At 70.4% G+C, this 461,373-nt stretch carries 398 protein-coding genes, 6 tRNA genes, 3 pseudogenes and 2 riboswitches (1 of these 409 only partly in view); of the genes and pseudogenes, 134 read left to right on the top strand and 273 right to left on the bottom strand.

Translation table 11 applies throughout. The annotated features are described in order from the left end of the window. The 3 genes from ABZ893_RS12955 to eccD all read right to left on the bottom strand — a co-directional run. Positions 1–84, bottom strand: the start of a protein-coding gene (locus ABZ893_RS12955) for a polyribonucleotide nucleotidyltransferase (RefSeq protein WP_361401276.1). Its footprint begins 2,130 nt before the window's first position; 84 of the gene's 2,214 nt are visible here — the first part of the coding sequence; the start codon lies at positions 82–84; its stop codon lies off the left edge, out of view. Between the two features lie 315 nt (positions 85–399). Continuing rightward, positions 400–687 (bottom strand): 30S ribosomal protein S15, encoded by a 288-nt coding sequence (rpsO, locus tag ABZ893_RS12950; protein ID WP_361080795.1) that lies wholly within the window; start codon positions 685–687, stop codon positions 400–402. Positions 688–906: 219 nt separating this feature from the next. After that, positions 907–2,415, bottom strand: coding sequence for a type VII secretion integral membrane protein EccD (gene eccD, locus ABZ893_RS12945; RefSeq protein ID WP_361401273.1), 1,509 nt, complete (start codon positions 2,413–2,415; stop codon positions 907–909). Positions 2,416–2,764: 349 nt separating this feature from the next. Between eccD and eccCa the strand changes: the two genes are divergently transcribed. From eccCa to ABZ893_RS12920, 5 genes are all read left to right on the top strand, one after another. After that, positions 2,765–6,739 (top strand): type VII secretion protein EccCa, encoded by a 3,975-nt coding sequence (eccCa, locus tag ABZ893_RS12940; protein ID WP_361401270.1) that lies wholly within the window; start codon positions 2,765–2,767, stop codon positions 6,737–6,739. Positions 6,740–6,984: 245 nt separating this feature from the next. Continuing rightward, on the top strand, positions 6,985–7,437 hold the full coding sequence (locus ABZ893_RS12935) for a hypothetical protein (protein ID WP_361401267.1): 453 nt from the start codon (positions 6,985–6,987) through the stop codon (positions 7,435–7,437). Beyond that, complete coding sequence (locus tag ABZ893_RS12930; protein ID WP_361401264.1) at positions 7,437–9,506, top strand: hypothetical protein; 2,070 nt, start codon at positions 7,437–7,439, stop codon at positions 9,504–9,506. Before ABZ893_RS12935 ends, ABZ893_RS12930 begins: the two co-directional genes overlap by 1 nt. A gap of 53 nt (positions 9,507–9,559) precedes the next feature. Beyond that, a complete protein-coding gene (locus ABZ893_RS12925) occupies positions 9,560–10,048 on the top strand; it encodes a hypothetical protein (protein ID WP_361401261.1) in 489 nt (162 codons plus the stop codon). Between the two features lie 108 nt (positions 10,049–10,156). Further along, positions 10,157–10,453 (top strand): DUF397 domain-containing protein, encoded by a 297-nt coding sequence (locus ABZ893_RS12920; RefSeq protein WP_361401258.1) that lies wholly within the window; start codon positions 10,157–10,159, stop codon positions 10,451–10,453. A gap of 101 nt (positions 10,454–10,554) precedes the next feature. On the opposite strand, the gene ABZ893_RS12915 is transcribed toward ABZ893_RS12920, so the two are convergent. From ABZ893_RS12915 to ABZ893_RS12900, 4 genes are all read right to left on the bottom strand, one after another. Further along, positions 10,555–11,835, bottom strand: coding sequence for a PQQ-binding-like beta-propeller repeat protein (locus ABZ893_RS12915; RefSeq protein WP_361401255.1), 1,281 nt, complete (start codon positions 11,833–11,835; stop codon positions 10,555–10,557). 327 nt (positions 11,836–12,162) lie between these two features. Next, entirely contained in the window at positions 12,163–12,456 is a 294-nt protein-coding gene (locus ABZ893_RS12910) for a WXG100 family type VII secretion target (RefSeq protein WP_361401252.1), read from the bottom strand. A 65-nt stretch (positions 12,457–12,521) separates the two neighbouring features. Continuing rightward, a complete protein-coding gene (locus tag ABZ893_RS12905) occupies positions 12,522–12,860 on the bottom strand; it encodes a WXG100 family type VII secretion target (RefSeq protein WP_361401249.1) in 339 nt (112 codons plus the stop codon). A gap of 1,182 nt (positions 12,861–14,042) precedes the next feature. Further along, positions 14,043–14,396: a DUF4333 domain-containing protein gene (locus tag ABZ893_RS12900; RefSeq protein WP_361401246.1), complete on the bottom strand. Its 354-nt coding sequence runs from the start codon at positions 14,394–14,396 to the stop codon at positions 14,043–14,045. 256 nt (positions 14,397–14,652) lie between these two features. On the opposite strand from ABZ893_RS12900, the gene ABZ893_RS12895 reads away from it, so the two are divergent. After that, a complete protein-coding gene (locus ABZ893_RS12895) occupies positions 14,653–15,372 on the top strand; it encodes a hypothetical protein (RefSeq protein WP_361401243.1) in 720 nt (239 codons plus the stop codon). 73 nt (positions 15,373–15,445) lie between these two features. Here ABZ893_RS12895 and ABZ893_RS12890 read toward each other — a convergent pair whose 3' ends face one another. From ABZ893_RS12890 to eccB, 6 genes are all read right to left on the bottom strand, one after another. Further along, entirely contained in the window at positions 15,446–15,958 is a 513-nt protein-coding gene (locus ABZ893_RS12890) for a hypothetical protein (protein WP_361401240.1), read from the bottom strand. A gap of 35 nt (positions 15,959–15,993) precedes the next feature. Then, positions 15,994–17,298, bottom strand: coding sequence for a putative T7SS-secreted protein (locus tag ABZ893_RS12885; protein WP_361401237.1), 1,305 nt, complete (start codon positions 17,296–17,298; stop codon positions 15,994–15,996). Positions 17,299–17,349: 51 nt separating this feature from the next. Then, a complete protein-coding gene (locus ABZ893_RS12880; protein ID WP_361401234.1) occupies positions 17,350–17,655 on the bottom strand; it encodes a hypothetical protein in 306 nt (101 codons plus the stop codon). 356 nt (positions 17,656–18,011) lie between these two features. Further along, positions 18,012–18,614, bottom strand: coding sequence for a hypothetical protein (locus tag ABZ893_RS12875; RefSeq protein WP_361401231.1), 603 nt, complete (start codon positions 18,612–18,614; stop codon positions 18,012–18,014). Further along, complete coding sequence (mycP, locus tag ABZ893_RS12870; RefSeq protein WP_361401228.1) at positions 18,611–19,885, bottom strand: type VII secretion-associated serine protease mycosin; 1,275 nt, start codon at positions 19,883–19,885, stop codon at positions 18,611–18,613. The genes ABZ893_RS12875 and mycP overlap by 4 nt, the downstream gene beginning before the upstream one ends. Positions 19,886–19,900: 15 nt before the next feature. Then, positions 19,901–21,427 carry a type VII secretion protein EccB gene (eccB, locus tag ABZ893_RS12865; RefSeq protein ID WP_361401225.1) on the bottom strand — a complete coding sequence of 509 codons (1,527 nt, stop codon included), beginning with the start codon at positions 21,425–21,427 and terminating at the stop codon, positions 19,901–19,903. A gap of 179 nt (positions 21,428–21,606) precedes the next feature. On the opposite strand from eccB, the gene eccE reads away from it, so the two are divergent. From eccE to ABZ893_RS12825, 8 genes are all read left to right on the top strand, one after another. Beyond that, positions 21,607–22,968: a type VII secretion protein EccE gene (gene eccE / locus ABZ893_RS12860; RefSeq protein WP_361401222.1), complete on the top strand. Its 1,362-nt coding sequence runs from the start codon at positions 21,607–21,609 to the stop codon at positions 22,966–22,968. Beyond that, positions 22,968–23,780 carry a hypothetical protein gene (locus ABZ893_RS12855; protein ID WP_361401219.1) on the top strand — a complete coding sequence of 271 codons (813 nt, stop codon included), beginning with the start codon at positions 22,968–22,970 and terminating at the stop codon, positions 23,778–23,780. Before eccE ends, ABZ893_RS12855 begins: the two co-directional genes overlap by 1 nt. A gap of 336 nt (positions 23,781–24,116) precedes the next feature. Further along, a complete protein-coding gene (locus tag ABZ893_RS12850; protein ID WP_361401216.1) occupies positions 24,117–27,014 on the top strand; it encodes an SCO5717 family growth-regulating ATPase in 2,898 nt (965 codons plus the stop codon). A gap of 360 nt (positions 27,015–27,374) precedes the next feature. Next, complete coding sequence (locus ABZ893_RS12845) at positions 27,375–29,273, top strand: ABC transporter substrate-binding protein (RefSeq protein ID WP_361401213.1); 1,899 nt, start codon at positions 27,375–27,377, stop codon at positions 29,271–29,273. A gap of 66 nt (positions 29,274–29,339) precedes the next feature. After that, positions 29,340–30,416 (top strand): ABC transporter permease, encoded by a 1,077-nt coding sequence (locus tag ABZ893_RS12840; protein WP_361401211.1) that lies wholly within the window; start codon positions 29,340–29,342, stop codon positions 30,414–30,416. Beyond that, on the top strand, positions 30,413–31,354 hold the full coding sequence (locus tag ABZ893_RS12835; protein WP_361401209.1) for an ABC transporter permease: 942 nt from the start codon (positions 30,413–30,415) through the stop codon (positions 31,352–31,354). Before ABZ893_RS12840 ends, ABZ893_RS12835 begins: the two co-directional genes overlap by 4 nt. After that, a complete protein-coding gene (locus ABZ893_RS12830; protein WP_361401207.1) occupies positions 31,351–32,334 on the top strand; it encodes an ABC transporter ATP-binding protein in 984 nt (327 codons plus the stop codon). Before ABZ893_RS12835 ends, ABZ893_RS12830 begins: the two co-directional genes overlap by 4 nt. Next, positions 32,331–33,347: an ABC transporter ATP-binding protein gene (locus tag ABZ893_RS12825; protein ID WP_361401205.1), complete on the top strand. Its 1,017-nt coding sequence runs from the start codon at positions 32,331–32,333 to the stop codon at positions 33,345–33,347. Before ABZ893_RS12830 ends, ABZ893_RS12825 begins: the two co-directional genes overlap by 4 nt. Before the next feature lie 46 nt (positions 33,348–33,393). On the opposite strand, the gene ABZ893_RS12820 is transcribed toward ABZ893_RS12825, so the two are convergent. The 9 genes from ABZ893_RS12820 to rimP all read right to left on the bottom strand — a co-directional run bounded on the left by ABZ893_RS12820 (position 33,394) and on the right by rimP (position 45,126). Next, on the bottom strand, positions 33,394–34,347 hold the full coding sequence (locus tag ABZ893_RS12820; RefSeq protein WP_361401202.1) for a bifunctional riboflavin kinase/FAD synthetase: 954 nt from the start codon (positions 34,345–34,347) through the stop codon (positions 33,394–33,396). Positions 34,348–34,470: 123 nt separating this feature from the next. Beyond that, positions 34,471–37,881, bottom strand: coding sequence for a serine protease (locus ABZ893_RS12815; protein ID WP_361401199.1), 3,411 nt, complete (start codon positions 37,879–37,881; stop codon positions 34,471–34,473). Positions 37,882–38,160: 279 nt separating this feature from the next. After that, positions 38,161–39,069, bottom strand: a complete 909-nt coding sequence (gene truB, locus ABZ893_RS12810; protein WP_361401195.1) for a tRNA pseudouridine(55) synthase TruB — start codon at positions 39,067–39,069, stop codon at positions 38,161–38,163. Further along, positions 39,066–39,527, bottom strand: a complete 462-nt coding sequence (gene rbfA, locus ABZ893_RS12805) for a 30S ribosome-binding factor RbfA (RefSeq protein ID WP_361401192.1) — start codon at positions 39,525–39,527, stop codon at positions 39,066–39,068. The genes truB and rbfA overlap by 4 nt, the downstream gene beginning before the upstream one ends. 33 nt (positions 39,528–39,560) lie before the next feature. Further along, the gene (locus tag ABZ893_RS12800) at positions 39,561–39,854 is read right to left on the bottom strand and encodes a DUF503 domain-containing protein (RefSeq protein ID WP_361401190.1); all 294 of its coding nucleotides are present in this window, start codon (positions 39,852–39,854) and stop codon (positions 39,561–39,563) included. Positions 39,855–39,996: 142 nt separating this feature from the next. Further along, the gene (gene infB, locus ABZ893_RS12795) at positions 39,997–43,092 is read right to left on the bottom strand and encodes a translation initiation factor IF-2 (protein ID WP_361401187.1); all 3,096 of its coding nucleotides are present in this window, start codon (positions 43,090–43,092) and stop codon (positions 39,997–39,999) included. 147 nt (positions 43,093–43,239) lie between these two features. After that, positions 43,240–43,518, bottom strand: coding sequence for a YlxR family protein (locus ABZ893_RS12790; RefSeq protein WP_361401184.1), 279 nt, complete (start codon positions 43,516–43,518; stop codon positions 43,240–43,242). A gap of 100 nt (positions 43,519–43,618) precedes the next feature. Continuing rightward, positions 43,619–44,617: a transcription termination factor NusA gene (gene nusA / locus ABZ893_RS12785; RefSeq protein WP_361401182.1), complete on the bottom strand. Its 999-nt coding sequence runs from the start codon at positions 44,615–44,617 to the stop codon at positions 43,619–43,621. Positions 44,618–44,619: 2 nt separating this feature from the next. After that, on the bottom strand, positions 44,620–45,126 hold the full coding sequence (gene rimP / locus ABZ893_RS12780; protein ID WP_361401179.1) for a ribosome maturation factor RimP: 507 nt from the start codon (positions 45,124–45,126) through the stop codon (positions 44,620–44,622). Positions 45,127–45,353: 227 nt separating this feature from the next. On the opposite strand from rimP, the gene ABZ893_RS12775 reads away from it, so the two are divergent. The 3 genes from ABZ893_RS12775 to ABZ893_RS12765 are packed head-to-tail and all read left to right on the top strand — an operon-like array spanning position 45,354 to position 47,253. Then, positions 45,354–45,824: a hypothetical protein gene (locus tag ABZ893_RS12775; protein ID WP_361401176.1), complete on the top strand. Its 471-nt coding sequence runs from the start codon at positions 45,354–45,356 to the stop codon at positions 45,822–45,824. A 1-nt stretch (position 45,825) separates the two neighbouring features. Continuing rightward, the gene (locus ABZ893_RS12770) at positions 45,826–46,299 is read left to right on the top strand and encodes a ferritin-like domain-containing protein (protein WP_361401173.1); all 474 of its coding nucleotides are present in this window, start codon (positions 45,826–45,828) and stop codon (positions 46,297–46,299) included. A 60-nt stretch (positions 46,300–46,359) separates the two neighbouring features. Next, positions 46,360–47,253, top strand: a complete 894-nt coding sequence (locus ABZ893_RS12765) for an aminoglycoside phosphotransferase family protein (protein ID WP_361401170.1) — start codon at positions 46,360–46,362, stop codon at positions 47,251–47,253. Positions 47,254–47,460: 207 nt separating this feature from the next. Here the strand turns inward: ABZ893_RS12765 and ABZ893_RS12760 are convergent, their stop codons facing one another. From ABZ893_RS12760 to ABZ893_RS12710, 11 genes are all read right to left on the bottom strand, one after another. Continuing rightward, complete coding sequence (locus tag ABZ893_RS12760; RefSeq protein WP_361401167.1) at positions 47,461–49,155, bottom strand: proline--tRNA ligase; 1,695 nt, start codon at positions 49,153–49,155, stop codon at positions 47,461–47,463. A gap of 79 nt (positions 49,156–49,234) precedes the next feature. After that, positions 49,235–49,777 (bottom strand): GNAT family N-acetyltransferase, encoded by a 543-nt coding sequence (locus ABZ893_RS12755; RefSeq protein ID WP_361401164.1) that lies wholly within the window; start codon positions 49,775–49,777, stop codon positions 49,235–49,237. A gap of 62 nt (positions 49,778–49,839) precedes the next feature. Beyond that, complete coding sequence (locus ABZ893_RS12750) at positions 49,840–50,688, bottom strand: GNAT family N-acetyltransferase (RefSeq protein ID WP_361401162.1); 849 nt, start codon at positions 50,686–50,688, stop codon at positions 49,840–49,842. Between the two features lie 202 nt (positions 50,689–50,890). Beyond that, a complete protein-coding gene (gene ispG / locus ABZ893_RS12745) occupies positions 50,891–52,048 on the bottom strand; it encodes a flavodoxin-dependent (E)-4-hydroxy-3-methylbut-2-enyl-diphosphate synthase (RefSeq protein ID WP_361401159.1) in 1,158 nt (385 codons plus the stop codon). A 195-nt stretch (positions 52,049–52,243) separates the two neighbouring features. Then, a complete protein-coding gene (locus tag ABZ893_RS12740; protein ID WP_361401352.1) occupies positions 52,244–53,536 on the bottom strand; it encodes a site-2 protease family protein in 1,293 nt (430 codons plus the stop codon). A gap of 8 nt (positions 53,537–53,544) precedes the next feature. Then, the gene (dxr, locus tag ABZ893_RS12735) at positions 53,545–54,810 is read right to left on the bottom strand and encodes a 1-deoxy-D-xylulose-5-phosphate reductoisomerase (RefSeq protein WP_361401156.1); all 1,266 of its coding nucleotides are present in this window, start codon (positions 54,808–54,810) and stop codon (positions 53,545–53,547) included. Positions 54,811–54,868: 58 nt separating this feature from the next. Beyond that, the gene (locus ABZ893_RS12730) at positions 54,869–55,246 is read right to left on the bottom strand and encodes a hypothetical protein (protein ID WP_361401154.1); all 378 of its coding nucleotides are present in this window, start codon (positions 55,244–55,246) and stop codon (positions 54,869–54,871) included. 67 nt (positions 55,247–55,313) lie between these two features. Further along, positions 55,314–57,257, bottom strand: coding sequence for an acyl-CoA dehydrogenase family protein (locus ABZ893_RS12725; protein WP_361401151.1), 1,944 nt, complete (start codon positions 57,255–57,257; stop codon positions 55,314–55,316). Between the two features lie 260 nt (positions 57,258–57,517). After that, on the bottom strand, positions 57,518–58,963 hold the full coding sequence (locus ABZ893_RS12720) for an aldehyde dehydrogenase family protein (RefSeq protein ID WP_361401148.1): 1,446 nt from the start codon (positions 58,961–58,963) through the stop codon (positions 57,518–57,520). Positions 58,964–59,290: 327 nt separating this feature from the next. Beyond that, positions 59,291–61,006, bottom strand: a complete 1,716-nt coding sequence (locus tag ABZ893_RS12715) for a PucR family transcriptional regulator (RefSeq protein WP_361401146.1) — start codon at positions 61,004–61,006, stop codon at positions 59,291–59,293. A 253-nt stretch (positions 61,007–61,259) separates the two neighbouring features. After that, complete coding sequence (locus ABZ893_RS12710; protein ID WP_361401144.1) at positions 61,260–63,812, bottom strand: ATP/GTP-binding protein; 2,553 nt, start codon at positions 63,810–63,812, stop codon at positions 61,260–61,262. Between the two features lie 230 nt (positions 63,813–64,042). Here ABZ893_RS12710 and gabT point away from each other — a divergent pair, with 230 nt between their 5' ends. Together gabT and ABZ893_RS12700 are read left to right on the top strand one after the other, a co-directional pair. After that, positions 64,043–65,377, top strand: a complete 1,335-nt coding sequence (gene gabT / locus ABZ893_RS12705) for a 4-aminobutyrate--2-oxoglutarate transaminase (RefSeq protein WP_361401141.1) — start codon at positions 64,043–64,045, stop codon at positions 65,375–65,377. A gap of 419 nt (positions 65,378–65,796) precedes the next feature. Continuing rightward, entirely contained in the window at positions 65,797–66,330 is a 534-nt protein-coding gene (locus ABZ893_RS12700; RefSeq protein ID WP_361401139.1) for a phosphatase PAP2 family protein, read from the top strand. Positions 66,331–66,345: 15 nt separating this feature from the next. Here the strand turns inward: ABZ893_RS12700 and ABZ893_RS12695 are convergent, their stop codons facing one another. The 7 genes from ABZ893_RS12695 to ABZ893_RS12665 all read right to left on the bottom strand — a co-directional run bounded on the left by ABZ893_RS12695 (position 66,346) and on the right by ABZ893_RS12665 (position 74,186). Further along, positions 66,346–66,840, bottom strand: coding sequence for a hypothetical protein (locus ABZ893_RS12695; protein WP_361401136.1), 495 nt, complete (start codon positions 66,838–66,840; stop codon positions 66,346–66,348). A 124-nt stretch (positions 66,841–66,964) separates the two neighbouring features. Beyond that, positions 66,965–68,392, bottom strand: coding sequence for an FAD-dependent oxidoreductase (locus tag ABZ893_RS12690; RefSeq protein ID WP_361401133.1), 1,428 nt, complete (start codon positions 68,390–68,392; stop codon positions 66,965–66,967). Between the two features lie 13 nt (positions 68,393–68,405). Further along, positions 68,406–69,203, bottom strand: a complete 798-nt coding sequence (locus tag ABZ893_RS12685; protein WP_361401129.1) for an ABC transporter permease — start codon at positions 69,201–69,203, stop codon at positions 68,406–68,408. Further along, positions 69,203–70,138 (bottom strand): ABC transporter permease, encoded by a 936-nt coding sequence (locus ABZ893_RS12680; protein ID WP_361401126.1) that lies wholly within the window; start codon positions 70,136–70,138, stop codon positions 69,203–69,205. Before ABZ893_RS12680 ends, ABZ893_RS12685 begins: the two co-directional genes overlap by 1 nt. Further along, entirely contained in the window at positions 70,135–71,289 is a 1,155-nt protein-coding gene (locus ABZ893_RS12675) for an ABC transporter ATP-binding protein (protein WP_361401123.1), read from the bottom strand. Before ABZ893_RS12675 ends, ABZ893_RS12680 begins: the two co-directional genes overlap by 4 nt. 52 nt (positions 71,290–71,341) lie before the next feature. Beyond that, entirely contained in the window at positions 71,342–72,589 is a 1,248-nt protein-coding gene (locus ABZ893_RS12670) for a spermidine/putrescine ABC transporter substrate-binding protein (RefSeq protein ID WP_361401121.1), read from the bottom strand. 70 nt (positions 72,590–72,659) lie between these two features. Then, complete coding sequence (locus tag ABZ893_RS12665; RefSeq protein WP_361401118.1) at positions 72,660–74,186, bottom strand: gamma-aminobutyraldehyde dehydrogenase; 1,527 nt, start codon at positions 74,184–74,186, stop codon at positions 72,660–72,662. 205 nt (positions 74,187–74,391) lie between these two features. Between ABZ893_RS12665 and ABZ893_RS12660 the strand changes: the two genes are divergently transcribed. After that, positions 74,392–74,958, top strand: a complete 567-nt coding sequence (locus tag ABZ893_RS12660; protein WP_361401115.1) for an NADAR family protein — start codon at positions 74,392–74,394, stop codon at positions 74,956–74,958. 122 nt (positions 74,959–75,080) lie between these two features. Here the strand turns inward: ABZ893_RS12660 and ABZ893_RS12655 are convergent, their stop codons facing one another. Continuing rightward, positions 75,081–75,845, bottom strand: a complete 765-nt coding sequence (locus tag ABZ893_RS12655) for a DUF4190 domain-containing protein (RefSeq protein WP_361401112.1) — start codon at positions 75,843–75,845, stop codon at positions 75,081–75,083. Between the two features lie 330 nt (positions 75,846–76,175). Here ABZ893_RS12655 and ABZ893_RS12650 point away from each other — a divergent pair, with 330 nt between their 5' ends. From ABZ893_RS12650 to ABZ893_RS12640, 3 genes are all read left to right on the top strand, one after another. After that, on the top strand, positions 76,176–77,210 hold the full coding sequence (locus tag ABZ893_RS12650) for an adenosine deaminase (RefSeq protein WP_361401110.1): 1,035 nt from the start codon (positions 76,176–76,178) through the stop codon (positions 77,208–77,210). Between the two features lie 42 nt (positions 77,211–77,252). Then, entirely contained in the window at positions 77,253–77,936 is a 684-nt protein-coding gene (locus tag ABZ893_RS12645) for a glycerophosphodiester phosphodiesterase (RefSeq protein WP_361401107.1), read from the top strand. 259 nt (positions 77,937–78,195) lie between these two features. Beyond that, positions 78,196–78,591, top strand: coding sequence for a hypothetical protein (locus ABZ893_RS12640; protein ID WP_361401104.1), 396 nt, complete (start codon positions 78,196–78,198; stop codon positions 78,589–78,591). Positions 78,592–78,613: 22 nt separating this feature from the next. Here the strand turns inward: ABZ893_RS12640 and ABZ893_RS12635 are convergent, their stop codons facing one another. Continuing rightward, positions 78,614–79,126 (bottom strand): MarR family transcriptional regulator, encoded by a 513-nt coding sequence (locus ABZ893_RS12635; protein ID WP_361401101.1) that lies wholly within the window; start codon positions 79,124–79,126, stop codon positions 78,614–78,616. 85 nt (positions 79,127–79,211) lie between these two features. Between ABZ893_RS12635 and ABZ893_RS12630 the strand changes: the two genes are divergently transcribed. After that, positions 79,212–79,952, top strand: a complete 741-nt coding sequence (locus tag ABZ893_RS12630) for a nitroreductase family protein (protein WP_361401098.1) — start codon at positions 79,212–79,214, stop codon at positions 79,950–79,952. Next, on the top strand, positions 79,949–80,863 hold the full coding sequence (locus ABZ893_RS12625; protein WP_361401095.1) for an EamA family transporter: 915 nt from the start codon (positions 79,949–79,951) through the stop codon (positions 80,861–80,863). The genes ABZ893_RS12630 and ABZ893_RS12625 overlap by 4 nt, the downstream gene beginning before the upstream one ends. 6 nt (positions 80,864–80,869) lie before the next feature. On the opposite strand, the gene ABZ893_RS12620 is transcribed toward ABZ893_RS12625, so the two are convergent. Next, positions 80,870–82,084 (bottom strand): spermidine/putrescine ABC transporter substrate-binding protein, encoded by a 1,215-nt coding sequence (locus ABZ893_RS12620; protein ID WP_361401092.1) that lies wholly within the window; start codon positions 82,082–82,084, stop codon positions 80,870–80,872. A 201-nt stretch (positions 82,085–82,285) separates the two neighbouring features. Beyond that, positions 82,286–83,725 carry a gamma-aminobutyraldehyde dehydrogenase gene (locus tag ABZ893_RS12615; protein ID WP_361401089.1) on the bottom strand — a complete coding sequence of 480 codons (1,440 nt, stop codon included), beginning with the start codon at positions 83,723–83,725 and terminating at the stop codon, positions 82,286–82,288. Positions 83,726–83,894: 169 nt separating this feature from the next. Between ABZ893_RS12615 and ABZ893_RS12610 the strand changes: the two genes are divergently transcribed. From ABZ893_RS12610 to ABZ893_RS12585, 6 genes are all read left to right on the top strand, one after another. Further along, complete coding sequence (locus ABZ893_RS12610) at positions 83,895–84,404, top strand: Lrp/AsnC family transcriptional regulator (RefSeq protein ID WP_361401086.1); 510 nt, start codon at positions 83,895–83,897, stop codon at positions 84,402–84,404. Then, positions 84,389–85,768 (top strand): aspartate aminotransferase family protein, encoded by a 1,380-nt coding sequence (locus ABZ893_RS12605; protein WP_361401083.1) that lies wholly within the window; start codon positions 84,389–84,391, stop codon positions 85,766–85,768. Before ABZ893_RS12610 ends, ABZ893_RS12605 begins: the two co-directional genes overlap by 16 nt. A gap of 197 nt (positions 85,769–85,965) precedes the next feature. Beyond that, positions 85,966–86,712 carry an ATP-binding cassette domain-containing protein gene (locus ABZ893_RS12600; RefSeq protein WP_361401080.1) on the top strand — a complete coding sequence of 249 codons (747 nt, stop codon included), beginning with the start codon at positions 85,966–85,968 and terminating at the stop codon, positions 86,710–86,712. After that, entirely contained in the window at positions 86,694–87,854 is a 1,161-nt protein-coding gene (locus tag ABZ893_RS12595; RefSeq protein ID WP_361401078.1) for a hypothetical protein, read from the top strand. Before ABZ893_RS12600 ends, ABZ893_RS12595 begins: the two co-directional genes overlap by 19 nt. A gap of 142 nt (positions 87,855–87,996) precedes the next feature. Further along, positions 87,997–88,404 carry a VOC family protein gene (locus ABZ893_RS12590; RefSeq protein ID WP_361401075.1) on the top strand — a complete coding sequence of 136 codons (408 nt, stop codon included), beginning with the start codon at positions 87,997–87,999 and terminating at the stop codon, positions 88,402–88,404. Positions 88,405–88,848: 444 nt separating this feature from the next. Then, a complete protein-coding gene (locus tag ABZ893_RS12585; RefSeq protein WP_361401072.1) occupies positions 88,849–89,988 on the top strand; it encodes a Rossmann fold nucleotide-binding protein in 1,140 nt (379 codons plus the stop codon). Positions 89,989–90,038: 50 nt separating this feature from the next. Here the strand turns inward: ABZ893_RS12585 and ABZ893_RS12580 are convergent, their stop codons facing one another. The 10 genes from ABZ893_RS12580 to rpsB form a co-directional block, all read right to left on the bottom strand. After that, the gene (locus ABZ893_RS12580; protein ID WP_361401069.1) at positions 90,039–90,851 is read right to left on the bottom strand and encodes a maleylpyruvate isomerase family mycothiol-dependent enzyme; all 813 of its coding nucleotides are present in this window, start codon (positions 90,849–90,851) and stop codon (positions 90,039–90,041) included. Between the two features lie 10 nt (positions 90,852–90,861). Then, positions 90,862–91,944, bottom strand: a complete 1,083-nt coding sequence (locus ABZ893_RS12575; RefSeq protein WP_361401066.1) for an ABC transporter ATP-binding protein — start codon at positions 91,942–91,944, stop codon at positions 90,862–90,864. Beyond that, entirely contained in the window at positions 91,944–93,641 is a 1,698-nt protein-coding gene (locus ABZ893_RS12570) for an iron ABC transporter permease (RefSeq protein WP_361401063.1), read from the bottom strand. Before ABZ893_RS12570 ends, ABZ893_RS12575 begins: the two co-directional genes overlap by 1 nt. Beyond that, positions 93,617–94,714 carry a thiamine ABC transporter substrate-binding protein gene (locus ABZ893_RS12565; RefSeq protein WP_361401060.1) on the bottom strand — a complete coding sequence of 366 codons (1,098 nt, stop codon included), beginning with the start codon at positions 94,712–94,714 and terminating at the stop codon, positions 93,617–93,619. The genes ABZ893_RS12570 and ABZ893_RS12565 overlap by 25 nt, the downstream gene beginning before the upstream one ends. Positions 94,715–94,791: 77 nt before the next feature. Beyond that, a riboswitch (TPP riboswitch) is annotated at positions 94,792–94,896 on the bottom strand. Positions 94,897–94,920: 24 nt separating this feature from the next. Then, positions 94,921–96,027: a 23S rRNA (adenine(2503)-C(2))-methyltransferase RlmN gene (gene rlmN / locus ABZ893_RS12560; protein ID WP_361401057.1), complete on the bottom strand. Its 1,107-nt coding sequence runs from the start codon at positions 96,025–96,027 to the stop codon at positions 94,921–94,923. Between the two features lie 143 nt (positions 96,028–96,170). Beyond that, positions 96,171–97,400 carry a phosphatidate cytidylyltransferase gene (locus tag ABZ893_RS12555; protein ID WP_361401349.1) on the bottom strand — a complete coding sequence of 410 codons (1,230 nt, stop codon included), beginning with the start codon at positions 97,398–97,400 and terminating at the stop codon, positions 96,171–96,173. A gap of 146 nt (positions 97,401–97,546) precedes the next feature. Then, a complete protein-coding gene (gene frr, locus ABZ893_RS12550) occupies positions 97,547–98,104 on the bottom strand; it encodes a ribosome recycling factor (protein ID WP_361401054.1) in 558 nt (185 codons plus the stop codon). Between the two features lie 124 nt (positions 98,105–98,228). After that, a complete protein-coding gene (pyrH, locus tag ABZ893_RS12545) occupies positions 98,229–98,999 on the bottom strand; it encodes a UMP kinase (RefSeq protein WP_361401051.1) in 771 nt (256 codons plus the stop codon). Between the two features lie 210 nt (positions 99,000–99,209). Continuing rightward, complete coding sequence (gene tsf, locus ABZ893_RS12540; RefSeq protein WP_361401048.1) at positions 99,210–100,046, bottom strand: translation elongation factor Ts; 837 nt, start codon at positions 100,044–100,046, stop codon at positions 99,210–99,212. 93 nt (positions 100,047–100,139) lie between these two features. Then, a complete protein-coding gene (rpsB, locus tag ABZ893_RS12535; RefSeq protein WP_361401045.1) occupies positions 100,140–101,021 on the bottom strand; it encodes a 30S ribosomal protein S2 in 882 nt (293 codons plus the stop codon). 276 nt (positions 101,022–101,297) lie between these two features. Between rpsB and ABZ893_RS12530 the strand changes: the two genes are divergently transcribed. Beyond that, positions 101,298–101,909 carry a M23 family metallopeptidase gene (locus ABZ893_RS12530; protein ID WP_361401042.1) on the top strand — a complete coding sequence of 204 codons (612 nt, stop codon included), beginning with the start codon at positions 101,298–101,300 and terminating at the stop codon, positions 101,907–101,909. Between the two features lie 25 nt (positions 101,910–101,934). Here ABZ893_RS12530 and ABZ893_RS12525 read toward each other — a convergent pair whose 3' ends face one another. The 18 genes from ABZ893_RS12525 to proS all read right to left on the bottom strand — a co-directional run bounded on the left by ABZ893_RS12525 (position 101,935) and on the right by proS (position 117,303). Continuing rightward, on the bottom strand, positions 101,935–102,492 hold the full coding sequence (locus ABZ893_RS12525; protein ID WP_361401039.1) for a helix-turn-helix domain-containing protein: 558 nt from the start codon (positions 102,490–102,492) through the stop codon (positions 101,935–101,937). Positions 102,493–102,633: 141 nt separating this feature from the next. Then, on the bottom strand, positions 102,634–103,470 hold the full coding sequence (gene whiG, locus ABZ893_RS12520) for an RNA polymerase sigma factor WhiG (RefSeq protein ID WP_361401036.1): 837 nt from the start codon (positions 103,468–103,470) through the stop codon (positions 102,634–102,636). Positions 103,471–103,817: 347 nt separating this feature from the next. Further along, positions 103,818–105,035 carry a DNA-processing protein DprA gene (gene dprA / locus ABZ893_RS12515; RefSeq protein ID WP_361401033.1) on the bottom strand — a complete coding sequence of 406 codons (1,218 nt, stop codon included), beginning with the start codon at positions 105,033–105,035 and terminating at the stop codon, positions 103,818–103,820. A 536-nt stretch (positions 105,036–105,571) separates the two neighbouring features. Further along, positions 105,572–107,191 carry a YifB family Mg chelatase-like AAA ATPase gene (locus ABZ893_RS12510; RefSeq protein ID WP_361401031.1) on the bottom strand — a complete coding sequence of 540 codons (1,620 nt, stop codon included), beginning with the start codon at positions 107,189–107,191 and terminating at the stop codon, positions 105,572–105,574. After that, positions 107,191–107,583 (bottom strand): YraN family protein, encoded by a 393-nt coding sequence (locus ABZ893_RS12505; RefSeq protein ID WP_361401028.1) that lies wholly within the window; start codon positions 107,581–107,583, stop codon positions 107,191–107,193. Before ABZ893_RS12505 ends, ABZ893_RS12510 begins: the two co-directional genes overlap by 1 nt. Positions 107,584–107,739: 156 nt before the next feature. After that, positions 107,740–108,048 carry a DUF2469 domain-containing protein gene (locus ABZ893_RS12500; RefSeq protein ID WP_003965949.1) on the bottom strand — a complete coding sequence of 103 codons (309 nt, stop codon included), beginning with the start codon at positions 108,046–108,048 and terminating at the stop codon, positions 107,740–107,742. 55 nt (positions 108,049–108,103) lie between these two features. Further along, positions 108,104–108,640, bottom strand: a complete 537-nt coding sequence (locus ABZ893_RS12495) for an NUDIX hydrolase (protein ID WP_361401347.1) — start codon at positions 108,638–108,640, stop codon at positions 108,104–108,106. Between the two features lie 37 nt (positions 108,641–108,677). Then, the gene (lepB, locus tag ABZ893_RS12490; protein WP_361401025.1) at positions 108,678–109,433 is read right to left on the bottom strand and encodes a signal peptidase I; all 756 of its coding nucleotides are present in this window, start codon (positions 109,431–109,433) and stop codon (positions 108,678–108,680) included. A gap of 59 nt (positions 109,434–109,492) precedes the next feature. Then, positions 109,493–110,473 (bottom strand): signal peptidase I, encoded by a 981-nt coding sequence (gene lepB, locus ABZ893_RS12485; RefSeq protein WP_361401022.1) that lies wholly within the window; start codon positions 110,471–110,473, stop codon positions 109,493–109,495. Further along, the gene (lepB, locus tag ABZ893_RS12480) at positions 110,361–111,464 is read right to left on the bottom strand and encodes a signal peptidase I (protein ID WP_361401020.1); all 1,104 of its coding nucleotides are present in this window, start codon (positions 111,462–111,464) and stop codon (positions 110,361–110,363) included. Before lepB (ABZ893_RS12480) ends, lepB (ABZ893_RS12485) begins: the two co-directional genes overlap by 113 nt. Beyond that, positions 111,457–112,155, bottom strand: a complete 699-nt coding sequence (gene lepB / locus ABZ893_RS12475) for a signal peptidase I (protein WP_361401018.1) — start codon at positions 112,153–112,155, stop codon at positions 111,457–111,459. The genes lepB (ABZ893_RS12480) and lepB (ABZ893_RS12475) overlap by 8 nt, the downstream gene beginning before the upstream one ends. Positions 112,156–112,200: 45 nt before the next feature. After that, positions 112,201–112,551, bottom strand: coding sequence for a 50S ribosomal protein L19 (rplS, locus tag ABZ893_RS12470; protein WP_361401015.1), 351 nt, complete (start codon positions 112,549–112,551; stop codon positions 112,201–112,203). A 133-nt stretch (positions 112,552–112,684) separates the two neighbouring features. After that, entirely contained in the window at positions 112,685–113,506 is an 822-nt protein-coding gene (trmD, locus tag ABZ893_RS12465; RefSeq protein WP_361401012.1) for a tRNA (guanosine(37)-N1)-methyltransferase TrmD, read from the bottom strand. Further along, entirely contained in the window at positions 113,506–114,108 is a 603-nt protein-coding gene (gene rimM / locus ABZ893_RS12460; protein ID WP_361401009.1) for a ribosome maturation factor RimM, read from the bottom strand. Before rimM ends, trmD begins: the two co-directional genes overlap by 1 nt. A 100-nt stretch (positions 114,109–114,208) precedes the next feature. After that, on the bottom strand, positions 114,209–114,448 hold the full coding sequence (locus ABZ893_RS12455) for an RNA-binding protein (RefSeq protein ID WP_014176063.1): 240 nt from the start codon (positions 114,446–114,448) through the stop codon (positions 114,209–114,211). 2 nt (positions 114,449–114,450) lie between these two features. After that, positions 114,451–114,891 (bottom strand): 30S ribosomal protein S16, encoded by a 441-nt coding sequence (gene rpsP, locus ABZ893_RS12450; protein WP_361401006.1) that lies wholly within the window; start codon positions 114,889–114,891, stop codon positions 114,451–114,453. 202 nt (positions 114,892–115,093) lie between these two features. Then, the gene (locus ABZ893_RS12445; RefSeq protein WP_127829944.1) at positions 115,094–115,690 is read right to left on the bottom strand and encodes a hypothetical protein; all 597 of its coding nucleotides are present in this window, start codon (positions 115,688–115,690) and stop codon (positions 115,094–115,096) included. A gap of 197 nt (positions 115,691–115,887) precedes the next feature. Continuing rightward, positions 115,888–117,303 carry a proline--tRNA ligase gene (proS, locus tag ABZ893_RS12440; RefSeq protein WP_361401003.1) on the bottom strand — a complete coding sequence of 472 codons (1,416 nt, stop codon included), beginning with the start codon at positions 117,301–117,303 and terminating at the stop codon, positions 115,888–115,890. Between the two features lie 138 nt (positions 117,304–117,441). Here proS and ABZ893_RS12435 point away from each other — a divergent pair, with 138 nt between their 5' ends. Beyond that, a complete protein-coding gene (locus ABZ893_RS12435; protein WP_361401000.1) occupies positions 117,442–118,272 on the top strand; it encodes an SAM-dependent methyltransferase in 831 nt (276 codons plus the stop codon). Between the two features lie 16 nt (positions 118,273–118,288). Here ABZ893_RS12435 and ftsH read toward each other — a convergent pair whose 3' ends face one another. From ftsH to ABZ893_RS12405, 6 genes are all read right to left on the bottom strand, one after another. Then, positions 118,289–120,241 carry an ATP-dependent zinc metalloprotease FtsH gene (ftsH, locus tag ABZ893_RS12430; RefSeq protein WP_361400998.1) on the bottom strand — a complete coding sequence of 651 codons (1,953 nt, stop codon included), beginning with the start codon at positions 120,239–120,241 and terminating at the stop codon, positions 118,289–118,291. A 217-nt stretch (positions 120,242–120,458) separates the two neighbouring features. Then, positions 120,459–122,012, bottom strand: a complete 1,554-nt coding sequence (ffh, locus tag ABZ893_RS12425; protein WP_361400995.1) for a signal recognition particle protein — start codon at positions 122,010–122,012, stop codon at positions 120,459–120,461. Between the two features lie 172 nt (positions 122,013–122,184). After that, complete coding sequence (locus tag ABZ893_RS12420) at positions 122,185–124,773, bottom strand: [protein-PII] uridylyltransferase (protein WP_361400992.1); 2,589 nt, start codon at positions 124,771–124,773, stop codon at positions 122,185–122,187. Between the two features lie 29 nt (positions 124,774–124,802). After that, positions 124,803–125,141 (bottom strand): P-II family nitrogen regulator, encoded by a 339-nt coding sequence (locus tag ABZ893_RS12415; RefSeq protein WP_361400989.1) that lies wholly within the window; start codon positions 125,139–125,141, stop codon positions 124,803–124,805. Continuing rightward, positions 125,138–126,493: an ammonium transporter gene (locus ABZ893_RS12410; protein WP_361400986.1), complete on the bottom strand. Its 1,356-nt coding sequence runs from the start codon at positions 126,491–126,493 to the stop codon at positions 125,138–125,140. The genes ABZ893_RS12415 and ABZ893_RS12410 overlap by 4 nt, the downstream gene beginning before the upstream one ends. Positions 126,494–126,780: 287 nt before the next feature. After that, positions 126,781–128,253, bottom strand: coding sequence for a hypothetical protein (locus ABZ893_RS12405; RefSeq protein ID WP_361400983.1), 1,473 nt, complete (start codon positions 128,251–128,253; stop codon positions 126,781–126,783). A gap of 584 nt (positions 128,254–128,837) precedes the next feature. Between ABZ893_RS12405 and ABZ893_RS12400 the strand changes: the two genes are divergently transcribed. Further along, positions 128,838–129,515 carry a bifunctional DNA primase/polymerase gene (locus tag ABZ893_RS12400; protein ID WP_361400980.1) on the top strand — a complete coding sequence of 226 codons (678 nt, stop codon included), beginning with the start codon at positions 128,838–128,840 and terminating at the stop codon, positions 129,513–129,515. A gap of 106 nt (positions 129,516–129,621) precedes the next feature. Here ABZ893_RS12400 and ftsY read toward each other — a convergent pair whose 3' ends face one another. Next, positions 129,622–130,827: a signal recognition particle-docking protein FtsY gene (ftsY, locus tag ABZ893_RS12395; protein WP_361400977.1), complete on the bottom strand. Its 1,206-nt coding sequence runs from the start codon at positions 130,825–130,827 to the stop codon at positions 129,622–129,624. Positions 130,828–131,070: 243 nt separating this feature from the next. Between ftsY and ABZ893_RS12390 the strand changes: the two genes are divergently transcribed. After that, positions 131,071–132,516: a cytosine permease gene (locus ABZ893_RS12390; RefSeq protein WP_361400974.1), complete on the top strand. Its 1,446-nt coding sequence runs from the start codon at positions 131,071–131,073 to the stop codon at positions 132,514–132,516. A gap of 67 nt (positions 132,517–132,583) precedes the next feature. Further along, a complete protein-coding gene (locus ABZ893_RS12385) occupies positions 132,584–133,564 on the top strand; it encodes an LLM class flavin-dependent oxidoreductase (protein WP_361400971.1) in 981 nt (326 codons plus the stop codon). Positions 133,565–133,607: 43 nt separating this feature from the next. Here ABZ893_RS12385 and ABZ893_RS12380 read toward each other — a convergent pair whose 3' ends face one another. The 4 genes from ABZ893_RS12380 to ABZ893_RS12365 all read right to left on the bottom strand — a co-directional run bounded on the left by ABZ893_RS12380 (position 133,608) and on the right by ABZ893_RS12365 (position 139,840). Continuing rightward, a complete protein-coding gene (locus tag ABZ893_RS12380; protein WP_361400968.1) occupies positions 133,608–135,032 on the bottom strand; it encodes a sugar porter family MFS transporter in 1,425 nt (474 codons plus the stop codon). A gap of 129 nt (positions 135,033–135,161) precedes the next feature. Then, entirely contained in the window at positions 135,162–138,719 is a 3,558-nt protein-coding gene (gene smc, locus ABZ893_RS12375) for a chromosome segregation protein SMC (RefSeq protein WP_361400965.1), read from the bottom strand. Between the two features lie 253 nt (positions 138,720–138,972). Further along, the gene (locus ABZ893_RS12370; RefSeq protein ID WP_098245029.1) at positions 138,973–139,176 is read right to left on the bottom strand and encodes a hypothetical protein; all 204 of its coding nucleotides are present in this window, start codon (positions 139,174–139,176) and stop codon (positions 138,973–138,975) included. 382 nt (positions 139,177–139,558) lie between these two features. Continuing rightward, positions 139,559–139,840 carry an acylphosphatase gene (locus ABZ893_RS12365; protein WP_361400962.1) on the bottom strand — a complete coding sequence of 94 codons (282 nt, stop codon included), beginning with the start codon at positions 139,838–139,840 and terminating at the stop codon, positions 139,559–139,561. Between the two features lie 112 nt (positions 139,841–139,952). Between ABZ893_RS12365 and ABZ893_RS12360 the strand changes: the two genes are divergently transcribed. Beyond that, a complete protein-coding gene (locus ABZ893_RS12360) occupies positions 139,953–141,086 on the top strand; it encodes a CAP domain-containing protein (protein WP_361400959.1) in 1,134 nt (377 codons plus the stop codon). 47 nt (positions 141,087–141,133) lie between these two features. Here ABZ893_RS12360 and mutM read toward each other — a convergent pair whose 3' ends face one another. The 9 genes from mutM to ABZ893_RS12315 all read right to left on the bottom strand — a co-directional run bounded on the left by mutM (position 141,134) and on the right by ABZ893_RS12315 (position 150,297). Next, positions 141,134–142,003, bottom strand: coding sequence for a bifunctional DNA-formamidopyrimidine glycosylase/DNA-(apurinic or apyrimidinic site) lyase (gene mutM, locus ABZ893_RS12355; RefSeq protein ID WP_361400957.1), 870 nt, complete (start codon positions 142,001–142,003; stop codon positions 141,134–141,136). An 89-nt stretch (positions 142,004–142,092) separates the two neighbouring features. After that, entirely contained in the window at positions 142,093–142,893 is an 801-nt protein-coding gene (rnc, locus tag ABZ893_RS12350) for a ribonuclease III (protein ID WP_361400954.1), read from the bottom strand. Between the two features lie 19 nt (positions 142,894–142,912). Beyond that, positions 142,913–143,086: a 50S ribosomal protein L32 gene (rpmF, locus tag ABZ893_RS12345; RefSeq protein ID WP_030361955.1), complete on the bottom strand. Its 174-nt coding sequence runs from the start codon at positions 143,084–143,086 to the stop codon at positions 142,913–142,915. A 2-nt stretch (positions 143,087–143,088) separates the two neighbouring features. After that, positions 143,089–143,730 carry a YceD family protein gene (locus ABZ893_RS12340; protein ID WP_361401344.1) on the bottom strand — a complete coding sequence of 214 codons (642 nt, stop codon included), beginning with the start codon at positions 143,728–143,730 and terminating at the stop codon, positions 143,089–143,091. Between the two features lie 137 nt (positions 143,731–143,867). Further along, on the bottom strand, positions 143,868–144,914 hold the full coding sequence (locus ABZ893_RS12335) for an ATP synthase F0 subunit B (RefSeq protein WP_361400951.1): 1,047 nt from the start codon (positions 144,912–144,914) through the stop codon (positions 143,868–143,870). A 73-nt stretch (positions 144,915–144,987) separates the two neighbouring features. After that, on the bottom strand, positions 144,988–145,467 hold the full coding sequence (gene coaD, locus ABZ893_RS12330) for a pantetheine-phosphate adenylyltransferase (RefSeq protein ID WP_361401341.1): 480 nt from the start codon (positions 145,465–145,467) through the stop codon (positions 144,988–144,990). Between the two features lie 26 nt (positions 145,468–145,493). After that, positions 145,494–146,093 (bottom strand): 16S rRNA (guanine(966)-N(2))-methyltransferase RsmD, encoded by a 600-nt coding sequence (rsmD, locus tag ABZ893_RS12325; RefSeq protein WP_361400948.1) that lies wholly within the window; start codon positions 146,091–146,093, stop codon positions 145,494–145,496. 266 nt (positions 146,094–146,359) lie between these two features. Further along, the gene (recG, locus tag ABZ893_RS12320) at positions 146,360–148,573 is read right to left on the bottom strand and encodes an ATP-dependent DNA helicase RecG (RefSeq protein WP_361400944.1); all 2,214 of its coding nucleotides are present in this window, start codon (positions 148,571–148,573) and stop codon (positions 146,360–146,362) included. A 38-nt stretch (positions 148,574–148,611) separates the two neighbouring features. Then, the gene (locus ABZ893_RS12315; protein WP_361400941.1) at positions 148,612–150,297 is read right to left on the bottom strand and encodes a DAK2 domain-containing protein; all 1,686 of its coding nucleotides are present in this window, start codon (positions 150,295–150,297) and stop codon (positions 148,612–148,614) included. Positions 150,298–150,513: 216 nt separating this feature from the next. Between ABZ893_RS12315 and rpmB the strand changes: the two genes are divergently transcribed. Beyond that, positions 150,514–150,699, top strand: a complete 186-nt coding sequence (gene rpmB / locus ABZ893_RS12310; RefSeq protein WP_003951095.1) for a 50S ribosomal protein L28 — start codon at positions 150,514–150,516, stop codon at positions 150,697–150,699. Positions 150,700–150,865: 166 nt separating this feature from the next. Here rpmB and ABZ893_RS12305 read toward each other — a convergent pair whose 3' ends face one another. Beyond that, a complete protein-coding gene (locus tag ABZ893_RS12305) occupies positions 150,866–151,831 on the bottom strand; it encodes a thiamine-phosphate kinase (protein WP_361400938.1) in 966 nt (321 codons plus the stop codon). A 227-nt stretch (positions 151,832–152,058) separates the two neighbouring features. Here ABZ893_RS12305 and ABZ893_RS12300 point away from each other — a divergent pair, with 227 nt between their 5' ends. Together ABZ893_RS12300 and ABZ893_RS12295 are read left to right on the top strand one after the other, a co-directional pair. After that, positions 152,059–152,292, top strand: coding sequence for an Lrp/AsnC ligand binding domain-containing protein (locus tag ABZ893_RS12300; protein WP_143635949.1), 234 nt, complete (start codon positions 152,059–152,061; stop codon positions 152,290–152,292). Between the two features lie 20 nt (positions 152,293–152,312). Next, positions 152,313–152,804 carry a DUF3515 domain-containing protein gene (locus ABZ893_RS12295; RefSeq protein ID WP_361400935.1) on the top strand — a complete coding sequence of 164 codons (492 nt, stop codon included), beginning with the start codon at positions 152,313–152,315 and terminating at the stop codon, positions 152,802–152,804. A gap of 21 nt (positions 152,805–152,825) precedes the next feature. On the opposite strand, the gene ABZ893_RS12290 is transcribed toward ABZ893_RS12295, so the two are convergent. From ABZ893_RS12290 to ABZ893_RS12280, 3 genes are read right to left on the bottom strand one after another with little or no spacing between them, the layout of a single operon-like run. Then, positions 152,826–153,983 (bottom strand): D-alanine--D-alanine ligase family protein, encoded by a 1,158-nt coding sequence (locus ABZ893_RS12290; RefSeq protein ID WP_361400932.1) that lies wholly within the window; start codon positions 153,981–153,983, stop codon positions 152,826–152,828. A gap of 56 nt (positions 153,984–154,039) precedes the next feature. Then, complete coding sequence (locus ABZ893_RS12285; RefSeq protein ID WP_361400930.1) at positions 154,040–155,050, bottom strand: NAD(P)H-dependent glycerol-3-phosphate dehydrogenase; 1,011 nt, start codon at positions 155,048–155,050, stop codon at positions 154,040–154,042. Next, entirely contained in the window at positions 155,047–155,847 is an 801-nt protein-coding gene (locus tag ABZ893_RS12280; protein WP_361400929.1) for a lysophospholipid acyltransferase family protein, read from the bottom strand. The genes ABZ893_RS12285 and ABZ893_RS12280 overlap by 4 nt, the downstream gene beginning before the upstream one ends. 165 nt (positions 155,848–156,012) lie before the next feature. On the opposite strand from ABZ893_RS12280, the gene cofC reads away from it, so the two are divergent. Further along, positions 156,013–156,648 (top strand): 2-phospho-L-lactate guanylyltransferase, encoded by a 636-nt coding sequence (gene cofC / locus ABZ893_RS12275; protein ID WP_361400926.1) that lies wholly within the window; start codon positions 156,013–156,015, stop codon positions 156,646–156,648. Between the two features lie 13 nt (positions 156,649–156,661). Further along, positions 156,662–156,865 (top strand): hypothetical protein, encoded by a 204-nt coding sequence (locus ABZ893_RS12270; RefSeq protein ID WP_361400923.1) that lies wholly within the window; start codon positions 156,662–156,664, stop codon positions 156,863–156,865. Positions 156,866–156,977: 112 nt separating this feature from the next. Here ABZ893_RS12270 and ABZ893_RS12265 read toward each other — a convergent pair whose 3' ends face one another. From ABZ893_RS12265 to leuC, 4 genes are all read right to left on the bottom strand, one after another. Continuing rightward, on the bottom strand, positions 156,978–157,667 hold the full coding sequence (locus tag ABZ893_RS12265; protein ID WP_361400920.1) for an HU family DNA-binding protein: 690 nt from the start codon (positions 157,665–157,667) through the stop codon (positions 156,978–156,980). Positions 157,668–157,805: 138 nt separating this feature from the next. Beyond that, complete coding sequence (locus ABZ893_RS12260; protein ID WP_361400917.1) at positions 157,806–158,036, bottom strand: hypothetical protein; 231 nt, start codon at positions 158,034–158,036, stop codon at positions 157,806–157,808. 270 nt (positions 158,037–158,306) lie between these two features. After that, positions 158,307–158,900 (bottom strand): 3-isopropylmalate dehydratase small subunit, encoded by a 594-nt coding sequence (leuD, locus tag ABZ893_RS12255; protein WP_361400914.1) that lies wholly within the window; start codon positions 158,898–158,900, stop codon positions 158,307–158,309. Positions 158,901–158,906: 6 nt separating this feature from the next. Next, complete coding sequence (gene leuC, locus ABZ893_RS12250) at positions 158,907–160,331, bottom strand: 3-isopropylmalate dehydratase large subunit (RefSeq protein WP_361400912.1); 1,425 nt, start codon at positions 160,329–160,331, stop codon at positions 158,907–158,909. A gap of 187 nt (positions 160,332–160,518) precedes the next feature. On the opposite strand from leuC, the gene ndgR reads away from it, so the two are divergent. Continuing rightward, positions 160,519–161,235 (top strand): IclR family transcriptional regulator NdgR, encoded by a 717-nt coding sequence (ndgR, locus tag ABZ893_RS12245; RefSeq protein ID WP_127829978.1) that lies wholly within the window; start codon positions 160,519–160,521, stop codon positions 161,233–161,235. 148 nt (positions 161,236–161,383) lie between these two features. Here the strand turns inward: ndgR and ABZ893_RS12240 are convergent. The 9 genes from ABZ893_RS12240 to ABZ893_RS12200 all read right to left on the bottom strand — a co-directional run bounded on the left by ABZ893_RS12240 (position 161,384) and on the right by ABZ893_RS12200 (position 165,355). Further along, positions 161,384–161,456 (bottom strand) — tRNA-Glu (locus ABZ893_RS12240). Between the two features lie 27 nt (positions 161,457–161,483). Then, positions 161,484–161,555 (bottom strand) — tRNA-Gln (locus ABZ893_RS12235). A 31-nt stretch (positions 161,556–161,586) separates the two neighbouring features. Further along, a tRNA-Glu gene (locus ABZ893_RS12230) sits at positions 161,587–161,659 on the bottom strand. A 62-nt stretch (positions 161,660–161,721) separates the two neighbouring features. Then, positions 161,722–161,794: transfer RNA gene (locus ABZ893_RS12225), tRNA-Glu, on the bottom strand. 41 nt (positions 161,795–161,835) lie between these two features. Continuing rightward, positions 161,836–161,907: transfer RNA gene (locus ABZ893_RS12220), tRNA-Gln, on the bottom strand. A gap of 87 nt (positions 161,908–161,994) precedes the next feature. Beyond that, a complete protein-coding gene (locus tag ABZ893_RS12215; RefSeq protein ID WP_361400907.1) occupies positions 161,995–162,723 on the bottom strand; it encodes an HAD family hydrolase in 729 nt (242 codons plus the stop codon). Between the two features lie 28 nt (positions 162,724–162,751). Continuing rightward, a complete protein-coding gene (gltX, locus tag ABZ893_RS12210) occupies positions 162,752–164,227 on the bottom strand; it encodes a glutamate--tRNA ligase (protein ID WP_361400904.1) in 1,476 nt (491 codons plus the stop codon). Then, a complete protein-coding gene (locus tag ABZ893_RS12205) occupies positions 164,220–164,996 on the bottom strand; it encodes a fumarylacetoacetate hydrolase family protein (protein WP_361400901.1) in 777 nt (258 codons plus the stop codon). The genes gltX and ABZ893_RS12205 overlap by 8 nt, the downstream gene beginning before the upstream one ends. Positions 164,997–165,160: 164 nt before the next feature. Further along, positions 165,161–165,355: a hypothetical protein gene (locus ABZ893_RS12200; protein ID WP_361400899.1), complete on the bottom strand. Its 195-nt coding sequence runs from the start codon at positions 165,353–165,355 to the stop codon at positions 165,161–165,163. A gap of 581 nt (positions 165,356–165,936) precedes the next feature. On the opposite strand from ABZ893_RS12200, the gene ABZ893_RS12195 reads away from it, so the two are divergent. The 8 genes from ABZ893_RS12195 to ABZ893_RS12160 all read left to right on the top strand — a co-directional run bounded on the left by ABZ893_RS12195 (position 165,937) and on the right by ABZ893_RS12160 (position 176,688). Further along, on the top strand, positions 165,937–169,896 hold the full coding sequence (locus ABZ893_RS12195) for a nitrate- and nitrite sensing domain-containing protein (protein ID WP_361400896.1): 3,960 nt from the start codon (positions 165,937–165,939) through the stop codon (positions 169,894–169,896). Positions 169,897–169,905: 9 nt separating this feature from the next. Continuing rightward, positions 169,906–170,319, top strand: a complete 414-nt coding sequence (locus ABZ893_RS12190) for a roadblock/LC7 domain-containing protein (RefSeq protein WP_127830076.1) — start codon at positions 169,906–169,908, stop codon at positions 170,317–170,319. 110 nt (positions 170,320–170,429) lie between these two features. Next, positions 170,430–170,840, top strand: a complete 411-nt coding sequence (locus ABZ893_RS12185; RefSeq protein WP_361400894.1) for a DUF742 domain-containing protein — start codon at positions 170,430–170,432, stop codon at positions 170,838–170,840. Continuing rightward, on the top strand, positions 170,821–171,402 hold the full coding sequence (locus ABZ893_RS12180) for an ATP/GTP-binding protein (RefSeq protein WP_361400890.1): 582 nt from the start codon (positions 170,821–170,823) through the stop codon (positions 171,400–171,402). The genes ABZ893_RS12185 and ABZ893_RS12180 overlap by 20 nt, the downstream gene beginning before the upstream one ends. A 370-nt stretch (positions 171,403–171,772) precedes the next feature. Beyond that, positions 171,773–175,018, top strand: a complete 3,246-nt coding sequence (locus ABZ893_RS12175) for a nitrate- and nitrite sensing domain-containing protein (protein WP_361400887.1) — start codon at positions 171,773–171,775, stop codon at positions 175,016–175,018. A 10-nt stretch (positions 175,019–175,028) separates the two neighbouring features. Continuing rightward, positions 175,029–175,442: a roadblock/LC7 domain-containing protein gene (locus ABZ893_RS12170; RefSeq protein WP_033321188.1), complete on the top strand. Its 414-nt coding sequence runs from the start codon at positions 175,029–175,031 to the stop codon at positions 175,440–175,442. A gap of 93 nt (positions 175,443–175,535) precedes the next feature. After that, the gene (locus tag ABZ893_RS12165; protein ID WP_361400884.1) at positions 175,536–176,126 is read left to right on the top strand and encodes a DUF742 domain-containing protein; all 591 of its coding nucleotides are present in this window, start codon (positions 175,536–175,538) and stop codon (positions 176,124–176,126) included. Then, positions 176,107–176,688, top strand: coding sequence for an ATP/GTP-binding protein (locus tag ABZ893_RS12160; protein ID WP_361400881.1), 582 nt, complete (start codon positions 176,107–176,109; stop codon positions 176,686–176,688). The genes ABZ893_RS12165 and ABZ893_RS12160 overlap by 20 nt, the downstream gene beginning before the upstream one ends. Before the next feature lie 104 nt (positions 176,689–176,792). On the opposite strand, the gene ABZ893_RS12155 is transcribed toward ABZ893_RS12160, so the two are convergent. The 4 genes from ABZ893_RS12155 to ABZ893_RS12140 all read right to left on the bottom strand — a co-directional run bounded on the left by ABZ893_RS12155 (position 176,793) and on the right by ABZ893_RS12140 (position 185,037). Beyond that, positions 176,793–176,987: an acyl-CoA carboxylase epsilon subunit gene (locus tag ABZ893_RS12155; RefSeq protein WP_361400878.1), complete on the bottom strand. Its 195-nt coding sequence runs from the start codon at positions 176,985–176,987 to the stop codon at positions 176,793–176,795. Between the two features lie 22 nt (positions 176,988–177,009). Continuing rightward, positions 177,010–178,611, bottom strand: a complete 1,602-nt coding sequence (locus ABZ893_RS12150; RefSeq protein ID WP_361400875.1) for an acyl-CoA carboxylase subunit beta — start codon at positions 178,609–178,611, stop codon at positions 177,010–177,012. Between the two features lie 154 nt (positions 178,612–178,765). After that, positions 178,766–181,102, bottom strand: a complete 2,337-nt coding sequence (locus ABZ893_RS12145) for a polysaccharide lyase 8 family protein (RefSeq protein ID WP_361400873.1) — start codon at positions 181,100–181,102, stop codon at positions 178,766–178,768. Between the two features lie 89 nt (positions 181,103–181,191). Further along, the gene (locus ABZ893_RS12140; RefSeq protein WP_361400871.1) at positions 181,192–185,037 is read right to left on the bottom strand and encodes an endo-alpha-N-acetylgalactosaminidase family protein; all 3,846 of its coding nucleotides are present in this window, start codon (positions 185,035–185,037) and stop codon (positions 181,192–181,194) included. 301 nt (positions 185,038–185,338) lie between these two features. Here ABZ893_RS12140 and ABZ893_RS12135 point away from each other — a divergent pair, with 301 nt between their 5' ends. From ABZ893_RS12135 to ABZ893_RS12120, 4 genes are all read left to right on the top strand, one after another. Continuing rightward, complete coding sequence (locus tag ABZ893_RS12135) at positions 185,339–185,944, top strand: YceI family protein (protein WP_361400868.1); 606 nt, start codon at positions 185,339–185,341, stop codon at positions 185,942–185,944. Positions 185,945–186,215: 271 nt separating this feature from the next. Continuing rightward, on the top strand, positions 186,216–187,682 hold the full coding sequence (locus tag ABZ893_RS12130; protein ID WP_361400864.1) for an APC family permease: 1,467 nt from the start codon (positions 186,216–186,218) through the stop codon (positions 187,680–187,682). Between the two features lie 51 nt (positions 187,683–187,733). Further along, positions 187,734–188,654 carry a hypothetical protein gene (locus tag ABZ893_RS12125; protein ID WP_361400861.1) on the top strand — a complete coding sequence of 307 codons (921 nt, stop codon included), beginning with the start codon at positions 187,734–187,736 and terminating at the stop codon, positions 188,652–188,654. 108 nt (positions 188,655–188,762) lie between these two features. Then, positions 188,763–190,556, top strand: coding sequence for a cytochrome bc complex cytochrome b subunit (locus ABZ893_RS12120; protein ID WP_361400858.1), 1,794 nt, complete (start codon positions 188,763–188,765; stop codon positions 190,554–190,556). Between the two features lie 1,335 nt (positions 190,557–191,891). On the opposite strand, the gene cimA is transcribed toward ABZ893_RS12120, so the two are convergent. Both cimA and ABZ893_RS12110 read right to left on the bottom strand, forming a co-directional pair. Continuing rightward, positions 191,892–193,514, bottom strand: a complete 1,623-nt coding sequence (gene cimA / locus ABZ893_RS12115) for a citramalate synthase (protein ID WP_361400856.1) — start codon at positions 193,512–193,514, stop codon at positions 191,892–191,894. A gap of 330 nt (positions 193,515–193,844) precedes the next feature. Then, positions 193,845–195,161 carry an MFS transporter gene (locus tag ABZ893_RS12110; RefSeq protein WP_361400853.1) on the bottom strand — a complete coding sequence of 439 codons (1,317 nt, stop codon included), beginning with the start codon at positions 195,159–195,161 and terminating at the stop codon, positions 193,845–193,847. A gap of 191 nt (positions 195,162–195,352) precedes the next feature. Here ABZ893_RS12110 and ABZ893_RS12105 point away from each other — a divergent pair, with 191 nt between their 5' ends. The 3 genes from ABZ893_RS12105 to ABZ893_RS12095 are packed head-to-tail and all read left to right on the top strand — an operon-like array spanning position 195,353 to position 197,609. Further along, the gene (locus ABZ893_RS12105; RefSeq protein ID WP_361401338.1) at positions 195,353–196,114 is read left to right on the top strand and encodes a 5-oxoprolinase subunit PxpA; all 762 of its coding nucleotides are present in this window, start codon (positions 195,353–195,355) and stop codon (positions 196,112–196,114) included. Then, positions 196,111–196,755: an allophanate hydrolase subunit 1 gene (locus ABZ893_RS12100; RefSeq protein ID WP_361400850.1), complete on the top strand. Its 645-nt coding sequence runs from the start codon at positions 196,111–196,113 to the stop codon at positions 196,753–196,755. Before ABZ893_RS12105 ends, ABZ893_RS12100 begins: the two co-directional genes overlap by 4 nt. Next, entirely contained in the window at positions 196,752–197,609 is an 858-nt protein-coding gene (locus ABZ893_RS12095; protein ID WP_361400847.1) for a biotin-dependent carboxyltransferase family protein, read from the top strand. Before ABZ893_RS12100 ends, ABZ893_RS12095 begins: the two co-directional genes overlap by 4 nt. Here ABZ893_RS12095 and ABZ893_RS12090 read toward each other — a convergent pair. From ABZ893_RS12090 to ABZ893_RS12065, 6 genes are all read right to left on the bottom strand, one after another. Then, a complete protein-coding gene (locus tag ABZ893_RS12090) occupies positions 197,606–198,142 on the bottom strand; it encodes a TetR/AcrR family transcriptional regulator (RefSeq protein ID WP_361401335.1) in 537 nt (178 codons plus the stop codon). The genes ABZ893_RS12095 and ABZ893_RS12090 overlap by 4 nt on opposite strands. 79 nt (positions 198,143–198,221) lie before the next feature. Continuing rightward, positions 198,222–199,250: an agmatine deiminase family protein gene (locus tag ABZ893_RS12085; protein ID WP_361400844.1), complete on the bottom strand. Its 1,029-nt coding sequence runs from the start codon at positions 199,248–199,250 to the stop codon at positions 198,222–198,224. 10 nt (positions 199,251–199,260) lie between these two features. After that, positions 199,261–200,994 (bottom strand): urease subunit alpha, encoded by a 1,734-nt coding sequence (locus ABZ893_RS12080; RefSeq protein ID WP_361400841.1) that lies wholly within the window; start codon positions 200,992–200,994, stop codon positions 199,261–199,263. Continuing rightward, positions 200,991–201,680: an urease subunit gamma gene (ureA, locus tag ABZ893_RS12075; protein WP_361400838.1), complete on the bottom strand. Its 690-nt coding sequence runs from the start codon at positions 201,678–201,680 to the stop codon at positions 200,991–200,993. Before ureA ends, ABZ893_RS12080 begins: the two co-directional genes overlap by 4 nt. A gap of 334 nt (positions 201,681–202,014) precedes the next feature. Then, entirely contained in the window at positions 202,015–203,103 is a 1,089-nt protein-coding gene (locus tag ABZ893_RS12070) for a branched-chain amino acid aminotransferase (RefSeq protein WP_361400835.1), read from the bottom strand. 296 nt (positions 203,104–203,399) lie between these two features. Then, complete coding sequence (locus ABZ893_RS12065) at positions 203,400–204,449, bottom strand: 3-isopropylmalate dehydrogenase (RefSeq protein WP_361400832.1); 1,050 nt, start codon at positions 204,447–204,449, stop codon at positions 203,400–203,402. Between the two features lie 146 nt (positions 204,450–204,595). On the opposite strand from ABZ893_RS12065, the gene ABZ893_RS12060 reads away from it, so the two are divergent. Then, the gene (locus ABZ893_RS12060; protein ID WP_361400829.1) at positions 204,596–206,173 is read left to right on the top strand and encodes a metallophosphoesterase family protein; all 1,578 of its coding nucleotides are present in this window, start codon (positions 204,596–204,598) and stop codon (positions 206,171–206,173) included. Between the two features lie 536 nt (positions 206,174–206,709). Here ABZ893_RS12060 and ABZ893_RS12055 read toward each other — a convergent pair. Beyond that, positions 206,710–207,270, bottom strand: a complete 561-nt coding sequence (locus tag ABZ893_RS12055; protein WP_361400826.1) for a GNAT family N-acetyltransferase — start codon at positions 207,268–207,270, stop codon at positions 206,710–206,712. Between the two features lie 52 nt (positions 207,271–207,322). On the opposite strand from ABZ893_RS12055, the gene ABZ893_RS12050 reads away from it, so the two are divergent. The 3 genes from ABZ893_RS12050 to bla all read left to right on the top strand — a co-directional run bounded on the left by ABZ893_RS12050 (position 207,323) and on the right by bla (position 209,981). After that, positions 207,323–208,129 (top strand): CDP-alcohol phosphatidyltransferase family protein, encoded by an 807-nt coding sequence (locus tag ABZ893_RS12050; protein WP_361400823.1) that lies wholly within the window; start codon positions 207,323–207,325, stop codon positions 208,127–208,129. After that, the gene (locus tag ABZ893_RS12045; protein WP_361400820.1) at positions 208,126–208,989 is read left to right on the top strand and encodes a phosphatidate cytidylyltransferase; all 864 of its coding nucleotides are present in this window, start codon (positions 208,126–208,128) and stop codon (positions 208,987–208,989) included. Before ABZ893_RS12050 ends, ABZ893_RS12045 begins: the two co-directional genes overlap by 4 nt. Positions 208,990–209,075: 86 nt before the next feature. After that, the gene (bla, locus tag ABZ893_RS12040; RefSeq protein ID WP_361400817.1) at positions 209,076–209,981 is read left to right on the top strand and encodes a class A beta-lactamase; all 906 of its coding nucleotides are present in this window, start codon (positions 209,076–209,078) and stop codon (positions 209,979–209,981) included. A 107-nt stretch (positions 209,982–210,088) separates the two neighbouring features. Here the strand turns inward: bla and pruA are convergent, their stop codons facing one another. Further along, the gene (gene pruA / locus ABZ893_RS12035; protein ID WP_361400814.1) at positions 210,089–211,720 is read right to left on the bottom strand and encodes an L-glutamate gamma-semialdehyde dehydrogenase; all 1,632 of its coding nucleotides are present in this window, start codon (positions 211,718–211,720) and stop codon (positions 210,089–210,091) included. Between the two features lie 32 nt (positions 211,721–211,752). Further along, on the bottom strand, positions 211,753–212,679 hold the full coding sequence (locus ABZ893_RS12030) for a proline dehydrogenase family protein (protein WP_361400811.1): 927 nt from the start codon (positions 212,677–212,679) through the stop codon (positions 211,753–211,755). A gap of 203 nt (positions 212,680–212,882) precedes the next feature. Between ABZ893_RS12030 and ABZ893_RS12025 the strand changes: the two genes are divergently transcribed. Then, positions 212,883–214,061 carry a helix-turn-helix domain-containing protein gene (locus ABZ893_RS12025; protein ID WP_361400808.1) on the top strand — a complete coding sequence of 393 codons (1,179 nt, stop codon included), beginning with the start codon at positions 212,883–212,885 and terminating at the stop codon, positions 214,059–214,061. Here the strand turns inward: ABZ893_RS12025 and ABZ893_RS12020 are convergent. Continuing rightward, positions 214,050–214,646 carry a TetR/AcrR family transcriptional regulator gene (locus tag ABZ893_RS12020; RefSeq protein WP_361400806.1) on the bottom strand — a complete coding sequence of 199 codons (597 nt, stop codon included), beginning with the start codon at positions 214,644–214,646 and terminating at the stop codon, positions 214,050–214,052. The genes ABZ893_RS12025 and ABZ893_RS12020 overlap by 12 nt on opposite strands. A 121-nt stretch (positions 214,647–214,767) precedes the next feature. On the opposite strand from ABZ893_RS12020, the gene ABZ893_RS12015 reads away from it, so the two are divergent. After that, positions 214,768–216,303: an MFS transporter gene (locus tag ABZ893_RS12015; protein ID WP_361400803.1), complete on the top strand. Its 1,536-nt coding sequence runs from the start codon at positions 214,768–214,770 to the stop codon at positions 216,301–216,303. A gap of 346 nt (positions 216,304–216,649) precedes the next feature. Here the strand turns inward: ABZ893_RS12015 and serA are convergent, their stop codons facing one another. The 6 genes from serA to ABZ893_RS11985 all read right to left on the bottom strand — a co-directional run bounded on the left by serA (position 216,650) and on the right by ABZ893_RS11985 (position 226,520). After that, positions 216,650–218,278 carry a phosphoglycerate dehydrogenase gene (gene serA, locus ABZ893_RS12010; RefSeq protein ID WP_361400800.1) on the bottom strand — a complete coding sequence of 543 codons (1,629 nt, stop codon included), beginning with the start codon at positions 218,276–218,278 and terminating at the stop codon, positions 216,650–216,652. A gap of 289 nt (positions 218,279–218,567) precedes the next feature. Beyond that, positions 218,568–219,566, bottom strand: coding sequence for a ketol-acid reductoisomerase (ilvC, locus tag ABZ893_RS12005; protein WP_361400797.1), 999 nt, complete (start codon positions 219,564–219,566; stop codon positions 218,568–218,570). 108 nt (positions 219,567–219,674) lie between these two features. Then, a complete protein-coding gene (gene ilvN, locus ABZ893_RS12000) occupies positions 219,675–220,199 on the bottom strand; it encodes an acetolactate synthase small subunit (protein ID WP_161304781.1) in 525 nt (174 codons plus the stop codon). Between the two features lie 30 nt (positions 220,200–220,229). Beyond that, complete coding sequence (locus ABZ893_RS11995; RefSeq protein ID WP_361400793.1) at positions 220,230–222,077, bottom strand: acetolactate synthase large subunit; 1,848 nt, start codon at positions 222,075–222,077, stop codon at positions 220,230–220,232. Between the two features lie 241 nt (positions 222,078–222,318). After that, entirely contained in the window at positions 222,319–225,300 is a 2,982-nt protein-coding gene (locus ABZ893_RS11990) for an EAL domain-containing protein (RefSeq protein ID WP_361400790.1), read from the bottom strand. A 269-nt stretch (positions 225,301–225,569) separates the two neighbouring features. Continuing rightward, positions 225,570–226,520 (bottom strand): 2-hydroxyacid dehydrogenase, encoded by a 951-nt coding sequence (locus tag ABZ893_RS11985; RefSeq protein WP_361400787.1) that lies wholly within the window; start codon positions 226,518–226,520, stop codon positions 225,570–225,572. Positions 226,521–226,618: 98 nt separating this feature from the next. Here ABZ893_RS11985 and ABZ893_RS11980 point away from each other — a divergent pair, with 98 nt between their 5' ends. Both ABZ893_RS11980 and ABZ893_RS11975 read left to right on the top strand, forming a co-directional pair. Then, on the top strand, positions 226,619–227,617 hold the full coding sequence (locus tag ABZ893_RS11980) for an aldo/keto reductase (RefSeq protein ID WP_361400784.1): 999 nt from the start codon (positions 226,619–226,621) through the stop codon (positions 227,615–227,617). A gap of 270 nt (positions 227,618–227,887) precedes the next feature. Further along, a complete protein-coding gene (locus tag ABZ893_RS11975) occupies positions 227,888–229,048 on the top strand; it encodes a PQQ-dependent sugar dehydrogenase (RefSeq protein ID WP_361400781.1) in 1,161 nt (386 codons plus the stop codon). 131 nt (positions 229,049–229,179) lie between these two features. Here ABZ893_RS11975 and ABZ893_RS11970 read toward each other — a convergent pair whose 3' ends face one another. The 16 genes from ABZ893_RS11970 to ABZ893_RS11895 all read right to left on the bottom strand — a co-directional run bounded on the left by ABZ893_RS11970 (position 229,180) and on the right by ABZ893_RS11895 (position 249,017). Next, a complete protein-coding gene (locus ABZ893_RS11970) occupies positions 229,180–229,383 on the bottom strand; it encodes a DUF6191 domain-containing protein (protein ID WP_361400778.1) in 204 nt (67 codons plus the stop codon). Between the two features lie 146 nt (positions 229,384–229,529). Further along, positions 229,530–230,090, bottom strand: coding sequence for a hypothetical protein (locus ABZ893_RS11965; protein ID WP_361400775.1), 561 nt, complete (start codon positions 230,088–230,090; stop codon positions 229,530–229,532). A 35-nt stretch (positions 230,091–230,125) separates the two neighbouring features. Continuing rightward, the gene (locus tag ABZ893_RS11960) at positions 230,126–231,403 is read right to left on the bottom strand and encodes a streptophobe family protein (protein ID WP_361400772.1); all 1,278 of its coding nucleotides are present in this window, start codon (positions 231,401–231,403) and stop codon (positions 230,126–230,128) included. Positions 231,404–231,511: 108 nt separating this feature from the next. Continuing rightward, positions 231,512–232,033 (bottom strand): hypothetical protein, encoded by a 522-nt coding sequence (locus ABZ893_RS11955; RefSeq protein WP_361400770.1) that lies wholly within the window; start codon positions 232,031–232,033, stop codon positions 231,512–231,514. A 454-nt stretch (positions 232,034–232,487) separates the two neighbouring features. After that, the gene (locus ABZ893_RS11950) at positions 232,488–233,039 is read right to left on the bottom strand and encodes a GNAT family protein (protein ID WP_361400767.1); all 552 of its coding nucleotides are present in this window, start codon (positions 233,037–233,039) and stop codon (positions 232,488–232,490) included. Further along, on the bottom strand, positions 233,017–235,293 hold the full coding sequence (locus ABZ893_RS11945) for an MMPL family transporter (RefSeq protein WP_361400764.1): 2,277 nt from the start codon (positions 235,291–235,293) through the stop codon (positions 233,017–233,019). The genes ABZ893_RS11950 and ABZ893_RS11945 overlap by 23 nt, the downstream gene beginning before the upstream one ends. A gap of 226 nt (positions 235,294–235,519) precedes the next feature. Then, positions 235,520–237,595 carry a phosphocholine-specific phospholipase C gene (locus ABZ893_RS11940; RefSeq protein ID WP_361400761.1) on the bottom strand — a complete coding sequence of 692 codons (2,076 nt, stop codon included), beginning with the start codon at positions 237,593–237,595 and terminating at the stop codon, positions 235,520–235,522. 255 nt (positions 237,596–237,850) lie between these two features. Next, entirely contained in the window at positions 237,851–239,362 is a 1,512-nt protein-coding gene (gene gatB / locus ABZ893_RS11935) for an Asp-tRNA(Asn)/Glu-tRNA(Gln) amidotransferase subunit GatB (RefSeq protein ID WP_361400758.1), read from the bottom strand. Positions 239,363–239,378: 16 nt separating this feature from the next. Then, positions 239,379–239,621 carry a hypothetical protein gene (locus ABZ893_RS11930; RefSeq protein ID WP_361400755.1) on the bottom strand — a complete coding sequence of 81 codons (243 nt, stop codon included), beginning with the start codon at positions 239,619–239,621 and terminating at the stop codon, positions 239,379–239,381. Beyond that, complete coding sequence (gene gatA, locus ABZ893_RS11925) at positions 239,618–241,123, bottom strand: Asp-tRNA(Asn)/Glu-tRNA(Gln) amidotransferase subunit GatA (RefSeq protein WP_361401333.1); 1,506 nt, start codon at positions 241,121–241,123, stop codon at positions 239,618–239,620. Before gatA ends, ABZ893_RS11930 begins: the two co-directional genes overlap by 4 nt. Next, a complete protein-coding gene (gatC, locus tag ABZ893_RS11920; RefSeq protein ID WP_126889114.1) occupies positions 241,123–241,419 on the bottom strand; it encodes an Asp-tRNA(Asn)/Glu-tRNA(Gln) amidotransferase subunit GatC in 297 nt (98 codons plus the stop codon). The genes gatA and gatC overlap by 1 nt, the downstream gene beginning before the upstream one ends. A 136-nt stretch (positions 241,420–241,555) precedes the next feature. Beyond that, entirely contained in the window at positions 241,556–243,694 is a 2,139-nt protein-coding gene (locus ABZ893_RS11915; protein WP_361401331.1) for a bifunctional diguanylate cyclase/phosphodiesterase, read from the bottom strand. Positions 243,695–244,412: 718 nt separating this feature from the next. Continuing rightward, on the bottom strand, positions 244,413–246,608 hold the full coding sequence (ligA, locus tag ABZ893_RS11910) for an NAD-dependent DNA ligase LigA (RefSeq protein ID WP_361400752.1): 2,196 nt from the start codon (positions 246,606–246,608) through the stop codon (positions 244,413–244,415). A gap of 41 nt (positions 246,609–246,649) precedes the next feature. Then, on the bottom strand, positions 246,650–247,654 hold the full coding sequence (locus tag ABZ893_RS11905; protein WP_361400749.1) for a methionine synthase: 1,005 nt from the start codon (positions 247,652–247,654) through the stop codon (positions 246,650–246,652). 48 nt (positions 247,655–247,702) lie between these two features. Beyond that, positions 247,703–248,401 carry an SDR family oxidoreductase gene (locus ABZ893_RS11900; protein ID WP_361400746.1) on the bottom strand — a complete coding sequence of 233 codons (699 nt, stop codon included), beginning with the start codon at positions 248,399–248,401 and terminating at the stop codon, positions 247,703–247,705. Between the two features lie 76 nt (positions 248,402–248,477). After that, positions 248,478–249,017, bottom strand: coding sequence for a TIGR00730 family Rossman fold protein (locus ABZ893_RS11895; protein ID WP_361400743.1), 540 nt, complete (start codon positions 249,015–249,017; stop codon positions 248,478–248,480). Positions 249,018–249,068: 51 nt separating this feature from the next. Between ABZ893_RS11895 and ABZ893_RS11890 the strand changes: the two genes are divergently transcribed. Beyond that, positions 249,069–249,392 carry a DUF427 domain-containing protein gene (locus ABZ893_RS11890; protein ID WP_361400740.1) on the top strand — a complete coding sequence of 108 codons (324 nt, stop codon included), beginning with the start codon at positions 249,069–249,071 and terminating at the stop codon, positions 249,390–249,392. A gap of 20 nt (positions 249,393–249,412) precedes the next feature. Here ABZ893_RS11890 and mnmA read toward each other — a convergent pair whose 3' ends face one another. Then, positions 249,413–250,567 carry a tRNA 2-thiouridine(34) synthase MnmA gene (mnmA, locus tag ABZ893_RS11885; RefSeq protein WP_361400737.1) on the bottom strand — a complete coding sequence of 385 codons (1,155 nt, stop codon included), beginning with the start codon at positions 250,565–250,567 and terminating at the stop codon, positions 249,413–249,415. Positions 250,568–250,770: 203 nt separating this feature from the next. On the opposite strand from mnmA, the gene ABZ893_RS11880 reads away from it, so the two are divergent. Beyond that, a complete protein-coding gene (locus ABZ893_RS11880) occupies positions 250,771–251,367 on the top strand; it encodes a peptidoglycan recognition family protein (protein WP_361401329.1) in 597 nt (198 codons plus the stop codon). Between the two features lie 56 nt (positions 251,368–251,423). Here ABZ893_RS11880 and ABZ893_RS11875 read toward each other — a convergent pair whose 3' ends face one another. From ABZ893_RS11875 to ABZ893_RS11865, 3 genes are all read right to left on the bottom strand, one after another. Further along, positions 251,424–252,590 carry a cysteine desulfurase family protein gene (locus tag ABZ893_RS11875; RefSeq protein ID WP_361400734.1) on the bottom strand — a complete coding sequence of 389 codons (1,167 nt, stop codon included), beginning with the start codon at positions 252,588–252,590 and terminating at the stop codon, positions 251,424–251,426. Positions 252,591–252,668: 78 nt separating this feature from the next. Further along, a complete protein-coding gene (locus ABZ893_RS11870; protein WP_361401326.1) occupies positions 252,669–252,887 on the bottom strand; it encodes a DUF4190 domain-containing protein in 219 nt (72 codons plus the stop codon). 238 nt (positions 252,888–253,125) lie between these two features. Beyond that, a complete protein-coding gene (locus ABZ893_RS11865; protein WP_361400731.1) occupies positions 253,126–253,287 on the bottom strand; it encodes a hypothetical protein in 162 nt (53 codons plus the stop codon). A 111-nt stretch (positions 253,288–253,398) separates the two neighbouring features. Between ABZ893_RS11865 and ABZ893_RS11860 the strand changes: the two genes are divergently transcribed. Both ABZ893_RS11860 and ABZ893_RS11855 read left to right on the top strand, forming a co-directional pair. Continuing rightward, a complete protein-coding gene (locus ABZ893_RS11860) occupies positions 253,399–254,016 on the top strand; it encodes a TetR family transcriptional regulator (protein WP_361400728.1) in 618 nt (205 codons plus the stop codon). A gap of 36 nt (positions 254,017–254,052) precedes the next feature. Further along, entirely contained in the window at positions 254,053–255,027 is a 975-nt protein-coding gene (locus ABZ893_RS11855) for an alpha/beta fold hydrolase (protein WP_361400725.1), read from the top strand. A gap of 19 nt (positions 255,028–255,046) precedes the next feature. Here the strand turns inward: ABZ893_RS11855 and ABZ893_RS11850 are convergent, their stop codons facing one another. From ABZ893_RS11850 to ABZ893_RS11800, 11 genes are all read right to left on the bottom strand, one after another. After that, positions 255,047–255,907 carry a thioesterase family protein gene (locus tag ABZ893_RS11850; protein ID WP_361400722.1) on the bottom strand — a complete coding sequence of 287 codons (861 nt, stop codon included), beginning with the start codon at positions 255,905–255,907 and terminating at the stop codon, positions 255,047–255,049. A 95-nt stretch (positions 255,908–256,002) separates the two neighbouring features. Then, entirely contained in the window at positions 256,003–256,674 is a 672-nt protein-coding gene (locus ABZ893_RS11845) for a trimeric intracellular cation channel family protein (protein WP_361400719.1), read from the bottom strand. A gap of 128 nt (positions 256,675–256,802) precedes the next feature. Beyond that, complete coding sequence (locus ABZ893_RS11840; RefSeq protein WP_361400716.1) at positions 256,803–258,197, bottom strand: M1 family metallopeptidase; 1,395 nt, start codon at positions 258,195–258,197, stop codon at positions 256,803–256,805. Between the two features lie 94 nt (positions 258,198–258,291). Further along, positions 258,292–259,593 (bottom strand): dipeptide ABC transporter ATP-binding protein, encoded by a 1,302-nt coding sequence (locus ABZ893_RS11835; protein ID WP_361401324.1) that lies wholly within the window; start codon positions 259,591–259,593, stop codon positions 258,292–258,294. An 83-nt stretch (positions 259,594–259,676) separates the two neighbouring features. Next, positions 259,677–260,777 carry an ABC transporter ATP-binding protein gene (locus ABZ893_RS11830; protein WP_361400713.1) on the bottom strand — a complete coding sequence of 367 codons (1,101 nt, stop codon included), beginning with the start codon at positions 260,775–260,777 and terminating at the stop codon, positions 259,677–259,679. Beyond that, on the bottom strand, positions 260,774–261,781 hold the full coding sequence (locus ABZ893_RS11825; RefSeq protein WP_361400710.1) for an ABC transporter permease: 1,008 nt from the start codon (positions 261,779–261,781) through the stop codon (positions 260,774–260,776). Before ABZ893_RS11825 ends, ABZ893_RS11830 begins: the two co-directional genes overlap by 4 nt. Before the next feature lie 75 nt (positions 261,782–261,856). Continuing rightward, the gene (locus ABZ893_RS11820; RefSeq protein WP_361400706.1) at positions 261,857–263,611 is read right to left on the bottom strand and encodes an ABC transporter substrate-binding protein; all 1,755 of its coding nucleotides are present in this window, start codon (positions 263,609–263,611) and stop codon (positions 261,857–261,859) included. Between the two features lie 57 nt (positions 263,612–263,668). After that, positions 263,669–264,667 (bottom strand): ABC transporter permease, encoded by a 999-nt coding sequence (locus ABZ893_RS11815; RefSeq protein ID WP_361400704.1) that lies wholly within the window; start codon positions 264,665–264,667, stop codon positions 263,669–263,671. Positions 264,668–265,021: 354 nt separating this feature from the next. Then, on the bottom strand, positions 265,022–265,822 hold the full coding sequence (locus tag ABZ893_RS11810) for an enhanced serine sensitivity protein SseB C-terminal domain-containing protein (protein ID WP_361400701.1): 801 nt from the start codon (positions 265,820–265,822) through the stop codon (positions 265,022–265,024). A 170-nt stretch (positions 265,823–265,992) separates the two neighbouring features. After that, a complete protein-coding gene (locus ABZ893_RS11805; RefSeq protein ID WP_361400698.1) occupies positions 265,993–266,757 on the bottom strand; it encodes an enhanced serine sensitivity protein SseB in 765 nt (254 codons plus the stop codon). Positions 266,758–266,826: 69 nt separating this feature from the next. Beyond that, positions 266,827–267,465, bottom strand: coding sequence for an AAA family ATPase (locus ABZ893_RS11800; protein ID WP_361401321.1), 639 nt, complete (start codon positions 267,463–267,465; stop codon positions 266,827–266,829). Positions 267,466–267,667: 202 nt separating this feature from the next. Further along, a riboswitch (glycine riboswitch) is annotated at positions 267,668–267,771 on the top strand. 160 nt (positions 267,772–267,931) lie between these two features. On the opposite strand from ABZ893_RS11800, the gene gcvT reads away from it, so the two are divergent. The 5 genes from gcvT (at position 267,932) to ABZ893_RS11775 (ending at position 272,971) form a co-directional block, all read left to right on the top strand. Beyond that, positions 267,932–269,047 carry a glycine cleavage system aminomethyltransferase GcvT gene (gene gcvT, locus ABZ893_RS11795; RefSeq protein WP_361400694.1) on the top strand — a complete coding sequence of 372 codons (1,116 nt, stop codon included), beginning with the start codon at positions 267,932–267,934 and terminating at the stop codon, positions 269,045–269,047. A gap of 91 nt (positions 269,048–269,138) precedes the next feature. Beyond that, entirely contained in the window at positions 269,139–269,522 is a 384-nt protein-coding gene (gene gcvH / locus ABZ893_RS11790) for a glycine cleavage system protein GcvH (protein WP_361400691.1), read from the top strand. A gap of 13 nt (positions 269,523–269,535) precedes the next feature. Continuing rightward, the gene (glyA, locus tag ABZ893_RS11785; RefSeq protein WP_361400688.1) at positions 269,536–270,798 is read left to right on the top strand and encodes a serine hydroxymethyltransferase; all 1,263 of its coding nucleotides are present in this window, start codon (positions 269,536–269,538) and stop codon (positions 270,796–270,798) included. Between the two features lie 132 nt (positions 270,799–270,930). Continuing rightward, positions 270,931–272,316 (top strand): L-serine ammonia-lyase, encoded by a 1,386-nt coding sequence (locus ABZ893_RS11780; RefSeq protein ID WP_361400685.1) that lies wholly within the window; start codon positions 270,931–270,933, stop codon positions 272,314–272,316. A gap of 103 nt (positions 272,317–272,419) precedes the next feature. Next, a complete protein-coding gene (locus ABZ893_RS11775) occupies positions 272,420–272,971 on the top strand; it encodes a glycoside hydrolase family 25 protein (RefSeq protein ID WP_361400683.1) in 552 nt (183 codons plus the stop codon). Between the two features lie 22 nt (positions 272,972–272,993). Here the strand turns inward: ABZ893_RS11775 and ABZ893_RS11770 are convergent, their stop codons facing one another. The 5 genes from ABZ893_RS11770 to ABZ893_RS11750 form a co-directional block, all read right to left on the bottom strand. Further along, positions 272,994–273,653, bottom strand: a complete 660-nt coding sequence (locus tag ABZ893_RS11770; RefSeq protein ID WP_361400680.1) for an NAD(P)-binding domain-containing protein — start codon at positions 273,651–273,653, stop codon at positions 272,994–272,996. Positions 273,654–273,814: 161 nt separating this feature from the next. Next, positions 273,815–276,529: a M4 family metallopeptidase gene (locus tag ABZ893_RS11765; protein ID WP_361400677.1), complete on the bottom strand. Its 2,715-nt coding sequence runs from the start codon at positions 276,527–276,529 to the stop codon at positions 273,815–273,817. A 135-nt stretch (positions 276,530–276,664) separates the two neighbouring features. Continuing rightward, positions 276,665–277,708: a helix-turn-helix transcriptional regulator gene (locus ABZ893_RS11760; RefSeq protein ID WP_361400674.1), complete on the bottom strand. Its 1,044-nt coding sequence runs from the start codon at positions 277,706–277,708 to the stop codon at positions 276,665–276,667. Between the two features lie 33 nt (positions 277,709–277,741). Then, positions 277,742–277,957: an EF-hand domain-containing protein gene (locus ABZ893_RS11755; protein ID WP_361400671.1), complete on the bottom strand. Its 216-nt coding sequence runs from the start codon at positions 277,955–277,957 to the stop codon at positions 277,742–277,744. A 42-nt stretch (positions 277,958–277,999) separates the two neighbouring features. Further along, positions 278,000–278,917 carry a MerR family transcriptional regulator gene (locus ABZ893_RS11750; RefSeq protein WP_361400667.1) on the bottom strand — a complete coding sequence of 306 codons (918 nt, stop codon included), beginning with the start codon at positions 278,915–278,917 and terminating at the stop codon, positions 278,000–278,002. A gap of 58 nt (positions 278,918–278,975) precedes the next feature. Here ABZ893_RS11750 and ABZ893_RS11745 point away from each other — a divergent pair, with 58 nt between their 5' ends. Then, positions 278,976–279,614, top strand: coding sequence for a GNAT family N-acetyltransferase (locus ABZ893_RS11745; protein ID WP_361400664.1), 639 nt, complete (start codon positions 278,976–278,978; stop codon positions 279,612–279,614). 9 nt (positions 279,615–279,623) lie between these two features. Here the strand turns inward: ABZ893_RS11745 and ABZ893_RS11740 are convergent, their stop codons facing one another. The 6 genes from ABZ893_RS11740 to ABZ893_RS11715 all read right to left on the bottom strand — a co-directional run bounded on the left by ABZ893_RS11740 (position 279,624) and on the right by ABZ893_RS11715 (position 286,122). Continuing rightward, positions 279,624–280,808, bottom strand: coding sequence for a hypothetical protein (locus ABZ893_RS11740; protein WP_361400661.1), 1,185 nt, complete (start codon positions 280,806–280,808; stop codon positions 279,624–279,626). Then, a complete protein-coding gene (locus tag ABZ893_RS11735; protein ID WP_361400658.1) occupies positions 280,805–281,590 on the bottom strand; it encodes a polysaccharide deacetylase family protein in 786 nt (261 codons plus the stop codon). The genes ABZ893_RS11740 and ABZ893_RS11735 overlap by 4 nt, the downstream gene beginning before the upstream one ends. A 310-nt stretch (positions 281,591–281,900) precedes the next feature. Then, positions 281,901–282,509 (bottom strand): ATP-binding protein, encoded by a 609-nt coding sequence (locus ABZ893_RS11730; RefSeq protein ID WP_361401320.1) that lies wholly within the window; start codon positions 282,507–282,509, stop codon positions 281,901–281,903. A gap of 167 nt (positions 282,510–282,676) precedes the next feature. Next, positions 282,677–283,444 carry an enoyl-CoA hydratase-related protein gene (locus ABZ893_RS11725; RefSeq protein ID WP_361400655.1) on the bottom strand — a complete coding sequence of 256 codons (768 nt, stop codon included), beginning with the start codon at positions 283,442–283,444 and terminating at the stop codon, positions 282,677–282,679. A gap of 87 nt (positions 283,445–283,531) precedes the next feature. Beyond that, positions 283,532–284,698 (bottom strand): Ig-like domain-containing protein, encoded by a 1,167-nt coding sequence (locus tag ABZ893_RS11720; protein WP_361400652.1) that lies wholly within the window; start codon positions 284,696–284,698, stop codon positions 283,532–283,534. Positions 284,699–284,907: 209 nt separating this feature from the next. Next, entirely contained in the window at positions 284,908–286,122 is a 1,215-nt protein-coding gene (locus ABZ893_RS11715) for an Ig-like domain-containing protein (RefSeq protein WP_361400649.1), read from the bottom strand. A 106-nt stretch (positions 286,123–286,228) separates the two neighbouring features. Between ABZ893_RS11715 and glgX the strand changes: the two genes are divergently transcribed. Next, the gene (gene glgX / locus ABZ893_RS11710; RefSeq protein ID WP_361400646.1) at positions 286,229–288,520 is read left to right on the top strand and encodes a glycogen debranching protein GlgX; all 2,292 of its coding nucleotides are present in this window, start codon (positions 286,229–286,231) and stop codon (positions 288,518–288,520) included. On the opposite strand, the gene ABZ893_RS11705 is transcribed toward glgX, so the two are convergent. Genes ABZ893_RS11705 through ABZ893_RS11690 form a run of 4 tightly spaced genes read right to left on the bottom strand, consistent with a single transcriptional unit; the run spans position 288,517 to position 292,300 of the window. After that, on the bottom strand, positions 288,517–289,161 hold the full coding sequence (locus tag ABZ893_RS11705) for a response regulator transcription factor (protein WP_361400643.1): 645 nt from the start codon (positions 289,159–289,161) through the stop codon (positions 288,517–288,519). The genes glgX and ABZ893_RS11705 overlap by 4 nt on opposite strands. After that, positions 289,151–290,434 carry a sensor histidine kinase gene (locus ABZ893_RS11700; protein WP_361400640.1) on the bottom strand — a complete coding sequence of 428 codons (1,284 nt, stop codon included), beginning with the start codon at positions 290,432–290,434 and terminating at the stop codon, positions 289,151–289,153. Before ABZ893_RS11700 ends, ABZ893_RS11705 begins: the two co-directional genes overlap by 11 nt. A 37-nt stretch (positions 290,435–290,471) precedes the next feature. Continuing rightward, the gene (locus ABZ893_RS11695) at positions 290,472–291,269 is read right to left on the bottom strand and encodes an ABC transporter permease (protein ID WP_361400636.1); all 798 of its coding nucleotides are present in this window, start codon (positions 291,267–291,269) and stop codon (positions 290,472–290,474) included. Next, on the bottom strand, positions 291,266–292,300 hold the full coding sequence (locus tag ABZ893_RS11690) for an ABC transporter ATP-binding protein (protein ID WP_361400633.1): 1,035 nt from the start codon (positions 292,298–292,300) through the stop codon (positions 291,266–291,268). The genes ABZ893_RS11695 and ABZ893_RS11690 overlap by 4 nt, the downstream gene beginning before the upstream one ends. Before the next feature lie 185 nt (positions 292,301–292,485). On the opposite strand from ABZ893_RS11690, the gene ABZ893_RS11685 reads away from it, so the two are divergent. The 4 genes from ABZ893_RS11685 to ABZ893_RS11670 all read left to right on the top strand — a co-directional run bounded on the left by ABZ893_RS11685 (position 292,486) and on the right by ABZ893_RS11670 (position 300,643). Beyond that, entirely contained in the window at positions 292,486–294,381 is a 1,896-nt protein-coding gene (locus ABZ893_RS11685; protein WP_361400630.1) for an ABC transporter ATP-binding protein, read from the top strand. Then, entirely contained in the window at positions 294,378–296,264 is a 1,887-nt protein-coding gene (locus ABZ893_RS11680) for an ABC transporter ATP-binding protein (RefSeq protein ID WP_361400627.1), read from the top strand. Before ABZ893_RS11685 ends, ABZ893_RS11680 begins: the two co-directional genes overlap by 4 nt. 446 nt (positions 296,265–296,710) lie before the next feature. Next, a complete protein-coding gene (locus ABZ893_RS11675; protein ID WP_361400624.1) occupies positions 296,711–298,774 on the top strand; it encodes a M4 family metallopeptidase in 2,064 nt (687 codons plus the stop codon). Positions 298,775–299,059: 285 nt separating this feature from the next. After that, positions 299,060–300,643, top strand: a complete 1,584-nt coding sequence (locus tag ABZ893_RS11670; RefSeq protein WP_361400621.1) for a M4 family metallopeptidase — start codon at positions 299,060–299,062, stop codon at positions 300,641–300,643. A 99-nt stretch (positions 300,644–300,742) separates the two neighbouring features. Here ABZ893_RS11670 and ABZ893_RS11665 read toward each other — a convergent pair whose 3' ends face one another. The 5 genes and pseudogenes from ABZ893_RS11665 to ABZ893_RS11645 all read right to left on the bottom strand — a co-directional run. After that, entirely contained in the window at positions 300,743–301,264 is a 522-nt protein-coding gene (locus ABZ893_RS11665) for a GNAT family N-acetyltransferase (protein WP_361400618.1), read from the bottom strand. A gap of 94 nt (positions 301,265–301,358) precedes the next feature. Then, entirely contained in the window at positions 301,359–303,932 is a 2,574-nt protein-coding gene (glgP, locus tag ABZ893_RS11660) for an alpha-glucan family phosphorylase (RefSeq protein WP_361400615.1), read from the bottom strand. A gap of 219 nt (positions 303,933–304,151) precedes the next feature. Continuing rightward, positions 304,152–306,461, bottom strand: coding sequence for a protein kinase (locus ABZ893_RS11655; protein WP_361400612.1), 2,310 nt, complete (start codon positions 306,459–306,461; stop codon positions 304,152–304,154). Positions 306,462–306,560: 99 nt separating this feature from the next. Next, a complete protein-coding gene (locus tag ABZ893_RS11650; protein ID WP_361401317.1) occupies positions 306,561–308,048 on the bottom strand; it encodes a PQQ-binding-like beta-propeller repeat protein in 1,488 nt (495 codons plus the stop codon). 231 nt (positions 308,049–308,279) lie between these two features. Further along, positions 308,280–309,071 (bottom strand): annotated as a pseudogene (locus ABZ893_RS11645) (serine/threonine-protein kinase); the annotation flags it as partial. Positions 309,072–309,452: 381 nt separating this feature from the next. Between ABZ893_RS11645 and ABZ893_RS11640 the strand changes: the two are divergent. Next, the gene (locus ABZ893_RS11640) at positions 309,453–311,534 is read left to right on the top strand and encodes an alpha-1,4-glucan--maltose-1-phosphate maltosyltransferase (protein ID WP_361400609.1); all 2,082 of its coding nucleotides are present in this window, start codon (positions 309,453–309,455) and stop codon (positions 311,532–311,534) included. Positions 311,535–311,791: 257 nt separating this feature from the next. Further along, positions 311,792–314,032, top strand: a complete 2,241-nt coding sequence (gene glgB / locus ABZ893_RS11635) for a 1,4-alpha-glucan branching enzyme (protein ID WP_361400607.1) — start codon at positions 311,792–311,794, stop codon at positions 314,030–314,032. A 7-nt stretch (positions 314,033–314,039) separates the two neighbouring features. Here glgB and ABZ893_RS11630 read toward each other — a convergent pair whose 3' ends face one another. From ABZ893_RS11630 to ABZ893_RS11615, 4 genes are all read right to left on the bottom strand, one after another. Continuing rightward, positions 314,040–316,301, bottom strand: a complete 2,262-nt coding sequence (locus ABZ893_RS11630; RefSeq protein ID WP_361400603.1) for a helicase — start codon at positions 316,299–316,301, stop codon at positions 314,040–314,042. A gap of 190 nt (positions 316,302–316,491) precedes the next feature. After that, positions 316,492–316,806 carry a thioredoxin gene (trxA, locus tag ABZ893_RS11625; protein WP_361401314.1) on the bottom strand — a complete coding sequence of 105 codons (315 nt, stop codon included), beginning with the start codon at positions 316,804–316,806 and terminating at the stop codon, positions 316,492–316,494. Positions 316,807–316,819: 13 nt separating this feature from the next. Then, the gene (locus ABZ893_RS11620) at positions 316,820–317,224 is read right to left on the bottom strand and encodes a MerR family transcriptional regulator (RefSeq protein ID WP_361400601.1); all 405 of its coding nucleotides are present in this window, start codon (positions 317,222–317,224) and stop codon (positions 316,820–316,822) included. A gap of 129 nt (positions 317,225–317,353) precedes the next feature. Continuing rightward, positions 317,354–318,724, bottom strand: a complete 1,371-nt coding sequence (locus ABZ893_RS11615; RefSeq protein ID WP_361400598.1) for a cation:dicarboxylase symporter family transporter — start codon at positions 318,722–318,724, stop codon at positions 317,354–317,356. Between the two features lie 184 nt (positions 318,725–318,908). On the opposite strand from ABZ893_RS11615, the gene ABZ893_RS11610 reads away from it, so the two are divergent. The 6 genes from ABZ893_RS11610 to ABZ893_RS11585 all read left to right on the top strand — a co-directional run bounded on the left by ABZ893_RS11610 (position 318,909) and on the right by ABZ893_RS11585 (position 325,266). After that, positions 318,909–320,546 carry a sensor histidine kinase gene (locus ABZ893_RS11610; RefSeq protein WP_361400596.1) on the top strand — a complete coding sequence of 546 codons (1,638 nt, stop codon included), beginning with the start codon at positions 318,909–318,911 and terminating at the stop codon, positions 320,544–320,546. After that, entirely contained in the window at positions 320,543–321,241 is a 699-nt protein-coding gene (locus ABZ893_RS11605; protein WP_361400593.1) for a response regulator, read from the top strand. The genes ABZ893_RS11610 and ABZ893_RS11605 overlap by 4 nt, the downstream gene beginning before the upstream one ends. 120 nt (positions 321,242–321,361) lie before the next feature. Then, the gene (locus ABZ893_RS11600) at positions 321,362–322,738 is read left to right on the top strand and encodes an extracellular solute-binding protein (RefSeq protein WP_361400589.1); all 1,377 of its coding nucleotides are present in this window, start codon (positions 321,362–321,364) and stop codon (positions 322,736–322,738) included. Then, complete coding sequence (locus ABZ893_RS11595) at positions 322,735–323,613, top strand: sugar ABC transporter permease (protein WP_361400586.1); 879 nt, start codon at positions 322,735–322,737, stop codon at positions 323,611–323,613. Before ABZ893_RS11600 ends, ABZ893_RS11595 begins: the two co-directional genes overlap by 4 nt. 63 nt (positions 323,614–323,676) lie before the next feature. After that, positions 323,677–324,477 (top strand): carbohydrate ABC transporter permease, encoded by an 801-nt coding sequence (locus tag ABZ893_RS11590; RefSeq protein ID WP_361401311.1) that lies wholly within the window; start codon positions 323,677–323,679, stop codon positions 324,475–324,477. A gap of 96 nt (positions 324,478–324,573) precedes the next feature. Beyond that, positions 324,574–325,266: a helix-turn-helix transcriptional regulator gene (locus tag ABZ893_RS11585; RefSeq protein ID WP_361400583.1), complete on the top strand. Its 693-nt coding sequence runs from the start codon at positions 324,574–324,576 to the stop codon at positions 325,264–325,266. A gap of 44 nt (positions 325,267–325,310) precedes the next feature. On the opposite strand, the gene ABZ893_RS11580 is transcribed toward ABZ893_RS11585, so the two are convergent. Further along, positions 325,311–326,336, bottom strand: a complete 1,026-nt coding sequence (locus ABZ893_RS11580) for an ATP-dependent 6-phosphofructokinase (protein WP_361400580.1) — start codon at positions 326,334–326,336, stop codon at positions 325,311–325,313. A 303-nt stretch (positions 326,337–326,639) separates the two neighbouring features. Between ABZ893_RS11580 and pta the strand changes: the two genes are divergently transcribed. The 3 genes from pta to pyk are packed head-to-tail and all read left to right on the top strand — an operon-like array spanning position 326,640 to position 331,471. Next, positions 326,640–328,715, top strand: a complete 2,076-nt coding sequence (gene pta / locus ABZ893_RS11575; protein ID WP_361400577.1) for a phosphate acetyltransferase — start codon at positions 326,640–326,642, stop codon at positions 328,713–328,715. A gap of 32 nt (positions 328,716–328,747) precedes the next feature. Further along, positions 328,748–329,989: an acetate kinase gene (locus tag ABZ893_RS11570; RefSeq protein ID WP_361400574.1), complete on the top strand. Its 1,242-nt coding sequence runs from the start codon at positions 328,748–328,750 to the stop codon at positions 329,987–329,989. A 51-nt stretch (positions 329,990–330,040) separates the two neighbouring features. Continuing rightward, the gene (pyk, locus tag ABZ893_RS11565; protein ID WP_361400571.1) at positions 330,041–331,471 is read left to right on the top strand and encodes a pyruvate kinase; all 1,431 of its coding nucleotides are present in this window, start codon (positions 330,041–330,043) and stop codon (positions 331,469–331,471) included. Between the two features lie 107 nt (positions 331,472–331,578). On the opposite strand, the gene ABZ893_RS11560 is transcribed toward pyk, so the two are convergent. From ABZ893_RS11560 to ABZ893_RS11545, 4 genes are all read right to left on the bottom strand, one after another. Beyond that, positions 331,579–332,742 carry a hypothetical protein gene (locus ABZ893_RS11560; RefSeq protein WP_361400568.1) on the bottom strand — a complete coding sequence of 388 codons (1,164 nt, stop codon included), beginning with the start codon at positions 332,740–332,742 and terminating at the stop codon, positions 331,579–331,581. A 94-nt stretch (positions 332,743–332,836) separates the two neighbouring features. Continuing rightward, entirely contained in the window at positions 332,837–333,391 is a 555-nt protein-coding gene (locus tag ABZ893_RS11555; RefSeq protein ID WP_361400565.1) for a DUF6114 domain-containing protein, read from the bottom strand. A gap of 137 nt (positions 333,392–333,528) precedes the next feature. Next, a complete protein-coding gene (locus ABZ893_RS11550) occupies positions 333,529–334,146 on the bottom strand; it encodes a DUF6230 family protein (protein WP_361400562.1) in 618 nt (205 codons plus the stop codon). Positions 334,147–334,775: 629 nt separating this feature from the next. Next, entirely contained in the window at positions 334,776–335,744 is a 969-nt protein-coding gene (locus ABZ893_RS11545; RefSeq protein WP_361400559.1) for a tetratricopeptide repeat protein, read from the bottom strand. A gap of 547 nt (positions 335,745–336,291) precedes the next feature. Between ABZ893_RS11545 and ABZ893_RS11540 the strand changes: the two genes are divergently transcribed. Next, positions 336,292–336,921 (top strand): TetR/AcrR family transcriptional regulator, encoded by a 630-nt coding sequence (locus ABZ893_RS11540; protein ID WP_361400556.1) that lies wholly within the window; start codon positions 336,292–336,294, stop codon positions 336,919–336,921. A gap of 155 nt (positions 336,922–337,076) precedes the next feature. Here the strand turns inward: ABZ893_RS11540 and ABZ893_RS11535 are convergent, their stop codons facing one another. From ABZ893_RS11535 to ABZ893_RS11510, 6 genes are all read right to left on the bottom strand, one after another. Next, positions 337,077–338,165, bottom strand: coding sequence for an alpha/beta hydrolase (locus ABZ893_RS11535; RefSeq protein ID WP_361400553.1), 1,089 nt, complete (start codon positions 338,163–338,165; stop codon positions 337,077–337,079). 233 nt (positions 338,166–338,398) lie between these two features. Next, positions 338,399–340,099, bottom strand: coding sequence for a methylmalonyl-CoA mutase family protein (locus ABZ893_RS11530; RefSeq protein WP_361401308.1), 1,701 nt, complete (start codon positions 340,097–340,099; stop codon positions 338,399–338,401). A 93-nt stretch (positions 340,100–340,192) separates the two neighbouring features. Continuing rightward, complete coding sequence (locus ABZ893_RS11525; protein ID WP_361400550.1) at positions 340,193–340,531, bottom strand: DUF3817 domain-containing protein; 339 nt, start codon at positions 340,529–340,531, stop codon at positions 340,193–340,195. Positions 340,532–340,574: 43 nt separating this feature from the next. Further along, a complete protein-coding gene (locus tag ABZ893_RS11520) occupies positions 340,575–341,084 on the bottom strand; it encodes a MarR family transcriptional regulator (RefSeq protein ID WP_361400547.1) in 510 nt (169 codons plus the stop codon). A 126-nt stretch (positions 341,085–341,210) separates the two neighbouring features. Next, positions 341,211–341,510, bottom strand: coding sequence for an MTH1187 family thiamine-binding protein (locus ABZ893_RS11515; protein ID WP_361400543.1), 300 nt, complete (start codon positions 341,508–341,510; stop codon positions 341,211–341,213). Beyond that, positions 341,507–341,851 carry a DUF3817 domain-containing protein gene (locus ABZ893_RS11510; RefSeq protein WP_361400540.1) on the bottom strand — a complete coding sequence of 115 codons (345 nt, stop codon included), beginning with the start codon at positions 341,849–341,851 and terminating at the stop codon, positions 341,507–341,509. Before ABZ893_RS11510 ends, ABZ893_RS11515 begins: the two co-directional genes overlap by 4 nt. Positions 341,852–342,561: 710 nt before the next feature. Between ABZ893_RS11510 and ABZ893_RS11505 the strand changes: the two genes are divergently transcribed. Continuing rightward, positions 342,562–343,038 carry a MarR family transcriptional regulator gene (locus ABZ893_RS11505; protein WP_361400537.1) on the top strand — a complete coding sequence of 159 codons (477 nt, stop codon included), beginning with the start codon at positions 342,562–342,564 and terminating at the stop codon, positions 343,036–343,038. Between the two features lie 58 nt (positions 343,039–343,096). Here the strand turns inward: ABZ893_RS11505 and ABZ893_RS11500 are convergent, their stop codons facing one another. Continuing rightward, positions 343,097–344,551, bottom strand: coding sequence for a HAMP domain-containing sensor histidine kinase (locus ABZ893_RS11500; protein WP_361400534.1), 1,455 nt, complete (start codon positions 344,549–344,551; stop codon positions 343,097–343,099). Further along, a complete protein-coding gene (locus ABZ893_RS11495; RefSeq protein WP_361400531.1) occupies positions 344,548–345,216 on the bottom strand; it encodes a response regulator transcription factor in 669 nt (222 codons plus the stop codon). The genes ABZ893_RS11500 and ABZ893_RS11495 overlap by 4 nt, the downstream gene beginning before the upstream one ends. Positions 345,217–345,355: 139 nt before the next feature. Between ABZ893_RS11495 and ABZ893_RS11490 the strand changes: the two genes are divergently transcribed. Then, entirely contained in the window at positions 345,356–346,084 is a 729-nt protein-coding gene (locus ABZ893_RS11490) for a PepSY domain-containing protein (RefSeq protein WP_361400528.1), read from the top strand. Between the two features lie 13 nt (positions 346,085–346,097). Here the strand turns inward: ABZ893_RS11490 and ABZ893_RS11485 are convergent. The 3 genes and pseudogenes from ABZ893_RS11485 to ABZ893_RS11475 all read right to left on the bottom strand — a co-directional run bounded on the left by ABZ893_RS11485 (position 346,098) and on the right by ABZ893_RS11475 (position 349,805). Further along, positions 346,098–347,225 (bottom strand): annotated as a pseudogene (locus ABZ893_RS11485) (MFS transporter). 358 nt (positions 347,226–347,583) lie between these two features. Next, the gene (meaB, locus tag ABZ893_RS11480) at positions 347,584–348,540 is read right to left on the bottom strand and encodes a methylmalonyl Co-A mutase-associated GTPase MeaB (RefSeq protein WP_361400525.1); all 957 of its coding nucleotides are present in this window, start codon (positions 348,538–348,540) and stop codon (positions 347,584–347,586) included. A 62-nt stretch (positions 348,541–348,602) separates the two neighbouring features. Then, entirely contained in the window at positions 348,603–349,805 is a 1,203-nt protein-coding gene (locus tag ABZ893_RS11475) for an acetyl-CoA C-acetyltransferase (RefSeq protein ID WP_361400522.1), read from the bottom strand. Positions 349,806–349,942: 137 nt separating this feature from the next. Here ABZ893_RS11475 and mce point away from each other — a divergent pair, with 137 nt between their 5' ends. The 7 genes from mce to ABZ893_RS11440 all read left to right on the top strand — a co-directional run bounded on the left by mce (position 349,943) and on the right by ABZ893_RS11440 (position 360,083). Next, positions 349,943–350,383, top strand: coding sequence for a methylmalonyl-CoA epimerase (mce, locus tag ABZ893_RS11470; RefSeq protein ID WP_361400519.1), 441 nt, complete (start codon positions 349,943–349,945; stop codon positions 350,381–350,383). A gap of 208 nt (positions 350,384–350,591) precedes the next feature. Then, complete coding sequence (gene scy, locus ABZ893_RS11465) at positions 350,592–354,911, top strand: polarized growth protein Scy (RefSeq protein WP_361400516.1); 4,320 nt, start codon at positions 350,592–350,594, stop codon at positions 354,909–354,911. Positions 354,912–355,094: 183 nt separating this feature from the next. Next, complete coding sequence (locus ABZ893_RS11460; protein WP_361400513.1) at positions 355,095–356,030, top strand: cellulose-binding protein; 936 nt, start codon at positions 355,095–355,097, stop codon at positions 356,028–356,030. Between the two features lie 130 nt (positions 356,031–356,160). After that, positions 356,161–357,159, top strand: coding sequence for an ATP-binding cassette domain-containing protein (locus tag ABZ893_RS11455; protein ID WP_361400510.1), 999 nt, complete (start codon positions 356,161–356,163; stop codon positions 357,157–357,159). Between the two features lie 3 nt (positions 357,160–357,162). Next, positions 357,163–357,933 carry an ABC transporter permease gene (locus ABZ893_RS11450; RefSeq protein WP_361400507.1) on the top strand — a complete coding sequence of 257 codons (771 nt, stop codon included), beginning with the start codon at positions 357,163–357,165 and terminating at the stop codon, positions 357,931–357,933. Between the two features lie 123 nt (positions 357,934–358,056). Further along, positions 358,057–359,229 carry an ABC transporter ATP-binding protein gene (locus ABZ893_RS11445; RefSeq protein ID WP_361400504.1) on the top strand — a complete coding sequence of 391 codons (1,173 nt, stop codon included), beginning with the start codon at positions 358,057–358,059 and terminating at the stop codon, positions 359,227–359,229. Then, positions 359,226–360,083, top strand: a complete 858-nt coding sequence (locus ABZ893_RS11440; protein WP_361400501.1) for an ABC transporter permease — start codon at positions 359,226–359,228, stop codon at positions 360,081–360,083. The genes ABZ893_RS11445 and ABZ893_RS11440 overlap by 4 nt, the downstream gene beginning before the upstream one ends. A 10-nt stretch (positions 360,084–360,093) precedes the next feature. Here the strand turns inward: ABZ893_RS11440 and ABZ893_RS11435 are convergent, their stop codons facing one another. After that, complete coding sequence (locus ABZ893_RS11435) at positions 360,094–360,435, bottom strand: ATP/GTP-binding protein (protein ID WP_361400498.1); 342 nt, start codon at positions 360,433–360,435, stop codon at positions 360,094–360,096. 198 nt (positions 360,436–360,633) lie between these two features. Here ABZ893_RS11435 and ABZ893_RS11430 point away from each other — a divergent pair, with 198 nt between their 5' ends. After that, positions 360,634–361,662: an LLM class flavin-dependent oxidoreductase gene (locus tag ABZ893_RS11430; protein WP_361400495.1), complete on the top strand. Its 1,029-nt coding sequence runs from the start codon at positions 360,634–360,636 to the stop codon at positions 361,660–361,662. A gap of 102 nt (positions 361,663–361,764) precedes the next feature. On the opposite strand, the gene ABZ893_RS11425 is transcribed toward ABZ893_RS11430, so the two are convergent. Continuing rightward, complete coding sequence (locus ABZ893_RS11425) at positions 361,765–362,157, bottom strand: SCO5389 family protein (protein WP_361400493.1); 393 nt, start codon at positions 362,155–362,157, stop codon at positions 361,765–361,767. A 290-nt stretch (positions 362,158–362,447) separates the two neighbouring features. Between ABZ893_RS11425 and nucS the strand changes: the two genes are divergently transcribed. Continuing rightward, positions 362,448–363,119 (top strand): endonuclease NucS, encoded by a 672-nt coding sequence (gene nucS, locus ABZ893_RS11420; RefSeq protein ID WP_361400491.1) that lies wholly within the window; start codon positions 362,448–362,450, stop codon positions 363,117–363,119. Positions 363,120–363,480: 361 nt separating this feature from the next. On the opposite strand, the gene ABZ893_RS11415 is transcribed toward nucS, so the two are convergent. The 3 genes from ABZ893_RS11415 to ABZ893_RS11405 form a co-directional block, all read right to left on the bottom strand. Next, the gene (locus tag ABZ893_RS11415; RefSeq protein WP_361400488.1) at positions 363,481–366,000 is read right to left on the bottom strand and encodes an ATP-binding protein; all 2,520 of its coding nucleotides are present in this window, start codon (positions 365,998–366,000) and stop codon (positions 363,481–363,483) included. A 244-nt stretch (positions 366,001–366,244) separates the two neighbouring features. Beyond that, positions 366,245–366,568: an STAS domain-containing protein gene (locus ABZ893_RS11410; protein WP_361400485.1), complete on the bottom strand. Its 324-nt coding sequence runs from the start codon at positions 366,566–366,568 to the stop codon at positions 366,245–366,247. 168 nt (positions 366,569–366,736) lie between these two features. Further along, positions 366,737–367,585: a 3-hydroxyacyl-CoA dehydrogenase family protein gene (locus tag ABZ893_RS11405; protein ID WP_361400481.1), complete on the bottom strand. Its 849-nt coding sequence runs from the start codon at positions 367,583–367,585 to the stop codon at positions 366,737–366,739. 271 nt (positions 367,586–367,856) lie between these two features. On the opposite strand from ABZ893_RS11405, the gene ABZ893_RS11400 reads away from it, so the two are divergent. Continuing rightward, positions 367,857–368,429, top strand: coding sequence for a cob(I)yrinic acid a,c-diamide adenosyltransferase (locus tag ABZ893_RS11400; RefSeq protein WP_361400478.1), 573 nt, complete (start codon positions 367,857–367,859; stop codon positions 368,427–368,429). On the opposite strand, the gene ABZ893_RS11395 is transcribed toward ABZ893_RS11400, so the two are convergent. Further along, positions 368,426–368,992 carry a hypothetical protein gene (locus tag ABZ893_RS11395; protein ID WP_361400475.1) on the bottom strand — a complete coding sequence of 189 codons (567 nt, stop codon included), beginning with the start codon at positions 368,990–368,992 and terminating at the stop codon, positions 368,426–368,428. The two genes, ABZ893_RS11400 and ABZ893_RS11395, sit on opposite strands and share 4 nt — an antisense overlap. Positions 368,993–369,167: 175 nt before the next feature. On the opposite strand from ABZ893_RS11395, the gene ABZ893_RS11390 reads away from it, so the two are divergent. From ABZ893_RS11390 to ABZ893_RS11380, 3 genes are all read left to right on the top strand, one after another. Beyond that, positions 369,168–370,382: a histidine kinase gene (locus ABZ893_RS11390; protein ID WP_361400472.1), complete on the top strand. Its 1,215-nt coding sequence runs from the start codon at positions 369,168–369,170 to the stop codon at positions 370,380–370,382. Continuing rightward, positions 370,379–371,023, top strand: a complete 645-nt coding sequence (locus ABZ893_RS11385) for a response regulator transcription factor (RefSeq protein WP_361400469.1) — start codon at positions 370,379–370,381, stop codon at positions 371,021–371,023. The genes ABZ893_RS11390 and ABZ893_RS11385 overlap by 4 nt, the downstream gene beginning before the upstream one ends. A gap of 180 nt (positions 371,024–371,203) precedes the next feature. Further along, positions 371,204–373,054, top strand: a complete 1,851-nt coding sequence (locus tag ABZ893_RS11380; RefSeq protein ID WP_361400467.1) for a glycoside hydrolase family 18 chitinase — start codon at positions 371,204–371,206, stop codon at positions 373,052–373,054. Between the two features lie 89 nt (positions 373,055–373,143). Here ABZ893_RS11380 and ABZ893_RS11375 read toward each other — a convergent pair whose 3' ends face one another. From ABZ893_RS11375 to ABZ893_RS11250, 26 genes are all read right to left on the bottom strand, one after another. Then, entirely contained in the window at positions 373,144–373,593 is a 450-nt protein-coding gene (locus ABZ893_RS11375) for a DUF2550 domain-containing protein (RefSeq protein ID WP_361400464.1), read from the bottom strand. A 188-nt stretch (positions 373,594–373,781) separates the two neighbouring features. Further along, on the bottom strand, positions 373,782–374,156 hold the full coding sequence (locus ABZ893_RS11370) for a F0F1 ATP synthase subunit epsilon (RefSeq protein ID WP_361400461.1): 375 nt from the start codon (positions 374,154–374,156) through the stop codon (positions 373,782–373,784). 142 nt (positions 374,157–374,298) lie between these two features. After that, positions 374,299–375,741 carry a F0F1 ATP synthase subunit beta gene (gene atpD, locus ABZ893_RS11365; protein ID WP_361400457.1) on the bottom strand — a complete coding sequence of 481 codons (1,443 nt, stop codon included), beginning with the start codon at positions 375,739–375,741 and terminating at the stop codon, positions 374,299–374,301. Further along, a complete protein-coding gene (locus ABZ893_RS11360) occupies positions 375,741–376,661 on the bottom strand; it encodes a F0F1 ATP synthase subunit gamma (protein WP_361400454.1) in 921 nt (306 codons plus the stop codon). The genes atpD and ABZ893_RS11360 overlap by 1 nt, the downstream gene beginning before the upstream one ends. 21 nt (positions 376,662–376,682) lie before the next feature. Beyond that, on the bottom strand, positions 376,683–378,272 hold the full coding sequence (gene atpA / locus ABZ893_RS11355) for a F0F1 ATP synthase subunit alpha (protein WP_361400451.1): 1,590 nt from the start codon (positions 378,270–378,272) through the stop codon (positions 376,683–376,685). 119 nt (positions 378,273–378,391) lie between these two features. Further along, positions 378,392–379,213 (bottom strand): F0F1 ATP synthase subunit delta, encoded by an 822-nt coding sequence (locus tag ABZ893_RS11350; protein ID WP_361400449.1) that lies wholly within the window; start codon positions 379,211–379,213, stop codon positions 378,392–378,394. Beyond that, positions 379,210–379,758, bottom strand: a complete 549-nt coding sequence (locus ABZ893_RS11345; RefSeq protein ID WP_361400446.1) for a F0F1 ATP synthase subunit B — start codon at positions 379,756–379,758, stop codon at positions 379,210–379,212. Before ABZ893_RS11345 ends, ABZ893_RS11350 begins: the two co-directional genes overlap by 4 nt. A 41-nt stretch (positions 379,759–379,799) precedes the next feature. Continuing rightward, positions 379,800–380,039, bottom strand: a complete 240-nt coding sequence (gene atpE / locus ABZ893_RS11340; RefSeq protein WP_361400443.1) for an ATP synthase F0 subunit C — start codon at positions 380,037–380,039, stop codon at positions 379,800–379,802. A 76-nt stretch (positions 380,040–380,115) separates the two neighbouring features. Continuing rightward, positions 380,116–380,886, bottom strand: coding sequence for a F0F1 ATP synthase subunit A (gene atpB, locus ABZ893_RS11335; protein ID WP_361400440.1), 771 nt, complete (start codon positions 380,884–380,886; stop codon positions 380,116–380,118). Between the two features lie 273 nt (positions 380,887–381,159). Next, the gene (locus tag ABZ893_RS11330) at positions 381,160–381,618 is read right to left on the bottom strand and encodes a hypothetical protein (protein ID WP_361400437.1); all 459 of its coding nucleotides are present in this window, start codon (positions 381,616–381,618) and stop codon (positions 381,160–381,162) included. Between the two features lie 263 nt (positions 381,619–381,881). Next, on the bottom strand, positions 381,882–383,192 hold the full coding sequence (locus ABZ893_RS11325) for an MraY family glycosyltransferase (protein WP_361400433.1): 1,311 nt from the start codon (positions 383,190–383,192) through the stop codon (positions 381,882–381,884). A gap of 129 nt (positions 383,193–383,321) precedes the next feature. Then, a complete protein-coding gene (gene glyA, locus ABZ893_RS11320; protein WP_361400430.1) occupies positions 383,322–384,590 on the bottom strand; it encodes a serine hydroxymethyltransferase in 1,269 nt (422 codons plus the stop codon). A 323-nt stretch (positions 384,591–384,913) separates the two neighbouring features. After that, complete coding sequence (locus tag ABZ893_RS11315; RefSeq protein ID WP_361400427.1) at positions 384,914–385,564, bottom strand: protein-tyrosine-phosphatase; 651 nt, start codon at positions 385,562–385,564, stop codon at positions 384,914–384,916. Further along, positions 385,561–386,208 carry an L-threonylcarbamoyladenylate synthase gene (locus ABZ893_RS11310; protein ID WP_227297229.1) on the bottom strand — a complete coding sequence of 216 codons (648 nt, stop codon included), beginning with the start codon at positions 386,206–386,208 and terminating at the stop codon, positions 385,561–385,563. Before ABZ893_RS11310 ends, ABZ893_RS11315 begins: the two co-directional genes overlap by 4 nt. 50 nt (positions 386,209–386,258) lie before the next feature. Further along, complete coding sequence (gene prmC / locus ABZ893_RS11305) at positions 386,259–387,098, bottom strand: peptide chain release factor N(5)-glutamine methyltransferase (protein WP_361400424.1); 840 nt, start codon at positions 387,096–387,098, stop codon at positions 386,259–386,261. Between the two features lie 83 nt (positions 387,099–387,181). Next, positions 387,182–388,258, bottom strand: a complete 1,077-nt coding sequence (gene prfA / locus ABZ893_RS11300; RefSeq protein ID WP_361400421.1) for a peptide chain release factor 1 — start codon at positions 388,256–388,258, stop codon at positions 387,182–387,184. Between the two features lie 140 nt (positions 388,259–388,398). Next, on the bottom strand, positions 388,399–388,620 hold the full coding sequence (rpmE, locus tag ABZ893_RS11295) for a 50S ribosomal protein L31 (protein WP_361400418.1): 222 nt from the start codon (positions 388,618–388,620) through the stop codon (positions 388,399–388,401). A 148-nt stretch (positions 388,621–388,768) separates the two neighbouring features. Then, complete coding sequence (locus tag ABZ893_RS11290) at positions 388,769–389,893, bottom strand: LCP family protein (RefSeq protein ID WP_361400415.1); 1,125 nt, start codon at positions 389,891–389,893, stop codon at positions 388,769–388,771. A 192-nt stretch (positions 389,894–390,085) separates the two neighbouring features. Continuing rightward, positions 390,086–391,813 (bottom strand): trypsin-like serine protease, encoded by a 1,728-nt coding sequence (locus ABZ893_RS11285; RefSeq protein WP_361400412.1) that lies wholly within the window; start codon positions 391,811–391,813, stop codon positions 390,086–390,088. A gap of 141 nt (positions 391,814–391,954) precedes the next feature. Then, positions 391,955–393,988 (bottom strand): transcription termination factor Rho, encoded by a 2,034-nt coding sequence (rho, locus tag ABZ893_RS11280; protein ID WP_361400409.1) that lies wholly within the window; start codon positions 393,986–393,988, stop codon positions 391,955–391,957. 381 nt (positions 393,989–394,369) lie between these two features. Beyond that, on the bottom strand, positions 394,370–395,287 hold the full coding sequence (thrB, locus tag ABZ893_RS11275; protein WP_361400407.1) for a homoserine kinase: 918 nt from the start codon (positions 395,285–395,287) through the stop codon (positions 394,370–394,372). A gap of 265 nt (positions 395,288–395,552) precedes the next feature. Continuing rightward, positions 395,553–396,611 carry a threonine synthase gene (gene thrC, locus ABZ893_RS11270; RefSeq protein WP_361401305.1) on the bottom strand — a complete coding sequence of 353 codons (1,059 nt, stop codon included), beginning with the start codon at positions 396,609–396,611 and terminating at the stop codon, positions 395,553–395,555. 15 nt (positions 396,612–396,626) lie between these two features. Beyond that, positions 396,627–397,919: a homoserine dehydrogenase gene (locus tag ABZ893_RS11265; RefSeq protein WP_361400404.1), complete on the bottom strand. Its 1,293-nt coding sequence runs from the start codon at positions 397,917–397,919 to the stop codon at positions 396,627–396,629. Between the two features lie 136 nt (positions 397,920–398,055). Continuing rightward, positions 398,056–399,447, bottom strand: coding sequence for a diaminopimelate decarboxylase (lysA, locus tag ABZ893_RS11260; RefSeq protein ID WP_361400401.1), 1,392 nt, complete (start codon positions 399,445–399,447; stop codon positions 398,056–398,058). 18 nt (positions 399,448–399,465) lie between these two features. Further along, positions 399,466–400,467 carry an ArgS-related anticodon-binding protein NrtL gene (gene nrtL / locus ABZ893_RS11255; RefSeq protein ID WP_361400398.1) on the bottom strand — a complete coding sequence of 334 codons (1,002 nt, stop codon included), beginning with the start codon at positions 400,465–400,467 and terminating at the stop codon, positions 399,466–399,468. Between the two features lie 92 nt (positions 400,468–400,559). Next, positions 400,560–401,039: a response regulator gene (locus ABZ893_RS11250; RefSeq protein WP_361400395.1), complete on the bottom strand. Its 480-nt coding sequence runs from the start codon at positions 401,037–401,039 to the stop codon at positions 400,560–400,562. A gap of 144 nt (positions 401,040–401,183) precedes the next feature. Here ABZ893_RS11250 and ABZ893_RS11245 point away from each other — a divergent pair. Beyond that, a tRNA-Arg gene (locus ABZ893_RS11245) sits at positions 401,184–401,255 on the top strand. Between the two features lie 131 nt (positions 401,256–401,386). Here ABZ893_RS11245 and ABZ893_RS11240 read toward each other — a convergent pair. The 20 genes from ABZ893_RS11240 to ABZ893_RS11145 all read right to left on the bottom strand — a co-directional run bounded on the left by ABZ893_RS11240 (position 401,387) and on the right by ABZ893_RS11145 (position 414,484). Next, positions 401,387–402,856: a site-specific integrase gene (locus ABZ893_RS11240; protein ID WP_361400392.1), complete on the bottom strand. Its 1,470-nt coding sequence runs from the start codon at positions 402,854–402,856 to the stop codon at positions 401,387–401,389. Further along, positions 402,853–403,047 carry a helix-turn-helix domain-containing protein gene (locus ABZ893_RS11235; protein ID WP_361400389.1) on the bottom strand — a complete coding sequence of 65 codons (195 nt, stop codon included), beginning with the start codon at positions 403,045–403,047 and terminating at the stop codon, positions 402,853–402,855. The genes ABZ893_RS11240 and ABZ893_RS11235 overlap by 4 nt, the downstream gene beginning before the upstream one ends. A 370-nt stretch (positions 403,048–403,417) precedes the next feature. Then, positions 403,418–404,968: a YfjI family protein gene (locus ABZ893_RS11230; protein ID WP_361400385.1), complete on the bottom strand. Its 1,551-nt coding sequence runs from the start codon at positions 404,966–404,968 to the stop codon at positions 403,418–403,420. Further along, on the bottom strand, positions 404,965–405,294 hold the full coding sequence (locus tag ABZ893_RS11225) for a hypothetical protein (RefSeq protein ID WP_361400382.1): 330 nt from the start codon (positions 405,292–405,294) through the stop codon (positions 404,965–404,967). The genes ABZ893_RS11230 and ABZ893_RS11225 overlap by 4 nt, the downstream gene beginning before the upstream one ends. Further along, complete coding sequence (locus ABZ893_RS11220) at positions 405,291–406,160, bottom strand: bifunctional DNA primase/polymerase (protein WP_361400379.1); 870 nt, start codon at positions 406,158–406,160, stop codon at positions 405,291–405,293. The genes ABZ893_RS11225 and ABZ893_RS11220 overlap by 4 nt, the downstream gene beginning before the upstream one ends. Next, positions 406,157–406,885: a DNA methylase gene (locus ABZ893_RS11215; RefSeq protein ID WP_361400377.1), complete on the bottom strand. Its 729-nt coding sequence runs from the start codon at positions 406,883–406,885 to the stop codon at positions 406,157–406,159. Before ABZ893_RS11215 ends, ABZ893_RS11220 begins: the two co-directional genes overlap by 4 nt. Before the next feature lie 252 nt (positions 406,886–407,137). Continuing rightward, a complete protein-coding gene (locus ABZ893_RS11210) occupies positions 407,138–407,302 on the bottom strand; it encodes a hypothetical protein (RefSeq protein ID WP_361400374.1) in 165 nt (54 codons plus the stop codon). Positions 407,303–407,312: 10 nt separating this feature from the next. Then, complete coding sequence (locus ABZ893_RS11205; protein WP_361400371.1) at positions 407,313–407,501, bottom strand: hypothetical protein; 189 nt, start codon at positions 407,499–407,501, stop codon at positions 407,313–407,315. Next, positions 407,492–407,758 (bottom strand): hypothetical protein, encoded by a 267-nt coding sequence (locus tag ABZ893_RS11200; protein WP_361400368.1) that lies wholly within the window; start codon positions 407,756–407,758, stop codon positions 407,492–407,494. The genes ABZ893_RS11205 and ABZ893_RS11200 overlap by 10 nt, the downstream gene beginning before the upstream one ends. Positions 407,759–407,908: 150 nt before the next feature. Beyond that, positions 407,909–409,990, bottom strand: a complete 2,082-nt coding sequence (locus ABZ893_RS11195; protein WP_361400366.1) for a cell division protein FtsK — start codon at positions 409,988–409,990, stop codon at positions 407,909–407,911. Positions 409,991–410,080: 90 nt separating this feature from the next. After that, the gene (locus ABZ893_RS11190) at positions 410,081–410,278 is read right to left on the bottom strand and encodes a DUF6257 family protein (protein WP_361400363.1); all 198 of its coding nucleotides are present in this window, start codon (positions 410,276–410,278) and stop codon (positions 410,081–410,083) included. Between the two features lie 85 nt (positions 410,279–410,363). After that, entirely contained in the window at positions 410,364–410,732 is a 369-nt protein-coding gene (locus tag ABZ893_RS11185; RefSeq protein WP_361400360.1) for a DUF6251 family protein, read from the bottom strand. Between the two features lie 90 nt (positions 410,733–410,822). Beyond that, entirely contained in the window at positions 410,823–411,002 is a 180-nt protein-coding gene (locus tag ABZ893_RS11180) for a pRL2-8 (protein ID WP_361400357.1), read from the bottom strand. A 1-nt stretch (position 411,003) separates the two neighbouring features. After that, the gene (locus ABZ893_RS11175) at positions 411,004–411,324 is read right to left on the bottom strand and encodes a hypothetical protein (protein ID WP_361400355.1); all 321 of its coding nucleotides are present in this window, start codon (positions 411,322–411,324) and stop codon (positions 411,004–411,006) included. Between the two features lie 26 nt (positions 411,325–411,350). Then, positions 411,351–411,728 carry an RRQRL motif-containing zinc-binding protein gene (locus ABZ893_RS11170; RefSeq protein WP_361400352.1) on the bottom strand — a complete coding sequence of 126 codons (378 nt, stop codon included), beginning with the start codon at positions 411,726–411,728 and terminating at the stop codon, positions 411,351–411,353. Continuing rightward, complete coding sequence (locus ABZ893_RS11165; RefSeq protein ID WP_361400349.1) at positions 411,728–412,837, bottom strand: conjugal transfer protein; 1,110 nt, start codon at positions 412,835–412,837, stop codon at positions 411,728–411,730. The genes ABZ893_RS11170 and ABZ893_RS11165 overlap by 1 nt, the downstream gene beginning before the upstream one ends. After that, a complete protein-coding gene (locus tag ABZ893_RS11160; RefSeq protein WP_361400346.1) occupies positions 412,834–413,436 on the bottom strand; it encodes a hypothetical protein in 603 nt (200 codons plus the stop codon). Before ABZ893_RS11160 ends, ABZ893_RS11165 begins: the two co-directional genes overlap by 4 nt. Further along, the gene (locus ABZ893_RS11155; protein WP_361400343.1) at positions 413,433–413,699 is read right to left on the bottom strand and encodes a DUF6284 family protein; all 267 of its coding nucleotides are present in this window, start codon (positions 413,697–413,699) and stop codon (positions 413,433–413,435) included. Before ABZ893_RS11155 ends, ABZ893_RS11160 begins: the two co-directional genes overlap by 4 nt. A 111-nt stretch (positions 413,700–413,810) precedes the next feature. Continuing rightward, the gene (locus ABZ893_RS11150) at positions 413,811–414,209 is read right to left on the bottom strand and encodes a DUF3307 domain-containing protein (RefSeq protein ID WP_361400340.1); all 399 of its coding nucleotides are present in this window, start codon (positions 414,207–414,209) and stop codon (positions 413,811–413,813) included. 83 nt (positions 414,210–414,292) lie between these two features. Continuing rightward, positions 414,293–414,484: a hypothetical protein gene (locus tag ABZ893_RS11145; protein WP_361400337.1), complete on the bottom strand. Its 192-nt coding sequence runs from the start codon at positions 414,482–414,484 to the stop codon at positions 414,293–414,295. Between the two features lie 640 nt (positions 414,485–415,124). Here ABZ893_RS11145 and ABZ893_RS11140 point away from each other — a divergent pair. Both ABZ893_RS11140 and ABZ893_RS11135 read left to right on the top strand, forming a co-directional pair. Then, entirely contained in the window at positions 415,125–415,895 is a 771-nt protein-coding gene (locus ABZ893_RS11140) for a helix-turn-helix transcriptional regulator (RefSeq protein ID WP_361400335.1), read from the top strand. Beyond that, a complete protein-coding gene (locus ABZ893_RS11135; RefSeq protein WP_361400332.1) occupies positions 415,892–416,365 on the top strand; it encodes an NUDIX domain-containing protein in 474 nt (157 codons plus the stop codon). The genes ABZ893_RS11140 and ABZ893_RS11135 overlap by 4 nt, the downstream gene beginning before the upstream one ends. Here ABZ893_RS11135 and ABZ893_RS11130 read toward each other — a convergent pair. From ABZ893_RS11130 to ABZ893_RS11115, 4 genes are all read right to left on the bottom strand, one after another. Then, positions 416,362–416,922, bottom strand: coding sequence for an HD domain-containing protein (locus tag ABZ893_RS11130; protein ID WP_361400329.1), 561 nt, complete (start codon positions 416,920–416,922; stop codon positions 416,362–416,364). The genes ABZ893_RS11135 and ABZ893_RS11130 overlap by 4 nt on opposite strands. 26 nt (positions 416,923–416,948) lie before the next feature. Continuing rightward, positions 416,949–417,380 (bottom strand): GntR family transcriptional regulator, encoded by a 432-nt coding sequence (locus ABZ893_RS11125; protein WP_361400326.1) that lies wholly within the window; start codon positions 417,378–417,380, stop codon positions 416,949–416,951. A gap of 353 nt (positions 417,381–417,733) precedes the next feature. Beyond that, positions 417,734–418,738, bottom strand: coding sequence for a tyrosinase family protein (locus ABZ893_RS11120; protein WP_361400324.1), 1,005 nt, complete (start codon positions 418,736–418,738; stop codon positions 417,734–417,736). Between the two features lies 1 nt (position 418,739). Beyond that, positions 418,740–419,069 (bottom strand): hypothetical protein, encoded by a 330-nt coding sequence (locus tag ABZ893_RS11115; protein ID WP_361400322.1) that lies wholly within the window; start codon positions 419,067–419,069, stop codon positions 418,740–418,742. A gap of 225 nt (positions 419,070–419,294) precedes the next feature. Here ABZ893_RS11115 and ABZ893_RS11110 point away from each other — a divergent pair, with 225 nt between their 5' ends. Beyond that, positions 419,295–419,660, top strand: coding sequence for a PH domain-containing protein (locus tag ABZ893_RS11110; RefSeq protein ID WP_361400319.1), 366 nt, complete (start codon positions 419,295–419,297; stop codon positions 419,658–419,660). Positions 419,661–419,689: 29 nt separating this feature from the next. Here ABZ893_RS11110 and ABZ893_RS11105 read toward each other — a convergent pair whose 3' ends face one another. Next, positions 419,690–420,706: a Ku protein gene (locus ABZ893_RS11105; RefSeq protein ID WP_361400316.1), complete on the bottom strand. Its 1,017-nt coding sequence runs from the start codon at positions 420,704–420,706 to the stop codon at positions 419,690–419,692. A 97-nt stretch (positions 420,707–420,803) separates the two neighbouring features. Here ABZ893_RS11105 and ligD point away from each other — a divergent pair, with 97 nt between their 5' ends. Then, positions 420,804–421,688, top strand: coding sequence for a non-homologous end-joining DNA ligase (gene ligD / locus ABZ893_RS11100; protein WP_361400313.1), 885 nt, complete (start codon positions 420,804–420,806; stop codon positions 421,686–421,688). 48 nt (positions 421,689–421,736) lie between these two features. Here the strand turns inward: ligD and ABZ893_RS11095 are convergent, their stop codons facing one another. After that, a complete protein-coding gene (locus ABZ893_RS11095; RefSeq protein ID WP_361400310.1) occupies positions 421,737–422,540 on the bottom strand; it encodes a nuclease-related domain-containing protein in 804 nt (267 codons plus the stop codon). A 251-nt stretch (positions 422,541–422,791) separates the two neighbouring features. Here ABZ893_RS11095 and ABZ893_RS11090 point away from each other — a divergent pair, with 251 nt between their 5' ends. From ABZ893_RS11090 to ABZ893_RS11065, 6 genes are all read left to right on the top strand, one after another. After that, entirely contained in the window at positions 422,792–423,046 is a 255-nt protein-coding gene (locus ABZ893_RS11090) for a hypothetical protein (RefSeq protein WP_361400308.1), read from the top strand. Between the two features lie 137 nt (positions 423,047–423,183). After that, complete coding sequence (locus ABZ893_RS11085) at positions 423,184–423,939, top strand: hypothetical protein (RefSeq protein WP_361400306.1); 756 nt, start codon at positions 423,184–423,186, stop codon at positions 423,937–423,939. Beyond that, on the top strand, positions 423,936–425,309 hold the full coding sequence (locus tag ABZ893_RS11080; protein ID WP_361400303.1) for a HAMP domain-containing sensor histidine kinase: 1,374 nt from the start codon (positions 423,936–423,938) through the stop codon (positions 425,307–425,309). Before ABZ893_RS11085 ends, ABZ893_RS11080 begins: the two co-directional genes overlap by 4 nt. Before the next feature lie 110 nt (positions 425,310–425,419). Beyond that, positions 425,420–426,805 carry an FtsW/RodA/SpoVE family cell cycle protein gene (locus tag ABZ893_RS11075; RefSeq protein ID WP_361400300.1) on the top strand — a complete coding sequence of 462 codons (1,386 nt, stop codon included), beginning with the start codon at positions 425,420–425,422 and terminating at the stop codon, positions 426,803–426,805. Next, positions 426,802–428,268, top strand: coding sequence for a penicillin-binding protein 2 (locus ABZ893_RS11070; RefSeq protein ID WP_361400297.1), 1,467 nt, complete (start codon positions 426,802–426,804; stop codon positions 428,266–428,268). The genes ABZ893_RS11075 and ABZ893_RS11070 overlap by 4 nt, the downstream gene beginning before the upstream one ends. Positions 428,269–428,350: 82 nt before the next feature. Beyond that, positions 428,351–428,899 (top strand): DUF3291 domain-containing protein, encoded by a 549-nt coding sequence (locus tag ABZ893_RS11065; protein ID WP_361400294.1) that lies wholly within the window; start codon positions 428,351–428,353, stop codon positions 428,897–428,899. Here the strand turns inward: ABZ893_RS11065 and ABZ893_RS11060 are convergent. Together ABZ893_RS11060 and ABZ893_RS11055 are read right to left on the bottom strand one after the other, a co-directional pair. Further along, a complete protein-coding gene (locus tag ABZ893_RS11060; protein WP_361400291.1) occupies positions 428,880–429,767 on the bottom strand; it encodes a hypothetical protein in 888 nt (295 codons plus the stop codon). The two genes, ABZ893_RS11065 and ABZ893_RS11060, sit on opposite strands and share 20 nt — an antisense overlap. A gap of 114 nt (positions 429,768–429,881) precedes the next feature. Beyond that, positions 429,882–430,991: a ferritin-like domain-containing protein gene (locus tag ABZ893_RS11055; protein WP_361400289.1), complete on the bottom strand. Its 1,110-nt coding sequence runs from the start codon at positions 430,989–430,991 to the stop codon at positions 429,882–429,884. 150 nt (positions 430,992–431,141) lie between these two features. On the opposite strand from ABZ893_RS11055, the gene ABZ893_RS11050 reads away from it, so the two are divergent. From ABZ893_RS11050 to ABZ893_RS11035, 4 genes are all read left to right on the top strand, one after another. Next, on the top strand, positions 431,142–432,080 hold the full coding sequence (locus ABZ893_RS11050) for a diiron oxygenase (RefSeq protein WP_361400286.1): 939 nt from the start codon (positions 431,142–431,144) through the stop codon (positions 432,078–432,080). 82 nt (positions 432,081–432,162) lie between these two features. Then, positions 432,163–432,888, top strand: coding sequence for a TetR/AcrR family transcriptional regulator (locus ABZ893_RS11045; protein WP_361400284.1), 726 nt, complete (start codon positions 432,163–432,165; stop codon positions 432,886–432,888). Between the two features lie 67 nt (positions 432,889–432,955). Next, positions 432,956–433,186: a hypothetical protein gene (locus tag ABZ893_RS11040; RefSeq protein ID WP_361401302.1), complete on the top strand. Its 231-nt coding sequence runs from the start codon at positions 432,956–432,958 to the stop codon at positions 433,184–433,186. Between the two features lie 137 nt (positions 433,187–433,323). Further along, the gene (locus ABZ893_RS11035; protein ID WP_361400281.1) at positions 433,324–434,475 is read left to right on the top strand and encodes an NlpC/P60 family protein; all 1,152 of its coding nucleotides are present in this window, start codon (positions 433,324–433,326) and stop codon (positions 434,473–434,475) included. A gap of 23 nt (positions 434,476–434,498) precedes the next feature. Here ABZ893_RS11035 and ABZ893_RS11030 read toward each other — a convergent pair whose 3' ends face one another. Genes ABZ893_RS11030 through ABZ893_RS11010 form a run of 5 tightly spaced genes read right to left on the bottom strand, consistent with a single transcriptional unit; the run spans position 434,499 to position 440,365 of the window. Continuing rightward, entirely contained in the window at positions 434,499–435,755 is a 1,257-nt protein-coding gene (locus ABZ893_RS11030) for a styrene monooxygenase/indole monooxygenase family protein (protein ID WP_361400278.1), read from the bottom strand. A gap of 33 nt (positions 435,756–435,788) precedes the next feature. Then, positions 435,789–436,478: an ATP/GTP-binding protein gene (locus tag ABZ893_RS11025; protein WP_361400276.1), complete on the bottom strand. Its 690-nt coding sequence runs from the start codon at positions 436,476–436,478 to the stop codon at positions 435,789–435,791. Beyond that, positions 436,459–436,887: a DUF742 domain-containing protein gene (locus ABZ893_RS11020; protein ID WP_361400273.1), complete on the bottom strand. Its 429-nt coding sequence runs from the start codon at positions 436,885–436,887 to the stop codon at positions 436,459–436,461. Before ABZ893_RS11020 ends, ABZ893_RS11025 begins: the two co-directional genes overlap by 20 nt. After that, positions 436,884–437,381 (bottom strand): roadblock/LC7 domain-containing protein, encoded by a 498-nt coding sequence (locus ABZ893_RS11015; RefSeq protein WP_361400270.1) that lies wholly within the window; start codon positions 437,379–437,381, stop codon positions 436,884–436,886. Before ABZ893_RS11015 ends, ABZ893_RS11020 begins: the two co-directional genes overlap by 4 nt. Beyond that, the gene (locus ABZ893_RS11010) at positions 437,378–440,365 is read right to left on the bottom strand and encodes a nitrate- and nitrite sensing domain-containing protein (protein ID WP_361400267.1); all 2,988 of its coding nucleotides are present in this window, start codon (positions 440,363–440,365) and stop codon (positions 437,378–437,380) included. The genes ABZ893_RS11015 and ABZ893_RS11010 overlap by 4 nt, the downstream gene beginning before the upstream one ends. A gap of 365 nt (positions 440,366–440,730) precedes the next feature. Between ABZ893_RS11010 and ABZ893_RS11005 the strand changes: the two genes are divergently transcribed. Next, positions 440,731–441,519 carry a protein phosphatase 2C domain-containing protein gene (locus ABZ893_RS11005; protein ID WP_361400265.1) on the top strand — a complete coding sequence of 263 codons (789 nt, stop codon included), beginning with the start codon at positions 440,731–440,733 and terminating at the stop codon, positions 441,517–441,519. Between the two features lie 119 nt (positions 441,520–441,638). Here the strand turns inward: ABZ893_RS11005 and ABZ893_RS11000 are convergent, their stop codons facing one another. Then, positions 441,639–442,142 (bottom strand): MarR family transcriptional regulator, encoded by a 504-nt coding sequence (locus ABZ893_RS11000; RefSeq protein WP_361400262.1) that lies wholly within the window; start codon positions 442,140–442,142, stop codon positions 441,639–441,641. Positions 442,143–442,362: 220 nt separating this feature from the next. Here ABZ893_RS11000 and ABZ893_RS10995 point away from each other — a divergent pair, with 220 nt between their 5' ends. Next, positions 442,363–443,217, top strand: coding sequence for a lysozyme (locus tag ABZ893_RS10995; RefSeq protein WP_361400260.1), 855 nt, complete (start codon positions 442,363–442,365; stop codon positions 443,215–443,217). A gap of 108 nt (positions 443,218–443,325) precedes the next feature. On the opposite strand, the gene lon is transcribed toward ABZ893_RS10995, so the two are convergent. Both lon and ABZ893_RS10985 read right to left on the bottom strand, forming a co-directional pair. Continuing rightward, positions 443,326–445,740: an endopeptidase La gene (gene lon / locus ABZ893_RS10990; protein WP_361400258.1), complete on the bottom strand. Its 2,415-nt coding sequence runs from the start codon at positions 445,738–445,740 to the stop codon at positions 443,326–443,328. Between the two features lie 165 nt (positions 445,741–445,905). Next, positions 445,906–446,748 (bottom strand): rhomboid-like protein, encoded by an 843-nt coding sequence (locus ABZ893_RS10985; RefSeq protein ID WP_361400255.1) that lies wholly within the window; start codon positions 446,746–446,748, stop codon positions 445,906–445,908. Positions 446,749–446,922: 174 nt separating this feature from the next. On the opposite strand from ABZ893_RS10985, the gene ABZ893_RS10980 reads away from it, so the two are divergent. The 5 genes from ABZ893_RS10980 (at position 446,923) to ABZ893_RS10960 (ending at position 454,147) form a co-directional block, all read left to right on the top strand. Continuing rightward, positions 446,923–447,624 carry a spermidine synthase gene (locus tag ABZ893_RS10980; protein ID WP_361400252.1) on the top strand — a complete coding sequence of 234 codons (702 nt, stop codon included), beginning with the start codon at positions 446,923–446,925 and terminating at the stop codon, positions 447,622–447,624. Positions 447,625–447,718: 94 nt separating this feature from the next. Then, positions 447,719–448,456, top strand: a complete 738-nt coding sequence (locus tag ABZ893_RS10975; RefSeq protein ID WP_361400249.1) for a response regulator transcription factor — start codon at positions 447,719–447,721, stop codon at positions 448,454–448,456. A 222-nt stretch (positions 448,457–448,678) separates the two neighbouring features. Then, complete coding sequence (locus ABZ893_RS10970; protein WP_361400246.1) at positions 448,679–449,755, top strand: HAMP domain-containing sensor histidine kinase; 1,077 nt, start codon at positions 448,679–448,681, stop codon at positions 449,753–449,755. Between the two features lie 305 nt (positions 449,756–450,060). Next, complete coding sequence (locus ABZ893_RS10965; RefSeq protein WP_361400243.1) at positions 450,061–453,864, top strand: multifunctional oxoglutarate decarboxylase/oxoglutarate dehydrogenase thiamine pyrophosphate-binding subunit/dihydrolipoyllysine-residue succinyltransferase subunit; 3,804 nt, start codon at positions 450,061–450,063, stop codon at positions 453,862–453,864. Between the two features lie 100 nt (positions 453,865–453,964). Beyond that, complete coding sequence (locus tag ABZ893_RS10960; protein WP_019075209.1) at positions 453,965–454,147, top strand: DUF6104 family protein; 183 nt, start codon at positions 453,965–453,967, stop codon at positions 454,145–454,147. A gap of 27 nt (positions 454,148–454,174) precedes the next feature. On the opposite strand, the gene ABZ893_RS10955 is transcribed toward ABZ893_RS10960, so the two are convergent. Then, positions 454,175–454,993, bottom strand: coding sequence for a hypothetical protein (locus tag ABZ893_RS10955; protein WP_361400240.1), 819 nt, complete (start codon positions 454,991–454,993; stop codon positions 454,175–454,177). A 190-nt stretch (positions 454,994–455,183) separates the two neighbouring features. Here ABZ893_RS10955 and ABZ893_RS10950 point away from each other — a divergent pair, with 190 nt between their 5' ends. Next, positions 455,184–456,080, top strand: a complete 897-nt coding sequence (locus tag ABZ893_RS10950) for a hypothetical protein (RefSeq protein ID WP_361400239.1) — start codon at positions 455,184–455,186, stop codon at positions 456,078–456,080. A 1-nt stretch (position 456,081) separates the two neighbouring features. Next, positions 456,082–457,206 (top strand): helix-turn-helix transcriptional regulator, encoded by a 1,125-nt coding sequence (locus ABZ893_RS10945; protein ID WP_361400236.1) that lies wholly within the window; start codon positions 456,082–456,084, stop codon positions 457,204–457,206. Positions 457,207–457,283: 77 nt separating this feature from the next. On the opposite strand, the gene ABZ893_RS10940 is transcribed toward ABZ893_RS10945, so the two are convergent. Both ABZ893_RS10940 and ABZ893_RS10935 read right to left on the bottom strand, forming a co-directional pair. After that, positions 457,284–458,246 (bottom strand): zinc-binding dehydrogenase, encoded by a 963-nt coding sequence (locus ABZ893_RS10940; RefSeq protein ID WP_361400233.1) that lies wholly within the window; start codon positions 458,244–458,246, stop codon positions 457,284–457,286. Between the two features lie 195 nt (positions 458,247–458,441). Further along, complete coding sequence (locus ABZ893_RS10935) at positions 458,442–459,647, bottom strand: NADP-dependent malic enzyme (RefSeq protein ID WP_361400230.1); 1,206 nt, start codon at positions 459,645–459,647, stop codon at positions 458,442–458,444. Between the two features lie 567 nt (positions 459,648–460,214). Here ABZ893_RS10935 and ABZ893_RS10930 point away from each other — a divergent pair. Together ABZ893_RS10930 and ABZ893_RS10925 are read left to right on the top strand one after the other, a co-directional pair. Then, complete coding sequence (locus ABZ893_RS10930; RefSeq protein ID WP_361400227.1) at positions 460,215–461,177, top strand: ABC transporter substrate-binding protein; 963 nt, start codon at positions 460,215–460,217, stop codon at positions 461,175–461,177. A 41-nt stretch (positions 461,178–461,218) separates the two neighbouring features. After that, positions 461,219–461,373 (top strand): annotated as a pseudogene (locus tag ABZ893_RS10925) (amino acid ABC transporter permease); the annotation flags it as partial.

Raw genomic sequence — 461,373 nt, 5'->3', positions numbered from 1 at the left:
GCGGCCCGTCTCGAAGCGGATGGTGCGGGTGCCGAAGGAGCCGTTGTCGATGACGGCCTCGGCGTAGTGGGTCTCGTTCTCCACTAGCGTTTTCTCCGTTACTTTTCGTCTTTTGTCCCTGCGCCCGTGTGGCGTGGGACGGGGGCGGAGAAGCGCGCCTTGGGTGCGGGCCGGTCTTCGATCGAAGCACCCGGTGCGGACGGAACGCGTCTCCCGGGGGCCACTACCGAGGACCGGCGGCGGCGAGGATGCGCTTCTCCTCGTTCGGTGATGCCTGGGTGGTACTGGGGGTGAAGCTTTTGTCGTGCGTCCAGACTACAAAGCGACAGTGACAGTGCGCACGTACAGCAAAAGGGAGCGGCCCCCTAGCAGGTGGGAACCGCTCCCTTCCATGGCGTCTTATCGGGCGCCGGCCGCACCGCGGCGGATGCCGAGGCGCTCGACCAGCGTACGGAAGCGCTGGATGTCCTTCTTGGCCAGGTACTGCAGCAGGCGGCGACGCTGGCCGACCAGGATCAGCAGACCACGGCGGGAGTGGTGGTCGTGCTTGTGCGTCTTGAGGTGCTCGGTCAGGTCCGAGATGCGGCGGGAAAGCATGGCGACCTGGACCTCGGGGGAGCCGGTGTCGCCCTCCTTCTGGCCGAACTCGGCGATGATCTGCTTCTTCGTAGCGGCGTCGAGCGACACGCGTACTCCTCGTAGTCTTCTTCGTGGCCACCGAGTGCCCCTGGTCCACTTCTCAGGGGAGCTTCCGTTACTCGGGAGGCGAGGTCCGCCGGGCGCAGTCTCCGGATTCCGGCGAACCGGGATCCGAGGGCGCACACAAGCGGCCGTCACACAGGGTACCAGCCACTTCGTGTGCGACCGACCGCGAGCCCGGGCGGGCCCGCGGCGTCATGGCACGGCTCAGGAGGTCATGGCGCGCGCACGCGCGTACACGTCGAAGACGGCGAGCGTGAGCGGCACCAGGGTGAGCAGGACGAACGTCTCCGCGATCTCCATGAAGCGGCCCCAGAAGGGCGAGATCCCGCGGCGGGGGGTGACCAGGCCGATCGACGTGATCAGCGCGGTGGCCGCCGCGATCACCGCGACGAGCCAGACCGTGCGGATGTTGAGGGGCGTGTGGTCGCCCTGGAAGAAGTCGGTCAGGTAGTCCAGCGGCGGGTGCAGGGAGAGGCCGAGCCCCAGCAGGACGAGGGAGGCGAGACCGGCGGCGAGGAGCGATGCGACCTGCGCGGTGTAGCGGAAGATCTGGGCGCGCATCAGCATCGCGACGCCGGTGGCGAAGGCGAGGAGCTGGCCCCACAGGTTGTCTGAGAAGCCGAGGACCGCCGCGGAACCGACGGCCACAAGGGCGCAGCCGCCGACGAGGCCGACGAGCAGTTCGTGGCCGCGGCGGGCCTGGGCGGCGATCCGGTCGGCGTCGACCGGCTCCTGGTGCGCGGGGTCGTTGCCGTACTCGGCGCGGGCCGTGCTCGGGGGTTCGAAGCCGATGGGCAGGCGGGCGAAGCGCATGGAGAGGCCGGGCAGGAACGCGAGGGCTCCTACGGAGAGCGGGGCGCACAGGGCGGCGGTCTCGACGGCGGTCAGGTGCGTGAGGGTGGCGATGAAGGTGGTGAGCACCCCGATGGCCGACGCGAACACGAAGGCCACGAAGGGGCCGTCGCCGCGCGGCGAGACGAGGGTGAGGATCACGGCGGCGACCAGGACAGCCGTGCAGGCCAGGAGGAACTGGAGCCGGCCGATCCCCTGGTGGTCGGCGAGGGGCAGCAGGCCGGAGCCCGCCACCGCGACGTTCGGCAGGGCGCCGAGGCCGAGGGCTACGGCCGAGCCGTGGTCGTCGTAGACCCTGGCGCGCACGCCGGCGAGGACGACCAGGAGCAGGCCGGCGACGGCGGCGAGGACGCCCTGGAGGCTGTGCATGTCGTGGAGGGGGTGGCCCGTCCAGATGACGAAGGCCATGAGGGCGGGCAGGACTCCGCCGCCGATGAGGCCGGCGCCACGGGTCAGTTCGCCGCTCCACAGGCTGCGGTCCCGGGTGACGGCCGAGGCGACCGCTTCGGAGACGTCGTCGAAGACGGCCGGCGGCAGCGACTCGGAGAAGGGGCGCAGGGTGAGCAGTTCGCCGTCGAGGATGCGCTGCGCGGTGAACGAGCGGGCGCTGTCGAGGACGGTGCCGTCGCGGCGTACGAGGTGGTAGCCGACCGGGGCGCCCTCGGCGGGGCTCTGCTGGGAGAGCCGCAGGATCTCCGGGTAGAGGTCGGCGACGGGTACGTCGTCGGGCAGTGCCACGTCGATCCGGCTGTCGGGCGCGACGATGGTGACGCGGCAGAAGCCGAGGCCCGTACCCCCCGAAGGGGCTCCGGTGCCCGCTCCGCCGGTCGCGCCGGCGCTCGCGGAAGCGGAAGCCGTCATGCTCACCTGCTGTTCCCCCTCGGTTGGTGTGTCCGGCCCGGTCGGTCAGTCCGACCGTGCGGCCGTGGTGTGTGCAGCCGTTTGTGGAGGTCTTGTGCACGTCGCTCGCGCGCGCTCCCGCCGCCCGTCAACGGGGCTTCCAGGACCGGCTCTCACGGTCCGCGCTGGTACCGCACCGCGCGAAATGCCCTGTTTTCCCAGGCTGTTCCACGGCGCTCGACCGCACCCACGGCACCCTACCGCCCACCGTTGTCAGTGACCGTCAGTAGGATCGCAAATCACGATCGACGTCCGCCTGACACGGGGCGGCGGACGGAATGCCTCGGTCCGGCAAGGGAATTGGTGCGAAGTGAGTCACATCGTCGTGAAGCGCCCACCTCGGGCGCTGCCGTCCGAAGTGCCCACGGAAGAGGTGGTCCTGCAGCCGCCGCCGGAGCTACCGCGCGGGCAGCAGGAAGGCGCGTTGATGCAGCTCCTGCCCATGCTCGGCATGGGCGGCTCCATCGTCTTCTTCTTCAACAGTCCCAGCGGCGGACCGTTCATGAAGATCATGGGCATGGTGATGATCGCGTCGACGCTGGCGATGGGCATCTCGATGCTGGTGCGCTACCGGCGCGGCACGCAGGGCCAGATGTCGGACATCCGCCGTGATTACCTGCGTTATCTGTCGCAAACACGACGTGACGCCACGAAGACCGCGAAGGCGCAGCGCGACGCGCAGTACTACCTGCACCCCTCCCCCGAGCAGCTGTGGGCGCTCGTCGCCGAGGGCAGCCGGGTCTGGGAGCGGCGCACGGGCGACGAGGACTTCGGGCAGGTCCGCGTCGGACTCGGCCCGCAGGCGCTCGCTACTCCGCTGATCCCGCCGCAGACCGCGCCGGTGGACGAGCTGGAGCCGCTCACCGCGGGCGCCATGCAGCGCTTCCTCGCCGCGCACGGCACGCTCGAGGACCTGCCTATGGCGGTCTCGCTGCGCGCCTTCTACCACGTGACGGTCAGCGGTGAGCCGCAGACCGTACGCGGCACGGCCCGCGCCCTGGTCGGCTCGCTGGCCTCCCTGCACTCCCCCGAGGACCTGGTCATCGCCGTGGCGACCGGCCGCGAGTCCGCGCCGCACTGGGACTGGGCCAAGTGGCTGCCGCACAGTCAGGCCCCGGGCCAGACGGACGGCGCCGGCAGCCGTCGTCTGATCACCACCGACCCGATGGAGCTGGAGGCGCTGCTGACCACGCGCCTCCAGGGCCGTCCGCGCTTCCACCCCGGCGGCGCCCCCGTTCCCGAGCAGCCGCACCTCGTCGTCGTCCTCGACGGCGTGTCCCTGCCGCCGATGTCGATGCTCGCAAGCCCCGAGGGGCTGCAGGGCGTGTCGGTCGTCGAGGTCGTCCCCGGCGACCTCTCGATGGGCCGCGGCGACCTCTCGATCGTCGTGCAGCCGCGTTCCCTGACGCTGGAGTCGGCGCACGGGATGGTCTACGAGGGCACTCCTGACGTCCTGTCCTACGAGGCTGCGGACGCGCTGGCGCGGCAGTTGGCGCCCCTTCGCGTGGCCACGGGCGGCGACGACGACGAACCGCTGCTGGCGAACCTGGACTTCACGGATCTGCTCAGCCTCGGTGACGCCGCCTCCGTCGACACCAAGCGCACCTGGCGCCCGCGTTCGCAGTCCGAGCGCCTGCGCGTGCCGATCGGTGTCGGCGAGGACGGCCGGCCCGTCATGCTCGACCTCAAGGAAGCCGCGCAGGAGGGCATGGGCCCGCACGGCCTGTGCGTCGGCGCGACGGGTTCCGGTAAGTCGGAGCTGCTGCGCACCCTCGTGCTCGGTCTCGCGGTCACGCACTCCTCCGAGACGCTGAACTTCGTACTCGCCGACTTCAAGGGTGGTGCGACGTTCGCGGGCATGGCCCAGATGCCGCACGTCGCGGCGGTCATCACGAACCTCGCGGACGACCTGACGCTCGTCGACCGCATGGGCGACTCCATCCGCGGCGAGCTCAACCGCCGCCAGGAGATGCTCCGCGACGCGGGCAACTACGCGAACATCCACGACTACGAGAAGGCGCGCGCGGCGGGTGCCCCGCTCCAGCCGATCCCGTCGCTCGTCCTGGTGATCGACGAGTTCAGCGAGCTGTTGACGGCGAAGCCGGACTTCATCGAGATGTTCGTACAGATCGGCCGTATCGGCCGTTCGCTCGGCGTGCACCTGCTCCTCGCCTCGCAGCGCCTCGAAGAGGGCCGGCTGCGCGGCCTGGAGACCTACCTCTCGTACCGCATCGGTCTGCGGACGTTCTCCGCCGCCGAGTCGCGCGCGGCGCTCGGTGTGCCGGATGCCTACGAGCTGCCGAACGTGCCGGGTTCCGGCTTCCTGAAGTACGGCACGGAAGAGATGGACCGCTTCAAGGCGGCGTACGTGTCCGGGACGTACCGCTCCGGTTCCGCGCAGACCGCGGTGGCCGGCGGGCCGCTGCCGGTGGACCGGCGTCCGGTGCTGTTCACGGCGGGCGAGGTGCCGGTGCAGTACGTGGCCGTGCCGGAGCAGCGCCCCGAGGCGACGGCGGCCAAGACCGACGACGCGCTGGCCGACACCGTGCTCGACGTCATCGTGCGGCGCCTCGAGGCGCAGGGTCCGGCGGCCCACCAGGTGTGGCTGCCTCCGCTGGACAGCCCGCCGTCGCTCGACAGCCTCCTGCCGGGCCTCGCGCCGGTGCAGGGCCGCGGCCTGACGCAGCCGGGTTACGAGGGCGCGGGTCGCCTCATCGTTCCCGTCGGCCTCGTCGACAAGCCGTACGAGCAGCGGCGTGACCCGCTGTGGGTCGACTTCTCCGGCGCCGCCGGTCACATGCAGATCCTGGGCGGTCCGCAGTCCGGCAAGTCGACGCTGCTGCGTTCGCTCATCGCGTCGTTCGCGCTGACGCACACGCCGTACGAAGTGCAGTTCTACGGCCTCGACTTCGGTGGTGGCGGTATGGCCGCCGTCGACGGGCTGCCGCACGTCGGCGGGGTGGCCTCGCGCCTCGACCCCGAGAAGGTGCGCCGCACGGTCTCCGAGGTCTACGGCGTGATGATGCGCCGCGAGGAGTACTTCCGCTCCGCGGGCATCGCCTCGATCGGCGACTTCCGCGCGCGCCGGGCCCGCGGTGACATCTCGGTCACCGACCAGCCCTGGGGTGACGTGTTCCTCCTCATCGACGGCTGGGGCAACTTCCGTTCGGACTACGAGGGCCTGGAGCCGGCGGTCCTGGACATCGCGGCCCGCGGCCTGGGCTACGGCATCCACCTGGTGCTCACGGCCTCGCGGTCCATGGAGGTCCGGGCGAACATGAAGGACCACCTCATGAACCGCCTCGAGCTGCGGCTCGGCGACACGATGGACTCCGAGTTCGACCGCAAGGTCGCGGCGAACGTGCCGACGGGCGTGCCCGGCCGCGGTCAGTCGCCGCAGAAGCAGCACTTCATGGCGGCGGTCCCCCGTATCGACGGCCTGTCCTCGGACACGGACCTGGCCGAGGCCACGGCGGCGCTGACCGCCGAGGTGACGCGGCACTGGACGGCGCCCGGCGCCCCCGAAGTGCGGCTGCTGCCACGCGAGTTCGCGGCGGACCGGCTGCCTCCGGGCAACATGTTCCCGGACCGCGGTGTGTCGTTCGCGCTCGATGAGGACAACCTCGAGCCGGTGTTCATCGACTTCGAGCAGGACCCGTTCTTCCTCATCTTCGGTGAGAGCGAGTCCGGCAAGTCGAACCTGCTGCGCCTGCTCATCAAGCGCCTCACCGAGCGGTACGACGGCGACACGTGCAAGCTCTTCGTGGTCGACAACCGCCGCGCCCTCCTGGACGTGACACCGGCCTCGCACCTGGCCGAATACATCCCCATGTCGAACTCCATGGGGCACCACATGGACGCGCTCGCCGACCTGATGCAGCGGCGTACGCCGACGGCGGACGTGACGGCCCAGCAGCTGCGCGACCGCAGCTGGTGGCGGGGTCCGAACGTCTTCGTGATCATCGACGACTACGACCTGGTGTCCACGTCGAGCGGCAACCCGCTGTCGGGCCTGACCGAACTGCTCCCGTTCGCCCGGGACGTCGGCGTCCGCTTCATCATCGCCCGCTCCTCGGCGGGCGGCGGCCGGGCCGCGTACGAGCCGTTCATCCAGCGGATGAAGGAGCTCGGGGCCCAGGGCCTGGTCCTCGCGGGCGACCCGGGCGAGGGCGACCTCATCGGCGGCGTGCGTCCGCGTCCGATGCCGGCGGGCCGGGGTGTGTTCGTGTCGCGGAAGCGGGGGAAGCCGCTGGTTCAGACGGGACTGCTTCCGTCGGATCACTGACCCCTGCGGACGGTGGCGTACTGAGAACGTCACAGTTCCGCTAGGTGGCTTGAACTGGCCGGATCACTCTGGTCAGTTGGACGCGATGTGAATCCGCTCCCCCTTCGCGGGCTCCGAGAGCTCTGATGAGTTCCACGAGGCCCACGAGCTCTCCGAGTACTTCGAGTACTTCGAGTACTTCGAGCTCTTCGAGGGGGAGCGGACGGCACGGCAGCGCGTCCGCGACACGGGGAAGGGGTCAGTCGATGGCCTGGGACGAGTGGGAGCAGCTCAAGGCGAACGCCCAGCAGAGGGGGAACGCCAAGATGCAGTTGAACCAACTTGCCGATCCGGGCGGCGGCGGTGGCGGTGAGAACACCCAGGGCGACCTGACGGTCGACTTCCCCGACCTGGCGGCCATCGGTGACGCTGCCTACCGGCTGCGTACCCGCATGGACCGCGAGAGCGACCACGCCCGTATCTCCTCGATGAACGCCGCCGGCGGGCTCAAGGCGGAGTTCGCCATCGGCAAGGCGCTGGATCACGTGGCCGAGCGCTGGGTGGACCAGGTGCAGTCCCTCCTCGACGCCTGCGCCCACATCTCGAACCACCTCGACTACACCAAGGACGCCCACAAGGGCGACGAGGAACACATCTACGGCGTCCTCAGCAGCATCTCCACGCTCGACAAGGGCTTCGACGAGAAGCGGGGGAACTGATGGACCTCGACGCACTGCGGTACGGGAACTTCGCCGCGCTGGGCGAAGCCGTCGGCGACTGGGAGGAGATGGTCGTCAGCCTCAAGTCCCTCCAGGACGACGCCGAGCGCGACCTCAAGGCCAAGGCGGACAAGGCGAACTGGCACGGAGCCAACGCGACGGTGTCGCGGGAGTTCGTGGACAAGACGGCGGGAGAGTTCGCCGACGCGCATACGCAGGCCAATTCCATCGCGAAGATCCTCGGCGACACCCGTGGCGAACTGATCGACTACCGCCAGCAGTTGAACGACGCGATCGACCGCGGCATGAAGAAGAACCTCACCGTGGTGGACACCGGGAACGGTGGGTTCACCGTCACGATGAACATCCACCCCGACCGTGCCGCGAAGGGCACGACGGTTCCCGAGCACTCCGTGCAGGACGTCACCGACCTCCGCGACGAGGTGCAGCGGATCCTGAGCGGCGCCACGGAGAGCGACAACACCGCCGCCAAGGCGCTCACCCTCATCGTGGACCAGTCCACGTACGGCTTCTCCGGGGCCGACTACAGCGACCGCGACGGGGCGGCGAAGGCCATCAAGGAAGCCGACGACCTGGCCAACCTGATGAAGACGAAGGGGGACGACATGTCCCCCGAGGAGTTCGACCGGCTCAACGCCTCCATGGCCCGGTACAAGAACGACCCGCTGTTCCAGGAGGAGTTCGCCAAGACCCTCGGCCCGCGGGGCACCCTCGACTTCTGGGCCGACCTCTCCGACGGCTCGGACGGCGGCGCGCTGCAGCGGGCCCGCCGTGACCAGCTCGGCGACTTCCAGAAGAACCTCAGCATGACGCTCGCGGGCGCGACACAGTCCGACTCGGCCGACATGCAGGCCTGGAAGAACCAGATGGTCGACCTCGGCGGCGAGACGATCAAGACGCGGGGCAGCAACGTCTACGGGTTCCAGCTGATGAGCAACCTCATGCGCACCGGCAACTACGACGACGACTTCCTGAACAAGTACGGCAACAAGCTGGTCGAGACCGAGAAGAAGATGAAACTCCCCGACCACTACTGGCAGGGGATGGGCGGCCCGCCGATGCCGAAGATGAACTTCATCGGTGACGACTTCGGCCGTGATCCGATGACGGGCTTCATGACCGGCCTCTCCAACAGCCCGGACGCCGCGACCGCGTTCTTCAACGAGACGCATCCGCAGGACAACGCGCAATGGGTACTCAAGGAGCGGCCCGTCTTCGACGACACGCCTCTCGACGACGGGGACGGGAACCAGTCGCGCGACGCGACGGGCAAGGCGCTCCTGGCGGCCACGAGCGGCATGAACCCGAACGACCCCAACGCCACGTACGTGGAGCACACTCCGGAGAACCGCCAGGCCCTGGACCGCTCGCTCAAGTACCTCTCCGAGACCGGCGACGACTTCCCGAGCGAGATGCGCGACGACATGGCCAAGGTCCTCGTGAACTACGGGGACGAGACGCACCACTCGATGAGTTCCCAGGCCGACCATCCCGAGGACCCGAGGCAGCTCGACCGGCATCAGCTGCTCGAGGTGACCAAGCAGATCTCGCGCAACCAGGACTCGTACGGGCTGCTGAACGACGGGCTGAACCGCGAGATCGTCCGCGACATCAACACCGATCACCCGAGCGATCCCAAGGAGACGCTGCAGCGGGCCGGCGCGACGGTCGGCTTCCTGGAGGAGGCGCGCTATCAGGCGCTGGACACCGACAAGGAAGACCCGTCGTGGAAGGCGAAGTGGGCCTATCACGGCATCGGCGGCGCGCTGAACTTCGTTCCGGTGGTCGGCGACGCCGCACAGCGTGGCGTCGACGCGCTGACGTACCAGTGGCAGCAGGACGAGCAGGCCCGCATCGACGACGAGAACCACCAGCAGAACGGCAAGACGTTCACGGGCCGCGAGGGGCAGCTGGAGTCGCTGGCGAAGATCTGGGCGGCGGCCAATCCGGGCCAGACCGAGAACAACGCGTACACCTTGACCAACGAGATCAACGGGGCCGCCTTCGACGGCAACGCGCGGGCCCGGGGACTGGCGGGCGATCAGTGATTCGGGTTGCGCTGTCTCGGTCCCTTGGGGTTACTGCGGTTGCGGTCTGCTTGATGTTCAGCGCGTCGGCGTGCAGCGGTTCGTCCGGGAAGGACTACGCGGTACCGAAGGCCGTGTGCGGAGTCCCGGTCGAACCCGATCTCCTGTCCCCACTCCTCCCCGACGGCAAGAAGCTGACGGAACAGAAGTACGGCTTCGGCGCCACGCAGCCGCGTTGCCGGCTGAAGGTCGACGGGGACCTGGCCGTGTACTTCTCCGGAGACGTGGTCCCGGCGAGCACCGACGTCATGGCGGTGAACGAGCGCGGAATGCTGAGGCTCGGCCGTCCGGCCACCGCGGACATCGGCCGGGGCGCCCGCATCGCGGACCTCGGAGCCCTGGCCGTGGACAAGTGCGTGTACGGCGGGAAGCAGCAGCAGTTCGTCGCGAACATCGAGTTGCAGCAGCAGGCGCCCAAGGACGTGCAGAAGCGGCGGGACGCACTCCGCGCGCTGCTGAAGGCGTACCTGCCTGCGGCGAAGAAGGACGTGGGCTGCGGCTGAGGCCGAGCACTCCGGGGGTGCAAGTCGCGTGACGGGCCGCGCACCCCCGGTTGCCCCAAGTAGGCTTGCCGGACGGCAGGTACGTACATCGGGAAGGGGCCCCGGATCATGGCCGAGGCAGTACAGGGTGTGGAAACCGACGCCGCCGGGGAGTCCCCCGAGGACGTCGCGGCGCGCAAGGAGCGGGAGAAGAACGAGCTCTACGCCCTCGACATCTCCGACGTCACCTGGCACAGCGCCCCGGGCACCGAGACCCACGAGGAACGCGTCGAAATCGCCCAACTCCCGGCCGGCGCCGTAGCCATGCGCTCCTCCCTGGACCCCGACACGGTCCTCCGCTACACGGAGGCGGAGTGGACGGCGTTCGTGTTGGGGGCTCGGGATGGGGAGTTCGATCTGGAGTGAGAGGCGGGGCCGGGCGAGGGACAGGCGAGGGAATAGCTCGGGTGCGGAGCTGGGGTGCGGGCCGCTTCAGGACGATTGCCGGCCCAGACACCCCGCTCTCATCAACCAGCGCTGCCTACGCCGAAGGCCAGCCATTCGGGGACGGGCTGCCCCTTGATCACTTCTCCGCGCACGGTGTCGCTACCGAAGAAGATCCGCCCGTTCTCCACCACGACGTCGCTGTATTTCGTGTACGTCAGACCCATCGCCTCACCGAGAACCGTGAAGTAGAAGTAGACCGTCTCTTTCCCAGTTCCCGGGTCGAGGCTCACCAGTGAGAACGGCGCATAGTTGTCGGTACCACGCCTGAAGGCGAGAAGCTGGTCACCGCTCATTCGGATCGGATAGATCATCTGGTCCCGACCCGCCTCGAACTTGACGACCGGCTTTCCGGTTCCGAGGTCGAAGGAAACGATCCGGTTCGTTATGTGGTTGAGCTTTCCGACCTCTTCACCACTGTTGATGAATACTTGACCGTCACCCACAGCAACGTCGCTGCAGTCGTCCACGGCCGAATTAATGATCCCGTCATCACAGTACAAGTCGTAGTGACCGCCATCGAGACGAATCGTCGCCCGATACTTCCCCTTCTCGTCCAGCGAGATCAGGTCAGAGATGCTCGGGTCGCCAGCAGCAACGGCGATCACAGGCGGCTCGGACGAAACAAGATAAACGAGATTCACCCCGTCGGCAACGTCATACCTCCACGCCTGCTTGCCTGTGAGCGGATCGATTTTGGCGACTGTATAAACAGGCTCGTAATCCGAACCCACCAGGCATTCGATTCTAAGGAGAAGACCCTTCCCTCCGGCGAAACCACTATCGTGACACTCACCAGTCGCCTTGTGTGTCCAGCGCAGCTTCCCGGTGTTCAGGTCATAACCGGAGGAACCGTGCCACCAGGCCGTGGACACCACACCGCGTGTCATAGTGACATTCGGTAGGGGAATGTATTTTCCCTTCCACGGAACGACTACCTGCCAGAGCTTCTTCCCGGAATTGAGGTCGAAGAGCGCGAGCTGATTGCAGGTACCGTCTTTCTTCTTGTCCTTGAACATGACGGCAGTCCGGCCGTCGACAGTAACGTGCTTCATCGTGGCGCAGATGGGGCCCGCGAGATCGTGCCTCCACGCATCGTCGCCTGAATTGACCTTGACCGCTACAAGCGCGTTGTCGTTGCCCTTGACCAGTACCTTGTCGGTTGCCCAGGTTCCCGGTGTTTGCTGTTCATCATCCCGCCTGGCTCCCGCGTCCTGGATCGACGACACCAAACGGCCGGCTCCACCGCCGGGAGCCTCTTCGAGAGTCTGGCGGACATCGTCAGGAGCCTGCTTTGAAGACACCGCTTTACTGTTGGTTCCCGAGTCGCCGCTCCCCGGCAACCCAGCAATGAGAAACCAACCGCCTACGCAGACCACCGCCACAAAGGCAAGGACAACAGAACCCCACACCTTTATACGTCGACTCCGACGCTCCTGCGCCACACGCGTCGACTGCGTGAAAGGTGATGGTGGTGGCCCAAAGGTCATTACATTCTTCCGTTTCGGTGAAGCGATGGAACCAAGCAGGCTTTCCCGCCGCCCAGGCGCCGGTAATCATGTTGTGTACCGGCATGGCAACGGGGTGGACGCCTCCCGCGCGCGCCCACCCCGCATACTGCGCTCTTCCCTCTAGAGGAAGAAGCTGGCGGCCTTCTTGTCGCCACCCATGTAGTCACCGCCGGCCTGGTGCACTACCAGACCGATGCTGTGGAGGGCCTGGTGGATGTCGCGCGCTTCCTTGTCCCACTTCTGCTGCTCTTCGCCATACTTGCTCTGGGCTTCACCTTCCCAGTAAGCGACCGTGCCGGCGACCAACTGCTTGATCTCCTCCAGGTCGGCATCAAGCTGCTTGGCCATGTTGCCGATTTCAGTGGCCGCGGTGTCGAGAGAGCCGTACTTGACGACCATCTCGTCGTGGTTCATACCCATGATCTACTTCTCCATCTCCCGTGGTTTCGCTAGCTACTGACGCGCGACAAGGCGCGCTTTTAGTAGCCGCTGAGCGTGGACTTCGGAGCGCCGTCGTACACGTTGATCTTGTTGACGGCCTGGCGCACCTGGTCCTCGGAGTCGTCCTTGATCTTCCGAGTTCCGCTCATCCCGTCGAGGAACTTCACGAGGATGCCGCCGATGGTCTTCAGCGACGTGTTGATCTCATGCTGCTTCGTGTTGAAGGCGTTGGCGCCAATGCCCTTCCAGTTACCTTCCAGGCTGTCGATCGTCCCCTGGAGGCGGTGCACCGTCGCCTTGATGTTGTCGAACTTGTCCGCGATCTTGCGCTCGAGCGCAATCATCTCGGAATCTGAGAGCCGCTGTCCGTCTGCCATGTTCGGCCTTCCTCTCCTGAGTTACTGGTGGAACTTTCCGGATGTTGCCTCGCAGGGAATCAACTCCCCCGCTCGACAAACGTCGTGTGTTTGCCGCTCAGCCGGAGCGTCGTGTCCGTGTGAACGCGAACGCTCCTCCCCCGATCACCACCACCGCGACCGCAACTCCGGTTCGATCCACAGCTGATCGTTGCCGTCCGAAGAAGACTTCGTAGGCGATCCTGCCTGGGTGGTCGCGTCACCTGAAGTGGATTTCTGGGGCTGTGACGAGGCTGGTACGCAAGTAGAGGGGGCAGCGCCGGGGAGTGAACCGGCCGCCGAAGTCTTCGGGTTGGCGATCGTGCCGACCACCGGGCTGTGCGCGGCGAGATCCATCGCCTCAAGCCGCAGGCTGGGCGTCTTCGACTGCGAGGTCGATCGCCCGTGGACGACGTCGCACTGCTTGAAGGACTTGGGGACTCCCGCACCGGCCTTCAGGTCAGCGGCAGCCGAGGCCGAGACGCAGGCCGGCCTCATGTCAGCAGGAAACACGACGCGTCCCCCTCCCCGTTCCCCGTCAGTCCAGCAGCTCGCGCCGCCCGCAGCGCAGCGGCGCGGGGTCTCTCGTCGAGCCATTACCACTTTAGTCACGCCGCACAACGGAACCAACCGGCCCGTGTGCTAGGTCAGTTACGAAACTCGCTTCTCACGCCGGGACTTACGGGGCAAATTTCCTATCTCGCCCGCCCTTGATGTTCACCCTCAAGGTTCAACTCCGGGCTCTGACGGCTCTGCAGCCCAAGTACGGGAACCCTCAGCAGAGGAAGATACCTCCATGGAATCTTCACCGTCGTTACGTAGAGAGGCACTCGTGCGGCAGTGAGACCTCGGATGCGAACGGGAGCCGGCTCACCATTCCGAATTCGTCACGCACGGGCCCGCCCTTTCAGCGTGCCCGTACATTCCTTGATCAACGACTTCGATGCCGATTCATCTCTGCCGCCCGGTTCGAAAACCGGGCGACCGCGGAGCCTCCCCCCGTGGACAACTCCCGGTTCGGCCGACCGCGGATTGCGGGTCGGGCCGCAGTCGCCGATGCGGTTCGGGGCGGCCCGACTTCAGGGGCGCAGGCACATCGACGACCGGCCGAACAATCAGTCCGGTTGCGCCTGTCTCGCGAGAGGCGCAACGAAGCCGAGAGTGTCAGCTCGCGGCCGGGGTGGGCTTCTCGTCGGCCTTGATGTCGAAGTTGATGTTGCTTCCGTCCACCGAGGAAACCTTGACCGTCACGCCCAGCGTGCTGCCGTCGCTCGCCGTGAGAGTGCAGCGGCCGGTGTTGCCGACCTTCCCGACAAGGTCCTCGGGGCAGGTGACGTTCGGCTTCGGCTGGCCCGTGGTGGCGGCGAGCTTCTCGGCGACCGTGTCGGCCAACTTCTCCTTGGACAGCTTGGGGTCGGACTTCCCCACGCTCACCGACCCCGAGCAGCCGACGAGCAGCGTGCCTGCGGCTACGGCCGACAGGGCCCACGTTGCGACGGAGAGACGGGACTTAATCATTAGAGGGTCCGTTCCAGTGGTCTGAGAAGCAGGTCACATAAAGCCGGAAGAGCGGACGGCCCCTTCGGCGCGCCCAGCATATGGCGCACAAGTGGCACCCACTTGGTGCACTTTCTCCGAACTCCGGGCAAATTGGAACACGCTGCAGACTCTTCACCTAGCTGGCAAAGGATCTTCACTCGCGCGATCTCAGGTGGTGGACGCGGTGCCGACCTCGGTTCACAGGAGCACATCGCGTCCGGAATAATCTCGGCCTATGGAACAGGTGCTTCAGACCCTGGCGATGATCGCCTTCTTCTCGTTCATTGTCGGAATGTTCACGCTCGTCATCAGGGCGTTCATCCGCAGTAGCCGAGAGCAGGATCGGATCCGGAAAGGTTGGGCGGACCTCCCCGGGTTCGCCGCTGCACGTGGCTGGACCCACGAGCGGAGCGTGCCGGGAGGGGCCACCGAGTACTGCGGGGTGGGCCCGATGCCGGGCACGGGTTCCAACCTGACCGCGTGGCACTACATCACAGGAGAGTTCCGCGGCCGTTCCTTCAAGTGCTTCGAGTACCGGTACGTGAATCCTTTGTCGGGTGACACCCAGGGCGGCAACAGGCAGTACACACACGAGTCCGTGTTCCTCATCTCGGCGCCCGGCATGGGGACGCCGGTCATGCACATGGAGCCACCGACCAAGATCGACAGGCTGATGGGTCTTGGGCCCAGAATGTTGCTCGGCGTACCGGACTTCGACAAGAAGTTCCGAGTCGACACACGTGACGAAGCTTTCGTCCGCAGCGTCCTGACTGACGATATGAGGGCCTTCTTTCTGTCGGATGCACGTGCCGAGACGCACCCCCTTCGCCTGCGCGACGACGAACTTTTCACGTGGTACACCGGCACCTTGTCTCCGCAAGAGATCGAGGACCGGCTGAACTACCTGTGCGACGTCATGGACCGGATTCCCGCGCAGGTGTGGACAGTCGCCTGAGCGGAATGCAAAGTGCCCCTTGAACCGGTTATGAACGTCACCGGGTCAAGGGGCACTTTGCATGCGCCGACGGCTAGTTGGCCCCGTCGGCCTGCTGCACCGTCCGCAGGAATTTCTTGTAGTCCTCGATGACTTCACCGAGTTGGTTCCGAGTCGCGGTGAGGACGATTTCGATCACCGCGCGCTGAGCCGGGTTCCGCACGTCCTCCATGCCGAGGTACACCTGGCTCTGGCACAACTCGATGGGCTCTCCGCGCAGCGTGGTGGAGAGTACGAGGTTCTGCACGATGCCCGGAGAGTCCGTGAGCCCGGGAATGTCCGGAGTTCCGATCTCGGTCTTCTTGAGGACGCGGACGGGCCCTCCCTGCTCAAGACGGGGCACCGACTCGTCGGCGATCTGCGAGATGGTGGCGCCGTCGTTACGCATCTCGCCGGAGATGGTGATGTTCGCCGTGAAACCGCCATCGACAGAGGCCGGGTGGAGCGCGACGAACGCGACGTTCGGCGCGCCGACCTCGTCCGGCGGTGCTGCGTGCCAGCCGTCCGGAAGCGAAAAGGAAATCTTGACCGGCAACGTGGCTGCCATGGTGGATCCAATCCTTCTGTGAACTTGAGCGCGGTCTAGAACCAGCTGCCGACTGTGCTGTCCCAGGCGTCGCCCACAGCGTCAGCTCCGTCGCTGAGTGCGTCGGTCACCTTGTGGGGATCGACGGTGAAATTGAACCCGACCTTTCCGCCCAGGCCCAAACCCACTCCGACGTCACCGCCGATGGTGAACTTTCCGTCCTTCATGCCGATATCGGCATGTGCTTCGGCTCCCACGCCCGCCCAGGCCTCACCGTTCACACCGGCACCGACACCGGCGATGTCGGCCGATGCGGATCCGGTCGCCTTGGCTCCGGCGAACGCCTCCGCGCCGGCGTGCACCCCGTCCTTACCGACAGTGGCTTCCACCGACGCATCGGCACCCACGAAGGCCTTCGCCTCACCCGAGGTCCCGAGGACGCCGTACTCCATGCTTCCGCTCGCGGACGCCTGGGCGAGATACGCGGTTCCCGAAACACCAGCCTTGAACCGTCCGTCGGTGACACTCATGCCCGCCGAACCGTCTACGCCCAGCGCCTGGACACCTGCCGCATACTTGTACTTGGCGTCGCCCAATTTCCCGTCGTGGTCGACGCCCTCGGACCATACGCTGGCCTTGTCCGACCACTCGGCGATTTTGATACTCACCTCGGGCTTCTTCTTGGCGGAGGTCGTCGCATCGTCGGCGGCATCGGTCGACACAGGTTGTTTGTCCCGGAAGTACCAGCTGCCGTCCTCGTTCCTGCCCCACTCCTTGTCCGTGTGGCGCGGGTTCGTCCTGGAGCCGGACCACCGCTTCTTCTCCCTGGCCCACGTCTCGGGTGCGATGGCGGCCTTACCGACGCCGTGGTCCTCAAGCCACTTCTTCGTGTCGACACCATTGCGGATCGCGACAAGCCAATCAGGGCTGTCCTTGGAGTCGCCCGCGAGAGCGTGGAGCTTTTTGACGAGCTTCTCGGTCTCCTCCTTGAGCGTGTCCTTCGCACCCTTCAGGACGCTTTCGGCGCCCTCGTGGTCATCGGCCTTCCACTTGTCGATCGCGGTTCCGGCCTGCCCCTGTGCCCAGGTCAACGTGGAGGCGTACGAGTGAACCGCCTTGGCGGCCGACGACATCGCATCGCTCGCGTAGTACCAGTTCTTCTTTTCCTTGGCCAAGGTGGGCCAAAAGGCGTCACTGGCCTGACCGACCCAGCCCTTGATGCGCACGTCGCGCAAGCCGTCGCCGATCTTCTCAAACTTGTCGGACCAGCCCTTGAAGGCGGTCTCGAGTTCGCCGAGCTTGCCGGCTTCCCCCGGGATGAGATCCTTCGGGTCGTCAGTCCACCCGAGCGTCGGTGCCATGCGTGTGGAATCCCTGTTCTTGTTCTTGAGTTTGCGTCTAGCTCAACAGCGTCAGGAAAGCGCGGTTTTGACGGACTTCACCGCATCACGGATGGCCTCATCCGTTTCCTCGAATTTTCCGTTGGCCTGATCAAGTCCGTCGGCCAAGGTCGCCGCAAGGTCAGCCAGGAACTGAGCGCTTCTCTCCCACGTCGCGGAGAACGTCGCCAGGGACGCAGACGCGTCGTCATCTCCAGCCTTGGTGGCCAGATCCCCCTCGTCCCCCAGGTCCACTTTCTTGACCGGCTTGAGAACTTCCAAGATGTCCTTCGCGCCCTGCTTCAAGACGCCTGGGCCGACTCCGAGATCCGCAGCCACGACGACTCCCCCTATTCAAATCCACTTGCACGCACACCCGACAGCACCGGGCGAAGGCACGCTACCACCGGAAACGCACCTCAAAGTGCGCCCTCACCGGCCCTTCACCACTCCACCCCACGACCGCTTCTGACGCCGGAGAACATCCGCTCGACCTGACAAATAGCGGGGACAACTCGGCCTGAAATGTGAGCTACCGCCGATTTCCCTGAAAGGGGATGTCGAACGGAGTCGGCTCGTTGAAGGCATGAGCGTCGCGTCTTCCAGCAGTGCGGAGAAGTAGGCGGCCGACGCGTCGGCGGACTACGCGAACTCCGTTGCCCAGAACGGCAGTTGCCGCAAAGCCGACTGACCCCTCAGCACGCACCCAGCTTCGAAGTCACCGCCAAGCGGTACGCGCGCTGAGTGATGGTTCCCTCGCCGCCCGCGATGCCCGGGGGTGTGTAGTCGTTCTTCGGGGTTCGGGTGCGCACGATGTGGGTGCAGAACGCCGCGTCCGCGCCGTTCGCCCTCACCATGAAGTACGCGTCCGTGTCCGTGTTCGCGCCGGCCGGCCCCGCGCCTACGCCGGACTCAGGTGCGCCCCCGCCGCCGTACTGGATGACCTTGCCCTCCAGCAGGGACTCGTAGGAGTCGAAATAGGCGGAGTCGGCCGTGAGTCCGTCGTCGAGGTAACCCCAGCCGTCCAGGTCGTCCGCGGCTTGCCGTACCGCGCTCGCGAGTTCGGCGTCGCTCCACTCCGAGTCGGCGGAGATCCGCACCAGGTTGAAGCCCTCGAAGACCATGACCGCGGCCATGATCAGGAAGATCCCTCGGCCCACGACGAAGGCCGCGTCGGGCAGGTCCGGTGCCGACGGGTTGAGGCTCTGGCGCCAGCCGCGTACGCGGTCCGCCTTGACGCACGCGGCCAGCAGCAGCACCCCGGCGATGCCGAAGCTGAGCGCGGTCATGCCGCTCACGCCCGGCCTGCCGCCTTCCGGCCCCGGCGGCGTGCGTCGCGTACCGCCACGGCCGCGCCGCCCAGGCCCGCGACCAGCACCGCGGCTCCGACGACGGTGTACGTGGCGAGGCGCGAGTCGCGTTGTTCCGCCGTCTCGCCGAAGTGGACCTGTGCCGCTTCGGGAGCCTCCGCCCGGGTGACCCCCTCATTGGCCGACGGGGTCTCGATCGGGTGGTCCGGGTCCTCCGTGACGGCACGCACGGGGTCGACGACGCCCCAGCCGACCGAGTCGTCGTGGCCGGCGATCGAGCGTTCCGCGGTCTGTTCGATCTGGGCGACGACCTCGGCCGCCGTCCACTTGGGGTGCTTCGCCTTGATGAGGGCCGCGACCCCTGCCACGTAGGGGGCGGAGAAACTGGTGCCGTTGTCGGAGCAGTGGCCGCCGCCCGGAACGGTGGAGACCATGTCGACGCCCGGTGCCGCCACTCCCACGAAGCTGCCCTGCTGGGAGAACGCGGCGCGTTCGTTGTTGCGGTCCGACGCGGCCACCGCGAGGACGCCGCGGAACGACGCCGGGTAGGTCTGCTGCTGCTTGCCGTCCAGGCCGTCGTTGCCCGCCGAGGCGACGACGACGATGTTGGCGGCGAGGGCCGTGTTGACCGCGTCCTGCAGCTTCGGGGCGGGCCTGACCGCGTCGGCCGTGTCCTGCGAGATGTTGATGACCTGGGCGCCGACCGACTTCGCGTAAAGGATGGCGTTCGCGAGGGACTCGGCCGTGCCGTGGCCCTCGGCGTCGTTCTGCTGGATCGGGATGATCCTGGCCTCGGGGGCCAGGCCGACGAAGCCGGTCTTCGCGGCCGGGCGGGCGGCGATGATGCCGGCGACGCGCGTGCCGTGGCCCACGGTGTCGGTGGTGCCGTGCTCGTTGCCGCGCGCGATCTTGTTGCCGTCGGCGTCCTTGAGGTTCGGGGGCAGCAGGTTCTTGCCCTCGGCGGTGTCGACGGCTCCCCTGAGCTGCGGGTTCTTGACGTCGACGCCCGTGTCGATGACGGCGACCTTGACGCCCTTGCCCTTGGTCTCGTGCCACAGGTCGTCCAGGAGGACGCGCTGCAGCGACCAGGGACGGCCTTCGTACTTCGGGTTCTTCGGGCCGAACGTGCACTGCTCGCCGTCGGCCGCCGCGGGGGTCGCCGGAACGAGTGCGGTGGTCGTCACCGTCACGGCCAGCGCCCCGACGAGTGCCGCCCCGCGCGTCCACGTCGCCGTGGAATTCCCTGATGCGTACGCCATCGTGACCCCCCGGCCCTAGGAGCCCTGCGGCTGACGGGCAGCCGTCCAGGACAGGCGCGGGCCCGTGGGCAGGAACTGGGACCAGGCGACCGGGATCGGCGTCTCCCGCACGTGCTCGTAGCCGAGCCGTGTCTTGGCCTGACCGGCCTGCTGGCGCTGCGCCGCGCGCTCCTTCGCCGTGGCGCCGATGCCCGTGTCGCCCGCACCGTTGTCGCTGTTGGACTGCATCGCGTAACGAAGGCCCGTGTCGGTGACCAGGAACGTGGGGCCGTCCCCGGTCGCGGTGCCCGCGAACTGGCGGTAGAGCTGGCCCGAACCGGCGGTGACGTAGGCGCTGGAGGAACCGACGGGCAGGGGCGCGGGGAAGTTCTTGCCGGACCAGGTGCTGAGCGTGGTGGCGCCGTTGTCGGGGTCGACCTTGTCCAGCACGTTGCAGACGGTGTTGCGGCTGCCGGCCGTGGTGGTGGCCTCGTTGACCGTCTTCGGCTCGTCCTTCGGCCAGCCGGCGGGCCCGAAGCTCTGGCCGGCGGTGATGTCACCCGGGCCCACCTTGTACGGCTCTCCGTGCTGGCTGAGATTGCCGAGTGCGGGGTTGCCCAGGATCAGGTGGGCGGTGAAGTCCGTGACCGGGGCGACCTTGCCGGGCAGGACAACGTAGTACTGGCCGGGTGCTTTGAGGACCATGCCGACGCGGTTCGCCGTGTCGCTCAGCGTGCTGTTCGTCCCGGCGGCGGTACCGGGAGTGACCGGGAATGCCGGAAACGCGATCTGCTCGCCCTTGTTGAGGGTGTCCAGCCAGTCCCGGGACACGCGCTCCGGCTTCTGGCCGCCGGGGGCGTCGATGCCCAGGGCACGCAGGAGCTGTTCCCTGTCCTGGCTCCGAGGGTCGATGGGGAAGGCGGTGCCGTGGGCGTCGACGACGTACTCGGCCTTGTCCGGGCCGACGACGTACATCAGGTCGCCGCCGCGCAGCTTCTCGCGGCCCTCCGTCTTCCTCAGGTCGCGCTTCGCGAGGACGAACGCCGCCTTCTGGATGGCGCGGCCGCCGTCGGCCGGACGCTCGCAGACGGCCCAGCGCTTGGCGGCCCCGGCCTCGGCGGCCGACGGGAGGCGGTCGGGGGCGTACGGGATGCCGATCGTGGCGCCGTGCGGGATCGTGCCGTTGTCGAGCACGTCCTCGGACACCGTCACCGGGGGGTTGTCGCTGGGGTCCACGAGGAGCTTGGCCGACGCCATGTTGAGGACCGGGTGGAGCTGCTTCTTGCCCTTCGTCTCCAGGACCACGTACCGCGTCGTCGACTTGCTCGCGACGATAACGTTCTTGTGGAGCGCGTCCCACCCGGGGGGAGCTGTCGGCTTGAACATCCCCCACGCACCGAACACGGCGAGGACGACGGTGCCGACGATCACGCCGGGCACCACCGCGCGCAGCGGTTTCGGAGCCCCTTCCTCCGATCCGGAGGGAGAGGGCTGGAGGAAGGACGCGAGCGTGCGACGCTTCGCGAAGGTGTAGGCGTTGAGTTCGTCCCGCCGTGATGCCATCTGTGTCCGCTTCTCCCCGTGCAGCGCTCGGGGGTACCTGCGTCCCCCGCCCTCCGTTGTCAGACCCGGCCCCTACTATGCCTGTTGCGTGGTTGTGCGTGTGGGACGGGTAGGGTGCTGGGGCCTTCAAGGGCCCTGTTCAACAGGGATTTTCGGGACAGTTCGGGGGGTTTGGAGTGATGGCTTCCGCAACGCGGACCCGGTCGCGGTCGCAATCCCGGTCACGGTCGGGTGGCCGACGGGGATCGGCGGACGGTACGCGGGCGGCTCGGTCCGGCGGGGCCTCGGGTCCTCCGGCGGCGTCGGGCGGTCCGGTTTCGCTGCATCTGAAGTCGCGTTCCGGGCGGACCGGTTCGTTCCGGCTCCAGCAGATGGTGATGATCGAGCTGGCAGCGGCCCTGCTGGTCGCCGGCTGGGCCGTCGGACCGTGGGCCCTGGTGCCCGCGGGCGTCGTCGCCGCGATCCTCGTCCTCCTGGCCGTCGTACGCCGCCGGGGGCGGTCGCTTCCGGAGTGGCTCGGCAGCGTCCTGGCCCTGCGCGGGCGCAAGCGCCGTGCGGAGAGCACGCCGGTGCCGCCCGGTACGGAGCCCGGTCTCGCGCCGGCCGTCGAGTGCGACCCCTCGCTTCGGACGTACAGCTACAGCCGGGGTGACGACCGCGACCAGCGGCCCATCGGCATGGTCGGCGACGGCGCGTTCCTGACGGCCGTTCTGCAGGTCGAGTCGGACGCCACGGCCCTGCGGGCGGAGCGCTCGCGCCGGCCGCTGCCCATCGGGATCGTGCGGGACGCCCTCGAAGTCGACGGGATCCACCTCGAATCGGCACAGATCGTGCTGCACACGCAGCCCGCTCCCGCGCTGCACCTGCCGCAGCAGTCCGTGGCGGTGAGCAACTACGCGCCGCTGCAGGCCCAGACCGGCTCCCCCGCGGTCCGCATCACGTGGATCGCCCTGAAGCTCGACCCCGAGCTGTGCCCGGAGGCGGTGGCGGCGCGCGGCGGCGGCACCCTCGGCGCGCAGAAGTGCGTCGCCCGCGCCGCGCAGCATCTCGCGAGCCGGCTGACCGGCGCCGGGTTCCGGGCGAGCGTGCTGACGGAGGAGGAGCTGACGGCCGCCGTCGCGACGTCGGCGTGCGCCAACCCGATGGTGACGGCGCAGGCCGGCCGCAGCGAGATGCCGCAGCGCAGGACCGAGGAGTCAGGCCGCAGCTGGCGCTGCGACAACCGCAGGCACACCACGTACTGGGTGCGGCGCTGGCCGCAGCTCGGCGGCTCCGGGACCGCGATGCACCAGCTCGTCGCACTGCTGACCACGGTGCCCGCGCTGGCCACGACCTTCAGCCTCACGCTGTCCCGCGGTGACCAGCGGGACATCCAGCTCGCCGGCCACATGCGCATCACCGGGCGCAGCGACAGCGAGCTGACGACGGCTCGGCGCTCCCTGGAGACCGCGGCCCGGCAGTCCAAAACGGGCCTCGTCCGTCTCGACCGTGAACAACTGCCCGGAGTTCTCGCCACGTTGCCGCTCGGAGGTGCACGCTGATGGCCATGACGTCATCTCCCCCGGCCGGGGCAGGAGCCTGGGACGGCAATTCCTGGAACGGCAACGGGAACACCGGATCGGCTCCCGCCGCGCCCGCGCACGCCGGGGAACGCCCTCGCATCGGCATCGGACTCTTCGGCCCGCGCCACCAGCGGCACACGCTCTCCGTCGACCAGCTGGACAGCCTCGCGCTGCCCATCGGTGACGACGGCGTCGTCGTCGGTGTGGACGCGGACGGCCAGCCCGCCGTGCTCGGGGTGAACAGACCGACGCCGTACGACATGGTGCTCATCGGTGGTCTGTGGACGGCTCAGGTTCTCGCGCTGCGCGCTGCCGCGACCGGGGCGCGGGTCGCCGTGGAGACCGGGCGGGCGCAGCACTGGGCCCAGATGGTGCAGGCGGTCGGTGGCGGGCAGTCCGGCATGACGGTGCATGACGTCGGGCGGGTGCCGCCGCAGGGCGCGTCCGCGGGCGGTCCGGTGCTCGTGGTGCGGGACTGCGGTATGCGTCCGCCGCGCGGGCGTGTGGCCTCGGCGCCGTGGCAGTCCGTGCTGACGCTGCTGCCGTATCTGAGCCCGGTGGCACCGCGGTTGATGCGGCAGGCGCGACTCGTCGGCATCCAGCGGGTGTCACCTGACGAGGCGGCGGAGATCGGCCGCGTCCTCGGGCTGCCGCGCGAGGAATGGGAGTCGCTGCCGACGCTCGCCGACGGCGTCACTCTGTGGTGTACCGACGGCGACCGCCAGTACGTGATGACGCAGGCGACCGACGCCGAGATCGGATTGTTGGGTAACGCACGCCGGATGGACTGAAGTCGGCCCGGGATCCGTCCCGGGCGGCTCCGGCGATCGGTCCCGTTCCCCTTTGCGTCTCATTCGGGCAGTTTGTGCTCGGCGAGCAGAAGGGCGTTCGTCACTTCCGTATCGCCTCGGCATCACTTGTTGCCCGTGTGTGACCTGGTGGGCGGCTTCGGAGGGGCGGACGGGCCTGCCGTACTCCTCGTTTTGATGATTAGGCTGGGACAGGACGCGCGCGGCAACCCATGAGCGGTTCGTACGCGTCCCGGGGGAAGAGCCCGGCGGATCGGACGACAGGAACGGTCGCCCCCCACCACGGCACGAGGGTGCTCGACCACACCAGGAGGCATTGTGAACAGCGATCGGAACGGGATCCACGGGGGCTGGGACACACCCGGGGATGATCACTCCGACGCGGAGTCCGCCACTGAGACGACGGGCGAGTTCACCATCGACTACGCCCCTCCGGCCTGGTACACGCAGAACGCGTCGGCCGCCGCGGGCGAGACTCCCTCGGCCACACCCGCCACGCCTCCGCCGGCTCCCGCGCCCGCCCCCGTCACGCCCCCGGCGCCTCCCGCCCCGTACCAGCCGTACGCGAGCACTCCGGCGTCCCCCGAGCCTGACGCGGGTTCCGGGACGGGCGATCTGGAGAGCGGCGCGACGATGCGGTTCTCCGCGGCCGCGCTGAAGCGCGAGTTCGCCGAGATGGCGGCGCGGGACGAGCAGAAGGCCGAGTCGGGGTCGGAGGGCGCCGCGTCCGCGGACGCGTCGCAGTCCGGTGCCGGTGCCGGTGCTGCGGCCGGTGGCTCGGACCACTCCGGTGACTTCCCGCTGGTCGCGCCGATTACGCCCGTGACGGACGAGGGCGACGACGCGGTGGTGAGCGCCGCCACGGCTGACGGTGAGTCCGGATCTGACGTCACCTCTGACGCGGGCTCCGCCGAGGAGGGCGAAGCCGCCACGGCCGAGGCGTCCGAGACGCCGGAGGCATCGGCGGAGTCCGAGCCGGAGGGCGGTGAGGGCGCGGGCGACATCGTCAGCGAGGACTCGGCCGCGATCGCCGGTACGACCCCCGACGCAGGCCCGGACTCGGGCACCGACGCCGCCCCGCTCCCGCCCGAGGCCGACGCGCCCGTCCAGCCGGAGGCCCCCGCCGACCCCCAGGCCGCCCCCGCTGGCTGGGCCCCGCCGCCCGTCGCGCAGGAAGGCGTCCCGCCGCTGCCGCCGGCGTTCCAGCCCGCGGCCCCGGCGCCGGGCACGCAGTGGCCCGCGCCGACGCCGGAACAGCAGCAGCCCGCCGCACCGGTCCAGGCCCAGGGCGCACCCGCACCGCAGGGCTGGCCGGGCCAGAACACCCCGCCGGCGCCGCAGAGCGGTTACGGCTTCCCGCAGCCGCCCGTGCCCGGCGACCCGCAGCAGCAGGCACCGGCCGCGCCGCCCCAGCAGCAGGGCTACGGCTTCCCCCAGCCGACGCCTCCCGCCCCCGTAGCGCCCAACCAGCAGGCGCCGCAGGGCGGTTACGGGTTCCCGCAGCCGACGCCCCAGCCGGGTCCGGCCAACCAGCCTGCCCCGCAAGGCGGTTACGGCTTCCCCCAGCCGACCCCGCAGGCCCAGCCGCAGCCTCAGCCCGGCGGTTACGGGTTCCCGCAGCCGCAGCCCGGCCCCCACGCCCAGGGCCAGCCCGCCGCACCCCACGCGCAGCACCCGCAGGCCCCGCAGCCCCCGGCCCAGCCGAACCCGCAGAACCCCCAGCAGCCCGCGCCGCAGGCCCAGCCCGGCCAGCCCCAGCCGTACCCGGGCCAGCCCGGTCAGCCCGACCAGCAGTACCCCGGTCAGCCCCCCGCCCCCGGCATCGACCCCCGTACCGGTGCCGCCTGGCCGCAGCCCGTTCAGCACGACCAGCGCACGCCCACGAACGTCGGTGGCGCGCCGCTCGGTTACACGGCGGCCGTGGAGCTGTCCGCCGACCGGCTGCTCAACAACAAGAAGCAGAAGGCGAAGAGCACCCGCCCCGGCAGTGGCAACGCGCGCTTCAAGCTCGGCGGCAAGAAGGAGGAGGCCGAGCGGCAGCGGAAGCTTGACCTGATCCGCACCCCGGTCCTGTCCTGCTACCGGATCGCCGTGATCAGCCTCAAGGGCGGCGTGGGCAAGACGACCACGACGACCGCACTCGGTTCGACGCTCGCCACGGAGCGCCAGGACAAGATCCTCGCCATCGACGCCAACCCGGACGCCGGTACCCTCGGCCGCCGTGTGCGCCGTGAGACCGGGGCGACCATCCGTGACCTGGTGCAGGCGATCCCGCACCTGCACTCGTACATGGACATCCGCCGGTTCACCTCGCAGGCGCCGTCCGGCCTGGAGATCATCGCGAACGACGTGGACCCGGCGGTCTCGACGACGTTCAACGACGCGGACTACCGCAGCGCGATCGACGTGCTCGGCAAGCAGTACCCGATCATCCTGACCGACTCCGGCACGGGTCTGCTGTACTCCGCGATGCGCGGTGTGCTGGACCTCGCCGACCAGTTGATCATCATCTCGACGCCGTCCGTCGACGGTGCGAGCAGCGCCAGCACGACCCTCGACTGGCTGTCGGCGCACGGGTACGCGGACCTGGTGTCGCGTTCCATCACGGTCATCTCAGGGGTCCGCGAGACCGGCAAGATGATCAAGGTGGACGACATCGTGTCCCACTTCGAGACGCGCTGCCGCGGCGTCGTCGTGGTGCCGTTCGACGAGCACCTGGCGGCGGGCGCCGAGGTCGACCTCGACATGATGCGGCCGAAGGTCCGGGAGGCGTACTTCAACCTCTCGGCGATGGTCGCCGAGGACTTCGCGCGGGCTCAGCAGCAGCAGGGTCTGTGGACGTCGGACGGGAACCCGCCGCCCACCATGGCCCCGCCGGTGCCCGGTCACCAGCAGCAGCCGTACCCGGGTCAGCCCATGCCTGGTCAGCCCATGCCGGGTCAGCAGCCCGCGCCGGGCCAGCCGTTCCCGGGCCAGCAGCCGTACCCCGGCCAGCCGGGTCAGCCCATGCCTGGTCAGCCGGGCCAGCCCGGTCAGCAGTACGCCGGTCAGCCCGGCCAGCCGTACCCGCAGCAGCCCGGTCAGCCGCAGCCGCCCCAGCAGCCGGGCCCCCCGCAGGCCTGGCAGCAGCCGGCGCCCGCACCCCAGCAGGGCCAGCCGCACCCCGGCCAGCCCGCGCCCCCCTACGGCGCCCAGCCGCAGCCGCCGCAGCAGTAATCGCGCAAAGCACGCCCCACAGGGCCCGCACCCTCACCACGGTGCGGGCCCTCGCCATTCCCCCGGCCCGCACCGCGCCAGCGCGCCCCGCCCCGCCACACGCCGTACACCCCATAAGCAGCTGACACACCATCAAAGCCACATAAGGTGCGCCAAGGGCGTCACGCCCTGGCCTGCGCCGCGTCAGAGGTCTCGTCCAATGAGCGTGGGATTGCTGGTCAACTCGTTATTTCCGCAGGCCACATGGGGTGTATGCGCCGTTGACGTGCGGAGAGCAGCACTGGTACACACTCATCAATCAGCTGACGCCCCGTGATCAACCTGCCACTCCGCGCGAGCGAGACGCGAGGTCACCCACCCATGGACACACACGTTCAGCCCCGGAAGACACCCGCTCGGACACCCGCTCGGACACCCGCTCGGCCGCTGTCCCGTGCGCCGCGGGCACTGCTCGCGGCCGGTGCCGCGGCGTTCACTTTGACGGCCGGTCTGGCCACGCCGCTCAACCCCGCCCCGCATGAGGCGAAGGCGGCGGACGGCGGCAAGAAGGTCCTGACCGTCGCCCTCGCCCAGAGCGTCGACTCGCTGAGCCCGTTCCTCGCCCAGCGCCTGGTCAGTACGAGCATCCACCGGATGATGTACGAGTACCTGACCAACTACGACCCGAAGGACAACCACACGGTCCCGGGTTTCGCGACCGCCTGGAAGCCGTCGGCGGACAAGCTGACCTGGACGTACACCATCCGGTCGGACTCGAAGTGGTCGGACGGAAAGCAGGCGACGGCCGCCGACGCCGCGTTCACCTTCAACAAGATGATGACGGACGAGGGCGCGGCGACCGCGAACGGCAACTTCGTCTCCAACTTCCGCAAGGTCACCGCCCCCAGCCCCACCCAGCTGGTCATCGAGCTGAAGAAGCCACAGGCCACCATGGCCGCGCTCGACGTCCCGATCGTGCCCGAGCACATCTGGAAGGACGTCAAGGACTTCTCGAAGTTCAACAACGACAAGACGTTCCCCGTCGTCGGCAACGGCCCGTTCGTGCTGACGGACTACAAGGTCGACCAGTACGTGAAGCTGAAGGCCAACAAGAGTTTCTGGCGCGGGGCGCCGAAGTTCGACGAGGTCGTCTTCAAGACGTACAAGGACCAGGACGCCGCCGTCGCCGCCCTGCGCAAGGGCGAGGTCTCCTTCGTAGCCGGCTCCCCCGCCCTGACGCCCGCTCAGGCGGCCTCGCTCCAGGGCGAGAAGGACATCAAGGTCAACGAGGGCCCCGGCCGCCGCTTCTTCGCGCTCGCCGTGAACCCGGGCGCGCAGACCAAGGACGGCAAGAAGTTCGGCGACGGCAACAAGGCGCTGCTCGACCAGAAGGTGCGCCACGCGCTCTTCATGTCGGTCGACCGCAAGACCATCGTCGACAAGGTCTTCCAGGGCCACGCCGTCCAGGGCGCCGGGTACATCCCGCCGCGCTTCGCCGACTACTTCTGGAAGCCGTCCGGCAGCCAGGCCCTCGGCTACGACCCGGCGAAGGCCGGCAAGCTGCTCGACGAGGCCGGTTACCCCATGAAGAACGGCCACCGCGTCGGCAAGGACGGCAAGCCGCTCGACCTGCGCATCCTGTGCCACGCCACCGACCCGAACGACAAGGCGGTCGGCAAGTACCTCAAGGAGTGGTGGGGCAAGCTCGGCATCGGCCTGAAGGTCGACTGCCGCGACGACATCTCGGTGCCCTGGTACGCCGGTGAGTACGACCTCGCGTTCGACGGCTGGTCGGTCAACCCCGACCCGGACGCCGTCCTCGGCCTCCACACCTGCGCGGCCCTGCCCGTCAAGGCCAGGGAGACCGCCCAGACGGACAACTTCATCTGCGACAACACGTTCGACGGCCTGTACGCGAAGCAGCTCGCCGAGTACGACCCGGCCAAGCGCGCCGACACCGTCAAGCAGATGGAGTCGTGGCTGTACGACTCGGGCTACATGAACGTCATCGCGTACCCGAACGCCGTCGAGGCGTACCGCACCGACCAGATCAAGTCGATCCGGACCATGCCGACCGCGGCCGGCAACATCTACGGCCAGGACGGGTACTGGAGCTGGTGGTCGGCCGTTCCCGCGGACGGCACGGGCGACGCGGGCTCGGGCGGCGGTTCCACTGCCACGGGCGTGATCGTCGGTATCGTCGCGGCCGTGGTCGTCCTCGGTGGCGGCGGGCTGCTCCTCGCGAGGCGCCGGCGCACCACGGCGGACGACCGCGAATAACTTCCCCAAGTACCGCACGAGTAACTTCCCCAAGTACCGCACGAGCAACGGTGACGAGAGTTCCCCATGACAGCAGAGAGCACTCCGGCGCTCGTGCAGAGTGCGGACTCCGGGGGCCCGGCTCAGGCCGGGCCGTCGGCGGGCCGCGGCCCACGGGCGCGTAACACCAAGGCCTATCTCCAGTACGTGGCGGGCAAGATCGCGGGGGCGGTCGTCTCGCTCTTCGCGGTGCTTGTCACGAGCTTCTTCCTGTTCCGGCTGATTCCCAGCGATCCGGTGAAGCAGATGACGGGCGGCCGCCGGGTCTCGGCGCAGCAACTCGAAGCATTACGGCACCAGTTCGGCCTCGACCTGCCGATGTGGCAGCAGTTCACGAACTACATCGGTGACGCGCTGACCGGCGACTTCGGCACGTCGTACCAGTTCCACTCCCCGGTCATCGGCAAGATCTCCGAGGCGCTCCCGGCGACGCTGCTGCTCACCGGCACGGCGTACGTCCTCTACACCGCGCTCGGCATCTGGCTGGGCACGCGCACCGCCTGGCGCAACGGATCGCGGAGCGACCGCTTCAACACCGCGTTCGCGCTCACGCTGTACTCCGTCCCGTCGTTCTGGCTCGGCCTGCTCCTCATCATCGTCTTCGCGGTGGGGCTGGGCCCGATCCCGGGCCTGTTCCCGACGGGCGGCCTGGAGTCCGGCGGCCAGAGCGGCTTCGCGTACGTCGTCGACGTGGCGCACCACCTGGTCCTTCCCGTCATCACGCTCGTCGCCGTGGGCTACGCGCAGACGCTCCTCGTGATGCGTTCCTCGCTGCTCGACGAGATGGGCAGCGACTATCTGACGACGGCCCGAGCGAAGGGGCTGCGCGACGACGTCGTACGCCGTAAGCACGCCGTCCCGAACGCGATGCTGCCCACGTTCACGCTGATGTTCGTGAACCTCGGCCATGTCGTCGCCGGGCAGATCCTCGTCGAGACGGTGTTCTCCTGGCCGGGGCTCGGCGGGCTGTTCTACTCGGCGCTGAGCGTGCCGGACCTCCCGCTCGTGCAGGGCCTGTTCTTCGTCTTCGCCACGGCCGTGATCCTGGCGAACACCCTCGCCGACGTGCTGTATCCGCTGCTCGATCCCCGGGTGGGCCGATGACCGCCGAAACCGACATCCCTCAGCTGACCCCGCCTCCGCCGGTGCACAAGAACGCGAAGGCCCTCGCCCGTGCCCGCCAGCGCGCCTCCGCCGCCCGCTTCTGGCGCGAGTACCGCACGCACCGGAGCGGCCTGTGGGGTCTGGCGGGCCTGATCCTGATCGGGCTGATCGCACTCTGCGCGCCCCTGCTCGTGGGCGCGGACTCGCAGTCCGTGACCGACGCGCCGGGCGGCCCACTTGGGGAGCCGAGCGCTGAATTCCCGCTCGGCACCGACCAGTTCGGCCGCAGCGTGCTGGCGCTCCTCGTGTGGGGGGCGCGGGTGTCGCTCACCGTGGGGCTGCTCGCCGCGTTCCTGTCCGTGGCGATCGGCACGGTCGTCGGAATCGTCGCGGGCCACTTCTGCGGCTGGTACGCGACGGTTCTGATGCGGGTCACGGACTGGTTCCTGGTGATGCCGACGCTGGTCCTCGCGATCGCGCTCGCCACGGTGATGTCCCGTTCGATCTGGACGGTGATCCTGGCGATCGGCGTGACGACCTGGCCGACGACGGCCCGCCTGGTCCGGGCCCAGACGCTGGCCGTGGAGTCCCGCCCGTACATCGAGCGGGCCCGTGCGCTCGGCGGCGGGCACGGGCACGTCATGCGGCGGCACGTCCTGCCGAACGTGATGCCGCTCGTCCTCGCGCAGACCACTCTGGTGATCTCCGGCGCGATCCTGACGGAGGCCACGCTCGCCTTCCTCGGCCTCGGCGACCCGACGATCACGTCCTGGGGCGGAATGCTCCAGGACGCGCGCGAGGCGGGCGCGGTCAGCGCGGGCGACTGGTGGTACCTGGCACCGCCCGGCCTGGCCATCGCCCTCGTAGCCCTCTCGTTCACCCTCTGCGGCCGTGCCGTCGAGTCCGTCCTCAATCCGAAGCTGGGGGTGGCCCGGTGAGCCTTCTCGACGTCAGGAACCTCGAAGTGACGTACGCGGGCGGGGCGCGGGCCGTGCGCGGGGTGGACCTGAGCGTGGGCGCGGGCCAGAAGCTCGGCATCGCCGGCGAGTCCGGCTGCGGCAAGTCGACGCTGGCGCTCGCCCTGCTACGTCTCCTCCCGGCCGGAACCAAGGTGACGGGCGAGGTTCTGCTGAACAGCGAGAACGTCCTCACGATGAAGTGGGGCCAGGTCCGCGCCGTGCGCTGGGCGGGCGCCTCGATCATCTTCCAGGGCGCGATGCACTCGCTGAACGCCGTGCACCGCGTCGGCGACCAGATCGCCGAGCCGATCCTGCTGCACAGGAAGGCGACGCCGTCGGGTGCGAGGCGGAAGGTCTCCGAGCTCCTGGAGCAGGTCGGTCTGCCGGCGGCCCGCGCGGACGCGTATCCGCACGAGCTGTCCGGCGGGCAGCGCCAGCGCGTGATGATCGCGATGGCGCTCGCGTGCGACCCGGGCCTGGTCATCGCCGACGAACCGACCACGGCGCTCGACGTGATGATCCAGGCCCAGATCCTCCGCCTCATCGAGCAACTGGTCTCCGACCAGGACCTGGGCCTCATCATGATCAGCCACGACCTGGCGGTCCTTTCGGACACGTGCGACCGGCTCGCGGTGATGTACGCGGGCCGCGTCGTCGAGGAGGGCCCGGCCGCCGAGGTCTACGAGAACGCCCAACACCCGTACGGGAAAGCCCTGTCGGCGGCTTTCCCACGGATCGGCGACGTGGCGTCGAGGTTCGCGCCGCGCGGCCTGCCGGGCGACCCGCCCGATCCGTCGGCGCTGCCCACGGGCTGCACGTTCCATCCGCGCTGCCCGGTGGCGCTCGACGCGTGCGCCACCCAGGACCAGGAGCTGCGGGAGGTGGGCACGGGCCGTCTGGCGGCGTGCGTCCACGCGGGCGAGACCGCCGCCGTCGAGTCGAGGAGCACGACAGCATGACGAGTACGACGGGTAGGCCCCCTCTGCTGGCGGCCGGCGCGCTGCACGTGACGTTCCCGGGCCGCCGGGGCGCGGACCCCGCGCGGGCCGTGGACGGTGTGGACCTGGACATCGCGCCGGGCGAGATCGTGGCCCTGGTGGGCGAGTCGGGCTGCGGCAAGACGACGCTGGCCCGCTCACTGCTCGGCCTGGTCCCGCCGACGTCCGGCCGGATCACGTTCGACGGAGAACCCCTCGCATACTCCTCACGCGCCCTCAAGGCGTACCGCAAGCGCGCCCAGCTGGTCCTCCAGGACCCCAGCGGCTCCCTGAACCCACGGCACACGGTGTACGAGGCCGTGGCCGAGGGCCTGCGGATCCATGGTTACGGGGGTGACGAGCGCGAGGCGGTGGCCAGCGCCCTGTCCCGCGCCGGGCTCCGCCCACCGGAGCGCTTCTTCCTGCGCTACCCGCACGAGTTGTCAGGCGGCCAGCGCCAGCGCGTGGTGATCGCGGGCGCGCTCGTCCTGGACCCCGAACTGATCGTCGCGGACGAGCCGGTGGCGTCCCTGGACGCATCGGTACGCGGCGAGATCCTGGCCCTCCTGCTTCGCCTCCGCGATGAACTGGGCCTGTCCGCACTGGTGGTGACGCACGACCTGGGCCTGGCATGGAACATCGCTGACCGTGTGGCGGTGATGTACCTGGGCCGGATCGTGGAGACGGGAACGGTAGAGGAGGTACTGACGGTGCCTCAACACCCGTACACACAGGCCCTGTTGTCGGTCCTGCCGGAGGCACCGGGCACCCCGGTGGTCCTCACGGGCGAACCCCCGGACCCGTCCCGCATCCCACCCGGCTGCCGCTTCCACGCCCGCTGCCAGATCCTGGCGTCGGGGGAGGCGGAGAGGGCGGGGGTGGCGGAGAGATGCCGGGGGGAGGATTTGCCGGTGCTTTCGGGAGCGGGCGGGACACAGGTGGCGTGCCACTGGGCAACGGCCACCTCAGCCCAAATCAGCCCGTCCGGCGCTTGAGGACCGGGGCCCGGGGCAGAGCCCCGAGACGCCGACCCACACCCCGCTACTCGCCCTCGTACGCCTCAACCAATTCCCGCGACTTCTTGACGTCATCCGCGATAGCGACCAGCAACGCGTCGACGGAGTCGAACTTCGCCATCCCCCGCACAAAGGCGAGAAAGTCCACGGCCACGTGCAGCCCGTACAGGTCGAGGTCCACCCGGTCGATGGCGTAAGCCTCAACCGTGCGCTCCGTGGCGTCGAACTGCAGGTTCGTGCCCACGGAGATCGCCGCGGGCATGGCCTCACCCTCGACGTGCAGCCACCCCGCGTACACACCGTCCGCAGGGATGGCCGTGTGAGGGAGCGTCTCGACGTTGGCCGTCGGGAAACCGAGTTCGCGCCCGCGCTGCGCACCACGCACGACGACGCCCTCGACCCGGTGCGGGCGCCCGAGAATCTCGCGCGCACCCTCCACGTCACCCTCGGCCACGAGCCGCCGCGTCAGCGTCGACGAGAACGGCTCGCCGCCACCCGCCGAACCGGACACGAACAGGTCGACGACCTCGACCTCGAAGTCGTGGCTCGCCCCCTGCTCGGCGAGGAACGCGACCGTACCTGCGGCCTTGTGGCCGAAGCGGAAGTTGGGGCCCTCGACGACGAGGCGGGCGTGCAGCTTGTCGGCGAGGACGTGCGCGACGAACTCGGCCGGCGACAGCTTCGAGAACTCGGCGGTGAAGGGCAGGATCAGCAGCGCGTCGACGCCGAGTTCGGCCATCAGTTCCGCGCGCCGGTGGTGCGGGGCGAGCAGCGGAGGGTGGCTGCCGGGGCGCACGACCTCGCTGGGGTGCGGGTCGAAGGTGACCACGACGGCGGGCACACCGAGCTCACGGGCCCGTTCGACGGCGCGGCCGATGATCAGCTGATGGCCGCGGTGCACTCCGTCGTAGGAGCCGATGGTGACGACGCTGCGCCCCCAGTCCTGGGGGATGTCCTCCAAGCCACGCCAGCGCTGCACGGTGATTGCTCCTCGCGAACCTGTGTACGACGGTTACGTCCGTTTGCCGAATACGCAGGTCTAAGAGTGCCATGCCGAGCGCCCGCGCCCCGCATCGGGAGGGAGGGCAGCTGCCTGAGCAGGTCAGGCGGGCACCCGTACCCCGGCAAGCCGCTCGATCACGCGGCGGGCGCTGGGCCCGACGAGCCCGGCCCACTCCCGCGGCGCAGCGCCCAGCCACCCGACGACGAGGGCGGCGAACCCGGGCACGGAGTCGGCGCTCCCGACGAGCCCGCGGTCGAAGCACGCGGCACCCTCCGGGGTGCGTACGAGCCGCAGTCCGGTACGTCGCACCAGGTCACGGGTGCGGACCTCACCGGCGTCCGGGACGCTGCGGGCCGCGGTCCGCAGTACGGCGTCGAGCACGTCGGGGTCGTCCTCGTGGGCGAGCAGTACGTCGACGAGTTCGCCGCGCAGGGCTCGTGAGGCGCCGGTGCCGGGGCGGGCCAGTACGGGCGCGAGCTCGGCGCGTACCGGAGGCGGGCCGGTGCGCAGCAGGCCGGTGACGAGCGGGTGGAGCACCGCGCGGCCGGCCGGGCCGTGCTCCAGGCACCGGTCGACGTACTCGGCGACGGCCGGCGCCGTATCGGGCCGGTCCGCGAGCAGCTCCTCGACGAGGGCGGCGGCCCGCCGCGTGAGCGCGGGCGCCGTCACGGCGGCCAGGGTCCGGAGCACGCCGGCTGCTCCCCCGGGCTCCCGCGCCCGGCTCCGGAAGGCGTCGAGGACGGCCTCGGGATGCGTGGCCAGGGCGCCCGCGAACGCGTCGGCGGGCAGCCGTGGATCTCCGTCCGCGAACCGCCCGAGCGCCTGCGGCAGATACGTGTCCCGCGTCGCCGGGTCGCGGACGAGGAGGGAGAGCGCGGCCCCGTGGGCGGCGCCGTCGGCGGGGCGGGCGAGCAGGGCGAGCGCCGCGTAGCGGAGCAGGCCCCGGTCGGCGTCCGTGGTGACGTGCGGGGCGACGCGCAGGGCGTAGACGACGGCGGACGCGCGGCGGGCGGGGCGTTCGTCGTGGGCCCAGCGGTCGACGGCCCGGCACAGCGCCGACGGCTCCTCGTCGGCGAGCACGGCGAGGAGTTCGTCGCCGCGCGGATGCCCGCAGTCCGCGAGGGCCTCGGTGAGGTCGTCGACACCGCCGTGCCGGTGGGTGTGCAGGAGCGCTTGGGCGGCGGTGGCGACGGTCGCGTCGGGCAGCGCGGGCAGGGGCCGTTCGTCGTCGAACCAGCGGGTGAGGTGGGCCTGGACGGCGACCGGGTCGGCGGCGAGGAGTGCGGCGACGGTGTCCAGGTACCGGTGGCGGCTCCCGGGCGGCGGATCGTGCACGACGAGGCGGCGCAGGAGGGCGAGCCGGTCGGCGTCCGTGACCGGGACCCGCCGCCAGAACGACGGGGCGAGACACCCGCGGTCGGCGAGCGGTTCGAGCACGCCCAGGTAGGGCGTGGCATCGGGCACCCTGAGCAGCGTCTCCTCAAGGAGATGGGCCGCCCACCAGGAGGCGTCCGCGTCACCCGGCGTGAGCGACTTCAGGGCCAACTCGCCGAGAATTTCAAAGAGTTCGGCCGACCCTCGCTGGCGCTCGACGAGCAGAAGTGCCTGCACGACGGGTCCCGCCCGGTGCCGGGGTACGGGCACGGTGGGCGCCGCCCGGCCGGTGCCCCGCTCTCGGAACACGAGTGCCCGCAGCGCCCCGTCCAGGTCCAGGTGCATCCCCTGGATCCAGTCGGCGACCTCCTCGTGCGCAAACCGGTAGCCGCGCCCGGCAGGGACCAGTACCCCTTCGGCCAGGACGGCCGGGGCCCACGCCGTGACGCCCGCGCCCCGGCTCCCCGGCAGCGCGCCCCACGGGAACACCTCCTCGAACGCCTCCCGGTCCAGCTCGCCCTGCCCAGGCCCCAGGCACCGCCGGGCCGCCTCGTGGACCTGCCCGGACACCCGCGCGGCGAGCCTGCGCACGGCGGTGCCGCGCAACCCGTTCACGGCCGCGAGGCGGACCGCCACGCGCAGGCACATCAGGTCGAGGTACGCGGCGAAGACGGCGTCTCTGTCGGCGCTGCCCGGCACGGTCCCGCCGAGCGCGGCCCGCACGTCGGCGAGGAGCCGCAGCGCGAGCGGATGCCGGGCGTCGCGGCCGGCGAGCGCGTCCTCGGGCAGCCCGTACCGCTCGCGGGCGAGGCGGGCCTGGTCCCCGGTCAGCTCGCCGACCGGCACACACGCGGGCAGCCGCCCGGCCCGCCCGTACAGCACCTCGCCAGGGAACAGCCCGCCCGCGCGCTCCCAGAACTCCCCCCGGCACGCCACGACGAGCCGCACGCCGGCGTCCCGCAGCCAGCGGGCCGTGCCGCGGGTCCACTCGTCGAGGCGGTGAGCGAGGACGGGCGGCATCTCCTCCGGCCCGTCGAGCAGCATGACGAGGGGCCGCCCGGCCGCGCGGGCCTGCGCCGCGATGCGCTCCGGCGACACATCACCGATCACGTCCTCGGCGCCCCCTGGGAGCGACGCCGCGACGATGCGCCCGGCCCTGACCAGAGCCCTCCGCGCGGCGTCCGCCACGCTCCGGTCCTCGCCCTGCAGATCGGCGCCGCGCAGCCAGAGGGTGGGCGCGGGATGGACTCCCCGCCCGCGCCGCGCGGCGTACGCGGCAAGCTCGGTCGTACGGCCGCTGCCCGGCGCTCCCACCAGGGCGAGCACCGTCGCGTCCGTGGCCTCGAAGGCAGTGAACTCCCTTGCCACCTCCGGCCGTTCGACGGGTTCGGGGTCGAGGACGGCGCCGGGTCCGTCGGAGCCGACCGACGTGGCCGTCAGCTGAAGGGCACCCGCGAGGTTGAGCTCGTCCCCGTACACCGGCACCGTGGCCGCGTTCCGCGCGAGGAGCTGGGCGAGAGGCCCGCCGGGGTCGTTGGCGGCGGCCTCGCGCAGCGGTACGGCGAGACCGGCGGCCTGGTGTTCCGCCTGGAGCGATGTGCCGAGGACGGCGAGTACGGCGCCCGACGCGGCGTCGACGACGGGCCCTCCGGCGGCGCCCGCCCCGGGCCGCAGCGCGTCGCGGCCGTCGGTGCCGATGGCCAGTTCCATGGCGTCGAGAACGACGTGGCTGGTGTCGGCCGCCGCGTACGTGACGTCGACGTGCCCGAGCACACGCGCCTCGCGCCAGCCGCCGGCGGCGATGCGCACGTACGCCCCGGCGTCGGCAGGCGCCCGGACGGCGACCGGCAGGGGACGGATGCCGAGGCCGTCGGTGCGGATGAGGGCGAGTGCGGCGCGGGGCAGCGGCGTGATGTCGACGGTGCCCACGCTGTGCGTGGTTCCGTCGGGGGTGCGCAGGAGGAGGCGGTTGAGGCCGTCCACCGCTTCATGGCTGGTGACTACGGTGCCGTGGTCGTCGGCGACGAAGCCCGTACCGCGCGGACGCCCGGCGGGATCGCAGACACGGACGAGGGCCGGACCGCTGCCAGGGCCGCCATCGGGGCCGCCGCCGGAACCGGTGTCCCGTCCCGCCATCGTCGAACCTCCCGCTGTGCCCCGAAGGGCCGTGCCCCCTGGGACCGACGGTAGGCGCGCGATGATCAGCGGAACAGGCGCCGGAGCGAACGCGCCCCCTTCCACTCCCCCGGTTCACTCCGAGCGCCCGCTCGATGGGGTGAACCGACCGGGAGTGCTGGACAGACCCTTGGTGAGGGGGATCGTGGAGCGGCACGCAGCACACTGGGTGCCGCTCCACGATGGGGTCCTCGGGGCGAGATCAGCCGAAGACGGCGGAGTTAACCGGAGAAGCCGGAGTCAGCCGAAGACGGCGAGGCTCTTCGCCTTGCCCTTCGACTCCTCCACCAGCGCGAGGAACGTGCCCTCGGGATCGAACACGGCGACCGGCCCGGCGCCCGCGTACTCCCCGGGCATCTCCAGCCGCACGCCGTTGAGCAGCAGCTTCGCGCGCTTGGCGTCCACGTCCCAGCGGGTGAACGCGGCGGTCGCGGCATCGGCGACGGGCATCACGGTCAGCTCCTCCTGGAGCTGGTCGAGCGTCCGCGCGGTGTCCAGCTTGTACGGGCCGACCCGCGTGCGCCGCAGCGCGGTGAGGTGCCCGCCGACGCCCAGATCGGCGCCCAGGTCCCGGGCGAGGGCCCTGATGTACGTACCGGACGAGCAGACCACGGAGACGACGAGGTCGAGGACCGGGGTGCCGTCCTCGGCAACCGCGTCCCGGACGTCGTAGACGGCGAAGGACGAGACGGTGACCGGGCGGGCCGGGATCTCGAACTCCTCGCCCTCGCGCGCCCGCTTGTAGGAGCGCACGCCGTTGATCTTGATGGCGCTGACCTTGGACGGCACCTGCATGATGGCGCCGGTCAGCTTGGCGACCCCGGCGTCGATCGCGTCGCGGCGGACGCCGGACGCGTCGGCCGAGGACATGATGTCGCCCTCGGCGTCGTCGGTCAGAGTGTTCTGGCCGAGCCGGATGGTGCCCAGGTACTCCTTCTCGGTCAGCGCGAGATGGCCGAGCAGCTTGGTCGCCCGTTCCACCCCGAGGACCAGGACTCCGGTCGCCATGGGGTCGAGCGTGCCGGCGTGGCCCACGCGGCGGGTCTTGGCGATCCCGCGCATCTTGGCCACGACGTCGTGCGAAGTGAAGCCCGACGGCTTGTCGACAATGACAAGACCGTCGGGCGTCACGGTTTTCTTCTGCGTCATTCCGAGGCTTCGCCGTCCTCGTCCGCGCCGTCTTCATCGTCCGGCTTGCGGTACGGGTCCGCGCCCCCGGCGAACTCGGCGCCCGCGGACGTCTCCCGCACCTTCGCGTCCGAGATCCGGGCCTTGTCGAGGAGGTCCTCGATGGCCCGTGCGTTGTCCGGCAGGGCGTCCGCCACGAAGGCCAGGGTCGGCGTGAACTTCACACCGGCCGCCTGGCCCACGGCGGAACGCAGGACGCCCTTGGCGCTCTCGAGGCCGGCCGCGGCCGCGGCACGCTCCTCGTCGTCGCCGTAGACCGTGTAGAAGACCGTCGCCTCCCGCAGGTCACCCGTCACCCGGGTGTCCGTGATGGTCACATGCGTACCGAGCCGCGGGTCCTTGATCCCGCGCTGGAGCTTCTGGGCCACCACCTCTCGGATGAGGTCCGCCAGCCTTTTCGCCCGCGCGTTGTCGGCCACTGCGCCGTCTCCTTCTTCGCCTTGCTCTTTTAGTCAGTCTTCGTCGCTGTGGAGCCTGCGTCGAACGGAGAGCAGCTCCACCTCCGGACGGGCGGCGATCAGACGCTCGCACCGGTCCAGTACGTCGGTGAGGTGCCCCGTGTCCCCGGAGACCAGCGCCAGGCCGATCTCGGCCCTGCGATGCAGGTCCTGGTTTCCCGTCTCCGCCGCACTCACCGCGTACTTGCGCTGGAGTTCGGCGACGATCGGGCGGACCACGGAGCGTTTCTCCTTCAGCGAGCGCACGTCGCCGAGGAGCAGATCGAAGGACAGAGTCCCCACATACATGTGTGTCCGGATGTCCCGCCGGTTCGGGTTCGTGGCCCCGCCAACCACTTGGCGGGGACACCAGAACCGTACACGCAACGGCCGGGGCCGATCGACGGGATTACGTCCCGCCGACCGGCCCCGACCTTGAGCTGTGCGCTGATCAGGCGCGCGGCTTCTCGCGCATCTCGTAGGTCGCGATGACGTCGTCGACCTTGATGTCGTTGAAGTTTCCGAGGTTGATACCGCCCTCGAAGCCTTCGCGGATCTCGGTGACGTCGTCCTTGAAGCGACGCAGACCGGAGATGTTGAGGTTCTCCGCGATGACCTTGCCATCGCGCAGCAGGCGCGCCTTGGTGTTGCGCTTGACCTCGCCGGACCGGACGAGCACACCGGCGATGTTGCCCAGCTTGGACGAGCGGAAGATCTCGCGGATCTCCGCCGTGCCGAGCTCGACCTCTTCGTACTCCGGCTTGAGCATGCCCTTGAGGGCCGCCTCGATCTCCTCGATGGCCTGGTAGATCACCGAGTAGTAGCGGACGTCGACGCCCTCGCGGTCCGCCATCTGGGCTGCGCGGCCCGCGGCGCGGACGTTGAAGCCGATGACGATCGCGTCGGAACCGGTCGCCAGGTCGATGTCCGACTCGGTGACGGCACCCACGCCGCGGTGCAGGACGCGGATGTCGACCTCTTCGCCGACGTCGAGCTGGAGCAGCGAGGACTCGAGAGCCTCCACCGAACCGGACGCGTCGCCCTTGATGATGAGGTTGAGTTCCTGCACCAGACCGGCCTTGAGGGCCTCGTCCAGGTTCTCCAGGGAGAACCTGACGCCACGCCGCGCGAAGTTGGCGTTGCGCTCGCGAGCGGCACGCTTCTCGGCGATCTGACGGGCCGTACGGTCCTCGTCGACGACCAGGAAGTTGTCGCCGGCGCCCGGGACGTTGGTGAGACCCAGGACCAGGACGGGGGTCGACGGACCCGCTTCCTCGACGTTGTTGCCGTTGTCGTCGAGCATCGCCCGGACACGGCCGTACGCGTCGCCGACCACCATCGTGTCGCCGATGCGCAGCGTTCCGCGCTGGACGAGGACGGTGGAGACGGCACCGCGGCCGCGGTCGAGGTGGGACTCGATCGCAATACCCTGCGCGTCCTGCTCCGGGTTGGCCCGCAGGTCGAGCGAGGCGTCCGCGGTCAGGACCACGGCCTCGAGCAGCTGGTCGATGTTCAGACCCTGCTTGGCGGAGATGTCGACGAACATCGTGTCGCCGCCGTACTCCTCGGCCACCAGACCGAACTCGGTGAGCTGACCGCGCACCTTGGTCGGGTCGGCACCCTCGACGTCGATCTTGTTGACCGCGACCACGATCGGCACGTCGGCCGCCTTGGCGTGGTTCAGCGCCTCGATCGTCTGAGGCATCACACCGTCGTTGGCCGCCACCACGAGGATCGCGATGTCGGTCGACTTCGCACCACGGGCACGCATGGCGGTGAACGCCTCGTGACCCGGGGTGTCGATGAAGGTGATGCGACGCTCTTCTTCGTTGACCTCGGTCGTGACCTGGTACGCACCGATGTGCTGCGTGATACCGCCGGCCTCGCCCGCGACGACGTTCGTCTTGCGGATGGTGTCGAGCAGTCGGGTCTTACCGTGGTCGACGTGACCCATGACGGTCACGACCGGCGGACGCGCGACGAGGAACTCCTCGCCACCCTCGTCCTCGCCGAACTCGATGTCGAAGGACTCGAGAAGCTCGCGGTCCTCCTCCTCCGGGCTGACGATCTCGAGGATGTAGTTCATCTCGTCGGCGAGGAGCTTCAGCGTCTCGTCGGAGACGGACTGCGTGGCCGTCACCATCTCGCCGAGGTTCATCATCACGGCGACGAGCGACGCCGGGTTGGCGTTGATCTTCTCCGCGAAGTCGGTGAGGGAGGCACCGCGCGACAGACGGACGGACTGTCCGTTGCCGCGAGGCAGCATGACGCCGCCGACCGACGGGGCCTGCATGGCCTCGTACTCCTGGCGCCTCTGCCGCTTCGACTTGCGGCCACGACGGGCGGGCCCGCCGGGACGGCCGAAGGCACCCTGCGTGCCACCGCGGCCACCGGGACCGCCGGGACGGCCACCGAAGCCGGGACGGCCACCGCCGCCACCGGGACGACCGGCGAAGCCGCCGCCACCACCGGCACCGGGCGCACCCGGACGACCGGCGAAGCCGCCGCCACCGCCACCGGGACGGCCGGCGAAGCCGCCGCCACCGGGACGACCGCCGCCGCCACCCGGACGACCGCCGCCGCCGGGACCACGGCCACCGCCGGGGCCACCACCGGGACGCGGGCCGGCAGCGGGACGCTGCGGCATCATGCCCGGGTTCGGACGGTTACCACCGGGAGCGCCGCCGGGACGCGGGGCGCCGCCCTGCGGACGGGGCATACCACCGGGGGTCGGACGGGCGCCGCCCTGACCCTGCGGGCGCGGGGCGCCACCGGGGCCACCCTGCGGACGCGGGCCGCCGGGGCCGCCCTGGCCGCCGCCGGGACGCGGGGCGCCGCCGGGACGGGGCGCCTGCGGGCGCGCCATACCGGTGGAGCCACCGGACGTGAACGGGTTGTTACCGGGACGCGGGCCGGCCGGACGGGCGCCGGGACGCTGGCCCTGACCACCCTGACCACCCTGGCCGCCGGGGCGCGGGGCACCCTGACGGTCGCCGCGGGCCTGACCCTGACCACCCTGGCCGGGCGCGGCCGGACGGGCACCACCGGGCTTGGGAGCGCCGGGACGGGCACCCGGGCGCGGACCGGCGGCCGGCGGGGCCGCGGGGGCCTGTGCGGCGGGAGCCGGAGCCGCGGGCGGCGCCGTGAACTCGGGCGCGGCCGGCGCCGGAGCGGCGGGACGCGGGGCCGGCTTGGGGCCGGGCGTGGGGCGCTGACCGGCGACCGGGGTGACCGGGGCCGGGGCAGCGGGCTTCTCCGCGGCGGCGGGCTTGGGAGCCGCCGGACGCGGGGCGGCCGGCTTGGCGGCCTGCGCCGGAGAAGGGGTCGGACGGGCCGGCGAGGGCTTCGCGGGCGCGGCCTTGCGCGGGGCGGGCTTGCCGCCACCGCTGCCCTGCTGGAGGGCGTCAGTCAGCTTGCGTACAACGGGCGCCTCGATCGTCGAGGACGCCGAACGGACAAATTCACCGAGTTCTTGGAGCTTGGCCATGACGACCTTGCTCTCCACCCCGAACTCCTTGGCGAGTTCGTATACCCGGACCTTAGCCACTTCGCTCCTTTTAGGTCCGGGTTACGCCGGACCGTCGCTACTTCATGGGCGTACTCATCGCGTACTCATCGAGTGCTCATCGCAATCTCGACCTACTTCCAACTCGCGAGGTACCAGGACCGCACGGGGGCCCCGTGCGGTCATGTCTTACGGTGTTGCCTGCTCGACGCGGTGGCGCAGCGCCTCCGTGTCGAACGGTCCAGGGGCCTTGAACGCCCTCTGGAACGCCCGGCGGCGGACCGCCAGGTCCAGACACGCCGGAGCGGGGTGCACATACGCACCCCGGCCGGGCAGCGTACCGCGATGATCGGGGACGCATTCGCCACCGACCGCCACGATGCGCAGCAGATCGCTCTTGGCCGCTCGCTCCCGGCAGCCCACACACGTGCGTTCTGGGCATACACGGGCATCCGTCCGGCCAGACACGATTAAGTCTACCTCCCCGTACCGACCTCACCCCTTTGGGGCAAAAATCGAACGGTTGTTGTCGTGATCTTTGTGGTCACCGCCCGGGCACGCCACTGATTTATTCAGCGCCGGACGGGCCCTGCTGCTCGGTGTCGGGACGGATGTCGATCCGCCAGCCGGTGAGCCGCGCGGCGAGGCGGGCGTTCTGGCCCTCCTTGCCGATGGCCAGCGACAGCTGGTAGTCCGGCACGATCACCCGCGCGGAGCGGGCGGCCATGTCGACGACCTCGACCTTGGTCACCCGCGCCGGCGACAGGGCGTTGGCCACCATGTCCGCCGGGTCGTCGGACCAGTCGACGATGTCGATCTTCTCGCCGTTGAGCTCGGCCATGACATTGCGCACGCGGCCGCCCATCGGGCCGATGCAGGCGCCCTTGGCGTTCAGGCCGGAGCGGGTCGAGCGGACCGCGATCTTGGTGCGGTGCCCGGCCTCGCGCGCGATGGCGGAGATCTCGACGGAACCGTCGGCGATCTCGGGTACCTCGAGCGCGAACAGCTTCTTCACCAGGTTGGGGTGCGTGCGCGACAGGGTCACGGACGGGCCGCGCACACCCTTCGCCACGCGCACCACGTACGAGCGAAGGCGCATACCGTGCTGGTACTCCTCGCCCGGGACCTGCTCCTGCACCGGCAGGATGGCCTCGAGCTTGCCGATGTCGACCAGCACGTTCTTCGGGTCGCGGCCCTGCTGGACCACGCCCGTCACGATGTCGCCCTCGCGTCCGGCGTACTCACCGAGCGTCGCGTCGTCCTCGGCGTCGCGCAGCCGCTGCAGGATGACCTGCTTGGCGGTCGTCGCGGCGATCCGGCCGAAGTCGGACGGGGTGTCGTCGAACTCCCGGGCCTCCTGGCCCTCTTCGAGCTCGGACGGGTCCTCCTTCGCCCACACCGTCACATGGCCGCTCTCGCGGTCGAGGCGCACGCGCGCGTGGCGACGGCTTCCCTCGGTGCGGTGGTACGCGATGAGGAGGGCCGACTCGATCGCCTCGACGAGGAGGTCGAAGGAGATCTCCTTCTCCCGAACCAGACCCCGCAGGGCACTCATGTCGATGTCCATGGCTACGCCTCCTCCTCATTCTCTTCGTTCTTGTTCTTGCGGTTGAACTCGACCTGGACGCGCGCCTTGGCGATGTCGTCGAAGGTGATCCGCCGGGCGGTGGGCTTGCGCCCCTTCACGCCGGGCACCTCGAGGTCCACGCCCTCGTCGTCCACGGTCAGGATCCGCGCCACGAGCTCGCTCGCGTCGGCCAGCTGGAACTTCACCAGGCGGTCGACGGCGCGCACATAGTGGCGGTGCTCGGTCAGGGCGCGCTCGGCGCCGGGGGTGCCGACCTCGAGGTCGTACTCGCCCTCGCCCATGGCGTCCGTCTCGTCCAGCTTCGCCGAGAGCGCGCGGCTCACATCGGCGACCTGGTCCAGGTCCGCCCCGGTATCGGAGTCGACGACGACTCGCAGCACGCGCTTGCGTCCGACCGACGCCACTTCGATCTCTTCGAGATCGAGGCCCTGGGAGCTCACGAGCGGTTCCAGTAGTGACCGCAGCCTCTCGCTCTGGGTGGTGCTCATCCGGGTGACTCCTCGGCCGCGTGTGCTGTTGTGGTCTCGTCGTGTGTCAGGTCAAAGGGTATCCGGTCCAGGGGGGTGTTGCCGTCCACCCGGCCCGGGCCGCAGGTACGGTGATCACCGGGCGTGCGCCCATCCCTCCTGCTGAATCCTTCCTCCCGAGGACGTCTGCCGTGCCTTTGACCACTGGGGTCCCCTCGGGGCCGCGTAGAAGGAGCTTGCTGGCCGGGGTGGCCGGAGCCGCGCTTCTGACGGGCTGTTCGGACGGCGAGGACTCCTCGTCGGGCGGCGCGCGGGGCGCGAGCAGCGTCTCCGCCGCGCAGCGCATCACGGCGCGCGCGGCCCGCGACAGCAACGGCCTGCTCGACCGGTACGAGGCCGCGCTCGCGGCCCATCCCTTCCTGGCCGCCCGGCTGGGCCCGCTGCGGGACGAGGTGGCCCGGCACGCGAAGGCCTTCGGCGCGGCGGCGCGTCCGTCGGCGCCCGCCTCGCCCTCGCCTTCGCCTTCGCCTTCGCCGAGCAAGCCCCCCGCGGCTCCGCCCTCCGCGAAGGACACCGTGAAGGCGCTGGCGGCGGCCGAGCGGGACATCGCCGGGCGCCGGGCGTCCGACCTGGTCGACGCCCCCGCCGAACTGGCCCGCCTGCTCGCCTCGGTGGCCGCGGCGGGCGCCGGCCACGCGTATCTGCTGACGGAGGACTGAGATGGCCCGCACGAGCGACAGCGACAAGGAGCTCCTGGCCGCGCTCCAGGCGGCACTGGGCGCCGAGCACGCGGCCGTGTACGGGTACGGCGTGGTCGGCGGCCGGATCAAGGAGGACCGCAAGGGCGAGGCGCGTACCGCGTACGACGCTCACCGGGCGCGTCGGGACGATCTGCGGCGCACGGTGCGTGACCTCGGCGGCGAGCCCGAGCCGTCCGCGGGTGCCTACGCGCTGCCCTTCCCCGTGCCGGACTCGGGCGCGGCTGCGCGGCTCGCGGCGGACATCGAGGACCGGGTCGCCGGGGTGTACTCGGACCTCGTGCGGGCGGCGCAGGGCGCGCGACGCCGGGCGGCGGCCGATGCGCTGCGGGAGGCAGCGGTGCGGGCGGTGCGGTGGCGCGGCGGGAGCGTAGCCTTCCCTGGACTCGCCGAGCGGTCAGCGGCGCGGGACGCGCCCTCGACACCGCGGGCATAGGCAGTCACTGTCACAGGAACGGTCCGCGGGGACGGTCACGGGGAAGGGAGTTGCTCGCGCATGTCTTACGAAGCGCCGAAGCGGCTGGTCAACGCACTGGAGGAGGTGCGGGACGAGGGGGCGTCCGCGTGGCTGGCGAGCCTGCCGGAGCTACTCCGTCAGACCGTGGAGCGGCTGGAACTGACGGTCGAGCGGGTGCATGTGCCGGGTGGGCGCAGCAGCCTTGTCGTGCTGGTGCGGCGGGCCGACGGTTCGCCCGCCGTCCTCAAGCTGGCGCCGGAGCGCTACCGCCCGGAGGCCGAGCACGCGGCGCTCACGCAGTGGAACGGCTTCGGGGCGGTGCAGCTCGTCGGTGACGGCGGGGACCTGCTTCTGGAGCGGCTGCATCCGGACATGTCGGTGCGGTCGCTGCCTGAGGCGAAGGCGCTTCTCGAGGCGGCCGGAACGCTGCGCAGGCTGTGGGTGGACCCGCCGTCGTGGCGGTCCTGCGAGACGGTCGCCGACCGGACGGGGCGGCAGGCCGAGCTGATGCGGGCGACGGCGGACATCGAGCCGGATGTCGTGCCGCTCGTCGACGCGGCGCTCACTGCTCGGGACGATCTGCTTGTGGCTCCGCCTGAGAAGCGGTTGCTGCACGGGACGTTCCGGCAGAGCAAGGTCCTTGCCGGGGAGCGGACTCCTTGGCTCGCGGTGGGGCCCGATCCGGTCGTGGGTGAGTGCGCCTTTGATCTTGCGCGCCTTGTCCGGGACCGGGTGGAGGATCTGATCGCTTCGCCGTCGGGGGCGACGACTACGCGGCGGCGGGTCAAGCGGCTTGCGGAGTCGTTGGATGTGGATCAGGAGCGGTTGCGGGGGTGGACGTTGTTCCGGGCCGTTGAGTCGGGGGTTCGGGCGCTGCGGGTGGGGCGGGCGCGGGATGCGGAGCTGTTGCTGGAGTTTGCGGGGTGGCTGTAGGGGCCGGTTGTAGGGACGGTTCTTCTCCCCCAACCCGCCCCTTCCCGAAGTTCCTGGGGCTCCGCCCCAGACCCCGGTCCTCAAACGCCGGACGGGCTGAAATGACAGCCCGTCGGCGGAGCCGCACGATGGCACAGCCCCGAACCTCTTCGGGGCACGACTGAGGGCCGGGACGCGGCGTCCCGGCCCTCAGTCACATACCGATGATTACGCCGTGAGGCGCGCGATGGCCTCTTCGACCGTTACTTCCTCGCGCTCGCCCGTCTTGCGGTCCTTGAGTTCGACGATGCCCTCGGCGGAGCGGCGGCCTGCTACCAGGATCTGGGGGACGCCGATCAGTTCGGCGTCGGTGAACTTCACACCCGGGGAGACGCCGGCGCGGTCGTCGACCAGGACGCGGACGCCCGCGTCGGCCAGCTTCTGGGAGACCTCGAGGGCCAGCTCCGTCTGGAGGGCCTTGCCGGCGGCGACCACGTGGACGTCGGCCGGGGCGATCTCCTTCGGCCAGCACAGGCCCTTGTCGTCGGCGAGCTGCTCGGCGAGGGCGGCCACCGCGCGGGAGACGCCGATGCCGTACGAGCCCATGGTCACGCGGACCGGCTTGCCCTGGTTGCCGAGGACGTCGAGCTGGAAGGCGTCGGCGTACTTGCGGCCGAGCTGGAAGATGTGGCCGATCTCGATGGCGCGGTCCAGGCGCAGGCCGGTGCCGCACTTGGGGCAGGGGTCGCCCGCCTCGACCACGACGACGTCGAGGTAGTCGTCGACCTCGAAGTCACGGCCCACGACGACGTTCTTCGCGTGCTTGCCGGCCTTGTTGGCGCCGGTGATCCAGGCAGTGCCCGCGGCGACGCGCGGGTCGGCGATGTAACGGACCTTGTCCAGGCCCTGCGGGCCGACGTAGCCGCGTACCAGGTCGTCGCGGCCCTCGAAGTCCTCGGCGGTGACGAGCTCGACGACGGCCGGGGAAAGGTGCTCGCCCAGCTTGCCGAGGTCGACCTCGCGGTCGCCGGGGACGCCGACGGCGACGATCTCACCGTCGACCTTGACGAGGAGGTTCTTGAGGGTGGCGGAGGCCTCGACGCCGAGGTGAGCGGCGAGGGTCTCGATGGTCGGGGTGTCGGCGGTGTCCAGCTCCTCGACGGCCGGGTGCTCGACGCTCTCGGCGGCCTTGGCGACGAAGGTGACGGCCTCGGTGTTGGCCGCGTAGTCGCACGCGGGGCAGTCGACGAAGGTGTCCTCGCCGGCGGGGGCCGGGGCGAGGAACTCCTCGGAGGCCGAGCCGCCCATCGCGCCCGAGACGGCGGAGACGATGCGGTGGTCGAGACCGAGGCGGTTGAAGATCTTGATGTACGCCTCGCGGTGCAGCGCGTACGACTCGGCCAGGCCCTCGTCCGTGGTGTCGAAGGAGTACGAGTCCTTCATCAGGAACTCGCGGCCGCGCAGGATGCCGGCGCGCGGGCGGGCCTCGTCGCGGTACTTCGCCTGGATCTGGTAGAGGATCACCGGCAGGTCCTTGTAGGACGAGCACTGGTCCTTGACCAGCTGCGTGAAGATCTCCTCGTGGGTCGGGCCGAGGAGGTACTCCGCGCCCTTGCGGTCCTTGAGGCGGAACAGCTCGGGGCCGTACTCCTCCCAGCGTCCCGTCGCCTCGTAGGGCTCCTTGGGCAGCAGGGCCGGGAGCAGGACCTCCTGGCCGCCCATCTCGTCCATCTCCTCGCGGACGACGCGGGCGACGTTCTCGAGGACCTTCTTGCCGAGCGGGAGCCACGACCAGATGCCCGCCGCCGTACGGCGCACGTACCCGGCCCGCACGAGCAGCTTGTGGTTGAGCGTCTCGGCGTCGGCCGGGTCGTCACGCAGTGTCTTGACCATCAATCGGGACATGCGCTGGACCTGGGCCATGATTTTGACTCCTGCTGCGAAAGATAGGGATGCCCAGGAGGTTAGCCGGGCGCGGGCCGCGCCCGGAAATCGGATTCGCTCAACGACGCAGCGGAAGCGGTGCGCCCATGACCGCGTAGGGCCTCGGTGCGCCGGGGAACAGCACCTTGCGGGCGAGGTCCTGGTAGCCGAGCGAGCGGTAGAGGCCGCGGGCCGGGCTGTCCTGGTCGATGGCGGACAGGATCGAGCGGGGCTCGTCGGCGCTGTCGGTGATGGTGGTGATGAGGGAGCGTCCGATCCCGCGGTTCTGGTAGCGCGGGTGGACGTGCAGCTCGGTGATCACGAAGGAGTCGTCGAGCCACCGGTCGAGGTCACGCGAGCGCAGGTACGGCTCGACGACGGTGGACCACCAGTGAGCCCGGTCGTTCGGCATCCCGTAGACGAAGCCGACGAGGCGGCCGCCCGTGGTGTGGGCGCCGAGGGCGCGCGCTCCGGGGTAGGTGAGGTGCCGCAGCACGATCTGGCGGCGTACGGCGATCTCGTCGTCGCTCAGCCCGAAGGCGTACGCCTGCACGGCGAGTGCCTCGTCCACGTGTGACGCGAGGTCGAGAGGCCCGATGGTGACGTCGTCGTCGTGGGTCATGACGCGGAGACTACAGGTCGCGTCGGCAGCTTTCCGAAGATCGGAAAGGTGGCTCCGGAACGTCAGAAGAGGACGCTCATGAACGCGCCGACTTCCTCGAATCCGACCCGGCGGTAGGCCGCCCGCGCCGGGGTGTTGAAGTCGTTGACGTAGAGGCTGACCACGGGTGCGACATCCATGAGGGCGTAGCGCAGGACGGCTGCCATGCCGGGGGCGGCGAGGCCGTGGCCGCGGTACTCGGGGGCGATCCACACGCCCTGGATCTGGCAGGCCTCCTTCGTCGCGGCGCCGATCTCGGCCTTGAAGACGACCTTGCCGTTCTCGTCGAGCCGGGCGAACGCGCGCCCCGAGCCCACGAGTTCGGCCACGCGTGCCTGGTAGAGCAGGCCCCCGTCACCGGCGAGCGGCGAGACGCCGACCTCCTCGGTGAACATCGCCACGCACGCCGGCATGATCGTCTCCATCTCGTCCTTGCGGACGCGGCGGACGTAGGGGTCCGGGGCGATGCCGGCGGGGAGCCGGTCGGTGACCATGAGGGGCTGGTGGGCCCGTACTTCTCTGGCGGGGCCCCAGTTCGGTTCGAGCAGGCGCCAGAGCAGGGCGGTGGGTTCGGCGGGGCCGACGATGGAGGAGCAGCGGCGGCCGGACCGGCGGGCGCGGTCGGCGAAGCCGCGGACGGCTCTCGGGGTGGCGCAGATCGGGACGAGGTTGGCGCCGGCGTAGCAGAGGGACTCCAGCATTCCGTCCTCGTACCAGCCCCACATCTCGCCGCCGAGCCGCCAGGGGTCGAGGCCGGCGACCTGGACGCGGGCGGTCACGAAGGCGTTGGCGACGGGCTCGCGGCCGAGTACGGCGAGCGCGGCGTCGAGGTCACTCGGTTCGAGGACCCGGGTGGTGGTCTGCGTCAGCACGGGGGCCTCACGGCGGGGCGGGACGACATCTCTGGGGCCCCCGCACTGTACCTGGCGGACTTGTGGGGTGCGCTCTCGTGTGCCGGGTTCTTGCTCTGGGGCGGCTGCGGCAGCGTCGTGGCTGGTCGCGCCCACGCGGCGGAGCCGCACGATGTCACGGCCCCGCGCCCCTTCAGGGGCGCGAGCAACCGCACCGTCAGAGTCAGCCCGCGACGGCCACCGTCGGCTCGCCGGAGGCGACCCCGTCCTTCTCCATCTGCTCCGCGATCTTCAGTGCCTCTTCGATGAGGGTCTCGACGATCTTCGACTCGGGGACGGTCTTGATGACCTCGCCCTTGACGAAGATCTGGCCCTTGCCGTTGCCGGAGGCGACGCCGAGGTCGGCCTCGCGGGCCTCGCCCGGGCCGTTCACGACGCAGCCCATGACGGCGACGCGCAGCGGGACCTCCATGCCGTCGAGGCCTGCGGTGACTTCCTCGGCGAGCTTGTAGACGTCGACCTGGGCGCGGCCGCAGGACGGGCAGGAGACGATCTCCAGGCGGCGCGGCTTGAGGTTCAGGGACTCCAGGATCTGGTTGCCCACCTTGATCTCCTCGACCGGCGGGGCCGAGAGGGAGACGCGGATGGTGTCGCCGATGCCCTCGGAGAGCAGCGCGCCGAAGGCGACGGCGGACTTGATGGTGCCCTGGAAGGCAGGGCCGGCCTCGGTGACACCGAGGTGCAGCGGGTAGTCGCACTGGGCGGCGAGCTGCCGGTAGGCGTTCACCATCACGACCGGGTCGTTGTGCTTGACCGAGATCTTGATGTCGCGGAAGCCGTGCTCCTCGAAGAGCGACGCCTCCCACAGGGCGGACTCGACGAGCGCCTCGGGGGTGGCCTTGCCGTACTTCTTGAGGAGACGGGCGTCGAGCGAGCCCGCGTTCACGCCGATGCGGATCGGGGTGCCCGCGTCCTTGGCGGCGCGCGCGATCTCCTTGACCTTGTCGTCGAACTGCTTGATGTTGCCCGGGTTCACGCGGACCGCGGCGCAGCCGGCGTCGATGGCGGCGAAGACGTACTTCGGCTGGAAGTGGATGTCCGCGATGACGGGGATCTGCGACTTCTTCGCGATGGTGGCGAGGGCGTCGGCGTCGTCCTGCGTGGGGCAGGCGACGCGGACGATCTGGCAGCCGGACGCGGTGAGCTCGGCGATCTGCTGGAGCGTGGCGCCGATGTCGGACGTACGGGTCGTCGTCATGGACTGCACCGACACCGGTGCGTCTCCGCCTACCGCCACGGTGCCGACCTGGATCTGCCGGCTTTTGCGGCGCTCGGCGAGCTTGGTCGGAACGGACGGCATACCGAGAGAAATCGCGGTCATCTGCTGTGCAACCCCAAGGTGTGGATTCGAGACCCGAGCCCGGGAAGGGACGACACGGATCGGGTCCGTGGTGAGCGGGCTCCAGGCTTCGAGATTACGGCACCGGCACGGGCCGGAGCACATCCCGTACCCAAGTCCACCCAAAGGCAGGCGGCCGGGCACACACCATGCCCGGCCGCCTGGAACCCGTGGTTACTACGAGATCTTGACGGGATTCACCACGTCAGCGATCAGCACCAGCAACGTGAAGCAGACGAAGACGCCTGCCACCACGTACGCCACCGGCATGAGCTTCGCCACGTCGAACGGGCCCGGGTCGGGGCGTTTGAAGACTCGCGCGACATGGCGGCGGAGTGCCTCCCACAGGGCGCCCGCGATGTGTCCGCCGTCCAGCGGAAGCAGCGGCAGCATGTTGAAGAGGAACAGCGACAGGTTGAAGCCCGCCACGAGCATCAGGGCCATGCCGATCTGCTGGGTGGCCGGGATGTCCAGGTTGAAGATCTCCCCGCCGACGCGGGCGGCGCCGACGACGCCCATGGGCGAGTCCGGCTCGCGCGGGCCGTTGCCGAAGGCCGCGTCCCACAGGGCCGGGACCTTGCCGGGCAGTGCGGCGAGCGAGTGCACCGCGTCATCGACGCGGTCTCCCATCCAGGTGACGGACTCGCCGAAGTCCTGGTGCACGACGCCGGTGGAGGCGCTGAAGCCGAGGAAGCCGGCGGTGACGTACTGGCCCTTGACGATCTGGCCGCTGCTGTCCTTCTTCGCGACCTGGTTGGTGGCGATCTTGGCGTGCAGGACCTTCTCGTGGCCGTCGCGCACGACGACGATGTCGACGTTCCGGCCGGGGTTGGCGCGGATCTCGTCGGAGAGGGTGTTCCAGCGGTCGGTCTTCACGCCGTTGAACGAGACGATCTTGTCCTTGGCGCGCAGTCCGGCCGCGGCGGCCGGGGACGCGGGGTCGGACGACTTGCAGGTGTCGCGGTTCTCGCTCTGCTTGACCACGCACTGCTGCACCTCGCTGACCGTGGTGGTCTGCTGCGGGATGCCGAAGCCCATGAGGACCGTGAGGAACAGGCCGAACGCGAGGATCAGGTTCATGAACGGGCCCGCGAACATCACGATGACCCGCTTCCACGGCTTGCGCGTGTAGAAGAGGCGGTCCTCGTCGCCGGGCTGGAGCTCCTCGAAGGCGGCGGCGCGCGCGTCCTCGACCATGCTGCGGAACGGCGAGGTCGAGCGGGCTTCGACCTTTCCGTCCGGGCCGGGCGGGAACATGCCGATCATGCGGATGTAGCCGCCGAGCGGGACCGCCTTGACGCCGTACTCCGTGTCGCCCTTCTTACGCGACCAGATCGTCGGGCCGAAGCCGACCATGTACTGGGGCACGCGGATCTTGAAGAGCTTCGCGGTCGACAGATGCCCCAGCTCGTGCCAGGCGATCGAGATCAGGAGTCCGATCGCGAAGACGACTATGCCGAGGATCATCATCAGGGTCGTCATGCACGAGCCTCCGCGGTCGATGTCGCCTGTGCCGTCAGTTCGCGGGCCCGGGCGCGTGCCCAGGTCTCCGCTTCGAGGACGTCCGCGACGGTCAGTGAAGTTCCCGCCGCGGGAACGCCGTGTTCCTCGACGACCCTCGTGACGGTCTCCATGATGCCGTTGAACGGCAGTCCGCCGTTCAGGAACGCGTCGACGCACTCCTCGTTCGCCGCATTGAACACCGCCGGGGCCGTGCCCGCGAGCTTGCCCACGTGCCGGGCGAGCCCCACCGAGGGGAAGGCCTCGGTGTCGAGCGGGAAGAACTCCCAGCTCGACGCCTTCGTCCAGTCGAACGCGGGCGCGGCGCCCGGGATGCGCTCGGGCCAGCCGAGGCCGATCGCGATGGGTCCGCGCATGTCGGGCGGGGTGGCCTGGGCGAGCGTGGAGCCGTCCGTGAACTCGACCATGGAGTGCACGTAGGACTGCGGGTGGACGACGACCTCGATCTGCTCGAACGGAATGTCGTAGAGGAGGTGGGCCTCGATCACCTCCAGGCCCTTGTTGACGAGGGTCGCGGAGTTGACGGTGATGACGGGGCCCATCGCCCAGGTCGGGTGCGCGAGCGCGTCCTCGGGCCTGACGTTGGCGAGGTCCGCCTTCGTCCGTCCTCTGAAGGGGCCGCCGGACGCGGTGACGACGAGCTTGCGTACGTCGGCGCGCTTGCCGGCCGCGAGGGCCTGGAAGAGCGCGGCGTGCTCGGAGTCGACCGGGATGATCTGGCCGGGCTTCGCGAGCGCCTTGACCAGGGGGCCGCCGACGATCAGCGACTCCTTGTTGGCGAGGGCGAGGGTGCGCCCGGCCTCGAGTGCGGCGAGGGTCGGGGCGAGGCCGATGGATCCGGTGATGCCGTTGAGGACGGTGTGGCAGGGGGAGGCCGCGAGCTGGGTGGCCGCGTCGGGTCCTGCCAGGATCTCGGGGAGCGGCTCGCCGTCGCCGTACTGCTCGCGCAGGGCCTCGCGCAGGGCGGGTACGGCGTCCTCGCGGGCGACCGCGACGGTGCGTACGCGGAGCTGTCTGGCCTGTTCGGCGAGGAGGCCGACCCTGCCGCCGGCGGCGGACAGCGCCGTGACCGTGAAGCGGTCGGGGTTGCGCAGGACCAGGTCGATGGCCTGGGTGCCGATCGAGCCCGTGGAGCCGAGGATGACGACCTCGCGCGGGCCGTCCGAACCGGAGGGGTCGTAGACGAGATGAGGGTCCGCGAGGGGTGATGCGCTGTCGCTCATGCCCCCATTGTGGCGTGGCCGCCGGCCCCGGCGGACAGCGCGTCCCCGGCGGTTCGGCTCAGTGCCCGGTCATGGAGCGGATGTAGTGGCTGAGGTTGGCGCTGATGACGCCGCGTACGTAGAGGACGGCGCCGGCCAGGCCCACGGGGACGGAGAGGGCGAGGACGGCGAACAGGGTCGGCCAGGCGTCGAGGACGCAACTGTCGTAGACGCGGCCGTCGTAGCTTTCTCTGACCGTCTCCAAGAGGAGCGGGCCGTGGCAGCTCCCGCCGCCGGCCGCGAGGAAGACGCTCGACGGCAGCAGGAGCCTGGCCAGCAGGAACAGCCACATGAGCGCGGCGGCGACGAGCAGCCAACCGCCGCGTGTGCGCATTTTCAGCGCTTCGGCGAGGAACCGCCGTTCCAGGTCGTTGCGGTACGTGCGGTCGTCGCGCATGGCTTACGTCTCCCCCGGGGCCTGTGAGCGTTGCGGTGAGCAACTTACCCGTGGGCCCCGGGGCGGTTCAGCGGATGGAGCGGTGGACGTCCGGGCGCTGCGGGGGGCCGGGGGTCGCGTCCGCGATCCACGGGCCGTCGCCGCTCGGGTCGATGACGCCCTGTTCCAGCCAGGTGTACGACCCCTTGAGCACGCCCTTGGTGAGGGCGCGGTCGACGCTGTCGGTGTTGGTCCACAGGCGCCGGAAGAGTTCGTCGACGCGGAGGCGGGACTGGCGGCAGAACGCGTCGGCGAGCCTGTACGCCTCGCGGCCGTGTTCGCCGCTGGTGCGCAGGAGTTCGGCCCGTACGCAGGCCGCGCTCATCGCGAAGAGTTCGGCGCCGATGTCGACGATCCGGGCGAGGAAGCCCTGCTTGGTCTCCATCTTTCCCTGCCAGCGGGACATGGCGTAGAAGGTGGAGCGGGCCAGCTTGCGCGCGGAGCGTTCCACGAAGCGCAGATGGCCGGAGAGGTCCGCGTACCCGTTCGGGTGGAACTCGCTGTAGGAGCTGGGGAGTTGGCCGGGGCCCGCGACGAGTTTCGGGAGCCAGCGGGCGTAGAAGTTGCCTGCCTTGGCGCCCGCCTTCGCCTTGTCGGAGAGGGATTTGTCGGGGTCGATGAGGTCGCCGGCGACGGACAGGTGGGCGTCGACGGCCTCGCGGGCGATGAGGAGGTGCATGATCTCCGTCGAGCCCTCGAAGATGCGGTTGATGCGAAGGTCGCGGAGCAACTGCTCGGCGGGGACGGCGCGTTCGCCGCGGGCGGCGAGGGACTCGGCGGTCTCGAAGCCGCGGCCGCCGCGGATCTGGACCAGTTCGTCGGCGATGAGGCAGCCCATCTCGGAGCCGTAGAGCTTGGCGAGGGCGGCCTCGATGCGGATGTCGTTGCGGTTCTCGTCGGCCATCTGGGAGGAGAGGTCGACGACGGCTTCGAGGGCGAAGGTCGTGGCGGCGATGAACGAGATCTTCTGGCCGACGGCCTCGTGGTACGCGACCGGTTTGCCCCACTGTTCGCGGGCGGCCGACCATTCGCGGGCGATCTTCAGGCACCACTTGCCCGCGCCCACGCACATCGCGGGCAGCGAGAGGCGCCCGGTGTTGAGCGTGGTGAGGGCGATCTTGAGGCCGGCGCCCTCGGGGCCGATGCGGTTCGCGGCCGGGACGCGGACCCGGTGGAAGCGGGTGACGCCGTTCTCGATGCCGCGCAGGCCCATGAACGCGTTGCGGTTCTCGACGGTGATGCCCTCGGAGTCCGCCTCGACGACGAACGCCGTGATCCCGCCCTTGTGGCCCTCGCTCTTCGGCACGCGCGCCATGACGACGAGCAGGTCGGCGACGACGCCGTTCGTCGTCCACAGCTTCACGCCGTCGACGAGGTACGCGTCGTCCCCGTCGGGCACGGCGGTCGTGGCGAGGCGCGCCGGGTCCGAGCCGACGTCGGGCTCGGTGAGCAGGAACGCGCTGATGTCGGTGCGGGCGCAGCGCGGCAGGAACTCGTCCTTCTGCTCCTGGGTGCCGAAGAGCTTCAGCGGCTGCGGTACGCCGATGGACTGGTGCGCCGACAGGAGCGCGCCGAGGGCCGGGTTCACGGAGCCGACCAGGGACAGGGCCTTGTTGTAGTAGACCTGCGTGAGGCCGAGGCCGCCGTACTTGCGGTCGATCTTCATGCCGAGGGCTCCGAGCTCCTTGAGCCCCTTGATCACCTCGTCGGGGATCTGGGACTCGCGCTCGATGCGGGCCGCGTCGACCTTCGTCTCCAGGAACTCCCGCATCGCGGCGAGGAATTCCTCCCCGCGCCGCACGTCCTCGTCGTCGGGGAGCGGGTGGGGGTGGATCAGGTCCAGTCTGAAGCGCCCGAGGAACAGCTCCTTGGCGAAGCTCGGCTTGCGCCAGCCCTGCTCGCGCGCGGCCTCGGCGACCTGCCGGGCCTCGCGTTCCGATACGGAGTGCTGCTGGGAAGTCGGGGCCGCCATGGGGCTCACCTCGCCGCGGGTCGGAGTCCGTCCGGAACCTGGTCACCGAACGGTGCTGCTCCCTCGTTCGTACCCGCATTCCGGCACCCCGGCCACCCTCCCCGCACCGATCGGGTCGTCCGCGCCCGCATCCGGGCGACCCGTACACGCGAACGGCCGGAGCCCCCGCACAGTGGGCTCCGGCCGTTGCCGGCCCGGCGCACGGTAGAGGCCGTACGCCGGAGACTTGAGAGATTACGCGGTGCCTGTGGCGCCGGTGACTACAGGGCCAGGCCCGTGAGGACGAGCACGCGCTCGTACGTGTAGTCGTCCATGGCGAACTTCACGCCCTCGCGGCCGACGCCGGACTGCTTGGCGCCGCCGTACGGCATCTGGTCGGCGCGGTAGGACGGGACGTCGCCGACGATGACGCCGCCGACCTCGAGCGCGCGGTGGGCGCGGAACGCGGTCTGCAGGTCGTGCGTGAACACACCCGCCTGGAGGCCGTACTTGGAGTCGTTGACCGCGGCGAACGCCTCGGCCTCGCCGTCGACCTTCTTGACCGTGAGGACCGGGCCGAAGACCTCCTCGCAGGAGATCGTCACGTCGTCCGGCACGTCGGCGAGGACGGTCGGGGCGTACGAGGCGCCCTCGCGCTTGCCGCCCGCGAGGAGCGACGCGCCCGCCTTGACGGCCTCGTCGACCCAGGACTCGACGCGCTTGGCGGCGTCCTCGCTGACCAGCGGGCCGACGTCCGTTGTGTCGTCCGCCGGGTCGCCGGTGACCTGGGCCTCGACGGCCGCGACGATCTTCGGCAGGAGGCGCTCGTACAGGGAGGCGTCGGCGATGACGCGCTGCACGGAGATGCAGGACTGGCCGCCCTGGTAGTTGGAGAAGGTGGCGATGCGGGTCGCCGCCCAGTCCAGGTCCGCGTCGGAGGCCCAGTCGCCGAGGACGACGGCCGCGCCGTTGCCGCCGAGCTCCAGGGTGCAGTGCTTGCGCGGGACGCTGTCCATGATCGAGTAACCGACCGGGCCCGAGCCGGTGAAGGAGATGACCGGCAGGCGCTCGTCCTGGACCAGGGCGGGCATCCGGTCGTTCGGGACGGTCAGCACGGACCAGGAGCCGGCCGGCAGGTCCGTCTCGGCGAGCAGCTCGCCGAGGACCAGCGAGGAGATCGGCGTGGCCGGGGCCGGCTTGAGGATGATCGGGGCGCCGACGGCGATGGCCGGGGCGACCTTGTGCGCGCTGAGGTTCAGCGGGAAGTTGAACGGCGAGATGCCGAGGACCACGCCGTGCGGGATGCGGCGGGTCAGGGCGAGCCGGCCGGTGCCGCCCTGGTCGGTGTCGAGGCGCTGGGCCTCGCCGCCGTTGAAACGGCGGGCCTCCTCGGCGGCGAAGCGGAAGACGGAGACGGCGCGGCCGACCTCGCCGCGCGCCCACTTGATGGGCTTGCCGTTCTCGGCGGAGATCAGCTGGGCGATCTCCTCGGTGCGCTCGGCGAGCCGGTCGGCCACGTGGTTCAGGGCCGTGGCCCGGACGTGGGCGGGGGTGGCGGCGAACTCGTCGCGCACGGCGTACGCGGCGGCGACGGCCTCCTCGACCTGCGCCTCCGTGGGCACGCTGACCTTGCCGACCAGGCGACCGTCGTAGGAGTTGGTGACGTCGAAGGTCGCGTCACCGGTGGCCTCGCGGCCGGCGAGCCAGAAGGCGTGAGTGGCGGTCATAGTCGGTCCCGGCCCTTCCGCAGTGGGTGTGTACAGGCGTGTTGCTGGACCCACGGTAGGCCGCTCGGGCTACGTGTGCGTTTGTCCGGGGTGGCGGAGTCGGGGAGAGTGGCGCTCCGCTTTGGCAGGGGCGGGGGGTCTCGGCTTGGCAGGGGCGGGGGTCTCGGCTTTGGCGGGGGCGGGGGTCTCGGCTTTGGCGGGGGCGGGGGTCTCGGCTTTGGCGGGGGCGGGGGTCTCGGCTTTGGCGGGGGCGGGGGTCTCGGTTTAGGCGGGCCGGGGGTCTCGGCTTTGCAGGGCCGGGGGTCTCGGCGGTTTTACGAGGCTCCGCTACGCCTGTTCGCCGCCCGCGTTCGTGGCCTTCAGGGCGAGCCACAGCTCCATGCGGACGTCCGGGTCGTCCAGGGAGCGGCCGAGGATCTCCTCGACCCGGCGCATCCGGTAGCGCAGGGTGTGGCGGTGCACGCCGAGGTCGGCGGCGGCCGCGTCCCACTGGCCGTGCCGCGAGAGCCAGGCCCGCAGCGAGGCCACGAGGTCGCCGCGGCCGGTCGCGTCGTGGTCCCTGAGGGCCCGCAGGAGCCCGTCGGCGAAGGCGCGTACGGCGTCGTCGGCGAGCAGCGGGACGACGGAACCGGCGGCGACCTCCTCGTGCTCGACGAGGGCGCGGCCGCGCCGCCGGGCCACCGACAGCGCCTGTTCGGCCTGCTTGTACGCGGTCGCGGCGGCGATCGGCCCGGCCGGTGCCGAAAGGCCCACGACGAGTTCGTCGTCCTCTCCCCCGGCGCCCTGTTCGCGCTGGGTCAGGCGGGCGCGGTCGAGGGCGGCGGCGTACTGGGTGCAGGCACCCGTCGCCGCGCCGCCGTCGACGGCGAGCAGGACGAGCCGCTCGCCGTCGGGCACTACGAGGACGGCCTCACCGGAGCGGGCGGCCGCGGCCTCCACAACGTCGGCCAGCCCGGTGAGCGGGTCGCCGCCGGACGCGGAGACGGCGGCGGCGCCCGTGGCCGCGCCGGGCCGCTCCTGCTTCTCGGCTTTCTCGGCGGCCACGCGCGCGTGGCCCTCGGCGTGCGCGCGTGCCGCCGACGCGGACGCGACCTCGGCGACGATCACCCGGAAGGGTGCGTCGAGGAGTCCTCCGTACAGATCGCCGGCGACGGTCCTGGCGTGCTGGGGCTCGCCCGCGAGGAGCATCCGCAGGACGGCGGCACCGATGCGCTGTTCGGCGGCGTGCAGGGAGCGGGAGCGTTCGGTGGTGAGGGTGAGCAGGGCGATCGCGGAGTGCAGCGCGTAGCGCTCGGCGGTGCCGAGGGCGGCGGCGGTGCCCACGGCGAGGGCGGCGCGCGGGCGGCGTCCGGTGCCGAGGGAGTGCAGTTCGACGCGGTCCTCGTCGCCGCCGCCCTGCTGGTCGCCGCCGCCGACGACGGCGCTGGCCGGGGCGGGCCGCTCGCGCAGCCGCTCGACGTCGGCGACGAGCCGGGCGGCGCGGCGTCCGGCCCACTCGGGCGCGGCCGCGACGACGGCGCCCGAGGCGTCGTACAGCGCGGCCCAGCCCGCGACCTGCCCGGCGAGCGCGCCCAGCAGCCCCTCCGGACCGTCGTTCAGAGCCTGCTTGGTCAGTTCGCGCTGGGCGGCGAAGCCTGCGGTGACGGCGCGGTACTGGTCGGCGGCGATGGCGGCGGAGACGGCTTTGCTGATGGCGATGAAGGGGGTGCGGCGCGGGACTTCGAGGAGCGGGAAGCCTTCGCCGCGCGCCGCGTCGACGAGCGCCTGCGGGATGTCCTCGTAGTTGACGCCGACGGCGAAGCCGAGCCCCACGACCCCGGCGCCGTCGAGCCGCTTCACGTAGCGGCGCATCGCGGCCGGGTCCTCCGCGTCCAGCTTGAGCGCGGTGATCAGCAGCAGCTCCCCGCCCTCCATGTACGGCACGGGGTCGGCGAGCTCGCTGACATGGGCCCAGCGCACGGCGCTGTCCAGCCGTTCCTCCCCGGCGCGCACGGTCAGCTTGAGCGCGGAGTGATGGACGAGGGAGGCGAGCGTGGGCGGCATGAGGGCTGGCCTTCAGGTGTGCGATCAGGAGGGCGGGGGCGAGGGCTTGCGGTCAGTAGTGCGGGGCGAGGGTGCGCGATCAGGAGTGCGCGGGCCGGCCAGGGTGCACCGGTGGCGTGGATCTTGTGGAGCTTTTGGCCGGTACGTATGAACGGACAGTGTCGATTCTGCCTCACCGTACGTACGTGTGCGGCCGCCCGTGGGCAATACGTACGGCTGCGGCCCCTCGCGGGCAACCCGTCCCCGCGCCCCCTCAGCCCCGCAGGTCCACCAGCAGCGGGGGTGCGTGCTCACCGCGGACGGTCGTCAGCGACAGCACGGCGTGCCCGGGCGGCACGGCGTGCGCCAGCTCGGAGGCGGACCAGCGCTCGCGCTCGACTTGGCGGACGGTGACGGCGTCCGTCGTGACGGCCTTCCCCGTGACGAACTTGCGCAGCCCGTGCAGGGCGCGGGTCACCGGCTGGGCGGCGAAGACGGCGTGCTGGGCGACCTCGGTGGTCTCCACCCACTCGGTCCCCCAGGCCTCGGCGAACCGCCGCCCGTCCCACGTGGTCACGCCCGCGAACGCCATCCGGCAGCCCACCGCCGCGAACAGCGGCCCCTGCAGTGCCTCGGGCACCTCGCCGATCGTCCGCAGGCCCAGGACGACACCCGCGTTCAGGGACCGCAGCCGCTGCACGGCGCGCACGCTCTCGGCGCTGAAGGTGCGTGCGGCGTCGTCGAGGACGAGACACGCGAAGTGCGTACGGGCACCGGCGCGCGCGACGTGCGAGAACTGGGCGAGCAGCAGTCGGGCCAGGAGCCGCGACGCCTCCTCGTGGCCCTGTTCGGGCAGGTCGACGCGGACGCTGACCGGATGGTGGGCGACCGCCCGCAGCGAGAAGGCGCGCCCCTCGCCGCTGGTGTCGAAGAAATCGGCGAAGGCCGGGCGGTCGAGCACGGCCAGCCGGTCGGCGAGCGCCGGACCGGGGTCCCCCGCGGTGCCGGTCTGCCGGGTTCTGGCGTCGAGTTCGCGGCGCATGGCCGCCTGCCCTTCCACCGCTTCGAGCTTCGCCCTGAGGGCGTCGACGGCGGCCGGCTCGCCTTCGAGCAGCTCGCGCAGCACGGGGACGGACGGGAAACGTCCGTGCGCGCTGCGGTAGGGGCCGAGGAGCTGGGCGAGTGCGGTGGCCCCGCGCCGGGTGTCGACGGCTTCGAGGTCACCGATCAGGCCCTCGGCGAGGAAGGCGGCCGCCTCGTCCGGGTCGGCGCAGCTCGCGTACAGGTCCAGGTCGTACTCGGAGGCCGGGTCGCCCGGCCTGACGACGACGTCGTACGCGGCGTCGGGCCCGAGGTCGGTGCCCGCCGCGCAGACGGCCACGACCGCGGCCTGCCCGGTCAGCGACTGGAGGGTGAGTGCCTCGACGACGGGGCGCATCAGGCGGCCGGTCTTGCCGGATCCGGAGGGGCCCACGGCGAGCAGCGACGTGCCGAGCAGGGAAGGTTCGAGAGCTGTGTAGGCGCCGCGGACCGGATACGGGTTGCGCTTGTCCTCGGCGTACCGGCCGATCCTGAACTGGCTGACGAGCAGGTCGTGGGTGGCGGTGCGGACCGGCAGGTCGCGGCGTCCGGAGGGGTGGGCCCAGGCCGCGGCGCCGTTCCGGGCGACGGTGTCGGCGAACGAGGCGCGGCCGGCCGGTCCGGTGACGGTCTGCCAGACATGGCTGACCCGGGCGCAGTCGACGTCGTTCATGCGCCCGCCGAGCAGTTCGGCAAAGAGCAGGTCGGCGGCCTTGTCCTGGCCCGCGGCGCGCAGCTCGGGCCAGCGCTCGCGGCCGGTCGCCTCGGCGGGCGCGGGCGCGGCGGCGGGCTTGCGGGGCGGGCTCGCGGGCGCCGGGCCGCGACGGGCGCGCAGCGCCTGCCACCAGCCGCCGATGTGGGCGAAGGGCCACAGTACGGCGAGCGTGATCACGGTGTAGATGACGTCGGTGACGACCGGGGAGGCGAACACCTCGTAGCCGCCCGCGACAAGGGCGACCAGGGAAAGGACGGGGCCTACGACGGGCAGCGGGCGCCAGTCGAGCCCGAGGGCGTTCGGCCATACGAAGACGAGGGCGGCGACGGCGCCGAGCGAGGCGAGCAGGGCACGGGACGGCTGCCGGCGGCGCATCACGAAGTGCCGGATCGTCTCCGCCCACGAGCCGAGCCTGCCGACCGTGTAGACGAGGGCGGCGAAGACCACACCGTCGTAGACCACGAGGGCGTCGCCGCCCTGCCACTGCTTGGGCTGGCTGCTGCCGCCCCACCACCAGTCGCCCGGGGTGAACAGCTTCAGCAGGGCCCACTGGTACGGGACGGTGCCGTGCCGCCACATCGACCAGAACAGCAGGCCGAGCAGGGTCGAGACGACGAGGCCGAGCACGCGCCTGCGCCGGGCGGCCTCGACGTCCGGCTCGGGCTCCGGCACGCGGTGGCCGAGGCGCCAGATGCCCGGCGCCGCCTCGGGGCGGGGGGCGGCCAGCCAGTCGGCGACGGAGGCGGCGCCGGAGGCACCAGGCGCGTGCGCGGGGCGGGGCGGCGGGGTACTGGGGCGGGCGGGTGTGCCTGAGTTGGAAGGCCCGCCGGAGCGGAGGAGCGTGCCGGGGTCGGCGGATGCGACAGCACCGTGGCCGGCAGGCGTACCGGAACGGCCAGCCGCCCCCGTTCCCCCGTTCGGCGCCCCGGCGGCAGCCGAAGGCGGTGGGCCCGCGGGCCGCGGCACCGGTGTGGCGTGTGTGCCGCGAGCGTCGTGCGTGTCGCCGGCGCCGTGCGTGCCGTCGGTGTCCATGGCCCTTGCCCCCTGACCTGCCGGTCCTCGTCTTCGCGGGGTCAATCTAGTGCCCCCGTCCGGGGAGTTCACCGCTCCCGCGCCCGCACCTGGCGCGATCCTTGCCGCCCCGCCCTATGTCCACGGCGGACAACGCGTGGCGCGAACCCCGCCCCGATGGAGCATGACCTACTCCGCCCGTCGCCCCTAACCTGCGAAGAAAGCACTCGAAACACCCCCAGGAGCCCCGCATGAGCGCAGTCCCGCAGGAGCGCCGCGTCGTCACCGCCATCCCCGGCCCGAAGTCGCAGGAGCTGCAGGCCCGACGTACCGCCGTGGTCGCGGCCGGCGTGGGCTCCACGCTGCCGGTCTTCACCGCCCGCGCCGGCGGCGGCATCATCGAGGACGTCGACGGCAACCGTCTGATCGACTTCGGTTCCGGCATCGCCGTGACCTCCGTCGGCGCGTCCGCCGAGGCCGTCGTCCGCCGCGCCTCCGCCCAGCTGCAGGACTTCACGCACACCTGTTTCATGGTCACGCCGTACGAGGGCTACGTGGCCGTCGCCGAGGCGCTGGCCGAGCTCACGCCGGGTGACCACGCCAAGAAGTCCGCGCTGTTCAACTCGGGCGCCGAGGCCGTCGAGAACGCCGTCAAGATCGCCCGCGCGCACACCAAGCGCCAGGCGGTCGTCGTCTTCGACCACGGCTACCACGGCCGTACGAACCTGACGATGGCGCTGACCAGCAAGAACATGCCGTACAAGAACGGCTTCGGCCCGTTCGCGCCCGAGGTCTACCGCGTGCCGGTGGCCTACGGCTACCGCTGGCCGACCGGTGCCGAGAACGCCGGCCCGGAGGCCGCCGCGCAGGCCATCGACCAGATCACGAAGCAGATCGGCGCCGACAACGTCGCCGCGATCATCATCGAGCCGGTCCTCGGCGAGGGCGGCTTCATCGAGCCGGCCAAGGGCTTCCTGCCGGCGATCGTGAAGTTCGCCAACGACAACGGCATCGTCTTCGTCGCGGACGAGATCCAGTCCGGCTTCTGCCGCACCGGCCAGTGGTTCGCCTGTGAGGACGAGGGCATCGTCCCCGACCTGATCACGACCGCCAAGGGCATCGCGGGCGGTCTCCCCCTCGCCGCCGTGACGGGCCGCGCCGAGATCATGGACGCCGCGCACGCGGGCGGCCTGGGCGGCACCTACGGCGGTAACCCGGTGGCCTGCGCCGGTGCGCTCGGCGCCATCGAGACCATGAAGGAGCTCGACCTCAACGCCAAGGCGAAGAACATCGAGGCCGTCATGAAGGCCCGCCTGGGCGCCATGGCCGAGAAGTTCGACATCATCGGCGAGATCCGCGGCCGCGGTGCGATGATCGCCATCGAGCTGGTCAAGGACCGCACCACCAAGGAGCCGAACCCGGAGGCCGCCGGCGCGCTCGCCAAGGCCTGCCACGCCGAGGGCCTGCTGGTCCTCACCTGCGGCACCTACGGCAACGTGCTGCGCTTCCTGCCCCCGCTGGTCATCGGTGACGACCTGCTGGGCGAGGGCCTGGACATCATCGAGAGCGCGTTCGCGGGCATCTGAGCCCGTGGCGTGACCTGCAGTAACGGTCAGAGGGTGTGAAGAACGTGTGCGAGGCCGATGGCAGCTTGCCGATCCCGCTGTCGTACACCCACGCCCTGCCGTACGGTTTCTGCAGATTGAAGGAAACACCCCGCCCACAGGGGACTGTGGGCGAAACCGGGTCGGAGCCTCCCCAGCCCCGCCCTGGTCGTGCCCTCGCGCACACCCCCGGAGCTTCTGGCTCCGGAACTCCTCACCGATCGGATGGCCGCCCGCCCCAAACCCCCCGGGGCGTGCGGCAAACCGGTCACATCGGCCGCCTCGGAACTACCCCCCCTGTTCCGAGGCGGCCGTCCCCATTCCGCTGGGCCGCCGTTCTGAGCGCCCTGCTCTTCGTCTTCGTCACCTGGCAGGTCGCCACCGGCGGCCCGCTGTGCCGCGTGGACGACCGCCTCAGTGCGGCGCTGATCTCCCGCGGCCTGCCCTACCGGGCCGCCGAACTGCTCGCCGACATCGGCAACGTCACCGTCGCGCTCCCGGTCCTCGCCGTCGTCCTCGTCTACGCCGCCTCGCGCGACCGCCGCGACGGTGTGCCCGACTGGTGGAGACGCCCCGCCGTCGCCGCGCTCACCATGGCCGTCGTGCCGCTCCTGGTCCTCCCCCTCAAAGAGACCATCGCCCGCACCGGCCCGGCCGTGATGGGCCCCGGCACCGGCTACTACCCGTCCGGGCACGCGTCGACGGCCGGCGTCGCCTACGGCGCGTGCCTGCTGCTCGTCCTGCCCTACGTACGGAGCGCCTACCGCCGCCGCGAACTCACCATCGGCTGCGTCGTCCTGAACGCGGGCGTCGGACTCGGCCTGGTGGAGCGCGGCTACCACTGGCCACTGGACGTCGTCGGGGCCTGGTGCCTCTCCGTGGTCCTGCTGTACGTGATGAGCAGGGTGTGGGCGGGCCGGGCACCTCGGGACTGACCGGCCCTCCCCCGGCTACTCGTGTGTGCCCTCGCGGGCGAGCTGGGCCGCCGCCTCGTGCATCGCCAGTTCGAGGAGGGCGGGGTCGGTGAGGGTGCCCGAGCCGTCGGGCGGAACCAGCCAGCGGACCCCGCCGGCGCCCCCGCCGCCCGGACGGGGCACCCCGCCGGTGCCGCGCCCCGGATAGGGGACGACGATCCACGTGCCGCGCCCCGCGCCGCGTACTCCGGTGCCGACCCAGCGGGCGGCCGTACCGGCGGGCACGAAGAAGCCCATCCGCGCGTCACCGAAGTCGGCGAGCACGGGGCCCGGCCGGTCGATGAAGCGGCCCAGCACGTCGAGCGTCGGATACCCCAGCTCGCCCGGCAGGATCAGTACGTCCCACACTCTGCCCGCGGGCAGGAGCGCGATCCCGTGGGGATTTCGCTCCCACTCCCAGCGGCAGGCGTCCGGATCAGGTGCCACGGACGCCAGCCACTCGACCGCCGCCTTCGTCCCCGAGCCAGTCATGGCGGGACCTCCTCTTCCTGGTACGCGCCGCTGGAACGGTGCGTCTTTCAACCAGTAAGAGGAGGCCGGGGCGAGATCATTACGCGGGTTGCGGCCACCAATTCACGGCGGCCGCCGCCCGGGGTCAGCTGTCGAAGCCGAGACCCGCCTTGTCCATGGCACGCAGCCACAGGTTGCGCCGGCCGCCGTTGTCGTCGGCGCGCGCCAGGGACCACTTGGTGAGCGCGATCCCGGTGTACGCGAACGGCTCGGGCGGGAACGGCAGCGGCTTCGTGCGGACCATCTCGAGCTCCGTACGTTCCGTGCGCTCGCCGGAGAGCAGGTCGAGCATCACCTCCGCGCCGAAGCGGGTCGCGCCGACGCCGAGTCCGGTGTACCCGGCGGCGTACGCGACGCGGCCCTTGTGCGCCGTGCCGAAGAACGCCGAGAAGCGGGTGCACGTGTCGATGGCGCCGCCCCAGGCGTGGCTGAAGCGCACCCCCGCCAGCTGCGGGAAGCAGGTGAAGAAGTGCCCGGCGAGCTTCGCGTACGTCTCTGGCCGGTGGTCATGCTCGGCGCGCACCCGGCCGCCGTACGGGTACACGGCGTCGTAGCCGCCCCACAGGATCCGGTTGTCCGCGGACAGCCGGAAGTAGTGGAACTGGTTGGCCGAGTCGCCGAGGCCCTGGCGGTTCTTCCAGCCGATGGAGGCCAGCTGGTCGTCGGTCAAGGGCTCGGTCATCAGCGCGTAGTCGTAGACCGGGACGGTGTACGAGCGGACGCGTTTGACCAGGGACGGGAAGACGTTCGTGCCGAGGGCGACGGCGTCGGCGAAGACGCGGCCGTACGGGGTGCGGACGGCCGTGCCCGGTCCGGACGAGGACAGGTCGAGCGCGGGCGTGTGCTCGTAGATACGGACGCCCGCTTCGATGCAGGCCCGCTTGAGGCCCCAGGCGAGCTTGGCCGGGTGCAGCATCGCGACGCCTCGCCGGTCGTACAGGGCGCCCAGGAAGGTGGGTGAGTCGACCTGTTCGCGGACGGCTTCGGCGTCGAGGAGTTCGGTGCCGTCGGCGAGTCCGGCCTCGGTCAACTCGGCGTAGAAATCCCGGAGTTCGGTGACCTGGTGGGGTGCGGTGGCCACGTCGAGTTCGCCGGTGCGCTCGAAGTCGCAGTCGATGGAGTAGCGGGCGACGGCGTCCTCGATGGCGTCGAGGTTGCGGGCGCCGAGCTCCTCCAGCTTCGCGATCTCGCCGGGCCAGCGGGCCAGTCCGTTCGCGACGCCGTGGGTGAGGGACGCGGCGCAGAAGCCGCCGTTGCGGCCGGACGCGGCCCAGCCCACTTCCTTCCCCTCCAGGAGGACCACGTCGCGGCCGGGGTCGCGCTCCTTGGCGAGGAGCGCGGTCCACAGGCCGCTGTAGCCCCCGCCGACGACGAGCAGGTCGCACCGCTCGTCGCCGGTGAGCGCGGGCTGGGCCTCGGGCCTGCCGGGGTCGTCCAGCCAGTAGGACACCGGCTTGGCGTCCGCCAGCGACCTGATCCAGTCGTTGCCACGGTTCATGGCGCGTGCGGCCATGATTTCAACTCCCTCAGACTGCCTTGTTCTTACGCTTGCCGACGACCATCCCGGCAAGCACGAGCACTACGGCGACGACGAACATCGCCGTACCGATGACGTTGATCTGTACGGGGGTGCCGCGCTGCGCCGAGCCCCAGACGAACATGGGGAAGGTCACGGTCGAGCCCGCGTTGAAGTTCGTGATGATGAAGTCGTCGAAGGAGAGCGCGAAGGCGAGCAGCGCGCCCGCCGCGATGCCGGGTGCGGCGATCGGCAGCGTGACCCGTACGAAGGTCTGGAAGGGACCGGCGTAGAGGTCCTGGGCGGCCTGTTCGAGGCGCGGGTCCATCGACATGACGCGGGCCTTGACGGCCGTCACGACGAAGCTGAGGCAGAACATGATGTGGGCGATGAGGATCGTCCAGAAGCCCAGCTGCGCGCCCATGTTGAGGAAGAGCGTGAGCAGCGAGGCGGCCATGACGACCTCGGGCATCGCCATCGGCAGGAAGATCAGCGAGTTCACGGCGCCGCGCGCGCGGAAGCGGTAGCGCACGAGGGCGAAGGCGATCATCGTGCCGAGGGCGGTGGCGCCGATCGTCGCCCACAGCGCGATCTGGAGGCTCAGCGAGAGCGAGCCGCACATGTCGGCGACGCCGCAGGGGTTCTTCCAGGCGTCGAGCGAGAACTCCTGCCACTCGTAGTTGAAGCGCCCCTTCGGCTTGTTGAAGGAGAACACCGTCACGACGATGTTCGGCAGGAGCAGGTACCCGAGGGTGACGAGACCCGCGAGGACGACGAGATTGCGGCGGAGCCAGGTTACGAAGGCCATCAGACCAGGTCCTCCGTTCCGGACCGGCGGATATAGACGGTGACCATGATCAGGATCGCGGCCATCAGGATGAACGAGAGCGCCGCCGCCGTCGGGTAGTCCAGGATCCGCAGGAACTGCGTCTGGATGACGTTGCCGACCATGCGGGTGTCGGTGGAGCCGAGCAGGTCCGCGTTGACGTAGTCGCCGGCGGCGGGGATGAAGGTGAGCAGCGTGCCGGAGACGACGCCCGGCATGGACAGCGGGAACGTCACCTTGCGGAAGGTCGTGGCGGGCGTGGCGTACAGGTCGCCCGCCGCCTCGTGCAGTCGCCCGTCGATGCGCTCCAGCGAGGTGTAGAGCGGCAGGATCATGAACGGCAGGAAGTTGTACGTGAGTCCGCAGATCACGGCGAGCGGGGTCGCGAGGACCCGGTGCCCGTCGGTCATGCCGAGCCAGCTCGTGACGTCGAGGACGTGCAGCGCGTTCAGGGCGCCGACGACCGGTCCGCCGTCGGAGAGGATCGTCTTCCAGGCGAGGGTGCGGATCAGGAAGCTGGTGAAGAACGGCGCGATGACGAGGATGAGGACGACGTTGCGCCAGCGGCCCGCGCGGAACGCGATGAGGTAGGCGAGCGGGTAGCCGAGCGCGAGGCACAGGATCGTGGCGGCGCCCGCGTACAGGACCGAGCGCAGGAACTGCGGCCAGTAGTCGGCGAGGGCGTGCCAGTAGGTCGCGAAGTGCCAGGTGACCCGGAAGCCGTCCTCCAGGGAGCCCGTCTGCACGGAGGTCGACGCCTGGTAGACCATCGGCAGGGCGAAGAAGACGACCAGCCAGAGCATTCCGGGAAGCAGCAGCCAGTACGGGACGAGGCGGCCGCGCTTGCGTGGCCTGCGGGGCGTGGGGGCGGCCGGGGCGTCGAGCTCCTCCGCCGCCGTCTTGGTGACGGTCGTCATGCGGCTGCGTCCTCCTCGACCTTCGCGGCGCCCGCCTCGATGTCCTGGGCGGCGTCGAGGCCGAAGGTGTGCGCGGGGTTCCAATGGAGGACGACCTCGGCGCCGGGGGCGAGCCGGGTGTCGCGCTCGATGTTCTGCGCGTACACCTCGAAGTGGTCGCAGAGCGGGCTGTCGATGACGTACTGCGTGGAGACGCCGATGAAGCTGCTGTCGGCGACGCGGCCGGTGATGCGGTTGCGGCCGTCGGGGATCGTGCCCGCGTCGTCGGCGTGGGTCAGGGAGATCTTCTCGGGGCGTACGCCGACGAGGATCTTCCCGCCGACGGCGGCGGAGGTGCTGCAGCGGGCGGAGGGCAGGACGAGCTTGCCGTCACCGGCCTTCAGGGTGAGGTCGTCGCCGCTGCGGCCCGCGACCTCGGCCTCGATGAAGTTGGACGTGCCGAGGAAGTTGGCGACGAAGGTGGAGGCCGGGTTCTCGTAGAGGTCGGCCGGGGCGCCCAGCTGTTCGACGCGGCCGGCGTTCATCACCGCGACCGTGTCGGCCATGGTCATGGCCTCCTCCTGGTCGTGGGTGACGTGGATGAACGTGATGCCCACCTCGGTCTGGATGCGCTTGAGTTCGAGCTGCATCTGGCGGCGCAGCTTGAGGTCGAGGGCGCCGAGCGGCTCGTCGAGGAGCAGCACCTTGGGGTGGTTGATCAGGGCCCGGGCCACGGCGACGCGCTGCTGCTGGCCGCCGGAGAGCTGGTGCGGCTTCTTGCGGGCCTGCTCGCCGAGCTGGACCAGGTCGAGCATCTCGCCGACCTGCTTCTTCACGGACTTGATGCCGCGCCGGCGCAGGCCGAAGGCGACGTTCTCGAAGATGTCGAGGTGCGGGAAGAGCGCGTACGACTGGAAGACGGTGTTCACCGGGCGCTTGTAGGGCGGCAGCGCGGTGACGTCCTGGTCGCCGAGCTTGACGGTGCCGGAGCTGGGCTCCTCAAGTCCCGCGATCATGCGCAGAGTTGTGGTCTTGCCGCAGCCGGAGGCGCCGAGGAGGGCGAAGAAGGAGCCTTCGGGGACGGTGAGGTCGAGCGGCTGGACGGCCGTGAAGGAGCCGTAGGTCTTGCTGATCCCGGCAAGGCGGACGTCGCCGCCGTGTTCTGTGGTCATGGTGCGGTCCAGGGAGTCGTGGGGTGAAGGAGCTCGGTGGGTACTGCGCTGCTCACGCGCCGGTGAGCTGGGCGAACTTCTCCTCGAACGCCTTGTCCTCCGTGGCGGTGAGGGAGCGGAAGAGGTGCGCCTTGGCACTCATGGCCTTGTCGGGAACGATCAGCGGGTCGTTCGCGGCCTTCTTGTCGATCTTGGCGAGTTCGGCCTTCACGCCCTCGACCGGCGAGACGTAGTTGATCCAGGCGGCGACCTCGGCGGCGACCGGAGGCTCGTAGTAGTAGTCAATGAGCTTCTCGGCGTTCGTCTTGTGCCGGGCCTTGTTGGGGACCAGCATGACGTCCGTGCCGGCCAGGTAACCGGAGTCGGGGATGTGGAACTTGACGTCCGGGTTGTCGTTCTGGAGCTGCACGATGTCGCCCGACCAGGCGAGACAGGCCGCGAGGTCGCCCTTGCTCAGGTCGGATATGTAGTCGTTGCCGGTGAAGCGGCGGATCTGCTTGCGGTCGACGGCCTTCTGCATCCGGGCGATCGCCGCGTCGAAGTCGTCGGCCGTGAAGGTGGCCGGGTCCTTGCCCATGTCGAGCATCACCATGCCGACGGTGTCGCGCATCTCGGACAGCAGACCGACCCTGCCCTTGAGCTTGGGGTCGTCGAGCAGCTGCGAGACCGACGTGATCTCCCGGCCGTTCGTGGCCTTGGTGTTGTACGCGATGACGACGGCGATGCCCTGCCAGGGGTACGTGTAGGCGCGGCCCGGGTCCCAGTCGGGGTTGCGGAACTGCTGGGACAGATTCGCGTACGCGTGGGGCAGGTTGGCGGGGTCGAGCTTCTGGATCCAGCCGAAGCGGATCAGCCGGGCGGCCAGCCAGTCGGTGAGGACCATGAGGTCGCGGCCGGTGTCCTGGCCGGCCGCGAGCTGCGGCTTGATCTTGCCGAAGAACTCGACGTTGTCGTTGATGTCCTCGGTGTAGTTGACCTTGATCCCGGTGCGCTTGGTGAACGCGTCCAGGGTGGGCCGGTGCTTCTCGTCGTCGCTGAGGTCGATGTACTCGGTCCAGTTGGAGAAGTTGACCACCTTCTCCTTGGCCGAGTGGTCCTCGGCCGAGGCGCCGCCCTGGGGCCTGCCGGCAGCGGGAATGCCGCAGGCGCTCAGCGTCCCGATGCCGCCGACGGCGAGCGCGCCGCCGGTGGACGCGCGTAGCAGGGAACGGCGGGTCAGGGCCGCCCTGCCACTCTGGAAACTGCGCCGCATCGCGGCGAGTTGTGCCGGGGACAGGCTGTCGGGCTCGTACTGCTCCATGCGCGTTGGTGCCCTTCCGGGAGTTTCAGGAGGGAGGGGGCCGCCCTCGCGGGCGGCCTCCTGGTGGTGGTCAGTCCCCGAAGATCGTGCGGTGCCAGGCCTTGCGGGCGACCGCGGTGTTGTCGAACATGACGTGCTTGACCTGCGTGTACTCCTCGAAGGAGTAGGCGGACATGTCCTTGCCGAAGCCGGACGCCTTGTATCCGCCGTGCGGCATCTCGCTGAGGATCGGAATGTGGTCGTTGACCCACACACAGCCCGCCTTGATCTCGCGGGTGGCGCGGTTCGCCCGGAACACGTCCCTGGTCCAGGCGGAGGCGGCGAGTCCGTACGGGGTGTCGTTGGCGAGGCGGATGCCCTCGTCGTCGCTGTCGAAGGGCAGCACCACGAGGACCGGGCCGAAGATCTCGGCCTGCACGATCTCGCTGTCCTGCGCGGCGTCCGCGACGAGCGTCGGCCGGTAGTACGCGCCCTGCTTCAGGTCACCCTGCGGGATCTCGCCGCCGGTGACCACGCGCGCGTAGGAGCGGGCCCGGTCGACGAAACCGGCGACGCGGTCGCGCTGGGCGTGCGAGATGAGCGGGCCGAGGTCGGTGTCCGGCGCGAACGGGTCGCCGACGCGGACACTCGCCATGAGGTCCGCTACGCCTTGCACGAAGGCGTCGTACAGGGGGCGTTGGACGTACGCGCGCGTGGCGGCGGTGCAGTCCTGGCCGGTGTTGATGAGGGCACCGGCGACCGCTCCGTGCACGGCGGCCTCCAGGTCGGCGTCGTCGAACACGACGAACGGGGCCTTGCCGCCGAGCTCCAGGTGCAGGCGCTTCACGGTGGCGGTGGCGATCTCGGCGACGCGCTTGCCGACGCCCGTCGACCCGGTGAAGGAGGTCATGGCGACGTCGGGGTGTCCGACCAGGTGCTCGCCCGCGTCCTTGCCCGCGCCTGTGACGATGTTGACGACACCGTCGGGGATACCCGCCTCGGTCGCGGCCTGCGCGAACAGGAGCGAGGTGAACGGGGTGAGTTCGGCGGGCTTGAGGACGATGGTGTTCCCGGCCGCGATCGCCGGGAGGACCTTCCAGGCGGCCATCTGGAGCGGGTAGTTCCAGGGCGCGATGGAGCCGACGACTCCGATGGGCTCGCGCCGGATGTACGACGTGTGGTCGGCGCTGTACTCGCCGGCGGACTGGCCCTGGAGGTGACGGGCGGCGCCCGCGAAGAAGGCGGTGTTGTCGATCGTCCCGGGGACGTCGAACTCGCGGCTCAGCTTGAGCGGCTTGCCGCACTGGAGGGACTCGGCCTGCGCGAGCTCCTCGGCGCGGTCGGCCAGGACGCCCGCGAAGCGGTGCATCGCGTCGGACCGCTCGCCGGGCGTCGCTCCGGCCCAGCCGGGGAAGGCCTCGCGGGCCGCGGCGACGGCGGCGTCGACGTCCTCGGTGCCGGCGAGTTCGTAGCGGTGGACATCTTGTCCGGTGGCCGGGTCGACGACCGCGTGGGTGCGGCCGGACGTGCCCTTGGTGAGGCGGCCCCCGATGTACTGGGCGCCTTCGGCGAACCGGTCCTGGGGCTCGAAGCGGGTGCTGTTGCCAGGGTTGTGCATTATCGCTCTCCTCCGTCGGCCCCGCTCTGCGGCGGCCGACGTAGCTCCAGCTCGATTTGAGTGCCGATCCTGGCAGAGGCGATGTACCCCAACAAGTGATTCCGTTGTTGCCTTTTGGTCACGCGACGAAATCTGTCGACCAGGTGTCGAGTCGACCTGAAAAACCCAGGACGGAGTGTCAGTGGCGCGTGCCAGGGTGGCGTGCATGGGGAAGATCGACGAACACGCGGTGCGGGACCAGGAGTCGCTGGTCAGGGCGGTGGAAGCGGGTGCCCGGGTCAAGTATCTGCATTTCTGGGGGCACGCGCCGCGGGCGGACGGGACGGTGGGCGCGAGCTGCCTCAGCCAGTGGTGGCCGTCGCGGTTCACGGTCGACGGCGTCGAGTACGCGACGGCCGAGCACTGGATGATGGCCGCGAAGGCCCGCCTGTTCGGGGACGCGGAGGCGGAGCGCAGAGCGGTGGAGGCGCCGCATCCTTCGCAGGCCAAGAAGGCGGGGCGGCTGGTGCGGGATTTCGACGAGGACGTGTGGGCGCGGGAACGCTTCGGGATCGTCGTCGAGGGCAGCGTGCACAAGTTCGCTGCGCATCCGGAGCTGCGGGAGTTCCTGCTGGGGACGGGCGCGCGTGTGCTGGTCGAGGCGAGTCCGGTCGACCGGGTCTGGGGGATCGGCCTCGCGGCGGACGCGGTGGGGGCGGATGACCCCAGACGGTGGCGGGGGCTGAATCTGCTGGGGTTCGCGCTGATGGAGGCGCGGGGGCGGGTGGGGTAGGGGGCCGGGTGCGGGGGCGCGGCTAGTGGCGGGGCGGGGCGGGGTGGCTTGGTGAGCCGGTGCGGGGTGGTGGGCCGGTCGGGGCCAGGCGGGAGGGCCCGGCCCCGGTCAAGGCGTACGGCTTACCGCTCCGGTGTCCACGCGGCGGCGGAGTAGCCGCTGTCGTTGCCACTGTTGCTGCTGGACGAGCTGTCGCTGGCGATGACGAGGGTCATCGTGAGCACAGCGAGGACGATTCCGGCGATCCCGCAGATCAGACCGGCCAGGGCCTGCCCCGGGTTCGTGGCCTCGCCCTTGGTCGCCTTCGACCGGCCCACGCCGCCGAAGATGATCGCGAGGATCCCGACGATGATCGCGATCGGCCACAGGATGAATCCGACGGCCGAGATGATCCCGAGCACGAGCGAGGCGATCCCCATGCCGTTGCTGGGTCCTATCGGCATCGCCGGCCAGCCGTAACCGGGTCCGCCGTAGGGCATCCCGGCGGGTCCGGTCGCCGCGTGCCGGCCGCCGTAGGCGTACGGGGCGGCCGGGTAGCCGTAGTCCATGCGCCCGGGGCCGTCGGGCGAGATCGGCGGGGGCGGTACGGGCTCGCCGGGCGGGGCGAAGGGGTTGGCCTGCGGGGGCCAGGGGGCCGGCGGTACGGCGTAAGGGGTGCCCGGGGTCGGCCACTGCTGGGCGTGTGGGTGCGGCTGTGGTGACCAGGGGCCGGAGGTCGGTGTGGCGGGCGGGGCGAAGGGGTTGTGCTGCTCGGCGGGCGGAGCGAAGGGGTTCGCGGGGGCGTCAGCGGTGGGGGCCGGCCCCTGCGCGGGCGTCACCGGCGTATCCGCGAGAGTCTCGCCCGGACCGGCCGCCGGTGCCGACGGGTCCGCCTTGCCCAGGGACACCGGGTTCCGGGACGGGTCCCCTGTGCTCCGATCCCCCGTACTCCGATCCCCCGAATTCGAGTCGCCCGTAATCGGATCCCCCGGCGGCCGCCCCTGCCCCGCCTCCGGCGGATTGGCGCCCTCAGTGCCTTCTGTAGTGCCTTCCGTGCCCTCTGCGTCCTGCCTGCCCTCAGACATCACTCGCACGTCCCCCTTCGTCTCCCGCGCGGACGCTTCTCGCGCCCAAGCGTCCCGTCACTCTACGGCCGACGCCAGGTCACGACAGGGGCCCGCCTACGATGACTGCGACCCGCCGATCAGCCGATCAACCAAGTTCCTGGGGAGGAATCCGTGACCGATCTGAATGCCTTCATCGCCGGACTGCCGAAGGCAGAGCTGCATGTGCACCATGTCGGCTCGGCGTCCCCCCGGATCGTCTCCACGCTCGCGGCCCGCCACCCCGACTCCAAGGTCCCGACGGACCCCGAGGCGCTGGCCGACTACTTCACGTTCACCGACTTCGCGCACTTCATCGAGGTGTACCTCTCGGTCGTCGACCTCGTCCGCACGCCGGAGGACGTCCGCCTCCTGACGTTCGAGATCGCGCGGGACATGGCCCGGCAGAACGTGCGCTACGCCGAGCTGACCATCACCCCGTACTCCTCCGTCCGGCGCGGCATCGACGAGTACGGCTTCATGGCGGCGATCGAGGACGCCCGCAAGGCGGCGGAGGCCGAGTTCGGCACCGTGCTGCGCTGGTGCTTCGACATCCCCGGCGAGGCGGGGCTGGAGTCCGCCGAGGAGACCGTGCGGCTCGCGACGACGGACACGCTCCGCCCGGAGGGCCTGGTGTCGTTCGGCCTCGGCGGGCCCGAGATCGGGGTGCCGCGTCCCCAGTTCAAGCCGTACTTCGACCGCGCGATCGCCGCGGGCCTGCACTCCGTGCCGCACGCCGGCGAGACGACCGGCCCCGGCACCGTGTGGGACGCCCTCGTGCACCTCGGCGCCGAGCGCATCGGGCACGGCACGACGTCCGCCCAGGACCCGAAGCTCCTCGCCCACCTCGCCGAGCACCGCATCCCGCTCGAGGTCTGCCCGACGTCGAACATCGCGACGCGCGCCGTGGCCACGCTCGACGAGCACCCGCTCAAGCAGTTCGTGGACGCCGGTGTCCTGGTCACGATCAACAGCGACGACCCGCCGATGTTCGGCACGGACCTCAACAACGAGTACGCGGTCGCCGCGCGCCTCCTCGACCTCGACGAGCGGGGCCTGGCCGCGCTCGCGAAGAACGCGGTATACGCGTCCTTCCTGGACGAACTGGGCAAGGCACGTATCGCGGCGGAGATCGACACGTACACGGAGGCGTGGCTCGCCAAGGCCTGACCTGCCAGGGGCCACGGCCGTGCGGCCCACCACAATGGGGCCATGCGTACCGTGACTGCCGTGGCCCACCGGGGCGACCCCTACCGCGTCCGTGAGAACACCCTCCCCTCGCTGCGTTCCGCGCTGGAGCGGGGGGCCGACGCGGTCGAGATCGACGTCCACGTGACCCGCGACGGAGTGCCCGTACTGCTGCACGACGCCACGCTCAAGCGGCTGTGGGACCACGACCGCCCCCTGTCCGCGCTCACGGCGGACGAGGTCCGGGAGATCACGGCGGGCGGCGTGCCCACACTCGCGGAAGCCCTTGCGGTACTGGCCGAGACCCGCGTGATGGTGGACCTGCCGGGCGCCGACGCTCGTACCGTCCGAGCGGTTCTCGGCGTCATCCGCGACTCCGGCGCCGACGACCGCGCCTACTACTGCGCGGGCGCCCAGGCGATGCTGGCGGTACGGGCCGAGGACCCGGCGGCCGAGATCGCGCTGACCTGGACGACGCTCGCCCCGCCCCGGCCGGCCCTGCTCGAAGCGATCAGACCGACCTGGCTCAACTACCGCTTCCCGCTGGTCACCCGGGACCTCGCGGAGCGCGTGCACTACCAGGGCCTGCTCGTGTCGGCCTGGACCCCGGACACCAGGAAGTCGATGCGCCGCCTCCTCGACATCGGCGTCGACTCGATCACGACGAACCGCGTCGACGTCCTGAACGGGCTGCGCGGCAACTCGTAGAACACTGTTTCTGACCCGGTCGAGTGGCGTTGGACTGTTCGAGTGGCGTGCGTCACGGGCCGGTCGTAGCGTCGTACGCGAAGCCACCCACGGGGACGGCCGGTACGCCCGTCGAGTCTCTGTGGGCGGGGCGCCGGGCGCCCCTGGAAATGAGCAGCGCGGGGCACATGATCCCGCAGACGGCTGGGAGCGCATCTTGCGGACCAACACACTGAGGGCGGCGCTGACACTCTGTGCCGCCGCATCCCTTGCAGCAGCCATGGCACCCGCCTCTGCCACCACCGCGGCGGCGCCACCGGCCCGCCAACAGTCCAAGGCGGCCCCCGTCCTCGTCGACTGCACCTGGAAGCCCCAGGAACGGCCCACCGACTTCATGCTCGCCTGCGGCGACGGCAACAGCCTCTTGGCCTCGCTCCACTGGACCCAGTGGGGCCCGACGAAGGCAGAGGCCAAGGGCATCAACTGGGCGAACGACTGCAAGCCGTACTGCGCGGCGGGCAAGTTCCACGCGTTCCCGGTCACGGTGCGCCTGGACCACCCCAGCACCTGGTCCAAGCACCCGAACAGCCAGCACTACACCCGCATGACCCTGACCTACACGAACGGCACCCCGGACCCCTTCCACCGCGTGACGACGTGGCCGCTCTGGGACTGACCTTCCGAGGAACTGGCCGGCCTCAGCCCAGTTCGCCGGATCGGTCGATGTCACCGAGCGATTCCAGCAGACTGCGCAAGTCCTTCGCCATGCGGTCGCGTTGGGGGCGCGTCAGACCGGCGAGCAGCCGGTCCTGGGTCGCCACGTTGGACAGGAGCGCCTTGTCGACGACGGCGATTCCCTCATCGGTGAGCGAGACGTTGGAGCTGCGCGCGTCATACTCCCCACGAGTGCGAGTGATCAGCCCCCGCTGCTCCAGCCGGTCCAGACGCTGGGTGATGGCGCCCGAGGTGACCATGGACGCGCGCATGAGTTCGGCGGGGGTCAGCCGATGGGGCGGGCGGCTGCGCCGGAGAGTGGCGAGGATGTCGAAGGCCGCGGCATCGAGGTCGTGACTCCGGTAGGTGACCCGCAGTTCGGCTTCGACGATCCGAGCGAGCCGCTTGATGCGCCCCACGACTGCCATGGGTGACGCATCGAGGTGAGGGGCCTGGTCCGCCCACTGCGCCAAGACGTGGTCTACGTGGTCAGTCATGTCCACAGCCTAGCCACCGCCTTAGCCATGAGATACCTCTCGATAGCCCTTGCCTTAGAGCTAAGATAATGATGAGATATCGCTCATGTTCAATGAGACCGCCTGGTTAACAGTTCCGCAGGCCATACGTGCACGTCGCAGCATCCGCCACTACCTGCCCGACCCCATCCCGACCGAGCAGTTGACCGAGCTGCTCGATCTGACCCTGGAGGCGCCCTCCAGCTGGAACGTCCAGGCCCGCTCCGTCGTGGTCGTCTCCGGTCAGGAGGGCCGTGACGGCCTGGCCTGGGCCACCGGCGGCCAGCCGCACCCGCAGGAAGCGCCGGTGACGCTCGTCTTCGTGGCCTCCAGCCAGGCCTGGCGTGAGGACCTGAGCGACATCTACGGGACGGCGCGTGAGAACGGCGCATGGAACGACCAGTTCATCGCCGGCTTCTCCCAGGCCAGCCTCGACTTCCACCAGGACCTGGAGGAGCGGGAGCTGCTGCGCGAGTACGCGATCAAGGACGCGGTCATCGCCGCCACCTACGCGATGATCACCGCCGCCTCCATGGGCCTCGCCACCTCACCGATGAACGGCTGGGACGAGGGGAAGGTCAAGAAGGTCATCGGCATCGAGGACCGCGACGATCTGCACATCGCGATGCTCCTGCCGGTGGGACGGGCGGCAGAGGAACGCCGGCACCCCGGCCGCAGGCCCCTCCCACAGAACGCTTTCGACGGCCGTTACGGCTACGGCTTCACGCCGGGCCTGACCGCTTCCCCGGCATCGACGGCTTCAGCGACCGCTTCTTCGGCACACCCCGACACGGCTGCGGCCCGATGAAGCGTGACCGAGCATTCGGCGACTCCGCCCTCACCGCTCTCGCACCCGCGATCTGGGGCACCACGTACCTCGTCACCACAGAATTTCTGCCTCCCGACAGGCCACTGCTCGCATCGGTGACCCGAGCCCTGCCTGCGGGCCTGATCCTCCTGGCACTCGGCCGGACGTTACCCCGCGGCATGTGGTGGTGGCGGGCCTTGATTCTCGGCGTGCTGAACATCGGCGCCTTCCTCTACCTGCTGTTCGTCGCCGCCTATCGCCTGCCCGGTGGAGTGGCAGCTCTGGTGATGTCCGTGCAGCCGATGGTGGTGCTGGCGCTGTCGGCGCTGCTGCTGAAGGAGAAGGTGCGCGCAATCCACGTAGCCGCTTGCGTGGTGGGAGCTGTCGGCGTCGGGCTGCTGGTGTTGCAGCCTCATGCCGGTATGGATGCGGTGGGTGTCGGGGCGGGGCTCCTGGGCGCGGTGAGCATGGCGGCCGGGATCGTGCTCACGAAGCTTTGGGGGCGGCCCGAGGGGGTGGGTGTGCTGACCTTCACCGGGTGGCAACTGACGGTCGGCGGTCTCGTCCTCCTCCCGGTCACACTGATCGGCGAGGGCCTGCCCAGCACACTCACCGGCTCCAACCTCGCGGGCTTCGCGTATCTCGGCCTGGTCGGCGCGCTGTTCGCCTACGCGATCTGGTTCCGAGGAGTGGAACGGCTGCCGGCCCTGGCCGTCTCCTTCTTGAGCTTCGCGTCCCCTCTGACCGCAACCGCCCTCGGGTACCTCGTGCTGGACCAGGCCCTGTCCCCACTCCAGGTCGTCGGCGCCGCGGCTGTCGTCGCATCGGTCGTCCTGGCCCAGTCCCGGGGCAGCCGCCGCAAGAAGACAGCACAGGCACAAGAAGCGCCCCCAGAGTTCGCCGACGCGTAACTCCCCCTACAACCCCGCAATCGCATTCCACCTCTTCGAGAATTCCGTCCGTTCCTTGGATGTGATGTCTCGGGCGATGGACAGGCGGCTGCGCATGGTGGCGTCGGGGAAGATCAAGGGGTCCTCGGCGAGGGCTGCCGTTTCCTTGTCCTTGGAGTCGGCCAGGACTTCGCGGGCTGCCGGTACCGGGCATACGTAGTTGACCCACGCCGCCAGTTCGGCGGCTACCGCGGGCTCGTAGTAGTAGTCGATGAGGCGTTCCGCGTTGCGCTTGTGGGTGGCGAGGTTGGGGATCATCAGGGACTCGGCCCACAGTTCGGCGCCCTCTTCGGGGACGACGAACTCGATGTCGGGGTTGTCGGCCTGGAGTTGGATGACGTCGCCGCTGTAGGCCTGGCAGGCGAGAACGTCTCCGCTGGAGAGGTCCTTGATGTAGTCGTTGCCGGTGAAGCGGCGGATGTGGTGGGTCCGCACCAGCTTCTCGACCTGGTCGCACACGTGGTGGAAGTCGTCGGCGGTCCACCGGGTGATGTCGACGCCGTTGCCCTGCATGAGGAGCGCGAAGGACTCGTCGAGGCCGGAGAGAAGGGTGACCCGGCCCTTGAGATCCGGTGCCCACAGGTCGGACACGTGCTTGATCTCGCGTCCGACCTTGCGCCGGTTGTACGCGATGCCGGTGATGCCGGACTGCCAGGGCACCGTGCACTTGCGCCCGGGGTCGAAGTGCGGTGAACGCAGCAGCGGGTCAAGGTACTTGGTGACATGCGGCTGCCGGGCGCGGTCCATCTCCTGCACCCAGCCGAGCTTCACGAACCGCGAGCACATCCAGTCGCTGATGACGATCAGGTCGCGGCCGGTCGACTGGTGGTTCATCAGGGACGGGCTGATCTTCCCGAAGAACTCGTCGTTGTCGTTGATCTCCTCGGTGTACTTGATCCCGATCCCGGTGCGCCGTGTGAACGCGTCCAGGGTGGGGCGCTTCGAGGGATCGGCGTCGTCCACATCCACGTACAGCGGCCAGTTAGCGAAGACCAGGCGCTTGTCGGCGGCGGAGCGGTCGTCCGCGGAGCGGTCCCCGGGTGCCACGTACGCGGCCGGCACCCCGCACCCCGAGGCGAGTCCGCCGACGGCCGTGGCCAGGGCGCCTCCGCCCAGGGCGCGGATCACAGAACGGCGGTTCAGGGACAGGGACTTCGTGGGGTTGCTCCGGGTCGCTCGCACCACCGCAGGATGCCCGCGCCCGGCCGCGCCGGACAATGGACGCTGCGTCAAGCCGCCGGAGGGAGAGCCGACACACTGTCGATCACCCCGGCCGCACACCTGCCCGGACACGCAGACCGCCCCCGCGCGGCCGAAGCCACACGGGGGCGGGAAACCGGAAGACCGCCGTCAACCAGCCGTAAAAGCAAGGCGAGTTGAAGCTCAGCCCTCGATCGACGTCATGACGTGCTTGATGCGCGTGTAGTCGTCGAAGCCGTACGCCGACAGGTCCTTGCCGTAGCCGGACTTCTTGAAGCCGCCGTGCGGCATCTCGGCGACCAGCGGGATGTGGGTGTTGATCCACACGCAGCCGAAGTCGAGGACCTTGGACATGCGCATCGCGCGCGCGTGATCCTTCGTCCAGACCGAGGAGGCCAGCGCGTACTCCACGTCGTTCGCCCACTCGACGGCCTGCGCCTCGTCCGTGAAGGACTGGACGGTGATGACCGGGCCGAAGACCTCGTTCTGGATGATCTCGTCGTCCTGCTTGAGGCCCGAGACGACGGTCGGGGCGTAGAAGTAGCCCTTGTCGCCGACGCGGTGGCCGCCGGCCTCGACCTTGGCGTGCGCCGGGAGGCGGTCGATGAAGCCGCTGACCTGCGCGAGCTGGTTCGGGTTGTTGAGGGGGCCGTAGAGCACGTCCTCGTCGTCCGGCTGGCCGGTCTTCGTGTCGGCGGCAGCCTTGGCGAGGGCCTGGACGAACTCGTCGTGGATGGACTCCTGGACGAGGACGCGGGTGGCGGCCGTGCAGTCCTGGCCGGCGTTGAAGTAACCCGCGACCGAGATGTCCTCGACGGCCTTGGCGATGTCGGTGTCCTCGAACACGACGACCGGGGCCTTGCCGCCCAGCTCCAGGTGGACGCGCTTGACGTCCTTGGCGGCGGACTCGGCGACCGAGATGCCTGCGCGCACGGAACCGGTGATGGAGGCCATCGCCGGGGTCTTGTGCTCGACCATGGCGCGGCCCGTCTCGCGGTCACCGCAGATGACGTTGAAGACGCCCTTGGGGACGATCGAGCCGATGATCTCGGCGATCAGGGTCGTCGAGGCCGGGGTGGTGTCCGACGGCTTCAGGACGACGGTGTTGCCCGCGGCGAGCGCCGGGGCGAACTTCCACACGGCCATCATCATCGGGTAGTTCCACGGCGCGACCTGGGCGCATACGCCGACCGGCTCGCGGCGGATGATCGAGGTCAGGCCCTCCATGTACTCGCCGGCCGCGCGGCCCTCGAGCATTCGCGCCGCACCCGCGAAGAAGCGGATCTGGTCGACCATGGGCGGGATTTCCTCGGAGCGGACCAGGCCGGTCGGCTTGCCGGTGTTCTCGACCTCGGCCGCGATGAGCTCCTCGGCGCGCTCCTCGAACGCGTCCGCGATCTTGAGGAGGGCCTTCTGGCGCTCGGCCGGCGTCAGGTCGCGCCAGGCGGGGAAGGCGGCCTCGGCGGCGGCCATGGCCGCGTCGACGTCGGCCTGGCCGGAGAGCGGCGCGGTCGCGTACGCCTCACCGTTGGCGGGGTTGACCACCTCGGTGGTCCGTCCGTCGGCGGCGTCCCGGAACTCACCGTCGATGTAATTGCGCAGACGACGCAGCTCGCTGGTCACTGGGGCGGCCCTCCTGGTCGGATGTCCATTGGATGAGATTCCACCCTAATCGGTAGCCCCACGGTTTCAACACCCCCCGACGCGCCAGATCTGCGAAATCCGTGAAGTTCAGACCCTCAAACAACGAATTTCATCGATCTGGGCTTGCGGAACAGTCGACCCCTCATGCATGGTGTGGGACGTGGCAAGTCGTAGCGCAGACCCCAAGGGTTCCAGGAACGGCAACGGCGCTCCGCCGTTGGACGCCGTCTCCCTCGCCATCATCGAACAGCTTCAGCAGGACGGCCGCAGGCCGTACGCCGCCATCGGCAAGGCCGTCGGCCTCTCCGAAGCGGCCGTGCGCCAGCGCGTCCAGAAGCTGCTCGACCAGGGCGTGATGCAGATCGTCGCCGTCACGGACCCGCTCACCGTGGGTTTCCGTCGGCAGGCGATGGTCGGTGTCAACGCGGAGGGTGACCTCGACCCCGTCGCGACCGCGCTCACCGCCATGCAAGAAGTCGAGTACGTGGTCATGACCGCGGGCTCGTTCGACCTCCTCGTGGAGGTCGTGTGTGAGGACGACGACCAACTGTTGGACGTCATCAACAAACGCATCCGGGCCATCCCCGGCGTGCGCTCCACCGAGAGCTTCGTCTACCTCAAGCTCAAGAAGCAGACCTATATGTGGGGAACCCGATAGCCGTGAGCAAGGACCTCAGCCAGACCGCCTACGACCACCTGTGGATGCACTTCACCCGCATGTCGTCGTACGAGAACGCGCCCGTTCCCACCATCGTGCGTGGCGAGGGCACCTACATCTACGACGACAAGGGCAAGAAGTACCTGGACGGCCTCGCGGGCCTGTTCGTGGTGCAGGCCGGCCACGGTCGCAGGGAGCTTGCCGAGGTCGCCGCCAAGCAGGCGTCCGAGCTGGCCTTCTTCCCCGTGTGGTCGTACGCCCACCCGAAGGCCGTGGAGCTGGCCGAGCGCCTGGCCCACTACGCGCCGGGCGACCTCAACAAGGTCTTCTTCTCCACCGGTGGTGGCGAGGCCGTCGAGACCGCGTGGAAGCTCGCGAAGCAGTACCACAAGCTCAACGGCAACCACACCAAGTACAAGGTGATCTCCCGCGCGGTGGCCTACCACGGCACCCCGCAGGGCGCGCTGTCCATCACCGGCCTGCCGGGTCTGAAGGCCCCGTTCGAGCCGCTGGTGCCGGGTGCGCACAAGGTCCCGAACACCAACATCTACCGCGCGCCGATCCACGGCGACGACCCCGAGGCCTTCGGCCGCTGGGCCGCCGACCAGATCGAGCAGGAGATCCTGTTCGAGGGTCCCGAGACCGTCGCCGCCGTCTTCCTGGAGCCGGTGCAGAACGCCGGTGGCTGCTTCCCGCCGCCGCCCGGGTACTTCCAGCGCGTCCGCGAGATCTGCGACCAGTACGACGTACTGCTCGTCTCCGACGAGGTCATCTGCGCCTTCGGCCGTCTCGGCACGATGTTCGCCTGTGACAAGTTCGGCTACATCCCGGACATCATCACCTGCGCCAAGGGCATGACCTCGGGCTACTCCCCGATCGGCGCGACCATCGTGTCGGACCGCATCGCGGCGCCCTTCTACAAGGGTGACAACACCTTCCTGCACGGCTACACCTTCGGTGGCCACCCGGTCTCCTCGGCCGTGGCGCTGGCGAACCTCGACCTGTTCGAGCGCGAGGGCCTCAACCAGCACGTCCTCGACAACGAGGCGAGCTTCCTGAAGACGCTGCAGAAGCTGCACGACCTGCCGATCGTCGGCGACGTCCGCGGCAACGGCTTCTTCTACGGAATCGAGCTCGTCAAGGACAAGGCCACCAAGGAGTCCTTCACGGACGAGGAGTCGGAGCGCGTGCTCTACGGCTTCGTCTCCAAGAAGCTCTACGAGTACGGCCTGTACTGCCGCGCCGACGACCGTGGTGACCCGGTCATCCAGCTGTCGCCGCCGCTGATCTCGGACCAGTCGACCTTCGACGAGATCGAGTCGATCATCCGCCAGGTCCTCACCGAGGCCTGGACGAAGATCTGAGCCAACCGGCTGCGAACTCCGGCCCGGCTGCGCCCATCCGAGTGAGATGGGAGCGGCCGGGCCGCGTCCTTTCCCGCCCCGCGCCGCCGAATACCTAGCGTGCCAGTGACCGATCGGCCCTGCCTTCGTTCCCCCATCCGGGGGACGACTCGTCTTACGGGAATTCTGATCTGCAGTCTCTGAACGAGGTGTTAGCCATGGTGGCCCCACCGGACAACGACGTGCTCTGGGCACGTGCCCTGCACTTCTCCCACAACGGCTCGCCCGCCCTCACCGGCGTCTCGCTCGGTGTCCGCGAGAGCGAGATCCTCGCCGTCACCGGACCGCGCGGCAGCGGCAAGACGACGCTCCTGCAGTGCCTCTCCGGGCAGTTCCTGCCGGACCAGGGCGAGGTGTGGTTCAACAGCACCCCCGTGCACACCATGGGCCCGCTCGTCAGAGAACGGCTGCGCCGCGACCGCTTCGCCTGGATCGACCCCGAGCCCCACCTCGTACCCGAGCTGAACGCCTGGGAGAACACCGCGCTCGCCGTCATGATGCGCGGCGGGGGCCGGCGCGCCGCCAAGGCCGCCGCCCTGGAGTGGCTGGAGCGCCTCGACATCGGCATGTGCGCCCGTAAGCGTCCGCACGCCATGGTCCAGTCGGAGCGCCAGCGCGTCGCCATCGCCCGCGCCCTGGTCACCGCCCCCTCGGTCCTCTTCGCCGACGAGCCGACCGCGCCCCTGCACCGCGCCGACCGGGCCCACGTGCTGCGGACGCTGATGGCGGCGGCCCGTTCGCACGGCATCACGGTCGTCCTCGCCACCCACGACACCGAGGTCGCCGCCCTCGCCGACCGCTCGGTGGCGCTGCTCGACGGGCGCCGGGTGAACACGGTCCACCTGCCCGGTGCGGCCGACGGCGGCGACACGGAAGGCCGGGCCGCGTGCTCGCTCTCCGTCTAGCCCGCCGCGGACAGCCCGTCGTCCAGCTCCGCAGGCTTCTGGTCGCCGCCGCCTCGGCGGGCACCGGATTCCTCCTGCTGTGCACGCTCGGCTACGCGCTGGGGCACCCGGACGCCTCCGCCGCGTCGCTGCTGCGCCTCGCGTGGTGTGTCGTGCCGCTGGCCGCGACCGTGTATCTCGCGGTCGCGGTCGCCCGGACCGACCCGGGCACACGTCCGCGACCGGGCCTGTCCGCGGTGGGCCTGGGACCGGCACGTCTCACGCTGCTCGCGGCGGTGTCCACGGCGGTGGCCTGCACGCTCGGCTCGATGCTGGCGCTGCTGTTCTTCCTTCATCTGCGCGGCGACCTGTCGGGCCTGCCGTTCGACGGCGCGGCCCGCGGTCTCCTCGCCGCCGACCGGCCTCTGCCGCTGGCCGCCGCCCTGACGCTCCTCACGCTGGTCCCGCTCGCCGCGTCGGCCGCCTCCGCCGTCGTCCTGCGCCCGCGCGCCGCCAAGCCCGGGGAGCGCCAGGACCCGGCCGACCCCGCCGCCCCCGTACCCGCCCCGAACGGCCTGCCCTGGGGCGTCGCGCTGCTCGCCGTAGGACTCTCCGTGGAGACGTACGCCTCCCGGGCGCACGCCGCCGCGGGGGTTCCGATGCCGGGCGGTCTCGGCGGGAGCCCGAGCGGGGTGCTGGCCGGGTGGACGGTGACGGCCGTCGGGCTCGCGCTGGCCGGCCCGGGACTCACGTACCTGTGCGGCAAGGCGCTCCAGTCGGTGCGCCCCGGGGCAGCTCGGCTGCTCGCGGGGCGGGTGCTCCAGGAGGAGGCCCGGCGTATCGGGCGGCCGCTGGGCGTCGTGTGTGCGGTGGCCGCCGGGGCGTACGCGGGGATCACGCTCTACTCGGGGCGCCACCCGCTCGGTCCGCTGTCCACGCTCGGCGGGATCCTCGTCGTGGCCTGCACCGTGGCGACGCTCGTGACGGCGGCGATCGAGGCGAAGCACGCCCGGTCCGACACGAAGGCCGCGCTGCTCCGACTGGGCGCTCCCGCCGGGCTGCTGCGCGGTGCGGCGGCGCTGCGGGCGTTGGCTCTGCTCGCCGTGTTCGGGCCGCTGACCTGGGCCGTAGCTGAACTGGCCGCGCTCCCGCTCGCTCCCTGAGCGGGCGCGGGCGGCGGCCCGCAAACTGATCGAAAAATAGTTCGCGACGGGCGATGAGTTCCGGGCGGGGCGTCCGTCTAACCCTGCGTACGGAACAGCGACGAGCGCCACGGCGCCAGCGAGCGAAAGAGACGGACACACCATGTACCAGCAGATGATCTTCCCGAACCTCGCCGTGAACGACCTCGAGGCGTCGAAGAAGTTCTTCACCGAGCTCGGCTACACGATCAACCCGCAGTTCTCGGACGAGACCGCCGCCTCCGTGGTCGTCAGCGAGCACATCGTGATCATGCTGCTCACCAAGGAGAAGTACGCCGGCTTCACGACGAAGCCGATCATCGACTCGGCGAAGAGCAGCGAGGTACTGCTGTGCCTGAGCGCCGAGAGCCGCGACAAGGTCGACGAGCTCGTCGACAAGGCGATCGCCGCGGGCGGCACCGAGACGGGCGAGAAGCAGGACCACGGTTTCATGTACGGCCGCGCCTTCGACGACCTGGACGGCCACACGTTCGAGATCATGTGGATGGACCCGACGATGGTCGAGGGCTGAGCTGCGGCGACCGCCGGGCGGGCTCGCCAGCGAGGGCTCAGCTGCCGGTGCTTCTCGGTGGGCTGAGCAGCTGCAACCTCCGGGGGGGGCTGAGCTGCCGCAGGATCCGGGTGGGCTGAGCTGCCGCAGGATCCGGGTGGGCTGAGCCGCCGGCACTTCCTGGCGGGCTGAGCCGCGGCAACCTCCGGGACGGCTGAGCTGCCGCAACCGCCGGGAGGGCGCCGAGCCGCCGCAGCTCCCGGCACGGTTGAGCCGCCCCAGCTTCCGGGAGGGCAGAGCCACCGGTACCTCTCGGCGGGCTGAGCAACGGCAACCTCCGGGACGGCCGAGCTGCCGCAACCTCCGGGAGGGCAGAGCCACCGGGACCTCTCGGCGGGCCGAGCCGCCGGTCTTCTCCCCAGGCTGACCTGCCAGGCCTCCTCGGACGCGGCCTAGCATGGGCGGGTGCAGACCCCTGAACCCGCCCCGCGCAGGCCCGCGATCCCGCACACGGACGCCGGTCGCGAGATCGATTCACTGGACGCGTTCGACGCGGTCGTGGCCGCGCACGGCTCGCTCGCCGGCCGCCGCGTACAGGCGGTCGACCTGACGGAACGCACCACCGAACTACTCGGCCTGGACGCCGAGGGCGCCGTCTTCCTCGGCTGCCCGATGGGCCCCGAGGCCGCGGCGCGTATCCGTGCCACCGGCGCCCTGGTCTTCCCGCCGATCCCGGGGCTCCCCTTCGACCCGTACCGGGGGCATCTCTACTCCCCCGCCGAACTGTTCGACGGGCTCGCGGACGGCGGGTACGAGTCGACGCCCGACGCCCTCGCCAACGAGTGGTTCCAGCGGACCAAGGCCGACGGCGACATCTTCTCGTCGATGCTGCGGGCCGTGCACGACGACTCGGTCTCCGACGCCCTCGACGAACTCCTCGCCGGTACGCGCGTGGTGGGCGTGATGGGCGGTCACGCGATGGGGCGCGGCACGGACGGGTATGCGGGCGCGGCACGGCTCGGGCGGACGCTCGCCCGGTCCGGGGTCACCGTCGCGACGGGCGGTGGCCCCGGCGCCATGGAGGCGGCGAACCTGGGCGCGTACGCGGCACCGTTCCACGACGACATGCTCACGCAAGCCCTCCAACTGCTCGCGGCTGCGCCCTCGTTCAGCCCGTCGGTCACGGACTGGGCGACGGCCGCCTTCGCCATACGGTCGCGCTGGCCGGACGGCGGCGCGTCGGTCGGCATACCCACCTGGTTCTACGGGCACGAGCCGCCGAACGCGTTCGCCGCGCACATCGCGAAGTACTTCGCCAACGCCACCCGCGAGGACGGCCTCCTCGCCCGCTCGAACGCCGGTGTGGTGTTCCTGCCGGGCGCAGCCGGGACCGTCCAGGAGATCTTCGACAACGCGACGCCGAACTACTACGAGTCCCGGGGCACTCCCAGGCCGATGGTGCTCGTCGGCCACGACCACTGGACGGAACGACTGCCGGCGTGGCCGCTGCTCACCTCCCTGGCCCGCGAGCGTTCGATGGACGCGCGGATCGCCCTCGTGGACTCGGTGGAGGAGGCGGCCGACGCGCTGGCGAAGCTGGGGTGAGCCGGCCGGGGCCGGGGGTAGAAGGGCTGGGCCCTGAACTTAAAGGGGGCCTAGACGAACGTCGCCCGCTCCAGCCAGAAGTCCAGCAACTCCCGCTCCCCCAGGACCTCCACCCGTCCCCCGTCGAGCGGCTCACGCCGGTAGAACGCGAGCAGTACGTCGGTCAGCGGCCCCCGCAGCGCGACCGTCGCCTTCTCGTGGCCCCGGCGCCAGCTGAAGCCGTCCTCGTCCAGTTCGATCAGCCACTCGGCGTTCAGCTCCGGCGGGACATCCGTGGCATGAAGGTGCAGGCTGCGCCCGCCGCCGCGCAGCTCCGCCGAAGGCTGGGCCGGGTACGCCTGCTGGGTGTACCGGACGATCTGCAGCCACTCGTCGAGCGCGTCGGCGGCGAACTCCGGCGCCACCTCGAACCCGACGCCCGTCGTGAGCGCCACGTCCGCGCGGTGGATCACCGTCTCGTGCGTCATCCGGCGCGCCCAGAACCCGGTGCTCCGGTGCCACCCCCAGCTCCACACGGGGACGTCGGGGCCCGCGGTGCGCAGCGCGTCCACGACGAGTTCGGCGCCCTCCAGGAGCCAGTCGACGAGCGCGTCCGGTTCGTCGCTCACCGGTCCCTCGCCGCCCGGCACCTTCTCGTCGGGCACCGGCTCGCTGGACCGGGTCCGTACGATCGTGTCGACCCAGCGGTGCACCCCGCCCGTGTGGACGACGAGGTCGCGCAGGGTCCAGCCGGGGCAGGTCGGCACGAGAGCCGAGAGGTCGGCGCCGACAAGATGGCGGGCCAACAGGGCGGTCTGCGCGAGGACTTCGTCGCAGTACTGGTCGTGGGTGAACTGTCCTGGCGCTGCGGTCTCCGTCGTCATGCGACGGACCCTACGCGCGGGCCTCGCCGTCCATCACCACAATTTCCGCCGCGTCGAACGCCACCCCGACCTGGTCCCCGGGCTCCGGCGCGTCCCGCAGCGCGCAGGCCGCTTCGAGCCGGGGGGCCTGCGTCGCCTCCAGGTGCAGGGCGACATGGGTACCGCGGAAGGTGCGGGCTGTGACCGTGCAGGTCAGCTGCCCTTCGGCGGCAGGCACAAGCCGTACGCCCGCGGGCCTGACGAGGATCTGGACTCGGCCCTGCGGAGACTTCGCGGGTACGGGCACCTTGCCCCAGGGCGTGTCGGCCGCCTCGCCGACGACGGTCGCGTCGACGACGTTGTCGAAGCCGAGGAAGCGGGCCACGAACTCGTCGGCCGGGTTCCGCCACACCTCAAGGGGCGTGCCGGACTGGGCGATCCGTCCGTTCCGCATCACCACGACGCGGTCGGCGAGCGCGAAGGCCTCACCCTGGTCGTGCGTCACGGCGAGCACGGTCGTACCCAACTCGCCGAACAGTTCCCGGAGTTCGACGACGAGCCGCTCCCGCAGCGAGCGGTCGAGCTGGCCGAGGGGCTCGTCGAGCATGAGGAGGCGCGGGCGCGGCGCGAGCGCCCGGGCGAGGGCTACGCGCTGCTGCTCACCTCCGGACAGCGAGGTGACGGCACGTCGCTCGGCCCCAGGAAGACCGACGAGTTCCAGCAACTCCTTTACGCGCCCCTGCTGTTCGGAGCGGGCGACGCCGTGCATCCGGAGGCCGAAGGCGACGTTGCCGCCGACGTCGCGCTGCGGAAAGAGCTGGTGGTCCTGGAACATGAGGCCGACGCCGCGCCGGTGCGCGGGCACGCCCGCCTGGTCGCGGCCGTCCAGGAACACGCGCCCCGCGTCGAGGCTCTGGAGCCCGGCGACGACGCGCAGCAGCGTCGACTTGCCGCTGCCGCTGGGGCCGAGGACGCACACGATCTCGTGCTCGGCGACGTCGAGGGCCACCCGGTCGAGGGCGGCGTGGGCGGAACTGGCATTCTCCGCGGCGCCCGCCTTCTTCACTGGCCCACCGAAGCGAACCGTCGCGTCGTCCAACGTAAGCAGGGCCATCAGAACTCCCCCGTCGTGCGGTCCGTCCGCATACGTTCGAGCAGCAGCAGCGACACCGCGCACACCACCATGAGAATCGTCGAAAGGGCCATCGCCTGGCCGTAGTTGAGCTCACCGGCCCGGCCGAGGAGCCGTGCGACGGCGACCGGCAGGGTCGGGCTGTCCGGGCGGGCGATGAAGACGGTCGCCCCGAACTCGCCGAGCGACACCGCGAACGCGAACCCGGCCGCGATCAGCAGCGCCCTGCGCACCATCGGCAGGTCGACCTCACGCCAGGCCCGCAACGGTGACGCGCCGAGAACGGCAGCGGCCTCGCGCAGGCGCCCGTCGACCGCGCGCAGGACCGGCAGCATCGTACGGACGACGAACGGCACCCCGACGAGGGCCTGGGCCAGCGGCACCAGGATCCACGTACCGCGCAGGTCGAGCGGCGGCTTGTCCAGGGTGATCAGGAAGCCGAAGCCGACGGTGACGGCCGAGACGCCGAGCGGCAGCATCAGCAGCGCGTCGAAACCCCGGGCGAGACGGCTGGATCTCCGCGTGAGGGCTGCCGCCGCGAGGCCGCCGATCACGACGGCGATGGCGGTCGCCGCCAGCGCGTACCGCAGCGAGTTCCCGATCGCCTCGATCGGGGGCACCAGGAAGGCGCCACTGTCGGACGTCGTCAGCGCCTTGTAGTAACCGAACCCGAAGCCGCCAGCCCCTCCGGCGCCCTGGAAAGATCGCTGGACCAGCACGCCCAGCGGCAGCAGGATCAGCAAGGCGACCGTGGTGACCACACCGCCGAGGAGTGCCCACTGGCCCGCGCCGCGCGGGCGCCGTGCGGTGTGCGCGGCGTCGACGAGCCGTAGCGCGCTCTCGCGGCGGCGCACGCTCCAGGCGTGCACGGCGAGGATGACCCCGACGGCGGCGAACTGCACGATCGTCAGGACGGCGGCCGTGGAGAGGTCGAAGATCTGCGCGGTCTGCCGGTAGATCTCGACTTCGAGCGTCGAGAACGTCGGACCGCCGAGGATCTGGACGACGCCGAACGACGTGAAGGTGAAGAGGAAGACCATCAGGGCGGCGGCTGCGACGGCGGGCCCGAGCGCGGGCAGCGTCACCGTCCGCCAGGCGGTCCAGCGGGAGGCGCCGAGCATCCGCGCGGCCTCCTCCTGCCGCGGGTCGAGCTGCGCCCACAGGCCGCCGACGGTGCGTACGACGACGGCGTAGTTGAAGAAGACATGGGCGAGCAGGATCGCCCACACCGTGGTGTCGAGGCGTACGCCCCACAGCTGGTCGAGCAGTCCGCCGCGGCCGACCAGCGCCAGGAACGCCGTACCGACGACGACGGTCGGCAGCACGAACGGCACGGTGACGACGGCCCGGAGCACCTGCTTGCCCCTGAACTCGAAGCGCGCGAAGACGTACGCGCCGGGGAGCGCGATCAGGAGCGTGAGCGCCGTCGAGGCGAGGGCCTGCCAGGTCGTGAACCACAGGACGTGCCGGATGTCGGACTGCCCGAGCACGTCGGTGATCCGCCCGAACTGCCAGTGGCCGTCCGTCTTCAGCCCGCGCGAGACGATCGCCGCGACCGGGTACGCGAAGAAGAGCGCGAAGAACACGGCGGGCAGGGTCAGCAGACCGAGCCGCGCCGCGCTCCCGCCGCCTCGCAAGTCCCGCTTGCGGGGCTTTACTTCAGTACGAGTGAGGTCCACGACTTGACCCACGCGTCACGGTTGTCGGCGATCTTCTTCGGCGCCATGGTCTCCGGCTTGTCCACCTTGACCGCGTACTTGGCGTAGGCGGCGGGCAGGGCAGCGTCCGTGGTCACCGGGTCCACGAACATGTTCAGCGGCATGTCCTGCTGGAACTCCTTGGTGATCAGGAAGTCCAGGAGCGCCTTGCCGCCCTCGGTGTTCTTGGCGTTGCTGAGCAGGCCGGCGAACTCGGTCTGGCGGAAGCAGGTGCCGGCGGCGACGCCGGTGGGCGCGGTCTTCGGCTGGGGGTCCGAGTAGATCGCCTCGGCCGGCGGGGAGGACGCGTAGGACACGACGAGCGGCCGGTCGCCGCCCGCCTTCTTGCCGCCGGCGCTCCCGGAGAACTCCTCGTTGTACGCCTGCTCCCAGCCGTCGACGACCTTCACGCCGTTGGCCTTGAGCTTCTTCCAGTAGCCCTGCCAGTTGCTGTCGCCGTAGCTCGCGGCGCTGCCGAGCAGGAAGCCGAGCCCTGGCGACGACGTCGCAGCGTTCTCGGTGACGAGCAGGTTCTTGTACGCGGGCTTCGTCAGGTCGGCGAAGGACGCGGGCGGCGTCAGCTTGTGGTCGGCGAAGTACTTCTTGTCGTAGTTGACGCAGATGTTGCCGGTGTCGATCGGCGTGACCCGGTGCTGGGCCTTGTCGAGCTGGTACTCGGGCCTGACCTGGGCAAGGCCCTTGGCCTCGTACGGCTGGAAGAGGCCGTTGTCGAGGGCGCGCGAGAGCAACGTGTTGTCGACGCCGAAGAAGACGTCGCCCTGCGGGTTGTCCTTGGACAGGATGGCCTTGTTGACGGCCTCGCCCGCGTCACCGTCCTTGAGGACCGTGACCTTGTAGCCGGACTTCTTCTCGAAGTCCTTGAGGACGCTCTTGGAAACGGCCCACGAGTCATGGCTGACGAGGGTGACCGTCTTGGAGTCCGCCTTGGCTGAACCGGAGCCGGAGCCCGAGCCGGACCCGCCGCACGCGGAGAGCGTGACGAGGCCGATACCGGCCGCCACGACGACGGCCGTGGCCTTGATGGTGGTGCTCACTGAGTTCCCTCCTGGGTGTCCAGGAAGAGACGCGGCCCTGCCCGGGTTCCTTCGGGTTCCCGGGCAGGGCGCAACAGCTTGAGTGGTGACCGAACTTCCTACCCAGAATGACCTGGGCGAGGTTCAGAGGGTCTGCGGCCGTGCCGCACTCTCAGCGCTGTGGCGCTCCCCTGTCGGAATATGAAGATGTACGTACAGCGCCCAGATTACCGCTCGGTGGCGGCGAGCTGACCACACGCCCCGTCGATCTCCTGGCCACGGGTGTCGCGAACGGTGACCGGCACACCGTGGGCCGCGATGGCGTCGACGAACGCCTTCTCGTCCTCGGGGCGCGAGGCCGTCCACTTCGATCCGGGCGTCGGGTTCAGCGGGATCAGGTTCACGTGGACGCGCTTGCCCTTGAGCAGCCGGCCGAGCCGGTCACCGCGCCACGCCTGGTCGTTGATGTCCCGGATGAGGGCGTACTCGATGGAGATACGGCGGCCCGACTTCTCGGAGTACTCCCACGCCGCGTCGAGGACCTCGCGGACCTTCCAGCGCGTGTTGACCGGGACGAGGGTGTCGCGCAGCTCGTCGTCGGGCGCGTGCAGCGAGACGGCGAGACGGCACTTGAGGCCCTCGTCGGCGAAGCGGTGCATGGCGGGGACCAGACCGACCGTCGAGACGGTGATCCCGCGCTGCGAGAGGCCGACGCCGTCGGGCTCGGGGTCGGTGAGCGCGCGGATGGCGCCGACGACCCGCTTGTAGTTGGCGAGGGGCTCGCCCATGCCCATGAACACGATGTTGCTCAGGCGGGCGGGTCCGCCGGGGATCTCGCCGTCGCGCAGCGCGCGCATCCCGTCGACGATCTGGTGCACGATCTCGCCCGTCGACAGGTTCCGGTCGAGGCCGGCCTGTCCGGTGGCGCAGAACGGGCAGTTCATCCCGCAGCCGGCCTGCGAGCTGATGCACATGGTGACCCGGTCCGGGTACCGCATCAGGACAGACTCGACGAGCGTGCCGTCGAAGAGCCGCCACAGGGTCTTGCGGGTGGTGTCCTGGTCGGTCGACAGATGCCGGACGACCGTCATCAGCTCGGGAAGCAGCGCCTCCTGCAGCTTGCCGCGCGAGGCGGCGGGGATGTCGGTCCACTCCGCGGGGTCGTGCGCGAACCGCGAGAAGTAGTGCTGCGACAGCTGCTTGGCGCGGAACGGCTTCTCACCGATCGCGGCGACGGCCTCCTTACGCTCGGCAGGCGAAAGGTCGGCGAGATGCCGCGGCGGCTTCTTGGCTCCGCGCGGGGCGACGAAAGTGAGTTCTCCGGGCTTAGGCATAACCCCTCAAGTGTCGCAGACATACGGCGACGGGCCCGCCGCCCTGTGGACAACGAGCCCGTCACCTACATCTGCGCAGGTCAGCCCTGCATGTGGAACCGTCACCCCCGCATACGGGACCGTCAGCCCCGCATAGGGAACCGTCAGCCGTTCCCCACGAACAGCACCAGCAGCAGCCACACCACCGGTGCCGTCGGCAGCAGCGAGTCCAGGCGGTCCATGATGCCGCCGTGGCCCGGGAGCAGGGTGCCCATGTCCTTGATGCCGAGGTCACGCTTGATCATCGACTCGCCGAGGTCGCCGAGCGTGGCGCTGGCCGCGACCGCGAGGCCGAGCAGCAGGCCCTGCCACCAGGCGCCGTCGTCGATGAGGAACTGCATACACAGCGCGCCCGCCACCATCGCGAACGACACCGCGCCGACCAGGCCCTCGCGGGTCTTGCCGGGGCTGATGCGCGGGGCGAGCTTGTGCTTGCCGAAGCGCCAGCCGATCGCGTAGGCGCCGGTGTCGCTGACGACGGTGAGCAGCAGGAACGTCAGGACGCGCTGCGGCCCGTCGTCCGCCGTGAGCATCATCGCCACGAACGTCGCGAGGAACGGCACGTAGAACGCGGCGAAGACGCCGGCCGTGACGTCCTTGAGGTAGCCCTCCGGAGGCTCCGTCATGCGCCAGACGAGGACGGCGAGCGCGGTGAGCGCCATCGCCACCCAGGCGCCCTCGGCACCGCGGACGTATCCGGCGACGACCATCGCCGCGCCGCCGACCGCGAGCGGTACGAGGGGGGCCTTGATCTCCTTGCGCTCCTGGAGGCGCGAGGTGAGCTCCCACAGGCCGACGACGACGGCCACCGCTATCACGCCGATGAACACGGCCTTGACGATGAACAGCGAGGCGACGATCACGGCCCCGAGTCCGACGCCGACTCCTATGGCTGCCCCGAGGTCACGGCCCGCGCTCTTCTTCGGCGGTGCGGGGGCGGGCTGTGCGGCGCTTGGCATGGGCTCCTGCGGGCTCTCGTGCTGCGCCTCGTGCGGCGTCACATACGGCGTCTCGTGCGGCTGCGGCTGCGGGTGCTGCTGCTGGTCGTGGTGCTGCGGGTGGTGCTGGTCGTGCGGGTACGGCTCGTTCTGCGAGTACCCCGGGTGCTGCTGATCCTGCGCGTACTGCTGGTACTGCTGGTACGGCTGATCCAGCGGCGCGTACGACCTGTGCTGCTGATCCTGCTGGTACTGCGGGTACTGCGTCCCGTGCGACTCCCGGCGAGGCGCCTCGTACCGCGTCTCGTCGCGGAACAGGGGACCGCTCGGCGAAGCAGCCCCCCGATCGTCGTCCTGGCCACCGCCACCGGCGGGTACGTCGGGCATTTCGGGCACGATGGTCATGGGCCGAGTCTCCTCAACCGCATGACGTTCGTACGCGGGACCCGCCGGGGAAGCCCCCTGGGAAAGCCCCTGGTCGGGCGGCTCCCAGTACCCGGCTCCGGTCGGCGCTCCCCAGGGAGAGTCGTTCACGGAATTCCTCAGACCTCGAGCAGCTCGGCTTCCTTGTGCTTGAGCAGCTCGTCCACCTGTGCGACGTACTTCGCGGTGGTGTCGTCGAGCTCCTTCTCGGCGCGACGCCCCTCGTCCTCGCCGATGTCGCCGTCCTTGATCGCCTTGTCGATCGCTTCCTTGGCCTTGCGGCGGATGGAGCGGATCGAGATCTTGGAGTCCTCGGCCTTGGTCTTGGCGACCTTGATGAACTCCTTGCGGCGGTCCTGGGTCAGCTCCGGGAACGTCACTCGGATGATGTTGCCGTCGTTGCTCGGGTTGACGCCGAGGTCGGAGTCGCGGATCGCCTGCTCGATGTTGCGCAGGGCGCTCTTGTCGAACGGGGTCACCACGGCCATGCGCGGCTCGGGCACCGAGAACGAGGCCAGCTGGTTGATCGGGGTCAGCGCGCCGTAGTAGTCCGCCACGATCTTGTTGAACATCGCCGGGTGCGCACGACCGGTGCGGATCGCGGCGAAGTCCTCCTTGGCGACCACGACGGCCTTCTCCATCTTCTCCTCGGCCTCGAGGAGGGTCTCTTCGATCACCACTTGCTCCTGCGTGTCTTGAGTGAGGCCCGGCCTGCGCTCAGGGCGGCCGGCTGCGTCGTGTGTCTTTCCTGCACGGTGTCCGACCGGCAGGACATTGTCCATCCCCTGGTGGGGGGTCGGGTCAGGCCCGCGTTCCGTGGTCGCCCACGAGCGTGCCGATCTTCTCACCCTTGACCGCCCGCGCGATATTGCCCTCGGCGAGCAGTTCGAAGACGAGGATGGGCAGCTTGTTGTCGCGGCACAGGGTGATCGCGGTCATGTCGGCGACCTTGAGGTCGCGGGTGATGACCTCGCCGTAGCTGAGCGCGTCGAACTTCACGGCCTCGGGGTTGGTCTTCGGGTCGGAGTCGTAGACCCCGTCCACCCCGTTCTTGCCCATGAGCAGCGCCTCGGCGTCGATCTCCAGGGCGCGCTGGGCGGCGGTCGTGTCGGTGGAGAAGTACGGCATTCCCATACCGGCGCCGAAGATGACGACGCGGCCCTTCTCCAGGTGGCGTACGGCCCGCAGCGGGATGTACGGCTCGGCGACCTGGCCCATGGTGATGGCGGTCTGCACGCGGGAGTCGATGCCCTCCTTCTCCAGGAAGTCCTGGAGGGCGAGGCAGTTCATGACCGTGCCGAGCATCCCCATGTAGTCGGAGCGGGCCCGGTCCATGCCGCGCTGCTGGAGCTCGGCGCCGCGGAAGAAGTTACCGCCGCCGATGACGACGGCGATCTGCGCGCCGCCGCGCACGACGGCCGCGATCTCGCGAGCGATCTTGTGCACCACGTCGGGGTCGACACCCAGACCCCCGCCACCGGCGAACGCCTCGCCGGACAGCTTCAGCAGAAAGCGCCCCGCGCCTTTGCCGTCGTCGCTCTTCTGGTCTTTGTCGACCTTGGTGGTGGTCATGGTGTTCTCGCCTCTTTACTTGGCACACATACAAAGAAGGCCATTGCCGGTGGGGTGTGTTCGCATCCCATGCTCGGCAATGGCCTCCTTGTCACATCTGCGGTCGCCGGGCGCGCACGCGCGCGGTGGCGGCGTACGCGGGCGACTGCTGTCGACCCTACTGGGATCTCGTCGACCCTAGCGGTGTCTTCCGGCTGTCGCGGTACGGACTCAGATGCCGACCTTGATGCGCGAGAAGCGCTTCAGGGTGACACCGGCCTCGTCCAGAACCTTCTGCACGGACTTCTTGTTGTCCAGCGCGTACGGCTGGCCGAGGAGGGTGGCCTCCTTGAAGAAGCCGTTGACGCGACCCTCGACGATCTTCGGGAGGGCGGCCTCGGGCTTGCCCTCGGCGCGGGTGGTCTCCTCGGCGACGCGGCGCTCGGACTCGACGACCTCGGCCGGCACGTCCTCCTTGGAGAGGTACTTCGGCGCGAAGGCGGCGATGTGCTGCGCGATGCCCTTGGCGAGGTCGGCGTCGGCCTTGTCCAGCTCGACCAGAACACCGATCTGCGGGGGCAGGTCGGGCATGGTGCGGTGCATGTACGCGGTGACGAACGCGCCCGAGAACTGCGCGAAGCGGTCGAGGACGATCTTCTCGCCGAGGTTGGCGTTGGCCTCGTCGACGTACGCCTGGACGGTCTTGCCGGGCTCGATCTCGGACGCGAGAAGCGCCGCGATGTCGGCCGGGTTCGTGGCGGCGACGTGGGCGGCGAGCGCGTTGGCGACAGCCTGGAACTTGTCACCCTTGGCGACGAAGTCCGTCTCGCACTTGAGCTCGAGGATGACACCGGTGGCGTTGTCGTCGGCGATGAGGGAGACCACGGCGCCGTTCTCGGCGGAGCGGCCCTCGCGCTTGGCGACGCCCTTCTGGCCCTTGATGCGCAGGGCCTCGACGGCCTTGTCGACGCTGCCGTCGGCCTCGTCGAGCGCCTTCTTGCAGTCCATCATGCCGGCGCCCGTGAGCTCGCGGAGCTTCTTGACGTCAGCGGCGGTGTAGTTCGCCATGATCCTGAAATTCTCTCTCGAAGTCTGGAAGATCTACGGGTGAACGGCGGGGGCCGACTCGGCCCCCGCCGTCAACTACCGAACCGGTGAGGGTCAGGCCTGCTCGGCGTCCGCGGCCGGGGCAGCGGCCTCGGGAGCGGCAGCCTCGGCGGCCTCGGCGGCCGGAGCGGCCTCCTCAGCCTTCTCGTCGGCCTTCTTCTCGCCCTCGAGCAGGTCGCGCTCCCACTCGGCGAGCGGCTCGCCCGCGGCCTTGTCGCCCGGCTTCTGGTCGCCCGTGGCGGCACCGGAGCGGGCGATGAGGCCCTCGGCGACGGCGTCGGCGATCACGCGGGTGAGCAGGGTGACGGAGCGGATCGCGTCGTCGTTGCCCGGGATCTTGTAGTCGACCTCGTCGGGGTCACAGTTGGTGTCGAGGATGGCGACGACCGGGATGTTGAGCTTCCGGGCCTCGCCGACCGCGATGTGCTCCTTCTTGGTGTCCACGATCCAGACGGCGCTGGGCACCTTGGACATCTCGCGGATACCGCCGAGGGTCTTCTCGAGCTTGGCCTTCTCGCGGGAGAGGACCAGGAGCTCCTTCTTGGTGAGGCCGGACGCGGCCACATCCTCGAAGTCGATCTGCTCGAGCTCCTTGAGGCGCTGCAGACGCTTGTAGACGGTCGAGAAGTTCGTGAGCATACCGCCCAGCCAGCGCTGGTTGACGTACGGCATACCGACGCGGGTCGCCTGCTCGGCGATCGCCTCCTGCGCCTGCTTCTTCGTACCGACGAACATGACCGTGCCGCCGTGGGCGACGGTCTCCTTGACGAACTCGTAGGCGCGGTCGATGTACGACAGCGACTGGAGCAGGTCGATGATGTAGATGCCGTTGCGCTCGGTGAAGATGAAGCGCTTCATCTTCGGGTTCCAGCGACGGGTCTGGTGACCGAAGTGGACGCCGCTCTCCAGCAGCTCCCGCATCGTGACGACGGCCATGGCCGTACTCCTTGTGTTCTCGGTTGCCGCGACCGCAGGATTGCTGTCGCGCCTGACGCCCCGCGCGCTGTGCCACGAGGGACCGAGTTGCGCGGACACCGTCACGAATGAACTGGTGTTGGGGCGTGCGAAGTCGATCCGGTGACCCGGATCGCCATCAGAAGTGTACGGGACCCGCAGGGTGCCGGGTGACGGGCCTGTCCACAACCGGCCGGTAGTCCACAGTTCCAGGCCATGATCCCCGCGCGACGCGCCGGAAGAGGGACCGTTCGGGGCATGAGACTGATGCTGATGCTGTTGACGGCCGCGGCGCTCACGGGCCTCGCGACACTGCCGCCCGTGCCCGCTGCGAGGCCTCCCGCGCCGCCTTCTTCGCCCTCCGCGCCGGCTCCTGCGCCCGGGGCGCCGGCTCCGGTTCCCGCCGTGGGTGAGGTCTGGCCGGTGGGGACGCGGCCGGCGGTCTTACGTGGCTGGGCGCCGCCGGCGACGGAGTACGGGGCGGGTCACCGCGGCGTGGACCTGGCCGCGCCCGTGGGCGCCCCGGTCAGGGCGGTGGCACTCGGGCGGGTGTCCTTCGCGGGCCGGGTGGCCGGGAGAGGGGTCGTGGCGGTGGAGCTGTCGGGGACGGGTGAGCTGCCGCTGCGGACGACGTACGAGCCGGTGACCTCGTCCGTGAAGCCGGGCGAGACGGTGGCGCCGGGCGCCGTGGTGGGGGTGCTCGAACCTCCGACGGGCCACTGCGGTGCCGCGTCATGCCTGCACTGGGGGCTGCTGCGGGGAGCCGAATATCTGGACCCGCTGATGCTGTTGCCGCCGTGGCTCCTGCACCGGGGGCCGTCGCGCCTGCTGCCGGTACCGGCGGCGGGCCCCGGCTTCCTTACGGAGTGAACCGGTTTCTTACGGAGTGAACCGCTCAGCCGCGAACGCCTCGCAGGGCCATGCTCACGGCCGCCTCTGTGATCGTCGTGGGGTCCTCGGCCGCGCCCAGTTCGATGCGCCGGACCGCCGCGTCCACGACCCCCTGGAGGAGCATCGCCGCGAGCCGCGGCTCCGCGTGGCCCATCTCGCCCAGCGCCTCGACGATCAGCGCGACCAGGCCGCCGTGCGCGGCGCGGATCTTCTCGCGGGCCCCGGAGTCCAGCTCGCTCGCCGAGATGGCCACGACGGCGCGGTGGCGCCGGTCGCCCACCAGCGAGAGTTGCTCCCGCACATAGGCCTCGACCTTGCCCTCGGGCTCGGCGGCCCGCTCCATCGCGGCGGAGACCTCCGCCGCCCACACGGGGAAGTCGACCTCGCAGAGCTCTTCGACGACAGCCGCCCGCGACTTGAAGTACTCGTACACGGAGGACCGGGCGAGCCCGGTGCGCTCGGCGAGCGCGGGGAAGGTCAGCGCGTCCGTCCCACCCTCGGACAGCAGGGTGCGCGCCGCGTCCAGAAGGGCGCCGCGCTGCATCGACCGGTGCTCGGCCACTGAGGCCGCTCGAATCCTTGGCACCCCACCACTTTACGGACGGGACGCGCGGCACGGGAGCCGTCCGGTCGGGGCATCGCCCTCTCATGGCCCCCACACGGCCCGGCAGGGACGATTCCGCATCGCCTGCGCAGCAGGCCGTCAGCGTCGGAAGCTCGCCAGCTTCCCGCGGAGCTGGAGGACGGACTTGGTGTGGATCTGGCTGACGCGGCTCTCGGTCACCCCGAGCACGTTGCCGATCTCCGCGAGGGTGAGGCCCTCGTAGTAGTAGAGCGTCACCACGGTCTTCTCGCGCTCCGGCAGTGTGTTGATCGCCCGGGCGAGATAACGCCGCAGTTCGCGGTCCTCGGCGACCTCCACCGGGTTGTCCGCGGCCTGGTCCTCGAGTGTGTCCATGAGGCTGAGGCGGTCACCGCTCTCACCCCCGGCGTGCAGCAGTTCCTCGAGCGCCACGACGTTCGCGAGGGACAACTGGCTGAAGACCGCGTGCAGTTCCTCGACCTTGATGCCGAGCTCTTCGGCCACCTCGCTCTCCGACGGGGTGCGCCGAAGCTTGGCCTCCAGGGTGGCGTAGGCCCGCTCCACGTTGCGCGCCTTCTGGCGCACGGAACGCGGGATCCAGTCGAGCGCCCGGAGTTCGTCGATCATGGCGCCCCGGATCCGGGTGATCGCGTACGTCTCGAACTTGATCTCGCGCTCGATGTCGAATTTCTCGATCGCGTCGATCAGCCCGAAGACCCCCGAGGACACGAAGTCGGCCTGCTCCACATTGGGCGGCAGTCCGACGCTGACGCGGCCGGCGACGTACTTGACCAGCGGCGAGTAGTGCAGGATGAGCTGCTCTCGTAAGCGCTGGTCGCCCGTCGCCTTGTACGACCTCCACAGCTCCTCGAGCGACGAGGGAGCCGGAGGCCGCACGCTGCCACGGGCCGCGGGGGGAACCGCGGCCCGGTCAGACCCGGAGGTGTGCTGGGGCATTCGTCGCCTTGTGCCGATCTGCTCTGAACTGGGGATGTGGGTGCCTGGCGCGGGACAGGTGGGGAAGGTCCCGAGGTGCCTGTCGGATGTCGGTTGCCGATCTGGTCGTGGTTGCTTGCCATTGCCGGACTGGTGCCGGATTGAACGGAACGAGCCGGAATCCTTGTGAGCGTAGCGTGACTGCAGTGTCGCAGTGTGCGAAGGCGATGGGATCGGCTGTGCGCAGATACGTTCCGTTGGGCGACTTGCATGGCCACGTCCGTAGCTGTACGTGACGGCCGCGGATCACCCACACCCCGTAACGCCAAGGGCAGAGACTCGTCATCCGTACGGCCCAGCACGCTCCGTCACCAATCACCCCCTTCCGGCAAGACCGGTTGGATCGCCTGGCGTGTCAACTGCCAGCCATCGCCATGTCGTTCGACGAACCCCAGTGAGCGCAGTTCGTACAACCTCCCGATCGCGTCGTCGACCCGGGTGCACGCGGCCCGGGCGATCTCCCCGGCTCCGACGGATCCGCTCGCGGGCAGTACGGCGAGCACGGCGGCCGCGTCCGGATGGAGCAGGTCGTGCGGCAGGACGGGGCCTCGGCGTGGCGGGGCCAGCTCGCCCATGTCCCCGACGAGTTCCATGACTTCCGCGGCGTCGGTGACGAGGACGGCTTCCCCGCGCAGCAGTTCGTGCACCCCGGCCGATCGGGTGCTCGTGACCGGTCCGGGCACCCCCATCGTGTGACGCCCGAGCCGCTGCGCCCACCGCGCCGTACCGAGAGCGCCACTGCGGTACGCGGCCTCCACGACGACGGTCCCCCTGGTCAGGGCGGCGATCACACGGTTACGGAGGATGAATCTGCTGCGCGTCGGATGATCGCCGGGCGGCAACTCCGCGATGACGAGCCCCTGTTCGGCGATCCGCTCGATCAGCTCGATGTGTCCGCGTGGATAGGGCCGGTCGACCCCGCAGGCGAGGACCGCCACGGTGGCGCCGCTCGCCCCGAGCGTGCCCCGGTGGGCGGCGGCGTCGACCCCGTACGCCCCGCCGGACACGACGACGCTGCCGCGTTCCGCCAGCCCCGCGCCGAGCGTCGCCGCGACGCGCGCCCCGTAGTCCGTGCAGGCCCGCGCCCCTACAACGCCGACGGAACGCAGCGCCCACATCCGCAAGGACGGCCGCCCCCGCACCCACAGGGCCACGGGCCGTGCGTCACCCAGATCGTCCAGCTGGGCCGGCCACTCGGCGTCCCCCGGACACACGAGCCGCGCACCCACACCCGCCGCCAACTCCAGATCCCTCTCAGGCCGTACGCCGACCGCCCTGGCCCGCAGCCCGGCCCACCGGCCCTCACTCACCCCGGGCAGCGGCTCCCCGCCCTCGACTACGCGCCGCACGACCTCCTCGGCCCCGAACTCCCGTAACCACCGCCCCACCGTCTCGTCACCTGGCTCGACGATCCGGGTGAGCGCGGCCCTGGCAAGCCGGGTCTCATCGCCGACGCCCGAGGCCGCCTCACCGACGTCCGAGTTCACCTCACTGGCCCCCGAGGTTGCCGCTCGGACTCCCGGCATCGCTCCTCGGACTCCCGAGGTCCCCGCACCGACCCGCGAGGTCAACCCACCGGCACCCGAAGTCCCCTCACCGACGCCCGAGGTCGCCCCTCCGACGCCGGAGATGTCCTCACCGCCCCCTGGTGTCGCCCCTCCTCCCGAGGTTCCCGCACCGACGCCTGAAGTCGCCCCTCCGACGCCCGAAGTCCCCGCACCAGCGCCCGAGGTCGCCCCGCCGAGTGGTGACAAGGTCCCCTCACCGCCCCAGGGCGTCGCTCCTCCGACTCCCGAGGTCCCCGCACCGGCCCGCGAGGTCGCCCCTCCGACCCCCGAGCGCGCTCCTCCGACTCCTGAGGTCACCTCACCGGCCCACATGGTCGCCCCTTCGATTTCCGAGGCCGCCTCACCGACGCCCGGCGTCACTCCTTCGATTCCCAAGGTCCTTTCGCCGTCCCCGGAGATCGCCCCTCCGCCCCTGGAAGTCCCCTCACCGACCCCCAAGGCCCACTCCCCGACGCCTGAGGTCCCCTCACCACCCCCAAACACCTCCGCCCCACTCATGCCGACCCCCCGATAGCGAGAGCGACCCCGCGCGAGATCCCGGTGCGGAGCTGAAGCGCCAGCGCCACGTCCTCCTCGCCGGGGCGGCCGTGGCCGCGCAAGTCCGCGACCGTCCACGCCACGCGCAGCACCCGGTCGACCCCGCGGGCGGTCAGGAAACCGCGCTCCAGATCCGTCTCGACCACGTCCATCGCCCCTGGCACCGCCGGCCACCGGGTGCGCAGCGCGTGGCCGGGGACCTCGCTGTTCGTCCGCCAGGGCGTGTCCGCGAGCCGGGCGGCGGCGCGCTCGCGGGCGGCCCGCACCCGCTCGCGGACGACCAGGGTGCTCTCGCCCCGCGTGCCCGTCCCGGACAGTTCCGCGCGGGTGACGGGCTCCACGTCCACCTTGAGGTCGACCCGGTCGAGCAGCGGGCCGGAGAGCCGCGCCTGATAGCGGCGAACGGCCGCCGGCGGGCAGTCGCAGCCACCGCCCACGAGCGTGTGGTTGCCGCACGGACACGGATTCGCGGCCAGCGCCATCAGAAAGCGCGCCGGCAGGCGCACCACCCCGGCGCTCCGGGCGATGACCACATGTCCCGACTCCAGAGGCTGGCGGAGCGCGTCGAGCGCCTGGCTGCTGAATTCCGGCGCCTCGTCCAAAAAGAGCACCCCGCGATGGGACAGGGACACGGCGCCAGGCCGTGGCATCCCCTGTCCGCCGCCGACCAGGGACTGCATGGTCGCCGAGTGGTGGGGCGCGCAATAGGGCGCGGCGTCGACCATCGGCTTGCCCGGCGGCAACATGCCCGCCACCGAGTGGATGGCCGTCACTTCGAGGGCCTCCTCCCGGGTGAGCGGCGGCATGACCAGCGGGAGCCGCTCGGCGAGCATGGTCTTGCCCGCGCCGGGCGGCCCCTGGAGCAGGACATGGTGCGCCCCGGCCGCCGCGACCTCGATCGCCGTGCGCGCGGCGCGCTGCCCGACCACGTCGGCGAGATCGAGGACGTGGGCGTCGTGCGGCATCCCGGCGAGGCCCACGCCGAGGCCCTGGCCCGGGATGCTCAGGCCGGCGAGCAAGGGGTCCGGGCGCCCCGTCTCGTCCGGTGGCTCGTCCGGCACCGGCTCGTCCGTGAGCACCGCGATGAGCTGACGCAGGCTGCGTACGCCGAGGACGGAGACGCCCGGGACGAGCGCGGCCTCGCCTGCCGAGCACTCGGGGACCACGACCTGCTCGTACCCCGCGTCGGCCGCGGCGAGGACGGCGGGGAGGATGCCGCGGACGGGCCGGACCCGGCCGTCGAGCCCCAGCTCGCCGATCATCACGAGGTCGGCGAGGACGCGAGGGTCGATCCGCTCGGCCGCGCCGAGGACCGCACTGGCCACGGCCAGGTCGAATCCGCTGCCGCTCTTGGGGACGGAGGCCGGGCTCAGCCCGACCGTGAGTTTCTTCTGCGGCCACTCGCCGCCGGAGTTCGTGACCGCCGCCCTGACCCGGTCGCGGCTCTCGGACAGGCTCTTGTCGGGCAGCCCGACCAGGGTGAACGCGGCCACCCCGGGTTCGAGGTCGGCCTGGACCTCGACGACCACGCCCTCGACGCCGACGAGGGCCACGGAGCACGTGCGCGCGAATCCCATCAGGCCACCCCCCGCGCGTGCTCGACGACGGGTGCGCCGCGCTCCGGGAGCAGGACGCCGACCAGATCGATGCGCACGCCGCCCGGCGGCGCTCCCCCGTGTTCCTGCACCCAGCGCTGGGCGAGATCGCGCAGCCGCTGGGCCTTGACCGGCGTCACCGCGGCCATCGGATGCTCGTACGTCCCGGCGAGGCCGGTCGCCCTGCGGGTCTTCACCTCGCAGACGACCACGGCATCGCCGTCCCGGGCGACGATGTCGATCTCACCGGTCCTGCCCGCGCGCCAGTTGCGCTCGATGACCGTCATTCCGGACTCGGCCAGCCGTCGTGCGGCCAGCTCCTCGCCGTACCTGCCGAGTGCGCTGCGTGCGTTGGACGCCTTCACGTCGTTCATGTCGGAACCACCTCCGACGCCCACGCTGAGGCATGGACGCCGAAGAAGTGGATCTTGGTGAACTACTCACGGGTTGTGGATAACCCGGTCACCCGACCGAACGACCACCACGCGAACACCACACGACCAGACGACCACACGCCGAGATCCGGCGGCTCACCCGCCCGGCAACTCCAGATCGCTCTTGTTCAGCTCCTCGATGTTCACGTCCTTGAACGTGAGCACCCGTACCTGCTTGACGAAGCGTGCGGGCCGGTACATGTCCCACACCCAGGCATCCGCCATGGATACCTCGAAGAACACCTCACCCTGGACCGAGTGCACCTGCATCTCGTAGTCGTTGGTGAGGTAGAAGCGCCGTTCGGTCTCGATCACGTATTTGAACAGACCGACGACGTCGCGGTACTCCCGGTAGAGCTTCAGCTCCATCTCGGTCTCGTACTTCTCGAGGTCCTCGGCGCTCATGGCATGTTCCCCTTCAGCCGTGCGTCCCCCTATTGTGCGTCAGCCGCACATGCCTCTAAACGATTTCCGTGTCGAGGACTTCGGGCTGACCGGGGGGACCCTCGTCGAGCAGCCGCCTCAGCAGCCCGGCGAGCCTGGTCGGATACACCGTCTCATGCGCCTCGGCCAGTTCCCGGCACGTCCACCAACGTGCTCCGGCGACACTGCGCCGTTCCAGGTCGGTCAGGCCCTCGCCGGCGATCTCCGCCCCGGCCACCGCCGCCGTCGTACGCGCCAGGAAGTACCACTCGTCCTGGTCCCAGCGCCGCCCGGCGAACGGGAACGAGCAGGTGCGCCGCCACAGGACCGGGCCGAGCTCGACGTCCGTGATGCCCGTCTCCTCGGCCAGCTCACGCAGCGCGGCCTGCTCGTGCGTCTCGTCGCCCTCCAGGCCGCCTCCCGGGGTGAACCACCAGTCGTCGGCGGTGTCCCCAGGCTCATGGCCGTGCAGCAGCAGAATCCGGTCGTCAGGGTCGAGCAGAACGACCCGCGCGACCTTCCTCAGCTCCGGCCCACCACCGGACGACAGCCCCGGACCCTCGCCCGACGGCAGCTCCCCGCCACCCCCGGACGGCAGGCCACCGCCCGCCTCAGCCCGCAAGAGCCCGCTCCCGCGCAGACGCCCCCGCCCGGCCCCGGCCGCCGCCCATGAGCTTGGCGATCGGCCCGTACGCGGCGCCGCCGAGCACGAGGACCGCGCCGCCGATCACGGCGGCCAGCATCAGCTTCAGGGGCCCCGGCTCCGAAAGCCCGCCCGGCAGCGAGGCGAAGCCCGTGGGGCGCTCGAGCATCCCGTCCATGGGCCACGCCACGGCGTCCACACGCGCGGCCACCGCACTGCGCGGCACCGTGCCGTTGTTCGAGTCGCCGAGGTGCACGCTGGAGTCGAGGGAGCCGCTGCGCTCGTCACCGAGCAGGAAGAGGCGCCCCTCGGGGACGGTCGTGGTGGGGATACCGGTGGCCGAGGGAGCCTGCCCCTTGGGGAGATACGGTTCGGCAATCTCCTTGCCGTTGACGGTCAGCTTGCCGGCCGTGCAGCAGGCGACCTTGTCTCCGCCGATACCGACGACGCGCTTGACCATGGGCATGTTGCCCCACGTCGACTCCGTGAAGACGACGACGTCGCCGCGCTTCACCTCACTGCCGTCGATCCGCTGCGCGAGGACCCGGTCACCCGCGCCGATCGTCGGCGTCATCGACTCGGTGGGCACCGTGTACGGCTGGTACACGATCGCGCCCCATACGAACCCGCCCAGGAACAGCACACAGCCGAGGGCCACGGCCAACCCCGACAGCGTGCTGCCGAGCCGACCCTGGCCCTCGTCCGTACGACGTGTCCTGCTCATCCCAGTTGCTCCCCGCCTCGGAGATTCGCCGTAGAAGATCGGCGATCTGGGACGGCACCCTACCCGGCGGTACTCGCCTCAGAAACCCGGGTGTTCCCCTGGGTAAGGCGACGCCTGCGCCAGAGCACGAGCGGAGCGGCGCCCGCGAGCCCGAGCGCGCCCGGGGCCGCGCCCATGGCGGCCTTGATTCCCGGCTGGTCGAACGTGTCCGGAATCGGAAGCGTCGTCCAGTGAGTGGGCGGCCACGCGACCACGATCGCGCGTCCCACGACGTTGTCCACGGGGACGAAGCCCTGGTTGCGGTCCTGCTGGTGGTACCGGGAGTCCATGGAGTCCTGCCGGTGGTCACCCATGACCCAGAGTTTGCCGATGGGGACGGTCACCTTGAACTTGCCGCCCATGTTGTCGTCGGTGCACGGGGTGTTCCCGGCGAAGACGTAGGGCTCGTTCAGTGCCTTGCCGTTGACCTCGAGCGGGCCCGTGCCGTTGCACTCGATGGTGTCGCCGCCGACACCGATGACCCGCTTGATCAGGTCCTTCTCGTTCGTGGACGGCATGAGGCCGATCCAGCCGAGGACGCGCTGCACCGGGTTCGGCTGCGGGGTCGGCTCGTCCCTGAGCCAGCCGTCAGGGTCGTGGAAGACGATGACCTCGCCGCGCGACGGCTCGGAGCCGAACCACGGGGTCAGCTTGTCGACGAGCACACGGTCGCCGATCTGCAGCGTGTTCTCCATCGACGCCGACGGGATCGAGAACGCCTGCACCAGGAACGTCTTGATCACCAGCGCCAGGACCAGCGCGATGACGACGAGGAGCGGAAGCTCCTTCCAGAAGGAGCGGGGCTTCTTGGGAGCCCGCCCGCCTGTCCTGCTGCCGCCGCTCGGGCCACCGCCCGAACCGCCGCCGTGTCCGTCACCGTCCATGTCGTCACTCTCGAGGTTCACGGCGCCCGTCACGGCCTGCCCCGCTCCGTCGTCGGATGGTCCGGGCTGCTCGTCGGGCCCGTGCCCCGACCGTGCTCCGACCGCCAAGTCCCCCACATCCACTCCTCACTCCGTGCCGCCGCCTGTCCCATACGCGATGCAGGCCCACCACTCCCATAACGAGCGGGAGTTCCGCAGGGCTCGGGAAAGGGATCAATCCGTTGAGATCCGCGGAGGCCAGCCTATGCGACGGTGCCCTTGCCGCGGCCGCCCCACTCCTCGGGTCGGGGACCGAAGCGAACGTGTCCGGCTCCCCCAGGGTGCGCCAGTGACCGATGGGCCAGGCGATCACGCGGGCCCGGCCCACGACGGTTTCCTCCGGGACGGTTCCCCCGAAGCCCATGGACGTGTGGAAACGGGAGTCGGCCGAGTTCGAGCGGTGGTCGCCCAGGACGAACAGCCGCCCCTCGGGCACCTTGATGTCGAATTTCGACTCGGAGGGCACGTCGCCGGGATTGATGTACGGCTCGTCGAGAGGCTTTCCGTTGACCATTACGTGGCCCTGCTTGTCACAACACTTGACGGTGTCGCCGCCGACCGCGATGACGCGTTTGATCAGGTCCTTCTCGTCGTCCGACGGCAGCAGGCCGATCCAGGTGAGACCTTCCTTCACCTGCTTGATGACGACAGGGGACTCCTTCTTGGGAGCCTGTTCCTGTTCGAGCCACCCGCCGGGGTCCTTGAAGACGACGACGTCGCCGCGGTGCGGCTTCGCGCCGAACCACGGGGTGAACTTGTCGACGAGGACCCGGTCGCCGATCCGGATCGTCTGCTCCATGGAGCCCGACGGGATCACGAAGGCCTGGACGAGGAACGTCTTCAGGACGAGGGCGATGAGCAGTGCCACGCCTATGAGGAGCGGGATCTCCTTGAGCGCGGAACGCTGTCGGCGCCGCTTGACCTTGCGTGCCAGTTTGCGGCGCGCCGCACGCCCAGGAAGCGCGGGCTCATCACCGCGCGCCCCCGTAGAACCCGTGTCAGCGCCCGCGCGACGCCTCCCCGACGGCCCGCCCGTGTCGCCGACGGGGGCGCGGCCGCGCTTACCCATGGGCACCGCCAGGCGCGGGCACACGCGCGTAGACGTCGTTTCGCGACAGGGAGCCCCAGTGAGACGTCGGCCAGGCGATCCAGCGGGCCTTGCCGATGACGGCGTCCACGGGGATCATGCCGCCGCCGGGCGCGCCCAGGTAGTCACGTGAGTCGCGGGAGTCGCCTCGGTGGTCACCGAGGAGAAAAAGCGTTCCGTCAGGGACGACGAGGTCGAAGCGGACCGTCGAGGGGGCATTCCCCGGGTACAGGAAGGCCTGTTCGTCGACCGGTTCGCCGTTCACCGCGATCCTCCCCCTGCTGTCGCAGCAGACCACATGGTCTCCGCCCACGCCCACGACCCGCTTGATGTAGTCGGCGTCTCCGAAGTAGTCGGTTCCGTCGAAGACCACGACGTCGCCCCGCTGCGGCCGGGCACCGAAACGGTACGCCAGCTTGTCGACGAGAACGCGGTCACCGGCCCGCAGAGCGGGCTCCATGGAGCCGCTGGGGATCTGGAAGGGCTGCATCACGAAGACGCTCACGAGGAGCAGCAGAACGAGGCACAGGAGCGCCGACAGCGTCAGCCGGCCGCCCGGCAGCAAGGACACGACGTCCGACAGGAACGCGAAACGCGACCGCTCCTCCTCCCCCTCGTGTACGGAGGGGTCGGAGGCGCGGTCGCGTTCCGTCGGCTGTGCTTGGGTGTCCATCGAGGCCAGATGCTATCCGGCCTGCCTGTGACCCCGTGCGCGAGCTCAGTTGTCGCGCTTCTCCTTGATCTTCGCAGCCTTGCCGCGCAGCTCACGGAGGTAGTAGAGCTTGGCGCGACGGACGTCACCGCGGCTGACGAGCTCGATCTTCTCGAAGATCGGGCTGTTCACCGGGAAGGTGCGCTCGACGCCGACGGAGAAGGAGACCTTGCGGACCGTGAAGGTCTCGCGGACACCGGAGCCCTGACGGCGGATGACTACGCCCTTGAACTGCTGCACACGGGAGCGGTTGCCCTCGATGACGCGGACGTGGACGTTGACGGTGTCACCCGGGCGGAAGGCCGGGATGTCGCTGCGCAGCGACGCGGAGTCGACGGAGTCGAGCACGTGAGACATGATCGTCTGCTTTCTTCACCGATGCCACAGGTCATCGGCGGGAATGTTCGAAATGAGGATTCGGTAGCTGATCGCGTCGGGCGGGCGTCATTCCCCCTGTGGCAGGGGCGCACGCTGGACGTACAGCAGCGGCTTATTCTTCCACGGCTTGCGGGTCTCGCCCAAATCGGCCGTCGGGGCCGGGCCGCCAGCCCAGGATGGAGAGCATCTCGCGGTCCTTCTTGTCGAAGGCCGAGGGATCGCAGCGCTCCACGAGGTCGGGCCGGTTGCGGGTGGTGCGCCGCAGCGCCTCGTCCCTGCGCCAGCGCGCGATCTTGCCGTGGTGGCCGCTGAGGAGCACCTCGGGGATGCCCTGGCCGCGCCACTCGGGGGGCTTGGTGTAGACGGGTCCCTCGAGGAGGTTGGCCATGGCGCCGGGCGCGAACGAGTCGTCCCGGTGGGACTCGGCGTTGCCGAGGACGCCGGGCAGCAGCCGGGCGACGGCCTCCGTGATGACGAGGACGGCGGCCTCCCCGCCGGCGAGCACGTAGTCGCCGATGGACACCTCGTAGACCGGCATCCGGGTCGCGTACTCGTCCATGACACGGCGGTCGATGCCCTCGTAGCGCGCGGGCGTGAAGACCAGCCAGGGGCGCTCGGAGAGCTCGACGGCGAGTTCCTGGGTGAAGGGGCGGCCGCTGGGCGTGGGGACGACGAGGGCAGGGCCGTGCGACCCGTCCTCGTAGCCGTCGGCGAGCACGTCGTCGAGTGCGTCGCCCCAGGGCCCGGTCTTCATGACCATGCCGGGCCCGCCGCCGTACGGGGTGTCGTCGACCGTGTTGTGCCGGTCGTACGTCCAGTCCCTGAGGTCGTGCACGCGTACGTCGAGCTGCCCGCGCGCGCGGGCCTTGCCGACGAGGGAGACGTTCAGCGGGTCGAGGTACTCGGGGAAGATCGTGACGACGTCGAGGCGCATCAGGAGTCGCCCGCCTTGCCGTTTTCCGCCTTGCCGTCGTCCGCCTCGCCGTTCTCGGCGGGGCCGTCGTCGCGGGTGGAGACGATCTCGGCGCGGTCGTCGATGAGGCCGGGGGGCGGGTCGATGATCGCCCGCTGCTCCTCCAGGTCGATCTCGGTGACGATCTCCTCGACGAAGGGGATCATGACCTCGCTGCCGTCGGGGCGCTCGACGATGAACAGGTCCTGCGAGGGCAGGTGCGAGATCTCGGTGATCCGGCCGACCTCGACGCCGTCCGTGGTGACCACGTCCAGGTCCATCAGCTGGTGGTCGTAGAACTCGTCCTCGTCCTCGGGGAGTTCGTCCGGGTCGACCTCGGCGATGAGGATCGTGTTGCGCAGCGCCTCGGCGGCCGTACGGTCGCGTACGCCCTCGAAGCGCAGCAGGAGGCGGCCGCTGTGCACGCGGCCGGTCTCGATCGTCAGCGGCCCCGTGGAGGCGGGGTCGGTGGCGAGCACGGCACCGGGGCCGAGCCGCAGCTCGGGCTCGTCGGTGCGTACCTCGACGGTGACCTCGCCCTTGATGCCGTGGGCGCGGCCGATGCGCGCGACTACCAGCTGCACGTCAACAACTCTCCTGTCATACGGCCACGGGCCGGGGAGGGCCTGAGGCCCTCCCCGGCCCGTGCCGGTGCTTCATCTATCGCCGAACCAAAGGTCCGGCTCAGCGAACCTGGTCCACGTCGACGAGGTCGACGCGGACACCGCGGCCGCCGATGGCGCCCACGACGGTACGCAGGGCGCGCGCGGTGCGGCCGTTACGGCCGATCACCTTGCCGAGGTCGTCGGGGTGGACCCGGACCTCGAGAACGCGCCCACGGCGCAGGTTGCGCGAGGCGACCTGCACATCGTCGGGGTTGTCGACGATGCCCTTCACGAGGTGCTCAAGAGCCTCCTCGAGCATGCTCAGGCCTCGGTGGACTCGGTGGACTCGGCCGCCGGGGCCTCGTCCGCCTTCTTGTCAGCCTTCTTGGCCTTCGGGGTGATGGCCTCGCCCTTGCTGTCGTCGCCCTCGAGGCCCTTGGTGAAGGCCTCGAACGCGGCGCGCTTGTCCTTGGGCTCCGCGACGAGCAGCGGCGCGGGGGCCGGCAGGCCCTTGTGCTTCTGCCAGTCACCCGTGAGCTTCAGGATGGCCATGACCGGCTCGGTCGGCTGGGCGCCGACGGACAGCCAGTACTGGGCACGCTCCGAGTTGACCTCGATGCGCGAGGGGTTCTGCACCGGGTGGTACAGGCCGATCTCCTCGATGGCCCGGCCGTCACGGCGGGTACGGGAGTCGGCGACGACGATGCGGTAGTGAGGCGAACGGATCTTGCCCAGACGCTTCAGCTTGATCTTGACTGCCACTGGAGTGGTGTCTCCTGGTCTTGACGTGGTTGGGCACAACGGGATGCCACGTGGGGTTGCGGTACTCGGAGTGCCCGATGGACGCGTCAGCCGGAGGCGAGAGGGTTCCTGTGCGGCTGTCGAGTACAGCTGCTCATTGTGCCATACGTCGCCGGGGCGGCCGAACGGGGTCCGGCCACCTCACAGCGGGTCCCGGACCCACTCACCCGACGCCGGCGCCGACGGCTTCCGGGATACGGAACGGCTTGCCGCAGCCGCCGCACACGATGGGCGCCTGGGCGAGGACCGAGGGCACCACGCGCACATTGCGCCCGCAGTCGCAGACCGCCTTGACGCGGACGCCGCCTCCGGAGGAGCCGTGCCGCGCGGCCGGACCACGGAAGCTGCGCTTGGTGTCCGCGGCCGTGGCCGCGGTGTGCGCCTTGAGGGCGCCTTTGAGCCGCTCGATCGTCTGCCGGTAACGCTGCTTCGCCTCGGGGTTGAGCGTGACCAGCGAGAAGCCGCTGCTGGGGTGCGGCTCTTCGGGGTGGTCCAGGCCCAGCTCCTCGGCGATGGCGAGGAATCTGCGGTTGTGGTACCTGCCGGCGCGGGAGGTGTCACGCACTCCTCGGGCGGCGGCGATGCCATGGACTGCCTCATGGAGGAGTCGTTCGAAGGAGAGCTCGTGTCCGCAGGCGGACGACGACTCTCCGATCAGGGATTCGGGCGCGGCAAGATCCGGCAGCTCGGGGTGGTGCCGCTGAATGTCGGCCCACGCCTGTGCCAGCTCTGCGGCGAGAACAGGTGGTGTCGTGCTCACGTCGTGACAACGAGCCGGGATGCCTCTGTGTTCCTATTCCGGGCCATCCCAAATAATTTGCACGTACCCGTCAGTTGCCGCTGATGCGTCCTGACGAGGGCGGGTGCGCTGATCTGCGGAGAAGCCTCACAGCTCACACCAAGGTGGTGCGTAGGTGTACGTACGCCCCGGCGCGTAGTCCAGGAGGTGCGGCGGGCTCAGTACGCGCGTGCCACGACCGCGACGTTACCTTCCGCGTCGTCCGCGTCCGGCACCGCCCCGTCCTCGGTGACCAGACAGCGTACGGAGACGGAGTGCTCGGCGAGCGCGGCCTCGCCTTCCGCGCCGAGGGTGGCCCACGGGATGCGCGCCCAGCCTCCGGCGGTGGCGGCCTCGACGGCCTCGTCGACCGTCCTCACCTCGGCCGTACGGGATTCGCGCCGCTCACGGGCCTGCTTCAGGAGCAGTGCCTGGTCCTCCTCCAGGGCGGCGGGCAGGAGGGCCGCGAGCCTGTCGACGGCGACGGGTTCCTTGCCGCCGGGGATGCGGCGGGCCACCATCGCGGTGCCGTTCTCCAGGTCGCGCGGGCCGATCTCGACGCGTACGGGCACGCCCTTGAGTTCCCAGTCGACGGCGCGGCGGCCGAACGGGGTGTCGGTGCGGTCGTCGACGTGGACCCGGAGGCCGGCCGCCCGGAGTGTGTCGCCGATCTCGCGGACCTTGGCAAGCACGGCCTCGTCGCCCTTGATGGCGAGGACCACGACCTGGGTGGGCGCGAGCCGGGGCGGGACGCGCAGGCCGTCGTCGTCGCCGTGCATCATCACGAGGGCGCCGATCATGCGGGTCGTGGAGCCCCAGGACGTCTGCCAGACCAGCTCCTGCTTGCCCTCCTTCGACAGGTACTGGGTGTGGAAGGCCCGCGCGAAGTTCTGGCCGAGTTCATGGCTGGTGCCCAGCTGGAGGGCCTTGCCGTCGCCCATCATCCCTTCGAGCGTGAGCGTGTTGATCGCCCCGGCGAAGCGCTCCCTCGGCGTCTTGCGGCCGAGGACGACGTCCATGGCGAGGACGTTCTCCATGAAGTCCGCGTACACGTGCCGGTGCACGCGGGCCGCGAAGTCGCGGGCCTCCTCGTACGTGGCGTGGGCGGTGTGGCCCTCCTGCCAGAGGAACTCCGTGGTCCGCAGGAAGAGGCGGGGCCGCAGCTCCCAGCGCACGACGTTCGCCCACTGGTTGATCAGGAGGGGCAGGTCACGGTAGCTCTGCACCCACTTCGCGAAGTACTCGTTGACGATCATCTCGGAGGTGGGGCGGACGACGGCGGGCTCCTCGAGCTCCTTGCCGCCGCCGTGCGTGACCACGGCCAGCTCGGGGGCGAACCCCTCGACGTGCTCGGCCTCCTTGTGGAGGTGCGACTGCGGGATCAGCAGCGGGAAGTACGCGTTCTGGGTGCCCGTCTCCTTGATCCGGGCGTCCATGTCCTGCTGCATCCGCTCCCACAGGCCGTAGCCGTACGGTCGGATGACCATGGTGCCGCGCACCGGACCGTTGTCGGCCAGCTCGGCCTTGTTGACGATGTCCTGGTACCAGCGCGGAAAGTCCTCGGCCCGGGGCGTGAGGACGGGTGTCTTGGCCATGGCGCGCAGCCTACGGCGGGATCGCGCCCGATCCGCACTCATTTTTGCCAGTCCGCGCGGCCTCGCGAACGACCCCTGGACGCGTCGGCGGATGGGGAGTTCTCTGGCAGTGACTCCCGGCGGATTGGGGCAATTTCGATGACACCTGCGCTCGCGGAGAGCGTGCCCGGTGTGGACCCGCGCGCACGCGCGCGTGACTGGGCGGAGATTCAGGAACGGATGCTGGTGCCGCTCTACGAAGCGGTCTACGAACGGCTGGCGGTCGGTGGCGCGGCCGGCACCCGGCTGCTCGGCCTCGGCTGCGGTTCGGGGCTTGCCCTGTTGATGGCGGCGGCGCGCGGCGCGGAGGTCACGGGCGTCGAGACGGTCGCACCGGAACGGCTCGCGCTGGCGAGGGAGCGCCTGCACGGCGAGGGCCTTCCCGGCGGGCCATCGGGGACGCGGGCACGACTGGTCGGAGCGGCGATTCCGGACGACCCGCCGTACAACGTGGTCACCGCGTTCCAGCCGATCGGCTGTACGGCGGGTGACTCCGAAGGGCTCGGCGCGCTGCTTGAGGCGGCTTCGCCGTTCGCCGCGCGGGGTGCTGCCGTGGTGCTCGCCGGGTGGGGGCCGCCGGAGCGTTGTGCGACGGCGTCGGTCCTGCGGGTCGCGGCGAGGCTCGCGGATCCGCTGCGCGGCGCGGGCAGTTGGCGGCCGGCGCTGCGTGACGACCTGGAGGAGGTCACGCACCGGGCCGGTCTCACGCCGGACGGCTCGGGCCGGGTGGCCTGCCCGTTCGGTTACGCGGATCTGGAGAGCGCGGTGCGGGGGCTGCTGTCGACGGGGCTCTTCGATGCGGCGATCCGCGCGACGGACCTGTCGCAGGTCGAGAAGGAGCTGACGGAGGCGCTGCATCCGTATGAGCGGCGGGACGGGACGGTGTGGATGCCGAACGTCTTCCGGTACGTGATCGCGCGCGTGCCGTGACGCCCGTTACTGGTCCTTACTGGTCCTTCGTGAGGCGGGTGATGCCGGCGACGCGGTAGGCCTCCGCCTCGTCCAGGGTCTCGCTCTCCATGAGCGCGGTGGCCAGAGCGTCCAATTGGCCGCGGTGCTCACGGAGTTTGGCGCAGGCCTCCTCGTAGCACTCGTCGACGATGCGGCGCATCTCCTGGTCGATGGAGTCGAGGGTGTGCGGGGCGGCGGCGAGGCCGTAGGCCTGCTGGGCGTCGCTCGGGAGGGCGGAGAGGCGGCCGATGCGGTCGCTCATGCCCCAGCGGGCGACCATGCCGCGCGCGATGTTCGTGACCTGTTCCAGGTCGTTCTCGGCGCCCGTGGTGACCACTCCGTAGACGACGTGTTCGGCCGCCATGCCGCCGAGCGCGCCGATGATGCGGCCGCGCAGGTACTCCTCCGTGTAGGCGTAACGGTCGACCTCGGGGGTGGAGAGGGTGACGCCGAGGGCGCGGCCGCGCGGCACGATGGTGATCTTGCGGACGGGGTCGGCGCCGGGCTGGAGCATTCCGAGGAGGGCGTGGCCGCTCTCGTGGTACGCGGTGCGGTGGCGTTCCTCGTCGGGCATGACGAGGGGCCGTTCGGCGCCCAGCTGGACCTTCTCCAGGGCCTGGGAGAGGTCGGACTGGGTGACGGTCTTCTGCTGCCGCTTGACGGCGATGAGGGCCGCCTCGTTGGTGAGGTTGGCGAGTTCGGCGCCGGTCATGCCCGGTGTCGTACGGGCGACCTGGGTCAGGTCCACGTCGGCGGCGAGCGGGATCTCCCGGGTGTGGATCTTGAGGATGGCCTCGCGGCCGCCGCGGTCGGGCGGGCTGACGGTGACGACGCGGTCGAAGCGGCCGGGGCGGGTGAGGGCAGGGTCGAGGACGTCCGCGCGGTTGGTGGCGGCGATGACGATGACGCCCTCGGAGCCGGAGAAACCGTCCATCTCGGTGAGGATCTGGTTGAGGGTCTGCTCGCGCTCGTCGTGGCCCCCCATGCTGGCCCCGCCGCCGCGGGCCCGGCCGATGGTGTCGATCTCGTCGATGAAGATGATCGAGGGGGCCACCTTGCGGGCCTCGGCGAAGAGTTCGCGTACGCGCGAGGCGCCGACTCCGACGATCATCTCGATGAACTCGGAGGCGGACGCGGAGAAGAACGGGACGCCGGCCTCGCCCGCGACGGCGCGAGCCAACAGCGTCTTGCCGGTGCCGGGCGGGCCCGACAGGAGGACGCCGCGCGGCATCTTCGCGCCCATCGCGCGGTAGGCGTCGGGGTTCTTGAGGAAGTCGACGACGTCGTTCAGCTCGCCGGCGACCTCGTCGATGCCGGCGACGTCCGCGAACGTGGTGCGTCTGATGCCGGGCTGCAGCTCGACCGGCTTCGGTGGCTGTTTGCGCCCGAGCATTCCGCCGCCCAGGCCACCGCCCATGCCTCCCTGCCGCAGCCGGCGCGCGATGAAGATCCACACGAAGACGAGCACGGCCATCGGGGCGAGCGACAGGAGGAGGTTGACGAGGAAGCTGCGTTCCTTGACGACCGGTTCGGCCGTCACGGTGACGTTGTGCTTCTCCAGGTTCGCCCAGAGGTTGTCGCCCGCGAAGGACGGGCGCTGGGTCCGGAACTTCGTGTAGTGGTGACTGCCGCTTCCGCTGCCCGAGGGCGTGGGCTGCTCCTTCTTGAGCTGCCCCTGGATCGCGTCGCCCTTGGAGTAGATCTTGGAGATGTTGTTGGCCGCGACCTGCTTGCTGAACTCGGTGTACGAGATCGTCGGCTCGTTGCCCCTGTTGAGGAGCGACAGGACGAGGTCGGCGATGAGGAAGACGACGACCGCGGTGAGGACGAGGCTGCCCCAGCCTCCGGGGATCCTCCGCCTGGGCGGCTTCGGGGGTGACGGAGGCGGGGCCCCTTCGGAGCGCCAGGGCTGATCTGTCCGGTCGCGCGGGGGTACGGGGTTGGCCACGCCTGCTCTCCTCCTGCCGTCACGCCTCCCGCCCATGACCGCACAGATCGCGGAGCGCTGCCAGTCGGGGAGCAACCTTGCCGGGGAGGCACGGGCGGCCTGGCGGGAAGACACGGGCGGCCTGGCCGGAGGGGCATACGTAAGGGGCGCCCGCAATGGCGAGCGCCCCTTACATCGGCCTCCGGAGTGGCCGGTCACGCGTCTACGGAGTGACCCGTCAGCCCATGAACTTCTTGAACTCGTCGGGCAGCTCGAAGTCCTTGCCCTGGTCCGCGGCGGGCAGCCCGAACGCGTTGCCGCCCTGCTCGGCGGCCTCGCGGCGCGCGGCCTCCTCCTGCTCCTGCTGCTTGCGCTTCATCGGGTTGCCGGAGCGCTGCTTGCCCTTGGCCACCTTCTGCTTCTTCTTCTGCCGGCCGGGACCGCCGCCCATGCCCGGCATCCCGGGCATCCCCGGCATCCCGCCGCCCTGCGCCATGCGGGACATCATCTTGCGGGCTTCCATGAACCGCTCGACGAGGTTCTTGACGGCGCTGACCTCGACACCGGAACCACGGGCGATACGGGCGCGGCGCGAGCCGTTGATGATCGTGGCGTCGGCGCGCTCGGCCGGGGTCATCGACTTGATGATGGCGGCCGTGCGGTCGACGTCACGCTCGTCGAGGTTGTTGATCTGGTCCTTCATCTGCGCCATGCCGGGCAGCATCCCGAGCAGCTTGGAGATGGAACCCATCTTCCTGACCTGCTCCATCTGGGCCAGGAAGTCGTCGAGCGTGAAGTCCTGGCCCTTCTTGGAGGCCAGCTTGGAGGCCATCTTCTCGGCCTCCTGCTGCGAGAAGGTCTGCTCGGCCTTCTCGATCAGCGTGAGCATGTCGCCCATGCCGAGGATGCGGGACGCCATGCGGTCCGGGTGGAACGCGTCGAAGTCGTCCAGCTTCTCGCCGTTCGACGCGAACATCACCTGGCGGCCGGTGACGTGCGCGATCGACAGGGCGGCACCACCGCGGGCGTCACCGTCGAGCTTGGAGAGGACCACGCCGTCGAAGCCGACGCCGTCCCGGAAGGCCTCGGCCGTGTTGACCGCGTCCTGACCGATCATGGCGTCGACGACGAAGAGGACCTCGTCGGGCGAGACGGCGTCGCGGATGTCCGCGGCCTGCTGCATCAGCTCCTGGTCGATACCCAGGCGGCCGGCGGTGTCGACGATGACGACGTCGTACTGCTTCTGCCGGGCGAACTCGACGGAGTCCTTGGCGACCTGGACCGGGTCGCCCACGCCGTTGCCCGGCTCCGGGGCGTAGATGCCGACGCCGGCGCGCTCGGCGACGACGCTCAGCTGGTTCACCGCGTTCGGGCGCTGGAGGTCACAGGCGACGAGCAGCGGCGCGTGGCCCTGCCCCTTCAGCCAGTGGCCGAGCTTTCCGGCGAGGGTCGTCTTACCGGCGCCCTGGAGACCCGCGAGCATGATCACGGAGGGCGGGTTCTTGGAGAACCGCAGGCGCCGCGTCTCGCCGCCGAGGATGCCGATGAGCTCCTCGTTGACGATCTTGATGACCTGCTGGGCGGGGTTCAGCGCCTGGGAGACCTCCGCGCCGGCCGCACGCTCCTTGATCTGCTTGATGAAGGCGCGGACGACGGGCAGGGCCACGTCCGCTTCGAGCAGGGCGATACGGATCTCACGCGCCGTGGCGTCGATGTCCGCCTCGCTGAGGCGCCCCTTGCCGCGGAGGTTCTTGAATGTCGCTGCGAGGCGGTCGGAAAGAGTGTCGAACACGGCGGTCGCGAATCCTCGGGTTGATGGGCGGGCGGACAGGTCGTCCTCCAGGGTATCCGGAGGTGTCCAGTGGGGTCTCCACCCCATTCGCACGAAGCGCTCCGGTACGGAGGCGGGGGCCGATTCGCACGAAGCGCTCCGCCGCGGGACGGAGGTCGCCGCCGGCCCGCGCTCACTCCCGTAGCGCCGCTTCCAGGGCCCGCGCGACCGAGGCCGCGTCCGGCTCGGGGAGCGGGGTGCCGTCGGCCCCCGTGACATAGAACGCGTCCACGGCGTTCGCCCCGAGCGTGGACACATGTGCGGACCGCACCCGTACCTCCGCCGTCTCAAGGGCTCGGCCGATCCGGTGCAGCAAGCCCGGGGCGTCCTGCGCCCGTACCTCGATCACGGTCGCGTGCCGGGAGGCGGCGGGGGCGACGGTGACCCGGGGCGGCGGGGCTGCGGTGCCGCGTCGGCGGGGATAGGCGGCGTCGCGTTCGGCGAGCCGCCCTGCGATGTCGAGGGTGCCGTCCAGGGCGCGTACGAGGTCGGCGCGCAGGCGTGTGGCCTGGGGCAGGGAGCCGTACTCGGCGGCGACGCGCCAGTCGAGGAGCAGGACCGAGCCCGGTGCCTGGGGAGCGGGTGGGTCGAGGGTGCGGAGCTCGGCTGTGCGGACGGTGAGGCGGTGCAGGGCGAGGACTCCGGAGGCGGCGGGGAGGACGCCGGGGCGGTCGGGGACGGCGATGAGGAGTTCTACGCCGAGGGGCTCGGGGTCGGCCCCGTCCCGCTCCCCCGCGCCTCCGGTACCGCTCGCGCCGTCCCGCTCCCCCGCCCCCGCCCCCTCGCCCTGCGCCCGCAGCGACAGCACCGGCCCACCCGTACGCAACGCCTCCACGGCCAGCCGCTCGTGCTCGGCCGTGGGCTCGGCCTCATCGGAATCGCACCCCGCACCCTCCCCGGAGAGAACCCCCGCCACCCGCCTGACCAGGTCCGTGACCAGCGACCCCCGCCACGACGACCAGGCCGCCGGCCCCGTGGCCAGCGCGTCCGCCTCCGTCAGCGCGTGCAGCAGCTCCAGCGTCCCCACCGATCCGACGGCGTCGGCAACAGCACGTACCGTCGCCGGGTCGTCCAGGTCACGCCGGGTCGCCGTCTCGATGAGCAGCAGGTGATGGCGTACGAGAGTGGCGACGACGTCGACGTCCGTGCGGTCGAAGCCGATGCGGGCGGCCATGTCGCGCGCGATGGTCTCGCCGGCGACCGAGTGATCGCCGGGCCACCCCTTGCCGATGTCGTGCAGGAGCGCGGCGATGAGCAGCAGGTCGGGCCGGCCGACGCGGCGGGTCAGCTCGGCGGCGCGCACGGCGGTCTCGACGAGGTGCCGGTCGACGGTCCAGGTGTGGACGGCGTTGCGCTGGGGCCTGCACCGCACGCGCTCCCAGTCGGGCAGCAGCCGGGTGACAAGGCCCTCGGCCTCCAGCGCCTCCCAGACCTGGACGGTGGGCCGCCCGGCGCCGAGCAGCGTCACGAGCTGCTCGCGGGCCTCGGCGGGCCAGGGGGTGGGCAGCGGGCGCGCGGCGGCGGCCAGCCTGCGGACGGCGTGCGGGGAGAGCGGTAGACCGGCCTGGGCGGCAGCGGCGGCGGCGCGAAGCGGCAGCACCGGGTCCCGCTCGGGCCGGGCGGCGCGGGCGAGGACGGCCTCTCCGTCCTGCTCGACGACACCTTCGGCGAGCGGCGACCGTTCGGGGGCGAGCCTGCCACCGCCCAGCCTGCCCCCACCCGGCCCGCCCTCACCCAGCTTGCCCCCACCCGGTGTGCCACCCCCCAGCCCACCCCGGCCCAACAACCCCCGCAACCGAGGCCGCCCCGCCCGAGCCCTCAGCACCCGCCCCACCTCGCGCCACGTCACCTCACCCGCGTACGACACCGTCCGCGCAGCCTCGTAGACCCGGCGCAGCAGCGCGTCGGCGTCGAGCAGCCCGAGTTCCGCCGCGACCTGGTCCTGTTCCTGGAGGGCGAGGCGGTCGGTGGCGCGACCGGTGGCGAGGTGGAGCGCGTCGCGTACGTCGAGCAGCTCGCGCCGCGCCTCGGCGAGGCCTTCCCTCGGGGCGTCGGCGAGCCACGACGCGGCGACGGCGCGCAGCGCGGTGGCGTCCCTGAGCCCGCCCCTGGCCTCCTTGAGGTCGGGTTCGAGCAGGTACTGCAACTCGCCCTGGCGCTCGGCCCGTTCGTCGCACAGGTCACGTAGTTCGGGCAGGCGCTTGGGTGCCTGGTTGCGCCAGTCGGCGAGGACGGTGGTGCGCAGGCCCGCCGTCAGTGCGGGGTCGCCCGCGAGGTGCCGGGCGTCGAGGAGGCCGAGCTGCGCCTTGAGGTCCTCGCCCGCGGTCCGGCGCGCCTCGGCCGGGGTGCGGACGGAGTGGTCGAGCGCGAGCCCGAGGTCCCACACGGGGTACCAGAGGCTGTCCGCGAGAGTCGCCACGGCGCCGGGCCCGGCGGAGCCGTCGTGCAGGAGCAGCAGGTCGAGGTCGCTGCGCGGGGACAGCTCCCCACGCCCGTAACCGCCGACCGCGACCAGGGACGCACCCGTCAGCCCGCCCGCCCCGGCGCCTGCGTCGAACAGCCCCGCGAGCCAGTCGTCCGTGAGCCCGGCAAGCGCCTCGCGGCGCGACGGTCCTGGCGAAACACCCGCTTCCCCTCGCAGGAGCCGCACCCGGGCCGCCGCGTACCCGCCCGGCGCCGAGTCGTCGTCCGGCTTACCGGCGAGCGCGTCCACAGTCGTCATCGCAGAACAACCCCTTACACAGCAACCCCTTACAGGGCGTCCGGTCCGCGCTCGCCCGTGCGGACCCGGACCGCCGTCTCGACCGGGACGGACCAGACCTTGCCGTCACCGATCTTGCCGGTCCTGGCCGCCTTGACCACGACCTCGATGAGCTGTTCGGCGTCCTCGTCCTCGGCCAGGACCTCGATACGGATCTTCGGCACGAGGTCGACGGTGTACTCGGCGCCCCGGTAGACCTCGGTGTGCCCGCGCTGGCGCCCGTAACCGCTGGCCTCGGTGACGGTCAGGCCGTGGACGCCGAAGGCCTGGAGGGCTTCCTTGATCTCGTCGAGCCGGTGCGGCTTCACGACGGCCGTGATGAGCTTCATGCGTCCACCTTCTTGTTCTGCGTAGAGGCCTGCGCCAACGCGGCCGCCGCGTGCTGAACCGAGCGGAGCGCCGCGCCGCCGCCCGCACCGCTGAAGTCGTACGCGGTCTCGGCGTGCTCGACCTGGTCGATGCCGGAGACCTCGTCGTCCTCACTCACTCGCATCCCCATCGCCTTGTCGATCAGGAAGGCGAGGACCGCCGAGGCGACGAGGGAGTACGCGAAGACCGCGCCGACGCCTGCGAGTTGCTTCCACAGCTGGGTGAGCCCGCCCCCGTAGAAGAGCCCCTTGGCGTCGGACTGGCCGCCGCCGGTGGCGAAGAAGCCGATGAGGACCGAGCCGAGGATGCCGCCGACGAGGTGGACGCCGACGACATCGAGCGAATCGTCATAGCCGAAGCGGTACTTGAGGCCGACGGCCATCGCGCACACGAGTCCCGCGATCGCGCCGATGGCGATCGCGCCGAGCGGTGAGCAGGAGCCGCCGGACGGAGTGATGGCGACGAGGCCCGCGACCGCTCCGGAGGCGGCGCCGAGCGTGGTGAACGCGCCGTGCCGGATCTTCTCGTAGGCCAGCCAGGCGAGCATCGCGGCGGCGGTGGCGACCTGGGTGTTGACGAACATCAGCGCGCCGACGCCGTCGTCGTTGCCGAGCCACGAGCCCGCGTTGAAGCCGAACCAGCCGAACCACAGCAGCGCGGCGCCGAGCATCACGAGCGGCAGCGAGTGCGGCCGCATCAGGTCCTTCTTGAAGCCGACGCGCTTGCCGATGACGAGGATGACGCCGAGCGCGGCCGCGCCCGCGTTGATGTGGACCGCGGTGCCGCCGGCGAAGTCGATGACGCCGAGGTCGAACGCCCAGCCGCCGGTGCCCCACACCCAGTGCGCGACGGGGAAGTACACGAGCGTGACCCACAGCGTGATGAACAGCGCCCACGCGCTGAACTTCACGCGGTCGGCGAGCGCGCCGCTGATCAGGGCGGGCGTGATGATCGCGAACATCAGCTGGAACACGGCGAAGACGTAGACCGGGATCGTGTAGCCGGGCCACAGCTGGGTCAGGCCGATGCCGCTGAGCCCGACGTAGTGCGAGGACCAGCCGATGAGGCTGCCGTGGTCGGTGCCGAAGGCGGCGGAGAAGCCGTAGAGAACCCACAGGACTGTGACGATCCCGAGGCTGATGAAGCTCATCATCAGCATGTTCAGGGTGGACTTGACGCGGACCATGCCTCCGTAGAAGAAGGCGAGTCCCGGTGTCATGACCATCACCAGGGCTGAGCAGATGAGCATGAACCCGGTGTCGGCGGCGGACAGCGTGGGCGCGGCTGCGGCGATCGGGATGCCTTGGGGCATCGGCGTCTCCTCGTGGGTGCGGCCCCGGCGGGCGAAGCCCGTGCGGTGGGGAGGGGCGGGCCGGTGATGCCACGAGAGTCGCGCGCCGCCGTTTCCGCGGACGCCCCTCGATGTTTCGCCGCAGTGACGAAGAGGTCGTGCGTGTTACGCGTCAGTGAACTGCCTGGTCAAAAGCCAAGAAGGCTTTCACGCATGAACCGGCCGCGGCGGGCCGTCCCGTCGACCTGGCATGGGGGAGCCGAGTCTTGGCTGTCCGGGACGGGCCCGGCCGCGGCCGGGGACCGGGGTCAGACCGCTTCGGCGGTCTCGGGGAGGTGGATGGCGAGCTGGTCGGTGAGGTACGTGACCTCGGCGACGTCCCCGAAGTCGCGGACGGCGGTGTCCACCGTCTTGCGGATCCGGGTGTTGACCCGCTCGGAGCGGACCTTCTTGGCGATGACCATGGCCTGCTCGGCGAGCACCGTGGACTGCTCGGGCTCACGCTGGAGCAGATGCACGGTCGCCATCCCGATGAGGTTCAGCGCGTACGACCGCTGGTGCTCGGGGTCCTTCTCGAACAGCTCCACGGCCCGCCGCATCAGCGGCTCGGACATCGAGGCGTACGTGGGGCTGCGGCCCGCGACATAGGCGAGGTCGCGGTACGAGTGGGAGTTCTCGCCGTGCAGTTCGGCCTCGGAGAAGAAGCGGATCCAGTCGGGGTCCGGCTCGTCCCAGTCGTCGGCGTCGTGGAACGTCTCCTCGGCCATGCGGACGGCCCGCTTGCACTTGCCGGGCTGCCCGATGTTCGCGTACGCGCGGGCCTCCATCGCGTAGAGCATGGCCTGGGTGCGCGGGCTGGCGCAGTCGCGGCTGCCGTACTGGGCGAGGTGGATGAGTTCGAGAGCGTCGTCCGGCCGGCCGAGGTGGATCATCTGCCGGCTCATGCTGGACAGGATGTACGAGCCGAGCGGCTTGTCGCCGGCCTCCTTCGCCGCGTGCAGGGCGAGGACGAAGTACTTCTGGGCGGTGGGCTGGAGGCCCACGTCGTAGCTCATCCAGCCCGCCAGCTCGGCCAGTTCGGCCGCGACCTTGAAGAGGCGCTTGGTGGTGGCTTCCGGCTGGGGCTCCTGGAGCAGGTCGGTCACCTCGTGCAGCTGGCCGACGACGGCCTTGCGGCGCAGGCCGCCGCCGCACTGGGCGTCCCACTGGCGGAACATGACCGTCGTGGACTCCAGGAGGTCGAGCTCCGGCTTCGACAGCCGGTTCCCCCGGCGCAGGGACGAGGGGTCGGGCTCCGCCACCGGGGTGCCGGGCGTGGGGACGAGCCAGCGCTGCATGGGCTCGATGAGCGCGGGGCCCGCGGACAGCGCGAGGGCACTGCCGAGGAAGCCGCGCCGCGCCAGCATCAGGTCACTGCGGGAGAACTCGCCGATCAGGGCCACGGTCTGCGGGCCGGTCCACGGCAGGTCGACGCCGGACGAGGAGGGCGTCTGGCGCGCGGACCGCAGTCCGAGGTCCTCGACCGCGACGACGCAGCCGAAGCGCTCGGAGAACAGCTCGGACAGGATGCGCGGGATCGGCTCGCGAGGATTCTCGCCGTCGAGCCAGCGGCGTACGCGCGAGGTGTCCGTGGAGATGTGGTTGGCGCCCAACTGGCGGGCGCGCCGGTTCACTTGGCGCGCGAGCTCGCCCTTCGACCAGCCGCTGCGCAGGAACCAAGAGCTCAGCAGCTCATTGGGGCGCTTCTCAGCGTTCGTCACGCTTCCGTCGCTGCCGCCCACTGGAACGCCCCCATCCCGAAGCCACCTCATTCGCCACCCCACTGTTGCGCGGTGCGATGTGCGTCACAAGCCCTACCAGGATGCCGCCAACCACGGCCGCCCGTCCGGTGGTTGTCACTCCTCGAACAGGGAACCGACTTGCCTCCGGCATACCCGAGAGTGTGTATACCTCCGGGGCTTGTGTACCGAAAGTAATCCTACGATCACCCCTCCAGCCATGGCGAACCCTGAAACGCCACCATTCGCCACCCCTTCGAGGGAACTGGCAGGGCGCTACACACGATTCACTTGACATAGGACGGCAGAAAGTGGGCGGAGCGGTGTACGCCGGGGCGCGCGGCACCGGGTGCACCACCCCCTAAGCGACACGAAGCCGCCCCGAGCCGGTGGCCGGTGATCCTCGCAGAAGCCGAAGCAGAAGCCAAAGTCGAAGCAGAGACAGAGACAGGGGCCGAAGCGGAAGCAGCAGCCGACGCGGAAGCCCGAGCAGCTACGGAAGTAGCTGCCGAGCAGAAGCGGAAGCAGAGGGTCACGATCCGATTCCGTCTCGTAACCACCGGTGCGCAGGACCCGTTGGAGGGGGCATGGGCTTCACGATCGGCAGCAGCCGCGGGATTCTCGACATCCGGACAGGCGTCCGCCGCCGCGGCCGCACGTCCGTCCGCTCGTCGGACTGCACTTCGGTGGCCGAGTTCACCGGGCTCTGGGGCTGGGCGGTGGTGCCGGGCGCGCGCGCTTCGGCCGGCGCCTGTTCCTGCGGCCGGGCGAACTGCTCCGCCCCCGGCGCACATCCCCTCGACAAGGCGCCGACGGTGCCCGCCGGGGCGACGCTCGACGAGGTGACCATTTCCTGGCGCCAGTTCCCCGGCGCCGCGGTGATGCTGCCCGTCGGCGCCGCGTTCGACATCCTCGACGTTCCCGAGGCGGCCGGCCGGCGCGCTCTCGTCCGCATGGAGCGCATGGGCCTGCCCGTCGGCCCGGTCACGGTCACCCCCGAGGGGCGCGCCCACTTCTTCGTCGCGCCGGGCTCCGCCGCCGAGCTCGGCTCGCTGCTCTACCGCATGGGCTGGGACGACGCCTCCCTCGACCTGCACGCGCTCGGCCCGGGCAGCTTCATCACCGCCCCGCCGTCCGACCGCGGCGGTCTCGGCCCCGTCCAGTGGCTGCGCTCCCCCGCGCTCGACGCGGCGTCCGAGCCGCCGCAGGCCCGCCTCGTCCTGGGAACCCTGGCGTACGTCGCCCATCGCTCCCCGACCGTCTGACGGCAGCCACCCACAAGAGCAGCCCGTCATACGAGAGCGCCCGCTCCCTGACCGTGTCAGGGGCGGGCGCTTCTTCGTCCTTCCTCGTATCGCCGCGGCAGCTCGACTACTCGCCGATGAGCGCGTCCACGAACGCCTCGGGCTCGAAGGGAGCCAGGTCGTCGGGGCCCTCGCCGAGGCCGATCAGCTTCACCGGCACGCCCAGCTCGCGCTGGACGGCGATGACGATGCCGCCCTTGGCGGTGCCGTCGAGCTTGGTGAGCACGATGCCGGTGATATCCACCACCTCGGCGAAGACGCGGGCCTGGACCAGGCCGTTCTGCCCGGTCGTCGCGTCGAGGACGAGGAGGATCTCGTCGAGCGGCGCGTGCTTCTCGACGACCCGCTTGACCTTGCCGAGCTCGTCCATGAGGCCGGTCTTGGTGTGCAGCCGGCCGGCGGTGTCGATGAGGACGACGTCGGCGCCCGCCTCGATGCCTTCCTTGACCGAGTCGAAGGCGATGGACGCGGGGTCGCCGCCTTCGGGGCCGCGTACGGTGCGGGCGCCGACGCGCTCGCCCCAGGTCTGCAGCTGGTCGGCGGCGGCGGCGCGGAAGGTGTCGGCGGCGCCGAGCACGACGTTCTTGCCGTCGGCGACGAGCACGCGCGCGAGCTTGCCGGTGGTGGTGGTCTTACCGGTGCCGTTGACGCCGACGACCATCACGATGCCGGGGGTGTCGAGGGGCGAGTCGGTGTTGACCGAGCGGTCGAACTCGGGGACGAGGAGCTGGAGCAGTTCCTCGCGCAGCAGTCCGCGCAGCTCGTCGGGCGTGCGGGTGCCGAGCACCTTGACGCGCTCGCGGAGCCGGTCGACGAGCTCCTGGGTGGGCTGCACGCCGACGTCGGCGGTGAGCAGGGTGTCCTCGATCTCCTCCCAGGTGTCCTCGTCGAGGTGCTCGCGCGAGAGGAGCGTGAGCAGCCCCTTGCCGAGCGCGTTCTGCGAGCGGGAGAGCCGGGTGCGCAGGCGCACGAGGCGGCCCGCGGTCGGCTCGGGGATCTCGATCTCGGGGGCGGCCGGAGCCGGGGGCTCCGCCACCGCGGTGGGCGCGGACGGTTCCTCGTCGAGCGGGAGGTCCTCGATCGTGCGGCGGGGTTCGTCGCGCGGCGTCTCGGCCTCGTCGCCGACGTGCGGTTCGGCCGGAGGGGCGGTGATGTCGGGCGTGGCGGGGGGCGGCGGGGGCAGCTGCTTCTTCCGGCGGCTGCCGATCACGAGCCCGCCGAGCGCGCCGATCACGACCACGGCGATGACTACAGCAAGGATGACGATTTCCATAACTCGTCCAGTATCAGTCATGGGCCCCCGGGACACGGTGCTTGCGCGGGCCTGTGGTTTCCTCCGAAGAACATAAGCCGCCTGAGGGAACTACTCGGACTAAAGTACGATGGAAGAGGCCGCGTCAACGCGCGTAGAGTCCATCGCGTCCCCTCCCCCACCCCCACCGGCCCCCCTTCCCCCGAGGTTCCCCGAGGTTCCCCGAGGGAAGAGCGCCGAGCGAGAGGCACGGAACCCCATCGCATGAGCAAGACCGCCGAATCCGAAGGCGCACTCGAGACCCGGGGCATCGAGCCCGTCCCCGAGGCCGAGCGCACCGCCAAGACCCGTGAGCTGTTCCCGACCTGGGTCGCGGCCAACATCAGTGTGCTGCTGCTCACGATGGGCGCGAGCCTGATCGTCAAGTACAAGCTCAATTTCTGGCAGTCGATCGTCGTGGCGATCGCCGCGCCCGTCGTGTCGTACGGCCTCGTCGGGCTGATCGGTATCGCGGGCAAGCGCGGTGGCGCGCCGGGCATGGCGCTGTCGCGGGCGGTCTTCGGGCAGCGGGGGAACCTGCTGCCGGGGTCGCTGATCTGGGTCGCCCGCTGGGGCTGGGAGACGATCAACGCGGTGACCGGCGCGTACGCCGTGCTCACGGTCCTGGACATCCTCTTCGGCGTGAAGAGCAACAAGTTCCTGGTCATCGTCACGCTGCTGCTCTTCGTCGTCGCGACGTTCGTGATCTCGGGGCTCGGGATCAACGCCGTACAGAAGTGCAACAAGTACGCGACGTACCTCTTCGGGCTCTTCTCGGTGCTCGTGCTGGTCTATCTGATCGCCAATACGCAGTGGTCCCGGGTGTTCGAGCAGCCCGCGGGCAAGATGTCGATGATGTTCGCCGGCATCGGTCTGATCGCGGCGGGCGGCGTCAGCTGGATCCCGACGTCGCCGGACTTCACGCGCTATCTGCCGCGCACGGCCTCGTCGGCGGCGATCGTGCGGAACTCCGTGGGCGGCGCCGGCATCGTCGTCCTGCCGATGGTTCTGATGGGCGCCGTCATGGCGGTCTCCACGCCGTCCCTCGCCTCGGCCGCCGACCCGGTCTCCTTCCTCGGCGAGATCCTCCCGCTCTGGCTCGCGGTCCCGTACCTCCTGATCGCCCTGATCGGGATGCTGCTGATCAACTCGATGTCGATGTACTCGGCGGGCTTCACCGCGCAGACGCTCGGATTCAAGGTCCCGCGCCACTGGGCCGTCTCGGTGAACGCCGTGATCTCGCTCGTGTTCGGCGGCATCCTGATGCTCGTCGCGACCAGTTTCATGGGCTCGTTCATCGCCTTCCTCTCGCTGCTCGCGGTGGCGTTCTCGGCCTGGGTCGGCGTCTTCGGCGCGGACATGCTGCGCCGTACGTACTACGACCCGAAGGCCCTGATCGACACCACGCGCACCAGCGCGTACTGGTACAAGGGCGGCTTCAGCCCGGCGGCCGTCGCCGCGTGGGCCGTCGGTCTGGTCGCGGGCCTGATGTTCACCACGTCCGACTGGTTCACGGGCCCGCTCGCGGCGAACAACCCGATCGGCGACTACGGCCTCGGCTGGGTCGCCACGGTCGTGATCTCGGGTCTGCTCTACGCCGCGCTGCCCAAGCCGCCGGTCGTGACGCCCGCGTCCGGCGCCGAAGAGGAGCCCGAGGCTCTGGCTGTCTGACGCTCCGTCAGCTACGGTCCCCCTTCATCCGCGACCATTCGCTCCGCCCGGTGAAGGGGGACTTCTCATGCCCGTCTCGATCGTGCGCTTCAACCTGGTGGACCCCGCCGCGACACCCGAGTCGCTGAGCGCCCGCTACAAGGCCGCCGTCGAGATGGCGGCGTACGCGGACGACCGCGGCATGTCCACCGTCCAGACCGAGGAGCACCACGGCGTCGCCAACAACTGGCTGCCCTCCCCGTTCACCTTCGCCGGAGCCGTCTTCGGCGCGACCCGGCGCATCGCCGTCACGGTCTCCGCGATCATCGGCCCGCTGCACGACCCGCTGCGCCTCGCGGAGGACATCGCCGTACTCGACCTGCTGAGCGGCGGCCGGCTCGTCACCGTGGCCGGCATCGGCTACCGGCCCGAGGAGTACGGGCAGTTCGACGTCGAGTGGAAGCGGCGCGGCAAGCTCCAGGACGAACTGCTCGAAACCCTGCTCGCGGCATGGACGGGCGAGGAGTTCGAGTACCGCGGGCGTACGGTCCGGGTCACGCCGCGCCCGTTCACCCAGCCGCACCCGCTGCTGCTGGTCGGTGGTTCCTCGAAGGCGGCGGCGCGGCGCGCGGCCCGCCTCGGCCTGCCGTTCTTCCCGAGCGCGCACCTGCCGGAGCTCGAGACGTACTACAAGGAGCAGCTCCTCGAGCACGGCACCGAGGGGTGGACGATGATGCCGGCCGCGGTGACGCCGCTGCTGCACGTCGCCGAGGACCCCGACCGGGTCTGGGCCGAGCACGGCGAGCACTTCCTGCACGAGGCGCTGACGTACGCCTCGTGGCAGTCCGGGGACATCAAGTCGGCGGTGAGGTCGGGCGCGACGACGGTCGACGAGCTGCGCGAGGAGGGCGTCTACCGGATTCTCACGCCCGACCAGTGCGTGGAGCAGGGCCTCGACAGCTACGTCCTGCACCCTCTGGCGGGCGGGATGCCTATCGACGAGGGCTGGCGCAGCCTGCACCTGTTCTGCGAGAGCGTGCTGCCCCGGCTCGACGACCAGGGGGCCTGAGCCGGGGCGGTGAGGGGGCTTTCGAGGAGATGGCGGCGCGGGTCTACCCCATCTCTTCCAGCGCCTTGCCCTTGGTCTCCTTCACGAACTTGAGCATGAAGGGGATCGAGAGGGCGGCGAAGACGGTGTAGATGATGTACGTGCCGGAGAGGTTCCAGTCGGCCAGCGACGGGAAGCTCGCGGTGATGGCCCAGTTGGCGATCCACTGCGCGGAGGCGGCCACGCCGAGCGCCGCCGCGCGGATCTTGTTCGGGAACATCTCGCCGAGGAAGACCCAGACGATGACGCCCCAGGACATCGCGAAGCACAGGACGAAGAAGTGCGCGGCGACGAGGGCGACCCAGCCCTGGGTGGCCGGCAGTTTCCCGTCCACGAGGTTGTAGGAGAACGCCCAGGCCTCCAGGCCGAGACCGATCACCATGCCCGCCGAGCCGACGAGGGCCAGCGGCTTACGGCCGACACGGTCGACCAGGACCATCGCGATCACGGTGCCGATGATGTTGATGATCGACGTGGTGAACGAGTAGAAGAACGACTGCGTCGGGTCGACGCCGACGGACTGCCACAGCGTCGACGAGTAGTAGAACGCGACGTTGATGCCGACGAACTGCTGGAAGACGGAGAGGCCGATGCCGACCCAGACGATCGGCCTGAAGTAGAGGCCGGCGTTGCCCGTACCGGAGAGCAGGTCCTTGAACGTGGACTTGTGCTCGCTCTTCATCGCGTGCTCGATCTCGGCGACGCGGGCGTCCAGGTCGATCTTCGTGCCCTCGACCTCGGCCAGGATCTCCTTCGCCCTGGCCTCCTTGCCGACCGAGATGAGGAAGCGCGGCGACTCGGGGATCGCGAAGGACAGCATCCCGTAGAGGACGGCCGGGATGACCATGACGCCGAGCATGACCTGCCAGGCCTCCAGGCCCATGAGCTTTCCACGCTGGTTGCCGTTGGCGGCTTGCAGGATGCCGTAGTTGACGAGCTGTGAGATGGCGATGCCGACGACGATCGCGGCCTGCTGGAAGGAGCCGAGCCGGCCCCGGTAGGCGGGCGGCGAGACCTCGGCGATGTAGGCCGGGCCGATGACGGAGGCCATGCCGATGCCGAAGCCGCCGATGATCCGCCAGAACGCCAGGTCCCAGAGGGCGAAGGGCAGCGCGGAGCCGACGGCGCTGATCGTGAAGAGCACGGCGGCGATCTGCATACAGCGGATACGACCGATGCGGTCGGCGATCCGGCCGGCGGTCGCGGCGCCGATGGCACAGCCGATCAGCGCGATCGCGATGACCTGGGCGAGCGTCCCGGACCCGATGTTGTACTTGTCGCGGATGGCCTCGACCGCTCCGTTGATCACGGAGCTGTCGTAACCGAAGAGGAAGCCGCCCATCGCGGCGGCGGCCGTGATGAAGATGACGTGGCCGAGGTGGTCGGGATGCGCTTGCCGGGCTGCCGGTGGCTTCGCGGTGCTGGTCACGTGTACTCCTCTGGCCAACGGCAAAGCTGCCGGCGGTGGGGAATGAGCCCTTCCAGTGGGGCACAACTTGACGCCGCGCACCACCCGAACGGAAATGCAACCTGAACGGGCGGCACACCGCCGGACCGCCTAACGGAGTCGCTGGCTGATCACCTTCGAGACGCCGTCGCCCTGCATCGACACCCCGTAGAGCGCGTCGGCGACCTCCATCGTGCGCTTCTGGTGGGTGATCACGATGAGCTGCGAGGCCTCCTGGAGCTCCTGCATGATGCGGATGAGGCGCTGGAGGTTGGTGTCGTCGAGCGCGGCCTCGACCTCGTCCATCACATAGAAGGGGCTGGGGCGCGCCTTGAAGATGGAGACGAGCAGCGCCACGGCCGTCAGCGAGCGCTCACCACCGGACAGCAGCGAGAGCCGCTTGACCTTCTTGCCCGGCGGGCGGGCCTCCACGTCGACTCCCGTGGTGAGCATGTTGTCGGGATCGGTCAGGATCAGCCGGCCGTCACCGCCGGGGAAGAGCCGGCTGAACACGCCTTCGAACTCCCGCGCAGTGTCGCGGTACGCCTCGGTGAAGACCTGCTCGACGCGCTCGTCGACCTCCTTCACCACCTGGAGGAGATCACTCCGCGTCTTCTTCAGGTCCTCCAGCTGCTCACTGAGGAACTGGTGACGCTCCTCAAGCGCGGCGAACTCCTCCAGGGCCAGCGGGTTCACCTTTCCCAGCTGCTGATACGCCCGTTCGGCTGACTTGAGCCGCTTCTCCTGCTCCGCCCGGACGAACGGCCGGGGCTGGTTACGCGGGTGCTCCGGGTCGTCGGGCAGCTCCTCCCCCTCAGCCGGGAGCGAGGGCGGTACGGGCTGCTCGGGCCCGTACTCGGCGACGAGGCCCGCCGGTTCCACGCCCAGCTCCTCCAGCGCCTTGGCCTCCAGCTGCTCGATCCGCAACCGCTTCTCGGCGCCGAGCACCTCGCCCCGGTGCACCGAGTCGGTCAGCTTGTCGAGTTCGGCCTTGAGGTCCCGGCCGCGCGCGCGTTCCGTGACGAGTTCCCGCTCCCGTTCGGCCTTGGCGCTCTCGGCGGAGGTCCGCTCCTGTTCGGCTCGTCCTACGGAGATCTCCACGTGGGCCAGGAGCTGGCGGGCGCCTGCGGCGACGGCCTCGGCGACGGCGGCCTCGTGGCGCAGCCGGGCGCGCTGCCGCTCCGCACGCGCGCGTGCCTCCCGTTCGGCGCGGGCCCCCCGGTCCAGCGAATCGGCGCGCCCGGCAAGGCCCTTGACCCGTTCTTCGTGCGTACGAGCCTGGAGCCGGGCCTCCATCTCGGTCTGCCGCGCATTGGCCCCGTCAGCGGCGAGCCGGTCGCGTACGGAGGTGTCCGGCTCCTCGTCGGCCGGCATCTCCTCGGCGACGGCGAGCCGTTCGGCCAGCTCCTCGGCATCCTGTACGGCCTGCTCCAGCGCGTCCTGCGCCTTGGCTGCCGCGGCGGCGCTGCGCTCGGCCTCGCCGGCGGCGCCCCGGGCCTGACCGGAGAGCCGGCCGAGCTGCTGGGCGACGGAGGACTTCTCCCGGTCGGCTGCCCGGCGGCGGTCCCCCAGTTCCTCCACGAGTGCGGCAGCCTCGGTGCGCCGTGCGGCCGCGGTGTGCTGCGCCTCGGCCAGCTCCTCGCAGCGCGTGCCGAGCCCGGCGAGTTCGGCGGCGGCCTCGTCGACGGAGGCCTGTACTTCGAGGAGGCTGGGGGCGCCGGCCGAGCCGCCGTGCGCGAAGTGCGCCCCGAGCAGGTCGCCTTCGGCGGTGACGGCGGTCAGCTCGGGCCGCGCGTACACCAGGTCCTCGGCGTCCTCCAGCGTGCCGACGACCACGATCCCGCGCAGCAGCCGCCGCACGGCGGGCATCAGCTCGGCGGGACCCCGCACGAGGTCGGCGGCGCGCGGCGGGCCGTCGGGCGCCGGCCCGTCGACGGCCGGGTCGGCGTCCTCCGTGGCCAGCAGCAGCGCCGCACGCCCCGCGTCCTGCTTACGCAGCAGGCGGATCGCTTCCGCGGCGGAGACGGGGGTGGTCACGGCGATGGCGTCGGCTGCGGCGCCGAAGGCCGCGGCGACGGGGACCTCGTAGCCGGGGGTGACGGAGAGCAGTTCGGCGGCGGGGCCGAGGATGCCGGTCAGCCCGTCGCGGGCGCCGAGCAGCGCGCCCGTACCGTCCTTGCGGCGCAGCCCGAGCGCGAGGGCGTCGTGCCGGGCCGAGACCGCAGCCCGCTTCCGCTCGGCGGACGTCAGCTCCTCCCGGGCCGCCGTGAGCGCGGACTCCGCCTCGGCGAGGGCGGCTCTGGCCGCGTCGTGCTGATCGCCGAGCTCCGCGTCACCGGCGTCGAGCCCGTCGACCTCCGCCTTGAGCTGTTCGTACTCCTCCTGCGCGGCGACGGCACGCTCGCGTGCCTCGTCCCGGGTGGCGGCGAGGCGGTCGATCTCGGCCTGCGCGGAAGCGGCCCGCGAACGGGCGGCGTTCACCTGCCCGTTGAGCCGGGCAAGGCCCTCGCGCCGGTCGGCGATGGCCCGCGCGGCGTCCTTGAGCCGGCGCTCCTCGGAGGCCAACTCCCGTTCCAGTTCGGCACGATGGGCCACCGTGTCGTCGAGGGCACGCTCGGCCGCTTCGAGCGCGGCCGTCAACTCGGCCTCCTGCTCACGGATCCGGGCGGCCTCGCGCTCCATGTCCTCGGGGTCGCGCCCGCGCCGTTCCTCGGCCGGGGCGGAGGTGGCGCTCTTCACGCGGGCGTCGGCCAGCGAGATCGTGCCGCGCACCCGCTCGGCGAGCTGCGACAGCTCGTACCAGGTCTGCTGGGCGCGCTGGAGCCGCGGGCTGAGCCGGCGCACCTCGGCTTCGAGCAGCGCCTCGCGCTGGAGCGCCTTCTTCAGCTCGGCCTCGGCGGCGTCCTTACGTTCCTTGAGCGCCGCCTCGTCCTCGATCTCGGCCTTGAGCGCACCCCGCATCCGTACGAGGTCGTCCGCGAGGATCCGCAGCCGGGCGTCCCGCAGGTCGGCCTGGATGACGGCGGCCCGGCGCGCGACGGCGGCCTGCCGCCCGAGCGGCTTGAGCTGCCGCCGCAGCTCGTCGGTGAGGTCCTGTACGCGGGCGAGGTTGGCCTGCATCGCGTCCAGCTTCCGCAGCGCCTTCTCCTTGCGCTTGCGGTGCTTGAGCACACCCGCCGCCTCCTCGATGAAGGCGCGGCGCCCCATCGGGTCGGCGTGCAGGACGGAGTCGAGCTGGCCCTGGCCGACGATGACGTGCATCTCGCGGCCGATGCCCGAGTCGGAAAGCAGCTCCTGGATGTCGAGCAGCCGGCACGTGTCGCCGTTGATCTGGTACTCGCTGCTGCCACCCCGGAACATGATCCGCGTGATGGTGACCTCGGCGTACTCGATGGGCAGCGCGCCGTCGGAGTTGTCGATGGTGAGGGACACCTCGGCACGGCCGAGTGGCGGGCGGCCGGTCGTGCCGGCGAAGATGACGTCTTCCATCTTGCCGCCGCGCAGCGACTTGGCACCCTGCTCGCCCATGACCCAGCTGAGCGCGTCCACGACATTGGACTTGCCGGAACCGTTGGGGCCGACGACGCAGGTGATGCCCGGCTCGAACCGCAGCGTGGTGGCCGAGGCGAACGATTTGAACCCGCGCAGGGTCAAAGCCTTGAGGTGCACGCCGCCGGACTCTACCCGCCGCGTGTGTCACGCTCCATGAACCCGCGGTTTCACCCAGGAAAGTGCAGGGCACACCAGACGTTAAAGAAATACGTCCGGGCACGGGGGATCCGAGGAGGCGCTGTACATGGCGGCGCAGGGGCCGGAAAGTCAGAAAGAAGGGACGCGGATGCGTCCCTTGCAGATCTGAGCAATCTGATCAAGCGGCGTAATGAAAAGGGCTGCCTGACCACTGGTGTCGGATGGGGTGTGGTCAGGTGAGCGCAGGCTCCGCCTGGGGTACGTCGATGCTCTCCAGGAGCGATTCGTGAGAAGCGGCAGCCGCGAGCGCGTCGTTCTCGGCCTGGATCCGAACGAGTTCGGACTCGAGGTCCTGGACGCGCTGCTGGAGCCGTCGCATCTCGGCGAGGAGTCGCGGGTCGGAACCGCCGACGTAACCGAGAAGCGCCTTTGCCATGATGGATGGTCCTCCACAATGAGTGACCGACCGAAGCGGTGTGGGTCGTGAGGGATTCGCACCCGCGGTGCCTGGCACTCGTTGTCTTGCTGCCGTTCATACATGCCAAACAGCTAAGGTGCGCGGGGCTTCCAGAGTCTCACCAAAAAGTTTGACGGTCAACACGATCACACCCCGTATTGGCGGGAGAACCCGGGGGCGCTGCGCCGGGAACTGTCCGGCGCGGCCTCACTGCGGGCCCCTGGGGGCGTGTAGATCATTCTTACTCCGCGAGCCTGCCACGACAAGCCCTTATTGGCAACCACCAGGCCATTCCTGCTGCGCGCAGTTGCCGGGGGCATGTCAGGACTCACTCTCATGGGCCTGGCCCGCGCCCCCTTTGTCAGCGGATCGCGAAGTCGGGGTAGCCACCGCGCGGTGTGGCCCAGATCTCTGTCACGCCGTCGACTCTGCCGGGCGTGTCGCCGTCGCGGAGCCAGTCGAGGAGCCGCCGGCATCCCTCGCCCGGCCCCTCCGCGACCACCTGGACCCGGCCGTCGTCCAGATTGAGAGCAAAGCCACTCAGGCCGCCGATCTCGAGCGCCTTCTCTCGCGTGAACCAGCGGAAACCCACACGTTGGACGCGTCCCCGCACCCAGGCGGTGAGGCGTACGTCTTCGTTCATGGGTGCACGCTAACCGCCCAAAAGCACTCGGAGCACTTCGCCCCCTTCCGCCTTGGGGTACCGTCGCGGACCGATGAGCCTCACTCGTACGAGTGCTTCACATCGACCACGAGTGATTCACATCGACCACAGCGAGGACGAGGAAGGCCAGAAGATGGGACGCCACCGACGCTCCGCCGCCGGCCGCGCCGCCACGGGCCGCGCCAAGGACACCCCCGCCGGCACATCTGCCGGACACGACGGCTCGTACGGAGCCGGGCACACCGGTGCGTACGGTGAACCGCAGGACGCCGATCCATATGGAATAGCCGCATTTGACGCGGCATTCGAGGCCGCGGGGCACGCGCCGGCCGGTGACGGAAACCCCTCAGGCCCCTCCGCCTCAAGCAGCTCGGGCCACACCTCGCACCGCCGCAGGCGTCCGTTCAGGCCGGTGCGCGCGGGGCTTCTCGGGGTCTCGGCCGCCGTGGCGCTTGGCGCCGTGGCCGTGGCGTCCGGACTGATCCCCGCCTTGGACAACTACTCGCTCGGCGGCCACGGCACCGACAAGGTGCGCGCCGCCGACTCCCCCTCGGGGCTCCGGACGCAGGGCGGCAGGGACGGCAGCGCCGACCGCACCCCGTCGTCCGCGAGCGCCGGCTCCGAGCCCACCCAGTCTCCCTCCGCTTCACCTTCGCGATCCTCGGCGAAGCCCTCGAAGACTCCTGCCAAGGCCCCGGCCAAGACGCCTTCGAAGGCGCCGTCGCCGAGCCAGACATCGAGTTCCGGTTCAGGTGGCGCGGCGACGAAGCCCAAGACGGCGGCCCCGTCCCGGACCGCCACCGCGAAGCCGGCGCTCCCCGCGCCGAGCCTGCGAGCCTCCTCCGCCGAGTCGGCGGCCAAGGCCCAGGTGCTCACGCTGGTCAACCAGGAGCGGTCCAAGGCCGGCTGCACCCCGGTGACCGCCAGCGCCCGCCTCGGCTCGCTCGCCGAGAGGTTCAGCGACGACATGGCGGCACGCGGTTTCTTCGACCACACCGACCCGGACGGCGCGTCCCCCTGGGACCGAGCGAAGAAGGCCGGCATCACGAATCTCGGCGGCGAGAACATAGCCAGGGGCCAGGCCAACGCCCAGTCCGTCATGGACGCCTGGATGCAGAGCCCCGGCCACCGCGCCAACATCCTCAACTGCGACTACGAGACGATGGGCGTCGGCGTGCACTTCGCGTCGGGCGGCCCGTGGTGGACGCAGGACTTCGGCTTCTGACGCCAACCGCCTTGTGCGGGCGGCGAGTTGACGCAGCCCGCAACCACCTACGACACGGTCGACGGAGCGCGCGGCGGCCGCTGGCACCGCGGGCAGAAGTAGCTCGACCGGTTCATCCACGGCCGCCTGCGGATCGTCGTACCGCAGCGCCGGCACGGCTCACCCTCACGCCCGTAGGCGTCGAGGGAGCGGTCGAAGTAGCCGGACTCGCCGTTCACATTCACGTACAGGCTGTCGAAGCTGGTGCCGCCGACGGCGAGCGCCGCGTTCATCACGTCCCGGACGTGGCCGAGGAGTTCGGCGGTGCGCGGTCGCGTGAAGCCGGTGGTCGGCCGCTCGTAGTGGAGCTTCGAGCGCCACAGCGCCTCGTCCGCGTAGATGTTCCCGACCCCGCTGATCAGCGACTGGTCGAGCAGCGCGCGCTTGATCGTCGTGCGGCGTCGGCGCAGTGCCTCATGGAAGGCGGCGTCGTCGAACTCGGGGTCGAGGGGGTCGCGTGCGATGTGCGCGATGACGTCCGGCAGTCCGTCGGGTCCCGTCTCGTGCAGCGAGAGGCCGCCGAAGGTGCGCTGGTCGACGAAGCGCAGCTCCGTGCCGAGCGCGTCGTCGAAGCGGACCCGGATACGCAGGTGCTTCTCGTCCCGCGCCTCGGCCGGCTGCACGAGCAGCTGCCCGCTCATGCCGAGGTGCGCGAGCACGGCACTGCCCGACTCCTCCAGCGGCAGCCACAGATACTTGCCGCGCCGCTGGGGTACGCCGAAGCGCTGCCCCTTGAGCCGGTGCGCGAAGTCGTCGCCGCCCGCGATGTGCCGGCGTACGGCGCGCGGGTGCAGGACCTCGACATCGGCGACGGTGCGGTGGGCGACCCAGCGTGCGAGTCCGCGCCGTACGACCTCTACCTCTGGCAGCTCGGGCACGGTGACTCCTCCGGGGCTCTTCGGTGTGAAACGAACGGTGCCGACCGCCCCTCAGGACGGTCGGCACCGGACAGTGCGGATGCGGGGCGTCAGGCCGAGGCCGAGGAGGAGTCGGCGTTCCCCTCGGCTGCCGCGGCGGCCGGGGCGGCGTCGGCCGAGCCGTCTGCCTTGGCACGCTCGTCGGCGGCGGCGCGAATCGCGCGCCACGCCGACTCGGCGGCCTGCTGCTCCGCTTCCTTCTTGCTGCGGCCGGTGCCGGTGCCGTACGAGACGCCTCCGACGCGGGCGGCAGCAGTAAAGGTCTTCTCGTGATCGGGGCCGGTCTCCGAGACCAGGTACTCGGGAACACCGAGTCCCTCGGTCGCGGTGAGCTCCTGGAGACTGGTCTTCCAGTCCAGGCCCGCACCCAGATTCGAGGACTTCTCGATCAGGGGGTCGAAGAGCCGGTGGACGAGTTCGCCCGCCGCTTCCAGACCCTGGTCGAGATAGACGGCACCGATCACCGCTTCAAGGGTGTCGGCGAGGATGGACGCCTTGTCCCGGCCGCCCGTGCCCTCTTCGCCCCGGCCGAGCCGGATGAAGGAACCCAGGTCGAGCCCACGGCTGACCTCCGCCAGCGCACGCGAGTTGACCACCGCGGCCCGCAGCTTGGCCAGCTGGCCTTCGGGCAGGTCGGGGTGGGTGGTGTACAGCGTGTCCGTGACGACGAGACCGAGCACAGAGTCCCCGAGGAACTCGAGCCGCTCGTTCGTCGGCAGACCGCCGTTCTCGTACGCGTACGACCGGTGGGTCAGTGCACGCACCAGAAGGGCGGACTCGAGCTTGTACCCGAGCCGCCCTTCCAGAAGCGTGTGGGACGAGGCATTGTCCGTCTTGTTCGACTCAGACATTGCGCCTCTCACCAGCCGCTCAGACCTCGAGGACCTGGCGCTTGTTGTAGGTGCCGCAAGCCGGGCACGCGATGTGCTGCAGCTTGGGCTCCTGGCAACGCTCACACGAAACCAGGGTGGGGACCGCAGCCTTCCACTGCGACCGGCGGTGGCGCGTGTTGCTGCGCGACATCTTCCGCTTCGGAACAGCCACGGCTACTTCTCCTGCTTCTCGTCGACGCCCGCTTCCGCATCGGCGCCGCTCATCTCGTCCTTCTCGCCGTCCTGAATGGTGCCGGCGAGTCCCTGCAGTGCCGCCCAACGAATGTCGACGGCATCGTGGTGGTGGTCCGGGTCGTCCGCGAGCCGCGCTCCGCACTGGGAACACAGACCCGGGCAGTCTTCCTGGCACACCGGCTGCATCGGCAGTGCGAGCACCACCGCATCACGCAGCACAGGCTCGAGGTCGAACAAGCCGTCCTCGAGAAAGAGCCTGTCCTCGTCTTCCTCGGCGTCGTCGGCCGGTTCCGCTGCGCGGCCCCGGTCGTCGGCGTCAGGGTACGAGAACATCTCCTGGAAGTCCGCGTCGACCTCGAGGCCGAGCGGCTCCAGACACCTTACGCACTCCCCCTGAGCCGATGCACGGGCGGTGCCTGTGACAAGCACCCCTTCCATGACCGACTCGAGGCGGATCTCGAGCTCCACCGGTGCGCCTTCCGGCACTCCGACGACCCCTTCGATACCGAAGTCCACGGGGGCGTCGACCGTGCGGGTCAGCCGCTGCTGCGCACCAGGACGCCGTCCCAGCTCGTGTGTGTCGAACACGAGAGGGTTGCGGTGGTCGAGGTGCGTACTCAGGGCTGGTCCTGCTTTCGGTCTTCGATGCTCAAGTGCTCAAGGGGCTGGCCCGAAAGGATCCGGGCAGCTGTGATCGCGGGCGTACACGCGACCGAAGAGCCAGGATACTGGACCTTTCGCTCACGGCCCAATCCGGGTCAGCGCCCCTGTTCGTACTGCCTGATCTGCTCGGCGCTGATCATGCTCGTGTCGAAAAGGCTGGCCTCGTCGAGCGCCGCCGGCTGGGGCTGCGCGTAGTCCGCCGCGGCAGGCTGCTCGTAGCCCTGCTGCTGGAACGCGTACGGGTCCTGCTGCTGGTACCCGTACGAGTCCTGCTGGTACGGGGCGTACGGGTCCTGGCCGCCGTAGGGCTGCTGCTGCGGCTGCTGGTAGCCGTACTGGTCGTGCCCGGGGTCCTGCTGCTGCGCGTACGCGGGCTGCTGGGACGGGATCTGCGGGGCTTCGTGGTTCTGGTCCCTCGACGGGTTGCCGATGGCCGCGAGTTCGGCGAGGTAGTCGGCGTCGCTGGTGTGCGGGCCGCCCGTGCCGTCCGCCGCGAGGGCGCCCAGCTCGTCGGTGGCCACGCGGCCGTGCAGCGTGTGCCGGCCCTTGCCGACCGCCTCCAGGGTCTTGGCGAGGACCGCCTCGAAGGCGCCGAGCTTGGCGTCCACGTACGTGTCGGCGTCGCGGCGCAGGGTCTCGGGGTCGTGGCTGCGCTCGGGGGCGTCCTCGTCCTCGAAGCCCTGGGCGTCGGTGCCGGGGCCGGTGCCGAGGAGCTTCTCGCGGCCGCGGCCCACGGAGCCGAGGGTCTTGGTGAGGACGACCTCGAAGTTGGCGAGCTTGGAGTCGACGTAGTCGTCGGCCTCCGCGCGGATCTCCTCGGCCTCCTTGCGCGCCTCGGCGAGGATCCGGTCCCCCTCGTCCTGGGAGCGGCGCGCGACCTCGGTGTCGGAGATCAGCGAACCGCGCTCGGCGTGCGCGGTCTCGATGATCCGCTCGGCCTCCTGGCGGGCCTGCTCGACCATCTGCTCGCGCCCGCCGATCAGCTCCTGGGCCTGGGCGAGGGAGCCGGGCAGTGCCTGGCGCACCTCTTCGAGCATGGCGAGCAGGTCGGCGCGGTTGACCACGCACGAGGCCGACATGGGCATGGACCGGGCGTTGCCGACCGCGGCGACGATCTCGTCGAGCTTCTTCTGGACGTCCACCGTGTGCTCGCCACTCTCTACAGGGGTGTTGGAGACGGACGGGACGACTGTACGGCCAACTGGCGCCCCGGTGTCACTTCTTGGGGAGGCGCTCGGTGAGCTTCGCGAAGACCGCCGGAGGCACCAGGTGAGAGACGTCGCCACCCCAGGCCGCGACCTCCTTCACCAGGGAGGAGGACAGGAAGCTGTAGGTCGGGTTGGTCGGGACGAAGAGGGTCTCCACGCCCGTCAGCCCGTTGTTCATCTGGGCCATCTGCAGCTCGTAGTCGAAGTCGCTGACGGCGCGCAGGCCCTTGACGATGGCCGGGATGTCGCGCTGCTTGCAGAAGTCGACGAGCAGGCCGTGGAACGACTCGACCTGGACGTTGCCGAACTCGGCGGTGACCTCGCGGATCAGCTCGATCCGCTCCTCGATCGAGAAGAGGCCCTGCTTCGACTGGTTGATCATCACCGCGACGTGCACGACGTCGTACAGCTTCGAGGCTCTGCCGATGATGTCGAGGTGGCCATTGGTGATGGGGTCGAACGACCCCGGACAGACGGCGCGGCGCAACGTGAGTCCCTCGCTCTCCGGTCCGGTCACGATGCGTCCTCGCACGTGACGGTGCTCTTCAGGGCGGCGCGACCGTACCAAAACGTTCCCTCGCCGTAGCGACGGGACCTCAGTGCCTCGAATCCGTCCGGCCACGCGAAAACACCGCCCCTGGTGCTGCGCTCCACGGTGACGAGCGCTTCGTCCGCGAGCCAGCCCCCGGCGGCGAGTGTGAGCAGTATCTCGCGAAGATCGTCGTCGGCGACGGCGTACGGGGGGTCGAGAAAGACCAGGTCGTACGGGGTGGCCGGAGCCGGGCCCTGGACGATCTGTTCGGCTTTGCCCGCTCTGACCTCCGCGCCGGGCAGGCCGAGCGACTTCACGTTCTCGCGGATGGTGCGGACCGCTTTGGCGTCGGCCTCGACGAGGAGCGCGTGGGCGGCGCCGCGCGACAGCGCCTCCAGGCCGACGGCGCCCGAGCCGCCGTACAGGTCGAGCACGTGCTCGCCGTCGAGCGGGCCGCCGAGCAGCGACTGCCAGGTGGAGAACAGGGCTTCGCGCGCCCGGTCGGACGTGGGACGGGTGCCGTTGCCCGGCGGGACGGACAGGCGACGTCCGCCGGCCCGGCCGGCGATCACGCGGGTCATCTGAGTCCTAGAGGCCTAGAGGGGAGGGTGGGGAGGGGCTGATGAGGACCTCCAGTTTGTCAGCCCTTGGAGGGGTGCGGCTCGCCAGGCCTGGTCCCGTCCCTCGGCGGGCTGCGGCTCGTCAGGCCTTGTCCCGCCCCTCGGCGGGGTGCGGCTCGTCAGGCCTTGTCCCGTCCCTCGGCGGGCGCGGCTCGTCAGGCCTGGTCCCGTCCCTCTCCAGCGGCTGCACCTCAGCCCTTGTCCCGTCCTCCGCCCGAGGCCGCGCCTCAGCCCTTGTCGAGGTACTGCTCCCGCTCCTCGTCCAGGAGGGCGTCGAGAGCCGTGCGCAGGCCGGGCAGGTGCTCCAGGTCCGGGTCGGCGCGTACGACCTTGGTGGCCTCCTCGCGGGCCTCGGCGATGATCTCCTCGTCCTCGATGACGGCCAGCATCCGCAGCGACGAGCGGACGCCGGACTGCGCCTGCCCGAGGACATCGCCCTCCCGGCGCTGCTCCAGGTCGATACGGGACAGCTCGAACCCGTCGAGCGTGGCGGCGACGGCGCCGAGGCGGGCGCGGGCGGGGCTGGCCTCCGGCATCTCGCTGACGAGGAGGCACAGGCCGGGCGCGCTGCCTCGGCCGACGCGTCCGCGCAGCTGGTGGAGCTGGGAGACGCCGAAGCGGTCGGCGTCCATGATCACCATGGCCGTGGCGTTCGGCACGTTCACCCCGACCTCGATGACCGTGGTGGCGACCAGGACGTCCGTCTCGCCGGCGGCGAAGCGGCGCATCACGGCGTCCTTGTCGTCGGGCTGCATCCGCCCGTGCAGGACCTCGACCTTGAGCCCCCGGAGCGCGCCGTGGGCCAGCTCCTCGGCGACGTCCAGCACGGCGAGCGGGGGCCGCTTCTCGGCCTCGTCCTCGGCGGACTTCTTCTTGCCCTTCTTCGGGCTCTCGTCCTGGTCGTCCCCGATACGGGGGCACACGACGTACGCCTGGTGCCCGCCCTCGACCTCCTCGCGCACGCGCTCCCAGGCGCGCGCGAGGAAGTGCGGTTTGTCGGCGGCGGGCACGACGTGGGTGGCGATCGGCGAGCGTCCGGCGGGGAGTTGGTCGAGGACGGAGGTCTCCAGGTCACCGAAGACCGTCATCGCGACCGTACGGGGAATGGGGGTGGCCGTCATGACGAGCAGGTGCGGCGGCTGCTTGCCCTTGCCGCGCAGGGCGTCGCGCTGCTCGACGCCGAAGCGGTGCTGCTCGTCGACGACGACGAGGCCCAGGTCGTGGAACTGGACCTTGTCCTCGATCAGCGCGTGCGTGCCGATGACGATGCCCGCGTCGCCCGAGACGAGGTCGAGCAGCGCCTGGCGCCGGGCCGCTACGCCCATGGAGCCGGTGAGCAGGACGACCTTCGTGGAGTGCTCCGCGCCGCCGAGCATTCCGCCCTCGGCGAGCTCGCCCATCATCTCCGTGACAGAACGGTGGTGCTGCTGGGCGAGCACCTCGGTGGGCGCGAGCATCGCGGCCTGCCCGCCCGCGTCGACGACGGCGAGCATGGCGCGCAGGGCGACCATCGTCTTGCCCGAACCCACCTCTCCCTGGAGCAGCCGGTGCATCGGGTGTTCGGTGGCCAGGTCGTCGAAGATCTCCTTGGAGACCTTCTGCTGGCCGTCGGTGAGGGTGAACGGGAGCTTCGCGTCGAAGGCCGTCAGCAGACCGTCCGGCTGGGGGACGCGGGCCACGGCGGGCAGCTGTGCGTCGGCGAACCGGCGCCTGGCGAGGGCGACTTGGAGGACGAACGCCTCGTCCCACTTCAGTCGGGCGCGGGCGTCGGCGATGTCCGCCTTGGTGTGGGGCCGGTGGATCTTCAGAAGTGCCTCGGGCAGCGGGACGAGACCGCGCCCCTCGCGCAGGGAGTCCGGCAGTGGCTCCACGGCCTCCTGAGCGCCGGGCAGCACGAGGTCGACGGCCTTGGCGATCTTCCAGGACTCCAGCTTGGCCGTCGCCGGGTAGATCGGGATGAGGGCGCCGGCCCACGACCCGACCGCCTCGGCGGCCTCCGCCCCACCCTCCGCCGCGTCGCCGCGCAGCAGTTCGTACGCCGGGTGCGCGAGCTGCATCTTGCGGTTGAAGACCGAGACCTTGCCCGCGAACATCGCACGCGTGCCGGGCAGGAGGTCCTTGTGCGGCTTGTGGATGCCCCGTCCGAAGAAGACCAGCTGGAGCTGGCCGCTGCCGTCGGTGATGTTCACTTCCAGGCGCTGGCCGCTGCCGCCGCCGAACCTCAGGACGCGCGCGCTCGCGACCTGGGCGACCACGGTGACGTGCTCGTCGAGCGGCAGGTCGGCGAGGCGGGTGAGCTCACCTCGCTCCGCGTATCTGCGCGGATAGTGATGGAGCAGGTCCCCGATGGTGTGCAGGCCTAGGGCCTCGGCCATCACCTTCGCGGTGGCGGGGCCGATCGCCTTCTTCAACGGTTCTTCTAGCGCGGGCACGAGATCCATTCCACACCACGCCACTGACAAAGGGTGCGACGCGGCGGCTACTCGACGCCGATCAGCATGAGCGCCGAGTTCCGTCCGCCCCGGTAGACCACGGTGTCGACGGCCAGATACGTCTCGCGGACGTGCCTCTCGAGCCGTTCGGCGACCTCGTCGGGGACGGTGTCGCCGAGGACGAGGGTGACCATCTCGCCGCCCGCGGACAGCATCCTGTCGAGGGTCGTACGGGCGGTCTCCGCCACCTCCGCGCCGATCACGGCGACGTCCCCTTCGATCAGGCCGAGGACGTCCCCGGCCTGGCAGATGCCGGCCATGGTCCACGACTGCCGCTCGGCGACGGCCAGTTCGCCGTACCGCGTGGCACCCGCCGCCGACGTCATCGCGACGACGTCTTCGTCGAACCGCCGCTCGGGTTCGTGCACGGCGAGCGCCGCGATGCCCTGGACCGCGGACCGGGTGGGGATCAGGGCGACCCGCACGCCTTCCGTGCGGGCCTGTTCGGCCGCCGCCGCAGCGGTGTGGCGCAGCTCGGCGTCGTTCGGCAGGAGCACCACCTCGCGCGCGTGCGCCCGCCGGATCGCCTCGACCAGCTCCCCGCTCCCGGGCGCCTCCCCGGGCCGCTCCGGTACGACGGTCGCGCCCGCGTCCCCGTACAGCCCGGCGAGCCCCTCCCCGGGGACGACGGCGACGATGGCGCGCTGAGCGCGTTCCCCCGTGGGACCGGCCCCGGCGTGGGCGTCACCGGCGGCGAAGTGCGTGATGCGGATGCGGTACGGGCGGCCGGCCTCGACGCCCGCCTCTACGGCGGCGCCCGCGTCGTCGACGTGCACATGGACGTTCCACAGGCCGTCGCCGCCGACCACGACGAGGGAGTCGCCTAGGCCGTCGAGCCGGGTCCGCAGCCGGGCGACGGCCGCGTCGTCGGCTTCGAGCAGGTAGATGACTTCGAAGGCGGGCCCCTCGCCGTCCGCGCAGCCCAGCTCCGGTTCGGCCACCACGCGCGCGTGCTGCGCGCCCCGCCCGGCCACCGGCATCACCGGGGCGCCGGACAGCGCCTGGGTCAGCGCTCCGAGCACGGTGACGAGCCCGCGCCCGCCCGCGTCCACGACCCCCGCGCGCCCGAGGACCGCCAGCTGCCCCGGCGTCGCGTCGAGCGCCACACACGCACCGTCGTACGCGGCCCGGGCCACGGCACCGCAGTCCCCGTCCCGCTCCCCGACGACCGCCGCAGCGTCCGCCGCCGCCGACGCCACCGTGAGAACCGTGCCCTCCACGGGGTGCGCGACCGCCTCCCGGGCGGACTCGGCGGCCCGGCGCAGCGCCCGGCACAGGCTGTTCGCGTCGGCGCTCCCGCTGTGATCCGCCTCACCACCGGCGTCACCGGCGAGGACCTGGGCCATGCCGCGCAGAAGCTGCGCGAGGATCGTTCCGGAGTTCCCGCGAGCTCCTATCAGGGCGCCGTGGGCCATGGCTCGGACGACGTCGGGGAGGGCGGGGCGGGCGGGTTCGTTGCCCGCGAAGACCGCTTCGACGGCCTGCACGGCGGACTCGACGGTCAGATAGAGATTGGTGCCGGTGTCCCCGTCCGCGACGGGATACACGTTGATCGCGTCGATCTCCTCGCGGTCCCGCCCGAGCGCCTCCAGGGCCAGTGCGCACCAGGCGCGCACCGCGTGGACGTCGAGCACCTGCGGCACCTGCGCCTCCTTGAGCAGCGGAACTGGCATCGCAGCGTAGACCCCGGCGGGGGCCTGAGCAGCACAGGGCCCGGGACGGAGGCCGGTGCAGCCATGGTAGTTTCGTTCTACCGAAGCAGCCGTTGTATGCTGCTCCGGTTGCCCGATACCTTCGGGCCTTCCCCTGGCACCGCCACTCAGATCCTCCGATCCGATCCCGGCATGCCGGGATCAACCGTAAGTGCATCTGAAGTCTTGGAGTGACCCGTGGCTGCCAACTGCGACGTCTGTGGCAAGGGGCCGAGCTTCGGCAACAACATTTCGCACTCGCACCGCCGTACGTCCCGTCGCTGGAACCCGAACATCCAGCGTGTGCGTGCAGTGGTCGGGCGGACGCCGAAGCGCCTCAACGTCTGCACCTCGTGCATCAAGGCCGGCAAGGTCTCGCGCTGACGTAACGCGTAGCGCGGCCACCTAGCTGGTTGCTTTAAGGACCGGTCCCCTTCGGGGGGCCGGTCCTTTTTTGTGCGCTCACTGCCGTGAGAAGCAAGACTCCCGTGGGAAACGAGCAGGGGGCGCGATGGCAGCAGAGCCGCCACCGCACCCCTGAAAGCCGTCGTCAGGCTTCTATGTCCCCGAAGTGGTCCCAGCCGCCCTTGTTCGTCCACGGGGCGCCGTCGACGGTCACCTGGGGCAGCGCCGACGGGTTGAGGACCTCGCCGATCACCTTCCAGCGGGCGGGCAGCTTCACGTCCTGCGGGAAGGTGGCCACGATCGCGTGGTCCTCTCCCCCGGTGAGCACCCACTGCAGCGGGTCGACACCGACGGCCTGGCCGATGTCGTTCATCTGCGAGGGAACGTCGACCTTGCCGGACTTGATGTCGATCCGGACCTTGCTGGCCTCCGCGATGTGGCCGAGGTCGGCGATGAGGCCGTCGCTGACGTCGCACATGGCGGTGGCGCCGAGCCCGGCGGCCGCGGGGCCCGCGTGGTACGGCGGCTCGGGCCTGCGGTGGGCCTCGACGAACGCGCGGGGCGAGCGGAAACCGCGCGAGAGGACCGCGTGGCCTGCCGCGGACCAGCCGAGCCAGCCGGTCACTGCGACCACGTCGCCGGGCTGTGCGCCGGCGCGTGTGACGGGCTCGTGGTTGCGCATGTCGCCGAGCGCGGTGATCGCGACGGTGATCGTGTCACCGCGTACGACGTCGCCGCCGACGACGGCCGCGCCCGCGACCTGGCACTCGTCGCGCAGGCCGTCCATCAGCTCGTTCGGCCAGCTCGCGGGGAGTTCGGCGGGGACGACCAGGCCGAGCAGGAGCGCTGTGGGGACGGCTCCCATGGCGGCGATGTCCGCGAGGTTCTGCGCGGCCGCCTTGCGGCCGACGTCGTAGGCCGTGGACCAGTCTCGGCGGAAGTGCCGCCCTTCGAGAAGCACGTCCGTGCTCACGACGACCCTGCGGTCCGGCGCGGCGACTACGGCCGCGTCGTCGCCCGGGCCGAGTCGTACGGCCGGGGTGGTGGTGAGCCGGGAGGTGAGCTCTCGGATGAGCCCGAACTCGCCCAGCTCGCCGACAGTGCCCTTCATGCGCGTACTGCTCCTTCTTCCCCGGTCCGCTCGCGGTCGCGAGCCGTCTCTGTCATCGGTACGGTCATTGTCGTGGGCGGGACCGGCTCCTGGACCGGTCCCCGCCGTCCGTCAGCCGCAGTGTGTACGCCACAGTCTCCGCGGGTCTCCCCGCGGTGAGCGGCGACGCGATACCGTGGCGTCTCTTCTCTCCCCACATGATCCTCGTGTGCCGACCTGGAGGTTCCGTGGTACAGGCGTACATCCTGATTCAGACCGAAGTCGGCAAGGCGTCGACCGTAGCCGAGACGATCGGCAAGATCCCGGGGGTGATCCAGGCCGAGGACGTGACAGGTCCCTACGACGTCATCGTGCGCGCACAGTCCGACACTGTCGACGAGCTGGGCCGCATGGTGGTCGCCAAGGTCCAGCAAGTGGACGGCATCACCCGCACCCTGACCTGCCCGGTAGTGCACCTGTAGCCCCCGTCTAACCTTGGCCGGTGAACTTCTTCCGTCACCGGCCCCGCCGTACCCTCGGGCTCCCCGCCCTGGCGCTGCTGCTCGCCGTCTCGGGCTGCTCCTCAGCAGACGACACGGCGCACGCAGCGGTTCCCACCCCTGACAGCAAGGTCACCGGGTTGTGCCAGAACCTGCACAAGCGCCTCCCGGAAAAGGTGGACGGGCACGAGAGGAACGACCCCTCTCCGCGGTCCGAGCTGACCGCGGGGTGGGGGGATCCGGCGATCATACTGCGCTGCGGTGTCCAACGGCCCGCGCTCATGGACGACCCCAAGACGCTCCCGGTGCAGGTGAACGGCGTGGACTGGGCGTACTCGAAACGGGCCGACGGCTCGCAGGTGCTGACGACGGCGCTGCGCCTCGCGTACGTGGAGGTGACCCTGCCGAAGTCGCTGGCCGCCGAGGGGGCCGGTCCGCTGGTCGACTTCGCCGAGCCCATCAAGAAGGCGATCCCCGAAGGGATCGCCAACTGATGTTCCTGGGAGCGGGTCGCGCTAGCGCAGGCCCGTCGACCGGTTGAGCGCCGCCTGGATGAGGCGGTCCACCAGCTCCTGGTAGCTCACGCCGCTCTCCTGCCACATGCGCGGGTACATGGAGATCGGGGTGAAGCCGGGCAGCGTGTTGATCTCGTTGATCACGAACTCGCCGTCCTCCGTGAGGAAGAAGTCGGCGCGCACCAGGCCCTCGCAGGACACCGCGTCGAACGCGTCGACGGCGAGGCGCTGGACCTCGGCGGTCTGCTCGTCGGTGAGCGGCGCCGGGACGATGCCGGACGCCGAGTCGATGTACTTGGCCTCGAAGTCGTAGAAGTCGTGGGCCTGCACGGGCGGGATCTCGGCCGGGACGCTCGCGCGCGGTCCGTCCTCGAACTCCAGGACTCCGCACTCGATCTCGCGGCCGACGAGCGCCGCCTCCACGATGACCTTCGGGTCGTGGCTGCGGGCCTCCTCGATCGCCTCGTCGAGGCCGTCGAAGGAGTCGACCTTGGTGATGCCGATCGACGAGCCCGCGCGCGCGGGCTTGATGAACAGCGGCCAGCCCTGCTCGCCGATGAACTCGGCGATGCGGCGGCGGGCGCCCTCCTGGTCCTGCTCCCACTCGCGGGGCCGGATCACCAGGTAGGGGCCGACCTTGAGCCCGAACGAGGTGAACACCCGCTTCATGTAGTCCTTGTCCTGGCCGACGGCCGAGGCGAGGACACCACAGCCGACGTACGGCGTCCCGGCGAGGTCGAGCAGGCCCTGGATGGTGCCGTCCTCGCCGTACGGGCCGTGCAGGACGGGGAACACGACGTCGACGTCACCGAGGACCTTGGGCACCGAGCCCGGCTCCGTGTAGACGACCTCGCGGCTCGACGGGTCGACGGGCAGGACGACGCCGCCCTCGGGGGACTCGGCGAGGTCGGCGACGTCGGGCACCTTGCGGTCGACGATGGCCATCCGCTCGGGTTCGTCGGCCGTCAGGGCCCAACGGCCTTCCCGCGTGATGCCGATCGGCAGCACGTCGTACTTGGTGCGGTCGATGGCGCGCAGCACGGCGCCGGCGGTGACGACGGAAACGCCGTGCTCGGAGCTGCGACCGCCGAAGACGACGGCCACACGGGGCTTCTGGCCCGACGGGCGGCTGCTCTGGGGAAGGTTCTCGCTGCTCATATCGCGTTGAGCGTACCTTCTGGTAGGGGCTGAGTCAGCGTCCGGAGAGCCCGGCTTCAGCGCCGTTCGGGCTTGGCGCTGCGCGACATCATCTCCTTCAGGGCGACGACCGGCGACTTCCCTTCGTGGACGATGCCGACGACGGTCTCGGTGATCGGCATGTCTACGCCGTGTCGGCGCGCCAGGTCGAGTACCGATTCGCAGGACTTGACGCCTTCGGCGGTCTGCTTGGTGACGGCGATCGTCTCCTGGAGGGTCATGCCCTTGCCGAGGTTGGTGCCGAAGGTGTGGTTGCGCGACAGGGGCGAGGAGCAGGTGGCGACGAGGTCGCCGAGGCCCGCGAGTCCGGAGAACGTGAGCGGGTCGGCGCCCATCGCGAGGCCGAGGCGGGTGGTCTCGGCGAGGCCGCGCGTGATGAGCGAGCCCTTCGCGTTGTCGCCGAGGCCCATGCCGTCGGCGATGCCGACGGCGAGCCCGATGACGTTCTTCACGGCGCCGCCGAGTTCGCAGCCGATGACGTCGGTGTTCGTGTAGGGCCGGAAGTACGGCGTGTGGCAGGCCGTCTGGAGGCGCCGGGCGACCGCTTCGTCGCGGCAGGCGACGACGGCCGCGGCGGGCATCCGGGCGGCGATCTCGCGGGCGAGGTTGGGCCCGGTGACGATCGCGATGCGCTCCTGGCCGACCTTGGTGACGTCCTCGACGACCTCGCTCATGCGCATCGCGGAGCCGAGTTCGACGCCCTTCATGAGGGAGACGAGGACGGTGTCGGGCGCGAGCAGCGGCGCCCACTCGGCGAGGTTGGCGCGCAGCGTCTGGGAGGGCACGGCGAGGACCGTGAACTCGGCGCCGGCCGCGGCCTCGGCGGGGTCGGTGGTGGCCCGGATGTTGCCCGGGAGTTCGATGCCGGGGAGGTAGTCGGGGTTCGTACGCGTCGAGTTGACCGCTTCGACGAGTTCGGTCCTGCGCGCCCAGAGGGTGACGTCGCACCCGGCGTCGGCGAGCACCATGGCGAAGGCCGTGCCCCAGGATCCGGTTCCGAAGACGGCTGCCTTGACCGGTCGGGTCACTTGCTCTCCTCAGGACTTCCGTGCTCCAGGCCGGCCGAACCGGCCTGTTCCTCAAGGGTGTTGGACCCGACGGCCTTACGGCGCTGCTCGATCCGGGCCTCGCGCGGGTCGAACCGCCGCAGCGGGGGCTGTTCGCCGCGCAGCTCGGCGAGGAGTCCGGTGATGTCCGTCATGATGGCCTCGGTGGCCTCCTTGAGGAGTTCCGGGGTCATCTCCTTGTCGTAGAAGCGCTCCAGGTCGACGGGCTCGCCCGCGAGGACGTGGTGCGTCTTGCGCGGCCACAGGTCGGGCTTCTTCGCGTACGGGGCGAGCACCAGGTTGGCGCCCCACTGCGCGACGGGAATCACCGGGCACTTGGTCTGCAGGGCCACGCGCGCGACGCCGGTCTTGGCGGTCATGGGCCACAGGTCCGGATCGCGGGTGAGGGTGCCCTCGGGATAGAAGGCGACGCACTCCCCGCGCTCTACGGCGTCGATGGCGGCGCGGAACGCGCTGAGCGCGTTGGTGGTCTCGCGATAGACGGGAATCTGCCCGGTGCCGCGCATGACGGCGCCGATGAAGCCCTTCTTGAAGAGCCCGTGCTTGGCCAGGAATCGCGGAACGCGGCCGGTGTTGTACTGGTAGTGGGCGTACGCGAACGGGTCCAGATGCGAATTGTGGTTCACCGCGGTGATAAATCCGCCCTCGGCCGGAATGTTCTCCATTCCGCGCCAGTCCCGCTTGATCAGAACCACCAGCGGCGGTTTAGCGATGACCGCCGCCAGGCGGTACCAGAAGCCGATTCTGCGGCGGGACACTCGGTCACCTTTCTTCATGGACCTCTGGAGGCCCTCTCGGACCTGGTCAGCCGCACAAGTGTCGCCCCAGGCCGCCGGTCTGTCGAGAACACCGTACGCCCGCGCGTTTATGCGCACCTCACGCACCGGGCCACAATGTTCGCGACGCGAAGGGACGGACCTCACGTGCAGTGGACCCTGGTGATACCGCTGAAACCCCTGGCGCGGGCCAAAAGCAGGCTGGCGCCCACGGCGGGCGACGGGGTGCGTCCCGGTCTCGCGCTCGCTTTCGCGCAGGACACGGTGGCCGCGGCGACCGCGTCCGCCGGGGTGCGGGATGTGGTGGTAGTCACGGACGACGCGCTCGCGGGGCGGGAACTGGGCGCTCTGGGCGCGCTCGTCGTGCCCGACCCCCCTGCGGCGGGCCTCAACGCCGCGCTCGCGCACGGTGCGGCGACCGCGCGGGCCCGGCGCCCGGAAGCCGCGGTGGCCGCGCTGAATGCAGATCTGCCGGCCCTGCGGTCCATGGAATTGTCCCGGATTCTCGCGGTGGCCGCCCTATTTCCGCGGGCATTTCTCCCCGATGCGGCGGGAATCGGCACCACTCTTCTCACCTCTCGTCCCGGAACGGAATTGCGCCCCGCATTCGGTGGCGCATCGCGTGCCCGTCATGCCGCGTCGGGCGCCGTGGAACTCCCCTTGGTGGGCGTCGACTCCGTGCGCCAGGACGTGGACACCGGCGAGGATCTGCGGGCGGCGCTGACTCTCGGCGTCGGCCCGCGCACGGCGGGGGCGGCCGCCGGGCTGCTCATCCCCGACTGAGTACGCTGCCTTTATGCAGGCGACCGCGTACACATACGACTCCGACTCCCGCTCCGGCAGTGTGCTGCTCGACGACGGGACCCCCGTGCCCTTCGACGCCCCGGCGTTCGACGCGGGCGGCCTGCGGCTGCTGCGGCCCGGACAGCGGGTCCGTATCGAGGTCGAGGGCGAAGGGGACGCGCGGCGCATCACCTTGGTGACGCTGCAGACGTTCTGAACAGGCCTTTCTCTACGCGCACCAGACCTTTCCGTACGCGCACACACCGCGGGCCGGGCTCCCTGAGGGGAGCCCGGCCCGGCGCGTGAGGAGACCGTGAAGACGCCGTCCGTTACTTCTTGCGGGCGGTGGTGGTCTTCTTGGCAGTGGTGGTCTTGCGCGCCGTGGACTTCTTGGCGGGCGCCTTCTTGGCCGTGGCCTTCTTGGCGGGCGCCGTCTTCTTGGCGGTGGTCTTCTTCGCGGCGGTCTTCGCCGGCGCGGCCTTCTTGGCGGCGGCGGTGGTGGTCTTCTTCGCCGCTGCGGTGGTCTTCTTCGCGGCCGCCTTCTTCGCGGTCGCCGTGGTCTTCTTCGCCGTGGCCGTCGTCTTCTTGGCCGTGACCTTCTTGGCGGTGACCTTCTTCGCCGCCGTGGCCCTCTTCGCGGTGGTGGCCTTCTTGGCCGCGGCCTTCTTGACCGTCGCCGAAGCACCGCCGGTCAGGCTGCCCTTGGGCGCCTTCTTCACGGCCACGTCGTTCTTCGGGAGCTTCTTCGAGCCCGCGACGAGGTCCTTGAAGCCCTGACCGGCACGGAAACGCGGAACGGAGGTCTTCTTGACCCGCACGCGCTCACCCGTCTGCGGGTTGCGGGCGTAACGGGCCGGACGGTCGACCTTCTCGAACGAGCCGAAGCCGGTGACCGAGACCCGGTCCCCGCCGACGACGGCACGGACGATCGCGTCCAGGACCGCGTCGACAGCGTCTGCGGCCTGCTGACGGCCGCCGACCTTGTCGGCAATCGCTTCTACGAGCTGCGCCTTGTTCACGTCTTCCCCTTCGGAGACATTGCCGGAACGTATCCGCTCCGGCGTTTTCGCACGTTAGGCAGATATATACCGCAAATCAAACACGAAACGGGCTAATCACCCTTGTGCCGCAACGTACTCGGGCTGTCGCGAAGTTCCTCAGTGGTCCTCAGTTGAGAATCGACCCTCGTCGAGGTCCACCATGAATCGGTCCAGACGCCTTGCCGCATCGGCGAGATCGTGCTTGGCCGCGGCCGTAATGACCAGCAGCTTCCGGTTCAGCGCCATCCGTACGCCCTCCGGGACTTGCAGTGCACGCACTCGGGAGTGCGCTTCCTTGAGTTGGTCCGCGACTGCCGTATACAGCTGGAGTTGGCCGTCGTGTTCCATGCACAGATTGTGCCATCTGGGGCGAGTTGTCGCCTCCGCAGGGGGGTAACTGCCGTACCTGGCACGCCTTCTGGGCCCTTCGGGACCCCTTGCGCGGGGGGTGTGCACATAGGGCGCGTACCCCCTGAACCCCCTTGAAAACCAGGGCAGTTGGGGCCTTCCGCGAGCCCTCCGGGAAGCCTCCTGGGGCCGGATACGGCTGTACCCCCAACCGTCCACGATTGGGGGTACAGAGCGTTGGCGCGATGGCCGGAATCAGCCTTGCAGAGTTCAGATCTGCACGGTCTGCGGCTTGAACGAGGGTCGCTTCGACTCGTAGGCCGCGATGTCGGCCTCGCTCTGGAGCGTGATGCTGATGTCGTCCAGGCCGTTCAGCAGGCGCCAGCGGGCGTTCTCGTCGAGCTCGAAGGCCGCGGTGACGCCCTCGGCGCGCACCTCGCGCGCCTCGAGGTCGACCGTGATCTCGGCCTGGGGGTCGTTCTCGACGAGGGTCTGGAGCTGGTCCACGACGTCCTGGTCGAGTACGACGGTCAGCAGGCCGTTCTTCAGCGAGTTACCGCGGAAGATGTCGGCGAAGCGGGAGGAGATGACGGCCTTGAAGCCGTAGTTCTGCAGGGCCCACACCGCGTGCTCGCGAGAGGAGCCGGTGCCGAAGTCGGGACCGGCCACCAGGACCGTGGCACCCTCTCGTTCGGCCTTGTTCAGCACGAACTCGGGGTCCTTGCGCCAGGCCTCGAAGAGCCCGTCCTCGAAGCCGTCCCGGGTGACCTTCTTCAGCCAGTGGGCGGGGATGATCTGGTCGGTGTCGACGTTGCTGCGGCGCAGCGGGACGGCCCGGCCGGTGTGCGTGGTGAATGCTTCCATGGCTGATCAGACTCCAGCGGGCGTACGGTCGTCGGACAGGTCGGCCGGGGAGGCCAGGTGACCGAGAACGGCGGTGGCGGCGGCGACCTGAGGCGAGACGAGGTGGGTACGGCCGCCCTTGCCCTGCCGGCCCTCGAAGTTACGGTTCGAGGTGGACGCGGAGCGCTCGCCGGGGGCGAGTTGGTCGGGGTTCATGCCCAGGCACATCGAGCAGCCCGCGTGCCGCCACTCGGCGCCGGCCTCCTTGAAGACCTTGTCCAGGCCCTCGGAGACGGCCTGCAGGCCCACGCGCGCCGAGCCCGGCACGACCAGCATCCGTACGCCGTCGGCGACTTTGCGGCCCTCGACGATCGCGGCGACGGCCCGCAGGTCCTCGATGCGGCCGTTGGTGCAGGAACCTACGAAGACGGTGTCGACCTTGACCTCGCGCAGCGGCTGCCCGGCGGTCAACCCCATGTATTCCAGGGCCTTTTCGGCGGCGAGGCGCTCCGAAGCGTCCTCGTACGAAGCAGGATCGGGGACGTTCGCCGACAGGGGCGCGCCCTGGCCCGGGTTGGTGCCCCAGGTGACGAACGGCGACAGCGCGGCGGCGTCGATGACGACCTCGGCGTCGAAGACCGCGTCGTCGTCCGACTTCAGCGTCTTCCAGTACGCGACCGCGGCGTCCCAGTCCTCGCCCTTGGGGGCGTGTGTGCGGCCCTCGAGGTAGGCGAAGGTGGTCTCGTCGGGGGCGATCATGCCCGCGCGGGCACCGGCCTCGATCGACATGTTGCAGATGGTCATGCGGGCTTCCATCGAGAGTTTCTCGATGGCGGAGCCGCGGTACTCCAGGATGTAGCCCTGGCCGCCGCCGGTGCCGATCTTCGCGATGATGGCGAGGATCAGGTCCTTGGCGGTGACACCCTCGGGCAGGTCGCCGTCGACGGTGATGGCCATCGTCCTCGGACGGTCCAGCGGCAGCGTCTGGGTGGCCAGGACGTGCTCGACCTGGGAGGTGCCGATGCCGAAGGCCAGACCGCCGAACGCGCCGTGCGTGGAGGTGTGGGAGTCGCCACACACGACGGTCATGCCGGGCTGGGTCAGACCCAGCTGCGGGCCGACGACGTGCACGACGCCCTGCTCGACGTCGCCCAGCGAGTGCAGGCGCACACCGAACTCCGCGGCGTTCTTGCGCAGCGTCTCCAGCTGGGCGCGCGAGACCGGGTCGGCGATCGGCTTGTCGATGTCGAGGGTCGGGGTGTTGTGATCCTCCGTCGCGATGGTGAGGTCGAGCCGCCGCACCTTGCGACCGCTCTGCCGCAGACCGTCGAAGGCCTGCGGGCTGGTCACCTCGTGCAGCAGGTGCAGATCGATGAAGAGGAGATCGGGCTCGCCCTCGGCGCGCCGGACGACGTGGTCGTCCCAGACCTTCTCCGCGAGTGTCCTACCCATCGCTTTCCCTCCGGCCGGCTTCTTGAGCCGGCCCAACTAGAGATCGTGGTCGCCGACGTCCGTACCCCTCGTACCGGACGTGAACGTCCCGGCCCGTTTGGTTCGCGAGCCGCTGTCAGTACCAGAGTGGCAAGTTCCACGGGAAATTGAACTTGCGTTTCACAGAGTGAGACGCGAGTATCGACGCATGGACAACTCTAGCGGCGTCGGCGTTCTGGACAAGGCGGCCCTTGTTCTCAGCGCCCTGGAGTCCGGTCCGGCCACCCTCGCAGGGCTGGTCGCGGCGACCGGACTGGCACGACCCACGGCCCACCGTCTCGCGGTGGCTCTCGAGCACCACCGCATGGTGGCGCGTGACATGCAGGGCCGTTTCATTCTCGGCCCGCGGATGGCCGAGCTGGCCGCCGCGGCGGGCGAGGACCGTCTCCTCGCGACGGCGGGCCCGGTACTGACCCACCTCCGTGACGTGACGGGCGAGAGCGCGCAGCTCTATCGCCGGCAGGGCGACATGCGTATCTGCGTGGCCGCCGCCGAGCGCCTGTCCGGCCTTCGGGACACCGTCCCGGTGGGCTCCACGCTCACGATGAAGGCCGGCTCCTCGGCACAGATCCTGATGGCCTGGGAGGAGCCCGAGCGCCTCCACCGCGGCCTCCAGGGCGCCCGCTTCACGGCGACGGCCCTGTCGGGCGTACGACGCCGCGGCTGGGCCCAGTCGATCGGAGAGCGCGAGCCGGGCGTCGCGTCCGTCTCAGCGCCCGTACGCGGCCCTTCCAACCGTGTCGTGGCGGCGGTCTCGGTCTCCGGACCGATCGAGCGCCTGACGCGCCACCCGGGCCGGATGCACGCGCAGGCCGTGATCGACGCGGCCGGCCGCCTCTCCGAGGCCCTGCGCCGCTCCGGCTGACCCTCTCCTCCACCGCCACGTGCCCGCTCGGGCCGGTCGCCCCAACGCCGCGGCGACCGGCCCGAGTTGAGGCCGTGGCGAACCAGTTCGTGAAGCTGAACACAAAGAAGAGGCCCTCCCCTGCTGGGGAGGGCCTCTTGCTGTGCTGTACCCCCGACCGGATTCGAACCGGCGCTACCGCCTTGAGAGGGCGGCGTGCTAGGCCGCTACACAACGGGGGCATGGATCTTGTCGGTGACGCGATCCAGCTGGGCTACCAGGACTCGAACCTAGAACAAAGGAACCAGAAACCTTCGTGTTGCCAATTACACCATAGCCCACTGCGATCCAAGCCTTTCGGCCTGTGATCAGTACCCCCGACCGGATTCGAACCGGCGCTACCGCCTTGAGAGGGCGGCGTGCTAGGCCGCTACACAACGGGGGCCCTAGCGATCCTGCATGAGACACAGCGGGTGCGACCCGGACTGTCCCCCTGGGAAGGATCTGTACCCCCGACCGGATTCGAACCGGCGCTACTGCCTTGAGAGGGCAGCGTGCTAGGCCGCTACACAACGGGGGCTTTGCGGATCTGGAATCCGCGATGCAGATAAGCTCTGCGAGCTGGCCTACCAGGACTCGAACCTAGACTAACGGAACCAGAAACCGTCGTGCTGCCAATTACACCATAGGCCATCAAAACACAACCCCTTGCGGGGTTCTTTTTGAGTTGCGCTTCCGGTTCCGGCCTCTCGGCCCGTTCCCCTCGGCGCAGGAAGAACATTACCTGAAGGTGGACGGCGCTCCAAAACGGGTATCCGGCGCCAGGAGCGCGGGGAGCTGGTCGAGGCCTGTGATGCGGGTGAGTTCGGGCCGGCCGCCGGTCTTCGCGCGGTCCAGCCAGATGCCCGCGAGCCCCGCTTCCATCGCGCCGCGGGCGTCGGTGTCGGGCTGGTCGCCGACGTACGCGACCTGGTGCGGGGGCAGTTCCAGGGCGTCGCACGCGGCGTGGAAGGCGGCGGCCTCAGGCTTGGCCACGCCCAGTTCGGCGGCGCAGACGACGGCCTCGAAGCGGTCCCTGACGCCGAGGACGCGCAGCTTGCGGTCCTGGTTGTGGAGCGAGGAGTTCGACAGGACCGCGTGCCGGTAGCGGTCCGCGAGCAGGTCGAGTGCGGGGACGGCGTCGGGGAACAGGGCCCAGGCGGCCTCGTAATGGACGATGTAGCGCCTGAACCAGGCGTCGGCCTCGGCGTCTTCCATGTCCTCAGGCGCGCGCCCCACAAAGGCGCGTACGCGGTCCCTGCGCTGGCCCTCCCAGTCGGTCTCGCCCGCCTCGAAGCGTGCCCAGTGCTCGCGCGTGATCTCGCGCCAACGGGCGAGGGCCTGGCCGACGGAGGTGAATCCGTCGGCCAGGCCCTCGGCCCGCAGATGGTCGCGCAGTCCGGCGCGGTCGGCATTGGCGTAGTCGAAGATCGTGTCGTCTACGTCCCAGAGGACTGCGCGGATCGGCATGTGTCGACCGTAACTCCCACTTACGTGGTTATGCCGCCAGCTTTGCCAGGGCCGCGTCGATGCGGGCCAGCGACTTCTCCTTGCCCAGGATCTCCAGGGACTCGAAGAGAGGCAGGCCGACCGTGCGGCCGGTGACGGCGACGCGGACCGGGGCCTGCGCCTTGCCGAGCTTCAGGCCGTGCTCCTCGCCGGCGGCCAGGACGGCCTCCTTGAGGGCCTCGGCGGACGTCCAGTCGGCGGCGTCGAGCTTGGCGCGGGCCGTGGTCAGCAGGGCGGCCGGGTCGCCCTTCATGGCCTTGGTCCAGGACGCCTCGTCCTCCACCGGCTCCTTCAGGAACAGGAAGTCGACGTTGGCCGTGATGTCGGACAGGACGGTGACGCGGGTCTGCGCGTGGGGGGCGATGGCCTCCCAGGCCGCCTGGTCGAAGTCCTCGGGCGCCCAGTTGGCGAACGGGGCGCGCAGCCACGGCTCGCAGGCCGCCGCGAACGCCTTCACGTCCAGCATCCGGATGTGGTCGCCGTTGATCGACTCGGCCTTCTTGAGGTCGAAGCGGGCCGGGTTGGCGTTGACGTCCGCGAGGTCGAACTTCGCGACCATGTCCTCGATGGAGAACACGTCCTGGTCGGCGGAGAAGGACCAGCCGAGCAGGGACAGGTAGTTGAGCAGGCCCTCGGGCAGGAAGCCGCGCTCGCGGTACAGGTTGAGCGAGGCCTGCGGGTCGCGCTTGGAGAGCTTCTTGTTGCCCTCGCCCATGACGTACGGCAGGTGGCCGAACTCGGGGATCGCCTTGGCGACGCCGAGCTCGATCAGGGCCTTGTAGAGGGCGATCTGGCGCGGGGTGGAGGAGAGCAGGTCCTCGCCGCGCAGGACGTGGGTGATCTCCATCAGGGCGTCGTCGACCGGGTTGACCAGCGTGTACAGCGGGGCGCCGTTGGCACGCACGATGCCGTAGTCCGTGACGTTCTCCGCCTGGACGGTGATCTCGCCGCGGACCAGGTCGGTGAAGGTCGTGGCCTCGTCGGGCATCCGGAAGCGGACGATGTGGCTGCGCCCCTCGGCCTCGTACGCCTGCTTCTGCTCGGCGGTGAGGTCGCGGCAGTGGCCGTCGTAGCCGGACGGCTTGCCGGCGGCGCGGGCGGCCTCGCGGCGGGTGTCCAGCTCCTCGGTGGTGCAGTAGCAGGGGTAGGCGTAGCCGGCGGCGAGGAGCTTCTCGGCGACGTCCTTGTAGATGTCCATGCGCTGCGACTGGCGGTACGGGGCGTGGGGGCCGCCGACCTCGGGGCCCTCGTCCCAGTCGAAGCCGAGCCAGCGCATCGAGTCGAGCAGCTGCTCGTACGACTCCTCGGAGTCGCGGGCCGCGTCGGTGTCCTCGATGCGGAAGACGAGGGTGCCCTGGTTGTGCCGGGCGTAGGCCCAGTTGAAGAGGGCGGTGCGCACCAGGCCCACGTGGGGGTTACCGGTGGGCGACGGGCAGAAACGGACGCGTACAGGTGCGCTAGCCACGCTTGACAACCTTGTTGGTGAGAGTGCCGATGCCTTCGATGGTGACGGCGACCTCGTCGCCGACGTTGAGCGGGCCGACCCCTTCCGGGGTGCCCGTGAGGATCACGTCGCCGGGGAGCAGCGTCATGGCCTCGGAGATGTTGACGATCAGGTCCTCGATGGAGTGCGTCATCTGGGACGTGCGGCCGAGCTGGCGCTGCTGTCCGTTGACGGTGCACTGGATCGTCAGATCGCTGGGGTCGACATCCGTCTCCACCCAGGGGCCGAGCGGGCAGGAGGTGTCGAAGCCCTTGGCCCTGGCCCACTGCTTCTCGCGCTTCTGGACGTCGCGCGCGGTGACGTCGTTCGCGCAGGTGTAGCCGAGGATGACGTCCTTGACGCGCTCGCGCGGGACCTCGCGGCACATACGGCCGATGACCACGGCGAGTTCGGCCTCGTGGTGCAGTTCCTGCGAGAAGGAGGGGTACGCGATCTCGTCGCCGTGGCCGATCACCGAGGTGGACGGCTTGAAGAACGCGAAGGGGGTGTCGGGGACCTCGTTGCCCAGTTCCTTCGCGTGCGCCGCGTAGTTGCGGCCGAAGGCGACGACCTTGTTGGGGAGCACCGGCGGCAGGAGCCTGACCTTGCTCAGCGGGACCTTCGTGCCGGAGAGCTCGAAGTCCGCGAACGGGATGCCCTTGATGATGTCGAGGACAAGCTCGTCGGGCTTGTCGCCCTCGACCGCGCCGAAGGCGACATTGCCGTCGATGGAGAATCTGGCGATCCGCACTTGTTGGCTGCGCCCCTTTTCTTGCTTATGCCTGGTGGAGTGTGTTGCTTCAGGCTAGCGCGGGAGGGGTGTCTGGGGCTCATTGCCCGTCTGGCCGCCGGTGGGGGCTTGTCGCGCAGTTCCCCGCGCCCCTTGCGGGGCGCATCTTGCCGGGGGTGCCGGCCTCAGGCGGCCGTGGTGACCTCCGGGGCCACCATCAGGATCGTGCGGCGGGGGTTTGCCGTCTGGGTGGGGAGGTCGACGGAGTGCTCCGGCTGCTCCGGTGCCGTCTGCAGCTCGTCGGCGTCCTTGAGGTGCGCCAGCGTCGTGCGCCGCGGGTTGGCAATGTTGCGGAACATCGCGGAGTTCACAGTCTTCATCTGTCGCTCAAGACCTTGTCGGTTGCGGGCGCCCCTCGGGGCGCCGGTTGTCGGATTCGCCATCCCTTGCAAACCGTCAGGCTAAACATCTGATTCCCGCCGAAAGCGAGGTCGGGGCCGTGTTCATCATGTGAGTTTGCTCACCAGAGGGCGGGCATACGTATCAATTCGGACCCGATTCGCGCCCCACGGAAACCGACATTCCCCCACTGAAGCCACCATTCCGCTGCCGATCATGGCGACTGGGACACCCCCGGAGCACGGGTGGAACGTCGGGGAAAGTCCGTTATCAACGGGATCTGTTTCTACGTCTCGTGATCTCTCCCTCACGTGGCGTGACGCTGGTCGCACCCTGACTCGCGGCCCTTGTTGGAGATCCTGCACTGTGCTGGAATTCCCGGGACCGCCGCGAGATCGAGCCGGCGCGCACGGGGCGCAACGCAGCGCCGAGTCGCGGCGGAAAGGGGGAGGAGCGCGGTCACCGACGACCGACAGGGGGCGTGTCAGCTCGCCCCGAACTACGCCGACACCGTCTCGTCCGCGCACGCGGGGGGACGCCTGGTCCAGAGGTTGCGACGCTAGTGCAGGGACGTAAGAACAGGGATGGCAGCGCTGCGCCGGAGCCGGAGCCGCGCGGCGGGACTGGCCCGATGACAGGCAGTTCCTCTCCCCAGCACGCCCATAACCCGGGCCGGACCGCGTCCGTCGACGGCAGTACGGGACCGTCGGCCGGCAGCGCGCCCAAGGCCGCTCCGAGGCCGAAGGGCCCGAGTGGCCCCGGCTCCCGAATAGCTCTGCGCAACTGGCGTATCTCCACCCGCCTCGTGTCGCTGCTCGCTCTGCCCGTGGTCGCCGCGACCTCCCTCGGCGGACTGCGTATCGCCGAGTCGATGAGCGACATCCAGCAGCTCGACAACATGAAGCTGCTCACGGACATGACGAAGCAGGCCACCGAGCTGGCCTCCGCGCTCCAGGAGGAGCGCGACCAGTCGGCCGGTCCGCTGGCCAACGGCGGCAAGGCGACCGACGACTACACCGTCATGGGCGCGCGTGAGAAGACCGACCGCGCGCGCAAGGCCTTCATGGAAGGCACGTACGAGATCACCGACGGGACCAGCAACAGCGGTCTCGACGGTGTGCAGGACCACGTCACGCAGATCGCCGGCCAGCTCAACAACCTCAAGGGCATCCGGCAGGACGCGTACAAGGAACGTACGACCTCGTCGCAGACGATCGACGCGTACAGCCGTCTCGTCGAGCAGCTCCTGTCGCTCTCCACCGACATGGCGCAGGCGACCAGCAACCCCGAGATGATCAAGCGCACGCGCGCCCTGGCGTCGTTCTCCTCCGCCAAGGAGTACGCGTCCGTGCAGCGCGCCATCATCGCGGCCGCCCTCCCGCCGAACAAGCAGGACTACGGCAAGCTCTCCGAGACCGACCGCCGCTACGGCGAGTCCGCGCTGGAGAACCAGGAAGCCGACCTCAAGGGCTTCAGCTCCGTCTACGGCAATGTCGCCGCCACCGAGCTGATGAAGCCCATCGACTCGGGCAACGCGACGATCAAGGCCGCCGACGAGTACGCCCGCCGCGCTCTCAGCCAGGAGGGCGGCATCCGGCTCCAGGACAAGCGGTCCTACAAGGACTGGGTCGACGCGGACAGCCAGCGTCTGCAGGAAATGTCCAAGATCGAGCTGACGCTGCTGAACCAGATGGAACAGCAGGCCCGTGAGCTGCGTAACGAGTCCGAGCGCACGGCCATCATCAACGGTGCGCTGATCCTGCTCGTCCTCGGCGTCTCGCTCGTCGGCGCGTTCGTCGTGGCCCGGTCCATGATCCGTTCGCTGCGCCGGCTCCAGGACACCGCGACCAAGGTGGCCCAGGACCGTCTGCCCGAGCTGGTCAAGCAGCTCTCCGAGTCGGACCCGCAGGACATCGACACCTCCGTCGAGTCCGTCGGTGTGCACTCGCGCGACGAGATCGGCCAGGTGGCCTCGGCCTTCGACGACGTGCACCGCGAGGCGGTCCGTCTCGCCGCCGAGCAGGCCCTCCTGCGGGGCAACGTCAACGCGATGTTCACCAACCTCTCGCGCCGTTCGCAGGGTCTGATCCAGCGCCAGCTCTCGCTCATCTCCGAGCTGGAGTCGCGCGAGGCCGACCCCGACCAGCTGTCGTCGCTGTTCAAGCTCGACCACCTCGCGACCCGTATGCGTCGTAACGGTGAGAACCTCCTCGTCCTCGCCGGTGAGGAGCCCGGCCGCCGCTGGACCCGCCCGGTCCCGCTGGTCGACGTGCTCCGCGCCGCCGCCTCCGAGGTGGAGCAGTACGAGCGCATCGAGCTGGCATCGGTGCCGTCGACCGACGTCGCCGGCCGCGTCGTCAACGACCTCGTGCACCTGCTCGCCGAGCTGCTCGAGAACGCCACGTCGTTCTCCTCGCCGCAGACGAAGGTCAAGGTCACCGGTCACGCGCTGCCCGACGGCCGTGTGCTGATCGAGATCCACGACACCGGCATCGGCCTCTCCCCCGAGGACCTCGCGGCGATCAACGAGCGGCTCGCGTCGCCGCCCACCGTGGACGTGTCGGTCTCGCGCCGCATGGGTCTGTTCGTGGTCGGCCGTCTGTCGCAGCGTCACGGCATCCGTATCCAGCTCCGCCCGTCCGACTCCGGCGGCACGACGGCGCTCGTCATGCTGCCCGTCGACGTCGCCCAGGGCGGCAAGAAGCTGCCCGGCAAGGGAGCTCCCGGCAAGGGCGGCCCCGGTGCGTCCGGCGGTCCCGTCGCGTCGCAGGCCGCCGCCGGTGTGGCCGCCGCGCGACGCGGGACGGCCACTGGTGGCCCGGCCCTGCAGGGCGGTCCCGGTGGCGCGGGCCGGCTGAACGCCGGTCCCGGCGCGGCGCGTCCGCAGGTGGCGGGCTCGGGTCCGCGCGCGGCGCTGCCCAGCCGTGACGGCAACGGCCCGCAGATCTCGCCGTCGCCCCAGAAGCCGCAGGCACCGCAGGCACCCCAGCCGCAGCAGGGCCGTCCGGCCGTGGCCGGCGCGTTCGGCGCGCAGGGTCTGCAGGGCGGTCCCGGCCAGGGTCAGCCACAGGGTCAGGGTCAGGGTCAGGGCCTGAACGGTCCTGTGCCGCCGCAGCAGCGGACGAACCCGGCTCCCGAGCAGGGTCAGCGTCCGGTTCTGCCGCCGCGTGGCGGGCCGCGCGCCGAGCTGCCCGGGGGCAACCCCCAGCCGCGGGTGCCGAGTTGGGGCAACGACGACGCGCCGGCCCCGGTGCCGCGCGCCTCGCTCGACACGCCTCGCGGGCACGAGGAGCCGGACTCCACGACGCAGTTCCCGCGGATCGACGACACGCAGGGTCCCGGTTCGACGGCCGAGTTCGCCCGGCCCGACTTCGACGGACCGATGCCCGGCGCTCCGGCCCCGCACGACCAGGGCCAGGGGCAGAACCAGGGCCAGGGTCTGGGCTTCGACGGCTTCGGTCAGGGTCAGGGCCAGGTTCAGGGTCCGAACGACGGTCCCTTCGTCCGTAACGACGTGTTCGGCGGTCCGCAGAGCCAGTCGCAGAACCCGAACCACCAGCAGACGCAGGGCCCGGGTCAGGGCCAGGGTCCGGGTCAGGACCACCTGACCGGCCAGTTCGCGGCACCCGCTCCCGCCTTCGACGACGAGCTGCGCCCCGTCCAGCAGGACCCGTCCACCACGGGCCAGTTCGCGACGGGCCAGTTCTCCGGCGGGCAGTTCGCCGGCCGGGGCCAGGACGCGCTGGGGCAGGACCCGCTCGGCCAGGACCCCCTCGGCCAGGGCGACAGCGACGTCTTCGGGCAGCAGTCGCAGGGCCGTCGTGGCGGTCCGGCGCGTGACCTGGCGCCGCTCGGTGCGGGTGACGCGAACGACTTCTCCGCGCCGCGCGCCGGCGGTCATGACGCCCTGGACGAGAGCGTCCCGCTGCAGCCCGAGGCTCGCCCCGACCGGCAGGACGCCCTGCCGGCCGCCGGCCCCGGTGACGGCCGTACGCCGCTGTTCGACACCCTCGAGACCAACTGGTTCCAGGGTCAGCAGGCGTCCCGGCAGTCCGCGCCGCAGCAGCCGGAGCAGCCCGAGCAGCCGCAGGGCCCCAGCTCCCGGCAGCACAACGGCCGCGCCGGTTCGGGCCTGCCGCAGCGCTCGCCGCAGCAGCAGTCCCCGGCGTCGCCGTCCACCCCCGCGTCCGCCCCGCCGGCGGCCGCGCCCCAGCAGGCCCAGGCGCCCGCCAACTGGCGCCAGTCGCCCAACGACGAGCTCGGCCGGCAGGCCGAGCGGGTCCGCCAGCCCTCGGCCGGCGGGGTCACCGTCTCCGGGCTCCCGCGTCGCGTCCCGCGTGCGAACCTCGTCGCGGGTACGGCTCAGCAGCAGCAGCACCAAAGTGGTCCGCAGGTCTCACGTTCGCCTGACGACGTTCGTGGCCGGCTGACCAATCTCCGTCGGGGCATCCAGCAGGGCCGCCAGGCCGGTTCGGGCCAGACCGGCAGCTTCCCCAGCCCCACTCACCAGCAGGAGCGTTAGTTGACCCAGATGAGCCAGGCGGCACAGAACCTGAACTGGTTGATCACCAACTTCGTGGACAACACGCCGGGGGTCTCCCACACCGTCGTCGTGTCCGCGGACGGCCTGCTGCTCGCCATGTCGGAGGGGTTCCCCCGGGACCGCGCCGACCAGTTGGCCGCCGTCGCGTCGGGCCTCACCTCGCTGACCGCGGGCGCGTCCCGCATCTTCGAGGGCGGCACGGTGTCCCAGACCGTGGTGGAGATGGAGCGCGGCTTCCTCTTCCTGATGTCGGTCTCCGACGGTTCGTCCCTCGCGGTGCTCGCGCACCCCGAGTGCGACATCGGCCTCGTCGGCTACGAGATGGCGCTGCTCGTGGACCGCGCGGGTTCCGTGCTCACCCCCGATCTCCGCGCCGAGCTGCAGGGAAGCCTGCTGCACTAGTCACGCCCTCCCCCACACGCACGTACGACCGCACCGTCAGGCCGCCAGCGTCCCCCCACCGGCCGCGTCAGACGGCATGCAGACCACCTGCTGTCTAGCCCGGAGGATCCATGACCCCGCCCACCGCCTCTCACGATCCGTACGGCGTAGCTCCGCACGCCGCGTACGGTCCTGAAGGCGACCAGCCACTGGTGCGTCCTTACGCCATGACCGGTGGCCGGACGCGGCCGCGCTACCAGCTCGCCATCGAGGCCCTCGTCAGCACGACGGCCGACCCGGCGCAGCTGATCGGGCTGCTCCCCGAGCACCAGCGCATCTGCACCCTCTGCCGCGAGGTCAAGTCGGTGGCCGAGGTATCGGCCCTGCTGTCGATGCCTCTCGGTGTGGCCCGGATCCTGGTCGCGGACCTGGCGGAAGCGGGACTGGTGGCGATCCACCAGCCCGGCGGCGACGAGAACGCCGGCGGCCAGCCTGACGTGACACTGCTCGAAAGGGTGCTCAGTGGACTTCGCAAGCTCTAACGGCGGAGGCGGCCGTTCCACCACCTCCGCGAAGATCGTGGTGGCCGGCGGCTTCGGCGTCGGAAAGACCACGTTCGTGGGCGCCGTCTCCGAGATCAACCCGCTGCGCACCGAGGCCGTCATGACCTCCGCCTCGGCGGGCATCGACGACCTCACGCACACCGGGGACAAGACCACCACGACGGTGGCCATGGACTTCGGCCGCATCACGCTGGACCAGGACCTCATCCTGTACCTGTTCGGTACGCCGGGTCAGGACCGCTTCTGGTTCATGTGGGACGACCTCGTGCGCGGCGCCATCGGCGCGATCGTGCTGGTCGACACGCGCCGTCTCGCCGACTGCTTCCCGGCCGTCGACTACTTCGAGAACTCGGGCCTGCCCTTCGTCGTCGCCCTCAACGGCTTCGAGGGACACCAGCCCTACACTCCCGACGAGGTCCGCGAGGCCCTGCAGATCGGCCCCGACACCCCGATCATCACCACCGACGCCCGTCACCGCGCGGATGCCAAGAGTGGCCTGATCACGCTGGTCGAGCACGCCCTGATGGCCCGTCTGCGGTAGCGGTACCGCCGGAAAACCGGCCACCAAGTGGCTAGATCCATACGGCAGTTGTCGTAGTGAACCCGGAGGCCCCTGTGTCCTTTGACACGGTCGGCCTCCGGGTTCATAACGTTTCGACAGAGAATTGGCGCCTCGCCGACACAGGTCGCGCACACCCGGTTCCACTGCGCTCACATGCGCCACGCCTTTTGGCGGACCTCGCTCTTTATGACCGTTTTATGTGGGGCATACGTCACTCGGAGCTTCCGGTTCCGAGTGTTTGGAAGAGAACCGGCTGACGTGCTGGAATGCGCTGAACTGCCCAGTAGGTAAGGGCTCTGGAGAGACAGCGGCACAACGTAGGTGCCGACGCCGAGAGGTTGTTGGTCGAGTGAGGCGAAGCAAGAACAGTCCCGAGCCGGCTTCGGCGCGGGGCAACTTCACCCCGCCGCCGCGTACAGCGGCGCCTGCCGCGCAGCCGCCACGGACCGAGGCCCCCGCGCCGTCCGGCGGCCGTATGTCGCCGAGCAACTGGCGTGTGCCCACCAAGCTGAACGCGATCCTGCTGATCCCCGTGCTCGTGGGTCTGATCATGGGCGGCTTCCAGGTCAAGGGCTCGATCGACACGTGGAACGAGGCCGAGGACGCCGAGCACACGGCGCGTCTGGTGCAGGCCTCGCTGACGTACGCGAACGCCCTGATCGACGAGCGTGACATCTCCGCCGCTCCGCTGCTCCTGGGCAAGCGGAACGACCCCAAGGTCCTCGACGCCCGCGCGACGACGAACGAGGCCGCCGCCGCGTTCGACGCCGCCGTGCGGACCATGCCCGCCAAGGCCGGCCTGAAGCGCCGCGTCGCGCAGTTCCGGAAGGTCGAGCCCGGCCTGGAGAAGCTGCGCGCCGCCGCCTACACGAGCAAGCTGCCCGAGGTGCAGACCGAAGAGGGCTACGTCGTCATCCAGCACCCGCTGATGGAGTTCGCCAACGAACTCGGTCTGGGCACCGGCAACATGACGAGCTACGGCCGCACGGTCTACGCGATCTCGCTGTCCAAGGCCGCGCTGTCGCTGGAGCGTTCCATCGGAATGCACCTGCTGGTCAAGCCGGGTCCGACCGCCGCCGCCTTCGGCAAGCAGAAGATCGCTCTCTCCTCCTACGCGTACCTCGAGGGCATCGCCATCGCGGAGTACCAGGGCGGTGGCACCCAGGAGGACGTCGACAAGCTCGACGCCGCCAAGAAGAAGCTGAAGGCCGACGGCGCGAAGCAGGCCAAGCAGGCCGCCGCCGACGCGCAGGCCCAGGGCCAGACCTACGTCCCGCCGCCGGCCGACCCGACGGACATGGTCGGCGCCATCGTCGCGCTGCCCTCCACCCAGCCCCTCGCCCGGCAGGCCATCGCGCAGCGCGGCGTCACCGCGCAGAACTGGTGGGCGGTCAACACCGGCAAGTTCAACGCGTACCGCGCGATCGAGTCCGACCTCGCCGACAAGGCGGTGAACGAGGCCGCCGGCATCGCCGACGACGCCAAGCGCTCCACGTTCGTCACCGGCTCCATCGTGCTGGTCGCCCTGCTCGCCGCGTTCGTCCTGGCCGGCCTGATGGCCCAGCAGATGAGCCGCTCGATGCGCCGCCTGCGCACCGCCGCGTTCGACGTCGCCGAGCAGCGCCTGCCGATGCTCGTCGACCAGCTCTCCCGTACCGACCCGGGCCGGGTCGACACCCGCGTCACGCCCATCCCGATCACCTCCACGGACGAGATCGGCGAGGTCGCCCGCGCCTTCGACCAGGTGCACCGCGAGGCCGTCCGGCTCGCCTCCGAGCAGGCGCTGCTCCGGGGCAACATCAACGCGATCTTCACCAACCTGTCGCGCCGTAACCAGTCCCTGATCGAGGGCCAGCTGACCCTCATCACGGACCTGGAGAACAACGAGGCCGAGCCGGACCAGCTGGAGAACCTCTTCAAGCTGGACCACCTCGCGACCCGTATGCGCCGCAACGGCGAGAACCTTCTCGTCCTCGCCGGCGAGGAGCCCGGCCGCCGCTGGGACCAGCCGGTCCCGCTGGTCGACGTGCTGCGCGCCGCCTCCTCCGAGGTGGAGCAGTACGAGCGCATCGAGCTGTCGGGCGTCCCGGACGCCGAGATCCACGGCCGTGCCGTGACCGACCTCGTGCACCTGCTCGCCGAGCTCCTGGAGAACGCCACCACGTTCTCCTCCCCGCAGACCAAGGTCCGCGTCACCGCGACCCGTCTTCCCGACGGCCGCGTCATGATCGAGATCCACGACAAGGGCATCGGCCTCACCGCCGAGGACTTCGCGGACATCAACCACAAGCTGGCCAACCCGCCGACCGTGGACGCCGCGATCTCGCAGCGCATGGGCCTGTTCGTGGTCGGCCGTCTGTCGGACCGGCACGGCATCCGTGTCCAGCTGCGTCCCTCGGGCGAGCAGGCCGGTACGACGTCGCTCGTCATGCTGCCGGAGCTCATCACGCACGGTGGCAGCGGCGACCAGCTTCCCGAGTCCGAGTTCACGGTCTCGTCGATGATCCCGTCGCAGTCGGCGTTCGAGCACGCGCCGCTGCGCACCGCCGCCGAGCTCGGGTTCGACGACAGCCGTTACGGCGACGTCCCGGACGACCTGCGTGACCTGGACCCCGTCGGCCGTTCGCTGATGCGCGAGGAGCGCCGCGCGGCGCTTGAGGCCCAGGCGCAGACGGGCGAGGGCGACAGCCGTCCCCTGTTCCGCGACGAGGTCGCCCCGGCCACTGTGCAGGACCCGTTCGAGCAGCCGCAGGACCCCTTCGCCCCGGCGCAGCCCGCGTACGACGACGTTCAGCAGCAGCCGTACGAGGACTCCCAGGCCGTCTACGGGACGGACCGTCAGACGTACGAGGACGAGCCCCGGAGCAACGGGTCGTACAACGACCCGTTCTTCGCCCCGCAGGACGGTCTCGCAGGCCAGGGCGGCTATGCGGAACCGGCGCAGGAGACCTACTCGGCCTTCGGGAACAGCCCGCGACGTGGTGCGCAGCACGACGACTGGCCGACGCAGAACGGCTTCCAGGAGCAGCAGCACTCCGGGTACCCCGGCCAAGCGGAATCCGCGCAGCGCGATGACGCAGGTGAGCCGGAGCGCGTAGGCTTCGACCCGCACGGTCCCGTGGCATCTGCCGGACCGGCTCCGTCCGCAACCCACTCGCTCACCGACGCCGGTCTTCCGCGGCGTGGTGGCAACGGGCAGCAGCGGCAGGTTCCGGTGACGCCGACGCCCGACCGCGGCGACAACACCACCCAGGACAACGGCAGCGGCAGCACCGACGGCGGCTCCGACGGCTGGCGCTCGTCCAACGACGAGCGCTGGGTCCGCGCGGAGCAGCTCCGCAAGCCCAAGGCCGGCGGAGTCACCGCCTCCGGCCTGCCGCGCCGGGTGCCCAAGGCCAACCTGGTCGAGGGCACGGCTGAATCGACCCCGCAGGGCGGCCCCCAGGTCTCCCGCGCGCCCGAGGACGTCAGGGGCAGGCTGAGCAACCTGCGCCGGGGCGTGCAGCGGGGACGTGAAGCAGGAATCAGTGAGACGAACGGCCAGGCCACGCACCAGCACAGTGGTCCTGACAGCACCTACAACCAGGAGCGTTAGTGTGAGCCCGATGAGCCAGGCGGCACAGAACCTGAACTGGTTGATCACCAACTTCGTGGACAACACCCCCGGGGTGTCCCACACGGTGGTGGTCTCCGCCGACGGCCTCCTTCTGGCGATGTCCGAAGGGTTCCCGCGTGACCGTGCCGACCAGCTGGCGGCCGTCGCGTCGGGTCTTACCTCGCTGACCGCGGGCGCGTCCCGCATCTTCGAGGGCGGCAGCGTGAACCAGACAGTTGTGGAGATGGAGCGAGGATTCCTCTTCATCATGTCCATCTCCGACGGTTCGTCGCTCGCGGTCCTCGCCCACCCCGAGGCGGACATTGGCCTCGTCGGGTACGAGATGGCACTTCTTGTCGACCGCGCGGGAACGGTTCTCACGCCCGACCTGCGGGCCGAGCTCCAGGGGAGCCTTCTCAACTGACAGACAGGCGGTGCGATTTCGCGTTCCGTAGCCGTAAAGTTTCGGAACGCGGCTCCACGGTGATGGTGCCCGGCACAGTTGGAGGAGGAGTACGTGGCTGGTTCTGCAACACCCCCGAGCGGTTCATCGGCGAACTGGCCCTACGGGCCTGCCCAGGGTCAGGGGCAGGGTGACGCGGCGAACCCGTACAACTTCCCCTCCGCGCCGAGCCACCAGCGGCAGCCGTACGCTCCCCAGTACCCGCCGCAGCAGCGGCAGCCGGGGCCGTACGACCAGCCGGCGGCACCGCGGATCCAGCCCGTGCAGCCGCACCGGCGGCCCGAGACGCCGGCGCCCGCCGCGAACAACCCTCTGGTGCGTCCTTACGCCATGACGGGCGGCCGCACCAGGCCGCGTTACCAGCTCGCCATCGAGGCGCTGGTGCACACCACCGCGCAGCCGCACCAGTTGCAGGGCCAGTTGCCCGAGCACCAGCGGATCTGCACCCTCTGCCGAGAGATCAAGTCGGTGGCCGAGGTCTCGGCCCTGCTCTCCATCCCCCTCGGCGTGGCCAGGATTCTCGTCGCCGACTTGGCGGAGGCGGGCCTGGTCGCCATTCATCAGCCCGGCGGCGACGAGAACGCCGGCGGCCAGCCAGACGTGACTTTGCTCGAAAGGGTGCTCAGTGGACTTCGCAAGCTCTAGCGGAGGGCCTTCCCGCTCCACCACGTCCGCGAAGATCGTGGTGGCCGGCGGCTTCGGTGTCGGCAAGACCACGTTCGTGGGCGCCGTCTCCGAGATCAACCCGCTGCGCACCGAGGCCGTCATGACGTCCGCGTCCGCGGGCATCGACGACCTCACCCACACCGGGGACAAGACCACCACGACGGTGGCCATGGACTTCGGCCGCATCACCCTCGACCAGGACCTCATCCTGTACCTCTTCGGTACGCCGGGTCAGGACCGCTTCTGGTTCATGTGGGACGACCTGGTCCGCGGCGCCATCGGCGCCGTCGTCCTCGTCGACACGCGCCGTCTCGCCGACTGCTTCCCCGCGGTCGACTACTTCGAGAACTCCGGCCTGCCCTTCGTGGTGGCGCTGAACGGCTTCGACGGCAACCAGCCGTACCAGCCGGACGAGGTCCGTGAGGCGCTGCAGATCGGGCCGGACACGCCGATCATCACCACCGACGCGCGCCACCGCGCTGACGCGAAGTCTGCGCTCATCACTCTGGTGGAGCACGCGCTGATGGCGCGTCTGCGCTAGCGCGCGGCGGCGACCCCGGACATGGGAAAGCCCCCAGTGACCTTCGGGTCACCGGGGGCTTTTTCGCCCTTCGGGCTCGTCCTCAAGCGCCGGACGGGCTGAAATTATCCCTGCCAGCTGTGCGGCGCACGGAAGCCGTGCTGGCGCTCCAGGCGGCGCCAGCCGGCCTTGTCGCGGCCGCGCAGCGCGGGGGTGTCGGTCGGTGCGGCGGCGGCGCGGGCCAGCAGGATCGCGGTCAGGGCCGCGACCTCCTCGGGCTCGGCGTGGCCCTTCTCAACGCGGATGTCGAATGCAGACATGTGCAGTGATCTCCTTGTGGGGTTACTGCGGAGGGTTGCCGTGCTTGCGCGAAGGCAGGTCGGCGTGCTTCGTGCGCAGCATGGCGAGCGAGCGGATGAGCACCTCGCGGGTCTCGGCGGGGTCGATGACGTCGTCGACCAGGCCCCGCTCGGCCGCGTAGTACGGGTGCATCAGCTCGGCCTTGTACTCCTTGACCATGCGGGTCCGCATGGCCTCGGGGTCCTCGGCGTCCGCGATCTGACGGCGGAAGATGACGTTGGCGGCGCCCTCGGCGCCCATCACGGCGATCTCGTTGGTGGGCCAGGCGTAGGTGAGGTCGGCACCGATGGACTGGGAGTCCATGACGATGTACGCACCTCCGTACGCCTTGCGCAGGATCAGCGAGATACGGGGAACCGTCGCGTTGCAGTACGCGTACAGCAGCTTGGCACCGTGCCGGATGATTCCGCCGTGCTCCTGGTCGACGCCGGGCAAAAAGCCGGGGACGTCCAGGAGGGTCACGATCGGAATATTGAAAGCGTCGCACATCTGGACGAAGCGGGCAGCTTTTTCACTGGCCTCGATGTCCAGGACGCCCGCGAGGGACGAGGGCTGGTTGGCGACGATGCCGACGACCTGACCGTCAAGGCGGGCGAGCGCGCAGATGATGTTCCGCGCCCAGCGCTCGTGGATCTCGAGGTAGTCGCCGTCGTCGACGAGCTCCTCGATGACCTTGGTCATGTCGTACGGGCGGTTGCCGTCGGCCGGGACCAGGTCGAGCAGGACGTCCGAGCGGCGCTCGGCGGGGTCCTCGGATGCCACGGTCGGCGGGTTCTCGCGGTTGTTCGAGGGCAGCATCGAGATGAGGTACCGGACCTCGGCGATGCAGGTCTCCTCGTCGTCGTACGCGAAGTGGCAGACGCCCGAGGTCTCGGCGTGCACGTCGGCGCCGCCCAGGCCGTTCTGGGTGATCTCCTCGCCGGTGACCGCCTTGACGACGTCCGGTCCGGTGATGAACATCTGCGAGGTCTCGCGGACCATGAAGACGAAGTCGGTGAGGGCGGGGCTGTAGGCCGCGCCGCCGGCGCACGGGCCGAGCATCACGCTGATCTGCGGGATGACGCCGGACGCCTTGGTGTTGCGCTGGAAGATGCCGCCGTAACCGGCGAGCGCGGAGACGCCCTCCTGGATACGGGCGCCCGCGCCGTCGTTCAGGGAGACCAGCGGGGCACCGGCCGCGATGGCCATGTCCATGATCTTGTGGATCTTCGTTGCGTGGGCCTCGCCCAGCGCGCCACCGAAGATGCGGAAGTCGTGCGCGTAGACGAAGACCGTGCGACCCTCGACCGTGCCCCAGCCGGTGATGACACCGTCGGTGTACGGCTTCTTGGTCTCCAGGCCGAAGCCGGTGGCGCGGTGCCGGCGCAGCTGCTCGACCTCGTTGAACGATCCCGCGTCGAGCAGCAGCTCGATCCGCTCACGCGCGGTCAGCTTGCCCTTCGCGTGCTGGGCCTCGGTCGCCTTGTCGCTGGGGCCGCGCAGCGCCTGCTCGCGGATGGCGTGCAGTTCGGCCACGCGCCCGCGCGAGTCGGTGGGCTCATCTCCGGGGGCACCGGCGGAAGCGGTGTCGTCCAAAACGGTCATGTAGCGACCTTACGAAGGCGACCAAGCAAAACGGGCCGTCGACTCCGTACAGTCTCCGGCCCGTTTTCCTGGTTAGCCCGAACAGAACGTCGCCCTTATACGGCCGAAGTGACTGCTCAGGCCCCTGCCGCCTTGTAGGGGTCGGACAATCGGGTCAGTTGAGAGTCACCTCACACCGATGGCCCACGCAGGCCGTTCCGGGAGTGACGCGCAGCCGCAGCCTACGGCCCGTGGCGACCACCTCGACGGACGGGTCGTGGCTGACGACGGTGTGCACGGGCCGGTCCCAGACGATCTCCACGGGCTGTCCCGTGCGCGGCGGTTCACTGATGATCAGGGTCGCGGTGCGCCCCTTGCGGCGGACGAGGACACTGGCGGGGGCCGACGCCGTGAGGTCGCCGGCGGTCCCGGCCTGCCAGAAGTTCGCCGCGTTCACCCCGAGGGAGGGTACGGCGACGGCCTGGACGGCGTCCGTGTTGGCGAGGACCGACAGCCAGCCCTCGTCCTGCGCGCGCTCCGCGACCTCGCTCTTCGATGCTCCCGGCATCAGCAGATAGGCGTATCCGGCATTCGTGGGATTCGTGCCGTGGTCCAGCCAGAGCGTCTGCCAGCGACGGGTGCGGCGCTCGGTGGAGCTGGTGGTGTTGATGTCGGACCAGGCGCCCGTGCGGTCCTCGCGCAGGTGCTTCAGGGCGGCGCCGCCGGGGAAGACCCAGCCGCCGTGGTCCTCCAGGTGGGCCCAGCCCGGGTTCGCCCCCGGGCCTACGGTGAAGGCCTGCGTGCCGCCCTCGCCGAGGTTGCGGTTGTCGACGACGGTCTCGGCGGGGACGCCGTCGGTCGAGCTGATCCCGGCGCCCAGGCAGACCACGGTGTCGGCGAGGCAGAACCAGGACTTGCGGGCCTGGAGCGTCGAGCTGAGCCCCTTCACATGCTGGCCGACGGCCGCGAACTCGCCGTCCGTGGCGCCGCCGACCCACTTCACGGCGGGCCGCGACGCACCCCATTCCCCGCCCGCCCGGTCGGCGAGACGCTTCGTGGACACCGTCGTGCCGGGCAGCCGGTAGAAGTCGACGGTCGGCCAGAACCAGTCGGTGTACTGGTCGGAGCGCTTGCCCCCGGCCCACCAGGAGAGCATCCCGGCGCCCGTGTGCCAGCCGCGCGGGTTCTCGCCGTTGCCGCACTCGTAGTACGCGATGCGGTCCGAGGACATCGAGATGTTCGCGGCGAAGCGCGGGCGCTTGTGGACCGCGCGGTCCATGGACGCGAACAGGGTGTGGCCGACGGGCTCGGGGGCCGCCTCGACGGCCGAGTCCGCGATGGCGTGGAGCCGGGACAGGTCGGCGACGCCGAACTGCTTCGCGGTCAGCAGGGGCGTCACGGTGTCCCGCTGGATCCAGCCCTTGATGCGCGCGTGCCAGCGTTCCCGCTCCGCGGTGCTCGCGCCCGCCGCCAGCTGGGCCATGGCGGCGATCAGGCCCTGGCCGTGGAAGTGGTCGCTGCGCATGACCTTGAGGTCGTCGTTGTTGAGGTAACCCCGGCTGATGGCACGCCCGTTGACGCTGTCCATGATCAGGCCGTCGAAAATCAGCGGGGCGTAGGCGTGCTCGACGCTGTCGAGGATGATCTGCCGGTTCGGGTCGGTGACGGCCCACGTCGACCCGGCGAGCAGCGCGAAGAGCCGCCCGAGCCCGTCGAGCATGACCTGCCCGTAGGTGCCCGAGTAGGCGATGTAGGTGTGCTGGATGAACGACCCGTCGGCGTAGAGGCCGTCGCCCTTGGTGACGTAGGGGAAGACGGGCGAGAGGGCGTCGCGGGCCAGGGCCGTCTTGTCGGCGTTCTTGCCGAGGATGCCGCGCAGGGCGACGGAGCGGCACAGGTCGACGCGGTTGGCGCCGGTGGACGTGCCCGAGTAGTCGCGGAGCACGGAGTCGGGGATGAAGTGGTCGACGGCGGCGAACGCGGCGTCGCGCTGCGCCTGCGTGAGGTGGTCGTACAGCGCCGCCACGATGTCCATGAGGATGCGGGGGCTGCCGATCTGCCACTCCCACCAGTTCCCGTACGGGGTGGTGGTCGCCTTGTAGACCGTGGCGGAGAGGTGGTCGAGGCCCTTGATGACGTCGGCGAGGAGGCCCGCGTCGCCGGTCGACCCCGTACCCTCCTGCACGTACGCCTGCGTCATCGTCCACAGGCGGCTGTAGCCCTGGGTGATGCCGGCCGGCGGGTCGAAGGAGTAGCCGGGCCAGAGCGAGGTGGCGGTGGGGGCCATCGTCGCCCGGAAGCCGCGGGCGAGGTCGCCCAGCTGCGCGAGGCGCGAGGCGTAGGGCTCGGCGGTGGCGTCGTAGCCGGTGCCCAGGGAGATCTCCAGCCAGCGCTTGCGCAGGGTGTCGTACTCGTCGTCCGTGGCCGCCGACGCGGCATGGGCCGGCGTGGCGAGCGCGGCTCCCGCGAGGAGCGTGGACGCGATGAGGAACGTGCGACGCGTGGGTGTCATGGGGCTGCACCTAATCATTGGCGGAAAGCGCTGTCTACGGGTGGGTGAAAGGGGCCCCGCCACGGGTGGCGGGGCCCCTCTCCGTCAGGTCAACTGCCGCAGTGGAAGCGGGCGTCGCCCCAGTCGGCGTGGTCATTGCCGTTGCCGTCGCCGCCGTCACCGACGATCAGGTCGACGTACTTGGCGCCGCTGACGTCGGCGGTGAGCGACCAGGCGTCGTCGGTGGCCTTGAGGACCGGCGACTTCACCTTCTCCGTGCCGTCCGCCGCGACGGAGAACTGCACGGTGCCGCGGGTCGTCTGGACGTCGTCGACGCCGACCTCGGCGGTGAACGACGTGCACTGGCCGCCGAGGTAGTACCGCACCTTGGCGGGCGCGTGCGTGCCGAGACCCTTGGCGTACGTGACGCCGCCGATCCTGATCGGGCCGCCGTCGCCCTGCCCCTGCTCGCCGTTGGACAGGTCGCGCTCGACCGGCCCCCAGCCGTTCGTGGCGGACGTCCAGTCCAGGTCACTGGCGTACGTGTCCTTGGTGGGCGGCGGCGGGAGGGTGCGCACGGTGGCGCTCGCGGTGAGCTTCCGCTCGCCTCCCCCGACGGTGTAAGTGGCCTGCGAACTCAGCTGGTACGACTGGTACTTGGCGTCGACCGGCGGGGTGACCTGCCAGGTGACGGTGGCCTTGGCGCCGGGGGCGACCGTGCCGGGCGCGACCGGGTCCGCGGGCTCGGCCTTCCAGCCGTCGGGCAGGCCGAGCGAGAGGGACGCGTCCTTGATGTCGCTCGACTCGTAGTTGGTGAAGGTGGCCTCGACCTTGTTCTTCTGGCCGGGCTCCAGGGTGTCGCCGGCCTTCACGGAGAGGGTGCCGCAGGCGGCCTTCTCCTTGGCCGGGCCGAGGTCGGTGACGGTGAAGTCGTCGAGCACGAAGTCGGCGCCGCTCGGGGCCCCTTGGAGCTTGCGCAGGCCCGTCCAGGTGTCACCGCAGCCCGCCGTGACCGTGCCCTCGTAGTGGCCGGTCGTGCGCTGCTGCCCGATCGGGGTGCTCGCGGTCTCGACCTGGTCGGGGGTGCCGTCGGCGGCGACGCGGTCGTAGCCGCTCACCCACTGATAGGCGCCCGCGTGGCTGGACTGGTAGTCGAACTCGACCTTGTACGCGTGCCCGTCCTCCATCGGCACGTCGGCCGGTGAAGTCCGGTAGACGACACCGGAGTTCTCCTCGTGGGACTTCAGGGACTCGCCGCCGCCGATGACGTCGTCGACGAGCTTCCCGTTCCAGCCGGCCTGCGTGTACGGGGCGTGCTTCTGGGCGATGTGTGTGCGCGGGTCGGTGACGCCGCCGGAGTTGCCCTTGTCGAAGGGGCCCCAGCCCTGGTCGACGTCCTCGAAGTCCTCGTGGACGACAGTGCCGGGCTTCGTCGCGGGGGCGTTGGCCACCACGCGGACGTCGTCGACGCGCACCTTGGCGGCAGATCCCCTGGCCGCCTCGATCTTCAGCGTGGTGGCACCGTTCGCGGGCGCCGTGAAGTTGACCTTCACGCGCTGCAGGTACGTGCCGCTCCAGTCGCTGGCGGCGATGGTGTTCCGCAGCGTCGAGCGGTCGACGGCTACGGAGCTGCCGCCCGCGCTCAGCGTCGTACGGCGGGACTTCCCGGGTTCGACCTCGACCCAGGCGGAGGCCGTGTAGCGCTTGCCCGCGTCGAGGCCGCTGACGCGCTGCTCCAGGGCGGCGGGGCCAGGACCCGCGAGGGCGGCGCTGTTGCGGCCGTGGTCGTCGGTGTCGCGCGTGACGGCGCCGGTCTTGTCCCAAGCGGCCAGCTTGGCGTCGTTGAAGCCGGGGTCCTTGAGATGCGTGCCCGCACCCCAGGCCGGGTCGACCGCACTCGGCGTCCGGTCGGCCGGGTAGAGCACGTACGGCTGCTTCGCGTCGGCGGTCAGCGTGATCTTGCCGTCGACGGCGCGCACGGTGCCGGTCTTCACGCGGCCGTTGTCGGTGAGCTTGTAGACGGTGTACGCGGATCCGGGCACGTCCCAGCTCGTCGTACCCCCGTCCTGGGCGTAGTGATAGAGCTTCTTGCCGCCGTCCCACGGCAGGAGGTAGGCGGTCCCGTCAAGGACCTTCCTGTCCTGGTCGTAGAAGGTGCGGCGGCCGTTCTCGACGGTGCCGCGGACCCCGCCGGTGAAGGTGATGTCGTCGCCCTTCCAGCGGGTGATCTTCTGGTGCTGGAGGAACTTGGCGGGCAGGTCGCGCTGCCAGATGTTGTCGTAGAAGGAGTTCCAGTCGTTCTCGCCGGTCCAGCCCTCGAAGTCGTCGAGGGCGCTCTGGCCGAGGACCGGGTCGGCGTTCCAGACGTCCTTCTCGCCGTTGCGGATGAACCGGATGATCTTCGAGTTGAGGCCCTTGTTGGTCTTGCCCCCGTAGTCGAGGTCGTTGGCCCAGTGCGACCACAGGGACTGGCGCTCGAACTTGTCGGCCCACTCGGTGGCCATGTTCCAGCCCTGGGAGCGGATGGCCTCGGCGGTCTGCTCGGCGATCCAGCCGTGCGTGTAGTAGACGTCGACGTAGAGCGTCGTGAGGTTCGGGTCGGTCTCGTCGCGCAGCTGCTTGAAGCGGGCGGCGAGGTCACCGCTGTTGATGTCCCGGCGCTGGTTGATGTAGTAGCTCTGGTCGAGCCAGTTCCAGCCCTGGGACTTGGGGTCGACGAGGTCGCCGCTGAAGTGCTGCGCCACGGGGTAAGCCTCGGTGGCGTTCACATGGACACCGAACTCGGCGCCGAACCGCTTGCCCTCCTTGAGCAGTTGGTTGAGGTCCTTGAGACCTCCGGCGCGCTTGTTGGTGTTGCCGCCGTAGTCGGGGTGCGCGGAGTCGTGGCCCTCGGAGGCGTAGCCCTTGAGGAGGGCGAACTGGCCGAGGTTGTCGGTGGCCAGCGAGATCCGCTTGACGTCGTCGAGGGTGCGCAGGAAGGGGTGCGTGGCCTGACTGGCGAAGTTGAAGGGGATGTGGCTGACGACCCGGTCCGGGGTCTCGTCGCTGCCCTTCGCCTTGACGCCGATGGAGCGGAAGGCGACCGCGCCGTCCTGCCAGTCGACGGCGCCGTCCCCGTTCGCGTCGGGCGTGACGACGACCTTGGCCCACGGCAGGTCGTCCCCGGTGGCGGGCTTCGGGGCCCCGTCACCGCGGTAGGTCCACTGCCCGGACCACACGCCGACGCGGGTCGAACCGTCGGCGGACCTGCGCGCCTGGTGCCAGAAGCGGGCGTCGTCGCCGTTGGTCGGGCCGCTGGGCTTGTCGTACGCCGAGTTGGACTCGACGGCGGCGGCCAGCGAGCCGGTGTTGACGATGGCGTACGAGGCGCCGACCGGCGAGGCGTCGGCCGGGGTGCCCGCGGTGACCTTGCCGAACACGTCGGCGGTGCGCGTCGAGTCGTTGTCGAGCGTGGTGAACGCGGTCTCGGCACCGCCGTCCGAACTGCCCACGGAGACGAGGTCGTGCCCTGGGATGTCGATCGTGCCGACCCGGAACGCCTCGGTGTCGCGCACGGCGGTCACCTTGAAGGTGGTGGCGCGCCCGCTGACACTCAGCGAGGCGTCGATCTCCACGCCGGCCAGGTCGGGGAAGGTCAGCGTGTACGCGGCCGTGGTGCCGGTGACTTCGGGGGTGCCCTTGACGGCGACGGCGTAGGCCTTGCCGTTGAGCGTCATCTTGTCGACCGCGTTCGTGCTGCCGAGGAGCCGCTCGCCCGAGGCGCGGTCCGTGTACGAGAGGACGCGCGGGAAGTCGTCGGCGACGGCGACGGACAGCTGCTCGGACCCGATGACGGCCTGCGCCACGGCGGGCGCGGGGTCGGCGGCGGCCGGAATGACGGGGCCGGTGAGGGCGAACACGGCGGACGATGCGGCGACGACGGCGACGGAGCCGGCTGCGCGAGATCTTCGTGTCATGCAGGACTGGGTATCGGCGGGGGCGCGGCCCGGTCAACGGAGTCGGCTCTTGTGGGCGGCGGCAGTCCAACAACCCCCGCCCGGAAGTCCAAGTCACCCCGCGTAGCCGCCGACCCGGTCAGACATACGCGGAAGATCTACGCGCGTCCGCAAGAGCGCTCCGGACCCGGACGCGGTGTAATCGGAAAAACACAGGCCGCTGGATGTTGAAACTTGAACAGAATGGCGCTAGAGTCATTCTCGTTGAACGTTAAACATTCAACGAAACCACTCGCCCCGCCCCGTCCCCAAGGAGCAAGTCATGGGTCTCTTCGGCCGCAAGAACGACGCCACCGCCACCGCCGCCACCACCGAGGTCAACCCCGACCTGGCCGCCCTGTCCGGCGACTACACCATCGACCCGTCGCACACCACGCTCGGCTTCGTCGCCCGCCACGCCATGGTCACGAACGTGAAGGGCTCCTTCCAGGACTTCGAGGGCACGCTCCACCTGGACGGCTCCGACCCGTCGAAGTCCACCGCGTCGTTCGACGTCAAGATGGAGTCCATCGAGACCGGCAACGCCGACCGCGACGGTCACCTCAAGAGCTCCGACTTCTTCAAGACGGACGAGTTCCCGTCGATGACGTTCCGCTCCACCTCGGCCAAGGCCCTGGGCGGCGACGACTACCAGATCACCGGTGACCTCACCATCCTCGGCACCACCAAGCCCCTCACCATCGACCTGGAGTTCAACGGCTCCGCGACCGACCCGTTCGGCAACGCCCGCGTCGGCTTCGAGGGCAAGGCCACGATCCTGCGCTCCGAGTGGGGCCTGACCTGGAACGCGGCCCTGGAGACCGGCGGCGTCCTGGTCTCGGACAAGATCAAGCTGGCCTTCGACATCTCGGCGATCAAGAACGCCTGAGTGTCACCACGGTGACCCGGCCCTGACGCCGGCCACCCTCTCCACGAGCGCGCCCGCCTCTCCGTCCCACAAGGACGGAGGGCGGGCGCTCGGCGTTCACGGCCAGGAGCAACTCCGTTCCGGCCGGGGGAAGTTGAAGGTTACGTTCCGCTTTATCGGAGGTCGAGGCAACTTCTTACACTCCCTTCACTCAGGTACCAATGCGGCGTTACGCTGCGTCGGGCTGCCGGTCGGGCCGTCTGCCGCTCCTGCGAAAGGCGCCACCGTCCCCATGAGCACGAACCGAGGGCTCCAGGCCAACGCGCTGGGCACCTCCGACAGCATCGTGATGGCAGTGGCGGGCAGCGCACCCGCCTACTCGATCGCCGCCACCACCGCCGTACTCATCGGCACCGTGGGCCTGGCCGCGCCGGCCGCGCTCCTCTACTGCGCGATACCCATGCTCGGCATCGCCTGGGCCTTCAACTACCTGGGTCGCCTCGACGTGAACGCGGGCGCCAGCTACTCCTGGGTCGGCCGCGCCCTGCACCCCTTCCTCGGCTTCATCAGCGGCTGGTCCCTGGTGATCTCGGCCACCATCTTCATGGTCGCGGGCTCGCTCCCGGCCGGCGCCATGACGCTCGAACTCATCTCGCCCGCGCACGCCGACGACACCGTGCTCGCCGCGGCCGTGGGCGCCGTCTGGTTCCTGGCGATGCTCTCCGTCGTCCTCCTGGGCGCGAAGCTCACGGTCCACGCACAGCTCCTGATGTCCGGGATCGAGCTGGTCATCCTGATCGTGGTGGCCGTCGCCGCCCTGTTCAGCGACAAGCGCGTCACCGAGTTCTCCTGGTCCTGGCTCGGGTTCAGCCACTTCGACGGGCCCTCCGGGTTCGCCGCGGGCGCGCTGATCGCCGCGTTCTACTACTGGGGCTGGGACGTCACCAGCAACCTCAGCGAGGAGACCCGTAACAGCCGCAAGACCTCCGGGCTCGCCGGGCTGATCGGTGTCGGGATCGTCTTCGTCCTCTTCGAGGTCTTCACGATCGCCACCAACATGCTGCTCACGCCCAAGGAGATCGCGGCCGGCGACAACATCATGGGCCTGCTCGGCGACCGCGTACTGCCGGGCCCCGGCGGCGAGTTGCTGATGGTCGCCGCGATGCTGTCCACCATCGCGACCCTGGAGACGACGCTCATCCAGGTGACGCGTTCACTGTTCTCGATGGGCCGCGACCGCACGCTGCCCGCCGCCCTCGGCAAGTCGCACCCGCGCTGGCAGACGCCGTGGGTCGCGATCCTCGTCGTCGGTGTCGTCGCCCTCGCGATGTTCGTCGCGTCGACCGCGATGGGCTCGGTCTCGGCCGTCCTGGAGGACGCCGTCGCCGCCATCGGACTCCAGATCGCGGTCTACTACGGGCTCGCGGGCCTCGCCGTCGTGGTGGCGTACCGCAAGCTGCTGTTCAAGTCGGCCTCGAACTTCTTCTTCGGCGGTCTGTGGCCGCTGACCGGCTCGCTCTTCATGATCTGGGTCTTCGTCGAGTCCCTCGGCAGCCTGTCGGACACGGCCATCGCGATCGGCGTCGGCGGCATCGCCGTGGGCCTGGTCCCGATGGTCTGGTACCGCGCCAAGGGCTCCTCGTACTACCGGCCGGCCCGCCTGGACGCGGCGCGCCAGGAGCAGGTGCACGCCGAGTACGGGAACCAGGCGCCGGTGTACGCGGCGTCGACCGGCGACACCCTGTCCACGGACCTCTGACGGTCGTCCCCGAGAACACCCACAACTCACTACCGACTGGCGAGGACCCGGATGACCGTCCGTTTCGATCCCACGAACGGTGACCGGGCCCTGGCGTCGGCCCGTCAGGACATCGCGATCGGACGCTGGCAGGGCCTGGCCGAGCTGAGCGCCGCGACCGGCGACGACTGGGACCGGCGGACGTTCCGGATGCGGCTGCTCGCCCAGGCCGCCGCCGGCACGTCCGTCGTGGAGTCCTGGCACGAGTCACAGCCCGACAACCCCGACGCCCTCGTCCTGCGCGCCGAGACCGAGGTGATGCGGGCGTTCAACCTGGCACTGGCGGCGGGCCCCGAACGGGTGGTCCCCGCAGACCAGTTGGAGCGCGCCGTCCGCACGGCGCTCCGTGCGTCCGAGGCCTTCCCCGCGGATCCGGTGCCCTGGGTCTCCCTGCTGAGCGTCGCCCGCCTCTTCCCCGGCGGCCACCCCTCCACCGAGCGCTGGTGGAAGGAGCTGCAGCAGCGCGACCCGTACAACCGGGAGGGCCACCACCAGGTGCTGCGGCACATGTCCGCGCGCTGGCACGGCTCGCACGGGGTCATGTACAACTTCGCGCAGGACGTCACGGCGTCCCTGCCGCCCGGGTCGCCGCTCGCCGTCCTCTCCCAGGTCGCCCGGGTCGAGGAGTACCGCTACCGGGTCGAGCGGGAGGGCGACCAGGCGATCGGCCTGCTCCAGTTCTGGAACAACGAGAACACCGCGTCGCAGGCCAGGCGCACCTGGAACCTGTGGATCGCGCGCCGCAGTCACATGTACGCGCAGGACATCGCGGACCTCAACACCCTTGCTCACGCGTCGTGTTACGCCGACCTGACGGGTGAGGCAGCACATCTCTTCCGGCTCATGGCGGGCCAGGCCACCCGGGTCCCGTGGTCCTGCCACGGCTCCCCGCGAGAGGTCTTCTCACGCTGGCAGGCGAAGCTCCTGGGCTGACCGGCGCACAGCCGTGGCGTGACGTGCGCCACACCGGGGCGCCGTGATGTCACAAACCCGCCTTCCGTGGCCGTCCAAAGGGTGAGCGCCCACGGGAGGAGCGAGCCCATGTCGGCAGGTACCACGGACGGCAGCACGGGGACGGTGCGCGAAAGGGGGCGGGCCCCGGCCGGTGAGCGCGTCGCGGACTGGGCCGACGGCCGCCTGGGACTGCACACACTCGGCAGGAAGTACCTGCGCAAGGTCTTCCCCGACCACTGGTCGTTCCTGCTGGGCGAGGTCTGCCTCTACACCTTCGCGATCCTCGTCCTGACCGGTGTCTACCTCACCCTGTTCTTCCAGCCGTCGATGAACGAGGTTGTGTACCACGGCAGTTACGTGCCGCTGAACGGCATCCCGATGTCCGAGGCGTACGCCTCCACGCTCGACATCAGCTTCGACGTGCGGGGCGGGCTGCTGATCCGGCAGATCCACCACTGGGCGGCGCTGATCTTCGTGGCGGCGATGCTCGTCCACATGATGCGGCACTTCTTCACCGGGTCGTTCCGCAAGCCGCGCGAGATGAACTGGCTGTTCGGCTGGCTGCTCCTCGTACTCGGCCTGTTCGAGGGCCTGTTGGGGTACTCGCTGCCGGACGACCTGCTCTCGGGGACGGGGATGCGCTTCCTCGACGGGGCGATCCTGTCGGTGCCGGTCGTCGGGACGTATCTGTCGATGTTCCTGTTCGGCGGGGAGTTCCCGGGGCACGACGTCGTGGGGCGGTTCTACTCGGTGCACGTGCTGCTGTTCCCGGGCATCATGGCGGCGCTCGTGGTGGCCCATCTGATCCTCGTCGTGTACCACAAGCACACGCAGTTCCCGGGCCGGGGAAAGACCGAACGCAACGTCGTGGGCGCGCCGTTCTTCCCGGTGTACCTCGCGAAGGCCGGCGGCTTCTTCTTCGTGGTGTTCGGTGTCGTCGCGTTCATCGCCGCCGTCGCGACCATCAACCCTGTCTGGAACTACGGGCCTTACCGCGTCGACCAGGTGTCCACGGGCGCGCAGCCTGACTGGTACCTCGGGTTCGCGGAGGGGCTGCTGCGGGTGATGCCGGGCTGGGAGATCACCGCGTGGGGGCACACGCTGGCCCTCGGCGTGCTGATCCCGCTGGTGGTCTTCCCGGCGGTCCTCGTGGTGATCGGCGCGTATCCGTTCCTGGAGTCCTGGGTCACGGGTGACCGGCGCGAGCACCATCTCCTGGACCGGCCGCGCGACCGGCCGGTGCGCACGGCGCTCGGGGTGGCGTGGCTGACGTTCTTCCTGGTGGCCCTGGTGGGCGGCGGGAACGACATCTGGGCGACCCGCTTCCACGTCTCGCTGAACGCGGTCACGTGGTTCGTCCGCGCGGCGCTGATCGTCGGCCCGGTGATCACCTTCGCCGTCACCCGGCGGATCTGCCTCGGCCTCCAGCTCCGCGACCGTGAACTCGTGCTGCACGGGCGGGAGTCGGGCCGGATCACCCGCCTCCCGAACGGCGAGTACGTCGAGACGCACATCCCACTCACCCAGGCCGAGCTGCACACCCTGACCGCGCACGAGCAGCCCGTACCCCTGGAGCTGCCGCCCACGACCGACGCGAACGGTGTGCCGCGCCGGGTGCCGCACGGCGAACGGCTCCGGGTCCGGCTCTCGCACGCGATGTACGGCGAGGGAGCGCACATCCCGAAGCCGACGGCCACGGAGTATCTGCGGGCGTGGGCGCCGGGGCGGCCACATTCCGGACCGGCCCTCTCAGGCGGTCAGAAGCCTCCGCCGAAGTCCCCGCCGCCTCCCCCGCCGAAGTCGCCGCCGCCTCCGCCGAAGTCCCCGCCTCCGCCCCCGAAGTCACCGAAGTCGTTCGAGTCGAAGTCGGCGCCCGAGTAGTCACCGCCGTCGTAACCGGCTCCGGCGCCGAAGTCCCCGTACCCGGTGCCGTAGTCGGCCGCGTAGGCAGGGCTCGACATCATCGTGCCGAGCATCGTCCCGATGAGGAGGCCGGGCAGGATGCCGCCGCCGAAGTAGCCGCCCGCCCAGGGGCCGTACGCGGGGCCCGCGTCGTAGTACGGGCGGCGCTCGCCGTAGCCCGTGTCGACCGTGCGGATCATGGGGTCGGTGCCGTCCTGGATGCGGGCCGCGTCGGCGGCGCAGACCGGGACGTCGCGCTCGGCGCCTCCGGGCGGCGCCCACCGCGCCTCCGTCACGGAGGGGCCGTGGCGCGGGTCGAAGAAGCAGGGCACCCGGCGCTCGGGCAGCGGCCGGCCCTCGCGGCGCGCGGCCAGCATGGCGAGCGAGAACCGCCCGTCGTCCAGGGCCTCCGTCACCGCGCGCACGTCCTCGGGGCGCCCGGCCGCGGCCATGGCCTGCTTCGCGGTCTCGTACGAGTCGAGGGCACGCTCGTAGTCGGCGCGCATCGCGTCGTCCGCGCCCTGCTCGGCGGGGTGGAAGTCGAGCCGGTCCAGCTCCTCGCCGAACGCCGTGATGTCCTCGTCGACGACGACTCGCAGCTGCTCCAGAGCGGCCCGCTGCTCCTCCTCGCGCTGCTTGCGCCGCCTGCGCGTCACGGCGTACACGCCGCCGCCGGCCAGGACGACGACCGCGCCGACGCCGATCAGGGCGCCGACCTGGGTGCCGCCGTTGCCGCCGCCCGCGCCCCAGTCGGCGGGCGCCGAGCCGCGCGCGTTGCGGACGGCCGTGTCGACGAAGTCGTTGAGCTGCCTGACGGCGCTCTCGCCCTGGACACTGCCCGTCAGGTTCCGGACGGCGCTCTGTGACATGACCTGGTGGTCGGCCCGCGCTTCGAACGCCTGGCCGAGCCGGATCGCGTAGACGCCGGTGATGCCGGTCTTGGTACGCAGGTCGGAGAAGAGCGCCTTCGTCTGGAAGCCGGCGGGCAGCACGGCCACCATGACGGGCTTGTCCGCGTCCTTGATCTTCTTGGCGAGGGCATTGGCGTCCCCGGCGCTCAGCTGGCCGGACGCGGCCGGGTCGACGTACACAGGACTGTGCTTCAGGGCATCGGCCACGGTCGAGACATCGGAGGGGGCAGCCGCGCGTGCCCCCGGTGTCGCGGCGGTCATGGCGCCCAGGGCGAGAAGTGTTCCGGACAGGGCGCATATCAGGCGCGGTGCCCGGCGGGTGGGCCTCATATCTCGACGCTAACGCAGGAGGGGCCCGTGTGCTGCCCGTACCGGCAGGCTGCTCACGGGCCCCTCGGGCGTACTACTCGACGGGCTCGACCCCGGCGCGCAGGAGGCCGTACGTGTACGCGTCCTCCAGTGCGCCCCACGACGCGGCGATGACGTTCTCGGCGACGCCGACGGTGGACCACTCGCCCGCGCCGTCGGTCGTCGAGATCAGGACGCGGGTCGTGGAGGACGTGCCGTGCTTGCCCTCCAGGATGCGGACCTTGTAGTCCACGAGCTCCAGCTTGGCGAGCTGCGGGTAGATGCGCTCCAGGCCGACGCGCAGGGCGCGGTCCAGGGCGTTGACCGGGCCGTTGCCCTCGGCCGTGGCGACGATGCGCTCGCCCTTGGCCCACAGCTTCACGGTCGCCTCGTTGGCGTGGCTGCCGTCGGGGCGGTCCTCGACGATGGCGCGCCACGACTCGACGCGGAAGTAGCGCCGCGCCCGGCCCTCGGCCTCCTCGCGCAGCAGCAGCTCGAAGGAGGCGTCGGCGGCCTCGTACGTGTAGCCCTTGAGCTCGCGCTCCTTGACGCGCTCGACGACGCGGCCGACAAGCTCGCGGTCGTCGGAGATGTCGACGCCGAGCTCCTTGCCCTTGAGCTCGATGGACGCGCGGCCCGCCATGTCGGAGACGAGCATCCGGATGCGGTTGCCGACGAGGTCGGGGTCGATGTGCTGGTAGAGGTCCGGGTCGACCTTGATCGCGGAGGCGTGCAGACCCGCCTTGTGCGCGAACGCGGAGACTCCGACGTACGGCTGGTGCGTGGACGGGGTGAGGTTCACGACCTCGGCGATGGCGTGCGAGATCCGGGTCATCTCGCGCAGGGCGCCCTCGGGCAGCACCTTCTTGCCGTACTTGAGCTCCAGGGCCGCGACGACCGGGAAGAGGTTGGAGTTGCCGACGCGCTCGCCGTAGCCGTTGGCCGTGCACTGGACGTGGGTCGCGCCCGCGTCCACGGCGGCGAGGGTGTTGGCGACGGCGCAGCCGGTGTCGTCCTGGGCGTGGATGCCGAGGCGGGCCCCGGTGTCGGCGAGGACGGTGGCGGTGATCGCCTGGACCTGCGCGGGGAGCATCCCGCCGTTGGTGTCGCACAGGACGACGACGTCGGCGCCGGCCTCGTGCGCGGCCCGTACGACGGACTTCGCGTACTCGGGGTTGGCGCGGTAGCCGTCGAAGAAGTGCTCGCAGTCGACGAAGACGCGGCGGCCCTGCTCGCGCAGGTAGGAGACGGTGTCGCGGACCATCTCCAGGTTCTCGTCGAGGGTGGTGCGCAGGGCCAGTTCGACGTGCCGGTCGTGCGACTTGGCGACCAGGGTCACGACCGGGGCTCCGGACTCGACGAGTGCCCTGACCTGCGGGTCCTCGGAGGCCTTGGAGCCGGCGCGGCGGGTGGCGCCGAACGCGACGAGCTCGGCGTGCTTGAAGTCGATCTCCGCCTGGGCGCGGGCGAAGAACTCGGTGTCTCGGGGGTTGGCGCCGGGCCAGCCGCCCTCGATGAAGCCCACGCCGAAGTCGTCCAGGTGCCGGGCGATGGTCAGCTTGTCGGCGACGGTCAGGTTGATGCCTTCACGCTGTGCGCCGTCGCGCAGGGTGGTGTCGAAGACGTGGAAGTCGTCGTCGACGCGGGAAGAGCGATTGTCGTCGGTTGCGTCCGTCATGCTGATCTGGCTCCTGTTTCGGATCTCGGTCTACCGGAAGAACCGGCTCCACCGTCCCCCTATGATCCCTCGCGCTCCGGTCCCGGCTACGGGTGGGCCAGGAAACGAAAAAACCCCTCGCGGGTGCGAGAGGTCTGCGCGCGGGTCGAGACGACGATGCCCGCCTGTACGTGGTCGTACGAGGCGGTCACTGCGGACCGGCGCGCCTGCTGCCAATAATCATGGCGAACGAGAGCACGTGCGCACTATGCCACAGCCCGGGCGGGGCCCGGGCTGTGGTCTCACGATGTGGGCCTGGTGATGGAATCAGGCGTGGGACAAGGCGTGGAATCAGGCCACGCTTGCTTTCCCTGCCGCGCTCGTGGCGCTCAGGCCCTCGACCCGGTTGAGGTCGATGTCCCGGGTCTCACGCATCGTCAGGTAGACGACCAGCGAGACCGCCGCGCACCCGGCGACGTACCAGTAGAAGCCGGACTCGATGCCCGCGTCCTTGAACCACAGGGCCACGTACTCCGCCGTGCCGCCGAAGAGGGCGTTGGCGATGGCGTACGGGAGGGCGACCCCGAGGGCGCGGATGCCGGTCGGGAACAGCTCCGCCTTCACGCACGCGTTGATCGACGTGTAGCCGGTGACGACGACCAGGGCGAGCAGGGCCAGGCCGAGGGCCGGCCAGAAGGAGCCCGCGTGCTTCAGCAGCGTCATGATCGGCACGGTCAGGAAGGTCGAGCCGACCGCGAAGGTGATCAGGAGCGGACGGCGGCCGATCCGGTCGGACAGCGCCCCCGCGAGCGGCTGGAGACACGCGAAGACGATCAGCGCGCAGAACGAGACGAGGGTCGCGGTCTCCTTGCTGAGCCCGGCGGAGTTCGAGAGGTACTTGGTGAGGTAGGTCGTGTACGTGTAGTAGGCGACCGTGCCGCCCATCGTCAGGGCCATCACCAGGAACGCCTCGCGCCGGTGCGCCCACAGCGCCTTGAGGGTGCCCTTCTGCGCCGCCCCCGCGTCGTCGGCGGACTCCTCGTAGATCTCGGTCTCCAACATGCTGCGCCGCAGGTAGAAGATGACCGCCGCGCCGAGCGCGCCGACGATGAAGGGGAGGCGCCAGCCCCAGCTGTGCAGGGCCCCGTCGGACAGGGTGCGCTGGAGCACGATCTGGAGGCCGAGGCCCACGATCTGACCGGCGGTCATGGAGACGTACTGGAAGCTGGACGCGAAGCCGCGCCGGCGCGGGTCGGACGCCTCGGTGAGGTAGGTGGCGCTGGCCGCGTACTCGCCGCCGACCGAGAGGCCCTGGAGGAGGCGGGCGACGAGCAGGACGGCGGCGCCGCCGTACCCGGCCACCGCGTAGGTCGGGGCTACCGCGATGAGGACAGCGGACGCCGACATGAGGCTGACGGTCAGGGTGAGCGCCGCCTTGCGGCCCTTGCGGTCACCGACCCGGCCGAGCAGCCAGCCGCCCACGGGCCGCATGAAGAATCCGACGGCGAAGATGCCGGCGGTGTTCATGAGCTGGGCCGTCGGGTTCCCGTCCGGGAAGAACGCCCCGGCGAAGTACGTGGCGAAGCTGGCGTACACGAACCAGTCGAACCACTCGACCATGTTCCCGGCGGATCCGACCAGGATCTTCTTCCACTGCTCTCGTCCCATGCGCGCCCACGCTGCCGGACGGCTTCACCGCGTGACAAGGATGTCACCGGCAACGATCGGGCGTACTTGCGTTCATTGTGGTCGCGGCAAGGGCGGTCGCGGCGTGGGTGGTCACCGGCTTCGTGTCGCGGCATCGACGACTGCGGGGCCTCTTGTCGGATCGTTCAACAATCCTCTACGTTACGGGCGTGATCCAGGACCTCTTCGACCTCAACGCCGATCTCGGCGAAGGCTTCGGCCGCTGGACCCTCACCGATGACGAGGCGCTGCTCTCCGTCGTGACCAGCGCCAATGTCGCCTGCGGCTTCCACGCGGGCGACCCCTCCGTGATGCGCCGCGTGTGCGACCTCGCCGCCGAGCGCGGGGTACGGATCGGGGCGCAGGTGTCGTACCGCGACCTGGCCGGGTTCGGGCGGCGGGCGATGGATGTGCCGGCGGACGAGCTGGCCTGCGAAGTCGCTTACCAGATCGGTGCGTTGAGGGTGTTCGCCGAGGCGGCCGGGGCGCACGTGGCCTACGTGAAGCCGCACGGCGCCCTCTACAACCGCACGGTCCATGACGCGGAGCAGGCGGGCGCCGTCGTCGCGGGGGTCCGGCTCGCGGGCGGGTCGCTGCCCGTCCTCGGCCTTCCGGGCTCCCGGCTGCTCGACGCCGCCCGGGACGCCGGTCTCGAACCGGTGCCGGAAGCCTTCGCCGACCGCGCCTACACGCCGGGCGGCACGCTCGTGCCGCGCAGCGAGGCGAACTCCGTGGTCAGCGACGAGGACACCGTGGTGCGCCGCTCGGTGGCGTTCGCGGTCGAGGGCGCCGTCGACACGGTGGACGGCACATCCGTCGCGGTCGCCGCCCGCTCCCTGTGCCTGCACGGCGACACCCCGGGCGCGGCCCGGCTCGCGGCCCGCGTACGGCAGGCCCTCGAAGAGGCCGGGGTCAAGGTCGGGGCGTTCGCGTGACGGCCACCGCGCCCGCGGTGACGGTACGGCCCGCCGGGCGGAGCGCGCTGCTCGTGGAGTTGCCGGACGCCGAGCACACCGGCGCGTTCCACGCGGAGCTGCTGCGCCGCCGGGCTGCCGGAACGCTGCCTCCGGTCGCCGAGATCGTGCCGGGCGCGCGTACGGTCCTGCTCGACGGAGTGGCCGATCCGGAGCTGCTGGCACGCCAACTCCCGGCCTGGGACGTCCCGTTGGGCGCCGCTCAGGAGGGTGACGTCGTCGAGATCCCGGTGGTCTACGACGGCCCGGACCTCGCCGAGGTGGCGGACCGTTGGGGCGTGACGGAGGACGAGGTCGCGGCCCGCCACTCCTCGTACACGTACCGGGTGGCCTTCTGCGGGTTCGCTCCCGGGTTCGGGTATCTCACGGGGCTGCCCGCCGAGTTGCACGTGCCGCGCCGGGCGACCCCGCGTACGCGCGTCCCCGCGGGGGCGCTCGCGCTCGCGGGTCCGTACAGCGCCGTCTATCCGCGGGCGACGCCCGGCGGCTGGCAGCTGATCGGCACGATGCCGGACCCGGCGCCGCTGTGGGACCCGTCCCGGGAGGCGGCGGCGCTGCTGACTCCGGGCACCCGCGTCCGGTTCGTCGAGGGCGGCGTATGACCGCCAAGCTCACCGTCGTCCGCGCCGGAGCCCTCACCACGATCCAGGACGCAGGCCGAACTGGCCATGCTCACCTGGGAGTTCTCCGTTCGGGCGCCCTGGACGCGCCCGCGATGCGGCTCGCCAACCGGCTGCTCGGCAACCCCGGTGAAGCGGCCGTCCTGGAGACCACGCTCACCGGGTGCGCGCTGCGGCCCGACCGGACGGTCACCGTCGTCGTGGGCGGGGCGCCCTGTCCGGTCACCGTAGACGGCGAGCCCATGGCGTGGGGCGCGCCGGTGCGGGTGCCGGCGGGTGCGGTGCTCGACGCGGGGAGGGCGACGGCCGGGCTGCGTTCCTACGTGGCCGTGGCGGGCGGCATCACCGTCGAGCCGGTGCTCGGCAGCCGCTCGACGGACCTCCTGTCGGGGCTCGGCCCCGCTCCCCTGTGCGACGGCGACGTACTGCCCGTCGGCTCCCCGGACCCGGTCCCGGCGCTCCCGCCCGCCGCTCCCTGGCCCGGCCCGCCCACCGTACTGACCCTGCCCGTGCGGCTCGGCCCGCGATCGGACTGGTTCACGGCGGAGGCGCTGCGTACGTTCACGGCCGCCGCGTACCGCGTGTCCGCGCACAGCAACCGCATCGGCCTGCGTACCGAAGGGCCTTCCCTGGAACGGGAGTTGACTGGCGAGCTGGCCAGTGAGGGCATGGTGCTCGGCGCGGTGCAGGTGCCGCCCGACGGCCGTCCGGTGGTGTTCCTGCACGACCATCCGACGACGGGCGGCTACCCGGTGATCGGCGTGGTCCCCGAGCCCGCCCTCGCCGGCGCGGCCCAGGCGGCGCCCGGCACGCTCCTGCGTTTCACGCTCAGCTAGCTGAGCGCGTCGTCCAGGAACTCCCGTACGTGGGACAGGATCCGCTCCCGGTCCGTGCCGCGCAGCCCGATCGCGACGTGGATGGAGAAGCCGTCGAGCATCGCCCGCAGCCGGTACGCGAAGCGGTCCGGGTCGAACGGCGGGAGCTCGCCGCCGGACATGCCTTCCGCGAGCAGCGCGACGAGGTCGCGGTGCCAGGCCCGCTCGATCGCGGCCTGCCGCTCGCGCCCGTCGTCGTCGGCGTTCTGCGAGCGGTTCCAGACCTCCATCCACAGCGTCCAGTGCGGGTCGCCCTGCGCGTCGGGGACGTACAGGTCGACGTAGGCGTCAAGACGCTCGCGGACCGTGCCGCCGTTCGCCAGGAGCCGCGCCCGCTCGGCGCCGAGGCGGCCCTCGCTCCACTCCAGGGTCCGCAGCAGCAGCTCGTCCTTGGAGCCGAAGTAGTAGAGCAGGTGCCCGCTGCTCATGCCGACCTCGCGGCCGAGCGCGGCCATGGTCAGCTTCTCCAGGCCGCGTTCGGCGATCATCTCCATGGCGACGGCGAGCACCTCTTCACGCGGGGGTGCGTGCCGGCGGCTGCGGGCCTGGGCCACGGGGACTCCTGCGGGGCGTTCAGTGTGCGGGCGTGATCTTCGGCTGCTGCTGGGTGATGCAGTGGATGCCACCGCCCCCGGCGAAGATCGTACGGGCGTCCACGAGCTGAACCGTCCGCTCCGGGAAGAGCCGGCGGAAGATACCGGCCGCGACCTCGTCGTTCGGGTCGTCGAAGGAGCACAGGACGACGCCGTCGTTGCACAGGTAGTGGTTGATGTACGAGTAGTCGACCCAGCCCTCCTCGTCCTTGAGGACGGTCGGCGCGGGGACCTCGACGACCTCCAGGGGGCGGCCCTTGGCATCAGTCTCGGACTTGAGCAGGGCGATGATCTCGCGGCTCAGCTCGTAGTCGGGGTGGGCGGGGTCCTGCTGGGCGTGGGCGAGGACGACGCCGGGCGCGGCGAACGCGGCGACGATGTCGACGTGGCCGCGGGTGCCGTACGTGCCGTAGTCGCCGGCGAGGCCGCGCGGGAGCCAGATCGCCTTGGTGGTGCCGAGGCGGGCGTGGATCTCCTGCTCGACCTCGGCCTTGGTGAGGCCGGGGTTGCGGTGAGGGTCGAGCTGCACGGTCTCGGTGAGGAGCACGGTGCCCTCGCCGTCGACGTGGATGCCGCCGCCCTCGTTGACGAGAGTGGTGGAGTGGACGGGCACGCCGGCGAGGTCCGCGATGTGGCGGGCGACCTTCGAGTCGTTCTCCCAGCGGGCCCAGTCCTGGGCGCCCCAGCCGTTGAACGTCCAGTCCACGGCGGCGAGTTGGCCGTCGCCGACGACGAAGGTCGGGCCGATGTCGCGCATCCACGCGTCGTCGAGGTCACGCTCGACGAGGTCGATGTCATCGCCGAGGAGCGCGCGGGCCGACTCGGTCTGGCCGGTGCCGACGACGACCGTGACGGGCTCGAAGCGGCGTACGGCGTTGGCGACGGAGGCCCAGGCCTCGCGCGCCTCGGCCAGCTCCGTGTCGTCGGTGAAGGTCGGGTTGGGGCACGGCCAGGCCATCCAGGTCCGCTCGTGCGGGGCCCACTCGGGGGGCATGTGGAAGCTGCTCATGAGGGGGTCCTCACAGGAAGTAGAGACGGTTCAGGGAGACGGAGTCGGCCGGTTCGGACTCGACCGGGGCGCCGTCGAGGGTGACGAGTCCGGTGCGCTGGTCGACGTCGACCGCGCCCGTGCGCGAGTTGAGCTGCAGGTCGGCCGGGCCGATGCCGCGGGTGTTACGGACGGCGACACGGCGGCGGCGGGTCGGCATCTTGTCGTTGCCCTGGTCGATCGCGGCCTGGGCGACGAAGGCGACGGAGATGTCCGCGGCCGTCGCCCCGAACGAGCCGAACTGAGGGCCCAGGACGAGCGGTTCGCAGGTGTCGGTGGCCGCGTTCGGGTCACCGACGACGCCGTAGGCGGGGAAGCCGGACTTGAGGACGAGCTGCGGCTTCGCGCCGAAGAACTCGGGGCGCCACAGCACGATGTCGGCGAGCTTGCCGGCCTCGATGGAGCCGATCTCGTGCGACAGGCCGTGCGCGATGGCGGGGTTGATGGTCAGCTTCGCCATGTAGCGCAGCACGCGCGCGTTGTCGTCGTACGCGCCGTCGCCCTCCATGGGGCCGAGCTCGGCCTTCATCTTCCCGGCCATCGCGAAGGTACGGCGCACGGTCTCGCCGGCGCGGCCCATGCCCTGCGCGTCGGAGGACGTGATGCCGATGGCGCCCAGGTCGTGCAGGACGTCCTCGGCTCCCATCGTTCCGGCGCGGATCCGGTCGCGGGCCATGGCGGCGTCGCCGGGCAGGTCCGTCTTGAGGTCGTGGACCGAGACGATCATGCCGTAGTGCTCGGCGACGGCGTCACGGCCGAAGGGCAGCGTGGGGTTGGTGGACGACCCGATGACGTTCGGTACGCCCGCCATCTTCAGGACGTTCGGTACGTGGCCGCCGCCGCACCCTTCGATGTGGAAGGCGTGGATGGTCCGACCGTCCAGCACCCTCAGGGTGTCCTCGACGGACAGGCACTCGTTCAGGCCGTCGCTGTGCAGGGCGACCTGGACGTCGTGCTCCTCGGCGACGCGCAGCGCGGTGTCCAGGGCGCGGGTGTGGGCGCCCATGTCCTCGTGCACCTTGAAGCCGGACGCGCCGCCCTCGGCGAGCGCCTCGATCAGCGGGGCGTCGTGCGAGGACGAACCCCGGCCGAGGAAGCCGATGTTGACGGGCCAGGCGTCGAACGCGTTGAACGCGTGCCGCAGCGCCCACGGCGAGTTCACCCCGACGCCCCACACGGGCCCGAACTCCTGGCCGATGATCGTGGTGACACCGGAGGCGAGCGAGGCCTCCATGATGCGCGGCGACAGCAGGTGTACGTGGGTGTCGACGGCGCCCGCGGTGGCGATGAGGCCCTCACCGGACACGATGGTGGTGCCGGTGCCGACGACGACGTCGACCCCGTCGAGGGTGTCGGGGTTACCGGCGCGCCCGATGGCGTGGATCCGGCCCTCGCGGATGCCGATGGAGACCTTGCGGATGCCCTGCACGGCGTCGATCACGAGGACGTTGCTGATCACGATGTCGCAGGTGTCGCGGACGGCCGCGGCCTTGAGGTGCAGGCCGTCGCGGGCGGTCTTGCCGAAGCCGGCGAGGAACTCGTCGCCGTACGCCTGGGCGTCGGACTCTACGCGGACGGTGAGACCGGAGTCGCCGAGGCGGACGCGGTCACCGGCGCGCGGGCCGTGCGTGGCCGCGTACGCGCGGGGGTCGATGTGCCGGCTGCCCGGCGCGCAGTGGTCGCTGTGCTTGGTGGGCCTGCTCATGCGCCCGCTCCCTTCACTCCCAGATATCCGCAGGCGGCGGCCCTGCGGAGGGCCTCCTCCTTGGCGCCCGGCGCGTCCAGCGGGCCGTCGACGAGACCGGCGAAACCGATCGCCACGCGCGCGCCGCCGATGGGCACCAGGCCCACCTCGACGCTCTCCCCCGGTCCGAACCGCACGGAGGAACCGGCGGGGACGGCGAGCCGCATTCCGTAGGCGGCCTCGCGGTCGAAGTCGAGGCGCGGGTTGGCCTCGAAGAAGTGGAAGTGGGAGGTGACGGAGACGGGGACGGTCGCGGTGTTGGTGGCCGTGAGCGTCACCGCGGCGGGCGGGTCCTCGTGGTCGGGGCCGGGCAGCAGCGCGCCCGGCGCGTCGTCGCCGAGCGACGAGCCGATCGGGTCGCTCACCACGGCGAGCCGGGAGCCGTCGTCGAAGACGGCCTCGACGTGGACCTCCGTCACGACGTCGCCGACGCCGGGCAGCACGTCGTCCGGGCCGAGGACGGACCGGGCCGCCTCGACGGCCTCGGCGAGCCGCCGCCCGTCCCGGGCCGCCTCGCACACGGTGTCCGCGATCAAGGCGGTCGCCTCGGGCACGTTGAGCCGCAGGCCCCGGGCTTTTCTCGCCCGGGCGAGCTCGGCGGCGCCGAAGAGCAGGAGGCGGTCGCGTTCCGTGGGCGTCAGTCGCAAGGGGGCACTCCGTTCGGGTTTGAGCGCAGTTCTAACCCGAGCTTACATGCCGCTCCGCGGCGCGCCACTCTTACGCGACGCCTAATTTGAGCGACGCTCTAAACTCGCCGTGGGGGTGCGCCGGTCGGGTGGCCGCGGGTCGAGTGTGGCCGGTCGCGCAGTTCCCCGCGCCCCTGGAGATGCGCACTTCGTGCGCGATCTCCATCGGGGAAGGCGGCGCGAAGCGCAGGCCTTCAGGGGCGCGGGGAACTGCGCGAACGGCCCCCACCGGGCCGCACCCCGGATGCGACAAAGGGCCGCACCCCGTGACGAGATGCGGCCCCAAAAAAAGGCCTTAGCCCAGCGGGTGCATCCACCCATGCGTGTCCGCCGAAGTACCGCGCTGAATGTCCAGCAGAGCCTCACGCAGCTTCAAGGTGACCTTGCCCGGCTCGCCGCCCGACTGCTTCCATTCGCCGCTCGCGCGCTTCACCGTGCCCACCGGAGTGATCACCGCCGCCGTGCCGCAGGCGAAGACCTCCGTCAGCGTGCCGTTCTCCGTGTCGGCCTGCCACTGGTCGATGGAGACGCGGCCCTCGACGGCCTCGAAGCCCAGGTCGCGGGCGACCGAGAGGAGCGAGTCGCGGGTGACGCCGGCGAGGAGCGAGCCGGTCAGCTCGGGGGTGACGATCTTGTCGCCGTACACGAAGTACAGGTTCATGCCGCCCAGTTCCTCGACCCACTTGTGCTCGACGGCGTCGAGGTAGGCGACCTGGTCGCAGCCGTGGGCGCTGGCCTCGGCCTGGGCGAGCAGCGACGCGGCGTAGTTGCCGCCGGTCTTGGCGTCGCCCATGCCGCCGGGGACGGCGCGCACGCGGTCCTCGGACAGCCAGATCGACACCGGCTTCACGCCACCGGCGAAGTACGCGCCGGCGGGCGAGGCGATCACGATGAAGAGGTACTCGTTGGCCGGCTTCACGCCCAGGCCGACCTCGGTCGCGATCATGAAGGGACGCAGGTAGAGGGACTCCTCGCCGCCGTGCGCCGGGACCCACGCCTTGTCCTGCTGGACCAGCACGTCACACGCCTCGATGAACGTCTCGACGGGCAGCTCGGGCATCGCGAGCCGGTGCGCCGAGGCCGCGAAGCGCTTGGCGTTCATCTCGGGGCGGAAGGTGGCGACGCTGCCGTCGGGCTGCCGGTAGGCCTTGAGGCCCTCGAAGATCTCCTGCGCGTAGTGCAGGACGTTCGTCGCCGGGTCCAGGGAGAGCGGCCCGTACGGCACGAGCTGGCCGTCGTGCCAGCCACGGCCTTCGGTCCACTTGATCGTCACCATGTGGTCGGTGAAGTGGCGGCCGAATCCGGGGCCGGCCAGGATCGCCTCGCGCTCCGCGTCGGACAGCGGGGTGGAGGAGGGCTTGAGCTCGATCGTGGGCGTCGTCATGGTTGCGTGTCCTTCACCGGTTTGTGTGTGACGGACCGCATTCACGCTCGCGCAGCTGGAAGCGGAAACCAGCCAACTACTTGGTCGTCCGAGCTTCTGCGTTCACCGCGGCCCCACGTTCGATTATCGCTCGTGGGGTCCGGGGAGACGACAACAGCCCGTCACGGGTGCGGCGTGCGGTGCGGCCCTGGGATTGATGGTGGCACCCGGGGACCGCAAACGAGAAGCCGCCGGGTGCGGAAGCGACCCGGCGGCTACTTAAGTGCTTGATACTGCGCTAAGTGGCTCGGCGGGCGTCAGCCGGCTACTCGGCCGGCGAGCGCGTCGCCGATCTCGTCGGTCGTGCGCACGGTGGTGCCGCGCTCGGCCAGGTCGCTGGAGACGGCGTCCTCGATGCGGACGGCCTCGGCCTCGTAGCCGAGGTGACGCAGCAGGAGCGCCACGGACAGGATGGTGGCCGTGGGGTCGGCCTTGCCCTGGCCGGCGATGTCGGGGGCCGAGCCGTGGACCGGCTCGAACATCGACGGGAACTCGCGGGACGGGTTGATGTTCCCGGAGGCCGCGACGCCGATGCCGCCGGAGACGGCCGCGGCGAGGTCGGTGATGATGTCGCCGAAGAGGTTGTCGGTGACGATCACGTCGAAGCGCGCGGGGTCGGTGACGAGGAAGATCGTCGCCGCGTCCACGTGCAGGTAGTCGGTGGTGACCTCGGGGAACTCCGCCGCCACCTTGTTGAAGGTGTTCGTCCACAGGTGGCCCGCGAAGGACAGCACGTTGTTCTTGTGGACCAGCGTGAGCTTCTTGCGGGGGCGGGCCTGGGCGCGGGCGAACGCGTCACGGACCACGCGCTCGACACCGAAGGCCGTGTTCACGGAGACCTCGGTGGCGACCTCGTGCGGGGTGCCGGTGCGGATCGAGCCGCCGTTGCCCGTGTACGGGCCCTCGGTGCCCTCACGGACCACGATGAAGTCGATCTCCGGCTCGCCCTTGAGCGGCGTGGCCACACCCGGGAGCAGCTTGCTCGGGCGGAGGTTGACGTGGTGGTCGAAGAGGAAGCGGAGCTTGAGCAGGAAGCCGCGCTCGAGGACGCCGGACGGGACCGAGGGGTCACCGATGGCGCCGAGCAGGATGGCGTCGTGCTGCTTGAGAGCTTCGGCGTCGGCGTCGGTGAGGGTCTCACCGGTCGCGTGGTAGCGCTTGGCGCCGAAGTCGTACTCCTTGGTCTCCAGCTTCACATCCTGCGGGAGGACGGCGCCGAGGACCTTGAGCCCCTGGGCCACGACCTCCTGGCCGATGCCGTCACCGGGGATCACTGCGAGATTGAGGATGCGAGAGCTTGCCGACATAACCGGCACCCTACTCGCCGTCCCATGGGATGACACGTGCCGTCCGCCATTCGGACAGCGCTCGCAGCAGGCCGCTGTCGTTCCGTCAGACTCCGTTCACCCGCGGGTATGGCCCTTGTCGCGCGTTGCTGGGAAGTTCTTCCCTCATGGACACTCCGAACGTCGGGATCCCCGAGCAGCTGGCCCGCCGCCTGACCATGCCGGAACAGCACGAGTATCTCCGGGCGCGCTTCAGCCGGCGGCGCGCCCTCACCGGGACGGCGGGGACCGTGGGCGGCCTGACGCTCCTGGGCGGCTCGGCCTCCACGGTGTACGCGGCGCCCGCCGCCCCCGTGCGTTCGGCGGCGGTGCGGGTCGACGGCTCGCTGGTCGCCCCGTTCGCCCGGCATCTGGCCTTCGGCGCCGACCCGAAGACGCAGATGCGGATCTCGTGGCAGGTCCCGTTCGCGGTGCGCGGGCCGTTCGTCCGGGTGGGCATGAAGCCGTGGGACCTGAGCCTGAAGATCGAGGCGGAGGTGCGCGCCCTGCACACCCCGGCCCTGTCGAAGAGGCTCCCGGCGGTGGAGCAGCTCTACCTGCACGCGGCCCTGGACGGCCTCGCGCCCGGCACGACGTACTACTACGGCGTCGGCCACGACGGCTTCGACCCGGCGTCCGCGGAGCGCGTCGGGACGATCGGCTCGTTCCGTACGGCTCCGGCGCGGGCCGGGAAGTTCGTGTTCACGGCCTTCGGCGACCAGGGCGTCAGCTATGACGCACTCGCCAACGACCAGCTGATCCTGGGCCAGAATCCGTCGTTCCATCTGCACGCGGGCGACATCTGTTACGCCGACAGCAGCGGGCACGGCAAGGACACGGACACGTACGACGCCCGCGTGTGGGACCAGTTCCTCGCGCAGACGGAGTCGGTCGCGAAGTCGGTGCCGTGGATGGTGACGACCGGCAACCACGACATGGAGGCCTGGTACTCCCCGAACGGCTACGGCGGCCAGTCGGCCCGCTGGTCCCTGCCGGACAACGGCCCGGACCCGCGCAGCGCGCCGGGCGTCTACTCGTTCGTGTACGGGAACGTGGGCGTCGTCGCGCTGGACGCGAACGACGTGTCGTACGAGATTCCCGCCAACCGTGGCTACACGGACGGGAAGCAGACCGCCTGGCTGGGCCGACGGCTCGGTGAGCTGCGGGCCCGCGACGACATCGACTTCGTGGTGGTCTTCTTCCACCACTGCGCCTATTCGACGTCGACGCACGCCTCGGACGGCGGGGTGCGCGCGGCGTGGCTGCCGCTGTTCACCGAGCACCAGGTGGACCTGGTGATCAACGGGCACAACCACGTGTACGAGCGCACGGACGCGATCAGGAACGGCGAGGTCGGCAAGCCGGTGCCGGTCGGCGCGTCGACCGATCCGACGCGCGACGGCATCGTGTATGTCACCGCGGGCGGCGCCGGCAAGGACCTCTACGGGTTCGGACCCGGGGTCGGGGACAGCTACGAAGGGCATGTCCAGGACCGCGAGTCGATCGTGTCGTTCCACTGGACGAAATCACGCCTGCCGAACCCGGACACGGTTGAGTGGTCGCGGGTGCGGTACACCGGCTTCTCGTTCCTCGCGGTGGAGGCGGAGACCGGCGGGACGGGCGTGAGTCCGAGACTGAGGGTCTCCGCGCTGGCCGAGAACGGCGAACGCATCGACTATTTCGAGGTCAGTCGTGGTGGTGCGTAGGGGGCGCGCCCCGTAAGGAGCGCCCCGCAAGGGGCGCGGGGAACTGCGCGACAAGCCCCACACGGCCCGCAGAGAACGAGCCGAGGTCGAGACTGGTCGCCCCGAGAGGGACTAATGCCCTGTCTCGCCCCCGTTGTCCCTACGGTCGAGGGCGCGCTGAAGCGCGGCGGCGGCGTTCTTACGCTCTTCACCCGAAGGCGAGGCGTGACGGACTCGGCGGCGGACGGGCGTCGCTGTGGCCATGAGAGATCGACTCCTTGAGATCACGGGGGATTTCGAGGCGCCGGAAAGGGCGGGGAGACGGGAGCCACAGGGGTTACCTGCCTTCTGCTCCGCTCACGACCGCCATTCGCTGGATCGAGCGAGACGTTCGGCTCCTTCAAAGCTAAGCGAGGAGCCTTCATCTGTCTGCACAATTACTCGGACTTCCTACTATCTGAGACGCGAGTCATACTCGAGGGTGATCAACACCGAGGTCAGAGCGGGTTTCCGGGATCATCGTCCGGGGTGCGGGGGCGCCCTGACGGCCTTGGGTTTCAGAGAATGTCGCCGCCCCGCCAGTCGAAGAGGAGCGCGTGGGCCGGGTCGAGTGCGGCGGTGACGGGGCGCAGGTGCGGCGGGTTCTCGTCCTCCGGCAGCCGTACCGTCCCCTCCGGGCCGTACGCGGCGAAGTCTCCCTGCCACTGTCGCCAGCCGCGCCCCTCGTACAGCGCCTTGCCGGCCGCCGACGCCGACAGCGCGCCCAGCGCATAGGCCCCGTCGATCACCCGCTCCAGCTCAGCCATGACCTGCCCGCCCAGGCCCCTCCCCCGCGCGTCGGCGCGGACGGCGACGCCCTCGACGTACCCGGTACGCAGCGAGCGGCCCGCGTGCACGACCCTGCGCTGCACGACGGAGCCGTGGGCGACGAGGGCGCCCGTGCTGTCGTACACGAGGGCGTGCACCCCGCCCAGGGTGTGGTCCCAGTCGTCGTCGCTGAACCGTCCGGCGAAGGCGTCGTCCAACAGGGCGCGGATGTCCCGGAGTTCGGCGCGGGTGAGGTCGGCGGCGTGGGCGGTGCGCTGCGTGGTCACCGGGCCACCGTACTCACGGGTCATCTGAGTACGTGCGCCGATTTCAGGCCGCGCCTGCGACGGCACAGTCGTACGTATGAACGGCCTCTACGCTCTCAAACCCTGGTACGCGGACCGGCTCTCGGGCGTGCGGGGCGCGCTCGCCGCGCGGCGGGTCTCGCCCGACGCCCTCACGGCGGCCGGTGTCGGGTGCGCGGCGGGAGCGGCGGCGGCGCTCGCGTTCCTGCCGGCGCCGCTCGCCGCGCTGCCGGTGGCGGTGCTGCTCACGGCGCGGCTCGCCTTCGCGCACCTGGACGGGGCGCTCGCCCGCGACACCGGGCGCATGACCCGTAGGGGTGCGGTTCTGAACGAGCTGGGGGACCGAGCGGCCGATCTGCTCGTCATCGCGGGTTTCCTGCCGCTGGCCCCGCTGTGGCTGGTGGCCGTGGCGGCGTTCGCGTCGACGTTGCCTTCCTGGGTGTCGTTGGCGGGCGCGGCGGCGGGTGCTCCGCGGCGCAACGGCGGGCCGGTCGGCAAGACGGAGCGCTGCCTTCTCGCGGTCGTGGTGGCGGCCACGGGGTGGGCGGTGCCGGTGCTCGGGGTCGTCGCGGCGGGGTCCGCGGTGACGGCGCTGGTCCGGTTCGGCGGGGTGTGGCGGGCGCTCGGTCAGCCGACGGAGACAGACCAGCGTGAACCGGTGACCGTGGCCAGTGCCGCCCCGGCCCGAACCGCTTCCACCCCCGCTCCTCTCCCCCGCCGTCGCCCCGCCCTCACCCTCAACACCCCCTCCACGCAAGCGAGTCGGAGCCTCGCGCTCGACCACGGCGAAGTGTCCGGCGGCGTCTCGCACACCCGCGCGCGGTCGTCCGTGGAGTACGGCGAGCAGGCCCGGGGCAACCGGTGAGCGCCGCGTTCGTGACCGATCTGGTGGCCGGTGAGGTGGGCCGGGCCGTACCTGTCGTGGCCGGAGCGCTGGGCGCCGGCGGTGTCGCCGTCGCGTCGCTGCCGTCGCGGGTGCGGATGCGGGCCGAGCTGCGCCGCCGCTGGCGGACCTGGTTCCTCGCGGCGCCGCTGTTCCTCGGCGCGTTCTTCGTGGGCCGCGCGGGGGCGTTCATACTGGCGGCCGCGCTCGGGGTGGTCGCCGTCGTCGAGTACGCGCGGATGGCGGGGCTGCCCGGCGCCGAGCGGGCCGTCCTGGTGGCCGCCTCCTTCGGCATACCGGCCGCCGCACTCACCGGGCCCGACCCACGGCTGACGGGGGTGCTCCTTCTGGTCGCCGTCGTCGTGGCCGTGTGCTCGGGCGACAGGGAGGCGGGCTTCACGCGCGCGTGCCGGACGCTGTTCGGGCTGCTGTGGATCCCGGTGTCGCTGAGCGGCCTGGTCCTGCTCGGCGACACGGCGCTCGCGGTGGGCGTCGCGGTGGCGTTCGGCGACGTGGGCGCGTGGTGCGGCGGTACGGCGTTCGGCCGGCGGGGTCCGCTCGCGCGGAGCCTGTCGCCGCTGTCCCCGAACAAGACGTGGGCGAGCGTTCTGGGTGCCGCCGTCGCAACGGCCGCCGCACTCGCGGCAGTTGACGCCTTCACACCGCTCCTGTGGGCTGCCGTCCTCGCCGGCTGCGTCCTCGGCGATCTCGTCGAGTCGATGGTGAAGCGCGAGGCGGGCGTGAAGGACGCGGGCACCTGGTTGCCGGGCTTCGGCGGGCTGCTCGACCGGATCGGCTCACTCCTCGTGGCCCTGCTCGTGGCGACGGTGGTGACGCTGTGACGACCGAAGCGCCGCCCCGGACCACGTGAGGCGCAGGCCCCGCAGCCTCCCGGTCCGGCGCACCTCACCGACGTACCGTCGGGCGCATGAACTTACCCCCCACCCGCAGGACCCTTCTCGGCGCCGCAGCCCTGACGGCCCCCGCCCTCCTCTCCGTCCCCGGCACCGCGAGCGCGAAGCCCTCCTCCGACACCCACCGCCGCCTGCGCCGGCTCGAAGCCGCCTACCCCGGCCGCATCGGCGTCCACGCCCTCGACACCGGCACCGGCGCCTCCCTCGCCTACCGCGCGACGGAGCGCTTCGCGATCGCCTCGACGTTCAAGGTGCTGGCCGCGGCGGCGGTCCTGCGCCGGGCACGCGAGCAGGAGCCAGGCCTGCTCGACGTACTCGTCCGCTACGGGCGCGACGACCTCGTGTCCGCCTCGCCCCGCACCGAGATGCACCTCCAAACCGGCATGACGGTAAGGGAGTTGTGCGATGCCGCCCTCACCTACAGCGACAACACCGCCGCCAATCTGCTGATGCGCCGGATCGGCGGCCCCGCCGGCGTCACCGCGTTCGCCCGCACGCTCGGCGACCGCGTCACCCGGCTCGACCGCTGGGAGCCGGACCTCAACACGAACCTCCCCGGCGACCGGCGCGACACCACGACCCCCGCCGCGATGACCGCGAACCTGCGCGAACTGGTCCTCGGGGACGCCCTCCACCCGCTCGACCGGGGCCAGTTGACCCGCTGGCTGGTGGAGAACACGACCGGCGACCGGCGGATCCGCGCGGGTCTGCCCAAGGGCTGGCGGGTCGGCGACAAGACCGGGACCCCGGCGTACGGCGGGGTGAACGACGTGGCCGTGGCCTGGCCGCCGGGCGGCCGCGCGCCCCTGGTCGTCTCCGTGTTCACGACCCGGCTCGACCCGGACACCCCGGGCGAGGACCGGATCGCCGCCGACATCACGCGCATCGCCGTAAACGCCCTGGCCATCCCCCAAAAATGACCGCGTCCCCGAAACGACACCGCCTCCGACCTGGGGTAGGGCCCAGGTCGGAGGCGGGGGTCACGCGGGCGCCGGAGCGCCGGGCGGGCATCAGCCCATGTGCGGCATCAGCCCATGTGCGGGTAGCCGTACTCGGTCGGCGGGACCAGCGTCTCCTTGATGGCGCGGGTCAGGGTCCAGCGCTGCAGGTTCTGCGGGGCGCCGGCCTTGTCGTTGGTGCCGGAGGCGCGGCCGCCGCCGAAGGGCTGCTGGCCGACGACGGCACCGGTCGACTTGTCGTTGATGTAGAAGTTGCCCGCGGCGTAGCGCAGCTTCTCCATCGTGTGGGCCGCGGCGGCGCGGTCGTTCGCGATGACCGAACCCGTCAGGGCGTAGTCCGAGACGGACTCCATCTGGTCCAGCATCTCGTCGTACTTGGCGTCGTCGTAGACGTGCACGGCGAGGATCGGGCCGAAGTACTCGGTCGTGAAGACCTCGTTCTCCGGGTCGGCGCACTCGATGACGGTCGGGCGGACGAAGTAGCCGACCGAGTCGTCGTAGGTGCCGCCCGCGAGGATCGTGCAGGAGTCGTCGGCCTTGGCGCGGTCGATCGCGGCCTTGTTCTTCGCGAAGGCGCGGTCGTCGATGAGGGCGCCGATGAAGTTCGTCAGGTCGGTGACGTCACCCTGCTTGATGCCGTCGACCTCGGCCGCGAACTCCTCCTTGAAGCCGGAGTTCCAGATGGAGGCCGGGATGTAGGCGCGCGAGGACGCGGAGCACTTCTGGCCCTGGAACTCGAAGGAGCCGCGGGTCAGGGCCGTCTTGAGGACGGCGCGGTCGGCGCTCGGGTGGGCGACGACGAAGTCCTTGCCGCCGGTCTCACCGACGAGACGCGGGTAGGTGCGGTACTTGTCGATGTTCGTGCCGACCGTCTTCCACAGGTGCTGGAAGGTCTTGGTCGAGCCGGTGAAGTGGATGCCGGCCAGGTCACGGTGGGTGAGCGCGACCTCCGAGACCGCGATCCCGTCACCGGTGACGAGGTTGATGACACCCTTGGGCAGGCCGGCCTCCTCCAGGAGCTGCATGAGCAGCACGGCGGCGTGGGTCTGCGTCGGGGACGGCTTCCAGACCACCACGTTGCCCATGAGGGCGGGGGCGGTGGGGAGGTTGCCCGCGATGGCCGTGAAGTTGAACGGCGTGATCGCGTAGACGAAGCCCTCCAGCGGGCGGTGGTCCATACGGTTCCACACGCCGGTGGAGTTGGCCGGGGGCTGCTCGGCGAGGATCTGGCGCGCGTAGTGCACGTTGAAGCGCCAGAAGTCGACAAGCTCACAGGGGGTGTCGATCTCGGCCTGCTGCGCGGTCTTCGACTGGCCGAGCATCGTGGACGCGGCCAGCGTCTCGCGCCACGTGGTGGAGAGCAGCTCGGCGGCGCGCAGGATGATCGCGGCGCGGTCGTCGAAGGACATGGCGCGCCAGGCCGGGGCGGCGGCGAGCGCGGCGTCGATCGCGTCCTGCGCGTCCTGCTTCGTGGCGCCGCGGCCGGTGCCGATGACGGCCTTGTGGTTGTGGGGCTGTACGACGGTGAACTCTTCGCCGCCGCCGAGGCGCTTGACGCCACCGATGGTCATCGACAGCTCGATGGGGTTCTCGGCCAGCTCCTTGAGCTTGGCCTCGAGGCGCGTGCGCTCGGCCGAGCCGGGGGCGTAGCCGTGCACCGGCTCGTTGACGGGAGCGGGGACCTGGGTCACAGCGTCCATGAGTCTCTGAACTCCTTTGAGAGGGGTGGGGCTCAGCCCTTGGTGAGGATGGAGCGGGCGAAGAAGAGCAGGTTGGCGGGCTTCTCCGCGAGACGGCGCATGAAGTAGCCGTACCAGTCGGTGCCGTACGCGGTGTAGACGCGCATCCGGTGTCCCTCGGCGGCGAGCCGGATGTGCTCGTCGCTGCGGATGCCGTAGAGCATCTGGAACTCGTACTCGTCGAGCTTTCGCCCGGCGCGGCGGGCCAGTTCCTGGCCGATGGAGATGAGGCGCGGGTCGTGGGACCCGATCATCGGGTACCCGTCGCCCTCCATCAGAATCTTCAGGATGCGGACGTACGCCTTGTCGATCTCGCCCTTGTCCTGGTACGCGACGGAGGCGGGCTCCTTGTAGGCGCCCTTGACGAGGCGTACGCGGCTGCCGGCGGCGGCGAGCCGGGCGGCGTCGGCCTCGGTGCGGAACAGGTAGGCCTGGATGACGCAGCCGGTCTGCGGGAAGTCCTTCCGCAGCTCCTCGTGGATGGCGAACATCGAGTCGAGGGTGGTGTGGTCCTCGGCGTCGAGGGTGACCGTGGTGCCGATCTCGGCGGCGGCCGCGACGACGGGACGGACGTTGGCGAGGGCCAGCTCGTGGCCGCCTTCGAGCGCCTGGCCGAACATGGAGAGCTTCACGGACATCTCGGCCTTGGTGCCGAGGCCGAGGTCCTTGAGGTGGGCGACCAGGTCGAGGTAGGCGTCACGCGCGGCGGCGGCCTGCTCGGGGGTCGTGATGTCCTCGCCGACCACGTCGAGGGTGACTTCGAGGCCCTTGTCGCAGGACTCGACGACGATCGGCACGACGTCGTCGACCGTCTCACCGGCGATGAACCGGCCGACGACCTGCTTGGTGCCGGGGGCCGCCGAGACGAAACGGCGCATCTTGTCGCTGCGCGACGCGGCGAGAATCACGGGACCCAGCACGGGGCACCTCCACGAAGAGTACGAACGAGGGGCCGTACCGTCACAAACGAATGTAGTCCGCTGGAAACGAAGTAGATCGCTGCAAACCGGTACAGCCCGGAGAACCACCGTGAAATCTACGGATCCCTCCGATCCTGTGCCATCGACAGCTGTCACGCATCTGTGGCCGCCACCTCAGACACCTGTATGAAGGGGCCCGTGACGTGCGGGAGAATGGCGGTGTGAAGGGCGACTACCAGGAACTTGTCGACGAGATCTCGGCGCTGCTCGGCGCCCCGGCGACGCTGGAGAACCGGGATTTCGGGCTGATCGCGTTCGGCGCGCAGGACAGCGACAGCGAATTCGACGAGTCCACCCTCGACCCCGTCCGCACCCGGTCGATCCTGACCCGGCGCTCCACCCCGGCCGTGCGCACGTGGTTCGAGGGCTTCGGCATCGCCCGCGCCACCGGCCCGGTCCGCATCCCGCCGACCCCCGAGGCCGGCGTCTACCGCGGCCGCATCTGCCTTCCCGTACGTCATCGGGGGATCGTCCTCGGCTACGTGTGGCTGCTCGACGACGACCCGGGCCCGACCGAGAAGCAGCTGGCCGCCGCGATGGAGGTGGCGTCCCGCATCGGCGCGCTGCTCGCCGACGAGGCGCAGGCGGGCGCCGACCTGACCCGCGAGTTCCGCGAAGTACTCACCGCCGAGCGCGGCTGGCAGCGGGACATGGCGGTGGCGGCCCTGCGCACGGCGCTCGGGACCCGGGCGGACGGCCTGCACGCGGTGGTGTGCGTCGCGCCATGGCCCTCGGCCGACCCGGATGACGCGCCTTCCTTCCGTACGATCCCGGCGGCCGACGCCCTGTGCACGGTGCCGTGGGGTGCGGCCGGGCAGGCGCTCGCGCTGCTGGTGCGGCTGCGGTCGCCGGACGCGCTCGACCCGGCGCTGAGCGCGGCGGCGAAGCTGCGGGCGCGGGCCGGTTCGGCGCTGGTCGCGGCGGGGTTCGCGACGCCGCGGGGCGAGCTGGGTGAGCTGGGGGCGGCCTGGCAGGAGGCGACGGCCGCGGCGCGCGCCGCCCTCGCCGAGCCGCGTCTCGGCCCGGACGCGCACTGGGCGGCGATCGGCCCGTACCGGCTGCTGACCGCGCTGCCCGCGACCACGGCGCACGACCCGTCCCTGGCCCCGCTGCTCCTGCCGGCCAACGGCCAACTCGCCCGCACCGCCGAGGCGTACCTCGACTGCGCGGGGCAGGCGGGGCGCACGGCCGCCGAGCTGGGCATCCACCGCCAGACGCTCTACTACCGCCTCTCGCGGGTGGAGCAGCTCACCGGCCTCGACCTGGACGACGGCGAGGACCGGCTCCTGCTGCACATGGCGCTGAAGGCGTCACGCCTCTGACGCAGCCTCATTTTTTTGGGCTGCGGCCATCAACTTCCGCACACCTTCGGTGAGTTCGTCGGCCGTGGGCGCGGTCTCCGGGTCGAGCATGTACTGGGCGATGACCCCGGACATCAGGGCCATGTAGAGCTTGCCGAGGGTGTCGACGCTGGGGTCGTCGGCGGGCGGCTCCTCGCCGCCCAGGAACATCGGGATGAGCCCGCGCCCGCCTTCACTCTGCGCCTTCGCCACCAACTCCCGTACGGCGGGCAGCTTGTCGCCCATCACGACGAGTTCCATGCCGAGATGCCAGATGGAGCCGGGCTTGCCCATCGTGTCGATGACGTTCGCCCACACCTCGTGGAAGCGCTCCAGCGAACCCGGCGCGCCGGCCAGCTCCCCGCCCCGGTCGAAGTCGCCGGACGAGTCCTCCACCAGCGCGAGATACGCCTGCGCGAGCAGCGCGTCCTTCGAGCCGTAGTGGTAGCCGATGGACGCCAGGTTCGTCCCCGACTCCTTGACGATGTCGCGCGCCGTCGTGCGCACGAACCCCTTCTCCAGCAGGCAGCGCTTGGCGCCTTCGAGCAGATCCTCACGGTGTCCCATGCGGTCACGGTACCGCGATCCATACAACCGTCCTAGACCGGCGTTCTATACGCGCGTTCTATACCTGCGTCTTATACGGTCGTACTAGACAGCCGTATAAGACGTGCGTACAGTCCTGCCCATGACGAACTCACCGAGCACCAACTCCCGTGCCGGGCGCCGTGAATGGACGGCTCTGGCGGTCCTGATGCTGCCGCTGCTCCTCGTCTCGATGGACGTCTCCGTCCTCTACTTCGCGGTCCCCTCGATCAGCGCGGACCTGGAGCCGACGGGCACCCAGCAGCTGTGGATCTTCGACATCTACGCGTTCGTGCTGGCCGGCCTGCTGATGACGATGGGCGCGCTGGGCGACCGCATCGGCCGCCGCAAACTCCTGCTGATCGGCGCCGCCGCGTTCGGCGCGGCCTCGGTCTGGGCGGCCTACGCGGACAGCGCCGGGATGCTGATCGCGGCCCGCGCGGTCCTCGGCATCGGTGGCGCGACCCTGATGCCTACGACGATGGCGCTGGTCCGCAACATGTTCCGCGACGACAAACAGCGCGCGACGGCCATCGGCATCTGGTCGGGCGTCATGACCGGCGGTATCGCGCTCGGTTCGGTGATGAGCGGCGTCCTCGTCGAGCACTTCTGGTGGGGCTCGGTCTTCCTGGTGAACCTGCCGGCGATGGTCCTGCTCCTGGTGCTCGCGCCGGTCCTGCTCCCCGAGTTCAAGTCCCCCGCCCCGGGCCGCTTCGACCTCCTCGGCGTCCCGCTGTCGATGGCGGCGGTACTCCCCCTCGTCTACGGCATCAAGGAGATCCCGTCCGAGGGCTTCGAACCGGCCTACGTCGCCTCGATCCTGGTCGGCCTGTTCTTCGGCGTGCTGTTCGTGCGCCGGCAGCGCACGGTCGTGTCACCGATGATCTCGCCGGCGCTGTTCCGGGGGCGTGGCTTCGGTCCGGCGGTCGCCCTCAACCTCATCCAGGCGTTCGCGATGATGGGCTCGGCGTACTTCACGACGCAGTACATCCAGGCGGTGCTTGGCAAGAGCGCGCTCGAAGCGGCGCTGTGGGCGCTGGCGCCGAGCGTGTTCATCGGGTTCGCGGCGCCTGTCGCGACGGTGCTCGTCCAGCGGGGCGTGAGCCGTGGCGCCGTCGTCACGGCCGGGTTCCTGACCAGTGCGTGCGGGTACGTGCTGCTGGTGCTGACCGGTACGGATTCGCTGTGGACGGTGCTTGCCGGCGCCGGCGTACTCGCCTCCGGCGCGGTGATCGTGGGCTCCCAGCTCACGGACCTGGCCCTCGGCGCGGCCCCCGCCGAGGCCGCCGGAGCGGCGTCGTCCCTCCTCGAAACGGGCCAGGAGTTCGGCGGCGCGCTGGGGATGGCGGTGCTGGGGTCGATCGGAACGGCGGTCTACCGACGGGGGCTGGGGGATGCGCCTGCGGGGGCGCGCGAAACGCTGGGCGGAGCGCTGGAGACGGCGCGGCACCTGCCGGGGCGGGCGGGGGAGGTACTCCTCGCGTCGGCGAGGGAGGCGTTCACTGACGGAATGCATGTTGCTGCGCTGGCGGGGACGGTTGTGCTGGTCGCGGCGGCGGTGTTGGCGGCGCGGGGGCTTCGCGTTACGGCTACGCCGGAGCGGTCCCCGGAGCCGGAGCCGGAGGCTGCGACGGTCTGATTCTCTCCCCCACCCCGCCCCTTCCCGAAACTCCCGGGGCTCCGCCCCGGACCCCGGTCCTCAAACGCCGGACGGGCTGAATTCGAACGCCGGACGGGCTGATCATTCAGCCCGTCCAGCGCTTGAGGACAACACTTTTCAGCCCGTCGAGCGCCTGAGGTCACTGCCTTTCAGCCCGTCCGGCGTTTGAGGACAATGCCTTCAGCCCGTCCGGCGTTTGAGGACACTCCCTTTCAGCCCGTCCGGCGTTTGAGGACATTCGGGAAGGGGCGGGCTTGGGGAGAAAAAGGATGGGCCCGAGCCACCCACAAACGGTGACCCGGGCCCATCCACGCATGCAGAAAAACTAGCCCGCCAGGTTCACAACCCGCGCCGACGTCGCACCGATCTCCAACGCCAGCTCAGAAAGCACCGCAGCCGGAACCGTGTCATCCACCGTCAGAACGGCCAGCGCCTCGCCACCAAGGTCCGCACGGGCGACCTGCATACCGGCGATGTTGATCCCCGCCTCACCCAGCACACGCCCCACCGTGCCGACGACACCGGGACGGTCGTCGTACCGCAGAACGACCATGTGCTCCGCCAGCGCGAGATCCACGTCGTACTGGCCGACGGCGACGATCTTCTGGAGGTGCTTGGGGCCGGCCAGCGTGCCGGAGACCGAGACCTCCTGGCCGTCGCCGAGGGTGCCGCGCACGGTGACCATGTTCCGGTGGTCGGGCGACTCGCTCGACGTGGTGAGGCGGACCTCGACCCCACGCTCCTGGGCGAACAGCGGAGCGTTCACGTACGAGACGGTCTCGTCGACGACGTCCTCGAAGACACCCTTGAGCGCGGAGAGTTCGAGCACCTTCACGTCGTGCTGGGTGATCTCGCCGTAGACCTCGACGTCGAGACGGACGGCCACCTCACCGGCGAGCGCGGTGAAGATGCGGCCGAGACGCTCGGCGAGCGGCAGACCCGGCTTGACGTCCTCGGCGATGACGCCGCCCTGGACGTTCACCGCGTCGGGCACGAGCTCACCGGCGAGGGCGAGCCGCACGGAGCGGGCGACGGCGATACCGGCCTTCTCCTGGGCCTCGTCCGTGGAGGCACCGAGGTGCGGCGTGGCGACAACCTGGTCGAACTCGAAGAGCGGGGAGTCCGTGCAGGGCTCCTTCGCGTACACGTCGAGGCCGGCACCGGCGACGCGGCCCTCCTTGAGCGCCGAGTACAGCGCGGCCTCGTCGATGATCCCGCCGCGCGCGGCGTTGACGATGCGGACGGTCGGCTTGACCTTGCGCAGCGCCTCGTCGCCGATCAGGCCGACGGTCTCGGGGGTCTTGGGGAGGTGCACGGTGATGAAGTCGGAGACCTCGAGCAGCTCGTCGAGCGTGAGGACCTTGACGCCCATCTGCGCGGCGCGCGCCGGCTGCACGTAGGGGTCGTACGCGACGACCTTCATGCCGAACGCGGACATGCGCTGCGCGACGAGCGCGCCGATGCGGCCGAGGCCGACGACGCCGAGGGTCTTCTCCGCCAGCTCGACGCCCGTGTACTTGGAGCGCTTCCACTCGCCGGCCTTGAGGGCCTGGCTGCCCTGCGGGATGTTGCGCGCGGTGGCGATGAGCAGACCACAGGCGAGCTCGGCGGCCGTCACGATGTTGGAGGTCGGAGCGTTCACGACCATGACGCCGGCCTTGGTGGCGGCGGAGACGTCGACGTTGTCGAGGCCGACACCGGCGCGGGCGACGACCTTGAGCCTCGTCGAGGCGGCGATGGCCTCGGCGTCGACCTTGGTGGCGGAGCGGATCAGGATCGCGTCGACGTCGGCGATGGCCGGGAGCAGCTCGGCCCGGTCGGCGCCGTTGCAACGGCGGATCTCGAAGTCGGGGCCCAGCGCGTCGACGGTCGCGGGGGAGAGCTCCTCCGCGATCAGTACGACGGGTTTGCCGGTTGCAGGAGAAGTGCTCACGTGAGTCCTCACAGGTCCCATAGCTGGCGGCCGTCCCGATGGCCGCAGGCGGTGGAGAGGGTTGAGGGAGTGCCCAGACACTCCCTGAGCCGCGTGGAAGACGCACGACGCTGTGGGCCCGACGCGAATGTGTGTTTCAGTCTAGTCGCGCTTCAGAGGTGGTCTTGCGCCTCGGTGGAAGGATCACCCGTCCGTGGCTGGACGGTGTGGACAAGCCTTTGACGCGCGGCTGCGACGACGGCCGCGCGGGGCGGCCGCGTAAAGCAACCGCGGGGCCGGAGCGTGTGCCCCGGCCCCGCGGTCCGAGGGCTTACGCCTCTTCGTTCACCCAGCTCATGAGCTTGCGCAGCTCCTTGCCGGTGGTCTCCAGGAGGTGCTTCTCGTCCTGGGTCTTGTACTCGTTGTACTTCTTCAGGCCGCCGTGGTACTCGGCCATCCACTCGCGGGCGAAGGTGCCGTCCTGGATCTCGGCGAGGACCTTCTTCATCTCGGCCTTGGTGGCGTCCGTGATGATGCGCGGGCCGGTGACGTAGTCGCCCCACTCGGCGGTCTCGGAGATCGACCAGCGCATCTTCTCCAGGCCGCCCTCGTACATGAGGTCGACGATGAGCTTCAGCTCGTGGAGGCACTCGAAGTACGCGATCTCCGGCTGGTAGCCGGCCTCGGTCAGCGTCTCGAAACCGGCCTTCACCAGCGCGGCGGTGCCACCACAGAGGACGGCCTGCTCACCGAACAGGTCGGTCTCGGTCTCCTCGGTGAAGGTCGTCTTGATGACGCCGGCGCGGGTGCCACCGATGCCCTTGGCGTACGACAGGGCCAGCGCGAAGGCGTTGCCCGTGGCGTCCTGCTCGACGGCCGCGATGCACGGAACGCCGCGGCCCTCCTCGTACTGGCGGCGCACCAGGTGACCCGGGCCCTTGGGGGCGACCATGCAGACGTCGACGTTGGCCGGCGGCTTGATGAAGTCGAAGCGGATGTTCAGGCCGTGACCGAAGAACAGGGCGTCGCCGTCCTTCAGGTTGTCCTTGATGGACTCCTCGTAGACCTGGGCCTGGATCGGGTCCGGGACGAGGATCATGATGACGTCGGCCTCGGCCGCGGCCTCGGACGGCGTCACGACGCGCAGACCCTGCTCCTCGGCCTTGGCCTTGGACTTGGAGCCCTCGTGCAGACCGACGCGGACGTCGACACCCGAGTCACGGAGCGACAGCGCGTGGGCGTGGCCCTGGCTGCCGTAACCGATGACCGCGACCTTGCGGCCCTGGATGATGGACAGGTCGGCGTCGGCGTCGTAGAACAGCTCGGCCACTGGGGTTCTCCTTGGTGTGCTGGTGTTGCTTCCCACCGTACGGCGGGACTCGGGTTTGAAGTGTTGGGGTCTCGGTATACGAGAGGGCGCGCGAGGGCGCCTCGAGGCTCAGGCGCTGCGGTCGAGCGCCCGCAGGCTCCGGTCGGTGATCGAGCGCGAGCCGCGGCCGATCGCGATGGTGCCGGACTGGACGAGCTCCTTGATGCCGAAGGGCTCCAGCATCTTCAGCATCGCCTCCAGCTTGTCGCTGGAGCCGGTGGCCTCGATGGTGACGGCCTCCGGGGAGACGTCGACGGTCTTGGCGCGGAACAGCTGGACGATCTCGACGATCTGCGAGCGCGTCTCGTTGTCGGCGCGGACCTTGGCGAGGACGAGCTCGCGCTGGACGGCGTGGCCCTGCTCCAGCTCGACGATCTTCAGGACGTTGACCAGCTTGTTCAGCTGCTTCGTGACCTGCTCGAGCGGGAGGTCCTCGACGTTCACCACGATCGTGATGCGGGAGATGTCGGGGTGCTCGGTGACACCGACCGCGAGCGAGTCGATGTTGAACCCGCGGCGGGAGAACAGTGCGGTGATCCGGGCGAGGACACCGGGCTTGTTCTCGACCAGGACGGAGAGCGTGTGCTTGGACATGGCTCTTGAGTCTCTCTTTCGCTCTCGGTCTCAGTCGTCTTCGTTGTCGCCGAAGTCGGGGCGGACCCCGCGGGCGGCCAGGACCTCGTCGTTCGAGGTGCCGGCGGCGACCATCGGCCACACCATGGCGTCCTCGTGGACGATGAAGTCGATCACGACGGGACGGTCGTTGATGGAGTTGGCCTCGGCGATGACCTTGTCCAGGTCCTCCGGGCGCTCACAGCGGATGGCGTGGCAGCCCATGGCCTCGGACAGCTTCACGAAGTCCGGGACACGCGTGCCCTTGTTGGCCTGGATGTCGTCCGGGCCGCTGTGCAGGACGGTGTTGGAGTAGCGCTGGTTGTAGAACAGCGTCTGCCACTGGCGGACCATGCCGAGGGCGCCGTTGTTGATGATGGCGACCTTGATCGGGATGTTGTTGAGCGCGCAGGTGGTCAGTTCCTGGTTGGTCATCTGGAAGCAGCCGTCGCCGTCGATCGCCCAGACGGTGCGGTCCGGCTGACCGGCCTTGGCGCCCATCGCGGCCGGCACGGAGTAGCCCATCGTTCCGGCGCCGCCGGAGTTCAGCCAGGTGGCGGGCTGCTCGTACTGGATGAAGTGCGCGGCCCACATCTGGTGCTGGCCGACGCCCGCGGCGAAGATCGTGCCCTCGGGGGCCAGCTGGCCGATGCGCTCGATGACGTTCTGCGGGGAGAGCGAGCCGTCCTCGGGCTGGTCGTAGCCGAGCGGGTACGTGTCGCGCCAGCGGCTGAGGTCCTTCCACCACGCGGTGTAGTCGCCCTTGTTGCCCTCGCTGTGCTCCTTCTGCACAGCCTGGACCAGGTCGGCGATGACCTCGCGGGCGTCACCCACGATCGGCACGTCGGCGGCGCGGTTCTTGCCGATCTCGGCCGGGTCGATGTCGGCGTGGACGATCTTCGCGAACGGTGCGAAGCTGTCCAGCTTGCCGGTGACGCGGTCGTCGAAGCGGGCACCGAGGGCGACGATCAGGTCGGCCTTCTGCAGCGCGGTGACGGCGGTGACCGCACCGTGCATACCCGGCATTCCCACGTGCAGCGGGTGGCTGTCGGGGAACGCGCCGAGCGCCATCAGGGTGGTGGTGACGGGCGCGCCGGTGAGCTCGGCGAGGACCTTCAGCTCGGCCGTGGCGTGCGCCTTGAGCACACCGCCGCCGACGTAGAGGACCGGGCGCTTCGCCTCGGTGATCATCTTCGCGGCTTCGCGGATCTGCTTGGCGTGCGGCTTGGTCACCGGGCGGTAGCCGGGCAGGTCCTGCTGCTGCGGCCAGGAGAAGGTCGTCTGCTGCTGCAGGATGTCCTTCGGGATGTCCACGAGGACCGGGCCGGGCCGGCCGGTCGAGGCGATGTGGAACGCCTCGGCGATCGCCTTCGGGATGTCCTCGGCCTTGGTGACGAGGAAGCTGTGCTTGGTGATCGGCATGGTGATGCCGACGATGTCCGCCTCCTGGAAGGCGTCCGTGCCGATCGCGTTGGACACGACCTGGCCGGTGATCGCGACGAGCGGCACCGAGTCCATGTACGCGTCGGCGATCGGCGTCACCAGGTTCGTCGCACCCGGACCCGAAGTGGCCATGCACACGCCGACCTTGCCGGTGGCCTGGGCGTAACCCGTGGCCGCGTGACCCGCACCCTGCTCGTGGCGCACGAGGACGTGACGGACCTTCTTGGAGTCCATCATCGGGTCGTACGCGGGAAGGATCGTGCCGCCGGGAATGCCGAATACGGTGTCGACCCCGACCTCCTCGAGCGAACGGATGAGGGACTTCGCACCCGTGACGTGCTCGATCGGGGTGGACTGCTGTCCTCCGGAACGGGGCCGCGGCTGCGGGTGGTTGGCCCCGGTGGCCTGCTCGGTCATCGGCATTCTCTTCTCGATGCTGAGGGTTTTTGCGAGGTTTGGGCGGTGTGCGTCAGCGGCCGGAAGGCGCCTGTGCAACAAAAAACCCCTCGTGCCGCGAGGCAAGCGAGGGGAGCGCGTCGGGTGCGGTCACTGGGGTCCGGTGTCTTGACCGGTGGCCCCAGCTTCAGCCGACGCGCTTTCCAAGTACGAGAATTCGGGTGCGCATGGCTCTGACCCTCCCTCCGGGGCACTGTGCGTGTCAAGTAGGTGGGACGGCCGTCTCATCATGTGAACGGAGCAATGTCCCCCGTCCGGCCCCCGACGGGATGCCCGCGAACACCGGCTCGGCCGGTCCGGTGGGCATCGGATAGCCCCCGGAGGCCAGCGCCCGGCGCAGCCGGTACTCGTCGAGCGGCCCGGAGAACGCCATGCCCTGCCCGTGCGTGCAGCCCATGGCGCGCAGCGCGACGACCTGCTCCGGGAGATCTACCCCGTCGGCCACGGACTTCAGCCCGAGGTCACCGGCGATACGCAGCAGCCCGCTGGTGATCTTGTGCAGACGGGCGGACTCCACGACTCCCTCCACCAGGCTCCGGTCGAGCTTCAGTACGTCGACCGGGAGCCGGCGCAGCGCGGTGATGGCCGCGTAGCCGCTGCCGAAGCCGTCCAGGGCGATGCGGATACCGAGCCGGCGCAGGGCGTTGAGGCGGCGCTCCAGCTCGTCGAGGGAGACCCGGGGGTCGCTGTCGGCCAGCTCGATCATGAGCGCGCCCGAGGGCAGTCCGTGCCGGGTGAGGAGTGCCTCGATGGAACCGAGGGGCAGCGACCGGTCCAGAAGTCGGCCTGCGTTCATCCGGACGGCCACCGGTACGGGGTGGCCTCTGCGGCCGCGCTCGGCGGCCTGCTCGACCGCCTCCTCCAGCATCCACCGGCCGAGCTCGGCGGTGCGCTCGCCCTCTTCGGCGGTGCGCAGGAACTCGGCGGGGGTGAAGAGGATGCCCTGGGTCGAGCGCCAGCGGGCCTGCGCGGCAACCGATGTGATCCGGCCGTTGCCCAGGGAGACCACCGGCTGGTGCAGGAGGGCGAACTCTCCGTCGTGCAGGGCGGAGCGCAGTCGCGTGACGAGCTCTGCCTTGCGGACGACGTCGGCCTGCATCTGGGGAGCGTACAGCTCGACGCGGCCCTTGCCTGCGGCCTTCGCGCGGTACATCGCGAGGTCCGCGTTCCGCAGCAACTCGCCTGCGGAGATGTCGGGTTCGGCGAAGGCGACGCCGATGGAGGCGGCGACCCTGACGTCGTTCCCGTCGATGGCGTACGGCTTGGAGAGGGTGATTCTGAGGCGGTCGGCGAGCTCGTGGATGTGCTGTTCGCGGGCCGTGTGGTCGCGGCCGCCGTCGCCGACGATGAGGGCCGCGAACTCGTCGCCTCCGAGGCGGGCGGCGGTGTCTCCGGAGCGTACGGATTCGGCCAGCCGGCGGGCTGCCTGGACGAGGAGCTCGTCGCCGGCCTGGTGCCCGATGGTGTCGTTGACCTGCTTGAAGCCGTCGAGGTCGATGAAGAGGACGGCCGTGCCCCGGTCGGTGGCGCGGCGCCCGCCGAGGGCGCGGCCGACGCGCTGGGTGAACAGGGCGCGGTTCGGCAGGTCGGTGAGCGGGTCGTGCTCGGCGTTGTGCTGCAACTGCGCCTGGAGGCGCACCCGTTCGGTGACGTCACGGCTGTTGAAGATGAGGCCGCCGTGGTGGCGGTTGACCGTCGACTCCACGTTCAGCCAGCCGCCGGCGCCGGAGCTGAAGCGGCACTCGATGCGGGTCGTGGGCTCCTCGACCTGGCTCGCGGCGAGGAAGCGGCGCACTTCGTGGACCACGCGCCCGAGGTCCTCGGGGTGGATGATCGAGGCCAGCTCGGCCCCTACGAGTTCCTCGGCGTCGCGCCCGTAGACCCCGGCGGCGGCCGGGCTGACGTATCTGAGGATGCCGTTCGGAGCGGCGATCATGATGACGTCGCTGGAGCCCTGCACCAGGGAGCGGAAGTGGCTCTCCTTGTGGGCCAGCTCCTGGGTGAGCGTGATGTTGTCGAGGAGCATGATGCCCTGGCGCACGATGAGGGCGAGGACGACCATGCAGGCCGTGAAGAGGACGACCCGGTCCACACTGTGGCCGTTCAGCACGTTGTAGAGAATCCCCAACGTGCAGACGGCGGCGGCGAGATAGGGCGTCAGGGCCGCGATCGAGCCGGTGATGGGGCGGGTGACCTGATAGCGCCCGCCGCGCCTCGGATACGCGAGCTCGTCGTCGTACTCCCCCTGCCGCGGCCCCACCCAGGGCGCGTACGCGAGGAGGAGCGAGCCGGCGAACCAGCCGGCGTCGAGGATCTCGCCCGAGCGGTAACTCGCGTGCAGGAGTGGGGAGGTGAAGAGGGCGTCGCAGAGCACGGTCAGGGCGAGTGCGCCGATCGCCGTGTTCACCGCCGTGCGGTTGCCCGGGGCGCGCCGGAAGTGCAGGGCGAGCACCATGCTGACGAGCGCGATGTCGAGCAGGGGGTAGGCGAGGGAGAGCGCGGTGCGGGCGACGCTCGGGCCGTCGAACCGCGCGGCGTGCGCGAGGGCGAGGCTCCAGGAGAGCGTGATCAGCGAGCCCGCGATGAGCCAGGAGTCGAGCGCGAGGCAGACCCAGCCGGCCTTGGTCACGGGGCGCTTGGCGAGGACGAGCAGGCCCACGATGGCGGGCGGGGCGAAGCAGAGGAAGAAGAAGTCGGCGATGCTCGGCGTCGGCACGGGGCGCTGCAGGACGACCTCGTACCAGCCCCACACGCCGTTGCCCAGGGAGGCCATGGCGGAGGAGATCGCGAACAGGATCCAGGCGGGCCGAAACCGGCTGCGTCCGCTGCGCGCGTACGCGAAGTTCGACACGGCGGCGACGGCCGCGGCGGAGCTGAGGCCGAAGTCGCCCATGAACAGGGCCAGTCGGACGGATCCCCAGCCGAGCGCGGACCCGGTGGCGTACCCCGCGCACAGGAGCGCGAGCACGACCTGCGAGGCGAGGCTGGACCCTCCGCCCTGGAACAGTCGGCGGCCGGTGATCAGGGCCCCGGGGGCGCTCACGGGGTCACTCCGGTCCGCCCCGCTCCCGCGGTCCGGTGTCCGCCTCCGGCGTTCGGGGGCTTGCGCTCGTAGCGGACCTGGGGGGCCGGTGCGCGCGCGGGACGCCGCCGGCGTCCCCGCCGCGTCGGATCGTTCGCCCATAGGCCGTGCATCGCCCGTCGCCCCCCTCGCAGTCCCGGTAGTCGGTCCCCGGCGCCGAACTCGCCACGGCGCTGCCCCAGTCGGGACGATACACCAGAGTCGTCACTCAGGGACATAGTCTCTCTACTCTCCGTAACGACCAGCGGCGATGCCCGTACGGGGCGCATCCGGGCGGGCGCGGAGCGTTCCGGGGGGCGCGGTGCGCACACGGGGGCGCGTGCCGGGCGACCGGCCGCCGGGCCCGCCGGAAGCCCGTCGTCGACCCGTCGTCAGTCCGTCGTGAGGACGACGTTCTCCAGCGGCTCGCCCGCCGCGAAGCGGGTGAGCTGGGCCGCGAGCAGGCGTTTGGCGCGCGGCCAGAACGCGGAAGTGGAACCTCCGACGTGCGGGCTGACGAGTACACCGGGAGCGTGCCACAACGGGTGCCCCTGGGGCAGCGGTTCGGGATCAGTGACGTCGAGAGCGGCGGTGATCCGGCCGCTCTCCAGCTCGGCCAGGAGCGCCTTGGTGTCGACGACGGGGCCGCGCGCGACGTTCACGAGCAGGGCACCGTCCTTGAGCCGCGCCAGGAACTCGGCGTCCACGAGGCCGCGCGTGGCCTCGTTCAGGGGCGTGGAAAGGATCACGACGTCCGCGTCGGGGAGCAGCGCCGGCAGTTCGTCGAACGGGTGCACGGGGCCGCGTGCGGTGGTGCGGGCGGAGCGTGCGACGCGCACGACCCGCGCGCACTCGAAGGGGGCGAGCCGGTCCTCGATGGCTGAGCCGATGGCTCCGTAGCCGACGATCAGGACGTTCTTGTCGGCGAGCGCCGGATAGAAACCGGAACGCCACTCCTCGCTGTCCTGCCCCCGGACGAACCCGGGAACGCCCCGCAGGGAGGCCAGGACCAGGGTGAGCGCCAGCTCGGCGGTGCTCGCCTCGTGCACCCCGCGCGCGTTACACAGCCGCACGCCGGACCGGAGCGACGGCACCCCTCCCTGGACGTGGTCGACGCCTGCGGTGAGCGTCTGCACGACGCTCAGGGACGTCATCTCCGCGAAGGGGCGCACGCTGACGGCCGCGCCCTTCATGTAGGGGACGGCGTAGAACGCGCAGGCCGCCGGGTCTGCGGGAAAGTCGGGGCCGCCGTCCCAGAAGCGGTAGTTGAGCCCCTCGGGCAGCCCGGAGATCTCGTCCTCGCGGAACGGAAGCCATACGTCGGCGGTTACCTCAGCACTCATGCCCTGGAGGCTAATGGGCGGGAGGCTGCGCGCGGCGGACCGGGTACCAGAGGTTAGTTTGGGGGCCTCTCGAACACACAGGGGGAGGCTGCTTCCAGGTGGAGCGCAGGACGATCGGGGCGGCAGCGCTCGAGGTGGGCGCGATCGGACTCGGATGTATGCCGATGAGCTGGGCCTACACCGGCTCGCGGCAACGGGGGGAAGAATCCGTGCGCACCGTGCACGCCGCGCTGGACCGGGGGTCGACCCTGCTGGACACGGCGGACATGTACGGGCCGTTCACGAACGAACTGCTCCTGGGACGGGTCCTCAAGGAGCGCCGCGACGACGCCTTCGTCTCGACCAAGTGCGGGCTGCTCGTCGGGGAACAGCACGTCGTCGCCAACGGGCGCCCCGGGTACGTGAAGCGGGCCTGCGACGCGTCCCTGCGACGCCTCCAGACGGACACCATCGACCTCTACCAGCTGCACCGCGCCGACCCCGAGGTGCCCGTCGAGGAGACGTGGGGCGCCATGGCGGAGCTGGTGACCGCGGGGAAGGTGCGGTCGCTCGGGCTGTGCGCGGTGGGGGCGCGGGCGACCCGGCGGGGCCGCACGGGGCTCCATGCGGGAACGATCCGGCAGCTGGAGCGGGTGCAGCAGGTGTTCCCGGTGAGCGCGGTCGAGGCCGAGCTGTCCGTGTGGTCGCCGGAGGCGCTGGAGACGCTGCTGCCGTGGTGCGAGGCGCGGGGCGTGGGGTTCCTCGCCGCTATGCCGCTGGGCAACGGGTTCCTCACGGGGACGCTGACGCCTGGGCAGGGTTTCGAACCGGACGATCTGCGGGCCCGGCATCCCCGGTTCACCGCGGAGATGATGGCGGCCAACCAGCCGATCGTGGCCGGCCTGCGCCGGGTCGCCGCGCGGCACGGGGAAGAGGTGACTCCGGCGCAGGTGGCACTGGCGTGGGTGCTGGGGCGCGGGCGGCACGTGGTCCCGGTGCCGGGGGCCAAGCGGGAGCGCTGGGCGGTGGAGAACGCGGGGGCGGCGGAGCTGCGGCTCACGGATCGGGATCTGGCGGAGATTGCGTCGCTGCCGCGGGGGCGGGGGTCTTGGGACTAGGGGCGCTCTGCGTTGCGGGGGGGGCGAACGGCGGCCCGGGCTGGGGGCGGCTCCTCGTCGCCGAGGGCGGACAGGGCTCTGGGGGGGCGGCTCGGCTCGCGGGGCCGTGCGCGGCGTTCTGGAGCGCGGTGTTCCGGAGCGCGGTGTTCCGGGGTGCGGCGTTCCGGGGTGCGGGCGAGGGTTGGTCCGAATGCGTCGGGGTCGATGGGGAACCTGCGGGGTGGCTGCGGTGTATGAACGATAGAACCGCAGCGACGAGGGGATCCGATCATGCAACGTCCAGGTGTGCAGCCCGTGTTGGCCGTGCTGGCCTGTGCCTCGCTCCTCTTCACGGCGGGGTGTTCCTCGGGTGGCGGCGGGCCGTCGGACGGCGGGCCCAGCGCCACTGCTCACGCGCAGAGTGACGCCCCGCCGGCCAAGGGCTCGGTGAAGGTGCTGCGCACGGTCGCGACGGGGCTGAACTCGCCGTGGGGGCTGGCCCCGCTTCCCGGTGGCGCCGGGCTGCTGGTGTCCTCGCGGGACCAGGCGACGGTCACCCTGGTCGACACGGGCACGGGAAAGAAGACGGACGTCGGCACGGTGCCGGGGGTGGTCCCGGCGGGCGAGGGCGGACTCCTCGGCCTGGCCCTCTCGCCCTCGTACGCCTCGGACCACCTGCTCTACGCGTACTTCACGGCGAAGTCGGACAACCGCATCGTGCGGATGCGGTACGACGCGAAGAAACCGCCGGGTGAGCAGCTGGGCCCGCCCCAGGCGGTGTTCACCGGCATCCCCAAAGGCATGTTCCACAACGGGGGCCGGATCGCGTTCGGCCCGGACAAGATGCTTTACGCGAGCACGGGCGAGACCGAGAGAAAGCAGCTCGCGCAGGACAAGAATTCCCCGGCCGGCAAGATCCTCCGGATGGCCCCGGACGGCAAGCCGGCCCCGGGAAACCCCTTCGGCGACTCCGTCGTCTACACGTACGGTCACCGCAATGTGGAGGGCCTCGCCTGGGACAAGGACAAGCGGCTGTGGGCCTCGGAGTTCGGCCAGGACACGTGGGACGAGCTCAACCTGATCGTGGCGGGCGACAACTACGGGTGGCCCCTCGCGGAGGGCACGAGCGGCAAGCGCGGCTTCCACGACCCCGTGGAGGAGTGGCGCACGTCCGTGGCGTCCCCGAGCGGCATCGCCTACGCGGAGGGCTCGATCTGGATGGCGGCCCTACGGGGCCAGCGGCTGTGGCGGATCCCTTTGAACGGCAAGCAGGCCGCGGTCAAGCCCCAGGACTTCCTCATCGACAGAGCGACGGAACAGGGAACGTACGGGCGCCTGCGGACGGTGGTCTCGGCGGGCGGGAACAAGCTGTGGCTGACGACGAGCAACACGGATTCCCGGGGGACGCCGAGGAAGGGGGACGACCGGATTCTGGAGCTGGAGGTGTCGTGACCGGGCGCCGTGTCTTGACCGGGCCGTGTCTTGGCCGGGCCGTGTCGTGACCGGGCCGCGTCTTGACCGGGCCGCGTCTTGACCGGGCGGTCCGCGCGGGGCGGGTCGGGCGGCGTCAGCTTTGGGGCGGGTCAGGGAGACGGTTCCGGTGCTTCTGGTTCGTCGGTCGGGGCTGGGGTGGGGCGGCGGACCAGGACCTTGCCCGAGGTGAGGTCTATCGGACCCTTGCCCGGGTCGCCGTCGTTGACGTCGGCGCGCGTGAGTTCCAGCCGCTTGCGTTCCTCGTTCGTGTTCTTACGACCGGGCGCGAACAGCTCCTCGAACATGTTGAACACGGCACCTCCGGGTGGCCGAGACCTCGGACCAGCGTACGTCAGTGCGTATTCACGTATTCGGATCAACCGGAAGGATCTTGAACGAATCCCCCGCCAGCCCCGCGACCGCCCGGTGCCGCCGCCTCAGCCCACCACGGAGAGGAGCCTCAGGACGCCGAAGGGAGCGCCATGAGGATGTCGGTGTACTTGGCCACCGCGAGAATCAGCCCGATGATGCCGAGGGAGACACCGGCCCAGGCGACCGACTTGATCCACACAGCCTGCGGCCGCCCCGGGGCGCCGAACGCGGGCCGGGCCAGGACAACCGCACCGACGATCAGCGCGAGGAGGGCGAAGATCCCGCCGACCAGAGCGGTGGCGTGCCAGGAGTCGCCGTAGACCGCGGAGATCTGCTTGGCGACGCTCGCGCTCCGGGCGGTCTGGAGCTGGCCGATCAGGGACTCGCGTGCCGCGGCGACGGTCGCGACCCAGCTGCCGCTGAGCGCGACGACCCCGAGTGCGGCGGAGACGACGGCGCCCGCGCCCTGCCCCACCCCGGTGCCGTCTCCGTCTCCGGGCTCCTCGGAGAGCGCCGAGGCCTTGTCGAGGTCCAGGTCCAGTTCGGCGTCCGTGTCGCTCGTGGTGTCGATGGCCTCGGTCGACTCGTTCGTCTCGGGCTTCGCGGCTTCGGTCTTCTCTTCGGTCGTCTCTTCAGTCTTCGTAACCATGCCCCGCACCGTACGGACGGAGTCTGAGAGCTCTCTTAACGGTCTGCGACCTCGCCCCGGCGGTGGCGCCGGGAGGCGAGCAGGGCGCCGAGGAAGCCGGTGACGAGGCCCCACAGGGCGGCGAAGCCGAGGGCGGTCCAGAGTCTGGGCTGCAGGGACACCTGGCCGGCGAGGCCACCGCCGATGTCGCCGAGGCCGAGGAGTGACAGGCCGTAGTGCGCGGAGATCCGGGAGAGGAGGCAGATGGCGAGGACGGTGAGAACGAGGGCGACCGTCATGTGGAGGGCGTGCTGCCAGGCTCGTATGCGGGCGGGTGACCGCAGGGCCATGACGAAGGCAGCGCCGAGCGTGAGTACCGCGGCCACGGGAAGGGCCCACCAGACGCGGCCGTCGTGCTGGGCCAGTGTGCTGAGGTTGACGGTCGAGATGTCGGGCGTGCGGAGAACCTGGGCCAGCACGTGCGGCATGGGCAGGCCGAAGGGGCCGTCGACCCTGCCGTCCCAGGATGCGCCGAGGCCGAGGGTGTAGGAGAACCAGACGACGTTCGGGAGACCGAGGAGGATGACGGCGAAGGTCCTCGCGGGGTGGCTGCGGGTCGCGGCGACGACGAGACCGATCACGAGGCCCACGGCCACGCACGCGAGCAGCAGCGCGACCATCGCGTACGCGGCCGGGCGGACCGATTCCTGGAAGCGGACGAGGCGGGCGGGGAGCGGGGCGCCGCGCGAGACGAGGAGGGCGAGGATCAGTACGGCCGCGAGCCAGAGCAGGCCGTAGACGACCGTGAGGGGGACATTCGCGCGGAATCCGACCTTGGGGGCGCCCAGGATGCCCTCGATGAAGCCGCCCGTCGGGTCCTGGATCGGGATCTCGAAATCCTGCCTGGCCACGACGGCGAGGACGATGAGGATCACCAGCCATGGGGCGGCCAGCCGCGCGGCCCAGCCGGCGAGTTCGCGGGCGCTCGCGATGGCCCGGTGCCGCAGGGGCCGTAGAAAGCCCGCCGCGATCACCAGGGCGCCGGCGAGGGTCACGGAGAGGGGCAGGGCCGAGATGTCGGCGTGGGTTCGGGCGAGCTCGCCGGCGTTTCCGGTGAAGTCGACGGAGCCGCAGGCCGCCATCACCACGACGGCGGCGACCACGCGGGGGAAGGCGTTCCCGGGGAGTCCGGTCGCGCCGGCGGCCCAGAGGCCGAGGGAGGCCATGACCACCATGGCCACGAACCCGCCGAGCACGGCCACGAGCGCGGCGGCCCAGCCGTGCTTCGCGCTGCGCCGGGTGCCGGTCGCGGCGTCGGATGCCTGTTCGCTCACGGGGCCACGCTAGGCAGGCGCCCGACGGATCGCCCCTCGAGAGGGCCGACCGCGTCGGCATTCGGTCCGCATGAGGTGGGAGCGCCTGCTGGTGTGTGTAGGGGGCTCCTAGCCGACCCAGGTCTGCAGCAGCCGTTCCCGTTCGGCGGCACGGGGTGCTCCGCCCTGCCAGGAGCGGCCCCAGTCGGACATGGCCGCAAGGGTGGTCTCCATCGTCGCGGCACCTTCGGTGAGGCGGGACAGGAGGGTGCGGGAGAGGTCGACCTCGGTCTGGGGGTAGCCGACGGCCGCGGCGACGTAGGCGTCCAGGTCGTGCTCCCGGCCGGACGATGCGACGCGCACCGTCATCGTCGGCGGGGCCGCCTCCACCATGCCGGTGCCCACCGGCATGGCGAGCTGCTTCACCGTGCCCAGGGCCAGATCCTTGACCACGGCGGCCTGCCGCATCAGGGACTTCACGGGGACGTCGGTCACGGTCAGGGAGGTCACGTCCTCCCACGGGTAGAGGGCGGACTGCCGGTCGCCGAGGCCCAGCACGCCTTCGGAGGTCAGGCGCACCCCGGGTGCCAGACCGGAGGGCTTGGCGCCCACGTACACGTCGCCCTCGGCTATCCAGAAAAGGCCCACCATGGCCATGAGTTTGCTCGCTTCCCCCGACGACGGCCCGACCGTCGCACGGCACCGCAAATGATCAAGTCGCCCTCGCAACGGGCCCGACCCCCGAAAAGTTCCCGGTCACGGGCCCCAGTCGCACGGCACGCTCCAGCACCCTGCCACGGCCCGGCGACGCCATCGCCCCAGGTCACGACACGGGTCGGGGCTCGCCCGTCAAAACCCCGCCCCCTGCGCAAGAGCCCCGCGCCAAGGCCCTGCCCCGGAGAGCGCCCACGCACCACCGAATATCCGGCCCGCCCGTCAAGAACTTGCGCCTAGCCCAAAAACCCCAAGCCCCTCAAGCGCCCGCGCCCCATCCAAAAGCCGCACCTGCAAGCCCCCGCGCCCCAGATGGCCTCGCCCAAGGACCCGAGCACCCCTCAGGCCCAGCCCCGACCTTCAAACCCCCACTCCAGAAGCCAAGCCCCCCTTACACCCCCGTCCCCCACTCCCCCGCCAGCACCGACCAAACCTCAAGATCCTGTCGCCGCCCCCGATAAGACCCCGCCTCTCGCAGCACCCCGTCCCGCTGCATCCCCAGGCGGCGGGCCACATTCAGGCTTGCCTCGTTTTCCGATGAAGCGACCCATTCCACGCGGCGGATGCCGCGTACGTGGATCGCCCAGTCGATCAGGACCCGCATCGCGCGTGTGACCAGGCCCCGGCCGGAGGCCCCCGGTTCGAGCCAGCAGCCGACCTCGCAGGTGCCGCCCTCCGCGTCGAAGGTGCGGAAGAGGACGCCGCCGACGAGGGTTCCGTCGAGCCAGAGCCCGTGCAGGCTGCCGCTGTCGGCGGCGCGCTTCTCGGCGTAGGAGCGGATGAGGGCGCGGGCCGACTCGGCGTCCTTCACGTTCGCGCCGAAGGCGATGTGCTGCCCGATGAACTCGCGCCCGCGATCCAGGTGGGCCAGGAACTGCTCGGCGTGCCAGGGCTCCAGCGGCCGCAGCTCCGCGCCGTCGTCACCCAGGGAGATCGCGTACATCGTGTGTCCGTTCTTCGACGTCGGCCTTCAGCAGAGAGACCAGGAGTGCGTCGTCCGGGTCCGGGCGGCGCGGTACCGGGATCGTTTCATAGGCCGGGCGGGTCTCGGGCGGCTCGATGCTGATGCGCGGGAGACGGCGGTCGAGCCACTTGGGCAGCCACCAGTTGCCGCGCCCGAGCAGGTGCATGAGGGCGGGGACCAGCAGCGTCCGGAGGACGAACGCGTCGAGGGCGACGGCGGCGGCGAGCGCGATGCCGAACATCGCGATCACGCGGTCGCCGCTGAGGACGAAGGCGAGGAAGACGGAGATCATGATGACGGCCGCGGAGTTGATGACGCGGCTCGTCTCGGCGAGGCCGACGCGGACGGCCCGCCGGTTGTCGCGGGTCTCCAGCCACTCCTCGTACATGCGGCTGACCAGGAACACCTGGTAGTCCATGGACAGGCCGAAGAGGACCGAGACCATGATCACGGGGAGGAACGGTTCGATCGGGCCGGCGCTGCCGAGGCCCAGCATGTCGGTGCCCCAGCCCCACTGGAAGATCGCGACGACGACGCCGAAGGCGGAGGCGACGGCGGCGACGTTCATCGCGGCGGCCTTGAGGGGGATGCCGATCGAGCGGAACGCCAGGAGCAGCAGCAGGCAGCCGAGGCCGATGACGACGCCCACGAAGAGCGGCAGCTTGCCCACGATGACGGCGGCGAAGTCGTCGTAGCTGGCGGTGACGCCGCCGACCTGGACGTCGAGGTGCGTGCCCTTCTCGACGGGCGGGATGACCTCGGTGCGTAGCCGGTCGACGAGTTCGCTGGTCTTCTGGGACTGGGGCGCGGAGTCCGGTACGACGGTCAGGTAGGCGGTGGTGCCCGCCTCGTCGTACGTCGCCGGGCTGACGGAGGTGACGCCCTGGACGGAGGTGAGCCTGGACTCCAGCTGGCTCACGGCGACGTGGTCGCCGGCGCCGTCTATGGGCGTGACGAGGGTCAGTGGGCCGTTGACGCCCGGCCCGAAGCCGGTGGCGAGCAGGTCGTAGGCCTGCCGGGTGGTGGTCGACGACGCGTTGTTGCCCTGGTCGGACGTGCCGAGGTGGAGGAAGAACGTGGGGACGGAGAGCACCGCGATCACGGCGACGGCGAGGCCGCCGAGCAGGCGTGGGTGGCGCTCCACGAAGGCGGCCCAGCGGGCGGCGAGCCCGGTCGGCAGCTCCGGTTCGGGCCCGTGTTCCGCGAGCCTGCGCCGCTGGCGCTTGCTGAGCGCGCGTAGACCGATGAAGGACAGGAGCGCGGGCAGCAGGGTCACGGACGCGGCGACGGTGAGCAGCACGGTCAGGGACGCGGCGATCGCGACGCCGTTGAGGAAGCTGAGCCGCAGCATGAGCATCCCGAGGAGCGCGATGCAGACGGTGGCTCCGGCGAAGACGACGGCGCGGCCGGTGGTGGCGACGGCGCGTTCCGCGGCCTCGTCCACAGAGAGGCCCTGTTTCAGGCCGCGCCGGTGCCGGGTCACGATGAACAGCGCGTAGTCGATGCCCACGCCGAGGCCGACGAGCATCCCGAGCATCGGGGCGAAGTCGGCGACGGTCATGACGTGTCCGAGGAGCACGATGCCGGAGGCGGCGGTGCCGACGCTGACCAGGGCCGTGGCGATGGGCAGGGCGCTGGCGGCGAGGGAGCCGAAGGCGAGCAGCAGGACGACCGCGGCGACGACGACGCCGACGATCTCGGAGAGGTGGCCGCCGGACGACTCGGTGAGGGCGACGGCGCTGCCGCCGAGTTCCACGCGTAGCCCGTCGGGGCCGCCCCGCTCGGCGGCCTTGGCGGTGTCGACGAAGCGCTTGGCGTCGGCCTTGGGGATGTCGCTGGACTGGTGGTCGAAGGTGACCGTGGCGTAGGCGGTGCGTCCGTCCGAGCTGATCTGGGCCGCGCCCTGGGCGTCGTACGGGCTCGCGACGGCGGCGACGCCGGGGAGGTGCTCGATCTTGCCGAGCGTCTGGGTCATGCGCTGTTTGACGTCGGCGGCGCGGACCATGCTGCCGTCGGTGTGCCAGACGACGGTGTCGCTGTCGCCGCCGAGGCCGGGGAAGCCTGCGTTCAGGAGCTGGGTGGCGCGTCCCGACTCGGTGCCGGGTGCCTCGTAGTCGTTCGAGTACGCGGATCCCGCCACGGCCGCTGCCGCGCTGGTGCCGCCGAGAGCGAGGAGCCACAGGAGGACGACGACGAGGCGGTGCCTGGCACACCAGCGGGCGAGTGCTGCCACGAAACGCGCTCCTGGATGGATTGTGGATCTTTATCGGGAAAAACCCGCAAAGAACACTTGAGCAATGGCAAAACACTCTTACAGCATGAAGAGATCGTTTGTCGCTTTCGTGGGCTTACTCACAGGTGCTGAAGCGCACGTCAGAGCCGCACGGGAGTTCACAACTTCCTTATGTGAACTCCCGCGCGGCCCGGCCCGGTTCAGGCCCGCACGTGATCGGCGAGCGTCAGCCGGAGACGCTCACACTCCCGTTCTCGATGTGCCCCATCAGGCGCCGCCGGAAGGCCCCTTCGGGTCCGGCGGTGACCTGGACGTCGTACCAGCCGTGGGCGTCGGCCGTCTCGTGGACGACGGTCACCGTCCGGCCGGGCTTCACGGTCACGGTCCGGTCCGGGAGCTTCCCGTACGCGAGCGTGGTCACCGCGAAGTCGAGTGGCTGACCGCCCGTGTTGCGTACCTTGAGCCGCACGACACGCGCGCGTGCGTCGACGACCGAGGTCACCTCGGCGCCCACGCCGGTCCGCCCGGCGAACTCGCGCCGGAACCCGTTCGGTCCCGTCACCACGAAGTCGTACGCGCCGCCCTGGACCGGCACGTTCCATGTTCCGTCGCGGACGACGTCCTGGTGCTGCGGGATCGCGAACTCGCCCGCGTACGGCTGGAGGGCGAAGTGGACGCTGGAGCTGCCGGTGTTCGTGAGCCGCACGGTGAGGCCGGACGCGGTCTCGGAGGCGTCCGCGTCGGGCTGGTACGGGAGCGCGCGGGCGGGCCGGGTGCCGGGCTCCTGCTCGGGCATCGTCTGCTGCGCGGGCGGCTGCGGGGCCCAGCGGCCGCTGAACGGCGGGATGGCGCCGGGCTGTTGGATGTCGGGGCGGCGCTGGGCGCGGGTGAAGTCGAAGGCGCCGGTGAGGTCGCCGGTGACCTGGCGGCGCCAGTCACTGATGTTGGGCTCGCGGACCCCGGTCCAGTGCTCCAGGAACTGGATCACGGACGTGTGGTCGAAGACCTCCGAACAGACGTACCCGCCGACGGTCCACGGCGACACGACCAGCATCGGCACGCGCGCGCCGAGCCCGGTGGGCAGGCCCTTCCAGCGCTCCTCGGTGTTGTCCGGGCCGGGGACGGGCGGCGGCACGTGGTCGAAGAAGCCGTCGTTCTCGTCGTAGTTGATGAAGACGGCGGTGTGCTTCCACACGTCGGGGTTCGAGGCGAGCGCGTCGAGGACCTTGTAGACGATGGTCGCGCTGTGGATGGGCGACGAGACGGAGGGGTGCTCGGAGTCGACCGCCGAGGGCACCAGGTAGGAGACCCGGGCGAGCTTGCCGGAGGCCACGTCCTGCGCGAACGTGTCGGCGAGCTTGCCGGTGGGCACGCGCCGCAGCGCCCGGTCGAACAGCGACCGCTCCCCCGCGCTCAGCTTCGCGACGCCGCTCTCCAGGGTCGCGAGGAGCGTGGCGCGCGCGGCGTCGTCCTTCGCGGCGCGCACCTTGGCGTAGAAGGCCTCCATGTACGTGAGGCCGGTCCCGTCGAGCACCTTGCGGGCGATGGCCTTGAAGGTGGTGAAGAACTCGATCTGGTTGTCGGTGAAGTTCTCCCACTCCGTGTACGTCTGCCAGCTGACGCCCGCCTGCTCCAGGCGCTCGGCGTACGTGCCCCAGCTGTAGCCGGGGTGCGTGCCCTCGGAGTAGGCGTCGTTGCCGACAGCGCGGTTGCCGTTGGCCTCGAAGCCGGTCTTGCCGCTCCACAGGTGGTTGCGGTTGGGGCTCGTCGAGGAGTGGATGGACGAGTGGTAGGCGTCGCAGACGGTGAAGGTGTCGGCGAGCTCGTAGTGCAGAGGGATGTCCTCGCGCGTGTAGTACGCCATCGTGGCCGCGGTCTTGGCGCTGATCCAGCCGTCCATCCAGCCGTCGTGCCAGGCCTTGGCGCCGCCGCTCCAGGAGTGGTCGAGGGCGCCGATGTACTGGAGGTCCTTCTTCTGCGTCGCGGCGGCCTCCCGGACGGGGAACGGCATGACGGTCCGCAGGGGCCCCGGCTGCTCGAACACGCTCTTGCCACTGGGCAGTCGGACGGCGTTACGGTCGCCGAAGCCGCGGACACCGCGCAGGGTGCCGAAGTAGTGGTCGAAGGACCGGTTCTCCTGCATGAGGACGACGACGTGCTTGATCGCGTCGAGCCCGCCCGTCGGGGCCTCCTGCGCGAGCGCCTCCTGGAGGGAGGGCGGCAGGAACGATCCGACGGCGGCCACGCCGAGCGCGCCACCGCCGATGGCCATCAGACGTCTGCGGGATATTTCCGGGGACACGGGACCTCCGCGCGTAATGGTCTTGCTACGACCCATTGGCTGGTTTCAGCCGGACGCTAACCACGCCAGATGTCCCGCGGAAGTACATGAACCGGCCGAAACCCAAACATCCAAGCGTCTGTGACAAAGGTCCAACTGCCGGCCGGGAGATCTCCCGTTGACACGCAAAACGCCGGCCGGGCTGCATTCCAGCCCGGCCGGCGTTTGAGGCCAAAGAACGCGGGGTCCGGGGGCGGAGCCCCCGAACCACCCGCCTCAGCCCTCGCTGACGCCCAGCTTCTCGAGAATCAGTTCCTTGACGCGCGCGGCGTCTGCCTGACCCCGGGTCGCCTTCATGACCGCACCCACCAGCGCACCGACCGCCTGGATCTTGCCGCCGCGAATCTTGTCGGCGATACCGGCGTTGCCGGCGATCGCCTCGTCGACGGCCGCGCCGAGCGCACCCTCGTCCGAGACGACCTTCAGGCCGCGCTTCTCGACGACCGCGTCCGGGTCGCCCTCGCCCGCGAGGACACCCTCGATGACCTGGCGCGCCAGCTTGTCGTTGAGGTCGCCGGCCGCGACGAGCGCCGCGACCCGGGCGACCTGCGCCGGGGTGATCGGCAGCTCGTCGAGCGCCTTGCCCGACTCGTTGGCGTTACGGGCGAGTTCGCCCATCCACCACTTGCGGGCCGAGACGGAGTCCGCGCCGGCCTCGATCGTGGCGACGATCGGGTCGACCGCGCCCGCGTTGAGGATCGACTGCATGTCGTGCTCGCTGACGCCCCACTCCTCGCGGAGGCGGTTGCGGCGCACGCGCGGCATCTCGGGCAGCCCGGAGCGCAGCTCCTCCACCCACGCGCGGGCCGGCGCCACGGGCACCAGGTCCGGCTCGGGGAAGTAGCGGTAGTCCTCGGCGTTGTCCTTGATGCGGCCCGACGTGGTGGAGCCGTCCTCCTCGTGGAAGTGACGGGTCTCCTGGATGATCGTGCCGCCGGACGACAGGACGGCCGCGTGGCGCTGGATCTCGAAGCGGGCGGCGCGCTCGACGGAACGCAGCGAGTTGACGTTCTTCGTCTCGCTGCGGGTACCGAACTCCTTGGTCCCGTTCGGGCGGAGCGACAGGTTCACGTCGCAGCGCATCTGGCCCTTGTCCATGCGGGCCTCGGAGACGTCGAGCGCCTTGATGACCTCGCGCAGCTCGGCGACGTAGGCCTTGGCGACCTCCGGCGCGCGCTCGCCGGCGCCCTCGATCGGCTTGGTGACGATCTCGATGAGGGGGATGCCGGCGCGGTTGTAGTCGAGCAGCGAGTGCGAGGCACCCTGGATGCGGCCGGTGGCACCGCCGACGTGCGTCGACTTGCCGGTGTCCTCCTCCATGTGGGCGCGCTCGATCTCCACGCGGAAGACCTCGCCGTCCTCCAGCTGTACGTCGAGGTAGCCGTTGAAGGCGATGGGCTCGTCGTACTGGGAGGTCTGGAAGTTCTTCGGCATGTCCGGATAGAAATAGTTCTTCCGGGCGAAGCGGCACCACTCGGCGATCTCGCAGTTGAGCGCGAGGCCGATCTTGATGGCGGACTCGACGCCGATCGCGTTGACGACCGGGAGCGAGCCGGGCAGGCCGAGACAGGTGGGGCACGTCTGCGAGTTGGGCTCGGCGCCCAGCTCGGTGGAGCACCCGCAGAACATCTTGGTCTTCGTACCCAGTTCGACATGGACCTCGAGGCCCATGACGGGGTCGTACGTCGCGAGTGCCGCGTCGTACGACATCAGTTCAGTGACGGTCACGGTGAGACTTTCCCTCTCAGCCCAGCAGGACGTCGTCGTCGCCCAGGCGCTTCAGCTCCCGGTAGAGGATCGCCAGGCCGGTAACGATGGCGGCGGCGGACACCGCGGCGTCGACGAGCCGCAGGGTGTCGTGCTCGTGGCGGGCCAGCTTGGCCTGCTTCGCGACGCCGATGGCGCCGAAAGCGGTGCTCGCCAGCGACATGTACACGCCGGTCTTGGACTTCTTGAAGTTCTTGGCCTTCTTTGCCACGGCACTCACAGCGACGGAGCCTCCTCGATCAGCGGGTGACCCCACTTTTCCACGAAGGCGGCCTCGACGGCAGCGCCGACCTTGTAGAGGCGCTCGTCCTTCATGGCCGGGGCGATGATCTGCAGGCCGACCGGCAGGCCGTCCTCCGGCGCGAGGCCGCAGGGCAGGGACATCGCGGCGTTGCCCGCGAGGTTGGTCGGGATCGTGCACACGTCGGCCAGGTACATCGCCATCGGGTCGTCGGTGCGCTCACCGATCGGGAAGGCGGTGGTGGGCGTCGTCGGCGACACGATCACGTCGACCTGCTCGAAGGCGCGCTCGAACTCCTGGGTGATCAGGGTGCGGACCTTCTGGGCGCTGCCGTAGTACGCGTCGTAGTAGCCGGAGCTGAGCGCGTACGTGCCGAGGATGACGCGGCGCTTGACCTCGTCGCCGAAGCCGGCCTCACGGGTGAGGGCGGTGACGTCCTCGGCGGACTTCGTGCCGTCGTCGCCGACGCGCAGGCCGTAGCGCATGGCGTCGAAGCGCGCGAGGTTCGAGGAGCACTCGGACGGCGCGATCAGGTAGTACGCCGACAGGGCGAGGTCGAAGCTCGGGCAGTCCAGCTCGACGATCTCGGCGCCGAGCGACTTGAGCAGCTCGACCGACTCGTTGAAGCGCTGGACGACGCCGGCCTGGTAGCCCTCGCCGGCGAACTGCTTGACGACGCCGACGCGCATACCGGCGACCGAGCCGTTGCGAGCCGCCTCGACGACCGGCGGGACCGGCGCGTCGATCGACGTCGAGTCGAGCGGGTCGTGCCCGGCGATGACCTCGTGCAGCAGGGCCGCGTCCAGGACCGTACGGGCGCAGGGGCCGCCCTGGTCGAGGGAGCTGGAGAACGCCACCATGCCGTAGCGGGAGACGCCGCCGTACGTCGGCTTGACGCCGACGGTGCCGGTGACGGCCGCGGGCTGGCGGATGGAGCCGCCGGTGTCCGTGCCGATGGCGAGGGGGGCCTCGTACGCGGCGAGGGCCGCGGAGGAGCCGCCGCCGGAGCCGCCGGGGATACGGGTGAGGTCCCACGGGTTCCCGGTCGGGCCGTACGCGCTGTTCTCGGTGGAGGACCCCATGGCGAACTCGTCCATGTTGGTCTTGCCGAGGATGACGACGTCGGCCTCCTTCAGCTTGCGCGTCAGGGTGGCGTCGTACGGCGGGATCCAGCCCTCGAGGATCTTGGAGCCGACGGTGGTCGGCACGCCCTCGGTGGTGAAGATGTCCTTCAGCGCGAGCGGTACGCCGGCCAGCGGGCCGAGCTTCTCGCCCGCGGCGCGCTTGGCGTCGACGGCGCGGGCCTGCGCGAGGGCGCCCTCACGGTCGACGTGCAGGAAGGCGTGCACCTTCTCGTCGACGGCCTCGATCCGGGCCAGGTGGGCCTCGGTGACCTCGACGGCCGTGAGCTCGCCGGAGGCGATCTTCGACGCGATCTCGGCGGCGGTGAGCTTGATGATGTGGCTGTCCGTCATGGTGATTAGTCCTCCCCCAGGATCTGCGGCACCTTGAAACGCTGCTGTTCCTGGGCCGGGGCGCCGGAGAGCGCCTGCGCGGGGGTGAGCGACGGACGAACCTCGTCCGCCCGCATGACGTTGGTCAGCGGCAGCGGGTGAGAGGTCGGCGGGACGTCTTGGTCGGCGACCTCCGAGACGCGGGCGACCGCGCCGATGATGTCGTCGAGCTGTCCGGCGAAGTGGTCGAGCTCTTCGTCCTTCAGCTCCAGACGCGCCAGCCGTGCGAGGTGTGCGACCTCCTCGCGCGTGATGCCAGGCATGCAGAGATCCTCTGGGGTGAGTCAGTTATGGTGTGCGCCCAATCTTAGGGGGCCCGGCACCGTTCCTTTTCAACGGTTTCCCGTACGGGCGTCCCCACCCCGGGGTGCGGCTCGTCGGCAGGCTGATCGGGTACGGCTAATTGGCCGTCCGGCCGGAGCACTGGTCCTCGGCCTCGGCCGCGAGGACGGAGGGCCTCTGCCAGCCCCGGGACCCGCGGGCCCGCAGCCACGCCGTCGTCTCCTCGGGCGGCATCGCGGCGGCGACCAGCCAGCCCTGCACCGCGTCGCACCCCAGGTCGCGCAGACGTTCCCAGGTCTCGTCGTCCTCGACTCCTTCGGCGACGACGAGCAGGCCGAGCGAGTGCGCCAGGTCGACGGTGCAGCGGACGATCTCCGCGTCCTCGGTGTCGACGGCGAGACGGGCCACGAACGAGCGGTCGATCTTCAGTTCGCTGACGGGGAGGCGGCGCAGGTGGACCAGCGAGGAGTAGCCGGTGCCGAAGTCGTCGAGGGACATCTTCACGCCGTGCCCGGTGAGCCCGGCGAGCGTGTCGGCCGCGCGCTGGGGGTCTTCGAGCAGGACGTGCTCGGTTATCTCCAGTTGCAGGGCGCCCGGGGGGACGCCGTGCCGGGCGAGCCGCGCGGCGACCGCTCCGGCGAAGCCGGGGGTGTGCACGTCACGCGGCGACACGTTCACCGCGACGGGGACACGAAGGCCCTGGGCGCGCCAGCGGGCGACCTGCGCGAGCGCCGTCTCCAGGACGTACTCGGTCAGATGGGGCATGAGTCCGGAGGACTCGGCGATGGCGATGAACTCGTCCGGCGGCACCTTCCCCCGCTCGGGGTGCACCCAGCGCACGAGTGCTTCGAGGCCGGCGACCTGTCCGTCGAAGCGGACCTTCGGCTGGTAGTGCAGCTCCACCTCGCCGGCGTCGAGCGCGCGGCGCAGGTCGCCGAGGAGGCCGAGCCGGTCGGGAGTGTTGGAGTCCCGCTTCGACTCGTAGACCTCGACGCCGGTGCGGTCCCGCTTCGCCTGGTACATGGCGACATCGGCGCGGCGCAGCAGTCCTTCGGCGTCGAGCGCGTGGTCGGGGAAGACGGCGAGCCCGGCGCTGGCCTCCAGGACGAGGGTGAGTCCGTCCAGGTCGAGCGGGGAGCCGAGGGCACCGACCAGCATCCGGGCCACGCGGGTGGCGGACGTCGTGGAGTCGACGACGGGCAGCAGTACGGCGAACTCGTCGCCGCCGAGCCGCGCTGCCTCCGCGCCGCGCGGCAGTGCCAGTTCGAGCCGCTCGGCTATCTGGAGCAGGAGGCGGTCACCGGCGAGGTGGCCGAGGGTGTCGTTGACCGCGCGGAAGCGGTCGAGGTCGATCAGGATGAGGGCGCTGCGGGCGCCGATCCGCTCGGCGTCGTCGAGCGCGGACCAGGTGCGCTCCAGGAGCCACTGGCGGTTGGGCAGGCCGGTGAGCGGGTCGCGCAGCTGCTCCTCGGCGCGGGCCCGCGCGATCCACAGCGTCGAGTCGAGCGCGATGAGCGGGACGGCGAACAGCGGCAGCAGGATCGGCAGCGCGACGGCGACGACGCAGATCAGCGGCGCGATGCCGAGCAGCGCCACGGCGACGAGGCCCTGCCGGACGAGTGCGGTGCGGGCGACGGTGGGCAGCCCTGAGGTGCGCGGCGCGTGGACGTACCAGAGCAGCATCCGGGTGACCGCGAGGTAGACGCCCGCTACGAGGGCGACCTCGGGGGCGCTGAGGAACGTCCAAGTGTGCGGCTGCCAGGGGGACTCTACGGACGGGACCTGGCCGAACGCGGCGAGGACGAGGGCGCCCGCGGCGATGCCGATGATGTCGACGGAGCCGTGCAGGACGCCCTGGCGCCAGCGGTGCCTTCGGGCGATGCCGACGAGGACGACGACGGTGATGCTGACCATGCCGGCGGGCACCCAGCCGTAGAGCAGCAGGACCGCCAGCGTTAACGCCGCGCCGGAGCCCGTGCCGCCCCACCAGCGGTCGCGGCCGAGGGCGACGAGGTGGCCGACGATGATGCCGGTCAGGACGGCGAGGGACCAGCCGGCGGCGCCGGCCGGGAAGAGGGCGTGGTCGCCGACGAAGGCGCGGTAGAAGCCGGTGCCGAGGACGGCGGAGGCGACGGCGACGATGCCGAGCGGCAGCAGGGGCAGCGTGGCGAGCCAGGCGCGTACGGGGCCGTCCCCGCTCGCGCCGAACGCCCCGTACGTGCCGGGTGCTGCGGGCCGGCGCGGCCAGCCGCTCATGCCCGCAGCGCTGTCGGACCGGCCGTCAGCGACGGCCCCGGTCCAGCCGGTGCCGCTGCTCACCGCCGCTCCGAAGGAGCCGTAGGCGCTCGCTCCGCCTGCGTCGTTCGGACCGGAGCTGGGGACGCCGTACGCGCCGATCCCGGCTCCGCCGTTGCGCCCGGCCGCGGGCCAGCCCGGGGCGTGCGCTCCGGATCCGGGCACGGCGCCCGGCCATCCGCCCCTGCCCGGTGCCGCGGAGTCTCTGTCGCCGGTCCGTCCCGTGCCGGGGAGTCCGAGGAGGTCGCGCCACCAGCCGCGCCGGTCCGGCTGACCGTCACGTGCCTCGCCGCGTATGGCGCGGCCACGTGCTTCGCCGCGCACGTCGTCGCGCGGGCCGTCGTCCGTCAAGTCCTTGTCCGGGGCGGCCCCGTCGGTTCCCAGGACGGCGCGCACGGCGGAGGCCGTGCTGCCCGTGCCTCGCCACACGCGCCACCCCGTGCGCAGCCGTGAGTCCGGAGCGGCGCTCTCGGTCGGTTCCATTCCCGTCCCTCTCACAGCCGGCGGTGCCTCACGCCACGCGATCCGATGCGGACGACTTCCGTCAGGTATCGCGTCCTCGTTCCGTCAACATTAGGCCGCCGAAGGCTTCCAGGGGCAGCCGTCGACCACGGTTGCCCGAATGCGCCCCAGCCACCCGTATCTATCTGGTATGCGCTGAACGGGTGGCCTTCAACCCCTACTCCTCGGTCGGAAGAGCGGCCTCGGCGGCGGCTTCCGGGCCCTGTTCGAGCAGGACGGCGAAGCCGTCCTCGTTCAGAACGGGAACCTTCAGCTGCATCGCCTTGTCGTATTTCGATCCCGGATTGTCACCGACCACGACGAAGGAGGTCTTCTTCGAAACCGAACCGGTCACCTTGGCGCCTCTGCTCTGCAGCGCTTCTTTCGCACCGTCACGCGTGTGGTGCTCCAGCGTTCCGGTGACGACGACGGTGAGGCCTTCGAGCGGACGCGGGCCCTGTTCCTCGCCGGCGCCCTCCTCCTCCGTGCGGACCCCGGCGGCCCGCCACTTGCGCAGGATCTCCCGGTGCCAGTCCTCCTCGAACCACTGCTTGAGCGAGGCGGCGATGATCGGCCCGACGCCCTCCGTGGCGGCGAGCTCCTCCTCGGTGGCCTGCTCGATGCGGTCGATGGAGCGGAACTCGCGGGCCAGCGCCTCCGCAGCGACGGGACCCACATGGCGGATGGACAGACCGGTCAGCACGCGCGCGAGCGGCCGGTCCTTGGCCGCCGCGATGTTCTCCAGCATCGACAGGGCGTTCTTCCGGGGCTCGCCCTGCTGGTTGGCGAAGACCGTGGCGATCTTCTCCTCGCCGGTCTTCGGGTCCCGCTTGGGCAGCCCGCTGTCCTGGTCGAGGACGTAGGCCTTGATGGGCAGGAGCTGCTCGATCGTCAGGTCGAAGAGGTCGCCCTCGTCGGCGAGCGGCGGCTCGGCGGGCTCCAGGGGCTTGGTGAGGGCGGCCGCCGCGACATAGCCGAAGTTCTCGATGTCGAGGGACTTGCGGCCCGCGAGGTAGAAGAGTCGCTCGCGCAACTGGGCCGGGCAGGACCGGGCGTTGGGGCAGCGGAGGTCGATGTCGCCCTCCTTCATGGCCCGCAGCGGGGTGCCGCACTCGGGGCACTCGGCGGGCATCACGAACTCGCGCTCAGTGCCGTCGCGCAGGTCGGCGACGGGGCCGAGGATCTCCGGGATGACGTCGCCGGCCTTGCGCAGGACGACGGTGTCCCCGATGAGGACGCCCTTCTTCTTGACGACGTCCTGGTTGTGCAGGGTCGCGAACTCGACCTCGGAGCCGGCCACCGTGACCGGCTCGACCTGCGCATACGGAGTGACGCGGCCGGTGCGGCCGACGCCCACCCGGATGTTCACCAGCTTGGTGTTGACCTCTTCCGGCGGGTACTTCCAGGCGATGGCCCAGCGCGGGGCGCGCGACGTGGAGCCGAGGCGGCCCTGGAGCGGGATCTCGTCGAGCTTGACGACGGTGCCGTCGATCTCGTGCTCCACGGAGTGCCGGTTCGCCCCGTAGTACGCGATGAACTCCCGTACGCCGTCGAGGTCTTCGACCACCCTGTTGTGCCGGGCGGTGGGCAGGCCCCATTCGCGCAGTAGGTCGTAGGCGTGGGAGAGGCGGTCGATGTCGAAGCCGTCGCGGGCGCCGATGCCGTGCACGACCATGTGGAGCGGGCGGGTCGCGGTGACGCGGGGGTCCTTCTGGCGGAGCGAACCCGCCGCCGCGTTGCGCGGGTTGGCGAAGGGCTTGTCGCCGGCCTCGACCAGGCGGGCGTTCAGCTCCTCGAAGGCCTCCATGGGGAAGAAGACCTCGCCGCGGATCTCCACGAGGGAGGGGATGCGGTCGCCCTTGAGGCGGTGCGGGATCTCGGCGATCGTCCGCACGTTCGGCGTGATGTCCTCGCCGGTGCGGCCGTCGCCGCGCGTCGCCGCGCGCGTGAGCCGGCCGTCCTCGTACGTGAGGTTGACCGCGAGGCCGTCGATCTTGAGCTCGCACAGGAAGTGGTGCGGGGTCGTGCCGACGTCCTTGGAGACGCGCTCGGCCCAGGCGGCCAACTCTGCGTCGTCGAAGGCGTTGTCGAGGGAGAGCATCCGCTCGCGGTGCTCGACGGCCGTGAACTCCGTCGCGTACGCGCCCGCGACCTTCTGGGTCGGCGAGTCGGGCGTGCGCAGCTCCGGATACTGCTCCTCCAGCGCCTCCAGGGAGCGCAGGAGTTTGTCGAACTCGCCGTCGCTGACGACCGGCTGGTCCTTCACGTAGTACCGGAAACGGTGCTCCTCGATCTGGTCGGCGAGCTGCGCGTGCTGCTCCCGTGCCGTCGCGGGCACCTCTGCGGGCTGTGCGTGCTGCTGTTCGCCGGCCACCGTCTCGTCCTCCCGTTCGTCCCTGTGCAATCCCCTGCCCGTCACTCCGGGTTGTCCGCGAGTGAACGCGCCGCCCGGACGCAGTGGGCGAGCGCGGCGCGCGCGTACGCGGGAGAAGCCCCCGCGAGGCCGCACGACGGCGTGAGCGTGACCGACTCCGCGAGGGAGCCGGGATTCAGCCCCAGCCTGCGCCACAGCGTCCTGACCCCCATGACGCTACCGGCAGGGTCTGACAATGCGGTGTCGGTGCCGGGCACGACACCGGCGAAGAGCCGCGTGCCGGCCTCGACAGCCTCGCCGATCGCGTCGTCGTCACGCTCGGTGAGCAGCGACCAGTCGAAGGAGATCGCGTCGGCGCCCGCCCGGCGCAGCAGTGCGAACGGGACGTCGGGGGCGCAGGAATGCACGACGACGGGTCCGTCGTGGACGGCCCGGACGTCGCGGAGCGTGCTCTCGACGAGCTGGCGGTCGACGGCGCGGTGGGTGCGATAGCCGCTCGCGGTCTTCACCTGGCCGCGCAGGACGGCGATCAGGGACGGTTCGTCGAGCTGGAGCACGACCTGGGCGCCGGGAACGCGGCGGCGCACGTCGTCGAGGTGGAGGCGCAGGCCCTCGGCGAGTGAGCCGGCGAGGTCGCGGCAGGCGCCCTGGTCGGAGAGGGCGGCCTCGCCGTTGCGCAGTTCGAGGGCGGCGGCGAGCGTCCAGGGCCCGACGGCCTGCACCTTGAGGAGGCCCTCGTAGCCCTGGGTGAACTCCTCAAGGGCGTCCAGGTCCTCGCCCATCCAGGAGCGGGCCCGCCGGGTGTCGCGTCCGGGCCGGTCCCCGAGGCGCCAGCCGCTGGGCTCCACGCGCGCGTACAGCTCGACGAGCAGTCCGGTGGTCCGGCCGATCATGTCGGCGCCGGGGCCGCGCGCGGGCAGTTCCGCCAGGTGGGGGAAGTCCTCGACGCTGCCGGTGACCGTCTTGGCGGCCTCGCGGGCGTCGCCGCCGGGCATCGATCCGACCCCGGTGGCGGGCCCCGGGCTGAACTTGCTGTTTTCGCTCACCCGCGAAGCGTACGTAACGCCTCTCGGGCGGGCCTCAGGTGGCGGCGGTCAGCGGCCCGGACGGACCGTCAGGTCGTTGATCTCGGCGTCGCGCGGCAGGTCGAGGGCCATGACGATCGTCGTGGCGACGGACTCGGGGTCGATCCAGCGGGCGGCGTCGTACGGCTTGCCCTCCTGCTGGTGCACCTTGACCTGCATGGCGCTGGCGGTGCGCCCCGGGTAGACCGACGTGACCCGCACGCCGTTGCCGTGCTCCTCCTGGCGCAGGGAGTCGGCGAGCGCCTTCAGTCCGTGCTTGGAGGCGGCGTACGCGGACCAGTCGGCGTGCGCGCTGAGCCCGGCGCCCGAGTTGACGAAGACCACGTGTCCGTTGGCGAGCCGGAGCTGGGGCAGGAAGTGCCGGGTCAGCTCGGCCGGGGAGATCAGGTTCACGTTGATCTGGTGGCGCCACGACTTGGGGGTGAGTTCGCCGACCGGGCCGAGGTCGACGACGCCCGCGATGTGCAGCAGCGAGTCCACCCGGTCGGGCAGCGACTGGTGCGAGAACGCCCAGGACAGCTTGTCCGGGTCGGCGAGATCACCGACGAGCGTGCTCGAACCCGGGAACTGGGCCGCGAGTTGCTTGGCGCGGGCCGCGTCGCGCGCGTGGAGGACGAGTTCGTCCCCACGCGCGTGCAGACGGCGTGCCACGGCCGCGCCGATACCTGATCCGCTCCCGGTGATCACATGTGTCGCCATAGGGGCCATAATCGCATCAGCGGGTGTCCGGCGGGCCAGGGCCCCGGCCGCGATCCGCCGGCCCTCCTGGAGCGTGCCGACCGGTTCAGCGCGTGCCGACCGATTCCTCCAGGTAGGCGAGTGCGCCGACGGGCTCCTCGGCGAAGAAGACCAGTTCGGCCAGCGGCACCGGCAGGAAGCCCTCGTCCTCCATGCGGCGGAACTGCTCCTTCAGGCCGTCGTAGAAGCCCGCCGAGTTCAGCAGGACGACCGGCTTGGTGGTCTTGCCGTGCTTCTTCAGCTCCAGGATCTCGGTGGCCTCGTCGAGCGTGCCGGTGCCGCCCACCATGATCACGACGGCGTCGGCCTTCTCCAGGAGCAGCCGCTTGCGCTCGGCGAGGTCCTGGGCGATCACCATCTCGTCGGCGCTCGCCCGCGCCGTCGCCGCGAGGAATTCCACGGAGACGCCCACGAGGCGCCCGCCGGTCTCCTGCACGCCGTCCGCGACGACCTTCATCAGACCGCTCTCCGAACCGCCCCAGACGAGCGTGTGCCCGCCCTTGCCGAGCAGCTCGGCGAACTCACGGGCGGGACGGGTGTAGCGGTCGGCGAGGTCGGCGGCGGAGAGGAAGACACAGATGTTCATGCGTCTACCGTACGGGGGAAGAACCGCGGCCCCGCGCGCGCTGTTCCAGACATGGCTGATGGACACACGATCACGATCGAGCAGGGCACCCGTTCCGTACGCGTCGTCCACGAGGGACAGGTGCTCGCGGAGAGCACCCGTCCGCTGCTGCTGCGCGAGACCGGCTACCCCGTGCGCTACTACATCCCGGCGGAGGACGTCCGCATGGATCTCCTGACCGAGTCCGACACGCACTCGCATTGCCCCTTCAAGGGCACGGCGTCCTACTGGTCCCTGCCGGACGCCCCCGACCTGGTGTGGGCGTACCCGGACCCGAAGCCGGAGGTGGCCCGGATCAAGGACCACCTGTGCTTCTTCCAGGTGGAGACGCTCTGACCGGCTTCTAGAGAGTCGCGTTACTGCGCGGCGGCCGTCTTCGCGCGCGTGGTCGTCGCGATGGTCGCCGAACCGACCACGCGCGTGCCGTCGTACAGCACGATCGCCTGGCCGGGCGCGACGCCGCGCACGGGCTCCTCGAAGGAGACCTCCAGCGTGCCGTCGACCAGCTCGGCCGTCACCGGCGTCTCGCCGCCGTGGGCGCGCAGCTGCGCCGTGTACGTGCCGGGTCCCGAGGGGGCCGTGCCGCACCAGCGGGGCTTGATCGCCGTGAGGGCGGTGACGTCGAGGGAGCCGGCGGGGCCGACCGTCACCGTGTTGTTCACCGGCGAGATGTCCAGGACGTAGCGCGGCTTGCCGTCGGGGGCCGGGGTGCCGATGCGCAGGCCCTTGCGCTGCCCGATCGTGAACCCGTACGCGCCCTCGTGCGTGCCGATCTTGTCGCCGGACTCGTCGACGATGTCCCCCTCGGCCTTGCCCAGGCGCTTCGCGAGGAAGCCCTGGGTGTCGCCGTCCGCGATGAAGCAGATGTCGTGCGAGTCGGGCTTCTTGGCGACGGCGAGTCCGCGGCGCTCGGCCTCCGCGCGGATCTCGTCCTTCGTCGTGACCGTGTCGCCGAGGGGGAACAGCGCGTGCGCGAGCTGCCGGTCGTCGAGCACGCCGAGGACGTACGACTGGTCCTTGGCCATGTCGGAGGCGCGGTGCAGCTCACGCGTGCCGTCCGGGTGCTCGATGACCTGCGCGTAGTGGCCGGTGGCGACCGCGTCGAAGCCGAGGGCGAGCGCCTTGTCGAGGAGCGCGGCGAACTTGATCTTCTCGTTGCAGCGCAGGCAGGGGTTCGGGGTGCGTCCGGCCTCGTACTCGGCGACGAAGTCCTCGACGACGTCCTCGCGGAAGCGCTCGGCGAGGTCCCACACGTAGAACGGGATGCCGATGACGTCGGCGGCACGGCGGGCGTCGCGGGAGTCCTCGACGGTGCAGCAGCCGCGGGCCCCGGTGCGGAAGGACTGCGGGTTCGCGGAGAGGGCGAGGTGGACGCCCGTCACGTCGTGCCCCGCTTCCGCCGCTCGGGCCGCGGCGACGGCGGAGTCCACGCCGCCCGACATGGCGGCCAGGACCCTCAGGGGGCGGGCGGGGGCGGGGGCGGGGGCGGGCTGCGGGGTCTGCGAAGTCATAGCTCTAACAGGGTACGGGGCCGCGGGAACCGAATCCCGCGAGTGTCCGTTGTGGATCTCGAAGGACGTGAACGGGGGCGGTCGTGGGAGCCGAGGGAAAGTCGCGGGGCAAGGCGCGGGGAAAGACCGGGGGACGTGGGAAGCGTGACGCCGGTCGTGGGGTGAGCCGGCGGGCGCTGCTGGTCGGGGGCACGGCGACGGCGATGGGCGTGGGGGTGCTCGCGCGCAGCGACCTCGCGCACATGTGGTGGCAGGTGCCGGGCGTCGACAAGCCCCGCAAGCCGGGCGAGGTCGACTACAAGGGCGCGGAGTGGGTGGCCGCGGCGGCGGCGAACTGGCGGCGGGCGGACCGGCCCGACGACTACACGATCGACCGCGTGGTCATCCATGTGACGCAGGGCAGTTACAAGGGGACGCTGAAGGTCTTCAAGGACCCGTGGCACGGCGCGGCCGCGCACTACGTGGTGCGCAAGGACGGGCACATAGCGCAGATGATCCGCGAGCTGGACGTGGCGTTCCACGCGGGGAACAGGGACTTCAACCAGCGGAGCGTGGGCATCGAGCACGAGGGGTTCGTGGACCGCCCGGCCGACTTCACGGACGCCATGTACGCGTCCTCGGCGCGGCTCACGGCCCGGATATGCCGGCGTTACGGGATACCCGTGGACCGGCAGCACATCATCGGCCACGTCGAGGTCCCCGGCACGGACCACACCGACCCGGGCCCGCACTGGGACTGGGACCGGTACATGCGGTTGGTGAGACGGGCTCACGCGGAGCTGGGGTCGGCGAAGGCGTAGGGGCGCGGGGCGGGGTGCGGGGTTCAGGTGCGGGCAGCCCGCTTAAGGCCGGCCGGCTACGTCAGCCCCGCCGTCCGCGCTCGGTCCACCGCCGGGCCGATCGCCTTCGCCACCGCTTCGACGTCTTCCGGGGTCGAGGTGTGGCCGAGGGAGAAGCGCAGGGTGCCGCGGGCGAGGTCCGGGTCGGTGCCGGTGGCCAGCAGGACGTGGCTCGGCTGGGCCACGCCCGCCGTGCACGCGGAGCCGGTCGAGCACTCGATGCCCTGCGCGTCCAGGAGCAGGAGCAGCGAGTCGCCCTCGCAGCCGGGGAAGGTGAAGTGGGCGTTGGCGGGCAGCCGGCCGCCGGGGGCGGGGTCGCCGCCGAGGATCGCCTCGGGGACGGCGGCGCGCACGGCGTCGGCCAAGGTGTCGCGCAGGCCGCCGATCTCGCGGGCGAACCACTCCTGCCGTTCGGCGGCGAGCCGTCCGGCGGTGGCGAACGCGGCGACGGCCGGCACGTCGAGCGTGCCGGAGCGCTGCCGCTCCTGCCCGCCGCCGTGCAGCACGGGGACGGGGGTGAACTCACGGCCGAGGAGCAGCGCTCCGATGCCGTACGGGCCGCCGACCTTGTGGCCGGACACGGTCATCGCGGCGAGGCCGGAGGCGGCGAAGTCGACGGGAAGCTGGCCGTAGGCCTGGACGGCGTCGGCGTGCAGCGGGACGCCGAACTCGGCGGCCACGTCGGCGAGTTCACGGACGGGCTGGATGGTGCCGATCTCGTTGTTGGCCCACATGACGGTGGCGAGGGCCACGTCGGCGGGGTTGCGGGAGATCGCCTCGCGCAGGGCGTCCGGGTGCACGCGGCCGTACGGGTCGACGGGCAGGTACTCGACGGTGGCGCCCTCGTGCTCACCGAGCCAGTGCACGGCGTCGAGGACGGCGTGGTGCTCGACGGGGCTGGCGAGGACGCGGGTGCGGGCCGGGTCGGCGTCGCGGCGGGACCAGTACAGGCCCTTCACGGCGAGGTTGTCGGCCTCGGTTCCGCCGGAGGTGAAGACGACCTCGCTGGGGCGGGCGCCGAGAGACTCGGCGAGGGTCTCGCGGGACTCCTCGACGGTGCGTCGGGCGCGTCGGCCCGCCGCGTGCAGGGAGGACGCGTTGCCGGTGACGGCGAGCTGGGCGGTCATCACCTCGACGGCCTCCGGGAGCATCGGAGTGGTCGCGGCGTGGTCGAGGTAAGCCATGGTGGGCTCGATTCTACGAGCCCTGGCGCGGATGGTCCGCGCCGCATCGGGGTCCGCTTGCGCGGCGGGGGCGGGACGTCAGCCCGCGAGGCTCCAGGAAACGGTGTGGTCGGCGGCGACGAACGACGCGAGGACCACGAGGTCGGCCACGCCGAGTCCGAGGCCGAGGAGCGCGCGGCCACGGCGGCCGGTGCCGCGCCACAGGGCGATTCCGGCGAGCACGACGGCGATGGGGCCGAGGAAGAGGTTGAAGACGAGCAGTCCGACCAGCCCGAGGACGAACGAGGCGACGGCCATTCCGTCGGCGTCACGCGTGGCGGCGCCGGCCTGCGGGGCGGACTCGGGCTCGGCAGCGGCGCGGTCCTGCGGGGCGGGCGCGGACTTCGCGGCGGTGCCGATGGAGGCCACGTGGGCGTCGGCGGCTACAAACGCGTCGGCTTCGGTGTCCGTACTGATGTCTGCGGTGAGTTGCATGGTGCTGGTACCCCCTCAGCGATCAGGCATCGGGCCTGATCTGGATGGATGAATGAATGGATCAGAACTGGTGGCGCCGGCGGGCGGACCGCTCGCGCACGGCGAAGACGACCAGCCAGACGCCGATGACGGCGGCGGCGACGAGGGTGACGGGAAGCGGTGCGTGGGCCACGGAGCCCAGTGCGACGCCCAGCAGAAGGAGGGCGGCTACGAGGAACAGCATGAGTGCCTCTCATGATCGCGACGGCCATTGGGATTACAACCGTTCACTGAAATTCAGTGTAGCCCCCACCCTGGCTTTCGGAATACAGAGAACAAGTGTTAACTGCATGGCATGAGTCACACTCCCGGTGTCCGGCAGGCGCAGAAGCAGAAGACCCGACAGGCCCTTCTCGACGCCGCGTTGGAACTGCTCGGCGACCAGAGCCTGTCGAGCCTCGGACTGCGCGAGGTCACCCGGGCGGTCGGCATCACGCCGACGGCGTTCTACCGGCACTTCGACTCGACGGCCGACCTCGGGGTCGCCCTGGTCGAGGAGGCGCTGGGGAGCCTGCACGAGATGATCGCGACGGTGCTGACCACGACGGGGAGCAACGCGGAACGCTTCGAGCAGACAGTCGAGTTGATCGCCCGCCACGTCCGCACGTACCCGTCCCACGTGCGCTTCATCGCGCGCGAGCGGTACGGCGGGGTCCAGCGCGTGCGGGAGGCGATCGGCGGTCAACTCGCGCGGTTCGCCGAGGAGGTGACCGAGGGGCTGGCCGCGGACCCCGAGTCGGCGGGCTGGAGCCGGGACGACCTGGAGATGCTGGCGTGGCACCACGTCCAGCACATGCTGGCGACGGCGTGCGCCTTCCTGGAGACCCCGCCGGACCGCATGGACGCTGCCATAGACCTCGCCACCCGCCAGCTACGCCTCGTCCACCTCGGCAGAACGCACTGGCTGGACTGACCCCCACCGGCGAAGGGGGCCACCTAGCGTGGAGCCATGAACTCCGACCGGAACCGCGACGCCACCGACCGGAACCCACACGCCTCCGCCCGGAACCCCACACCCGACCGGAACCCCGGCCCCGCCGCCACCAACACCACCCCGACCGCCGCAGCCACCGCCCCAACCCCCGCCCCCACCGACTGGCCCCTCGACCGCACCTACGCCGGCCCCACCGGCGACGTCGCCTGGGCCGCGCTCGGACCGGAGGACGCGCCGCCCGTCGTCCTCGTCCACGGCACCCCGTTCTCCTCGTACGTCTGGCGCGGCCCGGCCCGCGCGCTCGCCGGCCGGTATCGCGTGTACGTGTGGGACCTGCCCGGATACGGCGCCTCGGCCAAGCACCCCGGGCAGGACGTCACGCTCGCCGCGCAGGCGAAGGTGCTGGCCGGGCTGCTCGACCACTGGGGCCTGGACCAACCCGCCGTCGTCGCCCACGACTTCGGCGGCTGTGTCGCCCTGCGCGCCCTGCTGCTGCACGGCGCGCGCTACGAACGGCTCGCACTCGTCGACCCGGTGGCGCTCGCACCGTGGGGCTCCCCCACGTATCGCCACCTCGGCGCCCACGCGGACGTGTTCGCGGCACTCCCGCCGGCCCTGCACGAGGCGCTCGTACGCGAGTACCTGAGGTCGGCGAGCCACCGCGGCCTGCACCCGGCGACGCTCGACCGGCTGGCCGCCCCCTGGTGCACACCGGATGGACAGCCCGCGTTCTACCGCCAGATCGAGCAGAACGACCAGCGCTTCACGGACGAGATCCAGGGCCGTTACGGCGAACTGGACCTGCCCGTCCTGATCTGCTGGGGCACGCGGGACACCTGGATCCCGGTCGACCGGGGGCACGAGCTGGCGAAGCTGATCCCGGGCGCGGAACTGCGCCTGATCGAGGGCGCGGGTCACCTCGCCCAGGAGGACGCCCCGGCCGAACTGACCGCCGCGCTAGGCGAGTTCCTCGGCACAGGCCGCCGCTGAAGCACAGACCGCTACTGACTCAGCGCAGCTTCGCCCTCGCGAGCTGACGGGACTGGGCCACGAGGCGGTCGGCGCTGTCCCAGACCTCGGCATCCTCCTCCAGGAAACCGCCCGCGAGGTTGCGGGTCGTGATGGAGACGCGGAGCGGGCCGGGCGCGGGGCGGCAGCGGACGTGGACGGTCAGTTCAACGGTCGGGACCCAGCCCTTCAGACCCATCTCGAACGCCGTCGGAGGCAGCGCGTCCACGGCGAGGAGCAGGGACAGCGGGTCGGCGTCACGCCCGTCGGCGAGGCCGAACCAGGCCCGCATCTCACCCTTGCCGGAGGGGGCACCGATCGCCCAGCCGACCGTCGACGGGTCGAGCCTGAGGTCGAGCCGCTGCGTGATGGCGGAGCTGCCCTCGACCGGCGAGGGCCCGTCCTGGGCGCCGAAGCACTGCTCGACCGGCGGGAACTGCGGGGGCTTCGCGCTGGTGCGGACGTCGTCCGGGAGCGAGCCGAGGTCGCCGTAGGAGGCGAGGACGCGGATCCGCTCGACCTCGGCGCCCTCGTCGTCGTACTGGAAGAGGGAGGCCGTGCCTGTGGAGAGGGTGCGGCCGGTGCGGACGACGTCGGTCCTGATCACGGCGGGGCCGGGGTGGGACGCGGTCAGGTAGTGCGCGGAGATGGTGAACGGGTCGCTGTGCGGCAGGGCGTCACCGAGGGCGCGGCCGAGCACGGCGAGCAGGTAGCCGCCGTTGACGGCGTTGATGATCGTCCAGCCGGCCGAGAGGTCGATGTCGTAGACGCCGGGCTCGCGCCGGGTGACCGCGGTGTCGCGGTCGAACTCGCTGTCGCCGATGGTCGCCTGCGCGGCGGACGATACCGATACCTGTGCCATGCGGGTACGGTACAACACGTAACTACTAAGCGGTAGCTTTGGAACGCGACGGCCGCACCACAGCCACCACACCCCTCACCCCTCACCCCTCACCGTCACGGCGTCTCCTCCGTAACCTCCGTCGCCGCCGACCTCCGGTGCCAGGCCCGTGGCGCACGCCAGTGGAACCGCATCGCCAGCAGCCGCAGCGCGAACGCCGTGATCACCGCGACGCCGCTGGTGAACGCGGACAGCGCGTGGAAGTGGATGCAGACCACGATGATCGTCGAGCCCACCATGGCCGGCACCGCGTACAGGTCGCGGTCCCAGCGGACCAGGGACGGGACCTCGTTGGCGATGATGTCGCGCAGCACACCGCCGCCCACGGCCGTCGCGAGGCCGAGCGCCGCGGAGGCCACGAGCCCGAGCCCGTAGTCGTACGCCTTGACCGTGCCGGTGACGCAGAACAGACCGAGGCCCGCCGCGTCGAAGATGTTCACCGCGACCTGCGTGCGCTCGACCTGCGGGTGCAGGAAGAAGACGAGGAGCGCCGCGACCATCGGGGTCAGGAAGTACCCGAGGTCGGTGAACGCCGCCGGCGGCACGGCGCCGATGATCACGTCACGGAACAGCCCTCCGCCCAGCGCGGTGACCTCGGCGAGTACGGCGATGCCGAAGACGTCGAAGTTCTTGCGGACCGCGAGGAGAGCGCCGGAGATCGCGAAGACGAAGATCCCGACGATGTCCAGACCGTGCTGGACAGAGGGGGTGAAGAGTTCCAGAAGCACCCGACATTCTTACGCATGGAAGTACAAGGTCGGATCTACAGGTCAGATCAACCGTCTGACCTGCGGATCTACGGAGCGGATCCACAGAAGCGGAACCGCAGGCGGGGCTACGGACGGCTACCGACGGGCTACAGGGCGGGCTTGCCCTTCGTGTACAGCCACGTCTGGAAGAGGCCGTCCAGGTCCTGCCCGGAGACCCGCTCCGCGAGGCGGATGAAGTCGGCGGTCCGTGCGTTGCCGTAGCGGTACGTGGCCGTCCAGGTACGCAGCAGCTTGAAGAAGTCCTTGTCGCCGATCTTCTCGCGCAGCACCTGGAGGGTCATCGCGCCGCGGTTGTAGACGGCGCTGTTGAACATGGTGTCGCGCTGCGGGTCCGCGACGACGCTCTGCCAGAACGGCGAATCGGCCGGGCGCGAGTCGTACGCGGCGAGGAAGGAGTCATGGGCACTGGCGCGCCCCTTGTGCTCGTTCCACAGCCAGGGCCCGTACGAGGCGAAGCCCTCGTTCAGCCAGATGTCCTTCCACTGCTTGACGGAGACCGAGTCGCCGAACCACTGGTGGGCCAGCTCGTGCACGATCGTGCCCTCGGAGCGCACGGCGGAGTAGCTCGGCTTGGTCTGCGTCTCCAGGGAGAAGCCGGCCTCCGGCATGTCGTCGACGACCGCGCCGGTCTCCTCGAAGGGGTACGGGCCGAACACCTTCGACCAGTAGTCGGTGACCTCGGCGGTGACGCCGTACACGTCGACGTTGTTGCTGTTCTTCAGGACGGGGTCGATGGCGACGTAGATCGGGATGCCGGAGGGGGTGGTGCCCGTCTTGACGTCGAACTTTCCGATGGAGGCGGTGACGAGGTAGGTCGCCATCGGGCGGGACTCGCGCCAGTGGTGGACGGTCCGGCCGCCGCCGACGTCGCGGGTGTCGACGAGCCGGCCATTGGAGACGCCCGTCAGGCCGGCGGGCGCCTTGATCCGGATGTCGTAGGTCGCCTTGTCGGACGGGTGGTCGCTGGAGGGGAACCAGGTGGAGGCGGCGTTGGGCTCGCAGGCGACGAAGACTCCGTCGGCGGTCTTCATCCAGCCGTAGTCGGAGCCGAAGACGATGGGGCCGTTGAGCGGTTCGGGGACGCCGCCGTAGGTGACCTTGACGGTGAACGTCTTGTGGTCGCGGATCGCGTCGCGCGGGGTGATGCGTATCTCGTCGCCGCTGCGCGTGAACTCCGCGTGTCTGCCGTTCACTTCGACGGAGTCGACCGTCAGCTTCTGGAGGTCCAGGTCGAAGGAGGACAGGTTCTGGGTGGCGCGGGCGGTGAGCGTGGTGACGCCGTCGAGGCGGTCGGTGCCGGGGTCGTACGCGATACCGAGGTCGTAGTGGGTGGCGTCGAAGCCGCCGTTGCCGAGCTGCGGGAAGTACGGGTCGCCGATGCCGTCCGAGCCGGGGGTGGGGGCCGGGGCTGCGGCGATCAGGCAGAAGGAGGCGGCCGCTGTCGCGACTGCCGCCAGACGTGCCGAACGGGAGAGTGCCATGAGTCGTCCCTTCACGCGTGTTCCGGTGTAACGGACACGCAGACTCTGCACTCTCCCGTCAGGGCGTGTACATGACCCTCTCGGTCAATTCACGCTATTTGCCGGACGACTCCTGTACGTCATCCGTCTCGTCCGCGTCGTCAGCATCGCCCGACGGCTCTACGTCGCTTTCGTCACGGGCATCACCGGCGCCACCGGCGTCACCGGCGCCAGCAGAAACCTCGGCGGCCTCCGCATCCCCGGCCGCCTCGGCAACCTCCGTGTCCGCCACAGCTCCTGACGCCTCATCAGCGGACGCGTCGTCGTCATCCGTCCGCGCCGGCGTCACCACCTCGATCGCCTCCTTGGCGGCCGCGAGCAGCGTGGTGTCGTCCGGGGCCTGGTCCGCCGCGTTCTCCGGGTGGTGGCACGCCACCTGGCGGCCCGGCGCGAGCTGGAGGAGCGGCGGCTCGGACGTCCGGCAGACCTCCGTCGCCTTCCAGCACCGCGTGTGGAAGCGGCAGCCGCTCGGCGGCGAGATCGGCGACGGCACATCGCCCTTGAGCAGAATGCGCTCGCTCTTGGCGCCCCGGCGCGTGGGGTCGGGGACGGGCACCGCCGACATCAGGGCCTTGGTGTACGGGTGCATCGGCGCCTGGTACAGCGAGGTGCGGTCGGCGAGTTCGACGATCTTGCCGAGGTACATCACCGCGATACGGTCCGAGACATGGCGGACGACGGAGAGGTCGTGCGCGATGATCACGTAGGTCAGGCCCAGCTCGGACTGCAGGTCGTCCATGAGGTTGACGACCTGTGCCTGGATGGAGACGTCGAGCGCGGAGACCGGCTCGTCGGCCACGACCAGCTTCGGCTTCAGGGCGAGCGCGCGGGCGATGCCGATGCGCTGGCGCTGGCCGCCGGAGAACTCGTGCGGGTAGCGGTTGTAGTGCTCGGGGCTGAGGCCCACCAGCTCCAGGAGGCGCTGGACCTCCTTCTTCACACCGCCATCGGGCTCCACGCCCTGGAGCCGGAACGGCGCCGAGACGATCGAGCCGATGGTGTGCCGGGGGTTCAGGGAGCCGTACGGGTCCTGGAAGATCATCTGGATGTCGCGGCGCATCGGGCGCATACCCCGCGTGCCGAGGCGGGTGATGTCCCGGCCGTCGAACTCGATCTTCCCGCCGGTCGGTTCGATCAGCTTGGTGATGACCCGGCCCATGGTCGACTTGCCGCAGCCGGACTCGCCGACGACGCCCAGGGTCTCGCCCTTGCGGACCTCGAAGTCGATGCCGTCGACGGCCTTCACCGCGGCGACCTGGCGCTGCAGGATGCCCTTCTTGATCGGGAAGTGCTTGACCAGGCCCTCGACCTTGAGCAGCACCTCGCGGTCCTCGGGGGACGTCGCCTGCGCGGGCACGGCGGCGGTCTCGGGGGCGGCCGCGGCGTCCCCGGCGTCCGCCTTCTTCGTCACGCTCACGGGCGTCTCGCTCACGGGCTCACTCACAGCTTCGGCGCAATCTCTTCGGTCCAGATCCGCGTACGGTCCTCCGGCGAGAGGTGGCAGGCGGAGAAGTGGTCGCTGCCGACCTCGTGCAGCTCGGGCCGCTGGGTGCGGGTGATGCCGCCCTTGGGCAGGTCCGCGTACGGGCAGCGCGGGTGGAAGGCGCAGCCCGAGGGGACGTTGATGAGGGACGGCGGCTGGCCCTTGACCGGGACGAGCCGGTCGGTCTGCTCACGGTCGATGCGCGGCATCGAGCCGAGCAGGCCCCAGGTGTACGGGTGCTGCGGCTCGGCGAAGATCTTCTCGACCGGCCCGCGCTCCACACAGCGTCCGCCGTACATGACGAGGACCTTGTCGGCGATCTCGGCGACGACACCCAGGTCGTGGGTGATGAGGACGACCGCGGACTCGAACTCCTTCTGCAGGTCGCGGATCAGGTCGAGGATCTGCGCCTGGACGGTGACGTCGAGTGCGGTGGTCGGCTCGTCGGCGATGAGCAGCTGCGGGTTGTTCGCGAGGGACATCGCGATCATCGCGCGCTGGCGCATACCGCCGGAGAACTCGTGCGGATAGCTGTCGACGCGCTTGGCCGGTTCGGGGATCCCCACGCGGTCGAGCAGTTCGACGGCCCGCTTGCGCGCGACCTTCTTGGACACGTCGTTGTGGACGCGGTACGCCTCCACGATCTGGTTGCCGACCGTGTAGTACGGGTGCATCGCGGAGAGCGGGTCCTGGAAGATCATCGCCATGTCGCGGCCGCGCAGGCGGCGGACGTCGTCCGGGGCGGCGGCGATGAGTTCCTTGCCGTCGAGCCAGATCTCGCCGGACATCTTGACGTTCTTGCCGCGCGCGCCGAGCCGGTGCAGGCCCATGATCGCCAGCGAGGTGACGGACTTGCCGGACCCCGACTCGCCCACGATGGACAGGGTTTCGCCGCGCTCCAGCTTGAAGCTGAGTCCGTCGACGGACTTGACCAGGCCGTCGTCGGTCGGGAAGTGCACCTTGAGGTCGCGCACGTCGAGGAAGGCGGTCGAGGAGTCCGGGGAACCCTCGGCGACCGGCTCGCCCACGGCGGCACCGGTTTTGGACAGTTCGGTCACGAGAGCCTCACGCGCGGGTCGGCGGCGGCGTAGAGAAGGTCCACCACGAGGTTGCACAGGACGACGAAGAACGCGGCGAGCAGGGTCACGCCGAGCACCTTCGGCAGGTCGTTGTCGGTGATGCCCTGCACCGCGTACTCACCGATGCCGTGCAGCGAGAAGACCTTCTCGGTGATCACGGCGCCGCCGAGCAGCAGGCCGAGGTCCATGCCGAAGACCGTGATGATCGGAGTGAGCGCGGCGCGCAGACCGTGCCGGCCGACGACGGTCCGCTCGCGCAGGCCCTTGGCGCGGGCCGTGCGGATGAAGTCCTCGTTCATCGTCTCCAGCATCCCGGAGCGGGTGAGCCGCGCGTAGATGGCGGAGTACAGGAGGGCGAGTGAACACCAGGCCGGGAAAAGGGTGTTGGCCCACTGCGCCGGGTTCTCGGTGAAGGGGACGTACGTTCGCCCGAAGATCGGTATCTGGTACGTGAAGACGAGCAGGGCCAGCTGGCCCGTGAAGAAGATGGGCATCGAGACACCGGCGAGGGCCACGCCCATGAAGGCGCGGTCGAAGAACGAGCCGGGCTTGAGTGCCGAGATCACACCCACCGTGACACCGGACAGCAGCCAGATGACGGCGGCACCCGCGGCCAGGGACAGGGTGATGGGCAGCCGGTCGGTCAGCTCGGGCCACACGGGCACGTGGTTCTTGAAGGAGTAGCCGAAGCACGGCGCGTCGCAGTGCGCCGTGGTGGGACCGAGGTCGTAGGTGGCGCCGGTGACGATCCCCTTGATGAAGTGCCAGTACTGGATGTAGACGGGCTGATCCAGACCGAGGTTGTGCTTGACCGCCGCGATGTCCGCGGCCGTGGGGCTCTTGCCGATGTACTGCTGCGCCAGCTGGTCAGGGGTCTGGCCGGCGAGCCGTGGCAGCAGGAAGAAGATGCCAAAGGTGACCGCGGTGACGACCAGCAGCAGGATCACTGCCGCGATCGTCCGGCGGAAGATGTACGAGATCACGGGGACCGGCGCTGGTGCCCGCAGACCGCTTGGCCTGCGGGCACCAATGCCTTCACCTGCCTTCCGGGGCTGCTGCTACTTCTTGGTGGTGCCGATGTTGAGGTAGTCGTACTGACCGCTGAAGGCCGACGTGGACACCAGGTTGGTGGCGTACGGCGAGCGGTACAGCAGGACCTTGAAGTAGGTCAGCGGGACGATGACCGCCTCGTCCATGGTCTTCTTGTCGATCTCCGCGTAGAGCTTGTTGCGGGTCGCCACGTCGGGCGAGGCGATGGCCTGGGCCAGCTTCGCGTCGACTTCCTTGTTGCTGAACTCCGACAGGTTGGTGTTGCCGGAGGCGCCGATCGCCTTGGTGTTCAGGATCTGCTGCAGGAAGCCGTAGCCGGAGGGCCAGTCGGCACCCCACTGCATCATCATGATGCCGACGTTGTTCTTCTGGTTGAACTTCGGGACGCCCGCGTAGTCGGTGAAGTACTTGCCCGACGGGTACTGCTTGAGCGAGGCGTTGATGCCGACCTTCTTGAGCGACTCGATGATCGCCGTGGCCCCGTCGACCTCTTCCTGACGGTCGCTGCGCGCGGTGATCGTGGTCGAGATCGTCTTCTCGCCGCAGGCCTTCAGGGCGTCCTTGGCCTTGGCCACGTCGCCCTTGTTGCCGGGGGTCGCGTACGTGTCGGCCTTCTGGTAGCCGGTGATGTCCGGCGGAAGGACGGTCGTCGCGATGTCACCGCGGATGTCGCCGCCCTCGGCGGTCTGCACGGAGACCTTGTCGATGGCGTACTCGACGGCCTTGCGGCAGTCGACGTTGGTGAACGGCTTCAGCTTGGAGTTGATCGCCGCGTAGACGAGACGGCCGCCGTAGGCGTTGTCGGTGCTGGCCTTCAGCTCCGGCTTGGTGACCAGCTGGGCCTGGGTCTGGGGCTCGACGCCCTTGCCCTGCATGTCGATCAGGGTGTCGCCGGCCTGCAGGTCCTTGTCGATGGTCGACTGGTTGACCTTCAGGTTGACGACGATCTTGTCCGGGTACTGCTTGCGCAGCGGGTCGGTCTTGGCGTCCCAGTTCGAGTTGCGCACGAGGACGGCCTGCTTGCCCTCGGTGTAGCTCTGGAACTTGTACGAGCCCGAGGACACGATCTTCTTGACGTAGTCGACGCCGGTGTCCTTGGCCGCCGGGACCGGGGCCGTCTGCGGCGTGGCGACCAGGTAGTCGAACTCCTGGAAGGGCACGCTGAGATGGAAGACGATGGTGGTGGCGTCGGGCGTCTCGATGGACTTGAGGCCCTCGGCGCTCTTGTCCTTGTACGGGCCCTTGTACTTGTCGCCGTCCTTGAGGAACTGCTGGAAGTAGTTCGGGCCGAGCGAGAGCACGTCACGCGCGAAGTTCGAGCGCTCGACGGCGTACTTGACGTCCTTGGACGTGATCGGCGAGCCGTCCTCGTACTTGAGGCCGGCGCGCAGCTTGTACGTCCAGGTCTTGCCGCCGTCGGTCTGCACGCCGGGGGCGGAGGCCAGGTCGGGGACGAGCGTGTTGCCCTTCTCGCCGGCGTCCGGCTTGAAGGTCATCAGCGGGCGCGCGTAGAGCCGGCTGAAGTTGTACATGTACGCGTAGTACGTGTTGCCCGGGTCGAACGAGTCGGGGACGTCCGACATCGCGTAGGTGACCGTGCCGCCCTTCTGGGTGGACGCGTTGACGACGTGCTTCGTCGCGGCGTCCGCGCCGGCCGGCTTCGCTTTGCCGTCGCCGCTGCCGTCGTCGGCCTTGCTGCAGCCGGCGAGCAGCAGGCTCACGCTGCCGATGGCCGCTACAGCGGCAAGTGATGACCTTCGCATGATGGTCGGGTTCCCCTCCATTGTCGGAAACTTGTGGAGCTCTGTGTGCGGCCTGGTTCAGCGACTGCGCGGGTCGAGAGCGTCGCGGAGACCGTCACCGAGCAGGTTGAACGCGAGCACGGTGACGAAGATGGCGAGGCCGGGGACGATCATGTACTGCGGATCGACCTGGAAGTAGTCCTTGGCCTGGGCGAGCATTCCGCCCCAGGAGGCCTGCGGCGGCTGGATGCCGACCCCGAGGAAGCTCAGCGAAGCCTCGAAGATGATGTTGGTCGGGATGAGCAGCGTCGAATAGACGATGATCGGGCCGACCAGGTTGGGCAGCAGTTCGCGGAAGAGGATGTACGGCCCGCGGGCGCCCATGCCGCGGGAGGCGTCCACGAACTCGCGCTCGCGCAGGGCGAGGGTCTGTCCGCGCACGATCCGGCCCAGGTAGGGCCAGTTGAAGAATCCGATGACGAAGATCAGCACGCTGATGTGCAGCGGAAGTCCGTCGAGGCCGAACGCGCCGCCCTGCAGGGTCGCGGAGATCGCGATGGCGAACAGCAGCAGCGGGAAGGCGAGGAACGTGTCCATGAGGCGGCTGATGACCGAGTCGACGCGGCCGCCGTAGTAGCCGGCGACGACGCCGAGGATCGCGCCGATGACGTTCGACAGGACGGTCGCGCCGAAGGCCACGACCAGGGAGACCCAGGAGCCTTCGAGGATGCGGGCGAGGATGTCGCGGCCGAACTTCGGTTCCACGCCCAGGGGGTGATCGGCACTCATGCCGCCCCATCCGCCCTTGGGCAGTGTGGTGTTGGCGTCGATGAGGCCCTGGTGGAGGTCGTTCGGGTCGAGGCCGAGGAGCGACTGGATCGGGCGCGACAGGGCGGCTATGAGAATCAGGAGGATGACGACGACGCCGCCGGCGACGGCGACCTTGTCCCTCTTGAATCGGTTCCAGGCGATCCGCCCGAGGGAACGCCCCTCGATCTGCTGCCCCTTGGCGCCGGCGAGCACAGCCTCGGGCTGCACTTCTGCCTGGGCCCCGGTGGTGTCGATCGGTGCGGTCACGGTGTGGTTGACCCCTCTCGGCCGACGGTGGCCGGCCCACGCCCGCCGCGGTAGCGGCTTGATCCTGTTTCACGGGCTGGACAGTCCCCGGACAGGGCCCCGGAGTTGACCGTTCAGCTCGCACACAGAGCCGAAACCCCGTGTCTGCAGGGAGTCTTCAATGCGCGTTGACCAGCCGCCAGACCTCATCGGGAAAGGTTGCGCAACCGTGATGAGGCGCCGGGTGGGCGCTATCCGGACACAAAATCCGGCTGAGCGGACATTTCAGTGCCGCGAGTGATACGCCGACGGGGCGCGGGTGACAGGCCGGCGGCGCACTGGTGGCGCGTCAACCACCGCTCAAACAGGGCGGGTTCAGTACGTCCCGTGCGGCGGCGGGTAGCCGTAGCCCGCGGCCGGGGAAGGGGCGGCGGGGGCCGCGTGGGCCTCGCGGTCGTAGAACGGACGGGCGTTGGCGCGCAGCCACATGGCGACCGGGTCGTGCTCGTCGGACATCGCGACGGTGGAGACGGGCAGTCCGTCGGGTACGGCGACGACCGACTGCTGCATCATGGCGCGCACCGCGTCCACGGACGGCGGCGTGGTGTCGTACACGTCGAGGCCGATCGCCAAATACGGTGCGCCGAGCGTCGGCTGGACCCAGGCGCGGCGCAGCGAGCGGATCGCGGTGGTGCGGTGGGCGTTCTGCGCGAGCAGGGCGTAGAACTGCGGGATCTCGATGGCGGGGTCGCTCAGGCGCAGCGGTCCGGCGGGCTGGCGGTCGAGGCCGCCCGCGATGCGGCGCAGGTCGAGCCAGGGGACGCCGACTCCGCCGCCGGGCGCGTGCGGGTTGAGCCAGAGGCCGTAGTGGTCGGGGTAGAGGGTGCGGGCCGCGTCGACGCCGCCGACCACCTCGTAGGCCCGGCTCCAGCCGGACGCCGACAGCTCCTGCGCCGAGGTGACGCAGGGGGCGTACGAGAAGCCGTCGACCTCCATCTGCCCGTACTGGGCGTCGGGGGAGCCGGCCTGGCCGTGCCACAGGAGCATCCACACCTGGCCGGTGCCGGGGTCGGCGAGTGCCTGGAGGAGCGCCTCGTAGGCGTCGTAACGCCCGGGCGTCACCTGGCGCAGCATGTGCTCGACCGTCCCGGCCGCAGCCGTGCCCGACGCACTCACCCGTAATCGCCCCTTCGTGACGTAACCGACGTTTCGACCCGCTCCCCGCGGCGGGACCGCCCGTCAGGTCATGAAACCAGCTTAAGCGGCGATCCTGACACCGACTTGACGTACGCGCGGTCGGTGCTTTTTCCCACGGTTTCCCCTTCTTTCCTCCCCGGGGGTCCGGGTCAGCCCTGGGTGTAGAACGGCCGGAGCGTGGCGCGCATCCAGTCGCCGACCGGGTCCTCGGTGATGTCGAGCAGGACGAGGTTCACCGGCCAGGGCGCCGGGGAGCGGTGCAGGGCGCGGCCGAGGGCGTCCATGGGGAGGTTGCGCTCGGGCCCCTCCCAGTGCGAGAGCTCGACGCCGACGAAGAGGACGGGGTCGTCGCCCTCGACACTGGCGAGGCAGCGGCGGGCGGTGCGCACGATGCCGGTCGCGTCGAACTCCTCGCGGACGGCGGCCAGGAAGTCCATGGGGTCCTGCTGCCAGTCGGGCTCGTAGAGGGTGACCCGGCCGCCCGTGGTGGGTCCGTCGAGCGGGGTGCGGCCGGAGCGGCACAGTTCGGCGACGGCGGGCGGGGGCAGCGGGATGCCGACGGCGCCGTCGGGGTTCACGATGATGCCGACCTGCGGGGGCAGCCCGCGCGCGAACTCGACGGCCAGCGCGACCGTGCAGCCCATCCGGTCGCCGATGACCGCGAAGAACTGCTGCTCCGAGCTGAAGACGGGTACGTAGGCCTGGCCCTCGATCTCCAGGGTCGGCAGGTCGAGGTTCACGCTGCCGGGTCCGCCGCCCTGGGGCAGCGGCACCCACACCTGGCTGCGGCCGAGGACCTCCAGGATCCGGCCGCCCGCCGAGTCGGCTCCGACGGAGGCGGCGAGCACCTCCTCCAGCTCGTTGGCCGGCCACGCGCCGGACGGATGTGCGTGAGCCTGCGCCGGAATGTCCATGTGCCTACCACCCGCTCGGGAACCGCTCTGTCTGCGGCCGAACACTAACGCGTAGGCCGGTACGGCTCATCAGCTCCCCTCGAACCCGATCCCCGTCAGCACGTCCGTCGCGTCCCGATCGAGCAGGACGGCGGAGGCGCAGCCGCGCGGCAGGTCGCCGCGCTCGGCGGAGCTCACGAGGGCGGCGACCGCGCGGCGGTGCCGGGCGAAGGCGTACCGCGAGACGCCCCGGCCGCGGTCGCGCTGCCCGGCGAGGGCCGTGCCCGCGTCGACGTCGAGCAGCATCAGGTGCAGCCGGACGCCGCGCCGGCCGGCCTCCCTGGCCAGCCAGCTCCGCACCCAGCGCTGCGTCCCGCAGTCGTGCAGGACGACGCTGCCGCCCGAGCGCAGCGCCCGCCGCAGCCCGGCGAAGTGCGCGAGCCGCACGAGCGGGCGGTACAGCGCGTACGGGAGCAGCCGCGGCACCCGGGCCGCCCAGCGGTCACGCGTGTCCTGCGAGTCGATGCGCACGGCTCCCCCGGCCTCGACCACGCGGCTCATCAGGGTGGACTTGCCGCTGCCCGGCAGGCCCGAGACGACGACGAGGTCGCCCGGCGCGAAGCCGAGGCGGCGCGGGGTGCGGCCCCCTCTGCCGCGCAGATCCCTGACGACGGGCCCGCGCCCTGCCGCCGCCCCCTGACCCGGCACCGCGCGCTCCGCGGCCCCCACCGCCGCACACGCGCCCGCGACTGCCTTCTGCACCGTGATCGCCCCTCCCGGCTCCGGTCCCGCCACGACTGCACCGTCGACTGCCCCTTTTGCTGCCCCGCCAAGTGTAAAGAGACGGTAATGACGGACAAGTGGTTCCGCCGGACGGCGGGCATGCGATGATGTGGCCGCCAAGAGCACTGACAACTGCATACAGGCCGCTTGAATCCGCGCGGGAGAGCTCCCCGGACGCCTACGCGTCCCCGGGGGCGCCGAAGGAGCAAGTTCCTCCCTTGAATCTCTCAGGCCCCGAACCGCGCGGGCGAGGCATATCTGAAAAGCGGGCGGCCCCGGGCCGCTCCACCCAAGGTGCAAGTCGCGACGCCGCTTCTGTGTGGCGCCGGCGAACCTCTCAGGTTCCGATGACAGATGGGGAGGGCCACCATCGACGTCGTCCGTCATGCCCTGGGATCCTGGAGCACCACTCATGAGCAACGCCCCCCGTAAGACCGCCCTCGACGCGCTGCACCGTTCGCTGGGCGCCACGATGACCGACTTCGCGGGCTGGGACATGCCGCTGCGGTACGGCAGCGAGCGCGACGAGCACAACGCCGTACGCACCAAGGCGGGCCTCTTCGACCTCTCGCACATGGGTGAGATCACCGTCACCGGGCCGCAGGCCGTCGAGCTCCTGGACTTCGCCCTCGTCGGCAACATGTCCACGATCGGTCTCGGCCGCGCCCGCTACACCATGATCTGCCAGGAGGACGGCGGGATCGTCGACGACCTGATCGTCTACCGCCTGGGCGAGACCGAATACATGGTCGTCGCCAACGCGGGCAACGCGCAGATCGTGCTCGACGCGATCACCGAGCGTGCCGCCGGCTTCGACGCCGAGGTCCGTGACGACCGCGACGCCTACGCCCTGATCGCCGTCCAGGGCCCCGAGTCCCCCGGCATCCTGAAGTCCCTCACGGACGCCGACCTGGACGGCCTCAAGTACTACGCGGGCCTGCCCGGCACCGTCGCCGGCGTCCCCGCGCTCATCGCCCGCACCGGCTACACCGGCGAGGACGGCTTCGAGCTGTTCGTCGCCCCGGAGCACGCCGAGAAGCTGTGGCAGGCGCTGACCGACGCGGGCGCGCCGGTGGGCCTGGTCCCCGCCGGCCTCTCCTGCCGCGACACGCTGCGCCTGGAGGCGGGTATGCCGCTGTACGGGCACGAGCTGACGACCGCGCTGACCCCCTTCGACGCCGGTCTCGGCCGCGTCGTGAAGTTCGAGAAGCCCGGGAACTTCGTCGGGCGCGAGGCGCTCCAGGCCGCGGCCGAGCGCGCCGAGACCGCTCCCCCGCGCAAGCTCGTCGGCCTGATCGCCGAGGGCCGCCGGGTGCCGCGCGCCGGGTTCTCCGTGGTCGCCGAGGGCAAGGTCATCGGCGAGGTCACCTCGGGTGCCCCCTCCCCCACCCTGGGCAAGCCGATCGCGATCGCCTACGTGGACGCGGCGCACGCCGCCCCCGGCACCGAGGGCGTCGGCGTCGACATCCGCGGTTCGCACGAGCCGTACGAGGTCGTCGCGCTGCCGTTCTACAAGCGCCAGAAGTAGTTCCGCCCGACGTCACGGGGGCGCCGGAAGTTACCCAGCGCACACCCCTCTCGTTCCGCAGCACCCACCCGCGTACAGGAGAATTCAGATCATGAGCAACCCCCAGCAGCTGCGTTACAGCAAGGAGCACGAGTGGCTGTCGGGCGCCGTGGACGGCGTCTCGACGGTCGGCATCACCGAGTACGCGGCCAACGCGCTCGGCGATGTGGTCTACGCCCAGCTCCCCGAGGTCGGTGACACGGTGACCGCGGGCGAGACCTGCGGCGAGCTCGAGTCGACCAAGTCCGTCAGTGACCTGTACTCCCCTGTCTCCGGCGAGGTCGTCGAGGCCAACCAGGACGTCGTGGACGACCCGTCCCTGGTGAACTCGGCCCCCTTCGAGGGCGGCTGGCTGTTCAAGGTCCGCGCCTCTGAGGAGCCGAAGGACCTGCTCTCCGCGGACGAGTACGCCGCTTTCTCCGGCTCCGACAACTAGGGACCTCTCGATCATGTCGCTCCTGAACACCCCGCTGCACGAGCTGGACCCGGACGTCGCCGCGGCCCTCGACGCCGAGCTGCACCGCCAGCAGTCCACCCTGGAAATGATCGCGTCGGAGAACTTCGCCCCGGTCGCCGTCATGGAGGCCCAGGGCTCCGTCCTCACGAACAAGTACGCCGAGGGCTACCCCGGCCGCCGCTACTACGGCGGCTGCGAGCACGTCGACGTCGCCGAGCAGATCGCGATCGACCGGATCAAGGAACTGTTCGGCGCCGAGTACGCCAACGTCCAGCCCCACTCCGGCGCCTCCGCCAACCAGGCCGCCCTCTTCGCCATCGCCCAGCCCGGCGACACCATCCTGGGCCTGGACCTCGCCCACGGCGGCCACCTCACCCACGGGATGCGCCTGAACTTCTCCGGCAAGCAGTTCAACGTGGTCGCCTACCACGTCGACGACGCCGGACTGGTCGACATGGCCGAGGTCGAGCGCCTCGCCAAGGAACACCAGCCCAAGGTCATCATCGCCGGCTGGTCCGCCTACCCCCGCCACCTCGACTTCGCCGCCTTCCGCCGCATCGCGGACGAGGTCGGCGCCCTCCTGTGGGTCGACATGGCCCACTTCGCCGGCCTGGTCGCCGCCGGACTGCACCCCAACCCGGTGCCGTTCGCGGACGTGGTCACCTCCACCACCCACAAGACCCTCGGCGGACCCCGCGGCGGCATCATCCTGGCCCGCTCCAAGGACTTCGCGAAGAAGCTGAACTCCGCGGTCTTCCCCGGCTTCCAGGGCGGCCCCCTCGAACACGTCATCGCCGCCAAGGCCGTCTCCTTCAAGGTCGCCGCCTCCGACGAGTTCAAGGAGCGCCAGCAGCGCACCCTGGACGGCGCCCGCATCCTCGCCGAACGCCTCGTCCAGGACGACGCCAAGGCCGCCGGCGTGGACGTCCTGTCGGGTGGCACGGACGTGCACCTGGTCCTGGTCGACCTGCGCAACAGCGAGCTGGACGGCCAGCAGGCCGAGGACCGCCTCCACGAGGTCGGCATCACCGTCAACCGCAACGCCATCCCGAACGACCCCCGCCCCCCGATGGTCACCTCCGGCCTGCGCATCGGCACCCCCGCCCTCGCCACCCGAGGCTTCCAGACGGACGACTTCACCGAGGTCGCCGACATCATCGCCGAGGCCCTCAAGCCGCAGTACGACGCCGCCGCCCTCAAGGCCCGCGTCACCGCACTGGCCGACAAGCACCCCCTCTACCCCGGACTGAAGTAGTTTCGTTCTCTTTTGTTCGTACGAGGTTTTCGGGGCATCGCGCACACTGGACAAGTGAGAGCGGTGCCCCGCCCCCGTGTTACGCCCCCGGTGGACAACGGCGTCCGCCGAAACCCAGCTAGGAGTTACCCCGTGGCCATCTCGGTCTTCGACCTGTTCTCGATCGGCATCGGCCCGTCCAGCTCCCACACGGTGGGCCCGATGCGCGCGGCCCGCATGTTCGCGCGCCGGCTGAAGAACGAGGGCCTGCTCGCCCACACCGCGTCGGTCCGCGCCGAGCTCTACGGCTCGCTCGGCGCCACGGGACACGGCCACGGCACCCCCAAGGCCGTCCTGCTCGGCCTGGAGGGCGAGTCGCCGCGCACCGTGGACGTGGAGAAGGCCGACGAGCGCGTCGAGACGATCAAGTCGTCCGGGCGGCTCAGCCTGCTCGGCGTCCAGGAGATCCCGTTCGCGTTCGACGACGACCTCGTCCTGCACCGCCGCAAGGCCCTGCCCTACCACGCCAACGGCATGACGGTCCTCGCGTACGACGGTGAAGGAACGCTCCTGCTGGAGAAGACGTACTACTCCGTGGGCGGCGGCTTCGTCGTCGACGAGGACGCGGTCGCGGGCGAGAACCCGATCGTGCCCGACGACACGTCCCTGAAGTACCCCTTCCGCACCGGTGACGAGCTGCTCCGCCTCACCAAGGAGACTGGCCTGTCCATCGCCTCGCTGATGCTGGAGAACGAGAAGGCCTGGCGCACCGAGGACGAGATCCGCGCGGGCCTGCTCGACATCTGGCGCGTCATGCAGGCCTGCGTCTCGCGCGGCATGTCCCGCGAGGGCATCCTGCCCGGCGGCCTCAAGGTCCGCCGCCGCGCCGCGAATTCGGCCCGCCAGCTGCGCGCCGAGGGCGACCCGCAGCTCCGCGCGATGGAGTGGATCACCCTCTACGCGATGGCGGTCAACGAGGAGAACGCCGCGGGCGGCCGCGTCGTGACGGCGCCCACCAACGGCGCCGCGGGCATCATCCCCGCCGTCCTGCACTACTACATCAACTTCGTGGCGAACGGCGGTTCGCAGGAGGAGAAGGACGAGGGCGTCGTCCGCTTCCTGCTCGCCGCGGGCGCCATCGGGATGCTCTTCAAGGAGAACGCCTCGATCTCCGGCGCCGAGGTCGGCTGCCAGGGCGAGGTCGGCTCCGCCTGCTCGATGGCGGCGGGCGCGCTTGCCGAGGTCCTCGGCGGCACCCCGGAGCAGGTCGAGAACGCCGCCGAGATCGGCATGGAGCACAACCTCGGCCTCACCTGCGACCCGGTCGGCGGCCTCGTGCAGATCCCCTGCATCGAGCGCAACGGCATGGCCGCCGTGAAGGCCGTGACGGCGGCGCGCATGGCGATGCGCGGCGACGGCAGCCACAAGGTCTCCCTCGACAAGGTCATCAAGACCATGAAGGAGACGGGCGCCGACATGAGCGTGAAGTACAAGGAGACGGCGCGCGGCGGGCTCGCCGTGAACATCATCGAGTGCTGACGCCCCGGGCCGGCTCCGCCCGTTCACGATCGGGGCCGGTCTCGGTGGGGATACCTTAAGGACGAACCTTGCCGTCCACCCCCACCGAACGGAAGGCCTCCGTATGTTGCGTGGCGTCGATGTGAGCGCGTATCAGAAGTCGTTCGACACCGACGGGTTGTCGTTCGTCTTCATCAAGGCGTCGGAGGGCCGCAGTTACGTCAATCCACGCCTTGCCGGCCAGACGAAGATCGCCCGGGACGCGGGCTGCGTCGTCGGCTTCTACCACTTCCTGTGGCCGGGGAACCTGACGGCGCAGGCCGAGTACTTCGTGAGCAAGGCCCCGGAGAAATCAGGGGACTTGCTGGCCGTCGACTGGGAGACGACCAGCGAGGGAACGCACGCGAGCAATGCCGAGAAGGACCGTTTCATCCGCGAGGTGAAACGCCTCCGCCCGCACCACAAGGTCCTCCTGTACACAAACAGGAATTTTTGGCTGAACATCGACACGACGTCGTACGCCGGTGACGGGCTCTGGATCGCCGACTACGTGACAGCGGGACATCCGCGCATCAAGGCGAGCTGGCGCTTCCACCAGTACACCGACCACCCGCTCGACAAGGACGTCGCTGCCTTCACGAGCAAGAGCGCGCTACGGGACTGGGCCACCCCGTAACGCGCCCTCGCTGTACGGGAGTTCAGGCGCGCCACTCAGCCGTGCGCTCCGGGGACGCGTCGGCCAGGGCCTTGCGGACGGTGTCCGCGTCCGCCGCGAGGCCGTAGACCGGGGTGCCCGGCTGCTGGCGCCAGGAGTCGTCGAGGCCGCCCGTGTCGACGGTGTCGAAGCCGGCCCCGTCGATCAGGACGCGTACGAGGGCCTTGGCGGCCTCGTCGTCGCCCGCGACCGGCATGGCGATGCGCTCGGGGTCGCCCTTCGGGCGCGGCCTGTCGAGGAGGTCGTGGGCGAAGGTGGTGTTGAAGGCCTTGACCACCGGATGGCCGAGCTGGAGCTCGGTCCAGCGGCTCTCGGGGACGCCCTCCTCGATGGCGACGATGCGGCCGTCGCGCTGCTGCGGGTAGTAGTTGCCGGTGTCGACGACGGCGACGTTGTCGGGGGCGTCGTCGAGGAGTCCGTCGGGGAGGCCCGGGACGGCCTTCGTGGGGATCGTGATCACGACGACGTCGGCGCCGCGGGCGGCCTCGGCCACCGTCACCGGCGTGGCGCCCGTCTCCTCGGCGAGCGCGCGCAGGGTCTGGGGGCCGCGCGAGTTGGCCACCGACACGTCGTGGCCGGCCGCCGTGAAACGACGGGTGAGGTTGCCGCCGATGTTCCCGGCGCCGATGATGCCGATCTTCATGTCGTGCCCTTCCGGAGGTACGTGCGGGATGACACAGCGGTCAACGGGCGACCCGGTGACCCTGTTCCGGGCCTGCCCGCCATTCGGGTCGCTCCCCGCACGCGGCGCGGGGACGCCCGCCGGAGAACCGGTGGGCGCCCCCGCTGGGAAGGCCGGTCGGGTTACTGGCAGGTGCCGGCGAACGTGGCCCGGGTGACCACGTCGGTCGACGCGGCGCCCGTGTCCAGCCACACCGCACGCTGGCCGTCACCGAGGGACGGGGCCAGCTGCGCTCCGGAGGAGCAGGAGATACGGGTGTAGGTGTTGAGGCCCGCGACGGCGTCGTCGGTCTTGGCGACCCGCGCCTTCATCGGACCGTTCCAGGAGCCGAGCGCGCCCCAGACGTCGTACGTCGAGTAGGCGAAGTAGTCGTCCGTGGCGGAGAACTGGGCGAGGTACGTGCTCTGCGGGGTGCGCATGTGCGCGGCCTTGCTCAGGTCGTCGCTCGGGGCGACGGTGAAGTAGGTGCTCGGGATCAGGAAGCCGCCGGTCTCGCGCCAGAAGACGCGGCCCGAGGTGATCTGGATGTCCGAGACGTAGTTGAAGAGGAAGCCGCCGATGCGCTTCTTCTGCGTGGTGCCCTTGGCGATGTCGTAGACGTACACCCAGGTGCCGTCGTCGCCCGCCCACGCGATCGTGCCGTGCTTCATGGCGAGGTGGGAGGCGTAGGTGCCGGCGTCGGGCGTCACGTTGACCGTGGTGCCGTCGGCCTTGCGGAGGATGACGTCCTGCTCGCCGTCGGCCGTGGTGCGGATGTAGGCGAGGGAGCCGTTGTCGGTGACTGGCTCGGTCTCGTCGGCGTCCGGGGCGTCGACGATCTTCTTGATCTCGCCCTGGCCCTTGTCGCCGGCCCCGTAGATGCCGATGCCGTCGGCCGAGATCCGGGTGAAGACGACGCGGTCCTTGTCGATCGACGGGTCGACCAGGTAGGCGTCCTTCTGGGCGAGTTCGTGGTCGGACGAACCCTCCTGCTTGCTGAAGCGGCCGACGGTGATGCCGAAGGCGGCCGACCCCTCGTTCCAGGCGACCGGGTCGCCGTGGCCGATGGCGTACACGTCGCCGTTGATCTGCGCGGCCTGCTCGTCGACGCCGCCGTACACCTCGTAGGCGGGCAGCACGTCGGCGGCGAGGGTCTGGCCGTCGTGGGTGCCGCCCTTCAGCTCCCAGCCCTTCTCGATGCCGTGGTCGTCGAAGGCCTTGGTGACGGCGGCCATGTCGGCGTCGGACACCTTCAGCGACTTGGCGGCCAGGGTGACCGCGTTGCGCATGTCGGTGAAGCCGGACAGCGGCGTCAGGTAGTTCTGCGCGGCGCGGTAGACGATCCGGTCCGCGAGCTTGGGGTCGATGTTCTTGCGCATGTCCCACATCGCGCCGCCGACGATGGTGGAGTTGGCGTGGACTCCGCCGTTGTCGATGTCGAGCGTGATGGGCTTGTAGTCCTTCTGCGCGTTACGGCCGTCGTTGAGGTCGCGCAGCGCGCAGTCCTTCAGCGGCTTCGTGCCGTTGCACAGGTACTCGCCGATGAGGCCGGAGTTCGGGTCGCTCATCGCGACGCCCTTGTCGGCGGTCTCCATGGCGTTGCCCATGTAGTCGGATATCGCCTCGTTGAGGGCGCCCGACTGGTTGAGGTAGACGAGCCCGGCGGAGTGCTCGGTGACTCCGTGCGTCATCTCGTGGCCGACGACGTCGAGGCCCACGGACAGCGGTACGCCGTTCATGTGGCCGTAGACCATCTTCGAGCCGTCCCAGAACGCGTTGGCGTAGTCCTTGCCGCCGTTCGAGACGTTGACGACGGAGTAGATGCTGCCGCCCTTGCCGTCGATGCCGTCGCGGCCGATCTCGTCCTTGTAGAACTCGTAGACCTTGGCGGCGTTGTAGTGGGCGTCGACCGCGCCGGACGTGGTGTTGGCGCCGTCGAAGCGGTCGCTGTCCGACTTCACCAGCGGCACGTCGTCGGTGACGGGGCCGCCCGCGACGTCGAGGTAGCTCTTGCGCTTGGCGTCGTAGGTGCGGATCTGGCCGCCGGTCTTCGCGTACATGGCGCGCGTCGAGTCGACGAGCGTGTACGAGCCGTCGGCCTCCTTGTCGGCGTTCAGCTTCGCCTCGCTGCCGTCGACGCGTACGCCCGTCCCCTCCACGGGCGACGCGTCGGCGGCGTCGATGTTGTTGTACGAGAGCGCGATGCCGCCCACGCTCGCGTCGACGTACACCTCCTGGCGGACCGGGCTGCCGTCGGTGTGGGCGCCGGTGACGGTGAAGTGCCAGGTCAGCTTGCCGCCGTGGCCGTCGGGCAGGACGGTGAGGCCGTGCGCGGCGGTCTTCGCGCCCTCGACGCGGGCGAGGTTGCCGTCGAGGGTGAACATGCGCCGCTCGGCGGTCTCCTTGGAGACGGTCGGCGTGGTGGAGACCGTGATGTTCGTGTAGAGCGTGCCGGTCGCGGAGGTGATCTGCTGGCCGCCGTCGGCCTCCTCGGTCTGCACGGCGTACTCGGCGCCGAACACCGGGACGCCGTTGTGCTCCTGGCCGAAGCGGACGGCGGACTGGCCGCCGTTCTTGGTGGTCCTGAGCGTCTTCAGGTCGGAGACAGGGACCTTGTACGTGTCCTGGTGGGCCTTGAGGTGGGCGCGGGCGGCCTCGGCGGGGGTGCCCTCGCGCGGGCCGTCGCCCAGGCCCTTCGTCATCGCCGGGGCGACCGGGGCCGGGGCCGTGGCGGCAGGGGGCGTGGTGGTGGCGCCGGGGTCGTCGTCCGCCCACGCCGGCGCGACCAGCAGCGCCGATCCCGTGGCGGCGACGACCACACCGGTCGCCAGCATCTGCCGGATCCTCGTTCGTCTCACAGAACCCTCCCCATCACACGCCTGCACCCGGGACGCGTGCGCCCCGCTCGGTTGACGGGTCCGATGCTGTCGGGTGGGTGCGCCGCAGGAACAGGGGAAGGTGCAGGCGCGAACACGCCGTGGCGTAAATCCGCCTCAAGCACCCTGAGGGGGAACCGAGTTGGCAGTTTCGCCGTCCAGCCATCCCGCGCGGGCCGCGTGCCAGCCGAGCTGGAAGCGGGTCGCCGCGCCGACCTGCTCCATCAGGGCGTGCAGCCGGCGCTGCACGGTGCGGTGGCCCATGCCGAGTTGGCGGGCCATGGCCGCGTCGGTGAGGCCGACGTGCAGCAGGGCGACGATCTGCCGGTCTATGGGGTCGAGTTCACGGCCGCCGGCGGATCCGTCGACGCCGTCCGCGTCGAGCCGGCGGCCCTGGGCGAAGTGCTGCTCGAAGAGGGACTGCAGGCTGGTGAGCAGGCCGCTGCGGTGCACGACGAGGGCGACGGGTTCCGGCTCGTCGCGTTCGGGGTCGAGCGGCAGGAGCGCGACGGCGCGGTCCACGAGGACCATCTTGACCGGCAGTTCCTCGACGACGGAGATCCGCTGGCCCTGCGTGACGACATGGGCGAGGGCGCGCGCCATCTCCGGCCGTTCGAGGCAGCCGCGCTCGACGACGGCGCGGATGACGACCCCGCGCGCCATCGCCTCGGTCTCGACCTCGTCGAGGCTCTCCTCGGCGGAGATCACCTGGGTCACCACGGAGGGTACGAACGAGCACACCTCGTGGCGTGCCTGACGCTGCATCGCCAGGAGCCTGCGCCGGATCGCGAGCACTCCGGAGAGCACCTCGACGGGCGCGTGGGACTGGGCGGAGCGGTGCCGTTCGGCGAGGTCGCCGACGAGCGACTCGACGCGGTGCAGGGCGGCCCGGCGGGATTCCAGGAGCGGGCCGAGCGCGAGGACGGGTGAGGCGGCGCGGTAGCGCACGGTGCCGTCGCGGTGTTCGGCGCTGGCGAGGCCGCGTTCGACGAGGCGGCCGAGGGCGCGGTCGACTCCGTCGGGGGCGTCGCCGGGGCCGGCCAGGGCGGCCGGTTCGCTGTCGGGCCGGTCCACCAGGAGGCGGTAGACGGCGTCCTCCTCCGGGCCGAGCCCGAGGAGGGTGAGCAGCGAGTCGTCCGCGAGGCCCGGCGCACCTGGCACCGGGCCTCGCGGACGTGGCTGGGCTCTCAGGGCTCAGGCCTTGTTGAGGTTCGCCCAGAACTCGTCGAACGAGAGGACCTTGTCCCCGTTGGTGTCCTGCCGGGCGATGAGGGCCTCGGCCACGGACTCGGTGACGTTGAAGTCGCCCATCTGAGCCATCGCGCTCTTGTACTCGGCCGCCGTGATGAAGCCGTCGCCGTTCGCGTCGAACCGCTCGAACGCCTTGCGTGCTTCCTCGATGTCCGCCACCGGGGTCCACCCCTTCTTGCTGTAACACTGACGGAGGTCAGATTAACCGCCGGTCCGCGCCCGCAGTGCGGCGACCACCCACGCGAACTCCGCGTTGTGCCGCGGCAGTGTCTCGACCCCCCGTACCAGGGACACCAGGTCACGGAACCGCGCGACATCCTCGTTGCCCGCGGCCTCCATCCGCTCCAGTACGGCCACCAGGTCCGCGTCTCGGCCGAGCAGCCCCAGGAGCACCTCCGCCGCCTCGGGCGACTCGGGGGCGACGCCGCGCTCCAGCGCCTCCCCGGCGAGCTGGACGAGTCGGCTCATGAACCACAGTGAGCTGCCCGGCGGCACGTCGGGTCCCCGGTCGGCGGCGTTGAACTCGATCATCCGGCGCATGTGCGCCCGGAAGCCGGGGTTCTGCATCAGCTCGGCCAGCTCCACCCAGGCGTCGACCTGTCCGGAGGTCGGGTCGTCGGGCAGGTCGGGGACCATGACCCGCATCCGGTGGCGGATGTCCGGGTCGGCGGCGTCGATGCCGCCGAAGGTCTCCTCCATGAAGTCGTCGATGATGTGCTTGCGCTCGGCGGCGCTCAGCCGTGCCAGCTTGTTCATCAGGCCCATCTCCTCCGCGGTCGATTTCCTCTTCGCGACGGTCGACAGGACGGCCCGGTTCAGCCGCAGCGCGCGGATCTGCGCGTCGAGGGCGGCCACGTGCGCGGCGGCCACCGACGCGATGTCCGCCTCCCCGTCCACCACCCGGCGTACGTCGTCCAGGCCGAGGCCCAACTCCCGCAGGGTGCGGATGAGTTCGAGCCGGGCGAGGGACTGCGCGTCGTACAGGCGGTAGCCGCCCGAGCTGCGTCCGACGGGTGGCAGGGCGCCCACGTCGGACCAGTAGCGGATGGTGCGCACCGACAGGCCGGTGCGCCGGGACAGCTGCCCGATGGTGAGCCGCCGCGGGCCGTCGTCGATCATGTGAGGGAGTCTGCGCCTTCCAGTGGGTGGAGACTCAAGCGAGCCGAGGGGGAACGTCATGCCGCGCTCACTGCGGGACATTCTGGACGACGCGGCGCGAGGCGTGTTCCCGCCGCCGGACGGGAGCACGACCGTGGTGCCGCAGGCGGACCGCCGGGACGCGGGGGTGCTCGCGTTCACCGCGCACTCGGTGGTGTTCACGGACGAGGACCCGCGCTGGGTGCACGAGACGCTGGCCGGTCTGGACTGCGATCCGCTGGCGGCGACGATGAATCCGCGGTTCCTCGGCGCGCTCCAGGACCGGACGGGGCGCCGTCACGACACGACAGATCTGCTCACGGTGGCGCAGGCTCTGCCGTGTGAACCGCCGCTGATACTCAAGGAGTTCGCGGACCCGGACCACCCTCGGGTCACGCGGGCGCGAGGGCGCCGGGACGACGTCCGGGTGTGGGCGGCGGACGGCGGGGTGCTCGTGCTGGGGCGCGGGGTCGCGGGCCGCTGGGAGACGGCGATCGAGGTCGACGAGGACGTGCGCCACCGGGGCCTCGGCCGGCTCCTCGCGGTGGCGGCCCGCCATCTGGTGCCGGCCGGCGAGCCGGTGTGGGCCCAGCAGTCGCCGGGGAACGCCCGCAGTGTGCGGGCGTTCCAGGCGGCCGGTTACCGTCCGGTGGGCGCGGAGGCGCTGTTCATCGGGTGACGACAGGTCCTAGCGGAAGATGCCGGTGTGGCCGAGGGAGTAGCGGCCGGGCTGCGGGTACACGGCGAGGCCGTGCGGGCCGTTGCCGACGGGGATGCGGGCGAGCTCCTCGCCGGTGCGGGTGTCGATGGCGTAGACCTCGGAGTTGTAGCGGCCCGAGAGCCACAGGGTCTTGCCGTCGGCGGAGACGCCGCCCATGTCGGGGCTGCCGCCGCCGGGCAGCCGCCACTTCTTGGTGAGCCGGTTCTTGGCGAAGTCGAAGATGGAGATGCTGCCTTCACCGCGGTTGGACACGTACATCTCGCGGGAGTCCCGGCTGATGTAGAGGCCGTGGGCGCCCTTGCCGGTGGGCAGGAGCTTGGGGGTCGTGAACTTGTCGCCGTTCAGGACCCACATGCCGTTGGCCACCATGTCGGCGATGTAGTACGTCTTGCCGTCCGGGGAGAGCTTGACGTCCTGCGGCATGGCGCCGCCGAACGGGAGCTTCTGCTGGGCGACGACCTTCATCTTGGCGGTGTCGACCTTGAGGAGTTCGCCGCTGAACTCGCACGAGACGATGAAGTACCGCCCGTCGGCCGAGAAGTCGGCGTGGTTGACGCCGTAACAGGAGACGGGCTCGGTCTTGACCGTCTTCATGGTGTGCGCGTCGCGGAAGACCAGCTCCTGGTCGAGCGAGGCCATCACCACGGCGTACTTGCCGTCGGGCGTGAAGTAGAGGTTGTACGGGTCGTGCACGTCCACCGGCTTGCCGGCCTTGCCGGTCCTGGGGTCGATGGGGGTGAGCGTGTTGCCCTTGTCGTCGTTGACCCACAGCGTCTTCATGTCCCAGGACGGCACGACGTGCTGCGGCTGCCGGCCGACCCGGATCGTGTCGATGACCTTGAAGGTCTTGGGGTCGATGACGGTGACCGTGTCGGACTCGGTGTTGGGGACGTAGACGCGGGACGGGAAGTCCTTGACGACCGGGGACAGGTTGCCGGGCCGGTCGGCGGCGTAGATGTCCTTCGGGTCGAGGACGGGCGGCATCCCGGGCAGCCCTTGCATCGCCTTGGGCGTGGCGGGCTTCACGGCTCCCTGGGTGTGGGTCGCCTGGCCGGTCTGCTTCTTGGAGTCGGTGCCGCAGGCCGCGAGCCCGGCGAGTGCGGTGACGGCGGCGATCAGTGCTGCGGTGGTACGGGTCCGGCGCGGTGTCATGTCAGCAGCTCCGTGGTGGTCACCGCGGTCAGGCCGCGGCGGTCGAGGTCTTCCAGGAGGGCGGGGAGCGCGGCGACCGTGTCCGCGTAGCCGAAGTGCAGGCTCACGACCGATCCGGCGCGGATCTTGGAGGTGACGTTCCGCGTCACCGCGGCGGCGCCCGGCGAGGTGTAGTCGAGCGAGTCGACGTCGTACGAGAGGACGTGCGGGTAGCCGGCTTCGCGGGCGACGCGCTCGACGAGGGCGCTCGCGCGGGGGGCGCGGGAGGGCCGGAACCAGGTGCCGATGGATCCGGTGAGTTTGCGCAACCGGTCGGCGCAGCCGGTGATCTCGGCCCGTGCCTCGGCCTCGGTCATCGTGTTGATGCCGATGTGGTGGAGGGTGTGGTTGCCGAGGTCGTGGCCGCCGTCGAGGATGCGGCGGGCGACGGCGGGGTGCTCGTCGAGCCAGGTACCGACCGCGAGGACGGTCACCTTGGCGTGCGCCTTCTCGGCCTCTTTGAGGACCGCGTTCGCGATGGCCGGGTCGCCCTGTCCGTGAAAGGTTAGGGCGACTTGCTTCCGGTCACCGGGGCCGTGGTCGATCTGCGCGGGCAGGCCGGGGAAGGCGCGCGGCGCCGGGGCCGGCGGGGCGGCGCGGGCGGGGTGGTCCGGGCGCGTGGAGTGCCCGGCGGCCGCCGGTTCGTGGGCGGTGGTGGAGCAGCCGGTGGTCAGGGCGGCGGCGGTGAGTCCGGCGCCGATGCGGAGCGCTCCGCGGCGGTCGGTCGTGGTCACCCGCCCCATTTAAGGGCGATGCACGCCGAAAGGGGCTTATCAACCCGGGGGTCTTAACAAATACTGGACGGTCCCTGTAATAAATCTTTAATTAACAGGTCGACACCTGACGTAACCGAGGATTCATTTGGCCTGACCGGGCCCCGTCTGCCATAGTCGGATGCACGACCTCCCTTGACCCGGGCTCGGTCGTCACCTGCCGCCGTGGACCACACCCCACCTTCCACGGCGCTCCACGGAAGCCCCCGCGGCGCCCCACAAGGCGAAAACGGGGGCTTTCGTGTGCCACCCCCACGGCGCTGCGCCCCCAGCGGACTGCTCAGCGGTCGCCGACCCGCATCTCGAACCAGGTGGTCTTGCCGCGCGGCAGCAGATCCACGCCCCAGCGGTCGGACAGCTTGTCGACGAGGAAAAGCCCGCGCCCGCTGATGTCGAGCTCATGGACGGGCATCAGACAGGGGAGGCCGCGCGAGGGGTCCCGCACCTCGACCCTGATCCAGCCGCGTCTGCGGGCCATGCGTAACCCGAAACTCCTGGCGCCCGTGTGCCGTACCGCGTTGCCGACGAGTTCGGAGACGAGCAGCACCGCATCCTCGGTCAGCTTCGGCGAGAGCCCCCAGTGCCGCAGCACGACCACCTGGGCGAGCCTGCGCGCGGTCGCCGCCGACTCGGGCAGGGACGGCAATGACACTTCCGCCTCGGTCGGGTTCCCGAACAACTCCAGCGCTTTCAGCGCCCGTTCGTCCTCGACCGCGGGCGACCAGCGCGCCGCGGTAGCACTCCCGTGCCGCCGCGGCTGTTCGATACCCTCCAGCCCCGCCATGCCCCCATCATGGCTGCCCAGAGCGGTTTCCGGGGCCGTTCCCGCCGAATACACCCCCCGGAACCTTCCATTCCGGGGGTTCTGATCGGCATATGCCGCTGGCAGTTAGTCCCTGGCCGTACACCGCCTGAGCTGCGAAAAACCCTCGATCGGGGCCGAATACCGGTCACGCGCGATGGCGAATCCTTAAGGTTCCCTTAAGGCTCCGATAAACCGCCCCAACGAGGGACCACAGCCGGACGAGCCGTCAACTCGACGCCGAACGGCGCCAGTTAGAGGAACTTCGCCTTGCCCGGACCCTCTTCGACGAAGCTCCGCATCCCGCGCTCGCGGTCCTCGGTGGCGAAGAGGCCCGCGAACCAGTTCCGCTCGATCGCGAGGCCGGTGTCGAGGTCCGTCTCCAGGCCCGCGTCGATGGACTCCTTCGCGGCGCGCAGCGCGAGCGCGGGCCCCTGCGCGAGCTTCGCGGCCCAGGCGTGTGCCGCCTCGAAGACCTCGGCGGCGGGCACCACACGGTCCACCAGGCCGAGGGCGAGGGCCTCGTCGGCCTTCACCTGACGGCCCGTGAAGATGAGGTCCTTCGCCTTGGAGGGGCCGATCAGGCGCGACAGGCGCTGGGTGCCGCCGGCGCCCGGGATCAGGCCGAGCAGGATCTCGGGCTGGCCGAGCTTCGCGTTGTCCGCGGCGATCCGGAAGTCGGCGCACAGCGCGAGCTCGCAGCCGCCGCCGAGCGCGTAACCCGTGACCGCGGCGACGACCGGCTTGGGGATACGGGCCACGGCCGTGAAGGAGTCCTGCAGCGCGCGGGACCGCACGATCATGGCCGCGTGGTCCATGACCTGCATCTCCTTGATGTCCGCCCCCGCGGCGAACGCCCGCTCGCCGCCCCGGACGACCACGGCGCGCACGTCGTCGCGGCGCGAGGCCTCCTCGGCGAGCTCCTTGATGCGGTCCTGCGTGGCGATGTCCAGGGCGTTCATCGGCGGCCGGTCCAGCTGGATCGTGCCGACGCCTTCGGCGACTTCGAGGTAGGCAGTCATGGGGAGCAGGTTAGTTCGCGTCAACGGAAGAGGCCCGGTGCACTTGGTCACAGTGCGCCGGGCCTCGTTCACGTACAGGCGGAAGGGTCAGGCCTTCCACTTCTCCCAGGACATGTTCCAGCCGTTGAGGCCGTTGTCCGGGGCCACGGTCTTGTCGTGCGCGTTCTTCACCTCGACGACGTCACCGATCATCGAGTTGTCGAAGAACCAGGCCGCGGAAACGTTCTTGTCGTAACCGCCGCGCACGTCGCGCAGGCCCACGCAGCCGTGGCTGGCGTTGTAGTTGCCGAAGGCGTCGCCGCCCCAGTAGTTGCCGTGTATGAACGTGCCGGACGTGGTCAGGCGCATCGCGTGCGGCACGTCCTTGATGTCGTACTCGCCGCCGTAGCCGACCGTTTCGCCGTTCATGCGGGTCACGCGGAGCTTCTCGCTGATGACCATCCGGCCGTTCCACGTGGTGTAGCCGGGCTTGCCCGTGGTGACCGGGACCTTCTTGAGGACCTTGCCGTCACGGGTGACCGTCATCATGTGCTTGTCGGCGTCGACCACGGAGACCTGGCTGCGGCCGACCGTGAACGTCACGGTCTTGGCCTGCTTGCCGTAGACGCCCGGCCGGCCCTCGACGCCGTCGAGGTTGAGCTTGACGGTGACCTTGGTGCCCGCGGCCCAGTAGTTCTCTGGGCGGAAGTCGAGGCGGTCGTTGCCGAACCAGTGGCCCGCGACGGGCACGGAGGGCTCCGTCTTGATCTCGATGGCCTTCTCCACGTCCTCCGGGTGCGTGATGCCCCGCGTGAAGTGGATCGAGAACGGCATCCCCACGCCGACCTTCGAGCCGTCCTCCGGGGTGAACATCCCGATGAACGTGTTCTGCGGGACCAGCGTCGTGAACGCGACGTCCTTCGCCGACGCGCGGCCCGCGGAGTCCTCGGCGACCGCGTGCACCTTGTACTTCGTGGAGGCGGCCAGATGATGGGCCGGCGTCCAGCTGGCGCCGCCGTCGGCGATCCGGCCCTCGACCGGGTTGCCCTTGGTGTCGGCGACCTTCACCTCGGTCAGCTTGCCCTTGTCCGCCGTGATCCGCAGGTCCCCGCTGGTGGCCACCCCGTCCGCCCCGTCCTTCGGGGTGACCGTGAGCACGGCCTGCGACGGCTTGTTGGTGTCCCGCTTGCCAGCGCCGCCGCCCTTCCCGTCCCCCGCGGCCGCGCCGCCGCCTCCGCCGCACGCGGTGGCCAGCAGCAGAGCGGCCCCCAGCAAAGCCCCCGTTATCGGTCGTCGCCCGTTCACGTTCCTGTCTCCCCTCGCGCACGGCCGGTCAGGCCCGCACCCCCGGCGCGTCCTGGCGCGCCCACCGCCAGATAACCACACGACCTGCAGTGATGGATCCCCGGCTATGTCACCGTTCAGTCCCAACTGGCCGGTACGGAAACGGCGGTGGGCGCGCTGGGGCGGCCGGAGCGGCGGGCTCAGCGCACGGCCGAGCCCGCGGTCCAGTCCTTCCACGACATGTTCCAGCCGCCGAGTCCGTTGTCCGGGGCGACCGTCTTGTCCTTGCTGTTCACCACCTCGACGACGTCACCGACGAGGGTGCGGTCGAAGAACCAGCCCGCCGGCGTCGCCGAGCTGCCGCCCTTCACGTCCCTCAGGCCCACGCAGCCGTGGCTCGCGTTGGTGTTGCCGAAGACGTCGCCGCCCCAGTAGTTGCCGTGCAGGAACGTGCCCGACGTCGTCAGCCGGATCGCGTGCGGCACGTCAGGGATGTCGTACTCGCCGCCGAGGCCGACGGTGCGGCTGTTCATGCGGGTCTCTTCGAGCATCTCGCTGACGACCATCTTGCCGTTGTACGTCGTGGTCTTCGGCGCCCCCGCGGTGATGGGGATCGTCTCGAGGAGCTGGCCGTCGCGCCGTACCCGCATCGTGTGCGCGGCCGCGTCCACGACGCTGGTCTGGCTGCGGCCCACGGTGAAGGCGAACGTCTTGTTCTGCATCCCGTACACGCCAGGCGCCGCCTCCACGTCGCGCAGTCCCAGGTCGACGGTGACCTTCGTGTCCGGCTTCCAGTAGTCGCGCGGGCGGAAGTCGAGCCGGGTCTTCCCGAACCAGTGCGGGGCGACCTCGACGGCGGGGCTCGCGGTGACGTGGACGGCGCGCTCGACGGCGGCGCGCTGCGCGTCGTCGATGTCCCGGTTGAACTCCAGCGAGACGATCATGCCTGTGCCGACCGTCGTGCGGTCCTCCGGAGAGACGTAGGCGATGAACCGCTCGTCGGGGACGGACGTCGTGAACGTGGTGTGGCGGGCCGAGCGGCGGCCGTGCCCGTCGAGCGCGACGGCGTCCACCGTGTACTTGGCGGCCAGCGCGAGCCGCCGTTCACCGGCCGCCGGACGCCATCTCATGCCGTCGTCGTCGATCCGGCCGGGGACCGGGATCTCCTGCGCGTCCTCCAGCTTGACGACCTTCACCGACTCGAGCCGCCCGTCCGGGACCCTCACCTCGAACGGGCGGTCGGCCCGCACGTTCTTGGTCCCGTCGGCCGGGTCCACCCGGATGGCGTCCTCGGGTGATCTCGGCTTGCCGAGCAGTTCGTCCGTGGCGGAGCATCCGGAGACTCCGGTCAGCACCGCTCCCCAGGTCAGTACGGCGGCCAGCGTGGCCCCTGCGCGTCTCAGAGCTGTTGTCACGCCGGGCCCAACGACGGTCCCCCCGGCGGGGAAACGTGAGTGCGAGCCAAGCGGTGGGCAGAACACTGGGGAGGACCACGCGACGGCGGCCGCGGGAGGCAGGCAGGTGGCGAGCGCACCCGAGCAGGAGGCACCCGGGGATTCCCTGGGGGAACGGTCCGCGGCGGTGCCGGCGGCGCGCACCGCGACCGGTCCCGACGGCCGCCGCGCCCGCGAGCGGACACCGCGGGTCGAGCCCGTGTGGCCCGGAACCCCCACTCCACTGGGCGCACGCTTCCGGGTCGGCCCCGACGGCACGGCGGGCACCAACTTCGCGCTGTGGGCGGGCGGGGCCGAGTCGGTCGAGCTGTGCCTCTTCGACGACGCGGGCCGCGAGCGCCGCGCCCCGCTGACCGAGCTGACGCACGAGATCTGGCACGGCTTCGTCCCTGGCGTACTGCCGGGCCAGCGGTACGGGTTCCGGGTGCACGGCCGCTGGGACCCGTGGACGGGCGCCCGCTGGAACCCGGCGAAGCTGCTCCTGGACCCGTACGCGCGCGCCGTCGACGGCGATTTCCGGCTTCCGCCGGAGGTGTACGGCCATGTGCGCGACTGGCCCGAGCAGCACGTGGCCGACACCGTGCGCGACGGCCGCGACTCGGCGCCGTACGTCCCCAAAGGGGTGGTCGTCCACGACGACGTGCCCGGGGACGAGTGGGCCGACGACCGGCGGCCGAAGACGCCGTGGGCGGACTCGGTGATCTACGAGCTGCATGTGAAGGGCTTCACCGCGCTGCACCCGGGGATCCCCGAGAAGCTGCGCGGCACGTACGCGGGGCTCGCGCATCCGGCGGCCGTGGAGCATCTGGTGCGGCTCGGCGTGACGGCGGTCGAGCTGCTGCCGGTGCATCAGTTCGCCCACGAGGACCATCTGCTGAAGCGGGGCCTTCGGAACTACTGGGGTTACAACTCGGTCGGCTACTTCGCGCCGCACGCGGGGTACGCGGCGACGGGCACCGGCGGGCAGCAGGTCGGCGAGTTCCGTCGGATGGTGCGGGCGCTGCACGCGGCCGGGATCGAGGTCATCCTCGACGTGGTCTACAACCACACGGCGGAGTCGGGCGAGCTTGGCCCGACGCTGTCCCTGAAGGGCATCGACAACCGCGGCTACTACCGCCTCCAGGACGACGCCCGCCGGTACGCGGACTACACGGGCTGCGGCAACACCCTGCACGTGGTGCAGCCGCACGTGCTCCGGCTCATCACCGACTCGCTGCGCTACTGGGTGACCGAGATGGGGGTGGACGGCTTCCGTTTCGATCTGGCGGCCGCGCTCGCCCGCTCGATGCACGACGTGGACATGCTGTCGCCGTTCCTCGCGGTGATCGCGCAGGACCCCGTGCTGCGGCGGGTGAAGCTGATCGCGGAGCCGTGGGACGTGGGCTCGGGCGGCTATCAGGTCGGAGCTTTTCCACCGCTGTGGACGGAGTGGAACGACCGCTACCGAGGCGCCGTACGGGACTTCTGGCGCGGCGCCCTGCCCGACGTGCGGGACCTGGGCTACCGCCTGTCCGGGTCGAGCGACCTGTACGCGTGGGGCGGCCGCCGCCCGTACGCCTCCGTCAACTTCGTCACCGCGCACGACGGCTTCACCCTGCGCGACCTGGTGAGTTACGAGCACAAGCACAACGAGGCCAACGGCGAGGGCAACCGGGACGGGACCGACGACAACCGGTCCTGGAACTGCGGCGCCGAGGGCGAGACCACCGACGAGGGTGTACTCGCCCTGCGGCGGCGGCAGTTGAGGAATCTGCTGACGACGCTGCTGCTGTCCACCGGCGTGCCGATGCTGGTCGCCGGGGACGAGCTGGGCCGTACGCAGCGCGGTAACAACAACGCGTACTGCCAGGACAACCAGATCAGCTGGGTGGACTGGTCGCTGCTCGAAGAGCCGGGCTGGCGGGCCCTGTTCGAACTGACCTCGCGGCTCGTCGCGCTGCGGCACGCGCATCCGGTGCTGCGGCGCCGCGCGTTCTTCTCCGGGCGGGCGCACTCGGCGGACGGGCTGCGTGACCTGGCGTGGTTCACGGCGCGCGGCACGGAGATGACGGAACGGGACTGGTACGCGCCGGCGGCCACGCTCGGGATGTACCTCTCCGGGCGCGACATACCGGGCCGCGACGCCCTGGGCGCGCCCGTCACGGACGACAGCTTTCTCGCGGTTCTGCACGCCGGGGACCGTGACGAGAGCTACGTCCTGCCTGGCCGGCCGTGGGCACGCGCGTACGAGGTGGTGGTGGACACGTCGGCCGAGGCGCAGGCGGCGGAACCGGGGGTGACGCATCCGGCGGGGGCGGCGATCACGGTGCCGGGGCGGTCGGTGCTGCTGCTTCGGGTGCTCGACCAGGAAAAGATCTAGCCGAGGATCTTCCGGTCGTACCCCACGGCGACGGCCGCCGCGCGGTCCTTCACGCCCAACTTGCCGTAGACGTGCGTGAGATGGGTCTTCACCGTCGCCTCGCTGATGAACAGGACGCGGGCGATCTCCTTGTTCGACGTGCCCTTGGCGACCAGGGCGAGGACCTCGCGCTCACGGGCCGAGAGGGGTTCGTCGGCGGGGGCGGACGGGGTGCGGACGGCGGTGACGAGCCGGGAGGCGACCGCCGGGGAGAGCACGGTACGGCCGTCGGCGGCCGCGCGTACGGCCGTGAACAGTTCCTCGCGCGGGGCGTCCTTGAGGAGGTAGCCGGTGGCGCCCGCCTCGATCGCGGGGAGCGTGTCCGAGTCCGTGTCGTACGTGGTGAGCACGAGGACGCGGGAGCGGGCGCCGCGGCGGGTGAGTTCCTTGATGGCGTCCACGCCGTTGCCGCCGGGCATCCGCAGGTCCATGAGGACGACGTCGGGGTCGAGCCGCCCGGCGAGGTCGACGGCCTCGACGCCGTTCGACGCCTCGCCGAGGACCGTGAACCCGTCGGCGGACTCGAACATGCCGCGCAGGCCGTCCCGTACGACGGGGTGGTCGTCGACGATGAGGAGGGAGATCGCACTGTCAGTGGTCATGGCGCACCAAAGGTACGCGAGCCGACACGGCGGTGCCCCCGCCAGGCTCCGACTCCACCGTGAGCGCTCCGGCGATGCGTTCGGCGCGGGCCCGCATCCCGTCGAGGCCGAAGCCGCCCGTGCCGGTGCGGGCGGGCACGTCGAGCGGGTCGAAGCCGCGGCCGTCGTCGCGTACGTCGAGCGTGACCTCGCCGGCCATGTAGGAGAGCGTGACGCCGAGGCGGGCCGCGTGGGCGTGCCGGGCCGCGTTCGACAGCGCCTCTTCGGCGATGCGCAGGAGGGTCGCCTCGATCTCGTCGTGCAGCGGCTCGGTGGTGCCGGTGACGGTGAACTCGGCGCGTACTCCTGTGCGTTGGGACCAGTCGTCGACCGTCTTCTTCAGTGCCTCGGGCAGGGACGCGTTCTCCAGGGCGGCCGGGGAGAGGTTGTGCACGGAGCGGCGGGCCTCGCCGAGGCTGTGCCGGGCGAGGTCGGCGGCGCGGTCCAGGTGGACGCGGGCCGCTTCCGGATCGGGGGTTCCGGCGACGACCTGGAGCTGGGCGATGATTCCGGTCAGGCCCTGGGCGATGGTGTCGTGGATCTCGGCGGCGAGCCGCCTGCGCTCGTCGGCGACGCCGGCCTCCCGTGCCTGGACGAGGAGTTGGGCGTGCAGGGCGGCGTTCTCGTCCATGGCCTGCTGGAGCGCGGTGTTCGTACGCTCCAGTTCGGCGATGGTCTCGGCCTGGACGCGGGCCCGTTCGTTCTCCTGGGCGTTGAGATGGCCCATGATCGCGGCCAGGGTGACGTTGACGGCGAGGAGTCCGCCGAACAGGGCCCAGCCGAGCGGGCCGTCGGGCGGCAGGCCCCCGGACTGGGAGCCCGCCATGACGACGGCCGCCGCGAACACGCCCGGCCTGACCCAGCGGCGCGGCAGCAGCCGCTCGACGTCGAAGTAGCCGCAGGCCGCGTAGAACGCGTAGAACGGGTTGATCCAGGCGACGACGAAGCTGATGGCCCAGCGGAACCAGTAGTTGAAGGCGCTGGCCGGGGTGTGGCCCGGCCGGGTGCGCATCGCCCTCACCCACCACAGCTGGAGGGCGAAGGCGACGGCGGACAGCGAGCCGACGACGTACCAGTCCGTGCGGTCCATGCCGACGACGTCGGACGTGGCGGCGGACAGGGAGAGGCCGATGACGAGCAGGCCGAACGGTCCGTAGCGGTGGAAGTTGGCCCAGCGTTCCTCGACCGTCATGGCCGCCGCGGCGGCGGCCGTGCTGCCTGTTCCCGTTGTCATGCGCCCAGTCTGCACGGCCATGGCGGAGGTCACCGGGTCATTCCCAGCGGAACCAGCGCGACGCGGCGCCGGACAGGAGCAGGGTCCACACCGCGAGGACGGCCAGGTGGGACCAGCTCGGCCAGTCGCCGGCCGCGGCCTGGCCGAGGGCCTGCGCGGCGGCACCGAAGGGGGTGTACTCCACGATGTGCGCGAGGGTGGCGGGCATCGCCTGGATCGGCACCCACACTCCCGCGCTGAACATCATCGGGAAGAAGACGACCGAGCCGATCGCGTTGGAGATCTTCGTCGTGCGCGACAGGGCCGACACGAGGGCGCCGAGCGCGAGGGCGACGAGGACGGCGAGCACGAGGGCCAGCACATACCCGCCGGGCTGCTTCGGCAGCGCTACGTCGAAGGCGATCCGGCCGACGGCCAGCGAGAGGACCGCCGAGCAGAGGGCGGCGACGCCGTGGATGCCCACCTGCGCGCCGAGGAGCGCCGCCGGGCGGACCGGAGTCGTCGACATGCGGCGCAGGATGCCGCGTTCGCGGTAGCCGGTGATGACGGGCGGCATGGACTGGAGCCCGGACATGATCATCGCGAGCAGCACGGTCACGGGGACGTACGCGTCGACGAGGCGGATGCCGCCGAGGGACGGGTCGGTCTCGCGGAAGGAGGGGATGGAGCCGAGGATGACGAGCAGGACCGTCGGGAAGACGCCGATCCAGAAGAGGCCGGCGGGCTCGCGCCGGAAGAGGCGGAGTTCGGTCCGCAGGACGGCGCGGTTCGGCGACGTACGCGTACGGGGCGCGGTGCCGGCGGCGCCGGCGGTGCTGAGGGTCGGGGCGCTCATGACTGGCCGGCTCCTGTGAGGTCGAGGAACGCGTCGTCCAACGTGGCGTCGGACACGCGGAGTTGGTGGGCGGTGATGTGGTGGCGGGCGAGCAGCGTGATCACGGCGTTGACCGTCTCGTCGGTGCCGCCGAGGGTGATCCGGCCGTCCTTGTGCTCCACGGACGCGAGCGCGGGCAGGTCGCGCAGGGCCGCCTCGTCGAGCGGCGCGGACGGGGTGAACGACATGACGGTGGAGGCGGCGGCCCGGCTGATCAGTCCGGCCGGGGTGTCGAGGGCGGCGATCCTGCCCTTGTCGATCACGGCGATCCGGTCGCAGAGGCGCTGCGCCTCCTCCATGAAGTGCGTGACGAGCAGGACGGTGACGCCGCTGTCGCGGACGTCCTCGATGAGCTGCCACGTGTCGCGGCGGGCGCGCGGGTCCAGACCGGTCGTCAGTTCGTCGAGGACGACGACGCGCGGGTTCCCGATCAGCGCGAGCGCGATGAACAGGCGCTGCTTCTGGCCGCCGCTGAGCTTCGCGAACCGGGTGCCGAGCTTGTCCGTGAGGCGCAGGCGCTCGGCCAGGGGGCGCCAGTCGGCGGGGTTCGGGTAGAGCGCCGCGTACAGTTCGAGCGCCTCGCGGACGGTGAGTTTGGGCTGGAGCTCGCTCTCCTGGAGCTGGGCGCCGAGGATGCCGGTGACCTGGTCGTGGTCGGCCACGGGGTCGAGGCCGGCGACGCGGATGTGGCCCGCGTCGGGGACGCGGAGCCCCTCGACGCACTCGACGGCGGTCGTCTTGCCGGCGCCGTTCGGGCCGAGGATGCCGAAGATCTCGCCCTCGTCGACGGTGAAGGACAGTCCGTCCACCACGGCCCGTCCTCCGTAGACCTTGCGGAGGCCGGAGACTTCGATCAGGGGGCGCCGGGCCCGTGCCGGGCCGGGCGTCGCGGTCGGGCTCGCGCTCGTCGTCGGGCTCGTCGGGGTGCTTGTTGTCGGGCTCGTCGGCACCTTGCCCGCCGTCTCGCTCGTCGTCCTGCTCGTCGTCGTCATGCTTAGAGAATCGCCGCGCGGGCCTCGCCCCGGCATCGCCCATCGCGCTCGAAACGGCATCAGCCGATCGGTTGACCGGGCGCTACGACCTCGGGGGGCCGGTGGGGTGCAGGTCGGCGGGAACTGGCGGCAACCGCCGGAAAATCCGGTGGCGTTGTCAGTGCCGGTCCGTAGTCTCAGCTCTGATGCCCACTACACATGCACCGGCCACGGACCCCGACGAAATCCCTCCCCCGCCGGCGGCGGAGCAGTCCGCCGTGCGCACGCTGCTGCGCCTGTGGCCGTACGTGCGGCCCGTGTGGAGGCGCTGGGCCGGCGCGGCCGTCGTCGCGATAGTCGCCTCGTGCCTGTCGCTCGTCTTTCCCGTCGTGCTGAAGTGGATCGTGGACGGGCCGGTCACCGACCACGACCCGGGCGGGGTGTGGCTGGGCGCGGGAATGCTGCTCGGCCTCGGCATCACCGAGGCACTGCTGTTCGGGCTGAGACGGTGGCTGGTGGCGCGCCCCCTCGTGAGCGTCGAGGCGGCCATGCGGGCGGATCTGTACCGGCATCTGCAGCGGCTGCCCGTCGCCTTCCACGACCGGTGGGCCTCGGGCCAGTTGCTGTCGCGCGGGACGACCGACCTCATGGTCGTACGGCTGTTCCTGGCCTTCCCGATGACGTTCCTGATCGTCAACGGGGTGACGATCACCGCCGGTTTCGTGCTGCTGCTCGCGCAGGACTGGCGGCTCGGGCTCGTCCTGCTGGCGCCCGCGCTGCCGCTGATCCTGCTCTGCTACCGGTTCGAGTCGACGTACTCGGCGGTGGCACGACAGGCGCAGGACCAGGTCGGCGATCTGACGACGGTGGTGGAGGAGTCCGTTCTCGGGATCCGGATCATCAAGGGGTTCGGGCGGCACCGCAGTCAGGCGCGGGCGTTCCGTGAGCTGTCGCAGACGCTGCGCGGCACCGAGTTGACCAAGGCGCGGCTGCTCGCGGGGATCCTCGCGGTGATCACGCTGCTGCCGGAGGTGGCGCTCGGGGCCGCGCTGGTGCTCGGGTCGATGCAGGTCGCGGACGGGAAGCTGTCCGCCGGGACGCTGGTCGCGTTCCTGTCGACGGCGCTGGCGCTGCGCTGGCCCATCGACTCGATCGGGTTTCTGCTGGCGATGAGCCAGGAGGCGGCGACGGCGACGCGGCGGTTCTTCGAGGTGATGGACGCGGCGGAGGAGGTCGAGGGGGGCGCCCCCGTGGGCCTCGAGGACGCGGACAGGGGCGGGGACGGGGGCGGTGCGGGTGGGATGCGGTTCGAGGGCGTCCGCTTCCGTTACCCGGACGCGCCCGAGGCGTCCGAGCCCGTCCTGGACCGTGTCGACCTGCACATCCGGTCCGGCGAGACGCTGGCGCTCGTCGGCGCGACCGGCAGCGGCAAGACGACGCTGACCGCGCTCGTGCCGCGTCTGCACGAGGTCAGCGGCGGGCGGATCACGCTCGACGGGCGGGACATCGCCGCGATGGCACGCGAGGAACTGCGCACGCTGGTCTCCGTCGCCTTCGAGGAACCCACCCTGTTCTCGGCGACCGTCGCGGAGAACGTGCTGATGGGGGCGGACGGCTCGGACGACTCCCAGCTCGACCGGGCGCTCGGGGTCGCGCAGGCCTCGTTCGTGAAGGCACTTCCGGAGGGTGCCGGTACGCAGGTCGGTGAGCAGGGGCTCAGCCTGTCCGGCGGACAGCGGCAGCGGCTCGCGCTCGCCCGCGCGGTCGTGGGGCGCCCGCGCTTCCTCGTCCTGGACGACCCGCTGTCCGCGCTGGACGTGCACACGGAGGCGCTGGTGGAGGCGGCACTGCGGGAGGTGCTGGCGGAGAGCACGGCGCTCGTCGTCGCGCACCGCCCGTCCACGGTCCTGCTCGCCGACCGCGTGGCCCTCCTGTCGGGCGGCCGGATCACGGCGATCGGCACACATCAGGAACTGCTCCGGGACAACGCCGAGTACCGGCATCTGATGTCGGGGGCGGATACGGAGGCTGTGGACGGCGCCGGGGCCGTCGACGACGCCGCCCGATTCGTGGCTGAAGCCGAGGGGAAGGGCACGCGATGACCACCACGACCCAGGACCGCACGCCGCCCGAGCCCTCCTCCGAGGACGAAGGCACCCCCGACGACGGGGAACTCCGCCTCCCCTCCCCCGGCGACCCCTTCGACCAGGACGACCTGCCCACCCCCAAGGGCGCCACCGGCGCACTCCTCCGCTCCCTGCTCGCCCCGAGCCGCCGCACGGTGTGGCTCGCCGTGCTGTGTCTGCTGCTCCAGCAGGCCGCCGTACAAGCGGGGCCGCTCCTCGTCGCGTACGCCATCGACCGGGCCGTGCCCGCCTTCCGCGCGAGCGACCACGGGCCGCTGATCGCGGTGGCCGTCGGCTATCTCCTCGCGGCGTCCTGCTCCAGCTTCTTCCAGTACAAGTTCGTACGGGTCTCGGCCCGGGTCAACCAGAGCGTGCTGCTCGACCTGCGCGGCCGGATCTTCCGTCACGCGCAGGCCCTCAGCGTCGACTTCCACGACCGGTACACGTCCGGCAGGCTCATCTCGCGCGCGACGACGGACGTCGAGTCCCTGCGCGAGCTGCTGGCCGAGGGGCTCCAGGAGCTCATCAACATCGTCCTGGCCTCCGTCTACATCACGGCGATGCTGCTCTATCTCGACGTCGGCATCGGCGCCGTGGCCGCCCTGTCGTTCCTGCCGCTCGCCGTCCTGATCCAGCTGTACCGGCGGCGCGCGGCCCGCGTGTATGCGGTGCGGTCGTCGGCGATCGCCCGCGTCATCGTGAAGTTCGCCGAGACGATGAACGGGATCAGGCCGGTGCGCGCCTTCCGCCGTGAGCGTGCGAACGACGCGGACTTCGCCGGCCTCAACCACCGCCACGAGCGGGTCAACGGCGACGCGATGCTGGAGATGGCGCGCTACGTCGTCGGCTCCCGCCTCCTCGCCAACACGGCGGTGGCCGGAATGGTCCTGTGGGGCGCCTACCGCGTGGCCGACGGCACGCTCGAACTGGGCGTCCTGGCCGCCGCCGTCCTGTTCATCCGCCGCCTGTACGACCCCATCGACCGGCTCGCGATGTTCCTCAACTCCTATGAGTCCGCAGCCGCTTCACTGCGTAAGATCGCCGGCCTGCTCCACCAGACGCCGACCGTGCCGGAACCGTCGTCGCCGCTCGGGCTGCCCGAGGCGCCATCTGACCGGCCGGGCCGCGAGGTCGTCTTCGACGGGGTCTCGTTCGGCTACCGCACGGGCGGCGAGGTGCTGCCCCTCTTCGATCTCACGCTGCCCGCAGGCCAGACGGTCGCCGTGGTCGGCTCCACGGGCGCCGGAAAGTCGACGCTCGCGAAGCTCCTCGCCCGCTTCTACGACCCGTCGGCGGGCCGGGTCCTGCTCGACGGCGTCGACCTGCGCGACCTGAGCACGGCCGAGCTGCGGCGGGGTGTGGTGATGGTGACGCAGGAGGCGTTCCTGTTCTCCGGCACCGTCGCCGAGAACATCGCGATCGGGCGGCCCGAGGCGACCCGCGCGGACATCGAGCGCGCGGCGAAGGCGATCGGCGCGCACGACTTCATCACGGCGCTGCCGGACGGGTACGACACGGACGTCCGCAAGCGCGGGGGTCGAATTTCGGCCGGGCAGCGGCAGTTGGTGGCCTTCGCCCGCGCCCTGCTCGCCGACCCGGCGGTGCTCATTCTCGACGAGGCGACGAGTTCGCTCGACATCCCCGGCGAGCGGGCGGTGCAGCGCGCGATGCACACGGTGCTGCGCGACCGTACGGCGGTCGTCATCGCGCACCGGCTGTCGACCGTGGAGATCGCCGACCGCGTTCTGGTCATGGAACACGGGCGGATCGCGGAGGACGGGACTCCGGACGAACTGATCCGCGGTACAGGAGCGTTCGCCGATCTGCACCGGGCCTGGCGGGAGAGCGTCGTCGGCTGAACCGGGCCCTCGCCGGGCCGCGCACCGGCCCGGCGAGGGCTCCGTATATCGAACGTGACCCTCCGGGCAACGGACCATTTCCGGCCAACCTGTTGACGCGCTCCTGACAGACAACGCTCTCTGCTGCCACTCTTCCCTCGGCCTCGCACAGCTGCCCCACAGCTGACCGGACGAGGCCGGTTCGACGCCCCGGGCACCAGCGGCCGAAGCACCGCCGGCTGCGCCCAAGTCCGGCTCGGCGTCGGGCCGGTTCAGCCCGGCATCGGACGAGTTCAGCCCGGTGTCGGACCAGTTCAGCCCGGCATCGGACGAGTTCAGCCCGGTGCCAGGCCAGCACATCCCAGTACCACCTTGTTCTGCCTTGTTCTGCCTTGTTCTGCCCGGACGGTCATTCGCCGTCCGGTCTCCCCCGGCCGCGCGATCCGCGGCCCGCAGAAGGAGTCAGCGTGAGACCGTCCTCCACCTCCCACAGATCTCGTTCCCGCAGACGGGCCGCCGGCTACGGCGCCCTCGCCGCGGTCACCGCTCTGCTCGCCGCCGCCGTCCAGACCGGCGGCGTCGCCTCGGCCGACAACCGGCCCGCCGCCTCGGTCGCCGAGGCCGCCGCGAAGGGCGCCCACCCCGGCGCCCTCCCCGCGAAGCTCACCCCCGCCAAACGCGCCGAGCTGCTGCGTGCGGCCAACGCGGACAAGGCGGCCACCGCCAAGGACCTCGGCCTCGGCGCCAAGGAGAAGCTCGTCGTCCGTGACGTCCTCCAGGACCGCGACGGCACGACGCACACCCGCTACGAGCGGACCTACGACGGACTCCCCGTCCTCGGCGGCGACCTCGTCGTCGACACCGCCAAGTCCGGGAAGGCCGAGGGCGTGACGCGCGCCTCGAAGGCGGCGCTCAAGGGCGTGGCCACCACCGCGGCGGTGAAGCCGGCCACGGCGGAGCGGCAGGCGGTGAAGGCCGCGGCGGCCGACGGTTCGAAGAAGACCGCCGCCGACCGTGCCCCGCGCAAGGTCGTCTGGATGGCCCAGGGCAAGCCGACCCTCGCGTACGAGACGGTCGTCGGCGGGCTCCAGGAGGACGGCACCCCGAACCAGCTGCACGTCGTCACCGACGCGGCCTCCGGCAAGAAGCTGTACGAGTGGCAGGGCATCGAGACCGGCACGGGCAACACGCAGTACAGCGGCACCGTGACGCTCGGCACGTCCCTGTCGGGATCGACGTACTCGCTCAACGACACCGGGCGCGGCGGCCACAAGACGTACAACCTGAACCACGGCTCGTCGGGGACCGGCACCCTCTACACGGCCGCCTCGGACGTGTGGGGCAACGGCAGCCCGTCGAACACCCAGACCGCGGCCGCCGACGCGCACTACGGTGCGGCAGAGACCTGGGACTACTACAAGAACGTCCAGGGCCGCACCGGCATCCGCGGAGACGGTGTCGCCGCGTACTCGCGGGTCCACTACGGGAACGCGTACGTGAACGCGTTCTGGGACGACAGCTGCTTCTGCATGACGTACGGCGACGGGTCGGGCAACCTCAAGCCGCTGACCGCGATCGACGTGGCGGGCCACGAGATGAGCCACGGCGTCACCGCCGCGACGGCCGGTCTCGTCTACAGCGGTGAGTCCGGCGGTCTGAACGAGGCGACGTCCGACATCTTCGGCACGGCCGTCGAGTTCTACGCCAACAACGCCTCCGACGTGGGCGACTACCTCATCGGCGAGAAGATCGACATCAACGGCGACGGAACGCCGCTGCGATACATGGACCAGCCGAGCAAGGACGGCGCGTCCAAGGACTCGTGGTACTCCGGCATCGGCAGCGTCGACGTGCACTACTCGTCGGGCCCGGCCAACCACTTCTTCTACCTGCTCAGCGAGGGCAGCGGCGCCAAGACGATCAACGGCGTCAGCTACAACTCCCCGACGGCGGACGGGCTTCCGGTCACCGGCATCGGCCGCGCCAAGGCAGAGCTGATCTGGTACAAGGCGCTCACCACGAAGTTCACGACGACCACGAACTACGCGTCGGCGCGCACCGGCACCCTCGCCGCGGCCGGTGACCTGTACGGCACGACCAGCGCCGAGTACAAGGCCGTGCAGGACGCCTGGGCGGGTGTCGCCGTGGGCGCCCGGTCTGGCGGTGGCGGCGGCGGTACGGGTACGTCGTTCGAGAACGCGACCCGCGTCAACATCCCCGACGCAGGCGCCGCGGTCACGTCGCCCATCGCGGTCACCGGCCGCGCGGGCAACGCGCCGTCCAACCTCCAGGTCTACGTGAACATCACGCACACCTGGCGCGGTGACCTGGTCATCGACCTGGTGGCCCCGGACGGGTCGACGTACCGCCTGAAGAACTCCAGCGGCAGCGACTCGGCGGACAACGTGAACACGACCTACACGGTCAACGCGTCCACCGAGGTGGCCAACGGCACCTGGAAGCTGAAGGTCCAGGACGTGTACGCGGGCGACACCGGCTACATCAACAGCTGGAAGCTCACCTTCCCGTAAACCGGCTACGACCGGCCCCAACCGGCTCCCTGCGGAGCCGCACGGTCCGGCGGCGCGTCGTCCCGGGTGGGTGAACTCCCCGGGGCGGCACGCCCGTTCACGTGCTGTTCGCAATGCGTACAAGGGGCATCGCCCAACGGACGAGTTCCGGCCAACCTGCGATCGCCCTCATGACATGTACAAGCCGGAACTGGCACGCTTCCCTCCACGTACGGCGCACCACACAGCACGCCAGACGCACCACGCACCACACAGCTCTCTTACCCCACACCTCAAGGAGCTTGCGTGACCCCCCACATAGTCCGCTTCACCAAGAAGCGTTCGACCCTGACCATCGCCACCGCCGTCGCCGCCGGAGCACTCCTGGCCGCCGGAACCGCCACCGGCGCCACCGCGCAGACCGCGGCCGACGCCACCCCGGGCGCCGCGCCCACCACCCTCTCCGCCTCCGCCCGCGCGGGCCTCCTCCAGGACGCGAACGCGCAGAAGGCCGAGACGGCGAAGGAACTCGGCCTCGACGCCAAGGAGAAGCTGGTCGTCCGTGACGTGGTCGAGGACCGCGACGGCACGACCCACACCCGCTACGAGCGCACCTACGACGGACTCCCCGTCCTCGGCGGCGACCTCGTCGTCCACGAGTCGAAGGCCGGCAAGCAGGAGGGCGTCACCCGCGCCACGTCGAAGAGCATCGACGTGGCGACGGCCCCCGCCACCCTCGCCGCCGCCCCCGAAGGCGCCCGCAAGGTGGTCTGGGCGGCCTCGGGCACCCCGCGCCTCGCCTACGAGAAGGTCGTCACCGGCACGCAGAAGGACGGGACGCCGAGCAAGCTGCACGTCGTCACGGACGCCAAGTCCGGCAAGAGAATCTTCCAGTGGGACGACATCCGCACCGGCGTCGGCGAGAGCCAGTACAGCGGCAGCGTGACCATCGGATCGGTCAAGTCCGGTACGTCGTACGCCCTCACGGACAACGCGCGCGGCGGCCACAGCACGTACAACCTGAACCACGGCACGTCCGGCAAGGGCACGCTCTTCACGGACGCCGACGACAAGTGGGGCAACGGCACGGTGAGCGACCCGGCGACCGCCGCGGTCGACGCCGCCTACGGCGCCCAGGTGACGTGGGACTACTACAAGGACGTGCACGGCCGCAGCGGCATCAAGGGCGACGGCAAGGCCGCGTACTCCCGGGTCCACTACGGGAACGCGTACGTCAACGCGTTCTGGGACGACAGCTGCTTCTGCATGACGTACGGCGACGGCACGGGCAACGCGAAGCCGCTGACGGCGATCGACGTGGCGGGCCACGAGATGAGCCACGGCGTCACCGCCGCGACGGCGGGCCTCATCTACAGCGGTGAGTCCGGCGGTCTGAACGAGGCGACCTCCGACATCTTCGGCACGGCGGTGGAGTTCCACGCCAACAACGCGAAGGACGTCGGCGACTACCTCATCGGCGAGAAGATCGACATCAACGGGAACGGCACCCCGCTGCGCTACATGGACAAGCCGAGCAAGGACGGCGCGTCCCTGGACAACTGGAAGACCGGCGCGGGCAACGTCGACGTGCACTACTCGTCGGGCATCGCGAACCACTTCTTCTACCTGCTGAGCGAGGGCAGCGGCGCCAAGACCATCAACGGCGTCAGCTACAACTCGCCCACGGCGGACGGCCAGCCGGCCGCGGGCATCGGCCGCGACAAGGCCGAGAAGATCTGGTTCAAGGCCCTGACGACGTACTTCACGACGACGACGAACTACGCCAAGGCCCGCACGGGCACGCTGAGCGCGGCGTCCGCCCTGTACGGCGCCACCTCGGCGGAGTACAAGGCGGTCGACCGGGCCTGGGCCGCGGTGAACGTCAAGTAAGCTCTGCGGAACGGGAGTTGTGGGGCGGAACCTTCGGGGGGCCGCCCCACTTCACGTTTTCCGGCCCGGTATTCACGGTCCGGCCTCGTGCCCGGCGCGTCAGGCCTCGTACTCCGTCAGGTCGATCGTGTGCTCGCGGAGCGGGAAGCCGTGGTCGGGGTGGGTGAACTCGGCCTCCTCCGTCATGCCGAGCTTGCGGGCGACGTTCTCGGAGGGCGTGTCGCCGGGGTGGATGAGGGCGATGACGCGGTCGACTCCACGGTCCTGGAGGGCGAATTCCAGGGTGGCCTGGGCGGCCTCGGAGGCGTAGCCCTGGCCCCAGAACTGGCGGCCGAGCCACCAGTTGATCTCGATGCCCGGCCGGATCTTCGACACCGAGAGGCCGACGACGCCCGCCAGCTCGCCGGAGGCGAGGAGTTCGACGGCGAACGGGCCGAAGCCCTCCTCGTCCCACTCCTCCTCCCAGGCCTCGATGTCCTCCGCCGTGCGCTCCAGGCTGCGCGGCGCGCCGTCGCCGACGCGGCGCATGACCTGCGGGTCGGCCTGGATCTCGGCGAGGGGGACGAGGTCGTCGTCGGACCACTGGCGGAGCAGGAGGCGGGGCGTCTGGATCTCGGTCATGGGTCCATCTTCGCCGAGACGCCGGGCCCGCCCGACCACCCGGCCGCCGGACACCGCCGCGGGCACACCCGGGCCCCTCTCTCCCTGGGGACCCTCAGCGCATCAGGACCCCCGCCGTCCCGGGCGCCGTCTCCGCGGGCACGGTCACGAGCCCCGTCTCGGCCGGTGAGGCGAGGAGCCGGTGCGAGGGCAGAATGCGGACCGTGTAGCCGAAGGGTCCCGTGCGGTCGAGGGCGAGCGGGCCCTCGTACGACCAGCGGCCCTCCAGGTCCGGGCCGCCGACCGGTTTCAGGGCCACCGTCGTCGCGTCGGCGATGCGGTCGGCGGAGTCCACGCGTCCGGAGACCGCCTGGACCTCGACGTCCTCGGGCCCGAGCTCGTCGAGCGCCACCCGCACCCGCAGGACGAGCGAGGCACCGAGTTCCGCCGTGACGTCGGCCGCCTCCACATGGTCGACCGTCACCCCGGGCCAGGCCGCGCGGACGCGGGACTTCCACCCCGCGAGCTCCCGCGCCGCGTCGGGCGTGAGAGCGCGCGCCGCGTGGGCCGCCGGGGCGTACAGCTTCTCGACGTACTCGCGGACCATGCGGTCGGCGAGGACCTTGGGGCCGAGCCGGGTGAGGGTGCGGCGGACCATCTCGATCCAGCGGTCGGGCAGGCCCTCGGGGCCGCGCTCGTAGAAGCGGGGCGCGACGCGGCGCTCGACGAGGTCGTAGAGGGCGGCGGCCTCCAGGTCGTCGCGCCGCTGCTCGTCGGTGCCGCTGCCGTCGGCCGTGGGGATGGCCCAGCCGAAGTCGGGCGTGAACCACTCGTCCCACCAGCCGTCCAGGACGGACAGGTTGAGGCAGCCGTTCAGGGCGGCCTTCATACCGGACGTCCCGCACGCCTCCAGAGGACGCAGCGGGTTGTTGAGCCAGATGTCGCAGCCGGGATAGAGCTTCTGCGCCATCGCCATGCCGTAGTCCGGCAGGAACACGATGCGGTGGCGGACCCGGGGATCGTCCGCGAAGCGCACCAGCTCCTGTACGAGGCGCTTGCCGCTGTCGTCGGCCGGGTGCGCCTTGCCCGCGACGACGATCTGGACGGGCCGATCGGGGTCGAGGAGGAGCCGGGTCAGGCGTTCCGGGTCGCGCAGCATCAGGGTGAGCCGCTTGTAGGAGGGGACGCGGCGGGCGAAGCCGATGGTGAGGACGTCGGGGTCGAGCACGCCGTCGATCCAGCCCAGTTCGGCGGTGCCCGCGCCGCGCTGCCGCCAGGACGCGGCGAGGCGCGCGCGGACCTCGTCAACGAGCCGGCCGCGCAGCTCGCGCCGCAGCTCCCAGAGGTCTCGGCCGGGGGTCCCGGTGACGACGGCCTCGTAGTCGTCGGCGTCGCGTGAGGCGAGCCGCAGGACCTCGGGGGCCGTCCAGGTCGGGGCGTGCACGCCGTTCGTGACGGAGGTGATGGGCACTTCCTCCGTGTCGAAGCCCGGCCACAGGCCCGCGAACATGTCGCGGCTGACGCGGCCGTGGAGGGTGGAGACGCCGTTGGCGCGCTGGGCGAGACGCAGGCCCATCACGGCCATGTTGAAGACGTTCGGGTCGCCGCCCTCGTACGTCTCCCTGCCGAGTTCGAGGACGCGCGCCACGTCGATGCCGGGGAGTTCGGCGCCGGCGCCGAGGTGGCGGGCGACGAGGTCGCGGTCGAAGCGGTCGATACCGGCCGGGACGGGGGTGTGCGTGGTGAAGACGGTCCCGGCGCGTACGGCTTCGAGGGCGGCGTCGAAGTCCACGCCCTGCTCCGCGAGTTCCCGGATCCGCTCGACGCCGAGGAAGCCCGCGTGACCTTCGTTCGTGTGGAAGACCTCGGGCTCGGGGTGGCCGGTGAGCCGGCAGTACGCGCGCACGGCCCGCACCCCGCCGATGCCGAGGAGCATTTCCTGGAGGAGCCGGTGCTCGCTGCCGCCGCCGTAGAGCCGGTCGGTCACGTCGCGTGCCCCGGGGCCGTTCTCCTCGACGCCGGAGTCGAGCAGGAGCAGCGGTACGCGTCCGACCTGCGCCTGCCAGACGCGGGCGAGGAGCCGGCCGCCGCCGGGCAGGGCGAGGGCGATGCGGCATTCGGTGCCGTCGGCTTCGCGCAGCGAGGTCAGGGGCATTTCGTGCGGGTCGAGGACGGGATAGGTCTCCTGCTGCCAGCCGTCCCTGGACAGCGACTGGCGGAAGTATCCGTGCCGGTACAGCAGTCCTACGCCGATGAGCGGCACCCCTAAGTCGCTGGCGGCCTTGAGGTGGTCGCCGGCGAGGATGCCGAGGCCGCCGGAGTACTGGGGCAGGGCGGCCGTGATGCCGAACTCGGGTGAGAAGTAGCCGACGGCGGCGGGCAGGCCGCCGTTCTGCGTCTGGTACCAGCGGTCGCCGTGCACGTAGGCCCGGAGGTCGGCGGAGGCCTGCGCGAGGGAGTGCAGAAACGCCTCGTCGGTCGCGAGCTCGGCGAGCCGGGCGGGCGCCACCGCGCCGAGGAACCGCACCGGGTCGCCGTCGGAGGAGGCCCAGCGCGCGGGGTCCACCGCCCGGAAGAGGTCACGCGTCCCGGAGTCCCAGGACCAGCGCAGATTGTGGGCCAGCTCGTGGAGCGGCGCGAGAGGCTCGGGGAGGACGGGACGGACGGTGAACCGACGGATGGCCTTCACGTTCTCACCTCTGTAGGGGGACGCGCTCGCCTCTGCGGGGGGACGCGCTCGCCTCTGTAGGCGGACGCTGCGGGCATACGCGCACGTGCGTAGGGGAGGGCGCACGCGGCGGGCGGCCCCCGGCTGTCATCCCCGACGGTACGGCCACCCGGCTCCGGCCACCATGGCGCGCGGGGGCGCGTGGCGACCTCGTTGACGCGGGTCGGGGCGGCCTCGGGGTCAGGGCGCGTAACCGGAGACGATCTTGCGTTCGGTCGTGTCGGCGAACAGCACACCGCCCAGATACAGGGGCTGTCCCAGGTGTACGGCCGCTCCTCCATTGGCCGAATCGGTGCGGGGCGTGTCCTTGCGGCGGAGCGTGTTGACGTCTCCGGAGGTGTTCCTCCCTTCGAGTGCGTACGCGCCCAGGGCCAGCACCCGCTTGCCCGCGAGCGCGAGGCCCGCGGTCTGCTGGGGCGCGCCGTAGCGCCACAGGCGCCGGCCGCTGCGCCAGTCGTACGCGGTGAGGAAGTGGTCGACCGGGTCCGTCGTGTCCGCGTTGGCGACGGGCACGACGAGTACGCCGTCCGAGCCGACGACCGGGCCCGGCAGCGTGGGCCGGCTGTCCCCCGCCACCGTGCGCCGGACCTGGAGCGTGCGCCCGTCCAGCTCGCGTACGCCCGGATGCTCGAGGTCCCAGCACAGGACGGACGACGCGTGGCGGAGCAGGGCGAAGCAGGTGGCGGCGGGCGCGGAGGCGGCGCGGGCGCCGTCCTTCGCGGCGAGGGCGATCACTCCGCCGTCCTCACCGGCGAGGTACAGGCGGCCGTCGCCCACCAGGATCGGGTTCTGCGGCTTGGGCAGCGGGCCGGTCTTCCACAGCTCGCGGCCGTCGGCGGCGCGGCGGGCCCGGACGACGGTGCTGCGGGCCAGACCCGTGCCGGGGCTCATGTCGAACTCGGCGCTGTAGACGACGCCCTTCGCGTACGTCAGGGCGAGCAGCCCGGAGTTCGCGGGCAGCCGCCGCTGCCAGCGCACGGCGCCGGTGGCGGCGTCGACGGCGGTCGTCCCGAGTTCGCTGGGGACGAAGACACGGGTGCCGTCGCTCTCGGGCGGCAGGTCGGTGACGCCCTGGAGGTCCTCGGGCCGGACCGGGAACCCTCGGGAGGTCCAGCGGTGCCGCCCGGTCGCGGCGTCGAAGGCCGCCGCGGCCCCCTTGCCGTCGCGGCACACGAGCCGGGGCAGCACGAGCACGCAGCCGCTGCCCCGGTCGTCCAGGGCGGCGGGGCGCGCCACGGACCAGGGCTTCCAGCCGTCGGGCCGGAGGGCGGCACGGGTACCGGCAGCGCCGAACTCGCCGGAGTGGTCGGCGGATCCGTAGGAGGTGACGACGGCGGGCGGACGGGTGCCGGAGCCTCCCTGACCGGGAGAGGCAGCGCCCCCGCTGTCGTTTCCAGGGATGACGACCGCGGCGACGGCCACCGCCGCCCCGACGACGGCCGCCGCGACCAGCCAAGGCCAGCGCCGCCGCACTGCGCGCCCGGCAGGGACGGTCGGCATCGGCGGTGCGCTACCGGGACCCATGGCCGTATCGGCAGCGGCGAACGACCGTGCGGCCGCCTCCCGTTCACAGCGGGCGACGGCCTCCCGGTGCTCGGCGAACAGCGACAGAACCTCACTGGTCCAGGGCACGGGCGCGGTGGCGGGCCCCGAGCCGAGCACCGGCGCGTCGTCGGGCCCCGCGTCGAGCATCCGCGCGAGCTCGGCCGCGTCGGGCCGCTCCCCGGGCGCCGTCCGCAGACACACTGCGACGATCTCGCGCAGCTCGTCGGGTACTTCCGACAGGTCGGCGTCGCCCTGGGAGATACGGAAGACGACGGAGGCGAACTCCGGGTCGTCGAACGGCCCCCGGCCCGTGGCCGCGTGACAGAGGACGGCGCCGAACGCGAAGACGTCCGAGGCGGGGACGACGGCGTGGGCGCCCTCGATCTGTTCGGGCGCCATGAACCCGGGGGTGCCGATGATCATCCCCGTGGCCGTCAGCGCGGTCGCCCGGGTGTCCCAGGCCTTCGCGATGCCGAAGTCGATGAGCTTGGGCCCGTCGGCGGTGAGCAGGACGTTGCCGGGCTTGAGGTCACGGTGCATGAGCTGCGCCGCGTGCACGCCGGCGAGGGCGCGTGCGAGCCGGGCGCCGAGGGCGCGCACGGTGGGCACGGGCAGCGGCCCGCAGCGGGCGACGGCTTCGCCGAGCGAGGGTCCGGGCACGTACTCCGTCGCCAGCCACGGCACTTCGGCGTCGGCGTCCCCCGCGAGCAGCGCGGCCGTGCCCGGACCGGAGACGGCGCGGGCGGAGGCGATCTCGCGGCGGAACCTGACGCGGAACTCACGGTCGGCGTCGAGGTCGGCGCGGACCGTCTTGACGGCGACGAGCGGCGCGCCCGGCCGTTCCTCCCGCCCCAGATACACCTCACCCATACCGCCCGCACCGATGAGGGAGAGCAGCCGGTACGGGCCGATGCACCGCGCGGGCCCGGACAACGGGTCGAGCACAGATCCTCCAAGGACCGGGACGGGGTGTTACTGGGGAATCTCCGAGGACCGGGACGGGGTCTTACTCGGGAGTCTCCAAGGACCGGGACGAGGCGCTACCTACCGGGGAATCTCCAGGGACACCACGGTCCCCTGGTCGTACACGAGCGTCACGATCCCGCCAAGCAGCAGGAGCGTCGGGGGCCGGGGCGAGTCGGCGATGACGGTGCCGGGGTCGGCGTGCTGCTTGACCGGCCGGTTGCCGGGCGCGCCCATGACGACGATGGTGCGGGCGGCGCCCTTCGCGGTGAGCGGCACGGACCGCAGCGTGGTGTTGTCGGCGGTCAGGGCGCGCCCGCCGATGATCAGCGGCCCCGACGAGACGGGCCGCTTGATCACGTCGGTGACGACGGACAGCGGTTCCTTCCTGATGACGCGGCCCTTGCGCGCGTCTGCGACCACGAGCTTCTGGTTCGTCGTGTCGTAGGCGACCGCGGCGGCGGGCCCGACGGCGCTCACGACGACGTCGAGTCCGGGCATTCCGTCGGCCTGTACGGGCGGCGCCTTGAAGCCGAACTTGCCCTTCACCGCGAACGTGCGCGCGTCGAGCCGGGTGACGCGGGTCTGCGGTTCGGCGTTCGGGTCGTCGAACTGCCCGTCCCCGCGCAGGACTTGGCTGCACAGGATCTGCCGGCCCTGCGCCATCAGGGTGCGGCACTGCCCCTTGTCGTAAGGGGTGCCGACCTGCGCGCCGGTCGTGCCGTCGAGCGCGATCTCGCCGTCGGTGGAGACGGCGTAGACGAGGCCGTCGTGGGCCAGGACCGCGCGGTAGGCGCCGATCTCGGCCTCGGCGAGCTGTTCGGTGCTGAGGGTGTGGGTCCAGCGGGGCGCGCCGCCCTTCAGGGCGAACGTGCGCAGCTTCGCGCCCGTGGCTCCCGCCGCACCTTCCTGGGACGCGACGAGGAGGCCGTCGCCGGTGATGAGGGCGGCGGTGAAGCGGGTGCCGCTCTCGGGCGCGACGGACCAGCGCACGGCGCCCGAGCGGGAGTCCCGCACCTGGAGGCGCCCGTCGCGGGCGATGACGGTGGTGCCGCCGCGCACGTCGGGCGCTGGGAGGTCGCCGGGCATGAACAGGTGGCCGGAGGGCCCGATGTAGGCCTCGTCACCGGCGCCGGTGTCGACGGGCGCGCCGGCCTTCGACGTCCACAGTTTCCGTCCGTTGCTCGCGTCAAGGGCGGTGTACGTCCCGTCGGTGAGCTGGCAGACGACGGCGAGGGTGTCGGCGGCGCAGCTCATGGGCGCGTGGCCGAGCGTGCCCTGCCACGGCTTCCACCCCTTGGGCCGCTGCTCCCGGAACTGCGGCACGTATCCGCTGCGGTCGTCGTTCCCGGCCCCGTCGACCCCTGCCTCGGCGACGAGCTGAGCCGGGGAGAGCGTGGTCGAGGGAGTGGGTTCCGGCCCCTTGGCCTCGTCCTGCGTACCGGGCCCACGCAGCGCGAGCAGCGCCCCGACGGCTCCTCCGACGACGGCGACCGCGAGGACGACGGCAAGAAGGCGACGCCGGTTCGTGGCCCGGCGCGGCGGAACGGTAGGCGGAACGGCACCCATGGTGGGCAGGTCATGCGGCTGAAGACTCGGCCCGGACCGCTGCGTAGGCGTACGAGTAGGAGTACGAAGAGCCCCGCCGTCCGGAAGAGCCCCACCCTCCGGAAGAGGCGCAAGAGGCTTCCCCGCAGCACACAACTGCACGAGATCACGCCGAGTCTCAGCGATCGACGCCATCACAGGTTCAGGCCACCGAACACCACCACCCCCACCCAAACCAGCAAACTGCTCGACAAGCTCATCGGTCCGAGGCCGAGCAGCCGGATCAACGACGAGACAAGAAGCGAGAATCTCCCTCAACTCCCCATCCACACCGCCCAATTCAGCCTCGGCACGCGACACCCGATAGAGCACGGCCGCCACAGGCCCGTCACCGAACGGATCACGCCCGGTAGCCGCATACGTGAGAACCGACGCCAGACAGAACACATCGGACGCGGCGACCACATGGCGCCCACCGGCAACGTGCTCGGGCGACATGAACCCGGGCGTGCCGACAAGCAGTCCGGTCGAGGTCATCGTCGTGGCACCCGGCGTGCGCGCGACTCCGAAGTCGATCAGCTTGGGCCCCTCGGCACCGAGCAGCACGTTCGCCGGCTTGAGGTCCCGGTGCAGCACCCCCGCACCATGCACGGCGGACAGGGCCCGCGCCATCCCGGCCCCAAGAGCAACAACAGCGTCCACCGGCAACGGCCCATACCGACGCACGGCCTCGGCAAGATCGGGCCCAGGCACGAACTCAGTTGCCAGCCAAGGCTGTTCAGCATCAGCGTCCCCGGCAACAAGCCGAGCCACATAAGGACTCACGACCGACGCCGCCACACTGATCTCACGCCGGAACCGCGCCCGGAACACAGGATCCCCGACAACATCCCGGCGAATCGCCTTCACGGCAACGAGGGCATCGGGATCCATCTTTCCGCCCGCAGCGAGAAACACCTCCCCCATCCCGCCCGCGCCGAGCCTGGCCAGCGTCTCGTACGGTCCAATGCGCGCGGGCGACGACTCCCGCAACCGGCCGATCATCCGCCCGTCCCCCCGTGCCGTTGCCGCCGGTGCGGCACCCCCAACCCCGAGCGCGCACAAGTGCCGTGGCGCCACGGCAGATTACTCGGTACACGGAGCGGCCCGGCACCCCACTCCGGTTCTCCCACCCCCACCGACGCACCCCAGCCGAACTGGCCGATTCCCACCCCACCAAAGTCCCCACAAAAATCCCCACCAGAGTCCCCGCATGAGCCCCCACGAGAGTCCACCGCCCCTCACACCGACCCCCCGGCGCTCTTGTCCGTTCGCTTAGGGGCGAGTAGTTAACAAAGGACCGGATTGCCCGCCCCGGAGCCGTGGAAGGCTCCCCCGTACGTCCCGCACGGCCTCCGCACACACCTCTCGCGGACAGGAGCGGTCATGCCCGCACGACGCACCTCGCCGAATCCGCGCAAGCCCCCGGCCGGAACCGGCGAGCCACCGGGCCGGCGGCACCCGGCCCCTGCCGCACCCACGGCCGGGCGGATCCCGATCGTGGACGTGCACCCCCTCGTGGACCACGGCCGCAGGCCCGCCAAGGCGGTGCCGGGCGAGACGTTCGAGGTGAGCGCGACGGTCTTCCGCGAGGGCCACGACGCGGTCGCGGCGAACGTGGTGCTGCGCTCACCACGCGGCCACACGGGCCCGTGGACCCCGATGCACGAACTGACCCCGGGCACGGACCGCTGGGCCGCCCAGGTCACGCCCGCGTCGGAGGGCCGCTGGACCTACACGGTCGAGGCATGGAGCGACCCGATCACCACCTGGCGCCGCCACGCCCAGATCAAGATCCCGGCAGGAATAGACACCGAACTGGTCCTGGAAGAAGGCGCATCACTCCACGAACGAGCCGCGGCCGACATCCCCCAACGCAAAAACCAACGCGCCGCAGTCCTGCAAACAGCCGCAACGCTCCGGGACACGACCCGCCCCGCCATAGCGCGCCTGGCATCAGCCCTGACCCCCAAAATCGAAGAGATCCTGACCCGCTATCCCCTACGCGAACTGGTCACCGCCTCAGACCCCCTCCCCCTCCTCGTAGAGCGCGAACGGACCCTGTACGGCTCCTGGTACGAATTCTTCCCCCGCTCAGAAGGAGCGGTAGTAAACGACGAGAACGAACTCCCAATCATCCCCGGCACATTCCACACAGCGGCAAAGCGCCTGCCGGCCATAGCGGCAATGGGCTTCGACGTCGTCTACCTACCCCCCATCCACCCCATCGGCACGACATACCGAAAGGGCCCGAACAACACGCTCACGCCGGGCCCGCACGACGTAGGAGTCCCCTGGGCGATCGGCTCCCCGGAGGGAGGCCACGACGCGATCCACCCGGACCTAGGAACGCTCGACGACTTCGACGAATTCGTAAACTCCGCGAAGGCCCTCGACCTGGAAATCGCCCTGGACTTCGCGCTCCAGTGCTCACCAGACCACCCTTGGGTCGAGAAACATCCAGACTGGTTCCACCACCGCCCGGACGGCACGATCGCGTACGCGGAGAACCCGCCGAAGAAGTACCAGGACATCTACCCGATCGCGTTCGACAAGGACATGCCGGGCCTGATCACCGAAACAACCCGCATCCTCCGCTTCTGGATGGACCACGGAGTCCGCATCTTCCGAGTGGACAACCCCCACACAAAACCAGTGGTGTTCTGGGAACAGGTCATATCAACCATCAACAACACCAACCCCGACGTGATCTTCCTGGCCGAAGCGTTCACGCGCCCGGCGATGATGCGCACCCTGGCCCAGGCAGGCTTCCAGCAGTCGTACACGTACTTCACCTGGCGCAACACGAAACAAGAACTCACGGACTACGCGGCCGAACTGGCCCACGAGACAGCGGCGTACATGCGCCCGAACTTCTTCGTGAACACCCCGGACATCCTGCACGCGTACCTACAGGACGGCGGCCGCCCAGCCTTCGAAGTCCGAGCAACACTCGCCGCAACACTCTCCCCCACCTGGGGTATCTACTCGGGCTACGAACTCTGCGAGAACACCCCTCTGCGCCCCGGCAGCGAGGAGTACCTGAACTCGGAAAAATACGAACTACGCCCCCGTGACTGGGAATCCGCAGAACGCGAAGGCCGCTCCATAACGCCCCTGATCACCCGCCTCAACGAGATCAGAAGAACGAACCCAGCCCTGCACCACCTCCGAAACCTCCACTTCCACCACACAGACAAAAACGAAGTGATCGCCTACTCCAAAACCCACGGCGACAACACAGTCCTCGTCGTAGCCAACCTGGACCCCCACCACACCCAAGAAGCGACGGTCTCCCTCGACCTGCCGCAACTGGGCCTGGGCTGGCACGAGTCGACAGCGCTGCGCGACGAGCTGACGGGCGAGACGTACCAGTGGGGCAGGGCCAACTACGTACGCCTGGAACCGGGCCGCGCGCCCGCGCACATCCTCACCGTGCTGCACCCGCCCACCGAAGGGCCGGCATGACCGTCAACGAGCCGGTCCCGCACCCCTTCGAAGACACCCCGGCGAAGGACCGGGACCCCGGACTGGTTCGAACGAGCGGTGTCACGCCCCCGCAGCCGCCCGCGCGCGAGAGGGGACGTGGCGGTGTGTGCGCGGAGCACGCAAGCCCACTCCCCGGGCGCAGGACAAGGCGGCCCAGGCGAAGGGATGGCGAGCACGTACACACCGCCGCGGCCCCGCCCCACAACGCAGCACCGGACGACCGAGGAGCGCGAAGGATGACGGACGAGACCGCCCACCCCGACCCCACCACCGCGCCCCCCGCACAAATCCCCGCACCGGTCCCCCCAGAGGACCGCACCCGCCTACTCGCCGGCACCCACCACGCCCCGCACGCAACCCTGGGCGCCCACCCCACCCCCACCGGCACAGCGTTCCGGGTCCTACGCCCGTACGCGCGCAAGGTCACCCTCGTAACAGAAACCCACCGCACACAACTCCACGACGACGGCGAAGGCTTCTTCTCAGCACTGATAGAGACCCCCACACCCCCACACCCCTACCGCCTGCACATCACCTACGCCACCACACAACTCGACACCCCCGACCCCTACGCCCTACTCCCCGCCCTCTCCGATTTCGACCTGCACCTGATAGCGGAGGGCCGCCACGAACAACTCTGGCAAGCACTGGGCGCCCACCCCATGACCCACCAGAACATCGAGGGCACCCGCTTCACACTCTGGGCCCCCAACGCCCGGGGCGTCCGCGTCGTAGGGGACTTCAACTACTGGGACGGCACAGGCTTCCCGATGCGCTCCCTAGGCGGCTCAGGCGTATGGGAGCTCTTCGTCCCGCACCTCGCCGAAGGCGAGCGGTACAAGTTCGAGATCACCCGCCCCGACGGCACGAAATCGCTCCGAGCAGACCCCCTGGCCCGCCGCACAGAAACCCCACCAGCCAACTCCTCCGTCACACACACGTCCCACCACACCTGGCAGGACGAAACCTGGCTGGCAGACCGCGGCGCCCCCAAGCCCCACGAGGCCCCCCTCTCCATCTACGAGGTCCACCTCCCCTCCTGGCGCCCAGGCCTCACCTACCGCCAACTGGCCGACCAACTCCCCGCCTACGTATCCGACTTGGGCTTCACCCACGTAGAACTGATGCCCCTCGCAGAACACCCCTTCGGCGGCTCCTGGGGCTACCAAGTGACCGGCTTCTACGCCCCAACGGCCCGCCTGGGCACCCCGGACGACTTCCGCCACCTCGTCGACGCCCTGCACCAGGCCGGCATAGGCGTACTGATGGACTGGGTCCCGGCCCACTTCCCCCGCGACGACTGGGCACTGGCCGCCTTCGACGGCACCCACCTCTACGAGCCCCAGGACCCGAACCGAGCAGCCCACCCCGACTGGGGAACCCTCGAATTCGACTACGGCCGCAAAGAGGTCCGCAACTTCCTCGTGGCGAACGCCGTGTACTGGTGCGAGGAGTTCCACATAGACGGCCTACGAGTAGACGCAGTGGCGTCCATGCTCTACCTGGACTACTCCCGCGAACAAGGCCAGTGGACCCCGAACGAATACGGCGGCAGAGAAAACCTCGACGCGGTCGAATTCCTCCAGGAAATGAACGCGACGCTGTACCGCCGCTGCCCAGGCGTAGTGACGATCGCCGAAGAGTCAACAGCGTGGGACGGCGTGACAAGGGCAACCCACCACACCGGCCCCACCGGCTTCGGCGGCCTCGGCTTCGGCCTGAAATGGAACATGGGCTGGATGCACGACTCCCTCGGCTACGTGTCCCACGACCCGATCCACCGCCGCTACCACCACGACGAGATGACGTTCTCGATGGTGTACGCGTACAGCGAGAACTACGTACTCCCCATCTCCCACGACGAAGTGGTCCACGGCAAGAAGTCCCTGGTCTCCAAAATGCCGGGAGACTGGTGGCAGCAAAGAGCGACCCACCGCGCCTACCTGGGCTTCATGTGGGCCCACCCGGGCAAGCAACTCCTGTTCATGGGCCAGGAGTTCGCACAAGGCGCAGAGTGGTCGGAAGCGCAAGGCCCGGACTGGTGGCTACTCGACCCCACGTACCCCGCGGCCCCCGACCACAGAGGCGTACGCGACCTGACCCGGGACCTGAACACGGTGTACCGCGAAGAACCAGCACTCTGGCAACGCGACACAGACCCATCCGGCTTCGAGTGGATCGCCGGCGACGCGGCACAGGACAACGTCTTCGCGTTCCTGCGCCGCGCGGCGGACGGCGCCCCACTCCTGGCCGTCTCGAACTTCTCACCGCTCACCCGCCAGGGCTACCGCCTGGGCATCCCGGACGACATCCCTGCCTGGCACGAAGTCCTGAACACGGACAAGGCCCAATACGGCGGCAGCGACGTAACAAACCCGGAACCGATCAAACCGGAGCTCCAAGGCGCACACGGCCGCCCGGCCGGCATCCGCGTGACGCTCCCCCCACTCGCCACGATCTGGCTCAGGCCGGCGTGACAAGCATTCAGCCCCTTCGCGGAGCGCCGAGCACCCCCCGAAGCGCCCCCGGCAACTCCCCACCATGCACAACACCCAGCGTCTGCGTGGCCCGGGTCAGCGCGACATACAGATCACTGACACCCAGCTCACCGGGCTCGACCACGACGACCCGGTCGAACTCGAGCCCCTTGGCCTGCCGCGCATCGAGCAGCACCAGATGCTTGGTCAGATCGGGCTCACCCCCGGCCACAACTCCCGGAAGCCGCGCGGCCAGCGCACGATGCAGCCGCCGAGGCGCGATCACGGCAAGCCGCCCCTCCTCAGGCGTAGCCGCAACAGCCTCCTCAGCAACCACACCCACAACACCATCATCGCCACCGGCAGCGACCCGCACCCAAGGCCGAACCCCCGTGGACCGAACGGAAGAAGGCGGCTCGAACCCAGGATGCTCAGCACGCAGCACGGCCGCCGCGACATCCATGATCTCGGACGGAGTCCGGTAGTTGACGCCGAGCCGGGTGTGCTCCCAGCGGTCCTCGACATAAGGCGCGAGGATCTTCTCCCAGGACCCGACACCGGCCTCCTCGGCGGTCTGCGCCGGGTCACCCACAAGCGTCATGGACCGCGTCGGCGAACGCCGCATCAGCAGCCGCCAGGCCATCGGCGACAGCTCCTGCGCCTCGTCGACGATGATGTGCCCGAACGCCCAGGTCCGGTCGGCCGCCGCACGCTCGGCGGCGCTGCGGTGGTCCTCCTCCTCGTACCAGTCGGCGACACGGTCGGCGTCGACGATGTCGTGCGCGGCGAGCACTTCGGACTCGTCCTCATCCTCGAACTCGTACGTCTCCGATCCCCGCGAAAGATCGAGAACTCCCTGCGCATACGCGATGCGCTCCTGCCGGGCGGCCTCCGCGGCGGCCCGCTCAGCCGCGTCATCCACCCCGAGCAGCTCCGCGGCCTCGTCCAGAAGCGGAACATCGGCGGGCGTCCAGTCACCGGGCCCGGTCACATCACGCCGAATGGCAGCCGCGTCCTCCTCGCCAAGGTGAACAGGCTCGGCGAGGAAGTCCGCGACGAAGCTCTCCGGGGCGAGCAGCGGCCACAACTCCTCGATGGCGGCGTGCACTTCATGACTCGCGGCGATGCCCTTGCCGAGCTGGGCGAGGTCGTCAGGGCCCAGGAAGTTCGGTCCGCCGTACGGGTCCGCGCCGATCCGGTCGGCGAGCTGCGCGGTGAGCGTGTCGATGATGCGGAACGCGAAGGTGGGCCGGGCGAGGTTGTGCGGGAGCAGCGTGTCGCGGGCGGCCTGCCGGGCCTCGTAGGCGATCTCCCAGTCGAGGACGAGGTCGCCGTCGTCGTGCGGGATGACCATGGGCGCGCCGGGTTCGGGCAGTTCCTGCCGGTCGCGGACGGCGAGGGTGAGGGCGTCGACCATGGCCTCGGCACCCTTGACGGCGGCGGCGCGCGGGGTGTCCTCGGCGGTGGCGTGCACGCCGGGGAAGAGTTCGCCGAGGGAGGCGAGGAGCACGCCGGTCTCGCCGAGCGCGGGCAGGACCTCGCCGATGTAGCCGAGGAAGGCGGGGTTCGGGCCGACGATGAGCACGGCCCGCTTGGCGAGGAGTTCGCGCTGCTCGTAGAGGAGGAACGCGGCGCGGTGCAGCGCCACCGCGGTCTTGCCGGTGCCGGGGCCGCCCTCCACCACGAGGACACCGCGGTGCGTGTGGCGGATGATCCGGTCCTGTTCGGCCTGGATGGTCTGCACGATGTCGCCCATGCGGCCGGTGCGGGCCGAGTTCAGGGCGGCGAGCAGGACGGCGTCGCCGGTCGGGTCCTCGAACCCGGTGCGCTCCTCGTCACCGAGGTCGAGGATCTCGTCGTGCAGCTCGGTGACGGTGCGGCCCTCGGTGGTGAGGTGCCGGCGCCGCCGGATGTCCATGGGCGTGTGCCCGGTGGCGAGATAGAAGGGCCGGGCGACGGGCGCGCGCCAGTCGATAAGGATCGGGGTGTGCGCGGTGTCGTCCGCGCGAATTCCGATCCGCCCGATGTGATGCGCCGCACCGCCCGCTTTTGCGGTGAGGTCGATACGGCCGAAGCACAGGGAGCCGTCGACGGAGTTGAGCGCGGCGAGAAGTCCGGACCGCTCGACGACGAGGAGGTCCCGCTCAAGACGCGCCTGCTGGCCGTTGCCGACCGGGGTCAGGGCGTCCGTGACCGACTCCGCGGCGCCACCGCGCAGTTCGTCGACGCGCGCGTAAAGCCGGTCGATGAATTCCTGCTCTTTCTGCAATTCAGCGATTTCACGCGCTTCACGGGTTGACAAAGCGGCTCCCTGCCAGGTACGGTACGTTTATTGGGCCCCCATTGAGGGGCCTTTTCTGTGGGCACACAGAAACACTCAATATACCCCCTGACAGGGCCTCATCGCACCCCTGGGATTTCTTCCCCGCTATTCAGGCTAGCTCTGATCCCGTAAGTCCTCAGATCACCTCGGCCAGTTCCTCCAGAAGCCGCCGCTTGGGGCGTGCCCCGACCCGTGACCACACCGGCTCGCCGCCCTTGAAGACCATGAGCGTCGGCATCGACAGCACGCCGTAACGCGTCGCGGTCTCCGGGTTGGCGTCCACGTCGATCACGACGACGTCGAGCCGCTCCCGCTCCTCGTCCGCGACGGCACGCAGCACCGGCGCGAGCTGCCGGCACGGCCCGCACCAGTCGGCGGTGAACTCCACGAGGACCGGGCGCCCGGCGTGCAGCACCTCACCCTCGAAGTCCGCGTCCGTGACATCCCTCAGGTCCGCTCCCACATCAGCCTCCCAGTTCGCAGCGCGGCGACGCGTCCTCGGCCGCCAGCGCTTCCATGGCCCGCTCGGCACGCTCCAGATGCGTGCCGACGCTCTTGCGTACGGCGGTCAACTCGCCGATCAGCGCGTCGAGTTCGTCGAGCTTGCGGCGGTACACGGCGACCGAGGCGGGACACGAGTCACCCTCCGGGTGCCCGGCGCGCAGGCACTCCACGAAGGGCCGGGTCTCCTCGAGCTCGAACCCGAAGTCCTGCAGCGTCCTGATCTGCCGCAGGGCACGCAGATCCGCCTCGTCATAGGTGCGGTAACCATTGCCGCCGCGCCGGGCGGGCAGCAGCCCGCGCGACTCGTAGTACCTGAGCGTCCGCGTGGTGGTCCCGGCCCGCTCAGCCAGCTCTCCGATGCGCATACGGAAGAACGTAAACGTTGACCCCGACGACAAGGCAAGGGGAGACCAGCGCCCCGTAAGGGGCGCGGGGAACTGCGCGACCAGCCCAAGCCGGCCCGCAGCTCCCCACCCCCGCCACCAAGGAACCACTCAGGCCGAGGCCAGCTCCTTGCCCCCGTCACCCCTCTGGTCCGGCACCGCCGGGACGGCCCCGTCATCGACGAGCGTGCGCTCGTCGAACGGCAGCTGCCCGGCCAGCACACGCTGGACGCGATCCCGGTCGACCTCCCCCGTCCACGTACCGATAAGAAGCGTCGCCACCGCGTTGCCGGCGAAGTTGGTGAGGGCTCGGGCCTCGCTCATGAAGCGGTCGATGCCGATGATCAGGCCGACGCCGTCGACGAGGGCCGGCTTGTGGGACTGGAGTCCGCTGGCGAGGACCGCGATGCCCGAGCCGGAGACGCCCGCGGCGCCCTTCGAGGCGACCATCATGAACAGGAGAAGGCCGATCTGCTGGCCGATGGCCATCGGCTGGTCCATGGCGTCCGCGATGAACAGCGAGGCCATGGTCAGGTAGATCATCGTGCCGTCGAGGTTGAACGAGTACCCGGTCGGGACGGTGATGCCGACGACGGGGCGGCTGACGCCGAGGTGCTCCATCTTCGCGATGAGGCGCGGCAGCGCGGACTCGGACGACGAGGTGGAGAGGATCAGCAGGAACTCGCGGCCCAGGTACTTCAGGAGCGCGAAGAGGTTGTAGCCGGTGGCCAGGCGCAACACCGTTCCGAGGACCACGATCACGAACAGGATGCAGGTCACGTAGAAGCCGAGCATGATCGTGGCGAGTGCCTTGAGCGCGTCCATGCCGGTCTCGCCGATGACGGCCGCCATCGCGCCGAACGCGCCGACGGGCGCGGCCCACATGATCATGCCGAGGACGCGGAAGACGAGCTTCTGGATGTGCTCGACGCCCTTGAGGACCGGCTCACCGGCGCGCCCCATGGCCTGGAGCGCGAAGCCGACGAGGAGCGCGACGAGCAGCGTCTGGAGGACCTGGCCCTCGGTGAACGCCGACACCATGGTCACCGGGATGATCCCGAGGACGAAGTCGACGGGCCCCTCGGCGGCGTCCTTCGCCGCCGTGTGACCGACGTCCTTCACGGCCTGCGTGAGGTGCATCCCGTCGCCCGGGTGCAGGATGTTGCCGACGACAAGGCCGATGGCCAGGGCGACGACGGACATCACCATGAAGTAGCCGAGGGCGAGCCCGCCGACCTTGCCGATCTTGGCGGCCTTGCGCACGGACCCGACGCCGAGCACGATCGTGCAGAAGATGATGGGCGAGATCATCATCTTGATCAGGTTCACGAAGCCGGTGCCGACGGGCTTGAGCTCCACGGCGAAGTCGGGCCAGATGAAGCCGACCGCGATACCGAGCAGGACGGCACCGATGACGGCGATGTACAGATAGTGGGTGCGGTCTCGCTTGGCGGCGGGTGCTGCCACCTGGGTCTCGGCCACGGGTGCCTCCTGACGGCGATGTCGGGCGTACGGGATTCTGCGCGTACGCCTCATCGACCTTCACGTACGCGCCATGCGTGCGGCTCACGTCTGACGAATCCCGAAGACTGTCTCTCGGCCCGTGACGGCCGTCACCCTTCCGTTCATTTAGTTCACGCTTATACGTCGAGGCAGACTGGCTTTCATGCGCTTCCCCTTCCTGCCGCGCCCCCGCAGCCTGGCCGGCCAGCTCTTCGCGATGCAGGTCGTCCTGGTCGCCGTCGTGGTGTCGGGATGCGCGCTCTTCATGTACGTGAGCGACGCCCGGCAGGGCGAGGAGGCCGCCCGGCGCCAGGCCACGGCGGCGGCCCGCGCGGTCGCCGACGCGCCCTCCGTCCGCTCGGCGATCGTCAAGGGCGGCGACCCGACCCGCTCGCTCCAGCCGTACGCGAGTGACGTGCAGCGGCACACGGGCGTGGACTTCGTGACGATCATGGATCCGCACGGCATCCGCTGGACGCACCCCGACGAGCACCGCATCGGGGAGCGCTTCCTCGGCCACATCGGCCCGGCGCTGCGCGGCCGCACCTTCTCGGAGACGTACACCGGCACGCTCGGCCCCTCCGTGCGCGTGGTCACCCCGATCGTGTCGGACCGGCGGATCGTCGGCCTGGTCAGCGCCGGCATCACGGTCGAGGAGATCAGCGCCAAGGCACGCGGCCAGGTCCTCGCGGTGGCCGGCGTCGCGGCGGGCGCGCTCGTGCTCGGCGGCATCGGCACGTACGTCATCAACGCCCGCCTGCGGCGGCACACGCACGGCATGAACGCGACCGAGCTGAGCCGGATGCACGCCTACCACCAGGCGGCGCTGCACGCGGTGCGCGAAGGGCTGGTGATGCTCGACGGGCAGCGCAGGATCGCCCTCATCAACGACGGGGCGCGCGAGCTGCTCGGCGTCGGCGAGGAGGCGGTCGGCCGCAGCGTGGCGGACCTTGGCCTGCCCACGCCGCTGACCGGCGCGCTGCTGTCCGCGCAGCCGCACGTCGACGAGGTGCATCTGACCGCGGACCGCGTGGTCGTCGTGAACACCTCCCCCGTGTCGAGCGGCGAGCGGCGCGGCACCGTGGTGACCCTGCGCGACCACACCGAACTCCAAGCGGTGATGGGCGAGTTGGACTCGGAGCGCGGGTTCACGCAGGCGCTGCGCTCGCAGGCGCACGAGGCCGCGAACCGGCTGCACACCGTCGTCTCGCTGATCGAGCTGGACCGGGCGGACGAGGCGGTCGAGTTCGCGACGGCCGAGCTGGAGCTGGCACAGACCCTCACGGACCAGGTCGTCGCCGCCGTGAGTGAGCCGGTGCTCGCCGCGCTCCTCCTCGGCAAGACGGCCCAGGCCAACGAGCGCGGTGTGGAGCTCGTGATCTCCGAGGACAGCCGTATCGACGACGGTCTGGTGCCGCCCACGCTGCCGGCCCGCGACCTGGTGACGATCCTCGGCAACCTGCTCGACAACGCGGTCGACGCGGCCCAGGGCTCCTCGCCCGCGCGGGTGACGGTCACGGCCCGCGCGCAGGACGACACCCTGCTCCTGCGAGTCACGGACACGGGGCCGGGCGTGGCCGCGACCGACGCGGACGCGGTCTTTGTGCGGGGCTGGACCACGAAGGCCGCCGGTTCCGGCGGGCGCGGTCGCGGCCTGGGGCTCGCGCTCGTCCAGCAGTCCGTCTCCCGCAACGGCGGCACCCTGTCCCTGACCGAATCCCCCACGGGCGGCGCCGAGTTCACGGCCACCCTGCCCCTCCAGCGCACGAGCGCGACCATGCCCACCGGAGGCACCGCATGACAGACGCAGTACCCGCAGGCGACGCCATCCGCGTACTCGTCGTCGAGGACGACCCGGTGGCCGCCGACGCGCACGTCCTGTACGTGAACCGGGTCCCCGGGTTCACCGCGATAGGCAAGGTCCACACGGCCGCCGAGGCGCATCGCGCCCTGGAGCGCACCCAGGTCGACCTGCTCCTTCTCGACCTGCACCTGCCCGACGGGCACGGTCTCCAGCTCGCGCGTTCACTGCGGGCGGCGGGGCATCGCGCGGACGTCATCGCGGTGACGTCGGCCCGCGATCTGACGGTGGTCCGCGAAGGGGTGTCGCTGGGGGTCGTGCAGTACGTGCTGAAGCCGTTCACGTTCCCGACGCTGCGCGACCGGCTCGTGCGGTACGCGGAGTTCCGGGCGGCGGCCGGCGAGGCGGGCGGCCAGGACGAGGTCGACCGGGCGCTCGCCACGCTGCGCGCGCCCGGCCCGGCAGCGCTCCCCAAGGGGCTGAGCGCGCCGACCCTGGAGCGGGTGACGGCCACGCTGCGCGCCGCACCCGACGGTCTGACGGCGGCCGCGGCGGCCGAGTCCGTCGGCATCTCCCGCATCACTGCCCGCCGCTACCTGGAACATCTCGTCGACGCGGGCCGCGCCGCCCGCAGCCCCCAGTACGGCCAGGTGGGCCGCCCGGAGCTGCACTACCGATGGCTCTCAGCGGTGTAGACCAATGGTCAACTGACCTTATTTGTAAGGGGGATTGACCCTGCTCGGAGCCCGCACTTACGTTCACCGGGCAGCCCCGCTCGGCAAGCCGGCCGGCGGCTCCCGTAGGAGGTCGTGCCCGTGCGCCCCACCGCCCCTGTACTCCTCAGCGCCGCACTGCTCCTCGCCGCGACCGGCCTGACGGCCTGTGGCGGCTCCGGGGACGACCCGGACACCGTGCGGATCTCCTTCAAGCAGTCGACGGACAACCAGATCCGCGTCATGGACAAGTATCTGGCGCAGATGAAGAAGCAGTTCGAGAAGGAGAACCCCGGCAAGAAGGTCGAGCTGGTCCCGATCAAGGCGCCGGACTCCGAGTACTACACCAAGCTCCAGCAGATGCTGCGCTCCCCGAAGACGGCGCCGGACCTGGTGTACGAGGACACGTTCCTCATCAACTCGGACATCACCAGCGGGTACTTGAAGCCGCTCGACGGCTATCTCGCCAAGTGGCCCGACTGGGACCAGTTCATCGACACGGCGAAGAACGCGGCGAAGGCCGAGGACGGCAAGACGTACGGCGTCCCGGACGGCACCGACACCCGCGGACTCTGGTACGACAAGGGCATCTTCGCGAGGGCCGGCATCAAGACGCCCTGGCAGCCGAAGACCTGGGACGACGTCCTAAACACGGCCCGCACCATCAAGAAGAAGGTCCCGTCCGTCACCCCGCTCAACTTCTACACCGGCAAGCCCGGCGGCGAGCAGTCAACGATGCAGGGCTTCGAGATGCTGCTTTACGGGACCGGGGACGGAACCGGGGACGCGTCCGCCGACCCGCTGTACGACAGCGCGTCCGGCAAGTGGATCACCGCGGGCACACCCTTCAAGGACGCACTCACCTTCGTGGAAACGGTCTACGCCGAGAAGCTCGGCCTCGACGTCTCGGACGCGCTCGACCCGAACATCGGCACCCGTGTCCGCGGCGAGCTGATCCCCCAGGGCAAGCTGGCGATCAACCTCGACGGCTCCTGGCTCCCGCAGGACTGGATCGCGGGCAGCGGCCACGAATGGCCCGAGTGGTCGGACAAGCTGGGCCTCGCCCCGATGCCCACGCAGCACGGCCAGGCGCCGGGCAAGGTCAGCATGTCGGGCGGCTGGACGTGGGCGATCCCGTCCAAGGCGTCCAACCCCGACCTGGCTTTCTCGTTCATCAAAACGATGCAGACCAAGGCCAACGCCCAGAAGTGGTACATCGCCAACTCGGGCATCGCGGTCCGCAAGGACGTCGCCGCCGACCCGGAGTACGTGAAGGCGCAGCCCGGCATCAAGTTCTTCACCGACCTCGTGGCGTCGACCCACTACCGGCCCGCCTACCCGGCGTACCCGAAGGTCTCCACGGCGATCCAGGAGGCGATGGAGTCGGTGACGACGGGCGACAGTTCGGTGGAGAAGGCGGCGCGGACGTACGACGAGCAACTGAAGACGGCCGCGGACGGCAAGGTGACCGCGAAGTGACGGCGGGGCGGCGCGGCGCGCGGCGCTCCCTGACACGCGCCGTGCCCCTGACCCCGTCGCTCGTCCTGCTGCTGCTCTTCCTCGCGGGCCCGATCGCGTACTGCGCCTACATCGCCTTCACGGACCTGCAGTTGACGGGCCAGGCGCACTCGTCGTTCGTCGGGTTCGACAACTTCACGGCCGCGTTCAGGGACGACGCGTTCCTGAACGCGGTCTGGCTCACGCTCGTCTTCACCGTCCTGTCCTCGCTCGTCGGGCAGAACACGCTGGGCCTGGCGCTCGCGGCCCTGATGCAGCGCGCGTCGAAGCCGGTCCGCACGCTGACGGGCGCGGTCGTGGTGTGCGCATGGGTGCTTCCGGAGGTCGTCGCGGGGTTCCTCCTGTACGCGTTCTTCCGGCGCGAGGGCACCCTGAACGCGATCCTGGACTGGCTCCAACTCCCCACCCAGAACTGGCTGTTCACCCTGCCGATCCTCGCGGTGTCGTTCGCCAACGTGTGGCGCGGGACGGCGTTCTCGATGCTCGTCTACTCGGCGGCGCTCGGCGAGATACCCAAGGAGATCACCGAGGCGGCGGAGATGGACGGCGCGGGCGGCTGGCGCCGCATGTGGCACATCACGCTGCCGATGATCCGCCGCTCCATCGGCACGAACCTCATGCTGAACACGCTCCAGACACTGTCCGTCTTCGGCCTGATCTGGGTGATGACGCGCGGCGGCCCCGGCAACCGCAGCCAGACCCTGCCCCTGTTCATGTACGAGCAGGCCTTCCAGAAGAGCATGATCGGCTACGGCACGGCGGTCGCCCTGCTGCTCCTGGTCGTCGGATCGCTCTTCTCGCTGGTGTACATGCGCCTGCTGCGATCGGAGGCATGAGTGTCAGCGACCCGCACCGAACGCCCCGGCCCAGGCCTCTCGCCCCGCACCACCCGCCACCGCCTGGCCGCCGACGCCGGGCTCCTCACCGTCGCCGTCGCGTTCGTCCTCCCCCTCGCCTGGGTGATCCTCTCCGCCCTCGACCCGCACGCGAACCTCCAGGTGAAAGTCCCCGACAGCGTCACCCTGGACAACTTCGACGCGGTCCTGACCCCCGACATCACCTTCACGCCGCTCCTCAACAGCCTGCTCCTGTGCGGCGGCGCGACACTCCTCACGGTGGCGAGCGCGGCGCTCGCGGCCTACCCTCTGTCCCGCTACCGCTCCCGCTTCAACAACCCGTTCCTGACGACGGTCCTGTTCGCGACCTGCCTCCCCATCACGGCGATCATGGTCCCGGTCTACGCGCTGTTCGTGCAGGTCGACCTGATCGACACGATGCAGGGCACCGTCTTCTTCTTCGCCGCGTCCCAACTCCCGTTCGCCATCTGGCTGATGAAGAACTTCATGGACGGCGTCCCGAAGGAGCTGGAGGAGGCGGCCTGGACGGACGGGGCGTCCTCGCTCCAGTCGCTGATCCGCATCGTGCTCCCCCTGATGGGCCCGGGGGTCGCCGTGGTGACCGTCTTCTCGTTCGTGATGATGTGGGGCAACTTCTTCGTCCCCTTCATGCTGCTGCTCTCGCCGGACCAGATGCCGGCGTCGGTCAGCATCAACGACTTCTTCGGCAACCGCGGCACCGTCGTCTACGGCCAGCTCGCCGCGTTCTCGGTCATCTACTCGACGCCGGTGATCCTTCTGTACGTGCTGGTCGCCCGCCGCTTCGGCGGAGGATTCGCGCTGGGAGGTGCCGTCAAGGGCTGACAAATCCCCCCGGCACACCGCCGTACGTTCACACAACACGTAACACGGTGCGAACAGACCGTAGCCACGAGCATCACCCGCACCTACGGTGTGCGAGTGCACCCAAGCGACTCCGCTCCGCCGTTCGACGCCCTGGCCGCCCGCCGCCTCCGTGAGGCGCTCGGCATGACACCCGGACATGTCGCGTACGGCATACGCGCCTCGTACGGCCGGACAGACGTCTCGCCCGACACGATCGTCGCGTGGGAGCGCGGCCTCGCCACGCCCACCGCGGCGCAGCTCACAGCCCTCGCGGGCGCCCTGTGGTGCTCGCCGGGTGATCTCATCGGCGCTCCCCGGACGCTGCGCGAGCACCGGCTCGCGCGGAACCTGGCGGCGGAGGACGTGGCCCGCGGGGTCGGGATGGACCTCCCGACGTACCTGCGGACGGAGGAGAGCGGCGAGTGGCAGGGCAGCGAGCGCCAGTCGGCCGCGCTCGCCGAGGTGCTCTCGCTCGCGCCGAAGGAGTTCTCGACCGTGACGGGCCGGGACGACCAGCTCACCGAGTTGGTGCGCAACGCGGTGACGACGCGCCGGCAGGCCTACGCCCGCACGATCGCGAAGCTCGTCCCGGTGGACCGGGGGCGGCTCGACCGCGTGCTCCAGGAGATGCAGACGGAGTACCAGTCCCTGATGATGTCGACGCTCGGCTGGGGCGGCGGCGTCGCGCGGGGGTCCGGGGAGTCGGGGCGGAAGTTCCTGGAGCGCGCCCTCGACGAGTTCTGGTCGAGGATGGACCCGGCCCCGTGAGCCGCAAGCCGTGAACCGTGAGCCGCGAGCCCTGGGGGCAGGTCCTAGAAGACCGACTCCGCCTCGTCCATCCGGTCCTTGGGGACCCGCTTCAGTTCGGTGATGGCCTCGGCGAGCGGGACCATCTCCACGTCCGTGCCGCGCAGCGCCGTCATCCGGCCGAAGACGCCCTGGTGCGCGGCCTCGACGGCGTGCCAGCCGAAGCGCGTGGCCAGCACCCTGTCGTACGCGGTCGGGGTGCCGCCGCGCTGGACGTGGCCGAGGATGACCGGCTTGGCCTCCTTGCCGAGGCGGCGCTCCAGCTCGTACGCGAGGGCGGTGCCGATGCCCTGGAAGCGCTCGTGGCCGTAGCGGTCGATCTCGCCGGTCCGGTAGTCCATCGTGCCCTCGGCCGGGTGCGCGCCCTCGGCCACGCAGACGACGGCGAACTTCTTGCCGCGGGCGAAGCGCTCCTCGACCATTTTGACGAGGTCGGCGGGGTCGAAGGGCCGCTCGGGCAGGCAGATGCCGTGCGCGCCGCCCGCCATGCCGGACTCCAGGGCGATCCAGCCCGCGTGCCGGCCCATGACCTCGACGACCATGACGCGCTGGTGCGACTCGGCGGTGGTCTTGAGCCGGTCCATGGCCTCGGTGGCGACGCCGACGGCCGTGTCGAAGCCGAAGGTGCGGTCGGTGGAGGAGATGTCGTTGTCGATCGTCTTCGGTACGCCGACGACGGGCATCCCGGCGTCGGACAGCATCCGGGCGGCGGTCAGCGTGCCCTCGCCGCCGATGGGGATGAGGACGTCGAAGCCGATCTGGGTGGCGAGTTCCATGGCGTTCTCGCAGGCGGCGCGGAAGCGGTCGCGCTCCAGGCGGGAGGAGCCGAGGATGGTGCCGCCGCGGGAGAGGATGCCGCTCACGGCGTTCAGGTCGAGCGTGCGGTAGCGGGCCTCGAGCAGTCCGGCGTATCCGTCCTCGAAGCCGATGACCTCGTCGCCGTAGTGCGTGACGGCCCGGTGGACGACCGACCGGATCACTGCGTTCAGGCCCGGGCAGTCGCCGCCGGCGGTGAGTACTCCGATACGCATCGTGCTGTGACTCCTGGTCGCTGTCGAGACGTGTGAGGACCGTCACTATCCTTCCACGCTCGCGGGGACGATGCCGTCCGCCGACGGCGTCCCGGAGGGCCCGCGGGAGTGCGTCCGAGGGCCGCGCGCCCCCTGGACCAGGCGCTTTGTCCGGAAGGGCGACGTATCTACCCCCAGAGGTATTGTCAAGAGGACACGGCTACGACTTTGATCAGAGGCCGAACTCTGCGGCCCTCCCGAGGAGCGGCCGGTCGGCGAGCAGGCCCGTCCGACAAGACCCGTCCAACGAAACGGAGAGCACGCGTGACGCGCAGCGTGTACGTGACCGGGATCGACCGGGGAGACGGCCGCCAGGTCGTGGAGCTGGGCATGATGGAGCTCCTGACCCGGCAGGTCGACCGCGTGGGCGTGTTCCGGCCGCTCCTGCACGACGGCCCGGACCGGCTCTTCGAACTGCTGCGGGCGCGCTACCGGCTCACCCAGGACCCGGCCACCGTGTACGGCCTCGACTACCACGAGGCGTCGGCCGTGCAGGCGGAGCAGGGTACCGACGAACTGGTCTCGCAGCTCGTCGAGCGCTTCCACGAGGTGGCCCGCGACTACGAGGTCGTGCTCGTCCTCGGCACGGACTTCGCCGACACCCAGCTCCCCGACGAGCTGGCGCTCAACGCCCGCCTCGCGAACGAGTTCGGGGCGTCCGTCATCCCCGTCGTGGGCGGCCGCAAGCAGACGGCCGACTCCGTGCACGCCGAGACCCGCAACGCGTACCGCGCGTACGAGGCGCTGGGCTGCGACGTACTGGCGATGGTCGTGAACCGGGTGGCGGCCGGCGACCGTACCGAGATTCTGGAGAGCCTGGCGGACCATCTGCCGGTGCCCACCTATGTCGTGCCGGACGAGCCCGCGCTGTCCGCTCCGACGGTCGCGCAGATCACGCACGCGCTGGGCGGCGAGGTGCTGCTCGGTGACCAGGCGGGCCTGTCGCGCGACGCACTGGACTTCGTGTTCGGCGGCGCGATGCTGCCGACGTTCATCAAGGCGCTGACGCCGGGCTGTCTCGTCGTGACGCCCGGGGACCGGGCCGACCTGGTGGTGGGTTCGCTGGCCGCGCACAGCGCCGGCACCCCGCCGATAGCCGGCGTTCTGCTGACCCTCGACGAGCGGCCGGGAGAGGAGATCCTGAAGCTCTCCGACCGTCTCGCGCCCGGCACGCCGGTGGTGGCGGTGCGGGGCGGCTCCATGCGGACGGCGGGTGAACTCTTCGCCATGGAAGGCAAGTTGAACGCGGCGACACCCCGCAAGGCGGAGACGGCACTCGGTCTCTTCGAGCGGTACGTCGACACCGCGGGCCTCCTGGAGCGCGTCTCGGCGCCGTCCACCGACCGCGTCACCCCGATGATGTTCGAGCACAAGCTCCTGGAGCGGGCCCGCGCCGACAAGCGCCGCGTCGTCCTCCCCGAGGGCACCGAGGAGCGCGTCCTGCGCGCGGCCGACGTCCTGCTGCGGCGCGGGGTGTGCGACCTGACGCTGCTCGGCCCCGTGGAGCAGATCCGCAAGAAGGCCGCCGACCTCGGTGTCGACCTCGCGGACTCGCAGCTCGTCGACCCGGTCACGTCCGAGCTGCGGGACGAGTTCGCTACCGAGTACGCGACGCTGCGCGCCCACAAGGGCGTCACCGTGGAGCTGGCGTACGACGTGGTGGCGGACGTGAACTACTTCGGCACGCTGATGGTGCAGTCCGGTCTCGCGGACGGCATGGTGTCGGGTTCCGTGCACTCGACGGCCGCGACGATCCGCCCCGCGTTCGAGATCATCAAGACGAAGCCGGACGCCGACATCGTCTCCTCCGTCTTCTTCATGTGCCTCGCCGACAAGGTCCTCGTCTACGGGGACTGCGCGGTGAACCCGGATCCGGACGCGCAGCAGCTCGCGGACATCGCCGTCCAGGCGGCCGCGACCGCCGAGCAGTTCGGCGTGGACCCGCGGATCGCGATGCTGTCGTACTCGACGGGCACGTCCGGTTCGGGCGCGGACGTCGACAAGGTGCGCAAGGCCACGGAGCTGGTGCGCGAGCGGCGTGCGGACCTGCGGATCGAGGGTCCGATCCAGTACGACGCGGCGGTCGAGCCGTCGGTGGCGGCGACGAAGCTGCCGGGCTCGACGGTCGCGGGCCGGGCGAGCGTGCTGATCTTCCCCGACCTGAACACCGGCAACAACACGTACAAGGCCGTGCAGCGTTCGGCGGGCGCCATCGCTGTCGGCCCGGTCCTGCAGGGCCTGCGCAAGCCGGTCAACGACCTGTCGCGCGGCGCGCTCGTGCAGGACATCGTCACCACCGTCGCCATCACGGCGATCCAGGCCCAGACGCCGGCCAACTGAACCCTCGTACCCGACGAAAAGGCATCTCCTCCGTGACCGCGACCCGCGTCCTCGTCCTCAACTCCGGCTCCTCGTCGGTGAAGTACCAGCTGCTCGACATGCGTGACAGCTCCCGGCTCGCCGTGGGGCTCGTCGAGCGCATCGGCGAGGAGGCGTCCCGGCTCAAGCACACGCCGCTGCTCGGTGGTGAGCCGCGTGAGCAGAACCGGCCGATCGCCGACCACGAGGAGGCGCTCAAGGCGGTCGCCGTCGAGCTGGCGCAGGACGGGCTCGGCCTGGACTCCCCCGAGCTGGCCGCGATCGGCCACCGGGTGGTGCACGGCGGCAAGTTCTTCACGCAGCCGACCGTCATCGACGACGCCGTGCTCGCGGAGGTCGAGCGGCTCATCCCGGTGGCGCCGCTGCACAACCCGGCGAACCTGACGGGCATCCGTACGGCGATGGCCCTGCGCCCGGACCTGCCGCAGGTCGCCGTCTTCGACACCGCGTTCCACACGACGATGCCGGAGTCGGCCTCGCGCTACGCGATCGACGTGCGGACGGCCGACGAGCACCGCATACAGCGGTACGGCTTCCACGGCACCTCGCACGCCTATGTGTCGCGGAAGACGGCCGAACTCCTCGGCAAGGAGGCGGAGGACGTCAACGTCATCGTGCTGCACCTGGGCAACGGCGCCTCGGCGTCGGCGGTGCGGGGCGGGCGGTGTGTGGACACGTCGATGGGCCTGACGCCGCTTGAAGGCCTGGTGATGGGTACCCGTTCAGGAGACGTCGACCCGGCCGTCATCTTCCATCTCATGCGGGTGGGCAGCATGTCGGCGGACGAGGTCGACGTCCTGCTCAACAAGAAGTCGGGCCTGATCGGCCTGTGCGGTGACAACGACATGCGGGAGATCCGGCGGCGGATCGACGAGGGCGACCAGGCGGCACGGCTCGCCTTCGACATCTACGTCCACCGTCTGAAGAAGTACATCGGCGCCTACTACGCGGTGCTCGGCCGGGTGGACGCGGTGGTGTTCACGGCGGGGGTCGGCGAGAACGCGGCGCCGGTGCGGGAGGCCGCGATCGCGGGCCTGGAGGAGCTGGGCCTGACGGTCGACGGCGGGCTCAATTCCGTACGTTCCGACGAGCCGCGGCTGATCTCGCCGGAGTACGCGCGGGTGGCCGTGGCCGTGGTCCCGACGGACGAGGAACTGGAGATCGCGCAGCAGAGCTACGCACTTGTGCGGGGGCCGATTCCCGCAACGACTGAGCGCCCAGGCGCACATTTGTAGATTCCACCAGACGGAATATTCCGCAGCGAAACAAACCGATAGGATCGCCCCATGCGCCGTTCCAAAATCGTCTGCACGCTGGGCCCCGCCGTCGACTCCGAAGAGCAGCTCATTGCGCTGATCGAAGCCGGCATGAACGTGGCCCGCTTCAACTTCAGCCATGGCACGCACGCCGAGCACCAGGGCCGGTACGACCGTGTCCGGGCCGCCTCGGAGAAGACCGGCCGCGCCGTCGGCGTCCTCGCGGACCTCCAGGGCCCCAAGATCCGTCTCGAGACCTTCGCCGAAGGCCCCGTCGAGCTGGTGCGCGGTGACGAGTTCACCATCACCACCGAGGACGTGCCCGGTGACAAGTCGATCTGCGGTACGACCTACAAGGGTCTGCCCGGCGACGTCGCCAAGGGCGACCAGATCCTCATCAACGACGGCAACGTCGAGCTGCGCGTCGTCGAGGTCGACGGCCCGCGCGTGAAGTCGATCGTCGTCGAGGGCGGCGTCATCTCCGACCACAAGGGCATCAACCTGCCCGGCGCGGCGGTGAACGTGCCCGCGCTGTCCGAGAAGGACGTCGAGGACCTGCGGTTCGCCCTGCGGATGGGCTGCGACATGGTCGCCCTGTCCTTCGTGCGCGACGCCGACGACGTCAAGGACGTCCACAAGGTGATGGACGAGGAGGGCCGCCGGGTCCCCGTCATCGCCAAGGTGGAGAAGCCGCAGGCCGTCTCCAACATGGAGGCCGTCGTCGCCGCGTTCGACAGCGTCATGGTGGCCCGCGGTGACCTCGCGGTCGAGTATCCGCTGGAGAAGGTCCCGATGGTGCAGAAGCGCCTCGTGGAGATGTGCCGCCGCAATGCCAAGCCGGTGATCGTCGCGACCCAGATGATGGAGTCGATGATCACCAACTCCCGCCCCACGCGCGCCGAGGCGTCCGACGTCGCCAACGCGATCCTGGACGGCGCGGACGCGGTCATGCTGTCCGCCGAGTCCTCGGTGGGCGCTTACCCGATCGAAACCGTGAAGACGATGTCGAAGATCGTCACCGCGGCCGAGGAGGAGCTGCTCGCCAAGGGCCTGCAGCCGCTCGTGCCCGGCAAGAAGCCGCGTACGCAGGGTGGTTCGGTGGCCCGTGCCGCCTGCGAGATCGCCGACTTCCTGGGCGCCAAGGGCCTCGTGGCCTTCACGCAGTCCGGTGACACGGCCCGCCGCCTGTCCCGCTACCGCGCGGCCCAGCCGATCCTGGCCTTCACCACCGAGGAGTCCACGCGCAACGCGCTGACCCTGAGCTGGGGCGTCGACCCGCACATCGTGCCGTACGTCGACAACACCGACGCGATGGTCGACCTGGTCGACGCCGAGGTCGTGCGGCTGAACCGCTTCAACGACGGTGACACCCTGGTGATCACAGCCGGTTCGCCCCCCGGCGTCCCCGGCACCACCAACATGGTCCGGGTGCACCACCTGGGCGGCGGAGAGCGCGACTGACGCCGCCTCTCCTGGCAAACACCGAGGGCGCCCCCTGTGGAAGGGGGCGCCCTCGGCGTTTGTGTGCGGCTCCACGGACAGGTCCGTGGACGGCGCGTCAGCTCGGTTCAGCCGGTGAGGTACTGGTGGAGACCCGGCACGTGCAGGTTGCCGCCGAACTGACCGGCCTGAAGCACCTTCACGTTGGTGAAGTAGATCAGCGGGATGTTCAGCGGCGGCGGGTGCTCCGGGTCGAACGTGACAGGAATGAGCCCGAGCAGGTTGCCCGAGATCGACTCCGTGTACATGATCGTCTTCCCGCCGCGGATGGTCGACGTGGTGCCCTTGCCGGCCTGGACGTGGTACGTCTTGCCGTCCGGGCCCTCGACCAGCTGGTGCAGGTCGCCGATGTCGGTCCCGTTCGAGACGACGTACTTCAGGACCTTCTTGATCGTGCCGTTGGGCGTGCGCACGCTCACGACGCCCTGGTAGTCCGCGCCCTTGAGGGTCAGCGAACTGGCCTGCAGCCGCCACGAGTCGTTCGGGACCTGAGCCGGGGTGTGCTCGTTGTCCCCCTCGGCGTCCGTCGCGACCGGGCAGTTGTCGGGCACGGTCGAGGCGGGCGACGGGACCACGGGCGCCACCTTGTCGGTGGTGTCCTTGACCGCGTCCTTCGCCTTGTCGGCCGTGTCCTTGACCGTGTCCCCGGCCTTGTCCACCGTGTCCTTGACGGGCTTGGTGACCGAGTCGACGGTGCCCTTGACCGCGCCGCCCACGTCCGTGGACTTGGCTGCTGAAGCCGACGGCGAGGGAGTCGGGGTCGCCGTCTCCTTCGGCTCGGGGTTCGTCAGCTTGCGGAGCGCGTCGCCCACACCCAGCGGGTCGAGCGGGTTCTTGGTCGCGGAGGCCGACGGGGTCGGGGTCGGCGTCGCGGCCTTCGACGTGGGCTTGGTCGCGTCCGTGGAACTGCCGGAGGTGTCCGACGACTTGGCGGCGGAGGGCGACGGGGTGGCCTTCGGCTTCGCGCCGGAGTCCGCCTTGTCGCCCGATGCGTCCTTGGTCGCGGACGCGGAGGGCGACGGCGTCGGGGTGGGCGAGGCGGACTCGCTTCCCTTGCCGTCCTTCGCGTCCTCGGACGCCTTGACCGCGTCGGCGCACGCCTTGTAGTCGTCCGCCGAGAACTTGGTCGGGGTCGGGCCGTCCTTGGCCTGGGCGAGCGTGGGGGTCAGACCCATGCCCATCAGTACGGCCGTCGGCATGGCCGCGAGCGCGATGGCCTTGCCCGCGGGCATGTGGATCCTGGTGAACAGCGGCTTTCTGGGGGCTGCATGGCGCGGCCCGGTTCTCTCACGGAACTCTGCCGCAGAGTTCTCGTGGCGCGCCTCGTCAGCCGGCACGGTGCCTCCCGTTCGTCCCGTTGTTACCGTTCGGGCTCGTTCCTGACAGATCGTCCGACCCAGCACCAAAGGCATCGAAAGGCGCCGACTCGCTCTTCCGGGAGTCGGCGCCGTCCTCGGACTTCGCGCCGCCGGTCTCCTTCGGGGCCCGTGCGGGCCCCCAGGAGATGCCGAGAGCGCCGCCGAGCAGCGCCAGCAGGAAGCCGATGACGAAGCCACCGAAGTTGGAGACCACCAGCGAGACCAGGGCGAGCAGGATCGCCGCGACGCCCGCGAAGATGCGGGACATCGGCTGGAACCAGAGCGTCAGGCCGAGCACCACGAGCAGCACACCGATGATCAGCGAACCGGCACCGGCGGTCGTCGACATCCGGATGGTCATCGAGCCGAGCGTGAGGTTCGCGTACGGGAAGTACATGATCGGAATGCCGCCCAGCAGCGTCAGCAGACCACCCCAGAATGGGCGCTGACCGCGCCACCCTCGGAACGATCGGCGCGTCCGGCCGAGCCTGTCGCCCAGCCCTGCCTGCGCTTCGGCGCTCATGTCGTACAGCTCCTCGGGAATGGCGTTGTTCTGTGGTGATGGTGCGTGTCGGATACGGGCACGGGGACGTCCCGGTGTCTACCCGTTCGCCCCCGCGCCCGGCCGTTCAGCGCTGTGAATGCGTCAGACCCTGAGGCCTAGTAGCACTCGTGTGCGCCCTTCTGCACCTGCATGTGCAGGCCGGAGAGCTTGAAGGTGCCGGCCGTGGTCGCCCACGCACGCTGCTTGACATCCTCGAAGTGCACCGAGTCGGCCTGCTGCGAGAACGAGTCCGGGACGTACTTGTCGCCCTTGGCCGGACCCGGGCCCTTGGTGGTCGAGTTGATACCGACGCCGATGTCGATGTTGTTGAACGTGGCGTTGGTCTGCAGGTCGTCGGCGTCGATGTAGAGCTTCTTCGCCTCGACGCGGGGACCGCCCGCGGCACCGGCGCTGAGCTTCATCGACACGTCACCGAAGACCGGCACCGGCACGACGACCGACTGGCACAGGTTGGTGATCTTCGCCTCGTCGAGGCCGACGACGGCGACCGGGTGCGTACCCGTCTTACCGCTGTCGAGCGCCCCGTACTGGACGAATCCCGTACCGTCGAGCGAGTCGGCCGTCACCTTGAACGACTGACCCGAAACACTGAACGATGCCGCGAGCGCACCCTGCGAGAGGGCGACGCCTATCGCGGCAGTCGCCGCGACGCTCGGCACCATGACTACGGCGAACCGCTTCCATCTGGTTCCGCCACGAGCCACGGACTCCATGACTTTCCTCCTTCTCGGACGTACATCTCCGGCCCTGACTGCACCCCTTGGGGCCACGGCCGGGCAGGGATGGGAGAAGTGCTACGTCCTCGGGAAGGAGAGCGCCCGTATCGGGGGCGCGCAATTGGCACCCGAATCACCGGCGATCACCCCCGAGCGACAACCACTGGTCGCACCTGACAGTCACGCGCAACCTGCTGGACAGGCCCTGCCGGTCAGCAGAGACCCCCCTGTCCAAGGCCGACGGCACTGCTACCGGCCTGCTCGGTGGGGACCCTGGAACTCCCGCGACCCGATTGGCTGTCGGACTGCGGGAAGAGGACCGAGCGTCGCTGATCGTGGTGCATTCTCGGCCTGGACACAAGGGGCTTCGTTACTCGCTAGTAACGGACGGGTAACCGAACGACTGCCGGACGGCATCGCCCGGCAACGCAGGGTGCCGTCAGGCGAGTTACCAAAACAGGGGAAGAAGGGGCGTAACCGGACAGATGAAGAGCCCTGACTTACTCCAAGTAACAGCGGCCGCCTTTACCAAGTTTTGGTAAAGGGCGACCGCTGTGCATCCCTGGGGGCAGAATCTTCACGTGGGCACCACATGCCCCGGCGTTTAGCGACTGGTCAGAAACCGGTCAGAAGAGAACGCGGGCCAAAGCTGTACGGCCCGTAGTCACGCGCGGGTCCTCGGACCCCACGACCTCGAAGAGTTCGAGCAGCCGCACCCGCGCCGCGTTCCGGTCGTCGCCCGCCGTGCGCTTCACCGTGTCGATCAGCCGGCCGAACGAGTCCTCGACATGACCGCCCACCAGATCCAGGTCGGCGGCGGCGATTTGCGCCGCGACGTCGGTGGGCCGGTCGGCGGCGTCCCTGCGGACCTGCTGCGGGTCGAGGTCCTGGACGCGCTGGAGCAGCTCGGCCTGCGCGAGCCCCAGCTTGGCCTCGGTGTTGCCCGGGTCGTCGGACAGCACGTTCTTGTACGCCTGGACCGCGCCGGCCAGGTCGCCGGCGTCGAGGGCCTGCACGGCCGCTTCGAGGATCGCGTCGTAAGGGCCGGCCGGAGCCTCGGCCGGCGGTGCGGCGCCCTCGGCGTCCGGGTCGACCGTGATGCCGGTCAGGCCGAAGCGCTCCTCGGCGACCTGGATCAGCTGGTCGAGCGTGCCGCGGATCTGCTCGGCCGGCGCGACGCCCTGGAAGAGCGGCAGGGCCTGACCGGCCACCACCGCGAAGACCGCCGGGATCCCCTGGACCCCGAACTGCTGCATCAGCATCTGGTTGGCGTCGACGTCGATCTTGGCGAGGACGAAGCGGCCGTTGTATTCGGCGGCGAGGCCTTCGAGCAGCGGGCTCAGCTGCTTGCACGGCTCGCACCACTCGGCCCAGAAGTCGATGACGACGGGCACCTCGGCCGAGCGCTGCAGGACGTCCCGCTCGAAACCGGCTTCGTCTACGTCGATGACGAGGCTCGACGGGGGAACGGCCCCGCCACCGCCCTGCCGCGCGGACTCGGCCCGCTGCTGCTCCGCCTTCGCCTTGGCCTCCTGGGCCGCCTTCACCGCGGCGAGGTCGACGACTCCGCTCATGGACATGTTCCGTGGCTGCATGAGTACATCCTCCCCCTTCCGCGGTGCGCTGTGGGCCGGGACCACCTTCTGCGGCGTCCCGCCGGAATGCGGGCGCGGCGTCGCGACGGTCGCGGACTGTGTGTGCGGCCCCGTGGCGGGCCGCTTCTGTGGCCCTGGAGGGCTGTTGTCGTGACCCGGAGGCCGGTTCTTCCGGCCCGGAGGCCGGTTCTTCCGGCCCGGAGGCCGGTTCTTCCGGCCCGGAGGCCGGTTCTTCCGACCCGGAGGCCGGTTCTTCCGGCCCGGAGGCCGGTTTTATGGCCCGGAGGCCGGTTTTATGGCCCGGAGGCCGGTTTTATGGCCTGAAGAGGCCGGTGCGGCGCCGGGTCCCCACCCGGTGCCTTCGTGGTTGCCGCTGGAGCTTCACCACGCCGCCGAACTCACATCTCACACGAGTCAGCTTGCGATGAGCTTTCGCTACGGGTCGTAGCGTAACTCTCCGCGTGAACGCGTGGGGAGGGGGGTTCCCGCGATCTTGCCTGTGGTCTCCCTCACTGCGCTATCCCTACCGGCCGGTATCGTCGGGTTCATGCAGAGCCGCATCCCGCCGTCCCTCCCGAGAACGGGCCGCCCGCGCAGCGCGGCCGCCGACGCGGCGATCCTGGAGGCGACCCGCGCGGCCCTGGTGGATCTCGGCTGGTCCAAGCTCACGATGGGGGACGTGGCGTCCCGCGCCGGCGTCGCCAAGACGACGCTCTACCGGCGCTGGGCGAGCAAGAACGAGCTGGTCGTGGACGCGGTCGCGGTCCTCTTCGACGAGCTGGAACTCCCGGACAACGGCAGCCTGGCGGCGGACATCTCAGGGGTGGTCCTCCAGTTCGCGGCGCTCCTGAACCGCCCGGAGACGAAGACGGCCCTGATGGCGGTGGTCGCCGAGTCGACCCGCGACGAACCGCTGCGGGAGCGCATCCGTACGTCGATCGTGGCCCGCCAGAAGCGGCTCGTCCTGGAAGGCCGTGCCCGCGCCCACGCACGCGGCGAACTCCCCCTGGAATCCGACCCGGCCGCCGCCTCCGCCACCGCCGACCTCATCTTCGACGTGGTCGCGGGAGCGGTGGTGCACCGCACGCTGGTGAGCGCGGAACGGGTGGACGAGGAGTGGGTGGGCCGTTTCACGACGCTGCTGCTGGGCGGGCTGGGCGCGGCGTCGGGCGACTAGGAGCTCGGCCCGGTCGGTCTCGTTGTCGGCTGCGGGTGGGTGGGGCTCGTTCGCGCAGTTCCCCGCGCCCCTGAAGGGGCGCGGGGCTGTGACATCGTGCGGCTCCGCCGCGCGGGCGCGACCAGCCACGACGAGACCCGCACCCGACACCGCTACTACTTACTCCAGGCGCAACTCCCCAGCCCAGCCCGCTTGTCGGCGACCAGCCGTGCCGCCTCTTCCGCCGGCAGCACCCGCGTGTGCGCACCCCGGCAGACCACGGTCCGGTCACCGTGTCCCGCGAGGTCCATGAGGATCTGGTCCCAGTGGCGGTACTGCACCTCGTGCCCGGAGTCGGCGTACGTGCGGACGGTGACCTGGTCCGGGGAGAGCTGCTGCCGCCAGGTCGCGAGCGTGGCGGGCGGGACAGTGGTGTCCTTGTCGCCGCCGTACAGGTAGACGGGAGCCGTCAGCTTCGACAGGTCGGGCCCGGGGCGCTCGCAGTACAGCTTCTGCTCGTGGACCTGCGGCGCCGGATCGGCGTGCTGGCCGCGCTGGTTGTAGGTGCGGGCGCCGTCCTCGTACGCGGTGTCGACGAAGCCCGGAATGGACCGGACGGGGCTGTCGTCGGGGTAGGACCACCACTTGCGCGGGTCGGCGATGGAGTCCTTGACGGCCGCGGCGAGCGCGTCGTCGGACATCGCGCAGTAGGCGGCCTTCGCCCCGTAGGGCGGGGCCGCGGCGGCGAGGTGCAGGGCGGAGATCCGGCCCGGCGCGCGGGCGGCCAGCTCGGCGGCGTACGGGCCTCCGCCGGAGATCGCGACGATCCTGAACTTGTCGATGCCGAGGCGGTCGAGCACGTCGAGGGCGTCCTGCGCGAAGTCGGCCTTGCCGAGGGCGGGGTCGTACGCGGTGTCGCCGAAGCCGTTGCGCTCGACGGAGATCATCCGCAGTCCCAGGCCCTCGCGGGTGGTGCGGAAGAAGTCGGTCATGTGGACGGCCCGCACGCTGGTCCCCGTACCTCCTATGTAGAGGACGGGGATGCCGTCGTGCGGGCCGGAGTCGGTGTAGTGGGCGGTGCGTCCGGAGGACAGCCGCGCGGCGTGCACGTCCGGGCCGAGCGAGTCGAAGCTGTCCTGCACCTTCGGCTCGGGCGGCGGACTCGCGCTCACCGCCCCTGACCCGCCGAGGACCAGGCCGGCGAGCAGGGCGAGGGCGGCGCAGCCGATCGTGGTGGAGGTGCGGTCGAGTCCGGACAGACGCACGGGAACTCCCGGGGGCAGACGTCGATTGACGTGTCCGCGTCTACCCGAACGGACCGGGCCGACACCGCCCACGCGACGATCAGGCCCCGGCCCACCTCCCCGACCGGCTCCGGCCCGCCTCCCCGACCGACTCCGGCTACCGCCCGCGCCAGAACCCCGTGGGCCGGGGCGACACCACCCAAACGGCGATCAGACCCCGGCCCACCTCCCGGCCGACTGCGGCTACCGCCGCGTCAGAACCCCGGCGGCTCCGTATAAACCCCCCACTCGTCCCGCAGCACCCCGCAGATCTCGCCCAGTGTGGCCTCCGCGCGGACGGCGTCCAGCATGGGCGGGATCATGTTGCCGCCGTCGCGCGCGGCGGCGAGCATCGCGTCGAGGGCCGAGCGCACGCGTGCGTCGTCCCGCGCGGCCTTCCGTACACCCAGCTCCCGCACCTGCTCGCGCTCGACCTCATGGCTGACGCGCAGGATCTCCAGGTCCCCGGTGACGGAACCGTGGTGGGCGTTCACCCCGACGACCCGCTTGTCACCCTTCTCCAGCGCCTGCTGGTACCGGAACGCGGACTCGGCGATCTCGCCGGTGAACCAGCCGTCCTCGATGCCGCGCAGGATGCCCGAGGTCATGGGCCCGATGGGGTGCTGCCCGTCGGGGTGGGCGCGCAGGCCGCGCTCCTTGATCTGGTCGAAGATCTTCTCGGCCTCGGCCTCGATCCGGTCCGTGAGCTGCTCGACGAACCACGAACCGCCCAACGGGTCGGCGACGTTGGCGACGCCTGTCTCCTCCATGAGCACCTGCTGCGTGCGCAGCGCGATCTCGGCGGCCTGCTCGCTCGGCAGGGCGAGGGTCTCGTCGAGGGCGTTGGTGTGCAGGGAGTTGGTGCCGCCGAGCACGGCGGCGAGCGCCTCGACCGCCGTACGCACGACGTTGTTGTACGGCTGCTGCGCGGTCAGGGAGACACCGGCGGTCTGCGTGTGGAAGCGCAGCCACTGCGCCTTGTCGGTCTTCGCGCCGTACACGTCCCGCAGCCAGCGGGCCCAGATGCGGCGCGCGGCGCGGAACTTGGCGATCTCCTCGAAGAAGTCGACGTGGGCGTCGAAGAAGAAGGAGAGGCCGGGCGCGAAGACGTCGACGTCGAGCCCGCGCGAGAGCCCCAGCTCCACGTACCCGAAGCCGTCGGCGAGCGTGTACGCCAGCTCCTGCGCGGCCGTGGAGCCGGCCTCGCGGATGTGGTAGCCGGACACGGAGAGCGGCTTGTACGCGGGGATGCCGGCCGCGCAGTGCTCCATGAGGTCGCCGATGAGGCGCAGATGGGGCTCGGGCTGGAAGAGCCACTCCTTCTGCGCGATGTACTCCTTGAAGATGTCGGTCTGGAGCGTGCCGTTGAGGACGGCGGGGTCGACGCCCTGCCGTTCGGCGGCGACGAGGTACATGCAGAAGACGGGCACGGCGGGCCCGCTGATCGTCATCGACGTCGTGACGTCGCCGAGCGGGATGTCCTTGAACAGGACCTCCATGTCGGCGGCCGAGTCGATGGCGACACCGCAGTGCCCGACCTCGCCGAGCGAGCGCGGGTCGTCGGAGTCACGGCCCATGAGCGTCGGCATGTCGAACGCGACACTCAGGCCTCCCCCGCCGGCCGCGAGGATCATCTTGTACCGCTCGTTCGTCTGCTCGGCGTTCCCGAACCCGGCGAACTGGCGGATCGTCCACGTACGCCCCCGGTAGCCGGTCGCGTACAGCCCGCGCGTGAACGGATACTCGCCGGGCCACCCGATCCGCTCGAACCCGTCGTACGCGTCCCCGGGCCGTGGCCCGTAGACCGGCTCCACAAAATCCCCGGAGAGCGTCGAGAAGTCGGCGTCCCGCTTGCGTGCGGAGTCGTACCGGGCCTGCCAGCGACGGCGGCCCTCTTCGATGGCGTCAGCGTCCATGCTTCCCATGCCTTCAAATTTACTAGGACGTCCTAGTAAATGTCGACGGCAAACCGCCCGCGCATCGTGCGGGCGGTCGGATGGTGCTGTGCGTCAGGCCTTGGCGACGGCCGGGGAGCCGTCGGCGACCTTGGCCTGCAGCTCGCGGGAGATCTTCCGCTCGACGAAGAACGCGGCGGTCGGGATCGTGCCGGCGATCAGCACCCAGAGCTGCTTGCCGACCGGCCACTTCGCCTTGGAGCCCAGGTCGAAGGCGAAGACCAGGTACACGACGTAGAGCCAGCCGTGCGCGATACCGATGATCTTCGTGTAGTCCCCGGCGCCCTCGATCTTCAGGCCGTACTTCGCGAGGCAGGCGAGAGTCAGCAGGACCAGCAGTACGCCCGTCACGTAGGACATCACCCGGTACCGGGTCAGCACGCTTTGTTTCATGCAGTCGAGCGTAACCGCCCGATTTGCGCGATCTTCGAGCGGGTCAGTCCTCGTCGAAATCGTGCGCGGACACCCGCAGCGGCCGGAGCATCGCGAAGATTTCGGCGCATTCCTCGGCGTCGTAGACGCCCAGGCCGAAGTCCATGGCCATCAGGTCGCGGGTGGCCGATTCGACGACTTCTCGGCCCTTGTCGGTGATGGAGGCGAGGGTGCCTCGGCCGTCGTTCGGGTTGGGGCGTTTGTCGACCAGGCCGGAGCGTACGAGGCGGTCGACCGTGTTCGTGACCGAGGTCGGGTGGACCATCAGGCGCTCGCCGATCTTCGACATCGGGAGTTCGCCGGCCTTGGAGAAGGTCAGCAGCACCAGCGCCTCGTAGCGCGCGAACGTCAGCCCGTACGGCTTCACCACCGCGTCGACCTCGCCCAGCAGGATCTGGTGCGCGCGCATGATCGAGGTGATCGCGCCCATGGACGGGACGGACCCCCAGCGCTGCTTCCAGAGTTCGTCGGCGCGGGCGATGGGATCGAAGGAGAGGCTGAGCGGCTTCGGCACGCCCAAGACCTTACCGGCCGGTCATATGCTGGTCAGCCCCGTCTCGCCCCTCGGTACTGACCGCCCGCCGGGAACGCGAAAGCCCCGGCCCTCACGGGTCGGGGCTTCACCTACGGGACGGTCACGTCACTCGGCGGCGAGGAAACGCTCCACCGTCTCGACCTTCGAGGTCATGCCGTCGGTCACGCCCTGGCGGATGTCGGCCTTGAGCACGAGGGACACGCGGCCCGCCCGCGCCTCGACGGCGGCGACGGCGCGCTTCACGACGTCCATCACCTCGTCCCAGCTCTCGCCCTCGATGGTGGTGAACATCGCGTCGGTGCGGTTCGGCAGCCCGGACTCACGGACGACGCGCACGGCGTCGGCGACGTACTCGCCGACGTCCTCGCCGACACCGAGCGGGGACACGGAGAAGGCGACGATCATGCGTTCACGACCCCTTCCTGGCGGGCGCGGGACGCGATCACCGCGGACTCGGCCTCACGCTTCAGCTTGCGCTCCGCGAAGAAACCGCCGGTCGGCAGGACGGAGAGCACGAAGTAGATGATGCCGGTCTTGGCGTCCCACTTCGTACGGTTCCACGCGTCGAGCCAGAAGATCACGTAGAGGATGAACAGGACGCCGTGCACCATGCCCATCACCGGGACGGCGTCGAAGCTGGTGGTCCGCTTCAGCACCGAGCAGACGAGGAGCAGCAGGAAGGAGACGGCCTCCGGGGCGGAGACGAGGCGGAGTCGACGGAGTGCGGAGGCGGTCTTGATGTCCACGGGGGCACCTTCGGCAGAAGAGGTGAGGAGGAGGGCGACTGATCTTGTGAACGAGAGCACAAGCGCTGCCCATTGTCGCACCGGGGTTTTCCCGGAGGCCGCTCAGGGTTTGGTTCGGGCGAGTGATCCCGCCCACCCTCCGGCGGACCGTTCACTTTTCAGCCAAGTCGCGCGCCGGGGCGAATCGCGCTCTCCGGCCCTTCCGGCGGGGGCGCGGGGGCGGCGGCCCCGAGCGGGCGTACGCGCCCCTGCGAAGCGTGCGCCCCATCTCGGCCGGGGAGCACCGGCTGCGGCGAGCCCGCCACCCATCCCGTCATCACCTCCGGCCCCCGACCCGCGTGATCGTCGATCTACGTGCAACGACAGGCATCCGGCGCGGCCCCGCGAGGCGGAGATGAATCGTCGGCGCGAGAGGCAGAGCGGTCGGCGTGCGACAGTGCAGCGACCCTCGAAGGCGTCGTCCGTCGATCGGACAACCGGCCGGACGGCGCTACCGGCGAGCGACAAAGGCTGACAAAGGGCGCCCGAACGGCCGTCGAACGCACCGTGCCTTCCCAGTCAGCTCCGTCACCGCCGCCGCCACTCCGGACGGTGAGCGGTAATCTGCGGAGTGTGACGTCGAACGCGTGACCCCTTTACGTCAGCCGGAGTGGGACGCGTCACACCCCCCACTTTCGTTCGAAATTCAACTTCTTAGGTAGAATCACACTATGGAGACCGAGACGGCCACACGCTGGCTGACAGATGAGGAACAGTGCGCCTGGCGCACCCATGTAGAGGTCAACAGGATGCTGACCTATCAGCTGGAGAAGGATCTCCAGCCGTTCGGTCTGACGATGAACGACTACGACATCCTCGTGTATCTCTCCGAGTCCGACGACCACCGGATGCGGATGAGTGACCTCGCGACCGCGACCCTGCAGTCCAAGAGCCGGCTCTCCCACCAGATCACCCGCATGGAGAACGCCGGACTCGTCCGCCGCGAGAACTGCGTGTCCGACCGCCGTGGCCTGTTCACCGTGCTGACCGAGCACGGCATGGAGACCATGCGAAAGGTCGCCCCGCACCACGTGGCGTCCGTGCGACGGCACTTCGTGGACCTGATCTCCGCGGAGCAGCTCGACGCCCTGCACAAGGCCCTGAACCCGATCGCCGACCACCTGCGTGCGCAGCGCGGCAAGCCGTAGCTCACGGGAACGGGAGACCGCCGACTTCCCCCGTTCCCCGGCGACCTGACCCGACCCGTCAGGCCACCGGCAGTCTGAGTTCGAACAGCGCGCCGCCCCCGGGCGACGAGCGGACCGTCAGGGCGCCGCCGTGCCGTACGGCGACGTCCCTGGCGATGGCGAGTCCCAGACCCGCCCCGCCGTCGTCCCGGGCCCGCGCGTCGTCGAGCCGTACGAACCGCTCGAAGATCCGCTCCCGCTCGGCCTCCGGCACACCCGCGCCGTCGTCACCGACCTCGACGACCGCCCACGCCCCCTCGGCCCGTACGGTGACCTCGACCCGGGACCGGGCGTGCCGCTGCGCGTTGTCCAGCAAATTCCCGAGCACCCGCGCCAACTGGCCGCGCGAGCCCGCCACTTCGACCGACGTCACATGCGTCTCCACCTCGGCGGGGCCCGCCGGGCGCTGCGACAGCTCCTCCCGGGCGAGGGCGGCCAGGTCGATCCGCGTACCGGCCGGCCGCTCCCCCGCGTCGAGCCGGGCGAGCAGCAGCAGTCCGGCGGCGAGTTCCTGGAGCCGGACCGTGTCGGCCACCGCCCCGTCCACGTCGAGCAGTTCCGGGTGGGCCGCGCCCACCTCCAGCTGGGTGCGCAGCGACGCGATGGGGCTGCGCAGCTCGTGCGACGCGTCGGCGACGAACCGCCGCTGGCGCTCCACCGACGTCTCCAGGGCGGCGAGCGTCTCGTTCGTGGTCCGCGCGAGGCGCGCCACCTCGTCGTACGTGTCCGGCTCCGGCACCCGGCGCGCCAGGTCCTGGGACGCGGTGATCGCGGACATCTCGCTGCGGATGCCCTCGACGGGGCGCAGCGCCCTGCGGGTCACGAGCCAGGTCACTGCGGCGACGACGCCGAGCAGCACGGGGAAGCCGATGAGCATGACGGTGAGCGCGGTGCGGACGGCGCCCTGTTCGGCGGAGAGCGGGGCGCCCGCGTACACGGTGAGGTCGCCCTGCCGGGTGTTCTTCACGTCGAGGGCGGCGAACCGGTAGTTCTCGGTGCTGCCGTCCACGGTGGCCGAGCCCGCGCTCAGCCTGGCGTGGCCGGTGATCTGCCCGAACGCGTAATTGTCGTCGTTCCCGCCTCGGCGTCCGCCGTGCCGGTCACTGCCGCCGTCGTCGTCGCCGCTGTTGCTGTGAGCGACCGGCGGGGTCACAGGCTTGACGGCGGATTCGCCGGTCCCGCTGATCCGCTCAAGATCGTGGCTGGCCGCGAGGAGTCGGCCGTCGCTGTCGACGACCTGGACCGGGGTGTCCTCGCCGTCGGGGAGTTCGAGGGCGGCGGGTGCGGTGCCGGTCGCGATCGACACGGCGACCTGGCGGGCCGACGACTCGGCCTCGCTCGTCGCCTGTCCGGTGAGGTTGGCGCGCAGGGCGAGCAGCACGGCGGCGCCGGCGGCGAGCAGGGCCACGGCGACGACCAGGGTCGCGCCGAGGGTGGTCTTGGCCCGTACGGAACCGAAGAGCCGCCGTCTCATCGCGGCACCTCCAGGCGGTAGCCCGCGCCGCGCACGGTCCTGATCAGTTCGGCGCCCAGTTTCCTGCGCAGGGTGCTGACGTAGACCTCGACGATGTTCGGGTCGCCCTCGTACGCGAAGTCCCACACGTGCTCCAGGATGTCCGCCTTCGGGACGACCTCTCCGGCGCGTAGGACCAGGTGCTCCAGGACCGCGAACTCCTTTGCAGTGAGCGGCACTTCGGCCTCTCCGCGCAGGACGCGGCGGGCCGCGGTGTCGACCTTGAGCGGGCCTAGCGTGTGGACGGGCGAGCCGCCCGCGCTGCCGCCGCGCCGCCGCAGCAGCGCCTTCACGCGGGCGACGAGGACGACGTACGAGAACGGCTTGGTGAGGTAGTCGTCGGCGCCGGTGTCGAGGCCTTCCGCCTCGTCGTACTCGCCGTCCTTGGCGGTCAGCATGAGGATCGGTACGTCGTTCCCGGCGGCGCGGAGGGCGGCGCAGACGCGGTAGCCGTTCATGCCCGGCAGCATGATGTCGAGGACGACGAGGTCGTACGCGCCTTCGCCCGCCCGGTGCAGCCCTTCGAGGCCGTCGTGGACGACGTCGACGGCGTAGCCCTCGGCGGTCAGGCCCTTGGCCAGCGAGAGGGCCAGGCGTTTCTCGTCTTCCACGATGAGCAGGCGCATACGTGCAGGTTCTCAGAGCGAACCTGAAGCGCTCTTCAGGGTTCTTCAGCGGGGCTTCAGCATCGCTCGGCCACATTGGTCCTCGTCGAAGCGCACCGGCCGGTCCGGTGGGCCGGGAAACGTTCGGGGAGGACCCCTCATGAAGCGCAAGATCGTGATCGCCGCCGTTGTCGCCGCAGCCCTGATCGGCGGCGGCACCGCGACCGCCGTGGCGGTGGCGGGCGACGACGACAACGACTCGGGCAAGTCGTCCTCGGCGCACTCGCGGGGGGACCGGGGGGACCACGACCGCGGTGACGACGCCGGTGAGGCGAAGTCGGAGGCCAAGGAGAAGGCGGCGGAGGTGAAGGCCGCCAAGGTGAACGCCGCGGACGCCATCGCCGCCGCCCTCAAGTCCGCCCCCGGCACCGCGGTCTCCGCCGAGCTGGGCGGCAAGAACAACAGCGTCGTCTGGGAGGTCGAGGTCCTGAACGGCTCGGCGTGGCACGAGGTCACCGTCGACGCCGCCACCGGCAAGGTCACCGGCTCCCGCGCGGACCGCCACGACGACACGGCCCGCGTGAGCGCCGCCCTGAAGGGCGCGAAGACGACGGCCCAGGACGCGGCCCGCGCCGCCGCCGCGAAGGGCACGGTCACCGAGATCGGCCTCGGCGAGGACGGCAAGACGCCCGCGTGGGAGGCCGAGACCACGGCCGCCGACGGCACCGCTTCGGAGTGGCGTGTGGACCTCGGGTCGGGCGCGGTGACGCAGGACAGCGCGTCCCACGACGACAAGGCGAAGCACGACCGGACGAAGGACGACCACGCGCGGGGTCACGAGGCCGGTGACGACGACCACGGTCGCGGTCACGACGGCGACGACGACTGACGCCGGGCTCAACTCACAGCTGAGTTGTCTTCGCGTGAGGCCGCGTCCGGGTACCGGGCGCGGCCTTTCGCACGGTACGCACACCCCGTACGCCCCACAGCGCCGCCGCGACCGGTGCCGCCGCGGCCAGGGCGAAGCAGGCGGTGAGCGGGAGGCGGGCCACCAGAAGGCCCGCGCCCGCCGTGCCGGCCGAGAGACCGGCGTTCACGGCCGTGTTGACCCAGGCCCCGGCCTGCGTGCGGAACGCCGGTCCGGCCGTCTCGTCGGCCACGAGGTACGCGGTGGTGAGTGCGGGCGCGACGAACAGCCCCGCGCAGGCCGCCACCGCGCCGAGCGTCACCAGACCGGGCGCGAACGCCGCCGCCCCGAGCGTCACGGCGAGCCCCGCCGCCAGAAACGGAAGCCGGGCGCGGGCGGGCGCCGACCAGCTCACGGCACCGTTCACCAGGCCGCCGACCGCGCTGCCCGCCGAGAGCGCGGCCATCACCCAGGCCACGGCGTCGGAGTGCTGCCGGGCGTCGGCGAAGGCGAGGACGAGCAGGTCGAGGGCGCCGAGGGCGAGCCCGACCCCCAACACAGCAACGACGGGCTGCGCGAGACCGCGTACCGGACTCGTACGGCCACGGCTTCGCACAGCCCGGCCCGGGACTCCCCGTATGGCAGGCGAAGCCACGAACGCGGCCGTGCCCACGGCGACCAGTCCCGCGCTCAGAGCGACCCCGAACGCCGCCGGCGCGAACTGCACGACCACGCCCACGACGAGCGGACCGGACAGCAACAGCAGCTCCTCCGCCACGCCGTCGAGGCTGAACGCGCGCTGGACCAACTCCGCTTCCCCGCCTACGAGTTCGCTCCACACCGTCCGCATCGTCGGCCCGAGCGGCGGGGTGCACGACCCGGCGGCGACGGCGAGCACGCCGAGCAGCGGGCCGGGCGCCCCCGGCCGCCAGGTGGCGGCGGCGAGCCCTCACAGGAGCACCGCGTACGCCGCCGCCATCGGCAGGAGCGCGCGGCGCGGCCCGTACCGGTCGACGCAGAGCGCGCGCAGCGGGGAGAGGAAGACGCTCGCGGCGCCGAAGAGGGCCATGACGGTGCCGGCGACGGCGTACGAGCCGGTGGCGGACTTCAGGGCGAGCATCAGGGACAGGGACACGGTCCCGTAGGAGAGCCGCCCGAGCAGGGCGGCGCCGAACGTGCGGCGGGCATACGGGACACGCAGAACTGCTGCGTACGACAAGGGAGTTCCTCAGGCAGAAGGGCTCGCGGACGCGGAAGGCCGCGGCAGCACCGTTCGACGGTGGCCGCGGCCTCGGCGTGCCCTAGGCACAGAGGTGGAACATGACTTCAACATACCAGCGGGTAAAGGGAGTTGGCCACGGAGCGGCACCTCCACCAAGGAGCGTCAGGCCCCCGCGGCCCCTCCCCGAGGAAGGTCAGGCCCCCCGCAGCCCCGCCCCCGAGGAGCGTCAGGCCCCCCGCAGCCCCGCCCCCGAGGAGCGTCAGGCCCCCCGCAACCCCTCCACCAGCGAGTCCGCCGCCCGGTACGGGTCCAGCTCGCCCGCCACGATGCGTTCCGCGAGCGTGCTGAGGCGGCGGTCGCCGTGCAGGTCCTGGATGCGCTCGCGCAGGGCCGTGACGGCGATCGTCTCGACCTCGGTGGCCGCGCGGGCGAGGCGGCGCTCCTGGAGGACGCCGCGCTCCTCCATCCACGCCCGGTGCTTCTCCAGCGCCTCGACGACCTCGTCGATGCCCTCGCCGCGCGCCGCGACCGTCTTCACGATGGGCGGGCGCCAGTCGCCGGCGCCCCGGGACTCACCGAGGCCCAGCATGTGGTTCAGCTCGCGCGCGGTCGCGTCCGCGCCGTCGCGGTCGGCCTTGTTGACGACGTAGACGTCGCCGATCTCCAGGATTCCGGCCTTGGCCGCCTGGATGCCGTCGCCCATGCCGGGGGCGAGGAGGACGACGGACGTGTCGGCCTGGGAGGCGATCTCGACCTCGGACTGGCCGACGCCGACCGTCTCCACGAGGACGACGTCGCAGCCGGCCGCATCCAGCACCCGGATCGCCTGGGGTGCGGCCCACGCGAGCCCGCCCAGGTGCCCGCGCGTGGCCATGGAACGGATGTAGACGCCCGGGTCGGAGGCGTGCTCCGACATGCGGACGCGGTCGCCGAGGAGGGCGCCGCCGCTGAAGGGGGACGACGGGTCGACGGCGAGCACGCCGACCCGCTTCCCGGCCCGCCGGTACGCGCTGACCAGCGCGGACGTGGACGTGGACTTGCCGACGCCCGGCGAGCCGGTGAGCCCGACGACGTACGCGTGCCCGGCGAGCGGGGCGAGCGCCGCCATCACCTCACGCAGCTGTGGGGACGCCCCCTCCACCAGGGAGATCAGCCGGGCCACGGCCCTTGGCCGGCCTTCCCGGGCCTGGGCCACCAGGGTGGGGACGTCCTGCATCACAGCTCCGTTCAGTGAATTTCCGTACCGACGACATACAGCGGCGGGACCGGCCCGCCGTGTTACGCCTTGGGGACCCGGACGATCAGCGCGTCGCCCTGACCGCCGCCGCCGCACAGGGCCGCGGCACCGACACCGCCGCCGCGCCGCTTGAGCTCCAGGGCGAGGTGCAGGACCACGCGGGCGCCGGACATCCCGATCGGGTGACCCAGGGCAATCGCGCCACCATTGACGTTCACCTTTTCCGAGGACACGCCGAGGTCCTTCATTGACTGGTACGCGACGGCCGCGAAGGCCTCGTTGATCTCGATCAGGTCGAGGTCCTCGACGCCGATGCCCTCCTTCTTGAGGGCGTGCTGGATGGCGTTCGACGGCTGCGACTGGAGGGAGTTGTCGGGGCCCGCCACGTTCCCGTGGGCGCCGATCTCGGCGATCCACTCGAGGCCCAGCTCCTGCGCCTTCGTCTTGCTCATGACGACGACGGCGGCGGCGCCGTCGGAGATCTGCGAGGACGAGCCGGCCGTGATCGTGCCGTCCTTCGCGAACGCCGGACGCAGCTTGCCGAGGGACTCGGCGGTCGTCTCGGCGCGGATGCCCTCGTCCTTGCTGAACAGGACCGGGTCGCCCTTGCGCTGCGGGATCTCGACCGGGGTGATCTCGGCCTCGAACAGGCCGTTCTTCTGGGCGGCGGCGGCGCGCTGGTGCGACTGGGCCGCGATCTCGTCCTGCTCGGCACGCGGGATGCCGAGGCGGGTGTTGTGCTTCTCCGTCGACTCACCCATCGGGATGTTCTCGAAGGAGTCGGTCAGGCCGTCGTACGCCATCGCGTCGAGCATCTCGACGGCGCCGTACTTGAAGCCCTCACGGGACTTGGGGAGCAGGTGCGGGGCGTTGGTCATCGACTCCTGGCCGCCCGCGACGACGACGTCGAACTCACCGGCGCGGATCAGCTGGTCGGCGAGCGCGATCGCGTCGAGGCCCGAGAGACACACCTTGTTGATGGTGAGCGCGGGCACGTTCATCGGGATGCCGGCCTTGACGGCGGCCTGGCGCGCGGGGATCTGCCCTGCCCCCGCCTGGAGCACCTGACCCATGATCACGTACTGCACCTGGTCTCCGCCGATCCCGGCCCGGTCGAGCGCCGCCTTGATGGCGAACCCTCCGAGGTCGGCTCCGGAGAAGGACTTCAGCGAGCCGAGCAGTCGGCCCATGGGCGTACGGGCGCCCGCGACGATCACTGACGTGGTACCGGTCGTTCCAGACATGAGGCACGGCCCCTTGGGGATGAGGAGTGAACGAGGGTTTACTCGAATGTACTGAGCGGTACGGCGCCCGTCACCGGCCGAACGGTGTGATCGCGCGCACGTTGCGTAACCACCACTGACCGCGCTGCACTTGATTCATGCTGACGCGAATCGACCACATCGGAATCGCCTGTTTCGACCTCGACAAGACGGTTGAGTTCTACCGCGCTACCTATGGCTTCGAAGTGTTCCACTCCGAGGTGAACGAGGAGCAGGGCGTGCGCGAGGCCATGCTCAAGATCAATGAGACGAGTGACGGAGGTGCCTCCTACCTCCAGCTCCTCGAGCCCACCCGGGAGGACTCCGCGGTCGGAAAGTGGCTGGCCAAGAACGGCGAGGGCGTGCACCACATCGCCTTCGGCACGGCGGACGTCGACGCCGACTCCGCGGACATCCGGAGCAAGGGCGTACGGGTCCTTTACGACGAGCCCCGCATCGGTTCGATGGGGTCCCGGATCACCTTCCTGCACCCCAAGGACTGCCACGGCGTCCTGACCGAACTGGTCACTTCGGCACCGGCCGAGTCACCGGAGCACTGACCTCCGTATATCCGGGCCGGTAGGGTTGGGGGCGGCCGTCCGTCACCCGGACGGCCGCGGGCCGGGGTCCGGGTTTCGAGGGGCGGGTGACGGGGCGGCAGGCCATGCCCCGCCGTTGATCTGACACCATTCCCCGGGGGCCCCGTTCGGCGGACGGACGGTGCTCGTTCGGAAAGACTTGCGACCAGGGGACGGATGGGACCGCGCAGTGCGGGGCTACGAGAGCCAGGACAGCCGGCGGCCGGCTGAGACCGACCATCTCTCGCGGTTCGAGGCCGAGATGGACCGGCTGAAGACCGAGCGGGAGAAGGCGGTCCAGCACGCCGAAGACCTGGGCTACCAGGTCGAGGTGTTGCGCGCCAAGCTGCACGAGGCGCGCCGCAACCTCGCGTCCCGTCCTGCCTACGACGGCGGTGACATCGGGTACCAGGCCGAGCAGTTGCTGCGGAACGCGCAGACCCAGGCCGACCAGATGCGCGCCGACGCCGAGCGCGAACTGCGCGACGCGCGCGCCCAGACGCAGCGCATCCTCCAGGAGCACGCCGAGCAGCAGTCCCGGCTCCAGTCCGAGCTGCACTCCGAGGCCGTCTCGCGCCGCCAGCAGCTCGACCAGGAGCTGGCCGAGCGCCGCCAGACCGTCGAGGCGCACGTCAACGAGAACGTGGCGTGGGCCGAGCAGCTGCGCACCCGCAGCGAGCAGCAGGCCCGCCGGCTGCTCGACGAGTCCCGCGCCGAGGCCGACCAGTCCCTCGCCACCGCCCGCGCCGAGGCCGAGCGCGTCGCCACCGAGGCCCGCCAGCGTCTGACGTCGGAGGCCGAGTCCGCCCGCGGCGAGGCCGAGGCCCTGCTGCGCCGCGCCCGCGCCGACGCCGAGCGCCTGCTGAACGCCGCGTCGACGCAGGCGCAGGAGGCCACCGAGCACGCCGAGCAGCTGCGTTCGACGACGGCCACGGAGTCGGACACGGCCCGCCGCCAGTCCGCCGAGCTGAGCCGTGCCGCCGAGCAGCGCATGGCCGAGGCCGACACGGCGCTGCGTGAGGCCCGTACGACGGCGGAGAAGGTCGTCACCGAGGCGAAGGAGGCCGCGGCCAAGCAGCTCGCGACCGCCGAGTCGACGAACGAGCAGCGCACGCGTACGGCCAAGGAGCAGGTCGCGCGGCTCGTCTCGGAGGCCACCAAGGAGGCCGAGGCCACCAGGTCCGAGGCCGAGCAGGTGGTCACGGACGCCGAGGAGCAGGCCGAGAAGATCCTCGCCGAGGCCGGCGAGAAGGCACGCAACGTCACGGCCGAGGAGACCGCCTCCCAGCTCGCGAAGGCCGCCCGGCAGGCCGAAGAGGTCCTCAACAAGGCGTCCGAGGACGCCAAGGCCACCACGAAGGCCGCCGCCGAGGAGGCCGAGCGGCTTCGCACGGAGGCCGAGGCCGAGGCGGACCGGCTGCGCGGCGAGGCGCACGACATCGCCGAGCAGCTCAAGGGCGCCGCGAAGGACGACACCAAGGACTACCGCGCCAAGACCGTCGAGCTCCAGGAGGAGGCGCGGCGGCTGCGCGGCGAGGCCGAGCAGCTGCGGTCCGAGGCGGTCGACGAGGGCGACCGCATCCGCAGCGAGGCCCGGCGCGAGGCTGTCCAGCAGATCGAGGAGGCGGCCAGGACCGCCGAGGAGCTGCTGGCCAAGGCGAAGGCCGACGCGGACGAGCTGCGCTCCGGCGCGGCGACCGAGAGCGAGCGGGTCCGCACCGAGGCCATCGAGCGCGCCACGAACCTGCGCAAGCAGGCCGAGGAGACCCTGGAGCGCACCCGCGCCGAGGCCGAGCGGCACCGCGAGGAGGCCGCCGAGCAGGCCGAGGAGACCCAGGCCGAGGCCGAGCGGGCGGCGCAGGAGCTGCGCGAGGAGACCGAGCGGGCCGTCGCTGCCCGGCAGGCGGAGGCCGCCGAGGAGCTGACCCGGCTGCACACGGAGGCCGAGCAGCGCCTCACGGCGTCCGAGACGACGCTCACGGACGCGCGGGCCGAGTCGGAGCGCATCCGCCGCGAGACGTCGGACGAGAGCGACCGGCTGCGCGCGGAGGCCGCCGAGCGGATCCGTACGCTCCAGGCGCAGGCCGAGACGGAGGCCGACCGGCTCCGGGACGAGGCCGCGTCGGACGCGTCCGAGACCCGCGCCGAGGCGGAGAACGTCGCGGTACGGCTGCGTACGGAGGCGGCGACCGAGGCCGAGCGGCTGAAGTCGGAGGCGCAGGAGACCGCGAACCGCGTCCGCGCGGAGGCCGCTGCCGCCGCCGAGCGGGTCGCGACCGAGGCCGCCGAGGCGCTGTCCGCAGCCCAGGACGAGGCCACCCGGCGGCGCCGCGAGGCCGAGGAGACCCTCGGTTCCGCGCGCCAGGAGGCCGACCAGGAGCGCGAGCGGGCCCGCGAGCAGAGCGAGGAACTCCTCGCGGTGGCGCGCGCCCGTGTCGAGGAGGCGCAGACCGAGGCCGTACGGCTCGTCGAGGAGGCCGACAAGCGGGCCACCGAGATGGTCGGCGCCGCCGAGCAGACCGCTCAGCAGGTGCGGGACTCCGTGGCCGGGCTCCAGGAGCAGGCCCAGGAGGAGATCACCGGTCTGCGCAGCGCGGCGGAGCACGCGGCCGAGCGCACCAGGACCGAGGCGCAAGAGGAGGCCGACCGGGTCCGCGCCGACGCGTACGCGGAGCGCGAGCGCGCCACCGAGGACGCCAACCGGGTACGCGCCGAGTCCGCCGCCGAGTCGGAGGCCGCCAAGTCCCTTGCGGAGCGCACGGTTTCGGAGGCGATCACCGAGGCGGAGCGGATGCGTTCCGACGCGTCGGAGCACGCGCAGCGGGTCCGTACCGAGGTCTCGGAGCGGCTTGCGTCGGCGGAGCAGGACGCGTCCCGCACCCGGGCCGACGCCCGCGAGGACGCCAACCGCATCCGTTCGGACGCCGCCACGCAGGCGGACGCCCTCATCACGGAGGCCACGAGCGAGGCCGAGCGCCTCACGAACGAGACGAACGCGGAGGCGGAGCGCGTCCGCGCCGAGTCGACGGCCGCGGCGGAAAAGCTCGTAGGCGACGCGACGGAGGCTGCCCAGCAGCTCACCGACGAGACGAACACCGAAGCGGAGCGCGTCCGGGCCGAGTCGACGGCCAAGGCCGAGCAGCTCGTCGGCGACGCCACCACCGAAGCCGCCCGACTCCACGCCGAGTCGACGGCCGCCGCCGAGCAACTCACCAACGAGACGCAGGCGGAGGCCGAGCGCGTCCGCGCAGAGTCCACGGCCGCCGCCGAAAAGCTCGTCGGCGACGCCACGGACGCCGCCCAGCAGCTCACCGACGAGACGAACACCGAAGCGGAGCGTGTACGCACCGAATCGGTCGCCCGCGCCGAGCAGCTCGTCGGCGACGCCACCACCGAAGCCGCCCGACTCCACGCCGAGTCCACGACAGCCGCCGAGCAACTCACCAACGAGACCCTGACCGAGGCGGAGCGCGTACGCGCCGACTCGACCGCCAAGGCCGAGAAGCTCATCGCGGACGCGACGAGTGACGCGGAGCGGCTGCGGGCCGAGGCCGCCGAGACCGTCGGCTCCGCGCAGCAGCACGCCGAGCGGATCCGCAGCGAGTCGGAGCGCGTCAAGGCGGACGCCGCGGCCGAGGCCGAGCGGCTCACGTCCGAGGCCCGCGCCGAAGCGGAGCGGACCCTCGACGAGACCCGCAAGGACGCCAACAAGCGGCGCTCCGAGGCGGCCGAGCAGGTCGACAAGCTCATCACGGAGGCCTCGGCGGAGGCCGAGAAGCTGACCGCCGAGGCCCGGCAGGCCTCGCTCAAGGCGACCGCGGACGCGGAGACGCAGGCCGACACGATGGTCGGCGCGGCCCGCAAGGAGGCGGACCGGCTGGTCTCCGAGGCGACCGTCGAGGGCAACACCCTGGTGGAGAAGGCCCGCACGGACGCCGACGAACTCCTGGTCGGCACGCGCCGCGACGCGACGGCGATCCGGGAGCGCGCCGAGGAGCTGCGCGACCGTGTCACCGGCGAGATCGACGAGCTGCACGAGCGGGCGCGGCGCGAGTCCGCCGAGACGATGAAGACGGCGGGCGAGCGGTGCGACGCGCTGGTCAAGGCCGCCGAGGAACAGCTCGCCGAGGCCGAGGCGAAGGCCAAGGAGATGGTCGCGGAAGCGAACTCGGAGGCGAGCAAGGTCCGGATCTCCGCCGTGAAGAAGGCCGAGGGCCTGCTCAAGGAGGCCGGGGCGAAGAAGACCGAGCTGACGCGCGAGGCCGAGCGGCTCCGGGACGAGGCGCGGGCCGAGGCCGAACGCACCGTCAACGAGGGCAAGCGCGAGCTGGAGATCCTGGTGCGCCGCCGCGAGGACATCCAGGCCGAGATCTCCCGTGTCCAGGACGTCCTGGAGGCGTTGGAGTCCTTCGAGGCCCCGTCCGGCGGCGCCGGCGCCAAGGACGGTGCCGTCAAGGCGGGGGCCTCTGCGGGAGCTACCCGATCGGGTGGCAAGGGGTCGGAAGGGTAGCCAGAACGGCAACAGGCGTGCTTCACAAGGACCTTCGGGGCTGCCGCACGCAAGCCATCCTGAGGTTAGCCACTCAAAAGGGGTGTCATTCTCCAGATCAAACGGGCATCTGCTCGATGACACGCCGCCTTGACCCCTAGGATTCCCCCTATCACCTCACCGGTCTCATTTGACAGGAACCCCATGAGCGACACTTCCCCCTACGGCTTCGAGCTTGTGCGGCGTGGGTACGACCGCGCGCAGGTGGACGAACGCATTTCCAAGCTCGTCTCCGACCGTGACAGCGCTCTTGCCCGCATCACCGCTCTCGAGAAGCGCATCGAGGAACTCCACCTCGAGACGCAGAACGCCCAGGCGCAGGTGAACGACGCGGAGCCGTCGTACGCCGGCCTCGGCGCGCGCGTCGAGAAGATCCTCCGCCTCGCCGAGGAGGAAGCGAAGGACCTGCGCGAGGAGGCCCGTCGCGCCGCCGAGCAGCACCGCGAGCTCGCCGAGTCGGCGGCCCAGCAGGTGCGCAACGACGCGGAGGCGTTCGCGGCCGAGCGCAAGGCGAAGGCCGAGGACGAGGGCGTCCGGATCGTCGAGAAGGCCAAGAACGAGGCGGGCACGCTGCGCGCCGAGGCCCAGAAGGACGCTCAGTCGAAGCGCGAGGAGGCGGACGCCCTCTTCGAGGAGACCCGCGCCAAGGCCGCCCAGGCCGCCGCGGACTTCGAGACGAACCTGGCCAAGCGCCGCGAGCAGTCGGAGCGCGACCTGGCTTCCCGTCAGGCCAAGGCCGAGAAGCGTCTCGCGGAGATCGAGCACCGCGCGGAGCAGCTCCGCCTGGAGGCCGAGAAGCTGCGCACCGACGCCGAGCGCCGCGCCCGTCAGACGGTGGAGACGGCTCAGCGCCAGGCCGAGGACATCGTGGCCGACGCCAATGCCAAGGCCGACCGGATCCGTTCGGAATCGGAGCGTGAGCTTGCTGCGCTGACGAACCGGCGTGACTCGATCAACGCTCAGCTCACGAACGTGCGCGAGATGCTTGCGACCCTCACGGGTGCGGCGGTCGCGGCGGCCGGCGCTCCGGCCGAGGATGAGCCCATTTCGCGTGGGGTTCCGGCTCAGCAGAGCCGGTAGGTGAGGTTTGTGGGGTAGCTGCGGGCCCGGCTGGGGCTGGTCGCGCAGTGCCCCGCGCCCCTTGCAGGGCGCTAAAGGGTCCTCTGTCATTCCGGTGGCAGGGGGCCCTCGTCCGTTCTAGCGTGGCCGCATGATCGAGCTCTCGGGGCTGACCAAGCGGTACGGCGAGAAGCTGGCTGTCGACAACCTCACGTTCACCGTCAGACCGGGCATCGTCACGGGTTTCCTCGGCCCGAACGGCGCCGGCAAGTCGACGACGATGCGGATGATGCTCGGGCTCGACAACCCGACCTCCGGCGACGTGCGGATCGACGGCAAGCACTACGCGCAGCTGAAGGACCCGCTGACGTACATCGGCGCCCTTCTCGACGCGAAGGCGATGCACGGCGGGCGCAGCGCGTTCAACCACCTGCTGTGCCTGGCGCAGAGCAACGGCATTCCGCGCGCCCGCGTCGCCGAGGTGCTCGACACCGTGGGGCTGACCTCCGTGGCCCGGAAGAAGGCGAAGGGCTTTTCGCTCGGTATGGGCCAGCGGCTCGGTATCGCGGGCGCCTTGCTGGGCGACCCGCGGATCCTGATGTTCGACGAGCCGGTCAACGGCCTCGACCCCGAGGGCATCCACTGGATCCGCAACCTGATGAAGTCCCTCGCCGCGCAGGGCCGCACCGTGTTCGTGTCCTCGCACCTGATGAGCGAGATGGCGCTGACCGCCGATCATCTCGTCGTCATCGGCCAGGGCCACCTCCTCGCGGACACCTCGATGTCCGACTTCATCCGGCAGAACTCCCGCTCGTACGTCCGGCTGCGGTCGCCGCAGCGGGAGCGGCTCCTCGATGTGCTGCACGAGGCCGGGATCATGGTCGTCGAGGCGGGCGGCGGGGCCCTTGAGGTGGACGGCGGGAGTCCGGAGCAGCTCGGTGAGCTCGCGGCCTCCCATCAGCTCGTCCTGCACGAGCTGAGCCCCCAGCAGGCGTCGCTCGAGGAGGCATTCATGCGGCTCACCGCCGAGTCGGTCGAATACCACGCGCACACGGAGCCCGGGATGGCGCCGCCCATGATCCAGCAGCCACCGCCGCCACAGCAGGGCTGGGGCGAGGAGTGGGACCGCGCGAAGAGCAAGGGAGCCTGAGAGATGGCCGCGACCCAGGTTCTCCGGTCCGAGTGGACGAAGATCAGGTCCGTCGCGTCGACGGTGTGGACGCTCAGTCTGGCGGCCGTCCTGACGATCGCGCTCGGGTTCCTGATCTCGACCCTGTCCCGTAACGAGTTCAAGAACATGAGCACGAAGGAGCAGATGGGCTTCGACCCCACGTTCATCAGCTTCGCCGGGATGAGTCTCGGGCAGCTCGCGATGATCGTGTTCGGGGTCCTCGTCGTCTCGAACGAGTACAGCACCGGGATGATCCGTACGTCGCTCGCGGCGGTGCCCCAACGCGGCACGTTCCTGTTCAGCAAGATCGCCGTCGCCACCGCGCTGGCGCTCGTCGTGGGTCTCGCGACGAGCTTCATCGCGTTCTTCCTCGGACAGGCGGCGCTCGGCTCGTACAAGGCGCAGCTCGGTGATCCCGGGGTGCTGCGGGCGGTCATCGGGGGCGGGCTCTACATGACGCTCATCGCCATGTTCTCGATGGGTGTCGCGTCGATGCTGCGCAGTCCGATGCTGTCGCTGGGCATCCTGATGCCGTTCTTCTTTCTGATCTCGAACATCCTCGGCGCGGTTTCGGCCACGAAGAAGATCGGGCGGTTCCTGCCCGACCAGGCCGGCAGCAAGATCATGCAGGTGGTGACGCCGGTCGGCGACGACACCCCGTACGGGCCGTGGGGCGGCCTCGGGATCATGGTGATCTGGGTGCTCGTGGCGCTGTTCTTCGGGTTTGTACTGCTCAAGAGGCGGGACGCGTAGGCCGGGCGGGCGGACCCGCCGACTTTGCCTCTTCTTGGCCGGAACCGTGAGCGCCCCGATAGCCTCCTAACCCTTACGGGGGCGTGTGCCCCGATGTCCTGAACCTTTCGATGGGTGCGGTGAATGATCGAGGCAGTCGGCCTGACGAAGCGCTACGGCGCCAAGACAGCCGTGTACAACCTTTCCTTCCAGGTCCGGCCGGGCACCGTCACCGGCTTCCTGGGTCCGAACGGGTCCGGCAAGTCGACGACCATGCGCATGATCCTCGGCCTCGACGAGCCCACCACGGGTCAGGTGACGATCGGCGGCTACCCGTACCGCAAGCTCCCCAACGCCCCGCGCCAGGTCGGTGCCCTGCTCGACGCGAAGGCGGTGCACGGCGGCCGGCACGCCCGTAACCACCTGCTCTGCCTCGCGCAGCTGTCCGGCATCCCGGCCCGCCGGGTGGACGAGGTGCTGGGCGTCGTCGGTCTCCAGGACGTGGCGAAGAAGCGGTCCAAGGGCTTCTCGCTCGGCATGGGGCAGCGCCTCGGCATCGCGGCCGCGCTGCTCGGCGACCCGCAGGTGCTGCTCTTCGACGAGCCGGTCAACGGCCTCGACCCGGAGGGCATCCTCTGGGTCCGGAACCTGATGAAGTCGCTCGCCGCCGAGGGCCGTACGGTCTTCGTCTCCTCACACCTGATGAGCGAGATGGCGCTGACCGCCGAGCACCTGATCGTCATCGGCCGCGGGCAGCTCCTCGCCGACATGAGCGTGCGGGACTTCATCTCGACCAACTCCGCCGACTTCGCCCGCGTACGCACCCCCGACACGGAGCCGCAGCAGCGCGAGAAGCTGACGGCCGCCCTGACCGAGGCCGGCGGCCAGGTCCTGCCCGAGCAGGACGGCGCGCTGCGCGTCACGGGCCTGCCGCTCCCCCGCATCAGCGACCTGGCGCACGGCGCCGACGTCCGCCTTTGGGAGCTGTCGCCGCACCAGGCGTCCCTGGAGGAGGCGTACATGCGGATGACGCAGGGCGCCGTCGACTACCGCTCGACCGCCGACCAGCGGGCCGGCCTCCAGCAGCAGCTGCCGCCGGGCGCGATGCCGCAGCAGCAGTTCCCGGCGCCCGGCCAGGGCCAGCCGGACTGGTACGCACCGCCGCCGCCCCAGCACGGCGGCCGGCCGTTCGCGGGTGGCCAGAATTCGCCGCAGGCACCCGCGGGCGCCCCGAACCCGTACGCCACGCCACAGCAGCAGCCCGCCGCCCCCGCGCCCGCCCCCGCCGACCTGAACAAGCCCGAGGACCCCCGATGACGACGCCGCCCCCGCAGCCGGCTCCGCAGGCCTACGCCCCGCAGAGCGCGCCCAACTGGCAGGGCGCGCCCGGCACTTCGTACACCTCGCCCATCCCGGTCACGCCCACGCACCTGGGGCACGCGCTCTCCTCGGAGTGGACGAAGATCAGGTCCGTGCGCTCCACGATGTGGACGCTCGGCATCTTCGTGTTCCTGGTCATCGCCTTCGGCCTGCTCGTCTCCTCCCAGACGGAGGACATGAACTACCGCGAACTGCCGTTCACCTTCCCGGCGTTCATCGGTCTGATCCTCGGCCAGATCTGCCTGATCACGCTGGGCGTCCTGGTGACGTCGTCGGAGTACGGCACCGGCATGATCCGTACGACGTTCACCGCGTCCCCGCAGCGCTACCGCGTGCTCGCCGCCAAGATCCTGGTGTTCTTCGCGGTCTCGTTCGTCGTCTCGGCGGTCTGCATCTTCCTTGTGGGCCTGCTGACGTCGCTGATGCACGGCGGCCCCCAGCCGGGCGGCCCGACCTGGGGCGGCACAGTCCTCAAGGGCGCGCTCTACGTGTCCCTGCTCGGCGTCCTCGGCCTCGCCGTCGGGTCGATGCTGCGGCACTCCGCGGGCGCGATCACCGCGATGCTCGGCATCGTGCTGCTGCCGTCGATCCTGCCGGTCTTCCTGATGATCTCGCGGAGCACGCGGGCGATCGGCGAGAAGATGCAGGACTACAACGCCATCAACTCGCTGGCCAAGATCTTCGGTGCGGACGGCGGGAGTTCGGGCGGATCGCAGGTGTGGCTGCTCGTCGGCGTCACGGCCGCGGCCGTGATCGGAGCGTTCGCCCTGCTCGAGAAGCGTGACGTGTGAACAACTGCCGCTAGTAGCGCGGTGCGTTCTTGGACCGCTGCACCCGTGTGGTGCGGCGGTCCTTCGCGTTCCAGCAGGCCTTGTGCCAGTGCCGGCGCTCGTCCACGCCCGAGTGCTCGGGCCAGGCCACGACGTGCGCGACCCCGGAGGGGATCTCCTGGTCGCAGCCGGGGCAGCGGTACGTCTTGCCGGCGGCGCTCGCGCCCGCGACGTGGCGCACGCTCCACTCGTCGCCCTGCCAGCTCTCGGTGCGCTGGAAACCGCCGTAGCGGTCGCCCTGTTCCTCGTCCCGCGGAGTGCTGGACGGGCGGCCGCCGCGACGGGGCGACGACTGGTTTCGACGCGGTGACACCGGCTCTCCTCCAGGACTGGTACAGGCGGTCACCGTCCAGCGTACGCGGGACGCCGGGCGGGTACCCGCACACCGTCTCTCTCATGGGTTCTCCGGAAAATCTGCCAATCTCCCTGCGAAGCCGTGCCCTTGGCACTTGTCAGCCGTTAATGCCCATGAGGTGAATGCCGCGTCGACGCCAAGGAAGGCAGGAGTGCGATGCGCGTAGGAACTTTTGTACTGGCGGCCCAGTTCCCCGGCCAGGGCCAGGGGGAGGCGCTGCACCGGGCGGTGCGGTCGGCCGAGGTCGCCGAGGAGGCCGGGCTCGACTCGGTCTGGCTCGCGGAGCACCACTTCGTGCCGTACGGCACCTGTCCGTCGGCCGTGACGCTCGCCGCGCTGCTGCTCGGCCGCACCCGGCGCATCCGCGTCGGCACGGCGGTGAGCGTGCTCCCGACCGCCCACCCGGTCGCCCTCGGCGAGCAGGCGGCGCTGCTGCACCTGACGTCCGGCGGCCGTTTCTCGCTCGGCGTCGGACGCGGCGGCCCCTGGGTCGACCTGGAGGTCTTCGGCTCGGGCCTGGCGGCGTACGAGAAGGGGTTCCCGGAGTCGCTCGACCTGCTGCTGCGCTGGCTGCGCGAACCCCGCGTCGGCGGCGAGGGGGAACGGTTCAGCTTCCGTGAGGTCTCCGTGGTCCCGCGTCCCGACGAGGCCATCGACTCCCCCGGCGGGCCCGAGGTGGTGGTCGCCTGCACCTCGCCCGGCGGGGTGCGCCTCGCGGCGGAGCGCGGGCTCCCGATGCTGCTCGGGATGCACGCCGACGACGAGGAGAAGGCGGAGATGATCGCCCTGTGGCGCGCGCACGCGCGGGCCTCGGGCCGCTCCCCGGAGGAGATCCGCCGCGCCCCGCACGTATCGGCGGGCGTGGCCCAGATCGGGGACCGTGCGGCGGAGGCGCGGGAGACCCTCGTCAAGGCGATGCCCGGCTGGCTGAAACAAGGCCTCGACGCACATGTCACGGTGGACGGCCGTATCCGGTCCATGCGCGATCCGGTCGCGTACACGGAACTGCTGTGCGGGCTGCACCCGGTGGGCACTCCCGAGCAGTGCGCCGACCGGCTCGCGGCGACGTCGGAGCGCACGGGCATCACGCGGTTCGCACTGCTCGTCGAGGGCTCCGGCGATCTCGCGGCCACCGAGGAGAACGTACGCAGGCTGGGCGCCGAGGTACTCCCCCGGCTGCGCTGAACCCCGCAGCGGCGGCCGTGCGGCGCACGGTCCACCGCCCCGTACGAGTACATGTCCCTCGTGCGGAGCGGCGGGCCGTCCGATCGCGGCATCAGCCGGCTGTCAGCAGTCCCGGAACTCCGGAGACTGGTTCAACAGCTGGTTACGGACCGACGTGAAGCGGGCCAGCGTGTCGTCCACCGACGGGTCCTGCGGGAACACGGCCACGCGGTGGCAGTTCTGGAAGGCCAGCCGTACACCGAAGTGCCGCTGCAGCGCGCCACGAATCGCGTCGCTCGCGAGCGCACGCAGCAGTTGCCCGCGTGCCTGCTCGTCCGGCGGAGGCGTCTGGTTGTCGGCGAAGTCACCGCCGTCGACCTTCAGCTGGGCCACCAGGGAGCTGATCATCTCCCATGCGTAAGGCAGGGAGGTCCGGACGCAGTCGACGAAGTCAGCTTCGTCGACCTCGCCTCGCTCGGCCTGCTCCAACAGTGCCGGTGAGACGTCGAGCGACATGGGTTCTCCTCTCGCACCCCCACGGGGAGCAGGGGCTGACGGACAGGTAAGGAGTCCGCGACGGCACACGACCACGACCACGCTGCGTACAGGCGTCGCGACCTCCCGCTTATACGTTAAGCACCCTCTGCTGCCCGCGACAGGGGATCGCACACTCCGTCAGGCCACAACCAGCCAATGATGAAACGGGTCAAATACGGGCGAGACGGAAGCGGGCGGTGTGCCGTCGCCGGCCGGCGACGGGAGGGAGAATCGCGTGCACCCGTCCGCGTCGAGTAGCGTTGCCGACCATGCGTCTCGTCATCGCCCGCTGCTCCGTGGACTACGCGGGCAGGCTCACCGCCCATCTCCCGTCGGCCCCCCGCCTGATCCTCGTGAAGGCGGACGGCAGCGTCTCGATCCACGCGGACGACCGGGCCTACAAGCCCCTCAACTGGATGTCGCCGCCCTGCACCCTGAAGGAGGGCACGGGCGACGACAGCGGCGTCTGGACCGTCATCAACAAGGCGGGCGAGAAGCTCATCATCACGATGGAGGAAGTCCTCCACGACTCCTCGCACGAGCTGGGCGTGGACCCGGGCCTCATCAAGGACGGCGTGGAAGCGCACCTCCAGGAGCTGCTCGCCGACCGGATCGACACCCTCGGCGAGGGCTACACGCTCATCCGCCGCGAGTACCCGACGGCCATCGGGCCGGTCGACATCCTGTGCCGGGACGGCGACGGGGCGACCGTCGCCATCGAGATCAAGCGGCGTGGTGAGATCGACGGCGTCGAGCAACTCACGCGCTACCTCGAGCTGTTGAACCGCGACCCGCACCTCGCCCCGGTGCGCGGCATCTTCGCCGCCCAGGAGATCAAGCCCCAGGCCCGCGTCCTCGCCACGGACCGCGGCATCGGCTGCACGGTCCTGGACTACGACGCCCTCCGCGGCATCGAGGACGACAAGCTCCGCCTGTTCTGACCGATACGTCGTCTCGACAGAGGGCCGGGTTCCTGATGGAACCCGGCCCTTTTTGCCTGCGTGGGGGGGGGTGTGCGTGCGCGGGGCGTTACGGGTGACGGGCGGTGTTATGGGGGCTGCGGGGCGTCACGGTGCTGCGGCGCCGGCTACGGGAGCTGCTCCGCCGGCCCACGTACGGGTGCTGCTGCGGCGACCCTCAGATCGTCGACGAAGCCGTCGGTGCGACCGGGTGCCCGGCAGAGCGGACGTGCTGCTCTGCGCAGGACCGCTCGGCGGCGCCGGCAGCTCGGAGGACAGCACCGGCCCTGCTACGGGGAGCTCCTCCGCCCGCCCGCGTACGACTACCGCGGTGCGCCGTCCCTCAGATCGTCGACGAAGCCGTCGGTGTGGTCGGGGTGCCCGGGAGGGCCGACGCGGTGGTCGGGGTGGCCGGGCCGCTGGCCGAGTCCGAGGTGCCCGGGGACGGGGGCTCGGAGGACGGGGGTTCCGAGGAGGCCGGGGGCGGGGTGCTGGCCGGGGGTGTGGTCGGCGGCTTCGACGTCGGGGGCTTGCTCGTGGGCGGCTTGGTCGTAGGCGGCGTCGTCTTGGTCGGCGTGTCCGACGGCGTGGCCGAGGGCGTGCCGCTGGGCTCGTCCGACGGCGTGCCGCTCTCGCCGGGCGTCGGGTCGCCGGTGGGCGTCGGGGCGTCCGTCGTGGCGGGTACGCCCGGGCCGGCGGGACGGTTTGTCGCGCCCGTGGTGTCGCCGCCCTTGTCCCCGTCGCCGGTGACCGGGCCGCCGCTGTCCGCGTCCTGCGAGGCCGACGGGTTGCCGCCGACGCTGTCCGGCGGCGTCTCGCTGTTCGACGTCGCGCCGAGCGTCACGACGGTGCCGAGGACGGCCGCGAGGAGCGCTCCGGCGCCCACGGCCACGAGGTTGCGCCGCGTGCCGGTGAGGACGGCGCGACGGGCCTCGCCGCGCTTGTTCTCGGGGGCGGCGCTCTGCTGCTGGGTCACCATCGTGTCCGGTTCGGGGGCCCGTGCGGCCACCGTGAACCCGGCCGGCACCCTGCGCGGAGGCAGCGTCGGCTCGTCCTGGAGTATGGCCGGCACCCCTTCGCGCGGGGTAGCGAGCTCACCGGACAGGTCGGCGACCAGGGCGAGGGCGCGGCGGCCCGCGATGGTGCCGTGCTTGTCGGAGAGCGCGCCGCGCAGGGCGATCGAGGCCTCCAGCTCGGCGCGGGCCCGGTCGAGCTGCCCGCCGAGCAGCGCGCGGACGCCCAACTCATGGTGGAAGTAAGCCTGTTCAGCCACTTCGCCGGACAGCCTGGCCGCTTCCTGACCAGCGCGCAGGCACCGCTCCCAGGCGCTCCAGCCGAGCCCGGCGGCGAAGGAGGGGGCGGCGGTACGGGCGAGCAGCACCGCGACGCTGCCTTCCGCGTCCGGCGCGGCCGGAGCCGTGGCGGGGACGATCGCGGTCAGGGCGGTGAGCAGCGCGTCCGCCTCGCCGGTGACCCGCTCGGGCCCGACCGAGGGGTGCCCCGCCCACCAGGCGTAGTGCTGGGCGGCGGTGTGCGCGTGCTCGGCGGCGTCATCGGCGTACCCCACGGCGGCGAGCTGGTCGAGCACGCCGGAGGCAAGGCGGTAGCGGCCGCCGACCGGGGTGGCGAGGGCGCAGCCGACGAGTTCGGCGAGGGCCGCGTCGGCGTGGGTGTCGCCGACGAGGGCGGGCAGGTGGGCCTGGTGCGGCACCTCGCCGCCGAGCGCGACGGCGAACCGCAGGGTGGCGCGGGCCGACTCGCTGAGCCGGGACGCGAGCAGGGCGGCGGGCGCGGCACCGTCGGCGAGCGAGGGCAGCGGCACGTCAGGGCCACCGTCAGCGCCGAACGGAACGGAGTCGAGGGGCGCCCCGGGTCCGGCGAAGTCGTGCGGAGCGCCGAAGTCACCGGCCTCGTCGGCGACGTCCTGCCCGGCGAGCAGCCGGTCCCGCTGCCGCAGCAGCGCCCCGGCCTGCACGAAGCGCAGCGGCAGCCCCTCCGACTCGAACCAGAGGTCACCCGCCCAGTTCACCTCGTCGTCGGCGAGGACGCGGCCGACACCGCGCTCAAGAAGCTCAAGTCCGGCGGAGCGCCCGAGCCCGCCCAGAAAGACCTCTTCGAGGTGCGAGTCGGCGGACGGTGCGGCGACGTCGGGCGTGGCCGCGACCAGGAACGCGCACTCGGGCGTCGCGTCGAGGAGTTCGTCGAGCGCGGCCCCGCCGAATTCGAGGTCGTCGAGGAAGACGACGGCGCCGATGTCGTGGACGAGTTCGAGGAGGAGCGCGCGGTCGGGCCGGTGCAGCGGAGCGTCGTACACGGCGGTGAAGAGGTCGTACAGCAGGTCCGTAGACGAGCGGCGGTGGCCGCTGAGCCGGACGACGCCGTCGGGGGCTATACCGGCGCAGTCCTCTGCCACGACGTCGAGCAGGGAGCTGCGCCCGGAGCCGGAGGGGCCGGTGAGCCGTACGGAGCGGCCGCGCGACAGGAGCCGGACGAGCCGTGCGCGGTCCTCGTCGCGCTCCAGGAGGGGCGGGCGGGGAAGCACGGGGCCGGCGGGCAGCGGGGGCCGGGCGGCGCGGTCGCGTTCGGCGCGGTCAGCCGGGGCGTACTTGGCGGGGCGGCCGGGCCGGGTCCCCGGCGGGCAGGGTTCGATCTCGCTGCCGTCGACCGGGTTGACGGTGAGGAGGAAGTCCCCGGACGTGAGCTGCACCGTGCGGACGACGCCCTGGGAGGGCTGGCCGAAGTCGGCGGCGAGCCCGTCGCGCGGCGGGCGCGGGCGTGCGGCCGGGCCGTCGGTGGAGCCGTCGGGTCTGCGGTCCGCGCGGCCGTGTGCGTCCCCGCCGTACGGATCGTTCATCGGGTCCATGGTCAAAGCCCCCAAAAGCGTGGTGTGCCGTTGCCCCTCCCGGCCTGTGCACACTGCGTTGTCGCTTCTGGTCCGGTGCCCGCGCGGTGGGTGCGTCGTATCCGCGGGCGACCGAACCTTAGACCCGGCTCAGTATCACCGAACACCCGGGGTGCCGGGTCGTCCGAGACGTCACAGTCTCATGAGGATTGCGGACGCCGACCGCGGAGCGTCAGGCTCACGCCCGGGCAATCAGTCGCGGAAGTCACACCCGGGGCAGGGACTCGACCCCGATGCCGCCCTCGATCGCCAGGATCCGGTGCAGCCGCGTCGCGACGAGGAGGCGCTGCATCTGGGGCGGCACGCCCCGCAGCACGAGGCGGCGGCCGCAGCGGCCGGCCCGCCGGTGGGCGCCCATGATGACGCCGAGCCCGGTCGCGTCCCACGAGTCCAGCTCCGACAGGTCGAGCAGCAGGTCGCCGGCTCCGTCGTCGACGGCCGTGTGCAGGACCGTACGGGCGTCCGCCGCGCTCCGCACGTCGAGGCGGCCCCCGACGGCCAGCCCGGCGTGGTCGCCCCTGATGTGCATATGCGCTCCCCGAGAGTGCTTGTGAGCCGTGACGCCAGTGGTCTCTGTGTCGTACGGCTGTCTTGGTGTGTCACTGGACTGACTGGGACGAAGGTGCAGAAGTTGCCGTCCGTAAGCGAACCGATACCGAAATTCACCCCGTGGGGTGCCCACGGGGTGAACGGAACATCAGTGCTTGTAGAAGCCCTGCCCGCTCTTGCGGCCGATGTCACCGGCGTCAACCATGCGGCGCATCAGCTCGGGCGGAGCGAACTTCTCGTCCTGGGACTCGGTGTAGATGTTGCTGGTGGCGTGCAGCAGGATGTCGACGCCGGTGAGGTCGGCGGTGGCGAGCGGCCCCATCGCGTGACCGAAGCCGAGCTTGCAGGCGATGTCGATGTCCTCGGCGGTGGCGACGCCCGACTCGTACAGCTTCGCGGCCTCGACGACGAGGGCGGAGATGAGCCGGGTGGTCACGAAGCCGGCGACGTCGCGGTTGACGACGATGCAGGTCTTGCCGACGGACTCGGCGAACTCCCGTGTGGTGGCGAGGGTTTCGTCGCTCGTCTTGTAGCCGCGGACCAGCTCGCAGAGCTGCATCATCGGGACCGGCGAGAAGAAGTGCGCGCCGACGACGCGCTCCGGGTGCTCCGTGACGGCCGCGATCTTGGTGATCGGGATGGCGGAGGTGTTGGAGGCGAGCACCGCGTCCTCGCGCACGATCTTGTCGAGCGCGCGGAAGATCTCGTGCTTGACCTCGAGCTTCTCGAAGACGGCCTCGACGACGATGTCGGCGTCGGCCACCGCGTCCAGGTCGGTCGTCGTGGTGATGCGCCCGAGCGCCGCCTCGGCGTCCGACGCGTCCAGCTTGCCCTTGCTCACGAACTTGTCGTACGACGCCTTGATCCCGTCGGTGCCACGGGTCAGGGCCGCGTCGGTGACGTCACGCAGGACGACGTCCCACCCCGCCTGCGCCGAGACCTGGGCGATTCCGGACCCCATGAGTCCGGCTCCGATGACGGCGAGCTTCCCTGCCACTGTGCGACTCCCCTTAACGCGCTGACCGCTTACCACTTGAAACCGGCTGCTAACCGCTGTTCACGCATCTTTCCGGGGAGATTAGCGCCCACGGACGGCCCTGGGGCCGTGAAGAGATGCGCGTCACGTCTCGAATGACGGACATCACACCGGTACGGGCCATCAGGCCTCCCGTACGGCGCAGTTGGGCCCCTGCCCACCCGGTGGGACCCCCATGCCGCCGGGCAGGGTGCGGGGTTCGGCACGGCGGCGGGCTCACTAGGCTGGACCCATGGTCAATCTGACGCGTATCTACACCCGGACCGGCGACCAGGGCACGACCGCCCTCGGCGACATGAGCCGGACCAGCAAGACCGATCTGCGGATCTCCGCGTACGCCGACGCCAACGAGGCGAACGCCGTCATCGGCACGGCGATCACGCTCGGCGGGCTCGACGAGGAGATCGTGAAGGTCCTCTCGCGGGTCCAGAACGACCTGTTCGACGTGGGCGCCGACCTGTGCACGCCGGTCGTCGAGGACCCGAAGTACCCGCCGCTGCGGGTCGAGCAGTCCTACGTGGACAAGCTGGAGGCGGACTGCGACCGCTTCAACGAGGAGCTGGAGAAGCTCCGGTCGTTCATCCTGCCCGGGGGTACCCCGGGTGCGGCCCTGCTGCACCAGGCCTGCACCGTGGTCCGCCGCGCCGAGCGCTCCACGTGGGCGGCGCTCGAAGTGCACGGCGAAGTGATGAACCCGCTGGCGGCGACGTACCTGAACCGCCTGTCCGACCTGCTGTTCATCCTGGCCCGCACGGCGAACAAGGCGGTCGGCGACGTGCTGTGGGTGCCGGGCGGGGAGCGCTAGCTCTTACGGCTCTCGGCCGGGATCTTCTTGGCAGGGGCTTTCTTGGGGAACAGGGTGTAGCTCAGGGCGATCACCAGATTGATGCCGATCACGAGCAGCATCCTGTCCTGCCACATCCGCAGTGAGCCGGTGCCTCCGTCGGGGCCGACGTACCAGATCGCGCCCTGGAGCAGGGCGAGCGCGACGGCGCAGGCGAGGGTCCAGCGCGCGGCCGTCCGCCACTCGTGGGCGGCGCGCGCGGTCCCGTACCGGGGCGGTTTCACCGGAGGCGGGCCGCCGGCGAAGCGGTGGGCCACGCGGGCGTCGGCCCACTTGACGGTGGAGTGGCCGAGTCCGACGGAGAAGCCGATGTAGACGGCGGCGAGACCGTGTTTCCAGTCGGGCGGGGCGCCGTTCTTGAGGTCGATCGCGGTGACCACGAAGAGGACGACCTCCAGGAGCGGTTCGCACAGCAGGAGTGCGAGGCTCGCGCGGGGCATCTTCGCCACGTAGCGCAGGGCGAGAGCACCGGCGAGCAGCACCCAGAAGCCGATCTCGCAGGCGACGATGAGCGTGACGATCACGGCGTGCTCCTCGGGTCGGGGGGCGTGCGGCTTCTCCCTCCAGCGTCGGCGCGGAACGAGCCCGGATCGTCGTCGCCGGTGACGAATCGCGACTGCATCCTTCGATGTACGACAGCTGCGCGGGCCTGCCCGTGAGGTGCACGCGTGGCAGCGTCCCGCCGTGTTGGATGGGCCCATGGCGCTGCCCCTGCCCTTGTCCCGCCCGCACCGCGACGACGTGCGCATCGCGATGATCGGCCTGCTCGGCGGTCTGCTCCTGTGGGCGCTCGGTGTGACGGGCGGGATGGTGAACGGCGTCGGCGGACGCATCTTCGAGGGCGCGTGGCTGCTGCTCCCCCTGTGCGCGATGGCGGCGCTCGAACTGCTGCGCAGGACGGCGCCCCCATGGGCTCTCGCCGTCGGCACGCTCGTCCTGATCGCGGACCAGTTCACGGCGGGCAGCTTCGCGACGACGCTGATGTTCACGGACCTCGTGTACGCGGCGGTCCTGTACGGCACTCCGGCGGCGGCCCGTCGTATCCCGGTGGCGACGGCGCTGGTCACGATCGCGGTCACCCTGGGGTTTCTGGCCTGGTGGCACCGGTCGGAGGCGTTGCTGATCGGGGTCGTGACGGGACTGGTGACGTTCACGCCGGCGACCACCGGTGTCCTCGTACGCAACCACCGTGAGGCCGCCGACGCGGCGCGCCTTCGGGCCGAACAGACCGCGCTGCTCACGGAGATGGACCGCACGCAGGCCGTCGTCGCCGAACGGGCGCGTATGGCACGGGAGTTGCACGATCTGGTCGCCAACCACCTCTCGGCGATCGCGATTCACTCCACGGCGGCGCTCTCCCTCGACGATCCGGACACCGCGCGGAAGGCGCTCACCGTCATCCGCGAGAACAGCGTCGAAGGGCTCGCCGAGATGCGCCGGCTCATCGGCATTCTGCGGGACGACAGCGACGGATCGACGGGCGCCGAACCCGCCGTCGCGCCCACCCTGGACGGGCTCGGCGCCCTCGTCGAGCAGTCCCGTGCCAATGGTCTGGACGTCACGCTCGGGTTCGGCGACGGGGTCGAGGCCCTGCCCGCGCCGGTCGGCCTCGCCGCGTACCGCATCGTGCAGGAGTCCCTGACGAACGCGCTCAAGCACGCGTCACCCGGCCCGGTCGCGGTGGCCGTGGAGCGTGTGGACGGGGCGGTGACGGTGCGGGTGACCAGCCCTTACGGCGATGTGGACGGGCCGCGCGTACCGGGCTCGGGCGCCGGTCTCGTCGGGATGCGGGAGCGGACGGCGCTGCTGCGCGGCACGTTCGAGGCGGGCCCGGAGAGCGGTCCGGACGGCAAGGTGTGGCAGGTCAGGGCCGTACTGCCGGTCGGGCCCGCCGAGGAAGGGGTGACCGGGTGATCCGGGTTCTTGTCGCGGAGGACCAGTCGGCGGTGCGCGCGGGGCTCGTACTGATCCTGGGGAGCGCCCCGGACATCGAGGTGGTCGGGGAGGCGGCGGACGGCGAGGAGGCGGTGGAACGGGCGCGCGCACTTCGGCCGGATCTCGTCGTCATGGACGTGCAGATGCCGCGCCTCGACGGTGTCTCCGCCACCCGTCAGGTGGTCGGCGAGGGTCTGGCGGACGTGCTCGTCCTGACGACGTTCGATCTCGACGAGTACGTCTTCGGGGCGCTGCGCGCGGGGGCGTCGGGGTTTCTGCTGAAGAACACCGAGGCGAAGGACCTGGTGGAGGCGGTCCGTACGGTGGCGCGCGGGGAGGGGATGATCGCGCCGGCCGTCACGCGCAGGCTGATCGCCGAGTTCGCGGCTAAGCCGGAGCGTCCCCGGCCCGGCCCGGCGCCCGAGGGCCTGAGCGCTCTCACCCGGCGCGAGCGGGAGGTCCTTTCCTGCCTCGGCGAAGGACTGCCGAACGCGGAGATCGCGGTGCGTCTGGAAATGGCGGAGGCCACCGTGAAGACCCATGTCAGCAGGCTCCTCGGGAAGCTGGAGCTGCGCAGCAGGGTGCAAGCGGCCGTTCTCGCCCAGGAGTTGGGGCTCTGAGGGAATTGCTTCCGTGATTGGTTTAGACCTTGACCGCTGGTCCAGACCTTTCTATTCTCGGCGGCACTGCGGTGAGTTGCTGCCATGCACATGACCAGCACAGCGGCGATGCTCACGGGCGGCGCAGGGTTCCACCCCCCGTTTTGACCCCCCGGAACACCCGAGGAGCACCCCTTGCGCATGAGACCGATACAGAAAGCCGCGGCAGGGCTCACCACCCTGTTGCTCCCGGCCGCCGCCCTCGTCGGCCTCGCCTCCCCCTCCCAGGCGGCCGCCGCGGCGAGCACGGCCACCGCCAGCTACGCGAAGACCCAGGACTGGGGCAGCGGCTTCGAAGGCAAGTGGACCGTCAAGAACACCGGTACCACGGCGCTCAGTTCATGGACCGTCGAGTGGGACTTCCCCGCCGGCACCAAGGTGACCTCGGCCTGGGACTCCACGGTCACCAACTCGGCCGACCACTGGACCGCCAAGAACCTCACCTGGAACGGGACGCTCGCCCCCGGCGCCTCGGTCTCCTTCGGGTTCAACGGCACCGGCTCCGGCGCCCCCACCGGCTGCAAGCTCAACGGCGCCTCCTGCGACGGCGGTGACGTCCCCGGAGACGCGGCCCCCTCCGCGCCCGGCACCCCGACCGCCTCCGCGATCACGGACACCTCGGCCAAGGTCTCCTGGACCGCGGCCACCGACGACAAGGGCGTCAAGAACTACGACGTCCTGCGCGACGGAGTCAAGGTCGCGACGGTGACCGGAACTTCGTACTCCGACACCGGTCTCAAGGCCGGCACCGACTACTCGTACACCGTGCAGGCCCGCGACACCGCCGACCAGACCGGTCCCGCGTCCGGCGCGGTCAAGGTGCACACCACCGGCGGCAGCACCACGCCCCCGGACCCGGGCCCCGGCACGGGCAGCGGCGGCAAGGTCAGGATGGGGTACTTCACCGACTGGGGCGTCTACGGCCGCCAGTACTTCCCCAAGAACCTGGAGACCTCCGGCTCCGCCGCCAAGGTCACGCACATCAACTACGCCTTCGGCAACGTGCAGAACGGCGCGTGCACGATGGGTGACGCCTACGCCGACACGGACATGGCGTACACCGCCGCCAACTCCGTCTCCGGCACCGCCGACACCTGGGACCAGCCGCTGCGCGGCGCCTTCAACCAGCTGCGCCAGCTCAAGGCCAAGCACCCGGGCCTGAAGATCCTCTGGTCCTTCGGCGGCTGGACCTGGTCCGGCGGCTTCCCCCAGGCCGCGCAGAACCCGGCCGCGTTCGCCGACTCCTGCTACAAGCTGGTCAAGGACCCGCGCTGGGCCGACATCTTCGACGGCATCGACATCGACTGGGAGTACCCCAACGCCTGTGGCCTGTCCTGCGACACCAGCGGCCAGGACGCCCTGAAGAAGCTGACGACGGCGCTGCGCGCCAAGTTCGGCTCGAGCAACCTGGTGACGGCGGCCATCACGGCCGACGCGTCGACGGGCGGCAAGATCGAGAAGAACGACTACGCGGGCGCGTCCCAGTCCCTCGACTGGTACAACGTCATGACCTACGACTTCTTCGGCGCGTGGGACGCCAAGGGCCCGACGGCCCCGCACTCCCCGCTCACGCCCTACTCCGGCATCCCGCAGGCCGGCTTCAACTCGGCCGACGCCATCGCCAAGCTCAGGGCCCAGGGCGTCCCGGCCTCGAAGCTCCTGCTCGGCATCGGCTTCTACGGCCGCGGCTGGACCGGCGTCACACAGAAGGAGCCGGGCGGCACCGCGACCGGCCCCGCCGCCGGCACCTACGAGCAGGGCATCGAGGACTACAAGGTCCTGAAGACCAAGTGCCCGGCGAACGGAACGGTCGCCGGTACCGCGTACGCCTTCTGCGGCGGCGACTGGTGGTCGTACGACACCCCCGCCACCATCGGCTCCAAGATGGCGTGGGCCAAGGGCCAGGGTCTCGGCGGCGCGTTCTTCTGGGAGTTCTCCGGCGACACGTCGAACGGTGAACTGGTGACCGCGATCGACTCCGGGCTCAAGTAGCTCAAGTAACCCGGCACCGCAAAGCCGAAGCCGGGCCGGTGGGAACGCCCCCCACCGGCCCGGCTTCTTCATGTCCTTGTTCGCGCGGCCTACGCGACGTTCACCCGCTGCCCTGGAGGCGCCGCCTCCAGCCAGGCCAGGAAACCGGTCAACGCGTCCTCGCTCATCGCCAGTTCCAGCCGGGAACCGCGGTGCGCGCACGCCAGGATGATCGCGTCCGAGAGCAGGGCCAGCTCCTCCTCGCCCTCCGGAGCACGCCGCCCCGTCACCTCGATCGCCGAGCGCTCCAGGGTGCGCCGCGGCCGGACCGCGTACGAGAAGACCCGGAACCACTCGATGCGGTCACCGCTGTAGCGGGCCACGCCGTAACCCCAGCCTTTGCCGGACGCGTCACCCTCCTCGGGGACGTCCCACCGCAGGGAGCAGTCGAAGGTGCCCCCCGACCGCTGGATCAGCCGGCGCCGCAGGCCGAAGACGAACAGCCCCAGCAATACGAGTACGACGACCGCGACCACGCACAGCACGAGAACGAGGACCATTCGTACCGACCTCCTCGCCTCATCTGATAACGGGCCCGACAGCGGATCCGATAACGGAACTGCAAAATTGACCAAGGATCGCCTCAGCCGCGACCCGGGCCGGAGAGTCTCTCCGGTCCTGGCCGCGGCTGAGTCATGTCACTCCGCGCTCTCCCAGATCCTAAAGGGCCTGGGAGGTACCCCATGGGTCAGCGCGTCGCCACCGCACGCAGTCGGACGTCCGCGCGACGCTCGGCGGATGCGTCCGCATCCGACTGCGCACGCTCGAGCGCCCGCTCCGCACGCTTGACATCGATCTCGTCCGACAGCTCGGCGATCTCCGCCAGCAGGGACAGCTTGTTGTCGGCGAACGAGACGAAACCGCCGTGCACCGCGGCGACAACCGTGCCACCGTCGCTCGTGCGGATCATCACCGGGCCCGACTCCAGCACACCGAGAAGCGGCTGGTGACCGGGCATGACGCCGATGTCGCCGGACGTGGTGCGCGCGACGACCAGGGTGGCCTCGCCGGACCAGACACTGCGGTCCGCGGCGACGAGCTCGACGTGCAGCTCAGCAGCCAAGGTGGGCTCCTCGGGTCACCACCCGGCCGTTGGCGCCGGGTGTTGGGTCAAAGTCTAGTGGGCGTACGGAGAGGGGCGGGACACACCCTGCGGGTATCCCCCGCCCCTCTCCCACGAGTCTGTGCTTCCGAAGAAGCCAGAATCAGGAGACGCCGAGCTCCTTGGCGTTGGCCTTCAGGTCCTCGATGCCACCGCACATGAAGAACGCCTGCTCGGGGAAGTGGTCGTACTCACCGTCGCAGATCGCGTTGAACGCGGTGATCGACTCCTCGAGCGACACGTCCGAACCGTCCACACCGGTGAACTGCTTGGCGGCGTGGGTGTTCTGCGACAGGAAGCGCTCGACGCGACGGGCACGGTGGACAACGAGCTTGTCCTCCTCGCCCAGCTCGTCGATACCGAGGATCGCGATGATGTCCTGGAGGTCCTTGTACTTCTGCAGGATCGTCTTGACGCGCATGGCGGCGTCGTAGTGGTCCTGCGCGATGTAACGCGGGTCCAGGATGCGGGACGTGGAGTCCAGCGGGTCCACGGCCGGGTAGATGCCCTTCTCGGAGATCGGACGGGAGAGAACCGTCGTCGCGTCGAGGTGGGCGAACGTGGTGGCCGGGGCCGGGTCGGTCAGGTCGTCCGCGGGGACGTAGATCGCCTGCATCGAGGTGATCGAGTGACCACGGGTCGACGTGATGCGCTCCTGGAGGAGACCCATCTCGTCGGCGAGGGTCGGCTGGTAACCCACCGCGGAGGGCATACGGCCGAGCAGCGTGGAGACCTCGGAACCGGCCTGCGTGAAGCGGAAGATGTTGTCGATGAAGAACAGCACGTCCTGCTTCTGCACATCGCGGAAGTACTCCGCCATGGTCAGACCGGCCAGGGCGACGCGCAGACGCGTGCCCGGCGGCTCGTCCATCTGGCCGAAGACCAGCGCGGTCTTGTCCAGAACGCCGGCTTCCTCCATCTCGACCATGAGGTCGTTGCCCTCACGGGTGCGCTCGCCGACACCGGCGAAGACGGAGACACCGTCGTGCAGCTTGGCCACACGGACGATCATTTCCTGGATCAGAACGGTCTTACCGACACCGGCACCACCGAACAGACCGATCTTTCCACCCTTGACGTACGGGGTGAGAAGGTCGACGACCTTCAGGCCGGTCTCGAACATCTCGGTCTTCGACTCGAGCTGGTCGAAGGCGGGGGCCTTGCGGTGGATCGTCCAGCGCGGGGCGTCGGCGACCGAGTCGGCCTCGTCGTTCAGGACGTCACCGAGGGTGTTGAACACGCGGCCCTTGGTCAGGTCACCGACGGGCACCGAGATGCCGGCGCCGGTGTCCGTCACGGGGGCCTGGCGGACCAGGCCGTCGGTGGGCTGCATCGAGACCGTGCGGACCACGCCGTCACCCAGGTGCTGGGCGACCTCGAGGGTCAGCGTCTTCTTCTCGCCCTCGTTGGCCGGGTCGTCGACCTGGACGTGCAGGGCGTTGTAGATCTCCGGCATCGCGTCGACGGGGAACTCCACGTCGACGACCGGGCCGATGACCCGGGCGACGCGGCCCGTGGCAACGGCCGTCTCAACAGTGGTCGTCATTACTTGTCACTCCCCGCGGTCGCGTCGGCCAGGGCTGCAGTGCCGCCGACGATCTCGCTGATTTCCTGGGTGATTTCGGCCTGGCGGGCCGCGTTGGCAAGACGGGAGAGCGAGTTGATCAGGTCTCCCGCGTTGTCGGTGGCCGACTTCATCGCGCGGCGCGTGGCGGCGTGCTTGGAAGCAGCCGACTGGAGCAGCGCGTTGTAGATACGGCTCTCGACGTAGCGCGGCAGCAGGGCGTCGAGGACGTCCTCCGCCGACGGTTCGAAGTCGTACAGCGGAAGGATCTCGCCGCCCTTGGACGTCGACTCCTCCGCCACCTCTTCGAGGCTGAGCGGCAGCAGGCGTCCGTCGATCGCCGTCTGCGTCATCATCGAGATGAACTCGGTGTAGACGATGTGGAGTTCGTCCACGCCGCCGTCCGCCACGTCCTTCTCGATGGCCTCGATGAGCGGGCCCGCGACCTTCTTGGCGTCCGCGTACGTGGGCTCGTCGGTGAAGCCCGTCCACTGCTCCGCGACCTTGCGCTCACGGAAGTTGTAGTGGGCGACACCACGGCGGCCGACGATGTAGACGTCGACCTCCTTGCCCTCGGCCTCGAGACGCGCGGTCAGTCGCTCCGCGGCCTTGATGGCGTTCGAGTTGAAGGCGCCGGCCAGACCACGGTCGCTCGTGAGGAGCAGCACCGCGGAACGCGTCGCCGTCTCCGGCTCCGTCGTCAGCGGGTGCTTCGTGTTCGAACCGGTTCCCACCGCCGTGACCGCGCGCGTGAGCTCGGTCGCGTAGGGCGTGGAGGCCGCCACCTTGCGCTGCGCCTTGACGACGCGCGAGGCGGCGATCATCTCCATCGCCTTGGTGATCTTCTTGGTCGCGGTGACGGATCGGATGCGACGCTTGTAGACCCGGAGCTGGGCTCCCATGAGTCAGGTCCCTTCCTTACGTCACTTGGCCGCGGCCGGAGCGTCCTCGCCGAGAAGCTTCCCGTCCGAGGTCTCGAACTGCTTCTTGAACTCCGCGATCGCGTCGGCGGTGGCCGAGAGGGTGTCGTCAGACATCTTGCCGCCCTCCTTGATGGAGGTCATCAGGCCCTGCTCCTTGCGGTGCAGGTAGTCGAGCAGCTCGCGCTCGAAGCGGCGGATGTCGGCGACCGGCACGTCGTCCATCTTGCCGGTGGTGCCGGCCCAGACGGAGACGACCTGGTCCTCGGTGGCCATGGGCTGGTACTGGGGCTGCTTGAGCAGCTCGACCATGCGCTGACCGCGCTCCAGCTGCGCCTTCGACGCGGCGTCCAGGTCGGAACCGAAGGCGGCGAACGCCTCGAGCTCACGGAACTGGGCGAGGTCCACGCGCAGTCGGCCGGAGACCTGCTTCATCGCCTTGTGCTGCGCGGAACCACCGACTCGGGAGACGGAGATACCGACGTTCAGCGCGGGGCGCTGACCGGCGTTGAACAGGTCCGACTCCAGGAAGCACTGGCCGTCGGTGATGGAGATGACGTTGGTCGGGATGAACGCCGACACGTCGTTCGCCTTGGTCTCGACGATCGGCAGACCGGTCATCGAGCCCGAGCCCAGCTCGTCCGAGAGCTTCGCGCAGCGCTCGAGGAGACGGGAGTGCAGGTAGAAGACGTCACCCGGGTAGGCCTCGCGCCCCGGCGGACGGCGGAGCAGCAGGGACACGGCGCGGTAGGCGTCGGCCTGCTTCGAGAGGTCGTCGAAGACGATGAGGACGTGCTTGCCCTCGTACATCCACTGCTGACCGATGGCCGAACCGGTGTACGGCGCCAGGTACTTGAAGCCGGCCGGGTCGGACGCCGGGGCGGCGACGATGGTCGTGTACTCCAGCGCGCCGGCCTCTTCGAGGGCGCCACGCACGGAGGCGATGGTCGAGCCCTTCTGACCGACGGCGACGTAGATGCAGCGGACCTGCTTCTTCGGGTCGCCGCTGCGCCAGTTGTCGCGCTGGTTGATGATCGTGTCGACGGCCAGGGCGGTCTTGCCGGTCTGACGGTCACCGATGATCAGCTGACGCTGACCGCGGCCGATCGGGGTCATCGCGTCGACGGCCTTGTAGCCGGTCTCCATCGGCTCGTGCACCGACTTGCGCTGCGTGACCGTGGGGGCCTGCAGCTCAAGGGCGCGACGCCCGCTGGTCTCGATCTCGCCGAGGCCGTCGATCGGGTTGCCGAGCGGGTCGACGACGCGACCCAGGTAGCCCTCGCCGACGGCGACGGAGAGCACCTCACCGGTGCGCTGCACCGGCTGGCCCTCCTCGATACCGGTGAACTCACCGAGCACGATGGCACCGATCTCGCGCTCCTCGAGGTTGAGGGCGAGGCCGAGGGTGCCGTCCTCGAACTTCAGCAGTTCGTTGGCCATGGCCGAGGGCAGGCCCTCGACCTTCGCGATGCCGTCGCCGGCAAGGGTGACCGTACCGACCTCCTCGCGCGAGGCCGCGTCCGGCTTGTACGCCTGGACAAAGTTCTCCAGCGCGTCCCGGATCTCCTCCGGCCGGATCGTGAGCTCCGCCATCTGGGTTCCCTGCTCTCCTTGTTGGGCCCGAAGTTTTCTTGGGGGTCTGGGGTCAGCCCCCAGGAATCCTCTGCACGGCCCAACTAGGGCCGTAGGTACTACTACGTTGTGCGAGTCGGTCAGCCGGCCATACGGCGGCTGGCGTCCTCGATGCGGTCCGCGATGCTTCCGTTGATGAGCTCCTCGCCCACCTGCACGTTGATCCCGCCGAGGACGCCGGGGTCCACGTCGAGGTTCAGGTGCATCTGACGCCCGTAGAGCTTCGCGAGGGCGGCGCCCAGGCGCTGCTTCTGCGCGTCGCTCAGCGGAACCGCCGAGGTGACGACGGCGACCATGCGGTCCCGGCGCTCCGCGGCGAGCTTGGACAGGGACTCGAGTCCCGCTTCCAGGCTACGTCCACGCGGCTGGGTCACAAGGCGCTCGACGAGACGCTCGGTGGTGGCCTTGGCGCGACCGCCGAGCAGGCTGCGCAGCAGCTCACCCTTGGCCGTGCCGGTGGCGATGCGGTCGGTGAGCGCGGCGCGCAGTTCGGTGCTCGAGGCGACGATCCGGCCGAAGCGGAACAGCTCGTCCTCTACGTCGTCCAGCTCGCCGGCCTTCTGCGCCGCGGTCAGCTCGGCGATGCTGGCCAGCTCCTCGACGGAGTCGACCAGGTCGCGCGGGGCGGACCAGCGGGAGCGGACCAGACCGGCCACCAGGTCGGCGGTCTCGCCGCTGACCTGGCCGCCGAGCAGGCGGCCCGCGAGCTCGGCCTTGGCCTCGCCGGACTGCGCCGGGTCGGTCAGGACCCGACGCAGCGAGACCTCGCGGTCGAGCAGCGCGGTGACCGCGGCAAGCTCCGAGCCGAGCTGCCGGGCGTCGACCGACGTGCTGTCGGTCAGCGCGTCGAGACGCTCACGTGCGGAGGCGAGTGCCTCGCGGCTCGCTCCGTGGGCAGTCATCGAGCGGCCTCGGCCTTCTCCTCGAGGTCGTCGAGGAAGCGGTCGATCGTGCGCGACTGCCGGGCGTGGTCCTCGAGGGACTCGCCGACCAGCTTGCCGGCCAGGGTCGTGGCCAGCTGGCCGACGTCCTGACGCAGCGCCTGAGCGGCGGCCTTGCGGTCGGCCTCGATCTGCGAGTGGCCGGCGGCGATGATTTCCTCACGCTGCCGCTGGCCTTCCGCACGCATCTCGGCGATGAGCGTGGCGCCCTGCTCCTGCGCCTCCTGGCGCAGCCGCGCGGCCTCGTGACGAGCCTCGGCGAGCTGAGCCTTGTACTGCTCGAGCACGCTCTGGGCTTCGGTCTGAGCGGCTTCTGCCTTCTCGATACCGCCTTCGATCAGCTCGCGGCGCTCTTCCAGCGTCTTGTTGATACGCGGGAGGAGCTTCTTGGCGAAGAAGAAGAAGACGATGGCGAAGGCGATGGTGCCGACGAGCAGCTCGGGACCGGCCGGGATGAGCGGGTTCTGCTTCTCCTCGGCCGCCAGCTGTACCAGGTTGGCGATCACATCAGTGCCTTTCGTCGAATAATGGTCTGTGAGGAGTTAGGTCACGTACCGTAAACGAACGGCAGAACGATGCCGATGAGGGCGAGCGCCTCACAGAAGGCGAAGCCGAGGATCTGGTTGGCGCGGATCAGGCCGGCGGCCTCGGGCTGACGGGCGAGCGCCTGGGTGCCGTTACCGAACACGATGCCGACGCCGATGCCGGGGCCGATGGCAGCGAGACCGTAGCCGATGGAGCCGAGGGAGCCGGAGACGCCAGCGGCGAGTTCGAGGGTCGCGGACATGCCGTTACTTCCTTCTCTTTAACGAACCGGTGGGGGTTGGCCACCGGACGATGGGGTTTGACAGGTAGGGCGGGACTCAGTGGTGCTCGGCGAGAGCGCCCTGGATGTAGGTGCTGGCGAGGAGCACGAAGACGTACGCCTGGACCGCCTGCACGAAAAGCTCGAAGAGGACCATGGCCATGGTCATCACGAAGGAGACGCCCGCGGCCGGGATCATCCAGCTGTTCAGCAGGTACCAGGAGGCGACGGTGAACATCACCAGCATCAGGTGACCGGCGAACATGTTCGCGAACAGTCGCACCGCGTGCGTGAACGGGCGGACCAGCAGGTTCGAGAAGAACTCGATGAACGAGACGAGCCACTTGATCGGGCCGAGCGAGTTGTCGTAGCCCGTGATGTTCTTCCAACCGCCCACGAAACCATGGCGCTTGAAGGTCAGCGGCACCCAGATCAGGTAGACGATCGCCGCGAGCACGACCGGGTACGCGAACACGGACGCGACCGGGAACTGCGTCAGCGGGATGACGGACCAGATGTTCATGATCCAGATGAAGAAGAACAGCGACACCATGAAGGGGACGTACTTCTCGCCCTCCTTCTTGCCCATCGTCTCGTAGACGATGCCGCGGCGTACGAAGTCGTACCCCGCCTCGACGGCCATCTGGAGCTTGCCCGGGACAACCTTGGCCTTGCCGAACGCCGCGTAGAAGACACTGACGACGACGAGGGTCGTCAGGAGGGCGAGCAGCATCACCTTGTTGAACTCGAACCCGCCGACGGTGAAGATCGGCTTGAAGAGGAACGAGTGCAGACCAGGAGCCGGAAAGCCACAGCCGTTGTCGGACATGATCCGACAGCTCCAGTCAAAGGCGAGCTCAGTCTGGTCAGCACTCACCACGGGCTCCTTCGGCGTGACGCATGGGTACGGCAACCTCGTTGTGTCGGTGCGGCGCGCAGCCGCGGATCGGCACCGGTCTGGTGTTTCGGATGTGGGGGCGGCGGGCAGGCAGTGAGCCTCGCAGTTGAGCAGGCGTCAGCTCAAATGTCCGCGCCCGCAGTGCCGCAGTTGGCACCGGACGATAGCAGTAACGCGAACCGCCACTTATCCCGCCCCTACCCCTCACGATGACGAGCCCGACTTCTCGGGCTTGTCACCGTTCTTGGAGTGATCGGAATCCTGGGCCGAGTCGGGATCGATGTAGAAGATCTTGGCCTTCATGTGCGCACGCGCCTGCGCCGCCATCCATACGACGGTGGCGGCGACGAGAGTCACGGCGAAGGCCTTGGGGTTGAAAAGTGTCGTGTCCTTGAAGACGCCGACGAAGATCAGAAGCAGCAGCAACTGTGCGACGTAGAGCATGAGCCCCATCGCCTGGAAGAGCTGCGGAAGCGATTTTGCCGTCCGCTGGAGGACGACCTGCCCGAGGCCCATGAACACGATGACGACCACCGTGCCGATGACGGCGCCGAGAGCCCCCTTACCGCCGGCGACCACACCACTGACGATGGCGGCGATCACGCCGGCAATGGCTGTGGGCACAACGGCCTGAAGAAGGATCCGTGCGTCATTCGAGGGCATGGCGGCAGCTCCGCTTACTGGACGGGGGCAGGGTGTCGTCATGGACGAGCGTAGTCCCGGGGCCGAGAGGGATTTTCGGGCCAACCGACCGTCGCACCACGGTCCTTCGGCTCTGTCCCCGGGTCTCGTGAACGGTATCACAAACTATTTGATGAGGTCTTTACCCGTACGGTGTGCCCGCCGTCACACATGAGAAGTAATCCGCGCGTCTGTGCAAGAACCGCGCCTACTTGTCTGGTAATGGTCCGATTTCATTCCGCGCTTCAGCGGGACGAGTGAGCCTTGCGGCGGTCCGGGATGCGTGAACGGGGGCCGATGGCGGTCGCCCCGTTGACGCCCGCCGGCATCGGCGTACGCACGTCTTCCTCCTCCTCGGGCCGCTCCACGTGGGCCACCTGAGCGGCCTTGCCGCGGCGGTAGCGCGGCGGCACGAAGGCCTCCGCCCAGTCCGGCGTACGCGGCGTGAAACGCGGCAGCAGAAGCAGTACGAGACCCACGAAGCTCAGCGCGACGATCGCGAACACGATCCACATGGACGTCGAGTGAACGGAGTAAGCCACAGCGCCGAAGGACAGCAGGGCCGACCAGAAGTACATGATCAGGACCGCGCGGCTGTGGGAGTGGCCGATCTCCAGGAGCCGGTGGTGCAGGTGGCCGCGGTCGGCGGCGAACGGCGACTGGCCCTTCCAGGTGCGGCGCACGATGGCGAGCACCAGGTCCGCGAACGGCACCGCGATGATCGTCAGCGGCATCAGCAGCGGGATGAAGACCGGCATCATCGCGTGCGTGGCATCACGCGTGCCGCCGAAGTTCAGCTTCATCACGGCCGGGTCGACCTGGCCGGTGATGGAGATCGCGCCGGCGGACAGGACGAGGCCGATGAGCATCGACCCGGAGTCGCCCATGAAGATACGGGCGGGGTGCATGTTGTGCGGCAGGAAACCCAGACACATGCCGATGAGAATCGCCGAGAAGAGCGTCGCGGGGGCGGCGGCCTCGATGCCGTAGCCGTACCAGAGACGGTAGGAATACAGAAAGAATGCCGAGGCGGCGATGCAGACCATGCCGGCGGCGAGGCCGTCGAGGCCGTCCACGAAGTTGACGGCGTTGATGCTGATGACGACCAGGGCGACGGTCAGGAGCGTGCCCTGCCACTGGGTGAGGGAGACCGTGCCGACGCCCGGGATCGGCAGCCACAGGATCGTCAGACCCTGCATGACCATGACGCCCGCGGCGATCATCTGGCCGCCGAGCTTGATCAGGGCGTCGATCTCGAACTTGTCGTCCAGGACGCCGATCAGCCAGATCAGGGCGGCTCCGGAGAGCAGGGCCCGCGGCTCGTTCGACAGCTGGAAGACGGGGCTGAGGTTCGTCAGGTGGTCCGCGACGAGGAGGCCCGCGCACAGGCCGAAGAACATCGCGATCCCGCCGAGCCGGGGTGTGGGTTCCCGGTGCACGTCGCGGGCGCGGATCTCCGGCATGGCGCCGGCCACGATCGCGAACTTCCGCACCGGGCCGGTCAGCAGGTAGGTCACCGCGGCCGTGATGCAGAGCGTCAGCAGGTATTCACGCACGGGCTTCCCCACATATATCGCTGGCCATCTCAGCCTCACACCCTAGCTTCGCGTGCATGTGGTGAAGGACTGCTGGGTAGCGACGATGGTTGCACGAGTGACGGTGGACCCTGGACCGCCTACCCCGCTCTAGGCCGGATACGGCGGAAATCTTCCGGCCACTTCCCGTACTTCTTCCCGTGCCTCGCGCGGGTCCGTTTCACCTCGGAGAACGCCCGCGAAGAGGACGGCGATGCGGGCCATCTCGGGTTCACCCATGCCCTGTGTGGTGATGGCGGCGGTGCCCAGGCGCAGGCCGCGCCCGTCGCCGAAGGGCAGCGCGCATGTGTCGAGGACCATACCGGCGAGGGCGAGCCGGCCGCGGGCCGCCGGGCCCTCGACGCCCAGCGGGGACGGGTCGGCGGTCAGCAGGTGGGTGTCCGTGCCGCCGGTGGTGATCATGAGGCCCTCGGCGCCGAGGGCGGCCGCGAGAACCCTCGCGTTGGCGACCACCTGATGGGTGTACTCCGCGAAGGCCGGTGTCGCCGCCTCGCCGAACGCGACGGCCTTGGCGGCGATCGTGTGCATCTGGGCGCCGCCCTGCGTGAAGGGGAAGACGGCCCGGTCGATGCGCTCCGCGAGCTCGGCCCCGCACAGCAGCATCCCGCCGCGGGGGCCGCGCAGGACCTTGTGCGTGGTCGCGCAGACGACGTCGGCGTACGGGACCGGGTTCGGGGCCACTCCCCCGGCGATCAGGCCCATGGGGTGCGCGGCGTCGGCGATGAGGTAGGCGCCCACGTCGTCGGCGATGTCGCGGAAGGCCTCGTAGTCGATGTGCCGGGGATAGGCGATCGAACCGCAGACGATGGCCTTGGGGCGGTGCACCCGGGCCAGGGCGCGGACCTGGTCGTACTGGATGAGGCCGGTCTCGGGGTCGACGCCGTAGGGGACGAAGTCGAACCAGCGGCCCGAGAAGTTCGCCGGGGAGCCGTGGGTGAGGTGGCCGCCGAACGGGAGGCCCATGGCGAGGACGGTGTCTCCCGGGCGCAGCAGGGCGGCGTACGCGGCCAGGACGGCGGACGAGCCGGAGTGGGACTGCACGTTGGCGTGCTCGGCGCCGAAGAGGGCCTTGGCGCGGTCCACGGCGATGCGTTCCGCGACGTCGACGAGCTCGCAGCCGCCGTGGTGGCGGGCGCCGGGGTAGCCCTCGGCGTACTTGTTGGCGAGCGGGGAGCCGAGGGCCGCGAGGACGGCCGGCGACGTGAAGTTCTCGGCGGCGATGAGCTGCAGTGACGTGGCCTGCCGGGCCGCCTCGCCGAGCATGATCTCGGCGATCTCGGGGTCCTGCCGGCGCAGCGTGTCGAAGCCGGCGTGCGCGTACGTCGCACCGGCGGGGGCGTGTTCGGTGGTGACCGGCATCGTGGACTCCGGGCCTCGCGGGGGTGACCTCAGAAATCCAATGTAGGCCCGCCCGCCCGACCGCGCCCGGAGTCAGGTACGACCGGGTACCCCGACCGGCGCCCCCACCACCCGCCCGGTCCCCTCACAGACCTCAGTGCACCGCAGGAACACCCGTAAGCGCCGTCACCACAGGGTCCAGCGCCCGGCTGAGCCCCATCCCGCACGCGCGACTCGCACCGCTCGGCCCCAGCGGGCCTCCCGGGCTTCGCCACGCTGCGACGGACTCCGCCCGTCGGCTCAACGGCAGACCAGCACGGCGGCCAGCGCCGTCACCACAGACCTCAGTGCACCGCAGGAACACCCGTCAGCGCCGTCACCACAGGGTCCAGCGCTCGGCTGATCTCGTCGCCCACCGAGCGGAAGAACGGCAGGGGTGCCCCGTACGGGTCGTAGACCTCGTCCGCCTCGGCGTTCGGGGCGAGGAGCCACCCGCGTAGAGCGGCCGCGGCCCGCACCAGGGCGCGTGCTCGCTCGACCACGCCGCCGCCTTCCCCGTCGAGGGGGTCGGGCAGGGTGGCCGGGTCTATGGCCTGTACGAGGCGCGTGAACTCCTTCAGCGTGAAGGTGCGCAGGCCCGCGCTGTGGCCCATGGAGATGACCTGGGCGCGGTGGTCCCGGGTGGCGGTGAGGACGAGGTCGGCGCGGATCACGTGTTCGTCGAGGAGCTCACGGCCGACGAAGCCGGAGGCGTCCGCTCCGAAGTCCGCGAGGACCGTCTCGGCGTTGGCCTCCATGGGCGCGCCCTCGTGCCCCCAGGTGCCCGCGCTCTCGACGATGATGCCGCGGACCAGGGGGTCGCCGAGCCGCTCCGCCAGGGCGTGCCGGGTCAGCCGCTCGGTGATCGGCGAGCGGCACACGTTGCCGGTGCTGACATGCAGGATGCGGAAGGAGTCCCCGTTGCCTATGCCACGCCCCGTCTCAGGGGCTGTCAATTCGCCACCTCGAGGTCGGGTACGACCTTGCGCAGCTCGTCCGCGGTCAGGGCACCCGCGCGCAGGAGCACCGGAACCTTTCCGGTCACGTCGACGATCGACGACGGGACGATGCCGGGCGTGGGGCCGCCGTCCAGGTAGACGGAGACGGAGTCGCCGAGCATGTCCTGCGCGGCGTCGCAGTCCTCGGGGGCGGGGTGCCCGGTGAGGTTCGCGGAGGACACGGCCATGGGGCCGACCTCGGTGAGCAGCTCGATCGCGACCGGGTGCAGCGGCATCCGGACGGCTACGGTGCCCCGGGTGTCACCGAGGTCCCAGGCGAGGGACGGCTGGTGCTTGGCGACGAGCGTGAGGGCGCCGGGCCAGAACGCGTCGACGAGTTCCCAGGCCATCTCGGAGAAGTCCGTGACGAGCCCGTGCAGCGTGTTCGGGGAGCCGATGAGGACCGGGGTGGGCATGTTGCGGCCGCGGCCCTTGGCCTCCAGGAGGTCACCCACGGCCTCGGGCGTGAACGCGTCGGCACCGATGCCGTAGACGGTGTCGGTGGGCAGGACGACCAGCTCGCCGCGGCGGACGGCGGACGCGGCTTCACGCAGACCGGTCGTACGGTCGGACGCGTCGTTGGTGTCGTATCGCCGAGCCATTTAGCGGGCCTCCTCGTGCACATACTGCTGGCTTGAAGTCACGGTCGTCGTCACGGCATCGCCTTGCGGGCGGTGGCGAAGCGCGGGCGGTTGTTCAGGTCGGGGTGGTCGGCCGCGTCGGCCCAGCCACGCTCCTCGGCGAAGATCCACGGCACCTGACCGCCCTGCGTGTCGGCGTGCTCCACGACGACGACGCCGCCGGGGCGCAGCAGCCGGTGCGCGGTGCGCTCGATGCCGCGGATCAGGTCGAGCCCGTCCTCGCCGGAGAACAGGGCCAGTTCGGGGTCGTGGTCCCGGGCCTCGGGGGCGACGTACTCCCACTCGGTGAGCGGGATGTACGGCGGGTTGGAGACCACCAGGTCGACCTGGCCGTCGAGGTCGGGGAAGGCCTCCAGGGCGTCTCCCTGGCGCAGGTCGACCCTGGACCCCTCGACGTTCTTGCGGGTCCATCTGAGGGCGTCCTCGGACAGCTCCACGGCGTGCACGGTGGAGCGCGGGACCTCCTGGGCGAGCGCGAGCGCGATGGCGCCCGAGCCGGTGCACAGGTCGACGATCCGAGGCTCGACGACGTCCATGGCCCGTACGGCGTCTATGGCCCAGCCGACCACGGACTCGGTCTCGGGCCGCGGCACGAACACGCCGGGGCCCACCTGGAGTTCGAGGTAGCGGAAGTAGGCGAGCCCGGTGATGTGCTGGAGCGGCTCGCGGGCCTCACGGCGCGCGATCACCTCCCAGTACCGGGCGTCGAAGTCCGCGTCCTTGACCGTGTGCAGCGCGCCCCGCTTCACGCCGTGCACGAACGCGGCGAGCTCCTCCGCGTCGTTGCGCGGCGAGGGCACACCCGCGTCGGCGAGACGCTGGGTGGCCTGGGCGACTTCCGCGAGCAGCACGCTGCGGGGGTTTGGGGGTCGCCCCCCAAGATGTTGCTGCACGCTGGTCCCTCCGGGGCTGAGCTGGTCTTTTTTGGCGTGGCTTAGGCGGCGGCGAGCTTGGCGGCCGAGTCGGCGTCGACACAGGCCTGGATCACCGGGTCGAGGTCACCGTCGAGCACCTGGTCCAAGTTGTACGCCTTGAAACCGACGCGGTGGTCCGAGATGCGGTTCTCCGGGAAGTTGTACGTACGGATCTTCTCGGAGCGGTCGACCGTGCGGACCTGGCTGCGGCGCGCGTCGGCGGCCTCGGCCTCGGCCTTCTCCTGGGCCGCGGCGAGCAGCCTGGAGCGCAGGATACGCATCGCCTGCTCCTTGTTCTGGAGCTGGCTCTTCTCGTTCTGGCAGGAGGCGACGACGCCGGTGGGCAGGTGCGTGATGCGGACGGCGGAGTCCGTCGTGTTGACGGACTGTCCGCCGGGGCCCGAGGAGCGGTAGACGTCGATGCGGAGGTCGTTCGCGTGGATCTCGACGTCGACCTCCTCGGCCTCGGGCGTCACGAGGACACCGGCGGCGGAGGTGTGGATACGGCCCTGCGACTCGGTCGAGGGCACGCGCTGCACGCGGTGCACGCCGCCCTCGTACTTCAGGCGGGCCCAGACGCCCTGGCCGGGCTCGGTCGCGCCGTTGCCGCCCTTGGTCTTGACGGCGACCTGGACGTCCTTGTAGCCGCCCAGCTCGGACTCGGTGGCGTCGATGATCTCGGTCTTCCAGCCGACGCGCTCGGCGTAGCGCAGGTACATCCGCAGCAGGTCGCCGGCGAACAGGGCGGACTCGTCGCCGCCCGCGCCCGCCTTGACCTCGAGGATGACGTCCTTGTCGTCGTTGGGGTCCCGGGGGACGAGGAGGAGCCGCAGCTTCTCGGTGATGTCCTCGCGCTGCTTCTCGAGGTCCTTGACCTCGGCGGCGAAGTCCGGGTCGTCCGCCGCGAGTTCGCGGGCGGTCTCGATGTCGTCACCGGTCTGCTTCCAGGAGCGGTAGGTGGCGACGATCGGGGTCAGCTCGGCGTAGCGCTTGTTGAGCTTGCGCGCGTTCGCCTGGTCGGCGTGGACCGAGGGGTCCGCGAGCTTCGTCTCGAGATCGGCGTGCTCACCGATGAGGTCCTCGACGGCCTCGAACATCTCCGGCTCCTGAAGTGAGGTAAAGCGATAGGGAACGGCCACCGGGCCGGCCGGGGGAAGGCCACCGCCCCCGGCCGAAAAGCGGCGCGCCGGTCCCGGCCCGCCCCGAAGGGCGGCCGTGGACCGGCGCGGGTGGCTCGCTACTTGTTGCCGGCAGCGGCCTTGCCGAAGCGGGCCTCGAAGCGGGCCACGCGGCCACCGGTGTCGAGGATCTTCTGCTTGCCCGTGTAGAACGGGTGGCACTCGGAGCAGACCTCGGCACGGACGGTGCCGCTGGAGATCGTGCTACGGGTGGTGAACGACGCGCCACAGGTGCAGCTGACCTGCGTCTCGACGTACTCGGGGTGGATGTCGCGCTTCAAGGTGTCTCCTATGTTCTCGGAGGGCTCCGGGTCGCTTCCGCGGATTGCGGGGGCGTGAACCGGGACCGACGTACCAGTCTGCCAGGACTGGCCGTATCCCCCAAAACCGGGGTCGTGGCGGAACTATTCCCGCAGGGGCTCGCGGGCCCTAGTGGCTGCTCACGACGGAGCCCGCGGCGCCCTTGTCGCCGGCGGAGTCCTTGGTCGCCGAGGCCGGTATCGGCTGGTCCGCCTTGAGAGCCGACCACAGCTGGGCGGCCTGGCGGTCGAGCGGGAGCACGCGGTTCGGGTTGGCGGGGTCGTACTGGACGGGGAGCGTCACCATCTTCATGTCGCCCGCGCCGATGCCCTTGAGGCCGTTCGCGAATCCGGCGAGTTCCTTGACGGAGTTGAGGTCGGAGTCGGTGGTGACGGCGCTGGTGGCGGTGTCCGCGAGGTCGTACAGCTTCTTGGGGCTGGTGAAGACGCCGACGTCCTTGATCTGCTGGATCAGCGCCTTCATGAAGGCCTGCTGGAGCTGTATTCGGCCGAGGTCGCTGCCGTCGCCGATGCCGTGGCGGGTGCGGACGAGGCCGAGGGCCTGCTCGCCGTCCAGCGTGTGCTTGCCGGCGGGGAGGTGCAGGTGGCTCTTGTCGTCGTTGATGGCCTGCTGGGTGGTGATGTCGACGCCGCCGAGGGTGTCGATGAGCTTCTTGAAGCCCGTGAAGTCGACCTCGACGTAGTGGTCCATGCGGATCCCCGACATCTTCTCCACGGTCTTGACGGCGCAGGCCGGGCCGCCGACCTCGTACGCCGTGTTGAACATCTGCTGGTTGCCGCCCGCGACCGTCTTGCCGTGGGCGTCGGTGCAGGTGGGGCGGGTGACGAGGGTGTCGCGCGGTATGGAGACGACGCTGGCCTTCTTGTGGCCCTTGTAGACGTGGACGACCATCGCGGTGTCGGAGCGGGCGCCGCCCTGGTCCGCGCCGTACTGGGCGTTCGCTCCGGAGCGGGAGTCGGAGCCGAGGACGAGGATGTCCATCGAGCCGTTGTCGACGTTCTTGGGGCGGTCGGTGCCGAGCGCGGCGTTGATGTCGACGCCCTTGATGTTGCCGTTGAGCTTGAAGTACAGGAAGCCGGCGCCCGCGCCCGCCACGACGAGAAGTCCGCCGAGGGTGCAGGCCGTGATGACAAGGGCCTTACGGCGCCCGCTGCGCGGCTTGCGCCGCCGGCCTGTGCCGCCCCGGGCCGGGCGGCTCGGGTCGGTGCTCTCGTGACTGCTCTCGTCGGGCATGTGCTCCTCAGTCCTCAGGTACTCGGTGGTCGGTTACCCCCGGTGGGCAAGGTCAGGCTTCTTCGGACGTCTCTGCTCGCAAGACGCGGAATCCGGATGCAGGGTTGCACAACGCACTGTGCCCGCCGCGAGTGTCGCGGCGGGCACGGAGCGTGACATTAGGAACCGGTCGTCCGGCTCCCACCTGGGGGTTTATCCGAAGATGTTGTACTGCGTGTAGCCGGTTCCGATCTTGATGCGTGTGGCAAAGATCTCCGAGGAGCCGGATCCGGTGCCCGGGTACAGGTAGAGCGTGCCGCCGGGCGTGCGCGCGACATAGTCGGCCTTGCCGTCGCCGGTCACGTCGCCGGGCGCCGCGAACGCGTTGTAACCGTCCCAGGTGCGCACCTGCACCCCGGCCTCGAAGGGCGCGGCGGCCTTGCCGGTGCCCTTGAGGAGGTACAGCTTGCCGCCGCTGCCGCGCGCGATGAGGTCGCTCTTCCCGTCACCGGTGAAGTCGCCCTTGCCGCGCAGGGAGTTGAAGGCCTGGTAGCCGCTGCCGACGGTGGTCCGGGTGCCGTACGTGCCGTCGCCCTTGCCCGGGTAGAGGTACATCGTGCCGCCGGAGGTGACGGACAGCAGGTCGGGGTAGCGGTCACCGTTCACGTCACCGGGCGCCACGATGAACTTCCTGGTCCCCCAGGCGCTCGCGACCTTCGTGTCGACGTACGTCGCGCTGGACGCGGACCGGTGCCGCCAGTAGACGTTCCCGTCGGACCTGCGGCGGATGATGAAGTCCTGGTACCCGTCACGGTTCATGTCGGCCTGCAGGACGAGGTTGTACGCGCTCCAGGACCCGCTGAGCGCCTTGCGCGCCGCGAACCCGTTGCCCGTGGACTCCTTGACGTAACCCTGCCCGCCGGAGGAGGCACGGACGAAGAGGTCCGCCTTGCCGTTGCGGCTGATGTCGGTGTCGTCGATACGCGGGCGGACCTTGGCCTGGTACGTGGAGACCTTGGTGAACGCCTCGTACGTGCCGGCGAGGTTGCAGACCTTGTTGCCCTGGCTGAGGCCCCAGGACACGATGCCGACGACCTTGTTGCCGACGATGAGCGGGCCGCCCGAGTCGCCGGGGCAGGTGGTCTTGCCGGTGCTGTCGTCGCCGGTGCCGAGCTGTCCGGCGCAGATCATCTTCCCGGCCTGGAAGTACGGGTCGAGGTTCTGGGTGCACGCCTCGTCCGAGTTCAGCGGCAGGGTGACCTTCTGCAGCTGGGAGGCGATGCTGGCGGTGTCCTGGTCGGAGCTGGTGAGGCCCCAGCCGTAGACCGTCGCATTGTTGCCCGCCGCGTAGAGAGTGCTGTCGTCGGGCCCGGCCAGCTCTAGCGTGGTCTGGGCGACCGGCTTGGCGAGGGTGAGCACGGCGACGTCGTTCGTGATGGCGTCGGGGTCGTAGCCGTCGCGCACCCAGCTGCGGGTGACGTCGATGTACTTGGCGCCGTTGTTCGGCACGGTGACGCTCTTGCTGGTGCCGACGGCGACCTCGCCGTACTTGCCCCAGTCCTGCCGGTTGCCGTTCTCGTCGTGGAGGCAGTGCGCGGCCGTGAGCACCTTGTTCGGCGCGACGAGGGTGCCGCCGCAGACGAAGTACGAGCCGCCTGCGGGGTTGTTGTAGACGAGCTGCACCATCCAGGAGGCGGCGCTGTCGGTGCCGCCGATGATGCGCGGCGAGGCGGTCTTCGAGCCGGTCGGCGCCGGCGTCGACGCGTCGGCGGTCTTCGCGCCCGGCGGCGGCTGCACGACCCGGCCGGCGTCGGACTCCCCCGCGTACGACGTGACGGCGAACGCTCCGGCGCCGATCAGCGCGAGCCCGGCCGCCGCGGCCGGCAGCACCTTGCCCAGTCTTCGGCGGTGCCGGCCGGAGCCGGATATCGAAATGTCCACGCAAGTCCCCCCAGGGAGCGATGAGTTGAACGCAGATGAAGAGCGCGATCGTACAACTCACCCCGGGGAGCACGAAGGGCCGCCCCCGTCACATGAGTGACAGGAGCGGCCCTTGCGGTCAATCAGCTACCGCGGAAGCACTCAGTCGTTGCCGTTGCCCGGCGCCGGCGTCGTCTTCGCGATCTGCATCAGGAACTCGGCGTTCGACTTCGTCTGCTTCATCTTGTCGAGAAGCAGCTCGATGGCCTGCTGCGAGTCGAGCGCGTGCAGCACCCGGCGCAGCTTCCACACGATCGCCAGCTCTTCCGAGTTGAGCAGGATCTCTTCCTTACGGGTGGAGGACGCGTCGACGTCCACCGCCGGGAAGATGCGCTTGTCGGAGAGCTTGCGGTCGAGCTTGAGCTCCATGTTGCCGGTGCCCTTGAACTCCTCGAAGATCACCTCGTCCATGCGCGAGCCGGTGTCGACCAGCGCGGTGGCGAGAATGGTCAGCGAGCCGCCGTCCTCGATGTTGCGCGCCGCACCGAAGAAGCGCTTCGGCGGGTAGAGCGCGGTCGAGTCGACACCACCGGACAGGATGCGGCCGGAGGCGGGCGCCGCCAGGTTGTAGGCACGGCCCAGACGCGTGATCGAGTCGAGCAGGACGACCACGTCGTGACCCAGCTCCACGAGGCGCTTGGCGCGCTCGATGGCCAGCTCGGCGACCGTGGTGTGGTCCTCGGCGGGACGGTCGAAGGTCGAGGAGATGACCTCGCCCTTCACCGACCGCTGCATGTCGGTGACCTCTTCCGGACGCTCGTCGACCAGGACGACCATCAGGTGGCACTCGGGGCTGTTGGTGGTGATCGCGTTGGCGACCGCCTGCATGATCATGGTCTTGCCGGTCTTCGGCGGGGCCACGATCAGGCCTCGCTGGCCCTTACCGATCGGCGACACGAGGTCGATGATGCGGGTGGTCAGGATGCCCGGGTCGGTCTCCAGACGGAGCCGGTCCTGCGGGTAAAGGGGCGTCAGCTTGTTGAACTCCGGCCGCCCGCGCCCGGATTCGGGTGCCATGCCGTTGACGGAGTCGAGGCGGACGAGCGCGTTGAACTTCTCGCGGCGCTCGCCGTCCTTGGGCTGACGGACCGCACCGGTGACGTGGTCACCCTTGCGCAGGCCGTTCTTGCGGACCTGGGCGAGGGACACGTACACGTCGTTCGGGCCGGGCAGGTAGCCGGAGGTCCGGATGAACGCGTAGTTGTCGAGGATGTCCAGGATGCCCGCGACGGGGATCAGGACGTCGTCCTCGGAGACCTGCGGCTCGTTGCCGAAGCCTGCCTCGTCGCGGCCGCGACGGCCACGGCGGTCGCGGTAACGGCCCCGGCGGCCGCGGCGGCCGCCCTCGAAGTCGTCCCCGTCCTCATCGGCCCGCGGGGCGTTGTCGCGCTGGCTCTGGCGTCCGCCGCCCTGCGGCTGGCGGTTGCCGCCCTGCTCCTTGCCCTGCTCGTCGCCCTTGCCCCGGCGGTCACCGCGCTCGCCGCGCTCGCCGCGCTCACGCCCGCCGCGGTCACGACGGTCGCGGCGCTCACGGCGGCCCTCGGCGCCGTCACCGGCGTCGCCGGACTTGGCCTCGCCCTGCGTCTCGGTCCGGGTCTCGGTCTTCGCCTCGGCCGTGACGGTCTCGGGGCTGCCGGCCTCCGAGGTGGCGCGGCGGCGACGGCGGTCGCCGCTCTTGTCGTCGCTCGCCGGCTGACCGGGAATCTCGATCTGCTGCTGGGCGACGGCCTTCGTGGCCTTGTCGGCCTTGGCGTCATCGGTGACGGCGGCCTTCGCCGCGGGGGCGGCGGTGCCGTTCGCCGCGGCCTCGTCGCCGGTACGCGCCTTGGTGGCCGTACGGCGCTTCGGCTTGGTCTCGGTGGTGTCGGCGCTCTTCGCGGGAGCGCCTCCCCCGGCCTGGGCCTCCTTGATGACCTCGATCAGCTGGCTCTTGCGCATACGCGCGGTGCCCTTGATACCGAGGCCCGATGCGACCTGCTGGAGCTCGGCCAGCACCATGCCCTCGAGGCCGGTACCGCGGCGCCGCCGGGAGCCCGAAGCACCGGCGGCAGGCGCAGCAGAGGTCTCCGCATCGGCGGAGGGCGCGGCAGCGGAGCTGTCGGCGCTCACGCCCATCAGATCGGTGGTGTCGCTCACGAAGGGTCCTTCCCTGGAGCGGACGTCGGCCTGTCTGGCTCGGCGACCGGTTGTGCTGTCCGGCGGTGGTCCTGTCTGTGGGGACCGTGCCGGGGCGGTGGTCCGCCAACGCGGCGGAAGAATTCATTGGTGACGGCGAGTTCCGAAGCCGCGGGTTCCACTGGAATGTCTTGTGTCACCCGGCTCGGTCACACCGGTTCCGGAGCATGTGCTCGAAATAGCTCAGCGCACGGCACAGAGCAATCTGCGGGGCTCCTGGAAGAATGGTTGTCCCGGACGGGGACACACAGCACCTCGCCATGGTGGGGTCGGGTGCAGACTTGAGGTTAACACTACCGGATCCAACAAATATTCCCCCTCTCGAATTCCGGCAACCGGGTGTCAGGGCGCAAGCGGCAGCACGCTCGCTCCGCCTGCGTCGAGGCTGAGGCGGTTCGCCGCCCATCCCTCGCCGGCCAGCCGGGCGGTCTTGTCGGCCGTCTCCTCTTCGACGAGAGCCAGGACCGTGGGGCCCGCCCCCGAGATCACCGCGGGGACACCGTCGGCCCGCAGCCGCTCCACGAGTGCGACGCTCTCCGGCATCGCGGGAGCCCGGTACTCCTGGTGGAGCCGGTCCTCCGTGGCGGGGAGCAGCAGCTCGGGGCGCCTGGTCAGGGCCTCGACGAGCAGGGCCGCCCGGCCCGCGTTCACCGCGGCGTCCACGTGGGGGACGCTGCGCGGAAGGAGACCTCGCGCGGTCTCCGTGAGTACCGGCTTCCCCGGTACGAAAACCACCGGAACGATGGAACTCGCGGGCTCCATCCTGATCGCCCGCGCCGCTCCGCCGTCCATCCAGGAGAGGGCGAAACCGCCGAGCAGGCAGGCCGCGACGTTGTCCGGGTGCCCCTCGATCTCGGTCGCGAGCTCGAGCAGCGCCGCGTCGTCGAGGCGGGCGTCTCCGCCTATCGTCACGGCGCGCGCGGCGACGATGCCGGCGCAGATGGCGGCCGACGAGGAGCCGAGGCCGCGGCCGTGCGGGATCCGGTTGGCGCAGACGACCTCGAGGCCGCGCGGCTGTCCGCCGAGCAGGTCGAAGGCCGTGCGGAGGGACCGTACGAGCAGATGCGACTCGTCGCGCGGGAGGGTTTCGGACCCCTCACCTGCGATGTCGATGTTCAGGCCGGAGTCGGCGACGCGGACGACCACGTCGTCGTAGAGACCCAGCGACAGGCCGAAGGCGTCGAAGCCCGGGCCGAGGTTGGCGCTGGTGGCGGGGACGCGCACCCTGACGGCGGCGGCGCGGAAGGCGGGACCGGCCATCGCTCGATGACACTCCTTGAGCTGCGGTGTTTGCGGGTTTTCCGAAGGTGTTTCGAGAGATCCGATGAATTGCTGCCCGTATCAGAACCCGAAGGCCGCAACGGCTATGACGACGCCTGCGGCACCGCGAAACGTGCGGCGGTGTGGGTTCGGTACAGCCTATCGAAGGAAGGTTCTGTGGCGACATAGGGCGCACAGGAGGCGCACGATGCGTGTCGCAAGCCCCCTGTGCACCCCCTGTACGGGGTTGAGCTGGTGCGTCCCGTTACGCGAGGCCGAGGCGCTGGGCCGCGGTGGCGGCGTCGACGGGGACGGTGACGGGCTGCGGGGCGCCCGCGACGGCCCAGTCGGGGTCCTTGAGGCCGTTGCCCGTGACGGTGCAGACGATCTTCTGGCCCGGGTCGACCTTGCCCTGCTCGGCGGCCTTCAGCAGACCGGCGACCGAAGCGGCCGACGCGGGCTCGACGAAGACACCCTCCTGGGACGCCAACAGCTTGTAGGCGCGCAGGATTTCACGGTCCGTCACCTCGTCGATGAAGCCGCCGGACTCGTCACGGGCGGCCAGCGCGAAGTCCCACGACGCCGGGTTGCCGATGCGGATCGCGGTGGCGATCGTCGACGGGTCCTTGACGACCTCACCGCGCACGATGGGCGCGGAACCGGAAGCCTGGAAGCCCCACATGCGCGGCGTGTGCGTGGCGATGCCGTCCGCCGCGTACTCCTTGTAGCCCTTCCAGTACGCCGTGATGTTGCCGGCGTTGCCGACGGGCAGTACGTGGATGTCGGGCGCGTCGCCGAGGGCGTCGACGATCTCGAAGGAGGCGGTCTTCTGGCCCTCGATACGGAACGGGTTGACCGAGTTGACCAGCGCCACCGGGTAGTTCTCGGAGAGGGCGCGGGCCAGGTTGAGGCAGTCGTCGAAGTTGCCGTCGACCTGCAGGATCTTCGAACCGTAGACGAGCGCCTGGCCCATCTTGCCCAGCGCGATCTTGCCCTGCGGGACCAGCACGGCGCAGACCATCCCGGCGCGCACGGCGTACGCGGCGGCCGACGCCGACGTGTTGCCGGTGGAGGCGCAGATGACGGCCTGCGCGCCCTCCTCCTTGGCCTTCGTGATGGCCATCGTCATGCCGCGGTCCTTGAAGGACCCGGTGGGGTTGGCACCCTCGACCTTGAGGTGGACCTCGCAGCCCGTGCGCTCGGAGAGCACCTGGGCGGGCACGAGCGGCGTGCCGCCCTCGCGCAGCGAGACGACCGGCGTGGTGTCGGTCACCGGGAGCCGGTCCCGGTACTCCTCGATGATGCCGCGCCACTGGTGGGTCATTCCGGTCATTGCTCGTTACTCCCCTTCAACACGCATGATGCTGGCGACACCACGCACGGTGTCGAGCTTGCGCAGCGCGTCGACGGTCCCGGTGAGGGCCGCGTCCGCCGCGCGGTGGGTGACGACGACGAGAGAGGCCTCGCCGTCCTTGCCCGATTGGCGCACCGTGTCAATCGATACGCCGTGCTCGGCGAAGACCGTAGCGACCTGGGCGAGGACGCCCGGCTTGTCGGCCACGTCGAGGCTGATGTGGTAGCGCGTCACGACCTCGCCCATGGGCGAGACGGGCAGCTGGGTGTAGGCGGAGTCACCGGGTCCGGTGGCCTCGCCGAGCTTGTTCCGGCAGACCGCGACGAGGTCGCCGAGGACCGCGGACGCGGTCGGCGCGCCGCCGGCGCCGGGCCCGTAGAACATCAGCTGGCCGGCCGCGTCGGACTCGACGAACACGGCGTTGTACGCGCCACGCACGGAGGCCAGCGGGTGGTCGAGGGGGATCATCGCGGGGTGCACGCGCGCGGTGACGGAGCCACCGTCGGCGGCCCGCTCGCAGATGGCGAGCAGCTTGATGGTGCAGCCCATCTCCTTCGCCGAGCGGAAGTCGGCGGAGGTCACCTCGGTCATGCCCTCGCGGTACACGTCGTCGAGGCGCACGCGCGTGTGGAAGGCGATCCCGGCGAGGATGGCGGCCTTGGCGGCGGCGTCGAAGCCCTCGACGTCGGCGGTCGGGTCGGCCTCGGCGTAACCGAGCGCGGTGGCCTCGTCCAGGGCCTCCTGGTAGCCGGCGCCCGTGGTGTCCATCTTGTCGAGGATGAAGTTCGTCGTGCCGTTGACGATGCCCATCACGCGGTTGATCTTGTCGCCGGCGAGGGACTCGCGCAGCGGCCGGACCAGCGGGATCGCGCCGGCGACGGCGGCCTCGTAGTAGAGGTCCTTGCCGTACTGCTCGGCGGCGGCGTGCAGCGCGGCGCCGTCCTGGGCGATGAGCGCCTTGTTCGCGGAGACGACGGAGGCGCCGTGCTCGAACGCGGTGGTGATGAGGGAGCGGGCGGGCTCGATGCCGCCGATGACCTCGACGACTACGTCGATGTCGCCCCGTTTGACCAGCGCGGTCGCGTCCGTGGTGACGAGCGCGGGGTCGATGCCCTCGCGCACCTTCGACGGACGGCGGACGGCGACCCCGGCCAGTTCCACAGGGGCGCCGATCCGGGCCGCGAGGTCGTCGGCGTGCGTCGTCATGATGCGCGCCACCTCTGAGCCGACTACCCCACAGCCAAGGAGCGCCACCTTCAGCGGACGCGTACGCATCATCGACCTACGCCTTTCGTTCAACCCAGCTCTTCCGAGCTCAGCCTGCTGGACAACTAGATACTGCTTCAGTGGACCAGTCTCACCCACCGGACCGGGGTTTCTGTCCCCGGTCCGAATCCTGAGACGTGTATTTCATTTATCCGACGTCGAGACGCAGGAGATCTTCCTCCGTCTCACGCCTGACGATCACCCGCGCCTCACCGTCGCGCACGGCGACGACGGGCGGGCGAAGTGCGTGGTTGTAGTTGCTGGCCATGGACCTGCAGTAGGCGCCGGTCGCCGGTACGGCGATCAGGTCACCGGGCGCGAGGTCGGCGGGCAGGAACGCGTCCTTCACCACGATGTCCCCACTCTCGCAGTGCTTGCCCACGACGCGGACCAGCATCGGCTCGGCGTCCGAGCGCCGAGACACCATCGCGACGGTGTACTCGGCGTCGTACAGCGCGGTGCGGATGTTGTCGGACATGCCGCCGTCCACGGAGACGTACGTACGGAGCGTCTCGAGGGGCTTGATGGTGCCGACCGTGTACAGCGTGAACGCGGTCGGGCCGACGATGGCGCGGCCCGGCTCGACGGAGATGCGCGGCGTCCGCAGCCCGGCCGCCTCGCACTCGCGCGTCACGATCTCGCCGAGAGCCTTGGCGATCTCGTGCGGCTCACGGGGGTCGTCGTCGGAGGTGTACGCGATGCCGAGACCGCCGCCGAGGTCGATCTCGGGCAGTTCGACGCCGTGCTCGTCCCGCACCTCGGCCAGCAGCGACACGACGCGCCGCGCGGCGACCTCGAAGCCGGCCATGTCGAAGATCTGCGAGCCGATGTGGCTGTGGATGCCGATCAGCTCGATGCCGTCGAGCTTCAGCGCCCGGCGTACGGCCTCGGCGGCCTGGCCGCCCGCGAGCGCGATGCCGAACTTCTGGTCCTCGTGTGCGGTGGCGATGAACTCGTGCGTGTGGGCCTCGACGCCGACGGTGACGCGGATCTGCACGGGCTGGCGCTTGCCGAGCCGCTCGGCGATGTGCGACACCCGCACGATCTCCTGGAACGAGTCGAGCACGATCCGCCCGACGCCGACCTCGACGGCCCGCTCGATCTCTTCCTCGGACTTGTTGTTGCCGTGGAACGCGATGCGCCCGGCGGGCATACCCGCCGACAGGGCGGTGGCCAGCTCGCCGCCCGAGCACACGTCCAGATTCAGCCCCTCCTCGTGCAGCCAGCGCACGACGGCACGGGAGAGGAACGCCTTGCCGGCGTAGAAGACGTCGGCGTCGGGCCCGAAGGCGTCACGCCAGGCGCGGCAGCGCGCGCGGAAGTCGTCCTCGTCGAGGAAGTACGCGGGGGTGCCGAACTCCTCGGCGAGCCGGGCGACTTCGATGCCGCCGACGCTGACCGCGCCGTCCGCGCCGCGGGTGACGGTACGGGACCACACCTTGGCGTCGAGTGCGTTCAGGTCGGCGGGCGGGGCGGTGTAGTGACCCTCGGGCAGGACGTCGGCGTGGCGGGGCCCTGCGGGGTGTGCGGAACGGCTCATGACTGCTTCTGCGCTCTCTCAGAGATGTTCGGGTGCGTCGATACCGAGCAGGGACAGGCCACCGGCGAGCACCGCCCCGGCGGCTTCGGCGAGCGCGAGCCGGGCACGGTGGGCGGCCGAGGGTTTCTCCTCCCCCTGCGGCAGCACGGTGTGCTGGAACCCGAGAAACGCGTCGGCGACGAGGACGAGGTGCCGGGCTAGCCGGTCGGGGGCGTGGTGCCGGGCGGCGGCGGCGAGGGCTTGGGGGTACGCGGCCAGGGTGGTTGCGAGGGTTTCCCCGGGGGTGGTGTCGCGTACGTCGCCGGGTTCGGCGGTGAAACCGAGGGCGGCGGCGTTGCGGGTGAGGGCACGGGTACGGGCGTACGCGTACCGGACACGGAAGAGGGGGTTGCTCTCGCGCTGGGCGAGGTGCCGGCCGTCGTCGAGGTGGGGCCGGTCGTGCGCGGCGGGCAGGAGCAGGGCCCAGCGGGCGGCGTCACGGCCGAGGACGGCGGGGTCGGAGGGGGCGGGGACGGGGCGCAGGTGCACGACCTGTGCGGTGGCGGTGGCGTCACCGTCATGAGTCACGTACGAGTCGGCGCCTTGGGTGGCGAGGATCCGACTGACCGAGTCGGCGACGACCTCGGCCCGAACCTCGTGCGGCACACGCAGCTCGATGCGCTGACCTGCGAGAACGTCACTGTTCCCATACCCCTTGCCCCGGGCGAGGATCTCGCGGGCGAGGGTGCCGGGGTCGTCGGTGGTGAGGGTGACGTTGAGGAATCCGGGGCCGGTGACTTCGACGCCGGCGATGCCAGGGCTGTCGGCGAGGCGCCGGGAGAGGAGCTCGGCCACGTGCCGGGGCGCCCGCCGGGCGGGACCGGCGAGCTGCAGCGCGACGTTGGTGGCGTAGTCCCCGCACCCGCCGGGCCTGGGCCGCTCGACCACGACACGTTCCGGAACGGCCACGCTCAGCTCACCCTCGTCGACCGCGCGGCGCACGGCGCGCAGGACGGTACGGGAGAGCTCGACGGGGGTCACGGGACAAGCGTATGGGAGGAAGGGGGTGGGTAAGCGACCTGGATTACGCGATGGTCCGGCATACGGACACGTACCGCGGCACCCTCGGAGGGTCAGCCGCCGATGCGCCCGGCACGCTCAGCGCCTTCGGCGCCACGGCCCCCGCCCTGCTTGCTTTCAATCAACTGGCTTACGATCCGCACGAGTTCGGCGGGCTCGAAGGGCTTGGCGAGGAAGGATTCGACGCCGACATCAAGGCCGGTCTCGACCTCGTGCTGCGTGCACGCACTCACGATGACGATGGGGACACTGCGCGTATGAATGTCGGAACGCAGCCGCGCGGCGGTGCCGAGACCGCCGAGCCGGGGCATCACAACATCGAGGGTGATCACATCAGGGCGGACCTGATGCACCACGTCCAGACATTCGGCACCATCGGCCGCGGTCACGACCTCGAAGCCCTCCAGCTCGAGATTGACCCTGATCAGCTGCCGAATCACCTTGTTGTCATCGACGACAAGGACTCGGCCGGACGCGCCTGGCACAACTCGAGAGTAGGTCGACCGGGACCACCGCGTCCGGGTTTTCCCCACTTCCGCCCCGTACAGGGGACCCCCGCCCCCTCACGTTGCCTCCCCCGCCCCACCAGCCCCGCCCCACCAGCGAAATAACCGTTCATGAGGACCCGGTAGGAGCTGGTAGGGTTCTACCCGTCACCACGCCAGCGCGGTGATCACGCCCCCGTAGCTCAGGGGATAGAGCAACGGCCTCCGGAGCCGTGTGCGCAGGTTCGAATCCTGCCGGGGGCACTTCGCAGTAACCAGGACGATCAAGTCTCTGACCTGCAAAGTGCCAAGCATGAAGAGCCGGACCCAGTCCCACTGGGTCCGGCTCTTTGTCGTTCTCAATCGCTGATCGCGAGTGAGCGGCGAGTGAGAAATCAGGAGGCCTCCTCGCCCCATCCCATCGCCTCCTCAATCTTCTTGTTGTTCACCTCCTCATGGCCGTCGATGCAGCCTTCGTACCGACGGTGGATGACCTCAGGCGAGTTGCCCGCGCGGCGAGCGACTTCGGCCACCGGCACTCCAGCGTTCAGCCAGTTGGTAATGCAGGTGTGCCGCAGGTCGTAGGGCCGCTGTGCAAGCGGCGACTCCACCTTGTCCGGCGGGAGTGCGATGGGGCGCGCTTCCTGCCACACGCGCCAGTAGCTCGACGTGCCCAGCACCTCGCCACGCTCGTTGGCGAAGACCCGGCCGTCCGCCGCCACCCCGAATTCCCTGATGTGCTCACGCAGCATCGCGACCAGCGGGGGCGGGATGGGCACAGGCCGATCCGCCTTGACCTCCCTGGACTTGAGTCCGCGCTTGTCATGCCGCTTGCCCGAGTCGGTCCACTTCTTGCCTGAGACCGGGCGGGTCTCTTGGAGCGTGAGGGTCCCCCAGCCCTTCTCTGGCAGGTAGCAATCCTTCTCACGGAGACCAACCACCTCGGCCGGCCGCATCGCCGCGTAGAGCTGACAGGCGAAGAACGCGACCAGTCGACGGCCTCGGTTGCGGTGCACTGAACCGACGTACGAGACAGCCGTGAGGAGTTGGGCACCCTGGACCGCGTTCACCAAGACGCGGGGGTCCACGACGTCTCCACGGCTGGAACCAGCGCGCTTCACTCCTGCGAGAGGGTTGGCGTCCAAGTACCCGCACTCAATCGCGTACTCCATTGCGGTGTTGAACCCCCGGCGCCGGCGCTTGTAGGTCTCCCCCGCCGCTGGACTGTCGTCCAACTTGAACGACAGCCTGTATTGGATGTCCCGGACCACCTTGGGGTCCGTGAGAGCCGAAAGAGGAAGCGACCTGTGCTGAAGCCAGGCATAGGCTGCCGCGAGGTCCTCTGGAGGGTCTTCTTCTTCATGTGCCGGGACGACGGCCCACCGGACCGCCAAGCGTGCTTCTTCAAGCGAAGGCGCCTTATTCCCGTCCTCCATCATCGCCAACGCCACTGTCGCGAGGCTGTCCGCCAAACCCTCGCGCGTCTTTGCCGCTGATGTACGCCACCGGCTCGCCATATATTCGCGACTGAAGTCCCACCAGGACGGATCGGGCCGGGCGTTTGCCTTGGCAGCAGCCGCTCGGAGTTCAGACTCGGGCAGCCCAGTCTCGACGTCGAAAGCTTCGCCCTTGCGCATCGCCTTTACGAGTTCCGAGCGACGGTGGTCAGCCAGGGTGAAAGTGGCGAAGCTGGCCGTATTGACCTTGCCCGCCACCAGCCACCGAATCTGATACGGAGCCCTTTTACTCCGTACCTGGTTGATCTTCCATAGCCGCACATCCGTGGAGAGGGTCGGCTCTTCCGCAGCAGGCGGGCGCCCGCTTTCGCGGGCGCCCTGGTGCTTAGAGGTCTTGCCGTAGGTCACGCGGCCTCCTCCAACGTCCCGATCCAGCGCTCCAGTTCCGATCGCCGGATTCGAACGGCACCGTTGGGAAGCTTGATTGACTTAGGTCCCTTCCTGAGCTGCCGCCAGCGATAGAACGTCGCTCGCGGAACACCGATCTCTTCAATGACCTCGGGGATGGTCAACATTTCGTCGCGAATCTTGACTGCCATGGAAGTTGCTCTCCGTTCACGGAGCGAAGCTTTGAGAGGCGGGGACCGCCTCTGGGGAATCCGCCATGCGGCGCTGCATCGCCCACCGCCGTCCAGGGCGGAAGCCAGGGAATCGCTGACAGAACTGACAGAACCTCGGTGTATGGCCTCTGACCTGCATGTATGGGCCGGTCGGAGTCTTTGACAGAACTGAATTAAAACCTGACAGAACCTCTTGGGAAGAGGTTCTGTCACAGCTCCCCCGGCACAGGGTCGGGGGTTCTGTCAGCATTAAATTCGGTTCTGTCACAACCTCGACTGTGGCTGTTTGTGCAGGTCAGGGGTGGTGTCGGGGAGTTCTGTCAGTTCTGTCAGCGGGTTGGGGGTTGTGTCAGGCGCCCCGGCCGATGCGGGGGTGGGTCTCGTAGCGGGGCGAGGGTGGCCGGCCGCCGCGTCCGGTGCGTGGGGGCGGGGGCTGCTGGCGGATCCAGCCGTGTTCTTCGAGCAGGGACAGGGCGGGGTCGAGGTCGCCGATGGCGGGGAAGTCGGCCCGCCGCAGGGCCCGGAACAGCTCCCGTTTGGTGAACTGCGCGGGGTTGCTGGAGACGAGCTGCGCGAGGACGGTCACCGCGGATTCGTGGGCGGGGTCTGCGCTCATGACGCTGAACACGTCCAGGGCGTGCGCGGTGAAGTAGACGCCCAATTCGGTAGCGGCGGCCATGGTGGACGCTTCGATGGGCTTGTGCCACCCGTCCTCGGGATGGGAGGCGAGGTGGAGGAGGCCGGCGATGCGGGCCACGGCACCGTCCCGCTTGGAGGCCCATTTCACGATCGGCGCGAAACTTCCGTCCGGACCGAGGCGCGATTCGGTGACCTTCTGAAAGGCCAGGAGGACCGCGTCGGCTTCCGGGGTGAGCTGGATGAGGGCGGGGTCAGTCCAGTCCGCCAGGGCGAGCGTCAGACCCGCCAGATGCTTGGCGTAGGTGGCAGCCACCTGCTCGTCCAGCAGGGCGGGGGTCAGGCTGCGGGAGCCGACCAGGGACAGGGGTTTGGAGTAGAGGAACCGGGCGAGGAGCCCGCGCCCGTCGGCTCCGTCGATGCGGCTGAGCGCGTCCAGGACTTCCGGCTGCACTGCCAGACCGATCGTGACCGCTGGCGAGTCGACGTGCTGGGCACTGCGGCCCTGCCGGTTGACCCGAAGCATGTCCCCGGCGTGGCCCTTGAGGAACATGCCCATGTTGGGCTTGCCCGTGTAGCGCCCGGCGATGATGTCGAACAGCTCCCCTTCAGCGCTCAGGCAGGAGATGCGTCCGCCCTGCTCGTCCAGGAGCGTCCCGACGTTTTCCGGAGTCACGTCGTCCGCGACGAGCTGCGGTTCGGCGGGAACCCTCATCTTGTCGGCCTCTTGGGCGAGTTGGACGGCTTCGGCGGTCAGGGTGTCGCGGTGTTCGGGCTCCGCGTTGGCCGCCTTGCCTGCCGCCTTCTCGGCTGCGGACTTGGCCAGCCTCGCCAGGGTCTCCGCTTCCGCCCTCACGGGCCCGGACAGTTCGATGAGAGCCTTCTCCGCATCGAGCAGCGGTTGAACCATGAGGTCAAACACGGCGGACTTGCGGTTGCCGGGGGGCAGGGCGATGGCGGTGTAGATGTTCACGGGCTCACGCCAGTGACCGCGTACGCACACCTTCACCCGCCCGCCGGCGGCCGTGGCCAGGACCGCCAGGGCCAGGCACCCGGCGAGGTCCGCCGGGGTCTGGGTCTCCTCGGCCACACCGCGCACCATGCTGCCCAACCAAGCGGGGAGGACATCCACAGGGAAGTCAGGAAGGGGCGGGCGGACTCGGAGGGCGACGGGTTCGTCCCAGGCGGGGCCGGTGATCTGCTCAGGGTCGATGTGGTCGAACCCCTCCCACAGGTCGGGGCTCATGTCGTTGGGGATGCTCATACGGCCTTGCCTCCTTCCTTGGCGTTGACGAGCTGCGGGCAGGTGTCCCGGTGTTCGTTGTGCGCGGCCACGAGGCTCAGTACGGCGGCGCGGCCGACGGCCTGCCGGTCACGGCCGCAGGAGCACCACGAGTGGGCGGTGGGGGTCACGCGCCAGTCCGGGGGCGCCACGACGTGCAGAACGGCCCGGGGCTGATATCCGTCGTTCGGCTGCGGGTCAGGGCGAACAGCAATGGGGACGCCTTCGGCGACGCCCTCTCGGTCGCCCACGACCAGCCGCAGGTGCCGTCGTTCGGCGGCACGCGGGGAGCGGGGGTGAGGGCTCATGCGGCCCTCCCCGCTTCGGTGTTGAGGCCGTTGCCGACCGCGCGTGCCGCGTACGGCTCGGGGACTCCCACGGAGACCGCCGCTGCGATGACCTCTTGCCCGAGACCTTCCAGACCACAGGGACCGGGGCACTGTGCGTGCTGCTGGGCGAGGAACTGGGCCACACCGAAGGCCTGCGACGCGGCGCCGGATTCAGTACGGGACCTGACCAGGGCCAGGCCGCGTTCGAGGCCGGTGCGGACGTACTTCTCCGTGTGGCGGCAGCCGGTGGCCACGGCCGCATCCCACCTGGCGCGCCCGGAGAGGGAAGAGACCACCTCCCCCCGGGCGGGGGTGGTCTCTTCCCTCCCGACCAGGGCCAGAACGGCCGCTGGCAGGGGCGCCATCGCGCTGGTGCCGGGACCGAGCCAACGCGTGTACTGCATGAGTGACTTGACGTCCACGCCGGGGCGTACGGCGTTGGCCGACCGCATAGCCCCTAGGTAGATCCAGTGTTCCCCGCGCGTGGTGGTCACGGTCCGGGTCGGCGGCAGAGTCTCGTGGGCCCAGGCGACCGCGTGTATGTCGTCGAGGTCGACGACGGTGAGGCGGGCCCCGCCGGGGTGGTAGGCCACTGCGGCGGCCTGCCACCAAGCGGCGGCCCACGGGGTCGAAGTGAGGACGTCCGGGTTCGCGGTCGCGGCAGCCCATGCGTGGCACGGCTCAGGGCATCGGCACGTACCCGCGCTCTTCATGTTCGGCCGGCCACCGCATGCGTTCCGCGCGCACGTTCGGCAGTTCCCGAACGGCACCTTCCCCGCCCGCAGCGGCAGGACCGGTACGCCAGAGGACGCGAGCCTGAGCGCGGTGCGCAGGTGCTCACTCATGCCGCCACCCCCAGCAGCACGCGGGAGACGCGGAAGGCGCGGCCGATGTACTCGCTGTAGGTGGGCGGGATGGCCTCGGTCAGCTCTTCACGCACGTCGGTCCAGGTGATGCCGAGCGCGGCCTGAAGCTCGGGCACCGTGGGCTTGCCGCCGCCGTTGCCGTACGCGGCGACGTAGGGGCCGTCGTAGAACTTGCCGTGTCGGTAACCGCGAACGCGCCCCCGGTGCGGGACGTGCTTGGGCTGAGGGATGGTCCAGCCGCTCACCTCGAAGTTGCGGTGGCGGATGACGCTGAGCCCGAACATCTCGCCGCACAGAGTGAGGTCCTTGCGGATCTCGGCCTGTCCGTTGGGCTGCTCGATGACGTAAGGCAGGCCAGTGCGGTCGAGCAGAGCGCGGGTGGGGGCCACGAGGTCGATGTGGGTGCCGCCCCAGCCTCGGGAGCGGTTGGTGCCCACGGTCAACGTGTTCTTGGCCTGGCAGGGCGGGGAGGCGTGCACCCCCGCGAACCGCTCGATCTCACCCGTGTCGATGAGGTGGGCCAGGTACTCCAGGGCGTCACCCCGATGCCACGTGAAGGGGTAGTTGGTCCGGTCGGCGAGGTCGCACCCGTGGACGCGGAAGCCGGCGCGGGCGTAGCCCATGGCTGCCCCGCCGGCGCACGAAAACAGGTCCAGCAGTAACGGCCGGTGGCCGCCTCGCCGGATGTCGGTGGGTTGCGTCATGCTGGAGACCTCCACTGGTCTGTTGTGGGCAGGTGGACAGAGGCGGCCCCGGTTCTTTGGCGAGATGCGGGGGCCGCCTTTTGCGTGTCCGGCTGATGTCAGGATCCGGAGAATCGCGGGTTGGGCTCGGACGGGGTTTCGGTGATAGAGGCCCGTCGGCCACGGCCTGCAGAGCGGAGCAAGCTATCGCGTACGACGGTCCTACGGCCCGTCGTACGCACTCGCCCCGGGGGTGGCGAGGATGGCCGTCGGCTAGTGGTCGGTGCCGGTGGCGTGGGCGGCGTAGCCGGGGCACATCTGCTCGTCGCAGTCGCACCCGCCGCACTCGTTGCAGATCTCGCCGCCGCACTGCTCGCAGTCCCGGTGGCCACCGCAGCCGTAGTCGGCGCACTCGTCGCAGTAGGTCTCGTCGTCCATGGGGCTCCTGTCAGAGGCTGGGGATGGCGTGGATGAGGGCGTTGGCGAGGTTGTTGATGGGCCCGGCCGCGCCGGTGGAGGCGAGGAAGAACCCGAACATGGCGGCGGTGAACGCGGCGCCGGGCGTGAGGCTGCCGGAGCGCAGGAGGAAGAACAGGACGAGTCCGAAGAGGAAGACGAGCGAGAGGGTCACTGCCATGGGGTGGACTCCCTGTCAGAGGCGTGGTGGTGGCGTCGGGTGCCGTCGCGGCGGACCTGGCGTCCGGTGTTGAGGAGGCGGCGGCCGGTGCGGAGCCGGTGGCGCTGCCCGCGGCAGCGGCGGCACAGCTTGACCTTCCGGCGGACCTGTCGGATGCCGGTGCCGGAGCACTTCCGGCACGGGGCGAACGGCTGGACCGCACATAGCACTGCGTAACCAGCGGCGACCAGTAGGGCGGCGAGGCTAGCGAGAGCCACGGGGGCTCACATCCCTTCCCAGAGCGGTTTCGGGGTGTTTTCGCAGGTGGGCCGCTAGACGCTAGTGAGCTGATCAGCGGCCCTACGGGTTGCTAGTGGGCGTGCTAGACCTAGCAAGCGCGGCTGCTAGGTCTAGCAGTGCTGCTGGGGCTAGGCGGCGGCCCGATCGGCGTTACGGCGTGTAATCGCGGCGGTGATGTCGGCGCGCTTGATGCCGCGCCGGTTGGCGCCCTCGCCGTCGTCGGTCTGCCCCCAGATCTGGCTGGGCTTGATGCCCCAGGGCTTGAGTGCGGCGGTGACGTTCTCGCCCTGCCAACCGGTGTAGGTGTCGGGGTGGGCGGCGGTGAGCCGGGCGGCGATGCGCTCGCACCACACGGCCTTCTCGTCGTCGGCGATGGTGTCGAGGACGTCGGCGAGGATGTCGGATCCGGTGCCGGCGTTCTCCGGGCCCTTGCCGATGGCGTGGCCGGTGACGTTGCCGTATGCCTCGCGGGCCTGGCGGGCGCGGGCGACGATGCGTTCGGCGGCGACCGCGTCCACGAACGCGGACGCGACGATGCGGGGGTCGTCGCCCTCGCCGGCCATCCAGCAGATGCCGCGGTCGGAGCGGGAGAACATCGTGGCCCGGTACCCCGACTTGTACATAGAGGTGCCCAGCACCATGTCGTTGGCGGGCTGGCCCATGACCTTGAGGCAGAACCGCAGGACGGCGTTGGCGCTGATGCCGGTGGGCAGCGATTTGGCGTCGGGGCGCTGGGTGCCGAACATGGCCACGATGCCCAGGGCGGGGCCGCGCTTGACCAGGTCGGTGCAGATCGCCTCGATCTCCTTGCCGTACTCCTCGTGCTCGAACGGCACCTGGCACTCGTCGAACCCGACCACGATCGGGTGCAGACCCAGGCTCTGGTCACCGGCGAGTTCGGGGGTGACCTTGGACTCCGGGCAGCGCGTGCGGGGCAGCGACTTGATGACCTTCGCGCGGCGGCGCAGTTCCTCCTTCAGCTCCCGCAGCGCCTGGACGACGTACTCGATGTCCTCGTCTTCCTCGCCGGCGCGGTAGCGGTGGCAGACCGATTCCAGGGCGCCGAAGTCGCCGGTGCCCTTGAAGTCGAACGCGTGGACCTCCGCGCGCGGGTCGAGGGCGGCGATGAGCAGGAACAGCCGCATCAGGAACGTCTTGCCCATACGCGGGATGGAGCCGACGACGACGGAGGCGAACATGAGGGTGACGGCGACGTCGCGCATCCGCTGGTCGTTGCCGAACACCACCGGCTTGAACAGGTCCACCGTGCCCGTCTTGGCCAGCGGCCAGGCGGGCTTGGTGGTCTCGTTCATCGGCTTGTCCCCCACCCACAGCACCAGACGGCCTTCGTGCTGCTCGGGGTCCGGGGAGGGCCACACGCAGCCGGTCTTGCGGCGCAGACCGGAGGCGAGCGGCTTGCGGGCCTCCATGATGTCCTCGGGCGTGACGCCGTAGGGAAGGTCCAGGTCGGCGCGGTAGCCGGGCCCGTCGCGGACGATCTCCGAGACGAACCGCAGGCCGTTCATGTCGCCGCCCTTCTTGATGGCGGCGGTGACCTTCGTGTTCCCGATGGAGTCGAGACCGCGCAGGACGATGGAGCCGGTGAGCTTCTGTACCTCGGTCTTCAGCACCGCCGGACCCACCACCGGGGCGTCGGGCTGCTGCCCGCCCAGACCGAGCAGCAGCACCCCGCCGGCGGCGAACGCGTACAGGTAGGCGGGGGCCAGGACGTACAGCCAGAGGGCGAACCCGACGCCGAACACGGCGGCGACCAGGGAGACCAGGCCGCGCAGGCGGATCCGGCCCGCCCGCAGCCGGGCCAGGCGCATGTACTCCTCGACGTCCTCGGTGCGCACGGCGAAGTCCCGCAGGGGCGCGGCCTCGCGGTCCCACACCCACCGGTTCGTCGTCGCGACGAACCGGCACGCGCCGCGCGGTGCCATGAGGGCGAGGCGTCCGGCATACACCGGGATCCGAACGCCGTGGTAGAGGGCGGCGTATCCGGCGTTCGCGCCGGCGTGACGGGCGGTGGCGGCGAAGTCCCGCTTGTTGGTGAGCCATCCGGCCAGGACCGGCTTGCGCTTCTCCACACGGACCTTGGGGTCCGGCAAGGCCGGGTTGTCGACCGCGACGGGCGCCGCCGGCGCGTCGTCGTCAGGGGTGAAGTCGGGGACGGGCCGCAGGTGCGGGCCCGACGTGGTGTCAGTCATGCTTAGTGCTCCCTGCTGCTCAAACGGGTGGTGGGTGGCCCGGGGGCGGCTGTGTTTCCTTGGCCGGGACGAGTCGCCCCCGGGGCGTTGCTACTTGCCCTTACGGCCGCGCTCCTCGCGCTCGCGGGCACCGTCGATCACGCGGTCGACCTTGCGCTGAAGGTCGCTCTGGTCGACCCGGCCGCCGTACTGGCGGTCGTCGGCGATCCCGCGCTTGGCCATCCGGGCGACGTACCAGGCGACCTTGGTCTTCTCACCGGTGGTCAGGCGGGGCTGGTTGCTGCTCATGGCGGTGTCTCCCATTCCGGGGCCGGTCTGTCCGGCTCCCCACGGCCCCGGAACGCACGGTGCGTTCGGGGGCCGCAGGCAGCCGTCAGCGTCGGCCGCGGCGCAGGGTGTTCGCGGCGCGCTTGCCGTCGGTGCCGCCCACCGAGCGGACGACGGTGACGACGCCCCACGCGCAGACGGCCGCGATCAGGGCCAGCAGCGCGAGGTTGGCGGCCATCGCGGTGAGCACGCCGACCAGCAGCGGGCCGAAGTAGACCCCGGCCGCGACCGCGCCGGCGCCGACGCCGGATCCCAGCGCGATCCGCTGAACGGTGCGGTCCGGCGGAGCCTGGTGCACGTGCTGGTGCACCACCTGCGGGCCGCTGTGCTGCGGCGGACCGGGCAACTGGTTGGTGTAGGTGTAGGTGCCGTCCGGGAGTTGCACGACCCGGGGCACGTCAGGCAGCGATTCCATCCGTGGATCCTTCGGGGCAGGCGCCGGGCACGCAGGTGCCGAGCGCGGTAGGCGATTCAGGCAGCGGGAGCGCCGACGTGGTGGGCGCGGTCACCACCAGAACGACTCCTTCTTGGGCGTGAGGTACGGGCAGCCGTTTTCCATGTGGTCCACGCACTTCGGGCAGTCCTCGCGGGGACCGAGCCCGCGGTGAACGACGCGGCTGTTGTTGGCGTGCTCCCAGCACTGCGGGCACTCTCCGGGGGGCGTGTTCTGGGCGTCCCTGGCCATGTCAGGCACTCCTTGAGGCGGTGTGCGAGGGGTGGTTGGCAGCGGCTTCCCGCCAGACGCGGTTCTCGCCCGCGTCCGTGTGCTGGAGACGCACCCGGAAGTCGCATCCGGGGGCGGTGCAGCGGTGAGTGGTGGTCGTCCACGCGTCCTCGATGGCCTTCAGCGTGGACATCGCCGAGTTGGCGGTGCCGAGCACGCAGGCGGCCTGTACGAAGAACGGCAGGTCGTAGGGGGCGAGCTTGAGGCCGATGGCCACGCCGACGGCGACAGCGGCGCCGAATTCGAGGAGAGTGATGATCCGGCGGCGGTGTTCCTTGCTCATGGGGAACTCCCAGGTGAGACGGGGTGTCAGGAGGCGTGCTGTTCGTTGGGGTAGGCGCAGGTCACGCACATGCCGAGCGAGGGCGGGATGACGTATCCGGCGTCGAGTCGGCAGGTGCGGCGGGCGAGCATCGCCAGGGCGAGCGCGCCCCACTTGCGCGAGGTCATCGGCCGGACCGGTTTGGCGAGGTCGAGCCGGTAGAGGAACGCCACGCTCACGCCTGCTTTGCGGCGGCGGGAGCGGCGCATGAGCTGGGCCGCTATCGGCTGACCGCCCGGCCGTAACCCCTCCGCCCGAAGCTGCCGGCGGGTGGCCAGTCCTTCGGGGGCGAGGCGCCACGGGTAGGTGGGGATGCCGTAGCGGGCGCCGGACGGGTCGTAGCACTTGCCGAACGCCGCCGACATCAGGCCGCCGCCTCACCAGCGCGCTCGGCCTTCAGGGTGTCCCGCAGGAACCGGGCGTTCTTCGGCGAGGTGCGGAGCGCGAGGCGGAGGCCCTCAGCGGTCAGCTTGGCGTCCGGCCAGTCGGCCGTCATGGTGCGTGCCTCGTCGAGCAGTTGATCGGCGGTTCGCCTGGGTCGACTCGATCGGGCAGCCTCCGGGATGCGGCCGGTCGCTCGACGGGGCCGGGTCGACTCTGCGGGCACGGTGCGCTTCTCGATCGGGCGGACCGGTACCGGCTCGATGGCCGCGACCGGCTTGCTCGGCAGGGTCGACTTCAGGAACCCGACCGGCACCGGTCGGGGCAGGACGATCGGGTGCGTGGTGATCGGCTCGGGGGTCGATTCGTGCAGGTCAGCCGTAGACCGAATCATCATGGTCTCGGTAGATTCCTCCGCATTTGCGTCCAGGGCGGGGAGCGTGTCGGGGGTGAGGTGGAACATGGCTCCGAGGGCGGCGTCCGCGCCGATCGTGACGCGCTGGCGCTGCACATCGAGCAGCCTCGATCCCAACTCCGCGTCACCCGATCCGACCCTGCGAGCCAGTCGCCACGATGCCCGATCCGACCGCTGGCGCACCTTCTTGTCAGGGTGGTTGGCGGCGCGAGCCCGGTGGTAGGCGAGCCGCTGGACGACCTCGACCGCGCGGCGTTCGCCCTCCGCGTCGTGTCCTTCGGTGTGGACGGCGATGCGGCGGGCGAGGAAGGCCATGCCTTCGGCGGAGACGCACATGCCCATCGGGGTGATGGCGTAGATGACGGTGGTGCCGGGGTCGTCGGCGGCCATCGCGGCCATCGCGGACGCGGCGGCCGGCAGGGCCCACAGTCCGAGGCGGATGATGCGCGGGGAGGACTGGCCCAGCATGGTCAGTCCGAGCAGCACGAGCGCGAGGACGGCGGTGGCGCCCTCACCGGCGGCCACGGCCCCGAGGGCGGTGCCCTTGCCGTAGGCGCCGCTGATGTTGGAGTACGTACCGGCCCCACCGAACACGCCGGTGGCGACCATCGGCACAAACGCCGCACCAAGCACGATGATCTGGGTCTTCGTCAGGACCGTGCGGGTCTGCGTGCTCATGCCGCCACCGCCTCGTCGAGCACCGGGTTGACCAGACGGGTCATCTCCGCGATCTCGTCCCCGGTCAGCACACCGACCTCGTCCATGGCGTGGGCCACGGTCCGAATCTCGCGCCACAGGTGACCGATCTTGCGGCGGGCCATCCCGCGCACCATCCCCCACGACTTACCGCCCGCGGGGACGTACTCGCGGCCGATGCGGAAGCCGTGCGGGGCGAGGATGTCGATGGCCTGCTCGCGGTCGTGCTCAGCGGCGCAGGCCGCGGCCCGCCCCGGCGTCCAAAGGCCGTAGGCCATCAGGTAGTTGACCTGGGCAAGCTCACCGGCCGCGCACATAGCGGCGAGCCGCCAGGCGTGGAAGTCGCGCGCGTGCCAGGCCGTGTTGCCCGACACCGCCCAACTACCGTCGGATTCGGTCCACGCGATGATCTCGCTGGTGTCCACACGCAGGCCGTAGGCCATGGCGAGCACGGCGTGTCCGGCCTCGTGAAACGCCAGGCCAAGCCGCCCCTGCTCGTAGGCGAGCGGCATGTTGATGCGCGGCTTGCGCCGGCCCCTGTGGTCCAGGAGGACGTCGGGGTGGGGAGTCGCGGTCGTCATGCCGCACCGCCCGTCACCAGGGTGGCGGCCTGGTTGGTCAGCTTGCGGCGCGCGTCCATCACCCGGCGGCGGGCCCGGCGGATACGGCGCTCGTCCAGCTCGGTCGGGGTGCGGTCCAGGGTGACGATCTGCGCGTCCAGCAGCTCGACGCGGGCCAGAATGAGCGGCATCTCGGTCTCGATGGCGTCCAGCTCGGAGGCCGTCGGCTCGCGGTCGAAATCGTCGACCGTAACGGGGGCCTGAAGTGCAGCGATGATGTGCATGAGTCGGTTTCTCCCTAGCAGGTAAGGCGGCTCGAAAACGGCCCCGGAGTTGCACCTCCGGGGCCGTACGCCGTTCATGGGTGGGTAGTGAGGGGGCTCGGTCCTGAGAGGTCAGGACAGGCCCGCGATGGCGAGCGCGGCGATGGCGAGCGCGGTGAGGTGTGCGGTCTGGTCGACGTGGGCGGCGCCGCCGTGCTGGGCGAACCCGGCCTGCCGGGCGAACGTCATCCAGCGGGCCACCGGCCAGCGCCGGTCGATGACCGAGTGCGTGACGCCGATCCAGACCACGCCCGCCGCAGCGGCGATCGGGTTCACGTCGAGACCGAGGACGGTGATGCCGGCCGCGAGGGCGACCGTGGTCACGACCAGGTGCGTGGCGGCGTGAGCGAGGTTCGCCCGCCACCCGCAGGCCCCGGCGCCGGCCTTGTGCGCGGCCTGGTGGTCCGTCTGCAACGGGTAGTCGGACAGGAGGTGCGCGACATAGAGCAGAACGAACAACGACGCGAACACGGGCTCTCTCCCTGGTCTGTAGCGGGCTGGGGTGGGAAAGGGGCGGCCGGTCGCCTGGCAGCGAGTCGGCCGCCCCGGCCCGGCTAGAACTTGAAGTACATGTCGCCGACGTGGGTGCCCTCGCTGTGGCCGTACTGCTTGCCGCCGATGAAGGGCTTCGAGGAGGAGTTGCGGTCGGCGGCCTCCTTCTCCCGGTTGGCGGCGCAGACGGCGTTGGCGACGGACTCGGCGGCGTCCAGCTCGATCGCCTTGATCTCTTCGGGGGTCTTGGCCATGACGGTCTCCTTAGGCTCGGAGCTGGGCGTTCCGGCTCCCCTCAACCCCGCCCGTACGGTCCGCCCCGTGGGGCGCCCGGACGGACGGAGGAGGCAACCGGCGCGGCGCTAGCGGCCGCGAGGCAGTTGAAGGTGACCGGTTGGCCGTGGCGCACGTTCACGCTCACGGACCTGGGGCGAAGCGGCGCCGCCATGCCGGTCGATCACGGCCGCGCCCATCGCTTTCGTTGGCTCATTGCTGCTCCTTCACATCGCTGAACTGGGGATACGCACTGCAAGGGGACCTGAGTCCCACTCTCCGGCCGTTGCTCGCGGTCACCGGGCCACCTCGCCAGTAGGGCCGAAGCCCCGTTCCCCTGGCCTTTAGCGGGATTGCAGCGTCCCCGCCCTCTGCTCTTCACACAGGTCATGCACTGGCTGCAACGCCGAAGCGATGCATGTATTACATGCCTCTCAAGGTGACAGGTCAAGTCCGCGCCGTCAACCCTCGGGTTTTCGATGTGGGCCCCTGCCGCCCTCGATCAGCGACATGACCAGCTTGGATGCGAAGGGCGGGACGTTGGACTCCGCACATGTACGACTTGAGCCCGACTCGGTAGAGTCAAAGTCGTCCCAGGACGTCCCAGGCGGGGGAGCTTGTATGGCGAACGAGAGGCTTCGCGGCGCGATCGTGGAGAGCGGCCTGAAGTTGGAGCAGGTCGCAGAGCGGTTGGGCGTCTCACCCAAGACTGTTGAACGCTGGATCTCCGACCCAAAGCGCAAGCCCTACAGGCGATTTCAGTACGCAGTCGCCTCACTGCTGCATCGCGAGGTCTCGTACCTCTGGGCAGACGAGCGGACCTCCGAGGAAGTCACAGCATCCAGCGACTCAGAGGTCCTGAAGCTCTACGCCCACCGCTCCGTAGTGCCGCAGGACGCATGGACCAAGCTGTACGCCGGCGCCACAAGGCACTTCGACGTCTTGGTCTACTCGGGCTTTTGGCTGACCGAGGACCCGCGATTCCATCGCCTCGTGCGCGAGAAGTCAGCAGACGGCGTCCCTGTGCGCTTCATGCTGGGAGACCCCAACAGCCCCGCCGTCGCCGTACGGGGAGACGACGAGGGCATCGGATCGGCGATGGCAGCCAAGGTCCGTAATGCACTGCTCAACTACGCCCCGCTCTTCCGGCTCCCCGGAGTGGAGTTCAGGCTTCACGGGACCACGCTCTATAACTCGATTTACCGCGCCGACAATGAACTGTTGGCGAACGGTCATGTCTATGGCGTGGGCGCCTACTTGGCGCCTGTCCTTCACCTTCAGCGCGTCCCTGGCGGCGAACTGTTCGACACCTACTCTGAGAGCGTGGAGCGCGTTTGGGAGAACGCGCGCCCCATCAACTCGCCCACTGATTACGAAGGCGCCCCGTCATGAGCCGGATTGACTACTTTCGCGACCCGAACGCCCCTAAGGCCAACTCAGTTGTGCCGTCAGTGACAGCCGTCGTTCGGGATGAGCAGGGAAACCTTCTCCTCATCCACAAGACCGACAACAACCTGTGGGCACTTCCAGGGGGCGGCCACGACGCCGGGGAGAGCATCGCTCAGACCGTCGTTCGGGAGGTAGACGAAGAGACGGGCATCCAAGTGGCCGTACAGGACATAGTGGGTCTCTACACCGACCCGGAGCACGTTATGAAGTACGACGACGGCGAGGTCCGTCAGCAGTTCTCCATCTGCTTCCACGCCAGGCCAATTGGCGGCGAGCTACGCACCAGCTCGGAATCGAAAGAGGTCCGCTGGGTTGCCCCGGCGGACCTCGACAAGCTGGATATTCACCCGTCTATGCGGCTACGGATCACACACGGCCTCGACGCGTCGCGCACCGCTCCATACATCGGCTAGCCCACACCCTCGGCGACATTAAGCCGCCCCTCCACACGCTTGACCGCGGCGTGGATATCAGGGGCGGCCCGTTGGATGAACCTGCCGACAATGGTGTCGGGGCCATACCGTCCGACGATTTCAGAAACCCGCGCTTCAGAGGTGGTGGGTCCGCCATCGGGCGTCGTCGTCATGTCGCAGAACAGAAGCGCGTCGACAAGCTCCGGCCGCTCCAGCTCGAACTCAGTGGCCAACTCCTCGCGGAGTCCACGCTCCTCGGCCTCCAGGAGGGCACACGAGTGATGAGCGACCAAGCGAACGACGCGTTCATCCATGCCTTCCTGGCCACGCAGGAAACGGGCGCCGTCGAGCGGGTGAAAGCCAGTGGAGGCGATGCTGGGCGAGTACCCGATGTCATGGAGCACGGCCGCTGCTTCCATCAAGGAAGCGTCCTCCCCCAGGATGGGACGCAGGGAGCGCGCCCGTTCGGCAACGCCGAGGGAGTGGCCCCAGCGGCGCGGCAGCGGTTCGGCTAGCAGCGACTCGGAGAGGCTGTAAGCCTGCTCTGTGAGATCCATGATTCCCAAGGCTACGAGTCCCCCCGTCAGGCCGGGAGGGCGCGAACGCGCCGCCGGCGGTTTGGGCCCATCTCGATGAGCCCCTTCCCTTCCATCTGCGCAATGGCCGTTCGCACGGCCGTACGGGACACCCCGAACCGCTCGCACAGCTCACTCTCGGACATGAAGGCGTCACCCACGGCGGTCCCCTCCGCCCGCAGGAGATCCGTCACCTTGTCCACCAGCGGGCGGCGGTCCCCAGTTCCGGCAACGAACCATCCGGCGCCCTGCACCGACTCGACCACGCCGTCGGCCTTGAGCGCCTTGAGCGCTCGCCCGACAGTGGAGCGTCCCACCCCGTACGTGCTCATGAGCTCTGCTTCGGACGGCAGAGCTTCAGTGATCTTGCCCTTTTCGATCTTCAGTCGCAGTGAATCCGAGATCTGCAAGTACGTACCTCGTGGACTGGCCTGCGGCACGTGCCCTTCCCTTCTTCGGCCTCATGAGTCGCTCCCCCGCCATGGGGGCGCGCCATCCAGCTTCCCACGGTGAGGCTTCCCGACCGAGGCCCGGAGCGCCTTGGGGAGCGGCTCCGAAGGCCCCCTCCGAGTGAGTAGCGAGTGAATTTCGCTCGCCTTTGATCACGGAACGCCGTTAGTGCAGGTCAGAGGGCTACAACCCACCCACCGAGTCATGCCCTCCGGAGCCGTGTGCGCAGGTTCGAATCCTGCCGGGGGCACCTTTTAGTAGGTGCCTTAAAGACCCCGTCATCAGCGGTTTCGCTGAGACGGGGTCTTCGTGTATCTGGGCACGTGTGCCGCCCGGAGCCACGTCAGGGCAGTTGGTCGTACGTGCACCAGCTGCGCTGGTCCAGCATGTTTCTCGGGGTGAATTGGTAGCTCGTGGGGAGGGCGAGGATGTCGTCGATCCGTTCGCCCGCGTAGGTAGCCGGGGCCGACATGTCCGGGGTGTACATGCGGCCGTAGCGTTGCAGCCAGCCCTCCCAGGCCCGGTCCACGTTGCAGTGGTGGAGGAAGAACACCGGGTCATTGGGGGAACTCATGGGCACCATGTCGCCGCCCGTCCACAGGTGGACCTGGTTGTGGGTCCAGGGCCGCCCTGTCGGGTTCCAGCCTTCGAGCCGGCTGCGGAAGCCGTCCGAGTTGATGCTGAAGTCGACGACGTCGTACCGGTCTTCCGGCTTGGGGTTGGGGCCCTCCGGCGCGTAGTCGAGAGCCGATTTCACATCCGCGCTGGTCGGCAGAGTGTCCCAGTTCTCGGGACTTGCGAACTCTCGGATCAGACCGCGCCCCTGGCCGTTCCCGGCCTGGGCCGGGCGTCCGTCGCGGCCGCTCTCGATACGGACGGTGAAGTTGTTCGGGTCGTCCGGGTAGAAGCCGAACGGCCCGTCAGAAACGGGGTTGCCCTGCCCGCCCATGTAATCGGGCGTCCAGATCGGGGCGTCGGGCGGCGAGCCGTGGTCTCCGTCGGCCGACCAGTCCCAGTACGGCAGCGCGAAGGTGCTGTCTCCGCCGAGTATCCGTTGGATGTTGTTCTCCACCATCATGAGCATCAAACGGTGCCACGGCAGAAAGACCGGCCCTCGGTGTGCGTAATTACGCAGCATCGGGTCGCCGTTCCGCGGGATGGGGAAGTTTCCCGCCTGAATGTGCCAGATCACAAACAGGTCGTAGGTGTACACCGGGTTTTCCGGGCCGGGGATGCCGAAGTTCTTGGTGGTGCGTCCGGTCGGCTCCTTCTTGAGCATTTCGACGCCGGTGACGTATTTCTTCCGCGCGTTGTCGTCGTTCAGGATGTTTCTCCGGACCAGGGCCATCTCAGGCACCTCCTCCGAAGTGGTCGGGGTAGGCGGACATCAGCGCCCGGACGGCGTCCAGCGCCGAGGTGAACTGGTGATAGGGCAGGCCTGGGCTGTACAGCATTCCGCTGTCGGCCACGTGCAGCCGGGCCGTCACCGGTGTCCCGTCCACCACGACGTCATAGGTGGTGGTGACCGCGATCCGGTGCCCCTCGTGCTCCGTCGTACGGACGGAAGGCGCGGGGTCCGACGCCTGCTCTGCAGCCGACCGGGCCATATCGGCCAGGTAACTTGCGAGTTTGTCGGGCGCGGCGGCAGCAGCGATTTCTTCGGGTTCGATGGCTGTCATGACGGACTCCCTGATGAATGGGGGTTCGCAGGGGCCGGGGAGTATGGACATCCCTCCTTTCCCACCATCCCCGGCCGTGTCCGGGCTGTCCAATCGGCCATCTGGTCATGGGGCTTGTGGGGCTGAGGGCAGGGCGGTGGGGCTGTCGGCGGTCGGGCGGTAGCGGTGGCGCGTTTCTTCCGAATACCCTTCGGGTGCACCGGAGTTCATCAACTGGGGGGTCTCATGGCGCTGTTCGGGAACGCTCATACCGTCGATCCTGGCGGGGCTCAGCAGGAGTACGCGAAGTTGCTCGGGCAGGGGGAGCAGGTGCACGCCGCTTATCTGCTGATTCGGGACACCATCCTCTTCACCGACCGGCGGCTCGTGCTGGTCGACAAGCAGGGGCTCACCGGGAAGAAGGTGGAGTACCACTCGATCCCGTACAAGAGCATCACGCACTTCTCCGTCGAGACGGCGGGGCACTTCGATCTCGACGGTGAGCTGAAGATCTGGATCTCCGGGACCGCCGCTCCCGTCCAGAAGACCTTCAGCAAGGGCGTCGACATCTATGAGGTGCAGGCGATTTTGACGCAGTTCGTGGCTCGTTAGGGGCGGCCAGCGGGAGGGGCCGGCCCGTGTTACGACGCGTGCTTTCGGGGTGAGGTCTTCTTCGCCGTCGGCTTTTTGGCCGCCGTCGTTTTTTTGGCGGCGGTCGTCTTCTTCGACGTGCTTGCCTTGGGCGTGGTCTTGGCGGCCGTCGTCTTCTTCGCCGTGGTCTTCGTCGACGTGGACTTCTTGCCGCCTACGTCCTTCGGGGACGTGCGGGATTTCAGTGAGGTCACCTGGGCCTCGCGGGACGATGGCGTCGCGTCGCCTCGGGCCTCCTTCGCCGCCTTCACGCTGCTCTCCAGTGCCGCCATCAGGTCGATGACCTTGCCGCCGGCGCCCTCCGCCGCGGGCGGCGCCTCCAGTACGCCCTCGCCGGAGGCCTTCGTCTCGATCATCTCTTCTACCGCGGTCCGGTAGTCGTCGTGCAGGGACTCCATGTCGACCTCGCCGAGGGTGTCCATCAGCGCGTCCGCCAGGTCGAGTTCGGCCTCGCGCACGGTCACATGGGTCTCCGGCGCGACCTCGTCCGTGGCGCGTACCTCGTCGGGCCAGAGCAGGCCGTGCATCGCGATCACGTCGTCGACGACCCGCAACATGCCGAGCCGTTCGCGGCCACGTAGCGCGAACTTCGCGATCGCGACCTTTTTGTTGCGCTTGAGCGCCTCGCGCAGGAGGGTGTACGGCTTCGCCGCGGGGACGCCGTTCGCGGAGAGGTAGTACGCGGTGTCCATCTGGAGCGGGTCGATCGTGTCGCCCGGCACGAAGGCCACGATCTCGATGGTCCGGGCTGTCGGGATCGGCAGCGCCGCGAGGTCGTCCTCCGTGATCGGGATCATCGTGCCGTCGGCGGCCTCGTACGCCTTGCCGATCTCCGTGCCCGCGACCTCCTTCTCCTCCAGCTCGCAGAACTTGCGGTAGCGAATGCGGCCGCCGTCCTCCAGATGGATCTGGCGGAAGGAGATCGAGTGGCTCTCGGTGGCGTTGACCAGCTTGATCGGGATGCTGACCAGGCCGAAGGAGATGGCGCCGTTCCAGATGGATCGCACGGGGTCCGTCCCTCTCTGCCGCGACTCGTGACCTTGGGGGTTTTAGGGGTTGAGAGATTTGGGGTGGTTTGTCATGGTTTCGTGGGATTCTCATCGTATGACGCCCATCACCGAGGTGGAGGGGCGGCGGATCGCGCTCAGCAACCTCGACAAGGTGCTGTACCCGGCGACCGGGTTCACCAAGGGCGAGCTGCTGCACTACTACGCGACCGTCGCCGAGGCCCTGCTCGCGCACCTGCGCGACCGGCCCGTGTCCTTCCTGCGCTACCCGGACGGGCCCGACGGCCTGCGGTTCTTCACAAAGAACGTGCCGCCGGGCACGCCTGCCTGGGTGCGCACGGCGGACGCGCCGCGCTCGGCGACCACCGTGTCCCGGCAGGTGGTCGTGCAGGATCTGCCGTCGCTGATGTGGGCGGCCAATCTGGTGACGGAGTTCCACACGCACCAGTGGCGGGCGGACGCGCCCGAACGGGCCGACCGGCTCGTCCTCGACCTCGATCCGGGGCCGCCCGCCGACGTGGTCACGTGCTGCGCGGTCGCGCTGTGGCTACGGGAACGGCTCGCCGCCGACGGGCTGCACGCGTACGTGAAGACGTCCGGGTCGAAGGGGCTGCATCTGCTCGTGCCGCTGGAGCCCACGCCGTCCGAGCAGGTCAGCGCGTACGCGAAGGCTCTCGCGGTGGAAGGGGAAGCCGCGCATCCGGAGCTCGTCCTGCACCGGATGACGCGCAGCCTGCGCCCCGGCAAGGTCTTCGTCGACCACAGTCAGAACGCCGCCGCGAAGACGACGGCGACCCCGTACACCCTCCGCGCCCAACCGGAGCCGACGGTTTCGGCGCCGGTGACCTGGGAGGAGGTCGAGGCGTGCGCGGACGCGCGGGAGCTGACATTTCTGGCGGACGACATCGCTCCGCGCCTGGAGCGGTACGGGGATCTGCTCGGGCCCCTGTTCGACCCGGGGCGCGCGGGGCGGGTGCCGTGACGCTCTCGCCAGGGGCGGGTGCCCTGACAGTGCCGCTCGGGACGGATGTCAGACGTGCAGCCACGTATGGCGGTCGCGGGCCATCGCGTGCAGCGCTTCGATGTCGGCCGGTTTCAGGACGCCGCCGGTCCGCGACAGGGCCTGGAGTTCGGTGTCGGGGATGACGCGTACGTCCGTCGAGGCCGCCCTGACCTCGACGGACGTGGCGCCCGCGACGGCCAGGACCGGGTGGACCTCGGCGGTCAGGGCGAAGGACGCGCGGGACGCCTCCGCGCGGACGCGGCGCAGCAGCGGGGCCGGTTCCGCGCGGCCGGCGGCGACCAGCGGGTCGGCCACGCGGACGCGCTGCTTGCGGGCCGGGAGTGTGTGCAGGGCGTAGAGGCCGCCGGGGCCTATGAGGAGATGGTGGATACGGGCGCCGCCGGGCAGCGGTACGGAGTGCAGGGTGCGCCAGCCGGCGCGCTCAAATGCGTCGAGGACACGGCCCACCGCCTGCTCGGCCTCCAGGGCCCGGCGCCGGGGGTCCGCGCGGAGGCGGCGGGCGGGGCCCGGGTCGCGTTCGACGGCGATCTGGAGGGCCTCGCCGGGGCGGTTCGGGGCGAGGTCGTCGTCCGGGTGCAGGGTGAGCCTGGCGAGCTCGAGGGGTGTGGGGACCGGGGGCGGGCCGACGGTGACGTCGCCGGTGATGAAGGGTGCGAGGACGGCGAGCACGTCGTCCCGGCGGGCCTCGCTGATCAGGTTGACGCGGGCGGTCTCACGGTCGTACCAGGCGACGTTCGCGCCGTCGTCCGCGCAGACGTAGAGCCGCTCCCGACCTTGCCGCCGGCTCGGTACGACGCGCAGACCGCTCATGGATCATCACCCCATGACCATGGGAACAGTGATGACGCCGGCGGGCAAGATGCCGTCCGGCCGGGGCGGGGCCTGCCGGACGGCCCCCCGCCCACCCGTCGTCCGAGGGGTGATCGACGGGCGAGATTCGGGTCGTTGTTACACAGCTGCCGAATTGCCGTGATGCGGAGTCTTTACGTTGGGGGGATCGGCGTTTGCGCCATTCGGCGGAGCGCGGGTCCCGGACCGGGGCCGAGGAGAGGAGACGTTTCGTGAGCTGGACCCGTCGACCCGGGCTGCTGGCCCGTGGCACCTTCGTCGCCGCCGTTCTCGGTGGTGCGCTGCTGGTTCCGACGGCCGCGTTCGCGCACCCGGACCCCGACCTCGGCACGGCGACGGAGCAGGTCGGCGCTGCGCACGACGGGCCCCCGTTGTTCCTGGTCGCGGGCGGTGGGATGGCGGCCGTGGGCGGCGCCGGGCTCGCGTACTCGATGTATCAGCGGGGGCGTACGGACGGGGACGGCTGAAGGCCGGGGTGAGCGCACCCCACCGGGCGACGAGATGCGCACACCCCACCGGGTGAATACAAAGGATTTCTCCACCCATCTCCACCCAAGAGGTGTGCGTGGGGTGATCGGCCGGCACGTGGACAGACAGGAGTGCAGTGAATCTCAGGCGCGCCTGTTCCGTTGCCGTCGCCGTGGGTGCGGCGGCGGTCCTGGTCGGCGGGTGCGGGGACTCGGGCGGGCTGCGCAGCGCGGGGCCCACGCCCACCGCGGTGGGCCCGGCCCGGCTCTGGCCCACGTTGCCGCCCGCCTCCGCCGCCGCCCAGGACTACGACTCCGGCCACACCGAGGTCGTGAAGGGCATCACCGCCCCCGGTGACGACATCCGCCGCGTCGACCCGGTCGCCGTGGTCCGTGCGCAGGAAGCGGCGGCCGCGGCCTCGCCCAGCGCGTCACCGGGCACGTCCAAGGACAAGATCGTGGGGCTGGCGGACTGCGGAGCGAAGGGCACCGGGAAGTCGGGGTGCCCGGTCCTCAATGCGTACTACCAGGATCTCAACGGCGACGGCAAGGACGAACTGGTCGTGGGGATCCGGCTGCCGAAGGGCCAGCTCGCCGTGCGCTGTTACATGTTCGAGCAGCATCGGCTGACGCAGATCATGGGGACGTCGGACGCGATCGTGAGTGTGGAGATCGCGGGCCGGGACGTGATTCTGCGGTCGGTGGCCGACCTGCCCGGCTACGAGTACCGCACGGCGTGGTCCTGGGACTCGCACCAGCGCGCGATGCTGCCCACCCGCGACGAGATCCTGCGTACGGCACCGGCGACCGTGCCGCCCCGGTCCCACCCGTCCCCCACCGCCGTCCCCTACGCGGCCACCCCGACCACGACTCCTTCGGCGCCCGCGCCATGACCCCGGCCCGCCAGAACAGCAGCCGCCGGAGGCTCCGGCTGCCCGCCTGGACTGCCAGCCTCACGTGGAAGGCCGCCCTCTTCATCACGGTCATGTGCTGCGCGCTGGCCGCGCTGCTCGGCGTCCTCGTCCACGTGTCCGTCACCGATCAGACCGTCGGCCAGGCCCGCCAGCGCGCGCTCAGCCGGCTGACCGAGGCCACCGAGGCGTACCAGGACGGGGAGCGGCTCGGGCCGTTCGCCGGGATCGACAATCCGGACGTGCCCGCGTCGCTGCGCGAGCTCGCGACCGACGGGGAGCGCGGCACGATGGTGAGCAGCGACCCGGCGAGCCCCACGATGTGGGCGGCGGGGCCGGTCGACGGGCGACGCGTGATCTCCGTCGAGGTCGACTACTCGCAGGGCGCCCGCACGATCGACGGGCTGGACCGCGCGATCGTCGGCTCGTCCCTGCTGGCGATCGGCGCGACGCTGCTCGTGGGCGCGTTCGCGGTGACGCGCGTGACGCAGCGCCTGCACGCGACGGCGCGGGTGGCCCGGCGGATCAGCGGCGGTGACCTGGACGCCCGGGTCAGCGATTCCCGTACGCGCCATCCGGCCCGGCGCCAGGACGAGGTGGCCGCCGTCGCCGGCGCGCTGGACAGCATGGCGTCGTCGCTGCACCGCAAGCTGCTCAGCGAGCAGCGGTTCACGGCGGACGTGGCGCACGAGCTGCGTACGCCGCTGACCGGGCTGCACGCGGCGGCCGAACTCCTCCCGCCGGGCCGCCCGACCGAGCTGGTACGGGACCGGGTCGCCGCCCTGCGCACGCTCACCGAGGATCTGCTGGAGATCTCGCGGCTCGACGCGCGCAGTGAGCACGTGGACCTCGACGACCACTGGCTCGGCCCGCTCACGGAGCGCGTGGCGCGCGCGTCCGGGACGGGGACGGAGGTGATCGTCGTACGTGACGTCTGTGTCCTGACCGACCGCCGACGGCTCGAACGGGTGCTCGGCAATCTCGTGGCGAACGCGCACCGGCACGGCCGTCCGCCCGTCGTCCTCACCGTGGACGGCCCGGTGATCACCGTGCGGGATCACGGGCGGGGCTACCCGGACTATCTGCTGGAGGACGGGCCGCAGCGGTTCAGGACGGACAACGGCTCGAAGGGGCACGGCCTCGGTCTGACGATCGCGCTGGGGCAGGCGGAGGTGCTGGGCGCGCGGCTGACGTTCGCGAACGTGCCGGGCGCGGGCGCCCCCGACGCGGACGTCTCCGGCTCACCCGACGCGGACGCGCCCGGCGCGGGCACTCCCGGCGAGGACGGCGGCGGCGAGACCGGTGGAGCCGTCGCCACGCTCACGCTGCCGCACGGCGAACACCCTGCGTGACGGGACACCCTCCCCACCGGCGGACCCGCACACGGGCATACAGACACACCGTCAGTCCGAATTGAAGCGACATAGCGGGATTCAGCGCCCCCGCTTGTTACGTTCCCGCCATGACCGGAACGACGGGACCGACAGGCACGAGAGCCGGCGCGAGCCCGCCCGCCGTTCCCGCTGTCCGCCTCCCCCGGCGCCGCGGCACCGAACTCGTCCTGATCGTCCTGGCCGTCCTGCTCAGCGTCTACGGCTACTGCGAGGTCGGCCTCGCCGCGAACGGATCCGTACCGCCCGACGCCGCCGGTTACGGCGCCGGGCTCGGCGTGCTCGCGCTCGTGGCGCACGGCGCGATCCGGTTCCGGGCGCCGTACGCGGACCCGCTGCTGCTGCCCATCGGCGTCCTGCTCAACGGTCTCGGCCTGGTGCTGATCTACCGCCTCGACCTGGAGACGCCGAACGACCAGGCGGCGCCCACCCAGCTCGTGTGGTCGACGTGCGGCGTCGCCCTGTTCATCGCGGTCGTCGTCCTCGTCCGCGACCACCGGGTGTTCCAGCGGTACGCGTATCTGTCGGCCGTGGCGGCGCTGGCCCTGATGATCGTGCCGATCTTCTTCCCCGCAGTGAACGGCGCCCGTATCTGGATCAGGATCCACGGATTCTCCATCCAGCCCGGCGAGTTCGCGAAGGTGCTGCTCGCGATCTTCTTCGCCACCTATCTCGCGGCGAACCGCAACGCGCTCTCGTACACGGGCCGGAAGATCTGGCGGCTGCAGCTGCCCACGATGCGGGTGTTCGCGCCGATCCTCGTGTTCTGGCTGATCAGCGTGGGCGCGCTGGTGCTCGAACGGGACCTCGGGACCTCGCTGCTGTTCTTCGGGATCTTCATCGTGATGCTGTACGTGGCGACGGGCCGGGGCAGCTGGATCGCGATCGGGACGATCCTCGCGGCGGGCGGCGCGGTCGTCGTCGGCGCGCTCGAACCGCATGTGAACAGCCGGGTCCACGACTGGCTGCACCCGTTCGCGTCCATCGACGCCGGCCAGGGCCCCGGACAGCTCGCGCAGTCGCTGTTCGCGTTCGCGGCGGGCGGGATGCTCGGCGCGGGGCTCGGGGCCGGGCACTCGATCCTGATCGGGTTCGCCACCAAGTCGGACTTCATCCTGGCGACAGCGGGCGAGGAGCTGGGGCTCGTCGGCCTGACCGCGATCTTCCTGCTGTACGGGCTGCTGGTCGAGCGCGGCTACCGGGCGGGGCTCGCGCTGCGCGACCCGTTCGGGCGGCTCCTCGCGATCGGGCTCGCGTCGATCGTCGCGCTCCAGGTGTTCGTGATCGCGGGCGGGGTGATGGGCCTGATCCCGCTGACCGGTATGGCGATGCCGTTCCTCGCGCAGGGCGGGTCGTCCGTCGTGACGAACTGGATCATCGTGGCGCTGCTCGTCCGGCTCAGCGACTCCGCCCGCAGCCAACTTGTGCCGGACGACGGCACGGAGGCGCTCCGGTGACCCGCTACATCCGGCGGGCGGCGGCGCTCTGCCTGGTGCTGCTCGTGGCGCTGCTGGTCAACTCGGCCCGCGTGATGGTCTTCCAGGCCTCCTCCCTCGACGACAACCAGGCCAACCGCCGCAACATGATCGCCCGCTACGACCAGCCGCGCGGCAACCTCCTCGTCGGCGGCAAGCCGATCACCGGCTCACGGGACACCGGCCAGCTGTTCCGCTACGAACGGACGTACAAGAACGGCCCGTTGTACGCGCCGGTCACCGGGTACTCGTCCCAGCTGTACGGCACGTCGCTCCTGGAGCACACCGAGGACGGGGTCCTCGCCGGTACGGATTCGACGCTGACGCCGTTCCCGCTGTGGAACGACTTCACGCGCTCGCAGCAGCCCGGCGGCGATGTGGCGACCACGATCAACGCGGACGCTCAGAAGGCGGCGTACGACGGGCTCGCGGGGCGGCGGGGGGCGGTCGCGGCGCTCGATCCGTCGACCGGCGCGATCCTGGCCCTGGTGAGCAGCCCCTCGTACGATCCCGGGAAGTTCTCGGGGACCGGTTCGGCGACGACGTCGGCGTGGAAGGCGCTGAACGGCGCGGCGAATCAGCCGATGCTCAACCGGGCGATCCGGCAGACGTATCCGCCGGGTTCGACGTTCAAGATCGTGACCGCGGCGGCGGCGATGGACGCGGGGGTGGTGTCGGACGTGACCGCGCCGACGAACACCCCGAGCCCCTGGCTCCTGCCCGACACGTCGACGCTGCTGGAGAACGAGGCGACCGGCTGCGAGGACGCCTCGCTCGCGGACGCGATCCGGGTCTCCTGCAACACGGTGATGGCGAAGCTCGGTGTCCAGGTCGGGCTGCGCGGGATGGTGTCGGCGGCCCGGAGGTTCGGTTTCGACGACGCCGGGCTGCGGCTCCCGTCGGGGGTCTCGCGGAGCAACTTCGACACGGACATGGACAGGTCGCAGCTGGCGCTGTCCTCCATCGGCCAGTTCAACACGACGGCCACGCCGCTGCAGATGGCGATGGTGTCGGCGGCGGTCGCCAACGGCGGGGCCCTGATGCAGCCGCACCTCGTGGACCGGACCACGGACGACCGCGGCAACACCCTCGCGCAGACCGGCCCGAAGACGTACCGGCAGGTGATGAGCCCGGGGACCGCGATGGAGCTCCAGGCGATGATGCAGGACGCGGTGGAGGACGGCACGGGCACGAACGCGCGGATCCCCGGCGTCGCCGTGGGCGGCAAGACCGGCACGGCGCAGCACGGTGTGAACAACAAGGGAGTCCCGTACGCGTGGTTCATCTCATGGGCGCAGTCGCCCGATTCGGGCACACCGGCGGTGGCGGTCGCGGTGGTCGTCGAGGACGCGGAGGCGGACCGGGCGGACATCAGCGGGGGCGGCAACGCGGCACCGATCGCGCGGGATGTGATGGAGGCGGTGCTGAACTCGGCTCGCCAGTAAGGGTAGTTGGGGCCCGGCAGTCGGGGCCCACATCCTGAAATGGGCCTACTCGCATCCAATGTCGGCACCTATCGTGCGGATCATGACTGACAACGGGAACCCGACCACCACCGCCACCCGTCACGAACTCGCCCAGGTCAACATCAGCCGCCCGCTCGCCCCGCTCGACTCGGAACAGCTCAGGGACTTCAAGGAAGGGCTCGACCCGGTGAACGCGGTCGCCGACGCGGCCGACGGGTTCGTGTGGCGCCTGAAGGGCGAGAGCGGTGACGCGACGGACGTCCGGATCTTCGACGACGCGTGGCTGCTGGTGAACATGTCGGTGTGGCGGGACACGAACGCGCTCACGGCGTTCATGTACCAGGGTCAGCACCGTGAACTCCTCGCCCGGCGGCGGGAGTTCTTCGAGAAGCTCGACGAGGCGGTGACGGCGCTGTGGTGGGTGCCGGCCGGGCACCGGCCCACCGTCGAGGAGGCGGTCGAGCGCCTGGTCCACCTGCGGACGCACGGCCCGACGCCGTACGCGTTCAACCTGCGTACGTCGTTCCCGGCGGGCGACGCGGAGCCGGAGACCGGGGCCGGCACCGGGGCCGGCGCCCGGACCGAGGCCGTCAGCCGATCGGCTTCCTGATCTCCGAGCGGATCTTCACGGCAGTCGCGGCCTGCGCGTCGAGGTCCACGTCGGAGGGGTTCTGGAGGGCGATCTCCTCGGTGATCTCGGCGACGCTGGCGCCGGTGTTCCCGTCGGCCCAGGCGCACATCGGGATGCTCATCTTGCGGCCCAGCTGCTGCTTGGTGAGGACCTGGCAGGTGATGGTGACGTCGGACCCCGCGGGCTTGAAGTCCCGTGGGGCCACGGCGACTTCGGCGCCGTCGCTCTTGGCGGCCCCGGACATCATGTTCTTGCGGGCGAGGTCGGTGTTCTTGAACCGGCCGTACATGCCGGAGATCACCACACCGCCGCCCTTCTCCTTGTCGGTCGCGGTGTACTGGCCGACGGCCGCCTTGGTGTCGCGCGCGTCCCAGGAACCGTTCGCCTCGGACTCGATCGCCTTGCCCTTGGTGGCGGACATGTCGTCGGTGAGGGTGTACTTCCCGCCGAGGAGGGTCTGCGGGATCGTCAGCTTGTACTCGGCCTTGGGGAAGCCGGCGTCGACGCTCAGGCCGATCATGGCGAGGACGACGATCCCGACGACGATGACGCCGGCCACGCCGCCGATGATGCCGAGGACCATCCCGACCCGCCGCTTCTTGGGCGGCGGGCCCATGGGGAAGCCACCGCCCCAGCCGGGGTAGGGGGCACCGCCCGGGTGGGGCTGCTGGGCGTAGGGGCCGGGCTGGGGCTGACCGTAGGGAGCGGGCTGGCCGTACGGGCCCGGCTGAACGTGAGGACCTGGCTGGCCGTACGGCGCGGGGGCCGGCTGGCCGTAAGGGCCGGGCTGACCGTACGGCGGCTGCTGGCCGTAGGGGCCGGGCTGGGGAGGCGGAGGCGTGGACACGTCAGCACGCTACTGCATCCGTGTGACACGCCCACGCCACGGACCCGGGGCCCACGGACTCAGGCCCCCGGGCCTCACGCCCTGATGACAGCTCAGCCTCAGGCCGGCTCAGCCTCAGGCCACCTCCGCCCCCTCCACGATCGTCGACTCGACCTCCGCGACCCGCTCCAGCTCCTCCGCCGCGAAGCGTTCCGCGTCGAGCTTCTCGGCGATCTCCTCGTCCTGGGTCATGAGCAGGTCGAGGTTGGTGTTGCCCATCTCGAAGACGCCCATGTCGACGTACGCCTCCTGGAGGCGCTTGCCCCACAGGCCGATGTCCTTGACGCACGGGACGATGCGGCTGAAGAGGAGCTGGCGGAACAGGGCCAGGAACTCGGACTGCTCGCTGTACTCCTCGGCCTCCGCCTTGGAGATGCCGAAGTTCTCCAGGACCTCGACGCCGCGCAGCCGGTCGCGCATGAGGTAGCAGCCCTCGATGACGAACTCCTCGCGCTCGCGCAGTTCGGCCTCGGTGAGCTGCTTGTAGTAGTCGCGCAGGGCCATGCGCCCGAAGGCCACGTGGCGGGCCTCGTCCTGCATGACGTAGGCGAGGATCTGCTGGGGCAGCGGCTTGTCCGTGGTGTCGCGGATCATGCCGAACGCGGCGAGAGCGAGGCCCTCGATGAGGACCTGCATCCCGAGATAGGGCATGTCCCAGCGCGAGTCGCGCAGGGTGTCGCCGAGGAGCGACTGGAGGTTGTCGTTGATCGGGTAGAGCATCCCGACCTTCTCGTGCAGGAAGCGCCCGAAGATCTCCGCGTGCCGGGCCTCGTCCATCGTCTGCGTGGCCGAGTAGAACTTGGCGTCCATGTCCGGGACGGACTCCACGATGCGGGCGGCGCACACCATGGCGCCCTGCTCACCGTGCAGGAACTGGCTGAACTGCCAGGACGCGTAGTGCTTGCGCAGCTCGCCCTTGTCCCGGTCGGTCATCTTGGCCCAGTGCCGGGTGCCGTAGAGGGTGAGGGCCTCGTCGGGGGTGCCGAGCGGGTTGTGGGGGTCGACCTCCAGGCTCCAGTCGATGCGCTTGGCGCCGTCCCACTGCTTGTCCTTGCCCTTCTGGTAGAGCGCGAGGAGGCGGTCGCGGCCCTCGTCGTACTCCCAGCTGAACCGTGCCGAACCGGTCGCGGGTATCTCCCATTGGGGCTCCCGGGGCACCTTGGTGTACAGCTCATGCGTCGACATAGAGGCAGGCTCACACGGCCGCGGACATCGGGTCAACAAGTCGCGCACAAGGGATTGACGCCCTTACTGACAGGCAGTCTCATAAGTGGTGACCGCCGGTAACTCCCGTGCCGCGGCGCCTGTTTGACGTACGACGAGGTGGGGACAGCCATGACGACCGTGACGGAAGCCGACGCGTTCGAAGGTCTGCGTGACGCGCTCGGGCTGCTCAAGGACCGCGAGCAGGTGGCCGAACGCCTCCTCGACTCCTCCGCCAAGCACTCCTTCGACCCCGACAAGGAACTCGACTGGGACGCCCCCGACGTCGAGGGCCTCTGGTACTGGCCGCCGGAGCTGTGCTCGCTCTACGACACCCCGCTGTGGAAGCGGATGTCCGAGGAGCAGCAGATCGAGCTGTCGAAGTACGAGGCCGCGTCGATGGCGTCCATGGGCGTCTGGTTCGAGATCATCCTGATGCAGCTGCTCGTCCGGCACATCTACGACAAGTCGCTGACCAGCAACCACGTCCGGTACGCGCTGACCGAGATCGCCGACGAGTGCCGGCACTCCATGATGTTCGCGCGCATGATCAAGCGCAGCGTCGGCGAGGGCTTCGAGATGCCGCGCCTGCACCACAACCTGGGGCGCCTGCTCAAGACCATCTCCACGACGCCGGGGTCGTTCTCGGCGACGCTGCTCGGCGAGGAGATCATCGACTGGATGCAGCGGATGACGTTCCCGGACGAGCGCGTCCAGCCTCTCGTACGCGGGATCACCCGCATCCACGTCATCGAGGAGGCCCGGCACGTGCGCTACGCCCGCGAGGAGCTGCGCCGCCAGATGGTGAAGTGCGGGCCGGCCGAGGCGGCGTACACCAGGATCATGTGCGGCGAGGCGGCGCGCGTGATCTACACGGCGTTCCACAACCCGGTGGCGTACGAGCGGGCCGGGCTCGACCCGCGCGAGGCGCTCGCGCAGGTCAAGGCGAGCGGTCACCGCCGCGAGATCATGCAGACCGGCGCCAAGCGTCTGACGGACTTCCTCGACGACATCGGCGTGATGCGCGGTGTCGGGCGCAGGCTGTGGAAGTCGTCGGGACTGCTCGCCTGAGGGCTGTCCGGCGTCCGGGGCAGGGCTGTCTGACGGGTGGACGCCCAGACCTCGGTGCGAAAAGCCGGTTACTCTGCGGGACATGACCTCGGCAGCCGGCACTCGCGCGTACCGACGGCTCAGCGTCGAGGAGCGCCGCAGTCAGCTCCTCGTCGCCGCGCTGTCCCTGTTCGCGCACCGTCCGCCCGAGGAGGTCTCCCTCGACGACGTGGCGGAGGCCGCCGGGGTGTCACGGCCCCTCGTGTACCGGTACTTCCCGGGCGGCAAGCAGCAGTTGTACGAGGCCGCGCTGCGCTCGGCGGCCGACGAGCTGGAGACGTGCTTCGCGGAGCCGCCGGAGGGCCCGCTGACCGGACGCCTCACGCGGGCGCTCGACCGCTACCTCGGGTTCGTGGACGAGCACGACACGGGGTTCGCGGCGCTGCTCCAGGGCGGCAGCGTGGTGGAGACGTCGCGGACGACGTCGATCGTGGACGGCGTACGCAGGGCGGCCGCCGAGCACATCCTGAACCATCTCGCCGTGACGGACCCGGGACCCCGGCTGCGGATGACCGTACGGATGTGGATCACGGCGGTGGAGGCGGCCTCGCTGATCTGGCTCGACGAGGACAAGAAGCCGCCGCTCGACGAGCTGCGCGACGGGCTCGTCGACCAGTTCATGGCCGTCCTCACGGCGTCGGCGGGCCGTGACCCGCAGACCGCGCAGGCGGTCCGGCACGCTCTGTCCCTGGAGTCGGCGGACGGTCCCGTGGGCACGCTGGCGCGTCTGGTCCTGCCTGTGGTGAGCGACGCGGCGCACCTGTTGTGACACCGGTGCGGTCTGTTGTGACACTGGGGCAGTGAAGAGCGAAGAGACGCCGTTCGTGGGCGGCCCGATGGACGGGCGCGTGCTGCCCGTCCTGCTCGGGCCCACCGGTCACCCGCCGAAGGTCTACCGGATCCCGGTACCCGGCACCGACGGCGAACCCGACACGGTCCTCGTCTACCGCAGGGTCCCGGCCGCCCCCGGCAAGGTCCGCCTCACGCACCGCTGGAAGTACGAGTACGACCCCTCAGGGCGGGACGACGGCAAGCTCCGATGGCCCTGGTCCAAACCGCGCGGCTAGCTCCCGCTCCGAGGCGGGTTCCCCCTGCCGGGTGGGCTCGTTGGGCCGAACCGCCCAGCAGCGGGCGCGCGGACGCCCGGTCGCGCGGATGCTCGCGGTGCGAGGCGGACGGGCTGCCCCGCACCGGAGGTGATGACGTGTCAGGAAGCCTTGTGCGGTGGGCCTGTGCGGCCGCCGCGGCCTCGATGCTCGTGGCGCCCTGCCCGGCAGCGGCCGACCCCACTCCGGACCCTGACCCTCCCCCGGCCGGCGCCGACACCTCCGTGGCCACGCTCCTGACGGATCTTCAGCGTCTGTACCGGGAGGCCGAGAAGGCCACCGAGACGTACAACGCGACGGCCGAGAAGCTCAAGGAGCGCCGCAAGACCGCCGACGACCTGGGCCGCAAGCTCACCAAGGCGCGCACCTCGCTGCACGACAGCCGGGGTGAGGCCGGACGCCTCGCCCGCGAGCAGTACCAGGGCAGCAGCAACATCTCCCCGTACGTACGCCTCCTGCTGGCGCGCGATCCGCAGCACGCGCTCGACCAGGGGCATGTGATCCGGCGCGTGGCGCAGGAGCGCGTGGCGACCGTGGACCGGCTCGTCGGCGGCGAGAAGCGGGCCGACGACCTGGCGGCCGAGGCACGCAAGGCGCTTGCCGAGCAGCAGAAGCTGACGGAGAAACAGAAGAAGGAACGGGACGCGGTGCAGGCCCGGCTCAAGGAGGTCGAGGAGCTGCTCGCGTCGCTCAGCACGGACCAGATCGCGGCGCTGACGCGTCTGGAGGACGAGGGCACGGTGAAGGCGCAGGAGTCGTTCATGGCGTCGGGCGCGCTCAGCTCGACACGGCCCCCGTCGCGGGCGGGCGACGCGGCGCTCGCGTACGCGGTGGAGCAGATCGGGAAGCCGTACGTGTGGGGCGCGGAGGGGCCGGACGCGTTCGACTGCTCGGGGCTCACGTCGCAGGCGTGGGGGCGCGCGGGGCAGGAGATTCCGCGGACGTCGCAGGAGCAGTGGGCTCAGCTACCGAAGGTCCCGCTGGGCGAACTGCGGCCCGGTGACCTGGTCGTGTACTTCCCGGAGGCCACGCATGTGGCGATGTACCTGGGCAACGGGATGGTGGTGCAGGCGCCCCGGCCGGGCGCGAAGGTCAAGGTGTCGCCGATCGCGGCCAACCCGCTGCTCGGCGCCGTGCGTCCCGACCCGGACGACGGGCCGATGGCGGGCTACACCCCGCCGAAGCTGCCGCAGGGCGCGACGAGCGGCGACGACACGGGGGTCGACGCCGCGGGGGCGCCCACCGGCTGACCGGTGGGCACCCCGGCCACGGGTCAGGCGGCGGAGGCCACGGACGCCAGGTAGGCGTTCGTCTTCTCGGGCTCGTAGAAGAAGTTCTCGAAGTCGGCCGGGTTGTTGAAGCCGTTCGCGAACCGGTCGGCGACGGGCTGGAACTGGCCGCCGGCGCCGATCAGGTTGAGCACGTGCTCCGGCGGGACGCCCAGCATCGCGTTGGTCCACTTCACCACGTGCTGCGCGGTCTCCCAGTAGCGGTCGAAGGCGGACTGCATCCACGCCTCGTCGAACGGCTTGTCGCCGTGCTCGAGGATCGAGGAGAGGTACGAGGCGGCGCACTTGGACGCCGAATTCGAACCCTGGCCCGTGATCGGGTCGTTGGCGACGACGACGTCGGCCACACCGAGGACCGCGCCGCCGCCGGGCAGCCGGCCGATCGGGTTGCGGACGGTCGGCGCGTAACGGCCGGCGAGCGTGCCGTTGGCGTCGGTCAGCTCGACCTTCGTGGCGCGCGCGTACTCCCAGGGCAGGAACTTCTCCATCAGCTCCAGGGTGAGGGCGAGGTGCTCCGAGGGGTCCTTGATGCCCTTGAAGGCGTCGACGGGGCCGCCGGGGACGCCCTCCCAGAAGAGGATGTCGGCGCGGCCCGACGTGGTGAGGGTCGGCATGACGAACAGCTCGCCGACGCCGGGCACGAGGTTGCAGCGCACCGCGTCGAACTCGGGGTGCTCGGGGCGCGGGCCCATGCCGTGCACGTAGGCGACGGCGAGCGCGCGCTGCGGCTCGGCGTACGGGGAGCGCGAGGCGTCGCGGCCGAACATCGAGACGAGCTCGCCCTTGCCGGCGGAGACCAGCACCAGGTCGTAGGTGCGGGAGAAGTAGTCGAGGTCGGAGACCGCGGCGCCGTGGATGACGAGCTGGCCGCCGCGCTGGGCGAACGTCTCCATCCAGCCGGCCATCTTCACGCGCTGGTCGATCGACTGCGCGTAGCCGTCGAGCCTGCCCACCCAGTCGATGGCGCGCTGAGAGGGGCCCGGGTCGAAGGAGCCGGGGGCGGCGACGGAGACGCCGAGGCCCTCGATCCGCGGAGCCTGGGACTCCCAGAAGTTCACCTGGAGGTCGCGCTCGTGCTGGAGCGCCGTGTGGAACATGCACTGCGTGGACATGACCCGGCCGGACCGGATCTCGTCGGCGGTGCGGTTGGACATCAGGGTGACCTCGTACCCGTTCGACTGGAGGCCGAGGGCGAGCTGGAGACCGGACTGGCCGGCTCCGACGACGAGTATCTTCCGCATCGGGGGTGCCTCTTTGCTGCTGAGGGGTGGTGATTAAACGGGGGTGGCGTCGAGGGCGTGGCCGACGAGGGCCAGCAGGGTCTCTACGACCGAGATGCGCCGCCGGGCGTCCATGATGAGGACGGGGATGTGCGGCGGGACCGTGAGGGCCTCGCGCACGTCATCGGCGGCGAACTCGTCGGAGCCGTCGAAGTGGTTGACGGCCACGACGTAGGGGAGGCCGCAGCTCTCGAAGTAGTCGAGGGCCGGGAAGCAGTCCGGGAGACGGCGGGTGTCGGCGAGCACGACAGCACCGATCGCGCCACGCACCAGGTCGTCCCACATGAACCAGAATCGCTGCTGGCCCGGCGTGCCGAAGAGGTACAGCACCAGGTCGTCGTCGAGCGTGATGCGCCCGAAGTCCATGGCGACCGTGGTCGTGGTCTTGTCCGGCGTGGCGGTGAGGTCGTCGGTGTCCTCGCTCGCCGTCGTCATCAGCGCCTCCGTCTGGAGGGGCTGGATCTCCGAGACGGCGGTCACGAGGGTGGTCTTGCCGACGCCGAAGCCGCCCGCCACGACTATCTTCGTGGCGATCGGCGCGCGGGTGTGGTCCGTCTGCCAGGCCTGGAGCTGCTCCTCGGGTTCGAAGAGCGACGCGGCCGCGGCGGCGGGGCGAGACGGCTGGGAAGGTACGAAGGCGGGGGCGGAGCCCTCCGCCACGCCTTCAGAGACGGCGAAGTCCACTCAGCACCCTTTCAAGCAGTGCGCGGTCCGGCTGCCCAGCGCCGTGACCGGTTCCGTAAACGCGGATCTTTCCCTGGTCGGCGAGGTCGCTGAGGAGTACGCGGACCACGCCGAGCGGCATCTTCAGGAGTGCGGCGATCTCGGCGACCGTGCGCATACGGCGGCACAGCTCCACGATCGCCCGCATCTCGGGCATGATCCGCGTCGACAGCGTCCCCTGCCCTATCTCGAGGCGTTCCTCGGGCGCTTCGAGCGCGGCGACGAACGTCTCGACCAGCAGCACGTGGCCGAAGCGGGTGCGGCCGCCGGTGAGCGAGTAGGGCCGCACCCGGGCGGGCCTGCGGTCGCCGCCGCGGGTGGGCAGTTTCGCACCGCCGGTCCTGATGTTCGGGACTGTACTGCCGTTCACTGGCTCTCCATCGACTGGCGCAGTTCACTGCGGAGTTCGGGCGTGAGGACGTGCCCGGCACGGCCGACGAAGAGCGCCATGTGGTAGGCGACGACGCTCATGTCGCAGTCCGGGGTGGCGTGCACGCCGAGCAGTGAGCCGTCGCTGATGGACATGATGAAGAGGCTGCCCTCCGCCATCGCGACCATGGTCTGCTTGACATTGCCGCCGTCCATCAGCTTGGCGGCGCCGATGGTCAGGCTGCCGACACCGGACACGATCGTGGCCAGGTCGGCGCTGGAACCCTTGGGTCCCCCGCTGTGGTCGGCAGGGCGCTCCGCGTTCCTGCCGGGGTCGGAGGAGAGCAGGAGCAGCCCGTCGGAGGAGACGACCGCGACCGAGAGGAGCCCTGGCACCTCCTCCACCAGATTGGTCAGCAGCCAGTGCAGGTTGCGGGCTTCGACGCTGAGTCCGAATCCCGACGACGCACTTGGCGTACGACTGGGCGCAGTCAACTGCTTGCCTCCTCGACTGTGTCCCCCTTGGCTTGTCCGGTGCGTTCCGTCCCGCCGATCTCGGCCTCGACGTCGCGCCGGCCTTCCTTCGCACCCTGGTGGAAGCCGCCGAGGCGGCGGCGCAGGGCCTCCGCGTCGACCGATCCGGTGCGCGGCGCCGCGGCGGGCGCCGGGGCCGAGATCTTGGGTGTGCGCTTGGGCAGGCCCTTGTCCGTGACGCGGTCCCACTGGGGGGTGCGGGGCGTGGGGAGCTCGGGTTCGCCGGCCGCCGCCTCGGGGGCGGGGGGCGGGTCGGCCTTGGGCCGCGTGGGCAGGCCCGGGGTTCCGGGGGTGTCCGCGGCGCCGAAGCCGGTGCCGGTGCCGTAGCCCGTCTCGTCGGCGACGCGCTCGTGGGCGGGCTCGTCGTCGATGCGGGGGGCCTGCGGCGGTACGGGAGCGGGGTCCTCGGCCGGGATCGGGAAGGCCAGGGTCATGGTCGTCTCGGCCGGGGACTCGGCCGGAATCTGACCGGGCATCCCGGCCGTCGGCTCGGGCGCCGGCTCGAACTCCTCCGTGACCGGCTCCGGTTCGGCCACCGGCTCCGGCTTCGGCTCCGTGTGCGCCTGCGCCTCCGCCTCTCGTACGGTCTGCTCGGCCGCGGCGATCAGCGGGTCCGGGGCCTCGTGGGCACGGCCGCTCAGGACGTTGGAGTTGGCCTCGGCCTCGGAGCCGGGCAGGTGGACGGCGGGCGCGGTGCCCGGCAGGACGCGCGGCGGCGCCGCGACGCTCGGGGCGGCGGCGAGGAGCGCGCGGGGCAGCACGATGACGACGGCGACGCCGCCCTGCTTCTGCTCGCGCAGCTGCACGCGGACGCCGTGCCGCGCGGCGAGGCGGGCCACGACGTACAGGCCGAGTCCGAGGCCGTCGTCCTCCTCGGGGTCGAACATGTCGTCGCCCTCGAAGGAGGCGAGACGGGTGTTCAGCTCCCGCATCCGGTCGTCGGTCATGCCGATGCCCTCGTCCTGGACGGAGAGCATGACCTCGCCGTTCTCCAGGAGCCAGCCGGAGACCTCGACGGAGGCGTCGGGCGGCGAGAACGTGGTGGCGTTCTCCAGGACTTCGGCGACGAGGTGGCTGAGGTCGTCGGCGGCGAACCCGGCGAGGTGCGCGTGCGGCGGCAGCGTGGAGATCCGGACGCGCTCGTAGCGCTCGATCTCGCTGACGGCGGCGCGGACGACGTCGACCAGCGGGACGGCGCCCGGGTTGCCGTGGCCGTGCTCGGCGCCGGCGAGGACCAGGAGGTTCTCGCTGTGGCGCCGCATGACCGTGGCGAAGTGGTCGAGCTTGAAGAGGGTGGCGAGGTTCTCGGGGTCCTGCTCGCGCTCCTCCAGGCCCTCGATGACGCCGAGCTGGCGCTCCACGAGGCCGAGGGTGCGCAGGGCGAGGTTCACGAACGTGCCGTGGATGCTGTTGCGGACGCGGTCCAGGTGGGCGGAGGCCCGGGCGAGTTCGGCGCGCAGGGCCTCGCGCTCGTCGGCCATCGTCTGGCGCTGCCCGACCAGGTGCTTGCGGTCGGCCTCGAGCGTGGTGAGGCGCTCGTGCAGGGCGAGCGCGTGCGCGTGCAGGGCGTTGACGGACCGTACGACCTGGGCGAACTCGTCGTTGCGGCCGGTGAACTTGATCGGCTCCTCGGTCGCCGGGTCGCCGGCGAGCCGGGCCGAGCCGCGACGGAGGACGGAGAGCGGCTGGGTCAGCGTGCGGGCCATGGCCATCGAGACACCGACGGCGACGAGCAGGCACACACCGGCCAGGGCGATGCGGACCTCGAGCGCGGCGACGTCGTCGTCACGCAGCAGCGCGAGTTCCTTTGCGCGCCGGTCGTAGAGCGACGATTCGGCGCCGCGCATCAGGTCGATACGGGCGGACAGGGCGGCGTCGACGTTCTTGCGGTTGTAGCCGAGTTCCACGGTGGAGAGCGTGGGCGCGTCCGTGAAGGCCGTCAGGTACTGGTCGGCCTTGGTGACGTCGGGGCCGGTGACCGTCGCGTCGTAGGAGGCGACGGCTCCGGCGGGACCGGCGTCCTCGAAGTCGGCGAGGGCGGCCTGTTCGCGGATACGGGCCTGCTGGGCGGCGGCGCTGAGTTCGTCGCGGGTCTTCGTGTCGCCGGCGCCCTGCGTCACGGTCGTCGGCAGGCCGGTGGCCGGGTCGATGACGGTGGACGCCCCGGTGCCGCGCGGCACGGAGAGCGCGGCGAGCAGCAGCCCGCGGGCGGCGGAGGCCTGCTCGACGGCGCGGTCGAGGTCGGCGTACGCGTGGGCGCCGGAGCCCGCGCGGGGCGGGGTTTTCTCGGCGAGTTGCTCGGCGGTGCGGTGCAGTTCGGTGATCGCGCCGGAGTACGCCTTGTGGGCGGCGAGGGCGGTGCCCTTGCCGGTGAGCGCGGCGCGGCGGACGGCCGTGATGTCGGCGAGGTCGCGGCGCAGGGCGGGCGGCGCGTCGGTGCGGAGCTCTTCGAGCTGCCGGTCGACGCGGGCGCTGCGGCCCTCGGAGAGGCCCTGGCCCTTGGGCCGGCCTGCGGCGATGTAGGTGGTGACCTCGTCGCGCTCGTCGGCCAGGGAGTGGGACAGCGCGATGGTCTGCTGGGTCCGCGTGGCCAGGTCGACGAGTTCCTGGGAGTCGCCGACCTGCTGGGACGCGGCCATGAGCGCGGGCGCGGCGGCACCGGCGATGGCCGCGGCGACGACCGCGACGGCGACGATGAGCCGGTTGCGCACGCGTGCGGTGCGCCGGCGGGGCTCGGCCGGGGGTGTGGGGGCGGGTACGCCGGCGGTGGCCGTCGGCGTGCCGGGGGCGGGTACGCCGGGAGTTGCCGTCGGCGTGCCGGGGGTGGCTGCCGCCGATGGCGTGCCGGGTCCGGCCGGACCTGCTGACATGCCGGGTCCCGTGGGGACCGGGGTGCGCACCTCGTCCGCTTCGGAGGCCGCTTGCTTGCCCTTGCGTCGAGGCATCTTCCGCACCGGTGCTCGCATTCCTGACTCGTCTACCCATGGGCCCGGGTGACGATCCGTCAACGCGCGCGCCCCCTGGTATGGCTCCAGACCCTTCCAGTGCCAGTGATGAGTGGTCGCTCATCACCTAGCCAGCCACCCGAAGGAGTGAACATCGAGCGGGAGTTGGGGAGCAAGTTCCGGTGGCGTGAGCACGGGGCCGGAACGGGGCGCCGGTTGGACGTCTCCCACGTGCTTTGGCAGTATGCCCCGCCACGCACCTCCGGAGGTGATCATTCCGGTCTAAATCCGGCGTCACGTCAGCCTGCGTGGCCCAACTCGCGTTCCTGTGGGCCAGTTGTGAAGGGTTCGTGCAGACTGACCGGATGCGTATCGAACTCTCCACGGAACCCGGAAATCCCGACAGCCCCAACGAGGACTTCGCCTCCGCGGCCGTGCCCGCCGCCGGGCAAGGGGGATCGCTGGTCGTCCTGGACGGGGTCACGCCGCCCCGCGGCGAGAGCGGCTGCCGACATTCGGTCCCCTGGTTCACGGCCCGGCTCGGCGGCGCACTCGGGGAACTGTCCGTTTCACGCAGGGATATGACGTTGCGCACCGTCCTCGCCGAGGCGATCCGGCGCACAGCGGACACCCATCGTCAAACCTGTGACCTTTCTCACCCTCGTACGCCGCAGTCGACCGTGGTCGTGGCGCGGTGGGACGCGGAGCGGGTCGAGTACCTGGTGCTGTCCGACGCGGTGTTGCTCGTCGAGGACGCCGCCGGCGAGGTCACCGCGGTGCGGGACGACCGGCTCGACCGGCTGCCGCGCTCCGCGCTCGCCACGGACGAGGTGGCCGACGCGACCGTACGCAACAAGGAGGGCGGCTTCTTCACCGCCGCCGCGGATCCGGGGGTCGCCGCCCGCGCGGTCACGGGCATCCTCCCGAGGGCGGGAGCACGCACGGTCGTGGCCCTCACCGACGGGGCCACGCGCTGGGTCGACAAGTTCCACGAGGGCGACTGGACCGACCTGTTCGCCCTCGTACGGAAAGAGGGCCCGGAGGTGCTGATCGCGCGCGTACGGGCCCTGGAGGACGCGGACGAACAGGACCGGGTGTTCCTGCGGCGCAGCAAGACGCACGACGACGCGACGGCGGTGTACGTGGAGCTTTAGCCCTGCGGGAGGGCTCGCGGCCGGTCACCCGGAGCGCCCCGGTCCGGCAGCCCACGCCGCCCGACCGTCGCCCGGCCCACCTGGCCCGACCGCCGCTCAGCCCGCCGCCAGGCGACCCGTCAGCCCTCCGCGCTCTCGTTCAACTGGTGCAGCAGCCGTGCCAGTTCCGCCACCTCATCGCGGTCCCAGCCCGCGAGCTGGCGGACGTACGTGGCCCGGCGGGCGTCGCGGACCTGGCGGAAGTTGGTGCGGCCCTCCTCGGTGAGGTGGATGAGCCAGGCGCGGCCGTCGGCGGGGTCGGGCTCGCGGGCGACGAGGCCGAGCTCCTCCAGGGCGCGCAGCTGCCGGCTCATGGTGGCCTTGCCGACGCCGATGTACGCGGCGAGTTCGGTGGCGCGCAGCCGCCCGCTCTCCTCCAGGCGCGCGAGCAGTCCGTAGGCGGCGGGTTCGAGGTCGGGGTGGACCGCGCGGGCCATCTCGCCCGACGAGGCCCGCGCCCGCCGGAGGAAGACCGTCAACTCCCGCTCGAGGGAAAGGAACTCGCGGTCCACACCACTGTCCTTCGCGCCGGATCCGGCATCCGGCCGCCCGTCGTTCCCGCCCTCGTGCACGTCAGCACCCATGTCACGGTTTCCCGTTCCTGAAAGTTTCCGCCATTCACGGCCATTGCCGCAGCTCCTCCAGTATTTCGCAGGAGTAGACCAACGGCAGCATCCGTGCCCCCTTCCTCGCGGGGGTCTACGTGCGTAGCGTCATTGGTGACATGTGCATACCAGGACACATGTCGAAAGGTCCCCCCACCGAGCTCTCACCCGAGCTCATCGAGGCCTTCGGAGGCACGCAATGCCCGTGCACAGATCCGGAACCGTCCGTCCTCCCCGCTCGAAGCGCCGCCCCCGCCCGCTGAGGCGTCTCCCCGCGGCCGGGGTCATCCTCGCCGCGCTCTCCCTCATCCTCACCCTGCCCACCGCGGCCCAGGCGGCCGACGTCCCCGAGCGCGGCTCCGCCCACATGGGCATGGGCGTCGTCGAGCACGACGGCCAGGGCGGCCGGCCCACCGGCGACCAGGCGACCCAGACCGAGGGCGTCGACACCAGCAGCCACAACGGCAACGTGGCCTGGTCGACCCTGTGGAACAGCGGCGTGAAGTGGGCCTATGTGAAGGCCACGGAAGGCACGTACTACACGAACGCGTACTTCGCGCAGCAGTACGACGACTCCTACAACGTCGGCATGATCCGCGGCTCGTACCACTTCGCCACCCCGGACACGACGAGCGGCGCCACCCAGGCCAACTACTTCGTGGACCACGGCGGCGGCTGGTCGCGCGACGGAAGGACGCTGCCGGGCGCGCTCGACATCGAGTGGAACCCGTACGGCGCGGCCTGCTACGGCAAGACGGCGGCCGGGATGGTCACCTGGATCAGGGACTTCGTCAACCAGTACAAGGCCCGTACCGGCCGCGACGCCGTGATCTACACGGCGACCAGCTGGTGGCAGCAGTGCACCGGCGACTCCGCCGCCTTCGGCGCCACCAACCCGCTCTGGATCGCCCGCTACGACACGGCCCCGGGCACGCTCCCGGCCGGCTGGGGCTACTACACGATGTGGCAGTACACGTCGTCCGGACCGACGGTGGGTGACCACAGCAAGTTCAACGGCGCGTACGACCGGCTCCAGGCGCTGGCCAACGGCTGAGGCCTGAAAAGAAGCGCTCCCCCACACAGCCGGAAGGCCCGGCCCCTCTCGGGGTCGGGCCTTCCTTGTCCGGTCCCCGCAGGCGGAGCCCGCTGAAGGACACAGTCGTCACGCTGCGACCGGAACCTCCACGGCGGCCGGCTCGAGCGCCAGCTCCAGCACCTGTCGCACGTCCGTCACCGGGTGCACCTCCAGCGTCTCCAGGACCTCGGCCGGGACGTCGTCCAGATCGGCCTCGTTCCGCTTCGGGATCACGACCGTCGTGATGCCCGCCCGGTGCGCGGCCAGCAGCTTCTGCTTGACGCCACCGATCGGCAGCACCCGTCCGGTCAGCGACACCTCACCGGTCATCGCCACGTCCGTGCGGACCTGACGCCCGCTCAGCAGCGACGCGAGAGCGGTCGTCATGGTGACACCCGCGCTCGGGCCGTCCTTCGGCACCGCGCCCGCCGGGAAGTGGATGTGCACGCCCCGGTCCTTCAGACCGGTGACGGGCAGCTCCAGTTCCGCGCCGTGCGAGCGCAGGAAGGAGAGCGCGATCTGCGCGGACTCCTTCATGACGTCACCGAGCTGACCGGTCAGGGTCAGGCCCGCCGCGCCCGTCTCCGGGTCGGCGAGGGACGCCTCCACGTAGAGGACGTCGCCGCCCGCGCCGGTGACCGCGAGACCGGTGGCCACGCCCGGCACCGCCGTGCGGCGCTCGGCCGGGTCCTGGGCCGCCTCGGGCACGTGGTGCGGACGCCCGATGAGACCCCGCAGGTCCCCGTCGGTGACGGTGAACGGCAGCTCGCGCTCGCCCAGTTCGTGCTGGGCCGCGACCTTCCTCAGCAGGCGAGCCACGGCCCGCTCCAGGTTGCGTACGCCGGCTTCGCGCGTGTACTCGCCGGCCAGCTTGCGCAGCGCGCTCTCGTCGAGGGTGACCTCGTCCTTCTGCAGTCCGGCCCGCTCCAGCTGGCGCGGGAGCAGGTGGTCACGGGCGATGACGACCTTCTCGTCCTCGGTGTACCCGTCGAGCCTGACCAGCTCCATACGGTCGAGCAGCGCCTCCGGGATCGCTTCGAGGACGTTCGCCGTCGCGAGGAACACGACGTCGCTGAGGTCGAGTTCGACCTCCAGGTAGTGGTCGCGGAACGTGTGGTTCTGCGCCGGGTCGAGCACTTCGAGCAGGGCCGCGGCCGGGTCGCCACGGAAGTCGGAGCCGACCTTGTCGATCTCGTCGAGCAGGACCACCGGGTTCATGGACCCGGCCTCCTTGATGGCCCGCACGATCCGCCCGGGCAGGGCACCCACGTACGTACGACGGTGGCCGCGGATCTCGGCCTCGTCGCGTACGCCGCCGAGGGCGACGCGGACGAACTTGCGGCCCATGGCGTGCGCGACGGACTCGCCCAGCGAGGTCTTGCCGACGCCGGGCGGGCCGACGAGCGCGAGCACCGCGCCGCCGCGCCGTCCGCCGACGACCCCGAGTCCGCGGTCCGCGCGGCGCTTGCGCACGGCCAGGTACTCGGTGATGCGCTCCTTCACGTCCTGGAGGCCGGAGTGCTCGGCGTCCAGGATCTCCTGGGCACCCTTGATGTCGTACTCGTCCTCCGTACGCTCGTTCCACGGCAGTTCGAGGACCGTGTCGAGCCAGGTCCTGATCCAGGAGCCCTCCGGGGACTGGTCGCTGGACCGCTCCAGCTTCTCGACCTCCTTGAGGGCGGCCTCGCGGACCTTCTCCGGGAGGTCGGCGGCCTCGACGCGGGCGCGGTAGTCATCGGACTCCTCGCCCTCCGTCTCACCGTTCAGGTCGCGCAGCTCCTTGCGGACGGCCTCCAGCTGACGCCTCAGCAGGAACTCGCGCTGCTGCTTGTCGACGCCTTCCTGCACGTCCTTGGCGATGGACTCGGCGACGTCCTGCTCGGCGAGGTGCTCACGCAGCTGCTCGGTGGCGAGCTTCAGGCGGGCGATCGGGTCCGCGGTCTCCAGGAGTTCGACCTTCTGCTGGGTGCTCAGGAAGGGCGAGTAGCCGGAGTTGTCGGCCAGCGCGGAGACGTCGTCGATCTGCTGCACGCGGTCCACGACCTGCCAGGCGGCGCGCTTCTTCAGCCAGTTCGTCGCGAGCGCCTTGTACTCCTTGACCAGCTCGGTCACCGAGCCGGGCAGCGGGTCGGGAAGCGTCTCCTCGACCGCGAGGCCCTCGACCCACAGGGCGGCGCCGGGACCGGTCGTGCCCGCGCCGATCCGCACGCGGCTGCGGCCGCGGATCAGCGCGCCGGGGTCACCGTCGGCGAGGCGGCCCACCTGCTCGACCGTGCCGAGGACTCCGGTGTTCGCGTACGTGCCGTCGATCCGGGGAACAAGCAGCACCTTCGGCTTGCTGCCACCGACGGATCCGCTGGATCGTGCCGCCGCCTGGGCGGCCTCCACCGCGGCTCGTACGTCGCTGTCGTTGAGATCCAGGGGCACCACCATTCCGGGCAGTACGACCTCGTCGTCGAGGGGCAGCACGGGCAGGGTGAGCGGTGTGGACGTCGTTGCCATGATCTCCCCTTAAGCAGTCAAGTTGAGCTACAGGGACTCAATGCACGTGAGCCCATGAATGTTCCCCGGGAGCTGTTCGCTCTCGGCGATCACTGTTCGGGCAGGGGAAATGTGCAGCTCAGAGGGGGGTTACGCGGCCTGACGGGGTGACGGGTCAGGGGCTGTTCAGACGACGCGAGATCCCGGCGTACGTCGCCACCGGCGTACCAGCGGCCAGGTCGCGACACCGATGCAGAGCGCCATGATGTGGCCCCAGTCCGTCAACGGGTCCGCGAATTCGACGAGGTCACTGATCAGCATTCCGCCGAAGACCCCGAGGACGGTCCAGCGCAGCCAGGGCGGGAACAGACCCGCGAGCGCGCCCACGCTCGCGGCGACACCGAAGCTGATGCCGTAGTCGAGACGGTGCAGCGAGCTCTCGGGCAGGTGCCCCATGAGTACGGAGAGCCCGACGGGCACCTCGGTGGCGAGCGTCGCCACGGCGTGGCCGAGCAGGAAGACACAGGCGGTGCGCCAGCCGCCGATACGCCGCTCCAGGGCCGTGAGCACGACGAGGAACCCGACCGCGTACGTCGAGGTGATCCCGCCGGCGATCCACAGCGCACTGGCGACCAGCACGAACACGGGCGTCTGCGCGAGGTGCGAGGCGTCGGTGCTGGACTCGTGCAGAGCGGACGACACGAGGTCCGGGTCGGCGTACTGCGCGAACAGGGACGTGCCGATGAGCACGGCGGCGTAGACGAAGGTGAAGGGCGTGCCGGTGGGCGTCGGCAGGATCCGCCAGGGGCGGAAGCGGCGACGGGGAGGGGTGGGAACGGTGACGGGCGCGGACCCGATCGGAACGGCCACGCCCTCATCGACCACCGCCTGCGCGGCCGCCTGCGCGGGAATCGCGCCGAGCAGGGCTCGCTGCGGGGCCGGGGCCGTGCGCTCCGGTTCGCGGAGCTCCGAGGCGGCATCCGGTGGGACACGCAGGGAATCCTCCGCCACCCCACCCTCGACGGTCACGCCTCGCTCCACGTACGGCACCCCTTCCTTTCAGCCCTTCCAGACTTCGCCGCCGTGCCCGTTCTGTCTATGACCGGCGCCACGTGGCGCATGATCCACAGCATTCTCACAGGAGTTCCCCGGCCCGTTCACCGAGCCGACGCGCGCCCTCGCCGGTGGGGCAGGATGGTCGCCATGTCCACCTCGTACCAAGCCCCGTACGACACCGACCAAGCCGCTCCCGTCGTCCTCGACCGGCGCGAAGGGCCCTTCGGAGAGGTCGTACTGCGGCGCCACGGCGCGCTGCTGCAGATCATCGCCAACGGATGCTTCCTGATGGACACGTCCGACGGACGCTCCGAACGGCTGCTCGTCGACGCCGCGCTCGACGCCCTCGACGACCGCCCGGCGCCCAGCGTCCTCATCGGCGGACTGGGTGTCGGATTCTCCCTCGCACACGCGGCAGCGAATCCGCGCTGGGGCCGTATCGCCGTCGTCGAGCGCGAGAGCGCGATCGTCGACTGGCACCGCGAGGGCCCGCTGACCGAGCTGTCACGGTCCGCGCTCGCGGACCCGCGCACCGGGATCGTGGAGGCGGACCTCGTCTCGTACGTCCAGGAATCCGGCGATACGTTCGACGCGCTCTGCCTCGACATCGACAACGGACCGGACTGGACCGTCACGGAAGGTAACGACAGCCTCTACTCACCGGAAGGACTCGCCGCGTGCCGGGCGCGGCTCACCCCCGGCGGCGTACTGGCCGTATGGTCGGCCCAGCCGTCCGCAAATTTCGAAGGAACCTTGCGGAATGCCGGTTTCCGGTCGGTCCGCACCAAAGAGGTCCCGGTTGTCCGGGGCGTCCCGGACGTCGTGCACCTCGCGGTCAGGGCTGCGTAGCCGACGCGCGGTAACTCCCCGTACGCTGACTGCCGAAACCCAGATCATTCAAGCGTCAAGCGCACATAGGTGTGCGCAATTCAGGGGCGGGGCGATGGAGCAGACACACACCTCCCACAACGGCAGCACGGCTTCGCCGGGTGCCCAGCGACGGGTCCTGGTCGTCGAGGACGACCCCACGATCGTCGACGCCATCGCCGCACGGCTGCGGGCCGAGGGATTCCTCGTGCAAACGGCTCATGACGGTCCCGCGGCAGTCGACACGGCGGAGGCCTGGCAGCCGGACCTGCTGATCCTCGACATCATGCTGCCGGGCTTCGACGGGCTCGAGGTCTGCCGCCGTGTGCAGGCGCAGCGCCCGGTGCCGGTGATGATGCTGACGGCACGGGACGACGAGACGGACATGCTGGTCGGACTCGGCGTGGGCGCCGACGACTACATGACGAAGCCGTTCTCGATGCGGGAGCTGGCGGCGCGTGTGCACGTGCTGCTGCGCCGGGTGGAGCGCGCGGCGCTCGCGGCGGCCACTCCCCGGAGCGGCATCCTGCGGCTCGGCGAGCTGGAGATCGACCACGCGCAGCGCCGCGTACGGGTGCGCTCCGAGGACGTGCACCTGACGCCGACGGAGTTCGACCTCCTGGTCTGCCTGGCCAACACGCCCCGCGCCGTCCTCTCCCGTGAGCAGCTGCTCGCCGAGGTGTGGGACTGGGCGGACGCGTCGGGCACCCGAACGGTCGACAGCCACATCAAGGCGCTGCGCCGGAAGATCGGCGCCGAGCGGATCCGTACCGTGCACGGCGTGGGCTACGCGCTGGAGACCCCGACGCCATGACCGGCGGCGGCGCGAGCGGTGACGTCGGACGGGAAGCATAGGGCCGGACAACACCAATATGAGTGACGTATGAGTGATGCGGACACCCCGGAGAGAACGTCCGGGACACCCACGGAGCCGTTCCTGACGCCTCCCGCGGACGGACCCAGGCCGGAGCCGGACCCCCCACCCGCCGGCCGCGTCCCCCCGGGACCCTGTCCCCGGCCCCCCTCACCCAGCTGGGTGCAGGGCGGTCTGCGCCCGTTCTCCATCAAGACCAAGCTCGGCACGCTCGTCGTCGTCTCGGTGTTCATCACCACCGGACTGCTCATGGTCGCCGTCCGCACGCAGACCGAGCTCCGCTTCATCACGGTCTTCTCGGTCATCGCCACCCTGCTGATCACCCAGTTCGTGGCGCACTCGCTGACCTCCCCGCTCGACGAGATGAACACGGTCGCCCGCTCCATCTCGCACGGTGACTACACCCGCCGGGTCCGCGGAGCCGACCGGCGCGACGAGCTCGGCGACCTGGCCGCGACGATCAACCGCATGGCGGACGATCTGGAGGCCCAGGACGAGCAGCGCAAGGAACTCGTGGCGAACGTCTCCCACGAGCTGCGCACCCCGATCGCCGCACTGCGGGCCGTCCTGGAGAACGTCGTCGACGGCGTCTCGGCGGCCGATCCCGAGACCATGCGCACCGCCCTGAAGCAGACCGAGCGCCTGGGCCGGCTCGTCGAGACCCTCCTGGACCTGTCCCGCCTCGACAACGGCGTGGTCCCGCTCAAGGCCCGCCGCTTCGAGGTGTGGCCGTACCTGTCGGGTGTACTGAAGGAGGCCAACATGGTCGCCTCGCAGCGCGCCGGCATCACCTCGGGCTCGGGCACCCACACCCGTACGGACGTGCATCTGCACCTCGACGTGTCACCGCCGGAGCTGACCGCGCACGCGGACCCCGAGCGGATCCACCAGGTGGTGGCCAACCTCATCGACAACGCCGTGAAGCACAGCCCGCCGCACGGCAGGGTCACCGTGTTCGCCCGGCGCGGGCTGTATCCGGAATCCCTGGACCTGGAAGTTCTCGACGAGGGCCCCGGCATCCCCCGTTCGGAGTGGCACCGCGTCTTCGAGCGCTTCAACCGCGGCGGCCATGTGAAGGGCGCGGCGCACGGCCCCGGCAGCGACGGCGGCACGGGTCTCGGCCTCGCCATCGCCCGCTGGGCCGTGGACCTGCACGGCGGCCGGATCTACGTGGCCGAATCGGAGCGGGGCTGCCGGATTCGGGTCACTCTTCCGGGCCTGCCCCGAGGGCAAAGTTGACGTAAGGTTCGAACCGGAAGCGCAAGATCGCCGTGCCATTCGTCATGGGGTGCGGGCCATGGGGCCGTACTCGCAGGAAATTCGTGTGGCGTCAGCCACTCCGGTGGAGCCGACGCTTTCGTCGGGGTACCCAGGGCGAACCGGAACCCCGCTTGTTTCCCGCCATTTCCTGCGCCGAAACACGCTCTCCAATGTGACTTACGCGACGGATGGCCCGCCCGGTCTGCAAGTCCCGGTGTTGGAGGCGTAGCCTTTATTCCCGCTGTCCATCACCTTGTGAGAAGCGGAAGAGGGCGGTTACCGCCGTGTCGCCACAGTCCCCCAGTAACTCGAGCACCTCGACCGACCAAGAGGCGCAGGGCAAGAGCCCCGCAGCCGCTTTCGGTCCCAATGAGTGGCTCGTCGACGAGATCTATCAGCAGTACCTCCAGGACCCGAACTCGGTAGACCGAGCCTGGTGGGACTTCTTCGCCGACTACAAGCCGGGCGCGCCGGCCCAGCCGACGACCGGAGCCCCCGCACAGGGTTCCGGAGCCGGTACCGCCGCCGCACCGGCTGCCCCGGCCCCGGCTCCCGCCGCTCCGCCGGCTCCGGCGCCGGCTCCGGTCCAGGCGGCCCCCGCCGCGCCGGTTGCCCCGGCCGCGCCGGCCGCCCCGGTGGCCAAGCCCGCCGCCGCTGCCCCCGCGAAGCCCGCCGCCGCGCCGGCTCCCGCGAAGGCACAGCCCGCGACCGAGGCCCCTGCCGGCCCCGAGTACGTGACGCTGCGTGGCCCGAGCGCCGCCGTCGCGAAGAACATGAACGCCTCCATCGAGGTCCCCACGGCGACGTCCGTGCGCGCGGTCCCGGTGAAGCTGCTGTTCGACAACCGCATCGTCATCAACAACCACCTGAAGCGTGCCCGGGGCGGGAAGATCTCCTTCACCCACCTCATCGGCTACGCGATGGTGCAGGCCATCAAGGCCATGCCGTCGATGAACCACTCCTTCGCGGAGAAGGACGGCAAGCCGACCCTGGTCAAGCCGGAGCACATCAACTTCGGTCTCGCCATCGACCTGGTGAAGCCGAACGGCGACCGCCAGCTCGTCGTCGCCGGCATCAAGAAGGCCGAGACGCTGAACTTCTTCGAGTTCTGGCAGGCCTACGAGGACATCGTCCGCCGCGCCCGCGACGGCAAGCTCGGCATGGACGACTTCACCGGTGTCACGGTCTCGCTGACCAACCCCGGCGGCCTCGGCACCGTCCACTCCGTGCCGCGTCTGATGCCCGGACAGTCGGTCATCATGGGCGTCGGCTCGATGGACTACCCGGCTGAGTTCCAGGGCACCTCCCAGGACACCCTGAACAAGCTCGGCATCTCGAAGGTCATGACGCTCACGTCGACCTACGACCACCGGGTCATCCAGGGCGCCGCCTCCGGCGAGTTCCTGCGTGTCGTCGCGAACCTGCTGCTCGGCGAGGGCGAGTTCTACGACGAGATCTTCAAGGCGCTGCGCATCCCCTACGAGCCGGTCCGCTGGTTCAAGGACATCGACGCCTCGCACGACGACGACGTCACGAAGGCCGCCCGCGTCTTCGAGCTGATCCACTCCTACCGGGTCCGCGGCCACGTCATGGCCGACACCGACCCGCTGGAGTACAAGCAGCGCAAGCACCCCGACCTCGACATCACCGAGCACGGGCTCACCCTGTGGGACCTGGAGCGCGAGTTCGCAGTCGGCGGCTTCGCCGGCAAGTCGATGATGAAGCTGCGCGACATCCTCGGCGTGCTGCGTGAGTCGTACTGCCGCACCACCGGCATCGAGTACATGCACATCCAGGACCCGAAGCAGCGCAAGTGGCTTCAGGACCGGGTGGAGCGCGCTCACAACAAGCCGGAGCGCGAGGAGCAGCTGCGCATCCTGCGCCGGCTGAACGCCGCCGAGGCGTTCGAGACGTTCCTGCAGACCAAGTACGTCGGCCAGAAGCGCTTCTCCCTGGAGGGCGGCGAGTCCGTCATCCCGCTGCTCGACGCGGTCATCGACTCCGCCGCCGAGTCGCGCCTGGACGAGGTCGTCATCGGCATGGCCCACCGCGGCCGCCTGAACGTCCTGGCGAACATCGTCGGCAAGTCGTACGCGCAGATCTTCCGCGAGTTCGAGGGCAACCTCGACCCGAAGTCGATGCACGGCTCCGGCGACGTGAAGTACCACCTGGGCGCCGAGGGCACCTTCACCGGTCTCGACGGCGAGCAGATCAAGGTCTCGCTGGCCGCGAACCCGTCCCACCTGGAGACGGTCGACCCGGTCATCGAGGGCATCGTCCGCGCCAAGCAGGACATCATCAACAAGGGCGGCACGGACTTCACGGTCCTGCCGGTCGCCCTGCACGGTGACGCGGCCTTCGCGGGCCAGGGTGTGGTCGCCGAGACGCTCAACATGTCGCAGCTGCGCGGCTACCGCACGGGCGGCACGGTCCACATCGTCATCAACAACCAGGTCGGCTTCACCGCCGCCCCGGAGTCGTCGCGCTCCTCCATGTACGCCACCGACGTGGCCCGCATGATCGAGGCGCCGATCTTCCACGTGAACGGCGACGACCCCGAGGCCGTCGTCCGCGTTGCCCGACTGGCCTTCGAGTTCCGCCAGGCGTTCAACAAGGACGTCGTCATCGACCTCATCTGCTACCGCCGCCGCGGTCACAACGAGTCGGACAACCCGGCGTTCACGCAGCCGCTGATGTACGACCTGATCGACAAGAAGCGCTCGGTGCGCAAGCTCTACACCGAGTCCCTCATCGGTCGCGGCGACATCACGCTGGAAGAGGCCGAGCAGGCGCTGCAGGACTTCCAGGGCCAGCTGGAGAAGGTGTTCGCCGAGGTCCGCGAGGCCACGGCGCAGCCCGTCCAGGCTCCGGTGGGCGACCCGCAGGCCGACTTCCCGGTGGCCGTGACCACCGCGATCTCCCAGGAGACCGTGAAGCGGATCGCCGAGTCGCAGGTCAACATCCCCGACCGCGTCACCGTCCACCCGCGTCTGATGCCGCAGCTGCAGCGCCGCGCGGCGATGATCGAGGACGGCACGATCGACTGGGGCATGGGCGAGACGCTCGCCATCGGCTCCCTGCTCCTGGAGGGCACCCCGGTGCGCCTCTCGGGCCAGGACTCGCGCCGCGGCACGTTCGGCCAGCGTCACGCGGTCCTGATCGACCGGGAGACGGGCGAGGACTACACCCCGCTCCTCTACCTCTCGGACGACCAGGCGCGTTACAACGTCTACGACTCCCTGCTCTCCGAGTACGCGGTCATGGGCTTCGAGTACGGCTACTCGCTGGCCCGTCCCGAGTCGCTCGTGATGTGGGAGGCGCAGTTCGGCGACTTCGTCAACGGCGCCCAGTCGGTGGTGGACGAGTACATCTCGGCCGCCGAGCAGAAGTGGGGCCAGACCTCCGGCGTCACGCTGCTCCTGCCGCACGGTTACGAGGGCCAGGGCCCGGACCACTCGTCCGCCCGCCCGGAGCGCTTCCTCCAGCTGTGCGCGCAGAACAACATGACGGTCGCCATGCCGACGCTCCCGTCGAACTACTTCCACCTCCTGCGGTGGCAGGTGCACAACCCGCACCACAAGCCGCTGGTGGTCTTCACGCCGAAGTCGATGCTGCGCCTCAAGGCCGCCGCGTCGTCGGCGGACGAGTTCACGACGGGCGGCTTCCGCCCGGTCATCGGGGACAGCTCGGTGGACCCGGCCGCGGTCCGCAAGGTCGTCTTCTGCGCGGGCAAGGTCTACTACGACCTCGACGCCGAGCGTCAGAAGCGCGGCGTGACGGACACGGCGATCATCCGCATCGAGCGTCTGTACCCGCTGCCGGGTGCCGAGCTCCAGGCGGAGATCGCCAAGTTCCCGAACGCGGAGAAGTACCTGTGGGCGCAGGAGGAGCCGGCGAACCAGGGCGCGTGGCCCTTCATCGCCCTCAACCTGATCGACCACCTGGACCTGGCGGTCGGCGCCGACGTCCCGCACGGTGAGCGCCTGCGCCGCATCTCGCGGCCGCACAGCTCCTCCCCGGCGGTCGGCTCCGCGAAGCGCCACCAGGCCGAGCAGGAGCAGCTGGTCCGCGAGGTCTTCGAGGCCTGATCAGCCTGATCTCGTACGTACGATTGTGGGGCCCGGGACTTCGTTCCGGGCCCCACGCCCGTATCACCCCCCCGTTTTTCACCCCAGGAGCGAACGGCCCATGTACTTCACCGACCGCGGCATCGAGGAGCTGGAGAAGAGGCGCGGCGAGGAGGAGGTCACCTTCGAGTGGCTCGCCGAGCAGCTGCGTACGTTCGTCGATCTGAACCCGGACTTCGAGGTGCCGGTCGAGCGGCTGGCCACGTGGCTGGCCCGGCTCGACGACGAGGACGACGACGAGTAAGCAGCTTTGTTCGGGCAGCCTGGCTGCTCAGTCCCAGGCGCGGAGGCGGTCGTACGCGAGGCCGAGCGCGCCCTGTACGACGAGGAGCGCGCCCGCGACCGCCCAGCCGGTGCCGCGCCGGTGCAGGCCCCAGGCGAAGAGCGGGACACCCACGGTGACCTGGGCCGCCGCGAGGCGCCTCGCTGTGGGGCCGCGCAGCCAGAGGCCGACGGGACCGCCGTCGAGTTCGGCGCGGACCACGTCGCGCCAGCCGGACCATTCGACGGGTGCCGCGCCTGGCTGCACGCGCGCGACCTCGCGCAGCCGGTCGGTGGGTTCGCCGGGGGTCAGGCCGGCCGGGAGCGACAGCCCCGCGCGCGTGAGGACCGCGAGCAGGCCGCGCATACGGGCGTCGGCGTCGGCCCCGGTACCGGGGCGCGTGAGCCGGTCCAGGGACTCCATGTCGCGGACCGGGTCGAGGCCGAGCCGGGCGGCGAACGTGCGCATCGCCTCGTCCTCTCCGGCGGGCGTGCCGTTCGCCAGCCATACGTAGCCGACGGGACGGCGGAAGCCCGAGGCCAGGGTGTAGCCGCTGTGTTCGGCGTCCCACCACAGGGCGAGCACCGGCCACGGTGAGCTGACGGCGAGGGCGGCGGCCCAGCCGGCGAGGACTGTGTCGACGCGTTCGCCGCCTTGCAGCCAGGGCCTGCCCTCGGGGACGAGGACGCTCCACTCGAGTCCCGCCTGGGCCAGCAACATGCGTTCGCGCAGGGGCCGGGCGGCGGGGCCGACGGTCGCGGGAGCGGCACGGCAGAGCAGGAGCGCTCCGGCGGCCCTGGCCTGCGGGGCGTTGGCGTCGGACGGCATGAATCCACGCTAGGACAGTTTGCGGCGTTTGGCCCTGAGATGGGTGACCGGAGATGCGCGGGAGGCGCGACTGCCCGACGGAAGGAAGTCACGACTGTCTTGACTTTCCGTAACCGCGATATATCGTGAATGAAGTGGGACGCGACAGGTCGCGTTCTGCTCCGATCCGTCCCGTCGAGGAGGTCGCACCATGCCCGAGTGGTCCGTGACAGAGCCGCAGAAGCTCACGTTCGACGACCCTGTGACGACACTCCGCGTCCGCGTGGTCAACGGAACGGTGAACGTCGTGGGCACCGACGAAGGTTCCGCCCGCCTGGAGGTGACCGAGATCGACGGTCCCCCGCTCCAGGTGACCCTGAAGCGCGGTGAGCTGTCCGTCGCCTACGACGACCTGCCCTGGAAGGGCTTCCTGAAGAAGTGGCTCGACCGCAAGAGCTGGCGGCGCAGCGCCGTCGTGTCCCTGGCGGTCCCGGCGGGCACGCGCGTCGAGGTCGGCGTCGTCGGCGCGGGCGCGGTCGTCTCCGGGATCGAGGGGCGTACGGAGGTCAAGGGCGTCACCGGTGACACCACCCTGGTCGGCGTCGCGGGTGAGGTGCGCACGGACACGGTCTCGGGGAACGTCGAGGCCCAGGCGGTCACGGGCGACCTGCGCTTCAACTCCGTGTCCGGTGATCTGACCGTCGTCGCGGGCGCGGGCCCGTCGGTGCGGGCGGACTCGGTGGCCGGTTCGATGATCGTGGACCTCGACCCGGCCGACCGTGCGACGGATGTGCACCTGACGAGTGTCTCGGGCGAGATCGCGATCCGCCTCCCCCACCCGGCGGACGCCCGGGTCGAGGCGAACACGGCGAGCGGTTCCGTGTCGAACGCCTTCGAGGACCTGCGGGTGAACGGCCAGTGGGGCGCCAAGAGCATCACGGGCAAGCTCGGCGCGGGCCGGGGCAGACTCAAGGCGACCACGGTCTCGGGTTCGATCGCGCTCCTGCGCAGGCCGCCGGCGGAGGACGAGGCATCGGCCCCCGTCGCGGACTCCCCCACGGATTCGCCGGCCCCCTCCGGTGGCCCGGCCGACAAGAAGGTGCTCTGACATGCCCCCCGTCTTCGCCCACGGCCGCCTGCGCCTGTACCTCCTCAAGCTGCTCGACGAGGCCCCGCGCCACGGTTACGAGGTGATCCGCCTCCTGGAGGAACGCTTCCAGGGCCTGTACGCGCCTTCGGCCGGCACTGTGTACCCACGCCTGGCGAAGCTGGAGGCCGAGGGCCTGGTCACGCACGCCACGGAGGGCGGGCGGAAGGTCTACTCGATCACCGACGCGGGCCGCGCCGAGCTGGCCGGCCGCAGTGGCGAACTGGCCGATCTGGAGCTGGAGATCCGCGAGTCCGTGGCGGAGCTCGCCGCGGAGATCCGGGACGACGTGCGGGGTGCGGCGGGCGATCTGCGGCGCGAGATGCGGGCGGCGGCCTCCGAGGCGCGGAGCGGGCCGGGCGGTCCTGGCAGTCCGGGCGGTCCTGGCACTCCTGGCGGGACGACGGGTACGGGCGAGCGGCCGAGCCCGTTCGGCGACTTCCAGGACTTCGGGGACAAGGAGGCGTGGCGCGCGGCCAAGGAGGAGCTGCGCCGGGCCCGGCAGGAGTGGAAGGAGCAGGCGCGGCGCGCGAAGGACGAGAGCCGCCGGGCCCGCGAGGAGGCCCAGCGTGCGCGCCGGCAGGCCAAGGAAGCGCAGGAACAGGCGCACGAGCAGGCGCAGGAGCAGGTCCAGCGGCTGGCGAGGCGCGTGCAGGACCAGGTCCAGGACCACTTCGCGAAGGGCGACTGGCCGACGGGGGTCAGGGAGGGGCTGTCCGAACTGGCCAGGGAATTCGGCGAGTTCGGCACGTATCTCAGTAAGGAGGCGGAGGGTACGGGGCGGGCCTCGGAGGGTGCGGCGCGCTCTGAGGGCGCGGCCCCATCGGAAGACGTGAAGCCCGAAGTCCGCTTCACGTACGACGACATCCCCGCCGAGTACATCCCGTCATGGAGTCAGGAAGAGTCGACCGGTGACCCGTCCCGTGACCTGGACCGACTTCTCGACCGCTTCCGGGACGACATCCGTGACGCGGCGCGGGATCACGGGGTGACGGAGGATCAATTCCGGGATGCCAGACGCCACTTGTCGGAGGCGGCAGCACACATCGGGGCGTCGCTGCGGGCCCCCGGCGCGACCAGAGGCTGACCCCTCCCGCAGCGATGGTCGAGAGGCGCCGCCCCTCGACCACCGTCAGCCCAGGACCGGGTCAGACCGTCAGACCGTCAGACCGTCAGCACGATCTTGCCGAACTGGTCGCCGGACTCCATCCGCGCGAAGCCCTCGCGGGCGCGGTCCAGCGGAAGGACCTCGTCGATCACGGGACGCACCCCGGTGGCCGCGCAGAAGGAGAGCAGATCCTCCAGCTCGTCCTTCGAGCCCATCGTCGAGCCGACGATCTTCAGCTCCAGGAAGAAGACCCGCGTCAGCTCGGCGTGCGAGGGACGGTCACCGCTGGTGGCACCGGAGATGACGACCGTACCGCCGGGCCGGAGCGACTTGATGGAGTGCGACCAGGTCGCCGCGCCCACGGTCTCGATGACGGCGTCCACCTTCTGCGGCAGCCGCGCACCCGACTCCACGGCCTCGACGGCGCCGAGCTCCAGGGCCCGCTTGCGCTTGGCCTCGTCACGGCTGGTCGCGAAGACGCGAAGCCCGGCCGCCTTGCCGAGGACGATCGCGGCCGTGGCGACGCCGCCGCCCGCGCCCTGCACCAGCACGGAGTCACCGGGCCGCACACCGGCGTTGGTGAACAGCATCCGGTACGCCGTCAGCCACGCGGTGGGCAGGCAGGCGGCCTCCTCGAAGCTGAGCTCCTTCGGCTTGGGCAGCACGTTCCACTCGGGCACGGTGACCTGCTCGGCGAAGGTGCCCTGGTACTTCTCGGTGAGGATGGAGCGGCCCTCGCGGGGGCCGACCCCGTAGCCGGACTGGCCGATGACGGAGTGCAGGACGACCTCGTTGCCGTCCTGGTCGATCCCGGCGGCGTCACAGCCGAGGATCATCGGGAGCTTCTCCTCGCCGAGTCCGACCCCGCGCAGGGACCACAGGTCGTGGTGGTTGAGGGAGGCGGCCTTGACGTTCACGGTCGTCCAGCCGGGGCGGGCCTCGGGGGCCGGGCGCTCCCCCAACTCAAGGCCGTCGAGCGGCTGGTCACGGTCGATTCGGGCGGCGTAGGCAGCGAACATGACCATGACGATAGGTGCGGGCGGGGGCGGCGCGGAACACCGTGGGGCTGTGACGCGCGCCGCGCACCTCCGCCGTCAGGCGGCGCCGTCCACAGCCCGCCACCCGCAGCCCACCCGTGACAACGCGCCGCGCCCCGTGCCCCACGGAGTGATCCGTGGCGCACGGGGCGCGGTCGGGGCCCTTGCGGGGCGGGGTCAGCGTCGGGCGACGCCCTCGGCGCGCGCGGCGGCCGCGACGGCGGCGGTGACCGCGGGGGCGACCCGCTCGTCGAACGGCGAGGGGATGACGTAGCCGGCGGACAGCTCGTCACCGACGACGTCGGCGAGCGCCTCGGCGGCGGCGATCTTCATGCCCTCGGTGATCCGCGACGCCCGCACCTGGAGCGCACCGGCGAAGATGCCGGGGAAGGCGAGGACGTTGTTGATCTGGTTCGGGTAGTCCGAGCGGCCCGTCGCGACGACCGCCGCGTACTTGTGGGCCACGTCGGGGTGAACCTCGGGGTTCGGGTTGGCCATCGCGAAGACGAAGGCGCCGGGAGCCATCGAGGCGACCGCGGGCTCGGGGACCGTACCGCCGGAGACGCCGATGAAGACGTCGGCGCCGGCGAGGGCGGCCTCGAGGGAGCCGGAGATGTTGGCCTTGTTGGTGATCTCGGCCAGCTCGCGCTTGACGTCCGTGAGGTCGTCGCGGTCACGGCTGACGATGCCCTTGCGGTCCGCGACCGACACGTCGCCGAGGCCGGCCTCGAGGAGGAACTTGGCGATGGCGACACCGGCGGCACCGGCACCCGAGATCACGGCGCGCAGCTCGCCGAGCGTGCGCCCGCTGAGCTTGGCGGCGTTCTTCAGGGCGGCCAGCGTGACCACGGCGGTGCCGTGCTGGTCGTCGTGGAAGACCGGGATGTCGAGGCGCTCCTGGAGGCGGCGCTCGATCTCGAAGCAGCGCGGCGCCGAGATGTCCTCGAGGTTCACGCCACCGAAGGAGGGGGCGAGGCGGACGACGGTCTCGATGATCTCGTCCGTGTCCGTGGTGGCGAGCGCGAGCGGCACGGCGTCGACGCCGCCGAACTGCTTGAACAGGATCGCCTTGCCCTCCATCACCGGGAGGGACGCCTCGGGACCGATGTCGCCGAGGCCGAGCACCGCGGTGCCGTCGGTGACGACGGCCACGACGGACGACTTCCACGTGTAGTCGTGGACCAGCTCAGGGTTCTCCGCAATGGCGGAGCACACCTTCGCGACGCCCGGCGTGTACGCCAGGGACAGGTCGTCCTTGTCGCGCACCGGCACGGTGGCCTGGACGGCCATCTTGCCGCCGCGGTGGAGCGCGAAAGCCGGGTCGAAAGGCTCTTCGGCGCTCTCATCGCTGCGAGGGTTGACGATCTCCGCTGCCACTTGCATGACCCCTTAAGTCTTTAAATCAATCAGTTGAGGGTGGGTCCGCCCCTGGTTGAGGAACGGATGGGCACCGCGTATGACCCACTTGTCGGGTTTTTGCACTCGTACGGGTCAGTACGCGAGGGACACGCCGCACGCGCGTCCTGAGCCCCGGATGAGGGGTGTAAAGAACCTTCATACCTGAAGTACACCGCCCCGGACGAGTCCATCTGTGATCGATCACAGTTCGGTGACATGACTCATAGACCAGGACCCGGATATTAAGGACAGGACCTCAAGTGAACCTCAAGGCCGTCCGGGCTCCGCTCACATATTGAGACGCGTCAGGGGTGACCGGAAATCTTCCGGCCTCACGGCGATATCGCCGTAGATCTTATTCCGCCGGGCGGCAGTCATCCTTTGGCATCCCGAACGCCGCAGTTCACCCGTTATCTGATTTTGACATTGCAGGACCCCTGAACGGCCGGGTCCGAATGGCAAGATGCCGTAATCACGCGAGGTCGCGACACTCGAAGATGTGTGCACGATCTCAGTATCGGCGTCTCCCTCACCCTGCCGGAGGAACCTGAAATGACCGCAGGCACCACCCGTCGTTCGACCGCCGCGAAGTCCGCTAAGTCCCGGATTGCCGTGGTCGGAGCGATCGCGGTCGCCGGCTCGCTGCTGCTCTCCGGCTGCGGTGACCAGACCAAGGACAAGAGCTCGGGTTCCACGAACGCCAAGAGCGCTCCGCTGGCGGACAAGCTCCCCAAGGATGTGCGGGACAAGGGCGTCATCATGGTGGGTTCGGACATCGCGTACGCGCCGGTGGAGTTCAAGGACAAGAACGGGAACACGGTCGGTATCGACCCGGACCTGGCGGACGCCATGGGCAAGCAGCTGGGCGTGAAGTTCCAGTTCGAGAACGGCACGTTCGACACGCTGATCACCGGTCTGCGGTCCAAGCGGTACGACATCGCGATGTCGGCGATGACCGACACCAAGGACCGTGAGAACGGTGTCGACCCGGACACGGGCAAGAAGGTCGGCGAGGGCGTCGACTTCGTCGACTACTTCAACGCGGGCGTCTCCAACTACACCCTCAAGGGCAAGACCCAGGGCATCAAGACCTGGGCCGACCTGTGCGGCAAGACGCTGTCCGTGCAGCGCGGCACGGTCTCGGACGACCTGGCGAAGGCCCAGGCGAAGAAGTGCCCCGCCGGCAAGAAGCTCTCCATCGAGGCCTTCGACAACGACCAGCAGGCGCAGACCCGGGTGCGCTCGGGCGGCGCCGACGCCGGTTCGTCGGACTTCCCGGTGGCGGCGTACGCGGTGAAGACCTCCGGTGGCGGCAAGGACTTCGAGATCGTCGGCGACCAGGTCGAGGCGGCGCCGTACGGGATCGCGGTGGCCAAGGGGAACACCCAGCTGCGGGACGCGCTGCAGGCGGCGCTCAACGCGGTGATCAAGAGCGGTGAGTACGACAAGATCGTCGCGAAGTGGGGCGTCGAGGCGGGCGCCGTGAAGGAAGCCGGCATCAACGGCGGCAAGTGACCGCACCCTCTCGTCACCCAGCCGTTTGAAAGGCAAGACCCGTGTCTGTTGACATCGACAAGACCGACGGCCCCGAGGACACCTCGCCGCCCCCCGCCCGCCCCGAGGCCATCAAGGCGATTCCGGTCCGTCACTTCGGCCGTTATGTGGCCGCGGTGGTGGCGATCGGTGTGCTGGTCGCGATCGTGTACGCGTT

This window comes from Streptomyces sp. NPDC046821, from assembly GCF_040645335.1.
Taxonomy (GTDB): Bacteria; Actinomycetota; Actinomycetes; order Streptomycetales; family Streptomycetaceae; genus Streptomyces.
The sequence above is the reverse complement of the archived record's forward strand: the minus strand, read 5'-3'. Positions and strand labels throughout refer to the sequence as shown.

Excerpts from the sequence above, each read along its gene's own strand:
- eccD (WP_361401273.1), bottom strand. The coding sequence starts at position 2,415 with ATGACGGCTTCCGCTTCCGCGAGCGCCGGCGCGACCGGCGGAGCGGGC.
- ABZ893_RS12935 (WP_361401267.1), top strand. The coding sequence starts at position 6,985 with ATGGCCTGGGACGAGTGGGAGCAGCTCAAGGCGAACGCCCAGCAGAGG.
- ABZ893_RS12930 (WP_361401264.1), top strand. The coding sequence starts at position 7,437 with ATGGACCTCGACGCACTGCGGTACGGGAACTTCGCCGCGCTGGGCGAA.
- ABZ893_RS12925 (WP_361401261.1), top strand. The coding sequence starts at position 9,560 with ATGTTCAGCGCGTCGGCGTGCAGCGGTTCGTCCGGGAAGGACTACGCG.
- ABZ893_RS12920 (WP_361401258.1), top strand. The coding sequence starts at position 10,157 with ATGGCCGAGGCAGTACAGGGTGTGGAAACCGACGCCGCCGGGGAGTCC.
- ABZ893_RS12910 (WP_361401252.1), bottom strand. The coding sequence starts at position 12,456 with ATGAACCACGACGAGATGGTCGTCAAGTACGGCTCTCTCGACACCGCG.
- ABZ893_RS12905 (WP_361401249.1), bottom strand. The coding sequence starts at position 12,860 with ATGGCAGACGGACAGCGGCTCTCAGATTCCGAGATGATTGCGCTCGAG.
- ABZ893_RS12900 (WP_361401246.1), bottom strand. The coding sequence starts at position 14,396 with ATGATTAAGTCCCGTCTCTCCGTCGCAACGTGGGCCCTGTCGGCCGTA.
- ABZ893_RS12895 (WP_361401243.1), top strand. The coding sequence starts at position 14,653 with ATGGAACAGGTGCTTCAGACCCTGGCGATGATCGCCTTCTTCTCGTTC.
- ABZ893_RS12890 (WP_361401240.1), bottom strand. The coding sequence starts at position 15,958 with ATGGCAGCCACGTTGCCGGTCAAGATTTCCTTTTCGCTTCCGGACGGC.
- ABZ893_RS12885 (WP_361401237.1), bottom strand. The coding sequence starts at position 17,298 with ATGGCACCGACGCTCGGGTGGACTGACGACCCGAAGGATCTCATCCCG.
- mycP (WP_361401228.1), bottom strand. The coding sequence starts at position 19,885 with ATGGCGTACGCATCAGGGAATTCCACGGCGACGTGGACGCGCGGGGCG.
- eccB (WP_361401225.1), bottom strand. The coding sequence starts at position 21,427 with ATGGCATCACGGCGGGACGAACTCAACGCCTACACCTTCGCGAAGCGT.
- eccE (WP_361401222.1), top strand. The coding sequence starts at position 21,607 with ATGGCTTCCGCAACGCGGACCCGGTCGCGGTCGCAATCCCGGTCACGG.
- ABZ893_RS12855 (WP_361401219.1), top strand. The coding sequence starts at position 22,968 with ATGGCCATGACGTCATCTCCCCCGGCCGGGGCAGGAGCCTGGGACGGC.
- ABZ893_RS12845 (WP_361401213.1), top strand. The coding sequence starts at position 27,375 with ATGGACACACACGTTCAGCCCCGGAAGACACCCGCTCGGACACCCGCT.
- ABZ893_RS12840 (WP_361401211.1), top strand. The coding sequence starts at position 29,340 with ATGACAGCAGAGAGCACTCCGGCGCTCGTGCAGAGTGCGGACTCCGGG.
- ABZ893_RS12835 (WP_361401209.1), top strand. The coding sequence starts at position 30,413 with ATGACCGCCGAAACCGACATCCCTCAGCTGACCCCGCCTCCGCCGGTG.
- ABZ893_RS12825 (WP_361401205.1), top strand. The coding sequence starts at position 32,331 with ATGACGAGTACGACGGGTAGGCCCCCTCTGCTGGCGGCCGGCGCGCTG.
- ABZ893_RS12815 (WP_361401199.1), bottom strand. The coding sequence starts at position 37,881 with ATGGCGGGACGGGACACCGGTTCCGGCGGCGGCCCCGATGGCGGCCCT.
- truB (WP_361401195.1), bottom strand. The coding sequence starts at position 39,069 with ATGACGCAGAAGAAAACCGTGACGCCCGACGGTCTTGTCATTGTCGAC.
- ABZ893_RS12800 (WP_361401190.1), bottom strand. The coding sequence starts at position 39,854 with ATGTATGTGGGGACTCTGTCCTTCGATCTGCTCCTCGGCGACGTGCGC.
- nusA (WP_361401182.1), bottom strand. The coding sequence starts at position 44,617 with ATGGACATCGACATGAGTGCCCTGCGGGGTCTGGTTCGGGAGAAGGAG.
- rimP (WP_361401179.1), bottom strand. The coding sequence starts at position 45,126 with ATGAGCACCACCCAGAGCGAGAGGCTGCGGTCACTACTGGAACCGCTC.
- ABZ893_RS12770 (WP_361401173.1), top strand. The coding sequence starts at position 45,826 with ATGGCCCGCACGAGCGACAGCGACAAGGAGCTCCTGGCCGCGCTCCAG.
- ABZ893_RS12765 (WP_361401170.1), top strand. The coding sequence starts at position 46,360 with ATGTCTTACGAAGCGCCGAAGCGGCTGGTCAACGCACTGGAGGAGGTG.
- ABZ893_RS12760 (WP_361401167.1), bottom strand. The coding sequence starts at position 49,155 with ATGGCCCAGGTCCAGCGCATGTCCCGATTGATGGTCAAGACACTGCGT.
- ABZ893_RS12755 (WP_361401164.1), bottom strand. The coding sequence starts at position 49,777 with ATGACCCACGACGACGACGTCACCATCGGGCCTCTCGACCTCGCGTCA.
- ispG (WP_361401159.1), bottom strand. The coding sequence starts at position 52,048 with ATGACCGCGATTTCTCTCGGTATGCCGTCCGTTCCGACCAAGCTCGCC.
- ABZ893_RS12740 (WP_361401352.1), bottom strand. The coding sequence starts at position 53,536 with ATGATGATCCTCGGCATAGTCGTCTTCGCGATCGGACTCCTGATCTCG.
- dxr (WP_361401156.1), bottom strand. The coding sequence starts at position 54,810 with ATGAGCGACAGCGCATCACCCCTCGCGGACCCTCATCTCGTCTACGAC.
- ABZ893_RS12730 (WP_361401154.1), bottom strand. The coding sequence starts at position 55,246 with ATGCGCGACGACCGCACGTACCGCAACGACCTGGAACGGCGGTTCCTC.
- ABZ893_RS12725 (WP_361401151.1), bottom strand. The coding sequence starts at position 57,257 with ATGGCGGCCCCGACTTCCCAGCAGCACTCCGTATCGGAACGCGAGGCC.
- ABZ893_RS12720 (WP_361401148.1), bottom strand. The coding sequence starts at position 58,963 with ATGACCGCCACTCACGCCTTCTGGCTCGCCGGCCGCGAGGCCACCGGT.
- ABZ893_RS12715 (WP_361401146.1), bottom strand. The coding sequence starts at position 61,006 with ATGCCGCCCACGCTCGCCTCCCTCGTCCATCACTCCGCGCTCAAGCTG.
- ABZ893_RS12710 (WP_361401144.1), bottom strand. The coding sequence starts at position 63,812 with ATGGACACCGACGGCACGCACGGCGCCGGCGACACGCACGACGCTCGC.
- gabT (WP_361401141.1), top strand. The coding sequence starts at position 64,043 with ATGAGCGCAGTCCCGCAGGAGCGCCGCGTCGTCACCGCCATCCCCGGC.
- ABZ893_RS12695 (WP_361401136.1), bottom strand. The coding sequence starts at position 66,840 with ATGACTGGCTCGGGGACGAAGGCGGCGGTCGAGTGGCTGGCGTCCGTG.
- ABZ893_RS12690 (WP_361401133.1), bottom strand. The coding sequence starts at position 68,392 with ATGGCCGCACGCGCCATGAACCGTGGCAACGACTGGATCAGGTCGCTG.
- ABZ893_RS12685 (WP_361401129.1), bottom strand. The coding sequence starts at position 69,203 with ATGGCCTTCGTAACCTGGCTCCGCCGCAATCTCGTCGTCCTCGCGGGT.
- ABZ893_RS12680 (WP_361401126.1), bottom strand. The coding sequence starts at position 70,138 with ATGACGACCGTCACCAAGACGGCGGCGGAGGAGCTCGACGCCCCGGCC.
- ABZ893_RS12675 (WP_361401123.1), bottom strand. The coding sequence starts at position 71,289 with ATGACCACAGAACACGGCGGCGACGTCCGCCTTGCCGGGATCAGCAAG.
- ABZ893_RS12670 (WP_361401121.1), bottom strand. The coding sequence starts at position 72,589 with ATGGAGCAGTACGAGCCCGACAGCCTGTCCCCGGCACAACTCGCCGCG.
- ABZ893_RS12665 (WP_361401118.1), bottom strand. The coding sequence starts at position 74,186 with ATGCACAACCCTGGCAACAGCACCCGCTTCGAGCCCCAGGACCGGTTC.
- ABZ893_RS12660 (WP_361401115.1), top strand. The coding sequence starts at position 74,392 with ATGGGGAAGATCGACGAACACGCGGTGCGGGACCAGGAGTCGCTGGTC.
- ABZ893_RS12645 (WP_361401107.1), top strand. The coding sequence starts at position 77,253 with ATGCGTACCGTGACTGCCGTGGCCCACCGGGGCGACCCCTACCGCGTC.
- ABZ893_RS12640 (WP_361401104.1), top strand. The coding sequence starts at position 78,196 with ATGGCACCCGCCTCTGCCACCACCGCGGCGGCGCCACCGGCCCGCCAA.
- ABZ893_RS12635 (WP_361401101.1), bottom strand. The coding sequence starts at position 79,126 with ATGACTGACCACGTAGACCACGTCTTGGCGCAGTGGGCGGACCAGGCC.
- ABZ893_RS12630 (WP_361401098.1), top strand. The coding sequence starts at position 79,212 with ATGTTCAATGAGACCGCCTGGTTAACAGTTCCGCAGGCCATACGTGCA.
- ABZ893_RS12625 (WP_361401095.1), top strand. The coding sequence starts at position 79,949 with ATGAAGCGTGACCGAGCATTCGGCGACTCCGCCCTCACCGCTCTCGCA.
- ABZ893_RS12610 (WP_361401086.1), top strand. The coding sequence starts at position 83,895 with ATGGTGTGGGACGTGGCAAGTCGTAGCGCAGACCCCAAGGGTTCCAGG.
- ABZ893_RS12600 (WP_361401080.1), top strand. The coding sequence starts at position 85,966 with ATGGTGGCCCCACCGGACAACGACGTGCTCTGGGCACGTGCCCTGCAC.
- ABZ893_RS12590 (WP_361401075.1), top strand. The coding sequence starts at position 87,997 with ATGTACCAGCAGATGATCTTCCCGAACCTCGCCGTGAACGACCTCGAG.
- ABZ893_RS12580 (WP_361401069.1), bottom strand. The coding sequence starts at position 90,851 with ATGACGACGGAGACCGCAGCGCCAGGACAGTTCACCCACGACCAGTAC.
- ABZ893_RS12575 (WP_361401066.1), bottom strand. The coding sequence starts at position 91,944 with ATGGCCCTGCTTACGTTGGACGACGCGACGGTTCGCTTCGGTGGGCCA.
- rlmN (WP_361401057.1), bottom strand. The coding sequence starts at position 96,027 with ATGCCTAAGCCCGGAGAACTCACTTTCGTCGCCCCGCGCGGAGCCAAG.
- pyrH (WP_361401051.1), bottom strand. The coding sequence starts at position 98,999 with ATGACCACCACCAAGGTCGACAAAGACCAGAAGAGCGACGACGGCAAA.
- tsf (WP_361401048.1), bottom strand. The coding sequence starts at position 100,046 with ATGGCGAACTACACCGCCGCTGACGTCAAGAAGCTCCGCGAGCTCACG.
- rpsB (WP_361401045.1), bottom strand. The coding sequence starts at position 101,021 with ATGGCCGTCGTCACGATGCGGGAGCTGCTGGAGAGCGGCGTCCACTTC.
- ABZ893_RS12530 (WP_361401042.1), top strand. The coding sequence starts at position 101,298 with ATGAGACTGATGCTGATGCTGTTGACGGCCGCGGCGCTCACGGGCCTC.
- whiG (WP_361401036.1), bottom strand. The coding sequence starts at position 103,470 with ATGCCCCAGCACACCTCCGGGTCTGACCGGGCCGCGGTTCCCCCCGCG.
- dprA (WP_361401033.1), bottom strand. The coding sequence starts at position 105,035 with ATGCCGGGAGTCCGAGCGGCAACCTCGGGGGCCAGTGAGGTGAACTCG.
- ABZ893_RS12510 (WP_361401031.1), bottom strand. The coding sequence starts at position 107,191 with ATGGGATTCGCGCGCACGTGCTCCGTGGCCCTCGTCGGCGTCGAGGGC.
- ABZ893_RS12505 (WP_361401028.1), bottom strand. The coding sequence starts at position 107,583 with ATGAACGACGTGAAGGCGTCCAACGCACGCAGCGCACTCGGCAGGTAC.
- ABZ893_RS12500 (WP_003965949.1), bottom strand. The coding sequence starts at position 108,048 with ATGAGCGCCGAGGACCTCGAGAAGTACGAGACCGAGATGGAGCTGAAG.
- lepB (WP_361401025.1), bottom strand. The coding sequence starts at position 109,433 with ATGAGCAGGACACGTCGTACGGACGAGGGCCAGGGTCGGCTCGGCAGC.
- lepB (WP_361401020.1), bottom strand. The coding sequence starts at position 111,464 with ATGGGTAAGCGCGGCCGCGCCCCCGTCGGCGACACGGGCGGGCCGTCG.
- lepB (WP_361401018.1), bottom strand. The coding sequence starts at position 112,155 with ATGGACACCCAAGCACAGCCGACGGAACGCGACCGCGCCTCCGACCCC.
- rplS (WP_361401015.1), bottom strand. The coding sequence starts at position 112,551 with ATGTCTCACGTGCTCGACTCCGTCGACTCCGCGTCGCTGCGCAGCGAC.
- trmD (WP_361401012.1), bottom strand. The coding sequence starts at position 113,506 with ATGCGCCTCGACGTCGTCACGATCTTCCCCGAGTACCTCGACCCGCTG.
- ABZ893_RS12455 (WP_014176063.1), bottom strand. The coding sequence starts at position 114,448 with ATGCTCGAGGAGGCTCTTGAGCACCTCGTGAAGGGCATCGTCGACAAC.
- proS (WP_361401003.1), bottom strand. The coding sequence starts at position 117,303 with ATGGCCAAGACACCCGTCCTCACGCCCCGGGCCGAGGACTTTCCGCGC.
- ABZ893_RS12435 (WP_361401000.1), top strand. The coding sequence starts at position 117,442 with ATGACACCTGCGCTCGCGGAGAGCGTGCCCGGTGTGGACCCGCGCGCA.
- ABZ893_RS12420 (WP_361400992.1), bottom strand. The coding sequence starts at position 124,773 with ATGACGACTGTGGACGCGCTCGCCGGTAAGCCGGACGACGACTCGGCG.
- ABZ893_RS12415 (WP_361400989.1), bottom strand. The coding sequence starts at position 125,141 with ATGAAGCTCATCACGGCCGTCGTGAAGCCGCACCGGCTCGACGAGATC.
- ABZ893_RS12410 (WP_361400986.1), bottom strand. The coding sequence starts at position 126,493 with ATGCCCCAAGGCATCCCGATCGCCGCAGCCGCGCCCACGCTGTCCGCC.
- ABZ893_RS12400 (WP_361400980.1), top strand. The coding sequence starts at position 128,838 with ATGGGCTTCACGATCGGCAGCAGCCGCGGGATTCTCGACATCCGGACA.
- ftsY (WP_361400977.1), bottom strand. The coding sequence starts at position 130,827 with ATGGAAATCGTCATCCTTGCTGTAGTCATCGCCGTGGTCGTGATCGGC.
- ABZ893_RS12390 (WP_361400974.1), top strand. The coding sequence starts at position 131,071 with ATGAGCAAGACCGCCGAATCCGAAGGCGCACTCGAGACCCGGGGCATC.
- ABZ893_RS12385 (WP_361400971.1), top strand. The coding sequence starts at position 132,584 with ATGCCCGTCTCGATCGTGCGCTTCAACCTGGTGGACCCCGCCGCGACA.
- ABZ893_RS12370 (WP_098245029.1), bottom strand. The coding sequence starts at position 139,176 with ATGGCAAAGGCGCTTCTCGGTTACGTCGGCGGTTCCGACCCGCGACTC.
- ABZ893_RS12365 (WP_361400962.1), bottom strand. The coding sequence starts at position 139,840 with ATGAACGAAGACGTACGCCTCACCGCCTGGGTGCGGGGACGCGTCCAA.
- rnc (WP_361400954.1), bottom strand. The coding sequence starts at position 142,893 with ATGTCTGAGTCGAACAAGACGGACAATGCCTCGTCCCACACGCTTCTG.
- rsmD (WP_361400948.1), bottom strand. The coding sequence starts at position 146,093 with ATGACCCGCGTGATCGCCGGCCGGGCCGGCGGACGTCGCCTGTCCGTC.
- recG (WP_361400944.1), bottom strand. The coding sequence starts at position 148,573 with ATGGATCTCGTGCCCGCGCTAGAAGAACCGTTGAAGAAGGCGATCGGC.
- ABZ893_RS12315 (WP_361400941.1), bottom strand. The coding sequence starts at position 150,297 with ATGCCAGTTCCGCTGCTCAAGGAGGCGCAGGTGCCGCAGGTGCTCGAC.
- ABZ893_RS12305 (WP_361400938.1), bottom strand. The coding sequence starts at position 151,831 with ATGAAGGGCACTGTCGGCGAGCTGGGCGAGTTCGGGCTCATCCGAGAG.
- ABZ893_RS12290 (WP_361400932.1), bottom strand. The coding sequence starts at position 153,983 with ATGAGCAGCGAGAACCTTCCCCAGAGCAGCCGCCCGTCGGGCCAGAAG.
- ABZ893_RS12270 (WP_361400923.1), top strand. The coding sequence starts at position 156,662 with ATGCAGGCGACCGCGTACACATACGACTCCGACTCCCGCTCCGGCAGT.
- ABZ893_RS12260 (WP_361400917.1), bottom strand. The coding sequence starts at position 158,036 with ATGGAACACGACGGCCAACTCCAGCTGTATACGGCAGTCGCGGACCAA.
- leuD (WP_361400914.1), bottom strand. The coding sequence starts at position 158,900 with ATGGAAGCATTCACCACGCACACCGGCCGGGCCGTCCCGCTGCGCCGC.
- leuC (WP_361400912.1), bottom strand. The coding sequence starts at position 160,331 with ATGGGTAGGACACTCGCGGAGAAGGTCTGGGACGACCACGTCGTCCGG.
- ndgR (WP_127829978.1), top strand. The coding sequence starts at position 160,519 with ATGGACAACTCTAGCGGCGTCGGCGTTCTGGACAAGGCGGCCCTTGTT.
- ABZ893_RS12215 (WP_361400907.1), bottom strand. The coding sequence starts at position 162,723 with ATGCCGATCCGCGCAGTCCTCTGGGACGTAGACGACACGATCTTCGAC.
- ABZ893_RS12200 (WP_361400899.1), bottom strand. The coding sequence starts at position 165,355 with ATGAAGACTGTGAACTCCGCGATGTTCCGCAACATTGCCAACCCGCGG.
- ABZ893_RS12190 (WP_127830076.1), top strand. The coding sequence starts at position 169,906 with ATGAGCCAGGCGGCACAGAACCTGAACTGGTTGATCACCAACTTCGTG.
- ABZ893_RS12185 (WP_361400894.1), top strand. The coding sequence starts at position 170,430 with ATGACCCCGCCCACCGCCTCTCACGATCCGTACGGCGTAGCTCCGCAC.
- ABZ893_RS12170 (WP_033321188.1), top strand. The coding sequence starts at position 175,029 with ATGAGCCAGGCGGCACAGAACCTGAACTGGTTGATCACCAACTTCGTG.
- ABZ893_RS12155 (WP_361400878.1), bottom strand. The coding sequence starts at position 176,987 with ATGTCTGCATTCGACATCCGCGTTGAGAAGGGCCACGCCGAGCCCGAG.
- ABZ893_RS12150 (WP_361400875.1), bottom strand. The coding sequence starts at position 178,611 with ATGACCGTTTTGGACGACACCGCTTCCGCCGGTGCCCCCGGAGATGAG.
- ABZ893_RS12145 (WP_361400873.1), bottom strand. The coding sequence starts at position 181,102 with ATGACACCCACGCGTCGCACGTTCCTCATCGCGTCCACGCTCCTCGCG.
- ABZ893_RS12140 (WP_361400871.1), bottom strand. The coding sequence starts at position 185,037 with ATGACACGAAGATCTCGCGCAGCCGGCTCCGTCGCCGTCGTCGCCGCA.
- ABZ893_RS12135 (WP_361400868.1), top strand. The coding sequence starts at position 185,339 with ATGGGTCTCTTCGGCCGCAAGAACGACGCCACCGCCACCGCCGCCACC.
- ABZ893_RS12130 (WP_361400864.1), top strand. The coding sequence starts at position 186,216 with ATGAGCACGAACCGAGGGCTCCAGGCCAACGCGCTGGGCACCTCCGAC.
- ABZ893_RS12125 (WP_361400861.1), top strand. The coding sequence starts at position 187,734 with ATGACCGTCCGTTTCGATCCCACGAACGGTGACCGGGCCCTGGCGTCG.
- ABZ893_RS12120 (WP_361400858.1), top strand. The coding sequence starts at position 188,763 with ATGTCGGCAGGTACCACGGACGGCAGCACGGGGACGGTGCGCGAAAGG.
- cimA (WP_361400856.1), bottom strand. The coding sequence starts at position 193,514 with ATGACGGACGCAACCGACGACAATCGCTCTTCCCGCGTCGACGACGAC.
- ABZ893_RS12110 (WP_361400853.1), bottom strand. The coding sequence starts at position 195,161 with ATGGGACGAGAGCAGTGGAAGAAGATCCTGGTCGGATCCGCCGGGAAC.
- ABZ893_RS12095 (WP_361400847.1), top strand. The coding sequence starts at position 196,752 with ATGACCGCCAAGCTCACCGTCGTCCGCGCCGGAGCCCTCACCACGATC.
- ABZ893_RS12090 (WP_361401335.1), bottom strand. The coding sequence starts at position 198,142 with ATGGAGATGATCGCCGAACGCGGCCTGGAGAAGCTGACCATGGCCGCG.
- ABZ893_RS12085 (WP_361400844.1), bottom strand. The coding sequence starts at position 199,250 with ATGAGCAGCTTCCACATGCCCCCCGAGTGGGCCCCGCACGAGCGGACC.
- ABZ893_RS12080 (WP_361400841.1), bottom strand. The coding sequence starts at position 200,994 with ATGAGCAGGCCCACCAAGCACAGCGACCACTGCGCGCCGGGCAGCCGG.
- ABZ893_RS12070 (WP_361400835.1), bottom strand. The coding sequence starts at position 203,103 with ATGACGACGCCCACGATCGAGCTCAAGCCCTCCTCCACCCCGCTGTCC.
- ABZ893_RS12065 (WP_361400832.1), bottom strand. The coding sequence starts at position 204,449 with ATGTCGGCAAGCTCTCGCATCCTCAATCTCGCAGTGATCCCCGGTGAC.
- ABZ893_RS12060 (WP_361400829.1), top strand. The coding sequence starts at position 204,596 with ATGGACACTCCGAACGTCGGGATCCCCGAGCAGCTGGCCCGCCGCCTG.
- ABZ893_RS12055 (WP_361400826.1), bottom strand. The coding sequence starts at position 207,270 with ATGACCCGTGAGTACGGTGGCCCGGTGACCACGCAGCGCACCGCCCAC.
- ABZ893_RS12050 (WP_361400823.1), top strand. The coding sequence starts at position 207,323 with ATGAACGGCCTCTACGCTCTCAAACCCTGGTACGCGGACCGGCTCTCG.
- bla (WP_361400817.1), top strand. The coding sequence starts at position 209,076 with ATGAACTTACCCCCCACCCGCAGGACCCTTCTCGGCGCCGCAGCCCTG.
- pruA (WP_361400814.1), bottom strand. The coding sequence starts at position 211,720 with ATGGACGCTGTGACCCAGGTCCCCGCTCCCGTCAACGAGCCGGTGCAC.
- ABZ893_RS12020 (WP_361400806.1), bottom strand. The coding sequence starts at position 214,646 with ATGGGACACCGTGAGGATCTGCTCGAAGGCGCCAAGCGCTGCCTGCTG.
- ABZ893_RS12015 (WP_361400803.1), top strand. The coding sequence starts at position 214,768 with ATGACGAACTCACCGAGCACCAACTCCCGTGCCGGGCGCCGTGAATGG.
- serA (WP_361400800.1), bottom strand. The coding sequence starts at position 218,278 with ATGGGACCTGTGAGGACTCACGTGAGCACTTCTCCTGCAACCGGCAAA.
- ilvN (WP_161304781.1), bottom strand. The coding sequence starts at position 220,199 with ATGTCCAAGCACACGCTCTCCGTCCTGGTCGAGAACAAGCCCGGTGTC.
- ABZ893_RS11995 (WP_361400793.1), bottom strand. The coding sequence starts at position 222,077 with ATGACCGAGCAGGCCACCGGGGCCAACCACCCGCAGCCGCGGCCCCGT.
- ABZ893_RS11990 (WP_361400790.1), bottom strand. The coding sequence starts at position 225,300 with ATGGGCGAACGATCCGACGCGGCGGGGACGCCGGCGGCGTCCCGCGCG.
- ABZ893_RS11985 (WP_361400787.1), bottom strand. The coding sequence starts at position 226,520 with ATGAGTGCTGAGGTAACCGCCGACGTATGGCTTCCGTTCCGCGAGGAC.
- ABZ893_RS11975 (WP_361400781.1), top strand. The coding sequence starts at position 227,888 with ATGCAACGTCCAGGTGTGCAGCCCGTGTTGGCCGTGCTGGCCTGTGCC.
- ABZ893_RS11965 (WP_361400775.1), bottom strand. The coding sequence starts at position 230,090 with ATGGTTACGAAGACTGAAGAGACGACCGAAGAGAAGACCGAAGCCGCG.
- ABZ893_RS11955 (WP_361400770.1), bottom strand. The coding sequence starts at position 232,033 with ATGGTGGGCCTTTTCTGGATAGCCGAGGGCGACGTGTACGTGGGCGCC.
- ABZ893_RS11950 (WP_361400767.1), bottom strand. The coding sequence starts at position 233,039 with ATGTACGCGATCTCCCTGGGTGACGACGGCGCGGAGCTGCGGCCGCTG.
- gatC (WP_126889114.1), bottom strand. The coding sequence starts at position 241,419 with ATGCCTGGCATCACGCGCGAGGAGGTCGCACACCTCGCACGGCTGGCG.
- ABZ893_RS11915 (WP_361401331.1), bottom strand. The coding sequence starts at position 243,694 with ATGAGCGGCTGGCCGCGCCGGCCCGCAGCACCCGGCACGTACGGGGCG.
- ABZ893_RS11900 (WP_361400746.1), bottom strand. The coding sequence starts at position 248,401 with ATGGCCCCTATGGCGACACATGTGATCACCGGGAGCGGATCAGGTATC.
- ABZ893_RS11895 (WP_361400743.1), bottom strand. The coding sequence starts at position 249,017 with ATGAACATCTGTGTCTTCCTCTCCGCCGCCGACCTCGCCGACCGCTAC.
- ABZ893_RS11890 (WP_361400740.1), top strand. The coding sequence starts at position 249,069 with ATGGCTGATGGACACACGATCACGATCGAGCAGGGCACCCGTTCCGTA.
- mnmA (WP_361400737.1), bottom strand. The coding sequence starts at position 250,567 with ATGACTTCGCAGACCCCGCAGCCCGCCCCCGCCCCCGCCCCCGCCCGC.
- ABZ893_RS11880 (WP_361401329.1), top strand. The coding sequence starts at position 250,771 with ATGGGCGTGGGGGTGCTCGCGCGCAGCGACCTCGCGCACATGTGGTGG.
- ABZ893_RS11875 (WP_361400734.1), bottom strand. The coding sequence starts at position 252,590 with ATGGCTTACCTCGACCACGCCGCGACCACTCCGATGCTCCCGGAGGCC.
- ABZ893_RS11870 (WP_361401326.1), bottom strand. The coding sequence starts at position 252,887 with ATGGCCGTCGCCTCGTTCGTCCTCGGGCTGGTCGGACTGCTCGTCTTC.
- ABZ893_RS11865 (WP_361400731.1), bottom strand. The coding sequence starts at position 253,287 with ATGCTGTTCCTCGTAGCCGCCCTCCTTCTGCTGGGCGTCGCACTGGGC.
- ABZ893_RS11860 (WP_361400728.1), top strand. The coding sequence starts at position 253,399 with ATGAGTCACACTCCCGGTGTCCGGCAGGCGCAGAAGCAGAAGACCCGA.
- ABZ893_RS11855 (WP_361400725.1), top strand. The coding sequence starts at position 254,053 with ATGAACTCCGACCGGAACCGCGACGCCACCGACCGGAACCCACACGCC.
- ABZ893_RS11850 (WP_361400722.1), bottom strand. The coding sequence starts at position 255,907 with ATGGCACAGGTATCGGTATCGTCCGCCGCGCAGGCGACCATCGGCGAC.
- ABZ893_RS11840 (WP_361400716.1), bottom strand. The coding sequence starts at position 258,197 with ATGGCACTCTCCCGTTCGGCACGTCTGGCGGCAGTCGCGACAGCGGCC.
- ABZ893_RS11820 (WP_361400706.1), bottom strand. The coding sequence starts at position 263,611 with ATGCGAAGGTCATCACTTGCCGCTGTAGCGGCCATCGGCAGCGTGAGC.
- ABZ893_RS11805 (WP_361400698.1), bottom strand. The coding sequence starts at position 266,757 with ATGGACATTCCGGCGCAGGCTCACGCACATCCGTCCGGCGCGTGGCCG.
- gcvT (WP_361400694.1), top strand. The coding sequence starts at position 267,932 with ATGAGCAACGCCCCCCGTAAGACCGCCCTCGACGCGCTGCACCGTTCG.
- gcvH (WP_361400691.1), top strand. The coding sequence starts at position 269,139 with ATGAGCAACCCCCAGCAGCTGCGTTACAGCAAGGAGCACGAGTGGCTG.
- glyA (WP_361400688.1), top strand. The coding sequence starts at position 269,536 with ATGTCGCTCCTGAACACCCCGCTGCACGAGCTGGACCCGGACGTCGCC.
- ABZ893_RS11775 (WP_361400683.1), top strand. The coding sequence starts at position 272,420 with ATGTTGCGTGGCGTCGATGTGAGCGCGTATCAGAAGTCGTTCGACACC.
- ABZ893_RS11770 (WP_361400680.1), bottom strand. The coding sequence starts at position 273,653 with ATGAAGATCGGCATCATCGGCGCCGGGAACATCGGCGGCAACCTCACC.
- ABZ893_RS11750 (WP_361400667.1), bottom strand. The coding sequence starts at position 278,917 with ATGATCGACGACGGCCCGCGGCGGCTCACCATCGGGCAGCTGTCCCGG.
- ABZ893_RS11745 (WP_361400664.1), top strand. The coding sequence starts at position 278,976 with ATGCCGCGCTCACTGCGGGACATTCTGGACGACGCGGCGCGAGGCGTG.
- ABZ893_RS11740 (WP_361400661.1), bottom strand. The coding sequence starts at position 280,808 with ATGACACCGCGCCGGACCCGTACCACCGCAGCACTGATCGCCGCCGTC.
- ABZ893_RS11735 (WP_361400658.1), bottom strand. The coding sequence starts at position 281,590 with ATGGGGCGGGTGACCACGACCGACCGCCGCGGAGCGCTCCGCATCGGC.
- ABZ893_RS11725 (WP_361400655.1), bottom strand. The coding sequence starts at position 283,444 with ATGACTGCCTACCTCGAAGTCGCCGAAGGCGTCGGCACGATCCAGCTG.
- ABZ893_RS11705 (WP_361400643.1), bottom strand. The coding sequence starts at position 289,161 with ATGACCACTGACAGTGCGATCTCCCTCCTCATCGTCGACGACCACCCC.
- ABZ893_RS11700 (WP_361400640.1), bottom strand. The coding sequence starts at position 290,434 with ATGACAACGGGAACAGGCAGCACGGCCGCCGCCGCGGCGGCCATGACG.
- ABZ893_RS11695 (WP_361400636.1), bottom strand. The coding sequence starts at position 291,269 with ATGAGCGCCCCGACCCTCAGCACCGCCGGCGCCGCCGGCACCGCGCCC.
- ABZ893_RS11690 (WP_361400633.1), bottom strand. The coding sequence starts at position 292,300 with ATGACGACGACGAGCAGGACGACGAGCGAGACGGCGGGCAAGGTGCCG.
- ABZ893_RS11685 (WP_361400630.1), top strand. The coding sequence starts at position 292,486 with ATGCCCACTACACATGCACCGGCCACGGACCCCGACGAAATCCCTCCC.
- ABZ893_RS11680 (WP_361400627.1), top strand. The coding sequence starts at position 294,378 with ATGACCACCACGACCCAGGACCGCACGCCGCCCGAGCCCTCCTCCGAG.
- ABZ893_RS11665 (WP_361400618.1), bottom strand. The coding sequence starts at position 301,264 with ATGACCGAGATCCAGACGCCCCGCCTCCTGCTCCGCCAGTGGTCCGAC.
- ABZ893_RS11650 (WP_361401317.1), bottom strand. The coding sequence starts at position 308,048 with ATGGGTGCCGTTCCGCCTACCGTTCCGCCGCGCCGGGCCACGAACCGG.
- ABZ893_RS11640 (WP_361400609.1), top strand. The coding sequence starts at position 309,453 with ATGCCCGCACGACGCACCTCGCCGAATCCGCGCAAGCCCCCGGCCGGA.
- glgB (WP_361400607.1), top strand. The coding sequence starts at position 311,792 with ATGACGGACGAGACCGCCCACCCCGACCCCACCACCGCGCCCCCCGCA.
- ABZ893_RS11620 (WP_361400601.1), bottom strand. The coding sequence starts at position 317,224 with ATGCGCATCGGAGAGCTGGCTGAGCGGGCCGGGACCACCACGCGGACG.
- ABZ893_RS11610 (WP_361400596.1), top strand. The coding sequence starts at position 318,909 with ATGCGCTTCCCCTTCCTGCCGCGCCCCCGCAGCCTGGCCGGCCAGCTC.
- ABZ893_RS11605 (WP_361400593.1), top strand. The coding sequence starts at position 320,543 with ATGACAGACGCAGTACCCGCAGGCGACGCCATCCGCGTACTCGTCGTC.
- ABZ893_RS11580 (WP_361400580.1), bottom strand. The coding sequence starts at position 326,336 with ATGCGTATCGGAGTACTCACCGCCGGCGGCGACTGCCCGGGCCTGAAC.
- pyk (WP_361400571.1), top strand. The coding sequence starts at position 330,041 with ATGCGCCGTTCCAAAATCGTCTGCACGCTGGGCCCCGCCGTCGACTCC.
- ABZ893_RS11560 (WP_361400568.1), bottom strand. The coding sequence starts at position 332,742 with ATGCCCGCGGGCAAGGCCATCGCGCTCGCGGCCATGCCGACGGCCGTA.
- ABZ893_RS11555 (WP_361400565.1), bottom strand. The coding sequence starts at position 333,391 with ATGAGCGCCGAAGCGCAGGCAGGGCTGGGCGACAGGCTCGGCCGGACG.
- ABZ893_RS11550 (WP_361400562.1), bottom strand. The coding sequence starts at position 334,146 with ATGGAGTCCGTGGCTCGTGGCGGAACCAGATGGAAGCGGTTCGCCGTA.
- ABZ893_RS11545 (WP_361400559.1), bottom strand. The coding sequence starts at position 335,744 with ATGCAGCCACGGAACATGTCCATGAGCGGAGTCGTCGACCTCGCCGCG.
- ABZ893_RS11540 (WP_361400556.1), top strand. The coding sequence starts at position 336,292 with ATGCAGAGCCGCATCCCGCCGTCCCTCCCGAGAACGGGCCGCCCGCGC.
- ABZ893_RS11530 (WP_361401308.1), bottom strand. The coding sequence starts at position 340,099 with ATGGACGCTGACGCCATCGAAGAGGGCCGCCGTCGCTGGCAGGCCCGG.
- ABZ893_RS11525 (WP_361400550.1), bottom strand. The coding sequence starts at position 340,531 with ATGAAACAAAGCGTGCTGACCCGGTACCGGGTGATGTCCTACGTGACG.
- ABZ893_RS11515 (WP_361400543.1), bottom strand. The coding sequence starts at position 341,510 with ATGATCGTCGCCTTCTCCGTGTCCCCGCTCGGTGTCGGCGAGGACGTC.
- ABZ893_RS11505 (WP_361400537.1), top strand. The coding sequence starts at position 342,562 with ATGGAGACCGAGACGGCCACACGCTGGCTGACAGATGAGGAACAGTGC.
- ABZ893_RS11500 (WP_361400534.1), bottom strand. The coding sequence starts at position 344,551 with ATGAGACGGCGGCTCTTCGGTTCCGTACGGGCCAAGACCACCCTCGGC.
- ABZ893_RS11495 (WP_361400531.1), bottom strand. The coding sequence starts at position 345,216 with ATGCGCCTGCTCATCGTGGAAGACGAGAAACGCCTGGCCCTCTCGCTG.
- ABZ893_RS11490 (WP_361400528.1), top strand. The coding sequence starts at position 345,356 with ATGAAGCGCAAGATCGTGATCGCCGCCGTTGTCGCCGCAGCCCTGATC.
- meaB (WP_361400525.1), bottom strand. The coding sequence starts at position 348,540 with ATGCAGGACGTCCCCACCCTGGTGGCCCAGGCCCGGGAAGGCCGGCCA.
- ABZ893_RS11475 (WP_361400522.1), bottom strand. The coding sequence starts at position 349,805 with ATGTCTGGAACGACCGGTACCACGTCAGTGATCGTCGCGGGCGCCCGT.
- mce (WP_361400519.1), top strand. The coding sequence starts at position 349,943 with ATGCTGACGCGAATCGACCACATCGGAATCGCCTGTTTCGACCTCGAC.
- ABZ893_RS11460 (WP_361400513.1), top strand. The coding sequence starts at position 355,095 with ATGAGCGACACTTCCCCCTACGGCTTCGAGCTTGTGCGGCGTGGGTAC.
- ABZ893_RS11455 (WP_361400510.1), top strand. The coding sequence starts at position 356,161 with ATGATCGAGCTCTCGGGGCTGACCAAGCGGTACGGCGAGAAGCTGGCT.
- ABZ893_RS11450 (WP_361400507.1), top strand. The coding sequence starts at position 357,163 with ATGGCCGCGACCCAGGTTCTCCGGTCCGAGTGGACGAAGATCAGGTCC.
- ABZ893_RS11445 (WP_361400504.1), top strand. The coding sequence starts at position 358,057 with ATGATCGAGGCAGTCGGCCTGACGAAGCGCTACGGCGCCAAGACAGCC.
- ABZ893_RS11440 (WP_361400501.1), top strand. The coding sequence starts at position 359,226 with ATGACGACGCCGCCCCCGCAGCCGGCTCCGCAGGCCTACGCCCCGCAG.
- ABZ893_RS11430 (WP_361400495.1), top strand. The coding sequence starts at position 360,634 with ATGCGCGTAGGAACTTTTGTACTGGCGGCCCAGTTCCCCGGCCAGGGC.
- ABZ893_RS11425 (WP_361400493.1), bottom strand. The coding sequence starts at position 362,157 with ATGTCGCTCGACGTCTCACCGGCACTGTTGGAGCAGGCCGAGCGAGGC.
- nucS (WP_361400491.1), top strand. The coding sequence starts at position 362,448 with ATGCGTCTCGTCATCGCCCGCTGCTCCGTGGACTACGCGGGCAGGCTC.
- ABZ893_RS11415 (WP_361400488.1), bottom strand. The coding sequence starts at position 366,000 with ATGGACCCGATGAACGATCCGTACGGCGGGGACGCACACGGCCGCGCG.
- ABZ893_RS11410 (WP_361400485.1), bottom strand. The coding sequence starts at position 366,568 with ATGCACATCAGGGGCGACCACGCCGGGCTGGCCGTCGGGGGCCGCCTC.
- ABZ893_RS11400 (WP_361400478.1), top strand. The coding sequence starts at position 367,857 with ATGGTCAATCTGACGCGTATCTACACCCGGACCGGCGACCAGGGCACG.
- ABZ893_RS11390 (WP_361400472.1), top strand. The coding sequence starts at position 369,168 with ATGGCGCTGCCCCTGCCCTTGTCCCGCCCGCACCGCGACGACGTGCGC.
- ABZ893_RS11380 (WP_361400467.1), top strand. The coding sequence starts at position 371,204 with ATGAGACCGATACAGAAAGCCGCGGCAGGGCTCACCACCCTGTTGCTC.
- ABZ893_RS11375 (WP_361400464.1), bottom strand. The coding sequence starts at position 373,593 with ATGGTCCTCGTTCTCGTGCTGTGCGTGGTCGCGGTCGTCGTACTCGTA.
- atpD (WP_361400457.1), bottom strand. The coding sequence starts at position 375,741 with ATGACGACCACTGTTGAGACGGCCGTTGCCACGGGCCGCGTCGCCCGG.
- ABZ893_RS11360 (WP_361400454.1), bottom strand. The coding sequence starts at position 376,661 with ATGGGAGCCCAGCTCCGGGTCTACAAGCGTCGCATCCGATCCGTCACC.
- atpA (WP_361400451.1), bottom strand. The coding sequence starts at position 378,272 with ATGGCGGAGCTCACGATCCGGCCGGAGGAGATCCGGGACGCGCTGGAG.
- ABZ893_RS11350 (WP_361400449.1), bottom strand. The coding sequence starts at position 379,213 with ATGACTGCCCACGGAGCGAGCCGCGAGGCACTCGCCTCCGCACGTGAG.
- atpE (WP_361400443.1), bottom strand. The coding sequence starts at position 380,039 with ATGTCCGCGACCCTCGAACTCGCCGCTGGCGTCTCCGGCTCCCTCGGC.
- atpB (WP_361400440.1), bottom strand. The coding sequence starts at position 380,886 with ATGTCCGACAACGGCTGTGGCTTTCCGGCTCCTGGTCTGCACTCGTTC.
- ABZ893_RS11330 (WP_361400437.1), bottom strand. The coding sequence starts at position 381,618 with ATGCCCTCGAATGACGCACGGATCCTTCTTCAGGCCGTTGTGCCCACA.
- glyA (WP_361400430.1), bottom strand. The coding sequence starts at position 384,590 with ATGCCGGTCACCACCGAACACGCCCCCGCCGGTGCGACGTACGCGCAC.
- ABZ893_RS11310 (WP_227297229.1), bottom strand. The coding sequence starts at position 386,208 with ATGGCTCGGCGATACGACACCAACGACGCGTCCGACCGTACGACCGGT.
- prfA (WP_361400421.1), bottom strand. The coding sequence starts at position 388,258 with ATGTTCGAGGCCGTCGAGGACCTCATCGGTGAGCACGCCGATCTCGAG.
- ABZ893_RS11290 (WP_361400415.1), bottom strand. The coding sequence starts at position 389,893 with ATGCCCGACGAGAGCAGTCACGAGAGCACCGACCCGAGCCGCCCGGCC.
- thrB (WP_361400407.1), bottom strand. The coding sequence starts at position 395,287 with ATGGCCGGTCCCGCCTTCCGCGCCGCCGCCGTCAGGGTGCGCGTCCCC.
- thrC (WP_361401305.1), bottom strand. The coding sequence starts at position 396,611 with ATGACCCACCAGTGGCGCGGCATCATCGAGGAGTACCGGGACCGGCTC.
- ABZ893_RS11265 (WP_361400404.1), bottom strand. The coding sequence starts at position 397,919 with ATGATGCGTACGCGTCCGCTGAAGGTGGCGCTCCTTGGCTGTGGGGTA.
- lysA (WP_361400401.1), bottom strand. The coding sequence starts at position 399,447 with ATGAGCCGTTCCGCACACCCCGCAGGGCCCCGCCACGCCGACGTCCTG.
- ABZ893_RS11235 (WP_361400389.1), bottom strand. The coding sequence starts at position 403,047 with ATGGCAGTCAAGATTCGCGACGAAATGTTGACCATCCCCGAGGTCATT.
- ABZ893_RS11230 (WP_361400385.1), bottom strand. The coding sequence starts at position 404,968 with ATGAGCATCCCCAACGACATGAGCCCCGACCTGTGGGAGGGGTTCGAC.
- ABZ893_RS11225 (WP_361400382.1), bottom strand. The coding sequence starts at position 405,294 with ATGAGCCCTCACCCCCGCTCCCCGCGTGCCGCCGAACGACGGCACCTG.
- ABZ893_RS11220 (WP_361400379.1), bottom strand. The coding sequence starts at position 406,160 with ATGAGTGAGCACCTGCGCACCGCGCTCAGGCTCGCGTCCTCTGGCGTA.
- ABZ893_RS11215 (WP_361400377.1), bottom strand. The coding sequence starts at position 406,885 with ATGACGCAACCCACCGACATCCGGCGAGGCGGCCACCGGCCGTTACTG.
- ABZ893_RS11210 (WP_361400374.1), bottom strand. The coding sequence starts at position 407,302 with ATGGACGACGAGACCTACTGCGACGAGTGCGCCGACTACGGCTGCGGT.
- ABZ893_RS11205 (WP_361400371.1), bottom strand. The coding sequence starts at position 407,501 with ATGGCAGTGACCCTCTCGCTCGTCTTCCTCTTCGGACTCGTCCTGTTC.
- ABZ893_RS11195 (WP_361400366.1), bottom strand. The coding sequence starts at position 409,990 with ATGACTGACACCACGTCGGGCCCGCACCTGCGGCCCGTCCCCGACTTC.
- ABZ893_RS11190 (WP_361400363.1), bottom strand. The coding sequence starts at position 410,278 with ATGAGCAGCAACCAGCCCCGCCTGACCACCGGTGAGAAGACCAAGGTC.
- ABZ893_RS11185 (WP_361400360.1), bottom strand. The coding sequence starts at position 410,732 with ATGGAATCGCTGCCTGACGTGCCCCGGGTCGTGCAACTCCCGGACGGC.
- ABZ893_RS11180 (WP_361400357.1), bottom strand. The coding sequence starts at position 411,002 with ATGGCCAGGGACGCCCAGAACACGCCCCCCGGAGAGTGCCCGCAGTGC.
- ABZ893_RS11175 (WP_361400355.1), bottom strand. The coding sequence starts at position 411,324 with ATGAGCAAGGAACACCGCCGCCGGATCATCACTCTCCTCGAATTCGGC.
- ABZ893_RS11170 (WP_361400352.1), bottom strand. The coding sequence starts at position 411,728 with ATGTCGGCGGCGTTCGGCAAGTGCTACGACCCGTCCGGCGCCCGCTAC.
- ABZ893_RS11165 (WP_361400349.1), bottom strand. The coding sequence starts at position 412,837 with ATGAGCACGCAGACCCGCACGGTCCTGACGAAGACCCAGATCATCGTG.
- ABZ893_RS11160 (WP_361400346.1), bottom strand. The coding sequence starts at position 413,436 with ATGACGACCGCGACTCCCCACCCCGACGTCCTCCTGGACCACAGGGGC.
- ABZ893_RS11155 (WP_361400343.1), bottom strand. The coding sequence starts at position 413,699 with ATGCACATCATCGCTGCACTTCAGGCCCCCGTTACGGTCGACGATTTC.
- ABZ893_RS11145 (WP_361400337.1), bottom strand. The coding sequence starts at position 414,484 with ATGGCCAAGACCCCCGAAGAGATCAAGGCGATCGAGCTGGACGCCGCC.
- ABZ893_RS11140 (WP_361400335.1), top strand. The coding sequence starts at position 415,125 with ATGGCGAACGAGAGGCTTCGCGGCGCGATCGTGGAGAGCGGCCTGAAG.
- ABZ893_RS11135 (WP_361400332.1), top strand. The coding sequence starts at position 415,892 with ATGAGCCGGATTGACTACTTTCGCGACCCGAACGCCCCTAAGGCCAAC.
- ABZ893_RS11130 (WP_361400329.1), bottom strand. The coding sequence starts at position 416,922 with ATGGATCTCACAGAGCAGGCTTACAGCCTCTCCGAGTCGCTGCTAGCC.
- ABZ893_RS11120 (WP_361400324.1), bottom strand. The coding sequence starts at position 418,738 with ATGGCCCTGGTCCGGAGAAACATCCTGAACGACGACAACGCGCGGAAG.
- ABZ893_RS11115 (WP_361400322.1), bottom strand. The coding sequence starts at position 419,069 with ATGACAGCCATCGAACCCGAAGAAATCGCTGCTGCCGCCGCGCCCGAC.
- ABZ893_RS11110 (WP_361400319.1), top strand. The coding sequence starts at position 419,295 with ATGGCGCTGTTCGGGAACGCTCATACCGTCGATCCTGGCGGGGCTCAG.
- ligD (WP_361400313.1), top strand. The coding sequence starts at position 420,804 with ATGACGCCCATCACCGAGGTGGAGGGGCGGCGGATCGCGCTCAGCAAC.
- ABZ893_RS11095 (WP_361400310.1), bottom strand. The coding sequence starts at position 422,540 with ATGAGCGGTCTGCGCGTCGTACCGAGCCGGCGGCAAGGTCGGGAGCGG.
- ABZ893_RS11080 (WP_361400303.1), top strand. The coding sequence starts at position 423,936 with ATGACCCCGGCCCGCCAGAACAGCAGCCGCCGGAGGCTCCGGCTGCCC.
- ABZ893_RS11075 (WP_361400300.1), top strand. The coding sequence starts at position 425,420 with ATGACCGGAACGACGGGACCGACAGGCACGAGAGCCGGCGCGAGCCCG.
- ABZ893_RS11065 (WP_361400294.1), top strand. The coding sequence starts at position 428,351 with ATGACTGACAACGGGAACCCGACCACCACCGCCACCCGTCACGAACTC.
- ABZ893_RS11055 (WP_361400289.1), bottom strand. The coding sequence starts at position 430,991 with ATGTCGACGCATGAGCTGTACACCAAGGTGCCCCGGGAGCCCCAATGG.
- ABZ893_RS11050 (WP_361400286.1), top strand. The coding sequence starts at position 431,142 with ATGACGACCGTGACGGAAGCCGACGCGTTCGAAGGTCTGCGTGACGCG.
- ABZ893_RS11045 (WP_361400284.1), top strand. The coding sequence starts at position 432,163 with ATGACCTCGGCAGCCGGCACTCGCGCGTACCGACGGCTCAGCGTCGAG.
- ABZ893_RS11040 (WP_361401302.1), top strand. The coding sequence starts at position 432,956 with ATGGACGGGCGCGTGCTGCCCGTCCTGCTCGGGCCCACCGGTCACCCG.
- ABZ893_RS11030 (WP_361400278.1), bottom strand. The coding sequence starts at position 435,755 with ATGCGGAAGATACTCGTCGTCGGAGCCGGCCAGTCCGGTCTCCAGCTC.
- ABZ893_RS11010 (WP_361400267.1), bottom strand. The coding sequence starts at position 440,365 with ATGCCTCGACGCAAGGGCAAGCAAGCGGCCTCCGAAGCGGACGAGGTG.
- ABZ893_RS11005 (WP_361400265.1), top strand. The coding sequence starts at position 440,731 with ATGCGTATCGAACTCTCCACGGAACCCGGAAATCCCGACAGCCCCAAC.
- ABZ893_RS11000 (WP_361400262.1), bottom strand. The coding sequence starts at position 442,142 with ATGGGTGCTGACGTGCACGAGGGCGGGAACGACGGGCGGCCGGATGCC.
- ABZ893_RS10995 (WP_361400260.1), top strand. The coding sequence starts at position 442,363 with ATGCCCGTGCACAGATCCGGAACCGTCCGTCCTCCCCGCTCGAAGCGC.
- lon (WP_361400258.1), bottom strand. The coding sequence starts at position 445,740 with ATGGCAACGACGTCCACACCGCTCACCCTGCCCGTGCTGCCCCTCGAC.
- ABZ893_RS10980 (WP_361400252.1), top strand. The coding sequence starts at position 446,923 with ATGTCCACCTCGTACCAAGCCCCGTACGACACCGACCAAGCCGCTCCC.
- ABZ893_RS10975 (WP_361400249.1), top strand. The coding sequence starts at position 447,719 with ATGGAGCAGACACACACCTCCCACAACGGCAGCACGGCTTCGCCGGGT.
- ABZ893_RS10960 (WP_019075209.1), top strand. The coding sequence starts at position 453,965 with ATGTACTTCACCGACCGCGGCATCGAGGAGCTGGAGAAGAGGCGCGGC.
- ABZ893_RS10955 (WP_361400240.1), bottom strand. The coding sequence starts at position 454,993 with ATGCCGTCCGACGCCAACGCCCCGCAGGCCAGGGCCGCCGGAGCGCTC.
- ABZ893_RS10950 (WP_361400239.1), top strand. The coding sequence starts at position 455,184 with ATGCCCGAGTGGTCCGTGACAGAGCCGCAGAAGCTCACGTTCGACGAC.
- ABZ893_RS10945 (WP_361400236.1), top strand. The coding sequence starts at position 456,082 with ATGCCCCCCGTCTTCGCCCACGGCCGCCTGCGCCTGTACCTCCTCAAG.
- ABZ893_RS10940 (WP_361400233.1), bottom strand. The coding sequence starts at position 458,246 with ATGTTCGCTGCCTACGCCGCCCGAATCGACCGTGACCAGCCGCTCGAC.
- ABZ893_RS10935 (WP_361400230.1), bottom strand. The coding sequence starts at position 459,647 with ATGCAAGTGGCAGCGGAGATCGTCAACCCTCGCAGCGATGAGAGCGCC.
- ABZ893_RS10930 (WP_361400227.1), top strand. The coding sequence starts at position 460,215 with ATGACCGCAGGCACCACCCGTCGTTCGACCGCCGCGAAGTCCGCTAAG.